Source organism: Paracoccus salipaludis (assembly GCF_002287065.1).
GTDB classification, from domain to species: Bacteria; Pseudomonadota; Alphaproteobacteria; order Rhodobacterales; family Rhodobacteraceae; genus Paracoccus; species Paracoccus salipaludis.
Map to the genome: position 1 here is coordinate 220,660 of NZ_NSJZ01000001.1, position 328,666 is coordinate 549,325.

Here is a 328,666-nt window from a genome sequence, read left to right on the forward strand (position 1 = left end):
CGGCGCACCGTGTCGGGAAAGCCGTCCTCGAGATGCTTGTTCTTGATGGACGGCCGATGGATGCCGAGCTTCCAGTATTCGGGATCGAACTTGAACAGCGTCTTGACGCCCCAGCCCTTGTTCCAGTCGGGGGGCGCGGCGCGGGTGTACTGTTCCGTCACGGGCGCGCGCGACCAGTCCACGACCCCGTTCGAGCCGAAGATGCGCCAGGTCACGACGATGCCGTTCGCGTCCCGCGCCACGGCGTCGTCCAGCATCCCGTCCAGCGTCCCCGAAGGGTGGTTGATCGACAGGAACTCGTCGGCGTCGAAGACCAGCACCCAGTCGGCATCCTGCACCAGCGGCTCGTTCTGGGCGTGGTTCAGGGCCGAGGGCTGGGGCTTCACCCCCTGCGGGATGACGTTGTGGCGGTGGTGGCCGAGGCCGAGTTCTTCCAGCCGCTGCAGGATCTCGACCGTGCCGTCGGTGCAGTCGTTGGTGTAGACAAGGATGTCGGTGAAGCCCACGGCAAGGTGGTGCGCGAACCATTCCAGCAGGAACGGTGCCTCGTCCTTCATCATCGACACGGCCATCACCGTGCCGTGGGGGCTTTCATGCTTCTTCAGCTTCACCTTGGGCCTTCCATTCTTCCTGCGCCCCTCAGCCCTCGCGCGAGATCCGCGCGGGATCGGTCCGGGCCACCCGCTCGTCGCGCCGCATGACGGCCACCGCATGGGCGTCCCGCACGGCGGGGTCCGCCAGCGCCTCAACCATCATCGCGCGCACCGCGGGGGCGAAGCGGTGGATCTCGGTCCGCTCGGCCTCGTTGATGTCGAAGCGGTTGAGATAGCCGTCCGCGAAGCGTCCCTTGTTGCCCAGGCCGGACCGGCGCGTCCGCTTCAGCAGGAACTGCCGCAGCGACTTGACCGGGTAATGGTTGATCTGGGCGACCCGCGGCTGCTTCTTGAACTCGCGCGGCAGCAGTTCGTCGGGGCGGCCGTTCTCCTTGGCCCGGCCCGCGAATTCGTCGGGCAGCAGGCTCAGGTCCTGCGCGGCCATGCGGACCGTCGCATCCGCAGACCAGATGGGGCGATGCGCGAAAAGCTGTTCGATGTCGGCCGAGGCGCGGAACAGGCACTTGAAGGTGCGTTCCATCCGCGTCAGCTGGGCCGAGGTCATGGTGAAGCTTTCTATGACCAGCCCCTCGGGGACATCCACGTGGCCCGAACTGCCGAAGTTCCGCCAGGGCAGGGCCATCGCGTCCGCGCCGCGCTGCTCCAGCGCCGCGACAAGCGCGGGCAGGTCGGGCACCGTCAGCGGCAGCAGGAACTCGTCGGCATCGGCCCAGAAGGCCCAGTCCGCCCGGCGATAGACCGGATCGGCGAAGATCAGGCGGGCGGCTGCATCCTGTGGCGCAAGCTCCTGGCCCAGCACGCTGTGGCGGCGGTGGTGGACAAGCCCGGCCGCCTGCAGGGCGTCCAGCAGGTCGTCCGAGCCGTCCGTGCAGTCGTTGGTATAGACCAGCACCTCGTCGAAGCCGACGGCGCGCTGATAGCAGACCCATTCGAGGACATCGGGCCCCTCGTCCTTCATCGCCGAAAAGGCAAGCTTCACCGGGGCTCTCCCTTGTTCGCCGCCGTCATGGCCCGCGGGGGCCGGGACAGCCCTCACTCCTCCAGCGCTGCCGCCGGGTCGATGCCCACCTGCTCGCACATGCGCGCGACATAGGAGTTCGCCAGCGGCGGGTTCTTCCGCCATCAGGGCTTGGTGCCGTTGGTGTAAAGATGGACCGAGACCGTCTTGTCGGTGAAATGCCCCTCGACCCGGCCATGGGGGTCGAAGAACACGTCGTTCAACTGGAACGGAACGGGATAAAGCACGTCGGGGGTCATGGCCTTGTCGATGTCGCCGGTCTGCTGGGCGAACCAGGTGAAGGCCTGCGGGCCGAAGGCGGTGCGCTCGGTCTTGTAGATCGCGGCGCCATGCGACAGGCCGCCCTTTTCGGTCAGCTTGTCCATCTGCTTGCGCTGCTTCTTGTTCCACCAGGCCGGGTAGTCGGGCAGGTTGTCGTAGTAATCCAGCAGCAGGTCCATCAGGCGGCATTCCTGCGGCAGCCCGACGACGCCGAAGTTCAGCGCCCCCCGCATCCCGTGACCCGCGAAGACATAATCCCATTCGTCCGGGAAGGGCTTGTGGCAGAAGGCGTCGCAGTCGATCCACAGCGCGCCCGTCTTCCGGATCATCTTGTAGCGGAAGACGTTCGACAGGAACGAGGCCGAGGTATCCTCGACCAGCTGCATGTCCAGGTCCATGATCTCGGACGCCGGGCGGATGTCCACGCCTTCGGGCGCATTGTCCACCTTGCCGGTGCAGTAAAGCGTCACCGGATGGCCGTGCAGCAGATGCGACTTGAGACAAAGCTGGTTGAGGTAGTGCAGCTTGTCGCCGATCCACAGCGAGGCTACCGGGCGTCGATCGAGTTGCATTGGAATCTCCCGCTAGAAAGGGAGTTGGCGCCCTATACCGCAGGTTGCATGGTTCATCCAGCCGCCTCGGGAGGATTGTCGCTGCCCTGTGGCGGCCGGGACTTGGCAGGCGGGGCAAGCTGCCGCATCCGGCACAGTTCCACCTGCAGCGACATGGGCAGGACGGGCGTATCGGGCGACTGCGCCAGTCGCGTGAACATCAGGAAGTTCTGATGGTCCCTCAGCAGAGCTGCGACCTTTTCGCGCCGCCAGGTGATGCCCTGATCATGCAGCCGACGGATCTCGGGGTCGGCCAGGAACGCCTCGACCCCCGCACGCACCGCGTCGGCGTGGCGCAGGATGCTGCGGTCCTCGACCGTGTTGAAGTTGCGCTCGATCCAGTAGCCGAGGTCGATCGGGACATCCATGAGGTTGGCCCGGCCGCGATAAGCCTTGAGCAGGAAGTTCTCGACCGAGTTCAAGGCGTAGTGATTCAACTGGGCAAGGCCGTATCGCTTGGCCCCGCTGATCATGAAGGAACTTCTGCTCAGCGTGAAGGGCTGCCCGTTGCCGTCCACCCAGCCCTCGGTGACCGCCTTTCCGCCTTCGGTGACGGGGCGGTGCACGCCGAGGCGCGCGAATCTCGGGTCCTTGCGGAACAGGCTCTTGAACTGGCCGGCGCGCATGGGCCACAGCATCTGCTCGGGCGCTGCGCGCTGGAACTGCTCGATCACCAGCCCGGGTTCGAACCGCAGCCGGCCCGAGCTGCCGAACATGCGCCAGGGCACGGCGAATCCCTGCGCGCCGGGCACGGCCGCGAAAAGGTCGTCGAGACGCCCGCCGCCCGCATGGATGACGAGGAACTCGTCCACATCCGCCACCATGATCCATTCGGCCCGCTTGGTCAGGCGGTGGTTTCGCGCGCGTGACAGCGCCTGCCACTGCACGGCCTTCCTGCCCCGCCGGGGATTGGGGACATGGGTCAGGACCTTCAGTTCCGCCAGCCGGTCCAGAAGGGCGTCGGTGCCGTCGTCGCAGTCGTTCGTGTAGACCAGGAAGTCGGTGAAGCCGATCAGGCGGTGATAGGCGATCCATTCCAGGACGAATGGCGCTTCGTTCCGCATCGAGGTGATCATCAATCGCATGGCAGGGTCCGGACTTTGCGTCCGGCGAGCAGGCTCGGACCGATAGGGCATGGATTATACGCAAGTTTCTGTTAAGAGAATGGCGAATTGCAGCTTAGGAAGAACGCCATGAAGATCGCAGTTGTCGGCCTGGGTTACGTGGGCCTTTCCCTGGCCGTCCTGCTGGCGCAGAGGGACGAGGTGGTGGCGCTGGACGTCAACACCGCCCGCGTGGACCAGGTGAATGCGGGCATGTCGCCCATCGAGGACGCCGACATCAGCGATTTCCTGAAGAACCGGAGCCTGAACCTGACCGCGACGACCGACGTCCGGCAGGCGATGACCGGGGCCGATTACGTCATCATCGCCACGCCCACGAACTATGACACGCGCACCAACCGCTTCGACACCTCGACGGTCGAGGGGGTGATCGCGCAAGCGCGCGACTACGCGCCCCAGGCCACCGTTGTCGTGAAATCGACCATTCCCGTCGGCTTCACGGAACGGATGCGGGCGGAATACGGCACGGACCAGATCCTTTTCTCGCCCGAGTTCCTGCGCGAAGGCCGGGCGCTGCACGACAACCTGCACCCGTCCCGCATCGTCGTGGGCGACAGCACGGCGCAGGCGCGGCGCTTTGCCGAGCTGCTGGCGGCGGGCTCGCTGGACGCGGACGTGCCGGTCCTGTTCACCGGCTCGACCGAGGCCGAGGCGGTGAAGCTGTTTTCCAACACCTATCTCGCGATGCGCGTGGCCTTCTTCAACGAGCTGGACAGCTACGCGCTGACCAACGGCCTCGACGCCCGCCAGATCATCGACGGCATGTGCCTCGACCCGCGCATCGGCTGCCATTACAACAACCCCAGCTTCGGCTATGGCGGGTACTGCCTGCCCAAGGACACCAAGCAGCTTCTGGCGAACTACGCCACCGTGCCGCAGAACCTGATCGCGGCGGTGGTCGAATCGAACCGCACCCGCAAGGACGTGATCGCCGACCAGATCGTGGCCAGGCAGCCCCGGGTCGTGGGCGTGCACCGGCTGGTGATGAAGGCGGGCTCGGACAACTTCCGCGACAGTTCCGTCCAGGGCATCATGAAGCGGATCAAGGCCAAGGGCATTCCGGTCATCGTCTACGAGCCCGTGCTGCAGGACGACCTGTTCTACAATTCGCCCGTGATCCGCGACTTGGGCGAGTTCAAGACCCAGGCCGACCTGATCATCGCCAACCGCCTGACGCCCGATCTGGAAGACGTGGCGGACAAGGTCTATACCCGCGACCTCTTCGGGCAGGACTGACCCATGCGCACCATCCTCGTCACCGGCGCGGCCGGCTTCATCGGCTTCCACCTGAGCCGGGTCATGCTGGACGAGGGCTGGCGGGTCGTGGGGCTGGACAACCACAACGACTACTACGACCCCGCGCTGAAATCCGCGCGCGAGGCGCAGTTGCTGGACAACCCGAACTACCGGGCCGTGCGCGGCTCGGTCGAGGACCCCGGCCTTCTGATGGACCTGTTCGCCGGGGAAAGGCCCGAGGCGGTGGTCCATCTCGCGGCCCAGGCGGGCGTGCGCTATTCGATCGACAACCCGCGCGCCTATGTCCAGGCCAACCTGCTGGGCACCTTCGAGCTGCTGGAAGCCGCCCGCGCCCATCCGCCCCGGCACATGCTGCTGGCCTCGACCAGCAGCGTCTATGGCGCGAACACGGAAATGCCCTACCGCGAGACCGACAAGGCGGACTCGCAGATGTCCTTCTACGCGGCCACCAAGAAGTCGAACGAGGCGATGGCGCATTCCTATGCCCATCTCTTCGGGCTGCCGATGACGATGTTCCGCTTCTTCACGGTCTACGGCCCCTGGGGGCGTCCCGACATGGCGCCCTACCTGTTCACCAGCGCGATCTTCGAAGGCCGGCCGATCAAGGTCTTCAACCACGGCGACATGAAGCGCGACTTCACCTTCGTGCTGGACCTGGTGCGGGCGATCCGGCTGCTGATCGACGCGGTGCCGGGGGACAAGCCTGCGGGCGAGTTCGACAGCCTGTCCCCGGTCGCGCCCTTCCGGGTGGTCAACATCGGCAACGGAGCGCCCGTGCCGCTGCTGGACTTCATCGCTGCGATCGAGGACGCGGCGGGCCGCCCGGCGGAACGGCAGATGCTGCCCATGCAGCCCGGCGACGTGCCCGCCACCTGGGCCGACACCACGCTGCTGCGGGCGCTGTCGGGCTATGCCCCCCAGACCGAGGTGCGCGACGGCGTGAAGCAGTATGTGGACTGGTTCCGCGACTATTACGGCGTGGACAAGGGCTGAGCCTCACGCGTCGTCGCGCGGGGCGCGGCCCACGTCCGCCGCATCGTGGGCCACGGACTTCACGATGGCGGTCAGCGCCTCGCCCGGTGCGATGCCAAGCTGAAGGGCTGACCGCCGGGTGATCCGCGACAGGATCGGCCCGGCTCCGGTGGACAGCCGGACCAGCACCGCGCCCCCCCGGTCCGTGACCGATTCCACGATCCCCGGCAGGATGTTCAGGGCCGACAGTCCCTGCGGCTGGCCCCGCGCCAGCATCACGTCGGCGGCCGCGATCCGCAGCCGCAGCCGCGTGCCGGGCGGGGCCGCCAGCGTCGGCAGAAACAGCGGCCGCCCGCCCGCGCGCAACTCGGTCACGCCGTCGGGGTGATGTGCGGCAACGGTTGCCTCGATCACGGCGCCCGCCTCGCGTCCCGGCCCGGCGGCGGCGGGGTCGGCCAGCACCTCGGCGGCGGGGCCCATGCGGGTGATGCGGCCCGCATCCAGCATGACGACGGTGGTGGCGATCCGCGCGACCTCGGCGGGCGAATGGCTGACATACAGCATCGGCACCCGCCAGTCGTCGCGCAGCCGTTCCAGATAGGGCAGGATCTCGGCCTTGCGGTCGTCGTCCAGCGCCGACAGCGGCTCGTCGGCGAGGATCAGGCGCGGCTCGGCCAGAAGCGCGCGGCCGATGGCGACGCGCTGGCGCTCTCCGCCCGAGAGGGTCGCGGGGGCGCGGTCCAGAAGGGAGCCGATGCCCAGCATCTCGACCACCGCCGCTTCCGCGGTCCGCCGGGCGGCACGGGGCGAGAACCAGCGGCCGTAGCGCAGGTTCTGCCGGACGGTCAGGTGCGGAAACAGCCGCCCGTCCTGGAAGATGACACCCAGGCGGCGGCGGTGCGGCGGCAGGTGGATGCGCCGCGCCGTATCGGTCAGCACCGTGCCGTCCACCACCACGCGGCCCGCGTTCGGGCGCAGCAGCCCGGCCACCGCGTTCAGCACCGTGGACTTGCCCGAGCCGGAATGCCCGAACAGCACCGTCACTCCGGGCGGGGCGTCGATACTCACGTCCAGCGAAAAGCCCGCGAAACGGTGGCGCAGCGCGACGGACAGGCTCATCGCCCCTGCACCCGGCGCATGGCCCGGCGGGCGAGCCATTCGGACGCCACCAGCGCCGACATGGCGACGACGACCGAGATCACGACCAGCCGGGCCGCCGGGGCCTCGCCCCCCGGCACCTGCAGGAAGCTGTAGATGGCCGAGGGCAGGGTCTGCGTCTGGCCGGGGATGTTCGACACGAAGGTGATGGTGGCCCCGAACTCTCCCATCGCCTTGGCGAAGGCCAGCACCGCGCCCGCGATCACGCCGGGCAGGATCAGGGGCAGGGTGACGGTGGCCCAGACCCACGGGCCCGAGGCGCCCAGCGTTCCCGCCGCCTGTTCCAGCCGGGGGTCCACGGCCTCGACGGACAGCCGGATCGCGCGCACCATCAGCGGAAAGGCCATGATGGCGGCCGCCAGCACCGCCCCGGTCCAGCGGAAGGCGAACACGATACCGAACCACTGGTCGAGCCACTGGCCGACCCAGCCCCGCCGCCCGAAGGTCAGCAGCAGCAGATAGCCCGTGACGACGGGCGGCAGCACCAGCGGCAGGTGCACCAGCCCGTTCAGCAGCCCGTGCCCCGGAAAGCGCCAGCGGGCGAGCGCATGGGCCACCAGCAGGCCGAAGGGCAGGCTGACCAGCGTCGCCCAGAACGAGACGCGCAGCGAAAGGCGCAGCGCGTCCCATTCCGCGGGGGAAAGCCAGTCGGCCAAGTCAGTTCAGGACCGTGAAGCCCTGCTGCCGGAACAGGGTCCCGGCCTCGGGCGCGCCCAATGCATCAAGGAAGGCGCGATCGGCCTCGTCGGCGGCATTCTTCAGCAGGGCGGCGGGATAGGTGATGGGGGCGTGGCTGTCTTCGGGAAAGGTGCCGACGACATGGACCCCGGGTTCGGCTGCCGCATCGGTGGCATAGACGATGCCCAGCGGGGCCTCGCCCGTGGCCACCAGCGCCAGCGCGGCGCGGACATTGTCGGCCTGCGCCACATGCGGCTCGACCTGGTCCCAGACGCCCAGCTTGGTCAGCGCCTCTTTCCCGTACTGCCCCGCGGGGACCGCATCGACCAGCGCCATCGCCAGCTTGCCGCCGTTCAGCGCGCCCGCCAGATCAAAGCCCTGGGCGGGCGTCAGTTGCGGCGCGGCCGCATCATGGGCCACCAGCACGAGCCGGTTGCCCAGCAGGTCGGCGCGGGTGCCCTCGACCAGGTCGCCGCCCTTTTCCACCTCGTCCATCCACTCGGTCGAGGCCGAGATGAAGATGTCCGCCGGCGCCCCCTGCAGGATCTGCTGGGCCAGGGCGTTCGACCCCGCGTAGCTGATCGTCACCCTGTCGCCGGTGGCCTGCTGGAAGGATTGCGCGATCGGGTCCAGCGCCGTCTTCAGCGAGGCGGCGGCGAAGACCACGACCTCATCCGCAGCGGCGGGCAGGGCCAGTCCGGCGGCAAGCAGCGGCCCGGCGACGGCGAGGAACGGGCGGGGCATGGGCGACCTCATCGGTTATGTCTGTCCGAACATAACCAAACAGCGCCGGCGCTCAATCGTTATTTCCTGCCGGACGTATCGGTCTGCAGCGCCTTCAGCGCGGCGATCCGGTGCGCGTTCACCTCGGCCGCGGCGGCCTCGATCCCGCGATACAGCGCCAGCACCTGCTGCCCGGTTTCGGTCAGGGTGGCGCCGCCACCGCCCGCGCCGCCCCGCGCGCTTTCCACAAGGGGCGCGCGGAACATGGCATTCAGCGTTTCGACCAGCATCCAGGCGCGCTTGTAGCTCATCCCCATCTCGCGCCCGGCGGCGGAAATCGAGCCGGTGCGCGCGATCCCGTCCAGCAGGGCGGCCTTGCCCGGACCGAGCATCGCCGAGTCGTTCAGGAACAGGCGGATGAAGAACTCGGGGTGCAGTCGCGGCGCGCTCATGCCCCCGAGGTTCCCGTATCGCGGGTACGAGGGCAAGGGCGCGCCGCTGCCCGTCAGGCGGGCATGGTGACGCGGCCGGTGCCGGTGCGGCGGTTATCCAGCGCCCAGGCGCCCGGGCCCGCGACAAGGATGTAAAGGAAGATGAAGCAGTAAAGGATCGCCGCCTCGCCGCCGTTCGCGCTGGGCCAGAAGCCTCCGCCCGCGTGGCCGATGAAATAGGCGGCGGCCATCAGTCCCGAGGACAGGAAGGCGGCGGGCCGGGCAAAGAGGCCCAGCACCAGCAGCAGCCCACCGAAGGTTTCGATCAGCCCGGCGATCAGGAGCATGGGCGGCAGCGTTTCGGGGCCCGGGCCGGGAAAGCCGATCAACTTGATGAGGCCATGTTCCAGGAACAGCAGGCCCGCCATGATCCGCAGGGCGGCAAGGGCACGGGGCGACCAGGTCGAAAGCATCGGGAACTCCTTTTTCTGATGTCTTAGGGGTGTCGTGAAAGGTCAGGCCTTGCGGATCGTCATCCGCGTGCCCCAAGGGTCGTGCACGTCCAGCATTTCGGCGGGCGTCACGCCCAGGCGGGCGGCAATGTCGGCCAGGGGGCCGGGTCCGGCCAGCAGCTCGATCCCTGCCAGGCCCGTGGTGCCTGCGGGACGGGGGCCCGCGCCCCGGCTGTTCCAGATGTTGGCGCCGATGTGGTGGTGATAGCCGTCCGCGCCGAAGAAGTCCGCGCCCGGATAGCGGGTCGTCAGGCCCATCCCCATCCGGTCCGTCCAGAAGGCCTCGGCCGCGTCAAGTTCGCCCACCTGCAGGTGGACATGGCCGACAACCGTGTCGGGGGGCATCCCCGCGAAGGGCCGGGAATTGCGCACGGCGGCAAGCGCGTTCAGGTCCAGCCGCAGCGTCGCCATCGCGACCGAGCCGTCGGGCAGGATCGACCACTCCTCGCTGGGGCGGTCGCGGTAGATCTCGATTCCGTTGCCTTCGGGGTCGGTCAGGTACAGCGCCTCGCTGACCAGATGGTCGGATGCGCCCTCCAGTTGCACATGCTGCGCGGCTGCATGGACCAGCCAGTCCGCCAGGGCAGCCCGGTCCGGCACAAGGAAGGCGGTGTGGAACAGCCCCGCGTGCCGGCGATCCGCCGGGCGCGCCTGCGGATCGTGGCGCAGGTCCAGCAGCACGTCCCTGCCGACACCAAGGCGATGGCCCTGCGCGTCGCTGTCGATCAGCGTCAGGCCGATGACATCCCGGTAGAAGCGGCTGACCCGGTTCAGGTCGCGGACAGTCAGGGCAACGCGGCCGATCCGCAGGCTGGCGCCGGCCGAGGTGATGCCGGGGCGGGCAGGCGTGCCTTGGGGGCGCACGCGGTGTCTGGTGTCGAGCATGGCGAACTCCGTTCCTGTTGGCACTGATGTGGGCCATTGCTGCTGGTTTGATAATCCTGTGAATTGGCATCACAGCTCACACCCAGAGGACCAGATCGTGCTGGACCGTTTCACCGGATTGCAGGTCTTCTCGCGGCTGGCGGCGCTTGGCAGCCTGTCGGCGGCGGGCCGGGCGCTGGGCATGTCGCAGACCATGGCGACGCGGCACCTCGCCGCGCTCGAGGATCGGCTGGGCGTCAAGCTGGTCCACCGCACGACCCGTCGCATCACCCTGACCGAGGCCGGGCGGCGGTATCTGGACAGCGCCGAGCGTATTCTCGAGGAACTGGAGGAAGCCGACGCCACCGCCGCGGCCGAGCGGGTCGAGGTCGGCGGCACCCTGCGCGTCAACGCGCCCGTGTCCTTCGGCGTCCGCGTGCTGGCGCCGATGCTGCCCCAGTTCTCCGCACTGCATCCGGCGCTGCATCTCGACCTCGGGCTGAACGACCGCATCGTCGATCTGGTCGAGGAAGGCTGGGACGCCGCCATCCGCATCGGACGGCTGACCGGGGGCGACCTGATCGCCCGCAGGCTTGCGCCCTGCCGGCTGGCGCTGGCGGCGGCCCCGTCCTATCTGGCCGCGCATGGAGCGCCCCGGACGGTCGAGGACCTGACGCGGCACAACTGCCTGCATTACACGCTGTCGCACACCCTGGCCGGGCGCGTCTGGACCTTCGGCGCGGACGGCGCGGCGCGCGTGACGGTCGGGGGCAATCTGCAGGCCAACAACGGCGACGCGCTGCTGGTCGCGGCGCGGGCGGGGCAGGGGCTGGTCTACGAGCCCAGCTTCATCTTGGGCGACGACCTGCGCGCGGGCAGCCTGGTCGCGCTGACGCTGGACCATCCGCCGGTCGAGCTGGACGGGGTGTATGTGGTCTATCCCAGCAACCGCCGCCCACCCGCGAGGCTGCGCGCCTTCGTGGACTGGATCGCGGAACGCTGCGCGGGCGTGCCGCCCTGGGACCGGGGGCTTCCGCCGGGCTGACCACCGCGTGTCGCCGGGGCAACAGCAGGGCGCGGGCAGGGGGTGCCGCCTTGTCGCGCATCCGTATTCCTGACAATAGCAGTAAGGAACAACAAACCTGCTGCACGGACCCCGGACATGACCAGACTGCGCCTTTTCCTTCTTGCGACGGCGGCCATTCCGCTGTCCGCCCTGCCGCTTTCGGCGCAGGAGGCCGCGGACATCGTCACGCTGGATACCGTCACCCTGCGCTCGACCTACGACACCGAGGGCACCGGCAGCTACACCACCGACTTCATCAGCGTGGGCGACAAGGACACCCGGTCTTTCCGCGAGATCCCGCAATCCACCACCGTCGTCACGCGCGAGCGGCTGGATGACGGCAACTATACCTCGCTGGACACGGCGCTGCGCGAAGCGCCCGGCGTTTATGTCCTGTCGAACGACGACGGGCGGTCCTCGCTGTATTCGCGGGGGTTCGAGTTCGACTCGCTTTACCTCAACGGCCTGCCGACGCCCCTGTCCAGCATCTACGGCACCCAGCCCGACATGGCGACGGTGGATCACATCGAGATCCTGCGCGGCCCCTCGGGCCTGTTCGGCGGGGCCGGAGAGCCCGCGGGCGCCATCAACATGCGCCTGAAGCAGCCGCAGGACGTGGCCGCCTTCGCCGTCAACGGTACGGTCGGCACATGGAACACCCGGCGGATCGAGGGCGACGTGACCGGCCCTCTGAACGACAGCGGCACCGTGCGCGGTCGGGTCGTCGGCGCCTGGGGCGATCGCGACAGCTGGGTCGATGAGGTCGATAACGGGGTGGGCGTGCTTTACACGGCGCTGGCCATTGACCTGACGCCCGAAACAACGGCCAGCTTCGCGATCAACCATCGCAGCCGCGACATCACGCCCTTCAACGGCCTGCCCACGGACGAGGACGGCAACCTGCTGGACCTCGACCGCTCGACCTTCACGGGGGCCGAGTGGAACGACTTCGACAACAACGTCACCGACTACATCGCCGAGGTCGAGCATCAGCTCGAAGGGGGCGGGCACCTGAAGTTCTCGGCCCTTTATTCCAACGCCGAGGTGGATTTCTTCTATGCCAACGCGGGCAGCCCCGCGGCGGCGGACGGCACCGTCAACGGGCTGGCCTGGCTGCGCCGCAGCTATGACCAGGACGCGCTGTCGCTGGACGCCCATCTCAGCAAGCCCTTCGACGTGATGGGCCGGGACAGCAACGTCATCCTGGGGATGGACTGGCACCGCTACGAAAGCGACCTCTACGAGGCGCGCGGCCGCATTTCCGGCAGCTTCGACCTGTCTGACTGGAACGCCGACATTCCCCGGCCCGATGCGCCCTTCACAAGCCGCACGGAAGGCGAGACCACGCAATACGGCCTTTACGGGCAATGGCGCGTGAAGCCCGCGGACAGCTTCACCGTGGTCGCGGGCGGGCGGCTGTCCTGGTATGACGGCACGGCCACCACGACGATCCTGGCCAGCGGCGAGGCCGAGGTCAGCGAGACCGACGAAAGCGGCGAGTTCACACCCTATCTCGGCCTGATCTATGACCTGGACGACCGCAGTTCGCTTTATGCGAGCTATACCGAGATCTTCCAGCCGCAGTCCGGGACGGACATTTCCAACGACCTGCTCGAGCCGCGCACCGGCCAGCAGGTCGAGCTGGGCTACAAGGCGCAGCTGGCCGCCGGCCTGAATGCGACGGCCGCCCTGTTCCACCTGCGCGACAAGAACCGTGCAGTGTCGGACCTGTCGAACCCGGGCTTCGCGCTGGCGCAGGGCGAGGCCACCGTGCAGGGCCTCGAACTTGAAGCGACCGGCAACCTTGCCCCCAACTGGGAGCTTTCGGCGGGCTACACCTATACCGACACCGATTTCGAAAACACCGAGACGGCGGCAGGGTCCGAGTTCTACACGCCCCAGCACATGCTGCAGCTTTGGACGAAATACCGCTTCGACCAGCCCGGTTGGGAAGGCCTGAGCATCGGCGGCGGCATCCGGGCCTTCTCGGACTTCAGGAACATCGCCCGCACCTCGGCCGGCAGCACCACCATCGAGGCGCCGGGCTATGCGGTGGCCGACCTGATGGCGTCCTACGACATCACCGACACCGTCACCGCGACGCTGAACGTGAACAACCTCTTCGACAAGACCTATTACGAACGCGTCGGCGGCACCTCGGTGTTCAACTTCTACGGCGCGCCCCGCAACGTCAGCCTGCGGATCGGCGCCAGGTTCTGACCCTACAAGGCCAGCGTCAGCCCGTAGGCTGGCGCGTAATGCTGGCGCGCCAGGGTGATAGGCGCGCCGTCCAGCCAGGTCGCCCGTTCCACCACAAGGACGGCGTCCCGTGCCGTGCAGCCCAGGTGGCCGGCCATCGCGCCCGCAAGGGCGGCCCGACAGCGCATCGTGCCCTCGGAATAGGGCGCGTTGCGGACCAGCCATTCGTTCGGGTTGTCGCGCGTCAGGTCGGCCGCTTCGATCGCGGGAACGGTCGCCAGGACCACCCAGCGGTCCTCGACCATGTGCGGCACGGCATCGGCCAGGTGCAGCGTGACGACATGCAGCAGCCGCGCGCCGTCCTCCAGCCGCAGGGCCGCGCGGACCTCGGGCGGGGGCGGCGCGACTTCCCGCGTCAGCAGGCGGAAGGAATAGGCCGCGCCCAGATCCTCGATGGCCGCGCGGATCAGGGGGATCTCCAGCGTGGCCTTGCGGCGCGGCTCGGCCACGACGCGGGTGCCGGCCTTGCGGCGGCGCTCGAGGAAGCCTGCCGCCGCCAGTTCCTGCAGCGCGCGGTTGACGGTGGCGCGGGCGCAGCCGAACTCGGCCGCCAGATCGGTCTCGTTCGGGATCAGCGCGCCCGGCGCGTAATGGCGCGTCCGGATGCGGTCCATCATCACGTCGCGGATGCCCTGCCAGCCCAGCGGCGGGCCGCCCGCCGCCTCGGCCTGCGGCTGGGCCGTGTCAGAGTTCATGCCTCAGCTTCCGCATCACCCGCGCATAATCCGCCTCGACCGCGTCGCGCCGGATGTGGCGGCCGTCCCGGACGACATGGCGCCCGGCCGACCAGACCTGCGTGACGGCCCGATCATCGCGGGCAAAGATCCAGCTGTCCAGCAGCGTGTCGCCCTTCCGCCCGATGGCATCCACGCCCAGGCCGTCCAGCGCCAGAAGGTCGCCCCAGGCGCCCGGCGCGATGCCCGCGGCCCCGCGACCCGCCGCCTGCGCGCCGCCCTTGACCGCGCCCTCGAACAGCACCCGGCCGGTCGAGGCCCCAGCGGTCGCCAGCGCCGCGCGCGAGCGGTCGCGCAGGCGTTGCGAATAGTCCAGCGTCCGCAGCTCCTCGGACAGCGAGATGCGGATGTTGCTGTCGGACCCCACCCCGAAGGTGCCGCCCGCATCGGTCCAGCGCACCCCGTCGAAGATGCCGTCGCCCAGGCTGCTTTCGGTGATCGGGCAAAGCCCCGCCACCGCGCCGGTGCGGGCAAGGGCCAGGGTCTCCCCCGGTGTCATCTGGGTTGCGTGGATCAGGCACCAGCGGCCATCGACGGGGGCGTTCTCCACCAGCCATTCGACGGGGCGGCGGCCGGTGGCGGCCAGCACCTCCTCGACCTCGGCCACCTGCTCGGCCAGGTGCATGTGGATCGGGCCGTCCCCGGCCAGGGACTGCGCCAAGGCGAGGCCTTCGGCATCCACGGCGCGCAGGCTGTGAGGGGCGATGCCGACCCGGCTGTCGGGACCCAGCCGCGCCACATGGGCGCGCGCGCCTTCGACAAGGCGCGCAAAGACCTCGGGCGTGGTGCCGAAGCGGTCCTGCCCGGACACCAGCGCCCGGCGGTCCAGCCCGCCCCACTGGTACAGCACCGGCAGCAGCGTCAGGCCGATGCCGGTCTGCTCGGCCGCCGCCGCGATCCGGCCCGACATCTCGGCCAGGTCGGCATAGGCGCGCCCGCCGGTGTCGTGGTGCAGATAGTGGAACTCGACATTGGTGGCATAGCCCGCTTCCAGCATCTCGACCTGCACGAATGCGGCGATCGCCTGGATGTCGTCGGGCGTCAGCTGGTCGAGGAAGCGGTACATCAGCCGCCGCCACGTCCAGAAGCTGTCCTTCGGATCCGGCCCGCGCCGTTCCGTCAGCCCGGCCATCGCGCGCTGGAAGGCGTGGCTGTGCAGGTTCGCGGGCGCGGGCAGCAGGATGCCGACGCGCATGTCGCCTGCCCCTCCGCTCTCGACCGAGGCGATGCGGCCTGCCTCATCCAGCGTCACCGTGACGTCCTCTGCCCAACCGTCGGGCAGCAGCGCCTGATCGGCACGGATGGTCTGCATGGCGCGAATCTCCCTCGTTGACAGGGTTATTATGTGCAGACATAAAAATCCCATCAAGATCGAATCGGGGCCGCCATGACGACGCTCACCCTTGCCAATGCCCGCCTCGTGACGCTGACCGGCGAGGGTTACGGCATGATCGACAAGGGCTGGCTGCGGATCGAAAACGGACGGATCGCCGCCTTGGGGCAGGGGGACGCCGAGGGCGAGGACATGGGCGGCCGCCTGGTCACGCCCGCGCCCATCGACTGCCACACGCACCTGGTCTTCGGCGGCGACCGCGCGCGCGAGTTCGAGATGCGCCTGCAGGGCGCGAGCTACGAGGAGATCGCCCGGGCAGGCGGCGGCATCCTGTCCACCGTGACCGCCACCCGCGCCGCGTCCGAGGACGATCTGGTCGCCAGCGCCCTGCCGCGGCTCGACGCGCTGCTGGCCGAAGGTGCCGCGACGGTCGAGGTCAAGTCCGGCTACGGCCTGACGGTCGCCCACGAGTTGAAGATGCTGCGCGCCGCGCGCCGTCTGGCCGCCGAACGCCCGGTGCGGATCGTCACAAGCTGGCTCGCCGCCCATGCGGTGCCGCCCGAATACAAGGACCGCGCCGACGCCTATCTGGACGAGGTCGCCATTCCCGGATTGCGGCAGGCCCATGCCGAGGGGCTGGTCGATGCCGTGGACGGCTTCTGCGAGGGGATCGCCTTTTCCGTCACCCAGATGGCGCGGCTGTTCGACGTGGCCGCCGAGCTTGGCCTGCCCGCCAAGCTGCATGCCGAGCAGCTCTCGCACCTGGGCGGCAGCCGGCTGGTGGCCGAGCGTGGCGGGCTGTCGGCCGATCACGTCGAATATGCCGACGAAGCCGACGCCGCCGCGCTGGCGCAGGCGGGCAGCGTCGCGACCCTGCTGCCCGGCGCCTTCTACACCCTGCGCGAGACGCAGGCCCCGCCGATTGCCGCCTTCCGCAAGGCCGGCACGGTGATGGCGCTGGCGACCGACTGCAATCCCGGCACCTCGCCGCTGACCTCGCTGCTGCTGACCATGAACATGGGCGCGACGTTCTTCCGCCTGACGCCCGGGGAATGCCTGCGCGGCGTCACCGCCAATGCCGCCCGCGCGCTGGGACTGGCCGACTGCGGGCGGCTGGAACCCGGCCTGCGCGCCGACCTCGCCGTCTGGAACGTCGCCCATCCGGCCGAACTGACCTACCGGATCGGCTTCAACCCGCTTCACCGCCGCTATTTCGAGGGCAAACCATGCTGACCCTGACCCCGGGCGCCGCCACGCTGGCGCAGCTGGAAACCATCTGGCGCGAGGGGCTGGCGGTCCGCCTGGACGATTCCGCCCGCCCCGGCATCGAGGCTTCGGCCGCCCGCATCGAGGCGGCGGCTGCGGGGGACGCGGCGGTCTATGGCGTGAACACCGGCTTCGGCAAGCTCGCCTCGGTCCGCATCGCGCCCGAGGACACCGCGACGCTGCAAAGGAACCTGATCCTGTCGCACTGCTGCGGCGTGGGCCCTGCGCTCGACGCGCCCGCCGTGCGGCTGATGATGGCGCTGAAGCTGCTGTCGCTGGGCCGCGGGGCCTCGGGCGTGCGCCCGGTCATCGTCGAACTGATGGAGGCGATGCTGGCGCGCAGCGTGACCCCGGTGATCCCGGAACAGGGCAGCGTGGGCGCCTCGGGCGATCTTGCGCCGCTCGCGCACATGGCCGCCGTGATGATCGGCCATGGCGAGGCCCTTGTCGGCGGCGAGCGCCTGCCCGGCGCCGAGGCGCTGGCCCGCGCGGGGCTGGCCCCCGTGACGCTGGGGGCCAAGGAAGGGCTTGCGCTGATCAACGGGACGCAGTTCTCGACCGCGCTGGGCCTGATCGGGCTGTTCCGCGCCATGGCCTGCGCCCGGGCGGCGGTCGTGACGGCCGCGATGTCCACCGACGCCATCATGGGCTCGACCGCGCCCACGCGGGCCGAGATCCACAGCCTGCGCGGCCATCAGGGCCAGATCGAGGTCGCCGCCGCCATCCGCGCCCTGCTGGAAGGCAGCGCCATCCGCGAAAGCCACCGCGAGGGCGACGCGCGCGTGCAGGACCCTTATTGCATCCGCTGCCAGCCGCAGGTGACGGGCGCGGCGCTGGATGTGCTGCGCTTTGCCGCCCGCACGCTGCTGATTGAGGCCAATGCCGTCACCGACAACCCGCTGGTGCTGTCGGACGGCTCGATCGTCTCGGGCGGCAACTTCCACGCCGAACCCGTGGCCTTCGCCGCCGACCAGATCGCGCTGGCCGTGGCCGAGATCGGCTCCATCGCCCAGCGCCGGATCGCGCTGATGGTGGACCCCGCGCTGAACTTCAACCTGCCGCCCTTCCTGACCCCCGCGCCGGGGCTGAACAGCGGCCTGATGATCGCCGAGGTCACCACCGCCGCGCTGATGAGCGAGAACAAGCATCTCGCGAACCCCTGCTCGGTGGACTCGACGCCCACAAGCGCGAACCAGGAGGACCATGTCAGCATGGCCGCCCATGGCGCGCGCCGGCTGGGGCTGATGACGCGCAACCTCGCCGTGATCCTCGGCGTCGAGGCGATCTGCGCCGCCCAGGGGATCGAGTTCCGCGCGCCCCTGGCCACCTCGGCGCCGCTGACGCGCGTGATGGCGGCCCTGCGCGCCCGCGTGCCCGCGATGGGCGAGGACCGCTATCTCGCCCCCGACCTGCTGGCCGCGCAGGAACTGGTCGAAAACGGCACGCTGGCCGCCGCGGCCGGTGTGGAGATCTCCGCATGAGCCTCGCACCCGATCCCGTCGAAGTCGAGCAGGGCGACAGCCCCGTCATCCTGGGCCTGCCGCACACCGGAACCTGGCTGCCGGACGACATCCTGGCCCGGCTGAACGAACGCGGCCGGACGCTGGCCGACACCGACTGGCACATCCATCAGCTTTACGCCGGGCTTCTGCCCGGTGCGACGACAGTGCGGGCGACCTTCCACCGCTATGTCATCGACGCGAACCGGGGACCCGAGGACGAGAGCCTTTATCCCGGCCAGAACACCACGGGCCTCGTGCCGGTCACGGATTTCGACGGCAATCCGATCTGGACCGAGGAGCCTTCGCCCGAGGACGTGGCCGGCCGCCTCGCGCGTTTCCACGCGCCCTATCACGCGGCGCTGTCGGCCGAGATCGAGCGCGTGCGGGCGAAGCATGGCGTGGCGATCCTGTACGACTGCCACTCGATCCGGTCGGTGATCCCCTTCCTGTTCGACGGCGTCCTGCCGGACTTCAACATCGGCACCGCGAACGGAACATCCTGCGCGCCGGCCATCGAGGCCGCCGCGCAGGAGGTCGCCGCCGCGACCGGCCGCAGCTGGGTGGTCAACGGCCGCTTCCGGGGCGGCTGGACCACGCGCCACTACGGCCGCCCGCAGGACGGCGTTCACGCGATCCAGATGGAACTGGCGCAGTCCACCCATCTGGCGACCGAGGCCCCGCCCTTCGACCTCGACCCCGCCAAGGCCGGGGCCATGCGCAAGCCGCTGGGCGAGATTCTTTCCCGGCTGGAAGCCCTCGCCCCGGAACTCGCGCGATGAAGCCGCTGGACGGTCTGCGCATCCTTGACCTGACGCGGGTGCTGGCGGGGCCCTTCGCCACCGCGATCCTGGCCGATCTGGGCGCCGAGGTCATCAAGCTGGAACCGCCGCAGGGCGACGACTACCGCCACATCGGCCCCTTCCGGGACGGCGAATCCGCGCTGTTCGCGCTGACCAACCGGGGCAAGAAATCGGTCGTCATCGACCTCAAGTCGCCCGACGGGCAGGCGCTCGCCCGCCGCATCGCGGGCACCTGCGACGTGGTGGTGGAGAACTTCCGTCCCGGCGTGGCCGAGCGGCTGGGCCTGGGCGCGGAACGCCTGCGGCAGGGGAACCCGCGTCTCGTGGTCTGCTCGATCTCGGGCTTCGGCCAGTCGGGGCCTTCGGCGGAACTGCCTGCCTATGACATCGTCGTGCAGGCCATGTCCGGCTGGATGGACGCGACCGGCGAGGACGGCGGCCAGCCCCTGAAGGTGGGCGAGGCCTTGGGTGACATCGCCGCAGGCCTTTACGCCGTGATCGCCATCCTGTCGGCGGTGATCGGCAGCGCGCGCACGGGGCAGGGGGCGACGCTGGACGTGGCCATGCTGGACTGCCTTGTGGCCATGCTGCCGACCAGCCACGCGCTGCATCTTTATGCGGGCCGCAGCGTTCAGCGCGTGGGCAACCGCCATCCGCTCTCGACCCCCTTCGGCGCCTTCCGCACGAATGACGGCCACGCGATTATCGCGGTCCTTGGCGCGCGCCAGTTCCACGCGCTGGCCGGGCTGATCGGCGCGCCCGAGGCGGCGGACGACCCCCGCTTCGCCAGTGACGAGGACCGCACCGCGCATGAGCCCGCCCTGCGCGCCCTGATCGAGACCTGGACCGCCGCCCGCCCCACGGCCGAAGTCGTGGCAGCGCTGTCGGCGGCCGGAATCCCCGCCGCGCCGATCCAGACGCTGGCCGAACAGCTCGCCTCGCCCCATGCGCAGGCGCGGGCGCTGGTGTCCGAACTGCCGCACCACCGCCTGGGCCAGTCCCCGGTCGTGGGCCAGCCCGTCCGCTTCGGGGCCGAGAAGCCGCTGGCCCCGCAGGGCGCCCCCGCGCTGGGCGGCGACTCCCGCGCCGTGCTCGAACGCCTGGGCCTGACCACCGACCAGATCGCCGGGCTGATCGAGGCCGGCATCGTGCAGGAGGTGACGCGTGCCTGACTTCGCCCATCTGATGACGCCCGAGGAGAACGCCTTCCTCGACATGCTGACCCGCTTCGCCGCCGAGGAGCTTGCCCCCCGCGCCGCCGGGACGGACGAAAGCGGCGCCTTTGTCCATGCGCAACTGGCCGCGCTTGCCGAAACCGGCATGATGGGCGCGAACCTGCCCGAGGAATGGGGCGGGGCGGACATCTCGGCCCATGCCCTGTTCGAGGCGGTGGCGGCGGTCGCGGGCGGCTGCGGCTCGACCGTGTCGGCGCTGACGGCGCATTACCTGGCGACGGACTCGATCCTGATCGGCGCCGACGACGCCCTGCGCGCCCGCATCCTGCCGGCCGCCGCCGAAGGGCGGATGCTCGGGGCCTTTGCCCTGACCGAGCCCAATGCCGGGTCCGACCCCGCCGATATGCGCACCCGCGCCGTGCGCGAGGGCGACGGCTGGCGGATCAAGGGCCGCAAGTGCTTCATCTCGAACGGCGGCGTGGCCGACTTCATCGTGGTCTATTGCGTGACCGACCCTGAGGCTGCGCATCGCGGCATCTCGGCCTTCGTGGTGGAAAAGAGCACGCCCGGGCTGGTGCCGGGCCGGGTCGAGCAGACCACCGGCCTGCGCGGCGGCCATGTCTGGGAACTGGACTTCGACTGCCTCGTCCCCGACGGGAACCGCGTGGGGCCCCTGGGGTCGGGCTTCCGCACCGCGATGAAGGTGCTGGACAACGGCCGGGTCGAGGTCGCGGCCATGGCCGTGGGCATCGCCCGCGCGGCGCTGGCGGCATCCGTCGCATGGGCGAAGTCGCGCATCATCGGGGGCGAGGCTCTGGGCCGCCGCCAGGGCATCCAGTGGATGCTGGCCGACATGGCGACCGAGCTGAACGCCGCCGAGCTTCTGGGCCACGAGGCCGCCCGCCAGCGCCACGCGGGCCAGCGGTTCACCGCTGCGGCCAGCCGCGCCAAGCTGTTCGCCAGCGAGGCCGCCGGCCGCATCGCCGACACCGCCATCCAGATCCACGGCGGCTACGGCTACACCAGGGATTTCCCGCTGGAGCGATACGCCCGCGACCTGCGGATCATGCGGATCTACGAGGGCTCGTCCGAGATCCAGCGCAACATCATCGCGGGCCAGCTGCTTTCCTGAAAGGACCGGACATGAACAACCCCCGTCACAACATCCGCGACGTCTTCCCTCCGACCGGGACCGAGATTTCGGCGAAAAGCTGGCTGACCGAGGCGCCGCTGCGGATGCTGATGAACAACCTGCATCCCGACGTGGCCGAGAACCCGCACGAGCTGGTCGTCTATGGCGGCATCGGGCGCGCGGCGCGGACCTGGGACGACTTCGACCGGATCGTCGAGTCCCTGCGCAGGCTGAACGAGGACGAGACGCTGCTGGTCCAGTCCGGCAAGCCCGTGGGCGTCTTCCGCACCCACAAGGACGCGCCGCGCGTGCTGATCGCCAACTCGAACCTGGTGCCGCACTGGGCGAACTGGGACCATTTCAACGAGCTCGACAAGAAGGGCCTGGCCATGTACGGCCAGATGACCGCGGGCTCGTGGATCTACATCGGCACGCAGGGCATCGTTCAGGGCACCTACGAGACCTTCGCCGAGGCCGGCCGCCAGCATTACGGCGGCGATCTCAAGGGCAAGTGGATCCTGACGGCGGGCCTGGGCGGGATGGGCGGCGCGCAGCCGCTGGCCGCCGTCATGGCCGGGGCCTGCTGCCTTGCCGTCGAATGCGATGAGACCCGCGCCGACTTCCGCATCCGCACCCGCTATTGCGACGCCAAGGCCCATTCGCTGGACGAGGCGCTGGCCATGATCGCGGACTGGACCGCCAGGGGCGAGGCCAAGTCCGTGGCCCTGATCGGCAACGCCGCCGAGGTCTTCCCGGAACTCGTCCGCCGCATGAAGGTGGGCGGACCCCGCCCCGACATCGTGACCGACCAGACCTCGGCCCATGACCCGCTGCACGGCTACCTGCCCAAGGGCTGGACCGTCGCGGAATGGCGCGCCAAGCAGGAAACCGACCCCAAGGCCGTCGAGGCCGCCGCCCGCGCCTCCATGAAGGACCACGTCGCGGCCATGGTCGATTTCTGGAACGCGGGCGTGCCGACGCTCGACTATGGCAACAACATCCGCCAGGTCGCGCTGGAGGAAGGGCTGGAGAACGCCTTCGCCTTCCCCGGCTTCGTGCCCGCCTATATCCGCCCGCTCTTCTGCCGCGGCGTCGGTCCCTTCCGCTGGGCGGCGCTGTCGGGCGACCCCGAGGACATCTACAAGACCGATGCGAAGATGAAGGAGCTTTTCCCCGAGAACGAGCACCTGCACCGCTGGCTGGACATGGCGCGTGACCGCATCGCCTTCCAGGGCCTGCCCGCGCGCATCATGTGGATCGGCCTCGGCGACCGTCACCGCGCGGGCCTCGCCATCAACGAGATGGTGCGGAACGGCGAGTTGAAGGCGCCGGTCGTGATCGGCCGCGACCACCTCGATTCCGGTTCGGTGGCCTCGCCCAACCGCGAGACCGAGGCGATGAAGGACGGCTCGGACGCCGTGTCGGACTGGCCGCTGCTCAATGCGCTGCTGAATACCGCCTCGGGCGCGACCTGGGTGTCGCTGCACCACGGCGGCGGCGTGGGCATGGGCTTCAGCCAACATTCCGGCATGGTCATCTGCTGCGACGGGACCGCCGACGCCGACCGGCGGATCGAGCGCGTACTGTGGAACGACCCGGCCACCGGCGTCATGCGCCACGCCGACGCGGGCTATGACATCGCGCTCGACTGCGCGCGCGAGCATGGGTTGAACCTGCCGGGCATCCTCAAGTGAGGCTGCTGCGTCGGGGCGAGGGCAGGGCCAGCCGCTGGAAGAACGGCGGCGGCGTCACGCACGAGCTGGCCGTCTGGCCGGACGGCGCGGACCTGTCCGGCTTCGATGCGCGGCTGTCGATGGCCGAGGTGGCGGCGGACGGCCCCTTCTCGGCCTTCCCCGGCATCGACCGCACGCTGGCCGTGCTGGACGGCGGGCCGATGCGCCTGTCCTTCGGCGGCGCCGAGGTGGCCGTGACGGCGAACGGCCCGCCCCTGTCCTTTCCGGGCGAGGCGCCGGTCCGGGCCGCGCTGGACCAGGGGCCGGTGCTGGACCTGAACATCATGACCCGGCGCGGCGCCTTCTCGCACCGGATGGTCGAGCTTTCACCCGGCGACAGCCTGCCCGAAGGGACGGTTGCGCTGGTCGCGCGCGGCGGCGTATCGGTCGCGGGGTTGGATCTGGCAGCGGGGGACGCGCTTCTGGGCGGGAAATCTGCTTCCTTGCAGGGCAGGGTGGACCGGGGCAGGCCCCTGGCCGTGATCCTCGACTGCCTCAAAAACAGGCAGGAGGCCCGGTCATGACGAGGGCCCCTTCCTGCGCGGCATCTTGTGACTTGCGATCCGGCCCGCATGACCGTCACGGTGACGCGCGCCACGGCAAACCGAGCGGACAGGGCCGAGCCGAACGGACCACCCAAGGCCACGACAGGAGAGAGAGATGACACTTCGCACCACCCTGCGCGCCGCGCTCTTCGGGGCGACCGCACTGGCGCTGACCGCGACCGGCGCGCTGGCCGACATGCTCGAGGACATCAAGGCGGCGGGCAAGATCACCACCGCGACCGAGATGCATTATGCCCCCTTCGACATGCTGGAGAACGGCGAATACGCCGGCTTCAACAAGGAACTGTTCGACGAGGTCGCCAAGGAGCTTGGCGTGACCGCCGAATACCAGGACCTGCCCTGGGCCTCGATCCTGCCGGGCCTGGAAGTCAGCAAGTTCGACTTCGTGAACGCCCCCGTCACCATCACGCCCGAGCGGATGGAGCGTTACGCCTTCACCCTGCCGATCAGCGACGCGACCGTGGCGCTGGTCCAGCGCAAGGGCGGCGACCTGACCAAGCCCGAGGACATCAAGGGCAAGACCGTCGGCATCCAGAAGGGCACGGCGCAGGAAAAGCAGCTCGAAGCCTATTCCGACACGCTGGGCGGCTTCACCATCCGCGGCTACGGCTCGCCGGATGAAGCCTATGCGGACCTCGCCGCCGGCCGCCTGGACGCGGTCGCGGGCTCGGCCCCGAACCTCGCCTACCTCGCCAAGACCCGCCCCGACGTCTTCGAGACCATCCAGCCGCCCTTCGGCGAGCCCAAGTACTTCGCCTGGGTGACCCGCAAGGAAGGGTCCGAGTCGCTGATCGAGGCGATGAACGCCGCCCTGATCAAGATCCAGGACGACGGCCGCCTGGCCGCGATGCAGGAAAAATGGTTCGGCACCGCGACCGCGCTGCCCAAGGAAATGCCTGCGATGTGATCCCCCGCGGGCGGGCCTTCCGGGGCCCGCCCGCATCTTCCGAAGGGCGCTGAATGTTCTCGTTCCAGACGATCATCGACAACCTGCCCGTGCTGGCCGCCTCGGCCCGCTACACGCTGCTGATCTCGGGCGCGGGCTGCCTTCTGGGGCTGATCTTCGGCGCGCTGATCTGCGTGGCCGCGGTGTCGCGCGCCCCGGCCGCGCGCGCCTTCGCGGGCCTTTACGTCAGCTTCTTCCGGGGCGTGCCGCTGCTGATCCAGCTGCTGCTGGCCTTCTACCTTCTGCCGCTGGTGGGCGTGAACGTCCCGGCGCTGGCCGCCGCGATCTTCACCGTGGGCCTCTGCGCCGCCGCCTATATCAGCGAGATCCTGCGCGGCGCCCTGAACGCCATTCCCCGGGGCCAGGCCGAGGCCGCCATCGCCGTGGGCCTGTCGCCGCGCCACATCTGGACCCGGATCCTTCTGCCGCAGGCGCTGAAGATCTCCATGCCCGCGCTGGTCAACGAACTGATCCTGCTGGTCAAGGCGTCGTCGCTGGTGACGGTCGTGGGCATCGTCGAGATCACCCGGATGAGCCAGGCCATCGCCTCGGCCACCTACCGCCCGCTGGAAATCTACCTGACCGCCGCCTTCCTGTACCTGGCGATCAACCTCGTCATCGCAGCCCTCGGCCGCAACCTGGAACGGAGGCTCGCCTGGTGATGGAGCTTGACCTTTTCCGCGAATACGGCCCGGCGCTGCTGCGGGGCCTGGGCGTCACGATCTTCTGCTGGATCGTGGGCACCGCCTGCGCCATGGCGCTGGGCTTCCTGCTGGCGCTGGTCCAGCGCGGCGTGTCCGCCCGCCCCGTCCAGTGGATCCTGCGCGCCTATGTCGAGTTCATCCGGGGCACGCCCTTCCTGGTGCAGCTTTTCGTGCTGTATTACGGCGCCCCCATGCTGGGGCTGCGGCTGGACGCCATGCCCGCGGGGCTTCTGGGCCTGACGATCTACGGCAGCCCCTATTTCGCGGAAATCTTCCGCGCCGGCCTGAACGCCGTCCCGCTGGGCCAGATCGAGGCCGCCCGCGCCATGGGCTTCGCCCCCGCGACCATCCTGCGGCGGATCATGATCCCCGTGATGCTGGTCTCGGCGCTGCCCGCGCTGGTCAACTTCTCGATCATCCTGACCAAGGAAACCGTGATCCTGTCGATGATCACCGTTCCCGAGATCATGTTCGAAACCCAGACCATGATGGCCGAAACCTTCGCCTTCGCGGAATCGACCCTCGTGCTGGCGCTGTTCTTCTGGGTCTTCGTGGAAACGATCTCGCGCATCGGGCGCAGGCTGGAACGCCGCGCCACCCATTACCTGCTGGACCGGAGCTGAGCCGTGACCCTTGCCCCTTCGCTGACCGGAACGGTCAACCCCGCCTCGGCCCGGCTGGAGAACGTCTGCAAGTTCTACGGCGAGTTCCAGGCGCTCAAGGACATCAGCCTGGTGATCCCGCCGGGCAAGGTGACCTGCCTGATCGGGCCCTCGGGCTCGGGCAAGTCCACGCTGCTGCGCTGCATCAACTTCCTCGAGGAATACGACCGCGGCGGCATCTGGATCGACGACCGGCTGATCGGCTACGAATCCGTCGGTGGCAGGCGGATGGGCGGGCGTGCCCTGCGCGAGATGCGCCGCGACATCGGCATGGTCTTCCAGCAGTTCAACCTGTGGCCGCACATGACCGCGCTGCAGAACGTGGCCGAGGGGCTTGAGCGCGTGAAGGGCATCCCCCGCGCGCGCGCCCACGAGATCGCGGCCGAGGCGCTGGCCAAGGTGGGCCTGGGCGACAAGACCGGGAACCACCCCAGCCGCCTGTCGGGCGGCCAGCAGCAGCGCGTGGCCATCGCCCGCGCCGTCGCCATGCAGCCGCGCATCATGCTGTTCGACGAGCCGACCTCGGCCCTTGACCCGGAACTCGTGGGCGAGGTGCTGGGCGTGATGAAGCAGTTGGCCGCCGAGGGCATGACGATGGTGGTCGTCACGCACGAGATGGGCTTCGCCGCCCATGTCGCCGACCGCGTGGTCTTCATGGAACGGGGCGAGCTGGTGGCCCAGGGCTCGCCCGCCGAGATCTTCCAGAACCCCGGGGACCGGCGGCTCGCGGCCTTCCTGCAGGGCTACCTGGAACGGAACTCGCTGGAACTGTGATCGCGGCCGGCCTTGACGGGGAAGGGCGCGGCATGGTCCGCTTCGGGGCCGCCGCCCAAGTCCCGGACACGCCATGTCACCTGACGAGAATCCCGCCATCCTCCTGAACCCCGCCGACAGCGTAGCCGTCGCGCGCCGTAGCCTGAAGGCGGGCGAGGCCGTCGGCCCGGACGGCCCCGTCGCGGCCGAGCCGATCCCGCGCGGCCACAAGATCGCCCTGCGCGCCATCGCCGAGGGCGAGGAGGTGCGCAAGTTCGGCCAGGTGATCGGCGTGGCCTCGCGCGCCATCGCGCCGGGCCAGCATGTCCACCTGCAGAACCTCGCCATGGTCGAAAGCAACCCCGACCATGCCTTCTGCGTGGAAAACCGCGACCCCGGCCTGCTGCCCGAGGCCGAGCGCGCCAGCTTCATGGGCTATGACCGGGGCCTGGGCGGTGTGGGGACGCGCAACTACATCGGCGTGATCTCGACCGTGAACTGCTCGGCCACCGTGTCGCGCTACATCGCCGAGCATTTCAACCGGCAGGGCGGCCTTCAGGGCTTCGCCAACGTGGACGGCGTCGTGGCCCTGACCCACGGCAGCGGCTGCGCCATCGCCACCAAGGGCGAGGGCTACGAATACCTGACCCGCGTCATCAAGGGCTATGCCACGCATCCGAACTTTGGCGGCATCCTGATGATCGGGCTGGGCTGCGAGGTGAACCAGATCCGCCCCATCATGGAGCATTACAAGCTGGAGGAAAGCGACCGCTTCCGCACCATGACCATCCAGCAGCTTGGCGGGACGCGCAAGACCATCGAGGCCGCCTGCGACATGATCCGCCAGATGCTGCCGCAGGTGAACGCCGCCCGGCGCAGCCCGCAGCCGCTGCGCCATCTCAAGGTCGCGCTCGAATGCGGCGGGTCGGACGGCTATTCGGGGATCACCGCGAACCCGGCGCTGGGCGTCGCCTCGGACCTGCTGGTGCGGCACGGCGCGACCACCGTCCTGTCCGAAACGCCCGAGATCTACGGCGCCGAGCACCTGCTGACGCGGCGCGCGAAGTCGCCCGAGGTCGCGCAGAAGCTGCTGGACCGGATCGACTGGTGGCGCGACTACACCTCGCGCAACGGGGCCGAGCTGAACAACAACCCGTCCTTCGGGAACAAGGAAGGCGGGCTGACGACGATCCTGGAAAAGTCGCTGGGCGCGGTGGCCAAGGGCGGCTCGATGCCGCTGAACGCGGTCTATGAATATGCGGAACCCGTGACGGCGCAGGGGTTCACCTTCATGGACACGCCCGGCTACGACCCGGCCGCCGTGACGGGGCAGGTGGCGGGCGGATGCAACGTGGTGTGCTTCACCACCGGCCGGGGCTCGGTGTCCGGCTGGAAGCCCGCGCCCACCATCAAGATCGCCACCAACACCGCCATGTACGAACACATGCGCGAGGACATGGACATCAACTGCGGCGACATCGCCCGCGGCACCGACACCATCGAGGCCGCAGGCAAGCGCATCTTCGACCTGATCCTCGCCGTCGCCTCGGGCGAACGCACCCTGTCCGAGCAGTTCGACTATGGCGACAACGAGTTCGTCCCCTGGCAGGTCGGCGCGATCACCTGACGGGCGGGACGGTCAGCCCGCCCGGCCCTTGCGCCCCAGCATCCGCGCCAGCGTGCCGTCGCGCCACATGGACTCGTGGACGCCGACCATGACGATGTGCCCTGCGACAAGGATCGCCAGCAGCCAGCCCAGTTCGCCATGCAGCAGGCCGCCCAGATTGACCATCCAGCCGATCGGCGGCTCTTGCGCGGGGAAGATCGTGAAGCCGAAGGGCGCGAAGACCCGGTCGTTGCCATAGGCCCGCAGCAGCGCGATCGTGGGCACCGCCAGCATGACGACATACAGCGCTGCGTGCCCCAGCGAGGCCGCGCGGCCCCAGAAGTGATGGCCGTGGGTCGGCCGGTTCTTCCGGTTCGACCAGGCCCACAGCGCGCGGATGACGATCAGGACGAACAGGATCGTGCCCACCGGCTGGTGAAAGGCGACAAAGGGCGAAAGCCAAGGCTGCTTGTCGAAGATCAGCCGCAGGCCCATGCCGACGAACTGGTACAGGACCAGAACCGCGATGGTCCAGTGAAGGAAGCGGCTCATCCGGCCATAAACGGCATGGGTGTCGCGGAAGGGCAGGGGGCTGCCGGCATTGCCCCGCCCGGCTGTCTGGATCGCCTGTTGCGAGTCTGTCATCTGAAGCCCCTGCGGTTGTCCATGCATGAGGGAACCATACCGCCGATTCCGGCGCAGGTCCAAAGGGCTGGCGGAAAGTTGACTAAATTCGTCGCCGGGAATAAGCCGCCCCCTGCGGATGCGCCGCGCGCCCGAGGCTCTCGATGGATGACTTTTCGACTGACATTCCCCGCCAGGTCTGGCCGGAGGATTTCGCAGCCCGCTACCGCGCCAGGGGCTACTGGCGCGGCGAGACATTCGGGGATGTCCTGCGCGCCCGCGCCGCCGAGCATCCCAGCCGCGTCGCGGTGACGGCGGGCGAGGTGAACCTCAGCTACGCCGATCTCCTGTCGCGGGCCGAGTCCGCCGCCGCAGGATACCTGTCGCTCGGCCTTCGGCCGGGCGATCGCGTGATCGTGCAGCTTCCGAACGTCGCGGCCTTCCTGCCCTCGGTCTTCGGCCTGTTCCTGGCCGGGCTGGTCCCCGTCTATGCGCTGCCCGCGCATCGGCGGACCGAACTGATCCACTTCGCCCGCCGTGCCGGCGCCCGCGCGCTGGTCATCACCGAGCGTTTCGAGGGCTTCGACTACACCGCCCTTGCCGCCGAGGTGCAGGCCGAGGTGCCGAAGCTTGAGCACATCATTGTCGCGGGCGAACTGGGGCCGTTCGAGGGCGTCCCCGCCCCGGCCGGGCTGCCGCAGGTGGACCCATCCCAAGTCGCCTTTCTTCAGATTTCCGGCGGCTCTACCGGCCTGTCCAAGCTGATCCCCCGCACCCACGACGACTACATCTACAGCTTCCGCGCCAGCGCCGAGATCTGCGGGCTGGGGCCGGAATCGGTCTATCTCTGCGCTCTGCCGGCCGCGCACAACTTTCCCATGAGCTCGCCGGGCATCTTCGGAACGCTTCATGCCGGGGGCAGGGTGGTCATGTGCCCCAACCCGAACCCCGAGACGGCCTTTTCGCTGATTGCCCGCGAGCGCGTCACGATCACCGGCGTCGTGCCCCCCCTCGCGCTGCTGTGGATGGAAGCCGCGCCGAAGACCCGCCACGACATCTCCAGCCTTCAGGTCCTTCAGGTCGGTGGCGCCAAGTTCATGCCCGAGGCGGCGGCGCGGGTGCGCCCGACCCTGGGCTGCACGCTGCAGCAGGTCTTCGGGATGGCCGAGGGGCTGGTGAACTACACCCGCCTCGACGACCCCGAGGAGATCGTCGTCAATACCCAGGGCCGTCCGATCAGCGAGGATGACGAGGTGCTGGTGCTGGACGACGCGGGCAACCCCGTGCCGGACGGCATCCCCGGTCATCTGCTGGCCCGCGGCCCCTACACGATCCGCGCATATCACAACGAACCGGCGGCGAACGCGCGCAGCTTCACCCCCGACGGCTTCTACCGCACCGGCGACATCGTCAGGCGCCTGCCCGGCGGCTACCTGTCCGTGCAGGGCCGTGCCGGCGACCACATCAACCGCGCGGGCGAGAAGATCTCGGCCGAGGAGGTCGAGGACCACCTGCTCGCCCATCCGCAGGTCTACGACGCGACGGTGGTGTCCATCCCCGACCCGCATCTGGGCGAGCGCATCTGCGCCTTCGTCATCCCGCGCGAACCGCGCCCCCGCGCGCCCGAGATCAAGGCCTTTGTCCGCGCCCGCGGCATCGCCGAGTTCAAGGTGCCCGACCAGATCGTCTTTGTCCCTTCGTTCCAGACCACCGCCGTGGGCAAGGTCAGCCGCAACGTGCTGCGGGCCGAACTTCGCGCGCGCTACCTCGCCGAGGAAAACACATGATCACCAAGGACCGGATGCGCGCCGACATCGCGAAGATTCTGCACATGGACGCCGGGGACGTGCAGGACGACGACAACCTGCCCGACCTCGGGCTGGATTCGCTGCGGCTGATGAAGCTGGTGCTGGGATGGGAGGAAGCGGGGCTCAAGGCCGACTTCGGCCTGTTCGCGGAACATGGCACGCTGGGCGAATGGTGGCAGGCCATCGAAGCGCAGCAGGCGGGCTGACATGGGGGGCAGGGGCGGCGCGGCGCTGACCGAGGCGCAGGAAGGGCTGTGGTATTTCCAGGCGCTTGACCCCGCCAACCCGATCCTGAACACCGGCCAGTACCTCGACCTGCGCGGCCCCGTGGACGACGCGGCGCTGCGCGAGGCCGTCGCCCGCACGGTCGCCGAAAGCGAGGCGCTGCGGCTGCGCTTCCGTCCCGTCGCGGGGGGCGCGGTGCAGGTCCCGGGCGATGCGCCCGAGCTTGCATGGGCCGACCTTTCCGGCTTTCCGGACCCTCGGGCCGAGGCGGTGCGCCGCATGGCCGAGGACAGCGCCCGCCCCCTGGACCTGTCGGCCGAGCCGGCGGCCGCCTTTGCGCTCTACCGCCTCGGGCCGGACCGGCACCTTCTTTACGAGCGCATCCACCACCTCGCCATCGACGGCTACGGCATGGTGCTGGTGACGAACCGGATCGCAGAGCATTACTCGGCGCTGGTGAACGGCACCGTGGCGCCCGCGCCTTTTCCGCCCTTGTCCCGCGCCGACGAGGCGGATGCGGCTTACCGCCATTCGCCCAGGCGCGCCGAGGATGCCGCCTGGTGGCGCGCGGCGATGCAGGGGATGCCCGAGGCCACCGGCCCCGCGCCCGGGCGCGCCGTCAGCGGCGCAACCTTTCTGCGCGAAGACCGCTGGCTGCCCGGCGACCTGCTGGGGGCCCTGGCCGATTGGTCCGATACGCATCGCCTCAACTGGACCGACGTGCTGACCGCGCTGACCGGCGCCTACCTGTCCCGCTGGACGGGCGGAGAAGTCGTCGCGGGCCTGCCCTTCATGGCGCGCATGGGCCGCCCCATCGCCCGCATCCCGTGCATGGCGATGAACGTCCTGCCCCAGCGCATCCGCCCTGACGAGGACGCCGCGCTGGCCGACTGGATCACCCCTCTTGCCACCGAGATGCGCGAGGCCCGCAAGCACGGCCTTTACCGCAGCGAGCAACTGCGCCGCGACCTCGGCCTGATCGGCGTGGCGCGCAGGCTTCATGGCCCGCTGATCAACGTCCAGCCCTTCGACCGGCCGCCGGGCTTCGCGGGGCTGGAGGTCGGGCTGCATATCCTCGGCGCAGGGGCGGTGGACGACCTGACGCTGACCTTCCGGGGCGATCCCGCCTCGGGGATGCTGTTCGAGGTGGACGCGAACCCCGCCCTCTACTCGCCCGAGGACGTGGCCGGCCACGCCGCGCGCCTGCCGGTGTTCCTCGCCGCCGCGCTGGCCGAGGGCCGCCTTGCCCCCGTCCCGACCGCCACGCCCGACGAGATCGCGGCGACCGAGGCCCTGACTGCCGCCGCCGTCCACCCGGTCCCCGACACCACGCTGACCGCGCTGATCGAGGCGCAGATGCAGGCCACGCCCGGCGCGCCCGCGCTGGTCTTCGGGGACGCGACGCTCAGCTATGCCGACCTCGACCGCCGCAGCGCCGCCCTGGCCGGGCGGCTGGCCGAACTGGGCGCCGGGCCCGAGACCATCGTGGCCGTCGCGCTCGACCGCTCGCTGGAACTGTCCTTTGCGCTGGTCGCCATCCTGCGCGCGGGCGCGGCCTACCTGCCGCTCGACCCGGACCACCCGCCGGAACGCCTCGCCCGCATCCTCGACCGTGCCGCGCCGGTGGTGCTGCTGACCTCGCCGGATCTTGCAGGCCGCTTCCCTGATCCCGGGCAATCCGACGATGCCCCCCGCCGCCTTCTGACCACCGACTGGCCGCAGGAGGGCCGCGCGCCGGATACCCCGCCGCAGCCCGGCAACATGGCCTATGTCATCTACACCTCGGGCTCGACCGGCGAGCCGAAGGGCGTCGTCATCGAGCACCGGGCCATCGTCAACCGCCTGCTGTGGATGCGCGACCACTACGGCTTCACCCCGCAGGACCGCATCCTGCAGAAGACGCCCGCGACCTTCGACGTCTCGGTGTGGGAGTTCTTCCTGCCCTACATCGCCGGCGCCACGCTGGTCATGGCGCCGCCCGGCGCGCACCGCGACCCCACGGCGCTGGCGGGCGAGATCCGCCGCCACGCGATCACCACGGCGCATTTCGTGCCCTCGATGCTGTCGGCCTTCCTGGCCGCGCCCGCATCCCAAGGCATCCGCATGGCCCGCGTCTTCTGCTCGGGCGAGGAACTGACGGCGGAACTGCGCGACCGCTTCCATGCGCGCGTCACCGCCGGGCTGCACAACCTTTACGGCCCGACCGAGGCGGCGGTGGATGTCAGTTACTGGGCCGCCGCGCCAGGGGACAGCTCGAACCCGCTGCCGATCGGCTGGCCGGTCTGGAACACCCGGCTTGCCGTGCTGGACGACCGGCGCCGGCCGGTACCGCCGGGCCTGCCGGGGAACCTGTATCTGGGCGGCGTGCAACTGGCGCGCGGCTATCTGGGGCGCGACGACCTGACGGCGGAACGCTTCATCATCGGCCCGGACGGGCAGAGGCTTTATGCCACGGGCGACCTTGCGCGGCTGCGCCACGACGGGGCGGTGGTGTATCTCGGCCGCTCGGACCATCAGGTGAAGATCCGCGGGTTGCGGATCGAACTGGGCGAGATCGAGGCCGCGATCATGGGCTGTGGCCTCGCGCGCGAGGCGGTGGTGCTGGCGCGCGAGGACCGGGGCGACAAGCGCCTGGTGGCCTATGTGGTCCCGCAGGACGGCTGGTCGGAACAGGCGGCGGCTGCGTATCTGGCCGCCCGGCTGCCCGCCTACATGGTGCCGCAGGCATGGGTCACGCTGGACGCGCTGCCGGTGACGCCGAACGGCAAGCTCGACCGGAAGGCGCTGCCCGCCCCTCGCTTCGCGCAGGCGGGCCGGGCGGCGGAAACCCCCGCCGAAACGCTGCTGGCGCGGCTTTACGCCGAAATCCTCGCGCTGCCCGAGCCACCCCCGGCCGAGGCGGATTTCTTCGCGCTGGGCGGCGACTCGCTGTCGGCCGTCCGCCTGTCCCTGCGGATCGAGGAGGAAACCGGCCGCGATCCCGGCCTGGGCGCGATCTTCGAGCATCCGGTGGTCGCGGCGCTGGCCCGCGTGATCGAGGGCGGGGTCACCACCGGCGGCCTTTCGCCCCTGCTGCTGCTGGCCGAGGGCGATCCCACGCAGCCGCCGCTGTTCCTGATCCACCCGGCGGGCGGCCTTGGCTGGGGCTATCGCCGCCTCGCCCTTGCCCTTGCGCCCGCGCGCCGCGTCTGGGCGATCCAGCATCCGGGGCTGGACCCGCATCATCCGCTGCCGGAAAGCCTTTCCGCACTGGCCGCCGATTACGCGCGCCGCATCGCCGAACTGGTGCCGGAAGGTCCCGTGCATCTGGCCGGCTGGTCGGTCGGCGGCGTCATCGCGCAAGAAATGGCGGCGGCCCTGTCCGACATGGGCCGCGAGGTCGGCATGGTCGCGGCGCTCGACAGCTACCCGGCCGACGTCTGGCGGGCCGAGCCGGACCCCGATCCGGTGTCCGCCCTGCGCGCGCTGCTGGCCATCGCGGGCCACGATCCCGAGGCGCATGCGGACCTCGACACCCGCGAGAAGGTCGTAGGCTTCCTAAAGGCCGGGGACACGGCCCTGGGTGCGCTGCCCGAACGGGTGCTGGACGGCGTGGTGCGGGTCGTGACCGACACCTCGGGCCTTGTCCGGCGCCATCACCACCGCCCGCACCCCGGCACCTTGACCCATGTCCGCGCGGGGCTAGGGCACGGCGACCGCCACCTGACCGCCCAACTGTGGCGCCCCTACGGCGAAGTCGATGCGCTGGAGGTGCCATTCCTGCACCCCCAGATGATCTCGCCCGAGGCGGTGGTCCTGATCGCGCCGATGCTCAGGGCCGCGATGGACCGGGCGCAGCATCGTGCTTCGCCCCGGTCAGCAGCGGCGGAGTGAAGGCCAGCGCGAAGACCCCGCAGGCCAGCCCGCCGATCAGCCAGGCAATGCCCGGCAGGATCGCGTTTGCGTCCGCCCGCAGCTCGGCAATCCCGCGTGGGATGTAATCGCCCGGGACCCCCTGCCAGACCTGCACCGCGCCGATCAGCCCGAAGAACATCCCGGCAGCCACGAGGACATCTCTTGTCATCTTCCACGACCTCCCCTTTCCGGCCGTGGTGACAGGGGACCGTCGAGATCGCGTCAAGCCCCGGCCGCGAAGCGGATCGCCAGCGGCAGCGATCCCGCGATCGTCTCGATATGCCGCAGGCCCGGCAGGACATGCACCTGCGGATCAAGCCCCGGATGGCGGCGCAGGCTGTCCACGAAGTCCATGGTCGCGGGCGCCGGCCCGTCTGGCGGCGGCCCGTCCGAGCCCGATCGCTTTTCACGGTCCCCCAGCGCCACCAGCAGGGGCGGCCTGGCCTTCGGGTCCGCACCTGCGGCAACGCGGCGGATCAGCGCCTCGTCCCACCAGATCGAGGGGCTGATCGCGGCGAAGCGGGCAAAGCTGCCCGGCCGCCTCAGCGCCGCATACAGCGTGAACAGCCCGCCGAAGCTGTGGCCCCAGAGCGTCCGGCGTGACGGATCGACGCGCAGCCCGTCCTCGGCCGCGGCGCGCAGCACGCCCGTCAGGCGGTCGAGGAACTGCGCGGCGCCCCCCGCCATGCGGCCCTCATGGACAGGATCGGGGCGGATGCCGTCGCCGGGCCCGTCCGGCGCGGTGAAGTCGAAGGTGCGCTGCTCGCGCGCGAACTGGCGGTCGGTGTCATAGCCGATGCCCACAAGCGCCAGACCCTCGGCCTGCGCCAGATGGTCGGGCGTCAGGAAGTCGAAGGCCGCGTTTCCGTCCAGCAGGTACAGCACCGGCCAGCCGCCCGACGGGGCCGGGCCGCGCGGCGTCGCGATGAACAGCCGGTGCCCGGGACCCGCCGCCACGCCCTTCTGCGACAGGGCATGGGTGGGATGCCCCGCCTCGAAGATCGCCAGCCGCGCCTCGGCCCGCGCATGATCCGGGCCCACGCGCCCGATTGCACCGGTCGTCTTCTCCATCCTCGCCCTCGGGGTAGTTAGTTGACAGTGACGATCAGGATTATACTCATGCGCCGCATCCAGCCAGATCGGACTGCCGGTTCAGCCATTTCGGATCAACAAAGGAGATCGTCATGGCTGTCTGTCCGCCCCTGTCCCCCCGCATGATCTGCGGCGCATCCATCCTGGCGCTTGGCCTTGCGGCCGGCCCCGCGCTGGCCGAAAGCATCTTCACCCCCGCCAGCGACGAGTTCACCGGTGATGTCCGCGCCGGTGCGGCCGAACAGGGTGCGCCGCTGGTGAAAGGCGGCGCGGCGCGGGTCGAGGGGCAGGGGCTGGTCCCCGGCCAGACCATCACCCTGATGCGCGGCACGACCGTCCTGAACGAGGGCGCGCCGATCACCGTCGATGCCGAGGGCAAGTTCAGCTTCGACCTGACGGTGGACGCCGGGGCCGCGACCGGCCTGCATCCCATCGTCGTCATCGCCGAGAACCCGGCGGCCGCCGAGGTCGTGACGCTCAAGGTCTCTCCGCAGGTGCCGGTTTCGGGCGCCGAGAACTTCGAGATCAAGGACGCCAAGGTCACGCGCGGGCTTTACCAGGTGATCTACTCGCCCGCCTCGGACGCGGTCTACGTGACCTCGGCCGTGGGCCGCCCGCCGGTGCGGGAATCCGCGCTGGTGCGGATCGACCCCGAGACGCTGGAAATCGAGGCGCAGGCGACCCCGCCCGAGGCACCGATGCCCGCACGCGCCGCGCCGCCCGCCGGGGGACAGGACGCCAACGACACGCGTCCCGCGCTGTTCGCCACCTATGGCGTCGCCGTGGATGACGAGAACGGCCATGTCTGGGTGACCAACACCCGTCAGGACACCGTGGCCGTCTACAAGCAGGACGACCTGTCGCTGGTGAAGCAGCTCGAGCCGGGCGCCGTGAACCACGCCCGCGACGTGGTCGTGGATGAAGGCCGCGACCGCGTCTATGCATCCTCGACCATGACCGGCAACATCGAGGTCTTCGACAGCAAGACGCTGGAAAAGCTGGATCCCATCGTCATCGAGTCGGCCGAGCGGGGCGAGGATTTCTCGGTCATGGCGCTGGACGTCGATCCCGAAAGCGGGACTCTGGTGACGGTTTCGATGACCACGGACGAACTGGCGGTGGTCGATCTGGGTTCGGGCGAGGTCAAGGTGCATCCGCTGCCGGGCGCGGTGCGCGCCTCGGGGGTGGCCTATGACCCGAAGGAAGATCTGGCCTTCGTCGCCTCGCAGGAAACCGACAACCTGCTGATCGTGAAGGCCGCGACCGGCGAGATCCTCCATGACGTGGACACCGGCGCGGGCGCGCTGAACGTGACCTTCGAGCCGGTGAGCCGCCTGGCCTTTGTCGCCAACCGCGGCGCGGGCACGATCACGGCCGTGGGCACGGACGGCAAGGTCGTGGCCAACATCGACGCGGGCACCTATCCGAACCAGTTGCGCGCCGACGGCAAGGGCAATGTCTGGGCCGTGAACAAGTCGCGCGGCGAGAACGACGAGGAAGGCGACCGCATCTGGAAGATCTCGCCCAAGGCCGACTGAGGCCCGAGGCTTGACAGCAAACGGGGCGGGGGCCGATACGGGCCCCCGCCCGCACCCATTCAGGACGCCCTGCATCCTTGGGGCACCGAAGGAGGTCGCGATGCCTGTCCTGTTCCGCGCACTGGCCCTGCTGGCCGCCCTGATCGCCGCCCCCGCGCTGGCCGAGGTCACGGCGACCGACATCCTCGGCCGCGAGGTCACGCTGGAGGCCCCGGCCCGGCGGATCGTGCTGGGCGAGGGACGGCACATGGCGGTGCTGGGCCTGCTGCACGACGATCCGGTCTCGAAGGTCGTCGGCTGGCGGCAGGACAAGGCGCTGGACGAGCCGACCCTGGCCGCCTATCGCCAGCGCTTTCCGGCCATCGACGCGATCCGGCCCGTGGGTTCGGGCAACCGCGACATTTCCGTCGAAAGCATCATCGCGCTGGACCCCGACCTGCTGATCCTGTCGCTGATGGATGCGAACGATCCCGGAACGGACCGCGCACGCGAGCAGGTCGAGGCCGCGGGCATTCCCGTGGCATACGTCGATTTCTTCTCGCAGCCGCTGGAGAACTCGATTCCTTCGCTGCGCATCCTCGGCGCGCTGACCGGGGGCGAGGCGAAGGCCGAGGAGTTTGCCGCATTCTACGAAAGCCGCCTGTCCCGCATCCGCGAGCGGCTGGCGGACCCGTCCATCCCCCGCCCCAGCGTCTTTTTCCACGTCCATGCCGCGCCGCAGGGCTGCTGTTCCACCGTCGGGCAGGGCGTCTTCGCCCAGTTCATCGAGACGGCGGGAGGGCGCAACATCGGGGCCGAGGCGGTGCAGGGCGTCCTGGGCAACGTCAGCCTGGAATTCCTGATCGGCTCGGACCCGGATTTCTACATCGCCACAGGGGGCGCCCACATGGCCGCGCGCGGGGGGCTGGTGCTGGGGACAGGCGTCCCCGAGGACGCCGCGCGCGACAGCTTCGCCACCCTGATCGCGGCGCCGGGCTTTTCCTCGCTTCGCGCGGTCGAGGAGGGCCGCGCGGTGGGCGTCTGGCACCTGTTCAACGACACGCCCAGCCATATCGCGCTGATCGAATACCTCGCCAAGGCCTTCCATCCCGACCTGTTCGCGGACGTGGACCCGGCCGCGACGCTGGCCGAGATCGACGCGCGCTTCTCGCCCGTGTCCGTGCCCGGAACCTGGTGGATCGCACCGCAGCCCTGATGCAGACGGAAAGCCTCCACCGCTATCACGCGCTCAACCGCCGCCGCGTCCTGCTGGTCGCGGGAATGCTGGCCGTCGCGTTGCTGGCGGTCGTGGCCGACCTGATGACCGGCCCGGCGGGGCTGCCCTTGGCCGAAACGCTGGGGGCGCTGACCGGCTGGGGCGAGGTCGCCCGGTCCGCCGAGGTGATCGTCTGGCAGGTCCGCCTGCCGGTCGCGATCATGGCGCTGCTGGTCGGCGCGGCGCTGGCCCTTGCCGGGGCCGAGATGCAAACCGTGCTGGAAAACCCGCTGGCCGAGCCGTTCACGCTGGGCGTCTCGGCCTCGGCGGCCCTCGGAGCGGCAACGGCGATCGTGCTGGGCCTCAGCCTGCCCGGCCTGCCCCCGGTGTGGAGCGTGTCGGCCAACGCCTTCCTGTTTGCGCTGGGCGCGCTGGCGCTGCTGCAGCTGATGGGACGGCTGCGCGGCGGCGGCCCCGAGGTGCTGATCCTTTGCGGCATCGCGCTGAACTTCACGGCGGGGGCCTTTCTGTCGCTGCTGCAGTTCGTGGCCTCGGCGGACGCGCTGCAGCAACTGGTCTTCTGGACCATGGGCAGCCTGGCGGCGGCAAGCTGGCCCGGCGTCACCGTGCTGGCCGTGGTGCTGGCCGTCACCGCGCCCTTTTCGCTGAAGGCCGCATGGCAGTTGACCGCACTGCGGCTGGGCGAGGAACAGGCGCGCAGCTTCGGGGTGGACGTGGCGCGGCTGCGGCGCTGGTCGCTGCTGCGGGTCAGCCTGCTTGCGGCCTCGGCCGTGTCCATGGTGGGCGTGATCGGCTTTGTGGGCCTCGCCGGGCCGCATATCGCCCGGATGCTGCTGGGCGAGGACCACCGCTTCTTCCTGCCCGGCAGCCTGCTGACCGGGGCGGTTGTCATGTCGCTGGCCTCGCTGGTGTCCAAGACCGTCGTGCCGGGGGTGCTGCTGCCGGTGGGGCTTGTGACCTCGCTGATCGGGCTGCCGATCTTCTTCTCGCTGATCCTGCGGGGACGCGGACGATGAGCGGCTTGCTGATCGAGGGGCTGACCGTTTCCTACGGTCGCCGCAGGATCGTCGAGGGGCTGGACCTGCCGCCGCTGATGCCGGGCGAGATCACCGTGCTGGCGGGGCCGAACGCGGCCGGGAAATCGACGCTGCTGAAGGGGATCGCGGGGCTTCTGCCGACGCGGGGACGGGTGATGTTCGGGGACCGCGACCTTGCGGCGCTGTCGGCGGGGGATCGGGCGCGGACCCTGGGCTTCATGCCGCAGACGCTGCCCTCGGGCGCGGCGCTGTCGGTGCTGGAAAGCGTGATCGCCGCGCGTTCGGCCAGTGGCGAGGGCGCAGGCGCGGACCGGGCCGCGATGGCGGTGCTGGAGCGGCTGGGGATCGGTCCGCTTGCGCTCGATCCTCTGGACCGCCTGTCGGGCGGGCAGCGGCAGATGGTGGGGCTGGCGCAGGCGCTTGTCCGCGACCCCGCGCTGCTGCTGCTGGACGAACCGACCAGCGCGCTGGACATGGCCCGTCAGGTCCGCCTGCTGACCGAGGTGCGCCGCGTCGCCGCCGAGGGGCGGGTGGTGCTGGCGGTGCTGCATGATCTCGCGCTTGCCGCGCAATGGGCCGACCGGATCGCCGTCCTGCACAAGGGCCGCCTGCACAGCTTCGGCACCCCTGCCGAGGTCGTCACCCCCGCCATGCTGGCCGAGGTCTATGGCGTCGAGGCGCGGGTCGAGCGTTGCTCTCGGGGCCGTCTCATGGTGCTGATCGACGGCGAGACGGTGTGAGGGGCACCGCCCGAGCCGTGAGGGGTTCCCGATGATCTACCGTGCCGCCACCACGCTTGCCGACGCGGCCCTGCGCGCGGCGGCCCCGCTGGCGGGCGCGGCGCTGCGGCAGAGGCTGGTGCTGGACGACCCGCCACCGGCCATTCCGGGCGGCATCTGGGTCCACGGGGCAAGCGTCGGAGAGCTGAACTCGGCCCGTCCGGTGATCGAGGCGCTGGCCGCGAACCGCCCGCTGCTGGTGACGGCGAACACGGAAACCGGCCGCGCCGTGGCGCAGGGCTGGGGCCTGCCCGCGCGGCTTGCCCCCCTGGACGTGCCGGGGGCGCTGGGGCGCTTTCTCGACGCCGCGCGGCCCGCGCTGATGGTGACGGTCGAGAACGAGATCTGGCCCAACCGCGCGGCGCAGGCACGCCGCCGGGGCATCGCCCAGGCGGTGATCGGGGCGCGGATGTCGGCGCGCTCGGCCCGCCGCTGGAGCAGGGCGCGGGGGCTGATCGGCCCGGTGCTGGCCGGGCTCGACCTGCTGTCCGCGCAGGACGACGGGACCGAGGCGCATCTGCTCGCCCTGGGTCTGCCCGAAAGCGCCCTTGCGCCGAGACTGAACCTCAAGCTGCTCGGGCCGGCCGCGGTCCGTCCCCCCGAGGATTCGACGGCGCGCGACGGCGTGTGGCTCGCCGCCTCGACCCATGAGGGCGAGGAGGAGCCGGTCCTTGCCGCCCATGCCGCGCTGCGGGCGCGCTTTCCGGGCCTGCGGCTGATCCTTGCGCCCCGCCATCCGCGGCGCGCCGACGAGGTGGCGCGCCTGATCGCCGCGCAGGGCTTTCAGGTCACGCGGCTGGGGGATCGCCCCCTTGCCGAGGCAGGCGTGCCGCCCGTCCTGCTGATCGACCGCCTGGGCGTCCTGGCCGGGGCCTATGCGGCGGCGGGCGTCTGCCTCACCGGTGGCTCCCTGGCGGACCGGGGCGGGCATACCCCGTGGGAGCCCGCCGCCTGGCGCTGCGCGCTGCTGCACGGGCCGCATGTGGCGAATTTCCGCGCCGACTACGCCGCGCTCGACGCCGATGGCGCGTCCCGGCCGGTCGATGCCGGCACGCTGGCCGAGACCCTGGGCGCGATCCTGGCCGATCCGTCTGCGCGCCGGGCGATGGGGCAGGCGGCACGCGCGGCGCTGGACCGCGCCGCCCCCGATCCCGCCCCGCTGGTCGCGCGCCTGCTGGCCCTGGCCACGCCCGCGTGAGCCGCCTTTCGTCCTGCCGGGACAATGCCTATATCCAGCCCGCTGAAGGGATGATCCGCATGATCCGTTACGCATTGCGCTGCGACAAGGGGCACGACTTTGACAGCTGGTTCCGCTCGGCCGCAGGCTTCGACACGCTGAGCGCCGAAGGGCAGGTAAGCTGCTCCATCTGCGGCAGCACCGAGGTCGCCAAGGCCCCCATGGCCCCCGCCATCCCGCGGGACGAAAGCGCGCGCCCCCTCGACAACCCCGCTTCGGCGCTGGAGCAGGCGATGCGCGAACTGCGCCGGCATGTCGAGGAGAACTCGGACTATGTGGGCGAAAGCTTTGCGACCACCGCGCGCGCGATGCACGAAGGCAAGATCCCCGAGCGGTCCATCCACGGCGAGGCCCGCCCCGACGAAGCCCGCCAGCTGATCGAGGACGGCATTCCCGTCGCCCCCTTGCCGTTCCGCGCCCCCCGCAAGCTGAGCTGACGCTTTCCAAATGAAAAAGACCGGCAGTGCCGGTCTTTCTGCTGTCATGGGCAGGGCCGTGGGTCAGGCCACCAGCGGCCTGCGGTTCTGGGCGTGGCGCATCGCCAGCTTGCGCCCCATCCGCCCCGAAGCCATCACGCGGGCCGACGGGCGCGCGAAGCTGCCGTCCCGCAGTTCCGGGAACAGCGCCAGGATTTCCTCGCGCGCAGCCTCGCCCGCCATGTCCAGCGCGTTCCGGCCGGGATGCAGGGACTCGGTTTCCGCGCCGTTCGACCAGACCACCTGATGGTCGTCGAACAGGAGGTGGACATAGGTCACGCCGTCCAGGTCCTGCGCGATGTCGATGCCCTCCACCAGCAGCAGCTGCTTGGCGGCGACCAGCACCTCGTCCGTGCCGAACATCTTCTGCGCGATCCTCGAGCGGACCAGCACCCGGTGCTGGGGCGACACGATCAGGTCGGCCGAAGGCGTGCCCGCCCCCAGCGCACCCGCGCGGATGCGGATGGGGCGCAGGTTCGGCGCGGCCTCGAACTCGGCTTGGGTCAGGACGCGGCGGCCCACCCAGCGGACGGGCTGCAGGCCTGCGTCGCGGGTGCGCACCAGGTCGCCCGCCTTCAGGTCCTCGGCCGGAACCGGCCCGCTGTCGGTGTCGATCAGCGCGTCCGCCCCGAAGCAGAGGACGTTGGTGTTGGTGGCGTCCAGCGCCGCCCCCAGGACAGCCGTGCCGTCAAGCCGGATCGCCAGGTCCAGCGTGGTTGTCAGGCCATTCTGCCCGTCCAGCATGTTCAGCCGCCCGTCGGCCTGGTCGGCCCGCAGCCAGGCCAGCGGATTGTTGAACTGCCGCCCCGGGTTGGCCTGGTTCCACAGCGCCAGGTTGGCGGCGTTGTAGTAGCCCGAAAGATCGATGAAGTCGCGATTCTGCGCGTCGGCGCCGGTGTTGAAATCCTCGATCCCGTCACCGCTGCCCGCGACAAAGGTGTCGCGGCCCGCGCCCCCGAACAGGGAATCGCTGCCGTCGCCGCCGTTCACGACATCGTCCCCGTTGCCGCCCAGCAGCGTGTCCGCACCGAGCCCCCCGAGCAGCGAGTCGTTGCCGTCGCCTCCGCTCAGCGAGTCGTCCCCCGCGTCGCCCGAGATGGTGTCGTTGCCGAAGCCGCCGAGGATCGTGTCGCCGCCCTCGCCGCCCGAGAGCAGGTCCGCACCGCCCTGGCTGTCCGTGCCGAGGCTGTCGTCGCCGTAGATCAGGTCCGCGCCCGCACCGCCCTGGACGGTGTCGGCACCCAGTCCCCCGGTCACGGTGTCGTTGCCTGCGCCCGACACGACCGAGTCGTTCCCGATGCCCGCGTCGATGCGGTCCGCACCGCCCAGCGTGTCGGTGCCCAAGGTGTCATCGCCGAAGATCCGGTCGTCGCCCGCGCCGCCCTGGACGGTGTCGGCACCCAGTCCCCCGGTGACAGTGTCGTTGCCGAAGCCCGCCACGACCGAGTCGTTCCCGATGCCCGCGTCGATGCTGTCCGCACCGCCCAGCGTGTCGGTGCCCAAGGTGTCATCGCCGAAGATCCGGTCGTCGCCCGCGCCGCCCTGGACGGTGTCGGCCCCCAGGCCGCCGGTGACGGTGTCGTTGCCGAAGCCCGCCACGACCGAGTCGCCTCCGACCCCCGCATCGATGCTGTCCGCACCGCCGAGCGTGTCGGTGCCCAAGGTGTCGTCACCATAGACCGTGTCGCTGCCTTCGCCTCCCTGGATCGTGTCGGCGCCCAGTCCCCCGGTCACGGTGTCATTGCCGACGCCCGCGACAACCGAGTCGTTCCCGGCCCCCGCGTTGATCAGGTCCGCGCCGCCCAGCGTGTCGGTGCCCAGCGTGTCGTCGCCGTAGATCGTGTCGCCGCCGTTGCCGCCGTCCAGAAGGTCCGCGCCAGTGCCGCCGATCAGAAGGTCGTCGCCGTTGCCACCGTAAAGCGAGTCGTCGCCTGCACCGCCGTCCAGCGAGTCGTTCGAGCCGTCATCCACCGTGGCGCTGGTGTAGCCATACAGCAGGTCGTTGCCGTCGCCCCCGCGGATCGAGTCCGCCCCGGCCCCTGCCCAGACGGTGTCATTGCCGATGCCGGCCCGGATGAAGTCCTGGTTGCCGGTGGCGCCGGGGAGCATGGCGTCGTTGTTGTCGACCCTGTCGCCATCGACGTCACCTGTGTAGCTCGCATCGATGAGGTCGTTGCCGTCGGTGCCGTCCACGTAGCCGTCCTGAAAGGCGCGCAGCGCCTGACGGACGGTGGACACTTGCGAGAAGTTCGAGGAATAGCTGCTGGAGGTCGTCGGCAGGGTGACGCTAATGATAGGATACTCGAGAACCTGAGTATCCGTGGTCGTATCGCTCATCGGCGGCATGATGAAGGCATTGCCGTTCACGTCCTGCAGGATTCGTGCAGGTCCGGTGATCGTCCGGATCGTGCCGCCCGGAAGCAGTTGCGTGAACGAGGCACCTTGGACAACGACAGCCGTGTCCGGTTGGTAGCTGAACTGCTGGTCTCCAATCCGATAGGAGATCGTTTCGGTAGATCCGGCCGTCTGGTTGAACGGAATCCCGTTGTCATTGTTGGTGTCGTTCAGCGTGATCCGCGTGCTTTGCGCATACAAGGGCTCGCCTGAGGCCCCGAATGTCCTGCCATTCAATACTGAAAAGGCGTTTTCCGCAGCGTTACTGGGGTTGGTGCCGGTGGTAACGGTCCCTTCGATCGGGTCCATGTCGGCCAGTTTGCCCAGGTAAAGTCCGGCATAGGTCACAGTCGCCATATGGGTCTTACTCCATTCTGAAATAATCTCGCGGATGGCGATGCTTGGGCCGCATCCCGCAAACCCGCGCGCATGCCGGGGCGGGGTGCCGGCGCGAACAAGGGGTCAGCGTCTCGAAGGCAGGGTACATGTCGCCGCATTCCGTCCGCATTCTGGCTGCAGGCGACGAGCAGGAACGCGAACGGTGCAGGGCGTCGGACGCTCCGCGGGACACAACAACATACAGACTGCTAGCCGCCGGGACGGCCGAATCGTCGGGCTGCAAACCCGTTAAAGATGTTTAACAAGAAATGGGTTCCCTGCAAAGTTGTACGGCCTGCTGCAGCCGGAAACCTTGCGGCAGGTTGCGCCACGGCCGCCCTTGCCCTTGCCCGGACGCCGCCCTAAGAGCCTGCCGTTCGATCCTGCTGGCTGGGGGGCTGTCATAGATGCCGCTTCTGGTGATGAAATTCGGCGGCACCTCGGTGGCCGACCTCGACCGCATCGCGAATGCCGCCCGAAAGGTGCAGCGCGAGGTCGAGCGGGGCTATGACGTCATCGTCATCGTCAGCGCCATGTCGGGCAAGACCAACGAACTGGTGGGCTGGGTCGAGGGCACCTCGCGCCTGTATGACGCGCGCGAATACGATGCCGTGGTCGCCTCGGGCGAGAATGTCACCGCCGGGCTGATGGCGCTGCGCCTGCAGGAGATGGGCGTGCCCGCGCGCAGTTGGCAGGGCTGGCAGGTGCCGATCAACACCACCGACCAGCATGGCTCGGCGCGCTTCGTGTCGATCCCGCGCGCCAACATCGACCAGAAGTTCGCCGAAGGCATGAAGGTCGCCGTCGTCGCGGGCTTCCAGGGGATCGGCCCGGACGGGCGGATCACCACGCTGGGGCGGGGCGGGTCGGACACCACCGCCGTCGCCTTCGCCGCCGCCTTCGCGGCAGAGCGCTGCGACATCTACACCGACGTGGACGGGGTCTACACGACCGATCCGCGCATCAGCGACAAGGCGCGCAAGCTCGACAAGATCGCCTTCGAGGAGATGCTGGAACTCGCCTCGCTGGGCGCCAAGGTGCTTCAGACGCGCTCGGTCGAGCTGGCGATGCGCTTCAACGTGCGCCTGCGGGTGCTGTCGTCCTTCGAGGACACCGACGAAACCAGCGGCACGCTGGTCTGTGCTGAGGATGAGATCATGGAATCCAAGGTTGTCTCCGGCGTCGCCTACTCGCGCGACGAGGCCAAGATCACGCTGGTCACGGTCGAGGACCGGCCCGGCATCTCGGCCGCCATCTTCCAGCCGCTGGCGGATGCGGGCGTGAACGTGGACATGATCGTCCAGAACATCTCGGAACGCGATTACGAGGATCATCCGGGCGCGGTCACGGACATGACCTTCTCGTGCCCCGTGAACCAGGTGGAACGCGCCCGCCGCGCGATGGAGGACGCGCGCGCCGCGGGCAAGATCGCCTATGACGAGCTGGCGGTGGACACGGACGTGGCCAAGGTCTCGGTCGTGGGAATCGGGATGCGGTCGCACGCGGGCGTCGCCGCGCGCATGTTCCGGGCACTTGCCGACGAGAACGTCAACATCAAGGTCATCTCAACCAGCGAGATCAAGATTTCGGTTCTGATCGACCGCAAGTATATGGAACTGGCCGTGCAGGCGCTGCATGATGCCTTCGAGCTGGAAAAGGCCTGATTGACGCGCGTCGGTCACGGCACGCTCGTGATCGCGGAAAGGAACGCGCTACCCATGCCCGAGCGGACGGACAGCGAATCGCGGAAGCTGCTGAAGCGGCTGCGTGACACGCTGGCCGCTCCGGGGGACGGGCAGGCGCGGCTGGACAGCATCACCCATCACATCGCGGACTCGATGGGGACGCAGGTCTGCTCCATCTACCTGTTCCGCGATCCCGAAACCCTCGAACTCTGCGCGACCGAGGGGCTGCGCCGGCAGGCCGTGCACCAGACCCGGTTGCGGCTGGGCGAGGGGCTGGTCGGCCGCGTGGCCCGCACCGGCCGCGCGATCAACACCGCCAATGCCCCGGCCGAGCCCGGCTTCCGCTACATGCCCGAGACGGGCGAGGAGGTCTTCCCCTCGTTCCTGGGCGTGCCGATCCAGCGGGTCGGGGAAAAGCTGGGTGTTCTCGTCGTCCAGTCCCGCGACGCGCGCCAGTATTCCGAAGACGAGATCTACGGGCTCGAGGTCGTGGCGATGGTGCTGGCCGAGATGGCCGAGCTGGGGGCCTTCCTGGGCAGCGACGCGCAGAAGTCGGCCCATCGCCTGCCGGTCGCCTTCCGCGGCGTGACGGGACAGGAGGGGGCGGCCGAGGGCCAGGTCTGGCTGCACGAGCCGCGCGTCGTCATCACCAACCCCGTGGCCGACGACCCGGAAAAGGAACGCGCCCGCCTGGTCGAGGCCGTAGCCATGCTGCGCCAGACCGTGGACCAGATGGTCAACGCCGCCGATCTGGCCGGCGGCGACGGCGAGGGCGTGCTGGAAGCCTATCGGATGTTCACCCGCTCGCGCAGCTGGCTGCGCCGGATGGAAGAGGACATCGACTTGGGCCTGTCTGCCGAGGCGGCGGTGGAAAAGGAACAATCCCACGCCCGCGCCAAGCTGGAAAGCACGGCCGACCCCTATCTGCGCGACCGGCTGCACGACCTGGACGACCTGTCGAACCGCCTGCTGCGCATCCTGACGGGGCAGGGGCAGGACACCGGCATCGTCATGCCCGCGAACCCGATCCTGGTCGCCCGCAACATCGGCCCGGCCGAGCTGCTGGAATACGGGCGCGGGCTTCGCGGCGTCGTACTGGAAGAAGGTTCGGTCGGCAGCCATGCCGCGATCGTGGCCCGATCGCTGGCCATTCCGCTGGTGATCCATGCCGCGCGCATCACGGACGAGGCGCTGAACGGCGACCCGATCCTAGTCGATGGCGACACGGGCGTCGTCCACCTGCGCCCCGAGGACACCGTCGCCGCCGCCTTCCGCGACAAGATCGCCATGCACGCCGAGGCGCAGAAGCGCTATGCGGGCCTGCGCGACCTGCCTGCGACCGCCACCTGCGGCACCACCGTCAGCCTGCTGATGAACGCGGGGCTGATGGCCGACCTGCCCAGCCTCGAAGGCTCGGGGGCCGAAGGGGTGGGGCTGTTCCGCACGGAACTGCAGTTCCTGATCCGCACGCGCGTGCCGCGGCGCAGCGAGCTGGCCGCGCTTTATCGCCGCGTCATGGACAACGCGCGCGGCAAGCCGGTGATCTTCCGCACGCTGGACATCGGCTCGGACAAGGTCCTGCCCTACATGAAGCGCATCGACGAGCCGAACCCGGCGATGGGCTGGCGCGCGATCCGCGTCGGGCTGGAAAAGCGCGGCGTCCTGCAGATGCAGCTGCAGGCGCTGATCCGCGCGGCCGAAGGGCGCGACCTGCACGTCATGTTCCCCTTCATCGCCGATTGCGACGAATATCACGAAAGCCGCGCCATGCTGCTGGCGCAACTGGAACGCGAGGCCGCTCTGGGGCATGCCCCGCCCACCAGCGTGCGGATCGGCGCCATGCTGGAAACGCCCTCGCTGGCCTTCGCGCCCGACGCCTTCTTCCGCGAATGCGACTTCATCTCGATCGGAGGCAACGACCTCAAGCAGTTCTTCTTTGCCGCCGACCGGGAAAACGAGCGGGTCCGCAAGCGCTATGACACGCTGTCGGTGCCCTTCCTGAACCTGGTCGAGATGATCGTGAGGCGTTGCGCCGCGCTGGGTGTCCCGCTCAGCTTCTGCGGCGAGGACGCGGGCCGGCCGGTCGAGGCGGCGGTCATGGCGGCGCTGGGGCTGACGACCCTGTCGATGCGGCCGGCCTCGATCGGGCCGGTCAAGGCGCTGCTGCGGCGCACGGACCTGCGTGCCCTGCGCGCGCTGATCGACGACAAGCGCGAAAGCGGGGCGACGAACCTGCGCCCCGCCGTGACCCGCTTCCTGGCCGAAGGCTAGTTGCAGGACGCAAGCGCAGTGCCGACCGACCGGATCAGATCGGGATACATGTCCGGTCCCAGCGGAATGCCCGAGCCCGCCGGATCGACCACCGCCGTCTTCAGGTCGTGACCTTCGAAGACCGTCTGGACCAGGTCGAGGTCGAACTGCGGCTCGGTCAGGGCGCAGGTGACCTTCAGCGCCGCCACCCGCTCGCGCAGTTCGGCAATGCGGGCGGGGCCCGGCGGCGAGGCGTCGCTGAGCGCGATGGCCCCGGCGGCCCTCAGGCCGAAGCGGTGCTCGAAATACTGGTAGGCGTCGTGGAAGACAATGAAATTCAGGTCCTGCACCGAGGCCAGCGTGGCGCGCGTGTCCGCCATCGCCTTGTCGATCTCGGCCGCGCCGGTGCGGGCGTTGGCCCGGTATTCGGCCGCGTGCTCGGGGTCCAGTTCGGACAGCGCGTCGGCGATGACCGGCAGCCAGACCTTGCCGTTCTCGGGGTCCAGCCAGGCATGGGGATCGACCGCCTCATGGGCGTGGTCATGCCCGCCCTCCTCGCCGTCGGGGTGGTGGTCGCCGTGGTCCATGTGCGGCTCGAATGTCGCGCCGGTGCGGGCGGCCAGAGTGATCGTCCCCGGCAGTTCCATCAGCCGCAGCCGCTTGGCCCCCCGCGCCAGCGAGGTCAGCGGCCGGTCCATCCAGGGCGACAGTTGCGGCCCGATCTTGATGACGATCTGCGCGTCCCGCAGCTTGCGGGCGTCCGAGGGCTTCAGCGCGTAGAAATGCGGCGAGGCGCCGGCCGGGATCAGCAGCTCGGGCTCGGCGACGCCCTCCATCACGCGGGACACCAGCGAGTGCACGGCCGCGATGTCGGTCACGACGCGCGGCGGCGCGGCCCAGGCGGGCAGGGCGACAGAAGCCAGGGCAATGGCAAGAAGGGATCGCAACATTTTTTCGGCTCCGCTCTGGATCAAGCGGGTTCGTTATAGTATAACGTATCAAGCGTCAATAATGAGAGGGGCGGCCATGCATGACCACGCCCACTGCATCGCCCGGGCCATGGCCCATGTCGATGCGACCTGCGCCGAGGACGGATTGCAGATGACCCCGGTCCGCCGCCGGGTGCTGCAGATCCTGCTGGAAGGCCACCGCGCCCTGGGCGCCTACGAGATCCTGAACAGGCTGCGCGACGAAGGCCTGGGCAGCCAGCCCCCGGTCGTCTATCGCGCGCTGGACTTCCTGCGGCGCGCGGGTTTCGTCCACCGGGTCGAGACCCTGAATGCCTTTGTCGCCTGCACCGAGGGCACGCCCGGTCATGCGCCCGCCCTTCTGATCTGCCGGCAGTGCCACCGGGTCATCGAGATGCCGGCCGATGCTGCGGGGGGCCAGCTCAAGCAGGCCGCCGAGGGCGCGGGCTTCGCCATCGAAAGCGCGGTCCGCGAGGCCGAAGGGCTTTGCGCCGACTGCCGGGGCGCCGCATGACCCCGCAAGGCGAGCCGCTGGTGACGCTTGCGGGCGTTTCGGTCGCGCTGGGCGGCCAGTCCATCCTGACGGGCATCGACCTGGCGATCCGGCGCGGCGAGATCGTGACGGTCGTGGGCCCGAACGGGTCGGGCAAGACGACGCTGATGCGCACGATCATCGGCGCGGTCGCCCCCACCGCAGGGCGGATCGCGCGGGCGCCGGGGTTGCGGCTCAGCTATGTGCCGCAGCGGCTGGCCATCGACCCGACCATGCCCATGACGGTCGCGCGCTTCATGAACCTGCCGCGCCGCCGCGATGCCGCCGTGGTCGCCGCCGCGCTGGACCGGGCGGGGCTTGCGGGGCTGCAGGCGCGCCCGCTTTCGGCGCTGTCGGGCGGGCAGATGCAGCGGGCCCTGCTGGCACGCGCGCTGCTGAACGACCCCGACCTGCTGATCCTCGACGAGGGCACGGCCGGACTGGACCAGCCCGGCGTCGCCTCTTTCTACGAACGGATCGAGCAGGTGAACCGCGACACGGGCTGCGCCGTCCTGATGGTCAGCCACGACCTGCAGGTGGTGATGCGCGCCTCGGACCACGTGATCTGCCTGAACGGCCATATCTGCTGCGAAGGCACGCCCGAAAGCGTCTCGCTGTCCCCCGCCTATCTCGGGCTGTTCGGGGGCGCGGGTGGCGCGCTTGCGCTGTATCGCCATCGCCACACCCACAGCCATGACGACGGCCAGCCCTGCGCGGGCCATGGCCACGAGGACACGGCCTGATGCTTGACGATTTCATGCTGCGCGCGGCGCTGGCCGCGATCGGCCTTGCCATGGCTTGCGCCCCTCTGGGCTGCTTCGTTGTCTGGCGCCGCATGGCCTATTACGGTGATGCCACGGCCCATGCCGCGCTGCTGGGCGTGGCGCTGTCGCTGGCGCTTGCGCTGCCGCTGTTTCCGGCGGTGATCGTGGTGGCGCTGGTCATGGCGGCAATCGTGGCGGGGCTCGCCGGACGGCAGTCCGTTGACACGATGCTGGGGGTGCTGTCGCACGGGGCGCTGGCCGCCGGGATGGTCGCGGTCAGCTTCGTGCAGGGGGTGCGGACCGACCTTTCGGCTTATCTGTTCGGAGACATCCTGTCGGTCACGGGCACCGACCTTGCCCTCATCTGGGGCGGGGCGGGGACCGTCGCGGCGCTGATCGCCTGGCGCTGGCCTGCGCTGCTGCTGTCCACCCTGTCGCCCGAGATGGCGGTCGCGGACCGCATCCGTCCCCGGGCCGAGCAATGGGTGCTGAACATCGCGCTGGCCCTGGTCGTCGCGGCGGGCATCCGCATCGTGGGCGCGCTTCTGGTCAGCGCCATGCTGATCATTCCCGCCGCCGCAGCCCGCCCGCTGGCGCGCTCGCCCGAGGCGATGGTCGCGGCGACCGCCCTGATCGGCTCGGCCGCGGGGCTGCTTGGCCTTGGCGCGGCCTTCCGGCTGGACACGCCCACCGGCCCCACCATCGTCTGCGCGGCGGTGGCGATCTTCGCGGCGGTGACGACCCTGGGCCTGGCCATCCGGCGGCGTCCCGCCTGAGCGGATTTTTTCCGTGACGCAGCGTCCTTTCCTTTGCCTATACTGCTGGCAGGGAGAGGTCGAATCATGGAGACACGCCATCACGCCGACCGCGTGATCGAGCGGACCCACGCGTCCAATGACCTGACGCCGCTCACGGCAAGCTGGCGGCGTTCGGCCCTGCGGCACGGGCTGGACCCGGCCCAACCCATCCGCGCGCGCCGGCTGACGGCGGCGGAACTCGCCGCCCGGCGCGAGGCGATGGGGCCGTTCCTGTCGGTCGCGGCCCAGGCGGTGGACGAGCTTTACCGCGTCGTCAGCGGCTCGGGCTGCGCGGTGCTGCTGACGGATGCGGACGGCATCCTGCTGGACCGCCGCGCCTCGGCGGCCGACGCGCCTGCCTTCGACGCCTGGGCCTTGGCACCGGGCGCCGACTGGTCCGAGGCCGCGCAGGGCACGAACGGCGTCGGCACCTGCCTGGCGGAGGGGCGCGGGGTCATTATCCATCGGGACCAGCATTTCCTGTCCGCCAACACGGGAATGAGCTGCATCGACGCCCCGATCCACGGCCCCGAGGGCCAGATCATCGCGGCGCTGGACGTGTCCAGCGCGCGGGCCGACGCGACCGAGGGGATGAACGCCCTGATCGCCGCCATGGTCGGCCAGTCCGCCCGCGCGATCGAGGCCGCCTGGTTCCGCGCGGCCTTTCCCGGCGCGCGCATCGTCGTGGCGGGCGACGGGGTCGAGGCGCTGGTCGCCGTGGACCGCGACGACCTCGCCATCGGCGCGACCCGCGCGGCCCGCCGCGCGCTGGGCCTGCCGAAGACCGGCGCGCTGAAGCCCTGTCCGCTGTCGGACCTGCTGGCCGAGGTGGCCGAGGGCGAGGGCGGCTTCGGCCATGCCGAACGCGCCGCCGTGATCCGGGCTCTGGCCCGCGCGGACGGGAACGTCACCGCTGCGGCCCGCGCCCTCGGCGTGGGCCGCGCCACGCTTTACCGGCGGATGAGCCGGCTGGGGGTTGCGCCCGCCCATGGCGCGCGTCCCGGAAGTGAGACAGTCCGGCGGGACGATATCGGTCACGCGAGTTGACCGGAACCGGACGGATTCGCACGATGCTGCCGTCCGGGAACGAGGAGCCGGGCGGCATTCCTGGGGAGGAGACACCATGCCCAACGACCAGACGCATGAATTCAAGGGCGTCAGCGCCATGCCCTTCGCGGCGCGCTATGACAACTTCATCGGCGGCAAGTGGGTCGCGCCGAATGCGGGCCGCTACTTCGACAACACGACGCCCATCACCGGCGCGAAGATGAGCGAGATCGCCCGCTCGGACGAAACCGACATCAACCTCGCGCTGGACGCGGCCCATGCCGCCGCCGACGCCTGGGGCCGCACCAGCCCGCAGGAGCGCTCGCAGATCCTGCTGAGGATCGCCGACCGGATGGAGGCGAACCTCGAACTGCTCGCCACGGCCGAGACCTGGGACAACGGCAAGCCCATCCGCGAGACGATGGCCGCCGACATCCCGCTGTCGATCGACCACTTCCGCTACTTCGCGGGCGTGCTGCGCGCGCAGGAAGGCAGCCTGTCGCAGATCGACGACAACACGGTCGCCTATCACTTCCACGAGCCTCTGGGCGTCGTGGGCCAGATCATCCCGTGGAACTTCCCGATCACCATGGCCTCGTGGAAGCTGGCGCCCGCGCTGGCGGCCGGGAACTGCGTGGTGCTGAAGCCCGCCGAGCAGACGCCGGGCAGCATCATGGTGCTGATGGACCTGATCGCCGACCTGCTGCCGCCGGGCGTGCTGAACGTCGTGAACGGCTTCGGGCTGGAAGCGGGCAAGCCGCTGGCCTCGTCCAAGCGGATCGCCAAGATCGCCTTCACCGGCGAGACCTCGACCGGCCGGCTGATCATGCAATACGCCGCCGAGAACCTGATCCCGGTGACGCTGGAACTGGGCGGCAAGTCCCCCAACGTCTTCTTCGCCGATGTCGCGCGCGAGGATGACGACTTCTTCGACAAGGCGCTGGAAGGCTTCGCCATGTTCGCGCTGAACCAGGGCGAGGTCTGCACCTGCCCGTCCCGCGCGCTGGTGCAGGAATCGATCTACGAACGGTTCATGGAAAAGGCCGTGAAGCGCGTCGAGGCGATCAAGCAGGGCGACCCGCGCGCAACCGACACCATGATCGGCGCGCAGGCCTCGAAAGAGCAGCACGACAAGATCCGGTCCTACTTCGACATCGGCCGGGGCGAGGGCGCCGAGGTGCTGACCGGGGGCGACGTGGCGGACCTCGGGGGGGAACTCTCCTCGGGCTACTACATCAAGCCCACGATCTTCCGCGGCTCCAACAAGATGCGGGTCTTCCAGGAGGAGATCTTCGGCCCCGTGGTGTCGGTCACGACCTTCAAGACCGAGGCCGAGGCGCTGGAGATCGCGAACGACACCCTTTACGGCCTTGGCGCGGGCGTGTGGAGCCGCGACGCGAACACCTGCTACCGCATGGGCCGCGGCATCAAGGCGGGCCGCGTGTGGGTGAACAACTACCACGCCTATCCGGCGCACGCGGCCTTCGGCGGCTACAAGCAGTCGGGCATCGGCCGCGAGACGCACAAGATGATGCTGGACCACTACCAGCAGACCAAGAACATGCTGGTCAGCTACTCGCCCTCGAAGCTCGGCTTCTTCTGAGGCGCCGAGGATCAAGCCAAGGGGCCCGCCGCAGCGATGCGGCGGGCCTTTTCGTCACGCGCGCGGCATGACGGGAACGTCACGGAACGCCCGGCGTCCGGCGCCGTTGTCTGGAAGCAGTGCATCCGGAGAAACGGCGATGGACGACGAACGCGTATGGAAGTTCGAGGAAAGCCTGTGGCGCGCCAGCGAGGAGCGCTATCATGAGCGGGTCGATCCCGACTGCGTGATGGCGCTGAGCCGCGAGCCCTGGCTGTTCACCGGCAATGACGCCGTCGAGGCGGTCAGCCACACCCCCGCCTGGGAGCAGGTCTCCTTTTCGCAGCAGGACGTGCGCCGCCCGCAGGAGGGTCTGATCGCCATCGCCTACCGCGTGGCCGTGACAAAGGGCGACACGCGCTTCGCCGCCGCCTGCACCTCGGTCTATCGCCGCCGCGCGCATGACGACTGGACCGTCGTCCAGCACACCCAGATCGCCCTTGATCCCCAGCAGGAGACCGCATGATGACCGACGACGCCAAGATCGAGGCCCGCTTCTGGAAGTCCCTCGCCGCCGAGCGGGTGGTGATGCTGGGCGTGGACGGGGTCGAGGACGGCTTTGCCCGCCCGATGATCGTCCAGATCGACGAGGAGCGTTCGCCCTTGTGGTTCTTCACCTCGAGCGAGAACCACATCGTCGAGGCGCTGGCCCAGGGCCGCCGCGCCATCGCCACCTTCGCGGACAAGGGCGAGCTTTACGCCTCGATCCAGGGCAGCCTCAGCCTGTCGCAGGACCGTGCCATGATCGACAGGCTGTGGAACCCGCAGGTCGCCGCCTGGTACGAGGACGGCAAGGACGACCCCAAACTGCGGCTGCTGCGCTTCGACGCGGAGCGTGCCGAGATCTGGCTGGACGGGTCGAGCCTTGTCGCCGGGATCAAGTCGCTGCTGGGGGCAGACCCCAAGCAGGACTACAAGGACGACAAGGCCACCGTGACGCTTTGATGCGCAGGGGGCGGGCCGTTCAGGCCCGCCGCCCGATCCCGAGCAGCTGGTACAGGATCAGCGCCGCCAGCGTGGCCGTGCCGATCCCGCCGATGGCGAAGCCACCGACCGAGAACGAGAAGTTCCCCGACCCGAAGATCAGCGTCACGCCGACCGTGAACAGGTTCCGCGGGTCCGAGAAATCGACCTCGTTGTCCACCCACAGCCGGATCATCGCCGCCGCGATCAGGCCGAAGACCGCAACGCCCAGGCCGCCCAGCACCGGCGCCGGGATGGTGCGCAGCAGGGCCCCGAACTTCGGCGAGAAGCCGAGTGCGATGGCGATGACGGCCGCGATGACGAAGACCAGCGTGGAAAACACCTTGGTCACGGCCATGACGCCCATGTTTTCCACATAGGTCGTGACGCCCGTGCCGCCGCCCGCGCCCGACACCATCGTGGCGATGCCGTCCCCGATGAAGCCGCGCCCGATATAGGGGTCCATGTTCTGCCCGGTCATGCCGCCGATGGCCTTGATGTGGCCCAGGTTCTCGGCCACCAGGATCAGCGCCACGGGGGCGATCAGCAGCATGGCCGAGGCCTCGAAGCTGGGGCTGTGGAAGGTCGGCGTGCCGAACCAGGGCGCGGCCGCCAGTTCCGTGAAGTCGATGGCGGGCAGCAGTCCCAGGCCGTTGCCCAGGACCAGCACGGCAAGGTAGCCGACGGCGATCCCCAGCAGGATCGACACGCGCCGCAGCGCGAGCCGCCCATAGGTGGAAAACAGGGCGACCGACAGCAGCGTCAGCAGCGCGACGCCCGTATGCGCGCCGGTCCCCTGGATGCCCTGCACGCCCACCGAGGCGAGGTTCAGGCCGATGGCCGCGCCGATGGCGCCGGTCACGGCGGGGGGCATCAGGCGCTCGATCCAGGCGGTGCCGGTCGCCATCACCGTGAGGCCGATCAGCGTATAAACCGCGCCCGCCGCGATGATCCCGCCCAGGGCCGGGCCGATGTTGGGGTTGGGCCCGCTGCCCGCGTATCCGCTGGCCGCGATCACCACCGCGATGAAGGCGAAGGACGAGCCCAGGTAGCTGGGCACCCGGCCGCCGGTGCAAAGGAAGAAGATCAGCGTCCCGATGCCGGAAAACAGGATCGCGAGGTTCGGGTCGAAGCCCATCAGCAGCGGCGCAAGGATGGTCGAGCCGGACATCGCCACCAGGTGCTGCACCCCCATGGGGATCGCGGTCCCCCAGGGCAGTCGCTCATCCGGCAGGACGACCGCATTGCGCGTCACCGGCCAACGGGGAAAGTAGCTCATTCTTCGGGTCCATCCTGGGTGCAGCGCCCTTCCTTCCCGAGTCCCTGCGCGCCTGTTTCCAGCGCGGCGGGGCCGGGGCAGGAAGCCTGCGGCGTCATGCACCGGCCCTTGCGCCCGCGCAAGCCCACCGGACCGAAGGAGAAGGGGGTATCGCAGGGACGCCCGCTTCGAAAGCGGACGGCCCGCCGGGGTGGCGGGCCGTGGGGCAATCACCAGGCGGGGATGACCGCGCCTTCGTATTTCGTCTCGATGTAGTTCTTGATCTCGGGCGAGTGATAGACCTCGACCAGCGTCTTCAGCCAGGGCTGCTCCTCGTCGCCCTTGCGGACCGCGATGACGTTCGCATAGGGGCTGTCGGCCTTTTCCATGGCGATGGAATCCTCGCGCGGGCTGATCCCGGCGGCCAGTGCAAAGTTGGTGTTGATCACCGCCGCGTCGGCGTCTTCCAGCGCCCGGGGAAGCTGTGCCGCGTCAAGCTCGCGGAACTTGAAGTTTTTGGGGTTCTCGGTGATGTCCAGCGGCGTCGGCACCAGGCCCGCGTCGGGGCTCACGGTGATGACGCCCTCGTCGGCCAGCACCAGCAGCGCGCGGCCGCCGTTGGTCGGGTCGTTCGGAATGGCCACGGTCGCGTCGTCGGCCAGCTCGTCCAGCGACTTCACCTTGTTCGAATAAACGCCCATCGGGGTGGTGATCGTCTTGGCGACGGCCACGATCTCGAAGCCGCGGTCCTTGATCTGGTTTTCCAGATAGGGGACGTGCTGGAAGCTGTTGGCGTTCAGGTCGCCGTCGGCAAGCGCCGTGTTCGGCACGACATAGTCCGAGAACTCGATCACGTCGATGTTCAGGCCCTTGGCCGCGGCCAGGGGAACGATCTGTTCCATGATCTCGGCGTGCTCGCCGGGGGTGACGCCGACCTTGATGTCCTCGGCGGCGGCCATTCCGGCGCTCAGCGCCAAGGCGGCAGCGATCAGTCGCAGCATGGGTTGCTCCTTCGGGTTAAAGTCCACGGTCCTTGGCGGCGCGGTGGTCGAGCCGGCGGGCGATCCATTCGCCCAAGGACTGCACCGCCTGCACCAGGACGATCAGGATGACGACCACGGCCAGCATCACGTCCGGCATGAAGCGCTGGTAGCCGTAGCGGATGCCGAGGTCGCCCAGGCCCTCGCCCCCCACGGCGCCCACCATCGCGGAATAGCCGATCAGGCTGACGATGGCGAGCGTCAGGCCCAGCACGATCCCCGGCAGCGCCTCGGGCAGCAGGACCTTGGAAATGATCTGGCCGGGAGTGGCGCCCATGGCGCGGGCGGCCTCGATCAGCCCGCCATCGACCTCGCGGATGGCGGTTTCCACGATGCGGGCGATGAAGGGGGCGGCGGCCAGCGTCAGCGGCACGATGGCCGCCGTGGTGCCGATGGATGTGCCCGCGATCATTCGGGTGAAGGGGATGATCGCCACCACGAGGATGATGAAGGGAATGGAGCGCAGCGCGTTCACGACCAGTCCCAGCGCGGCGTTGACGGCGGGCGCGGACAGAAGCTCGCCCCGCTTCGAGGTCGCCAGGAACACGCCCAGCGGCAGGCCCAGAACCGTGCCGATCAGGCCCGAGACGACGACCATGTAGATCGTCTGCAGCGTCGCCTCCCAGAGGATGGGGATGAGGTTAGCCGACATGGCCCAGCACCTCCGTCCGCAGGTCATGGGCGTGCAGGTAGGCCTGCGCGCGGGGCAGGGCCTCGGCCGGCATCTGAACGGTCAGGTTGCCGAAGGGGCGGCCGTCGATCTCCTCGATCGCGCCGCCGAGGATGCTGGCGTCGATGCCGAGTTCCGCGCCGAGGCGGGACAGCACGGGATGGGTGGCGCTGTCGCCGGCGAAGGTGATGCGCAGGATCGCGGGGCCGGTGCCGTCGGGCGTGATGCGGCGGGCGATGAATCCGGGCAGCACGGTCCCGGTCACGCCCGACAGGAAGCTGCGGGTCACGGGGTCCTGCGGGTTGGCGAAGATGTCGTAGGTCTCGCCCGTCTCGACGATGCGGCCGGCTTCCATCACCGCGACATGGTGGCAGATGTCCCGGACCACGGCCATTTCATGCGTGATCAGCAGGATCGTCAGCCCGAGTTCCCGGTTGATGTCGCGCAGCAGCGCCAGCACCGCCTGTGTCGTCTCGGGGTCGAGCGCGCTTGTCGCCTCGTCCGACAGCAGCACCTTGGGTTCCGTGGCCAGGGCGCGGGCGATGCCCACGCGCTGCTTCTGCCCGCCCGACAGTTGCGCCGGATAGCGGTCGGCCAGCGCGCCGAGGCCCACGAGGTCGATCAGGCGGCCGACGCGGCGGTCGGTCTCGGGGCCCGCCACGCCCGCGATTTCCAGCGGCAGGGCCACGTTGCCGCGCACGGTGCGGTTGGCCAACAGGTTGAAGTGCTGGAAGATCATGCCGACGTCGCGGCGCAGGGCCCGCAGCTCGCGCCCGCTGGCGGCCGTCACGTCGCGGCCCAGCACCTCGACCCGGCCGGCCGAGGCGCGTTCCAGCCCGTTGACCAGCCGCAGCAGCGTGGACTTGCCTGCGCCCGAGCGGCCGATGACGCCGGTGATCCCGCCCGCCTGCACGTCCAGGCTGACGCGGTCCAGCGCGGCGACCGCACCCCCGCGCTGGGGCCAGGTCTTGCTGACCTCGCGGAAGGTGATGGCGGCTTGGGACGGGGCGCTGTTCATGGGCGGTGAGGTATCGGGACTGACCGCGGGCTTCAATGGCCGCAGGCACGGCGAGGGGCGAAAAGGACGCCCTTCGCCATGCCGCGAAGGCAGGGCGGAACGCCGTGCCCGCCCTGCCTGCAAACGCCCGCGACTTTCCTCGTTTGCAGCACGGCGCGGAAGATCGTTCCCCGCAGGGCGCCCGTGCAGCCGCTCCTGCGGACGTTTTTCCGCGAGGCCGCGGCCATGCGCCGGATATGGAAGGTCATCCTGCCCCGGACGGCCGGGGCAGGCGGGGCAGGGTCAACTTTCCGCGCTTCCTTCCAGATCGAACAGCGACCGGTACTGACGCGGCTGCGACCGCAGGTACTGGTCGGGCGCCCGGACGCTTGCCCCCAGGTGGGCCGCCGCGTGCCAGGGCCAGCGGGGATCGTAAAGGATCGTGCGGGCAAGCCCGATCAGGTCGGCGTCGCCCGTGCCGACGATGGCCTCGGCCTGGTCGTAGTCGGTGATCAGCCCGACGGCGACGACCGGCATGTTCACCGCGCCCTTGACCGCCCGGGCCAGCGGCACCTGGTAGCTGGGCCCCACGGGGATCTGCTGGCGCGGGTCCAGCCCGCCGCTGGAGATGTGGATCACGTCGCAGCCCCGCGCCTCCAGTGCCTGGGCCAGCGCGATGGTCTGCCCGATGTCCCAGCCTCCCTCGACCCAGTCCGTGCCCGAGACCCGCACCGAAACGGGGCGGTCCGCCGGGAAGGCCTCGCGCACCGCGTCGAAGACCTCCAGCGTCAGGCGCATCCGGTTTTCCAGGCTGCCGCCATATTCGTCCTCGCGCCGGTTCGACAGGGGCGACAGGAACTGGTGCAGCAGGTAGCCGTGGGCCGCGTGGATCTGGACGGCTTCGATTCCCAGCCGCCCGGCGCGCCGTGCCGCATCCGCGAAGGCGGTGCGGACCCGTTCGATCCCCGCGCGGTCCAGCGCGGTGGGCGGGTTCTCGCCATCAGCAAAGGGGGCCGCGCTGGCCGACAGGGTCTGCCAGCCGTTCGCGTGATCCGGGGCGATCTGGCGGCCGCCCTTCCAGGGCAGGTCGGTCGAGGCCTTGCGGCCGGCATGGGCCAGCTGGATGGCGATGGGCATGTCCGACCAGCGGCGGATGCTTTCCAGCGTGCGGGCCATGGCCTGCTCGGTCTCGTCGGACCACAGGCCCACGTCGCCATAGGTGATGCGGCCCTCGGGCTCGACAGCCGTCGCCTCGATGGTCAGCAGCCCCGCGCCGGACAGGGCGAGCTGCCCCAGGTGGATGAGGTGCCAGTCGGTCATGCAGCCGTCCTGCGCCGAATAGGTGCACATGGGCGCGATCACGATGCGGTTGGACAGCTTGAGCTTGCCCACGGTCAGGGGGCTGAACAGGCGGGATGTCATGGGGCACCTTTCTTCTTTGCCTCCGAAACAGCGTTGGGGCGGGATCGTTCCGGGTGCAAGCGCATGGCAGGGCTGCGATGGAGGCAGTTGATCACGGGACAGTTCGCCCTATGTTCACGCGTCATGGATGGATCTCCCGCACTGATGACCTGGGCCGCGCAGGATGCGTCGGGGCCGCCGCTTCTGGCCGGCTTCGAATGCGGACGCCTGCACTGGAACGGCCACGACCTGCTTCACTCGACCGGCCACCTGCCCGACGGCCGGATGCAGCACCATTATGCCACCGCCCTGGCCGAGGGCGCGGCGGGCGCGCGTGACGGGCTGTCCTGGCGCCACGACATCGTGGCGCGCGTGCGGGCCGTGCCGGACGGCTTTCCGGTGATCTGGGACTTCGCGCATTTCGACCTGCCGCCGCGTCCCGCGCAGCACGCGCTGGCCTGCGCCACCGCGCTGCCGCCGAATTCCTGGGCGATCGCCGTCAACGAGCCCTCGGTCGGCCGGCGGGTGTCGGGCGTCATCCGGTCGCGCGCGGTCAAGGCGGCGCTGCGGATGATGACCACGGTGGCGATGCTGCCGGACCGGCCGCGCTTTGCCACCTGCGACCCCTTCCACCACCTGCACCCCGAGGTGTTCCGCGCCACCGACCAGCTGGTCGCCAGCGGCCTGATCGAGATGGTGGGCATCAACTACTACCCCCATCACGCCATCGAGCCGCTGCACCATGTCCTGCGCGTCGTGGCCGACCGCTGGCGGCTGCCGGTGATGATCACCGAAACCGGCTGGCACGACGGGCTGCACGCAGCCCACCGGCGCTTCCCCCATATCCACGACCGCTGGGGCTGGCTGGCCCATGTCCGGGCCGAGGTGGAGCGCTCGGGCGTGCCGGTCGCGGGGATCTGCTGGTATCCCTGGCTCGACATGCCCGACTGGGGCGACCCGCACCGCGGCCGCTGGCCCTGCGGCTGGCCGGGCCGGCAGGCCTGAGGTTGCCTCAGTCCTGCGCCGTCAGGGCGGCGGCTTCCCCCAGCAGGCCCTCGAACAGGGGCGACTTGGCCTTCCACTGGTCGTGATAGGCCTCGATCGCAGGGCCGAACCAGGCGCGGTCCACCTTGACCACGGGGACGCCGGTGCCCTGCAGGCTGGCCAGGAACTCCTGCTCCAGCCCCGCGTAGGCCTCGACGATATGGGCGGTCTCGGCGCTGAACTCCTCGGCGATGATGGCCTGGTCCTCGGGCGCGATCTGGGCCCATTTCCGCCCCGAGGCCGCCGCCAGCATCGGGAACATGCCGTGGTCCGAGTTCAGGATCATGCCCGCGTTGGCGTAGTAGTTGCTGTTCCAGGTGCCTTCGAGGTCGATCTGCATCCCGTCGATCTGCCCGTTGGCAAAGGCGTCATACAGTGCGGGCAGCGGCATGGGGGTCGGCACGGCCTTCAGCCCGGTCCACAGGTCCAGTTCCGGCGCATAGGGCAGGGTGCGGATCTTCCTGCCCGCAAGATCCCCGGCGGTCTCGACCGGATCGCGCAGCACGACCTGCCGCATCCCCGACAGCGCCCAGCCCAGGCCTTTCAGCCCGAAGGCGGGCAGCTTGCCGTCCAGCGTGGCCGTGGTCTCGCCCCCCAGCAGGCGGCCCGCCGTGGGGATGTCGGGAACCAGGTAGGGCGCGGCGAGGATGCCGAAGTCCGGGTCGCGGTTGGCAAGCTCGCCCATCGTCAGGAAGGCGAAGTCCAGCGCTCCCGTCTGCATCTGCTGCAGGATCTGCGCCTCGGGTCCCAGCTGGCCCGAGGGGAAGATCAGGATGTTCACGCGGCCTTCCGTGCGGTCCTTGATGCGCGCGGCCATCTCGGTCGCGCTTTTCGCCCATTGGTGCGAGGGCGGCACGATCATGGACATGCGGTAATCGGCGGCCCCTGCGGCCCCGGTCAGCAGGGCGAGGGCGGCCCCGAGAAGGACGGAAATCTTCATGCGATGCTCCGGGTGATGCGCCCCGTCACAGCCAGCGCGCCAGCGCCAGCGTGACCTCGGGCCAGACGATGATCAGAAGGATGACAAGGAAGGCCACTGCCAGGAAGGGCACGAGCAGGGCGGCGATGCGTTCCGCGCGCACGCCCGTCAGCAGGGAGGCCGTGAAAAGGCCCGTGCCCACGGGCGGGGTCACCAGCCCGAGCGTGAGGTTCAGGCACAGCACGATCCCGAAGTGGATCGGGTCGAGGCCATAGACCCCCGTCGCCACCGGCAGGAACACCGGCACGATCAGGATGATCGCGGGGATCGGGTCCATGACCATGCCCACCCCCAGCAGCAGGATGTTCAGCAGCAGCAGGAACAGCACCGGCGAATCCGTCAGCCCGCTGAGCCAGGCGGCGACAAGGGCGGGAATGTTGGCGAAGGTGACGACCCAGGCGAAGACCTGGGCGCAGGCGATCAGGAACAGCACGACCGCCGCCCCACGCCCGGCGCTGACCAGCGCGGGCCAGGTGTCGGCCAGGGTCATCTCGCGGTAAACGAACCGGCCGATCAGGATCGCCAGAAGGCTGGCGACCACCGCCGATTCCGTGGGCGTGGCGAAGCCGCCCAGGATCGAGACGATGATCGACAGCGGGATCAGCGCGGCGGGCAGAGCCTCGATGACGGCGCGGCGGCGCTGGGGGGGCATCATCGGGGCCGTGCGCGGAAAGTCGCGCCGGCGGGCCTGCCAGCCGATCAGCCCGCAGAACCCCGCGAAGATCAGGACGCCCGGCAGGATGCCGGCGACGAACATCTCTCCGATCGGGACCTGCGCGATCACGCCGTAGATGATGAACAGCATCGAGGGCGGGATGATCGGCGCCAGCAGCCCGCCCGCCGCCGTGATCGCGGCCGAAACGTCGCGGGGATAGCCCGCCCTTTCCATCTCGGGCACGGCCAGCCGCGCCATGATGGTGATCTGCGCGACGGTGGATCCCAGGATCGAGGCCATCATCATGTTCGCGCCCAGATTCACATAGGCCAGCCCCCCGCGCAGCTGCGGCAGCAGCGCGAGCGTCAGCGCCATCAGCCGCCGCCCGATGCCGCCCGCGTTCATGAACTCGCCCAGCAGGATGAACAGCGGCAGGGCCAGCATCCCGTAGTTTTCCAGCCCCCCGAACATCTGCTGGGGATAGGATTGCAGCAGCACGAGGTTGCCCGAGACGGCGATGTAGATCAGCGCCACCGCCGCCAGCGCCAGCGAGATCGGCAGGCCCGCCAGCAGCAGGCCCACGAAGGACAGCCCCACGGTCATCGCGCGGCGCCGTCCCGCAAGCGGCGCAGGTCGCGCTGCAACGCGGCCAGCGCATGGACGGACGACAGCAGCGCGAAAAGCGGCATGACCAGCCAGAACCACAGCTTGGACACCCCCAGCGTCAGCGTCCGCTCCTGGTAGATGAAATTGTAGCTTTCCAGCGAATAGGCCTGCAGGGACTCGGCGGCGAAGGCCCGGACCGGGTCGAACCAGCGCCAGCAAAGCCAGGCGAGGGTGAGGAAGAAGCCCAGCACGATCAGGTCCACGCAGACCGCAAGCGGTGCGCGCAGGCGGGCGGGCAGGGCCTCGGGCAGCAGCGTCACGGCCATGTGCTGGCCCCGCGCCAGGGCCGCCGCCGCCCCGAGGAAGGCCGCGCAGGCCATCAGCAGCACGGCGGCCTCGTCGGCCCAGGCCAGCGGCGCGCCCAGTGCCCGCAGGATCACGTTCACGGCCAGGATGGCGAAGATGGCGGCGATCAGGCAGGCCGTCGCCCGTTCCTCGAACAGGGCAAGCCATCGGTCCAGCCGCGCAAGCGCCGTCGCCGGTTCGGGTCCGGCCCGAAAGCGGGAGGCGGCAAGGCTGTTCGTCTCGTTCACAGGTGCTCTCACAAGCAGGAAGCCTTGGGATCGGTTTGCCTGGGCATCGCCTGGGTACGAGTTCCGCCGCAGCGGCGGCGGCAGAAGCTTATGTTGCGTCTTCGCGGAAGTCTCCAGCCCCTTCAAGGCGCGACTTCCCGGAAGGGGCGCGACCGCCCCCTCGGGAGAACAGGCGCGAGGATGACCCGCGCCTGCCGGTTGCCGGGCGCGGCCCCGAAGGGCCGCGTCACGGGAAGGGCTCAGCCCTCGCCCATGCCCTCGGCGGGCTGGGGCGCGGCGCCCGAGCGGACCTTTTCCTCGATCCGCGCGCCGATGCCGGCGTCGATCGACTTCCAGTAGTCGAAGGCGCGGCTCAGGACCGGCTCGCGCACGCCGCCCGACAGGCTGCCCGCGACGGTGTTGACCAGGGCCTCACGCTCGGCCTCGCTGAAGACCTCGCGCACCATGGTGCCGGGCTGGCTGAAGTCGTCGTCGCCCGGGCGCAGCGTATAGGCGCTGCGGACCATGTCGCCGTCGGCCTGCCAGCCGTTGTCCACGCGGCCCTGTTCGTCCGACCACGGACGGTTCGCGCTGTTGGGCGCATAGACCGGGGCCGAGCCGGTGTGCAGGTATTCCATCGGGCCGCCGAACATGTAGGTGTTCACCGGCACCTTCGGCCGGTTCACCGGCAGCTGGTGGAAGTTCGCGCCGATGCGGTTCCGCTGCGCGTCGTTATAGGCGAAGGCGCGGCCCTGCAGCATCTTGTCGGGCGACAGGCCGATGCCCGGAACGGTGTTGCCCGGCGAGAAGGCGGCCTGCTCGATCTGGGCGTGGAAGTTCTCCGGGTTCCGGTTCAGCGTCATCCGGCCGACCTTGATCAGCGGATAGTCGCCATGCGGCCAGACCTTGGTCAGGTCGAAGGGGTTGATGCGGTAGGTCCTGGCGTCCTCGTAGGGCATGACCTGGACCGACATCTCCCACGACGGGAAGTCGCCCTGGGCGATGGCGTCGAACAGGTCGCGGCGGTGGAAGTCGGCGTCCTTGCCCGACATCTTCGTCGCTTCCTCGTCGGTGAAGAACTTCATGCCCTGGTTGGTGTGGAAGTGGTACTTCACCCAGAAGCGGTCGCCGTCCTCGTTCACCCACATGTAGGTGTGCGAGCCGTAGCCGTTCATGTGCCGCCAGGTGCGCGGCAGGCCGCGCGGGCCCATCAGGTAGGTGACCTGGTGCGCGCTTTCGGGGTTCAGCGTCCAGAAGTCCCACTGCATGTGGTTGTCGCGCAGGCCGCTGTCGGGCAGGCGCTTCTGGCTGCGGATGAAGTGCGGGAACTTCATCGGGTCGCGCACGAAGAAGATCGGCGTGTTGTTCCCCACGAGGTCATAGTTGCCCTCGGAGGTGTAGAACTTGAGGCTGAAGCCGCGCACGTCGCGCCAGGTGTCGGGGCTGCCCTGCTCGCCGGCGACGGTCGAGAAGCGCGCCAGCATCTCGGTCTGCGCGCCCTTCTGGAACAGCGCGGCCTTGGTGAAGCGCGACACGTCCTCGGTCGTCTCAAAGACGCCGAAGGCGCCGGCGCCCTTGGCGTGCGGCTGGCGCTCGATGGTCTTTTCCCGGTTGAAATGGGCCATCTGTTCCAGGAAGTGCACGTCGCTCAGCACGATCGGGCCATCGGCGCCGACGCTCAGGCTGAAGCGGTCGCTGACGGCAGGCGCACCCGTGGACATGGTCGAGGGGAACTTCGGCTTATCGGAATGATCCGACATGATATCTTTCCTTTCTTGGTGGCGCGCACCCTGAAGGGTGCCGACTGCCTTGAAAATGACTGCGCGCCCGTAACCTGACGGGAGCCGCGGCGGGGGCCGCGATGCATGGTCAGCCACCTTTCGGGGTCACCCACGCCTCGCTGGGGATTGCCGTCTTTCACCGTTTTCCAGGGGACATGCAAGTCCCCTGACATATTTCGTCAGGTAAGTGCAGCGAACGGGATCGCCCCGAACTGGACCCTTGCGGAGGGGTCGGCCAAGCTGCTCAATCGCGCGCGGAAAACAGGAGCGGCGCGCCATGCGCCGCGGGGCAAGGGGACGTCACATGGCTGAGCACACGATCTATGACTATGCGCTGGACAGGAATGCGGCCAACCATGTCCCGCTGTCTCCCTTGTCCTTCATCCAGCGGACGGCCGCGATCTACCCGGATTACCCTGCCGTTTCCTACAACGGCGTCCGCCGGACCTGGGCCGAGACCTACGACCGCACCCGCCGCCTGGCCGGCGCCTTGGCCGCGCGCGGCGTCGGGCGCGGCGACACGGTGGCGGTCGTCGCCGCCAACATCCCCGAGATGTTCGAAGCGCATTTCGGCGTGCCCATGGCGGGCGCGGTGCTGAACGCGATCAACACGCGGCTGGATGCCGAGGGGATCGCCTTCATCCTCAAGCATGGCGAGGCCAAGGTCCTGATCGTCGATCCCGAGTTCTCGGAGGTCGTGGAACGCGCCGTCCGCATCGCCCATGCGCCCGACCTGCTGGTCGTGGACATCGTCGACCCCAGCTTCCCCGGCGGCCAGCGGATCGGGCGGCTGACTTATGACGAGCTTCTGGCCGAGGGCGATCCCGCCTTCGACTGGCTGATGCCCCATGACGAATGGGACGCCATTGCGCTGAACTATACCTCGGGGACGACGGGCGATCCCAAGGGCGTCGTTTATCACCACCGGGGGGCGGCGCTGAACGCCCTGTCCAACATCGTCACATGGGGCATGGGACACCATGCGCGCTACCTGTGGACGCTGCCCATGTTCCACTGCAACGGCTGGTGCTTCCCCTGGACCATCGCGGCCAACGCGGGCGTCGCGGTCTGCCTGCGCGCCGTCCGGGCCGAGCCGATCTTCCAGCTGATCCGGGACGAGAAGGTCACGCATTTCTGCGGCGCCCCCATCGTGCTGAACATGCTGGCCAGCGCCCCCGACGAACTCAGGGACTTCGACCACGAGGTCAAGGTGATGACCGCCGGTGCCCCGCCCCCCGCCAGGGTGATCGAGGCGATGGAAGGCATGGGCGTCGAGGTGACGCATGTCTACGGCCTGACCGAGACCTACGGCCCCTCGGTCGTCTGCGCCTGGAAGGGGGAATGGGACAGCCGCAACCGGGGCGAGCGTGCCCGGCTGAAGGTGCGCCAGGGCGTCCCCAACATCGCCCTGTCCGAGATGATGGTGGCCGACCCCGAGACGCTGCAGCCCGTCCCTGCCGACGGCACCACGATGGGCGAGGTCTTCATGCGCGGCAACAACGTCATGAAGGGCTATCTCAAGAACCCCAGTTCCACCGAAAAGGCCTTCCGCGGCGGCTGGTTCGCCTCGGGCGACCTCGGCGTCATGCACCCGGACGGTTACGTGGAACTCAAGGACCGGTCCAAGGACATCATCATCTCGGGCGGCGAGAACATCTCATCCATCGAGGTCGAGGACGTGCTGTATCGCCACCCGGCAGTGATGGTTGCGGGGGTGGTGGCCAAGCCCGACGAGAAATGGGGCGAAACGCCCTGCGCCTTCATCGAGCTGCGGGACGGCGTCAGCACGGACGAGGCCGAGATCATCGCCTTCTGCCGCGACAATCTTGCCCATTACAAATGCCCGCGGAAGGTGGTCTTCGGCGAGCTGCCAAAGACCCCGACGGGCAAGATCCAGAAGTTCATGCTGCGCGCCCGCGCCAGGGAGATGTGACGGCCCGCGTGTCCCTTGGAACAAAGGGGGGGCGCAACGCGGCGGCCCCCCGGCATCGGAGGGCGCGGTCTAGGCGCCGATCCCCTCGGCCGGGTGGGACAGGGCGGTCATGATCCCGCGCAGCTCGGCCAGCCCCTTGAGCCGGCCGATCGCCGGATAGCCGGGCTGCGCCCTGCGCTTCAGGTCGTCGAGGATGTCCTGCCCGTGGTCGGGGCGCATGGGGATGTCGCAATCGGCGCGGCCTTCCGCGCGGCGGCGGGCTTCCTCGCGCAGCACGGCGGCGATGGTGGCCACCATGTCCGTGCCGCCGCCCAGGTGCTCGGCCTCGTGGAAGCTGCCCATGATGCCCTCGCTTTCGCGCAGGACGTTGCGCAGGTGCAGGAAATGCACCCGGTCGCCCAGCCGCGCCATCATGCCCGGCAGGTCGTTGTCGGGCCGCGCCCCCAGCGACCCCGAGCACAGCGTGATCCCGTTCGCGGGCAGGTCCACGGCCTCCATGACGGCGCGGTAGTCCGCCTCGGTGGACATGACGCGGGGCAGGCCCAGCAGCGGGAAGGGCGGGTCGTCGGGGTGGCAGCAGAGCCGCAGGCCCAGGTCCTGGGCCACCGGCGCGACCTCGGACAGGAAATCGACCAGATGCGCGCGCAGGCGCTCGGCCGGGATGCTGGCATATTCGGCCAGGTGGGCGCGCACGTCCGCCAGCGTGAAATGCTCGGCCGCGCCGGGCAGGCCGAAGACCACGTTGCGGGCCAGCGCCTCGCGGGCGGCCTCGGGCATCTCGGCAAAGCGGCGGGCGGCGGCTTCGGCCACCTCGGGCAGGAAGTCCTGCGCGGCGCCGGGGCGGGCGAGGATATGGATGTCGAAGGCCGCGAAGTCGGTCAGGTCGAAGCGCATGCAGGTCGCGCCGTTGGGCAGCCGCCAGGCGAGATCCGTCCGCGTCCAGTCCAGAACTGGCATGAAGTTGTAGCAGATCACCTCGATCCCGGCGTCGCGCAGGTGGCGCAGCGAGGTCTTGTAACTGGCGATGTGTTCGCGCCAGTCGCCCTTCTGCTTCTTGATGTCCTCGGACACGGGCAGGCTTTCCACGACCTCCCATTCCAGGCCCGAGGGCGCGCCGTCGGTCATCCGGGCGATCTCGCCCTGGCGGCGGGCGATCTCCTCGGGCGACCAGACGGCGCCCGTGGGGACATGGTGCAGGGCCGAGACGACGCCCTGCACGCCCGCCTGCATCATGTCGTCGATGGACACGAGATCCTTCGGCCCGAACCAGCGCCAGGTCTGCCGCATGACGTGCCCTTCCCCCAAATGAGCGTCAGGGATGCGTAGCACCGCCTGTCCCTGCGGGGAAGCGGTCAGCTTCGTCCCGCGTGCGACCAGGCGGCGGCCCTGTCCTCGAGCGCGCGCAGCCCCGCGTGGATCAGCAGCGCGAGGATGCCCACGACGACCCCGCCCTGCACCACGAAGGCGGTGTTCGACGACAGAAGCCCCGCGATGATGACCTCCCCCAAGGTGCGCGCGGCGACGGTGGACCCGATGGTGGCCGTGGACAGCGCGATGACGGCGGACAGCCGCACGCCCGACAGGATCACCGGCAGCGCCAGGGGCAGTTCCACCCGCCACAGGCGCTGGGCGGGCGTCATGCCCATGCCGCGCGCGGCCTCGATCACCTGCGGGGGCAGGCCGGCCAGGCCCGCCAGCGTGTTCTCGAAGATGGGCAGAAGGCCGTAAAGGAACAGCGCCAGCATCGTGGGGCCGGTGCCGAAGCCCATCACCGGCACGGCCAGCGCCAGCACCGCCACGGGCGGGAAGGTCTGCCCGACCGAGGCCACGGTGCGCGCCAGCGGCAGGAAGTCCCGGCCCGAGGGGCGCGTGACCAGCACCCCGAAGCCCACCGCCAGCACTGACGCCGCCAGCACCGCGCCCGCCACCATCCCCAGGTGCGACAGCGTCAGCGACAGCAGGCTCGTCTGCGTATAAACCGGTGGCGCGCCGTTCCGCGTCAGGGGCCGCAGCAGGGGCGCGAAGCTGTCGGGCGACAGCAGGAAGGCAAGCAGCAGGACCGCCGCGAGGCCAAGGGCAAGCCGCCCGGTCATGGAGGCAGGCCCTCGGCCGCCCGGCGCAGGGCGTCCAGCGTCACCACGCCGCCGCCTTCGACGGGCAGCGCCGCGCGGCCGGACCACAGGCACAGCGCCAGCGCGTCCCGCAGCGAGGCGCCGGGGGCGAGGGGCGGCCCCTCGGCCTCTCCGGGCTGGGCGAGGTCGGCCACGCAGGTCAGCGAGAGCAGGTGGAAGGGCCGCTCGTCCGTCCCGATCAGGCGGGCCACGAAGGGGGTGGCCGGCGCGGTCAGGATCTCGCGCGGGGGGGCGTATTGCAGCAGGCGGCCCCGTTCCATCACGGCGATGCGGTCGCCCAGGGTGATCGCCTCGGCCATGTCATGGGTGACGATGACCAGCGTGGTGCCAAGCTCGCGCTGGATGCGGCGCAGGTCGGCCTGGGCTTGGGCGCGGATCACGGGGTCGAGCGCGCCGAAGGGCTCGTCCATCAGCAGCAGGTCCGGCTTTGCGGCCAAGGCGCGGGCCACGCCCACGCGCTGCTGCTGGCCGCCCGAAAGCTCGTGGGGCATCCGGTCGCGGAACTCGCCGGGCGGCAACTGGAACAGGTCCAGCAGCTCGTCCACGCGGGCGGCGATGCGGGGGCGGTCCCAACCCAGAAGGCGCGGCACCGTGGCGATGTTCTGCGCGACGCTGCGGTGGGGAAACAGCCCGTGCCCCTGGATCGCATAGCCGATCCGGCGGCGCAGCAGGTGCGGGGGCAGCGCTGCGGTGTCGGTCCCGTCGATCCGCACGCGGCCCGAGGTGGGTTCCACCAGCCGGTTGATCATCCGCAGCAGGGTCGTCTTGCCGGACCCCGAGGTGCCGACCAGCGCCGCGATCCGGCCCCGCTCGACCGTCAGGCTGACATCCTCGACGGCGGCAAGGGGGCCGTAGCGCTTGGTCAGGTTCTCGATCTCGATCATGCGTGCCCCTTCCGTGGGTCGAGCCCGTCCAGAGCCAGGTCCAGCGCGATGCCCGACACCAGCGCCAGCGCGATGGTCGGCAGCGCGCCCAGCAGCACGAGGTCCATCGCCGTCTGGTTCAGCCCCTGGAAGACGAAGCTGCCGAAGCCGCCGCCGCCGATCAGCCCCGCGATCACGGCAAGGCCGATGTTCTGGACCAGCACGATGCGGACCGCCGCCAGCAGCACGGGCAGCGTCAGCGGGATCATCACCTGCGCCAGCGCCTGCGCGCGGGTCATGCCAAGGCCCGCCGCCGCCTCGCGGACCCCCGGAGGGACACCCGCCAGCCCGGCCAGCATGTTCGAGACCACGGGAAGCAGCGAATACAGGAACAGCGCCACCAGCGCGGGGAAAGCGCCGATCCCCGCGATGCCTGCGGCTGCCGCCCCCGGCACGCTTGCGGCGATCCAGCCGAAAAGGGGGATCATGATCCCGAACAGCGCCAGCGACGGAATCGTCTGGACGACGTTCAGGACGCCCAGCACGGCCCCTCGCAACCGCGGCGCCTCGTGGATCACGATGCCCAGCGGCAGCCCCACCGCCAGCGCCGCGCCCAGCGAGCCGAAGGCCAGCGCCAGATGGCGCTGCGCCTCGCGCCAGAACATGTCGCGCCGCGCGGCGTATTCCCGCATCACCGACAGGTCGTCCAGAAGCCCCGTGCCGAGGATCAGCGCAATGGCCGCAACCGTCCCGGCCAGCAGCGCCCAGCGCCATGCGGGCCTCAGGGCCAGACGCGACAGCGCGTCGGCGAGGGCCAGCGCGAAGGCCGCAAGCAGCAGCCAGAAGCCAGCGCCCAGCGACACCCGCGCGATGCGGTCGCCTTCGGGCACCAGCGCGCCGGCCGCGGCCCCTGCGGACAGGGTGACGGCCAGCAGCCCGCAAGTCGCGGCGACCAGCGCCGCGCGTGGCGGGACGCGGGACAGCGCCAGAAGGACCGCCACCACCAGCGCGGCGGCGGCCCAGCCCCAGGGCCCGAGAGCGTCAGGCAGGCTCAACCCCTCTCCGCCAACGATGCGGTTCGCGCGGAACTGGACAAAGGGAAGGGCAAGGCCCGTCAGCCCGACTGCCGCGAACAGAAGGGCGGGGCGGCTGATGCCGGGCCGCGTTCCGGCGGCGGCCGGGTTCATCCGCTGCCGGACGGGCAGGGGGTCACTCGATCAGGCCCTTGCGGGTCAGGTAATCCTCGGCCACCGCCGCCGCGGGCTCGCCGCCCACCTGGATGCGGGCGTTCAGTTCCTGCAGCGTGGCGAGGTCCAAGCCCGCGAAGATCGGGTTCAGCACCTCGGGGATCTTCGGGTATTCCTCCAGCACCCCGGCACGGACGACCGGCGCGGGCTGGTAGAAGGGCTGCACGGCCTTGTCGTCCTCCATCACGACCAGCCCGGCGGGCTCGATTCCGCCGTCGGTGCCGTAAACCATTGCGGCGTTCACGCCCGAGGTCTGCTGCGCCGCCGCCGCGATGGTCGCGGCCGTGTCGCCGCCCGACAGCTGGACCAGTTGCGCGGGGGCAAGCTGGAAGCCGTAGGTTGCCTGGAACGCGGGCAGGGCGGCGGGCGAGGTCACGAACTCGGTCGAGGCCGCCAGCTTGACCTCGCCGCCCCCGGCAACCCAGCGGCCGAAGTCGGACATGGTGCGCAGATTGTTCTGCTCGGCCAAGTCGCGGCGGACCGCGATGGCCCAGGTGTTGTTGGCGGGCGCGGCGTCCAGCCAGACCAGGTTGCCCGCACGGTCCAGTTCCGCCGCGCGCGCATAGGATTGCGCGGCGTCCTTCCAGACGGGGCTGTCGGCCTCGTTGTGGAAGAATGCGGCGTTGGCGGTGTATTCGGGGTAGATGTCGATCTGCCCCGAGGCGATCGCGTCCCGCACGATGGGCGTGCCGCCAAGTTGCAGGCGGTTTTCCACCGGCATCCCGGCATGCTCCAGCGCCAGCAGGATGACGTTGCCGAGAAGCCCGCCCTCGGTGTCGATCTTGGAGGACACCACGATGTCGCGCGCGATGGCGGGCGAGGCGAGGCCCGCCAGAACGGCAAGGGCGATGGTCGTGATCTTGCGCAAATCCGGTTCTCCTCGTCGGGGCCGCGGTCAGGGCAGCCTATGCGGCAAAGGCCCGGCCTGGAAAGGCCCCTCTGCCGGAACGCAGTCGAACGCGCGCCGGGGCAGGCCCGTTCCGTGAGACGGGCGGCGCTCGGGTGCTTGACGGCGGCGCGCGCCTCGGCTCTCGATGCGGCGCAAAAGAAGGAGCGCGCCCGTGACCGCAACGATCTTCCCCGCCCCCGTCCCGCCGACCGTTCCCGTCAGCGGCGAGGCGGCGGCCTTCCCCGTCCGCCGCATCTTCTGCGTGGGACGCAACTATGCCGCCCATGCCGCCGAGATGGGGGTCGAGGTGGACCGCGAGGCGCCCTTCTACTTCACCAAGTCGGCCTTTTCGCTGGCCGGCGCCGGCACGCTGCCCTATCCGCCCGGCACCGGAGATTATCACCACGAGGTCGAGCTGGTCGTGGCGCTGGGCCGCCCGGCCTTCCGCATCGACCCCGACGAGGCGATGGGCTGCGTCTGGGGCTATGCGGTCGGCCTCGACATGACCCGCCGCGACCTTCAGGCGGTGGCCAAGTCCAAGCAGCGGCCCTGGGATCTTGGCAAGGATGTCGAGAACTCGGCCGTGATCGGCGCGCTCACCCCGGCCGCAGCCTTCCAGCCCGGCGAACAGCGCATCACCCTGCATGTGAACGGCGAACCGCGGCAGGACGCGCCCCTGTCCGACATGGTCTGGTCGATCCCCGAGCTGATCGCGGACCTGTCGCGCTATTACCACCTTCAGCCGGGCGACCTGATCTATACCGGCACGCCCGCGGGCGTGGGCGCCGTCCAGCCCGGCGACCGGCTGGAGGCGCGGGTCGAGGGGCTGGAGCCGCTGGACGTCGCCATCGGCCCCGCCGCGTGATCAGTCGCGCAGAAGCTCGTTGATCGAGGTCTTCGAGCGGGTTCTGGCATCGACCCGCTTGACGATCACCGCGCAGTAAAGGTTGACGCCGTTCTTCGAGGGCATCGAGCCCGCGACCACGACCGAGCCGGCGGGGACTTCGCCATACATGACCTCGCCGGTTTCGCGGTCCACGATCTTGGTGGACTGGCCGATGAAGACGCCCATCCCGAGAACCGATCCCTCGCGCACGATCACGCCCTCGACGACCTCGGACCGGGCGCCGATGAAGCAGTCGTCCTCGATGATCGTCGGACCGGCCTGCATGGGTTCCAGCACGCCGCCGATGCCGACGCCGCCCGACAGGTGGACGCGCTTGCCGATCTGGGCGCAGGAGCCGACGGTCGCCCAGGTGTCCACCATCGTGCCCTCATCGACATGGGCGCCGAGGTTCACGAAGGACGGCATCAGCACGACGCCTCGGGCGATATGGGCGGAACGGCGGACGACCGCGTTCGGCACGGCGCGGAAGCCCGCCTCGCGCCAGCGGGCCTCGTCCCAGTCCTTGAACTTGCTGTCCACCTTGTCCCACCAGGTGCCGCCCTGCGGGCCGCCCGGGTGCAGTTCCATGTCCTTCAGGCGGAAGCCCAGCAGCACGGCCTTCTTGGCCCACTGGTTGACGTGCCAGTCGGCCCCGCGCTTTTCCGCCACGCGCAGCTCGCCCCGGTCCAGCGCCTCGAGCGTGGCCTCGATGGCGTCCCGCGTCTCGCCGGTGGTGGCGGGGGTGATGCGGTCGCGTGCCTCCCATGCGGCTTCGATGGCGGTTTCAAGCGCGGCGTACGACATGGCGGCCCTTTCTGGCGGTCGGGTGGAAATCCTTGCCGTTGGGCTATAAGCGGGGGGTCAGCACCGTGCAACGCCGGTGGCCAGCATTGAGGTTCTGATGACGCCCCCCGACGACGAACGCAGCCACACCCTGCGCCACAGCCAACAGGACGCGATCGTCGCGGCGCATGACCCCTCGACGCCGCAGACGCGCTCGCCTTCCTACCGGCTGGCCTTCACCGACACGGAGTTCCTGCTGCGCGAGGAACTGCGCCCGGTCCGCCTGCAACTGGAACTGCTGAAGCCGCAGATGATCATGGACGAGCGCGGCGTCGCCTCGACCGTGGTGATGTTCGGCGGCGCACGCATCCCGGCGCCAGAGCACGCGAACCGTGCACGCACGCCCACCCTGGCGGCGCTGTCCACCTATTACGCCGAGGCCGAGCACTTCGCGCATCTCATCACGCAGCGGTCCATCGCCAGCTACGGGCGCGAATGGGTGATCTGCACGGGCGGCGGACCCGGGGTGATGGAGGCCGGGAACAAGGGCGCCTACGAGGCGGGCGGCCAGTCCATCGGGCTGGGGATCGTGCTGCCGCACGAGCAGGCGCCGAACCTGTACGTGACGCCGGACCTGGCGTTCAACTTCCATTATTTCGCCATCCGCAAGATGCATTTCCTGATGCGCGCGCGGGCGATCACCATCTTCCCCGGCGGCTTCGGCACGCTGGACGAGATGTTCGAGGCGCTGACGCTGATCCAGACCGGGCGGATGAAGCCCGTCCCCTTCCTGTTGTTCGGGACCGAGTTCTGGAACCGGATCATCGACTGGCAGGCGCTGGCCGAGGCGGGCACCATCAGCCCCGAGGACCTCGGGCTGTTCACCTTCGTCGAAACCGCCGAGGAGGCGATTGCCGCCATCGACGCCTTCGATCTGGGGTAACGGGAAAGGGGCCGGTCAGACCCGGTGATAGGGCGATCCGGCCAGGACCGTCGCCGCCCTGTAAAGCTGCTCGGCCAGCATGACGCGGGCCAGCATGTGCGGCCAGACCATCGCGCCGAAGGACAGCATCAGGTCGGCGCGGTCGCGCAGCGAAGGGTCCAGCCCGTCCGCGCCCCCGATCAGGAACACGGCGTCGGACCGGCCATCGTCGCGGAAGCGGGCAAGGGCCGCGGCGAAGTCGGGCGAGGACAAGAGCCGGCCGCGTTCGTCCAGCGCGATCACCGCGGCACCGTCGGGGATCTGGCGGGAAAGCAGGGCGGCCTCGGCGGGCTTGCCGCCGCCCTTGCGGTCCTCGACCTCGGCCATCTCGGCGGGACCGAGGCCGAGCGGGCGGCCGGTCTGGGCGAACCGGCCGAGATAGTCCTGGATCAGCGCTGCCTCGGGCGCACGCGCGGCCAGCCGCCCGACCGCGGCGATGCGGACCCGAAGCATCGCTGGCCTACTGCGTCAGCGGCTGGGCGTCAGGGGCCGCGCCGCCCCGCAGGGTGGCCAGCGCGTCGGCAGGCATCCACATCTTCTCGAGCTGGTAGAACTCGCGCACCTCGGGGCGGAAGACATGGACAATGACGTCGTCGGTGTCGATCAGCACCCAGTCGCCGGTGTCCTTGCCCTCGATCCGGGCCGAGCGCCCGCATTCGGTCTTGAGGCGGTCAACCAGCTTCTGGGCGATGGACGCCACTTGGCGCGAGCTGCGGCCCGAGGCGATGACCATGTGGTCGGCCATGGCGGAACGCCCGCGCAGGTCGATGGTGACGATGTCCTCGGCCTTGTCGTCATCAAGCGAGGCGAGGATGCGGGCAAGCAACTGGTCGCTGCTTTCCGCGGTGGTCGCGGCCGGCACTTCGGCCGACGGGACGGTGGTGGACAGGGGACTTCCTCCGGTCAGCGCGCCGATCTTCCCCGGCGCCGGGATGGGGATAAAGATAGCACGCGACAGGCTGTTCTCAACCGTCGCGGACGCAGTTTCCGCGCCGGGGCGGCCGGAAACCGGTCATGCGGCCCGCACAAACCCGCCAACCCCTTGCAGGACGCGGCGTCAAGGGCGTATCTAGGGCCCATGATCCGGTTCTTCGACATCCATGATCGCGCTCGTCTGCCCGGCCGATTCTACGGCGTGACCCGGACGGTGACCGCGCGACTGTGAGGCAGGCCCGCCCTGCGCCCTTGCGCGCCTGCTTTCCCTCGATCGCCATCCCTTCCGAAAGAGACAGCCATGACCGGCACCCCGACCCATAGCGGCCCCCGCACGCTTTACGACAAGATCTTCGACGCCCATGTCGTCGACCGCCAGCCCGACGGCACCTGCCTGCTGTACATCGACCGCCACCTTGTCCACGAGGTGACCAGCCCGCAGGCCTTCGAAGGGCTGCGGATGTCGGGCCGCAAGGTGCGCCGCCCCGACCAGACCATCGCCGTGCCCGACCACAACGTGCCGACCACGCCCGACCGGGTCGTCGGGATCGAGAACCCGGAAGGCCGCATCCAGGTCGCCGAGCTTGACAGGAACGCCCGCGACTTCGGCGTGAACTATTACCCGATGAACGACATCCGGCAGGGGATCGTCCATATCGTCGGCCCCGAACAGGGCTGGACGCTGCCCGGCATGACCGTCGTCTGCGGCGACAGCCACACGGCCACGCATGGGGCCTTCGGCGCGCTGGCGCACGGGATCGGCACCTCCGAGGTCGAGCATGTGCTGGCCACCCAGACGCTGATCCAGAAGAAATCCAAGAACATGAAGGTCGAGATCACCGGCAAGCTGCGCCCCGGTGTGACGGCCAAGGACATCACGCTGTCGATCATCGGCCACACCGGCACGGCGGGCGGCACCGGCTATGTCATCGAATACTGCGGGCAGGCGATCCGCGACCTGTCCATGGAAGGCCGCATGACCGTCTGCAACATGGCGATCGAGGGCGGCGCCCGCGCCGGCCTGATCGCGCCGGACGAGAAGACCTTCGAATATGTGAAAGGCCGTCCCCATGCGCCGAAGGGCGCGGCATGGGAGGCCGCGCTCGCCTGGTGGAAGACGCTGTTCTCGGACGAGGGCGCGCATTGGGACAAGGTCGTGACGATCCGGGGCGAGGACATCGAGCCGGTCGTGACCTGGGGCACCTCGCCCGAGGACGTGCTGCCGATCGGCGCCACCGTCCCGGCCCCCCAGGACTTCGGCGGTGGCAAGGTCGAGGCCGCCCGCCGCTCGCTGGACTACATGGGCCTCAAGCCCGGCATGAAGCTGACCGACATCAAGGTGGACGCGGTCTTCATCGGCTCCTGCACCAACGGCCGGATCGAGGACCTGCGCGCCGCGGCCGAAGTGCTGCGCGGCAAGCATCTGGCGCCCGGCGTGCGGGGGATGGTCGTCCCCGGCTCGGGCCTTGTCAGGATGCAGGCCGAGGAGGAGGGTCTGGACAGGATCTTCACCGACGCGGGCTTCGAATGGCGGCTTGCGGGCTGTTCCATGTGCCTGGGCATGAACCCCGACCAGCTGGCGCCGGGGGAACGCTGCGCGGCGACCTCGAACCGCAACTTCGAGGGCCGGATGGGCCGGGGCGGGCGCACCCACCTGATGAGCCCGGTGATGGCGGCGGCGGCGGCCGTGACCGGCCACCTGACCGACGTGCGCGAGCTGATGGCCGCGCCGGTGGATGCCTGAGGGAAGACGAGGACGACATGGACAAGTTCACCACCCTGACCGGCATCGCCGCACCCATGCCGCTGGTCAACATCGACACCGACATGATCATCCCCAAGCAGTTCCTGAAGACGATCCATCGTTCGGGACTGGGGAAGAACCTGTTCGACGAGATGCGCTATTTCCCCGACGGGACCGAAAACCCGGCCTTCGTGCTGAACAAGCCCGCGTATCGGGACGCGCAGATCATCGTGGCGGGCGACAACTTCGGCTGCGGCTCGTCGCGTGAACACGCGCCCTGGGCGCTGCTGGACTACGGCATCCGCTGCGTGATCTCGACCAGCTTCGCGGACATCTTCTACAACAACTGCTTCAAGAACGGCATCCTGCCCATCGTCCTGCCGCCCGACGCGGTCGAGGCGCTGATGAAGGACGCCGAGAACGGCGCCAACGCGCGCCTGACGGTCGATCTTGAATCGCAGACGGTGACCGGCGCGGATGGCACGGCCTATCCCTTCGAGATGGACCCGCATCGCAAGCACTGCCTGCTGAACGGGCTGGACGACATCGGCCTGACCATGGAGAAGGCCCCCGCGATCGAGGCTTACGAGGCGCGGATCGCCCAATCCCAGCCTTGGGTCTGAGAACCGCGCTCGGCCTTGCGCTGGCGCTGGCCTCGGGGCCGGCGCTGGCGGACCCCGTCCGCATCGCCACCTACAGTCCCGACCTGTCGCGCGACGGGCCGGGGCTTCTGCTGCGCGACATCCTGTCGGGCAGGGACGAACAGGTCGCGGCGGCCGTTCAGGTGATCGCGGCGGCGGACGCCGACGTGCTGCTGCTGACCGGCTTCGACTGGGACGGCGACGGCGCGGCCCTGTCCGCCTTTGCCGATCTGCTGAAGGCTGCCGGCGCGGACTATCCTCACCGCCACGCGGGCCGTCCCAACAGCGGGATGGCGACCGGACTCGATCTGGACGGCGATGGGCGCATGGGGACGGGCGACGACGCGCAGGGTTTCGGGCTGTTCTCGGGGCAGGGGGGCATGGCGCTGCTGTCGCGCCTGCCGCTGGGCGAGGTCACGGACCACTCGGCCCTGCTGTGGCGCGACCTGCCGGGAAACCTGATGCCCGCCGTGCCGCCCGAGGTGGCCGAGGTGCAGCGCCTGTCCTCGACCGCGCACTGGGAAGTGCCGGTGACTGTGGGCGGCGCGACGCTGACGCTGCTGGCCTGGTCGGCGACTCCGCCCGTCTTCACGGACCCGAGGACCGGAACGGCCGCCGAAACCATGACGAGGCGGCGTTCTGGCTGACGCGCCTGCCGCCCGAACGCTTCGTCCTCATGGGCGACACCAACCTTGACCCCGTGGATGGCGACGGGCGGCGAGAAGGCATGGCCGCACTGCTGGCCCGCGTGCAGGACCCCCGGCCGAAAAGCGAGGGGGCCGCGATGGCCCCGCGGGAAGGCGCCAATGCCGCGCAGAAGGGCGACCCGGCGCTCGACACCGCCGACTGGCCGGATGCGGACGGGCCGGGGAACCTGCGGGTGGACGTGGTGCTGCCCTCGCCCGATCTGACGGTGACGGGCTCGGGCGTGCTGTGGCCCGCGCCGGGGCAGCCCCTGGCCGAGACCGCAGCCACCGCCTCGCCCCACCGGCTGGTCTGGGTGGACCTCGACCTCGGTCCTACTGGGACCGCGACAGGGGCGTCGTCCCCCCGCCCATCGCCTTGAGCCGCGCGATCAGCGGCTTTGCCTTGGGTCCGATGCGGTCGCAGGTGCCGGGATCGTCCAGAAGCTGGAAGGCCGGGCCGTAGAACTGCTTGTCATAGGCCGAGGCGTCCAGCCCCAGCTGCGCCGCCAGCTTGTCGCCCGTGCCCGCGATCAGCGTCCATTCGGCATCCGACACCGGATAGGCCGGGCAGTTCGAAGTGATGACATTGACCTGCGCCACTTCCGTGATCAGCGCCCGCGCCTCGTCCGCCGCAAGTCCCGAGGTGTCGGGCAGCGGCACGGTCATCCCTCCGTCGGCCCAGGCGGCGCCGCTGGCAGTCGCCAGCAGGGCGGCGGCAAGCATGGGTTTCATCGTCCGTCTCCGGTCAGGGGGCATGGGTCCTACCGACAGGACGCAGGCGCGGGCTGCAACCCAAATGGCCGTGAACTTGACCCTCGCGCGGGGCAGGGCTAGGCGGGACGCGACCCGCATCCCCGAACACACAAAGGCGCAAGATGAGCGACAGCTACTCCCTTCTGATCCTGCCGGGCGACGGCATCGGCCCCGAAGTCATGGCAGAGGTGCGCAAGGTCATCGACTGGTTCCAGTCGAGCCGCGGGATGCGCTTCGACGTGTCCGAGGACCTTGTCGGCGGCGCGGCCTATGACGTGCATGGCAAGCCCATCACCGACGAGACGATGGCCAAGGCGCAGTCCGTGGACGCAGTTCTGCTGGGGGCCGTGGGCGGCCCGGCCTATGACAACCTCGACTTCAGCGTGAAGCCGGAACGTGCCCTGCTGCGGCTGCGCAAGGAAATGGACCTGTTCGCCAACCTGCGCCCCGCGCAGTGCTTCGACGCGCTGGCGGATTTCTCGTCGCTCAAGCGCGAGATCGTGGCCGGGCTCGATATCCTGATCGTGCGCGAGCTGACCTCGGGCGTCTATTTCGGAGAGCCGCGCGGCATCCATTCCGACGGCAACAACCCCGACAACGAGGGCGGCCGCGTCGGCATCAACACCCAGCGCTACACCAGCGGAGAGATCCGGCGCGTGGCCCGCGCGGCCTTTGAACTGGCGAAGAAGCGCAAGAACCGCGTGTGTTCCATGGAAAAGGCCAATGTCATGGAATCGGGCGTCCTCTGGCGCGAGGAAGTGCAGTGGGTCCATGACAACGAATACCCGGAGGTCGAGCTGACCCACATGTATGCCGACAACGGCGCCATGCAGCTGGTCCGCCGCCCCTCGCAGTTCGACGTGATCGTGACCGACAACCTGTTCGGCGACATCCTGTCGGACGCGGCGGCGATGCTGACCGGTTCGCTGGGGATGCTGCCCTCGGCCAGCCTCGGCCTGCCGATGGCGAACGGCCGCCCGAAGGCGATGTACGAGCCGGTGCACGGCTCGGCCCCCGACATCGCGGGGCAGGGCAAGGCCAACCCCATCGCCTGCATCCTCTCCTTCGCCATGGCGCTGCGCTATTCCTACAACGAGGGCGCCGCGGCCGACGAACTGGAAGCCGCCGTCGAGCGCGTGCTGGCCGAGGGCGCCCGTACGGCCGACCTGATGGGCCCCGAGGGCGGCACCCCCATCGGCACCGCCGAGATGGGCGACCGGATCGTCGCGGCGCTGGCGGCGGGCTGATCCCCCATGCGCGGCAACCTGGCGGGCGCCGCGCTGGGCCTTGGCGCGATGGGCGCCTATGCGACCCACGACGCCGTCATCAAGCTGCTGGGGGCGAGCTATTCGCCCCTGCAAACCGCCTTCTTCGTGGCGCTTCTGTCCCTGCCGGTGCTGGCGGTCGTGGCGGCGCGGCGGCCAAAGGTCAGCCTCTGGCCCCGCCACCCCGGCTGGGTCGGGCTCAGGACGCTCTGCATGACGCTGAACGTGCTCAGCGCGATGACGGCCTTCGCGCTGCTGCCGCTGACGCAGGTTTATGCCATCCTTTTCACCATGCCGCTGCTGATCACCCTGCTGTCGGTGCCCATGCTGGGCGAGCGGATCGGCCCGCACCGGCTTGTCGCGGTGCTGCTGGGCCTCGCGGGCGTGCTGATCGTGCTGCGGCCCGGGCAGGCGCAGCTTGGCCTCGGCCATCTCTGCGCCATCGTCACGGCGCTTTGCGGGGCGCTGTCGGCGGTCATCGCGCGCCGCCTGGGCGGGTCCGAGCGCACGCTGGTCCTTGTCCTCTGGCCGGTGCTGCTGAACCTCGGGCTCTGCACACTGGCGCTGCCCTTCGTCTACCGGCCGATGCCGGGCGCGGACCTTGGCCTTGCCGGGCTGGTCGCGCTGTTCGGCCTGATCGGGGCGGTGCTGAACGTGCGCGCCTATCGCGCGGCCGAGGCCGCCGTGGTCGCGCCCATGCAGTACAGCCAGATCCTGTGGGCCACGCTTTACGGCTGGCTGCTGTTTTCGGAACTGCCCGACAGCGCCACGCTGCTGGGGATCACGGTCATCGTGGGCTCGGGGCTCTACATCCTGTGGCGCGAGACACGGGCCCCGGCGGCCCACCGCCTCGTCCTGCAGGCCGAGGCCAGCGGCGAGGGGTTGCCCTCTCCCAGCATCTCGGGCTTCCGCCGCCTTCTGCGCCGCTGATTTCCCCTTGCAATCGCGCGCGCCCCGCGATACCTGCCCCGTCACGGTCGGAGCGTAGCGCAGCCTGGTAGCGCACCTGCTTCGGGAGCAGGGGGTCGGAGGTTCGAATCCTCTCGCTCCGACCATTTCACAACTGTGGTTTGCCACAGTAGTCTTCCTTTTTGGACACTATCCTGCCCTTGCGGCATAGAGGCTGTCGTTATGCGAGGCAGGTTGGGAGTCCGATGCTCGTCGCATTCGGCTCTTTGCGGTCGCTCGCGAGGGCGCCGCACTACCCTACTGAATTCACCAGACCTGCCGTTCGTGCTCTTTGCACCAGCTATGACAGGCTGAGATCGCTAATGCGGACCTGAACCCGCTTGCCACCGAGACCGACGAGCACGGTCGAGCCCAGCTCTCGGACTGACTTTCGACACTTCTCGCACGGAATGGCACAACGACCTTTGCCGAGTTGCGGGGATACACCCAGAAGTCCATCGGTGTCATCGCACGGCTCGCGCATTGGGAGGGGAAACAGGTGATCGCGGAGTGCTATCTGCCCGCGGGGTGACGACACGTGGCAAGGCGACGTCTTAGACGCACAGACTTCGACCGATCTTACGAGGAACGAGGGTGGGGCGCTGATCTTTCCGGTTGAAAACGCTTTCGGCAAATGGGACTAGTTTGAGAATGAAACGCTCGCCGAGGCCCCATCTGTGCAGCAGATCGAGATTAAAGTTGAGAATGATCACATTCAGCGCATTACGACCGCGAAACCTCTGGCAGCCATCTCGGAACTTATCTGGAACGCCTACGATGCGGATGCGCGCGAAGTAAAGGTCGAGCTAGAAGCGGGTCAACTTACAAAGCTCGGCGTCATTCGAGTGGTGGACGATGGAAACGGGATTCCCGCTGACGAGGTCGAAACGTTCTTCCAGTCGTTGGGTGGCTCTTGGAAAAAGCGCGCAATTAAGACTGAAGGCGGGAGGTCGATTCATGGGGAAAAGGGGCAAGGACGTTTCAAGGCATTCGCACTCGGGGAACGTGTAACGTGGATATCTCATCATGCCGGAAAGAAGTTCTCGATCAGCGGTAAAAAATCTGATCTGAAGCGCTTTATGATTTCAGATACAGTCCCGTCAGCGAACACTGGCTGCACTGTAGAAATCGAGAATATCGTTCGAGATTTTGAAATATGGTCGACAGACAGGTTCGCCGAGCAGGTCAGGGATGTGTTCGCGCTCCAACTCTACGAAGATCCCGCCTTCCGTATCATCTATGATGGCGAAGAGATAGATGCACGAGACGCAATCCGCGACGTAACGTCATATAAAATTACGGCGATCACCGAAGATGGCCATGAATACCAAGCCACGCTCGACATCATCGAGTGGAAAAAAAAGGTCGAACGGAAGCTAATGCTTTGCCTGCCCGGCCGTTTCAGTTTCCACGAAATGGCTCCTGGAATTCATGCCCGCGGCTTCGACTTTACCGCATATTTGACGGCAGACCATTTTCAGGACCTTGCGGACGATAACACGGAAGGACTGGTAGAGCTCGATCCGCCCTCCATGGCACTTGTCGAGGCGACGAAGGCCAAGTTGCGCGAGCACTTTCGCGAGCGTGAAGCAGAGCGTTCTCGTGGTAAAATCCAGGAGTGGAAAGCGGCCAAAATCTATCCCTATGAAGGAAAAGCGTCTGATCCCATCGAAATTAACGAAAGACAGGTCTTCGATGTCGTAGCATTGAATTTGGCCGACTATAGCCCAGACTTCGAAAAGGCTCCGCCCAAGCAGCAAAAGTTAATCCTTCAACTCGTAAAGGCCGCAATTGAAACTGGCCCCGGAACCCTGCCTGCAATTCTTGAGAGTGTCGTAGACCTTCCCAAGGCCAAGCAAGAGGAACTGTCAGACCTACTTCGAAAAACATCTCTTACGGCAGTTATCAATGCCGCGAAAGCGGTCACCGATCGTCTTGAATTTGTGCGTGCCCTGCAGATTTTAGTATTTGACTCGAAATCCAAACGTCAGCTCCTCGAACGATCGCAACTTCACAGAATTATCGCCCAAGAGACATGGATTTTCGGGGAACAGTTCAATCTGATGAACGACGACGAGGATCTGTCCGCAGTATTGCGCAGCCATATTGAATTACTGGGTAGTGACAGTGACAATGGCACTGCTCGGGCGACACTCGCGCCAAATGCACCAGTTCTCGACGCCGAAGGCAAAGCCGCTATTGTTGATCTGATGCTTTCTTGCCGGATGCCTACGGCCACCGACGAAGAGCGAAAACACCTCGTCATAGAGCTAAAGCGCCCAAGTCAGAACCTTAACGAAGACGTCATTAACCAAGTCAAGAAGTACGCAAAGGCCGTGGCGCTTGATGACCGTTTCAAGCACTCGAACGTCGAGTGGGATTTTGTTGCCGTCGCCAACCGCTTCACAAAAGATGCGGAGTTCGAGGCGCGGCAAAAAGACAAGCCCCTTGGGCTGGTCCTCGAAATTGATGACCCGATCAAGATACGTGTCTGGGCCAAGACCTGGGGAGAGATCATCCAGGAGGCTGAGGGGCGTCTGACCTTTTACAAACGCCGCTTGGAGTATCAGGCCAACGACAAAGAAGCTTTGCGGTATCTGCGTACTATTAACGCAGACTATCTAAGTGAGGAGGTCAAGGAACGAATCTCGGCCCTTGATGCGAAAGAAGACGTAGCGGCGGAGTAGGCTTCGGTCAGAACTCTGTTTAACTGTACCAAGACGTATCGTCGAAATGATTGGCAACCAGGGTGAGCTCGGTAGGCTTTTCTACTGGAGCTTCGAACCGCAACCAGAATGGGAAATCGTGTTGAATTTCCGCCGCGTCGTGCTTGGAGCCATAGTGCAGGGTAACATGTGCTACGCCAGAAAAACTCACAACAATCACCTTTGAGCGCAATGCCTCGACTTGGATTTCAGCATCGTCAATCCAAGGGTCGATTTCGTACCCCTTGCCTGCCAAAATATCGATGTCGTCGAAGGTCTGCTCGATCAACGCGTTCGACATCGCGCGATAGATATCGGCGACCAAGGCCTCTTTAACGGCACTTCGTCCTTCAGAAAATGACGCAAGTAAGCCCTCAAGCGCTACCAAGGCTTCATCAATAAATGACTTAATGGTCGCCTTGTCGTTTACCAACGTGTCGGGCCGAACATGCGTTGCCTTGTTCAGGGCTTCAATCGATCGAATCGCCGCGCGGTGCAAATCGTCGACGTCCAATCCCAGCTGTTCGACAAATGCGTCTGACAGGCCGCCTTGAGTAGAATAGATGGCCTTTTGGCGCCGTGTAACAGTTTTCGTGTTTGGCTCCTGCTTAAACCAAGCGCATGCGCGCACTTCATCATCTGGCGCGTCCGCATGCAGGATATGCCCGAACAATTCTCGAAGTCCGGCCGCGGCGAGATGCAAACGAACAGGATTGTTCTGATCGTTGGCGACCATGAGACTGCCCGCAAGCAAGTCCCGGGAAAATTGATCCGGAAGACGATCCTCGACGGTCACGTGATCACCTTTCTAGAGTAGAGGCAGCAGGATGCGCCCATTGTCTCGACGCCCAATCTTGCCTGATGGGTATTTGGCATTTCTGTTATAGAAATAGTTCGAACGAACGCAATCGCTCCCTTATGACCTCGCCGGTTCAGCGTCATATCACTGGGCATAGTTGCATCGGCCCCAAGTCAGATCACCGCCCATTTCGGGCCTTGCGGCCGAGGGAAGCGAATGGCCACTCTCCGCCCATTGTGTCAGTCGAGGTCGCCCTTCGCATGCGTTTCGAACAGCTTCTAACCGACAAATCCATGATCACCAGTACGACAACTGCCGCGCTTTAGCTGAGAACCAAGTTTCGCGGCGATGAGGCGTCATACTCCTGGGCTGGCAAGCGCCTCCAGAACCCTTAACAGGCTGCTGAAGAAGTCGACCCTCGACGCCGTTTCCGGGACATGATTCATCCTCACTGCTGCGTTTGCGGAGGCGAGGATGCGCGGGACAGACAAGGTGACGGGATCGCTGTTCAGCTATGTCGATGTTGAGGAGCGCATCCCCGCCCGGCACCCGCTGCGCAAGATCCGGCGGATCGTCAACGAGGCGCTGACCAGTCTCGATTGCGAGTTTGACCGGCTCTATGCGGTCGAGGGCCGCCCCTCCATCGCGCCGGAGCGGCTGCTGCGGGCCAGCCTCCTGCAGATCCTGTTCTCGGTTCGCTCCGAGCGCCAGCTGATGGAGCAGATGCACTACAACCTGCTGTTTCGGTGGTTCATCGGGCTCGGCATCGACGATCCGGTCTGGGTGCCGACGGTGTTTTCCAAGAACCGTGACCGCCTGCTCACGACCGACATGGCCCGGAAGTTCCTTGCGGCGATCCTCGCGCACCGCGAGGTGGCGCCGCTGCTGTCGGACGAGCACTTCTCGGTCGACGGCACGCTGGTGAAAGCCTGGGCGTCGATGAAGAGCTTCCAGCCGAAGGGAGGGGGCGCACTGCCCGACGATGACCGCGGCCCGAGTGATCCGCCCAGCCCCCGCTCCGCAGACACCCCCAACCAGCCACAGCCCGAGACCGAGACCACCCCGATGACCCGCCCCGTCCGCCAGGATCGTAATGCCGAAGTCGACTTCCGGGGCGAGAAGCGCTCGAACGCCACGCATGCCTCGACCACCGACCCCGAGGCGCGGCTTTACAAGAAGTCGCCTGGCGCAGGCGCGCTGCTCTGCTTCATGGGGCACACGCTGATGGAGAACCGCAGCGGCCTGGTCGTCCAGGCTGACCTGACCCAGGCCGATGGCCATGCGGAGCGCCGCGCCGCGCTCGACATGATCCACCGCCACTCGCCGGGCGCGACGCGCCGCCTGACCCTCGGCGCCGACAAGGGCTACGACAGCGCCGACTTTGTCGCCGATCTCCGCCAAGCCTGCGTGACCCCGCATGTCGCCCGAAAGGCACGGCACTCCGCCATCGACGGACGCACCACCCGTCATCCCGGCTATTCCGCCTCGCAGAAGCGCCGCAAGAAGATCGAGGAGCCCTTCGGCTGGGCCAAGACCGTGGGCGGCATGGCCCAGACCGTCTATCGCGGCGTCGAGCGCGTCCGAGCCAGGTTCACCCTCACCATGGTCGCCTGCAACCTCGCCCGACTGCCTCGACTGCTGGCCGCGTGATCGGGGGAACGAGCACGAGCGCGCCGTCCCGCCCGGCCCCAGCAGCAGTCGTCAAACCCGGCAGATCGGAAAAACCGTCCCGCTGCCCGACTTCTTCAGCAGCCTGTTAAGAGTAGAAGTTCGTAAGTCATTCGTCGGCCCACAAGCCATGTCGCACCAGGACCATCTTGGCTGTGCGCCATGCGACGTGCGCCGCCTTGGCCGCACGGTTGCATGAGCGCGTTTCCTGGTAAACATTGACGACAACCTGCTCGTCATAGCGCTTGCGGCTGTTTGCGATGGGCACAGCCCGCCCGGTTCGCCTGATCCACCGTGAAATGGTATCTCGGCCGACGCCATGGCACCGGCTGAGTTCGCGGACTGAGGTGCCTTTCTGCCAAGCGCGCGCGATCTCTTCATAGATGTCAATGCCTGCGTTCTTCAGTGCCTTGATGGCATCAGCGCGCTGCAGGCCAAGGCCGAAGGCGAAGCTGTTGATCGATCGGACCGTTTCATAGCGCTCGCGCAGCTCGGCAGAGTCAGGGAGTGGCGGCTTCAGAGGTGGGTTCGAAAGATCGTCTGAACTGATGATCCTACTCTGGATCACCATAAAGCGTGCGGGCTCTGGGAGAATCCAGTGCCTCGGTTCCTCGGCAACAAGAGATATCTCCTGCTCTTCCGTCTTTGACCGCCGCCGCCGAACCGTATTCATCATTGGCGCAACTACAGCTTCATCGCTTATGCGCTCGAGCTCATCGATAGCAGCCCTATGTTGGGCAGCAAGGGCCTGAGCGGAGGCATGTTGTTTTCGCAACTCGGCCAACTCCGCGCGCTGGTCTTCGGTAAGGCCATCGTTTCCCACCTCTGCGTCGCTCGACATTCCCCATCGCCCCCCGTGCCTTTATCCACATTATTCTGACGGCACCTGCAAAGGGCCAAGCTGATTTCGGAGAAGCTTCGTACTTTGGCCGCGGCCAGCAGGGTCAAAGTGCGACAAACGCACAGGGTGCCCGCCTGACACTTGCCGACGAGCCGCTTCTGCGAATCACTGCGGCAGGAGCAACTACGCAGTCCAAGGACTTGCCCGGCCATGAAGGTCGATCTGCAGAACCACGAACGTCTCAAGTGCCGGCTCCGACTGGCGGGATCTTCGATGGCGGGGGTCGCCCGCGCGCTCGGCATATCCCAGAGCAGCGTGACCGTGGTCAGCCAAGGCTACCGCCGGTCACATCGCGTGCAGAGCGAGATCGCAGGTCAGCTCGGCACGACACCGCAGGAGCTCTTCCCGGACCGTTATGATGTAGAGGAGGAACCAGCCAACCAGCACGACTGACAAGGGAATGGAAAAAGAGGCCCCTGCTGTAACAGGAAGCCCCTTTTAGGCGTCGTTTCTACCCGACACCCCTTCCTCCCCCGAGTCGAACAAAAAGTCAACCTGCCGGACGCGATCCCGCAGGCTAGTTCAACACATCCAAGCAAAGGGGGAGATCGCGCCCGTCTGGTCCTGTAACGGCCCGGACGAGCGTGCTCCAGATAGCATGAAGCAAAACCAGATCGATCACGTGGTAATGCCACGCGCTGCCGCACCTGTCACCGAACCGGCGTTCTCGCGCCCGTTGCCGAGCAGGGCGACGCGCACGCCGCCGCCCCGCTCGCGAGCCAGCAGCCGCGGCCACATTCCTTCGCGAACCGCGGCGGACGCGCGCCTTCGGCTCCGGCACTTTGAAAGCAAGCTCGAGCAGAACGTCCTCTATCTGCTGCTCTCCAGAGCGGATGTCGTGGATGTCTGGGATCAGCCGCCGCCAATCAGCTATGCGGACAGCCACGGCAAAAGGCGCACCCACGTCTTCGACTATCTGGCCACTCTGACTGATGGCCGGCGCATTGCCATTGCGGTCAAGCCTTTCGCCGTCGCAGAACGCCGGAACTTTCGCGAGACCCTGAACCTGATCCGCGCTGCGACGCCTCTCACCTACGCCCATGAGGTCGTTCTGGTGACCGAGAGATCCTACACACCCGCCGCCGCACGCAATGCCCAGAAGCTGCATGAATTCCGCCGTGCCGCCGATCTGGAGGCGGACGACATCGTGGCCAGGCTGATCGCCAACTTGAATGGCCCGACAACCATTGCTGAACTCGTGGCGCAGTCGGGTCTCGAGGGCCGAGCATTCCGAGCCGTCTTCCGGGCGATCTTCGCGGGCTTTCTGCGCGCCCTCGATCAGGGCGACATTCTTCCGTCGACTACGATTGCTCCGGAGGTGATGTAATGATGCAGCATTTTCGCCTCTCCGAGACAGACTGCCTCCAGATCGCCGGGGTGCAGCACCGGCTGGTCCGGTCTGACAGGTCAGGATCGATCTGGGCTCGCCTCGATCAGGACCACATCCGCCTGGCCTTCACCGGAACGGAGTTGCTGCAATGCCTGGGCGGACCTGACACGCGGCTCCTGCGCGGCCATTTCTCTCACAGCGCCGCTCTGCGACGGCTACGCTGCGACCTTCAATATCTCGCAACCTGTGAACCTCAAAAGCGGCGACAGGCACTGTGGCAGGAAACCTGGGCCAAGTTCTTTCTCGACATGGCGGCAACAGGTGAGACAAGCCGCACCGAGCGCTCGGTCAAGAGGGTCATCCCAGAGCTCGAGCGACGGGTCAATGAGGCGGAGGCGAGCGGGCAGGATGTCGGGCGAGCGCCCCGCGCAGGGCAGACATATGTCAGCTTCCGCGCCCCGTGTGCACGATCGCTGCTCGACTGGGTGAGGCGATACGAGGCAGGCGGCCGCAGTCCCCTTGTCTTCTTGCGCAAACGCCGGCTGAACGCCGCCAGCCCCACGCTCATGGCAGAGGCGGAAAGCCTGCTCGCAGAGTGCGTCGTCGGCTATCTCGACCGTAATCAGCCCACTCAAGAAGACATCATCAAGGCGGTCGCGGACCGGTTTGCAGCGGTCAACGCAGCGCGCCGGGAGGCTGGCACGACGCAGTTACGGGTGCCCTCTGCCCGGACTGTCCGGCGCCGTATCAAGGCACTTGACCCGTTCGAGGTCGAGGCGCAGCGCAAGGGGCTGGAGGCCGCGCGGCGCAAGTTCGGCTTCTATGAGGAAGGGTTGTCTGCGGACTATCCGCTGCAGCGTATCGAGATGGACGAGTGGCTGATCGATATCGCCAGCCTGCTCGGCGACAGCGGTGCTCTGGACGGTCTGCCAGCCGAGATCCGCTCCAGGATGGAGGTGGGCCGCAGATGGATCTGCGTAGCGCTCGACTGCGCCACGCGATGCGTTCTGGGGTTCCGGATCGTTCCCACCCCCAATACGGATGACGTCATCCTTACCCTGCACCTGATCACGCAGGACAAGACACGGCTCGCCGAGGCGGCGGGATGCCAGAGCAGCTGGGATCAGGCGGGCGGCATCGGTGTGCTGGTGACCGATCAGGGCTCTGCTTTTGCAGCAGAGTTGTTTCGGATGGCCGTCGTCGATCTCGGCGCGACTTACGAGGCGCCTCCGGCCGGCGTGCCGAAGCTCCGCGCCCGCATTGAACGCCTCTTCCGGACCTTCGGCCAGCAACTCGCGCCGATGCTGATCGGTAGAACCTTCGGCAACTCCGTCGAGCGAGGCGACTACCCATCAGAAAAATGGGCTGCGCTGACCGACGATGAGCTGGCCCGGATCTTCACGCTGTTCATCGTGGATATCTACCACAACACGCCGCATGCGGGTCTCAAGGGGGAGACGCCGGCCAACGCCTGGAAACGGTTGTCGGCAGAGCAGGGTGTCACGCCCCCTCCGGATGCCAACACCCGCCGCGTCGTGTTCGGCCTGCCTCACACGCGCAAGCTCGATCGCCACGGACTGCGCGTCTTCGGGATCAATTACACCTGTCCCGCCCTGCAGGAGGCCTTGCTGCGCGGGCATGCGGGCGACGTGCAGCTGCGGGTCGATCCCGAAGACCTGTCCCATGTCTCGGTCTGCCTCGACCATGAGTGGGTGAGCGCACAAGCGGTGCCGCGCGCCGTGTGGGGCCTCTCACTGGAGGAATGGCAATCCATTGTCCGGGAGCTGCGCATGCGCTTCAAGGCCGAAGCCGTGGTCTCGGAGAGGATCATCCGGGAGGCGCGCGCGAAGATCCGTGCCATCGACGCCCATGCCCGTCAGCTGCGCCGGCTTCAGCCGATGCAGCTGCCCGAGGGTGCGCTGCGCCGGGCCGAGAACCACTTGTATCTCGGCCTTCGGATCGGCCCCGAGGAGTCCGCTGCCACGGGTGATCTCGACCGGCGGGGAGATCGGCAGGCCGCCGGCCACGACAGTCTGCTGGCGGACGCCATCGGGCCCGACCAGCCGGTCGGCGCGCCTCCTGCCAGCGTGGTCCCAGTTCAACCGTTCTCCGGAAATGAGGAGTGGGATTACAATGCTTGACCAGATCACCAGCACCATTGAAGCGCGCGTCGCACCGCTGCGGAAGATCTTTCTCAAGAACAGCGCTTACCGGCACTTCGAGCAGGTGTTCACCGAACTTCTCGAGCGGCGGAGCAGCGAGATTGCAGACGGTGTCACGCGCGAGGCACGCTGCGTTGCGCTGATCGGCGGTTCCGGCAGCGGCAAGACCTCCGCCGTGAGACATCTGCTGGCCCACCACCCTCGACTGGTGCTCGGTGGGCCCGAGACAGAGCGGCTCGACGTCGTGAGCCTTGCGGTGCCGACACCCGCCACGCTGAAGTTCGTGGGGCAGACCACCCTCAGTGCGCTCGGGTTTCCCCTCCGGCGGGAACGCACGGCGCAGACGATCTGGGAGATGGTCAAGGGTCACCTGCAGGCGCGCCGGACCTTGTTCCTGCACTACGACGAGGCGCAGGATCTGGCATTGCACCAATCGCCACGCGAGCTGAAGTCCGTCGTCAACACCCTGAAGTCACTGCTTCAGCACCAGGCTTGGCCTGTCGGCCTCATCCTGACAGGCACGCCGGAGTTGAAGGGCATCATCAACCATGACGTCCAGCTGGCGCGGCGTGTGTTTCCGATCGAGTTTCCGCGCCTGAACGCCGCACTGGACAGTGAGCGGGTGCTGAGCCTGCTGTCGCACTACGCCGCCGCATCCGGACTGGAGCTCAGGTCGGACGTCATCCAGCGGGATCTTGTTGCACGCCTGATCCATGCGGCGCGTCGCGAGTTCGGATTGCTGATCGAGATGACCATCGCAACCATCGAGGGCACCATCCGTGACAGGCGGACGGACGTGGAAATTGCCGACTTCGCCCGGATGTTCCGCAAACGGTCCGGCTGCATCGACGGGCTGAACCCGTTTATTGCCGATGACTTCGAACGCATCGATGTCAGCCGGCTTCTTTATGGTGGGGAGAACGACTGATGTCTCTGGCACTGACGCTGCCGGAGTCGCCGCGAGAGATGCCGACGTCCTTCCTGTCGCGGCTCGCTGCGCGCAATCTCTACACCTCAGCCTGGGATTTCGCTGCCGATCTGGGGCTGGATGTGAATGCTGTCGCTTGCGGCGACACAGACGCGCTGCACCAGCTATGCACTCTGGCAGGGCTGCCCTGCGGCACCTTCTCAGCCACGGTTGTCATCAAGACGAACTCGATGCGGTACCTCATCGCGGGCGAGGCGCTGCAGACCGCAACCTTCAACAGGGGGGCGGGGCATGTCTGCCCCCTTTGCGTGGCGGAGGACGTCGCGCGGGGCGGCGCTCTCTGGGCGGCCATCCACCAGTGGCACTGGCAGTTGCGCCATATCCGCACCTGCACCACGCATCACTGCCCGCTGGTGATCCTGCCGGTGCCCGCGGGGAGCGGTGGACGCTACGACTATATCGCGGCACTCCGGGACAATCCTGAAGCTTGGGCGAAATCGCGAAACACGGAGCCTCCGGTCGCTCCGACGTTGCTGGAAAGCTACCTGTCTCGACGCTGCTATGGTGAACACGCCCCCTGCTGGACCGATCAGCTCGGAATACCCGCGCTCTGCCGCGCCTCCGAACTCTTGGGGTTGCTGATCAATCATGGAGCCAAGGCGCGCTCCCGGGATCTGTCGGCCGAGGATCAGCGCCTGGTCGCCGGTACCGGGTTTGCCGTCCTTGCAGGGGGTCCGGACTGTCTGCGCGCAGCCCTGGATGACCTCCGGCGCAGTGATCCCGCCATGACCGGCAACCAGCCCCATCCGCAGTTCGGCGAGTTCCAGCGACTGCTCGGGTCGAACTGGAACAACAGCAGCGCGTTCGATCCGATCCGGGAGGTCGTCCGCCGCTACCTTGTCGATCACTTTCCCTTTGCGGATGGCGCGGATGTGCTGGGTGAGCCCCTGCCGAAGCGCCGCCTTCACAGCCTGCATTCGGCCCGCAAGGTCATAAGGCGGCGCATGCCGTTCTTCGAGGACGCCCTGATCGACAGGGGCCTTGCCCGACGCCGGGCGGACAAGAGCTTCGAGTTGCTGTCCGCTCTCACCGTCGAGCTTGTGGACGAACTGCGCGCCGAACGGGAAAACCTTCTGCTCGAGAAGGAAGCGGCGAGGCGCTTCGGCCTGACCGTCGAGTCCTTCCGCACCCTCGTGAATGCCGGGATCGTCCCGCATCGGACGCATGTGCGGCCCCACAAGCACCGGCAGTTCTGGGCGCATGAGGTCGACGCGGTGTTGTCCCGACTCACGACTTCGATGGTCCCGATGGACGAGATCAGGGATGAAGACCTCGAGAGGGTGACGCGCGCCACGGTTCGGGCCAACTGCTCGCTGGCCGAGATTGCCGTCGCGCTGATGTCCGGCAGGATCAGGCCAGCCGGCGTGCTTCGCGGCAGCCGCCGGTTCGACCATATTCTCATCAGTGTCTCGGCGCTCAGGGCGGCCTTGCCAAGAGAGGCTGCTTCCGGGCTGCCACGCATCGCAACCTTCAGGAAGTTGCGGATCACCAATGCCACACTGAACTGGCTGCTGGCGGAAGGTCTGCTTCGGTCCGAACGCGTGCGCTCGCCGGACAGCCGCGTGGTCATCGAGATGATCGACAGGGACGCGCTGAATGCGTTCCAGCGGGAGTACGTCTCGCTTGGAGAGCTCGCCTACGGCAGCCCCACCAGCCCGGCAGCGCTTTACGCGCGCCTCAGCAGGGCGGGTAGTGCGGCGTTCCTGGATCAAAAACCGCTGAGCCGGATCTATCGACGAGCCGATCTGCCAATCGACGTCGACACGGTTATTCAAGGACCGGCGTCGGCGCTCCGTTCGCCGACGAGGAGCGTTGGTCTGAGCCAGGCGTCCCGCAACCCGCCGCACGGCGAGCCTCCCGCCGCTGGAGAGGAAGGTGACGTGAGGAACAACGCGGACACACGTTGCGGGACCCTGCAACAGTTCGTAATCTCGCCTGCCAGCACGAAGGGTCAGAAATGTTCGAGAACGCTTTCAACAATATAGACCGCGTTCTGCGGAACGACGAGGGACTGGCATCCGAACTGGACTACGCGGAGCAGACATCCTGGCTCCTGTTCCTCAAGTATCTCGACGACCTCGAGACCGAACGCGAGGACACCGCCGCCCTCGAGGGGCAGACCTATACCCCGCTGCTCGACGAACCGTACCGGTGGCAGAGCTGGGCCGCGCCGAAGAAGGACGGCAAGCTCGACCACAACGCAGCCCTGACGGGCGCCGACCTGATCGACTTCGTCAACCGCGATCTCTTCCCGTATCTGCGCAGGTTCAGCCAGACGGCGGCAGGCCCGGATTCGCTCGAGTACAAGATCGGCCAGATCTTCTCGGAGATCGTGAACAAGTTCCGCTCCGGCTATTCGCTGCGCGATGCCCTCGAGATTGTCGATCAGCTCGACTTCGGCAGCTCGGCCGCCAAGCATGAACTGTCGGACCTCTACGAGACCCGCATCAAGCGCATGGGCAATGCCGGCCGGAACGGCGGCGAGTACTACACGCCGCGTCCGCTGATCCGGGCGATGATCAAGGTCACTGATCCGAAGATCGGCGAGACGATCTATGACGGCGCCTGCGGCTCGGCGGGCTTTCTGTGCGAGGCTTGGGAATACCTGCGCCGCGACGACCTGTCCTCGGCCGAATGGGACACGCTGCAGCGGCGGACCTTCTACGGGCAGGAGAAGAAGTCGCTCGCCTACGTCCTCGGCGTCATGAACATGATCCTGCACGGGATCGAAACGCCCAACATCCGCCACACCAACACGCTCGCCGAGAACGTGATGGACATTCAGGAGCGGGACCGCCACGCCATCGTCCTCGCCAATCCGCCCTTCGGCGGGGGCGAGCGCAAGGAGGTGCAGCAGAACTTTCCGATCAAGTCGGGCGAGACGGCCTATCTGTTCCTGCAGCACTTCATCCGCAAGCTGCGCGCCGGCGGCCGCGGCGCGGTCGTCATCAAGAACACCTTCCTCAGCAACACCGACGGCGCCAGCGTGGCGCTGCGCAAGGAACTGCTGGAGAGCTGCAACCTGCACACGGTGCTCGACTGCCCCGGTGGCACCTTCCAGGGCGCGGGCGTCAAGACGGTGGTCCTGTTCTTCGAAAAAGGGGCGAAGACGCGCTCGGTCTGGTACTATCAGCTCGACCCGGGCCGCTCCCTCGGCAAGACCAACCCGCTGAACGACGCCGATCTCGCGGAGTTCGTGGCGCTGCAGCCCGAACGGGCGGACAGTCCAAAAAGCTGGACGGTGGATGTCGCCGATCTCGACCGGACGACGTGGGACCTGTCGGTGAAGAACCCCAACGCGCCCGAGGAAGCGCCGCTGCGCAGCCCCGAGGAGATCATCGACGCCATGCTGGCGCGCGACGCCGAGACGGCGCAGATCCTCGAAGACATCCGGGGCATGTTGTGAAGGACGTTGCCAGCCACGCCGAAGTCCTCGCAGAGACCTCCACATGGCCCTCCTCACTACTGGGCGAGATCGTTGACGTTCTTGATAGCAAGCGAAAGCCGATCACGAAGCGCGATAGAGTCGCCGGCCCGTACCCGTACTACGGAGCCACTGGCGTCCTCGATATGGTTGAGGGCTACCTTTTCGACGAACCACTCGTGTTGATCGGTGAGGACGGTGCCAAGTGGGGCGCAGGCGACCAATCGGCCTTCGCGATCTCAGGAAAGACGTGGGTGAACAATCACGCGCATGTTCTTCGTCCACGTCGCGACCGGATCCTCGATGACTGGCTGATCTACTACCTCAATGCGGCCGATTTGTCGGAGTTTATTTCTGGCATGACAGTGCCGAAGCTGAATCAAGGAAGGCTGCGAGAAATCCCCATTCCGCTGCCACCGCTGGAGGAGCAGAAGCGGATCGTTGCGGTGCTCGATCAGGCCTTCGCCGCCCTCGACCGCGCTCGCGACCATGCCGAGGCCAACCTAGCGGATGCTCGGCAGATGCAGAGCGCTTTTGTTACTCGTGCCATCGAAAACGCGGCTGAAGGTCATTCATCGAGACTTAAACTCGGCGAGTTCTGCAACATCGCGCGTGGAGGGTCACCTCGCCCAATAAAAAAGTACCTTACGGCCTCGTCAAATGGGATAAACTGGATCAAGATTTCGGACGCATCCGCCAGCGGACAGTTTATAGAAGTAACCCGAGAAAAGATCATTCCAGAAGGGGTCTCACGATCTCGTTTTGTGAGATCAGGCGCGTTTCTATTGACAAATTCAATGAGCTTCGGGCGACCATATGTCCTACGTACCGACGGGTGCATTCATGACGGATGGCTCGTTCTTGAACCTGATTACTCTCGGGTGGAGCAGGATTTTTTGTATTACCTGCTTGGCTCGTCGCAGGTTTATGGGAACTTTGACCGTTTGGCGGCGGGTTCGACTGTCCGAAACCTTAACATCGGCTTGGTTTCGAATGTCGTCGTCACACTGCCCAGTGTACAAAGACAAAAGGAAGCAGTCAGTAAGATCGCGAAACATTCAAAGAAGATACAGGCGCTCGAACGGCTTTACGATCGCCACCTCGCAGACATTGCCGACCTCCGCCAGTCGCTCCTGCAACGAGCCTTCTCCGGCCAACTGACCACATGACCGAGACCGAAGCCGACACCCGCGCCAACCGCATCGACCCCGTCCTCCGAGACGCCGGGTGGGGCGTCGTCGAGGGCTCGACCATCCGGCGCGAGATGATCTGTCCCGGCCGGATCACCGGCGGCGGCGGACGGGCAAACTCGCTCTCGGCCGACTACGTGCTCAGCTACAAGGGCCGCAAGCTTGCGGTGATCGAGGCCAAGCGCGCGGGGCTCGGCCACACCGACGGCGTCGGCCAGGCCAAGGACTATGCCCGCCGCCTGCAGACGCGCTTCGCCTATTCCACGAACGGCCTCGGCTGGTACGGCATCGACATGGCCACAGGGGCTGAGGGCAACCATGCACTGCCCTTCCCCTCGCCCGAGGACCTGTGGCAGCGCTGTTTTCCCGAGGGCAACGACTGGCGCGACCGCTTCGGCGCCGTGCCCTTCGAGACCGGCGGCGGCAAATGGGAGCCGCGCTACTACCAGCACAACGCCATCACCGCCGTGCTGGAGGCGATCGCCCGCGAGCGGATGCGCATCCTTCTGACCCTCGCCACTGGCACGGGCAAGACCTCGATCGCCTTCCAGATCGCCTGGAAGCTGTTCCATGCCTCATGGAACCTTGGCGGAGAGCCCACGCGCCGCCCGCGCATCCTGTTCCTCGCCGACCGCAACATCCTCGCTGACCAAGCCTACAACGCCTTCAGCGCCTTTCCACCCGACGCGCTTTGCCGCATCAGCCCCGACGAGATCCGCAGGCACGGCAAGATCCCCAAGAACGCCAGCGTCTTCTTCACCATCTTCCAGACCTTCATGACCGGAACGGGCGAACTGACCTTCCAGGGCTACCCGCCCGACTTCTTCGACCTGATCATCATCGACGAATGCCATCGCGGCGGCGCGAACGATGAAAGCAGCTGGCGCGGCATCCTCGAGTATTTCGCGCCTGCGGTGCAGCTTGGCTTGACCGCAACGCCCAAGCGGGATGCGAACGCCGACACCTACGCCTATTTCGGCGAGCCGGTTTACACCTATGCCCTGAAGGAAGGGATCAACGACGGCTTCCTGACGCCCTTCAAGGTGCGCCAGATGGTCAGCACGCTGGACAGCTACACCTACAGCGACGACGACGAGGTGCTGAGCGGCGAGATCGACCCCGATCGCGAGTATCAGCAGGCCGATTTCAACATCCGCATCATCATCAATGAACGCGAGCTGAGCCGGGTCCACGAGTTCATGGACCAGATCAACCAGCGTCAGAAGACGCTGGTGTTCTGTGCGAGCCAGGATCATGCCGCACGCGTCCGCGACTTCATCAACCAGATCAAGGACAACCCGGACCCGCACTACTGCGAACGGGTCACGGCGGACGACGGAAAGCTGGGCGAACAGCACCTGCGCGAGTTCCAGGACAACGAGAAAACGCTGCCCACGATTCTGACCACATCGCACAAGCTTTCGACCGGGGTGGATGCGCGCAACGTCCGCAACATCGTTCTGATGCGGCCGATCAAGTCGATGATCGAGTTCAAGCAGATCATCGGGCGTGGCACGCGCACCTTCGACGGCAAGGACTTCTTCACGATCTACGACTTCGTGAAGGCGTACGAGCACTTCAACGATCCCGAATGGGACGGCGAGCCGCTGCCGCCCGAGGAGCCGAAGGGCACTCGTTCGTCAGCCGGCCCGGCCGATCCGCCGCCGGACCCGCCGGGCGGCGGCACCAGCGAGCCGCCTCCCACGATCATCGTGAAGCTGGCGGACGGGAAGGACCGCCACATCCGCTATGTCGCAGCGACCACCTACTGGTCCCATGATGGCCGCCCGATCACCGCCAAGGAGTTCATGGAGCAGCTCTTTGGCGATCTGGGATCGCTTCTGGAGTCGGACGACGACCTCCGCCGGATCTGGAGCGATCCGGACCGCCGTGAAGCTTTCATCCGGCAGCTGTCGGATCTTGGCTACGACAAGGATCGCCTCGCCGACATGCAGCGCCTGATCGATGCACCCAACAGCGACATCTTCGACGTCCTTGCCCATGTCCGGTTCGCCCTTGCACCGCTAGCCCGCTCGGAGCGCGCAGACGCCGCCCGAGCAACAGGCCTGTCCGGCTATGAGGCCGAGATGCGCGAATTCCTGAATTACGTGCTCGGCGCTTACGAAGCTCAGGGAATCAACGAGCTTGCGCCATCTCGGCTGCCTGACTTCCTGCGCATCCGCTACGGCGGAACCAACGATGCCAAACGGCTGCTCGGCTCACTTGCCGACATCCGCAACGCGTTCGTCGGGATACAGGAACACCTCTTCCAGTAGGCGATGCTCGCCGAGCCGGCGCACCATGAAGCGCGTGCTCGCCTTCGCTAGCCGCGCCTCTGATGGAATTTGCGCGCTGTTCGCCCGCGGTGCAGAATGCCCCCACCCTGCACCGCCCTTGCCAACACGATTTCTGAGACATGGAGAGCAGAGCTACGGTCATCGCGGACCTTCACCGGCTGGGCGTCAGGCCCGGCGACCTGCTGATGGTGCATGCGTCGCTGAAGGCCCTGGGTCCCGTCGAAGGCGGGGCGGCCGGTATTGTCGCCGCGCTGCTCGAGGCCGTGGGGCCGACCGGCACGCTGATGGGCTATGCCTCGTGGGACCGCTCCCCTTATGAGGAAACCCTGAACGGCACATGCCTCGACGAGGAGAAGCGCCGCGCCTGGCCTGCTTTCGATCCGGACACGGCCGGCACCTGCCGCGGCTTCGGCCTGCTCAACCAGGTCCTCGCCGACACTCCCGGAGCGCGGCGCAGCGCGCATCCCGACGCCTCCATGGTCGCGCTCGGCGCCCGCGCGCAAGAACTGACCGAGCACCATCCGCTGGGTCAGGCTCTGGGGCGCGGCTCGCCCCTGGAGCGTCTGGTTCATCTCGGCGGCCGGGTCCTGCTGCTGGGCGCTCCGCTCGATGCCGTCACCGTCCTCCACTATGCCGAGGCGATCGCGGACATCCCGGGCAAGCGTCGGGTGACCTATGAGATGCCGCTGCGTAGCCCGGACGGCGGGACTGTGTGGGTGAAGGTCGAAGACTTCGATACCAACGGCATCCTCGACTGCTTCGCCATCGAGGGTCAACCCGATGCGGTCGAGACGATCGCCAAGGCCTATGTGGACCTGGGCCGCCATCGCGAAGGCCGGGTGGCGGAGGCGCATTGCCATCTGTTCGAGGCCCGCGAGATCGTTGCGTTCGGCGTGACCTACCTGGAGCAGCGCTTTGGCCACCAACCAGCCGTGCCCGACCGGCGGCTGCCGGGAGGCGTCAGTACTTCTCGTGGTCCCGGGAATGGCGAGGCAGGCGGTGAGAGCGGAGGCACGCCATGATCCTCTGGCTGAACGGACCTTTCGGAGCCGGAAAGACGACGCTCGCCGACCGGCTCCGCCTGCGGAAACCGGACCTGCTGATGTTCGACCCCGAGGAGATCGGCTTTGTCGTGAAGGCGACTGTCCCTTCTGCGGCCAGCGGTGATTACCAGGATCTGCCTCTCTGGAGAGCCCTGACCATTGCCGCGCTGGCGGAGCTTCGCAGGTATTACCCGCAGGACATTGTCGTGCCTATGACAGTGGTCCGGCCGGACTATCTGGATGAGCTCTTGGGTGGCGCCCGGCGCATCGACGATGAGTTGCTTCATGTGTTTCTCGATCTCGACGCCGATCTTCTGCGCGACCGCATCGATCGGCAGGTGATGCACCCCGATCCTGCCCGCAATCGCGAGATACGCCAGTGGCGCCTGGTGCAGATGGAACGCTGCCTGTCGGCACGGGAGCGTCTGCCGGATGGCACCCTGGTTCTCGACAGCGGCGATCATGACCCTGATGCGCTTGCCACTATCGTGCTCGACAGGATGAACGCCGCCGGAGCGGCCGCCTCGAGCAGTCTGGATCGACCCTCGGAATGACGGCGACGTAAACGGGGCCGTCTGTCACCCCTTGGATGATCGGCGTGAGTGCAGCGGACTGTGGCTTCGGCCTCATGAGATCGGAACTGCATGCTGGCTGCAGCGACCCAATGGATTCCGGCGCTGTTGCGCCTGCGGAGTGATAGGGGCGCGGCAGAGCGCCATCAGCTGCCTGTCGCCAACCGACGCTCCGCATGGTGGGTGAGGAAGATTAGCTTGGCCGAAAAGGAAGGATTGCTGCTCAGTGGCAGAGGCAAGTACTTGATTTCTAGTGGCTACATAAGAAGACTATCGTGGCAATCGACACAACATCCCGAAAATCGTGACTGGCGTCCTCGTCTGGATGCGGTCTTGGTGCGGCCTCGGGCGTAGGCGTCCGCTTTTTCCATTTCACTGCATCGGCGCGGCATGGCGCGGCGGCTGATGGCCGCGGCCTGCGGGATCTCGGTCGCAGGCCTGCCCCGGCTGGCAGCGGGGGCCGGTCCGTCTGTCGGAAGCCCATCCTGACGGAACCTCTGAAGGCACTGAAATCTTGTCAGAAAGGAGGTGCGTTCAGATGAAGATCCTGTCGATCAGCGGAGGTGGTTTCCAGGCGCTGTACAACGTGATCCTGCTCGAGGAACTCGAGAAGCTTGCCGGCCCGGTGAAGAACAGCTTCGACCTGTTCTGCGGCACCTCGGCGGGGGCGATCGTCGCGGCAGCGGGGGCAAGGGGGATGCCCATGGCCGACCTGCGCGCCGGTTTCGAGCAGCGCGGGGCCGAGGCCTTCCGCCGCCGCAGCATCGCGGGGCCGCGCGACCTGTGGCGGCTGTGGGGGCGGTCCCGCTACATGGCGGGACCGCTCGAGGCGCTGGTCGCCGAGATCGCGGGCGAGGCGACCCTTGCCGACCTGGAGGCGCCTCTGGCCGTTACCGCTGTCCGGCTGCGTGACGGCGCGCCGGTGGTCTTCAGCAACCAGGCGTCCCCCGGGGTGAAGCTGCGGGATGCCGTGATGGCCAGCGCGGCCGCCCCGACGATGTTCCCGGCCGTCCCCATCGACGGCGAGCTTCACGCCGACGGGGGGATCTTCGCCAATGCGCCGGACCTGCTGGCGATGGAACTGGCGCTGCGGACCGGGGCCAGGGCCGAGGAGATCTCGATGCTGTCGCTGGGCTCGATGAACGCCTGCCCGCCGCTGGGCGAACCGGGCGACCCCGACATGGGCGTGCTCGACTGGCTGCGGGGCAACCGCATCTTCCGAACGATGATCGGCGCGCAGGCCGAGGTGACAAGCCGGCTGATGCGCGGCCTTCTGGGCGAGCGCTACACCCGCATCGACGCCGATCCCACCTTTCCGCTGCGGGGCGACGTCGCCCTGGACCGGGCTGACGCGAGGGCGATTGCCGCGGCAAGGATGGCGGCGAGCCTGTCGCTGGGCGAGCTTGAGGCCTGGGCGCAGGCAAGCCGCGAGCGGCCGCTCCGCCGGATCGCGTGATGCTGCGCGTGCCTTCAGGGGATCGGGGATGACGGACTGGGTGATCGGCTGCACGCATTTCGGCCACGCCAACATCATCAGGCTGTGCAACCGTCCCTTTGCCTCGGTCGAGGAGATGGACCGGGCGATGATCGACAACTGGAACCGCGTCGTGGGCCCGCGCGACACGGTCTATCACCTTGGAGACTTCGCCTTCCGCGGCCCGCCCGCCGAGCATTACGAGCGGCAGCTGCGCGGCACCATCGTGAAGATCCGGGGAAACCACGACAGCGAGGACTGGGGCACCCCGTACCTGCGCGTCAGGGTGAACCGGACCGGGGTCGTCCTGTTCCATTACCCGATCCAGGAATGGGACGGCTGGTGGCAGGGCGCGGTCCACCTTCATGCCCATACGCATGACCGCGAGTTCCTGTCGGCCACGCGGCGCGGGAATGTCAGCGCCGATGCCGTGGGCTTCACCCCCGTGCGGCTGGATCACTGCGTCAAGCGCCTGCTGGCGTCAGGCCCGGCCGGCAAGCAGGGCTGACCGGACCCGCCGGGACAGGAGGGTGGCCGGCGAGCGCTGTGCCCGCCGGCCTGTCGTGCGGGCCGGCGGCAGGGCCGCGCCCGCGGCGTCTTAGGCGCCCTTGGCTTCGTCCAGTGCCTCGAAGACCAGCTTGGCGATGGGCTCGGCCGAGGCCGGGTTCTGGCCGGTCACCAGGTTGCCGTCGCGGATGGCGAAGGGCTCGAAGTCGGGGCCTGCCTCGATCACGGCGCCCAGCTTCTTCAGCCGGGTGGTCAGAAGGAAGGGAACGGCATCCGCAAGGCCGACCGCCTGCTCTTCGCTGTCGGTGAAGGCGGCGACGCGGCGCCCCGCGACGACGGGGGTGCCGTCGGCCCGGCGCGCGCCGACAAGCCCCGCGGGGCCGTGGCAGACCGCCGCGACCACCTTGCCTGCGGCGTCGAAATCCGCGACCAGCTTCGCCAGTTCGGCGCTTTCGGGATAGTCGAACATCGTGCCGTGGCCGCCCGGCAGCATGATCGCGTCAAAGCCCGTGGTGTCCAGCGTGTCAAAGCGCAGCGTGTCGCCGATCAGCGTCTGGAAGACCCTGTCCTGCATCGCGCGCTCGACCGAGGGATCGTTCTCGCCCCGGGGCTTCACGCTGTTCGGATCGACCGGCACCTTGCCGCCCGCGATCGAGGCCAGCGTGACCTCGGCCCCGGCGTCGAGGAAGGCGTAGTAGGGGGTCGTCAGTTCCTCGAGCCACAGGCCGGTCGGCTTGTCGCTGTCGGTCATGGTGGCGGCCGAGGTGGTGATGATCAGGATGCGGGGTTTCTTTTGCATGGGGAACCTTGTCTTCGGGAAGTGTATGAAAGCCTTTGCCGCCTCAGTCGGGCACCTGCTGACCCACCGAGGCGGAGGGGGCGGGAACTTCGGGCTCGCTGACCGGGGCGGCGTCCTCTCCGGTCAGCCGCTCGGCGACCTCGGCGGCAAGCGTCTCGAGCAACTGCAACTCCTCGTCGTCGAGTTCGCGCACCTGGTCGTGGATCAGGCAGAGCGCGCCCAGAACTACCCCGTCCGCCTTCCGGACGGGGGCGGCCGCCAGCGCGCGGGCCGACCACCTGTGCAGGATGGCGTTTTCCGACAGCACGGGGTCGCGCTCGATGTCGGCCACCGCGACCGGCTTCGCATCGCTCAGGACCTGGGCGGCAATCGGTGAATCCTGCGGCAGCACGATCAGGTCCCGTCCGTCGGACGTGCGCGCGCCGGGCAGGTCGTGGCTGGCGCCGATCACCAGCTCGTTCTCGCCCTCGATGGCCACGATCACGGCGGTCCTGACGTCGAAGACATCGGCGGCCCGGATGGCATAGTCGTCGAGATCCTCGCGCAGTTCGGGGTTCTCGAGCCGCACGCCCTTGAGCGTCTCGTTGCGGACCGCGGCGGCCTGGGGGTCCTGCACGACCTCGACCGACGCGCCTTCCGCGTCGCGGACCAGAAGCGAGATGCGGCCCACCGCCTCCTTGATCGAGGCCACGACGGCATCCGCGCCAAGGGCCTCGCGCCGGCGGTCGTCCAGTTCGTCCGACGCCACGCCCCACAGGCCCAGCACCACCTTGGCCCGAGGCCAGCGCGCCCGGATGCGGCGCGTGAGATTGCGGGCACCGGCATCCGGCTCGCGGCTGAAGAAGCTCAGCAGGACGACCTGCACGCCCTCGAGTTCCAGCCCCGCGACATAGCGCGAGGTGGCGGTCCCGGCGGCCCGCACCGCCGCGGGCACGCCGTCCAGCTGCAGGCTGTGGGCCAGCATCTCGCAGGCCTGGCGGTCGATCTCCCACTTGCCGGCGATGCAGGCGACGCGCGGGGCCGCGCCCTCGGGCAGGGTGGCGGGATGGGCGTCGCGGATCTCCTCCAGCAGTTCGTCCATGCCGTTGGCGATGCGCAGGCGGTGCTCGGCGCGGGCGTTGTTGATATAGTCGATGCTGGCCTGCCGCAGGACCTCCATTCCCTCGTCGTTGTAGAACTCGGTCACGGACTCCTCCTCGATCACGTCCTCGGCGATGTCGATGGCATCGTCGGGATCGTTGGCGATCAGGCGCTGGTAGATGCGGGTCTGGCGACTGAGCGCGGGGCTGGACCCGAGCAGCGTTTCGAGGATGGACAGCTGCGGGATATAGCGGCCCACGACCAGAAGGCAGACGGTCAGCGGCGTGGACAGGACCAGCCCGATCGGTCCCCAGATCGCCGTCCAGAAGGTCGCGGCGGCGATCAGCGACAGCACCGACAGCCCGGTGCTGGTGCCGTAAAGCAGCGGCTCGATGATGTTGTTGGACACCAGTTCCAGCACCAGGATCAGCGCGGCCGTCATCAGCACCATGTTCCAGCCGGGATCGACCGCGAAGGCGAGGCTGAGCGGGAAGACCGCCGACAGGATCGGCCCGACATAGGGGATGAAGCGCATCACCGCCGCCAGCGTGCCCCACAGGATGAAGCCCGGCACGCCGATGAGCCACAGCCCCAGCGCCATGGGCAGCGCATAGGTGACGTTCACCACAAGCTGCATCAGCAGGTACTTCGAGATGCGTTTGCTCGCCTCTTCCAGCGCGTCGGTGGACCGGTAGATGTTGCCGCCGAGGATCCTCAGCAGCCTGTCCCTCAGGTCGCCCTGGTCCAGAAGGATCAGCACCACGAAGACCAGCACGATGCCCGCGGTGGCGATGGGCGACAGCAGGGGCGAAAGCCACAGCATCGCGGTCTTGAAGGGCGAGACCGGCTCGGGGATGACGCGAACGCGCTGGGGCGGGACGTCGTTCTCCTCGCCCTCGCCGACGACCTCGGCCACTTCCTTCTGCACGGTGTCCACGGTCTGCAGCGCGCCTTCCAGGATGCCCGGCCCTTCCATCTGTGCGCCCAGGTCCTTGATCTTGGCGCGGATGGTGGACTGGTAGGTCGGCAGTTGCGCGCTGAGCGACTGCACCTGCACGGCGACAAGGGTTCCCAGACCCCCCAGCACCGCCAGCACCAGCCCCATGGCCAGTGCCACCGCAAGAAGCCGCGACAGCCCGTGCCGCACCAGCCAGTGCACCAGAGGCCCCAGCACGAAGCTGATGAGAAAGGCGACCGCCAGCGGGATCAGCACCACCTGCCCGAAGTAGAGCGCGGCGACGATGATGGTGGCGATCACCAGCCCTGCGGCCAGGCGCACCACGTCGGTCTGTTGTGACTGAGGCGGCGGCTCGGTGCCGGACGGCGGAAGCGGAAGGATCACGTGGGCACCGGAACTGGGGGGATCGCGCAGCCGGAACGCCGACGCAGGGCAGGTGGTTCAAACGAAAGCGGACCGAGACGCGGCCGACCCGCACCCGCCCGGTTCAGCCTCGGGAGGCTGTCGCCGCCCTGGTCACGAACGGCCGCCCGGGCCGGCCGCAAGGGCCTCGACCACCTCGCCCAGCATCCGGTCGCATCCATCGAGTTGGGCACGTTCGACGAATTCATCGGGCTTGTGGCCCTGCTCCATGAAGCCCGGCCCGCAGATGGCGGTGGGGATGCCGAGGTTGTCGTGAAACAGCCCCGCCTCGGTGCCGAAGGCCACCTTGATCGCCGGGCCGTTGTCGCCCGTGACCTGCCGCAGGAACCGCACGGCGGGCGAATCCGGCGGCGCATCCAGGCCGGGATAGCCGGACAGGGCTTCGATCCCGATGCCCGCCTCGGGGAAGCGCGCGTGGAAGGGCCGCGCGATCTCCTCGGCGTCACGCGTGATGCCTTCAAGGATCAGGGCGGGGTCGTCGCCGGCGATGTTGCGGATCTCGAAGTCGATCTCGCAGCGGTTCGGCACGATGTTCAGCGCGTTGCCGCCGCGCATCAGGCCCGCGTGGATGGTCGAATAGGGGATGTCGTAGTCGGGGTCGCGCAGGCCGCTGCGGTCGATCTCCTCCTGCCGCGCCTGAAGCGCGGCGATGAAGCGCGCGCCCAGGTGCAGCGCGTTCAGCGCCTGCGGGGCCAGGGCCGAGTGCCCCTCGCGCCCCTGGCAGCAGGCGCGGAAAGCGACCTTGCCCTTGTGGCCGGCGGCGATCCTCATGCCCGTGGGCTCGCCGACGATGCACAGCGCGGGGCGCTCGGGCCGGGCGGCCAGCGCCCCGATCATGCCGCGCACACCCAGGCAGCCGATCTCCTCGTCATAGGACAGCGCAAGATGCAGGGGGGTGCGAAGGTCCCGCCCCGAGGCCAGAAGCGCGGCGCGGAGGGCTGCGGCGACAAAGCCCTTCATGTCCGCCGTGCCGCGCCCGTAGAGCCGGCCGTCCTTCTCGGCCAGCTCGAAGGGATCGGTGGTCCAATCCTGTCCGGCCACGGGGACGACATCCGTGTGCCCCGACAGGACGACGCCACCCGGCCCCTCGGGTCCGACCGTCACCCACAGGTTCGCCCGTGTCCCGTCAGGATGCGCGAACCGCTCGACCCGTGCGCCGGCGGGGGTCAGCAGGCGTTCCACATGGTCCAGAAGCGCAAGGTTCGGCTGGCGCGAGACCGTGGGGAAAGCGACCAGGTCGCGCAGGATCTCGACTGTCGAGGGGATGGGCATGGGCGGCTCCGGGACAAGGCCGGGCCATTGCTTCAGCAGCTCGCGGCCAAGCGCAAGCCGCCTTAGGAACAGCCTAACCAATGCGATGCCAGATCGTAATTTTCGCCGCGTCCCCGGCGCGGTTACATCCTTGCGGGCCACGAAGGATGCAGGAATGCCGGTGGAAACGACAGACACGCTTGTGATCGGCGCCGGGCAGGCGGGGCTCGCGATGAGCGAGCACCTGACGCAGGCTGGTGTCCCGCATCTGGTGCTGGAACGCGACCGGATCGCCGAACGCTGGCGCTCGGCGCGCTGGGACTCCCTTGTGGCGAACGGCCCCGCCTGGCATGACCGCTTTCCCGGCATGACCTTTGACGAGGTCGATCCCGCCGTGGGCCCCGACGACTTCCCGCACAAGGAGGTCGTGGCCGCTTACCTGGAAGCCTATGCCCGCCGCTTCCATGCGCCCGTCCGCACCGGGGTCGAGGTGCTGTCGGTCGAGCGGCTGGAGGGTCGCGCCGGCTTCCGGGTCGAGACCTCGCAGGGCGTCATCGAGGCGCAGCGCGTCGTCGCCGCGACCGGGCCTTTCCAGAAGCCGGTCATCCCGCCGGTCATCCCCGGCGATGCGGGCGTCGCGCAGGTCCATTCCAGCGACTACCGCAACCCGGACCAGCTGGCGCCCGGCGCGGTGCTGATCGTCGGGGCGGGTTCGTCGGGCGTGCAGATCGCGGACGAGCTGCGCCGCGCGGGGCGGACGGTCCACCTGTCCGTGGGGCCGCATGACCGGCCCCCGCGCAGCTATCGGGGGCGCGACTTCTGCTGGTGGCTGGGGGTGCTGGGCAAGTGGGACATGGCCGCGCCCAGGCCCGGGACCGAGCATGTCACGATCGCCGTCAGCGGCGCGCGCGGGGGCGAGACCATCGACTTCCGCCGCCTGGCGCAGGAGGGCATGATCCTTCTGGGCCGGACCGAGGGCTACGCGGAGGGCAGGCTGATCTTCGCGGGCGATCTGGTGACGAACCTGAACAACGGCGACGCCAACCATGACGGGCTGCTGGACGAGGCCGACGCCTATGCCGAACGCAACGGGCTGGACCTGCCGCAGGACCCGCAGGCGCGCCGCCGCTGGCCCGATGCGGAGTGCATCGTGAATCCGATCCGCGAGCTCGACTTGGCCAGCGCAGGGATCGCCACCGTCATCTGGGCGACGGGCTTCTCGGCCGACTACGGCTGGATGAGGATCGACGCTTTCGACGAACGGGGCCGCCCGGTCCACCAGCGCGGCGTTTCGGTCGAGCCGGGGGTCTATTTCCTGGGCCTGCCCTGGCAGTCGCGACGGGGGTCCAGCTTCATCTGGGGCGTCTGGCACGACGCCCGGCACATCGCCGAGCAGATCGCCATCCAGCGCAAGTATCTCGACTATCACCAGGGCGCCGCGTCCCGGCCGGAACCGGAACAGCGCCGCGCCTGCTAGCACCCACATTCCACAGGACCACGACGGAGACTGCCTTGGCCCATACCCGCATCCGCAAGTTCAACACCGCCGACACCTACCCCGAGCAGAAGCTGGACAACGACCTGTGCCAGGCGGTGGTGACGCAGGGGGGCCGGACCGTCTGGCTGCGCGGGCAATGCCCCCAGAACCTCGACGACGCGAAGAACATCGACAGCCACGACCCGGCCGAGCAGACCCACAAGGTGATGCAGAACATCTGCCAGTTGATCGAGGAAGCGGGCGGTCGGATGGAACACCTGGTCAAGGTCGTCGTCTACATCACCGACGTCCGCCACCGCGAGGCGGTCTATCGCACCATGGGCGAATATATCCGCGGCGTGCATCCCGTCTCGACGGGGCTGGTCGTCTCGGCGCTGGCCCGCCCCGAATGGCTGGTCGAGATCGACGCCACGGCCGTGATCCCGGACTGAGCCGATGACCTTCTCGCTTGTCGCCCGCTGCACCGAGACGGGAATGTTCGGCGTCGCCATCTCGTCGTCGTCGCCTGCCGTCGCGGCGCGCTGTTCCTACGCCCGGGCCGGGGTGGGGGCGGTCGCCTCGCAGAACGTCACCGATCCCACGCTGGGGCCGATGGCGCTGGACCTGATGGAGCGCGGCCTTTCGGCGCCCGAGGCGGTCGCGGTCGTGCAGACCCGGGGCCGGTTCATCGAATACCGGCAGGTGCTGGCCGTGGACCGCAACGGGCGCACGGCGATCCATTCAGGGCCGAACGCGCTGGGCATCTGGGCCGAGGCGCGGGCGGAAAACGTCGCCGCGGGCGGCAACCTGCTGGCCGACCGGGGCGTGCCGCAGGCGATCGTGGAGGGGTTCCTGGCCTCGGCCGGACATCTGGGCGACCGGCTGATCGCGGCGATGCGCGCGGGCCTTGCGGCGGGGGGCGAGGCGGGGCCGGTCCATTCCGCCGGCCTGAAGATCGTGGACAAGGTCAGCTGGCCCGTCGCGGACCTGCGCTGCGACTGGACCGACGCCTGCCCCGTCGAGGCCGTCGCGGCGGCGTGGGGGATCTACAAGCCCCAGCTCGACGCCTATGTGCAGCGCGCGCTGGACCCCCGCGCCGCGCCCTCCTACGGGGTGCCGGGGGACGAATAGCCATGCGGCGGGGACGCCTTGTCCGTTCAGGGTCTTTGCCCTAGCGTTCCGGGTCGCGGCCCATCGCCGCAGCCCGTCCGCGCCCTGAAAGACCCGAGCAAAATGCCCGTTCGCTATACCTTGCGGCAACTGGAATATCTGGTGGCGGTGGGCGAGGCGGGCAGCATCGTCGCGGCGGCGCAGCAGGTGAACGTTTCGCCGCCCTCGATCTCGGCGGGCGTCTCGCATCTGGAGGAGGAACTGGGCGTCCAGCTTTTCGTCCGCCACCACGCGCAGGGGCTGACGCCCACGCTGGCCGGGCGCAAGCTGCTGGAACACGCCCGCATGGTGCTGCGCGAGGCCGCGGCCCTGCGCGATCTCGCGCGCGAGCTTTCGGGCTCGATCCGCTGGCCGCTGGCGATCGGCTGCATGACGACCTTCGCCCATGCCGTCCTGCCCGCGCTGCGGCGCAGCTTTGCCGACGAATACCCCGAGGTCCGCATCTCGCAGGTCGAGGCCGACCAGGCCGAACTGATCAGCCTGCTGCGGCAGGCCCGGATCGACCTGGCGCTGACCTATGACCTGGACCTGCCCGGCGACCTGCGCTTCTTCCCGATGATGGAACTGCCGCCGCTGGTGGCCCTGAACGAGGGCCACCCGCTGGCGCAGCACGCCGAGATCTCGGTCGAGGACCTGGCGCCGCATCCGATGGTGCTGCTGGACCTGCCGCTGAGCGCGGATTACTTCCTGTCCTTCTTCGCCGACCGCGGCCTGCGCCCGAACATCGCCGAGCGGACACGGGACATGGCGGTGCTGCGCAGTCTGGTCGCCAACGGCTTCGGCTATTCCATCGTCAACCTGCGGCCCCTGAACGACGTGGCACCGGATGGCCGGCCGCTGCGCTTCGTGCCCCTGGGCGGCAATGCGCGCGCGATGAAGATGGGGATGCTGGTCAGCACGGCGGTGGAACGCAGCCAGCTGCACCGGACCTTCCTTGCCAGCGCCAGCGAGTGGGTCCGGCGCAACAGCCACCGCCTGTCCGGCGGCGGCCCCCTGCCCGAAGAGGCATGAGCGGGCGGCAGGCGACCGCCCGCGCCAGAGTTACCGCGACAGCCAGGTGGTGAAGCGCTCGGTGATCTCGGTTTCGTGGTCCACCCAGAAGTCATGCGACGATTGCAGCGCATTCGTCATGTTGTCCTGGCTGGTGGGCAGAAGGGGCTTCATCTCGGTCTTGCCGTCCTCGTACAAGCCCACCAGCGGGATCGACGACTTGCGCGTGGGGCCGTAGGCGATCCACTTCGTCTGGGCCGCCAGCGGCTCTGTTCCGGTGGCGAAGCGGATATACTCCATGGCGGCGTCCCGGTTCGGCGCGCCTTTCGGCACGGCGAAAAGGTCATATTCCTGCACCTGCCCGTCCCAGACGATCCGGAAGGGCTTGCCTTCCGACACGATGGCCGAGAACAGGCGGCCGTTGTAGGCCGTGGTCATGGCCACCTCGCCATCCGCCAGAAGCTGGGGCGGCTGCGCGCCCGCTTCCCACCACACGATCTGCGGCTTGATCGTGTCGAGCTTGGCAAAGGCGCGGTCGAGCCCCTCGTCTGTCGCCAGCACCTTGTAGACCTCGGCCGCGGGCACGCCATCGGCCATCAGGGCGATCTCAAGATTGATCTTCGGGCCCTTCCGCAGGCCGCGCTTGCCGGGAAAGCCTTCCAGGTCGAACAGGTCGGCGATGGTCGAAGGCTGCCGGTCGGGGAACTTCGTCGCGTCGAAGCCGTAGACGGTGGCGAAGATCATCGAGGCCACCGCGCAATCCGTCAGCGCGCCGGGCAGGAAATCCTCGGCCGCGGGCGTGCCGTCGGGCGCCGGGGGCAGGGTGGCGGCGTCGATCTCCTCAAGCACGCCCTCGTCGCACAGGCGCACGGCGTCGGTGAATTCCAGGTCCACCACGTCGACGGTGACGTTGCCCGCATCGACCATCGACTTGATCGGCCCCGCCGGGTTGTCCGCCGAGGTCATGGTGACGGCGGTCCCCGTCGCGGCGGTGAAGGGCTTGTTGTAGGCCTCGACCTGGCTTCTCTCGTAGGCGCCGCCCCAGCTCATCACCGTCAGGTCGGCATGGGCGGGAAGGGCAAGCGCGCAGAGCGCCGTCGCCTGAACCATCAGTTGCTTCATGTCTTGTTCCCTGTCCTTGTTCTGGTTGTTCCACCCGCGCCCCGCCGATGGTTCCCGGACGCGGCGCCGTCGCGGCGGCCGTTCATCCCGGTCCGGGCGCAAGGGCCGTCCATGGATCATCCGGGCAGGGCCGGGCGGGTAAATAAGCGTTTTCCGCAGCCTTGCTTCGGGAAATCCTAAGCGGCTTCAATGCAGTAGACGTGCCGGAAAGTCATGCAGAAGGGCAGGGCGACGGGGTCGCCCTGCCTATTCGCCAGCCAGTCCGAGGATGCATTCCGGGTAGGCGCGTTATTGGATAGCCGCTCCGCTGGCATGGGGCAGGGCGACCGCGAAAACGTGCGAATCGCAGCGCAGGATCAGGGATGCCCTGACCGCAGCGGCTACGCCTGTGCGGCCGCCCTCACTCGGCAGCCAGCGCGAAGCTGCGGTCGAAGCCGGCGGTGCGCTCGGCGATATACTGCATGAAGTCGTAGATCGGCCGTTCCAGATAGGACAGGTGCCCCGGGCGGGCGCTGCCCGCGGACAGGCCCCGGAACACCTTTTCGGTGCAGCCCCGGTCCTCCAGGTTCACCTCGTCCAGCAGCGCCTTGAGGCTGGCGACGTAGTTCTGCGCCTTCGGGTCCTCCATGAACTCGGGCGACAGCCCCCCGCCGAAGGTGATGGCGACCTGCCCGGTGCCCTTGGGATGCAGCGACAGGTACCAGAAATAGCCTGGGGTCAGCGTGATCAGGTGGCTGGGATACAGCGTCAACAGTGCCGTGGTCTTGCGCCAGTGGCCTTCCAGCCGGGTGTTGGACGGATGGGCGTTGCCGATCGCCAGCGAGGCTTCCTTGGTGATCCAGTGATAGTTGAAGGCGCGCAGGCCGGGCGGGCACTCCATCTCCTCGAGCTTCGAATGGCCGCCGACCGTATCCGCGTGGCAGACGGGCAGGTGGTAGCTTTCCATGAAGTTCTCGGCCAGCACCTTCCAGTTCGTGTCCCAGACATGGGTTTCGCGGAAGCACTCGACATAGTTCTCCATCCGGTAGGGCGCGATCATCCTTTCCAGCGCGCCCAGTTCCGAGGCGACTGCCGGCCTGTCGCGGTCCAGCGTGATGTAGATCCAGCCCAGCCATTCCTCGCAGCGGATCTCGGGCAGGGCATAGTCATGTTTGCAGAAGCCCGTGGTCTGGGCCATGAAGGGCGCCCCGCGCAGCTTGCCGTCCAGCCCGTAGGTCCAGGCGTGATAGGGGCAGACGATCACCCGCGCGTTGCCCGACCCTTCCAGCAGCGTGGACATACGGTGCAGGCAGACGTTGGAAAAGGCGCGGATCTGCCCCTCGCGGTCGCGCAGGACCACGACCGGCTGACCGGCGAGGTCACAGGTCACGTAGTCGCCCGGGTTCGCCAGCCCGCTGGACCGGCCGACGCAGAGCCATTCCCTGGAAAAGATCGTCTCGATCTCGCGCTGCAGGAACCCGGGGCTGGTATAGACCGAGGGCGGCATCGCGCGCGCGTCTTCCAGCGGGCGGGCGGCGGCGGCAAGCAGTTCGGCGACAGGCTGGTCCGGCGACATGGGATAGACCTTTGTTGGCATGGCTTGCGCCCCAGCCTGAACCTCTTTGAAGGAACAGGAAAACTCATTTATCCTTGGCGAAAGGAAGGCATTCCATGGTTCGCTTCACCCTTCGCCAGTGCGCCTATTTCCGTGCGGTCGCCCAGCAGGGCGGCATCGCGCAGGCGGCGCGCGTGCTGAACATCTCGCAGCCTTCGGTCGCCCAGGCCATCGACAAGCTCGAGGCCGTGACGGGGCTTGTCCTGTTCGAACGGCACCATGCGCGCGGGCTGACACTGACCCAGCAGGGGCGGCTGTTCCTGGACCATGTCGCGCGGCTGGACGACCATGCCGCCCAGGTCGAGCGCGAGGCCATGGCGCTTGCGGCCGAGACGGCGGGCGAGATCCGGCTGGGCGTGTTCTGGACGCTTGCGCCATTCCATGCCGCAGGCCTGATCCGCAGCTTCGCCGAGGCCGAACCCGGCGTGGTCATCCGCCTGCACGAGCTTTCGCTGGTCCAGCTTGCCGACGGCCTGCGCGAAGGCTCGCTGGATTTCGCCGTGACCTACGACCAGGGTGCCCCTTCCGACGGGCTGTCGTTCAGGCCGCTGGCCGAGCTGCGGCCGATGGTGGTTGTCGCGCAGGATCATCCGCTGGCCGGGCGCAGCTCGGTCGATCTGTCGGAGCTGGCCCTTGAGCCCTATGTGATGTTCGACGCCCCCGGCAGCCGCGGCTATTTCGAGGGCCTGCTGGCCGCAGGCGGCATCAGCCCGCCCGTCGTCCATGCCTCGACCTCGATGGAATCGGTGCGCTGCGCGGTGGCGGCCGGCTTGGGCTTCACCCTGCTGGTGATGCGCCCGCCCTCGCCTGTCACCTATGACGGGCGCGAGGTCAGGACAGTGCCGATCCGCAACGACCTGCCGGCGCTGCGGGTGGTCCTTGCCTTCCGCGAACGGCGGCACGTCGGGCGGATCGCGCAGCGCTTTTCCGACCATGCCGCCGCCTGTTTCGCGGCGCGTCATCACCGGGACCGCTGAAGCCTTTTCCCGCCGGGCGGGGCCCGGGGCTAGGCCTCGCCGTGCATCGAGATCACCGCCCGGACGGCGCGGGTCCAGCGGGCATGGCGGGCTTCGCGGGTGGCGGGGTCCAGATGCGGCTCGAACCGCGCTTCGCGCTTCCACTCGGTCAGGGCCGTTTCGGGCCCGTCCGTCAGCCCGGCGCGCCATGCGGCAAGCCAGGCCGCGCCGCGGACGGTGGTCTCGGGATCGGTGGGGCGGTCCACCGGCGCGCCGAGGATATCGGCCAGCGCCTGCATCGCGGGGTCGGATGCCGTCATGCCGCCGTCCACCCGCAGGACCGACTCGCTCAGGCCGGGCCAGTCGCGGCGCATGGCGTCGGTCAGGTCGCGCGTTTGGAATCCCACGCTTTCCAGCGCCGCCCGCGCAAGTTCCGCCGGACCCGTGGCCCGCGTCAGGCCGAAGACGGCGCCGCGGGCCTCGGGCTCCCACCAGGGCGCGCCCAGGCCCGTGAAGGCGGGAACCATGATGACCTGCTGGCTGTGGTCGGCGCGCGCGGCAAGGCCCGCGACCTCGGGCGCGCTGCGGATCAGCCGCAGCCCGTCGCGCAGCCATTGCACCACGGCGCCCGCGACGAAGATCGAGCCTTCCAGCGCATAGGTCGGCTTGCCGTCCAGCTGATAGGCGATGGTCGTCAGCAGACGGTTCCGGGACTGCACGGCGGTGTCGCCCGTGTTCAGCAGCGCGAAGCAGCCGGTGCCGTAGGTGGCCTTGATCATCCCCGGCCGGAAGCACGCCTGGCCCACGGTCGCGGCCTGCTGGTCGCCCGCGATGCCCAGGATCGGGATCTCGCGCCCGAACAGGTCGGCGCGGGTCATGCCGAAGTCGGCGGCGCTGTCGCGGACCTCGGGCAGCATCGCGCGGGGCACGTCGAAAAGCGCGCAAAGCTCGTCGGACCACGCGCCCCGGCGGATGTCATACAGCATCGTGCGCGAGGCGTTGGTGGCGTCCGTCACATGGGCGCGGCCGTTCGTCAGCCGCCAGACCAGGAAGCTGTCCACCGTGCCGAAGGCCAGGTGCCCCTGCGCCGCGGCCTCGCGCGCGCCGTCCACGTGGTCGAGGATCCAGGCCACCTTGGTCGCGCTGAAATAGGGATCGAGCAGCAGCCCGGTCGCCTCGGTCACGGCGGGCTCGTGCCCGGCTTCCTTCAGCCGCGCGCAGGTGTCGGCCGTGCGGCGGTCCTGCCAGACGATGGCGTTGTGGATCGCGCGGCCCGTGCGGCGGTCCCAGACCACGGTCGTTTCGCGCTGGTTGGTGATGCCGATGGCGGCGATGGAAGGCGCGCCCGCCTTCTCGATCGCGGCGCGGGCGGTGGCGGCGGTCGAGCTCCACAGGTCCTCGGGGTCGTGCTCGACCCAGCCGGAATGGGGGAAATGCTGGGGGAATTCGTGCTGGGCCGAGGCAAGCGGCACCAGGTCGTCGGAAAAGACCACCGCGCGGGACGAGGTCGTGCCCTGGTCGAGAGCGAGGATCGGCATGGCGCCTCCGTGCAGAAGGGGAACCCGGGCGGCCCGGGTTCCCCGATTGGTGTCACTGCTGCCAGCTTTTCACCAGCTCGTCATAGTCCACCGTCTGGGGCTGCGGGTCCTCGTTCTCCAGCTTCAACTGGGGCGCGATGGTGCCGTGCTCCTTGGCGTAGTTGTTCCACCAGGCAAGGTCATGCTCTTCGGCCAGCTTGGGGCCGAAGTCGCCCTGGACGCCGGCGCGCTCCAGGCGCTCCATCACCTTCTCCTGCTCGGCGCAGAGGCTGTCCATCGCCTCCTGCGGGGTCTTGGCGCCCGAGGCCGCGTCCCCGATCGCCTGCCACCAGAGCTGCGCGAGCTTCGGATAGTCCGGCACGTTGGTCCCGGTGGGCGACCACTGCAGGCGCGCGGGCGAGCGGTAGAACTCGATCAGCCCGCCCAGCTTGGGCGCCCGGTCGGTGAAGGACTGGTGGTCCAGCGTGGACTGGCGGATGAAGGTCAGGCCGACATGGCTTTTCTTCACGTCCACCGTCTTCGAGGTCACGAACTGCGCGTAAAGCCAGGCGGCCTTGGCGCGGTCGTCGGGCGTCGATTTCAGAAGCGTCCAGGACCCGGCGTCCTGGTAGCCCAGCTTCATGCCGTCCTGCCAGTAGGCGCCGTGGGGCGAGGGGGCAAAGCGCCACTTGGGCGTGCCGTCCTCGTTCACGACCGGCAGGCCTTCCTTGACGAAGTCGGCGGTGAAGGCGGTGTAGGTGAACATCTGCTGGGCGACTTCGCCCTGGCTGGGCACCGGGCCGCTTTCGCTGAAGGTCATGCCCTGCGCCGCAGGGGGCGCGAACTTGGTCATCCAGTCCAGGTATTTCTGGATCGCATAAACCGAGGCCGGGCCGTTGGTATCGCCGCCGCGCGCGACGCAGCTGCCGACGGGACGGCTGTTCTCATCGACGCGGATGCCCCATTCGTCCACCGGCAGGCCGTTCGGGATGCCCTTGTCGCCGTTCCCGGCCATGGACAGCCAGGCGTCGGTGAAGCGCCAGCCGAGCGACGGGTCCTTCTTGCCGTAGTCCATGTGGCCGAAGACCTTCTTTCCGTCGATCTCGCGCCCGGTGAAGAACTCGGCGATGTCCTCGTAGGCCGACCAGGTGACGGGAACGCCCAGGTCATAGCCGTATTTCGCCTTGAACTCGGCCTTGTTGGTCTCGTCGTCGAACCAGTCCTTGCGGAACCAGTAGAGGTTGGCGAACTGCTGGTCGGGCAACTGGTACAGGTTCCCGTCCGGCGCGGTGGTGAAGGACTTGCCGATGAAGTCGTCGATGTCGAGGTTCGGGTTGGTGACGTCCTTGCCCGCGTTCGCCATCCAGTCGGTCAGGTTGCGCGCCTGCTGATAGCGCCAGTGGGTGCCGATCAGGTCGCTGTCGTTGACATAGGCGTCATAGATGTTCTCGCCCGACTGCATCTGCGTCTGCAGCTTCTCGACGACATCGCCCTCGCCGATCAGGTCATGGGTCAGCTTGATGCCGGTGATCGCGGTGAAGGCGGGGGCGAGCACCTTGGATTCATATTCATGGGTGGTGATGGTTTCCGACACCACCTTGATCTCCATCCCCGCGAAGGGCTGGGCGGCGTCGATGAACCATTGCATCTCGGCCTCTTGCGCGGCGCGGTCGAGGCTGGACATGTCGCCGATCTCGGCGTCGAGGAATGTCTTTGCCTCCTCCATCCCCGCCTGCGCGCCGGTCGCCAGCAGGACCAGCGCCATGGCGGTCGTCAGTTGCAGTCTCATGTCGTTTCCTCCCCAAGGTTGGGCCTTGGCGGCCCGGTTTCACACCCAGCGGAACACCGCCGCGGCGTAGATCAATGACGCGATCAATCCTGCCCAGGCGGGCGCCCCTCCAAGGCCCAGCCAGGCAAGGTTGATGAAGGCCGAGCCGAGCAGGCTGATGAACAGCCGGTCGCCCCGGGTGGTCCAGATTCCCAGAACGCCGCGGCGGGGCGTCTCGGGAAAGCGGATCGCGAGCCAGGTGAAGGCCAGCAGCAGCGCCGCGATCACCAAGAAGAAGAGAGCGGTCGGAAAGGTCCATGCCATCCAGCCGCCCTGGTTGAGGCTGCCCGTCCATTCCCGCGCGCCGTCATCCACGGGAACGAGGCTGACGAGCCACCCAAGCAGCCCCAGCATCAGCAGGGCGGCGGCGGCGAAACCCGCGTTGGCAGAGCGCCGGTGCATCACACCCTCCCCAGGGCGAAGCCCTTGGCAATGTAGTTCCGCACGAACCAGATGACCAAGGCGCCGGGCAGGATCGTCAGCACCCCCGCCGCCGCCAGGACGCCCCAGTCGAGGCCCGAGGCGCTGACCGTGCGGGTCATCGTCGCCGCGATGGGCTTGGCGTTCACGCTGGTCAGGGTGCGCGACAGCAGCAGTTCCACCCAGGAGAACATGAAGCAGAAGAAGGCCGCCACGCCGATGCCCGATGCAATCAGCGGCATGAAGATGCGGGTGAAGAAGCGCGGAAAGCTGTAGCCGTCGATATAGGCGGTCTCGTCGATCTCGCGCGGGACGCCGGACATGAAGCCTTCAAGGATCCAGACCGCCAGCGGCACGTTGAACAGGCAATGCGCCAGGGCCACGGCGATGTGGGTGTCGAACAGCCCCACGGCCGAATAAAGCTGGAAGAAGGGCAGGGCGAAGACGGCGGGGGGCGCCATGCGGTTCGTCAGCAGCCAGAAGAACAGGTGCTTGTCGCCCAGGAAGCGATAGCGGCTGAAGGCGTAGGCCGCGGGCAGCGCCACGGCCAGCGACAGCGCCGTGTTCATGACCACATAGATCAGGCTGTTGACGTAGCCCATGTACCAGCTCGGGTCCGTCAGGATCACGCGGTAGTTGTTCAGCGTCGGGTTCAGGGGATACAGGCTGAAGGTGCCGGTGATCTCGGCATTGGTCTTCAGGCTCATGTTCACCAGCCAGTAGATCGGCACCAGCAGGAACATGAGGTAAAGGGTCATCACGACGGCCGACCCGATGGACGCGCGGCGGGCGGTCATGGCGTGTCCTTCTGCGCGGTCATGACGGTGTAGAACACCCAGGAGATCAGCAGGATGACAAGGAAGTAGATCAGGCTGAAGGCCGCCGCGGGGCCCAGGTCGAACTGCCCGATCGCCATCTTCACAAGGTCGATGGACAGGAAGGTGGTGGCGTTGCCGGGGCCGCCCCCGGTGACGACGAAGGGCTCGGTGTAGATCATGAAGCTGTCCATGAAGCGCAGCAGCACGGCGATCAGCAGCACGCCCTGCATCTTGGGCAGTTCGATGAAGCGGAAGACGCCCCAGCGGCTCGCCTGGTCGATGCGCGCGGCCTGATAATAGGCGTCCGGGATGGACTGCAGCCCCGCGTAGCAGAGCAGCGCGACAAGCGAGGTCCAGTGCCAGACGTCCATGACGATGATCGTGGCCCAGGCGTCGAAGGGATCGTTGACGTAGTTGTAGTCGATGCCCAGCGCCGCCAGCGTATGGCCCAGCAGCCCGATGTCCACGCGGCCGAAGACCTGCCAGATCGTGCCCACCACGTTCCACGGGATCAGCAGGGGCAGGGCCATCAGCACCAGCACAAGGCTCGCCCAGAAGCCGCGCTTGGGCATGTTCAGCGCGATGAAGATGCCCAGCGGGATCTCGATGGCGAGGATGATGGCCGAGAACAGAAGCTGCCGCCCCAGCGCGGCGTGGATGCGGTCGCTTTCCAGCACCTCCTGGAACCAGCCGAGGCCGTTCCAGAAGAACTGGTTGTTCCCGAAGGTGTCCTGCACCGAATAGTTCACCACCGTCATCAGCGGGATCACCGCCGAGAAGGCGACCAGCACCAGCACCGGCAGGACCAGGAACCAGGCGCGGTTGTTGACAGGCTTGTCCATCACGCGGCCCTTTCCAAAGGCTCGATGCGCCAGTCATCGACGAAGACGCCGATGCGGGTGGGGTCCAGCGCCACGCGGTCGAACGTGGCGGGGATCGGCTGATCCTCGGGGACCACGAGGTTGAAGGGCGCGCCCGCGACCTCGCCGCGCAGGATGCGGTGATGGCCCACGTCCTCGGCGCGGATCAGGCGGAAGGGCAGGCCCTCGGCCGAGGGGCGCACGGCATCGGGCCGGATGCCGATCTGCACGCGGCCCCTGGGCGCTTGATAGGCGCGGCCGAGAGGGATGGTGGTCCCGGCGACGCGGGCGGTCGTGCCCTGAACCTCGGCGTCCAGCAGGTTCATGCCGGGCGAGCCGATGAAGTAGCCCACAAAGGTATGGGCCGGTGCGTCGAACAGCGACTGCGGGGTGCCCGCCTGCACGACGCGGCCCTCGGACATGACGACGACCTCGTCGGCGAAGGTCAGCGCCTCGGTCTGATCGTGGGTGACATAGATCATCGTGTGCCCGAACTCGCGGTGAAGGGCCTTGAGCTGGGTGCGAAGCTCCCACTTCATCTGCGGGTCGATCACCGTCAGCGGCTCGTCGAACAGGATCGCGTTCACGTCCTGCCGGACCATGCCGCGGCCGAGGCTGATCTTCTGCTTGGCGTCCGCCGTCAGGCCGCGCGCGCGGCGGTCCAGCGTATCCTCCATCCCGATCATGCGGGCGACGGCCTCTACCCGCGCGGCGATCTGGGCGGCGGGAAGGTCCCGGTTCTTCAGCGGAAAGGCGAGGTTCTGGCGGACGGTCATGGTGTCGTAGACGACGGGGAACTGGAACACCTGCGCGATGTTACGCCCGGCCGTGGGCAGGTCCGTCACGTCGCGGTCCCCGAACAGCACCCGCCCGCGCGACGGCCGCAACAGCCCCGAGATGATGTTCAGCAGCGTGGTCTTGCCGCAACCGGAAGACCCCAGCAGCGCATAGGCCCCGCCGTCGCGCCAGGTCAGCGACATGGGCTTCAGCGCCCAGTCGGCCTCGGCCTTCGGGGAAGGGCTGTAGCTGTGAGCCAGGTTGTCGAGGGTAATCCGCGCCATCACGCCGCCTGCGCATAGGGGGCGGTGCGGGCAAGCCGTCCGCCTTCGTCGAAAAGATACACATGCGCCGGGTCGAGCCAGATCGTCAGCGGCGCGTCCGTCGGCAGCTTGCGCACGCCGGGCACGAGGCCGACCCAGCGGTCCTCGCCATGCAGCAGGTGCAGGTAGCTTTCGGCCCCCGTGATCTCGGTCGCGGCCACACGGGCGGACAACGGCACGGCGCGAGGAGACTGTTCCAGCGTCAGGTGGGGCGCGCGGAAGCCCGCGGTATAGCGCCCGTCGGGGACATCGACCGGCCAGCGCGCGGCGTCCAGCAGGGCCTCGCCGCCCCGCACCTCGATACGCTTGAAGTTCATCGGCGGATCGCTGAAGACCCGGGCGGTCACGGCATCCCGGGGCGCCCGGTAAACCTGCGGCGTGGGGCCGAACTGCGTCACCCGGCCTTCCCACAGGGTCGCGGTGTTGCCGCCCAGAAGCAGCGCCTCCTCGGGCTCGGTGGTGGCATAAACGAAGATCGCGCCCGAGGCCTCGAAGATGCGGGGGATTTCGGCGCGCAGCTCCTCGCGCAGCTTGTAGTCGAGGTTTGCCAGCGGCTCGTCCAGCAGCACCAGCCCCGCGCCCTTGACCAGCGCGCGCGCCAACGCCGTCCGCTGCTGCTGGCCGCCCGACAGTTCCAGCGGGCGGCGGTTCAGCATGGGCGTCAGCCGCATCATCTCGGCCGTCTGGCGCACGCGGGCGTCGATCTCGGCCCGCGCCACCCGCTGCAGCCGCAGGGGCGAGGCGATGTTGTCGTAGACCGTCATCGAGGGGTAGTTGATGAACTGCTGGTAGACCATCGCCACGCCGCGGTCCTGCACCCGCTGGCCGGTCACGTCCTGACCGTGCCAGAAGATCCGCCCCGCGCTGGGCTGGTCGAGCCCCGCCATCAGCCGCATCAGCGTGGTCTTGCCCGACAGCGTCGGCCCCAGCAGCACGTTCATGCTGCCGGGCGCGAGCGTGAGGTCGGCCGGATGGATCCACACCTGCCCGCCCACTTCCTTTGTGACGCCCCGAAGCTCCAGCGTCATGCCGCGACCCTTTCGCTTGCCATGTAATCCTCGACCGCCGCGGCCTCGTCGGGTGTCAGCCGCAGGCCCAGCTTGGACCTTCGCCACAACACCCCTTGGGCGTCGCGGGCCCATTCGCGCCCGATCATCCAGCGCAGTTCGGATTCCGTCAACGTCGCGCCGAAGTCGCGCCCGAGGTCGGCGGCCGTCTTCGCGCCGCCAAGGACCTGCGCGGCCTCGGTCCCATAGGCGCGCACCAGCCTGTTGGCCCAGCCGGGCGTCAGGAAGGGGTGGTCGCGGCGCAGCGCCTCGGCCAGCGCCGCCGCGCCGTCCACGGGAAAGTCGCCGCCGGGCAGCGGCGCGCCCGCGGTCCAGGCCGCGCCCGCGCCGGGCAGGTGGGGGGACAGCTTCGCCAGAGCGGCCTCGGCCAGGCGGCGATAGGTGGTGATCTTGCCGCCGAAGACATGCAGGCAGGGCGGCCCCGTGTCGTCCAGCGACAGCACATAGTCGCGCGTGGCCGCCGTGGCCGAGGACGCGCCGTCGTCGTAAAGCGGGCGGACGCCCGAAAAGGTCCAGACCACGTCGGCGGGCGTCACCGGCCGGCGGAAATAGCCCGACACGAAGCGGCAAAGATAGTCCACCTCCTCGGGCGTGCAGACGGCCCGGTCGGGCGGGCCGTCGTGGTCCATGTCGGTCGTGCCGATCAGGGTGAAGTCGTTCTCGTAGGGGATCGCGAAGACGATCCGGCCGTCCTGACCCTGAAGGAAATAGGACTTGGCGTGGTCGAACAGCCGCCGCGTGACGATATGGCTGCCGCGCACCAGCCGCACCGATTCCGTCGAAGGCAGGTGCGCCACCTCGCGGATGACCTGTCCCACCCAGGGCCCCGCCGCGTTCACCAGCACCCTGGACCGGAAGCTGCGCCCGTCGGACAGCTGGATGGTCCAGCCGTCGCCCTCGCGCCGGGCCTCGGTCACGCGGGTGCCGACGATGATGTCGGCGCCGCGCGCCGCCGCGTCGCGCGCGTTCAGCACCACCAGCCGCGCATCGTCCACCCAGCAGTCGGAATATTCATAGGCCCGCGCCAGCCTGTCCTGCAGCGGCGCGCCCTCGGGCGTGTTGCGCAGGTCCAGCGAGGTGGTGCCCGGCAGGATCTCGCGGGCACCGAGGTTGTCGTAAAGGAACAGTCCCGCGCGGATCACCAGGTTCGGACGATGGCCGCGCGCCCAGGGCATCGCCACCGACAGAAGCCGCGAAACCGGCGTCTTCCCGGCAAAGCGCATCTTCGGGTCCAGCGGCAGGACAAAGCGCATGGGCCAGGCGATGTGCGGCATGGCGCGCAGCAGCACCTCGCGCTCGCGCAGCGACTCGCGCACCAGGCGGAGTTCCAGGAACTCGAGATAACGCAGCCCGCCGTGGAACAGCTTGGTCGAGGCGCTGCTGGTGGCGCCTGCAAGGTCGCCCTGTTCCGCAAGGCGGACGGACAGACCGCGGCCCGCGGCATCGCGGGCCAGCCCGGTGCCGTTGATCCCCCCACCAATGACGAACAGATCCGTCGCCGACGACATGGTCGCTCCTCTCTCCCTGCCGCCAACCGAACATCCCGGCGCGCGTTCTGTCAACATGGATGTTCGTTTTTGCGCAGTTTCTTTCGCTTGACATCGGATGGACGCGCGCTTCTCCTTGACGGGCAGGTCAGGGCGGGCGGATGAACATCAGGCAGATGCAGATCCTCGAGCTTGTGCGCGCCTCGGGCCGCGCCAGCGTCGAGGAACTGTCGGCGCGGCTGGACGTGACCCCCCAGACGATCCGCCGCGATCTGGCGGAACTGGCGGATCAGGGCGTGCTGGACCGCGTCCACGGCGGCGCGATCCTGCGCAGCGGCGCCAGCAACATCGCCTACGAGGAACGCAGGCGCATGAACGAGGAGGCCAAGGCCGCCATCGGCCGCGCCTGCGCCGCGCAGATCCCCGACAACAGCTCGGTCATCCTCAACATCGGCACGACGACCGAGGCCGTGGCCCGCGCGCTGCTGCGCCATCGCAACCTGACGGTGGTCACGAACAACATGAACGTGGCCAACATCCTGGCACCCAACGACAGTTGCGAGGTTCTGGTCGCGGGCGGGCTGCTGCGCCGCTCGGACGGGGGGCTGGTCGGCGACCTGACCAGCGAGTTCATGGCGAACTTCAAGACCGATTTCGCCATCGTCGGCTGCTCGGCCTTGGACGAGGACGGCGACATCCTCGATTTCGACCTGGCCGAGGTGCGGGTCAGCCGCGCCATCCTGCGCCAGGCACGGGAACGCTGGCTGGTGACGGATTCGGCCAAGCTGGCGCAGAAGGCGCCCATCCGGGTGGTGTCGCTGCGCGAGCTCGATGCCGTCTTCATCGACCGGCCGCTGCCCGAGGGGCTGGGGCGCGTGTGCGCGGAAGGAGGCACGCGCGTGGTGGTGGCGTCAGAGGGCGCCTGAGCCCGCCACCGCCTGCTGCGCCAGCCAGTCGGGAAAGCCCGCCGCGCCGGGGCCGAAGCGCTGCCTCAGACGGGCATCGTCCGCCCCCTCCGCGTGAGCGCGCCACAGTTCGGCGGCGGGCAGGTCGCGGAACCAGGCCACGCCGCCGGGCGAGCTGGCCGAAACCAGGACCTCCAGTTCGGCCAGCCGTCCGTCCTGCACCACCACCTGTCGCCTGACCGACATGCCCGCGACCGGCCCGTGCGCGGCCTCGTCGTCGGGAAAACCCCCGCGTGCCTGCCAGAAGGGCAGGGCGGCGCGACCCGCTTCGGCTCGGATGAAGTCGCGCCCGATCCGCGCCTGGCGCAGGAAGACGTCCTCTCCCCTCTGGCTCAGGAAGCGCCGGGCGAGCATCCTGCCCCCCGGGTCGTCCGCGAGGCTGCGCCGGACGGCGGCGGCGGCGATGGCCGAGGACACGGCCCAGAACATGCCATGCCCCGACAGCGGGTCCATGGCCGCCGCGGCATCGCCCACGGGGATCACGGACAGGTCGTCCGGCACGGCCGACAGCAGCGGCGCGCATTCCCGGACGACCGGCGCGGCATCCGCGAGGCGGAACCCCGGGGGAAGCTGTCCCGCGCAGCAACCAAGGGCATGGGCCAGCCGGTTGCGGGGGGGCCGTGCCGAGGTTCCGGCGTCAAGCGTCGCCTGCACCCAGGCCCGGCCCCCGCCAAGGCAGGCGAACCAGAGCCAGCCCTCGTCAAAGGGCACCACGGCGCTTTGCGCGGGCGTGTCCGCGGGGCCGTCGAGCCAGCCGCCGATGGCGACCGAGGGCGGGCCCCGGCGCAGCCCGTCGCGGCGCGACCCCCGCCGGCCCCGGGCGTCGATGACCAGCGCGGCCTCGATGCGCCGCCCTGTGTCCAGCAGGGCGCCGCCGGGCAGGGGGGTGGCGGTGCCGGTGACGATCCCGGCCCCGGCGCTGCGGGCGCAGTCGCGCAGGTGGCGGTCGAAGGCGGGTCGGGCGACCAGGATCTCGCGGTTGCCCTCGTGCGCCGTGCCCGACCAGAGGCTGCGGCGGGATACCCGGACCAGGGGAACTTCGGGCGGGCAGGGCAGCCCCGACCGCTGCAGCCAGTCCAGCAGCCTCGGGCTCAGGCCCTCGACGCGCGCCGGGGCGCGGTCGGGATCGACCAGGACCACCCGTGCGCCGTCCCTTGCGGCCAGCCAGGCCGACACGGCCCCCGCAGGGCCGCCTCCGATCACCACAAGATCCGCCTGTCCGGCCATCGCGCGACTCCTTGCCCGCCAAATTGGCAGAGGTTCCGGGGCAAAGGTGACATTTCCGGCCAATCTCCGGCCCTGCGGCATCCGGCCGCGTGTCTGTCCGGAAATGTCAAGTCTGCCGCCCCGGCCGCGGGAAGACTGGCCCCATCCAGCACGCGGGCTGCCCGCCCCCCCCCCAAGCCAGAGGACCATCCCGCCGATGACCCGCCTGACACTGACCATGCTTTGCACAAGCGCGGCGCTGGCGCTTGCCGCACCGGCCCTTGCCGAGACGGGGCAGGAGGTGCTGGACACCGTCTGCGCCGCCTGCCACGCCAAGGGCCCGGACGGCCAGTATTCCCGCATCGACCAGTCCCGCCGCACGCCCGAGGGCTGGGACATGAACGTCGTGCGCATGATCCGCAACTACGGCCTGAACCTCAGCGACGAGGACCGCGCCGCCGTCGTGCGCCACCTGGCCGACACGCGCGGGCTGTCCATCGAGGAAACCGAGGGCTTCCGCTATGTCCTTGAGCAGGAGCCCAACGCGGACGACACCGGACCGAACCAGCTGATGACGGAAACCTGCCGGCGCTGCCATTCCTATGGCCGCGTCGCGCTGCAGCGCCGCACGCCCGAGGACTGGAGGAAGCTCATCAACTTCCACCTCGGGCAGTTCCCGTCGCTGGAATATCAGGCGCTGGCGCGGGACCGCGACTGGTGGGCCATGGCCAACACCAGTGTCCTGGAGGAACTGACCACCCGCTATGTCCACGGTGCGCCACCGCCCATGGCAGACGCCGACCTGACGGGCACGTGGCGCGTGGCCGGGCACCAGCCGGGCCGGGGCGATTACACGGGCACCCTGACGATCGCGGCCGAGGGCGAGGATTACGCCGTCACCGCGGTGCTGGCCTTTGCCGACGGCACCACCCAGACCCAGACCGGCCGCGCGGTGCTGTATGGCGCGGGCGAATGGCGCGCCTCGCTGGCCGGTCCGGAGGCCGAGATCCGGCAGGTGATGGCGCTGCGGCCCGACGGGTCCATGGACGGGCGCTGGTTCCATGCCGACCAGTCGGCGCTGGGCGGGCGGATGCTTGCGGTGAAATCCGACGCGGGCCCCCGCATCCTTTCCGTGTCTCCCGACCACATCAAGGCAGGCGAGACCGCCGAGATCCGCATCACCGGCGTCGGCCTGACCGGCGCGCCGACCCTGCCCGAAGGCATCAGCGCCGAGGTCGTCCGCCAGGATGACAGCGGCATCGTGATCCGCGCCACCGCCGCCCCCGAGGCCGCAGCGGGACGCGGCGGGGTCAAGGTGGGCGACGCTTCGCTGGACGGGGCGATGGCCGTCTACGGCGCGCTGGACCGCATCTCGGTCGAGCCGCCGCTGACCTATTCCCGCGTCGGAGGCGGCGGCGGTCCCATCGCCAAGCAGCCCGCCGTCTTCGACGCCGTGGGCTGGCTGAACGGCCCGGACGGGCAGCCCGAAACCGCCGACGACATCCGCGTGGGGGTCATGGCCGCCGACTGGCGAACCGAGGACTTCGACGAGGCTGCCGCCGAAATCAAGGACGCGCAGTATGCGGGCCGCATCGGCCCCACCGGCATCTTCGAGCCGGGCGACGCCGGGCCCAACCCCGAACGGCCCATGAGCGCCAACAACGTGGGCAACCTGAACGTGGTCGCGACCGTCAGGGACGGCGACCGGACGCACGAGGCGAAGGCGCATCTCTATGCGACCGTCCAGCGCTTCGTCGACACCCCGATCCGCTGAGGTCTGCCCATGGGTTCCCTTGCCTTCATTCCCCACAACGCACACCGGGTGGACGTGGACGGCCGCGCCATGCTGATGCATGTCCCCACCACCAGCCTGTTCGAGATGGACGAGGTCAGCCGGTCCGTCCTCGACCTGTTCCGCCGGGTGGGCGTGGCCGACGCCGACCTGCTGCGGGCCGAACTGGGCCACCGCTTCGCGCCCGAGGACCTGACCCAGTGCCTGCAGGGGCTGGTCACGCTGGACATCCTGCGCGACGCGGGCCAGCCCGACCGGCCCCTGTCGATCCAGAAGGTCGAGGACGTGCCGCTGTCCACGATCATCCTGAACGTGAACACCGGCTGCAACCTCGCCTGCACCTATTGCTACAAGGAGGACCTGACCACCCCCGCCAAGGGCGAGCGGATGGATTTCGCCACCGCCCGTTCGGCCATCGAGCTGCTGCTGGCGCAGGCGGCAGGACGCGACAAGGTGAACGTGGTCTTCTTCGGGGGCGAGCCGCTGTCGAACATGCCCCTGATCCGGCAGGTGGTCGATTACACCGAAACCCGCGTGGCCGAACTGGGCAAGGCGGTCGATTTCTCGCTGACGACCAACGCCACGCTGCTGACGGAAGAGATCGTGGACTGGCTTGACGCCCATCGCGTCGGCGTCACGGTCAGCATGGACGGGCCCCGCGCGCTGCACGACCGGAACCGGCGCACGGTCGGCGGGCGCGGCACCTATGACGTGGTGGCGACCAAGGTGCGGATGCTCCTGTCACGCTACAGCGCCCGGCCCGTGGGGGCGCGGGTCACGCTGACGGCGGGCGTGACCGACGTGATCGCGATCCATGACCACCTGAAGAACGACCTCGGGTTTGCCGAGGTGGGCTTCGGGCCCGCGACCTCGGGACCCATCGCGGTCTTCAACCTGAAGGGCGACATGCTGAAGGGCGTCTTCGAGGACATGAAGACGCTCGGCCGCCGCTATGTCGAGGCCGCGATCCGGGGCGAGAGCATCGGCTTTTCCAACATGCACCAGCTTCTGTCCGACATCGCGCAGGGGATGAAGAAAGCCGTGCCCTGCGGTGCAGGGCTGGGGCTGCTGGCGGTGGACAAGGGGGGCGACCTGCACCTGTGTCACCGCTTCGTGGGATCGAACCAGCCGACCTATGGCAATGTCACGACGGGCATCGACGTGCCGAAGCTCGCCGCCTTCGTCGAGGGCGCGCAGGATCGCAGCAGCTTCGGCTGCAAGACCTGCCGCATCCGCTCGATCTGCGCGGGGGGCTGCTATCACGAAAGCTATGCGCGCCAGGGCGATCCCTTCGCGCCGGTCTATCACTACTGCGAGCTGCTGCGGGACTGGGTCGATTTCGGGATCGAAAGCTATGTCCGCATCCTGGCCGCCAACCCGTCCTTCTTCCGCCATCACCTGGAGCCGAGGAGAGCCACGCAATGAAACATCTGACACCGCTCAACGCCAAGGCCAGGCAGTTCTCGGATGCGGCCGAAGAGGGGCGCGAGGAGGAAGTCGTCGCCATGAACTCGATGGTGGGCTGCACGACCTCGTTCGATCCGGGGTGGGAGATCGACGCCTTCGGCGGCATCGCCAACCTCTGCCAGCCGATGGAGGCCGACCTGTACGGCTGCGCCGACCCCTGCTGGTGGCCCGCGCAGGTGCCCGACACCATGGGCACCTATCCGAACTGGTCCGACAAGGCCGCGGATGTCGAACAGGACTGGCGCCAGCTTCAGTCCGTGTTCCCCAAGACAAAGGTGTGACGATGCTGAAGCATGTGACCGCGTCGGCCCTTGCCGCGCTGCTGCTGGCCGGCCCCGCCCTGGCCCGCGACTTTCTGCTGGTGCCCGCCCGGCCCGACAAGCTGGTGGTCGTGGATACGGAAGGGATGAAGATCGACAAGGTGATCCAGTTGCAGGACGCGGGTCCCCTGCCGGGCCTGCCCGTCGTGAACAAGGACGGCACCCGCGCCTATGTGCTGATGAACGGACTGGAATCCATCGCCTTCGTCGATCTGGAATCCGGCGAAACGATCCGGCGCATCGACATGAGCACGTCCGACGAGCGGGTGAAGGGCATGTTCGGCATGGACCTGTCGCCCGACGGCAAGACGCTCGCCGTCTATCAAAGCCCCGTGCGGATGCTGGTGGACGAGTTCCAGGTCCAGCCGACGCGGCTGGCCTTCTACGACGCCGAGACGGGCGAGCTGAAATCCACCGCCGAGGTGCCGCGCCAGATCACCCTGATCGCCTGGTCGCGGGACGGCAGCCGGATCTATGGCCTCGGGCGCGACATGCACGTCTTCGACGCGACCGGCAGGCAGGTCGAGCAGAAGCCGATCCACAGCTGGAATGCGGAAACCTACAGCCAGCCCGACCTGCTGGACGTCTGGTCGCAGTTCGAAAGCTCGGGCGTGATCGCGGCGCCCTTCTATTCCGCCCGCAAGGACCTGCCCGAGGGCGACCCCACCGCCTTCCGCACGGCCGTCCTGACCCAGGACCTGGAAAGCGGCGAGATGAGGATGCAGGAACTCGAGGTCGCCGACATCTTCTATTTCTCGATGGCCGCGAACCCCGCCAAGGACCGCGCCTACGGGGCCTACAACTTCCTGTCGAGCTTCGACCTGACGGAAGGCAAGCCCATCAAGCGGGTGCCGCTGCCGCACAGCTATTATTCGGTCAATGTCTCGTCGGACGGCAAGACCGTCTGGCTGGGCGGCGCGCTGTCGGATGTCGCGGCCTATGACGCCGAGACGCTGGAACGGAAGGGCGAGGTCAGGATGCCGGACGGCGCCTCGATCTCGCTGGCCTCGGTCCGCATGTTCACGCGCGGCGACTGAGATGGACGCGCGCGGCGCCCGGACCGGCCCCGGGATCGGCCCCGGGATCGGCCCCCGCATCGGCATCGTGGACAGCGGCGGGCCGGCGGTCCAGATGTCCGGTGCACGCGCCTTTCTGGCCGAGGGCGAGGGCCCGGCCCGGCCCGACCGGCTGGGCCACGGCACGGCGGTCGCCCTGATGATCCGGCGCGCGGCTCCGCAAGCGGCGATCCTGCACGCCCAGGTCTTCGACGACCGTCCCGTCACCAGCGCCGAGCGGGTCGCCTGCGCGATCCGCTGGCTGTCGCCCCGCTGCGACCTGATCCTGCTGAGCCTCGGGCTGGCCGCCGATCGCGCGGTCCTGCGCGAGGCCTGCGCCGGGGCGCGGGCAGAGGGGGCGGTGCTGGTGGCCTCGTCCCCGGCGCGCGGCGCGATGTGCTGGCCCGCAGCCTATCCCGGCGTGATCGCGGCGACGGGGGACGCGCGCTGCGGCTGGGACGAGCTGTCGCTGCTGCCGCAGTGCATCGTCGGTGCCTGGTGCGCCTCGCCCGAACGGGGCGGGCGCGGCATGGGCGGTGCGAGCCTCGGCGCGGCCCGCGTGGCCGGCCATCTGGCCGCGCATTGGCCCGAAGCGCGGACCGATGCGGCGGGCTGGCTTGCCGCCCGCGCGGTCCACATCGGCGCCGAGCATCGCGGGGCGGTCCCGGCATGACCCTGCGCGCCCGCCTTGCCGGTCTGGCCACACGGCGGGTCTTTGGTCCCGAGGCCAGCTGGCTTCAGCCTGTCATCTCCCGGGCCCTGCCGGGGATCGGCCTCGTGCTGGCGACCTCGCTGGCGGCGGCCGCGCTGGGGCTCGCGCCGCCCTGGCTGACCAAGCAGCTGATCGACAAGGGGCTGGTCGCGGGCGACGCGCAGGCGCTGTGGCTTTACGCGGGCGCCATGTTCGCGGTCGGGCTGGCGGCGCTGGGGTCGGGGGTGGTGAACAGCCTGCTGCACCTGCGCTTTTCGGCCGCGATGCTGGCGGACCTGCGCGGCCGGATGCTGGGCGCGGTGCTGGGGCAGGCGGCCGCCCGGCCACTGCCGCAGGTGGGCGAGGCGATGGCGCGGCTGGACGGCGACACGGCCGAGATCCAGCGCTTTGCCTTCGACGGACTGCTGGCGGCGGCGGGCTCGGTCTTCCGGCTGGCGGGCGGCGCGGCCATGCTGTTTGCGCTGGAATGGAGGCTGGCGCTGCTGGCGGTCGCCGCGACGCCGCTGAACCTGGCCTTTCTCGCCTGGGCGCGCCCCCGGACCCAGGCCCGGGCCGAGGAGGTGCGGGCCGGTCGCGGCGCGCTGTCCTCGTGGCTGGTCGAGACCCTCGCGGGCTTGCCGACCCTGCGCAGCCTTGGCGCCGAGGCCGCGCGGGCAGATGCCTTCGCGCCCCTGCAGGCGGGCCAGATCGCGCTGCTGATCCGCCAGCGCCGGTGGCTGGAACTGACCGGCGCGGTGCCGCAGGTCGTCAATGCCGCGCTGCGCTCGGCGGTGCTGGTGGCGGGCGGGCTGATGGTGATCGCGGGCACATGGCCGCTGGGATCGCTGATCGCCTTCATCGCCTATCTGGGGATGATGACGGGGCCGCTGCAGAACCTGCTGGGCCTTTACCATGCGCAGGCGCAGGCGCAGGTGGCACTGGCCCGGCTGTCGGCCCTCGCCAAGGCCGACGCCGCCGAGCCGGGCGGCCGCGCCCCTGCACCCGGGCCCGGCGCGCTGCGCTTCGTGGCCGCGCGCGGGCAGGGCGGGCGGCATCTGCCCCTGGACCTGACGATCCGCGCGGGCGCGAGGGTGCTGCTGGACGGGCCTTCGGGCATCGGCAAGTCCACGCTGGCGGCGCTGGCCGCGCGGCTGGCCGCGCCCGCCCCCGGCGCGCGGGTGTTCCTGGACGGCGAGGATGTCGCGGGGCTGGACCCGGCCGCACTGCGCCGCGCCGTGGCCGTCGTCCCGCAGGCTCCCGCCCTGTTCTGCGGCACGCTGGCCGAGAACCTGCGACTGTCCGATCCCGCAGCCACGGATGCCGAGTTGTGGCAGGCGCTGGACGACGCCGGTCTCGCCGACCTGCTGCGCCAGCGCGGACAGGGGCTTGCCATGCCCATCGCCGAAGCCGGCCGCAACCTGTCGGGGGGCGAGCGCCAGCGCATCGCCCTTGCCCGTGCGCTGCTGCTTCCCTTCCGCGTGCTGGTGCTGGACGAAAGCCTGTCCGAGGTCGATGCGCCGACCGCCGCCGCGATCCTGTCTGCGATCTTGGCCCGCCACCCCGGGCGCACGATCCTGGTCATCGCCCATGCGGGGCCGGCCCGCGCGCTGGCCTTCGATCAGGCCGTGATGCTGGCCCCTGACCCGGCCCTGCGCAGCTCGCGCGGCGAGGCGCCGAACCAGCGCGAGAAGGCGCGCGAGAACGCGGTGTGATCCGAATAGCCCAGCCGCAGGGCGATCTCGATCATCGGCAGCTCGCTGCGGACCAGCAGGGCGTGGCCCACGTTGCGGCGGCAGACCTCGGTCAGTTCGTGGAACGAGGTGCCCTCCGCATCCAGCCGCCGCCGCAGCGTGCGGCGCGACACGCCCAGATGGCAGGCGATGGCGTCCTGGTCGATCGCCTCGCGCCCGATGCGGCCCATCAGCGTGTGCAGGACCCGGTGGCTCGCCGGCTGGCGCAGCCAGTCCGCGCGGATCTGCGCTTCCAGCCCCTGCACCGCCTCGCGGAAGACCTGCGCGGCGTCGGGCGCGGCGCCCGCATCCTGCTGGCGGTCCAGCAGCCGGGCGGGAAAGCTGATGGCGTTGGTGTCGGATCGGCGGACGGTTGTGCCCGCATGCGCCGCCAGCGCGCTCCGCGCGGCGCCCGGCTCATGTTCCAGGGCGACGCTGCACAGCCGCCCGGCCTCGGGGGCGAAGCGGCGGATGATGCCCGCGACCACCCCCATCGTCAGTTCCGAATCCGCGCGGCGCGGCCAGATGTCGTTGTCGAGAATGCGGTAACGGAAGCTCGCCCGGTCGTCCTCGACCTCGAAGCCCACGTCCGAGGCGGACTGCATGGCGCCGAAGCAGCGCTGGAAGGCCCTGAGCGCCGCGCCCAGCGTCGGCGCCAGCGCCACCGCGCAGCCCAGCGCGCCCATGTCGGCAAGTTGCAGCGCCTCGCCCGCGCGCCACATCGCCAGGGGGTCGGGCGAGCGCGCGGCGATCGCTTCCAGAGAGGCCGCGAAGTCGGACAGCTGCATGACCGGGCCGGCCGTGCCGTCCTCTGCCGTCCGGCCCCCGACCGCCGACAGCGGCCGCGAGATGATCCAGGCTCCCTGCATCCGAGTCTCTCCCCGATCGTAGGGGAAAGCATCGTTCCCCCGCCATTCGCCCGTCAACACTTCCGTCGACGCGACGCAGGCGGATGGGCGCAAAGCTGCTTTTCAGGCAGGAAAGCGCGGATCTGGCGTGGAATTGTTCAACCGTGGGAATGCCCACGGGGCGTGCCGCAGCGGGCGGCTGCGCCGGGTCCCGGCGCAGCCCTGGTCAGGTCACTCGGCCCGGCGGTTGACGCGCGCTTCGGCCAGCTGGGTCAGCTTGCGGTCGGTCGCGTGTTCCTCGTCGAGGTTCTGCTGCAGCACCGAGGCGCAATCGCTGCGGCCCAGTTCGTTGGCCCAGGCGACCAGGGTGCCGTAGCGGGTGATCTCGTAATGCTCGACCGCCTGAGCCGAGGCGAGCAGGGCCGCGTCCAGCACCGACTTGTCCGCGATGTCGCCCGCGACCTCGTTGGCTTCCTGGATGATGCCGTCGATCGCCGGACAGGTGACGGCCTTCGGCTGGTGGCCGTGCATGGCGAATACCTGTTCAAGGCGCTGCACCTGCCCTTCGGTTTCGCGCAGGTGGGTTTCGAAGCCGGCCTTCAGTTCCGGGTCGGTCGCCTTCGCCATCATCTTGGGCAGCGCCTTCAGGATCTGGTGCTCGGCGTAGTAGATGTCCTGAAGCGTGTGGACGAACAGGTCGTCGAGGGTCTGGATGTCCTTCATGAGAGCCATGGCTTTCCCTTTCCGGTTGACGCAATCGCGTGAAGGCACGCGCGACAGGTGCGCGGGCCGGCTTGCCTCAGATGAACGCCCGAGGCACCGGGTCAGGTTTCACCCGTGCCCGAAAATTGCATGGCCACGAGATGAGCTGGGACAACGCCCCGAGGTGTCCGAGGGGATTTCACCGGCACATGCCGGACGGGCAGGGCACGCGGGCTTAAGCCGCCCCGCGGGGCCGTATCCCGCCGGTTCTCCTTGCGAATCCTGAAGATGGCGGCCCGGGGGCTTCATGGCAGGCCGGGGTCGGCCGACCAGCGACAGCACGGGTACTCGCTGGGGGCCGACGAACGGTCGGAAAGGATCAACTGATCTGGAAGCCTCGGCAAAGCGGGTCGCGGTCGTCCACGAAGATCGTGTTGTGCCCGATCACGCGCGCCCAGGCGCCCAGGCTTGGACGGATGCCGGCAAACGGGCCGATCGCCACCTCTTCTTCGACAAGGCCGTCGAAGACCGTGCCGATCAGGCTTTCGTTGCGATACCGGTCCCCCACCGCCAGCCGGCCCCTGCCGAAAAGTTGCGCCATGCGCGCCGAGGTGCCGGTTCCGCCGGGCGAGCGGTCGATCGCCTGTTCGCCATAGAAGACGGCGCCGCGTCCGTCGGCCTCGCCTTGCGGCGCGTTGCACCAGATCGCGTGATGCACGCCCCGGATCGAGGCGTCCTCGGGGTGTACCGGCTCGTCCAGTTCCGCCAGCGCCCGGCGCAGGCGCTGGCTGAGCGAGATGATCTGCGCCGCGCCCACCGAAAGGCCGGGCCAGTTCTGCTGCGGCTCGACCACGGCGTAGAAGTTGCCGCCATAGGCGATGTCCACGGTCAGGGGGCCCAGCCCCTCGACCTCGACGGTCACGTCGGTCGCGTGCAGGTAGCTCGGCACGTTGAACAGCCGGACCGAGGCGACCCGGTCCCCCTCCATCTCGTAGGAAACATCCACGCGGCCCGCAGGGGTTTCCAGCGACAGGCGGCCGGGGACGCGGGGCGTGACCATCCCTTCCTCGATCAGCACGGTGGACAGGCCAATGGTGCCGGCGCCGCACATGGGCAGGCAGCCGCTGACCTCGATGAACAGGACGGCGGCGTCGCAATCCTCGCGGAAGGGCGGGTAGATGATCGCCCCGGACATCACGTCATGGCCGCGCGGCTCGAACATCAGGGCGGTGCGCATCCAGTCGTGCCGCTGCTGGAAGATCGCGCGGCGCTCGGCGATGGGCAGGTGGGGCAGGATGGGACCGCCGCCCGCCACCACGCGGACCGGATTGCCGCAGGCATGAGAGTCGATGCAGAAGAACGTCTTTCTCATGCAGGCGTCCTTTTCGGTCCCTGGCCCCGTTGCAGCGCGCTGCGGGTGACGCGGTCCATCAGCAGGGCCACCGCGACGATGGCGAGGCCCGCGCGAAGGCCCAGCCCCATCTCCATCCGGGTGAGGCCGCGCGTGACCTCGGCCCCGAGGCCGCCCGCGCCCACGAGCCCTGCCAGCACCACCATGGCCAGCGACAGCAGGATGCACTGGTTCAGCCCGACCAGCAGCGTCGGCCTGGCCGAGGGGATCTCGATCTTGAACAGGATCGCCCGGGGCGGCGCGCCGGTGGCGAGGCCCAGTTCCTTGAGGTCGGCGGGCACCTGCCTGAAGGCCAGCGTCGTCAGCCGCAGCATCGGCGGGATGCCGTAGACGATGGTCGCCATGATCGCGGGCACGCGGCCGAGGCTGAAGATCATCACGGCCGGGATCAGGTAGACCCACGGCGGCACGGTCTGCATGATGTCGAGGATGGGGCGCAGCGCGGCCTCGACCCTCGGCCGGCGGGCGGCGAGGATGCCCAGAGGAAAGGCGATGGCGACCGCGACGATCACCGCCACGGTGACAAGCGCGATGGTCTGCATCGTCGCTTCCCACAGCCCCACCAGGAAGCCGAAGCCCAGGCAGCCGAGGACAAGAAGGCCCATCCGCCAGCCCAGCGCGGCCAGGGCGGCAAGCGCGGCGGCGGGGATCATGGCCCAGGGCGGCAGCGCAAGCAGCAGCGCCTCGACGGCGGAAAGCCCGGCTTCCACCATGCCGCTGATGAACGAGAAGCCCGCGTGGAAGTTGCCGTTCAGCCATTCGACGGCAGGGGCCAGCCAGGCGCCGGGCGAGATGCGGATCGAGGTCGGATTCATCAGGGCGTCTCCCGTCGCTGGGGTGCGAAGGCCTGGGTGATGCGGTCCAGCACCATGGTCAGGATTACGATGGCGATGGCTGCGTCGATCGAGGTGGCGATGTTCAGCGTGCGCATGGCGTCATAGATGGTCTTGCCGAGGCCCCCTGCGCCCACGATGCCGGCGATCACCACCATGCCGAAGGCCATCATCAGCCCTTGGTTGATCCCCGCCATGATCGAGGGCAGGGCGAAGGGCAGCCGGATCTTGCGGAACATCTGCCAGCCGGTGACGCCCGTCGCCTGCCCCAGTTCCAGGAACTCGCGCGGGGTACGGCGGATGCCCAGCGAAGTCAGCCGGATCACCGGCGGGATCGCGACGATCACCGTGGCCGTCAACGCGGTGGCCGAGCCGTAGCCCAGAAGCGCGATGGCCGGCAGCAGGTAGATGTAGGGGGGCAGCGTCTGGAACAGGTCCAGCATCGGCTCGAACGCCCGGTCGAGCGAGGGCAGGTAGCCCGCGATCACCCCCAGCGGCAGCGCAATCGCCAGCGCGACCAGGGTGGCGCTGACCACCAAGGCCAGGGTGTCCATGCTTTCGGCCCAGAGCCCCATCAGCCAGCAGGCGGCCAGCCCCAGCGCGGCCAGCGCGCCGAAGCGGGGACCGACGGCCCGCCAGCCGATCAGCCCGGCCGCAAGGGCCACGACCCAGAAGGGCGGCAGGATGAAGATGGCAAGAACGAGGCCATAGAAGCCGTCCAGTCCCGCCCGGATGCCGTCGAACAGGAAGGCGGCATTGTCGCTGACCCAGAACAGCGCGTCATCGACCGCGTAATCGAAGGTCTGGATGTGATCGGACAGGGCCATGTCAGGCCACCCGTTCCAGCCGGCCCGGCTTGTCCGACAGGCCGAGCAGGAGGTTGCGGATGGTGACGATCCCCGTCAGCCGCCCGCCGTCCTGCACCGCCACGGCGTCGCGGTCGCCCGACGAGATCAGCCCGATCAGCGCCTCCATGTCCGCGTCGGCCGAGGCATGGGGCAGGGCGGATATTTCCGAGGCCGGGTGCGTCCGCAGGTAGTCCTGCACCGGGATCATGACCGAATGCGCCTTGACCAGGTGCAGCCGCGAGATGCCGGCCACGAAATCGGCCACATACTGGTCGGCGGGGTTCAGGATGATCTCCTCGGCGGTGCCGGTCTGGATGATCGCGCCGTCCGTCATGATGGCGATGCGGTCGCCGATGCGGATCGCCTCGTCCAGGTCGTGGGTGATGAAGACGGCGGACTTCCCGAGCTGCTTGGTCAGCTGGCGGAACTCGTCCTGCAACTGGCGCCGGATCAGGGGATCGAGCGCCGAGAAGGGCTCGTCCATCAGGATGATCTCGGGGTCCGAGGTCAGCGCCCGCGCCAGGCCCACGCGCTGCTGCATCCCGCCGGAAAGCTCGGACGGATAGCGGTCGGTCCATTGCGACAGCCCGACCTTTTCCAGCGCGGCCAGCGCCGCGCGGTCGCGCTCGGCCTTGCCGATGCCCTGAACCTCCAGCCCGAAGCCGGTGTTTTCCAGCACCGTGCGGTTGGGCAGCAGGGCCACCGACTGGAAGACCATGCCGATGTCGCGCGCCCGCACCTGCCGCAGCCGCGCCGCGTCCATGGTGGAAATGTCCTGCCCCTTGACGATGACGCGGCCGTCGCTGGGGTCGATCAGGCGGTTGAGCAGGCGGATCAGGGTGGACTTGCCGGACCCCGACAGGCCCATGATGCAGAAGATCTCGCCGCGCCGCAGTTGAAGCGAGACGTCGCTGACGCCCACGACGCAGTTGAAGTCGCGAAGGACATCGGCCTTGGTGGCGCCGCGGCGCGTGACCGCCTCGAGCGCGGCCCTCGTGTTGTGGCCGAAGATCTTCCACAATGACTGGCAGTCGATGAGGATCTCGCCGCCCAGTGCGCTGCTGTGGATCATGGGTTCCGTTTCCTGTCCCGAAAAAGGAGGTGAAGCCTGCCCGCACCCTGTCGCGGACAGGCAGGACCGGAGCTCAGTAGTCCTTGATGTTCTTCCAGCGGGTGACGAGGTCCTCGTGCGCCGCGATCCAGTCGGCGACGGCCTGGTCCATCGTCTTGCCCCCGCTGACCGCGCCGTTGATCGCGGTGATGTCGGCAAGCGGCACGTAGACGCTGGCGATCGCCTCACGCGCGGCGGGGTTCTCGGCCGAGAAGCCGGCCTGCCCGATCCAGTAATAGGACTGCGGCGGCGGGAAGACGCCCTTGGGATCGGCCAGGTACTTCATCTCGAAGCTCTGCATCATCCAGGAGGGTTCCCAGATGGTCACGGCGATGGGCTCCTGCCGGTCATAGGCGGACTTCAGCGCTGCGGTCATTGCCGCCGTGCTGCCCTCGACAAGCTGCAGGTCCAGCCCATAGCTTTCGACGGCGCTGGCGGCGTCGCGCATCAGCCCCGCGCCGGGCTCGATGCCGATGATCTTGCCGCCGAAGGTGTCGGCATTGGCGTTCAGTTCCTCGATCGAGTTGATGTTCACGTAGGTCGGCACCGCAATGCCCTGGTACAGCCCGTGCGACACCGGCGAGATCTTCTCGAGCCGCCGCTTGTTGCGGTCCCAGTAGTCGTGGGCCACGTAATCCGTCTGCGAGGCGAGGATCTCGACATCCCCCTTGGCCAGCGCCGCATAGGCGATGCCCCATTCCGAGAACTCGGTCACCTCGACCGTGAAGCCCTTGTCCTCGAGCACCTTCCTGGTGATGCCGGTGATCGGCGTCAGGTCTTCCCAGGACAGGGTGCCCATCTTGATGACATTGTCCTGCGCCCAGCCGGGCAGCGCCGTCACCGCCAGCGCCGCCACGGCGCAGAGGGTCTTCCAAACAGATCTCATTCCGGTGATCTCCCTGATCGTTCTTGTTGGCCTTGCGTCACCTGTCCCGCGGCGAGCGTTCCGGTGGCCTTGAAGGATGCGGGCCCGCCCAGGTTCATGGATAAGCAAACGCTCCTGCACTCGTCAGTCTGCATCCGTCCGGCGCACCTCCGTGACCCCGGTTCGCGGGTCGGTGCGAGCGTCGTGCACGCAATCGGAAGGCGGTGACGGCGCATAACTGGGAACTTTAGCAACAAACGACCTCCCGCATTGAACCATGGCGACGATTCCGGGGAAGCTTTGCGACATGGGGTGATTATTCTTCATCATTGCCGATTTTCCTTCCCGGCAACGCCTGACAAAGAAATCTCAGTGCAAAAGATTTATATTGTGCAGAGCCCGTGGAAATTCTCCATTGCGCCGGCTTTGAAGCTGCGGCGATGGTCAGCCGACCGGCGTGATTGCCCCGAGTTGAGCCTCGGCAGTCGCGCAATGGCAACCTCGTGCCGAAAGCCGGGGCGGCCTTTCCGATTTCCGCAAATGGTGGCGCCCGATGACATTCCGAATGACGCTCGAGGGGATCTACACGCCGCTCGTCACGCCCACGAGGGAGGACGGGTCCTTCGACCTCGACACGCTGGCCGAGCTGATCGAGCGGCTGATCGGCAAGGGCGTGCACGGGCTGATCTCGGGCGGCTCGACGGGCGAGAACTACGCCCAGACGGTCGAGGAACGGCTGGAACTTGCGCGCTTCACCGTCGAGCGCACCGGGGGCCGGCTTCCGGTGATCGTGGGCACCGGCGCGATGCGCACGCCCGACAGCATCGCGCTGGCGCAGGGCGCGCGCGAGATGGGGGCAGACGCGATCCTGCTGGGAACGCCGCCCTATTCGGTGCCGACCGAGCGCGAGAACGCGCTGAACGCGCTGGCCATCGACCGGGCGGCCGACCTGCCGATCATCCTTTACAACTATCCCGGCCGCATGGGCGTGGCGATGGGCGAGGAGTTCCTGGACCGCGTCAGCCGCTCGCGCAATGTCATCGGCATCAAGGAAAGCTCGGGCGACATCAACCGCGTTCACCTGCTGGCGCGCGATTACCCGCATATCCAGATGTCCTGCGGGATGGACGACCAGGCGTTGGAATTCTTCGCCTGGGGCGCGCGCAGCTGGATCTGCGCGGGGTCCAACTTCCTGCCCGAGGAGCACGTCTTCCTTTACGAGACCTGCGTGCAGAAGGGCGACTTCGCCACCGGCCGCCGGATCATGTCGGCGATGATGCCGCTGATGCGGGTGCTGGAACAGGGCGGCAAGTTCATCCAGTGCGTCAAGCACGGCACCACGCTGACCGGCATCGCCGCCGGCACCATGCGCCCGCCTTTGAAAAGCCTGAACAAGGACGAGAAGCGCGAGCTGGAACAGGTCATCGCAGTCCTCAGGACCACCATCGCGGCCATCAAGGCAGGGAACTGATCCATGTCCGACCTTCTGACCAAGGGCGAATACGAGGCGCTGGCGGCTTCGATCGACCTGCCCGGCAATGCCTTCATCGACGGCGGCTTCCGTCCCGCCCTGTCGGGCAAGACCTTCACCACGACCAACCCTGCGACCGGGGCGCCGCTGGCCGAGATCGCCGCCTGCGGGGCCGGGGACGTGGATATCGCCGTGTCCAAGGCCCGCGAGGCCTTCGAGGACGGGCGCTGGTCGCGCCTGCACCCCGGCGCCCGCAAGGAGGTGCTGCTGCGCCTGGCGCGGCTGATGGAACGGCAGCGCCACGAGCTTTCGGTGCTGGAAAGCATCGACAGCGGCAAGCCGATCTACGATTGCGAGACGGTGGACATCCCCGAGACGATCCACGTGCTGCGCTGGCACGCGGAACTGATCGACAAGATCTACGACCAGGTCGCGCCCGCGTCCGACGACCATATCGCGCTGGTCCTGCGCGAGCCGGTCGGCGTGGTGGGCCTTGTGCTGCCCTGGAACTTTCCGCTGCTGATGCTGGCCTGGAAGATCGGCCCGGCGCTGGCGGCGGGCTGTTCCGTCGTGGTGAAGCCCGCAGCGGAAACCTCGCTGACGACCCTGCGGGTGGCCGAGATGGCGGTCGAGGCCGGGCTGCCGCCAGGCGTGCTGAACGTCGTCACCGGCTCGGGCGCCGAGGCCGGCGAGCCGCTGGGCCGGCACGGGGACGTGGACATGATCTCCTTCACCGGATCGACCGCGACGGGACGGCGGTTCCTGACCTATTCGGGTGAATCGAACCTCAAGGAGGTCGTGCTGGAGATGGGGGGCAAGAACCCCTGCATCGTGCTGGACGACGCCGAGGACCTGGACCTGGTCGCCGCCCATGTCGTGCAGGGCGCCTTCTGGAACATGGGCGAGAACTGCTCGGCCGCCTCGCGCCTGATCGTGCAGAAGGGGATCAAGGCGCGGCTGCTGGAACGCGTGCAGGCCCATGCCCGCGAATGGAACCTTGGCGACCCGCTGGACCCGTCGGTCCGGGTCGGCGCGCTGGTGTCGCCGGCGCATTTCGACAAGGTGTCCGGCTATCTGGACGCCGCGCAGGGCGGCACCGTCCTGATGGGCGGCCGCACCCATGGCGGCACCCATGTCGAGCCCACGGTGGTCGAACTGCCCGGCAACGACCACAGGCTGGCGCGCGAGGAGATCTTCGGCCCCGTCCTGTCGGTGATCGAGGTCGCCAGCTTCGAGGAAGCGATCCGCGTCGCCAACGACACGGACTACGGCCTCGCCGCCTCGATCTTCACCGCCAACGTCAAGCGGGCGCTGCGGGGTGCGCGGATGATCCGGGCAGGGACGGTCACGGTCAACAGCTTCGGCGAGGGCGACATCTCGACCCCCTTCGGCGGCTACAAGCAATCCGGCTTCGGCGGACGCGACAACGGGGTCCATGCCCATGACCAGTACACGCAGCTCAAGACGATCTGGGTCGACCTTTCCGACAGCAGCGGCGATGCCGTCGACTGACGCGCTTCCGGGCGCCGGGGGCGCGGGGCAGGTGGCGCGGGCAGGCTCGGCCCCCGTCCACCGGGCGGCGCGGCTGCCGGAACTGGACGGACCCGCAGCCTGGGACGCGATCCTTGCGCCGCGTGTTCCCATGCCTCCGCTGGAAGGCCGCCATGCCGCCGACTTCGCCATCATCGGCGGCGGCTTCGCGGGGCTTTCCGCCGCGCGGCGGCTTCTGCAGCTTGCGCCTCGGGTGCGGGTCGCGTTGCTGGACGCGGGGCAGATCGGCCAGGGCTCGGCGGGGCGCAACTCGGGCTTCATGATCGACCTGCCGCATGAGCTGACTTCCGAGGATTACGCGGGCGCCAGTTCCGACAGCGACCGGCGGCTGATCGCCATGAACCGCCACGCGATCGCCTTCGGGGCCGAGGCGGTCGGGGAATACGGCATCGCGCCCGGGTATTTCCGTGGCGACGGCAAGATCAACGGCGCCGCCAGCGAGGCCGCGCACAAGCGCAATGTCGCCTATGCCGCGCATCTCGCCGCTTTGGGTGAGACCTGCGAGATCCTGGACGCGGCCGAGATGCGGCGCGTCACCGGCTCTCCCCATTACCGCTCGGGCCTGTTCACGCCCGGCACGGTGATGCTGCAGCCGGCGGGCTATGTGCGCGGGATGGCGCTGGGGCTCTCCTCCCGCGTGGCGATCCATGAGAACAGCCCCGTGCGGGAATTGGTCCGGCTGGACCACGGCTGGTCGGTCCGCACCGCCAGGGGGCAGGTGGACGCGGGCGCCGTCATCATGGCCAACAACGGCCAGCTGGAAAGCTTCGGCTTCGCGCGCGGGCGACTGATGCACATCTTCCTGTTCGCCTGCATGACCGCCGAACTGCCGCCCGAGGCGCTGGCCCGGCTGGGCGGTGCCGACCGCTGGGGGATCACGCCCTCGGACCCGATGGGCACCACCATGCGGCGGATCTCGGCCGAGCAGGGCGGCAACCGGATCGTCACCCGGACGGTGGCCAAGATGCTGCCCGGGATGCGCACGACGCGCGGGCAGATGGACCGCGCCCGCGCCGTCATGCGGGAAAAGTTCGACACCCGCTTTCCCCAGCTTGCGGGAATGCCGATGCAATATGCCTGGGCGGGCCACCTGTGCCTGTCGCGGAACAACGTCGCCGTCACCGGCCGGATCGACCGGAATCTTTACGCCGCCTGCGTCTGCAACGGGTTGGGGACGACGCGCAGCACCCTGACCGGCATCGCCGCCGCCGAAACGGCGCTGGGCCACCAGACCGAGGTGACGCGCTTCTTCGCCGCCGAGCCGCCGCCGGCCAAGCTGCCGCCCGCGGCCCTTGCGAAACTCGGCGCGAACCTGTTCCTTCGGTGGAAGGAATGGCGCGCGCATAACGAATGAACGGACCCGACCAGGGCGACAAGGCTTTCCCCATCGACCGTGTCCGGGCGCGGCCGGACGATCCCGGCCGCCGCCCGGCCCGGCGGCGGCATCTGCCTTCGCTGGGGTCCTTCGCCACCTTCGAGGTCGCGGCCAAGCATCTCAGCTTCACCCTGGCGGCCAGCGAGCTGAACGTCACCCAGGCCGCGATCAGCCAGCATATCCGGGGGCTGGAAAAGGCGCTGGGCTGCAAGCTGTTCCTGCGCAAGCACAACGCCATCGAACTGACCTCCGAGGGCGAGACGCTGCTGGAAGCGGTGACGAGCGGCCTCGACCGCCTCAGCGACGCCATCGGCCAGCTTGGCCGCGGCGACGAGAACGCGACCGTCACCATCGCCGGCACCTACGCGGGGGCCTCTCATTACCTCAAGCCGATGGCGGACGCCTATCGCGCCCTGCATCCCGAGGCGCGCTTCACCCTGCTTGCCTCGGACGAGAACGACCGGCTGCAGAACTTCGAGGAAGTGGACATCGCGGTGATCTGCGGCAACGAGCGGTCCGAGATCGGCCACAACATCGTGCCGCTGTTTTCCGAGATCGTGGACCCGGTCTGCTCGCCCGGCTACCTGGCCCGCTCGGGGCCGTTCGAGACGCCCGAGGACCTGCTGCGGGCCGAGTTCATGGAACTGCACCGGCTGCATTGGACCTCCGAGGCGATCAACTGGTATCCGCTGCGGTGGAGCGACTGGTTCCGGCACCACGCCGACCACCTGGACCCGCCCGCCCCCGGCTTCGTGACCAACAGCTACGGCCTTCTGGTCGAGGCCGCGGTGGCGGGGCAGGGGGTGATCCTCGGCTGGCGCCATCTCGTGCAGCAGCAGGTCGCGGAAGGACGGCTGGTCCGCATCTTCGACCGGCCGCTGGATTCGGGGCGGACCTATTACCTCAAGCTCAAGCCCTCGGCACACCGCAAGGCCCATGCCCAAGGATTCGTGGCTTTCCTGAAGGAGAAAAGCCGGGGCATCCCGCTGAACGGGTAGGCTGCCGGGGGCGGGCCGGATCGGCGACCGTCTAGCGTCGGTTGGGGTGTTGATCCTGCCGCCGGAATTGTCGATCTGCCGCTGCTGTGAGGGTGCGCTCGCAATCAGAACGGGATCTAAAGTTTATTAACTCTTGTATTTAGAGAAACCCCTCGCTTCCAGTCGAAGGTTAAGAGTAGCAACCTATAGTTGATTCACTTTCAGCGGATAGCTCTGATGGTTGCGCGGGTTTTCGACTATACGAACAGCTTTGAAACGGATCTGGGAAGCGCCACGAGCTTGACGAGCGCCGGCGCAGTCGGCTTGGTGGACGCGCCGACGTCGGGGGATGCGGATAACGAATATTCCTTCTTCGCAGGCGGCGGCGAATTTGCCCGGCTGGACCTTCACGCCGACGTTGCTGCAGACGAACGCGTCGCGGCCTTCAACGTCACGATGCAGCTGGACATCAACGGAACCAACGGCGAATTCGGCAACAGCCAGCCGGACGGTATGTCGTTCAACCTGACCGATCCCGTCGCGTTTCCAGACTCCGCCCTCTATGAAATCGGCCCGGACGTAGGGTTGTCGGTCCAGGTCATGCCATATGCCTGGGACAGCAGCTTCGGCAACCACCTGCGGATTACTTGGAACGGCCAAGTCCTTGCGACAACCCCGCTGGAGACCACCGGCGTGGACCAGGGACCGCAGCCGCTGTCCATCAGCGTGGACCGTGCCGGCAACGTGACCGCCAGCTGGGGGCCGGACATCTCGGCCAGCGGGACGATCCCCGATGGCGAATGGGCCACGGCGGACCAGACCGGCTGGGACTTCATCATCGCCGGCCGCGCCGGCGGGAACGGCGGCGATGGCTACATGGACGACATCGACCTGACCGCCCGCGTCGCCTGCTTCACCCGCGGCACCCTGATCGAAACCGACAAGGGTCCCCGCGCGGTCGAGACGCTGCAGGCGGGCGACTTGGTCTGGACTCTGGATGCCGGCCACCAGCCGATCCGCTGGATCGGGGAAACCCGGCTGGACGCGCAGGCCCTGGCCCGCGCCCCGCATCTGCGGCCGATCCGCATCGCGGCAGGCGCCCTTGGTGACGGCACGCCCTCGCGCGACCTGCTGGTCTCGCCGCAGCACCGCGTCCTGCTGAAGTCGCGGATCGCGCTGCGGATGTTCGGTGCCACCGAGGTGCTGGTCGCGGCCAAGCAGCTGCTCGCCATCGACGGGATCGAGCAGCTTGACGTGGACGCGGCCGATTACGTCCATTTCCTGTGCGGCGCGCACCAGATCGTGCGCTCGAACGGGGCACTGACCGAATCGATGTATGCCGGGACGCAGGCGCTTGCCGCGGTCTCGCCCGCTGCGCGTGAGGAGATCCTGACGCTGTTCCCCGGGATCGGCGCCGAAGCGGACGCCATGGAACCCGCCCGCGTCCTGGTGCCGGGCGCCCAGGCGCGGCGGCTGGCACAGCGCCATTCCGAGAACGGCCAGGTGCTGGTCGCGGGCTGAGGCCCGTCCCTGCACAGAGGACGGCGGCTGGCGAGCACAGCCGCCGTCCCACCGTCGCCATTCGGGCGCGCCGAGCCTATTCGGCAGCCGAGTCACATGACAGGAAAGGCGGGCCTCGCGGGGCCCGCCTTTTCGATGTTCCCTTGGCGCGAAACCTGCCGCGGCGGGTCGCCGCGCGCAGGAAGCGGCCGGCTTCGTCAGAGCCGGCCTGTCGGTCGTTCAGTCCGAGCCGTAGATCGGAAAGGCCTCGCAGAGCGCGCGCACTTGCGCCCGCACCTCGGCCTCGACCGCCGCATCGCCCTCGGGGTTTGCCGCAAGCGCGTCGATCACCCGCAGGACCAGCGCGCCGACCTGCCGGAACTCGGCCTGTCCGAAGCCGCGCGTGGTTCCCGCCGGGGTCCCGAGCCGCACGCCGGACGTCACAAAGGGCTTTTCGGGATCGTTCGGGATGGCGTTCTTGTTGCAGGTCAGGCCCGCCCGCTCCAGCGCGATCTCGGCCACCTTGCCCGTCACGCCCTTGGGGCGCAGGTCCACCAGCACCAGGTGGCAGTCGGTCCCGCCCGAGACGATGCCGAGGCCTCCGGCCAGCAGGACCTCGGACAGCGCCTGCGCGTTCTCGACCACGCGGGCGGCATAGTCCTTGAAGGCGGGGTCCAGCGCCTCGCCGAAGGCCACCGCCTTGGCCGCGATGACGTGCATCAGCGGCCCGCCCTGGTTGCCCGGGAAGACGGCCGAGTTCAGCTTCTTCGCAAGGGCCTCGTCATTGGTCAGGATCACACCGCCACGCGGGCCGCGCAGCGTCTTGTGGGTGGTCGACGTCACTACATGGGCGTGCGGCACGGGGTTCGGATAGACGCCGCCCGCGACCAGTCCCGCGTAATGGGCCATGTCCACCATGAGATACGCGCCCACCTCGTCGGCGATGCGGCGGAAGCCTGCGAAGTCGATCCGGCGCGGATAGGCCGAGGCGCCCGCGATGATCAGCTTCGGGCGCGTCTCCAGCGCCCTTTCGCGCACCTTTTCCATGTCGATCAGGTGCGTGTCAGGATCGACCTCGTAGGAGACCACGTCGAACCACTTGCCCGACATGGTCACGGGCGAGCCGTGGGTCAGGTGCCCGCCATGGGCCAGCGACAGCCCCATGATGCGGTCGCCCGGCTGCAGCAGCGCCAGGAACACCGCCTGGTTCGCCTGGGCGCCGGAATGGGGCTGGACGTTGGCGAAGCCCGCGTCGAACAGGGCCTTGAGCCGCTCGATGGCGACGGCCTCGACCTTGTCCACGAACTCGCAGCCGCCGTAATAGCGCTTGCCCGGATAGCCCTCGGCATACTTGTTCGTCAGCACGGACCCTTGCGCGGCCAGAACGCTGGGCGAGACGATGTTCTCGGACGCGATCAGCTCGATCTGGTGGCGCTGGCGGTCAAGCTCCTCGGCCACGGCCTCGGCGATGACGGCATCGGCGATGCCGGCGGCGGGAAGACGGTCGAACATGGGGGATTCCTCTGAAGGTCAGGCGGCTTCGGCGGCGAGTTCGCGGCAGCCGGTTTCAAGAAGGCCCGCGACATGCGGGGCGAAGCTGTTCCAGACATCCAGCCGGAAGGCGGCCGGACCGTCGCGCCACAGGATCACGGTGACGTTGTCGAAGGCGGTGCGGCGGCCCTGACCCACCGGGATCGCCTCGACATCGCGGGCGCAGCCGAGGGTCAGCAGTTCCGCCGCGCGGGGGCCGTCGATTTCCAGCGTGACCTCGCGCCCCGACACATCGACAAGGCTGTGGGGGTGGCTGCCCATCAGCGCCGCGCAGGAGGCGCTGACCGCGCCGACCTGTCCGGGCGGCAGGTGCAGCATCCATTCGTCGGGGCCGAGGCAGAGAACCTCGATCTCTCCGGCCCCGGCGCGATGGCCGACAACGCTCGGCAGCGTCACACCCAGCGCCGCGTTCAGCGCCGCAAGGTCGCCGCGCGCCCGCAGCACAAGCCGCGCCACGGGCGCGGCAAGGCTGACGCGCGCCACGGCGCCCTGGGGCAGGGGGGCGGCGGTGAATGAGGAAACGAGCTTGTTCATCTGGCTTCTCCCGTCAGATCTTCAGCCGGGTGTTCTCGGGGTCCACGAAGACCGTTCCGGTGATCGTGGCGGCGATGGTGCGGTCGGGCATGGGAATGTGGACCGTCTGGCCCATGCGGTCCTGACCGCCCTCGACCAGCGCCAGCGCGATGGGCTGTCCCACCGCCTCGGAGTGGTAGGAGGACGTGACATGCCCCACCATGGTCATGGGGATCGGCTGGTCCGGGTCGAAGACGATCTGCGCGCCTTCCTCCAGCCGCGAGCCGTCCTGGGTCAGCAGGCCCACAAGGTGCCTGCGGTTCTTAGCCACGAGGTCCGGGCGCGCAAGGCCGCGCTTGCCCACGAAGTCCGGCTTGGACTTGCCGACGGCCCAGCCCATCCCGGCGTCGTAAGGCGTCACCGTCCCGTCGGTGTCTTGGCCAACGATGATATAGCCCTTTTCGGCGCGCAGGACGTGCATCGTTTCCGTGCCATAGGCGGTGATGCCGTAGCGCTGGCCTTCCTGCCAGAGCCGCTCCCACAGTTGCATCGCCATGGGCGAGGGCACGTTGACCTCGAAGCCGATCTCGCCGGTGAAGCTGACGCGGAACAGCCGCGCGGGCAGGCCCGCGACCGTGCATTCGGCGCAGGACATGTGCGGGAAGGCCTCTTCCGTCAGGTCCACCCCCTCGACCAGCGGCGCCAGCAGCTTCGCGGCATTGGGACCGTTCAGGGCCACGGTGGACCACTGTTCCGTCGTCGAGGTGAGCCAGACGTTCAGGTCCGGCCATTCGGTCTGGAGGTAATCCTCCATCATGTTCAGCACCCGCGCGGCGCCGCCCGTGGTGGTCGTGACGTGAAAGCGGTCGGGGGCCAGCCGCCCGATCACCCCGTCGTCGCGGATGAAGCCGTCATCGCCCAGCAGCAGCCCGTAGCGGCAGCGGCCGACGCCCAGCTTGGCCCAGGGGTTGGTGTACATCCGCTCCATGAAGGTGACGGCGTCCGGGCCCACGACCTCGATCTTGCCCAGCGTCGAGGCGTCGAAGATGCCGACGCTGCCGCGGACGGCGGCGCATTCGCGGCGGACGGCGGCCTCCATGTCCTCGCCCGGACGAGGGAAATACCAGGCGCGGCGCCACTGGCCCACCGGCTCGAAGGCCGCGCCCTGCGCTTCGGCCCAGGCGTCGATGGGGGTCTTGCGGGTCAGCTCGAAATGGTCGCCGCGGTGATAGTTCGCCAGCGCGCCGAAGGTGGTCGGCGTATAGGGCGGGCGGAAGGTCGTCAGCCCGACCTGAGGCTGGGGGCGGCCCAGCGCATCGGCGGCGATGTTCAGCCCGTTGATGTTCGACAGCTTCCCTTGGTCGGTCGCCATGCCGTTGGTGGTGTAGCGCTTGACGTGCTCGATGGAATGCATCCCCTCGCGCACGGCCAGTCGCAGGTCCTTGGCGGTCACGTCGTTCTGGTAGTCGACGAAGGCCTTGGCGCGGCCCGCGTTCAGGTCGGTCGGCAGCTCGATCTGGGTGATACCCGTGCCGGTGCGGTCGCCCTGAACGCGGGGGGCACGGGCGGTGCTGTCCTTGCCCAGCGCCGCCGCGACCCCGCGGCCACGTGCCGCGCCGTCCTCAAGCGCCGCCTGCACGCCCCAGAGGCCGCGTCCGGCACCCGCGATCACGCAGTCCTCGCGCGTTTCGGCGGGCAGGAAGGTGGTCTGCTCCTCGTCCCACGCCAGCTTGCCCTGCGTGTGCGAGAAAAGATGCAGCGAGGGCGTCCAGCCGCCCGACATCAGCACCGCGTCGCAGGCGATGGTGACAGGCGCGCCCACCCGGCCGCCCTGAACGGGGTTCACCCGCAGCGACTTGACCCGCAGCCGCCCCGAACTCGCCGTTGCCGTGTGGCCCAGCTTCACCGGGATTCCCAGCGCGCGGGCCTCGTGCAGCAGGTCCTCGCGGACGGAAGGCCGGGTGTCCACGATGGCCTGCACCCGGGCGCCCGCGCCCTGCAGGTCGAAGGCGGCGAACCATGCGCTGTCATGGCTGGTCAGCACCACGGGCCGGTCGCCGACGCGGACGCCATAGCGGTTGAGATAGGTCTGCGCGGCCCCGGCCAGCATCACGCCGGGCCGGTCGTTGCCGTTGAAGACCAAGGGCTTCTCGATCGCGCCCTGCGCCAGCACCACCCAGCCGGCGCGCACCCGCCACAGGCGCTCGCGCGGGGTGTCGGCGGGTAGGGCGGGCAGGTGGTCGGTCAGCTTCTCGACAAGGCCGACCATGTTCTGGTGGTAATAGCCGATGGCCGTGGTCCGGGTCATGATCCGCACGCCCAGCGCCTTCAGCACCGAAAGCTCGCTTGCGAGCCAGTCCCAGACGGGGCGCCCGTCGATCTGCAGATGCGGCTCGGACAGCAGCGTGCCCCCGGCCTCGGCGTTCTCGTCCACCAGCACGACGCGCAGGCCCTCGACGGCAGCCGCACGGGCGGCGGCCAGACCGGCGGGACCGGCGCCCACGATCAGCACGTCGCAATGCAGGTTGCGCGAGGCGTAGCTGTCCGGGTCCTCCTCGGTCGGCGAGGCGCCCAGGCCGGCGGCGCGGCGGATGAAGGGCTCGTAGACCTTGTCCCAGAAGCCGCGCGGCCACATGAAGGTCTTGTAGTAGAAGCCTGCCGAGAACAGCATGTAGCCCGCGTCGTTCACCGCGCCCAGGTCGAAGCTGAGGCTCGGGAACCTGTTCTGCGACGTGACTTCCAGCCCGTCCCAGATTTCCTGCACGGTGGCGCGGGTGTTCGGCTCGAACCGGCCCGGACCGCGGCGGGTGCCGACAAGGGCGTTCGGTTCCTCGGAACCTGCACTGACGGGGCCGCGCGGGCGGTGATACTTGAAGGACCGGCCCATCAGGTGGACGCCATTGGCCAGCAGGGCCGAGGCGACCGTGTCCCCGGCCACGCCCCCATAGCGGCGGCCGTCAAAGGTGAAGGTGACGGGGCGCGAGGCATCCACCCGGCCACGGCCCGGAACGCGACAGGATTTCATGTGCGGTCCCCCAGCAGCGAGGAAAGCTCGGGGCGCGGAGCGCCCGCCTTGTAGGTCGTCAGGAAGCGGTCGCTGATCGTGTCGCGCACCGCGTTGAAGAAGCGCCCGCAGCCGTGCAGGTGTCGCCAGCGTTCGTAATGCGGCCCCTTGGGGTTCGAGCGGATGTAAAGAAAGTTCTCCCATTCCTCGTCACTCTGCGAAGCCGGGTCGGCGGCCCGGACGACATGGGCCTGTCCGGCATAGGTGAACTCGACCTCGGGCAGGGTCTCGTCGCAGTAGGGGCAGTGGATCAGCAGCATGGGCGGCTCCTTAGTGGGCCACGGCGGCGGCGGCGGCCTCGTCGATCAGCCGGCCGGTGCGGAAGCGTTCGATGGTGAAGGGCGCGTTGATCGGGTGCGGCTCATCCCTGGCGATGGTCCAGGCGAAGACATGGGCCGAGCCGGGCGTGGCCTTGAAGCCGCCCGTGCCCCAGCCGCAGTTGACGTAAAGCCCCGGCACCGGCGTCTTGGCGATGATGGGCGAGCGGTCGGGCGTGACGTCCACGATCCCGCCCCATTTCCGCAGCATCCGCATCCGGCTGAAGATCGGGAAGATCTCGGTGATGGCTGCGATGGTGTGCTCGATCAGCGGCAGGCCGCCGCGCTGGGAATAGGAGGTGTACTGGTCGGTGCCGGAGCCGATCACCAGTTCGCCCTTGTCGGACTGGCTGATATAGGCGTGGACCGCGTTCGACATGGCCACGCAGGGGAAGATCGGCTTCACCGGCTCGCTGACCAGCGCCTGCAGCGGGAAGCTTTCCAGCGGCAGCCGCACGCCCGCCGTTTCCATCACGACCGAGGTGTGGCCCGCGGCGGAAACGGCGACCTTCTTGGCGCGGATGAAGCCCTTGGCCGTGTCCACCCCCGTGACGCGGCCGTCGGGGCCGCGCCGGATCGCCGTCACGGGGCAGTTCTGGATGATGTCCACGCCCCGCGCCGCCGCCGCACGGGCATAGCCCCAGGCCACCGCGTCATGCCGGGCGGTCCCTGCGCGTTCCTGCAGCGCGCCGCCCACCACCGGATAGCGGGCCTTGGGCGAGATGTTCAGCGGCGGGCAGTATTCCTTGCATTCCCCGGCCGTCAGCCAGCGGTTGTCCACGCCGTTCAGCCGGTTGGAATGGATGTGGCGCTTGAAGCTCTGCACGTCATGGACCGTGTGCGCCAGCATCAGCACGCCGCGCTTGGAATACATGACGTTGTAGTTCAGCTCCTGGCTCAGGTCCTCCCACAGGTCGACCGAATGGTCGTAAAGCCGCGCGCTTTCGTCATAGAGATAGTTCGAGCGGATGATCGTCGTGTTCCGCCCCGTGTTGCCGCCGCCCAGCCAACCCTTGTCGATCACCGCGACATTGGTGATGCCGTGCTGCTTGGCCAGGTAATAGGCCGCACCCAGCCCGTGCCCGCCCGCGCCGACGATCACCACGTCATATTCCGCCCTGGGCTGCGCCTCGGGCCATTGCTCGGGCCAGTTCTTGTGGCCGGTCAGGCTGTGCTTGAGAAGGGAAAGTGCGTTGAAGCGCGCCATGTTCGCCACCGGCTGAAAGGGACTGACGGCGAATCTAGTTTGCAGGCGGCTCGGGCGGCGGTAGTTTTGCGCCAGCCCGGTTGAAGGATCGCGTCATGGCTGCGCCCGTGTCCCCGTCCCCGCTTCGCAAGCGGCTTCAGGTCGGCTTCATCCTGGCCGACCGCTTCACCCTGTCGGCCTTTGCCAATTTCGTGGACGTGCTGAGGCTTGCGGCGGACGACGCCGACAAGTCGCGGCCGATCCTGTGCGAATGGTCGGTGCTTTCGGACGACATGGCGCCAATCCGGTCAAGTTGCGGCGTCCGCGTCCAGCCCGACACGCGCCTGCGCCACGCGGGGCGGTTCGACTATCTCGTGGTGGTGGGCGGCCTGATCGGGGACGATGTCGCGCTGGACGCCGGGATGATGGAATATCTGTTGGCCGCTGCCGGATCGGGCACGGCGCTGGTGGGCCTTTGCACGGGCGTCTTCATCCTGCAGCAGGCGGGGCTGCTGAAAGGCTATCGCGCCTGCGTCAGCTGGTTTCACCACCAGGACTTCATCGACCGCTTCGAGGACGAGACCCCCGTCGCCGACCAGATCTTCGTCGTGGACCGCGACCGGCTGACCTGCTCGGGCGGGCAGGGGGCGGCGCATCTGGCCGCCCATCTGGTCCAGCGCCACATCGGCAAGTCGGCCGCGATCAAGAGCCTCAACATCATGATGATCGAGGACGCGCTGAGCGGCGAGCGCCCCCAGCCCGGCCAGCTTCTGGCCCAGCGCGCAAGCGACCCGCTGGTCAAGCGGGCGGTGCTGAAAATGCAGCAGAACATCGAGGTTCCGAAGCCGATCGAGGACATCGCCCGCGAACTCGGTGTCGGACGCCGCACGCTGGAACGGCATTTCCTGTCCGACCTGCGCCAATCGCCGCTGAGGATCTATGCCGAGCTGCGGATCGAACGCGCCCTGCTGCGGTTGCGCAGCACCGCGGATTCGACAACCGAGATCGCGCTGGCCTGCGGCTTCTGCGACGCCCCCCATCTGACCCGCGTCCTCAAGGCCGAGCGCGGCATCACGCCCGCGCAGTATCGCCGGCTTCATGCGGGTTCCGCGTTCATGGAAGGGGACAATGGTCAGGTGGCCGGGGCCGGGATCAAGGAACGGCGGCCGGACGAGGCGGCACAGGCACCGTCCTGATCGTTCGGGAAGGGCAGTCCCGCCGAACGGCCGGACATTCCCGGCACCCCAAGGCGCTCGAGCGTCGGTTGCGGGCGAACGGAGGCGCGCCGTCCCCGCCGCCTGATGGCGGGCAGAAGGGCAGGCTTCGGCCGCCCCGACCTCATGCATCCATCTGGCGCGCCTTCATGACCGCAGCCTCCAAGGCGGCCTGCAGGCTTGGCCCGAAGCCCGCTGCGGTTGCCGCGTTGATGCCGGCGGCCGTGGTGCCGTCATAACCGAGATAGGTGTCCACCATCTCGCGCGCCCGGTCGATCCGCCCGGCAAGCACAAGGGGGGCGTCGCAGATCACGGCTTCGGCCGCGCGCCACGCGACAGCCTCGCCGATCCCGTTGCGGCACAGGTAATCGGCCAGCGCCACGGCCATCAGCGCCGGATAGGCCGCGCCCGAGCCGGGAACGGCTGTCATCAGGTCAAGCTGGCCCTCGTCGCCAAGCTCATCCTCGGTGCCGATCGCGGACAGCAGCCACCGCGTCGCCGCCCGGTCTGCGTCCGTCACCCCCGGACCTGCGATCCACGGAGAATAGGACCGGCCGATCTCGGCCGCCGCGTTGGGCATGGCCCGCACGATCCGTCCCGCGCAGGCACCAAGCCGCGCAAGGCCGACGCCGGCCATGAACGACACCACCAGCCGCCCGGGCGCCCGCAGATCGAGGGCGGGCCAGTCCTGCGGCCGGACCGAGATCACCACCAGGTCGCTGCCGGCGACCAGTTCCCCGGCGCTTGCCGCCCAGGTCACGTCGCCATGCCCGTGGTAATCCCCGCGCGGGCCGCTGCGGTTCAGCAGCAGCAGGTCCCGAGGTTGCAGCATCCCCCGGGCCAGCAGCCCGCCCCCCAGCGCCGAGCCGAGCCAGCCTGTCGCCCCGATGATCCCGACCTTCATGCGGCCTCCTCCCGGTGGTTCCACAATGCCCACAGGGCCAGCAGCGGCCGGTCCCCCGACCGCATCGCGTGCAGGATGCCGGGCGGGTTGTAGAAGGATCCGCCGACGCCGGGAGAGAACCACGCGCCATCCGCCTGCCGGAACTCGCCGTCGGAAAGGACCAGATAGGTTTCCTCGGGCGCGTGGTCATGGTCGGGATAGCGGACATGCGGCGCCAGCAGCGACACGCCGATCCAGATGTCGTGGCGCTGCTCGATCCCGCCCGGCCCGATGAAGACGGCATTCGCGTGCGAGGTCGGGAAGTTGGCGCTGGCCGTCCCGTTCGTGGCGCGCGGCCGCCATTCCAGCGCCGGCTCGACCGCGCGGAAGGCCAGGGCCAGAGGGCCGAGATCCGGGTCAACCGAAAGCAGGTCCAGCATCGGGTCGAGAAGCGCGCAGACGGGCTGGCGGCTGCCGGATGCGTTCCGCTGCGGCTCGACGCGCTCGGCGGCGGCGGCGATCCGGCGCAGCGAGGCGCGGGCGTCCCCGCCCGGTGCGCGATGCGCCAGAGCCCTGAGCGTCACGTCAAGGAACCGCTGCAAGTCCGGGCTGCGGGCGTTTGTCATGGTCCTCTCCTTCAGTGGCGATCAGTCCGGGGCAGGCTGCCGGTCCTGTCCATCCGTGGCGTCGGCCTCGCGCGCCATCCCGGACAGCCAGCCGAGAAACAGTTCCGTCACCTGCTTGGGCTTGCCCCGATGCGGCAGCACGACGTGATAGCCGTCGCTGGTCGTCGCGACATGGTCCGTCAGCCGCACCAGCCGCCGCTGTTCGATCAGGTCCGGGATCAGCCGCGCCCATCCCAGAGAGATGCCCTGGCCCGCCAGTGCCGCATAGATGGAATCGGTAAAGGAACTGCACACCATCTGCGCCCCGCGCCGGGGCATCTCGGCGCCGAAGGCCGACAGCCAGGCTTCCCACCCGGTCCAGACGGGATCATAGGACTGGTGCACGATCAGCGGATGGCGGACCAGCTGGTCAAGGGTTGCGATCGGCCCGTGCGCCTGCAGATAGTCGGGACTGCAGATCGGATAAACCTCGTCACGGAACAGCAGGATCGAACGGCCGTCCGGCCACAGGCCGTTCCCATAACGAATTGTAACATCCACCTCGCCGCGGGCCAGGTCCACCAGCTCGTCCTGGGCGACGATCCGCAGCTTGACGCCCGGATGCTCGCGGCTGAAGCGGGAGATGCGGGGCAGCAGCCAGAAATGCGAAAAGCCGACCGAGGCCGAGATGACCAGCTCGTCGGGGGCCGAGCTTTCGCTGACCTCGGCGATGGCATCGGCCACCAGGGTCAGCGCGGTGCTGGCTGCATTCGCAAGCGTCTGGCCCTTTTCCGTCAGCTCGATGCGGCGGTGCAGGCGGCGGAACACCGGAAAGCCCAGCGTGTCCTCGAGCAGGTGGATCTGGCGGCTGACGGCGGCCTGGGTCACCCCGAGCTCGGCCGCGGCGCGGGTGAAGCTGCGCAGCCGCGCGGCGGCTTCGAACGTCACCAGCGCGGTCAGCGGCGGCAGCCTGCGGCGCAGTCCCGACATGGTCCCGGCTTCCTTCCGCTGCGGCGATTCGCCGTATTGCCATAACTTTGCCTCATGTCATGAAGGATCATTATTGCAGTTGAGGGAAGCCCGCTTCTGGCCCCTAGGATGGCTCGCAACCATCCCGCCTTCGCCAGAGGTTTCCGATGCTCGACAAGTCCTCCTTTTCCGCCATCTCGACGCTGCTCGACGACCGGGTCGAGGGCCGTTCCCTGCCCGCCGGGCTTTACACCCGCGAGGACGTGTTCCAGGCGGACATGGACGTATTCTTCCGCAAGCACTGGATCTATATCGGCCCCGAATGCGACGTGCCGGAACCGGGCGACGCGACCGTGATCGACATCGCCGGCTCCAGCCTGATCATGCTGCGCGATGACGACGGCGAGGTGCGGGTCTTCCACAACGTCTGCCGCCACCGCGGCGCCCGCATCCTCGACGCGGGCACGACGGTCGTGTCCAAGCTCGTCTGCCCCTATCACCAGTGGACCTACGAACTGACGGGCGAACTGGCCTATGCCCCCCACATGGGCAAGGACTTCGACAAGACCTGCAACAGCCTCAAGCCCGTGAACTTCCGCAACATCGGCGGGCTGATCCATGTCTGCCTGTCCGACGACCCGCCCGCCGACATCGCCGCGCTCGAGGCCGTGGGGCGCGAACGGCTGCTGCCCTATGACCTCAGGAACACCCGCGTCGCCCACCAGACCGATCTGATCGAGAACGGCAACTGGAAGCTGACGATGGAGAACAACCGCGAGTGCTATCACTGCTCGGCCAACCACCCCGAGCTTTGCGTGTCCTTCATCGACCTCGACTTCGGCTTCGATCCCGAAAGCCTGTCGCCCGAGGACCGCGAAACCGCCGCCCGGCACGAGGCGATGTATGCCGCCAGGACCGCCGACTGGGAGGCGCAGGGCCACCCGTCCGCCGCCATCGAGCAGCTGACGAACTGCGCCACCAACTTCCGCACCCAGCGGCTGATCATCTCGGGCGCGGGCGAATCGCAGACGCCGGATGCGACGGCCGCCGTGTCCAAGCTGCTGGGGATCGGCCGCAAGGACCTGGGCGACATGCACCTGTGGGGGCACAACAGCTGGCATCACTTCATGGGCGACCACATCATCACCGCGATGGTGATCCCGCTGGGCCCCGACAAAACGCTGCTGCGGATGAAATGGCTGGTCCACAAGGACGCGGTCGAGGGCGTGGACTACGACTTCGACAAGCTGACAAGCGTCTGGATCGCCACCAACGAGCAGGACGGATCGCTGGTGGAACGCTCGCACGCGGGCGTGTCGGACCCGGCCTATGTGCCGGGCATGTATTCGCCCTTCACCGAGACCCAGTTGAACTGGTTCGCCGGCTGGTACGTGGACCGGATGCGCGCGCATGGCTACTGAGGTGCAGGAGGCCCCCGCCGGCTGGTGGGATCCCGAGGCCGACGACCAGCTGCGCTGCGTCGCGGTCCACCAGGAAACCCATGACGTCCGCAGCTTCACCTTCGTGTCGCCGGCCGGAAAGCAGTTCCGCTTCGGCGCGGGACAGTATTTCCTGTTCGACTTTCCGGTTGGGGATGCGGTGGAAAGCCGCTGCTACAGCATCTCCTCACCCCCCACCCGGCCGGGCGCCTTCACCATCACGGTCAAGCGCGTGGCGGGGGGCGTGGTGTCGAACTGGCTGCACGACAACCTGACGCCCGGCGCCTCCGTGCGGGCGCAGGGGCCGCGGGGGACCTTCCTGCGGCCCGAGGCGCCCGCGCGGAAATACCTGTTCCTGTCCGGCGGCTCGGGGATCACGCCCGTGATGTCGATGCTGCGAGAGATCGCCGACAAGGCCGGGGACGCCGACGTGGTGTTCCTGCACGCGGGCCGCACGCCGCAGGATTTCGTCTTCCGCGACGAACTTGCGCTGCTCGCCGGCCGGATCAGGGGGCTGCGGCTGTTCCTGCTGCCCGAAACGGCGGGGGCCGAGCCCTCGTGGCCCGGCCTCACCGGCCGCATATCGTCCGAACTGATGGCTCTGGCCGTCCCCGACATGGCCGAGCGGGTGGTGATGTGCTGCGGCCCCGCGCCCTTCATGGCGGCCGCGCGATCCATCGCCGCCAGCCTCGGCGTGCCGCAGGAGCGGTATCTCGAGGAAAGCTTCGACGCGGCGGTGCTCGAGCCGCCCGTGACCGAGGTCACGCCCGCGACGACGACCTTCAGCGTCCGCTTCGCCAAGCAGAACCGCACCATCGAGGTCGGGGCGGAACAGACGGTCCTGTCCTGCGCCAAGAAGGCGGGCATCCGCATCCCGTCGTCCTGCGCCAACGGCATCTGCGGCACCTGCAAGTCGCGGCTGGTCAGCGGCAGCGTGGACATGAAGCATGGCGGCGGCATCCGCCAGCGCGAGATCGACGCGGGCATGTTCCTGCCCTGCTGCTCGCGCCCGCTCAGCGACCTGGTGATCGAACGCTGAAAGGCCGCCCGTCGCGGGCGGCCTTTCCTCGGAAGGATGACCGGGCGGCCTGCCTTTTCCGGGCGGGCCGCCTTCTCAACTGGCACCTGCCGCGACGGCGACGGCACGGGTCATCGGCATCAGCCCGATGGCGCGGCCCGTCTGGTCCAGCACCGTCAGCCGGTCCAGCCCCTGCGCCGACATCATGCGGATCGCCTCGCCCAGATTGGCCTGTCCGTGGATGGCCGGTCCCTGCGCATCTGCCGTCACCGGCTGCATCACGGATGCGACGCGGACCACCTTGGCGCGGTCCACATGCTGGACGAAGCTCGACACATAGTCGTCGGCGGGATGCAGCACCATTTCCTGTCCGGTGCCTTCCTGGACGATGGACCCGTCGCGCAGCAGTGCGATCCGGTCGCCGATCCGCAAGGCCTCGTCGAAGTCGTGGGTGATGAAGATGATGGTCTTGCGGAACTCCTTCTGCAGGTCCAGCAGCACCGTCTGCATGTCGTAGCGGATCAGCGGGTCCAGTGCCGAATAGGCCTCGTCCATCAGCAGGATCGGCGCGTCGTTGGCCAGCGCCCGCGCCAGGCCCACGCGCTGCTGCATCCCCCCCGACAACTGGTTGGGATAGCGGGTCTCGTATCCGGCCAGCCCCACCCGCTCGATCCAGCTCATCGCGGCGCGGTGGCGCTTGTCCTGCGCCACGCCCTGCACCTCCAGCCCGTAGGCCACGTTGTCCACCACCGTGCGATGCGGCAGCAGGGCGAACTTCTGGAACACCATCGCCGTCTTGTGGCGGCGGAACTCGCGCAGGGCGGCGGGCGACATCGCCACCACGTCCTGCCCGTCGATCACGATCTCGCCCGCCGTGGGCTCGATCAGCCGGTTGATGTGACGGATCAGGGTGGACTTGCCCGACCCCGACAGGCCCATGACAACCTGGATCGTGCCCGGCTCGACCGAGATGCTGATGTCGCGCAGGCCCAGCACATGGCGGTGCTTGCGGTTCAGCTCGGCCTTGGTCATGCCGCGCCGGACGGCATCGACATGGTCCCGCGGACGCGCGCCGAAAATCTTGTAAAGATTGCGGATCTCGATCCCGAGCGGTTCAGGCATCGATGCCTCCACGGTGTTTCTGCAACCGGCGGCCGAAGGCCTGGCTGATGCGGTCGAAGATGATGGCGATGCCGACGATGGCAAAGCCGTTGAAGACGCCCAGCGTGAAATACTGGTTGGAAATCGCCCGCAGCACCGGCTGGCCCAGCCCCTGCACCCCGATCATGGACGCGATGACGACCATCGCCAGCGCCATCATGATGGTCTGGTTGACGCCGGCCATGATCGTCGGCAGCGCCAGCGGCAGCTGGACGTTCCACAGCTTCTGCCAGGCGGACGAGCCGAAGGCGTCCGCCGCCTCGATCACCTCGCGGTCCACCTCGCGCACGCCCAGGTTCGTCAGCCGCACGATGGGCGGCAGCGCATAAACGACAACCGCGATCATGCCGGCCACGCGGCCGATCCCCAGCAGCATCACCACCGGGATCAGGTAGACGAAGCTGGGCATGGTCTGCATCACGTCCAGCACCGGATTCATCCCGGACTGCACCCGGTTCGATCGCGCCATGAGGATGCCCAGCGGGATGCCGACCACAATGGCGACCAGCGTGCAGACGAGGATCATGGCGATCGTCCGCATGGTGTCTTCCCACATCCCGAAATAGCCGATGGCGGCCAGGGTCAGGACGCTCGCGGCCGTCAGGCGGAGGCTGCGGCTGCCCGCCCAGGCCAGCGCACCGACGATCAGCAGCACCAGCGGCCAGGGCATCCCCAGCATCAGCCGTTCCGCCTGCACCAGCATCTGCCGCAGAGGATCGAAGAAGCCCTCGATCATCGCGCCGTAGCTGCGCGTGAACTCGCGGAAGGCGTCGTCGATGACGCGCTTGAGGTTGCGAAGGGTTTCCTCGTTCATCTGGGGAAACCGGTTCATCCAGTCGAGCATACCGTTCCTGCCTTGGTGCTGCGGGTCGGATCAGATGAGCCGCGGGCGGAACCCACCCGCGGCACCGGCTCAGGCGGTCAGAGCGCCGCCTTGATCTTCTCGGCGGCCTCGGGCGTGACCCACTGTCCCCACAGCTCGGGCTGGGTGCGCAGGAACTCGCGCGCGCCGTCCTCGCCGGTGGCCTGGTTGTCGGTCATCCACGCCATCAGCTTGTTGACCGTCTCGTTCGTCCAGGACCGCTTGTTGAGATAGTCCATGACGCCCTGCGGCGCGCGGCCGGCGAAGTCGCTCGAGATCAGGGTGTAAACGACGTCCGACTTCCAGTCATTGGGCTTGGGGTCCGGGCAGTCCGCGTTCGAGGTGCAGCGTTCCCATTCCGCGTCGTCCAGCGGCACGCCGTGCTGCAGCCGGACCATCTCGTACTTGCCCAGCAGGGCGGTCGGTTCCCAGTAGAAGGCGACGATGGGCTCCTTGTTCTCGTAGGCACGGGCGATGGCCCCGTCGAGGCCGGCGGCCGAGCCGGTGTCGAGCAGGTTCCAGCCCATGTCCCCGGCGCCGTAGGCCTTGAACATCTGGGTGGTGACGATGGTCCCGCCCCAGCCTTCCTGGCCGTTGTAGATCGCCCCGCGCGAGGGGTCCTCGGGGTCGGGGAACAGGTCGGGATGCTTCAGCAGTTCGGGGATCGTCAGGATCTCGGGATGGGCGTCGGCGATGTATTTCGGGATGAACCAGCCCTGCTGGCCGCCGTCGCTGAGGGAATTGGCGCCATAGACGATCTTGCCGTCTGCCTTGGCCTGTTCCACCAGGTCGGGCAGCAGGTTGACCCAGGCCTCGGGCACCACTTCGGGGCGCCCGCGCTCGATCAGCGAGGTGATCGAGGGCACGGTGTCGCCGGCCACGATCTCGGCGTTGCAGCCGTATCCGTTGTTCAGGATGAACTGGTCGAGGGCCGCCAGCACCTCGGCGCTCTGCCAGTTCATGTTCGACAGCGACAGGTCGCCGCATTCTTCCTGTGCCAGCGCCGGGGCGGCCGCCAGTGCCGTTCCGAATGCAGCAAGGGTCAGGACTTTCCGCATTTCCACCTCCGTCCAGAGCCCTGTTGGGTTTGCTGACCGGCGGGCCCTGGGACGCCGGCTGGCTTTGCGGCGGCGGTGTCAGCCCGTGCCGCGTTTCACCGGGGCCGGCTGCCCGTCGTCCCCCAGGCGATAGCCGAAGGGGGCAAGGAACCGGGCCATCTCGCTGGGCGTGGCCTCGGTGCCGGTATAGATGCGGACATAGGCCGCGACCCGCGCCAGCCGCGTGGCGACCGTTTCGCGCGTCTGCATCGAGATGTAGCCGATCTGGACCAGGTAGATCGTGCGCGCCCGGACGTCGGCGTCGATCTCGTCGAAACCGAAGCCGCGCAGCATGACGCGCAGCGCCTCCATCCGCGTCTCGTCGGCGCGCCTGACCCGCTCCATGGTGTCGTCGGACTGAAGCGCCCAGCTGCGGACGGCGAACTCGAATCCCGCGTCGAACTGCTGCCCGACGATGAAGCAGGCCAGCAGGTTCAGCGCCGCCTCGGCCGGGGTCTCGGCGTAAGCCTCGGCGGCGGCGACGAAGCCGCGGGTGTTGGTCTGCTCCCACCTGTCCAGAAGCGCTTCGAGCAATTCCTCGCGGCTTTCGAAGAACCAGTAGAAGCTGGTGCGCGACAGGTTCAGCCGGTCGGACAGCACCTGGATGCGGACGCTGTCAACGCCCCCCTCGATCAGGGCCTGGTAGGCGGCATCCAGCCACAGGTCGCGCGAGCCGCGTTCCTTCAGTCGTCTGGCAGAGGGCGAGGTCATGGTCATGAGTCGGATGATAGCGCCGGACAGTCCCGTGGCAACGAAAATTGTTCAGGCTCGAACACTAAATGTTCGGGGTGATCGATTTTCTTGACAGTGGTGAACAGTGATTCCACTCTGCTGTCGATACCCTTCCCGAGAGCGCGCCATGTCGAACGATCCGCTGCTTCAGCCCTTCACCCTCAAGCACCTGACGCTGAGGAACCGCCTGCTGCTGACCTCGCACGAGCCGGCCTATGGCGAGGACGGGCTGCCCAAGGACCGCTATCGCGCCTATCACGTCGAACGCGCCAAGGGCGGGGTTGCGCTGACGATGACGGCGGGCTCGGCGGTGGTGGGGCCGGACAGCCCGCCCGCCTTCGGGAACCTGCTGCTTTACAAGGACGAGGTCGTGCCGTGGATGCGGCGGCTGGTGGACGAGTGCCACGATCACGGCGCGGCCGTGATGATCCAGGTCACGCACATGGGCCGCCGCACGCGCTGGGACCGGGGGGACTGGCTGCCGGTCGTGGGGCCGTCGCATGAACGCGAGGCCGCGCATCGCGCCTTTCCCAAGCGGATCGAGGACTGGGACATCGCCCGCATCACGGCCCAGTTCGCCGACGCCGCCGAGCGGATGAAGGAGGCGGGCGTGGACGGGATCGAGCTGCAGGCCTACGGCCAGCTATTGGCGCAGTTCTGGACGCCCGCGATCAACGACCTGGACCCGCCCTATGGCGGCAGCCTCGACAACCGCCTGCGCTTCACCTTCGAGGTGCTGGACGCGGTGCGCAACCGCGTCGGCCCCGACTTCATCGTGGGCATGCGGGTCGTCCCGGACGAGCAGATGCCGGGCGGCGTCACGAAGGAGGACGGCGCCGAGATCGCCCGCCGCCTGAAGGGCAGCGGCAAGGTCGATTTCCTGAACATCGTGCGCGGGCATATCGACACGGACGCGGGGCTGACCGACCTGATCCCGATTCAGGGGATGCCCTCGGCCCCCCATCTGGAGTTCGCAGGCGAGGTCCGCGCCGCCTCGCAGATGCCGACCTTCCATGCGGCGCGCATCCAGGACGTCGCCACCGCCCGCCACGCCGTCGCCAGCGGGTTGCTGGATATGGTCGGCATGACCCGCGCCCATATCGCCGACCCGCATATCGTCCGGAAGCTGATGGCCGGGCAGGAGGACCGCATCCGCCCCTGCGTCGGCGCGAACTACTGCCTCGACCGCATCTACCAGGGAGGCATGGCGCTTTGCATCCACAACCCCGCCTCGGGGCGCGAGGAAACGATGCCCCACGCGATCCCGCCCGCCGCGCAGGTGCGCCGGGTGACGGTCGTGGGCGCCGGTCCCGCGGGCCTCGAGGCGGCTCGTGTCGCCGCCGAGCGCGGCCATGCCGTCACCGTCTTCGAGGCCGCCGACCAGCCCGGAGGGCAGGTCCGCCTGGCCGCGCTCCAGCCCCGGCGGCGCGAGATGGAACAGATCGTTTCGTGGCGGATGGAAGAGTGCGAGCGGCTGGGCGTCACCTTCCGCTTCAACACATTCGCGGACGAGGCCGACGTGCTGGGCACCGCGCCGGACGTGGTCATCGTCGCCACGGGCGGGCTGCCGCATACCGAGGTGCTGGCGCAGGGCAACGAACTGGTCGTGTCGGCCTGGGACATCCTGTCGGGCGACGTGAAGCCCGGCGCAAGCGTGCTGGTCTATGACGACGCGGGCGACCATGCCGCCCTGCAGGCCGCGCAGGCCATCGCCGAGACGGGCGCCGAGGTCGAGGTCGTGACCCCCGACAGGACCTTCTCGCCCGAGATCATGGCGATGAACCTGGTGCCCTACATGCGCGCGCTGCAGAAGGGGAAGACGACCTTCACCGTCACCTGGCGCCTGCGGGAGGTCCGGCGCGAGGGCAACCTGCTGCGTGCCACGCTGGGCAGCGACTACGGCGATTTCACGCGCGAGCGGGTCGTCGACCAGGTGGTGGTGAACCACGGCACCCGGCCCTTGGACGAGCTCTATTTCGACCTCAAGCCGCAGTCGTCGAACGGGGGCGAGGTCGATTACGACGCGCTGATCGCGGGCGGTCCGCAGCAGGTCGCCCGGAACGCCGAGGGCCGCTTCCGGCTGTTCCGCATCGGCGACGCCGTGTCTGCCCGCAATACCCATGCCGCGATCTATGACGCGCTGCGCCTGGTGAAGGATCTCTGAGGATGGCATTCCCCGAACATGCGAAGGTCGTCATCATCGGCCTCGGCGGCATTGTCGGCGCCTCGGTCGCCCATCACCTGATCGAGCGGGGCTGGGACGACATCGTCGGCATCGACAAGTCGGGCATCCCCACCGACATCGGCTCGACCGCGCACGCCTCGGATTTCTGCTTCACCACCAGCCATGATTTCCTGAGCACCTGGACGACGCTCTATTCCGTCGATTTCTACGAAAGGCTCGGCCATTACGCCAAGGTCGGCGGGATCGAGGTCGCGCGCGTGGGCGATGACGCCCGGATGAACGAGCTGAAGCGCAAGGTCGCGTCCGGCAAGGCCTTCGGCACGCGCGCGTGCATGATCCCGCCGGCCGAGGTCAAGGAACGCTTTCCCTTGATCGAGGAGGACGTGATCCAGGGGGCCCTGTGGGACCCCGACGCCGGGCTGGTCATCCCGCGTTCCCAGACCGTCGCGGGCAAGCTGGTCGATGGGGGCGTGGCCTCGGGCAGGCTGCGGGCCTTCGCCAACACGCCCGCGACCTCGCTGGTGATCGAAGGCGGCCGCATCCGTGGCGTCGTCACCCCGCGCGGCACCATCCGCGCCGACCTGGTGATCGTCTGCGCCGGCCTCTGGGGGCGGCTGATCGCCGAGATGGCGGGCGAGGACCTGCCGGTCTTCCCGGTGGACCACCCGCTGACCTTCTTCGGGCCCTTCACCGAGTTCGAGGGCACCGGCAAGGACATCGGCTATCCGCTGCTGCGCGACCAAGGCAATTCGGCCTACATGCGCGACACGGGCGACCCCACGACCGCCGAGGGCGGGCAGATCGAATGGGGCTATTACTACGACACGGCGCCGCGCCTGTGCCACCCGCGCGACATCCTGGAAAAGGAGTTCACGCGCCTTTCCCCCTCGCAGCGCGACCTCGACATCGAAGACCTGATGGAGCCGCTGGAGCGCGCCATCGAACTGACCCCGATCCTGGGCGAGCTTGGCTACAACGAGGGCCATTCCTTCAACGGGTTGCTGCAGGCGACGACGGACGGGCTGCCCTCGGTCGGGGAAAGCCGGAAGGCGCGGGGGCTGTGGTATGCGGTCGCCGTCTGGGTCAAGGACGCGCCCGCCATCGGCAAGCTGGTGGCCGACTGGATCACCGACGGCCGCACCCAGATCGACCACGCAAGCATCGATTATGCCCGCTTCAGCCCCCACCAGCTTGAGGCCGGTTACATCACCGCCCGATGCACCCAGACGGCGGCGGCGATCTACACCCCTCCGGTCCATCCGCGCGAACCCTTCGAAGAGGGCCGCAACATCCGCCGCTCGCCCTTTCACGCGCGCGAGGTGGAACTCGGCGGTCACTTCATGGAACTCGGCGGATGGGAACGCGCCCACGGCTATGCCGCGAACGAGCATCTGCTGGAGAAATACGGCGACCGCATCCCCGTCCGCGAACACGAATGGGACAACCGCCATTTCTGGCGCGTCTCGAACGCCGAACAACTGGAGATGAGCGAGACCTGCGGCATCATCAACCTGTCGCATTTCCACATCACCGGGATCTCGGGGCCGGATCACGTCGCGCTGCTGGAATGGCTCTGCGCGGCGCGGATCGGGGGGGATGCGAATGTCGGCAAGGGCATCTACACCCATTTCCTCGACGACGAAGGCAACGTCCGCGCCGACCTGACCGTGCTGCGCTTCGCCGACCGCTGCCTGCTGGTCAACGGCGCCGATGCGGGGCCCCGCGACCTGACCTACATGCGCCGCGTCGCGCAGGACCGGGGACTGGACGTCACCCTGACCGACATGACCGAGGAGCGCATCACCATCGGCTTCTGGGGCCCGCAGGCCCGCGCCAAGCTGCAGACGGTGGTCGAGGACCCTGAGGCGCTGGAGCCTGACGCCTTCCCCTTCGCCGCCATCCGCCCGATCAGGATCGCGGGCAGGGAGGTCACCGCCTTCCGCATCTCCTATGTCGGCGAGCAGGGGTGGGAACTGCACATGGCCTATGAGGACGGTCTGGCCGTCTGGGACGCGCTGCGCTCGACCGGCGCGATCGCGGTCGGGATCGAGACCTATGCGAACTCGCGCCGCCTGGAGAAAAGCCTGCGGTTGCAGAACGCCGACCTGCGGACGGAATACAACCTGTTCGAGGCGGGACTGGCGCGGCCCAAGGTCAAGGATGCCGATTTCCGCGGCAAGGCGAAGCATATCGAATATGCCGCGCGGGACCACCAGCCGGCGATGCTCTGCACGCTGATGATGACCGACAACACCGACGGCAGCGGCATCGCCCGCTATCCGGTCGGCGTCATGCCGGTGCTGGACCCCGACAGCGGCGAGGTGCTGGTCGATGAACTCGGCCGGCGGTCCTACACAAGCTCGGTCGCCTACGGGCCCAGCGTGGGATGCAACATCGCCCTTGCCTATCTGCCCCGGGCATATTGCCAGGAGGGCCGCAGGCTGAGCGTCGACTACATGGGGGAAATCCTTCCTGTCGAGGTCGCCGCCGTGGGCCACAGGGCGCTGTTCGATCCCGGCAACCAGCGGCCCCGAAGCTGATCGTCCGGCCGTCGGCCGGGCCTGTCGCGGCCGCCTTGGGGCAATCGCGCTGCATGAATGCCCATGCCCCTGCTGCGTCCGGCGGTGCTGTCAGATCCGGGCAAGCCCGTCCTGGATGCAGCGGAAGCAGCAGGGGCCCGGACGAACCGGCGCAGGACAGGCTTCGTCATGGGCGGCCGTGTCCTGCACGAAGATGCGTCCGGTGAACATTCCCCTGATGCCTCCCCGCAATCAGAACGGATAGTGCTGGTTCGGGTCCTCGACGGTGACCCAGCGGATCTCAGTGAACTCGGCGATGCCCGCCTTGCCCCCGAAGCGCCCGTAGCCCGAGGACTTGACCCCGCCGAAGGGCGCCTGCGGCTCGTCGTTCACGGTGGGGCCGTTGATGTGGCAGATCCCGGCCTCAAGCCGGTCGGCGAAGGCCATGGCGCGCTTGATGTCGCGGCTGAAGACGGCCGAGGACAGGCCGTATTCGCTTTCGTTGGCGACGCGCAGGGCGTCCTCCTCTCCCTTCACCCGGATGATCGGCTTGACCGGGCCGAAGCTTTCCTCGGCATAAACGCGCATCTCGGGCGTGACGTTGTCGATGACGGTCGCGGCGACGACCGCGCCGTCGCGCGTGCCGCCCGCCAGCACCTTGCCGCCCCTGGCGCGGGCGTCGGCAATCAGCTCGTCCATCCGCTCGCCCGCGCCGGGCAGGCACAGCGCGCCAAGGACGACATGGCCGCGCGGGTCGCCCGCCGGCAGTTCGGCGGCGCGGGCCGCGAACTTGCGCGCGAACTCGTCGGCGATGCTGTCGTCCACGATCAGGCGCTCGGTGGACATGCAGATCTGGCCCTGGTTCATGTAGCAGCCGAAGATGGCCGCGTTCACGGCCGCATCCACGTCGGCGTCGTCCAGCACCACGAAGGGCGCCTTGCCGCCCAGTTCCAGCAGCGCAGGCTTGAGGTTCTCGCCCGCAAGGCGGCCGATGATGCGCCCGACCTTGCTCGATCCGGTGAAGTTCACGTGCCGCACCTCGGGGGCGCGGATCAGCGTTTCGACGATTTCGGCCGCGTCCTCGGGTGCGTTCGAGATGACGTTGACGACGCCCGGCGGGAAGCCCGCGTCAAGGAAGCACTGGCCGATCAGGCGCTGGGTCTCGGGGCACATCTCGGACGACTTCAGCACCGCCGTGTTGCCCAGCGCGACCGGCACGGCGACGGCACGGGTGCCCAGGATGACCGGCGCGTTCCAGGGCGCGATGCCCAGGCACACGCCGCGCGGGCAGGCCACGGCCATCGACAGGCAGCCGGGCTTGTTCGACGGCAGGATCTCGCCGCCCACCTGGGTCACGACGCTGGCGGCCTCGCGCAGGATGTTGGCGGCCAGCGTCACGTTGAAGCCGATCCAGGGGCCGGTCGCGCCGGTCTCGGCCATGGCGGCGGCGACGAACTCGTCCCGGCGCGCCTCCATCGCATCGGCCGCTTTCATCAGCAGCGCGCGGCGGACGGCCGGCGCGGTGCGCGCCCAGGCGGGGAAGGCGGCATGGGCGGCGCGGACGGCGGCCAGCGCATCCTCGCGGCTGGCGGCGGCGGCGCTGGTCGCCACCTTGCCCGTCACCGGGTCGGCGCGGGTGAAGCTGCGCCCGCCGGTCGCGTCGCGGTGCGCGCCATCGATCAGAAGCTGGGTGGTCATGGAAGTCTCCTCACTCTGTCCTGTGTTTGGCGGGGGCGGGGTCAAGTGCCCGCCATCCGCCGCAATCCGGGCGCTGCCCTCGGGGCCGCGTCATTGATCTGGCTCCCCGGCCACGCGGGCGGCATCGAGGAACGGATAGCTTCGGGGGCCGTCGGCAAGGCTGACCCAGCGCAGTTCGGTGAACTCATCCAGCGCATGGGCCCCGCCGAAACGGCCGTAGCCGCTGTCCTTGACGCCGCCGATGGGCAGGTCGGGCCGGTCGTTCAGCGTCGGGCCGTTGATGTGGCACATGCCGGTTTCAAGCTGGCGCGCCAGCCGCAGCGCGCGGGCGGAGTCGCGGCTGAAGATGGCCGAGGACAACCCGTAGCGCGTGTCGTTGGCGATGCCGATGGCCTCGTCCTCGGTCCCGGCGCGGCAGATGCTGGCGACGGGGCCGAAGCATTCCTCGGCGTAAAGCACCATCCCCGGTGCCACGCCGTCCAGCACGGTGGCATCCATGAAGTTGCCACGGGGCGCGCCGCCCGCACGCAGCACCGCGCCCTTGGCAGTGGCGTCGCGGACCAGTTCGGCCAGCCGCTCGGCGACCGTCGCGCTGACCAGCGGACCCAGTGCGCAGCCCTGCCGCAGCTCGCCCGCCGTCAGCCGCGCGGCGCGCCGGGCAAGGCGTTCGGCGAAGTCGTCGGCAACGCTGTCCATCACCACGATGCGGTCGGTCGCCATGCAGATCTGGCCCTGGTTGAAGAAGGACCCGAAGGCCGCCGCATCCACCGCCGCGTCCAGATCGGCGTCCTCCAGCACGATCAGCGGCGCCTTGCCGCCCAGTTCCAGCAGGCAGCGCTTGAGGTGGCGCGCGGCGGTTTCCGCGATGATCCGGCCCACGCGGGTCGAACCGGTGAAGTTGATGCGGCGCACGGCGTCGTGGGCGATCAGCGCCTCGACCACCTCGGCAGCATGTTCGGGGGCATGGGTCACGATGTTCAGCACGCCGTCGGGCAACCCGGCTTCGGACAGGATGCGGCCGACCAGCAGATGCGTGGCAGGGCAGATTTCGGATGCCTTCATCACCACGGTATTGCCGCAGGCGAGCGCCGTGGCGACCGCGCGCATCGCCAGCACGAAGGGCGCGTTCCAGGGGGCCATGGCAAGGCAGACGCCCACCGGCTCGCGGAAGGCGAAGCTGAGGCCCGAGGGGTCGCGCAGCACCGTGCCCTCGATCTGCGTGACCAGGGCGGCGGCGGCTTCCAGATGCTGCCGCCCGACCTCAAGGTTGAAGCGCAGCCACAACTCGGTCGCGCCGATCTCGGCCTGCATGGCCGCCCGGATCTCGTCCGCACGGGCGTCGATGAGGGCGGCCGCGCGGTTCAGGATGGTGCGGCGTTCCGCCGGCAGGCTGCGCGACCAGGCGGGGAAGGCGCGGGCGGCGTTGTTCGCGGCCGCGATGGCGTCACGGCGGCGGAAGGCAGGGGCGCTTGACGCGATGATGCCGGTTGCCGGGCTCCGGCGCTGGAACGCGGCGCCCGCCATGCGGCTGCGGCCTTCCCGTGCGGGCCTCGACTGGTTCAAAGCACGTCCTCCTCCGGGCCGCGGGGGCCCGTGCCTCCCCTGTGTCCGCCATGTTTTTGCGGAATGCCTCAGAAATATGCGGTTGCTCACCAACCATTAATGCCAGTTTATGGCCGAGACTTGTGTTTATCTGGCAGAATGCAGCATGGCGGACACGGCAGTTGACGGACTGGACAGGACAGCCCGTGCCGAGCGGCTGCCGACGGGCCTGCGCAGCACCGTGATTCGGCCCGGACGTGGGGCCTATGAGCCGTTCGTCCACCTGGTGCTGCTCGAAGCGGGCGAGATCACCGTGGATGCGGGCGACGGCTCCCGCGAGGCCGAAGCGCCTGCCGCCCTGATCCTGCCGCCCGGCCCCGGGGTGCTGCTGACCCTTGGCCCCGGCTGCGATGGATGGCTGCTGGGCATGGGGCCGTCCCTTCTGTCGGCGGCCGTGGGCGCGCGGGCGGAATCCGAGTTCCTTGCCCCCATCGGCACCCATCTGATGATCGCGCGGGACTTTGCCCCCGACACCGCGACCGACCCCGCCGCGCTGGCCGAGCGGATCGCGGACGAGTTGTCGCGCCCAACGCCGGGGGCGCAGATGGCCGTCCTCGCCGGCCTGCGGCTGCTTCTGATCGACATCTGGCGCAGCAGCGGCTCTGAGCCCCAGCGGCTGGCGCAGGGCAGCGACGCCCATGTGCTGCTGAGCTTCCGCCGGCTGGTCGAGCTGCATTTCCACAAGCGGCTGGGCGTCGCCGATTATGCCGCGCAACTGGGCGTGACCTATGACCGGCTGCACGGCATCTGCCAGCGCAACCTGCAACGTGCGCCGCTGCAGCTGATCCACGCCCGGATGATGCGCGAGGCGGCAAGCTGGCTTGAGCGCTCGGGCCAGCCGATCCAGCAGATCGCCCATGCGCTGGGCTTTCCCGACAGCGCAGAGTTCAGCCATTTCTTCAAACGGCAGAGCGGGCTGTCGCCCTCGCGCTTCCGCCAGCAGGTCCGCAACCAGAGCGAGGCGATCGGCCTTGCCCGGACCTCCTTCGCGGACTGGCCCTGATCAGGTCCCGGCCGGGAACCCCTCGGCCACCCGCATCACCGCCTGCCGGAACAGAAGCTGGGCGCTCGTTTCCGGCAGGCTGGCGCGGGTCATCAGGCCAACCGGCCCCTTGGTCAGCGTGGTGTCGATGGGCAGCCGCGCCAGCCGCCCCTCGGCGACCTCGCGCGCGACCACGCCCGCCGAGATGAACCAGACGGCATCGCTTTGCGGCGTGTGGACCATGCCGAAGGCGCCCGACACGGTCTCGATCCGCCGCGGCAGGCGCGGCACGCCCTCGGCGATCAGCAGCCGCTCGACGAAGGGGCGGATCGCGGCGGCCTCGGGCGGATAGATCACCGGGAAATCCGCGATCCGGCGCAGGTCCGGGTCGTCCAGGATCGGGTGGCCGGGCCGGACCACGACGGCGACATCCTCGAGGTAGAGCTGCGTGAAGCTGAGACCCTGCATGGTTTCGGGCGCCCCTAGCCGGCCGATCACCACGTCGAGGTCGCCCGACCGCAGGGCCGAGGTCAGGTGCCCGTGCGCCCCGTCCAGGATCGTCAGCTGCAGATGCGGCGCACTGGCCTGAAGGTCCGCCACGACTTCGGGCATCAGCCGCGCCGCGACCGAGGGCAGGGCGCCCGCGCGCAAGCTCAGCGCCGCCGCCTCGCCCTCGCCCGAAAGCCCGGCCATGGCGTTGGACAGCGCCGCCAGCGCGTTCAGCGCATGGTCGTGGAAGAACTCGCCCTGCGGGGTCAGCGTGACGCCGCGCCGGCTGCGGGTCATGAGGCGCGCGCCCGCGATCTCCTCAAGTTCGGCGATGGTTCGGGAAATCGCAGGCTGGGTCAGGAACAGCGCCTCGGCGGCGCGCTTGAGGCTGCCCTGCCGGATGATCTCGACAAAGGCCTGGATGTGCCTCAGCCGGATTCTGCGATCCAACACTTGCCGATTCCGATAATGATGAAGCCGAAGAACTCATTTTACTTACCAAGCCTAACTGGTCAACTTGTCGTGGGGGAGGCATCTGACATGCGCACACAAGTCGTCATCATCGGCGGCGGGCCGTCCGGGCTGCTGTTGGGCCAGCTTCTGCACCGCAACGGCATCGAGGCCGTGGTGCTGGAACGCAAGACGCGGGACTATGTGCTGGGCCGCATCCGCGCGGGCGTGCTGGAAACCGGGCTGGTGCGCCTGATGGAGGAAGCCGGCGTCGCCGACCGCCTGCACCGCGAGGGCTTCGTCCATGACGGCACCCAGGTCGCCTGGGACGGCGGCATGTTCCACATCGATTTCAAGGACCTGACTGGCACGCCGGTGATCGTCTACGGTCAGACCGAGGTCACGCACGACCTTTACGACGCGCGCGAGGCGGCAGGCGCCGAGACGGTCTTCGAGGTGGACGATGTCGTGATCCACGACGCCGACACCGACCACCCCCATGTCACCTATACCCGCGCGGGGCAGAGCCACCGCATCGACTGCGATTTCGTGGCGGGCTGCGACGGCTTCCACGGGGTCAGCCGCCAGGCCATCCCGCTGGGCGTGCGTCGGGAATACGAGAAGACCTATCCCTTCGGCTGGCTGGGCATCCTGTCGGAAACCCCGCCGGTCCACGAGGAACTGATCTACGCCAACTCGGACCGGGGCTTTGCGCTCTGTTCCATGCGCAATGCCAACCTGTCGCGCTATTACATCCAGTGCGCGCTGTCGGATCATCCGTCCGACTGGTCCGACGCGGCCTTCTGGGACGAGCTTCGCCGCCGCGTCCCCGCCGAGATCGCCGAGCGCATGGTCACCGGCCCCTCGATCGAGAAATCCATCGCTCCCCTGCGGTCCTTCGTGACCGAGCCGATGCGCTGGGGCCGGCTGTTCCTGTGCGGCGACGCGGCGCATATCGTGCCGCCGACCGGCGCCAAGGGGCTGAACACGGCGGCCAGCGACGTGCATTACCTCTACAAGGGGCTGGTGCAGTATTACCGGGAAGGCGACAGCGAGGGCATCGACCGTTATTCCGAAAAGGCGCTGCTGCGCGTCTGGAAGGCCGAGCGGTTCAGCTGGTGGTTCAGCAGCCTGCTGCACCGCTATCCCCACATGTCGCCCTTCGACCTCAAGATGCAGAAGGCTGACATCGCCTTCCTGCGCGACAACAAGGCCCAGCAGCGGGCATTCGCGGAAAACTACGTGGGGCTGCCCTACTGATGCACACCATCCAGGCAAACGGCGCCGACCTGCATGTGGCGCTTTCGGGGCCCGAGCAGGGCCCGGCAGTGATGTTCTCGAACTCGCTGGGCACCGACCTGCGGGTCTGGGACGAACTGATCCCGCATCTGCCGCAAGGGCTGCGGCTTGTCCGCTATGACAAGCGCGGGCACGGGCTGTCCGAGGAAACCCCCGGTCCCTACAGCATCGAGACGCTGGCGGACGACGCCGCCGCGCTGATCGAGGCGCTGGGCCTGAAAAAGGTCGTCTTCGTCGGCCTGTCCATCGGCGGGCTGATCGGCCAGTCGCTGGCCGCGCGCCGTCCCGACCTGCTGGCCGGACTGGTGATTTCCAACTCGGCCGCGAAGATCGGGGATGCCGCGATGTGGGGCGCCCGGATCGAGGCGATCCGCCGGAACGGGCTGGGCAGCATCGCCGAGCCGACGATGGAGCGCTGGTTCTCGCCCGCCTTCCGGGCCGGGGGGCGGGACGCTGTCTGGCAGCGGATGCTCGCCCGCCAGCCGCAGGAAGGCTACATCGCCTGCTGCGAGGCCATCGCCGGGGCCGACCTGACCGCTTCCGCCCGCAGCTTGGACCTGCCGGTGCAGGTGATCGCGGGCGGCCATGACGGTTCGACCCCGCCCGACCTGGTGCGGGCCACGGCCGACCTGATCCCGGGCGCCCGCTTCGACCTGATCGAGGCGGCCGCGCATATCCCCTGCGTCGAGGCGCCCGGCGCCCACGCGGCCATCCTGTCCCGTTTCCTGAAGGAGATCGGCCATGTCTGATCGCCATGCCCTTGGCATGAAGGTGCGCCGCGAGGTGCTGGGCGACGCCCATGTCGATCGCGCCGAGGCGCAGAAGACCGACTTCGACCGTCCCTTCCAGGAACTCATCACGAATTCGGCCTGGGGCACGGTCTGGGCCTCGGACGGGATCAGCCGGCGCGAACGCTCGATGCTGACGCTGGCGCTGCTGGCGGCCATGGGGAACTGGGAGGAGATCCCCATGCATATCCGCGCGACCGCCCGCACCGGGGCCAGCCCGCAGGACGTGCTTGAGTCCTTCCAGCATGTCGCGATCTACTGCGGCGTGCCAAAGGCCAACCACGCACTGAAGATCGCGCGGCAGACCTATGCCGAGATGCAAGCGGAGGAGGCGAAATGAAACCCGCGGAGTACTACCAGCGCGACCGGCGCATCCACCCGCCGGCGCTGACGCCCGACTACAAGACCTCGGTCGCCCGCAGCCCGCGTTACAGCCTGATCAGCCTTCAGGGCTCGGTGTCCGAAACCACGGGGCCGGTCTTCGGGCACAACGACATCAGCCCGATCGACAACGACCTGATCAAGAACTACGCCAAGACCGGCGATCCCGTCGGGGAACGGATCATCGTCCACGGCCGGGTCCTGGACGAGAACGCGCGGCCCGTGCCGAACACCCTTGTCGAGGTCTGGCAGGCCAACGCGGGCGGCCGCTACCGCCACAAGAAGGACAGCTACCTGGCCCCCATCGACCCGAACTTCGGGGGCTGCGGGCGGACGCTGACGGATGACAACGGTTATTACTTCTTCCGCACGATCAAGCCGGGCGCCTACCCGTGGCGGAACTGGGTGAACAACTGGCGGCCCGCGCATATTCACGTGTCCGTTTTCGGCCATGCCTTCTGCCAGCGCCTGATCACGCAGCTTTACTTCGAAGGCGATCCGCTGATCCCGATCTGCCCGATCGTGCACACGATCCCCGATGCGGATGCCATCGACCGGCTGACGGCCAAGCTGGACATGAACGCGGGCGTGCCGCTGGACAGCATCGCCTATCGCTTCGACATCGTGCTGCGCGGCCGCCGCTCGACGATGTTCGAGAACCGGCTGGAGGGGAACTGATGAAGATCGTGGACGCAAGAAACAACGCGCCGCAGTATCTCAAGGAATCGTCCTCGCAGACGGCCGGGCCTTATGTCCATATCGGATTGGCGCCCGGCGCCGCGGGGTTCCAGATCTTCGACAAGGAACTGGGCTGGGACATCGCCGGCCCCAACGCCAAGGGCGAGCGTATCCGGGTCGAGGGCGTGGTGATCGACGGCATGGGCAGCCCGGTCAAGGACGTGCTGATCGAGGTCTGGCAGGCCAATGCCGAGGGGATCTATGCCCATTCCGAGGTGCCCGGCGAGGTCGAGGAAGGCTTTCGCGGCTGGGGCCGGGTCATCACCGACTTCGAGACCGGCGAATGGGGCTTCGACACGGTCAAGCCCGGCCCGGTCAATGCCCGGCGCAAGATGCAGTCGGGCGTCCACCAGCGGGTCCGGGAAACCCATCCCGACTGGCTGGGCCGCGAGGACGAGACGCACGCGCCGATGGCGCCGCACCTCAACCTCTGGATCGTCGCGCGCGGCATCAACATCGGCCTGAACACCCGGATGTATTTCGAGGACGAGCCCGAGGCGAATGCCGCCGATCCGGTGCTGAACCTGATCGAATGGGAAAACCGCCGCGCGACCCTGATCGCCAAGCGCAGCGAGCGGGACGGCAAGACCGTCTATCGCTTCGACATCCGTCTTCAAGGCGAAGGCGAAACCGTGTTCTTCGATATCTGAGTGCCATGACCGAGACCCCCTGCATCATCTGCGTCGCCATCACCGGGTCGTTGCCGACCAAGGAGAACAACCCGGCGGTGCCGATCACCGTGGCCGAGCAGATCGAGTCCACGCACGAGGCCTTCGAGGCCGGCGCCACCATCGCGCACTGCCATGTCCGCGACGACGAGGGAAAGCCCACCTCGGACCCCGAGCGCTTCGCCGCGCTCAAGGAGGGGCTTGAGAAGCACTGCCCCGGGCTGATCGTGCAGCTTTCGACGGGGGGCCGCTCGGGCGCGGGGCAGGCGCGGGGCGGGATGCTGCCGCTGCGCCCCGACATGGCGTCCCTGTCGGTGGGGTCGAACAACTTCCCCAACCGCGTCTACGAGAACCCGCCCGAGCTGGTGGACTGGCTGGCGTCCGAGATGCTGAAATACGACGTCAAGCCCGAGATCGAGGCCTTCGACCTGTCGCATATCCTGCAGGCCAGGAAGATGGCCGACGACGGGCGGCTGAAGGGCACGCCCTATGTGCAGTTCGTCATGGGCGTGAAGAACGCCATGCCCGCCGACCGCGAGGTGTTCGACTACTACATCCGCACGGTCAGGCGGCTGTTCGGCGAGACCGCGCCCTGGTGCGCGGCGGGCATCGGGCCCAGCCAGATCGTGCTCAATGAGTGGGCGATCTCGTCGGGGGGCCACGCGCGCACGGGGCTCGAGGACAACGTGCGGCTGGACCGCGACCGGCTGGCGCCCTCGAACGCCGCACTGGTGCGCCGCGCGGCGGAGCTGTGCGAGAAATACGGGCGCCCCGTCGCCACCTGGCAGCAGGCGCGGCAGATCCTCGGGCTCAGGATGCCTGCATGACAATGGCGGGCGGCCTCTGGGGGCAGCTTTACGGCGACGCCGGGATGGCGGCGCTTTTGTCCGACCGCGCAGCCATCGCCGCGATGCTGCGGGTCGAGGCCGCGCTGGCCCGCGCCCAGGCGGACCTCGGCGTGATCCCCGACGGGGCCGCCCGACGGATCGTGGCGGCAGCCGAGGGCCTCGATCCCGATCCCGCCGATCTTGCGGCCGGGGTCGCCAAGGCGGGCATCGCCGCCCAGCCCGTCGTCGCCGCGCTGAAGAAGGCCGCGGGCGAGGCGGGCGACCATGCCCATTACGGCGCGACCTCGCAGGACATCGTGGACACGGGTCTTGCCCTGCAACTGGCGCAGGCGCTGGACCTGCTGGCCGGGCGCCTTGCCGCGCTGGAGGAACGGCTGGCCGAAAAGGCCGCCGCCCATGCCGGGCTTCCCATTCCCGCCCGCACCCGCCACCAGATCGCCGCGCCGACGACGCTGGGGGCGAAGATCGCCGTCTGGCAGGGAATGCTGGCCCGGAACACCCAGCGGCTGGAGGAGCTGCGCCCGCGCCTGCTGCTGGTCTCGCTGCACGGAGCGGCCGGGACCAGCACGGCGCTCGGGCCTCAAGCCGACGCGCTGCGGGCGCGGGTGGCGCAGGCGCTGGGGCTGGCGGTGCCGCCCGGCCCCTGGCACGCGGCCCGCGACGGGATGGCGGAACTGGCCGGGTGGCTGTCCCTGGTGACGGGGGGCTTGGGCAAGATGGGCCTCGACCTGATCCAGCTTGGGCAAAGCGAGGTGGGCGAGGTCACGGCAGGAACGGGCGGCGGATCCTCCACCATGCCGCAGAAGGCCAATCCCGTCGCGCCCGAGGCGCTGGTGACGCTGGCCCGGCTGAACGCGGGCGATGTCGCCGGAATGCACCAGGCGCTGATCCATGCCCAGGAGCGCGACGGCACTGCGCTGGGGCTGGAATGGAACATCCTGCCCTTCATGCTGGAACGCACCGCCGCCGCGCTGCGGATCGCGGGGGAACTGGGCGAAACCCTGGCCCCCGTGCCCGATCGCATCGCCGCCACCTTTGCCGCCGACCGCGGCCGCATGTGCGCCGAGGCCGCCGGCTTCCTGCTGGCCCGCCGGATGCCGCGCAGGCAGGCGCTTGACACCGTGGCCGAGGCGCTGGCGCAGGTCGCGGCGGACGACAGCCTCACGCTGGCCGGGGCGCTTGCGCGCCTCGCCCCCGGAACCGACTGGGCAAGGGAACTCGACCCCGCCCGGATCGCGCAACCATGACGATCTCACTGGGAGGAGAGACCATGATCAAGACCCTGCTTGCGGCCACCGCCGCCACGCTGGCGCTGACCGCATCGGCAAGCGCCGCCGACGTGACGCTGCGCGTCCACCATTTCCTGTCGGCCGACGCGCCGATGCACACCGAGGTGCTGGTTCCCTGGGAAAAGGCCGTCGAGGAACAGTCCGGCGGCCGGATCGACGTGCAGATCTTCCCGTCGATGCAGCTGGGCGGCAAGCCGCCGCAACTGTTCGACCAGGCGCGCGACGGCATCGTGGACGTCAGCTGGACGCTGCTGGGCTATACCCCCGGCCGCTTCCCGCTGGCCGAGGTGTTCGAGCTGCCCTTCATGTCCGGCACCGCCGCCCAGACCACGGCCGCGCTGCAGCAGTTCCAGGCGAAATACCTGGGCGACGAGATGCGGCAGGTGCACCCGCTGCTGCTGCACGCGCCCGCCGGCTACAAGTTCCACATGACGGGCGAGCCGATCGACTCGCTGGACGACCTGAAGGGCAAGAAGATCCGTGCGCCCTCGCGCGCGATGACCGAGGCGCTGAACGCGCTGGGCGCGACGGCCGTGGGGATGCCCGTGCCCGAGGTTGCGCAGGCGCTGACCACCGGCGTCATCGACGGCGCGCAGATCCCGTGGGAGGTCGTGGGTTCCCTCCGCGTCGAGGAGATCACGAAGTCCCATTCCGAGATCGGGTCCGAGAACGGCGGCATGTCCACCTCGGTCATGGCGCTGGTGATGAACCGGGCCAAGTACGACAGCCTGCCGGACGACCTGAAGAAGGTGATCGACGACAACTCGGGCGCCAAACTCGCGGCGCTGGCGGGCGAGGCCTTCGACCGCGTCGAAGCCGAGGAGCGGCAGAAATACGTGACCGCCGGCGCCGCGATCAACGTGATCCCGGAAGCCGAGCTGCAGCCCTGGCGCGACGCGACCCAGCCGGTGCTGGATGCCTGGGTCAAGCAGACCACGGATGCGGGCCAGGACGGGCAGGCCATGCTGGACGACGCCAAGGCCATGCTGGCCGCAGCCGGCGCAAAGTGAGGGAGAGGGGCATGGCCGAGGCCGAACCGCTGACCGAACACCCCCACCCGGTCCCCGTGCCGGGGTGGCTGGTCGCGCTTTGCCGCTGGTTCGCCGTCATCGGCGGACTGGTGCTGCTGGGAATGATGATCATGACCGTCGTCAGCGTCACCCGGCGGACGCTCTTCGGCGCCCCGATCCCCGGTGACTTCGAGATGGTCGAGCTCGGCTCGGCCATCGCCGTCTTCTGCTTCCTGCCCTGGTGCCAGATCACCGGCGGCAACGTTCTGGTCGACTTCTTCACCATGAAGTCGGGCCCGCGCACGAACCACCTGCTCGAGGCGCTGGGCGACCTGACCTACCTGCTGATCGGCGCGCTGATCCTGTGGCGCATGATCCCCGGCGCGATGGAGTTCCACGACTACGGCGAGCAGACGATGGTGCTGCGCATCCCGATCTGGTGGGCCTTCACCGTCATCCTGCCGGCCATGGCGCTGCTGATCGTGACCATCTTCTTCACCCTTGCCGGCCATCTGAAGGAGGCGCGCGCATGACCGGGATTGCTGCCGGACTGACGGGCTTCGCGGTCCTTCTGGCGTTGATGGCGATCCGCATCCCGATCGCCGTCTCGATGCTGGCGACGGGGGTGGTCGGATACGGGCTGGTCAACGGCTGGTCGCCGCTGCTCGCCTATCTGAAGACCAACACCTATTACCAGTTTTCGACCTATTCGCTGTCGGTGATCCCGCTGTTCGTCCTGATGGGTGAATTCGCGACCCGCGCGGGGATGAGCCGGGCGCTTTACCGCGCGGCGGCGGCCTTCCTGGGGCAAATGCGGGGCGGGCTGGCGATGGCCTCGATCGGGGGCTGCGCGGCCTTCGGGGCGATCTGCGGGTCGTCGCTGGCGACCGCCGCCACGATGGGGCAGGTCGCGCTGCCCGAGATGCGGCGCTACAACTATTCGGGCGCGCTTTCGACCGGCTCGCTGGCGGCAGGGGGCACGCTGGGCATCCTGATCCCGCCCTCGGTGATCCTTGTCCTTTACGCGCTGATGACCGAGCAGAGCATCGCCAAGATGTTCGTGGCCGCCATGATCCCCGGCGTCATCGCCGCCGTGGGCTACATGATCGCGGTCGCGGTCTTCGTGCGGCTGCGGCCCGACGCCGGCCCCGCCGCGCCCGCCGCAAGCTGGTCCGAGCGGCTTGCCGCGCTGAAGGAAACCTGGTCGATCATCCTCATCTTCACCCTGGTCATCGTGGGCATGTACCGCGGCTGGTTCACGCCCACCGAGGGCGCGGCCGTGGGGGCCTTCGGCGCCTTCGTGCTGGCGGTGCTGCATGGGGGGATGCGGCTGCAGGGGCTGATCGCCTGCCTTCAGGGCACGGCCAAGACCTCGGCCATGATCTTCCTGATCATGCTGGGGGCCGAGATGTTCAACGCCTTCCTGTCGGCCACGCAGACGCCCATGCTCGCCTCGCAGATGATCGTCGACTCGGGGCTGTCGCCGATGTTGGTGCTGCTGGCGATCCTGCTGCTGTATCTGGCCATGGGCTGCGTCATGGATTCGATGTCCATGCTGCTGCTGACCATCCCGATCTTCTATCCGATCATCGCCGGCCTGGATTTCGGCATGAACCGCGAGGACACGCTGATCTGGTTCGGCATCCTTGCCGTGGTGGTGGTCGAGGTGGGGCTGATCACGCCGCCGGTCGGGATGAACGTCTTCGTCATCAACGGCATGGCCCGCGACGTGCCCATGTGGGAAAGCTTCAAGGGCGTGATGCCCTTCCTGATCTCGGACATCATCCGCATCGGGTTCCTGATCGCCTTCCCGGTGGTCACACTGGGTCTGGTCCGCGCCTTGGGTTGAGGGGGCGGGCCCGTGCCGACGGCGCGGGCGCCCGGCGCAGCGACAAGGGCCGAAGCGCCTCGACGCGCCGCCCGCGCGGCCTGACGGCGGCATGATCCCGGCAGCCCATGCCGATCGCACGGGCGAGCCGGGGCACTGGCAGGACGGGCCCCGCCATGGCGGGGCCGCCGTCAAGGCGAGCAACGACTTCTTCCTGGACCGCGGCGGCCTAGCGGGCGAGCCAGCCTCCATCGACGTTCAGCACCGCGCCGTTGATATAGTCGGAGGCGGGCGCGGACAGGAACACGGCGGTCTGGCCGATATCCTCGGGGCGGCCCCAGCGCCCTGCGGGGATGCGATCCAGGATCGCCTTCGACCGGTCCGGGTCGGCGCGCAGGGCTTCGGTGTTGTTTGTCTCGATATAGCCCGGCGCGATGGCGTTGACGTTCAGCCCGCGTGCCGCCCATTCGTTGGCCATCAGCCTGGTCAGCCCCGCGACGCCGTGCTTGGACGCGGTATAGGACGGGACCCGGATGCCGCCCTGAAACGACAGCAAGGACGCGATGTTGACGATCTTGCCTCGCCCGCGCGGCAGGGCCGCCTTGGCGAAGGCCTGGCAGGTGAAGAACAGGGCCTTGAGGTTCGTGTCCATCACCTCGTCCCAGTCGGCTTCCGAGAAATCGACGGCGTCGGCGCGGCGGATGATGCCGGCATTGTTCACCAGGATGTCGATGCGCTCGGACGCGAACACGTCGCGCGCGGCCATCGGATCGCTGAAGTCCAGCCGCATCTGCCTGCCGCGTCCCATCAGCGCCAGCGTCTCGTCGCAATCGCGGCGGCCTGCGGCGATGACCTCGGCCCCGGCCTGCGACAGGGCGACGGCGATGGCCTGGCCGATGCCGGTATTGGCGCCGGTGACAAGCGCCGTCTGCCCGTCCAGCGAAAACGGGTTCACCGCAGATCCTCCGGCTGGATGAAGTCCATGTCGGTGTAATCCACGTTGTCGCCCGCCATGGCCCAGATGAAGGTGTAGCCGCCGATGCCCGCGCCGGAATGGATCGACCAGGACGGCGAGATCACCGCCTGTTCGTTGGCAACGAACAGGTGCCGGGTTTCCTGCGGCTCGCCCATCAGGTGCAGCACGCGCGCCTCGGGCGCCATGCCGTGATACAGATAGGCCTCCATCCGCCGGTCATGGACGTGGGAGGGGATGGTGTTCCAGACGGACCCGTCCTCCAGCGTGGTATAGCCCAGCACAAGCTGGCAGCTTTCCATGACCAGCGGGTGGATGAACTGCCGGATGGTGCGCTTGTTGGACGTTTCCACCGCGCCGGTCTTCATCTCCTTCGCGTCCTCGACCGTGATCAGCCGGCAGGGCAGTTCCCGGTGCGCGGGGCAGGAAGTGATGTAGAACCGCCCCATGCCGCTGAAGGTCACCTCGCCGGACCCCATGCCCAGGTAAAGCACGTCGCCCTTCTTCATCTCCCATGTCTGGCCCGCCGCCGTGACCGATCCGGCCTCGCCGATGTTGACGATGCCCATCTCGCGCCGTTCCAGAAAGCTCGCGGTTCTGGTTTCGGCGATCCTGTCCAGCGTCAGGTCGGCGCCGCTCGGCACCGCGCCGCCCAGCACGAAACGGTCGTAGTGGGTATACACCAGCCGGATCTGGCCATCCGCGAACAGGCCCTCGGTCAGGAAATGCCGGCGCAGGTCCGCCGTGTCCATGCGTTTCGCATGATCGGGATGGATCGCGTGGCGGGTTTCGACATGGGTGGTCATCGCAGGGCCTTTCACAGGAAATCGTCGCGGCGGGGGGTGAAGCTGTCGATCAGCTCTCCTCCCTCCAGGCAGGTGCAGCCGTGTTCGGCATTCGAGGGAATGACGAAGGCATCGCCCGGCCCGACCTCGAAGTCGCGGCCGTCCACGGTGAAGCGGTAGCGGCCCGACTGCACATAGGTCGATTGCACATGGGGGTGGCTGTGCAGCGCCCCCCGGTCGCCCGCCCGGAAGGCGAAGCGGACGACCATCAGTTCGGGGGAATGGGCCAGAACGGTGCGGACGGGATCGCTCATTTGAAGACGCTCGGCAGCCAGAGGGACAGGGCGGGGACATAGGTCACCAGCAGCAGCACGACGAGGCCCGCGGCATAGAAGGGCCAGACGCTGCGCATCGCCTCCCAGATCGAGATGCGGGCCACGGCGGCGGCGACGAACTGGACGGGGCCGAGCGGCGGGGTGTTCAGCCCGATCCCGAGGTTCAGGATCATGATGACGCCGAAATGCACCGGATCGACGCCGAAGGCCGCCACGACCGGCAGGAAGATCGGCGTGGTGATGATGATCAGGGGCGACATGTCCATGAAGGTGCCCAGGACCAGCAGCACGATGTTGATCATCAGCAGGATCACGAAAGGATTGCTGGATACGGACTGCATCCAGTTCAGCGAGATCTGCGCCACATGCAGATAGGCCATCAGCCAGCCGAAGGCCCCCGCCATGCCGATGATCAGCAGCACCATCGCGGTGGTGCGCACCGCCTGCTGGGTGGCGTGGACGAAGTCCTGCCAGGACATGCTGCGATAAACCAGAACCGTCACCAGCAGCGCGTAAAGCACCGCGACGCAACTGCTTTCGGTCGCGGTGAAGACGCCCGACCGGACGCCGCCGAAGATGATGGCGATCAGCAGCATTCCCGGCAGCGACTGCACCAGGAAGTAGCCCGCGCGCGCGAAGCCGGGGAACGGTTCGGTCGGATAGCCGCGCTTGCGGGCGACCAGATAGGCGGTGAAGGACAGGGCAAGCGCCAGCAGCAGGCCCGGAATGATCCCGGCGGTGAACAGGTCGGCAATCGAGATCCGCCCCCCGCCCGAGATCGAATAGATGATCATGTTGTGGCTGGGCGGAAGAAGCAGCGCGATCAGCGCCGCCATCGAGGTCACGTTGACCGCATAATCCGCGCCGTAGCCGCGTTCCCTCATCTGGGGAATCATGATGCCGCCGACGGCTGCGGCCTCGGCCACCGCCGACCCGGAGATGCCGCCGAACAGGGTCGATGCGGCGATGTTCACCTGTCCCAGGCCACCCCGGACATGGCCGATCAGCGAGCCGGCGAACTGGACGATCCGGGCGGCGATGCCGCCGCGCACCATCAGGTCGCCGGCGAAGATGAAGAAGGGAATGGCCATCAGCGTGAAGACCGAAATCCCCGCCGAAAGCCGCTGGAACACCACGAGCGGCGGCAGGCCCAGATAGCCGACGGTGGCAAGGCTCGAGATGCCAAGGCAGAAGGCGATCGGCGTGCCGATCAGCATCAGAAGGGTGAAGACGCCGAACAGGATCAGGTATTCCATATCAGGCCTCGGTCATCAGGATGTCTTGGGCATCGGGCGCAGCCTCGACCTTGCGGCCGGACAGGCGGATCAGCAGGTGTTCCAGCACGAACAGCGTCATCAGCACGCCGCCCGCGAACAGCGGCATGTAGCCGAAGCCCCCCGGCAGCCCGATCACCGGCAGGGACGATCCCCAGGTCCTGGCCATCAGTTGCCAGCCATAGACCGCCATGCCGATGCTGAAGGCCAGCACCGCCAGGTCGGACAGCGCCCGCAGCCAGTTCCCCGCCCCTTCGGGCAGGAAGAACAGCAGCACGTCGAAGCCCATGTGGAAGCTTTCATGGACGCCGACCGCCGAGCCCAGGAAGATGAACCAGCTCATCAGCAGGATCGCCACAGGCTCGACCCACAAGAGGCTGTCGTTCACGACATAGCGCATGAAGACCTGCGCAAAGACGATAACGGTCATCGCCACAAGTCCGGTGCCGGCCAGCGCAAGGCTGATGCGGGAAAGCCAGGCGTTCAAGCGCGACAACGCGGCGATGCTGCCGTGCATGGCGTCACCCCTTCGGTTGCGTGAAAGGAAAGGCCCGCGGCAGGAACCGCGGGCCGATGCGTCACTTGGTCGCCTGGATGCGCTTGACCAGGTCTTCCGCCTCGGGGGTGGTCACGTATTTCTCGTAGACGGGGGCCATCGCCTCGATGAAGGCGGTCTTGTCCACGTCCTTGATGACCTCGGCGCCCGCCGCCACGACCTTTTCCTCGCTGGCCTTTTCCTGTTCGGCCCACAGCTTGCGCTGCAGCGTGGCCGAGTTCCTGGCGGCCGTCCGCATGATCTCCTGATCCTCGGGGGACAGCTTCTCCCAGGTGGTTCTGGACACGGCGACCAGTTCCGGGACCATCAGGTGCTGGTCCAGCGTGAAATACTTGGCGACCTCGGCATGGCCCGAGCTGTCATAGGACGGGAAGTTGTTCTCGGCCCCGTCGATCACGCCCGTCTGGATCGAGGAATACACTTCGCCGTAAGGCATGGGGGTGGCGTTCGCGCCCAGGGCCGACATCATGTCCACGAAGACGTCGTTCTGCATGACGCGGAACTTCATGCCCTTCAGGTCTTCTATCGTCTTGATGGGCTTCTGCGAGTTGTAGAAGTTGCGCGCCCCGCCATCGTAATAGGCCAGCGCGATCAGGTCCTTTTCGGCGAAGTCCTCGGCGATCTCCTCGCCGATGGGGCCGTCCATGACCGCGTGCTGGTGTTCGGGCGAGGTGAACAGGTAGGGCAGCGACATCAGCTGCGTGACGGGCACGATGTCGTTGAACGACCCGAAGGAGGCGCGCACCATGTCGATCACGCCGAACTGGGTCTGCTCGATGGTGTCCTTTTCCTCGCCCAGCTGGGACGACGGAAAGACCTCGATGCAGATGCGGCCGCTGGTCTTTTCCTTGACCTCGGCGGCCATCGCCTTGACGCCCTCGACGGTCGGATAGCCGTCGGGATGGGTGTCGGACGAGCGCAGCGTCGTTTCGCATTCGGCCGAGGCGGCGGTGACGACGGCGGCCGACAGAAGCAATCCGGCAAGGGTGGTGGTGACGAACTTCATTGTATCCTCCCGTTGGTGAAGTTCAGAGTTTGTAGGCCTTCTTGGCGAGCCCGTAGGTCAGCTGGTGCGCAAGGTCGGGCGCTTCCTCCTCGTGAAGGCGTCCGGTCGCGACCAGGGTGGCAAGGAAGGCGCAATCCACCCGCCGCGCGACATCGTGGCGCGCGGGGATCGAGCAGAAGGCCCGGGTGTCGTCGTTGAACCCGACGGTGTTGTAGAAGCCGGCGGTTTCGGTGGTCATCTCGCGGAACCTGCGCATGCCCTCGGCGCTGTCGTGGAACCACCAGGCGGGGCCGAGCCGCAGGCACGGATAGGCCCCCGCAAGGGGGGCCAGCTCGCGCGCGTAGGACGTTTCGTCCAGGGTGAACAGCACGACCGTCAGGTCGGGGCGCATCCCCACCGCGTTCAGCAGCGGGCGCAGCGCGGCGACATAGTCGGTGCGGCCGGGGATGTCGAAGCCCTTGTCGCGCCCGAACATGGCCATCACCTGATCGGAATGGTTGCGCCGCGATCCCGGATGGATCTGCAGCACCAGCCCGTCCTCGAGGCTCATCCGCGCCATTTCGGTCAGCATCTGGCCGCGGAAGGCGTCGGCCTCCTCGGGCGTGCATTCGCCCTTCAGCGCCTTTGCGAACAGCGCCGCCGCGTCGGACTGCGGCAGATCCTCGGTGCGGGCAGTGGCGTGGCCGTGGTCGGAGGAAGTCGCGCCGAACTCCTTGAAATACGCACGCCGGCCGCGGTGCGCATCCAGGTAGCCTGCCCATGTCGCCGTGTCGAAGCCGGTCTGCTGGCCCATCAGTGCCACGTTCTCGGCAAAGCCGGCCATTTCAGGATCGACAACGCCATCGGGCCGGTAGGCGGTGACGACGCGGCCGGTCCAGCCGGACTCGCGGATCATCCGGTGCCAGCGCAGATCGTCGGTGGCCGCCTCGGTGGTGGCGATCACCTCGATGTTGAAACGCTCGAACAGCGCGCGGGGGCGGAACTCGGGGCGGGACAGGCAATCGGCGATATGGTCGTAATACCAGTCCGCCGTGTCCGCCGACAGGCGCCGGTCGATGCCGAAGACATGCTGGAAGCTGTGATCCAGCCAAAGCCGCGAGGGCGTCCCCGCGAACAGGTGATAATGGCTGGCAAACAGCCGCCAGATCTTGCGTCCGTCCGTTTCGGTCGGGCCGCCGTCCACGCGCGGCACGCCCAGGTCGGTGAGGGCCACGCCCTGCGACGCAAGCATCCGGAACACGTAATGATCGGGCGTCACGAACAACTGCGCCGGGTCGGGAAACGGCTGGTTCTCGGCATACCAGCGGGGGTCGGTGTGGCCGTGAGGGCTGACGATCGGCAGGTCCCGGACGGCCCCGTAAAGCGCCCGCGCAAGGTCGCGCGTCCGCGGGTCGGGCGGAAACAGCCGATCCTCGTCCAGCAGCATCATCCGCGCAACTCCCCCCGAATCGACTTGCGAATAATCTACTCATCTAATATGCCAGTTGTAGTAATGGGTCAATCTCGCGGTTTCGTCATGGTGCAGCCAGACCGATCTGTTTCTGACACTCTGCCCTCGCTGGACGACATGCGGCCGCGCACGGCTACGGACCAGATCTACGAGGCGTTGTACGAACGCGTGGTGGACCTGTCCCTGCCGCCCGGGGCGAGGCTGTCGGAAGCCGAGGTGGCGGCAAGGATGGGGGTGTCGCGCCAGCCGGTGCGGGACGCCTTCTACCGGCTGTCGCAGCAGGGCTTCATCCAGATCCGGCCGCAGCGGGCGACGGTCGTGACCCGGATCTCCGAGGAAGCGATCCGCCGCGCCCATTTCATCCGCGAGGCGCTTGAGGTCGCCTGCATGCGCGACGCCGCCACGCGCCTGACCGAGCAGCAGCACGACGCGCTGGACGATCTGCTGACGCAGCAGGAGACCGCGGTGGCCGCCGACGACCGCAGCCTGTTCCATGCCCTGGACGAACAGTTCCACCATGACATCTGCGATCATTCGGGGCTGAGCTTCGTTTGGACCCTGATCAAGGACAACAAGGGCCACATGGATCGCGCGCGCTATCTGTCGCTGTCCTACAACGCGGCCACGGCCCTTGGCGAACACCGCGTGATCCTGGCCGCGCTTCGGGCGCGCGATGCCGGAACGGCAGTCCGGGCGATCATCGCGCATCTGTCCCGGATCGACGAAACACTGGAACGGCTGCGGATAGAACAGCCCGAAATGCTGGAAAGATAGCCGACCGCCGACCGGCGTCCGCCAGCGCGACGAGGGTGCACTCGTCTCGGCGTTCGCGGGAACCAGTTCTCAGGGGGTGGCGAACCGCCGACACTCGGCAGACGCGGCGGTTCGGCTGGCCTTGAAGTGCTGACGTCGGGAGAGGCCGCAATTCCGGTTGACGTGGTTGGGGACGGAGGAATGGGCGGGAGCGAAGAACCGAAGCGTCTTCATCCGCCGGAGGCGCAGCATCGCCCGTTCTTGTCGCCGGAACGGGGAGGACGATCCGCTCGGGGCGCCCGTGCGGGCGCATCGGTTTCCTCGGAAACTTCAGCCCTCCGTTGCGTTCGACCTCGCCGCTCTGCAGACCGCCGAACTCCTGCACCGCCTCTTGCAGGTGAACTGCGTCACGCCGATTGTCCGCACCGCCTCGGCCACGGCCTAGCCCTGTGACACGGGCCTGGCCTGCCGAAACCTGGCAACGCTCTCCCAAGCTTGTGCTTCTTCCGAAGTGTTCTTCCGTCCTCCATTTGGCTCGAAAGCCCACTTCCGGGAAGACCACTCGGTAGAGGGCAGACCAGCTTGTTCTCCTGTCACCCCTGGTGCACCGGCCGGAAGTCCCGCCCGGGGTCGATCTCCGGCGGCCGGCCGGGCAGGGACAGTTGCGGCAGGCGGGGGGCGGTGCGGCTGATGACCTTGCCGTTGCGCAGCACCAGCAGGCGGGTCGGCTTCTGACGGATCGCCTCCGGCACGTCTGCCGCCTGCAGCAGCACCAGGTCGGCCTTGCAGCCCACGGCCAAGCCGTAGCCCTCTAGCCCCATCGCCCCCGCCGAGTTCACGGTGATGGCGTCGAATAGCCGCGCCTTGTCCTCGATCCCGCCCATCTGCGCCACGTGGACCGCCATGTGCGCCACCTCGAGCATGTCGGCAGACCCCATCGAGTACCACGGGTCCATGCAGCAGTCCTGCCCCAGCGCGACGTTGATCCCCGCCGCCATCAGCTCGCGCACCCGCGTCAGGCCGCGCCGCTTAGGGTAGGTATCGTGACGGCCCTGCAGCATGATGTTGATGAGCGGGTTGGCGATGACGTTCATCCGTGCCTCGGCCATCAGCGGGATGAGCTTCGAAACGTAATAGTTGTCCATCGAATGCATCGAGGTCAGGTGCGACCCCGCGACCCGGCCCTGAAGCCCGTGCCGGACGGTTTCGGCGGCTAGCGTCTCGACATGGCGGCTGAGGGGGTCGTCGGTCTCGTCGCAGTGGATGTCGACCGGCAGCCCGCGCTCGGCGGCAAGCCGGCAGAGCGCCTCGACCGAGGCGCGCCCGTCCTCCATCGTGCGCTCGAAATGGGGGATGCCGCCCACGACGTCGAGGCCCATGTCGAGCGCGCGCTCGAGCGACCGGACGCCCTCGGGCGCGCGGAAATAGCCGTCCTGCGGGAAGGCCACGAGTTGCAGGTCGAGGTAGGGCCTGACGAGGTCGCGCACCTCGATCAGCGCCTCGGCGGTGACGAGGCGCGGGTCCGAGGTATCGACATGGCTGCGGATGAACAGCACGCCCTGCGACACGGCGAGGTCGCAATAACGCAGTGCCCGTTCCACCAGCGCCTCGCGCGCAAGCGTCGGGCGAAGCTCGCCCCACAGCGCGATCCCTTCCAGCAGCGTGCCCGAAAGGTTCATGCGCGGCAGGCCCAGGGACAGGGTCGCATCCATGTGGAAATGCGGGTCGCAGAAGGCGGGGGACAGCAGGCGGCCGGTGCCGTCGATAGCCTCGCCCGCCTCGGCTGGCAGGCTGCGCTCGATCGCGACGATGCGGCCGCCCTGCAGGCCGACGTCCATGCCGGTACGGCCGTCGGGCAGGTTCACTCCGGTCAGGATCGTGTCGAACATGGCATAGTCCCTTGCATGTTTACCGTTCACCGCGGCGATAGGGCTGCATCAGCGCCTGCGGCACCCGGGCGCGGCGGGCCGTGACCGCAAGCGCCGCGATCGACAGCAGGTAAGGCAGCATCAGGAACAACTGATAGGGGACCTGCCCGCCGAGGGCCGTCTGCAGCCGCAGCTGGAAGGCGTCGAAAAAGGCGAACAGCAGCGCCCCCAGCAGCGCAAGCCCCGGCCGCCACGAGGCGAAGACCACCAGCGCGATGCAGACCCAGCCCCGGCCCTGCACCATGGTCGGGATGAAGCTGTCGAAGGCCGACAGCGTCAGGAAGGCCCCGCCCACCGCCATCAGCGCCGAACCTGCGGTGACGGCGCCGTAGCGGACCAGAACCGGGCTGATGCCCTGCGCCTCGACGGCATGGGGGTTCTCGCCCGTCATGCGGATGGCGAGGCCCAGGGGCGTGCGGAACAGCACCCATCCGAGCAGCAGCGCCAGCGCGATGGAAAGGTAGGTGGGCGCGGTCTGGGTGAACAGCGCGGGGCCGATGAAGGGCAGGTCGCTCAGGACAGGGATCTGCAGCGGCTGGAAGGGCAGGATCTTCGGCGGCGTGCCCGCGACCGGGACCAGCAGCCGGAACAGGTAATAGGCGAAGCTCGACGCGAAGAGGGTGATCCCCAGGCCCGAGACATGCTGCGACACCCCCAGCGTCACTGTCAGCAGCGCATGGACAAGCCCGAATGCCGCACCCGACAGGGCCGCGACCAGGATGCCCGTCCACAGGTCCGCGCCGTTGAAGACCGCGAGCCAGCCGATCATCGCGCCGAAGGTCATGATCCCCTCGATCCCGAGGTTCAGCACCCCCGCGCGCTCGCACAGAAGCTCACCCAGCGTGCCGAGGATCAGGGGCGTCGCGATCCGCAGGACCGCAGCCCAGAGGCCCGCCGAGGCGAGGATCGCCAGGATGTCGGTCATCGGCGCACCCGGTATTGCGTGAAGAACAGCGCGACCAGCATGGCAAGCAGCGACAAGGCCACGGTGACGTCGGCGATGTAGCTGGGGACGCCCAGGGTCCGGCCCATGGCGTCGGCGCCCACGAACATGGTCGCGCTGAACAGCGCCGCGGCGACAACGCCCAGCGGGTTGAGATTGGCCAGCATGGCGACCACGATGCCGAAATAGCCATAGCCGGGCGACAGCGAGGTGGTGACGTAGCCCGTCACGCCCATGACCTCGATGGCGCCTGCAAGACCCGCAAGCCCGCCCGAGATCAACGCCACCTGCATCAGCGTTCGGCCCAGCGGCACGCCCGCGAAGACCGCCCCCGCGGGGCTGAGGCCCGCCGCCCGCGCCCGCGTGCCAAACACGGTCCGCGCCTGGACAAAGGCCAGCACCACGGCCAGCGCCAGCGCGATCGCCAGCCCGACATGCAGGCGCGAGCGGGGGATGAGCTTGGGCAGCGTCCCGCTTTCGGTCACCGGCAGGGACTGGGGCCAGCCGAAGGCCATCGGGTCCTTCAGCGCGGTGTCGATCAGCATCGAGACGAAGAGGATGGCGACGAAGTTCAGCAGCAGCGTCGTCACCACCTCAGCCACCGCGAACCGTAGCCGTAACCACAAGGGGACCAGCAGCAGAACCATGCCCGCCAGTGCGCCCGTGACCAGCAGCAGCGGGATCTGCAACGCAGGCGGCAGGCTGCCGAACAGCAGCGAACTGGCCGCTGCCGCGGCCATGGCGCCCAGGTACAGCTGCCCCTCGGCGCCGATGTTCCACAGCCGGGCGCGGAAGGCGGTCGCGGCGGCAAGCCCCGTCAGGATCAGCGGCACCGCGCGGGTCAGCGTCTCGGTGGCGGCCAGACGCGAGCCGAAGGCGCCTGTCAGGATGCGCCCGTAGGCTTCCAGCACCGGGGCGCCGGCCAGCGCGATCAGCACGCCGCTGAGCGCGAGCGCTGCCGCCACGGCGATCACGGGCGCCGCCAGCACAAGGGCCGCCGGGCGGTGGACGCGTCGTTCAAACCGCACCCGCGTTCTCCCATTCCCCGGCCATCATCAGCCCCAGACGCTGCCGGTCGACCCTGTCGCGGGCAACGGCGGGCGACAAACGGCCGCCGACAATTGCGTGGATGCGGTCGGACAGATCCATCACCTCGTCCAGGTCCTCGGAGATCAGCAGGATCGCGGTGCCCTGGGCACGTGCCTCGAGCAGGCGCCGGTGGACCGCCGCGACCGCACCCTCGTCCAGACCCCGGGCGGGCTGGGCGGCCAGCAGGATGCGGGGGTGGCGGATCAGGTTGCGGCCCAGGATCAGCTTCTGGACATTGCCGCCCGACAGCAGCCCGGTGCGGGTGCGCGGCGTGGCGCCCCGCACGTCGAAGCCCTCGATAACCTGACGGGCGAAGGCCATGGCGCGGCGACGGTCCACCAGTCCTCGGCGCGAGAAGAGGGGCAGCCGCTCCAGCACGGCATTCTCCCACACGGGCATCTCGCCAATGACGCCCTCATGGTTGCGGTCCTCGGGGATGCGGCCCATGCCCAGGGCGACGATGTCGGGCACCGACAGCGAGCCCAGGGATTGGCCGAAAGCTTCCAGCGTGCCTGCCGTGGGGCGCTCCGTCCCGCTGAGAAGGCGGGCGAGCGGGGCCTGGCCGTTGCCCGCGACGCCGACGATCCCCAGCACCTCGCCCGCGTTCAGCGTGAAATCGACCCCCTTCAGCCGGTCCACGCCCCCCTGCCGCAGTCCCAGCCCGCGTGCGGTCAGCACCGGAGAACCGGCCGGCGACATCTGCCGCACGGGGCGCGCGACGGCGCGGCCCACCATCAGCTCGGCCAACTCGGCCTTGGTGGTCTGGCCGCGCAGCCGCTCGGCCACCTTGCGCCCGCCGCGCAGGACAGCGATCCGGTCGGCGGCGGCCATCACCTCGTCCAGCTTGTGCGAGATGAAGATCAGCGACAGCCCCTGCGCGGCCATGTCCTTCAGCGTGGCGAACAGCCGCTTGGCCTCGGGCGTGGTCAGGACCGCCGTGGGTTCGTCCAGGACCAGGATGCGCGCGTCGTTGTAAAGCGCCTTGAGGATTTCCACCCGCTGCTGCTCGCCCACCGACAGGTCGCCCAGCCGGGCGTCGGGATCGGCCCCCAGCCCGAAGCGGTCAGACAGCGCCGCCAGCTTCCTGCGGCCCGCAGAGGTGTCCGAGACCGGGCGCCACAGGCGCTCGGTGCCGGTCATGACGTTTTCCAGCACCGTCAGGTTCGGCGCGAGGGCGAAGTGCTGGTGGACCATGCCGATGCCGGCGCGGATTGCGGCCATGGGGCGGCCGGGGGGCAGGGCGCGGCCCATGACGCGGACCTCGCCCGCATCGGGGGCGTAATGGCCGAAGAGGATGTTCATCAGCGTGGTCTTGCCCGCGCCGTTCTCGCCCAGCAGCGCGAGGATATCGCCCCGGCCGAGGTCCAGCGTCACCGCGTCGTTGGCCAATGTGTCGCCGAAGCGCTTGGTGATCGCGTCGAGTTCGAGGACGGGGCTCATGCGGCAAGCCGGGCGACAAGGAAGGGGTAGGTCCAGCGGCCCTCTGCCTCGAGCCAGCCTGCGGCGGCGATCAGCAGGGCCCGGGCGCCCATGGGCGCGATCATCTGGACGGGCAGGGTGATGGCCGGGAAGCCCGAGGCATCGGCGAGGCTGGCGAGCGGGCTGAAGCCGCTCATGGCGGCGCCATGGCGGTCGGGATCGCAGTGGTCGGTTGGTGGCCAGCCCAAGGGGCGGAGCGGGGCGGCCGGCATCGGCGTCAGCAGGATGTCGACGCGGTCGGCAATGTCCGAGCCTTCGCTGCCCGGAGTTCCACCGTCGCCAGCCGCCAGAAACCGCGATCCGGCGGTAACCGGCAGCCCGGGGAAGGGGTCGCCAGGATCCTCGGCCAGTGTCGGCGCCCCGGCGAAGGGCGCCTGCCGCAGCGGCGCATCCGGCGCGGCCCGGCAGAGGCCGGCGGCGTGGGCAAGCCCCGGGTCGGGGGCAAGCACCGGGATGCAGCCCAAGTGATCCGCCGCCCGCGCAGCCCCTGTCGCCGCCGCCATGGCGTCAGTGGCGGTCAGGTGCCCGGCGCGGATCGCGGGGGCCAGCGCGGTTGCATCGTCCTGCACGGGCGTGGTCGTCAGGCCGGCTCGTCAAAGTTCTGCGGGACAGTGAAGGCGCCCGACTTGATGTCGGCGCGGACCTTCTCCATCGCGGCCTCGGCTTCGGCGGGGGCCATGCCCTTGACATAGGCGATGTCGCTGCCGCCCTCCTTCATCAGCCCGTAGGCGGTATAGTCGCGCCCGGTGGGCTTGCCCGCCGCCACGTCGGCGATCGCGGCGTTCAGGATCGGGCGGAAGCCCCACAAAGCGTTGGCGAAGATCGTGTCGGGATACATCGGCGTATAGTCGATCAGCGAGCCGATGGCCCGGATGCCGCGGTGCTTGGCGGCGTCGGCGGTGCCGATGCGCTCGCCGAACAGCAGGTCCGCGCCCGAGTCGATCAGCGCCAGCCCCGCCTCGCGCGCCTTGGGCGGGTCGAAGAAGGTGCCGATGAAGGTGGTGCGGTGCGTGACCTGGGGGTTGACGGCCTTGGCGCCGGCGGCGAAGGCGTTGATCAGCAGGTTGATCTCGGGGATCGGCATGGCGCCGACCGAGCCGAGGACGTTCGTGGCGGTCATACGCCCCGCCAGCATCCCGGCGAGATAGGCGCCGTCATAGTTCCAGGTGCCGAAGACCCCGAAGTTGTCGCCCGAGGGCTGGCCGCTCGACCCCATCACGAAGGCGGTCTCGGGATATTCGGCGGCGACCTCGCGGGCCTGGCGCTCGACCGGGAAGGTTTCGCCGATGATCAGCTGCGCGCCCTGTTCGGCATATTCGCGCATTGCCCGCGGATAGTCCGTAGGGGCGACCCCTTCCGAGAAGACATACTCGATCGCCCCTTCGGCTTTGGCCTTCATCAGGGCGTCATGCAGCACGAGGTTCCAGGCGTTCTCGACCGGCGAGCCGTGGATGCCCGCGACCTTCACCGGCGTGGCCGACCACCCCGCCCGCGGCAGCAGGCTGGCCGCGCCGAAGGCCATGCCGGTCCGCATCAGGCCGCGCCGCGTGAGAAGGGGAAGTCGGATCATGGAACACCTTTGGCATGGGAGGGTTGGCGCCAGTCTTGGAAGGGCGCAGGGTGCAAGTCAAAATCCTTCGGGCGGGCACCGTCCCGGATTGCGGCGGTGATCGCGCCACGGGCGGGTTGTCCGAAAACCGGGCAGCCGCACCATGGGAGAGTGGCCCTCGGCAGGCGAGGGGAGGGGCACCCTATTCTGCTGCAGTCGCGAGCGGATTGTTCGGATGCGTCGTCCAGTTCGCGTAGTCGGGCGACACCACGCGGCCGGTGCGGGGGTCCACCGATCCCGGCGCCATCCGCTCCATCGTGATGCAGTTCTCGACCGGGCAGACGTTGACGCACAGGTTGCAGGCGACGCATTCGTCGTCCTTCACCTCGAACACGCGGCCGGGCAGCATGGCGATGGCCTGGTGGCTGGTGTCCTCGCAGGCGGCATAGCAGCGGCCGCACTTGATGCAGAGGTCCTGGTGGATATGCGCCTTGCTGACGGCGTTGAGGTTCAGGTCCTTCCAGTCGCAGACATTGGGCACCGCGCGCCCGACCAGGTCCGACAAGGACATCTCCTTGGCGTCCAGGTAATCCGACAGGCCCGAGATCATCTCCTGCACGATGCGGAAGCCGTAGGTCATCGCCGCCGTGCAGACCTGGACGTTGCCCGCCCCCAGGGCCAGGAACTCGGCCGCGTCGCGCCAAGTGGTGACGCCGCCGATGCCGCTGATGGGCAGACCGCGCAGGTCGGAACTGCGGGCGATCTCGGCCACCATGTTCAGCGCGATGGGCTTGACCGCCGGGCCGCAATAGCCGCCATGCGCACCGCGCCCATCAATGGTGGGCTCGGGCGCGAACAGGTCGAGATCAACCCCGGTGATCGAATTGATCGTGTTGATGAGGCTGACCGCATCCGCCCCGCCGGCCTTGGCCGCAGTTGCGGGCTTGCGGATGTCGGTGATGTTGGGGGTCAGCTTGACGATCACCGGCATCCGGGTGTTCGCCTTGACCCAGCGCGTCACCATCTCGATATATTCGGGCACCTGGCCCACGGCCGAGCCCATGCCGCGTTCGGACATGCCATGCGGGCAGCCGAAGTTCAGTTCGACCCCGTCGGCACCCGTCGCCTCGACCAGCGGCAGGATGAACTTCCAGGGCTCCTCCTCGCAGGGAACCATCAGGCTGACGACGACCGCGCGGTCAGGGAAGTCGCGCTTGACCGCCACGATCTCGTCGAGGTTCACCTGCAGGGGCCGGTCGGTGATCAGCTCGATGTTGTTGAGGCCCAGAAGCCGCCGGTCCGCGCCCCAGATCGCGCCATAGCGCGGGCCGTTGACGTTGACGATATGCGGGTCGAGGCCCAGCGTCTTCCAGACCACGCCACCCCAGCCTGCCTCGAAGGCGCGGCGGACGTTGTATTCCTTGTCCGTGGGCGGGGCCGAGGCCAGCCAGAAGGGGTTGGGCGAGCGGATGCCCACGAAGTTCGATGCCAGGTTTGCCATGCGTCGGTCTCCTCAGCGCATCAGGCTGCGGTGGATGTCCTCGGCGGCGTCGCGTCCCTGCGCCACCGCCGTCACGGTCAGGTCGTCGCCGCCCGAGGCGCAGTCGCCCCCCGCCCAGACGCCGGAAAGGCTCGTGCGGCCGACGGCATCGACGGCGATCTTGCCGCCCTGCGTGTCGGGCAGTCCTTCCGGGACGAGCCGCTGGCCGATGGCCAGAAGCAGCTGGTCGGCCGGAATGCGGACCTGCTCGCCCAGGCGCTCGAAGACCACGGCGGCGACCGCGCCGGTCCCTTCCACCTCGACCGGCACCGCCTCGTGCAGCACATGCACGCCCTTGGCGGCGGCGAGGTCCTGTTCGTAGCGGCTGGCCTTCATCCGCGACTGCGGCCCGCGATAGGCGAGCGTCACGTTGGCCGCTCCCAGCAGCTTGGCCTGCACGGCCGCGTCCACGGCGGTCATGCCGCCGCCGATCACCACGACATCGCGGCCGATGGGCACCTGCGCCGGGTCGGACTGGCGCAGCGTGGCGATGAAATCGACCGCATCATCGATGCCCCACAGGTCGAGGCCCGGGATGTCCAGCCCGTTGGTCGCGGCCAGTCCCACGCCCAGGAACACCGCGTCGTAGTCCTTGCGCAGATCCTCCAGCGTGGCGTCACGTCCCAGGACAAAGCCGTTCCGCAACGTGATGCCGCCGATCTTCAGCAGCCACTCCACCTCGGCCCGCGCAAAGCCGTTCGTGGTCTTGTAGGTCGCGATGCCGTATTCGTTCAGGCCCCCCGCCTTGGCGCTGGCGTCCAGCAGCGCAACCTCGTGGCCCTTCATCGCCAGGCGGTGCGCGCAGGACAGCCCCGCGGGACCGGCACCCACCACCGCGACCCGCCGCCCCGTGGGGGCCGCGCGGGTGAAGGGGTGGATGCCCCGCTGCTGCAGGTGATCGGTGGCGTAACGCTGCAGGCGGCCGATCTCGACGGGCTTGCCTTCGGCCAGCTCGCGGACGCAGGCCTGCTCGCACAGCGTCTCGGTCGGACAGACCCGGCCGCACATGCCGCCCAGGATGTTCTGCGACAGGATCGTCTTTGCCGAGGCGTCGGGCGTGCCCGTGGCGATCTGGCGGATGAACAGCGGAATGTCGATCGCCGTGGGGCAGGCCGTGACACAGGGCGCGTCGTGGCAGAAATAGCAGCGGTCCGCTGCCACCCGCGCCTCGTGCACGTCGAAGGGCGGGTGAAGGTCGGCGAAGTTGGCGGCGTAGGTGTCGGAGGGCAGTCGGCCGGCGGTGATCCCGCTTTCTGTGCCGCTGCTCGCCCCCATGATCGGGGTGTCCATCGTCGTCTCCCTGCTGGCGAGGCACGATTCGACGGTAGGACCGCTTCGGATTTTATCAAACGGTAAAATTCATCCGGCGCGGATTCGTTCCGCCGCTGCCTCGGGCGTCAGCAGGCGGCGGTAAAGCTGGTCAAGGAATGCGCCGGGATCGCCCGCGCGGTCGCCGGGCGCCACGATGGCGATCTGGGCCGCGAAATCGGCATGATGCTGGGTCAGCGCCCAGATCGAGAAGATGAGTTGCATCGGATCGACCGGCGCCAGCCGCCCGGCGGCGGTCCAGCCGCGGATCAGCCCCACCGTCTCGTCGACCAGCGGGCGCAGACCGTGGACCAGGAAGTCCGAGATCCGGGGGGCGCCCGCGATGATCTCGCCCGCGAACAGCCGGCTTTCGCGGGGATAATCGCGCGACATGTCCAGCTTGCGCCGGACATAGCGCAGGATCTCCTCGACCGGCTCGCCGCCCGGGTCGATGGCGCGAAGGGGGGCGAGCCAGTGGTCCAGAAGGTCGCCCAGAAGGCGGGCGTGCACCTCCTCCTTGCTGGCGAAGTAATAAAGCAGGTTGGGCTTCGACATGCCCGCGCCTTCGGCGATCTGGTCCAGCGTCGCGCCCCGGAACCCGTGCAGCGCGAAGACGTCCAGGGCGGCCTCGAGAATCGCGGCCTCAGTCCGGTGGCGGCGCCGGCTGCGGGCGGTCGAGGCGTCGGAGACGGGCATCGATGCTCCTTTTCTGGGCAGTCCGTGCATTGTCGGGTGCAGGCTTGCGAAACCGTTGACAGCGCGAATTGCCGCTCCCTACGCTGACCCTGACCGGATGGTCAAATCAAGCGTCGGAGCCGTAATGACGTCAGCACCTCCTCTTCCCGGCACCCTGTCCCCTCTTCATGCGAACCTGCGGACCAACGGCGGGCGACTGTGGGACAGCCTGATGGAGATGGCGCAGGTGGGCCCCGGGATCGCGGGCGGCAACAACCGGCAGGCCCTGACCGACGCGGATGGCGAAGGGCGGGCGCTGTTCCGCCACTGGTGCGAGGCCGCGGGCATGACCGTGTCCGTGGACCGGCTGGGCACGATGTTCGCCCGTCGCGAAGGGACGGACCCGGATGCCGCGCCGGTCTGGATGGGCAGCCACCTCGACACCCAGCCGACCGGGGGCAAGTTCGACGGCGTTCTGGGCGTCCTGGGCGCGCTCGAGGTAGTTCGGACGCTGAACGACTTGGACCTGCAGACCCGTCATCCGCTGGTGGTGGTCAACTGGACCAACGAGGAGGGCACCCGCTTCGCCCCCGCGATGCTGGCCTCGGGCGTCCATGCGGGCGTCCACGATCTCGACTGGGCGCTGGGCCGCACCGACGCCGAGGGCAAGCGCTTCGGCGACGAACTGGCGCGGATCGGCTGGGCCGGGGACGAACCCGTGGGCGGCCGTTCGATCCACGCGCTGTTCGAACTGCATATCGAGCAGGGTCCGATCCTCGAGGCCGAGGGGGTGGAGATCGGCGTCGTCACCCACGGCCAGGGGCTCTGGTGGCTGCAGGTCACGCTGACGGGGAAGGAAGCGCATACCGGCTCGACCCCCATGAACATGCGCGTGAATGCTGGCCTCGGCATGGCGCGGATCATCGAGGCGGTGCACCGCATCGCCATGGACAGCCAGCCCGACGCCGTGGGCGCGGTGGGTCAGGCGAATGTCTGGCCGAACAGCCGCAACGTGATCCCCGGCCGAGCCGTCTTCACCGTCGATTTCCGCAGCCCCGACCGCGCCAAGCTGGACGCCATGCGCGCGCGGCTGGAAGCCGAGGCCCCGGCCATTGCGGCGGACCTGGGCTTGGGGATCGAGATCGAGCCGGTCGGCCATTTCGACCCCGTGACCTTCGATCCCGGCCTGGTCGAGAAGGTCCGCGGCGCGGCCGACCGGCTGGGCCTGTCGCACCGCGACATCGTCTCGGGCGCGGGCCACGACGCCTGCTGGATCAACCGCGTCGCCCCCACGGTGATGATCATGTGCCCCTGCGTGGACGGCCTGAGCCACAACGAGGCCGAGGAGATCACCGAAGCCTGGGCCCGGAACGGAACGGACGTGCTGCTGCACGCGGTGCTGGATGCGGCGGGGGTGGAGGGGTGAGGATCTGCTGCGGTGTATCGGGGCGTGAAGCGAAGCCGGTCAAGGGCCCCAATGATGCAGAACCTGTCTACAAGTGCTTCCCGCCGGGAGGCAGGAAGAACCGGGACGGGAATGCCCGCAAGTTCCGGTCCATCACGGACGCCGCCGACTACCTGCGCAAGACGTCCGGCGGCGGCATAAGGGTTACCCGGATCGGCAACGGACCGGGGCAAGGGTCCGCCATCCTCAATTCGAACCTGGTTATCGAACATGACGATGGCCGGAAGGAGCATCCATGACCACCACCGCCATCCGCAACGGCACCATCGTCACCGCCGACCTCACCTACAAGGCGGACGTCCTGATCGAGAACGGGCGTATCGCCGCCATCGGGCCGGGGCTCACCGGGGATACCACGCTGGACGCCACCGGCTGCCTTGTCATGCCGGGCGGGATCGACCCGCACACGCATCTCGAGATGCCCTTCATGGGCACCTACTCTGCCGATGACTTCGACAGCGGCACCCGCGCCGCGCTTGCGGGCGGGACGACGATGGTCGTGGACTTCGCGCTTCCCGTGCCGGGGCAGGGGCTGCTGGATGCGCTCAAGATCTGGGACAACAAGACCGCGCGGGCGCATTGCGACTACAGTTTCCACATGGCGGTGACCTGGTGGGGCGAGCAGGTCTTCAGCGAGATGGCCGACATCGTTGACCGTGGCATCACCAGCTTCAAGCACTTCATGGCCTACAAGGGCGCTCTGATGGTGAACGACGACGAGTTGTTCGCCAGCTTCAGCCGCGTGGGCGAACTTGGGGGCATCGCGCTGGTCCATGCCGAGAATGGCGACGTCGTGGCCGAACTGTCCGCCAGGCTGCTGGCCGAGGGCAACACCGGTCCCGAGGCCCATGCCTATTCCCGCCCGCCGCAGGTCGAGGGCGAGGCCACCAACCGCGCCATCATGATCGCCGACATGGCGGGGGTGCCGCTTTACGTCGTCCACACCTCCTGCGAGGACGCGCACGAGGCGATCCGCCGTGCCCGGCAGGCGGGCAAGCGCGTCTGGGGCGAGCCGCTGATCCAGCATCTGGTGCTGGACGACGGCGAATACCGCCATCCCGACTGGGACCACGCGGCGCGTCGCGTGATGTCGCCGCCCTTCCGCGACAAGCGCCACCAGGACAGCCTGTGGGCGGGGCTCGCGGCGGGCAGCCTGTCCTGCGTCGCCACCGACCATTGCGCCTTCACCACCGAGCAGAAGCGCACGGGGATCGGGGACTTCACCAAGATCCCGAACGGCACCGGCGGGCTGCAGGACCGGATGCCGGTGCTGTGGACCGAAGGGGTGGGCACGGGTCGGCTGACGCCCAACGAGTTCGTGGCCGTCACCTCGACCAACATCGCCAAGATCCTCGGGATGTATCCCAGGAAGGGCGCGGTGCTGGTGGGTTCGGACGCCGACCTGGTGGTCTGGGATCCCCATGCGGAAAAGACCATCAGCGCCGAGGGCCAGCAATCCGCCATCGACTACAACGTCTTCGAGGGGCGACGGGTGAAGGGCCTGCCGCGCTTTGTCCTCAGCCGCGGCCATGTCGCGGTGACCGAGGGTGTCATGTCCTCGCGCGAGGGCCACGGCGCCTTCGTCGCCCGCGAACCGCGCGGCGAGGTCAATCGGGCGCTATCCAGCTGGAAGGCCCTGACCGCCCCCCGCCCTGTCGAGCGCGCCGGCATCCCGGCAAGCGGGGTATGATGAACCGGCCCGAGCCCGCCCTGCACCTTTCTCAAGCCCCAGCGGCGCCGGTGATCGAGGCGCGCGGCGTCTCGCTGACCTTTCCCACCGCCGACGGCCCGGTCCATGCCCTGAAGGACGTGAACCTGTCCATTGGCCAAGGCGAGTTCGTCAGCTTCATCGGCCCCTCGGGCTGCGGCAAGACGACCTTCCTGCGGACCATCGCGGCGCTGGAACGCCCGACCGCAGGGACGCTGACCGTCAACGGGATGACGCCCGATCAGGCGCGGCGGGCGCGCGCCTATGGCTATGTCTTCCAGGCGCCGGGGCTTTACCCGTGGCGGACGATCGCGGGCAACATCAGCCTGCCACTGGAAATCATGGGGTTCGACAAGGCCGACCGCGAGGCGCGGATCGCCCGCGTGCTGGAGCTGGTAGAACTGGGGCAGTTCGGCAGCCGCTATCCGTGGCAGTTGTCCGGCGGAATGCAGCAGCGCGCCTCGATCGCCCGGGCGCTGGCCTTCGACGCCGACATCCTGCTGATGGACGAGCCCTTCGGCGCGCTGGACGAGATCGTGCGCGACCGCCTGAACGAGGCGCTGCTGGCGCTTTGGGCGCGGACGGGCAGGACCATCGGCTTTGTCACCCACTCGATCCCCGAGGCGGTCTACCTTTCCACCCGCATCGTGGTCATGTCGCCGCGCCCCGGCCGGATCACCGACGTGATCGAAAGCCCGCTGCCGCGCGAACGGCCGTTGGAGATCCGCGACAGCAAGATCTTCGCCGAACTGTCGCACCGCGTGCGCGAGGGCCTGCGGGCGGGGCATGGGGCGGGTGATGACTGAAACCACCGTTTCCACCCTCACGCCCCCGCGAGCGGCCCGCCGCGGATGGGCGGGGCAGGCGGGACGCTCGGCTCTCCCGGTGCTGACAGTGCTCGCCGCCATCGTCGTCGCCTGGTATCTCGCGGCGGTCTGGATGAACGCGCCCTGGGTGCGCGACCAGGCCGCGCGGGCGGGCGAGACCGTCACCACCGGCCAACTGCTCCGCGCCACCATGGCGCAGGAGCGCCCGGTCCTTCCCGCGCCCCACCAGGTCGCGGCGGCCCTGTGGGAGGGGGTCACGGGACAAAGCGTCACGTCGAAGCGCAGCCTCGTCCGGCATGGCTGGATCACGCTGTCGGCGACGCTGGCGGGCTTTGCACTGGGCTCGGCGGCGGGCATCCTGCTGGCGGTGGGGATCGTCCACAGCCGGGTCATGGACCTGTCGATCATGCCTTGGGCCGTTGCCTCGCAGACGATCCCGATCCTCGCCATTGCGCCAATGGTGATCGTGGTGCTGGCCAGCGTCGGGGTGACGGGGCTGCTGCCCAAGGCGCTGATCTCGGCCTGGCTGTCGTTCTTTCCGGTGCTGGTCGGCATGGTCAAGGGACTGCGCGCACCCGATCCCATGCAGTTCGACCTGATGCGGTCGTGGAACGCGAACGGCGGTCAGGTGCTGCGCTTCCTGCGGTTCCCGTCCTCGTTGCCGTGGCTGTTCGCTTCGCTGAAGGTCGCCATCGCCGCTGCATTGGTGGGGACCATCGTGGGCGAGTTGCCTGCCGGCGCGACACAAGGGCTGGGCGCACGGCTGCTGTCGGGCAGCTACTACGGGCAGACGATCCAGATCTGGTCGGCGCTGTTCGCCGCCGCGATCCTTGCAGCCGGTCTCGTCTGGCTGATCGGCGCGGTCGCGCGGCTGACGCTGCGCCGCATGGGGCTGGCGCGATGAGTGCCGCTGTCGCGCCCGAGGCACCGCGCAGCGACAGGGCCGCCCTGGCATTCTGGGCGGGGCTGGTTGCGCTGGCGCTGCTGTGGGATGCGCGGCTGGGTGCCCTTGCGGCGCTCTGGGCGGCGGGCTGGCTGACCAACGGACTGCTGGCCTGGTGGGGCGGGCCGACGGGGCGGACGGCGATCCCGCTGGTCTTCGGCGCGACGCTGCTGGCGCTGTGGGAAGTCGCCGTGCGGCTTTACGCGGTGCCGTCCGTGATCCTGCCCGCGCCTTCAGCCATCGGGGCGCGCTTCGCGGCCGACCTGCCGATGATCCTGTCGGACCTGTGGCAGACGCTGGTCAAGGGCGCGCTGACGGGGTGGCTTCTCGGCGCGGCGCTGGCCGTCCTGACCGCCATCGCCATCGACCGCAGCCCGTTCCTGCAGCGCGGCCTGCTGCCGATCGGGAACTTCGTGGCCGCCCTGCCGATCGTGGGCATCGCCCCGATCCTTGTCATGTGGTTCGGCTTTGACTGGCAGTCCAAGGCGGCGGTCGTCGTGGTGATGGTGTTCTTCCCCATCCTCGTGAACATGGTCGCGGGGCTGGCCGCGACCGATGCCCTGCAGCGTGACCAGGTGGCGACCTGGAACGCCGGCTACTGGCAGGCCTTGGGAAAGCTGCGCCTGCCCGCTGCCATGCCCTTCCTGTTCAACGGGCTGAAGATCACCACCACGCTGGCCCTGATCGGCGCGATCGTGGCTGAGTTCTTCGGCAGCCCGACCCGCGGCATGGGGTTCCGCATCTCGACCGCCGTCGGCCAGATGGACCTGCCGCTGGTCTGGGCCGAGATCCTGATGGCCGCGCTGGCCGGTTCCGCCTTCTATGCGATCGTCGCGCTGGCCGAACGGCGTGTCACCTTCTGGCACCCCTCGCAGCGTCAATAACGGGCGAAAACGCCCCCAACAGTGGAGTGGAGAATGACCAGACTGATGATGTCCGCCGCTGCCCTGGGCCTGCTTGCGGGCGCGGCGCAGGCGGCCGACCCGCTGACGCTGCAGCTCAAATGGGTCACGCAGGCGCAGTTCGCGGGCTACTATGTCGCCAAGGACAAGGGCTTCTACGAGGAGGAGAACCTCGACGTCACGATCCGGCCGGGCGGCCCCGACATCGCGCCGACCCAGGTGCTGGCGGGCGGCGGCGCCGACGTGACGGTGGAGTGGATGCCCGCCGCGCTCGCCGCCCGTGAAAAGGGGCTGCCCATCGTCAACATCGCCCAGCCCTTCAAGTCGTCGGGGATGATGCTGACCTGCCTGAAGGAAACCGGCATCACCAACCCTGCCACCGACTTCAAGGGCAAGACGCTGGGCGTCTGGTTCTTCGGTAACGAGTATCCGTTCCTCAGCTGGATGAACACCCTCGGGCTTTCCACCGATGGCGGCCCCGAGGGAGTGACGGTCCTCAAGCAGGGCTTCAACGTCGATCCCCTGCTCCAGAAGCAGGCCGACTGCATCTCGACCATGACCTACAACGAGTACGGGCAGGTGCTGGACGCCGGCATCTCGCCCGAGGACCTCGTGACCTTCAAGTACGAGGACCAGGGCGTGGCCACGCTGGAAGACGGGCTTTACGCGCTGGAGGAGACGCTGGCCGATCCGGCGATGGCCGACCGGCTGGTCCGTTTTGTGCGCGCCTCGATGAAGGGCTGGAAATACGCCGAGGAGAACCCCGAAGAAGCCGCGCAGATAGTGCTGGAGAACGACGAGACCGGCGCCCAGACCGAGGCGCACCAGACCCGCATGATGGAGGAGGTCGCCAAGCTGACCGCCGGGTCAAACGGTACGCTGGACGAGGCCGATTACCAGCGCACAGTGGACACGCTGCTGTCGGGCGGCTCGGACCCGGTGATCTCGGCGGCGCCCGAGGGGGCCTGGACCCACGCCATCACCGACGTGGCGTTGCAGTAGGACGCAGCGATGCCGGCGGGCGAAGCTCGCCGGCGGCCCGCCGCGAGAGGGATGGTCCCCGCAGTCGATTTGGCAGAGCCTGTCCCGCCGGATCCGGTCGAAGAGGCAAGGACGGATCTTCGGCGGGCAAAGGTCCGTCCGCCCGGCTGACTACCACAGGTTGGCCGGGCCACGCACGCTGGAGCCTTCGTCATGGCATCTGGCCCCGAACTCCTCGGACTGCGTTGCAAGCATGTCGCCTTGCGTCGGCAGGCCCTATGGCGGCTTCTGGTCCGCCCAGATTCGTGGCAGGCCGCGGCCTGGATTCCCTGTAAGCTTCTCCGGAACAGGGAAAACGCGCAAACCGCACGATTGGGAAGCCGCCCTGAGACGGGGTCGCGGAATGCAGCAGAGGGGGGAGCAGAAGGCGTCTCTCCGCGAAATAGCCGCGCTCAAACCGCGGGATTCACGCGGAGATTTCCGCGCATCCGGGAGAGATGAACTCAGGTAAGATGACTGGCTGGGGCGGTAGGATTCGAACCTACGGTACACGGTACCAAAAACCGATGCCTTACCACTTGGCCACGCCCCAGCAGTGCGGGGGTGTTTAGCGGCAGCGTTCGGGGGGCGCAAGGGGGCGCGCGCAAAAACTTGTGGCCTCGCGCGCGGCGGGCTATCGGCGCGGCATGGACAAAGCGGATGTCGTCATTCTGGGGGCGGGGGCAGCGGGGCTGTTCTGCGCGGGAAGCCTTGCGGGCCAGGGGCTCAGGGTCGTGGTGCTGGATCATGCGCGCGACCCGGGAGAGAAGATCCGCATCTCGGGCGGGGGGCGCTGCAACTTCACCAACCTCGGGACCACCCATCAGACCTTCCTGTCCGAGGTGCCGCGATTCTGCGCCTCGGCCCTTGCGGGTTACCGGCCCGAGGACTTCGTGGCGCTGGTGGATCGCGCCGGGATCGCCTGGCACGAGAAGGCGCAGGGCCAGCTGTTCTGCGACGGGCGCGCCACGCAGATCGTGCGGATGCTGGTCGATCGAATGGACGGGGCCGAGCTGCGGCTGGGCGTGGGCGTGCAGGGCGTCACGCCGGGCACCCCGCTGCGGGTCGAGACCTCGGCCGGACCCATCGAGGCGCGCCACGTCGTCGTCGCCACCGGGGGCAAGTCGATCCCGAAGATGGGCGCCACCGGCATCGGCTATGACATCGCCCAGGCGACCGGCCACCGCATCGTCGAGACGCGGCCCGGCCTTGTGCCGCTGACCTTCGCGCAGCAGGACCTGCGGCTGAGTGCGCCGCTGTCAGGGGTTGCGGTGACGGCGCGGGCCTCGCTGCCGGCCGCCAGGGCGCCCCGCCGCGCGGCGGTGGCCTTCGACGACCAGCTGCTGTTCACCCATCGCGGGCTGTCGGGCCCGGCGATCCTTCAGATATCCAGCTACTGGCAGCCGGGCGAGGAACTGACCCTCGATCTTCACCCCGGCGATTCCGCCCAGGCGCTGCGGCAGGCCAAGCGCGAGGGCGGCCGGGTGCAGGTGGCGACCGTGCTGGCCCGGATGCTGCCCGAGCGGCTCGCCACGGCCATCGTGGACGAGGAGGGGCTGGAGGGCGCGCGACTGGCCGACCAGTCCGACGCGCGGCTGGACGCGCTGGCCCGCCGTATCCATGACTGGCGCATCCGCCCCGTGGGGACCGAAGGCTACCGCACCGCCGAGGTCACTGTGGGCGGCGTGGACTGCCGCGATCTGGACGCACGCACGATGGCCTCGCGGCATGTGCCGGGGCTGCATTTCATCGGTGAGGTCGTGGACGTCACGGGCTGGCTGGGCGGCTACAACTTCCAGTGGGCCTGGGCCTCGGCCCATGCGGCGGGGCGGGCGGTTCTGGGCGCGGCCAAGCCCGATTTCTGATGGAAGGAAGCGGAACCGGCGGGTGCTGGTGTCCCGACGGGCGGGTATCTGGCCCGCATCGCCCCTCGTCCGGCCGGCTTCGCGGAGTGGGCGTTGCGTTTCACCGCGAAGGTGGAGGCCGACCATGAATCCGAACAAGGAATTGTGGGAGAAAGGGGATTTCTCGACGCTAGCCGCCACCATGCGCGGCAGCAGCGACGCGCTGGTGGACGAACTCGGGATCGCGCCGGGGATGAAGGTGCTGGACCTCGCCTGCGGGGACGGCGCGACGGCGTTGCCCATGGCCCGGCGCGGGGCCGAGATGCTGGGCATCGACATCGCCCGCAACCTGGTGGCCGCGGCGCAGGCGCGAGTCGCGGCCGAGGGGCTGACGAACTGCCGCACCATCGTGGGTGACGCCTGCGACCTGTCGCACCTTCCCGATGACGGCTTCGATCTGGTGGTCAGCATCTTCGGCGCGATGTTCGCCCCATGCCGGGCCGAGGTGGCGCGTTCCATGGTCCGCGTCACGCAGCCGGGCGGGCGCATCGTCACGGGGAACTGGATTCGCGTCGATCCCGCCATGGTCGCGCAGATCCTGAAACTTCTGTCGGACTACGGCCCGCCCCCGCCCGAGGGCTTCGTCCCGCCGACGATGTGGGGCATCGAGGCGAATGTCCTGGACCGCTTCGGCCAGGCCGGTGTCCCGCCCGAGGCGATCGCGGTAGAACCGCCTTCTGCGAGTTCCACCGAGACAGGCGGTCCGCCACCTTGGCCAAACGGCTCACGACCTGCCTCGGCCCCGTGATGCGGGCCTCGAAGGCGTGGGCGAGTGGCCATGCACCGAGAAGCTGGGCGGCAAGCCGACCAAACTGATGGGCAGCGGAAACCGCGGAGTCGACGACCGGACGGAGATCGCGGCGCGCCACCTGCGGGTCACGGTGCGTGTCCCGCAGGCCTGAGAGGGCTCAGCCCATCACCGGCTCGGCCTTGGCCAGCCGGTCGAAGCGCATCAGGCTGTCGATCAGCGCGGGCATCCGGTCCAGGTGGACCATGTTCGGCCCGTCCGAGGGCGCGCGGTCGGGATCCTGGTGCGTCTCGATGAAGACGCCCGCCACGCCGATGGCCACCGCCGCCCGCGCCATCACCGGCGCGAACTCACGCTGGCCGCCGGACGAGCCGCCCTGTCCGCCCGGCTGCTGCACCGAGTGGGTCGCATCCATCACCACCGGATAACCCGTCCGCGCCATGATCGGCAGCGCGCGCATGTCGGCAACCAGCGTGTTGTAGCCGAAGCTCGCCCCGCGTTCCGTCAGCAGGATCTTCTCGTTCCCGGTCGAGGCCACCTTGTCGGCCACGTTCGGCATGTCCCAGGGGGCGAGGAACTGGCCCTTCTTGATGTTGACCACCGCGCCCGTGCGGCCTGCCGCCAGCAGCAGGTCGGTCTGGCGCGACAGGAAGGCGGGGATCTGGATGATGTCCGCGACCTCGGCGGCGCGGACAGCCTGCGCCTCGTCATGGATGTCGGTCAGCACGGGGCAGCCGAGACGGTCGCGCACGGCCGCCAGCATCTCAAGCCCCTCGTCGATGCCGACGCCCCGGCGCCCCGACAGCGAGGTGCGGTTCGCCTTGTCGTAGCTGGCCTTGAAGACATAGCCCGCTCCCGCCCTGGCGCAGGCCTGCGCCAAAGGCTCGGCGATCGACAGCGCATGGTCCAGCGTTTCCAGCTGGCAGGGCCCCGCGATGAGGACCAGCGGCAGGTCGTTGCCGAAGGTGACGCCCCGGACGGCGACATGGCGCTGCGCGGCCCCCGTCACGAGGACACCTGTTCGCGCAGGATCGAGGCGGTCAGCGACATCATCAGGTAAATCCCCGCAAAGATGAAAAAGGCGACGATCGTGTTCTGAAGCGCCTTGGGATAGGTGGGTTCATCCGGCGGCACCGGGGCCACGGACAGCGACAGGTAGCGCACCTGCTTGTTGGCTTCGACTCGCGCGGCCTCCATCTGGGTGGCGGCGGTGGCCAGCAGCTGCTGGCGGGTGGCGAGGTCGCTTTCCGCGATCCGCAGTTGTCCCGTGACAGCGGCCAGCGAGGCGCGGTTGCCCGAATCCTCGGTCAGCTGGGCGCGGGTTTCCGCGATCATCTGCTCCAGCCGGGCAATGTCGCCCTGCACGCCCAGCACCCGGCTCTGGTTCGGGCGCGCGTTCGAGGTGAGCTGGCCCAGTTCAAGCTGCTTCTCGGACAACTGCGTTTCCAGGGCGCTGATGCGCCCCATCACCGCGCTGCTTTCGGCGGTCGGGTCCAGCACGCCCAGCTGTTCCTGCAGTTCCTGGATGCGGTTCTGCGATTCCTGCACCTTGCGCTCGGCATCCTGGTAGCTTTCGATCGCGCCCTGCATCTGGTCGCCGCGCAGACGCTGGGACATTTGGTCCACCTGCCCCTCGGCATAGCGGATCAGGGCCAGCGAGAACTCCTCGGACAGCTTGGGATCCGGGGCGATCACCTCCATGTTGATCATGCCCTCGGTCGGGTCATAGCCGATCTTCACCGACTGCTTGTACTGGGCATAGGCCTGCTCGTTGGAGGCATCCTCGGGCAGGCGCAGCAGCGAATCGATCGCGGGGTCCTGGAAGGCGCGGGTGAAGCCCAGGTCCTGATCCAGCCGGATCATCGCATCGCGCGAGGTCAGGTAGCTTTGCACCGCGACGTTGTCGGGGTTCATCATCGCGCCCGCCGACAGAAGCCCGCTGCCCGTGGCGCCGGGCACGCCGTCCGCCTGCTGGATCATGAACTGCGAGTTGGTCGCGTAAAGGGGCGTGGCCTGGGTGAAGTAGTACCAGCCCGCGATCAGCGTCGGCAGTCCCACGAAGAAGGCAAGCCGCATCAGCAGGAAGGCGAGGCTGCGCCGCCGCCGCCGCGCGATGTCGCGCTGGATGCGGTAGATCTCGGCCGCGCGGCGCTCCTCGGTCAGGGCCTCGCGCGACGGAAGCTCGGGCCGCACGGGGCCGACCTCGCCGGGCGGGGCCAGCGGCACGATCTCGCGCCGCTTGGTGCGGGCCGGCAGGCCGGGCCCCGGCACCGGGACCAGCGCGCGCGGATTGGGCGCGGCCTTCGCCTCGTTGCCGGCGTCCGACAGGATCTTGCCGACCGCGCCCCGGTGGAAGGGGTCGATGCCGCGCTGGCGCAGACGCAGCACGGCCTCGTATTCCGAGGCGACCTCGATCTCGTGCATGGCCGCGATGCGGGCCGCCATGCGCAACTGGCGCGAGGTCAGGTTCTCGGCGCGGATGGCGGCCAGCGCCTCGGCATCCACATCTGCTGCGGGGGCCTGGGCTTCGGGGCCGACCGGGGCATTGGCAGGCTCGGGCTTCCTGTCCTGCTCGGGATCGGCGCCGGGGAAGCGCATGTTCCCGAAACCGTCATCGGCATTGCTGAACGGCATGTCCCGACCGGGCGGGACGGATGCGGCGGCAGTGGCGGCAGTGGCGGCCGGGGCGGCCTGTTCCGTGCGCGCGCCGCCCTTGCGCACCTCGACCCGCACCGCGGATCGAGCGGGCTCGGCACCGGCGGGGGCCGCGGTCTCGCCCTTGGGCCGGGTGGTGGCGCGGGCCGCCTCCCGCGCAGCGGCGACGGGGGATTCGGATGCGCTGAGGTGAAAGCGGCGGACCTTAGGCGGTGTAGTCATAATACTGCTTGGCCTCGTCGAGGGAATCGAACATGTAAAGACGCCCGTCGCGCAACACGCCCGCGCGGCGGCAGAATTTTTCCAGCGTGGCAGGCTGGTGGGACACCACCACCACGGTCGCGGTCTTCAGGCGGTCGTACAGGACGCTGCCCGCCTTGCGGTTGAATTCGACGTCGGTCGTGCCGGGCATCCCTTCGTCGATCAGGTAGATGTCGAACTCCAGCGCCAGCAGCAGCGCGAAGGTCAGCCGCGACCGCATGCCCGAACTGTAGACGCCGACCGGCTGGTCGAAATATTCGCCGATGTCGCAAAGCCAGCGGCAGAAGGCCGAGACATAGTCGGGATCGAGCCCGTAGATCCGCGCGATGTAGCGCGCGTTCTCGTTGGCCGACAGCTTGGAGATCACGCCCCCCATGAAGCCAAGGGGAAAGGACACGCGGCAATTGGCGCGGATCGTGCCCTCGTCCGGCTTTTCCAGCCCGCACATCATGTTGATGATCGTGGTCTTGCCCGTGCCGTTGGGGGCGAGGATGCCAAGGGACTGGCCAAGTTCCACCCGGAACGAGGCCTGGTCCAGGATCACCTTGCGCTGCGTTCCGGTCCAGAAGGACTTCGAGACGTTGTCGAATTCCAGCATGTCGGCGAAGATTTCCCGCGAAGGCGCGCGATGCGGCGTTTTGCGGCGGGCGCCAGCCGCCCGCTTTCGGCTGCCAAACATAGGGGCTGGGCGCTGCGCTGTCCATCGCGCCGCCGGGGATCGTGAGAATGCGAGCTGTTATCGCAGGCAAGGGGTGCCTATCTGGGCGGGCATGACCCTGCCTTTCATCGACCTGCCTGTCGCCGCCGAACTGCGCGGCTGCCGCCTGTGCGCCGACCGCTTCGCCCTGACCGCCACCACGCATGCGCCCCGACCCGTCGTCTGGTTCGCGCCCGGCGCGCGCGTTCTGGTGGCCAGCCAGGCGCCGGGGATGCGCGCCCATCTTTCGGGAAAACCATTCACCGACGCCTCGGGGCAGCGGCTGCGGGCCTGGATGGGGGTGGACGAGAAAACCTTCTACGACCGCTCGCGCATCGCCATCGTGCCGATGGGCTTCTGCTTTCCGGGCTACGATGCAAGAGGCTCCGACCTGCCGCCGCCCGCGCTCTGCGCGGCGACCTGGCGCGCACGGGTGCTGGAGGAGTTGCAGCCCCGCGTCACGCTGCTGATCGGCGGCCACGCGATCCGCTGGCACCTCGGCCTGCGCGGCGTGACAGCCGCGGTGGCGGGCTGGCGGGACCATGCGCCGCGGGTGTTTCCCTTGCCTCACCCCTCGTGGCGGAATACCGCTTGGCTCAAACGAAACCCGTGGTTCGAGGCGGAGCTAGTCCCCGAACTGCGCCGCACGCTGGCCGAGGTGCTGTGACGACTCTCCAGACCGAACTCGACCGCCTTTGCGCGCATGTGCCGTTTCACGATGCCGACCCCGCCCTGCGCGCGGCGGTGCTGCGGCGGCTGGCGGACACCGAACTGCACGCGGCCCTTGCCTCGGACCCCGCGGGCGACCGGGCCGAGTTGCGGATGTTCGACCTGCCCGGCGGCGCCGTGGCGCTGGCGTCCGACGACGAGGCGGCACTGGCGGGGTTCCTCGGCGGGCCGGTGGCCCATGTCTCGCTGCCGGGCCGCATTCTGGCGCGGGAACTGGCCGAGGCGGGCAGGGGGCTGCTGGTCAACCCCGGCCGCCCTTCCGAGATGCTGCTGGACGCGGGCGCGCTGGGCTGGCTGATCGCGGCGCTGTCCGAGGCGCCCGAGGCGGGCGAGGCCGCCCCCCGGCGGCTGACCGCGCCGCGCCGGGACGCGGTGCAAACCGTGGCCGAGCCGCTGGCGACCCGCCTGGGCGACATGGCGGGCATGGTCGCGGGCGCGGCGCTGGTCGGCGTGGACTGGGCCGAGGGGCGGCAGGGGCACCTGATCGTCGTGGCAGGGGCCGGAAACGCGGATCGTCCGGCCATCGCGAAGGCGCTGGCGGAACTGATCGCCTTCCTGCCGCCGGTCGAGGGCGGCGTCGATGTCACCTTCGAGGACCTGCCGCTGCCCCAGGGTGCCGTGCGGATCGAGGCCGTGGCGGTTGCCCCCGAACCCGTATCTCCTGCGCCGCGCAAGCCGGACGCTCCGCCGCGCCTGCGCTGAACCTTCAAGCGGTCTCAGTAGCCCCGCGTCCGATCCACAAGGTGCAGCAGCGGCTGGCCCGCCATCGCGCGGCGCAGGTTCTCGGCCGCCACGGGGGCGGCGGTTTCGGGGCGGGTATCGGCGGCAATGTGCGGCGTCACGGTCACACGCGGGTGCGCCCAGAAGGGATGTTCAGGCGGCAGCGGCTCGGTGCGGAAGACGTCCAGCACGGCATGGCCCAGCCGCCCTTCGTCCAGCGCCGCCAGCAGCGCCTGATCATCCAGCACCGTGCCCCGGCCGGGGTTCAGCAGGACCGCCCCCTGCGGCAGCATCGCCAGCCTGCGCGCATCCAGCAGGCTCCGCGTCCCGGGCGTGTCGGGCAGCAGCGAGATCAGGATCCCGGCCCCTTCCAGCGCCTGCGGCAGGGCATCCGCCCCAAGCACCCGCACGCCCTCCACCGGACGGCCCGAGGCGGACCAGCCCGTGACCGGGAAGCCCACGCCCCCCAGCCTCGCGGCGACGGCGCGGCCAAGCTCTCCCATCCCCAGGATCGTGACCGGGCGTTCCGAGGCGAGCGGAGGCACCAGCCCGTTGCGCCACTGCCCGTCCTGAAGGTAGCGGTCCATCCCCAGGTGCAGCCGCATGGCCCAGCCGAGGCACCATTCGGCCATGCCCTGCGCCAGCCCCGGATCGACCATCCGGCACAAGGGCTGGGTCAGCGTTCCGTTGCCCACGATCCGCTCGACCCCGGCCCAGAGGCTTTGCACCAGGCGGGCGCGGGTGAAGGGGGCGAAGTCCATCGGCTCGCCCGTTTCGGGATAGCCGGGCGCATAGATCAGCGCGTCGAAACTGGCCGGGTCGCCTTCGCGGCACAGTTCCATCTCGGGGCAGGCGGCGCGCAGGGCGGGGGACCATTCGTCCCACAGCCGCGAAGGGGCGGCGAAGAAGACGCGCATCAGCGGGGCCTGTTGACGTGGGCCGACTGCACGAGGCCGAAGGCCATCAGCAGGATCATCAGCTGCGTGCCCCCATAGCTGACCATCGGCAGGGGCACCCCCACGACCGGCGTCAGCCCCATCACCATCCCCATGTTGACCGCGAAATACAGGAAGAACGTGCCGCCGATGCCCAAGGTCAGCAGGCTCGCGAAGCGGTCGCGGTTGGTCATGGCGGAATAGATGCAGAAGGCGATGACCAGCGCGTAAAGCCCCAGAAGCGTGATCGAGCCGACAAAGCCGAACTCCTCGGCCAGCGTGGTGAAGATGAAGTCGGTGTGCTTTTCCGGCAGGAAGTTCAGCCGGCTCTGGGTGCCCTGCATGAAGCCGCGCCCCGACCAGCCGCCCGAGCCCAGGGCGATCTGCGCCTGGGTGATGTTGTAGCCTGCCCCGAGCGGGTCCGAGGTCGGGTCGAGGAAGGTGTCGATGCGGCGATACTGATAGTCGTGCAGCAGCTGCCAGCCGGTCCCGCGGCTTTCCAGCACGGCGAAGACCAGCCCGCCGACGAACGCGATCACGGCGGCGAAATACCACAGGCTGACGCCGGCCACGAACATCATGATGCCGCCGCCCGCCACCAGCATGATCGAGGTGCCCAGGTCCGGTTGCACCACCACCAGCGCGGTGGGCAGAAGGATCAGCACCACGGGGATCAGCACCCACAGCGGACGCGACACCTTGTTCATGTCCAGCCAGTCGTAATAGGCCGCCAGCACCAGCACGAGCGCGATCTTGGTCACCTCGGACGGTTGCAGCTTGATGGGGCCGAGGTCCAGCCACCGCTGCGCCCCCATGGCGTTGTGGCCGATGATGTCCACGGCCAGCAGCAGGCCGAGGCAGGTGACATAGGCCGCGACCGAGATCGAGCGCCAGAACCAGACCGGCGTGAAGGCCAGCGCGATCATGGCGACGAAGCCCACGGCGAAGCGCTCCATCTGCGGCTCGGCCCATGTTCCCACCCGGCCGCCTGCGACGGAATAAAGCATCAGGAACCCGGCCGAGGCGACCGCCGCCAGCAGGAAGGCCAGCGGCCAGTTCAGATACAGGATCTTGCGCCAGCCGCCCGGCGTCTGGTCGGGTTTGTAGTCGAGATAGCTGCTCATCGCGCCTTCCTCATGCCCGCGCCCGGCCGCCGCCGGCCTGCGCGACCGGCGAGGGCGCAAGGCGCATCCTGGCCAGCATCTCCCGGATCTCGTCGCGCTGGCCCGGCGGATAGGCGTCCAGCGGCGGCAGCCCGCCTGCCAGGGCGTAAAGCAGGATGTCGCGCGCGACGGGGGCCGCGACCGAGGAGCCGCCGCCGCCGTGCTCAACCACGACCGACACCACGTAGCGAGGCGCCTCGAAGGGCGCATAGCAGACGAACAGCGCGTGGTCGCGCCGGTTCCAGGGCAACTGGTCGTTGCGGATCACGCCGCGCGCGCGCTCGGCCGCGGTGATGTTGCGGACTTGGCTGGTGCCGGTCTTGCCCGCCATGCGCCATTCCGGCCGCACGATGCGCGCCTTGGCCGCCGTGCCGCTGCCGCCGTTCATCACGGCGTCCATGCCCGCCCGCGCGACCTTCAGGTTTCCCTCGTCCAGTCCAAGCGCCGGGAAGACAGGATCGGGCAGCGCCACCCCGTCGATGGCGCGGATCAGGCGTGGCGCGACCTCGAGCCCCGTCGCCACCCGCGCCGTCATCACCGCCAGCTGCAGCGGAGAGGCCAGCACGTAGCCCTGTCCGATCGAGGCGTTGATGCTGTCCCCGATCTGCCATTCCTGTCCGTGGCGGGCCCGCTTCCACTCGCGGTCCGGGGCGATGCCTTCCGCGATCGCGGACATGGGCAGGTCCGGGCGCACGCCGATCCCCATCCGCCGCGCCATCTCGGCGATCCGGTCGATGCCGATCTTCTGCGCGAGTTCGTAAAAGAAGACGTCGCAGGACCGTTCGAGGCTGTCCACCGGCCCGACCGAGCCGTGGCCGCTCCTGCTCCAGCAATGGAAGCGGCGGCCGGCGACGGTGGTGTGTCCGGGGCAGTAGAAATGCGAGCGGCTGTCCACCAACCCCGATTCCAGCCCCGCCAGCAGCGTCACCATCTTGAAGGTCGAGCCGGGCGGATAGACGCCCTGCACCGTCTTGTCGGCCAGGGGGCGGTGGTCGTGTTCCATCAGCGCCTTGTAGTCGGCGCTGGAAATCCCCCGCACGAACAGGTTCGGATCGAAGGTGGGCGCCGAGGCGCTGGCCAGGATGTCGCCCGTGCGCACGTCCAGGACGACGGCCGCCGCGCTTTCCTCGCCCAGCCGCTGGATGGCGAAGTTCTGCAGGCCCGCGTCCAGCGTCATCTGGACGGTCGCGCCCTGCTGGCCCTCGATCCGTTCCAGTTCGCGCATCTCGCGGCCGGCGCTGTTGACCTCGACCCGGCGGCTGCCCGCCTTGCCGCGCAGGGCCTGTTCCAGCTTGGCCTCGACGCCCAGCTTGCCCAGCTGGAACTCGGGCAGCATCAGGACGGGGTCGGGGTTCTCGATCTTGGACAGGTCATAGTCGCTGACCGGGCCCACGTAGCCCAGCACATGGGCGAAGTCACCCGCCCGCGGATAGCTGCGCGACAGGCCCGACTCCGGCGTGATGCCGGGAAGGGCAGGAGCGTTGACGGCGATCGAGGCGAACTGGTCCCAGGTCAGCCGGTCGGCCACGATGACGGGGGTGATGGCGCTGCGCTTGTCGATCTCGGCCAGCAGCGCGGCCACGGCGGTGTCGGTCATGGGCACCAGGCGGCGCAGCCGCTCGATCACCAGGGCAGGATCGCCCGCTTCCTCGCGGGTGATGGTGGCACGGTAATTGGCCTCGTTGCCGGCGATCACCAGGCCGTTGCGGTCGTGGATCAGCCCGCGCGCGGGCGGCAGCAGCCGCATCTTGATCGAGTTGCCGTCGGAAAGCAGCCGGAACTCGTCGGCGCGGTCCAGCTGCATGGTCTTGAGCCGCCAGCCGAGCGTCGCCACCACGGCGCCCTGGATCGCGCCCAGCATCAGGGCGCGGCGATGGATGCTGCGGGTGCTGTCGTGGATGTCTCGGGCGGATTTCTTCATGGGTCAGGGGTCCAGCGCACCGGGCGCGGCATGGCGCAGTCCAAGGGCGGCCAGCACTGCCACGACAAAGGGGTAGGCGGCAATGGTGGCGATCAGGCGCAGCACCTCGGACCCCAGCGGCGGCAGGGGGGCCAGGGTCACGGGAACAAGGAAAAGGGTCCGGATCACCCGCTCGGCCAGCACCATCAACGCCACCAGGATCGCCACGCGCAGCCATTCAAACAGAAAGCCCTGCGCGCGCCAACGATGCTGTTGGCGACGGGCGACCTCGGTCGCCACGACGGCGATGAGGGCGCCGAGGCCGAGAGGGCGGAACAGCAGGATGTCGGCAGCCAGGGTAACAAGGGCGACCGTCAGCACCGGCACCTGCTCGGGTCGGCGCAGCACCCAGGCCAGCGTCCCCGCCGTGAGCAGGTCGGGCCCCGGCCAGGCGATCCGGCCGGGCGCCAGCGGCAGCAGCGCGGCCAGGATCACGGTCAGCGCGGCAAGCAGATAGGAGGTCTGGCCAAGCAACTGGCGCTGGCGGGACATGGCCATCCCCTCAGTCGCTCGCCTGGGCTTCGCGCTCGGCGTCGGGTGCGGGCGAAACCGCTGGCGCGGGGGCGGTCGCCGCGGCGGCGGCCTGGTCGGCGGGGCTGGGCATCTGCGGGCCGATGAAGTCGCCCGAAGGCGGCAGGATCAGGGTGCCGCTGTCCACCAGCTGCTCGGCCGGGTGGCTGCGCAGCACGCGCAGGAATTCAAGCCGGCCATAATCGGCGGCCAGCCGCACCCGCATCCGGCGGTCGGACGCCTGCACGGCCTGGCCCACCAGCAGCCCCGGCGGGAACAGCCCGCCGTCACCCGAGGTCACGACCCGGTCGCCCGGCCGCACGTCCTCGGGGCTTTCCATGAAATCGAGATAGGGCAGGGCGCTGTTGTCCCCCGTCAGCAGCGCCCGCTGCCCCGAGGGCTGGATCGTCACCGGCACGCGCGAGGACGGATCGGTCAGCAGCATCACCCGGCTGGTGGTCTGCCCCACGCCCGAGATGCGGCCCACCAGCCCCAGCCCGTCCATGGTGGCCCAGCCGTCCAGGATGCCGTCGCGCGCGCCGCGGTTCAGCAGCACCGACTGGCGGAAGGCCGTGCCGCTGTCGGTCAGCACCACGCCGGACACGCCCGTCAGCGCCGGGTCCAGACGGACGCTGTTCTGCGCCAGCAGCTTGGCGTTTTCCTGTTCAAGCTGGACGGCGGCCTCTTTCCAGGCGCTCATCCGCTGCAGCTCGCGCCGCAGTTCCTGGTTCTGCTCGTAAAGCCGCTGATAGGACTGGAAGCCCGCGACCATGCGGCTGACGGCCGTCACCGGCGTCATCGCCCAGTCCATCGAGGGGACGAAACGGTCCACGAAGGCCGCGCGCATCCGTTCCGCGCGCGGGCTGTCGATGCGCCAGAAGACGAAGACCGCCAGCAGCACAAGGACCAGCAGCGCCACAAGGATGCGGCGCACCGGCCGTGCGTAGTCATAGCCGCGGCGGGCCATTCAGGCCGCCTCAGCTTTCGAAATCGACGACGTGGCGCAGTTGCTTTTCGTATTCCAGCGCCCGGCCGGTCCCCAGAGCCACGCAGTTCATCGGCTGGTCGGCCAGGCTGACCATCAGGCCGGTCTGCTCGCGCAGCGCCAGGTCCATCTCGCCCAGCATCGCGCCGCCGCCCGACAGCATGACGCCCCGGTCCACGATGTCGGCGGCAAGGTCGGGCGGAGTCGCCTCGAGCGCGATCATCACCGCCTCGCAGATCTGCTGGATCGGCTCGGCCAGCGCCTCGGCGACCATGGCCTGGGTCAGCTCGACTTCCTTGGGAACGCCGTTCAGCAGGTCGCGGCCGCGCACCATCATGGTGGCGCCGCGCCCGTCGTCGGGCATCCGCGCGGTGCCGATGGTGGTCTTGACCTTCTCGGCGGTGCTTTCGCCGATCAGCAGGTTATGGTGGCGCCGCAGGTAGTTGATGATCGCCTCGTCCATGCGGTCGCCGCCGATGCGCACGCTGCGGGCATAGACGATGTCGCCCAGCGACAGGACAGCGACCTCGGTGGTGCCGCCGCCGATGTCCACGACCATGCTGCCGGTCGGTTCCGTGATGGGCATGCCCGCGCCGATGGCCGCCGCGATCGGTTCCGCGATCAGCCCGGCCTTGCGCGCGCCCGCCGACAGGACCGACTGGCGGATCGCCCGCTTTTCCACCGGGGTCGCGCCGTGCGGCACGCAGACGATGACCTTGGGCTTGGTGATCGAGCTGCGCCGGATCGCCTTGCGCATGAAGTGCTTGATCATCTCCTCGGCGCTGTCGAAGTCGGCGATGACGCCTTCGCGCATCGGGCGGATGGCCTCGATGCTGCCCGGCGTGCGGCCCAGCATCAGCTTGGCATCCTCGCCCACCGCAAGGACCTGCTTCTTGCCGTCCTTGACGTGGTAGGCCACGACCGAGGGCTCGTTCAGGATCACGCCCTTGCCCTTGACGTAGATCAGCGTGTTCGCGGTCCCCAGATCGATCGCGATATCGGTCGAGAACAGACCGAAGAATGCCATGGTGAAGTCCCTTCCGTGCCTGCCCGGCGCCGCTTTTGGTTCTGCCGGCCTTGGGGCCGGATGCGGCTGCGGCCCCATATAGGCAAGCCCGCCGGGCCGGGGAAGCGGAATCACGCAAGGGGCGACACTGTCCGCCCCGGCTTCGTGGCGAGGATGTGCTATCCTTGCCGCAGGGGTTCCCCATGCATGGAGAAGGGTGATGGCGAGGACAGTGCAGCAGATGCTGGACGCGGCGAATGCCGTCGTCCCCAAGGTGGACGTGGCCGAGGCGCGGCGGCTGGTCGAGAAGGAGAACGCCCTGCTGGTCGATCTGCGCGACTCGGCCGAGATCGCGAAAACGGGCAAGCTGAAGGGCGCGGCCACGGTGTCGCGCGGAATGCTCGAGTTCCGCGCGGACCCCGACAGCAAGTATCACGACCCCGCCTTCGACCCGGCGCGCCCGGTGGTGGTCTACTGCGCCTCGGGCGGTCGGGCGGCGCTGGCCGGGCAGACACTGTCGGAAATGGGTTTTCCGAAGGTCTACAACCTGGGAGGTTTCCAGCCGGCAGCCGATGCCGGGATGGAAACCGAAGGCCCGTGAGAAGAAGGGGCGGCATTGCCGCCCCCTGCCTCAGTGCGAATACATGCTGACGGCCTTGGTGTCGGCGTCCGGGGCGGTCTTCTCGCGCCGCACCTTCAGGCGGTTCAGCGCGCCGACATAGGCCTTGACCGAGGCAAGGATCGTGTCGGTGTCCGCCGCCTGGCCGGTGGCGATGCGGCCGTCCTCCTCCATCCGCACGCTGACGGTGGCCTGCGCGTCGGTCCCCTCGGTCACGGCATGGACCTGGTAGAGCTGCAGCATGCCATGGTGGTCGAACATCGCGTCCACCGCGTTGAAGGCCGCGTCCACGGGGCCGTCGCCCTGGCGGGTCTCGGTGCGCACCTCGCCGCCCACGGACATGGTGAGGGTCGCCATCGCGGGCTCGCCGCCGCCGCAGACGACGCGCAGCTTCCTGACCTGCAGATAGTCGTTTTCCGTATTGGCGGCGCTGTCCTGCATCAGCGCGATCAGGTCGTCGTCATAGACCTCCTTCTTGCGGTCAGCGAGCGCCTTGAACCGCACGAAGATGTCTTTCAGCTGGTTGTCCCCCACCTCATAGCCCAGGTCGGCCAGCTTGGCGCGCAGGGCCGCGCGGCCCGAGTGCTTGCCCATGACCAGCGAGGTTTCGGACAGGCCGACGTCCTCGGGGCGCATGATCTCGAAGGTTTCGGCGTTCTTCAGCATCCCGTCCTGATGGATGCCGGATTCATGGGCAAAGGCGTTCTTGCCGACGATGGCCTTGTTGAACTGGACCGGGAAGCCCGAAACCTGCGCCACGCGGCGCGAGATGCCCATGATCTTGCGGGAATCGACGCCGGTGGTGAAGGGCATGATGTCGTGGCGCACCTTCAGCGCCATCACGACCTCCTCCAGCGCGGTGTTGCCCGCGCGCTCGCCCAGCCCGTTGATGGTGCATTCGATCTGGCGCGCGCCCGCCTCGACGGCGGCCAGGCTGTTCGCCGTCGCCATGCCCAGGTCGTTGTGGCAGTGGGTGGCGAAGATGATCCCGTCGGCGCCCGGCACCCGTTCCAGCAGCATGCGGATCAGCGCGGCCGATTCGCGCGGCGCGGTGTAGCCCACGGTGTCGGGGATGTTGATGGTCGTGGCGCCCGCCCTGATGGCGATTTCCACCACGCGGCACAGGTAGTCGTGTTCGGTCCGCGTGGCGTCCATGGGCGACCACTGCACGTCCTCGCACAGGTTGCGGGCGTGGGTCACCGTCTGGTGGATGCGGTCGGCCATCTCGTCCATGGTCAGGTTCGGGATGGCGCGGTGCAGCGGCGAGGTGCCGATGAAGGTGTGGATGCGCGGGCGGCGGGCATGGCGCACGGCCTCCCACGCCCGGTCGATGTCGGGGATCTGGGCACGGGCGAGGCCGCAGATCACGGCATTCTGCGAGGCCTTGGCGATGTCGCTGACGGCGGCGAAGTCGCCTTCGGACGCGATGGGAAAGCCCGCCTCGATGATGTCCACGCCCATTTCGTCCAGCATCTGGGCGATTTCCAGCTTTTCGGCATGGGACATGGTGGCGCCGGGCGACTGCTCGCCGTCGCGCAGGGTGGTGTCGAAGATCAGGACGCGGTTGGGATCGCGGGTGTCGGTGCTCATGGTGCTTCTCTTTCGGCTGTGGGTCGGGGAAGCCGGGCGCTGCGCTGTCTCGAGCGGCGGCCCGGCAGGCCCGCTCAGCGCAGCGTAAGAAGCAGCAGACCGCGGAGGTTCACGACGAAGCGGGCACCGGGCTGTGCGCCGGTGTCATGCGTCGTGGCCAGGGGCAGGGTCCGCGTCATGGGGGCGACTATACGCGCCGCGCCGCGCTTGAAAAGAGGCAAGCGCGGCTTTTCGCCTCAGCCCCGCTTTGGCCCCCAGGCGCCGATCCTCGGGAAGTCGATCTTGGGGCAGCGGTTCTGAACAACGGTGACGCCGGCGGCGCGCGCCTTTTCGGCCGCGCCCTCGTGCATGACGCCGATCTGCATCCAGACGGTCTTCAGCCCGGGCAGGGCCTTCAGGGCCTCGTCCACCACGGCGGGCACCGATTCCGAGCGGCGGAAGATGTCCACCATGTCCACCGATTCGCCCTCGGGGATGTCCGAGAGGGTGGCGTAGGTCGTTTCTCCCAGGATCGTTTCGCCGGCATGGCCGGGGTTCACGGGGATGATGCGATAGCCCATGTCCTGCAGGAAACGTGCGACGCCGTGGCTGGGCCGATCTGCCTTGGGCGACAGCCCAACCACAGCAATCGTGCGTGTTTCGGCGGCAATCCGCGCGATGTCGGGGTGGGTCATGCTGTCCTCTTGGAAACCGTGCTTGCGCTGTGGCAGTTATCCCTGCAAAGAAAAAGCGCCCGGTCGGGGACCGGGCGCAAGTCGCGGAACGAGGGACAGTGATCTGAACGTGACCGTTCCGTGGTCAGGTTCATGATGTAAATGTGCACCAATCCGCGAAAGTTCCAACCTCCTCGCGAAAACGTGAAGATTTTTACTGCCGAAGGCGTTTCCAGTTCGCGGTCGCCTTCTTGAGCACGCCCGCCGGATCATCGTTCAGCCGGCGTCGCGCAGCGGGGGAACTGGTCAGATACAGCGTGTGGTTGATGACCACGAACTGGTCCGGCTGACCGGGCTGCCGTTGGCCACCAGACAGGGCAACCGGGCAGTTGCCCTTGAAGGCGGGGGCATAGACACGCGGGTTGGCCTCGAAGGTCGCGCGATTCGCCTCGTTGGCGAAGCGCCACTCCTGTCCCTTCCAGTGGGTCGAGATGGCGGGATCGCCTCCCACCGGACGCCCCGTGTCGCGCAGGCTCACCGCGTCCATCCCTCCCAGCGCGGCGGATTGCGCCTGCGCCGGGGCCATCGACAGGGTGGCAAGGGCAGCGGCCAGCAGGAACAGCCCAAGAAGAGCCGAGCAGGTCCGCTGAAAGGCGGCACGACCCCCGACCGCGAGAGGGAACCGGGAAAGATGAACAACCGATGACATGAGGCCGATGTCGCACCGCCGATTGGCCCGCGCAACGCCGGATCGCCGCAACGTGACCCCTCGTGCGGCGCGGCCGCAACACTCACCGGAACGCGATCAACCTGTGCTTGCAGCGTAAAGCGCGACCGCCGCCGCATTCGACACGTTGAGCGAGCCGAAGTCCGCGGCAAAGGGAATCCGCACCACCTGGTCGCAGGTTTCCAGCGTCTTTTCCCGCAGCCCGGGCCCCTCGGCCCCCAGCACGAGGCAGAGAGCGCGACCCTTCAGCCCTTCCAGCGCCTGCGGCAGCGTGACCTGTCCGGTCCCGTCCAGTCCGAGGACGGTGTAGCCCATCGCCTTCAGCTCGGTCAGCGCGTCGGCCAGGTTCGTCACGCGCAAGTAGGGCTGGCGTTCCAGCGCGCCCGAGGCCGTCTTGGCCAGCGCGCCCGTTTCCGGCGCGGCATGGCGGGCCGTGGCGATGACGGCGCGAGCGCCGAAGACCTCGGCCGAACGCAGGATGGCGCCCACGTTGTGGGGGTCCGTCACGCGGTCCAGCGCGACGACCAGCGGGCGCGATCCTTCCGCGCCGCTGGCGGCCACGTCCCCCAGCTTGCCCCAGGCCAGCGGCTTGACCTCGACCGCCGCGCCCTGGTGGACGCTGTCGGGGCCCAGCGGCACCTCGCGGTCGAACACGCGGGCATCGACGATCTCGGGCGTCATGCCGGAGGCCGCGACGGCATCGGCCAGCCGGTCGGCGGCGTTGCGCGTCAGCACCAGCCGCAGCCGCGTGCGCGCGGGGTTCATCAGCGCGTCGCGCACGGCGTGCAGGCCGAACAGCCAGACCGTCTCGGCGGCGGCGGCGCGGCGGGCGCGTTCCTTGTCGATGACCCAGGCGGGCTTTTTCGTCCGGGCGGGGCGAGGGGGATTGGTCATGGAAACTCCTGTCCCGCAGGCAGATGCGACGGCGAAGTGCAGGATGCAAGCAAAGCGCGTTCGGAACCGCTTGACCAGCGCCCGGACGGCGGCTAATCACCCCCGGCGTCGGGCGACGTGCTGCAAGGTGCGGCAGCGGACTGTAACTCCGCCGGGGAGACCCATGCCTGGTTCGATTCCAGGGTCGCCCACCACTCCCCAACATGCCGGGAAGATGGTGGTCACTGACCGCTGACTTGGGGGCGCAGATGACCGGAAAGCCTGATCCGAACAGCCGCGAGGCTGAACGCGAGGCCCGCAAGGCCCAGCGCATCGCCGAACGCGAGGCGCGCAAGGCCCAGCGCATCGCCGCGCGGCAGGCCGAACGGGCCGCCCGCGCCAAACCTGCGCGCGGGAAGGGCGTTGCTTTCTCCACGACCGAATCGCCCGGCAGCGCCGGGACGGCGCAGCCGCAGGCGGATTTCGACATCCTGATCGTCGCGCAGGGCGGCGGCATCGACCGGCAGGCCGCCATCCTCGCCGCCAGCCTGCGCCGCAACGCGCCCGGCTTCCGCGGCCGCCTGATCGTCGCCGAGCCGCAGCCCGGGGGCGCCTGGTCGGGCAGCGATCCCCGGATGTCGCCCCGGGCCCGCGCTGCGCTCGAGGCCTTCGGCGCCGAGATCCGCCCCCTCGTCGCCCGAGACTTCGGCCGCAGCTATCCCCATGGCAACAAGATCGAGGCGCTGGCGCTGCTGGACCCCGGCCGGCCCTTCCTGTTCCTGGACAGCGACACGCTGATCCTGGGCAAGATCGGCGCGCTGCCGTTCGATTTCACGCGGCCCTCGGCGTCGATGCGGCGCGAGGGAAGCTGGCCGCAGCCCCCCGCCTACCGCCAGACCTACGAGTCGATCTGGCGTTCGCTTTACGACCGCTTCGGGCTGGAGATGGAGGGCTCGCTGGACCTGTCTCAGCCCGACGAGCATTGGGAACGTTTCCTTTACTTCAACGCCGGCTGGTTCTTCGGCGCCGACGGTCCCGAGTTCGGCCGCCGCTTCCGCGACTGGGCCGTGGCCGTGCGGGACGATCCGGGCGAGGCGCTGGCCTGCCAGTCGCTCGACCCCTGGCTCGACCAGGTCGTGCTGCCGCTGGTGATCCACAGCTTCGGCGGGGGGCGCCCGGCTTCCGGGCTTGCGGGCCTGGACGGCGACGTGACGTGGCACTACCGCAACCTGCCGCTGCTTTACGCGCGCGGTCCCAGGCGCGCCATCGACGAGCTCGAGGCGATTGCCGCGCTGCCCGAGATCGCGCCCTTGCTGTCGGGCTGGACGGCGGCCGAGCGGCTGATCCGCGCGGGCCAGGGGCGCGCCACGATCCGCCCCATGTTCGCGGACTATCCGCCGCACGCGCCCGAGCGCGGCATCCGCAAGCGGCTGAAGCAGGCGGAACTCTGGCTGGACTGACCGGCCGTCCCGGACGTTGCGCCGCGAAGGGCGCGCCGTTGCGCCCGCACCCCCTGTTGGGCTAAGCCGGGCCGTCCTTGGACAAGGAGCCTTCCCATGCCCGACACCGATCCCGCCCGCCGCGCCACAGTCAGCCGCAAGACGGCGGAAACCGACATAACGGTGACAATCGATCTGGACGGACGTGGCCGGTCCCGCAGCAGGACCGGCGTGGGCTTCTTCGACCACATGATCGACCAGCTGGCCCGACATTCGCTGATCGACATCGACCTTCAGGCCACGGGCGACCTGCATATCGACGACCACCACACGGTCGAGGATTGCGGCATCGCGCTGGGGCAGGCGCTGACGAAGGCGCTGGGCGCCAAGCGCGGCATCCGCCGCTATGGCAGCTTCCACCTTGCGATGGACGACGCGCTGATCCGCGCGGCGCTGGACCTGTCGGGGCGGCCCTTCCTTGTCTGGAACGTGGACTTTCCGGCACAGAAGATCGGCACCTTCGACACCGAACTGGTGCGCGAGTTCTTCCAGGCCCTGTCCACCCACGGCGGCATCACCCTGCATGTGGACCGCCTGCACGGGCTGAACGCGCATCACATCGCGGAAGCGAGTTTCAAGGCCGTGGCCCGCGCCCTGCGCGAGGCGGTCGAAGCCGACCCCCGAATGGAGGGCGAGCTGCCCTCGACCAAGGGGGCCCTGTAGATGCGCGTCGCCCTGATCGACTATGAAAGCGGCAACCTGCATTCCGCCGCCAAGGCCGTTTCGCTGGTCGGGGCGCATCGCGGGGCCGAGGTGCAGGTGACAGCGGACCCCGAGGTCGTCGCCCGCGCCGACCGGATCGTCCTGCCGGGTGACGGCGCCTTCCCCGCCTGCCGCGCCGCCTTCGAGGCCGTGCCGGGATTGCACGAGGCGCTGGAAGAGGCCGTGACGCAGCGCGGCGTTCCTTTCCTGGGCATCTGCGTGGGAATGCAGATGCTGGCGACCGAGGGGCTGGAATACCGCCCGACGCCCGGCTTCGGCTGGATCAGGGGGCGGGTCGAGCGCATCGCCCCTGATGATCCCGGCCTGAAGGTGCCGCACATGGGCTGGAACGACCTGGTCCTTCATCGCCCGCATCCGGTGCTGGACGGCGTGCCGACCGGCGGCCACGCCTATTTCGTGCATAGCTGGCATTTCGTGACCGAGCGTCCCGAGGATCTGGTGGCCTCGGTCGATTACGGCGGACCCGTGACGGCGGTGGTGGCGCGCGACAACATCGTGGGCCTGCAGTTCCACCCCGAGAAGTCTCAGGCGCTGGGGCTGCACATCCTTGGCAACTTCCTCGACTGGCGGCCCTGAGGCCCGCCTAGTCGGGCAGGGCCCCGGCGGCCCGCACCGTATCCATGCCGCCGGGTTCCGTCGGCGCGCCGAAGCGGGCCAGCATGCGCTTCATGATCTGATCGCGCGACTGGCGATACAGCGCCAGCTTCGCTTCTCGCGCCTCGGTCAGGCCCGAGGGGTCCATGATCGGCCAGTGCTCCACCTCCAGGTGGAAATGCCGCGTCAGTTCCAGGGCCTGGTGCTTGCTGGCGGGCGTAAGGGCCACGATCAGGTCGAACTGGCCCAGGTCGTCGCCCCAGTCCCGCATCTCGTCGAAGCTGCGGGTGCGGTGGCGCGACAGTTCGATCCCGATCTCGTGGCAGACGGCGATGGCGAAGCCGTCGATCTCCATGTCGTTGTGGACGCCTGCCGACTGGACATAGGCCTGCCGCCCGTAGAACTTCTTCATCATGCCTTCCGCCATGGGCGAGCGGATGGCGTTGTGATCGCAGCAGAACAGGACCGAGTTCGGGATGCCGGCCGTCGCTGCCACGGGGCTTATTCCGCCACCAGCGCGCAGATCAGGGTGAACAGGCGGCGCGAGGTGTCGATGTCCACCGTGGCCTTGCCGTCGAGGCGTTCCTGCAAGGTCCGGGCGCCCTCGTTGTGGATGCCGCGCCGGGCCATGTCGATGGCCTCGATCTGCGCAGGGGGCAGGCGCTTGACCGCGTCGAAATAGCTTTCGCAGATCTGGAAGTAATCCTTCACCACCTGCCGGAAGGGCCCCATCGACAGGTGGAACTCGGCCAGCCTTTCGCCCCCTTCCGAGGACAGTTCGAACACCAGCCGCCGGTCGCGCACCGCCAGAAGCAGCGCATAGGGGCCGCTGGGCGCGGGCTGTTCGGGGCGGCCGGGCAGCGCGAGGCTGTTGTCCTCGAGCAGGTCGAAGATGGCGACGCGGCGCTCCTGCTCCATCTCGGGCGTGGCCGGGGGCAGGGCGGAGTCGTCGATCTCGACCCGGATCAGGCGGTCGGTTGTCACTGGACGAGCCCCCCTTGGCTGGCGCTGCCGCTTTCGGCGGCTGCCACGATCACGGCAAGCGCCGGATCATTCAAGCGGAAAGGCGGCTCAACCCTGGTTGAGGGCCGCAAGCCGCGCGGTGATCGAGCGTCCGTGCGCCGACAGCCCCTCGGACTCGGCCAGCCGCACGGCAGCAGGCCCGATGGCGGCCAGGGAGCCGGGGTCCAGCCGCGACAGTGTGGTGCGCTTGAGGAAGTCCATCACTGACAGGCCGGACGAGAACCGGGCCGAACGGGCGGTCGGCAGGACATGGTTCGGCCCGCTGACATAGTCCCCCGCAGCCTCGGGCGTCCAGCCGCCCAGGAAGATCGCGCCCGCATGGTTGACCTGCGTGGACAGCGCCTCGGGATCGTCCACGCAAAGCTCGAGATGCTCGGGCGCGATGCGGTCGGACAGCGCCGCCGCCTCGGCCAGGTCGCGCGTCACGATCACCGTGCCGTGGTCGCGCCAGCTTGCGCCCGCGATGGCGGCGCGGGGCAGGGTGGGCAGAAGCCGCTCGACCTCGGCGGCAACGGCCCGCGCCAGCGTCTCGTCCGGCGTGATCAGGATCGACTGCGCATCGGCGTCATGTTCTGCCTGCGCCAGCAGGTCCAGCGCCAGCCATTCCGGGTTCTGCGCCCCTGCCGCGATCACCAGCACCTCGGACGGCCCCGCGATGCTGTCGATGCCGACGCGCCCGAAGACCTGCCGCTTGGCCGCTGCCACATAGGCGTTCCCCGGTCCCGTGATCTTGTCCACCGGCTTGATCGTCTCGGTCCCATAGGCCAGCGCCGCGATCGCCTGTGCCCCGCCGACCCGGTAGATCTCGTCCACCCCCGCGATCTTGCAGGCCAGCAGCACCAGCGGGTTCACCTCGCCGCGCGGCGTGGGCACGCAGACCACCAGACGCCCGACCCCCGCCGCCCGCGCCGGAATGGCGTTCATCAGCACGGATGACGGATAGCTCGCCTGTCCCCCCGGCACATACAGCCCGGCCGAGGATACCGGCGTCCAGCGCCAGCCCAGCCGCGCTCCCGCCTCGTCGGTCCACATGGCGTCCTCGGGCACCTGCCGCGCGTGATAGGCCTCGATGCGCCCGGCCGCGAGTTCCAGCGCCGCGCGATCCTCGGCCGACACCTGCGCCGCCGCCGCCTCGATCTCGGCCGCCGAGAAGCGCAGCCCTTCGGCCGTCAGCTCCAGCCGGTCGAAGCGTCCGGTCAGCTCGACCAGCGCCGCGTCCCCCCGCGCCCGCACATCCGCGATGATCGCGGCGACCGCGTCCCCTACGTCGGCGGAATCCTCGCGCTTGGCCGACAGCATGGCGGCGAAGCGCGCCTCGAAATCGGCAGCGGCGGTGGACAGGAAGACGGGCATGGTCGGTCCTTTCGGCGGCTTGTCCGCCTGTTACCGCCGCAGGCCCCGCCTCTCAAGCCGAAGCCCGCGTCTTCTTCCTGACCCAAATACCCGGGGTGAGCCGCCATGGGCGGCGAGGGGCGAAGCCCCTTTCTTCATTCGTGCCGGGGCAGGTCGCCCGATACCGCCAGATAGGGACGCGTCACGTCGCGCAGATCCACCGACAGGCATTCTGCATCGATGGCGACGGCGCCGTCCCCCGCGAAGGTCAGCGTCAGCACGCCAGTGCCGTCCTCGCCCGGCTGCCAGCCGATATCCAGCAGCGACAGGACCGTGGCCGGATCACCCCGGTCGATCCCGTCATGGCGCACCCGCAGGGCGTCCGAGATCACCAGCAGCGAGCGCACCCGCTCGTAGGGCCGGCCCTCGCGCCGCGCGGTGTCGGCATCCTCCCAGCGGAAGCGGTTCAGCAGCAGGCTGAAGCGCCGCGCCACGCCGTCGTGGGCCATGTCGCCCGCGGTCAGCACCGCGTCCTGCGCCAGCGCGGCAAGGACGCGCAGGTCCTCGGCGTCCTCGGCCCGGATCGCAAGCGGGATGTCCGGCCCGGCGTCGGCATAGCGGGCGTCAGTCATGGATCGGCTGCTCCTTGATGCGTTCGATGTCCGCGCCCACGCCGCGCAGCTTGCTCACGACCTTCTCATAGCCGCGATCCAGATGGTAGACGCGGCTGACCACCGTCTCGCCCTCGGCCGCCAGCCCCGCGAGGATGAGGCTGACCGAGGCCCGCAGGTCCGTCGCCATCACCGGTGCGCCGCGCAGCTTCTCGACCCCGGTCACGCGGGCATGACCGCCATGGACCTCGATCCGCGCGCCCATGCGGGCCAGTTCGGGCGCGTGCATGAAGCGGTTCTCGAAGATCGTTTCCTCGAGGTCGCTGACGCCCTCGGCGGTGCACAGCAACGCCATCATCTGCGCCTGAAGGTCGGTGGGGAAGCCGGGGAAGGGCTCGGTCACGACATCGACCGCGTTCACCCGTCCGTTCCGGCGGCTGACCGTCAGCCCGCGCGCGGACTCGGTCACGCTGATCCCGGCCTCGTCCAGCTTTTCGCAGAAGGCTTCCACAAGCTCGATCTTCCCGCCGAGGCAGGTCACCTCGCCGCCGCAGATGGCGGGGGCCAGCATGTAGGTGCCCAGTTCGATCCGGTCCGTGACGACCGGATGCGTCGCGCCGCCCAGCCGCTCCACGCCCTGCACCGTGATGGTCGAGGTGCCCTCGCCCTCGATCTGCGCGCCCATCCGCCGCAGGCAGCGCGCGAGGTCCACGATCTCGGGCTCGCGCGCGGCATTGTTCAGGACCGTGGTCCCGCGCGCCAGCGTCGCCGCCATCAGCGCGTTCTCGGTCGCGCCCACGGACACCAGCGGGAAGTCGATCACCGCGCCCTTCAGCCCGCCCGCAGGCGCCTTGGCGTGGACATAGCCGTCGCGCAGGTCGAGTTCCGCCCCCATCGCCTCAAGTGCGCGCAGGTGCAGGTCCACGGGCCGCGCCCCGATGGCGCAGCCGCCGGGCAGCGAGACGATGGCATGGCCGTCCCGCGCCAGCATCGGCCCCAGCACCAGGATCGAGGCGCGCATCTTCCGCACGATATCGTAATCCGCCCGGTGGCTCGTCAGCGCATGGCTGGACAGCGCCAGCACCTGACCGTCCTGCAGGCTGGCGACCTCGGCCCCGAGCGATTGCAGCAATGCCGTCATGGTGCGGATGTCCGACAGCCGCGGCGCATTGGTCAGCGTCAGCGGCTCGTCCGTCAGCAGGGTCGCGGGCATCAGCGTGAGGCAGGCGTTCTTCGCCCCCGCGATCGGAATCTCGCCGTTCAGCGGACCGTTGCCGCGCACCAGAATCGTGTCCATCAGTCCTCGCTCGCGCCCTCGTCCGGGGTCTCGCCCGCGGGGCCGTTGTTCTTGCTGCCCGTCATGAGTCCGGCCGCCTTGTCCCCGTCTTCCTCGCCGTCGGCGCGGCTGCGCGCCTGCGCCTTGCGCCGCGCCAGGTTGGCGCGCAGCGCAGCGCCAAGCCGTGCCTGGCGACTGTCGGGAGGAGATGCGGGGCGGCGGTCCTTGCTCACCGCGCCCTGTTACTTGCGGCGACCCCGCCCGTCCAGCGGCGCGGGGACGGGTCGGCGGGCAAGATGCGGTTTTCCGCGTAATTCCACTTGCACGTCCCCGGTCTTGCGTCTAAATCGCCCCGCACGGTCCGAGCGGACCAGCGGCGCTGCGGTAGCTCAGTGGTAGAGCACACCCTTGGTAAGGGTGAGGTCGAGAGTTCAATCCTCTCTCGCAGCACCATTCCTTTCCCCAACGATTGCTGAAATTCCTTGCTTTGCTGGGGTCAGTGCCCTTTTTGGTGCCAGAGTTGGTGCCAGAATGAGGACTCTGACATGGCAGGGCAGGTGCGTCACCTGAAGGTCAAGGGCGGGCGGTTCTATGCGCGAGTCGCCGTCCCCAAGTCGGTGCAGGCGACCCTCGGCAGGACCGAGCTGGTCACGCCGATCGGGGGCGAGCGCCGCGCGGCCATGAGCCTGTCACGGTCGGTCTATGCCAACCGCCTGCGCCTCGCCGTCGCCGGCGCGGTCGAGCTGGAGGAGCTTGAAGCCCTGATCGGCTACGCCGCCGACGACCTCGACCGGAAGGGACTGGCCCCCAAGGTGCCGCGCGCCGAGCTGCTGCGCGCTCTGGCCGAGGTCCATCTGGACGCCCTCGCCGTCGCGGAAGGACGCGACGAGGGGCGCATCAGGACACCCGAGCCGACAAGCCCGCTGCTGACCCAGCCCGAGCCTGGCAACGACGACGCGCCGCCCGTCCCGCTGAAGAAGCTGTTCCGTGAGTATCTGGCAAGCCGTCAGGCCCTCGGGAAGCACAAGGACGGTGCGCGCCAGTGGGAGAACGCCGTCGTCGACCTGGCGAAGTTCGTCGGGCACTCGGACACCCGCCAGATCACGAAGCGCAACCTGCTGGACTGGCGCGACCACCTGCTGAAGTCCGGCAAGTCCGCGAAGACCGTTGCGAACGGCTACCTCGCCGCCGTCCGCGCCGTCTTCCGGTGGGCCTATGAGAACGACCGGCTGCCATCCAACGAAGCCGAGACCGTCCGGCAAGAGGTGCCGAAGGTCCAGCGCAGCCGCGAGCGCGGTTATACCACCGTCGAGGCGGTCAAGGTCTTGAAGGCCGCGACCAGCTACGCCCCGCCCGTCACCGACAACCCGGCGAACCGGGAAAGCGCCGCGATCACCGCCGCGAAGCGCTGGCTGCCTGTCCTGGGGGCCTTCACCGGGGCACGTCCCGCCGAGCTGGCGCAGCTACGCAAGCAGGACGTGCGGGAAGAGGACGGCCGCTGGATCATTCGCATCAGCCCCGACGCCGGTTCGGTGAAGGCGGGCGACTACCGTGACGTGCCCCTGCACCCGCAAGTGATCGAGCTTGGGTTCGCCGCGTTCGCCCAGGGGGCGAAGGAGGGGCCGCTGTTCCACAACGGCACGAAGCCCGAGCGCTTCCTTGCCTCGGCCCGCGCGACCGCCGGGCGCGTGTCGCAATGGCTGCAAGAGAAGGAGCTGGTCCCGGCAGGCGTCCAGCCGTCGCATGGGTGGCGGCACCGCTTCAAGACCGTTGCGCGCGAGATCGGAGCCGATCCCCGCGTCGTCGATGCCATTCAAGGCCACGCGAGCAAGACGGCAGGGGATGACTACGGCGACGTGTCAATTGCGGCAAAGCTCCGCGTGATCGACGCGCTACCGAGCTACAAGTTCACCGCCGGATAATGTTGCAAAGTCCTCTCGCGGTTTAGCAAAGACCTGTTCCGCCACTGATTCGGTTGTGGTATATAAATACCATGTTAACGAGCTAGTCGGTTTCCATGTCCATGCGTTCCAGCCTCGCCCGCGCCTTCGGGCGGGGCACCCCTACCGAGAACAAGAGCGTCACGCTGACCGACCCGGCAGCGCTGTCGCTTTTCGGTATCCAGCCCAGCGCGACCGGCATCCACGTCAGCGCCACCAGCGCGATGCGCGTTCCTGCCGTCGCCTGCGCTGTCGGTTTGATCGCGGAAACCTGCGCCGGCCTGCCGTTCAAGCTCTACGCCCGCGCGGACAAGGCAGCACTCACTGACCACCCGTCTTTCCGCCTAGTCCACGATGAGGCGAACCCTTGGACCTCGGCCGAGGAGCTGCGCGAGGAGCTGACGACCGACGCGCTACTCCGCGGCCATGGCTATGCCTTGGTTGTCCGCAACAGCCTGGGCGACGCCTTGGAGCTGCACCGGCTCGACCCTGCCCTGGTGACGCCCGAGACGACAATCGACGGCGAACCTGTCTACCGCGTCCGGCAGGTCCAAGGCGGCGACCGCCTCTATCCTCACACCGAAATCCTGCACGTCCGCGCATTTGGTGGCGTCAGTCCGATCATCCTGGGCCGGGAAGCCATCGGCCTCGCTATTGCCGCCGAGGCGCATCTTGCCGGCTTCCATGCGAACGGCGGGCGCCCGAGCGGCATCATCAAGCACCCCGGCAAGCTCGATGCCGAAGCCCTGAAGAAGATTGCCGCGAGTTGGTTCAAGACCCACGGCGGCGAGAAGTCAGGCGGCACGGCCGTCCTCGATGAGGGCATGGACTACCTGCCTGTGACTGGCAGCCATGCTGACGCGCAGTTCCTGGAGAACCGCATCGAGCAGGTCCGCGAGATCGCCCGTATCTTCCGCATCCCGCCGACGATGCTGATGGAGCTGTCGCGGGGCACCTGGTCGAACTCGGAGCAGATGGGCCGGCAGTTCCTCACCATGACGCTGCGGCCCTGGCTGAAGCGCTGGCAGGCCGCCTATGCGCGCGTCCTGCTGAAGCCCGAGGAGCGCGCAACCGCCTACGTGGAAGCCCTCACCGACGATCTGCTGACCATCGACCACGCGGCCCGCGCCACCGCCTACAGCCAGTATCGGGCGATGGGTGCCATGACAGCGAACGAGGTCCGCGCCGGCCTCAACCTGACCCCGCACACCAACGGGAACGAGCTGGTCAACCCGTTCACTTCCTCAGCCCACGCGCCGAACGCCCCCACAAAGGAGACAACCGAATGACTACTCGGGACCGCGCTTTCTTCGGCGATGCCGATCATGACTTTCACCTGACCGACGCCATGATCGAGGAACTGGAACGGATCACCGGCGCGGGCATCGGCACGCTGTATCTGCGCGTCGCTCACTCGCAATATCACGCGCGCGAGCTGGTCGAGATCATCCGGCTAGGGCTGATCGGCGGCGGCATGAACCCCCAACGCGCCGCCGAGCTGGCCGCAACCTACGCGAAGGACCGGCCGCTCGCCGAGATCTTCGGGCTCGCCCTAGACGTGCTGGATGCCCTCTTTTCCGGGAAGCCTGACGAGGTTGCGGCATGAGCGACCGCCTGGAGCTGAAAGCGCAGATCACTACCGAGGCCAGCGGCCAGATCACCGGCATCGCCTGGCCCTATGGCACCGCTGACCGCGTCGGCGACGTGGTCGAGAAAGGCGCCTTCGCCTTCCCGACCCGCCTGCCGATCCTCTGGGCGCACGACCCGGCCGAGGCTATCGGCATCTGGGAGCAGATCACCGACACACCTGAGGGCCTCACCGTCAAGGGCCGGCTCCTGATCGAGGACGTTGCTAAGGCCCGCGAGGTTCACGCCTTGATCCGCGCTGGTGCCGTCACCGGCCTGAGCGTCGGGTTCGTCACGAAAGCTGCCACCCCTCGCCCGCGCGGCCGGACCATCAGCGCCGCCGAGCTGCACGAAGTTTCTGTCGTCGCCATCCCCTGCAACCCCGGCGCGCAGATCACGGCCATCAAAGCCGCCACCCCCGCCACCATCGAACATCATGGAGATATCGCACCGATGGAGAATGAGAATCTGAACCCCACGCAGGAAGCGGCCCCCGTCGCCAACGCGCCCCAGATCGACCTGAAGGCGTTCGACGTCCTGAGGGCCCGCCTGGATGCTCTGGAGGCGAAAGCCGCCCGTCCTGGCGTGGCCGCCCCTGCCATCGTCGCAGGCGATGCCGAGCGCAAAGCCTTCACCCGCTTCCTTCAGACGGGCGAGCTGGACACGAAAGCCCTGACCGTCGCCAACGACGCGCCCCGGTTTGTCCTGGCCCCCGAGGACGTGTCCAGCGAATTCGTCCGCAATCTGGTCGAATGGTCCCCTGTCCGGTCCATCGCGGACGTGCGCTCCACCACCTCGCACACCGTCCAGATTCCCAAGCGCACCGGCATCACCAACGCCAAGTGGAAGGGCGAGACCGCTGCCCGCGAGGCGTCCGAGCCGACCTTTGACGAGCAGGAAATCGCCATCAAGGAGATCAACACCTACGTCGATCTTTCGCAGTGGATGCTTGAAGACTCGGCGAACGTCGAAGCCGAGGTCCGCCTCGCCCTGGCTGAAGACTTCGGCCAGAAGGAAGGTCTGGCGTTCGTGAAGGGCGGCGCTGCCCCGGAAGAACCCAAAGGCTTCCTGACTGCCCCTGGTATCGCCGAGCTGAAGAACGGCCACGCCACCACCCTTTCGCCCGATGCCCTGATCCGCATGGCCTACTCGCTGCCCGGCGCTTATCGCAGCCGTGCGACTTGGGTCATGTCCGGTGCGACCCTTGGCCTGATCCGGGGCATGAAGGACGCGCAGGGGCAGTATCTGTGGCAGCCGTCCTACCAGGCGGGCCAGCCCGAAACGATCCTCGGCCGCCCTGTAGTCGAGCTGGTCGATATGCCCGCCGTCGCTGACGCTGCCACGCCTATCGTCTTCGGCGACTTCAAGGCCGGGTTCCGTATCTATGATCGGGTTTCGCTCGACGTCCGGGTTGACCCCTACACGCAGGCGACGAACGGGCTGGTCCGCTTCCACGCCCGCCGCCGTGTCGGCTCGGACGTGGTTCGTCCCGATGCGTTCCGCAAGCTGGTCATGGCCGCCTAAACCATGACTACGCTGCGGCCTTGCACCGAGATCGCCCTGACCCACGCCGGCAACAGCGTGGTTCTGCGGGCATCGCTCCGGGCCGCGGTCAACATCGACAACCTGGATGGCGGGCTTCCTGCCGTCCTGGACCGCCTCGCAGGGGGGCACTTGTCCACCGTGAAGGCCACCATCCGCGCCGCCGCTACCGACCGGCACCAGGCTGAGCGCTTCCTGTCGAGCCTCGACGGGCAGCCGCTGCGGCCCTTCCTGGAGGAGGCTGCACCCGCCTGTGTCGCCCTGGTAGCTGCGACCCTGCCCTCGCCCGAGGACGACCAGGCGAAGCCCAGATCGACCACCCGCGCCGAGACCACCGGCAAGCCCTGGGCCGCACACTTTACCGACCTTTACCGCTACGCGACGGGCTGGCTGGGCTGGACGCCCGCAACCGCCTGGGACGCCTCCTGCGACGAGATCACCACCGCCTTTGCAGCCCATGTTGGCCGCCTGGTCGCGGTCAACGGTGGTAAGCGCGACGACGAAGCCGACGACCCGGAAGGCCCGGTCAACGTCTACAGCGCCGACCGCATGACCGAGATCGAGGAGCTGGGGCACGACCCCGCCTTTCAGCGCGACAAGCTGCGCGCCCTGAAAGCGAGGATGGGGTGACCCGCCCGGCTCGCCTCTGCACCTGCGGTCAGATCGTCCCGCACGGCGTCACCTGCGCTTGCCAGATCGCGGCCAAGCGCGAGCGCGACCGTCGCCACGACGCCCGACGCCCGTCCAGTCATGCGAGAGGTTATACCGGCGAGTGGCGGCGCAAGTCTCGCGAGTGGCTGATCTACCATCCCGACTGTGCAATGTGCGGACGCCCGGCGGACCTGGTCGACCACGTTCAGTCGCACAAAGGTGACCCCACCTTGTTCTGGGACTGGCGCAACTGGCAGAGCCTCTGCGCGGCTTGTCATAATCGCCATAAGCAACGCCAAGAGCGTTCACAGCCGCTTCAAGATATCAGGATTGTGTAGAAGCTTCTTCGTCGGCCGGTGAAGACGAAACTCGGACGTGCAGGCTAAGTAGCTTGCGCCAACGCCTTTCCCCATCAAACTTGAGCTCGATCTCGAAGGTTCCCGATTTTTTTGCTCTAAAAGGCAGCCCTTTAAGCACAATCAGTGCCGCTGCGTCTTCGTCCGCTATTTCAATTGAATATCCACCGCTTTCTTCCTGGCGCTCAGGTGTCTTGATTTTAAATTTGCAAATGTGATTGCCTGGGTTTAATCCAACGAAGGTTGTGAATAATGTATATTCAACATTGAACTCGTCATACTCTGTTTCAACAGAACCTGAGACAACCCCAACTAGAGTGTGCGTGCCGCCAATTTCACTGCGAACATCTTCGCAGAGGATTGAGTTAATATTAACTGACATTTTCGAACCGGACTTCCTGTCGCGAAGCTACGGCACGTGGTGGAGATCGTCTTGTCTTTCCAGCCTGTGTTCTAGCATCAGCAGGCTTCCAAATAGCATTGACCTCCATGGCCATAGGTTGTGCAGAGTGGGCACCACAAAAGCTACGCGGCATATGATTCAATTGCTTAGCTTCGTTTTGTCGATGAAGGTGAACCTCAGGAACAAACCCTAGGGCCCAAGCAATATCGGACAATGTGCGCAGGGTCATATTGCCTTGCCCACGCAGAATTTTTGAAAGCGTTCCCTTGTCCATTCCAATCTTCCTGGCAATTAGCGCCTGGTTGATCTGGCGGTCATTCTTATTTTCTTCAAGAAAAGCTTCGACTAGGCAGCGACGCGTATCGCCGAAGAACTTAGCTGACGCTAAGTCTTTCTCGTCAATCTCAAAGTCGAAGAAGGTCATTTATCTCTCCATGGATAAACTTAGGAGGGTCTAGATCGAGTGAATTCCTGTGAGCGCAGCACTGAGCGATACATCCTTGATAGGTTATGTTTCTATCAGCGAGTTTCCTTTTGGTCGATATAACAGACGCAATGAAGTCTCGCCGGCGCCAGAACCAACCAAAGATTCTAAGATCTGGGGTGCGAAGCTCGTGGATCCAGTCAGGGTGCTCGATGAGGGTTTTTGGTCTGAAGTTGTGGATAGGCTCGTTGACCATCAAACGTCGGAAGACGTCAGCAAGTTGCTGCGATGGTGTCTCAACCCCCTCAAACACGCCATCTGACTTCAGCGTCTTGAGGTTCTCATGAATCCACTGACCTGCGAGTTCACCAATGTATATACTCCTTACGACCTCTGCCCCCAGCGCAAGGCGGGGCGGCCATAGCTGGAGAGGACCACCGTTGCTTGCTAGTTGCCGCGCTGTTGGCATAAATGTCAACCTTCCAAACGCATAAGTTTCAACACAGTGATGTCAAATCATCGCCCATGAGGGCTGACGCAGCAGCGTCGAGGGGTCTCGCTCGGTGCTAACCTATCTGCGACCTATGCCTAGGCATAGTGGGGGTGGTTCTAGAAAACCGCAAGGAGTCGACAAACCGGCGGTCCAAGGCGCGCACAAGATACGTCCGAAATAACTTTTTCAGTCCAGGGTAATATGATACCATGACCGCTGTGAGAAGTTGCCCTGTGTCTTGTGAGTATGCCTGTTCCCATTACCCTGATCCGCGCGCACCTGAACCTTGACCATGACCACGACGACGAGCTGCTGACGCACTACACCGACGCCGCCGAGGCGTGGGTCGCGGCCTACACCGGCCAGCCCTTCAGCCGGCACTCGCTGGAGACGCAAGCGGTCCTGATGCTGGTCGCGCACTCTTACGAGAACCGCGAGGCCGTTTCGTTCGCCAACCCGTTCTCGCTGCCGTTTGGCGTCCATGACGTCCTTTCGCCGCTGAAGGCCCGCATCACCGGGCACCAGGCCGAGGTGACGGCATGAGCATCACCAGGCAGAGCAGCGACCGGCTGGCGAAGCGCCTGGCTGCGGTCGCGCCCGAGATCAAGGCGAAGCTGGTTCCGGCCCTGGTCAAGTCTGCCGAGGAGGTCGCGGACAAGGCGCGCGCCCTGGCCGAGGCGTCCCGGCGCACCGACGAGACGATCGAGAGCATCACCGTGACCCCGCCCGGCGGCACGACCCCAGCCTACGCCCAGGGCAGGCAGAGCACGCGGGCGCATGAGCTTCAGGCCCTGGTCACGGTTGGCTCGCCCGAGGTCCGCACCGGGCACCTGGTCGAGTTCGGCACCGGCGAGCGCCACCACGCGGACGGCACCCCAACCGGCAAGATGGAGGCGCAGCCCTTCATGTTGCCCTCCTGGCGCTTGTCGAAGGCCCGTGTCGAGCGCAGGATCAACCGCGCCATCAACGCCGGCGTGAAGGCTGCCGTCGCGGGCGGGAACGGGGGCAGTAATGACGCCTGACCTCGCCTTTCAGACCGCTGTCCGTGCCGCCCTGGTGCCCGCCCTTGCGGGACTGGTGGAGCCTTCGAGCATCCGCACCGGCACCACCCGGCCCGAGAGCTTCCCGGCGGTGCTGATGTCCATTTCGGGCATCGAGATCACCGGCCGAGCTGCGGGCGGGCAGATCGTGGCGCAGCTCGACGCCATGCTGCACGTCTGGAGTTGCGACGATGACGCTGAGACCGCCCAGGCGATCGGCGCGACCATCCTGCGCGCCGTCCTGGACGCGCCTAGGGCCTCGGAGATCGCCTTCGACGCCTGGCACCGGCCTTCGCTCGCCTGGGTCGCGGACCCCGCCCGCGAGGCGCTGCACGGCGCTGTGTCGCTGTCTGCCGTTGTGAGGTGGCGGGAATGAGAGCCGGCAAGCTGACACATACCATCGCCATCGAGCGCGAGGTCGAGACCGTGAAGCCGTCCGGCCATGTTTCGCGCACCTGGGCGACCATCGCCACCATGCGCGCCGAGCAGAAGCAGGGAAGCGCGACCGAGTTCCTCGCCGGCTTCGGCGAGGGCACCGAGAGCAACGTGATCTTCCTGATCCGCTGGCCGGGCATCGAGATCACCGTCGCCGACCGGATCACCCACGCGGGCAAGAGTTACAACATCAAGAGCTTGGTCGAGATCGGGCGCCGTCGCGGCCTAGAGCTTAGGGTTTCTGCAGCATGACTCCGCCGGGACAAACAACTTCAGCAGTCTCCCTTGCCACAGCTGCACCTTCGATATGCCGTCCTTCTAAGTTTCTTGCTTCTACCTCTAAGAAAAGACCGCACTTACCACCATCAGTAACAAGCTTGGGCATATCTACGACTGTTCGGCCAGCTTTAGTGATAAGCGGCAATCCAAAAAAAAGAAGAAGAGCCACGATCATCAGACCTGCAGCTCCACCGATCATCGTCTTTCTCATCGTCATTCCAGCCCTCCGCCACAATCACTGACAAAATCCAAATGAGTATTCATACACGAGGCCGCAAGCCCGGCCTAGTCGCCGATCGCGAGGCCCTGACGATGGTTCCGCCGGCGCCTGCCTGGCTATCCCGCTGGGCGAAGGCCGAGTGGAAGCGCGCGGTCCCAGAGTTAGTGCAGCGGGGCATTCTGACCCGCGCCGACTTGGGCGCAATGGAAAGCTACTGCGTTGCTGCTGGATCGGCTCGGCAGATCACCGAGGCAATGGCCGCCATGCTGCTGCCCGACCTAAAGATGGGCGGCCTGCAAATCCGCTATGCCACCCTGGCGCGTCAGCTAGGGGCAGAATTGGGACTGTCACCTGTCACCTGTCAGCCGATCGAGGATCGCGGGCGCCTCTGCCGCAGAGGATGATGCCCCAAACCCGCTGGACGTGTGACCATGACCGCCAGCACCTTCCCGACGTGGATCACCTCGATCGACCCGGTCCCGGACCCCACAGGCGCAGGCGAGCGCGCCGCCACGTTCCTGCGCCGGCTGCGCCATCCCAATGCTGCCAACGTCAACGCCCCGCCCGGCACCCTGGCGTTCCCGCGCGCCTTCCACCTATTCCCGTGGCAAGAGCGCCTGGTCCGCGCCATCTACTCGCCCAGGCACCCGGATGGGTCGCGCGTGGTGAAGACCGTCTTCCTTATGCTGCCCCGTGGCGGGCGCAAGACGAGCATCGCCGCCGGCCTGTCGCTGCTGCACCTTTTCGGCCCCGAGACGCGCCCCGCCGGGCAGATCGTCTTCGCCGCCTGCGATCGCGAGCAGGCATCCATCGGCTTCCGCGAGGCCGCGAACATCATCCGCGAGGACAAGCGCCTGCTGGGCGCGGTGAAGATCAGGGACGCCTTCAACTCGAAGAAGCAGATCACCTTCAACCGGAACGGCTCGACCCTGACCGCCCTGGCGTCCGATGGGGGCGCGGCCCACGGGCTGACGCCGTCGTTCACCCTGGTTGACGAGGTCCATGCCTGGAAGGGCCGCGACCTCTGGGAGGCCATCAAGAGCGGGCAGGCCAAGGTCGACGACAGCCTCATGGTCATCTGCACCACGGCAGGCCGGGGCGCCGACAATCTCGCTGCGAGCCTCTACGACTACGCCCGCCGCGTGGCATCGGGCGAGATCATCAACCCCGAGTTTCTGCCCGTCCTGTTCCAAGCCGAGCCGGGTGACGACTGGCGCGACGAAGCGGTGTGGCACAAGGCCAACCCCGGCTTGACCCACGGCTTCCCGTCCCTGTCCGGTCTCAGGGCGCTGGCGAAGGAAGCCGAGGACAATCCGGCCGAGCTGGCGAGCTTCAAGCAGTTCAACTTGAACATCTGGCAGGCGAACAGCCGCGACCCGCTCTTCGACCTCGACACCTGGGACGCCCGCTGCCTGGACGACGACGAGGCCGATCTCGAAGCGCTGCCCGCCTACATTGGCGTCGACCTGTCCGTGTCGGGCGACCTGTCTGCCGTGTCGATCGCCTTCCGGCACAATGATGGACAGATCACGCTGCGATCGCGCCTGTTTGTGCCTGGCGAGGGCCTGAAGGAGCGCAGCGACCGCGAGGGCATCGACTACGCCTTGCATGAAGCGGACGGGCGCTGGCTGACCGTCTGCCCCGGCCCGATCATCGACCACGCGGCCGTCGAGGACCACATTCGCGAGCTTTGCGCGACCTGTGACGTCCAGCAGATCGCCTTCGACCCGCATCTCGCCCGGCGAATGATGCAGGAGCTGCACGAGGATGGGCTGCCCGTGATCGAGTTCCGGCAGGCGCCTTTGACGATGGGCGTTGCCGCCGGCGACCTAGAGCGCGTGGTTAATGGACGCCTGATCCGGCACGATGGAAACCCGGTCCTTCGCCATCACTTCGACAACGTCGCTGCGAGCCGGCACCCCGTCACCGGCCTAACTCGGATGCACAAGACCCGAGACACCGCACGAATTGACGGCGCCGTCGCGTCCACAATGGCAGTTAGTCGCGCCGTAATGGCAGAAAACACCAGATCGCGTTATGAAGATGACGACGTTACTGGCCTGATGATGATTTAATTAGTGAGACTGTTATGAGCGAAAACGCAATGCCCGGTCTGGTAATCGACATTGAAGGTCGAATTACGAAACTTGAGCAATCTCTGAAACGCGCCAATGACAAGCAGCGAAAAGCTGCTGCCGAAATGGAAGCGCGCGCCCGATCGAGCGCCAAAAAGATGGAAGCTGCCTATCAGAACATGGGCAACAACATCGGCGCCGCCTTCAAGAAACTCGCCGGCCCCGCCATTGCCATCGCGGGCGTTGCCAGCATCCAGCAGCTCGCGTCGAAACTGAACGGCCTGGCGAACGATTACCGCGAGATCGAGAACACCCTCCGCGGCATCGGCGAGACCACCGACGAGGCCGCCGAGAAGCTGGCAGGCGCCGCGATGCGCAGCGGGGCCGGGCTTCAGGACATGGCGGGCGCCGTGGCCCGCATCCAGAAGGCCAGCGAAGGCGGCTATGACGAGACCATCCGCCGCGTCGAGACCCTGACGAAGCTCCTGGCCGTGGGTGGCGCCAGCGCCGAGGAGACGTCCAGCGTCGTCACCCAGCTCGGACAGGCGCTGTCGTCCGGCGTCCTTCAGGGCGACGAGCTGCGCAGCCTGCGCGAGGCCGCGCCGGTCGAGCTGCTGGACGCCATCGCGCGGGCAGCCGGCACCACCCGCGCCCAGCTCAAGGACTTCGGCGCCGATGGGAAGCTGACCAGCGACATCATCCTGAAGGCCCTGGACGACATGGCAGCCCAGGCCGACGCCTCCTTCGGCAAGATGGACCTGACCGCCGGTCGCGCCGCGAACAACATGGCGACGGCGATGACCACGTTCTTCGGCCGCTTGGACGAAGGCACCGGCCTGTCGCAGCGCCTGGCGACCGCCATCAACGACCTTGCCATCTACCTCAACGACAATGCCGACGCTGCCGAGCAGTTCGGGCGGTCCCTCATGGCCGGCTTCGACACCGCCATGCAGCTCGCCGAGGATGCGGGCGCGAAGCTGTCGCAGCTCGCCGACATGATCCGCGACGGCCTGGGCTTCCCCGAGTTCGAGGAGCAGGCAGTCGGCACCGGCGTCACCGTGACCGAGGCCCTGGCCGAGATCGTCGGCGCCGTCGCCACCCTCAACGGCGCCATCGAGGGCGCAGCCGAGGCGACCCGCGAGGCGTTTGCGAAGATCCCCGATGCCATCAGCGGGGCGATGCAGAGCGCCATCAACGCCGTGATCGGCGGCGTCGAGAGCATGGTCAACCGCGTCCTCGACGGCGTCCGCACGGTTGCCCAGGCGGTGGACAGCGTGACCGCGAAAATCCCCGGCACCGAGGGCACCAACCTTGCCGCCGGCATCGGCACCGTGACCCTGGGCCGTGTGTCGGGCCTGGCGACCAACTACAGCACCCGGTCGATCGGCGACGCCTACGAGGAAGGCCGCGCCCGTGGCGAGGCTGCGGTCAACGACCTGGCCGAGGGCTTCAGCGACTACGTCGAAGGCGTCTACCAGGGGCACCTGGACCGCCGGAACCGCGAGGGCGCCGAGGACGACGCGGCCCGCCCGTCCAAGCGCGAGACCGTCGAGCCGGAAGGCACCGGCGGCGTTGGCGGGGGCGGCAAAACGCGGACCAAGGGCGGCAAAGGGGGCGGTAAAACCAAGCGCGCCGAGCCGGACCTCTTCGAGAGCGCCCGGCAGAGCATCACCGACCTGGAGCGCCAGCTTCAGTTGATCGGCCTGACGAACGAGCAGGTCGCGACCATGCAGGCCAAGTGGGCGCTGCTGGACGAGGCGAAGAAGCGCGGCATCCCGGTCAACGCCGAGCTGAACGCGAAGATCGAGGCCCAGGCCGCCCAGGTGGGCAAGTTGACCGGCGAGCTGGAGCGCGCCGAGATCGCGCAGGATCGCTTCGACAGCGCCATCGACGGCATCGCTGGGGCAATGGCTGGCGCCCTGACCGGTGGGCAGAGCCTGCGCGAGGGCCTGGCGGACGTCTTCAAGGGCATCGCCGAGGACATTCTGAAGAGCGGCATCAAGGACGCCCTGGTTGGGCAGTTCGGCGGCGCCGGCAGCGGCTTCCTGGACGGTCTGCTGGGCTGGGGCATGTCCATGTTCACCGGCGGCGTCTTGGGCGGCGACAGCCTGTCCCAGGCCCTGCGCGGGACCGGCGCCTTCGGCTTCGCGACCGGCGGCTACACCGGTGACGGCGGCAAGCTCGAACCGGCAGGCGTTGTCCACCGTAGCGAGTTCGTCCTGTCGAAGGCTGCCGTCGAACGCCTGGGCGTCGGCAACTTGGAGGCGCTGCACCAGAGCGCCCTGAAGGGCTACAGCGGGGGCGGCCTGGTAGGTGACAGCGGGAAGGCCAAGCGCGCCGTCAGCAGCGCCACTAGGGCCGCTGCGGGCGCCCCGACCATCACCATGTCGCCGACGATCAACGTCAACGCGACCGGCGGCACCTTCGAGCAGAACGCCGACCTCGCGAAGCAAATCTCGGCCGAGACCGAGCGCGCCATGCGCGCCATGATCCAGCGGGAGTTGGTCGAGCAGATGCGCCCTGGCAACGTCCTGTCGCGCCGGTAACACCCACACTGCCGGAGAGCGCCGGAGAGAGTCACCAGCGGCCTTGAGGGCTTCGCCGGCGGCTGGACAACCGAGAGCACCCTGAAGGCCGCCAGTGACTCGATGCGGGCTTCCCAGGACTCACCGGAACGGCAAGACCCCGCCCCCGACCGGCAGAGGGTGACGGAAGACCCCGACGGGACGCTAGTTTCGGTCTTGCCAGTGGCGGAGGCGGGACCGCGCGCCAGCGCGGGACAGCCGGAGCCTGGGGGACGGGCAGGTTCCTGTTCTTCCTGGTGGAGGGGGTGGCCCTGCGGGCGCGTCAGCCGGGACGTGGGAGATGTAACGCTTGTCCGGCGCCCGTGTTTACCTGTTACTTCAAGAAGTAAATAAGAAGTAAGTAAGTATACTCACGCAGGACAAGCGTTACATCATCCGTGACCCCGTCCCGGTATGACCCCACAGGGGCACCACCTGCTTGGTCTACAGAGAAAGCACCCGCTGCCGCTTGTCTGTCCCGGCTGACCTTCCCAGGCGTCATCCCGCCCCGGCACCCGTATATCTCCCACAACGCAGGTCATCCGCCCCGCGCCGCTGCGCGGCTGTCGGCGACCGACCGTCCGGCCTGACCCGGTCCAGCTCGCCCCACGCGCAGGTGAAAATTTACACCTTGAAGGTCCGGCCTCAAAGGTGTAAATGTAAACCTAACATATCATAGGAGAACCACATGACCCGCCCGCCCAAGCAGTCCACCTTTTCAGTCCCCGTGGAGATGGGGGAGCGTCTTCGCCAGATCGCCGCCGCCAAGCAGTGCGACAGCGTCTTTGACCTGCTGTCTGCCTACGTCCGCGAGGAGATCGAGGCGGGCACCATCCCGCGCGGCATCCCCGGCATCACGGTCAGCGCGGACGGCGAGGAGGTCCGCATCAGCGCCAACGAGTTCACGCTTGCCGTCCAGCGCCAGCTTGCCAGCCGCTTTGCCGAGACCCTGCGCGCGGTCGCTAGGAAGGACGCGGGCGCGGCCGTGCCGGGGGTGGAGATCAAGCGCACCGGCCGGGCTGGCCTGAAGATCGTTCGCTCCGAGAACGGTTCGTTCCTCGGCTTGAGCGATGCCACCGCTGCCGAGTTGGCTGGCCTGATCGAAGAGAAAGCTGCCACCGCCTGAAACGAGAATGGGCCGGAAGCGCGCCAACGCTTTCCGGCCCGAATGTCATTGCCAAGGCCCGGACACCATATCATGACCACCACCCCCCTTCAATCCGCCGGAACACAGAAACCCCTGTTTTCGCCCGGTTGTTTCGGCTCGGCTTTGGGCTTCAAGGAGGACGAGACCTGCGGCACCTGCGACTTCCGCGACCAGTGCCGCCCGGTCCATCTGATCGCCAAAATGGAGTTTGCTGTCTGGGAAGAGGAAAACTGGTTCAAGTTCCACAAGGGGCGCGATGCCACGCGGAAACGTAAAGAGCGCGCATCGGAGAACGGTGGCGCGGTTGTTTCCATGACACGCGCCGTATCTCGACCCGACCTGTCCGGCATGACCGCCGAGGAAAAGGCGGCACACAAGAAGGAACAGACGCGGCTTCGAGTTGCGCGCCATCGTGCCGAGAAAGCAAAGCAGAAAGAAATGGAGAGAGACCCGCTGCTCGCGATGCTCTGACCTTGTCGAGAGTCAACCTGATTCACATATCCATTCACACCGAAGTGCCAGAAGCATCAGGTTGGGGAAAGACGGCGAGTGCCCCGGTTTGGTCACCGACGAATAACCCCGTCAGAGCGCAGAAACCGACCCCGTCCTTTCTGGTCGACCTCGTGGCGTTCATAAAAGGCCCGGCGAGTAATTGCCGGGCCTTTCTATTTCCCGAAAGTAAGTATGCACTTAGTAAGTCCGCATTAAACCCTAGTAGCGCTTTTTCTGTTGCGGGCTGATTCGCGTCATGCGATTCAGCGGCATTGCAAAAACGAGGGAACTAAATGACGGCCTTTCTGAACGATGCCGAATGGCGCGACCTGATTGCCACGGCGGTGAAAGCCGCACAGGACGACGCCGACCCCGACACCGAGGTCGCGATGACCCTGTCACCGTTCGTTTGCCCGGAGAGTGCCCGCGAGGACATCGACGCCCAGTCGGTGTTGTCAGCTTCTTGAAACAAAAATACCCACAGCGCCGGCCCTGGGTAATATTGCTAAAATGACGCAAGGTCACGCACACAGGAAATTGACACCCTGCTACTGCGCAGGTCCGCAAGTCAAATCAGGTTTGGTCGCCAAGATTCGCCTTGTGGATAACATCAACAGCGCCGAGGCGCAACACAAGGACATAGCCTATAGGGCAATTAACCCTGCACTCCGCAAACTGATCGCCGCGCAGCAGGCAGTTTACAGCCCGCTGCTGTCCGAAGCTGACTTGTTCAACAAGTTCCTTTCGGAGCCGATCCTCGGCCCCCGTCGCCGCAAGTATGCCACGGTTGAAGCCTACTACCAGGACTGGGCACCCCAGGACTTCGGCGACATCGACCTCGACGACCTGCACGAAAAGGTCTGGGAGATTGTGACGGGCTCGGGCGACGACGCAGAGCTGCCGCCGGTCGAAGACATGGCCGCTGCCTTCCGGCGGATGGCTGAAGTGCTCGACCGCATCAACGAGGACTTCGAGGCATACCGCGCGGCGGCAACGGACTTCACTATCTCAACCGGGATGGAGACAGGCGACGAGGCAGCCGACTACGCAGCTTATGAGGCTTTCGAGAAGGCGCGCAGCGAAGGCGAACCGTGCTACGCTGTTCCGCCGACCGAGGCAGAGCTTGCAATAGCCGAACTGGAAAGGATTGTCGGTAAGATGAAAGCTGCCAGCGAGGGGAGCGCCAGGGCATGACCATCACCGCCCGCGAAGCCTTCATCGACGCGCTGAACTCGCAGCGCGCCTTCCCCAGCGACCACAAGGAACCCGAACTGCACCGCCTCTGTGGTGCGGTCTGGAACGATGCAGGGGAGATGCCGCTGGATGAGCGCTGGGTTGTCCGCGACTTGATTCCGGGTTGGGTCGACGCGGACGAGTGGGAACTCAAGGGCCGGACCTACTCCGGTGCCGCCCGCCTGATCCGGCCGACATTGAAGGATGGGGCTGTCTGAACCTCGAGCACCGGGACTTAACGTAGCCGTTTTGTCGCACGTGGCTCAGCGTTCCCAATGGACCTTAGCTGAGCATCGTCATTGACATATTCTACCGCGCCCAACGACAGTAGGCCCGATAGTTCATCTCGCCGTCGCTCACGCAGGCCACACCCAAGGTTACGTCATAGATTTCGCTGATAAAGTCAAAGAACTCGCAAAAAGATCGCATATTGCTGCACAGCACGCCTTAACCGAAGAGGCTACAAAGACATCGGTCGTTCTGCCTCTGCTGCAGGCCCTCGGGTTCGATCCTTTTAACCTTTCGGAGGTAACACCGGAGTTTATCGCGGATGTTGGCATCAAGAAGGGTGAAAAAATCGATTTTGCACTTAAGATTGATGGCAAGATACAGGTCTTAGTAGAAATAAAGCCTATTAGCCAATCTTTAGGCAGCTCCCAATATTCACAGCTCTACCGATATTTTGGTGTTACAGAGACTAGGCTTGCAATGCTTACGAATGGGAGAGATATCTGATTCTTCTCCGATATTGATGCGCCCAACAAGATGGACAAAAAGCCTTTCTTTTCTTTTGACCTTCAGGCGTATAATACAAATCAACTAAGTGAGCTTGCAAGATTTCAAAAGGACGTTTTTGACATCGGTTCAATTCTTGAGGCTGCATCCAACCTCAAATATGTCGAGTCCGCCGCAGCGTTTCTAAAAGAGCAACTTGAAAAGCCGAATGATGACTTCGTAAGGTTGATTGGTAGATCTATTTACGAAGGCAGCCTAACGAAGAACGTTCTGGAGCAACTGCGCCCTGCAGTGCAGGCTGCGTTGGACGAGGTGGTTCGGGATAGGATTCAGGACAAGCTGAGCATCTCGCTGCCGTCAAAGCCAAGCTCCGACACCAGGGAACCGCCGGCTGCGCCTGTGGAAGCTTCAACAGATGAAGTGGTTACTACTGATAACGAGCTTCAAGCGTTTATGATAGTTCGCGCAATAGGCGCGAGTGTCATGCCGGTTGAGCGGATTACTATGCGCGACTCGAGGTCCTATTGCGCGATATTTGCTGATAACAAGAATAATAGGCCGATTTGCAGACTCTACTTCAATGCTAAGAGCGTTAGGAGAATTGGTGTTTTTAGCCCAGATAAATCTGAAAGCCGCTATGAAATCGATGACCTTGCAGATATTTACAAGTATTCTGACGAGATTAAATCAGTTGTAAAAGCCTACGCGTAAGCTCTAATTCCTGAAATGGATAGGGCCTCGGCGCACCAGCGACCGGGGCTTTCTCATGTCTGGTTGCCAGATCCTCGATGTTCCCATTATGTTCAGAACGATACTAACCTATGTGATTCCTTGTAAGTTCTCGACATGGCCCAATGGACACGGAAGCGCGCAGAACCTAGAGACCGCTGGATCGTCCTGCGCGATCACCAGCCAGTCGGCGTAATCTACCGAACACAAGGCGGACGATGGGCCTGGCGCTGCGACGTGACCGACCAGGAGGGCGAGACCTACACCGACGACCTCGCCCTCGACGTGATCCGCGCCCTGACCGTCCTGGAGCTGGAAAGGCTCAAGTGACGCGGCGTCAGAGGTGCCAGAATCAGGGTCAGAATCGGTGCCAGATCCTCTAATAACTAGTTGATTTCATTTAGATAACCGACTTTTCAATCCTCTCTCGCAGCACCATCTTTCCCTTCCGATGTTTCCCTTCCAACGCTCGCGTCTGGAACCCTGCGTTGCGCCACAGGTTCACCCCGTTCAAGGGGATGATGACATGGCGCGGCACGGCAAGGACAGCAACATTCCCAGCGCGGCCCGACTGCTGGAGGATGTCCTGCGCACGCAGGCAGGCGCCTTCGACAAGAGCCTGGGCGCGCTGACCAGCGACTATGACCCCGAGCGCCTGCACAAGGCGCGGGTTGCGCTGCGGCGGCTGCGCTCGGCCCTGCAGGGGTTTGCGCCCATCCTGGACAAGGACGAGGCGCGCAAGCTGTCCCGGCAGGCCCGCGATCTTTTCCGCATCCTCGGTCCGCTGCGCGAAGCAGACGTGGCGGTCGAGTCCTTCGCCACCGAAGCCGATCGCGAGTTGCTTGCGGCCAGGGCTCTCGCGCTTCGGGGCGAAACCCGTGACCGGCTTCAGGCGGCCGGCGTCGATGCCTTCGCGGCGCGGGTCGAATCCGGCCTGCGCGACGGACGCCTGCTGGGGAAGGGGCCGCCGGCCCGGCGACTGGCCCTGTCCGGCGCGCCATTGCTGGGCGCCCTTGCCCTGCAGGAGGTCTGGACCCGCGTGCTGGCCTATGGCGACTCGATCGCCGCGCTTCAGGAAGAGCCCCGGCACGACTTCCGCAAGGACATGAAGACGCTGCGCTACCTGACCGAGTTCTTCCTGCCCGTGATGGCCGGGCGCAAGCCCGCCAAGTTCATCAAGCGCCTCGAGAAGCTGCAGGAAGACCTTGGCGAGCTGAACGACATCGCCGTCCATACCCGGGGCGGGTCGCTCGAGGGGGATCTCCAGCGCCGGGCCGACCGGGCGACCAAGGCGGCCGAGACGCATTGGGCGAAGCTGCGCAAGGCCGGGCCCTGGTGGGGCTGAGCCCGCCACCTTGCTTCGCGTACGCTTCGGGACCACATCGGGCGCATGAGCATCCCGCCCCGTTTCGACGTCACCGCCGACCAGATTTCCCGGGTCGTCCAGACCTTCTATGCCGCCGTCCGCCGGCACGAGGTGCTGGGACCGATCTTTGCCGGCCATGTCACCGACTGGCCCACGCATGAGGAACGCATCGCCTCATTCTGGCGCAACGCGATCCTTTACGAGCGGGGCTATGACGGCAATCCGATGCAGGTCCACAGAAGGGCGGGCGACGTGAAGCCCGCGCATTTCGACGACTGGCTGATGCTGTTCGACGCGACGCTGATCCGGGTGCTGCCGCGCGACACGGCGGTCGCCTGGTCGGCGCTGGCCCACCGGATCGGGGCAGGGCTGCGGATGGGCGTCCGCGACACGGGCGGTCCGCCGATCCTGCGCTAGCGCCGCGTGATCCGCAGCCGGATGCCGTCGCGACCCCGCACGGTCAGGCGGGCGACGGGCACGGGGTCCACGGTCCCCCGTGAAAGCCGCAGCTCGCGGCAGATCACGGCCAGCATCAGCGGCCCCTCGATCATGGCGAAACCTGCGCCGGGGCAGACGCGCTGGCCGGCGCTGAAGGGGATGTAGGCGGCACGCGCGCAGGCGCGGCCGTTCTCGGTGTCCCAGCGCGCGGGGTCGAAGGTGTCGGGATCGTCCCACAGCCGCTCATGCCGGTGCAGGTGCCAGGGGGACAGGACGACCTGCGTGCCGCGCGGCAGATCGCGGTCGCGCAGGCATTCGGGCTGCACAGTTTCGCGCACCATCATGGGGACGGGCGGGTAAAGCCGCATCGTTTCGCGGAAGACGGCGCGGGCGGTCTTCAGCCGCGACACGGCGGACAGGTCGGGCCTGTCCCCCCGCAGCACCTCGGCGGCCTCGGCCGCCACGCGGTCCTGCCACTCGGGCGCAGCGGCCAGCAGCCACAGCGCCCAGGCGAGCGCGCTGGCCGAGGTCTCGTGCCCGGCCAGGAAGAAGATCGCCACCTGGTCCACCATCTCGTCGGGGGTGAAGCCCCGGCCCGTCTGCGGGTCGGGCGTGGTCATGATCTTGGTGGCAAGGTCGTCGGGCGCCCGGCATTCCGCGATCTCGGCCGCACGGGCATCGACCATCCGGGTAATGAGGCCCCGGATGGTGGCGGCCGTGCGCCGGGTCCCCCGCCCGTGCCAGCGCGGCACCCATGCGGGCAGCGGCACCAGCGCGGCAAGGTTCACGATGGGCTGGGCATCCTGGTGCGCGCGGAAGGCCGCGAAGACCCCGGCCGCCGTTTGGTGCTCGATGGGGACGGAAAACAGCGTGCGGAAGATCACGTCGGCGGCGGCATGGCTGGTTTCCGGCTCGACGTCGATCTCGGTTCCCGCATGGGCGGCGAGGCGCCGGGTCGCGGAAACCGAGGCGTCCCACATGGCGGGCAGGGTCTGGCCGAGGCGCCCGCCCTCGAAGGCGGGGTCGATGATGCGGCGCTGCCGTTCCCACAGCGAGCCGTTGGTGACGAAGACCGACTGGCCCAGCAGCGGGGCAAGTCCCTCGCGCAGGCGGTTGGACTTGGGAAAGTCGCGCGGCCGGGCCTGCAGGACCAGCCGGACCAGCGCCGGGTCGTTGCAGACCACGCTGCGCAGCAGGGGGCTGCGGAACTCGGCCATCCAGGCGCGGTAAAGCCGCGCGGGCAGGGCCGACAGCAGGTCGCGCCGAAAGCGCAGGGCATAGCGCAGGACGCCCCCGCGCCCCTCGGTCGTGGGCGGCTTGGGCGGGATCATCGCTCGGTCCCCGGGCCAGAGGAACTTCTTCCTGAAGAAATACCCCACGGGGGCGCGGGGGTGTGAAACCCCCGCCTTCGGCTGCGCGGCGCTTGGGTCATGGCGCACCTGTCCTGCGGCCTGGCCAGTTGTTGACGGCGCGCGCAATGCGGCCGGGCGAGTGGCTGCGGCCGGCATAGCGGTCAGCCAGCCGCCGGGGCCCGGCGGTGATGGCGAAGTAATCGTAGTCGCCCGGCCGGTCAAAGGCGCAGAGATACTGGAAATGCAGCCGGAACCAGCGGCCGCGCAGCTTGCGCTGCCTTTCGGGGGACAGGGTGCGCGTGAAGGCCGCCGACAGCACCAGCGGGCCGCGCCGGTCCGGCGGCTCCACCCCCGAGACCGCCACCGGATCGCAGAGGCCGAAGCAGCAGGCATCCCCTGGCGCGGTGACATCCACCCATGCGACCTCGGGCCGTGCCGAAAGATGGCGCAGGTCCGCCCGCAACCGTCCCGCGCGCGGCAGGAACGACGCCATCGGCACGACATGGCCCAGCGTCAGCAGCGACAGCCGCCCGTCGGTCCGCGCCCGGCCCGAGCGGATCAGGTCGGCCAGCACCGACACGGCCAGATAGGCGCCCGAGGAGTGGCCGACCACCAGCAACTCGTCCCAGTCGCCTTCCAGCACCTCGGCGATGCGGTCGGCAAAGGCGGCGATGCGGGCTTCCAGAGCGGGCGGATAGGCCCCGCCGTCCTGCGCGGTGAAGGCATAGTCATGCATCAGGTAATAGGCGAAGACATGCCCGTCGATGCGCCGGAACCACCACAGGACCGACGCCCCCGCGCCAAGGCCCAAAGCCAGTCCCGGCAGCCAGTGGGCCAGACGTGCGCCCATCGACCAGACCGCCCCGCCGATGGCCAGCGCCAGCGCCAGTTCCGCCAGCAGCACCACGATGGGATAAAGCGCCGCGATCACCGGCGCGCGCCGCAGCCGCATCAGCCGGAACAGCGCGCCCGAGGCGACATAGGTCCATGCCGTCCGCACGAGCTGGCCGTAGGTCGCCGGGATCGAGCGTCCCATCGAGCCCTGCACCACGTCCGCCCAGACCAGCACCTCGATGTCGGCCTGCGCCGTGCCTTCAGGAAAATGCCCCGTCACGCCCCAGCCGAAGCCCGTGCGGTCGCCGCGCGGGCCGAAGTCGAGCCGATAGCCGGAAATGCGCGCCTGTTCCTCGCCCTCGCGGCGGTACAGCTCGCGGTAGCGGCGCGGCGGGATGGGGTCGTAGCCGGGAATGTACAGCACCCGGCGGCGGAACGGTCGGGTCATCTGACGCCCGGATTGTTGCGCGCGCAGCATATTGCCTGGCGCAGCGGGGGCAAGCAGGGGGCTGCTGAGCCGAAGAAGGGGCTTAGCCCCGGCCTTCGGCCTCCCCGGGGGTTCGGGTCAGGAAGAACCGGCAGGTGCCTGCGGGCGGATCAGGCGGCAGTCAGGTTCCAGCGGCGTTCCAGCGCCTCGATGGCGGCGATGCGGCGCGGGATCGGGGGGTGCGAGGCCAGCCAGTCGACGGGGCGTCCGGTCATTCCGGTCAGCTTGTCCAGCCGCGACAGCAGCCCCTTCTGCGGGCCGGTGCCGAAGCCTGCCTTGACCATCAGCGCGGCGGCGAAGGCGTCGGCTTCGAACTCATCCTCGCGTGAGAGTTTCGCTGCCAGCGCCGAGGCGACAAGCGTCGCGATCCAGGGTCCGATGAAGGGGATGAAGCGGCCGAAGGTCGTCGCCAGCACCACGCGGACAAGGTTCTGCCCGGCGAAATCCATCATCCGGCGCCGCGCATGGCCGTGGGTGACATGGCCCAGCTCATGCGCGATGACCGAGGCAAGCTCGGCCTCGGTCACGCGGCCCGCGTCGAACTGGTCCAGAAAGCCGCGCGTCAGGAACACCCGCCCGTCCGGCGCGGCGAGGCCGTTCACCGGCTTGATCTCGAAGACATGCGCCTTGACCGGTCCGATGCCCATGGCGCGCCCCAGCCGGTCAAGCGCCGCCGAAAGCCTGGGATCGTTCAGCGGGGTGGAGTTCGCGGTCAGTTGCTGGCGAAGGCGCCAGGCCGACAGCAGCCACATGGCTACGGCGTAAAGGACGATCAGCAGGATCGGAAGAAGCTTCATGTCGCCAATCTGGGTGCGGCGGGGCCCGCGATCAACGGACGGTCAGCCGAGAAGGCGCATGGCCCGGGTCAGACCTTCCAGTGTCAGCGGCATCATCCGGTTCTCGAAGATCCGGCCGATCATGCCGATGGAGGGCGTATGGCCCCAGTGGCGTTCCGGCACCGGGTTCAGCCAGACATGGTCGGGCCAGGTCTCGCACAGGCGGCGCAGCCACAGCTCGCCCGGCTCGGGGTTCCAGTGCTCGTTGGCGCCGCCGGGCGCCACGATCTCGTAAGGGGACATCGAGGCGTCGCCCACGACGATCACCTTCCAGTCGCGGCCATAGCGGTGCAGCAGGTCCCAGGTCGGGACCGTCTGGTCCCAGCGGCGGCGGTTGTCGCGCCAGACGGATTCGTAAAGGCAGTTGTGGAAATAGAAGTGCTCGAGGTTCCTGAACTCGGCCCGGGCAGCCGAGAACAGCTCGTCCACGACGCGGATGTGGTCGTCCATGCTGCCGCCCACGTCCAGAAGCAGCAGCACCTTGACGGCATTGCGCCGTTCCGGCCGGGTCTGGACGTCGATATAGCCATGGTCGGCGGTGGCGCGGATGGTGCCGGGCAGGTCCAGTTCCTCGGCCGCGCCATGCCGCGCCCATTGGCGCAGGCGCTTCAACGCGACCTTGATGTTGCGGGTGCCCAGTTCGACCGTGTCGTCGAAGTCCCGGAACTCGCGCTTGTCCCAGACCTTGACCGCGCGGCGGTGGCGGCTTTCGTCCTGGCCGATCCGCACGCCTTCGGGGTTGTAGCCGTAAGCCCCGAAGGGCGAGGTGCCGGCCGTCCCGATCCACTTGTTGCCGCCCTGATGGCGTCCCTTCTGCTCGGCGAGGCGCTGGCGCAGCTTGTCCATCAGGGCCTCGAAGCTGCCCGCGCCCTCGACGGCGGCGCGCTCCTCGGGGGTCAGCAGCTTCTCGGCCAGCTTTTCCAGCCATTCGCGGGGCAGGGCGGCCTCGCTGACCAAGGCCTCGACGGGGATCGTCTCGAGCCCCGCGAAGCTTTCCGCGAAGGCGCGGTCATAGCGGTCGATGTGGCGTTCGTCCTTGACCAGGATCGCGCGGCCGACGGTGTGGAAGTCGTCCACCGACCAGCCCGCCACCCCGGCCTCCATCGCGGCCATCAGGTCGAGCCATTCCCGCAGGGAAACCGGAACCCCGTGGCGGCGCAGCGCGTCGAGGAACGGGCGGAACATGCGTCAGCCCCTGAGCGCGCGGTCGATCAGGATCGTGACGAACAGCGCCACGATGGCGAAGACGAGCGCATGGACGGCCGCGTATTGCAGGCGGTCCTTGCGGTTCCCCTGCGCCCGGCGCGCCCGCAGGTCCCCGAGGAGGGCGCCAAGCACGATGGCGACGATGACGATCATGGGCCGCTTCCCGGATGGATGGACGGATGAGAGGCCGCTGTAAGCGAATCGCACCGGGGTGACAAGCAAGGCGGGCCGCCTGCGGAGACCTGCAGCGGTTCTTCCGAATTGCTTCCGGGCAGCAGTTATCCACATTTCGCTCGCGCAGAAATTGTAGCGGCGTTTCCCCAGCTCTCTGACGGCGTGTAATTCTAACCTTTATTGGTGTTCAATTTGTCCGTTCCTTGAGGCATCACTCCGGGACGCGCGGCTGTTGCCGCGTGGTTAGCCAGTTTTTCCGGTTGTCGGAGTTGCCAGTATGACTTTTTGTTCCTGCCCCCAGCCGGGCGGCTGTGACACGACGTTCAAGGCCATCTACCTTGGTGACGTTCATAGCGACCAATACATTGACCGATATGAAATCCTGCCCGGCTCGGAAACGGCCCACCGGCTGTCGGGTACGACCTTCGGATCGCACGACAATCCGCTGGCCGACAACATCGTCGACATCACGGTCACCAGTGACCTGAACCGGGACGGCAAGCTCGAGGGCAACAACCTTTTCGGTTGCTACGACACGTTCAGCACCTCGCCTGCCGTCGAGGTGCCCGACCGCAAGTCGGGAGAAGTCAAGCAGGTCAGCGATTTCAAATACGACGGCGTTTCGCAATACACCGCCCAGGTGACTTATGCGGACGGCACCTGCGCCAATACGGTCCTGACCGTAATCCAGGATGATCTGGGGCGCACTTTCGTGGTCCCGCCGGAAAATGGAAAAGGCGCCGAGGTGATCGCCGCAAAACCGATCGCCTCGATCGAATTGATCTGCCCGGTTCCGGACAAGGACAACGACTACAATTATTGCCCCCCGGACGACTGGACCCCGATCCCCTGCTTCACCACCGGCGTGCGCCTGGCGACCTCCAAGGGTCAGCGCCCGGTCGAGAAGCTGGCGGTCGGCGATCTGGTGCTGACAGCCGACAACGGGCTGCAGCCCGTCCGCTGGATCGGCATGCGGACCCTGGATGCCGTTGACCTCGCCGCCAGCCCCAACCTGCGCCCGATCCGCATCCGCAAAGGCGCGCTGGGCGACCGGCTGCCCAAGCGCGACCTGCTGGTTTCGCCGCAGCACCGCATGATGGTGCGCTCGGCCGTGGCCCAGGCCCTGTTCGGCACCGACGAGGTTCTGGTTGCCGCCAAGCACCTGCTGTCCTTGGACGGCGTCGAACTGGCCGAGGACGTGACCGAGGTCACCTATGTCCACGTGCTCTTCGACCGGCACGAGGTCGTGTATGCCGAAGGGGCGCAGTCCGAATCGCTTTATACCGGCGAACAGGCGCTGCGCGCGGTGGGCGATTCGGCGCGGGCCGAGATCTTCGCGCTGTTCCCCGAACTGGCTGCAGGCACGGTGCCGGGCGCGCGCAAGTTCCTGACCGGCCGGCAGGGCCGGGACCTCGCGGCGCGTCACGCCGGCATCCCGTTGCAGTAAGCCGCGCGACACCGGATCATCGAAAAGGGGCCCTCTCGGGCCCCTTTTTCGTTCCGGTGAATCCTCAACGGGATTGCCGGGGTTGAACAGAAATCGGGACGGGCTTAACTTCAACACAACACGATTTCGGAGGGCGTTTAAGATGACGCCCAGGCGTCCCGCGGGTGCGGACGCGTCCTCGGCCCCGGTGGCCTCGCCTGCCGTCACCCGCCAGCCCGACGACGGGTCGCTTTATGCGGCCCTCGATCTGGGCACCAACAGTTGCCGGATGCTGATTGCCCGTCCCATGGGCAGTCAGTTCCAGGTGATCGACAGTTTCTCGAAGCCGGTCCAGCTGGGGCACGGCCTCGAGGCATCAGGTCGTCTTTCGGGTCAGTCGATGATCCGGACGGTTCATGCGCTGCAGGTTTGCAGGCGCAAGATCGAGCAGCATGGCGTGCGTCGCATGCGGCTGGTCGCGACCGAGGCTTGCCGGAGGGCAAGGAACAGCCGCGACTTCCTGCGGATGATCAAGCACGAGACCGGCCTCCCGGTCGAGATCATTCCGGCCGAGGAAGAGGCGCGGCTGGCCGTGATCTCCTGCGCGCCGCTTGTCAGCCTTCGGACCGAGCAGCTTCTGGTGGTGGATATCGGCGGCGGCTCGACCGAACTGGTCTGGATCGACCTCGGCGGCGTCGAGCCGGTCGAGCGTCCCCGCGCGATCATGCGGCTGGCGGACGGCTTCCACGACCGCTCGCCGGGTTCCGCGCGGGTGGTGGACTGGATCAGCGTGCCGCTGGGCGTGGCCACGCTGCGCGACCAGTTCGACGACGTGACCGACGATCCGGCGCGGTTCGCCCTGATGAGCTGGCAGTTCGAGCAGATGCTGGAAGGCTTCAAGCCCTACACGACCGGGATCAAGGCCGACGACAAGTTCCAGGTCATCGGCACCTCCGGCACGGTCACGACGGTGGCGGCCAGCCATCTGGGCCTCAAGCGCTACGACCGGACCAAGGTGGACGGGCTGACGATGACCACGGCGCAGATCGACCGGGTCATCCAGAACTACCTTGCGCTTGGCCCTGACGGGCGTCGCGCCGATCCCCGGATCGGCCGGGAACGGCACGCGCTGATCATGTCGGGCGCGGCGATCCTGCAGACGCTGATGCGGGTCTGGCCCACAAGCCGGCTGTCGGTCGCGGACCGCGGGCTGCGCGAGGGGTTGCTTTATGCGCAGATGGTGCGCGACGGGGTTCTGACCTCGGATGGATTGATGGGAGTGGCGTGATGGCGGCTGGTTCGGGCAACTCGGGCGGCGGGACGAAGCCCGGCAGCCGGGCGGGCAAGGGCAGTTCGGGGCGCGGCCAGCGCGACCTGCGGGTGCGGGTGAAGACGGCCAAGGGCCGCAAGCTGTCCTCGACCCTGTGGCTGGAACGCCAGTTGAACGATCCTTACGTTGCGCGGGCCAAGCGGGAAGGCTACCGGGGGCGCGCGGCCTACAAGATACTCGAGCTTGACGACAAGTACGGCTTCCTGAAACCGGGCGCGCGGGTCGTCGATCTGGGCTGCGCCCCGGGCGGCTGGTGCCAGGTCGCGGTCGGCCGGGTAAATGCGCTGGGCGAGCGCAAGGGCAAGCCCCAGGGCCGCGTCCTGGGCGTGGACCTGCAGGAGGTCGATCCGATCGCCGGGGCCGAGATCCACCAGCTCGACTTTCTGTCCGAAGGCGCGGACGAGAGAGTCAAGGACTGGCTGGGCGGCAAGGCCGACGTGGTGATGTCGGACATGGCCGCGGCCTCCTCGGGGCACAAGGGCACCGACCACCTGCGGATCGTGGCGCTGGTCGAGGCCGCCGCCGAGTTCGCGTTCGACGTGCTGGAACCGGGCGGCACCTTTGTCGCCAAGGTGCTGGCGGGCGGGGCCGAGCAGGGGCTGCAGTCGATCCTCAAGCAGAACTTCACCTCGGTGGCGAACGTGAAGCCCCCGGCGAGCCGCTCGGATTCCTCCGAGAAGTTCGTTGTGGCCATGGGCTTCCGGGGGCGGCAGGACCGGGCCGGGCGCGAGGGATCGGCGGAAGGCTCGGACGGAGAGACTGCGGAAGCCTGAAGCGCGGCCCGGGGCAGGCCGGGCTGCGGCGAATGCGGCGGGGGACGGTGCGTGTGCCCGGCCTGCGCTGTTCGGGAAGGGTGAGTGTCCGCCAGCGCGTCCGACCGGCCGGGAATACCCGGCTGACGAACAGGCTGTCCCGCCCGGTTCCCTGGAGGACGTCAGATGCGCCTTGCCGGAGGGTGCGTCGCCTTGCCGAGGGTCGCCATCTTCGGGATGGTTGCGGAAAGCGGCAGTCCGCATGGGTCTGCACGTCGGCCGATAGTCTCCATGGTGCGCAGGGCTGACTTCTGCCGCGTTGCCTCTCTCCGCAGCCGCCGGGGACTCCGGGGATGGCTACCGTCTCAGGTTGGCCAGGCACTATGGCACGCGGCGCATCTGTTGTGCGCCATGTCCCGGCCTTGCGTCTGGCCCTCTCAGCCTCTCAGTTCAGCCGCCGGAATGCTTCGGCCGGGCGGCCGGTCGCGGCCATGAACACGCGGTTCATGTGGGCGGGGCCGGTGAAGCCCAGTTCCTCGGCGATCTGGGGCAGGTTGTGGCGCGGGTCGGCCAGCATGCTCCGCGCGCGGTCCAGCCGCAGTTCGTACAGCAGGTCCAGCGCCGAACAGCCCCTGTGCTTGCGGCAGGCTTCGTCCAGCTCGGCCGCAGTCGTGCCCAGCGCGTCAGCCAGATCGGCGATGGTGCGGCCGCGCCCCATCTCTCGGCCGGCGAGTTCCAGGTAGGCCTGCACAAGCGCGTGGCTGTCGCGGCCCGGAAGCCCGGGCTGGGTGGGCCGGGGACGGGCGGCAAGCCGTTCCAGCGACGTCGCGATCAGTTCGACCCGGCAGGCGGCCGTCGCCGCCGCGATCGGATCATGGGCGCGGGTCGCCAGGGCGGCGAGGTCGGCCGAGAAGGCGTCGCTGACACCTGCCCCCACGACGATGCGGCTGGGGAGGGACAGTCGCTCGGCCATCTGGCGCGCCATCAGCAGGACCTGCCCCCGGACACCCCGCTGCGGCTCGGCCGCGAAGGCGGTGCCCGCGGGGATGAAGACGACGCTGCCGGCCCCGTGATCCACGGGGCCGCTGGGCAGGACGATCCGCATGGTGCCCGCCGTCACCCGGATCAGGCAGTGGTCCCCCCGCGTCCGGCCCCGGCGCAGCCCGCCCGCACCCGTTGCGCCGCCCCAGACGAAGCTGTCCAGCGGCAGCACCCGAAGGCCGCTTTCCGGCAGGCGCGGCCGACCGGCGAAGGGCGTGACCGGGACGGTCGGCTGGGGTGAGTTGGCAGCCTCGGTCGGCAGGGCGGGGTGCGCCTCGGCAGGCTGCGGCGTCAGGGGGATCTCGTCTAGGCGGCTCGGCTGGGCGGACATGGTGGACCCCGGAGGTTTCTGAGGACGGATCAGTAAAGATCAAACACCAAGAAACCCTTAAGCGTTCCGCGCCGGTCTTTCAGACCTCGAGCGTCGGCCAGCCGCGCATCCGGTTGCGGAACCAGATGCGCTGGCTTTTCGCATATTGCCGCGTGGCGATGATCGCGCGCTCTCGTGCCTCGGCCAGGGTGGCGCGGCCTTCCAGATGATCCTTCAACTCGGCCGCGCCGATGGCCCGGGTCCATTGCGCGCCGGGCTGCCAGAGGGGCAGCGCATGCCGCACCTCCTCCAGCGCGCCCGCGTCCAGCATCGCGTCGAAGCGGCGGGCGATGCGCCGGGCCAGCCGGTCGCGGTCCATCTGCAGGACGATGCGCTGCGCGGCTTCTGGCGCGACCAGCGGGGGCGGGGTCTCGGCCTGCCAGTCGGCCAGCCCCCGGCCGGTGGCGCGCAGCACCTCCCAGGCGCGCTGGACGCGGGCCGGGTTGCGCAGGTCGAGCCCTGCGCGGGTGCGGGCGTCCAGCGCCTCGACCATCCCGGACAGGCCCCCGCGCGCAAGCCATGCATCGCCCTCGGCCCGGATCTGGGGCGGCACCGGCGGGATCACGGCCAGCCCCGAGGTCAGCGCGGTGAGGTAAAGCCCTGTCCCTCCGGCAATCACCAGCGGGCGGTTCTGTTTCAGCAGCCCCGCCACCTCGGCCAGCCAATCGCCCACCGAATAGGCGCGGCCCGGCGCGACATGGCCGTAAAGCAGGTGCGGCGCGGCGGCCTCGTCCTCGGGCGAGGGGCGGGCGGTCAGCACCCGCCAGCAGGACCAGACCTGCAGCGCATCGGCATTGACCACCGCGCCGCCTAGCGCCTGCGCGATCCGCAGTGCCAGCGCCGACTTGCCCGAGGCTGTCGGCCCCGCGATCAGGACGGGGCGGGCGGGGTCGAGCCCTTCGATCAGGCGATCGGATGACGTGGCGGTGGACGTGTTGATCATGCGCCCTATCTGCGGCATTTTGCGCGCCGATGTAATCCGGGGACCTGAGCATGACCGACACCGACCTGACCAACGTGACGGCATCCTCGCAGGTCCATTCTCCCATCAGCTACGACCGGGTGATGCTCAAGATCTCGGGCGAGGCGCTGATGGGCGACCAGGGCTATGGCCTGCACCCGCCGACCGTCGCCCGCATCGCCAGCGAGGTGAAGTCGGTCCACGACATGGGCACCGAGATCTGCATGGTCATCGGCGGCGGCAACATCTTCCGCGGCCTCCAGGGCAGCGCCCAGGGAATGGAACGGGCGACCGCCGACTACATGGGGATGCTGGCCACGGTGATGAACGCCCTGGCCATGCAGGCCGCGCTGGAGGCCGAGGGCATCCACACCCGCGTCATCAGCGCCATCCGCATGGACGAGGTGGCCGAGCCCTATATCCGCCGCCGCGCCATCCGCCACCTTGAAAAGAAGCGCGTCTGCATCTTCGCCGCCGGCACCGGAAACCCGTATTTCACGACCGACACGGCGGCCACGCTGCGCGCCAACGAGATGAATTGCCAGGCGATCTTCAAGGGCACCAAGGTGGACGGGGTGTATGACAAGGACCCCAAGAAGCACGCCGACGCCGTGCGCTATGACAACGTGACCTATGACGAGGTGCTGCAGAAGCACCTGAACGTCATGGACGCTTCGGCCATCGCCCTGGCGCGGGACAACAGCCTGCCGATCATCGTCTTTTCGCTGGACGAACCGGGTGGCTTCCGCGGCATCCTGGCGGGGAACGGCACCTACACCCGCGTGCACGGCTAGGGAACCCGAGCCTCTCGCCTTCGTTCTGTCCCGAAGGCAAGCGCGAGGCGGACATGTCCGAGCAGATCCCCCTGTCCGACGAGGCAAGCGCCCTCGAGCCGGAACTGGACGCCGCCCGCCGCGACAAGACGAACGAGGTCGCGCCCGACATCGCCTATCGCCGCCTGGGCATCGTGAATGTCATCTTCTGCGGCCCGGCAGGGGCGGGGGACCGCGAATGGGTGCTGGTGGACGCGGGCCTGATCGGCACGGCGGGCCTGATACGGGGCGCGGCGCAGGCCCGCTTCGGCGAAGGCTCGCGCCCCGCCGCGATCGTCATGACACATGGGCATTTCGACCACGTGGGCGCCCTGGAACAGCTTTCCGAGGAATGGGACGTGCCTGTCTATGCCCATCCGCTGGAGCACCCCTATCTGAACGGCACCGCCGCTTACCCGCCCGGTGATCCCAGTGTCGGCGGCGGACTGATGGCGCGGCTTGCCCGGCTTTACCCGACGAAGCCCGTCGATGTGGGCGCGCGGCTTCGCGCCCTGCCCGAAGACGGCAGCGTTCCCCACATGCCCGGCTGGCGCTGGGTCCACACGCCCGGCCATTCCGTCGGCCATGTCTCGCTGTGGCGCGAGGCGGACCGCGCGCTCATCCCGGGCGACGCCTTCTGCACGACGGGGCAGGAATCGGCCTACGACGTGGCCGTGCAGGAGCCGCAGATGCATGGCCCGCCGATGTATTTCACCATCGACTGGGACGCCGCCGAGGAATCGGTGCGCAGGCTTGCCGGGCTGGACCCCGACCTTGCGGTGCCGTTCCACGGCCAGCCCATGCGCGGCCCCGAGATGCGCGGCGCCCTGCACCGGCTGGCGCAGCAGTTCCGCGAGGTCGCCGTGCCCGCCCAGGGCGAGTATGTCTCGCGCCCACGACGGGCCGAGGACGGCAGCGCCTACGAGAAACCGTGAAGCTCTCGGCGGCTGCGGCGGCAGCGCACCTATACAAACCTGTCGCCAAGCGGCTATAGAGCGGAAAAACCACCTGCGAGCAGACCTATGGCCGACGAGATCGAGATCGATACGGATGACCTTGAGCGCCGGATGAAAGGCGCGATGGACAGCCTGCGGCACGAGTTTTCCTCGCTGCGGACGGGCCGCGCCTCGGCCAGCATGATCGACCCGATCACCGTGGACGCCTATGGCTCGCCCACGCCGATCAACCAGCTGGGGACCGTGAACGTGCCGGAACCCCGCATGGTCACGATCAACATCTGGGACAAGAGCATGGTCGGGAAGGTGGAAAAGGCGATCCGCGAAAGCGGGCTCGGCATCAACCCGCAGCTCAACGGCACCATCATCATGCTGCCGATCCCCGAGCTGAACGAGGAGCGCCGGCGCGAGCTGACCAAGGTCGCGGCCCAGTATGCCGAAAGCGCCCGTGTCGCCATCCGCAACGTGCGCCGCGACGGCATGGACCAGATCAAGAAGGCCAAGACCAAGGGCATGGCCGAGGACGACCAGAAGTTTTGGGAAAGCTCGGTGCAGGAGCTGACCGACAAGGCGATCGCCGAGGTGGACAAGGCGCTCGAAGCGAAACAAGCCGAAATCATGCAGGTCTGACATCATGGCCGACGCAGCGCCTGTGGTCACGCCCGCCTTCGCCCCCGGCGCGGCTCGCGCCCGCCATGTCGCGATCATCATGGACGGCAACGGGCGCTGGGCGACCGAGCGGGGCTGGCCCCGCCTGGTCGGGCATCGTCGCGGGGCCGAGCGCGTCAAGCAGATCGTCCGCGCCGCGCCCGACCTGGGCGTGAACTGGCTGACGCTTTACGCCTTCTCGACCGAGAACTGGAAGCGCTCGACCGAGGAAGTCCTCGGCCTGATGGGCATCTTCGCCCGCTACATCCGGCGCGAAGCCGACGCCATGTCCGCCGAGGGCGTGCGGATGCGCTTCATCGGCGGGCGCGAGCGGCTGGACCCCAAGCTGCAGACCCTGATGTCCGGGATCGAGGCGCGCACGGCGGCCAACACCCGCCTGAACCTCACCGTCGCCATCAACTACGGCGGCCGGGACGAACTGGCGCGTGCGGCAGGTCGCCTCGCGGCCCGCATCGCCGCCGGAGAGATCGGGAAGCCGGCCGAGGCCGACTTTGCCGCCTGCCTGGACACGGCGGGCCATCCCGATCCGGACCTGGTGATCCGCACCTCGGGCGAGACGCGGACCTCGAACTTCCTGCCCTGGCAGGCGGCCTATTCGGAATACGAATTCACGCCCGTGCTGTGGCCCGACTTCACTGCGGCGCATCTGGCCGAGATTCTCGACCGCACCAGCCTGCGCCAGCGCCGCTTCGGCGCCGCATGACCGCCCCGCGTCTGCCCCGCGTGACGAACTCGGGCCGGTGGGCGGACCTGGCCGAGCGGGTGGGCTCGGCGCTTATCATCCTTGTCGCCGGGGCAGGTCTGCTGGTGCTGCCGGTCGTGGTCACAAGCGTCGGGCTTTCCGTGCTGGTCGCCATGCTGATGTGGGAGCTGACGCGACTGGTCGTCCCTGCGCAGCGGATGCCCCAGGTGGTGCGCGTCGGGCTGGTTTCGGGCCTCGCGATGGCGGCCACGCTGTTCGCCGGAAGCTGGGGGGCGCTTGCCTTCATCCTGCCGCTCGCCTGGGGCACGCGCGCCTCGCGGCGCGAGCTGCGCCCGGCCTATGTCGGTTTCGCGCTGCTGATGGTGCTGGCCGCCTGGGGAATCCTGTGGATCCGACTGACCTTTGGCCTGGGCGAGGCGCTGTGGATCGTCACCCTGGTCGTGCTGTCCGACGTGCTTGGCTATTTCGTCGGCCGCAGTGTCGGGGGGCCGAAGTTCTGGCCCGCCATCAGCCCCAAGAAGACCTGGAGCGGGACGGCTGCCGGCTGGATCGGCGCCGCGCTGCTGGGCCTGATCCTCGTGATCCTCGGCCGGGCGGGACCCGGCGTTATCGTGATCGGCCCCGTTCTGGCATTCGCGGGACAGATGGGCGACATTGCCGAAAGCTGGATCAAGCGCCGGGTCGGCGTCAAGGACAGCTCGCGCCTGATCCCCGGGCACGGAGGGCTGATGGACCGTTTCGACGCCATGTCCGGGTCGCTGGCCGCGGCGACGCTGCTGGGGCTGGCCGGCTGGCTGCCGGTCGTCGGCTGACATGCGCAGCATTTCGATCTTCGGCGCCACCGGCTCGATCGGGGAAAGCGCCTTCGACCTTCTGATGGGCTCGGGCGGCCCCGAGGCGTGGCGGACCGTCGCCCTGACCGGCGGGCGCAATGTCGCGCGGCTGGCCGAGATGGCGCGCGCGCTGCGGGCCGAGATCGCGGTGATCGCGGACGAGGCGCTGCTGCCCGATCTGCGCGCGGCGCTGGCAGGGACAGGGACCGAGGCTGCCGCCGGCACGCAGGCCATTGCCGAGGCCGCCGACCGGGCCGCCGACTGGTCGCTGTCTGCCATCGTGGGGGCGGCGGGGCTTGCGCCCGGCCTGCGCGTGGTCGAACGAGGCGGCACGCTGGCGCTGGCGAACAAGGAAAGCCTTGTCGCCGCGGGACGGCTGCTGATGGGCACCGCGCAGCGCACGGGCGCCACGATCCTGCCCGTCGATTCAGAACATTCCGCCGTTTTCCAGTGCCTTGAGGGCGGCAAGCTGGAAGGTGTCGAGCTTGTCACCCTGACCGCTTCGGGCGGCGCGTTCCGCGACTGGCCGCTCGAACGGCTGCCCCATGCCACCGTGGCCGAAGCGTCCAGCCATCCCAACTGGGCCATGGGCCAGCGCATCACCATCGACAGCGCCTCGATGTTCAACAAGGCGCTGGAAGTCATCGAGGCGCATGAGTTCTTCGGCCTGCCGGGCGAGCGGATCGAGGTGCTGGTGCATCCCGAATCCATTGTCCATGCGCTGGTCAGCTACATCGATGGGGGCACGCTGGCGCATCTCGGCCCGCCCGACATGCGCCACGCCATCGGCCATGCGCTGCACTGGCCGCGGCGCGAGAAGCTGCCGCTGGCCCGGCTGAACCTTGCCGCGCAGGGCAGCCTGACCTTCCGCGCGCCCTGCGAGACGCGCTGGCCTGCACTGGCTTTGGCGCGGCAGGTGATCGCGCAGGGCGGGGCTGCGGGCGCGGTGCTGAACGCCGCCAAGGAGCAGGCGCTGGACGATTTCATCGCGGGACGCATCCGCTTCACCGACATGGCGGGGGCGGTGGCCCATGCACTGGACCTCGCCGCCGGCCGCCCCGGCTTCGGGGCCAGCCCCGACAGCCTCGAGGCGGTGCTGGATTGGGACGCGCAGGCGCGCCGGGACGCGGCGGCCTGGCAGACGGCGGCGGCATGATCCAGGAACTTGTCGGACAGATGGGCGGGCTTGCCTGGACGGTCGTGGCCTTCATCGTGGCGCTGTCGATCATCGTGGGCGTCCATGAATACGGGCATTACATTGTCGGCCGCTGGTCCGGCATCCGGGCCGAGGTTTTCTCGCTGGGCTTCGGCCCGCGCCTGCTGGCGCGCCGCGACCGGCGCGGGACCGTGTGGCAGGTGGCGGCGATCCCCCTGGGGGGCTACGTCCGCTTCCTCGGCGACGCCGACGCGGCCAGTGTCACGCGCGATGGCAGCGTTGACCCGGCGCGTGCGCGGCAGACGCTGGGCGGCGCGCCGCTGTGGGCACGGTTTGCCACCGTGGCGGCGGGGCCGGTCTTCAACTTCATCCTCGCCATGGTCGTCTTCGCGGGCGTCATCGCCTGGCAGGGTATCGCCACCGACCGCGTTGTCGTGGGAGAGATCGCCCCCGCGCCCCCCGGCATCGTCAACGAGCTGCGCCCCGGCGACGAGGTGCTGGCCGTCGGGGGCCAGCCCGTCAACGGCTGGGCCACCCTGTTCCGGCTGGCCGAAACGCTGCCCGCCGCGCGCCAGCAGCAATGGACCGTCCTGCGGCAGGGCGCCGAGATCACCGTCACCGCCCCTGACGTGGCGCCGGCCCGCATCTCGGGCGTGGGGCCGCGTAGCTCGGCCTCGGCCGTCGATCTGCGCGCGGGCGACGTGATCCTCGCGGTCGAGGGCCGGCCCGTCACCCGCTTCACCGACCTGCGGCCCGCCGTCGAGGCCGCGGAAGGGCGTCCCGTCACCCTGCGGGTCTGGCGCGAAGACGAGGGCGAGGCGGATTTTGTTCTTGTGCCGCGCGAACAGGATCTTCCAAGTGCCGGGGGCGGTTTCGAAAAACGCTGGCTCATCGGCGTGACTGGCGGCGACGGCTATATCCACCCCGCCACGCGCACGCCGGGCCCCTTCGAGGCGCTGTCGATGGGGGCGCAGCAGACCTGGGATGTGGTCTGGGGCTCGCTGACGGGCCTGGTGGCGATGGTCACGGGCCAGATCGGGCGCTGCAACTTGTCCGGCGCCATCTCGATCGCCGAGGTTGCGGGCGATGCGGCCAGTTCCGGCGCCGGCAACTTCTTCTGGCTGGTCGCGGTGCTGTCGGCGGGCATCGGCTTCCTGAACCTGCTGCCGATCCCCGTGCTCGACGGTGGCCACCTGGCTTTCTACACGTGGGAGGCCGTGGCGGGCCGCCCGCCATCGGCGCGCGCCATGGATATCCTGACCCGGATCGGCATGGCCCTGGTCCTGATGCTGATGTTCTTCGGCCTCTCCAACGACATCCTGTGCCGCTGAAACGGGGGTTTGCTTTGACACTCGCCCCCGCTGGGGGTTAATCCTGCCGCAAATGCGGCCGGGACAACCGGCGCGATAGGCCAGGCGCGAGGGGCGGGCGATGACGGATCGGACGATGGGCATTGGCCCGGGCATCAAGGGCGCGCGGGCGCTCGTGTCGGGGCTGGCGCTTGCGGCCGTCCTGGGAACTGCGGGTCCGGCGGCGGCCGTGGTCTATTCCGAGGTGCGGCTGGAAGGCGCGCAGGGCGTGGACGCGGAAACGGCGCTGTCCATCGCCAACATCCGCCGGGGCTCGGACCTGTCGCTGGGCGACCTGAACGACGCCCAGCAGCGGCTTCAGCAGTCGGGCCTGTTCGAAACGGTCGAGATCCTGCCCCAGGGCCGCACCCTGACCATCCGGGTCAGCGAATATCCCACGATCAACGTCATCAGCTTCGAAGGCAACCGGCGCATCAAGGACGAGCAGCTGAGCGAGATCGTCGGCTCGCAGTCGCGGCGCGTCTTCTCGCCCAGCCAGGCCGAGGAGGACGCGCAGGCCATCGCCGCGGCCTATGCCAGCGAGGGCCGCTATGCCGCGCGGGTTGATCCCCGCGTCATCCGCCGCCCCGGCAATGCCGTCGATCTGGTCTTCGAGATCCGCGAAGGCGATCTGACCGAGATCGAGCGCATCGGCTTCACCGGCAACCGCGCCTTTTCGGACCGCCGCCTGCGCAACGTGCTGGCGACCAAGCAGGCGGGCATCCTGCGCAACTTCATCCGCCGCGACGTCTTCGCGCCGGAACGCACCCAGCTGGACGAGCAGCTGCTGACGGACTTCTACCGCTCGCGCGGTTACGCCGACTTCCGGGTGCAGGCCGTGGCGCCCGAGGTGGCGCGCGAACGCGACGCCTTCTACGTGACCTACAACATCTACGAAGGCCCGCGTTACACCTTCGGCCGGGTCGATGTGATCAGCGAGGTTCCGGGCCTGGCCGCCGACGCCTATGTCGCGCAGAACCGGGTGCGGCCGGGGCAGGTCTACAGTCCCCAGGCGGTCGAGAACACGATCCGCCGCATGGAGGCGCTGGCGATCCAGCAGGGCGCGGATTTCCTCAGCATCGAGCCGCGCGTGACCCGCAACCCCCGCAACCAGACGCTGGACCTGACCTTCGCCCTGACCCGCGGCCCCAAGATCTTCGTGGAACGCATCGACATCGAGGGCAACACCACGACGCTGGACGAGGTGATCCGCCGCCAGTTCCGCACCGTCGAGGGCGATCCCCTGAACCCGCGCGAGATCCGCAACTCGGCCGAGCGCATCCGGGCCCTGGGCTATTTCAGCGACGCCCAAGTGGAAACCCGCGAAGGCTCCAGCCCCCAGCAGGTCATCGTGGACGTCAACGTCGAGGAGCAGCCGACCGGCAGCCTCGGCTTCGGGGCAAGCTACGGCGCAAGCCAGGGCGTGGGCTTCAACGCCTCGCTGTCCGAAACGAACTTCCTCGGCCGCGGCCAGACGGTGAACCTGGCCTTCTCGACCGCGAGCGGTTCGCAGGGCTTCGACTTCTCGTTCATCGAGCCTGCGTTCCTGGGCCGCGACCTGCGCGCCCGGTTCTCGACCTGGTACCGGACCTCGGACTACGACAACGCGAAGCTGAACACGCGCAGCATAGGCATTTCCACCGGGCTGGAGTTTCCCGTTAGCCCCAACGGGCGGCTCGAAGTGGGCTATCGCCTGAGCAAGGACAAGCTGTTCGACGTGGACCCCGTCGAGATCAGCCCCGAAACGGGCGAGTTCGGCGGATCGTCCCCCATCCTCGTGGGCGAACAGGGCGAACGCGTCACCTCGGCCCTCGGCTACAGCTACAACTATGACACGCGCGGCACGGGGCTGGACCCGCTGACCACCTGGAAGCTGCGCTTCAGCCAGGATTTCGCGGGCCTGGGCGGCGATGTCGAGTCGGTGACGACCACGATGCTGGCCGGCGTCGAAAGCCGTGCCTGGCGCGAGGAGGTCGCGTTGCGGGCCGAGTTCGAGGCGGGCGCGCTGGTCATGCTGAACGACACGGAAAGCCGCATCACCGACCGCTTCCGGGGCACCGGCCGGATCCGGGGCTTCGAGTCGAACGGCTACGGGCCGCGCGACCTGAACGCGCCGAACGAGGACGCGCTGGGCGGCAACTTCTTCTGGGCCGTGCGGGCCGAGGCGCAGTTCCCGCTGGGCCTGCCCGAGGAATACGGCATCTCGGGCGGCATCTTCGCAGATGCAGGCTCGGTCTGGGGGCTGGACAACGCCGAGGGCTACAACCGCGACACCAACGATCGCGATAACGACGGCGATCTGACCGAATTCGTGGACGGCACGGTGGACGACTCCATGAGGGTGCGCGCCTCGGTCGGCGTGTCGCTGTTCTGGACGACTCCGGTGGGCCCGCTGCGCTTCAACCTGTCGAAGGCGGTCAAGAAAGAGGATTACGACGAGGATCAGCCCTTCGACCTGTCGATCTCGACCCGGTTCTGATGGGTCGCTCGGCAGGGCAGGCGGGCGGAGTCCTGGTGCTGGCCGCCCTGCTTGGGGCGGCGCCGGTCCTGGCGCAGGATCTTCCGCTTTCGCCGCCCATGCCGCAGGCGCCGGGCCTGCCGGCCGCATCGCCCGCAACGGAGGGCAACGGCCTTGCCGGGCCGGGTCTTCCGCCGGCATCGGGCGCCCAGCCCACGCGGCCGGTGCAGGACGGGGCGCCCCTGAGGGTCGCTCCTTCCGCCGGGTCGCTCGACGGCGCCGTGCAGGCGCTCGGCCGCGCCGTCCTGACGGTTGATCAGGAGGCGATGTACCGCCAGTCGCGCTGGGGCCTGCGCGCCCAGGCCGAGCTTGCCGCCCAGTCCCGGCAGGTCGCGGCTGACAACGACCGCGCCTTTGCCGATCTCGTCGCGGACGAGGATGCCCTGACCGCCGCCCGCGCCACCCTGTCCCCCGAAGAGTTCCGCGCCCGCGCCGCCCGCTTCGACGAGCGGGTGGTCGCGGTCCGCGCGGAACGGCAGGCCGCGCTTGAGGCGCTGACCCAAACGGCCGAGCGCGACCGCGCCCTGTTCTTCCAGGCCGCGGCCCCCGTCCTGGGGCGCGTGATGGCCGCGCGCGGGGCGCTGGTCGTGCTGGATCAGCGCACGGTGCTGATCGCGGACGAACGGATCGACGCCACGGCCGCCACCATCGCCGCGCTGGACGCCGAACTGGGCGACGGACGCGAGATCATCGCCGCCGACCGCGCGCAAACCGAGGCCGGAGCCGGTGCGGCCGAGGGCAGGGGAACGCCCGATCCCGCCGGCAGTCCCGCCCCTCAGCCCGGGCCCGAACCGCAGGGCTCTCCCTGACCGTGGAGCGGGACAGCGGGCTGAACCCGATCGCCTTGCCGGGCCAGCGCATCGGCCTGCTGGGCGGGTCGTTCGACCCGGCCCATGCGGGGCATCTGCACATTTCCGAAATGGCGCTGCGGCGCTTTCGGCTGGACCGGGTCTGGTGGCTCGTCAGCCCGGGCAATCCGCTGAAGCCGCATGGCCCGGCGCCCCTGGCGGAACGGATCGCGATGGCCCGGCGGATCGCGGACGACCCGCGCATCGTGGTGACGGGGATCGAGGCGCGGCTGGGCACCCGCTGGACCGCCGACACCATCGCGGCGCTGAAGGCGCGCTTTCCGGGCGTGCGCTTTGTCTGGCTCATGGGGTCGGACAACCTCGTCCAGTTCAGCCGCTGGGACCGCTGGCGGGGCATCGCCGCGCAGGTGCCGATCGGGGTGATCGCGCGCCCCGGGTCACGCACGGTCGCGCGGACGGCCCGGGCCGCGCGCATCCTGGAACGCTGGCGCCTGCCGCAGCATCAGGCCGGCTGCCTTGCCGACGCGACGCCGCCTGCATGGGTGCTGATCAACGTGCCGATGACGGCGCTGTCCTCTAGTGCGATCCGCTCGGCCCGGCGGAAGGCCGCCGAGCGACCCGGCGCGACAGCGCCCGTGGCGGGCCTGCGGCCGTGAACGCGCCGGGCCCAGCCTTGCCAAGGCTTCGCGGCATTTGATACGGACGGCCCAGACAGTCGGAGGAACCATGGCCGAGACCGAGCGCAACCCCGCCCCCCACGGCTCTGCCGACCTCGCCCTCATCAAGCGGATCATCCCGCATCGCTATCCCTTCCTGCTGATCGACAAGGTGCGCGACATCGTGCCCTTCGAAAGCGCGGTGGGGATCAAGTGCGTGACGGCGAACGAGCCGCATTTTCCCGGCCATTTCCCCGACCAGCCGATCATGCCGGGCGTGCTGATCGTGGAAGCCATGGCGCAGACGGCGGCGGTCGTGGTGGGCATCAGCCTCAACGTCATCGACAAGCCGCTGCTGACCTATTTCATGGGCATCGACGGCTGCAAGTTCCGCCGCATGGTCCAGCCGGGCGACGTGGTGGAACTGCATGTCACCGTCAAGCGCCCCGGCGGCAAGATCTGGAAATTCATCGGCGAGGCCAGGGTGGACGGCCAGGTCTGCGCGCAGGCCGAGTTCACCGCCATGATGGACCTGCGCCCCGGCCCGGCCGATGCCTGAGACGGCAATCCATCCCTCGGCCATCGTCGAGCCGGGGGCCGTTCTGGGGCAGGGCGTCCGCATCGGCCCCTTCTGCCATGTCGGCCCCTTGGTGCGCCTGGGCGACGGGGTCGAGCTGAAGTCCCATGTCGTCGTCGCGGGCGATACCGAGATCGGCCCGGAGACGGTCGTCTTCCCCTTCGCCTGCATCGGCGAGGTGCCCCAGGACCTCAAGTTCCAGGGTGAGCGGACGCGCCTGGTGATCGGCGCCCGCAACCGCATCCGCGAATATGTCACCATGAACCCCGGCACGGCGGGCGGCGGCGGGCTGACGCAGGTCGGGGATGACGGACTGTTCATGGCCTGCAGCCACGTCGCCCATGACTGCCGGATCGGCAACCACGTTATCCTTGTCAACAGCGTGGCCGTCGCGGGCCATTGTGTGCTGGAAGACGAGGTGATCGTCGGCGGGCTGTCGGGCGTCCACCAGTTCGTCCGCATCGGGCGCGGGGCGATGATCGGCGCGCTGACCATGGTGACGGCGGACGTGCTGCCCCATGCGCTCGTGTCCGGGCCGAGAGGGCAGCTGGAAGGGTTGAACCTCGTGGGTCTCAAGCGGCGCGGCGCGGGCCGGGCCGAGATCGCGGCCCTGCGCGACCTGCTGGCGGCGTTGGGAGCCGGGTCCTTCCGCGAGACCGCGCGCCTGCGCGCCGCGGACGAGGTCACGCCCATGGAGCGCGAGGTGCTGGACTTCATCCTCGGCCCCAGCGACCGCAGCTTCCTGCGGCCGCAGGGTTGAGCGGGCGATGACCCGGACCGCCATCGTCGCGGGGCAGGGCACGCTGCCGGGGCTGGTGGCCGAGGCGCTGGAGGCCCCGCTGGTTTACGCGCTGGAGGGCTTCGCCCCCGCGATCCCGGCGCAGCCCTTCCGGCTGGAGCGGCTGGTTCCCCTGCTGGACGCCATGGCGGATGCCGGGGTCAGTCGCGTGGTCTTCGCCGGCGCGCTGCGGCGCCCCCGGCTCGAGCCCGAGATGTTCGACCCCCGCACCGCGACGCTGGTGCCGCGCTTCCTCGGCGCGATGCAGTCGGGCGACGACGGGGCGCTGCGCGAACTGATCTCGATCTTCGAGGAATGGGGCTTCGAGGTCGCGGGCGTGGACAGCATCCGCCCGGACCTGGTGCCCGGCCCCGGCGTGTTGGCGGGCGAACCCTCTGCCGCCGACCGCGCCGACGCCGCGCGCGCGGCCGAGATCCTGGCCGCAACGGGGCCTCTGGACATCGGGCAGGGCTGCGTCGTCGCGCAGGGCCTGTGCCTGGCGCTGGAAACGCTGCCGGGAACGCAGGCGATGCTGGACTTCGCCGCGCTGCACCAGGGCTTGCGGCCCAACGCCAGGGGCGCGCGCGGGGTGCTTTACAAGGCCCCGAAGCCGTCGCAGGACCGGCGCATCGACCTGCCGGCGCTGGGGCCGGACACGGTGGCGCAGGCGGCGCGGGCGGGACTGGCCGGGATCGCATGGGCGGCGGGCGGCGTTCTGCTGCTGGACCGTGACGCCGCCATCGCTGCGGCAGAGGATGCGGGGCTGTTCCTGTGGGCGCGGGAGTGACGGGGTATTTGGGTCAGGAAGAAGTTCCTGCCGCCGGTCTGCAATCGGCGCGGGCAGGCGCATGAAGGCCTTCCTGATCGCGGGCGAGCCCTCGGGCGACCGGCTCGGTGCCGCGCTGATCGCCGGGTTGCGCGAGCTCGATCCCGCCCTTGAGGTCCGGGGGATCGGCGGCGAGGGGATGGCGGCGCAGGGGCTGGAGAGCCTGTTTCCCATGTCCGAGCTGAGCCTGATGGGCATCTGGGAGATCCTGCCGAAATACCGGGCGCTCAAGCAGCGCATCGCGCAGACGGCGCAGGCGGTGATCAAGGCCGCCCCGGACGTGCTGATCACCATCGACAGCCCGGATTTCGGCTTGCGGGTGGCGCGGATCGTGCGCGCGGCCGCGCCGGGCATCCGCACGGTGCATTACGTGGCGCCCTCGGTCTGGGCCTGGAGACCAGGACGAGCGAGGAAGATGGCGCAGGTCATCGACCATGTGCTGGCGATCCTTCCCTTCGAGCCGCCGTTGATGCAGGCGGCGGGCATGAGTTGCGACTTCGTGGGCCACCCGGTCGTGTCGGAGCGGCTGGCCTCGGCGGCCGACGCCAGTGCCTTCCGCGCGGCCCATGGAATCGCGGCGGATGCGCCGCTGGTCCTGTGCCTGCCGGGCTCGCGCCGGGGCGAGGTCGCGCGGCTGGGCCCCCGCTTCGACGAGGCGCTGATGCGCCTGCGCGACCGCCTGCCCGAGATGCGGGTCGTGCTGCCGACGGTGCCGGGTGTCGCCGACATGGTGGATGCCATGGTGCGGCGCTGGCCGACGGCCCCTGTCGTCGTGCAGGGCGAGTCCGACAAGCGCGCGGCCTTTGCCGCCGCCGACCTGGCGCTGGCGGCCTCGGGGACGGTCAGCCTGGAGCTTGCGGCGAACGGCGTGCCGATGGTGATCGGCTATGACATGGCGCCGGTCAGCCGCGCCCTGATCGGGCTGCTGCTGAAGACCGACACCGTCACCCTGGTGAATCTTGTCAGCGAGACCCGTGCCGTGCCCGAGTTCCTGGGACGGCACTGCCAGCCCGGTCCGATGGCCAACGCGCTGCTGCGCCTGCTGGACGATCCCGAGGCCCGGGCCGAGCAGCTTGCCGCGATGGACCTGACCATGCAGCGGCTGGGCCGGGGAGGAGAGCCGCCCGGCCTGCGGGCGGCCCGTTCGGTGATCGCGGCGGTCAGAGCGCCGCGGTGACGATGACCTCGACCTTGTAGTCGGGGGTGGCGAGCTTCGCCTCGCCGGTCGCGCGGGCGGGGCAGTGGCCCTGAGGCACCCAGGTGTCCCAGACGGCGTTCATTTCCGCGAAGTCCGTGATGTCGGCCAGCCAGATCTGCGCCTTGAGGATGCGGGTCTTGTCCGTGCCGGCTTCCGCCAGCAGGCGGTCCACCTGTGCCAGCACCGCGCGGGTCTGGTCTGCCACGCTGTCGCCGGGGTTGCCGACCTGTCCGGCCAGATAGACCACGCCGTTGTGGATGACCGCCTCGCTCATCCGGGGGCCGCATTCGATCCGCTTGATGTCCGCCATGTTCATGCTCCGTTGATGAGGCGCCAGAAGAATAGCGCCGTCATGCCGAAGCCCACGACCGCGATCAAGCCGCGCAGAACCGGGACCGGGATGCGCCGCGCGACCGGCGCGCCGCCGAGCCCGCCGGCGACGGTGCCCAGGGACATGACGAGGCAGGGCCACCAGGCGACCTGTCCGCCCGCCGCGAAGATCGCGAAGCTGATCACCGCCAGGGCGAAGGACAGCCAGGTCTTCAGCCCGTTCATCGTGTGGATGTCCGTCATCCCCCACAGCGAGAACAGCGCCAAGAGGACGATCCCGAGGCCTCCGTTGAAATAGCCGCCGTAGATCGCCACGGGCAGCAGCGAAGCGGCGCCAAAGGCCGTGACCCCGCCGCGGAAGCGCGAAGCCCAGGCGCGCAGCCGCGGCCCGGCCAGAAAGATCAGCGTGGCCGCCAGCAGAAGAAAGGGGACGATGGCCGCGAAGGTCTCGTTCGAGGACACCAGCAGCAGCGCCGACCCGACCGCGCCCCCGGCAAAGGTCCAAAGCGTCAGCCGCAGGATGATGTCGCGCGGGATGCGGGTGATCTCGTCCCGGAAACCGAGCGCGGCGGCGAGATAGCCGGGCAGCGCGGCCACCGTGGTCGTGGCATTGGCCGCCACCACCGGCACGCCGGTGAAGACCAGCGCCGGAAAGGTGATGAACGTGCCGCCCCCTGCCACCGCGTTCAGCATTCCTCCGAGAAACCCGGAGACGAGCAGCAGAAGATAATCGGTCACGTCGCACCCTTGCCTGAAGTCGCGGCAAGGGTGGTGGCGCAGCGCCAGAACGGCAAGCGGAATGCCGGCCGGTTTCCGCAAGGCGAAAGATCAGGTGCCGTCACTCAAGGCAGGCAGGAGCGGAAGAAGGAGGTCGAACCCTCCTCGCAAGCTTGCAGAGTCTGTCGTCGCGCGACTTCATGGCATGATTGGGAAATGGCGCTTCGCTCTCGTGGCCCCATCCGGCCGCCTGCATCGGCGCCACGCCGGCGGCGCGGACTGCCTGTGGCGAGGGCCGCGCGATGCCGGTCCTCGCAGCCGGGATCTGCGGGCCGGAGCGCACCTCGCATCGGGCCGGGACAGGTGCCACTTAAGTCGTAATCAGGAAACTTCGGCGATACGAGCGTGCTTCGACCAGTGATGATCTGCATCCTCTGGAACAGCCGAAGGAGCCCATGATGTCCCAGCACGATCAAGAAGCTGCCCCTCAGCCCTCCTCCTGCAATCTCGCAGGAATGAACCCCGTGGCCATTTCTGTCGCCTGGTGGCTCGCTTGCGCAAGAGCCGGCGCGGCCTGGGGGCTGAGCTATCCGATAGACTGAGCCCGAAACGCAGGAACCGCGCCCCTCAGGCGGATATGGCTGCGGCCGAGCGCCCGGACAACCGATTTGCGATCAAGAACATGTCGCCACGACAGCCGCGCGCGCCAGCGTCGGACCTGTCGTGCCGAAGGGGTGCCGGCAACCGCTTCACTTGGTTGCCTGCCCTGCGGCAGGCGCCGGGGCTCGATGACGATATGAGTTTTTCTTGATGGATTGGAGCGGGTGAAGGGAATCGAACCCTCGTCGTAAGCTTGGGAAGCTTCTGCTCTACCATTGAGCTACACCCGCGACGCGTCCCGGATAACGCGGGCCGCGCCCTTGGTCAAGGTCAGAGCAGTCCCATCTCGGCCAGTTCGCGCGCAAGTTTCGGCGGCAGGGGGGACTCGGCGGCGCGGCCTGCCGGCAGGTCGGGCGGCGCATCGGGGGGCGTCAGGTAGCGCCAGCCCTGGAAGGCGCGGCGGGGCACGGCCGAGACGCGGATCACCTCGCGGTCCAGGATCAGGGCGCAGCGGGTGATGCCGTCGCCACCCGTGCGCTGCTGCAGGTCCAGGATGCGCTGGCGCGCCAGCATGGTGCCCTTGAAGACCCAGAAGATCGAGCCGCCCGCCAGCAGCTCCTCGGCGCGCTTGGGCCACATGCGGGTGATGTGCTCGGCCGGGCCGCCGCCGAAGCGTTCGGCCTGCCAGCGTTCCAGCGCCTCGGGGTGGGGGGCGCCCACGCAAAGCTTCATCATGTGAAGGGAGGGGGTGGTCATGGCGGCCATATAGGCGACGCCATCAAAGGTTAACAGGGGCGGGACGCCGCAGGGTTGCGGGGGCGCGGACGAGGGCGTAGCAGCCTTGGGGAAAGGAACCTTCCATGACCACTGACACCGTTCAGGCGTCGCGCCGGCTGCCGCAGGGCGAGCTGATCGCGATGCTCGCATTTCTCTTCGCCACCGTCGCATTCTCGATGGACGCCATGCTGCCCGCGCTGCCCGAGATCGCCGCGCAGCTGACCCCCGACGACGTGAACCGTGCGCAGCTGATCCTGACCAGCTTCATGGCGGGCATGGGCCTGGGCACGCTGTTCGCGGGCCCTGTTTCGGACGCGATCGGGCGCAAGCCCGCGATGGCGATCGGCTTCGCGATCTATCTTGCGGCCTCGGCGGTGGCGCTGTTCGTGAACTCGCTGGAACTGCTGCTGGCGGCGCGCTTCGCGCAAGGCCTGGGGGCCGCCGCGCCCCGGATCGTGGGGACGGCCCTGGTGCGCGACCTTTATTCCGGGCGCGAGATGGCGCGGATCACCAGCTTCATCATGATGGTCTTCATGATCGTCCCGGCGCTGGCCCCGCTGATCGGCATGGGCTTCATCACCCTGATGGGGTGGCATGGCGTCTTCATCGGCTTCATCCTGTTCGGCGGGATCGGCTGGCTGTGGCTGTCCCTGCGCCAGCCCGAGACGCTGCCGCCGCCGGCGCGCCGTCCGCTGCAGGTCGGGACGCTGTGGGCCGGGGTGCGCGAGGTCCTGTCGGACCGCCAGGTGCTGCTGAGCACCGTCACCATCTCGCTTGGCTTCGGGCAGATGTTCGCGCTGCTGTCCTCGGCCCAGCAGCTGTTCGGCGAGACCTACGGCAAGGGCGCGCAGTTCCCCCTGTGGTTCGCGGCCATGGCGATCCTGGCGGGGACGGGGACGCTCATCAACTCGCGCCTGGTCATGCGCGTGGGGATGCGCCGGATCGCGCGCGGGGCCTATGCGGTCCAGATCTGGGCGTCGGCGCTGTTCCTGCTGCTGCTGGTCACGGACGTGCTGCCCGCCGGCCTGCACTTCGCGGTGTTCTTCCTGTGGGCGGTGGGGCTGTTCATGATGGCGGGCCTGACCTTCGGCAACCTCAACGCCATGGCGATGCAGCGGATGGGGCATATCGCGGGGCTGACCGCCTCGGTCGTTTCGGCGATCTCGACGCTGGGCGCGGTGGCCATCGCGGCGCCGGTGGGATTGGCCTACGATGGCACGGCGATCCCGGTCGCCACGGCAGCGGTGGTCTGCTCGACGCTGGCCTGGCTGATCATGGGCCGGATGAAGTGAGCGGTTGACTTCGCCCCCGTCGCGTCTATAAGCGCCGCTTCCATTGGTGTTGGTGGACCCCGCAAGGGGAAACCTGTCGCCCCGCAAGGGGAGAAGGACAACGCCCTTCATATCGAACGAAGGAGATCAGCGGTGACGAAACGCACCTCTGCCAAGTACAAGATCGACCGCCGCATGGGCGAAAACATCTGGGGCCGCGCCAAGTCCCCGGTGAACAAGCGGGAATACGGCCCCGGTCAGCACGGCCAGCGCCGCAAGAACAAGCTGTCGGACTTCGGCACCCAGCTGCGCGCCAAGCAGAAGCTGAAGGGCTACTACGGCGACCTGACCGAAAAGCAGTTCCGCCGCATCTATTCGGAAGCCGAGCGTCAGCGCGGCGACACCGGCGAGATGCTGATCGGCCTGCTCGAGCGCCGTCTGGACGCCGTGGTCTACCGCGCCAAGTTCGTGCCGACCATCTGGGCCGCGCGCCAGTTCGTGAACCACGGCCATGTCACCGTGAACGGCAAGCGCGTGAACATCGCCTCGTACCGTGTCAAGGAAGGCGACGTGATCGCCGTCCGCGATCGGTCGCGCCAGCTGGCCATCGTGCTGGAAGCCGTGGCCCTGACCGAGCGTGACGTCCCCGACTACATCGAGGTCGACCACAACAAGATGACGGCGACCTTTGTCCGCACCCCCGCGCTGGGCGACGTGCCCTACGCCGTGCAGATGGAACCGAACCTGGTCGTCGAATACTACGCCCAGAACTGATCCGGTTCATGCGGGTTATCGGAAAGGCCGTCCTTCGGGGCGGCCTTTTTCGTCTGGCGCCGCCGGACCGGGGCGCTGCCCCATCGTCGTATCCGGCGACAGAAGACGCGGGCGGTTGACACCCCGACTGGCCCTTTCCAAGGGTAGGCGCATGTCTGCAAGCCGCCACAGTCCCGATCCCCCGATGCGTCCCGACAAAGCCCTGATCGTGGACGTGCCGGGCTTTGACGGCCCGCTGGACCTGCTGCTGACGCTGGCGCGCACCCAGAAGGTGGACCTGATGCAGGTCAGCGTGCTGGCCCTGGCCGAACAATACCTCGCCTTCATCGAGGAGGCCCGCAGCCTGCGGATCGAGCTTGCGGCGGATTACCTCGTGATGGCCGCCTGGCTTGCCTATCTGAAATCGCGGCTGCTGCTGCCGCCCGAGCCCGAGACCGGGGGGCCATCCGCCGAGGACTTGGCGGCGCATCTGGCCTTTCAGCTCGAGCGGCTGAACGCCATGCGCGAGGCAGCGGCGCGGCTGATGGGCCGGGCGCGGCTGGGGCAGGACCGCTTTGCCCGGGGCGCGCCGGAAACGGTGGCGCGGCTGCGCTCGGTCACGTGGCAGGCGGGGCTGATCGACCTGCTGCAGGCCTATGCCCGCCTGCGCACCCGCGACGAGTTCCGCCCCTATGCCTATGACCGCCGCGACATCTGGACGCTCGAGGACGCGCTGGACCGGATGCGGCGGCTGATCGGCCATGCTGGCAGTTGGACCGAACTCGCCCGCTTCCTGCCGGAGGAATGGGACGACACGCCCGCCCGCCGCCGCTCGGCTGCCGCCGCGACCTTTGCCGCCTCGCTGGAACTCGCCAAGCAGGGCAGGGTGGAACTGCGGCAAAGCGGTGTCTTCGCCCCCATCGCCCTGCGTGCGCGGTGAGCGGGCCGTCCTTTCCGCCGCCGCCCCCCGACCAGCAGGATCGCATGGTCGAGGCGCTGCTGTTCGCCTCGGCGCAACCCATGACCCTGCGCGAACTGGCCGACCGGCTGCCTGCGGGCTCGGACCCGGCCGAGGCGCTGCGCCGGTTGCGCGCCCGCTATGCCGGGCGGGGGATCGAGCTTGAGCGGGTAGGCGACGCCTGGGCCTTCCGCACCGCTGCCGACCTAAGTTTCCTGATGCAGGAGCAGGTGGTGGAAACCCGCCGCCTGTCGAGGGCCGCCACCGAGACGCTGGCGATCGTGGCCTATCACCAGCCCGTCACCCGCGCCGAGATCGAGGAGATCCGCGGCGTTGCCGTCAGCCGCGGCACGCTGGACCAGCTGATCGAGACGGGTTGGGTCCGGCTGGGCCGCCGCCGCCAGACGCCCGGTCGCCCGGTCACCTTTGTGGTGACCGAAGCCTTCCTGGATCATTTCGGCCTTGCCAGCACGCAGGACCTGCCCGCCCTGGCCGAGCTGCGGGCAGCGGGTCTGCTGGACAGCCGGCCGGCAGGGCTGGACCTTGCAGGGAAGCAGGAGGCCACCGATATTGCGCCCGATGAGCCGGGAGACGATCTTTTCGGCGACTGAGGAACTGCTGCATGAACCTGAACGGACTTTTCGGCCCGGTCGGCCGGATGCTGACCCAGCGTCTGATGAACTGGGGGATGAACAAGGGAATCGATCTGGCCACGCGCCGCACGGGTGGCACAACGGCCGAAGGCAAGCCCTCGCCGCAGGCCGCCAAGCAGGCCAAGGCCGCGCGTCAGGCCGTCAAGCGCGCCCGTCAGGCCGCCCGCATCACGCGCAAGCTGCGCTGAGCCTCAGCCCTGCCGGAACTGCTTGGCGAGCTTCAGGCCCTGCCCTTGGTAGTTCGAGGCAATGCCGCTGCCATACAGCCGCTCGGGCGGGGCGCTCATGCGCTCATAGACCAGGCGCCCGACGACCTGCCCGTGTTCAAGGGCAAAGGGCGCCTCGTGGCAGCGGACCTCCAGCACGCCACGCGCGCCTGCCCCTGTCGGGCCGTGGCCGAAGCCGGGATCGAAGAAGCCCGCGTAATGGACCCGGAACTCGCCCACCATCGCCAGATAGGGTGACATCTCGGCGGCGTGGTCGGGCGGGATACAGACGGTTTCCCGGCTGACGAGGATGTAGAAGGCGCCGGGGTCGAGGATCAGGCGGCCGTCCTCGCCGTGCAGTTCGTCCCAGAAATCGCGCGCGGCATAGCCACCGATCCGGTCGAGGTCGATGACCCCGGTGTGCGGCCGGGCGCGATAGCCGACCAGGGTGCCTTCGGCCGGGCGCAGGTCCACCGAGAAGCCCAGGCCCGTGTCGATCAGCGGCTCGCCATCGACAAGCGGCTGCGCGGCGTGCAGCGCGGCCAGCGCGGCGTCGTCCAGCACGGCATGGCCCTGCCGCAGCCGCAGCTGGTTCAGCCGCATCCCGGGGCGCACGAGGACGGAAAAGCTGCGCGGGCAGATCTCGGCATAAAGAGGGCCGTCGTAGCCGGCGGGCAGGCGATCGAACTCGGTCCCGTCGTCGGTGACGAGCCGCGTCAGCAGGTCGAGCCTTCCGGTCGAGGACTTGGCATTCGCCACCGCCTCGATCCCCTCGGGCAGGGTCAGGCGCTCCAGCAGCGGGACCAGGTAGACGCAGCCCTTTTCCAGCACCGCGCCATGGGTCAGGTCCATGCGGTGCATCTCGAAGTCGGCCAGCCGGTCGGCGACGCTGCGCCCGCGCCCCGCGAGGAACGAGGCGCGCACCCGCCAGGCGGTCGTGCCGAGCCTGAGGTCGAGGCTTGCAGGTTGCACCTGGTCGGGGGTGAAGTCGATGGGTGCGCGGATCGCACCGTCCGCGATCAGCTTTCGCAGCGCGCTGTCGGGAAGAACGCCGTTCATCTCAACACGCCTCTGCCACGCCCTTGATTGTCGAACGCCCACCCCGAAGGGTGGGCGTTTCGTGATGGTCGGGCCGGCGAGATTCGAACTCGCGGCCTTCCGCCCCCCAGACGGACGCGCTAACCAGACTGCGCCACGGCCCGACGCGAGCCGTATAGATCGAAGCCGCGGGGCTGCACAAGGGGCTGCGCCGCGATTTCCGCAGATGGATCAGGAGCGGTCGTCCTGCATCCGGCGCAGGGCGTCGTGCAGGGGGCGCGCGTCGGCAGGAAGGGGCTGTTCGCGCGCGCGCAGGGCAGCGGCGGTGGCAGTCAGGCGATCGAGCCAGGCTGCCTCTGCGGGAATCGCGGTTTCTGCACTGGCGTCCGCCGGGCGACCATTGTCCATGTCCTGCCCATTGCGGCCCGCCGGGACGGATGGCGGGCGCGGGCCCTCGGAGACGGATCCGAAGCGATCCGCCCCCTCTCCGTCGAGAAGAGGCGCAGCCGAGATCAATTCGTCCTGACCGGCGTCCTGCCGGTTTCCTGCCGCGCCGTCGGTCCGTGCCTTGCTCCGCCGCGCCCGCGTCGCCGGGGAGGTCCTTCGCCCGCCGGCTGCTGTTTCTGCCGCCTTGCGCTCGACCGCGGCGCCCAGCCGCAGGCGCCCGCGTTCGCGCAGGCTTGCGCCCCTGTCCAGCGCGATCAGGCGCTGGGCGCCACGGATCGTCAGGCCGTCCTCGCGCATGACTTCGCACAGCCCGGCGGCCAGCAGCAGATCCTCGGGTCGGTAATAGCGCCGGCCGTCAGGTCGCCGGACAGGCGCAAGTGCCGTGAACTGCGTTTCCCAGTAGCGCAGGACATGGGTGGCCACGCCCACAAGCCGCGCAACCTCACCGATGCTGCGAAAGGCCTGCGGAGACTTCATGCCCGGCGGCCTACTTGTTCCCCGCCGCGACGCGTTCCTTCATCAGGTGCGACGGGCGGAAGGACAGGACGCGGCGAGGGGTGATCGGGACTTCCTCGCCCGTCTTGGGGTTGCGGCCGATTCGTTCGTTCTTGTCGCGCACCGAGAAGGTGCCGAAGGACGAGATCTTGACCTGCTCGCCCCGCACAAGGGCGTCCGAGATATGGCCCAGCACGCTTTCGACCAGTTGCGCGCTTTCGTGGCGCGACAACCCGACCTCCCGGAACACCGCTTCGGCCAAATCCATTCGGGTCAGCGTCTTTTCGCTCATGCGCGGGCCTTTCGTTCATCACAGACTGTTGTCCTGGACTCAGCAAGTCAACCATGCCGATGCCGCTTCGTTCCAGCCGCGCGCGCAGGAAAGCCTTGCAGGACAACCCTCTTGCGCGACTTTCGCGGACGGGCAAGGGGATCTTGCCCCGCAGGAGGGCGCGCCTACATCCCGAGGATGCGGCACCATGATGCAGGAGAGGAGGGCGCAGGATGGCCGGAGGCTGGGCAAGCGACGGGGCTGTCAACGAGCAGATCGAGATCAGCACCAAGGAAGCCCTGGCGCGGATGCGGCTGCGCAACCGTGCCGGGGGCGAGAGCCTTTCGGAATGCGCCGACTGCGGAGAGCCCATTCCCGAGGCCCGTCGCCGCGCGCAGCCCGGTGTCAGGCTGTGCATCGCCTGCCAGTCCGAGGCCGACCGCGCGTTCCGTCCTGCCGGCGGGATGAACCGCCGGGCGTCCAAGGACAGCCTGCTGAAGTGAAGGCTGCAGCCTCCGGCCGGCCGGGTTTCGGGCAGACGCGCCCCTATGCGCCGCCCGCCGCGGCAAGGCGGTCCTGCACCAGCCCGCTGATCCGCGCGAGGTCCGCCGCGAGGGCGCGTCCCGCCGAATGGTCCCGCGCCAGCGCCGTCGCGGCCTGCTCCAGCGGCTCGTCGCGGGCGGACCGCGCGACCCCTGCCAGGAAACGGGCGATATAGTCGATGGCGCCCGTGTCCGACGACGAGGCCAGCACCTCGGCCACATGGGCGAGGTCGTCGCGCAGCGCGCCCGGGTCCGGGTGAACCGTTTCCTCGCTGACCACCCGTAGGCCGGTCGGACGCGCTGCGGACGGCAGGACCGACAGGATCGCGTGCTGGAACTGCGCGAGGCTCTCGATCGGCTTGCTCAGGAAGCCGTCGGCGCCGGCCGCCAGGGCATCCGCCTCGTTCCCCGGGTCGCCCGAAAGGCCCAGCACGACGGGCACGCGCGGGGTCATCGAGGCAAGCTGCCCGATCAGTTGCGCGCCGCTGCCATCGGGCAGGCCCATGTCCACGATCACCACGGAAGGGCGGTAGATCTGCAGGTGCCGCGCCGCCGTCCGCAGGCAGTCGGCGCGGCGGATGCGGGCGCCCGAGTGCAGGCAGAGAAGCCGCATGGCCTCGGACGCGAAGCGCGAATCCTCGACCACCAGGACGGTCAGCCCCGTCAGCGGCCGGCCCGGGGGCGCGGCGCGCCACAGCGGGATTTCATCGTGAACTGCGGTTTCGTTCCGGTGCATGGCGTCGTCCCCTCGAATCGCGCATGAGACCAGGCTACGCCCGCGTCCCTAATGCTCGGTTAATGGCTTCGGACTTTCCCTCGGCCCCAGCGCCGACTAGAAAAGGCCGAACGCAAGGAGGCCCTCATGATCGGACGCCTGAACCATGTCGCCATCGCCGTGCCCGACCTTGAGGCGGCGGCGGCGCAATACCGGGACACGCTGGGCGCCACCGTGCGCGCGCCGCAGGACGAGCCCGACCATGGCGTGACCGTCGTCTTCATCGAGCTGCCGAACACCAAGGTCGAGCTGCTGTATCCCCTGGGGGACAACAGCCCGATCCAAGGATTCCTGGACAAGAACCCCTCGGGCGGCATCCACCACATGTGCTTCGAGGTCGAGGACATCCTGGCCGCCCGCGACACGCTGAAGGCGCAGGGCGCCCGCGTGCTGGGCACCGGAGAGCCGAAGATCGGCGCCCATGGCAAGCCCGTGCTGTTCCTGCATCCCAAGGACTTCAACGGCTGCCTGATCGAGCTGGAGCAGGTCTGATGTCCATCACGGGCGGGCTGGTCCTTTACGCGACGCTGTGGTTCCTCGTCATGTTCCTTCTGCTGCCCATCGGCCACCAGAGCCAGGAAGAGGCCGGTCAGGTCGTCCCGGGCACCCCCGTCGGCGCCCCCATGCGCCCGATGATGGGGCGCAAGGCGCTGTGGGCCGCCCTCATCTCGGCGGCCCTCGTGGGGGGCATCTGGTTGTTCCTGGAATCCGGGATCATCACCCGGCAGGACATGATCGACTTCAACCGCGTTTCGCGCTGACGATGTGGAACAGGTGGGTGTAGGCCGCAGCGGCCAGCACCGGCACCACGATGTTCACAAGCGGCACCGTCAGCAGAAGCGCGATGCCGACCCCCAGCGCCATGACGGCACCGCCCCGGTCGCGGCGCAGCGCGTCGGCCCGGTCCGCCGGCAGGTGGCGGCGGGCGGCCATGTGGAAGAACTCGCGCCCCAGCAGCCAGCCGTTCGCACCATAGAACAGGACCGGCGCCAGCGGCCCCACGAAAGGCGTCACCACGAGCACCGCGATGCTGACCAGCACCACCGCGCCCAGCACCACCAGCGAATCGCTCAGGCCCTCGAGGAAGCCGAGGCCGCTTCCGCGCCGGTAGAGATGCGCGGCCTCGACCCGCTCCGACACCTGTTCCGAGAAAAGCCCGGCGAAGCTTGCCGCGACCGGGGCGGCCAGGAACAGGCTCATCAGCGGAAACAGCGCAAGCGAGCCCCAGGACAGCGCCTCGCCGATGGGGATGCTGCCGAGCCAGGGCAGGGCGATCGCCTCGGGCCCCCAGGCGCGCAGGGCCCAGAAGGCCAGCGCCTGAAGGACGATGAACAGGCCCAGCGTCAGCGCCACCCCCGACGCCACCACGGCGAAGATGCGCGGGCGGAACAGGTCCAGGATGCCCAGCGCCAGCGCCCGGACAGCCGCGATCACAGGAACACCGTCTTCGCCGGCACGTCGGGACGGGGCCGGTCCGGCACCTCGCCCGTGCGGCTGCCGATGTGGATCATGCCGACGACGCGCTCGCCGTCGCGCACGCCCAGGTGCGCGGTCGAGAAGGCGGCGTCCGTCGCCGGGCCGGACAGCCAGGCCGCGCCCCATCCCGCGCCCAGCGCGGCGTTCAGCAGCGACAGGCAGACGGCGCCCGCCGACAGCTCCTGTTCCCAGCGCGGGATCTTGGGGCTGTCCACCGGGGACGAGACCACCGCCACGATGACGGGCGAGGCGAAGGCGCTGGCCGCCTTTTCCGCCGCCGCCTCGTCGCCGCCCGCGTCGCGGACATGCTGCGCCAGCAGCGGCGCCAGGCGGTCGAGCGTGTCGCGCTCCAGCACCACGAAGCGCCAGGGTTCCAGCTTGCCGTGGTCGGGCACCCGCGCGGCGATGGTCAGAAGCTGCATCAGGTGGTCGCGGTCGGGACCGGGACCGGCCAGCGTCTTCGGCGGGTGCGAGCGGCGGCGGCTGAGGAACTCGAGGACATCGGGGTTGCTGGTCTGCATCGGTCTGCTCCGCTGGGGCCGGTTTCGGGCAAAGGCATAGCCGCAGGGGAGCCTCGGGGAAAGCGGCGGTTGACCCGCGCCGCGCGGGGCGGCAGGCAGAAGCCCATGAGCCGCCCGCCCGACCTGTCCGACCGTGTCCAGCCCGGCGCCCGCATCGCGGTGCGCGTGACGCCGCGCGGCGGACGCGATGCGCTGACGCTGGACGAGGCGGGCGGGATCCATGTCCGCGTGACCGCCGCGCCCGAGGACGGCCGCGCCAATGCCGCGGTGCGCAAGCTGCTGGCGCGGGCGCTGGGCATCGCACCGTCGCGGCTGACGCTGGCGGGCGGCGCCACGTCGCGCGACAAGCTGTTCCGGATCGACTAGCCGCGTTGCAGGCGATAGTTGCCCTCGGGCAGGTTCAGCGCCGCGCGCAGTTCGTTCAACTGCTCGATCGTCAGGACGATGCGCGCGACGCCGTCGCCGCCGGGCTCCATCTGCTCGATCACCACGCGGTCGTCGAAGGACAGGATCACGACGTCCTCGTTCAGCGGGCGGGAACCGGGATCGGCCTCATCGACCAGCGTGATGACCGTCGCGTCGAAGTCGTGTTCGATGGTGAACATGGGCGATCCTCGGGCGGGTGTTGCACAGGGGGCAACATTCGCGTGAGACCGCGACGGCGGCAAGCCCGCGGCTTTGCAGGGGGGCGGCTTGATCGATAGATTGTCACCCGACAGCAAGGCCCTTGGGACAGCGTGAACGACATGACGATGAAGCCGATGGCAGCCAGCGATGCGACGCTCGGGCCGTGGAAGGGTGTTTCCCTGGTCCTTGCGGCCACGGCGCTGCTGGCCGGCTGCGCCGTGCAGCCGGGCGCCCCGCTGCCGACCGACGGCGTCGCCGCCCGTTCGGCGCAGGTCGTCCGGGCCACGCCCGTCTATCCCCGCACGCCCCAGGGCGCGGCGATGACCTTCGCCGCCGTGATCCGCTCGATGGAGCCGGTGATCGAAAGCGAATGCGTCCAGCGCCGCCGTTCGCCCATCAACTGCGACTTCCAGTTCGTGGTGGACGACCGCCCGGGGCTGGAACCCAACGCCTTCCAGACGCTGGACCCCAACGGCCGCCCGATCATCGGCTTTACCCTTGCCCTGATCGCCATGGCGCAGAACGCCGACGAGCTGGCCTTTGCGGTGGGGCACGAGGCCTCGCACCACATCCTCAACCACATCGACCAGCGCACCGGTGCGGCGACGGCAGGGGCCGCGATCCTGTCGGGGATCGTCGCGGCCTCGGGCGCGGATCCGGCGTCGATCCGGGCGGCCCAGCAGATGGGGGCGTCGGTCGGCGCGCGCTATTATTCCCGCGACTGGGAGCTTCAGGCCGATTACCTGGGCGCGATCGTGACCCTGAACGCGGGCTACGACCCGGTGCGAGGGGCCGAGTTCTTTGCCCGCATCCCCGACCCGGGCGACAGGATCCTGGGCACGCATCCTTCGCGCGCGCAGCGGCAGGCGCGTGTCGCGCAGGCGGTCCAGGACGTGTCCTCGGGGCGGGCGCGCTGAACGGCGCGGCCCGTCCGTCTGCGCGAAGATAGCCTCCGGAGCCGTGGAGCGCCCGGAGGAAAGGCGGATCGGAAAACAGCCGTCATGGCTGCTTTCCCGCCGCATGGGTTCAGGGAACTGATTTCAGCGAGAAGGGCATCGAAAGGACCGGGCAGGGGTGCAGGACCCCGGCACGACGGCGCAGCCGAACCTTCAGCGCCCCCGCGACAGGGCGGCGACCCCCGTGCGCGCCACCTCGGCCAGTCCCAGCGGCCGCATCAGGTCGGCGAAGGCGTCCAGCTTCTCGGGCGTGCCGGTGATCTCGAAGACAAAGCTTTCCAGCGTCGAGTCGACCACCTTTGCGCGGAAGATGTCGCTGATCCGCAGCGCCTCGACCCGCTTGTCGCCGCCGCCCGAGACCTTGAACAGCCCCAGTTCGCGCTCGACCGAGGGCCCCTCGACGGTCAGGTCATGGACCTCGTGGACGGGCACGATCCGGCCAAGCTGCGCCTTGATTTGCTCGATCACGGCGGGCGTGCCGCGCGTGACCAGCGTGATCCGCGAGCGGTGGCCGGTATGGTCCACCTCGGCCACGGTCAGGCTGTCGATGTTGTAGCCGCGTCCCGAGAACAGGCCGATCACGCGGGCCAGCGCCCCCGCCTCGTTGTCCACGATGACGGCCAGGGTGTGCCGCTCTTCTCCTGCCGCGTGATAGTCGCGCAGGTCGTAGGCCGAGTGGCTTGATGCGCCGCGTTCCAGTTTCAGTGCCGACATGGTTGCCCCCTTACACCAGGACCGCGCCGTCGGACTGGATCGCGGTGCCGATGTCCTCGGCCGCCTCCAGGTCGCCCAGCAGCATCTCGTTATGCGGCTTGCCCGACGGGATCATCGGGAAGCAGTTCTCGTGCTTCTCGACCAGCACGTCCAGGATGAAGGGACCGTCATAGTCGATCATCTCGCGGATCGCGTCGTCGAGGCTGGCCGGGTCGCTGACCTGCCGGCCCTTGCAGCCGAAGGCCTCGGCCAGCTTCACGAAGTCGGGGAGGCTCTCGCTCCAGGACTGGCTGTAGCGCTCGCCGTGCAGAAGCTGCTGCCACTGGCGCACCATGCCCAGGCGCTCGTTGTTCAGGATGAACTGCTTGACCGGCGCGCGGAACTGCACCGCGGTCCCCATCTCCTGCATGTTCATCAGCCACGAGGCATCGCCCGCGACGTTGATGACCAGCGCCTCGGGATGCGCGACCTGCACCCCGATCGAGGCCGGCAGGCCGTAGCCCATGGTGCCCAGGCCCCCCGAGGTCATCCAGCGGTTCGGCCCCTCGAAATGCAGGTACTGCGCCGCCCACATCTGGTGCTGGCCGACCTCGGTCGTGATGTAGCGGTCGCGGCCCTTGGTCAGCGCCTCGAGCCGTTCCAGCGCGTGCTGCGGCTTGATGAGCTTGTCCGAGTTCCGGTAGCTGAGGCATTTCTTCGCCCGCCACTGCTCGATCTGCGCCCACCATTGCCGGACGGCGGGGTTGGTCTTGCGGCCGCGCGACTTCCAGATCCTCAGCAGGTCTTCCAGCACGTGCCCCACGTCGCCCACGATCGGCAGGTCCACGCGGATCACCTTGTTGATGCTGCTGGGGTCGATATCGACATGGACCTTGATCGAGCCGGGCGAGAAATCGGCGACCCGCCCCGTGATGCGGTCGTCGAAGCGGGCGCCCAGGTTGATCATCAGGTCGCAGCCATGCATGGCCATGTTGGCCTCGTACAGGCCGTGCATCCCCAGCATCCCCAGCCAGTTCTTGCCGCTGCCCGGATAGGCACCCAGACCCATCAGGGTCGAGGTCACGGGAAAGCCCGTCGCCTCGACCAGTTCCGTCAGAAGCTGGCTGGCCGCCGGCCCCGAGTTGATGACGCCGCCGCCGGTGTAGAAGACCGGACGCTCGGCCCGCTCGATCAGTTCGGCCAGCCGGGTGATCGCGCCCGTGTCGCCCTTGCGCGGCGGCTGGTAGCGGGCAGGCTCGATCTGCCGGGGGCCGACATAGGTGCCTTCGGCGAACTGAACATCCTTGGGGATGTCCACCAGCACCGGCCCCGGCCGCCCCGAGGTCGCCACGTGGAAGGCGCGGTGCAGGGTCTCGGCCAGGCTGTCGGTGTCCTTCACCAGCCAGTTGTGCTTGGTGCAGGGACGGGTGATGCCGACGGTGTCGGCCTCCTGGAAGCCGTCGGTGCCGATCATGAAGGTCGGGACCTGCCCCGACAGCACGACCAGCGGAATGGAGTCCAGCAGCGCGTCCGTCAGCCCGGTGACGGCGTTGGTCGCGCCCGGACCCGAAGTCACCAGCACCACCCCCGGCTTGCCGGTCGAACGGGCATAGCCCTCGGCCATGTGGACCGCGCCCTGTTCGTGGCGGACCAGGATGTGCTGGATGTCGTTCTGCTGGAAGATCTCGTCATAGATCGGAAGAACCGCGCCGCCGGGATAGCCGAATACGGTATCGACGCCCTGATCGCGCAGCGCCTCGACCACCATTCTTGCACCCGTCATGCTTCGGGACATCTCCGACCCCCTGTTCGCGGAAAACCTGCGGCAGAGCCGAGTGCTCTGCTGCGCCGCCGCAAGCTAGGCGGCAGTGCAGCGAGGGTCAATGGCACCCAAAGAAAAATGTCGGCCTGCCAGAGCAAAACGCAACAATGTTGCGCAACCCGGATTTCAGTCCTGCGGCAGGTGGATGCGCGCGACCTGTTCCACGATGGGGTCGATGGACAGGGGATGGGTCTCGCCCTCGTGGTCCTCGGGGCGGCCGATGTCCTGCCAGACGCCGCCCTTGTGGATTTCCAGCGCGCCGAAGCTGGCCTTGTAGGCCATCTTGCGGCTGCCGGGCACCCAGTAGCCCAGATAGACGTAGGGCAGCCCCGCCTCGCGCGCCATCTCGATATGGTCGAGGATCATCCAGGTGCCCAGGCTGTCGGCGATCCGCGCCGGATCGTAGAAGCTGTAGACGAGGCTCAGCCCGTCATCGAGGATGTCCGTCAGGCAGACCGCGGCCAGCGGCTGCCCTTCCTCGGCCCGGGCGCGGTATTCGAAGACGCGGGTGCGGACCGGCGTTTCCTCGATCATCGCGGCGAATTCGAAGATGTCCATGTCGGCCATCCCGCCATCCGCGTGGCGATGATCCAGGTAGCGGCGGAACAGGTCGAACTGTTCTTCGGTCGCCCAGGCGCTGGTGCCCAGCCGCGACAGGCCCGCGTTGCGCCGGGCGACCCGGCGCTGGCTGCGGCTGGGCTGGAAATCCCTGACCCGGATGCGCGCCGACATGCAGGCCACGCAGCTTTCGCAGCTGGGGCGATAGACGACATTCTGCGACCGCCGGAAGCCCTGCCGGGACAGGGCGTTGTTCAGGTCGCGCGCGCGCTCGCCCGTCAGGGCGGTGAACAGCTTCCGCTCGGCCCGGCCATGCAGATAAGGGCAGGGCTGGGGCGCCGTGACATAGAACTGCGGCGCGCTTGAGGGGGTGTGGCGCATCATTCCCCCTTCCGGCCGGGGACCGCAAAAGGCGCAGGACCGGAGAAGCGGAGGAAAACAGGGATCATGCGCGGCAGCCGGATCTTCGCCTCGGGAACGGGAGATTGCGTGGACGGTAGCAACAGAAGATGCACTCGCCAAGGACCTAGGGCGCGATTCGCCAAGTGCAAGCAGGAGCTTGCGCCGGAAGACCGGAACCATGCAAGAACATCATCCGCGCCGCCGCATTGACGCCGCGTCCGGCGGCCTTAGGCTTGGGACATGAGCTTTGTCGACCGCATCACCCGCCTGCCCCTTCCGACCGACGAGCCGCGTGGCGCCGCCGCTGCCGCCAGGCTGCCGGGGGCGCCCCCGCGGCTGGCCGACCTTCTGCGGGGGGCGGCGGGCTCGAGCCCCTACCTGGCCGGGCTGATCGAGCGCGAGGCGGGCTGGCTGGCCGAGGCGCTGGACCGCGACCCGACCGCCGCTTGGCTGGCTTTCGCCGAGACCGAAGGGTTCGAGGTGCTGCCCCCCGCGGACCTCGGCCCCGCGCTGCGGCAGGCCAAGCGGCGGGTGGCGCTTTACGCGGCGCTGGCCGACCTGGGCGGCGTCTGGTCGCTGGACGAGGTCACGGGCGTGCTGACCGACCTGGCCGACCGCGCGACCGACCTCGCCCTGCGCGCCCATGTCGCGGACGAGGCGCGGCGCGGCAAGCTGCCGGCGCCCGCGGCCGGGGCCGCGCCCGACGCGGCCGGCATCTTCGCACTGGCCATGGGCAAGATGGGCGCGCGCGAGCTGAACTATTCCTCGGACATCGACCTGATTGTCCTTTACGACGACGCGGCCTATGCGCCCGGCGACCAGCACGAGGTCCGCGCCGCCCTGATCCGCGCCACCCGCAAGGCCGCGGCCACGCTGTCGGACCTGACCGCGCAGGGCTATGTCTTCCGCACCGACCTGCGGCTGCGGCCCGATGCCTCGGTGACGCCGGTCTGCATCTCGGCCAGCGCGGCGCTGAACTATTACGAGGCCGAGGGGCGCAGCTGGGAACGCGCGGCCTATATCAAGGCGCGGGTCTGCGCGGGCGACCTCGCGGCGGGCGGGCGTTTCCTGGACGCGCTGCGGCCCTTTGTCTGGCGGCGGCATCTCGACTTCGCCACCGTCGAGGACACGCACGAGATGCGCCGCCGCATCCGCGACCACAAGGGCCTGCACGGCATCCGGGTGCCGGGCCATGACCTCAAACTGGGCCGGGGCGGCATCCGCGAAATCGAGTTCTTCGCCCAAACCCAGCAGTTGATCGCGGGGGGGCGCGACCCCGACCTGCGCGCGCGCCGCACGGTCGATGCGCTGGCCGCGCTGGCCGCCAAGGGCTGGATCCCAGCCGAGGTCGCGGGTGAGCTTTCCGCCCATTACCGCGAACACCGCGAGATCGAGCACCGCATCCAGATGGTGAACGACGCCCAGACCCATGCGCTGCCCTCGACGCCCGAGGCCTTGGAACTGGTGATCCGCCTTTCGGGCGAAGCGGATGCCGAGGCCTGGTGCGCACGGCTCGAATCCCGCCTGCACCGGGTCGAGGAACTGACCGGCAACCTGTTCGAGCCCGGCGGCTCAGGCGATCGCCCCCGGCTCAGCGCCGAGCAGGCGGCGCTGGTCGAGGGCTGGCAAAGCTACCCCGCGCTCAGGTCGGTCCGCGCCCAGCAGGTCTTTGCCCGGATCGAGCCGCGTGTCCTGTCCAGCCTGTTCCGCGCCGGCCGCCCCGGCGAGGCGCTGGGCCGCTTCGACAGCTTCCTGCGCGGGCTGCCGGCGGGGGTGCAGCTCTTCTCAATGTTCGAATCGAACCCCTCGCTGATCGACCTTCTGGGCGACATCTGCGCGACCTCGCCGGGCTTGGCCGCTTATCTGGCGCGCTACCCCGAGGTGCTGGACGCGGTGCTGGCGGGCAGCTTCTTCGCGCCGTGGCCGGGACTCGAGGCGATGCGTTCCGAACTGTCGGCCACGCTCGACCGCACGATGGCCGCCCCCGATGGCGGGTATGAAAGGGCGCTCGACACCGCCCGGCGCTGGGCGCACGAATGGCAGTTCCGGGTGGGCGTCCACCACTTGCGCGGGCTGGTCGAGGCCGAGGAAGCGGGCCAGCAGTACGCCGACATCGCGGACGCGGCGCTGGCGGCGCTTGCGCCCATGGTCACGGCCGAGTTCGCGCGCCGCCACGGTCCGCCGCCCGGGCACGGGGCAGCGGTGCTGGGCATGGGCTCGCTGGGCGCGCGGCAACTGAACGCGGCCTCGGACCTGGACCTGATCATGATCTACGACGCGGCCGAGGCCGAGGGGTCCTCGGGGCCAAGGCCCTTGGCGACGCGCGCCTATTATGCGCGCCTGACGCAGGCCCTTCTGACCGCCGTCACCGCGCCGACCGCGGCAGGCCGGCTTTACGAGGTGGACATGCGCCTGCGCCCTTCGGGGCGGCAGGGACCGGTCGCTACGGCCTTCGAATCGTTCCGCGCCTACCAGATGCACGAGGCCTGGACCTGGGAGCATCTCGCCCTGACCCGCGCCCGGGTGGTCGCCGTGCTGCCGGGTGCCTTGTCCGATTCGCCCAATCCACCCGATCCGACGCAGCAGCCGGATGCGCAGGAACTGCCTCCGCTTGCGGTCCGGCTTGAAACCCTGCGGCGCGAGGTGCTGGCGGTGCGCGGGACCGACCCGCGCGTTGTCCCGGATCTCGAGGAGATGCGGCAGCGGATCTTTGCGGCCAAGGCGCCGGACGGGCGCTGGGAAGCCAAGATCGGCCGGGGCCGCCTGCAGGACATCGAGCTGCTCGCCCAGTCCTTGGCGCTGCGCGGCGCCTCGCCCTCGCGGGGGGCGGCGATGCAGATCCGCGCAGGCCGCCGGGCCGGGCTGATCGGCACCGAGGATGCAGCCAGCCTGACGGTCGCGCACCGCTTCCTGTGGCGACTACACTGCGCGGGACGTCTGCTGACCGATCGGCCGCTGGACATGGAGGCGCTGGGCCGGGGCGGCCAGGACTTCCTGCTGCGGGAAACAGCCTGCGCGTCGCTGGACGAACTCGCCCACCGGCTGGACGCAACGGTTGAATCGGCGGGCCGGATCATCGACGCCCTGACCCGGGCGGCAGAGGCGGTTCCGTAGGCGCGCAGGGACCACTGCAAGCAGGCCCCGTCCGCGCCTTCAGGGCTGGCGGTTGCCGGCCGAGCCCGCGCCGTGGATGCGCAAGGACCGGCGCCGGAAACAGGTTCGGGGCGGCACCTGCACTCCTTACCGGATCGAGCCGTCGATGCGCAGGGGGATGGTCGCCACGCGGGTCTCGGCGCCTCCGGACCGCGAGCCGTCCAGCACCGGGATCAGCGCGCCATCGGGCAGGGGCTCGGGCGCCTCGTCGGCGGCATGATCGAAGACGCCGTGGGTGGTCTTGTCCCAGTAGAAGGGCTTCACGACGATCTCGTAGGCTGCCTTCCAGGCTGCAAGGCAGGCCAGAAGAAAATAGAAGTACAGCGTCGGCGCCCAGGGCATCAGGTGCGGGTGGGTGCGCCGCACGGCCCAGGCCGCCACGACCAGGTTCAGCGCCTCGGACAGAAGAAAGGTGGCGATGACCGCCGTGCCCCACCCGCCACCCATGACCGGCCCCAGCGGATGGCCGAGGCCCAATGCCAGCAGCCAGAAGCTCCACAGCACGGGGGCGAGAACGAACTGCTGAACGGTGGCGAACATCTGCAGGTGAAAGCCGACCGCGGGCCAGAACCCGATCTGGCGCACCAGCCGCCCCGGCGCGCGCATGTGGACGCCCCAGGTCATCGCAAATCCCTTGAGCCAGCGCGAGCGCTGCTTGACCCACGGGACGGCGCGGCAGTTCGCTTCTTCATGGGTCGTCGTGGCAACGATTTCGGTGCGGTAGCCGAGGCGCGCGAGGCGCACGCCCAGATCGGCGTCCTCGGTCACGTTCCAGCCGTCCCAGCCGCCCGCCTGCGCCAGAGCCGAGCGGCGGATGAAGAAGGTGGTCCCACCCAGGGGCACCACCAGCCCTATCCGCGCGAGTCCCGGCAGCACGCCCCGGAACCAGGACGAATATTCTAGCGTGAAGCAGCGGGCGAGCCAGTTGGTGCGAGGGTTGTAGAAATCGAGCGCCCCCTGGACGCAGGCGACCTCGGGCGGGGCGAAATGCAGGTGGTGGGCCACCTTGTGCAGCTGGTCGGCCTCGGGCCGGTCCTCGGCGTCCCAGACGCCGATGATCTCGCCCCGGCAGAAGTTCAGCGCATAGTTCAGCGCCCGCGGCTTTGTGCGGATCGGGCCGTCCGGCACGGTCACGACGCGCATCCAGAAGGGCAGGGTGACGCCCTCCAGCGCGTTGCGGGTCACGGCGTCCGTTTCCTCGACCACCAGCAGGACGTCCGTCAACTCGCGCGGATAGTTCAGCCGGGCGAGGCGGCCCACGAGGCGGTCGGCGATGCCTTCCTCGCGGAACATCGGCACCATGACCGAGATCACCGGCCACTTTTCCTCCATTGCCGCGTCCGGGTGGGTGGCCTCGGTCTGACGCAGCCCCTGCAGGGTCGCGCGGAAGGCCAGCGCCTTCAGCACCGTGGTCGCCACCAGCGTCCCGATCGTCAGAAGGCTGACCAGCGCCAGCACCATGACAGGCGCCAGCCACAGCCCGAGGGTCAGCGCCGCCATCAGCGCCAGGAGGATGCGGCCCAGCCGCCCCTCATCGCGGGTGCGGCAGCTGAGTTCGGGGGCAACGCAGGTTTCGGCCTGCCGGATCAAAGCGGTGCGGCGTGTGGCCAGCAAGGCCTGGATGCAGTCGTTTTCCGGGCAAAGCAGCATCCGCACGGGACCGAGCCGCGATTCGAGCGGCTCGCGCAGCGCCTCGAAGCGCTCGGGCCAGGCAACGGCGACAAAGGTCACGCCTCCCGTGCGCCGCCAAGGCACGACACCCCGGGTCAGGCACCAGTCCGCGCCCATGCGGTCGATCAGCCGCGCGTCGGGGGGCAGGGCGGTCAGGTCGATGACGCTGGTGCGCCATTGCCGTGACAGGGCGCGGAACAGCGCCTGCGGCGTGACCCAGCCGCGTGCCAGCAGGATCTCGCCCAGCCGCGCCGTTTCGCGGCGCTGCATGACCAGCGCCTTGAGCAGGTTGCCCGGATCGACCGCGCCTTCGTCCAGCAGGATCTGCCCCAGCGGGCGGCTGTCGCGTCCGCCCGCACGTGGCGCGGGCCGGTCGTCGGGCCGGGCCACGCGCGGGCGGAACGGAACCGGCGCGCGATCGCCCTCGGGCGCAGCAGGAGCCCCCGGCAGCTTGCGGCGAATCGGTGAAATGGACATGGGCACCCGGGGGCTGTCGAAACCTGCCCCTTGATGGCCCGAAAAGCTTAAGCCGCCGTTAACGCGACGTCAGTCGCCCCGGCGCTCGCGCATGGCCTGGGCGAAGCGCTCGAACAGATAAGCACTGTCCTGCGGCCCCGGGCTCGCCTCGGGGTGATACTGCACCGAGAAGACCGGCCGGTCCGCGACCTTCAGCCCGCAGTTCGAGCCGTCGAACAGGCTGACATGAGTCTCGATCACGCCCTCGGGCAGGGTCTGCGCGTCCACCGCGAAACCGTGGTTCATCGAGGTGATCTCGACCTTGCCGGTTTCCTTGTCGCGCACGGGATGGTTCGCGCCATGGTGGCCGTGGCTCATCTTGACGGTCTTGGCCCCCAGCGCCAGCGCAAGCATCTGGTGCCCGAGGCAGATGCCGAAGATCGGCATGTCGCGGTCCAGAAGCTGGCGGATCATCGGCACGGCATATTCGCCGGTCGCCGCCGGGTCGCCCGGGCCGTTCGACAGGAAGACGCCGTCGGGCTCATGGGCCAGCACCTCCTCGGCGGTGGCGGTGGCGGGCAGCACGGTCACGTCGGCCCCGGATTCGGCCAGCGAGCGCAGGATGTTGCGCTTGGCGCCGTAATCCAGCGCCACGACGCGCAGGGGCTTTTCGGGCCGCTCGGACCCGAAGGTGCCGGGCCAGCGCCACAGGCCCTCGTCCCAGCGGTAGCTTTGGGCGGTGCTGACCTCGCGCGCGAGATCCATGCCGACCAGCCCGGGCCATTCGCGGGCGCGGGCGACCATCGCCTCGATGTCGAAGCGGCCCTCGGGGTCATGCGCCAGCACCACATGGGGGGCGCCCTGCTGGCGGATGGCGCGGGTCAGGCGGCGGGTGTCCACGCCGCCCATGCCGATGCGGCCGCGCCGTTCCATCCAAGTGGCCAGATCGGATGCCGCGCGCCAGTTCGAGGGCTCGGTCGGGTCCCATTTGACGACAATGCCCGCCGCGACCGGGTCGGGCGCCTCGTCGTCCTCGGGCGTCACGCCCGTGTTGCCGATATGCGGAAAGGTGAAGGTCACGACCTGCGCCGCATAGCTGGGATCGGTCATGATCTCCTGGTAGCCGGTCATGGCGGTGTTGAAGACCAGCTCGGCCACGACCTCGCCCGTCGCCCCGAAGCCTCGGCCATAGAAGATCGTCCCGTCGGCCAGAGCCAGGCACGCGGTCGGTTTCTGTTCCATCTCGAACCCCCGGAAAATCGGGCGAGAGCTAAGGGATGCGGCCGGTGGGGTCAAGGCTTGACCCATGCCTGCCGCGAGGGCAAGCGTGGCCCGGACCCAAGACAGCGAGGAACGCCATGGAACTGCGCGAGCGCATCCAGACCGCGACGAAAGAGGCGATGAAGGCCCGCGACGGGCAGCGCCTGTCCACGCTGCGCCTGATCGGCGCCGCCATCAAGGACCGCGAGATCGCCAAGCGCGGCGAGGACGGCGCCGCCGCGCTGACCGAGGAGGACCTGGTCGCGCTGCTGTCGCGCATGGTCAAGCAGCGCCAAGAATCCGCCCGGGCCTATGAGGAAGGCGGGCGGCTTGAACTGGCCGAGCGCGAGCAGGCCGAGATCGGCGTGATCCAGGAGTTCCTGCCGCGCCAGCTTTCGCCGGCCGAAATCGGGGCCGCGATCGACGCGGCCATCGCCGAGCTTGGCGCCACGGGCGTGCGCGACATGGGCCGCGTCATGGGCGCGCTGCGCGAGCGCCACGCCGGACAGATGGACTTCGGCGCAGCGGGCGCGCTGGTGAAGGCGCGGCTGATGGGCTGAGCGCCGGCAAGCCGGGGGCGCTGCCCCCGGTCCCCCGGGATATTTCCACGAAGAAGAAAGAGCTTCCGGCGCCGCCGGGTTGGCCGCAGCCTGGCCCTCAGGGTGCGGGTTGGGCAGACAGGCGGTCCTCGACCAGCGCAACGGCCCGGGCCACCGCCTCGTCGATGGTCAGGGCCGTCGTGTCCAGCACCACCGCGTCGGGCGCGGCGCGCAGCGGGGCGGTGGCACGGTCGGCGTCGCGGGCGTCGCGCTCGCGCAGCTGCGCCAGCATCTCGGTCGGGTCGACGCCTAGTTCGGCGGCACGGCGGGCGGCGCGGGTTTCGTCCCTGGCCACGACGTAAAGCTTGAGCTGCGCACCGGGGCAGATCACCGTGCCGATGTCGCGCCCGTCCAGCACCGCCCCCGGCTCCTGCACGGCGAAGCGCCGCTGGAAATCGACCAGCACGGCGCGCACCTCGGGGATTGCGGCGACCCGAGACGCGGCCTGGCCCGCCTCGGCCGAGCGCAGGCCGGGGCGCAGCAGGTCCTCGGGCGTCAGCGCCCTGGCCGCGGCCACCGGATCGCCGCCCATGGCGCCGACCGCGCGATACAGAAGGCCCGTGTCGAGGTGCAGGAAGCCGAAGCGCTGCGCCAGCGCGCGCGCGATCGTGCCCTTGCCCGAGGCGGCCGGTCCGTCGATGGCGATGGTGAAGGGCATGGGCATTCTCCGGCTGCAGGTCGGCCCGTCTTTGCCACAGAGGGCCGCCCGAGAGAAGCGGGCGCCCACCCCGGGGCAGGCTCAGACGATGGCGGCCTCGGCGAAGGGCTGGCCGTCCAGCACCCGCTGCACGCCCAGCGGCGACAGGTCCAGCGTCACCCAGTCGCCATGCACGATCTGCTCGGCGATGCCGCGCCCCACGGCGGGAGCCTGCTGCAGCCCGTGCCCGGAACAGCCGTTCGCATGGTAAAGGTTCGGCACCTGCGGGTTGCGGCCCAGGATCGCGTTCTGATCCAGCGTGTTGAAGGCGTAATGCCCGGCCCATTCCCGGATCACGCGGGCGGCGCCGAAGCCTTCCGCCCGGGCATAGAGGGCGGGCCAGACATGGTCTTCCCACAAGTCGGACTGGGGAACGAAGTCCTCCTCGTCGCAGGGGCCGTCGGTGGCGGGGACGGTGGCCGCCAGCCACTGGCCATGCTCGGGACGCATCCAGATGCCCGAGGGGTCGATGATCAGGGGCGCGCCGGGATGGCGGGCCTCGGGCGCATCGACGACGAAGATCGTGCGCTTGCGCGGCTCGACCGGCAGGTCGAGGCCCATTGCGCGCATCAGTCCCGCCGCGCGCGGGCCTGCGCAGTTGACGAAGACATCCGCCTGCCGCCGCCCGCCCTTTTCGAGATGCGCGGCCAGGATGCGGTCGCCGTCGCGCTCGAATCCGGTCACGCGGTCGGACAGCCAGGCCGCCCCCGTCGCGCGGGCAGCGTTCTTCAGGCCCGACAGCAGGCCCATGTTGTCGAAGAAGCCCTCGTCGCGCGGGCCGAAGGCGCCCGCCACGATGTCGTCAAGCTGCATCCAGGGAAAACGCGCGGCGAGTTCCGCGCGGTCCAGAACCTCGGTCGCGGCGCCAAGCCCGCGCTGCATCGCGGCCAGGCTTTCCAGCTGTGCCGCGCCCGTCTCGGTCCCCGTCAGGAACAGGTAGCCGTTCTCGCGCAGCCCGAGGTCGGGGACGCCGCCCTCGGGGCCTGTCCAGCGGGCGAAGTCGCGGATGAACTCGATCCCGAAGCGGCTGATGGCCACGTTGATCTCGTTGGTGAACTGCGAGCGGATGCCCGCCGCCGACAGCGCGGTCGAGCAGGTGGCGTAGCTCGGGTCCTGTTCGACCACCGTCACCCGCAGCGAGGGGTCCAGCCGGGTCAGCCAGAAGGCCACGGATGCGCCCATCACCGCGCCGCCCGCGATCAGAACCTCGGTCACTGTGCATTCCCCCCTTGCCGCCGGTGCCGCAGGATTTGCCGATGCCCGTGCCGCGCGCAAGGGTGCTTGACCAGGACGCAAGGTGCTGGACCTCGGGGCCGGGATCGGCGATACCGAGGCCCGGATTGCGCGCCTCAAGCGGAGTTGGCCCATGTGGATCGTCGATCGAGTGCTGACCTGGTGGAACGGCCAGACCCTGGGCACCCAGGTCTGGACTGCCCGCCATGGAACCAAGGTCGGCGAGGATGAGCTGGGCAACGCCTATTACCAGACCCCCGGCGGCAAGCGGCGCTGGGTGATCTACAACGGCGAGGCCGAGGCGAGCCGCGTGCCGCCCGACTGGCGCGGCTGGCTGACCCACACCTATGCCGAGCCGCCCAGCAAGGCGCCGCTGCCGCGCAAGGCCTGGGAAAAGGCGCATCTGCCGAACATGACCGGCACCCCGGCGGCCTATCACCCGGCGGGCTCGCTGTACCGGGCCGAGCCGGTGGCTCGGCGCGATTACGACGCCTGGCAGCCCGAGTAGGCCCGTGACCGAACGCGCGGAACGGGCCGAGCTGGTTGTCGGCGCCGCCGTGCTGGCCATCGCCGCGGGCTTCCTGGCCTGGTCGGTCGGCGGCTGGGGCGAGCGCGGGCAGGGCACCTATCCGCTGGTCGCCTCGTTTCCCAACGTGGACGGGGTCGAGCGGGGGACCGAGGTGCGGCTGGCCGGCGTGCGCGTCGGCCGTGTCTCGGATGTGCGGCTGAATCCCGACACCTATTATGCCGAGGCCGAGCTGCGCGTGCCCGAGAGCATCGTGCTGCCCACCGACAGCGCCGCGCTGATCCAGTCGGACGGGCTGCTGGGCGGGTCCTACATCGAACTGCGGCCGGGCGGGGCTGTGGAAACACTGGGTCCCGGCGACGAGATCGAGGACGTGCAGGGTGCCGTCAGCCTGCTGGGGCTGATGATGAAATTCGTGGATTCGCAGGCGGGCGGGGACGACGCGGCGGAGGATCAGCCGTGATCCGCCTTGGCCTCGCGGTGGCGCTGACCGCGGCGCTTCCGGCGCTGGCGCAGGCGCAGACGGAGCGCAGCACCGACGTTGCCCCCGGCACCCGGGCCGAGACCGTGGCCCCCCTGATTGAGGGACAGGTCGCCCAAGGGCAGGGCGCGCTGCTGCGGGGTCTCGACAAGGTGTCGGGCCAAAGCACGGACCTTGCGCTGAACGTGGGCGACTCGGTGACCTTCGGCCGGCTCGAGGTTCGCCTGGGTGAATGCCGCTATCCGGCAGATGATCCGGAATCGGACGCCTTCGCGCAGCTGACCATCACCGATTCGCGCAGCCGCACGGCGCTGTTCACGGGCTGGATGATCGCCTCCTCGCCGGCGCTCTCGGCATTGGACGATGCGCGCTACGACGTGTGGGTCGTGGGCTGCAATGACGGAACGGGCGCCGCGCGCCCCGACCTGACCTATGTGCCCGACACCGCCGAGCCTGAGGGCGGCGAGGGCATGGGCCCGGATGGCGAGTTCGCCCCCGTCGAGGAGGAGGACGAGGGCGAGGACTCCGGCGGCTGACGAAGGCCAGCCAGCAGCGCCTCGCCCGATGCGGGGGGCCGGGCGCGGAAATCGGCGGTCCGGGGAAGGGCGCGCGCCAGCCGCGATTGGTAGTCCAGCCGGCTGATCTCTCGCCCGCCCATGGTTGCCAGGTGCGGCGTCAGGTACTGAGTGTCGAACAGCGTGAAGCCGCAGCGCGCCAAGTGATCCGAAATCCAGACCAGCGCCATCTTCGACCCGTTCGTCCGGGTCGAGAACATGCTTTCTCCGAAAAAGGCGCCGCCCAGCGTGACGCCGAAGATGCCGCCGGCAAGCTGGCCGTTTTGCATGACCGCCAGCGCATGGGCGTGGCCTAGGGCGTGCAGTTCGGCGTAAAGCCGGCGCAAGGGCGCGTTGATCCAGGTCTCGGGGCGATCCGCGCAGGCCCGGACGATCGCATCGAAATCGGGACTGGCGTCGGCGGACCATCCCCCGCGCGCAAGGCTGCGGATCAGCGAGCGCGAGGCATGGACGCCGCCCACGGGCAGGATGCCGCGCCGGGGCGGGTCGAACCAGTAAAGCTGCGGGTCGTCAGCCGAATAGGCCATCGGAAAGACGCCGTTCGCATAGCCACGCAGCAGCATTCCTGCCGTCAGCATGAACCTGCGCATCCGTCAGGCGTTCCCGGCATGGGCAGCTTTCCCGATCCAGACAAAAACGGGCAAAGCTAAGCGCGGATCGCCGGGCAGCACAACCGCCCGGCCAGCCGTCAGCCGCCGTATTCGCGTTCCAGCCAGCGCTCCAGCCAGTGGATCGAATAATCGCCGCGCTGGATGTCCGGCTCTTTCAGCAGATCGACGAACAGGGGGATGGTCGTGTCCACGCCGTCCACGATCAGCTCGTTCAGGGCGCGGTTCAGGCGGGCCAGGGCCTCGGTCCGGTCGCGGCCATGCACGATCAGCTTGGCGATAAGGCTGTCGTAGTAGGGCGGGATAACATAGCCGTCATACAGGGCCGAATCCATCCGCACGCCCAGGCCGCCCGGCGCGTGATACTGGCTGATGCGGCCTGGCGAGGGCGCGAAGTTCGGCAACCGCTCGGCGTTGATGCGCGCCTCGATGGCATGGCCGCGAATCGACAGCTGGTCTTGGCGCAGGCTCATGGGCTCGCCCGCGGCGACGCGGATCTGCTCGCGCACGAGGTCCACGCCATAGATCGCCTCGGTCACGGGATGTTCCACCTGAAGGCGCGTGTTCATCTCGATGAAGTAGAACTCGCCGTCCTCGAACAGGAACTCGATGGTGCCCGCGCCCGCGTATTGCAACCGGGCCACCGCGTCGGCGCAGATCCTGCCGATGCGGTCGCGCTGTTCCGGCGTGATGACGGGACCGGGGGCTTCCTCCAGCACCTTCTGGTGGCGGCGCTGCAGCGAACAGTCGCGCTCGCCCAGGTGGACGGCATTGCCGCGGCCATCGCCGAAGACCTGGATCTCGATGTGGCGCGGACGCTGGAGGTATTTCTCGATATACACCTCGTCGTTGCCGAAGGCCGCCTTGGCCTCGGCCCGCGCGGTGCGGAAGGCGACCTCGAGGGCGGCCTCGTCGGCCGCCACCTTCATCCCGCGGCCGCCGCCGCCGGCGGTGGCCTTGATGATGACGGGGAAACCCATCTCGGCCGAGACGCGGCGCGCGGTTTCGATGTCGGGCACGCCGCCCTGCGAGCCCGGCACGACCGGAATGCCCAGCGCCTTGGCGGTTTCCTTGGCGGTGATCTTGTCGCCCATCATGCGGATATGTTCCGCGCGCGGGCCGATGAAGGTGAGGCCGTGGTCCTCGACCATCTGCACGAACTGCGCGTTTTCCGACAGGAACCCGTAGCCCGGATGGATCGCCTGCGCGCCCGTGATCTCGCAGGCGGACAGGATGGCGGGCATCGACAGGTAAGACGCCGAGGGGGGCGGCGGGCCGATGCAGATCGACTCATCGGCCATGCGGACATGCATGGCGTCGCTGTCGGCGGTCGAATGCACCGCGACCGAGGCGATGCCCATTTCCGAACAGGCGCGGATGACCCGCAGCGCGATCTCGCCGCGGTTGGCGATCAGGATCTTGTCGAACATGGGCGCGCCTTACTCGACGATCATCAGCGGAGTGCCGAACTCGACGGGGGTGCCGTCGTCGACCAGCACGCGACGCACGGTCCCGGCGCGGGGCGCGGGAATGTGGTTCATGGTCTTCATCGCCTCGACGATCATCAGCGTGTCGCCTTCCGCGACCTGCTGGCCGATGGTGACAAAGGGCGCGGCGCCCGGCTCGGCCGACACGTAGGCGGTCCCGACCATGGGCGAGGGCACGGCCCCCGGATGGCTGGCCGGGTCCTCGATCGCGGCTGCGGCGGCCGGCGCGGCGGCAGGGACAGGGGCTGCCGAAGGGGCGGTGGCGACAGGGGCCGCGGCGGCCGAGCTTTGGACGAAGACCTGGCGGTCGTGCTTGGACAGGGCCACCGTCAGGCGGTCGTTCTCGCCGTATTCGCGCTTGACCGTCAGTTCGGTCAGGTCGTTGCGGTTCAGAAGCTCAGCCAGCGCCTGGATGAAGGCGGTGTCGCCCGCGTGGTGCCGGGTCTGGTCGTTCTCGCTCATCTATATCTCTGCCTTGGGGCCGTTCTGGGGTCGCGGCGTTGTCGCCGGGCGTTATAAACCCTCGCGCGGGGCAAGGGAAACCGTTTCGGGCGGCGCAGCCGAAGGGCCCTGCGGCCCAAGCTCGGGGGGATCGTCCAGGTCGGGCCGACCGGTCAGGTCCTTCCAGCGCCGGTGGACCCAGAACCACTGGTCCATGTGGGCGCGCACCAGCCGTTCCAGGTCGTCGTTCAGCGCCTGCATCATCTTCTCGGGGTCGGAGGGCATGACCGGCTCTCCCACCTCGACGCGGAAGCTCAGGCCGTCGGACTCGCGGATGCCCGCGATGGGAACCAGCAGGGCGTGATAGCGCAGGGCGAGTTCCGCGGGGGTCAGCACGGTCTGGCTGGGCAGGCCGAAGAAGCGCAGGGTTGCGCCGTGGCGATCATACTGGTCGAAGCCCAGGCACAGCATTCCGCCGCCCCTGAGAAAGCGCAGCATCCCCGCCAGCCCCGCGCGGCCACGCGGGAACAGGGGCCGGGCGATCGCCTCGATCGCGGGAACATAATGACGGTTGAAGGCGCGGTTGTTCATCGGGCGGTACAGCGCGCCGACCTTCCAGCCGCGCGCCGCCAGCGCCACCCGCATGGCGTCGTAGTTGCCGAAATGCGCGCAGGCGAGGATGACCGGCCGTCCCGCAGCCGCCGCCTGTTCCAGCGCGGGCAGGCCGGGCCCGGCCAGCCGGTCCTCGGCGCCGATGCGGGCGGTAAACTCGGTCCCCGAATAGATCTCGATCAGCGCGCGGCCCGCGTTGTCGGGGACCGCGCGCATCAGGCGGCGGACCTGCCCGGGCGGAAGGTCGGGGCAGGCGAGCGCGAGGTTGTCGCGGATGCGCCTGCGCCAGCCCGCAAGCGGCGCGACGACATGGGCGAAGGCCCAGCCCATCGCGGGCACGCGGCGGTGATAGGGCATCAGCAGGAACAGCCCGACCAGCAGGCGGAATGCCCCGCTGCTCAGCCGGTCGGCCAGCGGGACCGGCGGCTCCTCGGGCGGCTGCGTCATCGCTGCGTTCCCTGCATGGCCTGCGCCTCGCGCGCCCAGACGTAGAGGCCCGCGCCGACGATGACGATGGCGCCGAGGATCGTCCAGCCATCCGGCACCGCGCCGAAGAACAGCCAGCCCCAGAGCCCGGCCCAGATCAGGCCCGTATAGCCGAAGGGCGCGATGGCGGCCGCCTCGGCCATGGCGAAGGCGCGGATCAGCAGCGCCTGCGCCAGCGTCCCCAGCAGGCCCATCGCCGCGAAGGCCCAGAGGTCGCCGGCCGCGATGGGCTGCCAGACGAAGGGCGCGACAAAAGAGGCCCCCAGCGTGGCAACCCCCGTGGACCACAGGATCGAGGTGGCGGTGCCATCGCCCCGCACCAGGCGCGTCATGATCGCGCCCGCCGCATAGGTGATGGCGGCCATCAGCGGCAGCAGGGCGGCAGGCTGGAAGACGCCCGCACCGGGCCGGATCACGATCAGCGCGCCCGCCAGCGCGGCGGTGATGCCCGCGATGCGGCGGAGGCCGATGCGCTCGCCCAGGAACAGGGCTGCGCCAAGGGTGATGAGGACCGGGTTGATGTCCATGATCGCGGTCGCCTCGGCCAGCCCGATAAAGGGCAGCGCCGTGAAGAACAGCCCGATCGAGGCAAGCTGCGTCAGCCCCCGCCCCACCTGCAGCAGCGGCGAGGCCGAGCGCGCGACCTGTTTCAGGCGCGGGGCCAGCACCAGCATGACGATGACGAGGTTCAGTGCCATGCGGCACCAGACGATCTGGCCGGGGTGATAGCCCGCCTGCGTCAGGTGCTTGCCGGTCGCGTCCATCAGCGTGAACAGGAAGACAGAGCCCAGCAGGGCCAGGATGCCCAGCGACTGCCGGGACATGCCCGAGGCATCGGTTGTTGCCGGGGGAAGGGCGGACATCAGCGGCGGGCGGGGCGCCCGGCTTCACGGCCGGACGCTCCGCGGGGGGTATTCGGGTCAGGAAGACGCGGCAGGTCCCCGCAGAAGGCGGGGCGGCGGACGCTCACAGCAGCGCCTTGACCTTTGCCACCGTGGCCTCGGGCGTGATGCCGAACTCCTTGTAAAGGCGGTCGGCCGGGGCCGAGGCGCCGAAGCCGGTCATGCCGACGAAGTTCTGGCGCTTCCAGTCGCCGCGCTCGCCCATGAGCAGCCAGTCCCAGGGCTGGCGGACGGCGGCCTCGATGGCGACGCGGACCGGGCCCTCGGGCAGGACCTGCGTGCGGTACTCCTCGGGCTGGTCGCGGAACAGTTCCATGCAGGGAACCGAGACCACGCGGGTGGGGGTGCCCTCGGCTTCCAGCGCCTCGGCGGCCTTGAGGGCGATCTCGACCTCGGAGCCGGACGCCATCAGGATCGCCTTCGGCGCGGCCGAGGCCTCGCGCAGAACATAGGCGCCCCTGGCGGTCAGGTTCTCGGCGGTGTGTTCCGTGCGGACAGTGGGCAGGTTCTGCCGCGACAGGGCGAGGACCGAGGGGGTCGAACCGGTGGTCAGCGCCAGTTCCCAGGCTTCGGCGGTTTCCACCACGTCGGCGGGGCGGAAGGTCCAGGTGTTGGGGGTGGCGCGCAGCATGGCCAGGTGCTCGACCGGCTGGTGGGTCGGGCCGTCCTCGCCCAGGCCGATCGAATCGTGGGTCATCACATAAACGACCGGCACCCCCATCAGCGCCGACAGGCGCATCGCGCCACGGGCATAGTCGGTGAAGACCAGGAAGGTGCCGCCATAGGGACGGAAGCCGCCGTGCAGGGCGAGGCCGTTCATCGCGGCGGCCATGCCATGCTCGCGGATGCCCCAGTGGACATAGCGGCCGGCGCGGTTCTGGGCGTCGAAGATGCCGAGGTCGCGGGTCTTGGTGTTGTTGGACCCGGTCAGGTCCGCCGAGCCGCCGATGGTTTCGGGCAGGATCGGGTTTACGACGTCAAGCACCATCTCGGACGCCTTGCGGGTGGCGACCTTGGGCTTTTCGGCGCTGGCCTTTTCCTTCAGCGCGGCGATGGCGGGGGCGAGCGCCTCGTTGGGCTCGCCTGCCACGCGCGACGCGAAGGCGTTGCGCCTGTCGGCGGGCAGGGCATCGACGCGGGCGGCCCAGGCCTCGCGGCCGGCGCGGCCCTGTGCGCCGATCTCGCGCCAGCGGGCGACCAGTTCGTCGGGCAGTTCGAAGGGCTCGTGTTCCCAGGCATAGGCGAGGCGGGTGGCCGCGATCTCGTCGGCCCCCAGCGGCGAGCCGTGGACGCCCGAGGTGCCGCCCTTCTTGGCCGAGCCGTAGCCGATGGTCGTGCGGCAGGCGACCAGCACGGGGCGGCCGTCGTCCTCCTTGGCGGCGGTCAGCGCCCGGTCGATGTCGGCCGGGTCATGGCCGTCGCAGGACAGCGTCCGCCAGCCCGACGCCTCGAAGCGCTTGAGCTGGTCGGTCGAGTCCGACAGCGACACGGCGCCGTCGATGGTGATCTGGTTGTCGTCCCACAGCACGATCAGGCGGCCGAGGCGCAGGTGGCCCGCCAGCGAGATCGCCTCCTGGCTGATGCCTTCCATCAGGCAGCCGTCGCCCGCGATGACCCAGGTGCGGTGGTCGCAAAGCTCCTCGCCGAACTCGGCGCGCATCTTGGCCTCGGCCATCGCGAAGCCGACCGAGGTGGCAAGGCCCTGGCCCAGCGGGCCCGTGGTGGTTTCCACGCCCTCGGCATGGCCGTATTCCGGGTGACCCGCCGTTGCCGCGCCCCACTGGCGGAAGTTGCGGATCTGATCGAGCGTCATCTGCTCGAACCCGGTCAGGTGCAGCAGCGAATAGATCAGCATCGACCCGTGGCCCGCCGACAGGATGAAGCGGTCGCGGTCGAACCAGTTCGGGGCCGAGGCGTCGAACTTGAGGTGCTTGCGCCACAGCACGGTGGCGACGTCGGCCATGCCCATGGGCATCCCGGGATGGCCGGAATTGGCCTGCTCGACCGCGTCCATCGACAGCACGCGGATCGCGCTGGCGAGGCTCCAGTGGTCGGGATCGGCAAGGCGGCGCGCGGTAAGGGGCATGGGGCGGCTCCGGGTTTCAGGGGTTGGCAGGGTGATAGGCATCGGCCAGTCCGGTTGCAAGCCGCAGAGGGTGGCTGACGCGGCGATACCGGACCGGGGGCCAGCCCCCGGACCCCCGGGATATTTTCACGAAGAAGACGAGTCCTGGGCCTCTTTGCGCGGTGGGTGCTGTGCCAGGGGGTGATGGTTCAGCACCAGTTCGCGCATCCGTTCGTCGAGGACGTGGGTGTAGATTTCCGTTGTGCCGAGGTCGGCATGGCCCAGCAGGGTCTGGATCGCGCGCAGGTCCGCGCCGCCTTCCAGCAGATGCGTGGCAAAGGCGTGGCGCAGGACGTGGGGCGTCACCTTGCCGGGGGGCAGGCCCGCGGCCGCCGCGAGACCGGCGAGCATCCCGTGGAACGCCTGTCGCGTCATGTGCCCCGCCGCGCCCGCCGCCGGGAACAGCCAGCGCGCGCCCTTGCCCGCGACCAGCTTGCCCAGGGCGCGGTCGGCCGGCGCCCCGTCGCGCAGCACCAGCCAGCGGGCCACCGCTGCGCGGGCGGGTCCGGTCAGGGGCACCATGCGTTCCTTGCCGCCCTTGCCACGGATCAGCAGCAGCTCGGGGTCGCCCCGCAAGGCCGCCACGGGCAAAGACACGAGTTCGCTGACCCGCATGCCCGTGGCATAGATAAGCTCCATCGCGGCGGTGTTGCGGGCGCGGTCCTCGGGCGTGGGGCCGTGCGTCTGGACGGCGTCGAGCAGGCGCCCCACCTCGGCCTGGCTGAGCACCTTGGGAAGGCGCTGGTTGCGGCCGGGTCCCGACAGGCGGATCGCCGGGTCGTCGTCGCGCCAGCCTTCGTCCAGGGAAAAGCGGGTGAACTGGCGGATCGCCGACAGCCGGCGGGCGCGGGTCGCGCGGGACAGGCCCTCGGCCTCGCAGGCGGACAGGTAGGATTCGATGTCGTCGCGCGTGATCGCCGCCAGCGTCAGGTTGTGCCGCGCGGTCCAGGCGGCAAGGTCGGCGAGGTCGCGGCCATAGGCCAGCAGCGTGTTGCGCGCGGCCCCCGCCTCGGCCGCCTGGGCGTCAAGGAAGGCCTCGACCCGGCGCATGTCCTCGGCGCGGCCCTTGTCCTGCCGCGCGGGCGGGCGTCCGGGGCGGCGCGACCCGCTCACCTGCGCGGGCCGCCCATGTGCTCGGCCATCAGCAACTCGATTGCCGCCTGCCGGGCGTCCGAGGGCTGGCCAAGCTCGACCATGCGGCGCAGGCCGGCGGCGGCACGCGCAACGTCGCCGTCCAGCCCCGCGTCCACGTCGGCCATCGCTGCCAGCAGGGCGAGGCCGCGCCCTTCCGGCGGCGGCTCGGGCAGGGGCTGCGCGGCAAGCGCCTCGGCATAGGCGGCCCCGGCGCTGTTCTGCGGGAAGGCGGCCGCCGCCGCGGGATCGCCTGCCGCCAGCGCGACAAGCGCGCGGTCGGGCGCGGGCAGGTTGCCCTGCTGGGTTTCCGGCAATCCGACCAGCAGGCGCAGGTGGGCCGCTGTCTCGGCGGCCTCGGGGTCCAGCGTCAGCCCCGACAGCGCGGGGCCGACCAGCCGTGCGAAAGGCAGGTCCAGCCCGGCCTGCAGGAACAGCGGGGCGGCTTGCGGCAGCTCGTCCGAAAGGGTGGCGGCGTCGCCCGCATCCAGTGCCGCCTCGATGCGCTGGAAGGCGGCGGCGCGGTCCCAGACCCCGCCCGAGGCGGCCGGGCGCTGGTCCAGATAGGCGGCGGCCAGCAGCGCAGGATCGATGGCGCCGGCGCGCGCCAGCCGCTCGGCCGCGTCCAGCCGCGCCTTCCAGCCCGCGTTGCCGTTCAGGTCCGCCCAGGCAAAGGGCAGGGGCAGCTCGGCCGTGGACAGGGGCTGGCCGATGGCCTCGAATAGGCGGAACTCCAGTGGCGTCACGTGTTCAGGGTCGGGCAGCGCCTCGCCCATGTCCGCCGAGCCGTCGTCGAGGAAGCGTTCCATCAGCGCCAGGGTCTGCGGCGACATCAGCCCGCCGGCACGCGCCCCGTGCAGCGTCAGGGCGGCGGCGCTCCAGTCCCCCGCGCGGGCGAGGCAGTAGATGCGCGCGCCCAGTCCCGGCGCAAGGCCGGGGCGCTGCCCCATCACGGCGCAGGCCTCGTCCATGGTGTCGCGCAGAAGGGCGATGTCGAAGCGCCGGGCGAAGCGCGCCCCGTCCGTCCATCCTGCCGACTGCAGCATCGCCTCGGCGTCGTCCAGGCGCCCGGCCTCTATCAGCCGGTCCACGCGGGCCAGGAACAGGCGCCCCTCGTCCCCGACCGCGCCGCCGGGGGGCGCAAGCTGCGCCGTCAGGATACGCTGCAACAGCGAACGGTTCGCCCCGAGGCGCGGGTTGGCGGCGGCGATCGCCTCGGCGACCCGGCCGGCGGTGGCTGCGCCCCAGAGATCGCGGGGCAGGCGCGCGGCTTCGGCGCCGATGGCGCCCTTGGTGTCGGGATTGCCGTCCGACAGGCGGGTGACGCCCACGGGGGGCGGCGCGGCGCCCGTCGCAAGCTCTCGCGGGGGTTTCAGGGTGGCGGGGCGGGCGACCGGCGCCACGGGGCGGCGGCGCTGCGCCTCGAAGGGCACCTCGTCGCCGGGGCGCCAGCCCGTCACCGGAGGACGGGCCGGGGCCGTGCCCTTCAGCCAGTCGCTTGCGGCTGCCGGGTCGCGCGCGCCCTGTGCCAGCGCCGCGCCCGAGGGCAGGGCGGCCAGCGCCGCCAGAAGGGCCAGGTCAGTCCAGCGCATCGGGATCGCTCGGCTCGGCCGGAGTGTCAGAAGCGGGTGCGGCGGGCGCCGGGGCGGCAGTGCCCGAGGCGGCGGGCATGTCGAGGTCCAGTTCCACCGGCACGCGCATCTGCCGCGAATCCGCGGCCATGTCGCCGAAATAGGCATAGCCCACCAGCGCGATCAAAGCCGCCACGACAAGAAAGGCGATCAGTTTCAGCAGCCGCATGGTCCGTCCTTTCGTCCGAAACCCCTCGCCTTCGACGTGGAGGGGTCTTTTTCCATCCTCGATACCCTTTCGCGCGAGCGGGTGAAAGCCGCGACCCCTGCGCGGCCGGAGGGGTGTGGCGAAAACCATATGGCGTTTCGCCGGAACTCGCGTCATTCAGCGCGGTGAATGACGCCAAGGGAGCGGGATCGGTGAAACGCAGCATCGTGCTGATCGGCATGATGGGGGCAGGCAAGTCGGCGGTGGGCGCAGAGCTCGGCCGCCGCCTCGGCGTGCCCGTCCGCGACACCGACACCGAGATCCAGGCCGCGGCCGCCGCCACCATCCCCGAGATCTTCGCCCGCGACGGCGAGGCCTTCTTCCGGGCCCGCGAATCCGAGGTGCTGGCGCGGGTGCTGCGCGGCCCGGCGGGCATCGTCTCGACCGGCGGCGGCGCCTGGATGCGCCCCGAGAACCGCACCCTCATCGCCGGGGCGGGGGTGTCGGTCTGGCTCGACTGCAAGCTTTCGACGCTGTGGCGCCGGGTGAAGCAGAAGCCCACGCGCCCGCTGCTGCAGACCCCCGACCCGCGCGGAACGCTGGAGCGACTGATGGCCGAACGCGCGCCCGCCTATGCGCTGGCCGACATCACCGTGGCCGTGCAGGACAGCGATTCGGTCGAGGCCACCGCGACGCGGGTGCTTGACGCGATCCGCGCCCGCCGTCCCGATATTCTGGAGCCCGCATGATCCGCACCGTTCCCGTCGCGCTGGGCGACCGTTCCTATGACGTCCGCATCGGCCCCGGCCTGATCGCCCGCGCGGGCAACGAGATCGCGCCCCTGCTGCCGCGCCCCCGCGTGGCCGTGCTGACGGATGAACGGGTCGCGGCCCTGCACCTGCCCGCGCTGACCGCCGCGCTGGACCGCGCGGGCATCCGGTCCTCGGCCTTGGCGCTGCCCGCCGGAGAGGCCACGAAAAGCTGGGACCACCTCGGCCGCGCGGTCGAATGGCTGCTGGCCGAGCGCATCGAGCGGCGCGACATCGTGATCGCGCTGGGCGGCGGCGTCATCGGCGACCTGGCCGGCTTCGCGGCGGCGATCCTGCGGCGGGGCGTGCGCTTCGTGCAGCTGCCGACGACGCTGCTGGCGCAGGTGGACAGTTCGGTCGGGGGCAAGACGGGCATCAACTCGCCCCATGGCAAGAACCTGATCGGGGCCTTCCACCAGCCGAGCCTCGTGCTGGCCGACACGGACGTGCTGGCGACGCTGCCCGACCGCGACTTCCGCGCGGGCTATGGCGAGGTGGTGAAATACGGGCTGCTGGGAGACGCGGATTTCTTCGCCTGGCTCGAGGAAAACGGGCCGAAGCTGCGCCGGGACCGGGACGCGCTGATCCATGCCGTCGCCCATTCCGTCGCGATGAAGGCCGCCATCGTCGCGCGCGACGAGACCGAGCAGGGCGACCGCGCGCTGCTGAACCTCGGGCATACCTTCGGTCATGCGCTTGAGGCCGCGACCGGCTATTCCGACCGCCTGCTGCATGGCGAGGGCGTGGCCATCGGCTGCGCGCTGGCCTTCGACCTGTCGGCCCGGCTGGGCCTTTGCCCGCAGGAGGACCCTTCGCGCGTGGCGGCGCATCTGGCGGCGATGCAAATGCCGTCGCGCCTGTCCGACATTCCCGGCGATCTGCCGGACGATGCGGGCCTGATCGCGCTGATGGGGCAGGACAAGAAGGTCGTGGACGGGCGGTTGCGGCTGATCCTCGCACGCGGGATCGGGCAGGCCTTCGTGGCGTCCGACATCGATCCGGCGGCGATCGCCGCGACGCTGGCGCAGGCCCGATGATCGGCTTTACCGCCCGTTAACCCTCGCGCTAGTAAGAGCGGATTCGACACCCCTGAAGGAGCCGCACATGGCAGGCAGCGTCAACAAGGTCATCCTGATCGGCAACCTGGGTCAGGACCCGGAAATCCGCACCTTCCAGAACGGCGGCAAGATCGCGAACCTGCGCATCGCCACCTCGGAAACCTGGAAGGACCGCAACTCGGGCGAGCGTCGCGAGCGCACCGAGTGGCACACCGTCGTTATCCATTCGGAACCGCTGGTCCGCGTGGCCGAGCAGTTTCTGAAGAAGGGCATGAAGGTCTACATCGAGGGCCAGCTCGAAACCCGCAAGTGGCAGGACCAGTCGGGCGCCGACCGTTATTCGACCGAGGTCGCGCTGCGTCCCTTCCGCAGCGAGCTGACGATGCTTGAAGGCCGCGGCCAGGGTGGCGGCGGCGGCAGCCAGGGTGGCGGCTACAACGAGGGCTACGGCGACTATGACCGCGGCGGTTCGGGCGGCGGGTCGCGGTCCGGTTCGGGGGGCGGCGGCGCGGGCCGTGGTGCACCGGATTTCGACGACGAAATTCCGTTCTGAGGAAGGGCGCGCCGGTCGGCAGAATGTTGCCGATCGCGCACAGCCTTTTCGCCCCAATGGGACGCGACGACTGGCGGTGCCGCTCGTTTCGGGTATCGTTGCCCCAAAACGATAAACGGCGAGGGAGCTTCCCCAATGAGTGCAGTGATCGTGAACGTCGCGCGGCTGGCCAGGGTTGCCGCGCTGGCCGTTGCCGGACTTGCGGTGGCAGTTCCCGCCCAGGCCGAGGGCCTCAGGCTGGGCGGCGCCTCGTCGAAATCGAGGGCCACGCAGTTCCAGCGCCAGACACAGCTGATGGACAGCCGTCTCGCCGCGCAATACCAGCGCTCGCAGCGGCTGCGGCCTGAAACGGGCAAGTCGCGCACCGTGACGGTCATCAGCCTGGACGGCCGCGCCTCGACCTCGGGCGGGGCGATCCCGCGCTATACCGGCAACCAGCGCAGCAAGTACCTGCCCCATGCCCGGGCCGCCGCCCGCAAGCACGGCATCCCCGAGGACCTGTTCCTGCGGCTGGTTCAGCAGGAATCGGGGTGGAACGCGGGCGCACGCTCGCACAAGGGCGCGACGGGTCTGGCGCAGCTGATGCCCGGGACGGCCGCCAAGCTGGGGGTGAACCCGCATGACCCGGTGCAGAACCTGGAAGGCGGCGCGCGCTACCTGCGGATGATGTACAACACCTTCGGCGACTGGCGGCTGGCGCTGGCGGCCTACAATGCCGGGCCGGGCGCGGTCACCAAGCACAAGGGCATCCCGCCCTACCGCGAGACGCGCAACTACGTCCGCATCATCGCCGGCGGCTGAACCGCCCGCGCCAGCGCGACTGCGGGGCCGCCAAAGGGCGGCCCTTTTCCGTTCAGCGTCCCGCCCGGATCGCGTCGATCTCGGCCTTCAGCCGGGCGATGCTGGCAGGCCAGCCCCAATGCGCCAAGGCATGGGGGCGGGGGTCATAGTCGGCGTGACGCTCGATCAACCGGCCCATGGCGGCGGCGAAATCGTCGCCCGGGGCAGCGGCAAGGCCCGTCTCGGGCGCGATGTATTGCAGCCCGCAGACGAGGTCCGCATTCGCCAGCACCGGCAGCCCGGCCAGCTGGTATTCCGTCAGGATCGCGGGCGCGCCGTCATGCTGGCCGCAGACCACGCCGATGCGGGCGCGGTTGATCTGGCGGTTCACCTCGTCATGCGGCACCGGACCCACGACTTCCACGTCCAGCCCCCGGCGGGCGGCGTCGGCGCGCAGATCCTCGGTCATGTGGCCGTAGCCCACGACCAGCAGCGCCGAGGTGCCGGGCCGGCGTTCCAGCGCGTCGAACAGGATGTCGTGGCGCTTGTAGGGCTGGGTGCAGGCCACATAGACCACGTCGCGGTCCTTGGGCGCCTCCGTCGGGTGAAAGGTATCGCCCGAGGCGAACTCGGGGCCGATCGGCAGCACCAGGCAGCGCGCGCCGGGGATGCGGGCGCGGATCTCGTCCGACTGCCACTCGGCGCCGGTCAGGAACAGGTCGAAGCGGCGGGCCACGTCGTCGGGCAGCCGCAGTGCGGGCGCGTCGATCGAGTTGTAGATCGTGACCGCGCCCGCGCAGGCCTCCATCAGCGCCCCATCGACGCCGAGGCCCCAGACGCACAGCACATCCGGCGCCCCGTGTGCGGCGACATGGGCCAGCGCCTCGGCCGAGCCGTAGGGCGCGGGGCCGTCCGCGCGGAACACGCGCCGGGACAGGCCGGGCCGGTCGGGATCGGGCGTGCCGCAGGGGCGGTTGCAATCGGCGTCGGATTCGCCGTCGCGGCCCGCGAAGCTCCAGATCTCGGCGGCGTCCACGAGGCCCGAGGCCACCGCCGCCAGCGGCAGGCGTTCCAGATAGCCGCCTGTCACGCGGACCTGCGCGCGGTCGGCAGCAGGGGGCAGGGTGCCGGGGTCCACCTCGCGCATCACCCGATCGTCGGGCGGCACCTGCGAGCAGAAGTCCGAAACGGCGACGATCCGCGAGGGACGGACCTTCTGCGTTCCCCTCAGGGGTGCCGAAGGGCAAGGGGCCCTCGCTCCGGCAGGATCGAGGGCATCAAGGACGGCAGGGTCAAGCACGATGGAGTCCAGCAGGGCGGTAAAGCGTCATCCCGCCCCGCTAGCACGCCAAAAAATGTTACGACAGGCCCGCCGGGTGGCTGCCTGCGCGGCGGACCTCAGCGTTGCGCCAAAGCCTCGGCCACCTGCGGGGCGTAATAGGTCAGGATGCCGTCGCAGCCGGCGCGGCGGAACGAGAGCAGGCTTTCCATCACCACCTCGCGCTTCAGCCAGCCCGCGCGGATCGCGCCCTCCATCATCGCGTATTCGCCGCTGACCTGATAGGCATAGGTGGGCGCGCCGAACTGGTCCTTCACCTCGCGGCAGATGTCGAGGTAAGGCATCCCCGGCTTGACCATGACCATGTCCGCGCCCTCGGCGAGATCGCGGGCGACGCAGCGCAGGGCCTCGTCCCGGTTCGCGGGGTTGATCTGGTAGGTCTTCTTGTCGCCCACCAGCCGCCCCGAGGCCCCGACCGCGTCCCGGAACGGCCCGTAGAAGCTAGATGCGTATTTCGCCGCATAGGACAGGATCGCCACGTCCTTGTGGCCGGCCTGTTCCAGCGCACGGCGCAGCGCCCCGATGCGGCCGTCCATCATGTCCGAGGGCCCGAGGATGTCCGCCCCCGCCTCGGCCTGCGCCAGCGCCATGCGGACCAGCGCCTCGACCGTCTCGTCGTTCAGGATGATGCCGTCGCGCACGAAGCCGTCGTGCCCGTTGATGTTGTAGGGGTCGAGCGCGATGTCGGTCATCACCGCCAGGTCCGGCGCGACCTCCTTGATGGCGCGGATGGCGCGGTTGCCGATGTTCTCGGGGTCCCAGGCGCGTTCGCAGCCTTCGGTCTTCAGGTCGGGGTCCGAGTGCGGGAAGATGCAGATCGCGGGGATGCCCAGGTTCATCGCCCGCTCGGCCGCGCGCTTCGCCCCGTCCAGCGTCAGGCGGTCCACGCCGGGCATCGAGGGGATCTCGCCCTCGCCGCCCGCAACCTCGGTCACGAAGATCGGCCAGATCAGGTTCTCGGTCGAAACATGGCGTTCCGCCGTCAGCGCGCGCAGGGCGGGGGTGCGGCGCAGCCGGCGCAGGCGCGTGGCGGGAAAGGGCGCGATGATGGGGGTGGCGGGCATGGGGGCCTCCTGTCGGGACAGTGGCCTGCTTGCCACGACCGCGCCGTCTCGTGCAACCGGCCCGGCTTGCCGCCGCAGGGTCCCCGTGGCTAGGGTGATCGGCGGTTTCAGGGGTGGAGACGGTTGATGGGAGGGACGGCAGGGCTGATCGAGGCGCTGGATACGCAGTCCTTCTCGTCGGTGTGGTACTGGCTGATGCTGACCGTCACCTGGACCTGGGTCAGCCGGGGCGCGCTCGGCATCCCGCCCGAACTGGTCCGCAGCCTGAACCGTCGCGGGGTGGAGGAGGCCGACGAATCCGCCGCGCTGCGGCTGCTGGACTGGGTGTCGCTGGTGGCGCCCCGCTGGCAGCTGATGCGGGACGACGGCGTGGTGCTGCTGGGCGTGGCTTCCTTCATGCTGTCGGTGCTGGCGGGACTGGGCTTCCTTTACGGGCTGGAACTGGCGCAGGCGCTGCTGCTGATGATGGCGCCCTTGATGCTGCTGGGCTGGCTGCGCCTGCGGCTGGCGGCAGGGCTGCGCGCCACGCTGGCCGAGGCCGAGGGCGGGCGCCTGCCGGTGGATCAGGCGGCGGCGCAGATCGCCGCGCGGATCACGGCGCACATGCGCGCCACGCTGGTGCTGTCGGGCCTCGCGGTCGCCACGGCGGCGATCTGGGGGACGATCTGGATGGCCGCGCATCCGAACGGGCTGTGACGGCGTTGGGCAGGGCCGCTTGACATCACGCCCTCGCACTTTACCTCAGCCTCCATGCCCGAAACCCTGATCCTTTCCGGCGCGCCCGAAGGCTTCGACGCCGCGCTGATCGCGCGCGAGGCCGACCGCGGCGCGCCCGTCATCCACATCGCCCGCGACGACCGCCGGATGGCCGCCATGCGCGCGGCGCTGGCCTTCTTCGCGCCGCATCTGGCAGTGCTGGAACTGCCCGCCTGGGACACGACGCCCTACGACCGCGTGTCCCCTTCGGGCGAGATCATGGCGCAGCGGCTGCAGGTGCTGGCAACGCTGGCCACCGGCGCGATCAAGCCGCCCTTCGTGCTGCTGACCACCGTCAACGCCGCCGTCCAGCGCCTGCCTGCGGCGGACACCGTGCGCGCGGCGTCCTTCATGGCCAAGGTCGGCGAGCGGCTGGACGAGGCGCAACTGCGCGGCTTCCTGTCCCGCATGGGATTCTCGCAGTCGCCCACCGTGACCGAGCCGGGCGACTACGCCATCCGGGGCGGGATCATCGACATCTATCCTCCGGGGCCGGGCGGGCCGGTGCGGCTGGACCTGTTCGGGGACGTGCTGGACGGCATCCGCCGCTTCGACCCCGACAGCCAGCGCAGCCTGGGCGCGCTGGACCGGGTCGAGATCGCGCCCATGTCCGAGGTGATCCTGAGCGAGGACGCCATCACCCGCTTCCGCCAGAACTATCGCGCGGCCTATGGCGGCGGCGCGAACGACCCGCTGTACGAAGCCGTCAGCGCGGGCCAGAAGGTCGCGGGGATGGAGCACTGGCTGCCGTGGTTCCATGAACGCCTCGACAGCCTTTTCGACTACCTGCCCGGCGCATCCGTCGTGCTGGACGACCATATCGAGCAGCACCGTGCCGCCCGATGGGAGACGATCTCGGAACAGTTCGACGCCCGCCGCGAGGCGATGGGCAAGCGCGGCGCAGACAGCGTCTATCGCCCCGTCGAGCCGACCGCGATGTTCGCCGAGGAGGCCGAATGGCGCCGCTGGCTGTCCGCCCACCGCACCATCTCGCTGTCGGTCCTCGCGCATCCGCCCGGGCCGGGCGTTCTGGACGCGGGCGGACGCGTGGGCCGCAACTTCGCGCCCGAGCGGCAGGCCGAGAAAACCGACCTCTTCGCCGCGCTCGCCACCCATGTGCGCGAACTGCAGAAGACCCGCCGCGTCGTCATCGCCAGCTTCTCGGAGGGCGCGCGGGAGCGCCTGACGGGGCTTCTTTCGGACGAAGGCCTGACTGGCGTTCCCATCGACGACATCCGCGCACTGCCGGACACCCAGGGCGCGCTGGGCCTCGCCGTCTGGCCGCTGGAGGAAGGTTTCGTCACCGACGGGCAGGCGACCGGGCCGCTCGCGGTGATCTCGGAGCAGGACGTTCTCGGCGACCGCCTGATCCGCGGCGCCAAGAAGCGGCGCCGGGCGCAGAACTTCCTCAAGGACACGACCTCGCTGTCGCCGGGCGACCTGGTGGTTCATGTGGAACACGGCATCGGCCGCTACCGGGGGCTTGAGACGATCACCGCGCTGGGCGTGCCGCATGACTGCGTGGCGCTGGAATATGCGGGCGGCGACCGGCTTTACCTGCCCGTCGAGAACATCGAGCTGCTGACCCGCTACGGCCACGAGGAAGGCCTCCTCGACAAGCTGGGCGGCGGGGCATGGCAGGCCCGCAAGGCGCGGCTGAAGGAGCGCATCCGCCAGATCGCCGACCGCCTCATGCGCGTCGCGGCGGAACGGCTGCTGCGCAACGCCCCCGTGCTGGAACCCGAGCATCACGAATGGGAGGCCTTTGCCGCCCGCTTCCCCTATACCGAGACCGACGACCAGGCCGCCGCCATCGCCGATGTGGCCGAGGACCTGTCCGCCGGCCGCCCGATGGACCGCCTTGTCGTGGGCGACGTGGGCTTCGGCAAGACCGAGGTCGCCATGCGCGCCGCCTTCATCGCGGCCAGCCAGGGGATGCAGGTCGCCGTGGTGGCCCCCACGACCCTGCTCGCCCGCCAGCACTATCGCAGCTTTGCCGAGCGTTTCCGCGGCACCGCCATCAACGTGCGTCCGCTGTCGCGCTTCGTCTCCGCCAAGGATGCGGCCCTGACGCGCACGGGGCTGGCGGACGGCACGGTGGACATCGTCGTCGGCACCCATGCGGTGCTGGCCAAGCAGGTGAAGTTCAAGAACCTCGGCCTGCTGATCATCGACGAGGAACAGCACTTCGGCGTGGCCCACAAGGAACGGCTGAAGGAACTGCGCTCGGACATCCACGTCCTGACCCTGACCGCCACGCCCATCCCGCGCACGCTGCAACTGTCGCTGACCGGGGTCCGCGACCTGTCGGTCATCGGCACCCCGCCCGTGGACCGCCTCGCCATCCGCACCTACGTCAGCGAGTTCGACAGCGTCACCATCCGCGAGGCCCTGCTGCGCGAGAAATACCGCGGCGGGCAGAGCTTCTTCGTCGTCCCGCGCCTGTCGGACCTGCCCGAGGTCGAGGACTGGATGCGCGAGCACGTCCCCGAGGTCTCGACCATCGTCGCCCATGGCCAGCTTGCGGCGGGCGATCTGGACCAGCGGATGAACGCCTTCTACGACGGCAGCCACGACGTGCTGCTGGCGACCTCCATCGTGGAATCGGGCCTCGACATCCCGACGGCCAACACCATGATCGTCTGGCGCGCCGACATGTTCGGCTTGGCGCAGCTTTACCAGATCCGGGGCCGCGTCGGCCGGTCCAAGACCCGCGCCTATTGCTACCTGACCACCAAGCCGCGCGTGCCGCTGACGCCGCAGGCGATCCGGCGGCTCAAGTTCCTCGGCTCCATCGACTCGTTGGGGGCGGGCTTCAACCTCGCCAGCCAGGACCTCGACCTGCGCGGCGCGGGGAACCTGCTGGGCGAGGAGCAGTCGGGCCACATCAAGGAGGTCGGCTTCGAGCTTTACCAGCAGATGCTGGAGGAAACGATCGCCAAGCTGAAGTCGGGCGAGCTTGAGGGCACCCCCGACGACGAATGGGCGCCGCAGCTGAACCTGGGCGTGCCGGTGACGATCCCCGAAAGCTACATCCCCGACCTGGACGTGCGGCTGGACCTGTATCGCCGCCTTGCGCAGCTGACCACCAAGGTCGAACTGGAAGGCTTCGCCGCCGAGCTGATCGACCGCTTCGGCCCGCTGCCGCGCGAGGTGAACACGCTGCTTCTGGTCATCCGCATCAAGGCGATGGCGAAGCGCGCGAACATCTCCTCGCTGGTGGCGGGGCCGAAAGGGGCGACGATCCAGTTCCATCAGGACAAGTTCCCGAACCCGGCCGGTCTGGTGGAATTCCTGAACGAGCAGAAGGGCGCCGCGCGCATCAGCGACAACAAGCTGGTCGTCAGCCGCGCATGGCCGACCGAGGCCGACCGCATCAAGGGCGCCTTCGCCGTGGCCAAGGACCTGGCCGCCAAGATCAAGTCGGGTGGGAAGGCGGACACGGCGGCGGCACGTCCGGCCGAGAAACCGGCGACGGCAAAGCCTGCCCCCGCCCGCCCGGAGGTCAAGGTCGAGACCCGTCCTGCGCAGCCGCTTGGCAAGCAGGCCCGCAGCGTCGCATCAGGCAAGCCCGCCCCGAAGCTGGGCGAGGCGGGCCGCACCCGCTGGTCGCAGGTCTCGCGTCCGGGCGCGCCGAAGAAGCCGGGAGGACGCTGGAGCTGACCGGAGCGTCCCTGATGCCGCCCATCATCGCCGCGAAGTCGACCCGACGCAGATAAGCAAGGCCGCCGATCCCCGGAACGCAGCCGGAGAGGCGCAACGCCCCGAGCAAGCAGGCGGCAGGCGACCCGAAACGGGCTCTGCCAAAGGCACTATGAGGTAAGCGTGATCCGGTCTCGCTGCGGCCAAAAGAGCGGACCGCGGCGGCCTTGCCCGTTTCAGCGGAAGAACCGTCCCGCGCAGGCCTGCGTCAGACCGAAGGCCATGCCGCCGCCCGTGTCCGCCACGGTCCCGCACCAGCGCCCGTCGGGCGAGAACAGGGACCGCGTGTGCCCTCCGCCGGGCCGGTAGGCCACGCGCCGCCCCTGCCGGTCGAACAGGTTCAGCGTGCCGCCGTTGCGGGTGTAGTAGCCCACCATCTCGTCGCCCGCCCAGATCCCCCGCCCGCCGTCCGGCCCGTTGGCGGGATTGTCCGGCGCGTTCGCCCGGATGCCCGAGCCGTTCCCCGGGGCGCTGCCGCTGTTGCCCGGCGCATTGGGCAGGTTCGTTCGCCGCGACGGCTGGTTGGCAGGCGCGCCGGGCCCAAGGTCGAAGGGCATCTGCGAGGGCTCGACGACGAACAGGGGCGCGTCCGCCAGGGCGGGCAGGGCAGTGGCGGCAATCAGCAGGGCCGCAACGAGGCCCGACATTGACGGATTCTTCATGGGGCCAGTCTATGAAGCGTTCGGGATCACTCAAGCCCAAGCAGGGGTGATCCTGATGAAATGATCTCGGCCCGGGACTGCCTTACCCGCGGCCGAGCCCGCGTTCCTGAAAGCTGGGGGCCAGGACGCCTGCCGCGGGTGCAGCCACGTTCAGGATGAACGGAAGCTCTGGATGCGGTCGCGCTTTCCCCTCCGCCGGACCGAGCCGCTCCCGGCACCGAGCCGTCGCGGATGGATCAGACCATCCGCTCCTGTTCCTTCGCGGCGCGGATGAAATCGGCGAACAGGGGGGCGGGGGCGAAGGGCTTGGACTTCAGCTCGGGATGCGCCTGCACGCCGATGAACCACGGGTGGTCCTCGATCTCGACCACTTCGGGCAGGCGGCCGTCCGGCGACATGCCCGAGAAGATCAGCCCGCAGGATTCCAGCTGGTCGCGGTATTTCGCGTCCACTTCGTAGCGGTGACGGTGGCGGTCCTCGATCTCGGTCGCGCCGTCATAAACCTCGGACACGCGGCTGCCGGGCTTCAGGACCGCCGTGTAGGCGCCCAGCCGCATGGTCCCGCCCTTGTCGTCGGTCAGCTTGCGCTGGACGGTGTAGTTGCCCTGCACCCATTCCTTGAGGTGATAGACGACGGGGGTGAATCGCTCGGCGCCCGCCTCGTGGTCGAACTCCTCCGACCCGGCGTCCTTGATGCCGGCTAGATTCCGGGCGGCCTCGACCACCGCCATCTGCATCCCCAGGCAGATGCCCAGGTAGGGGACATGCTTCTCGCGCGCGTATTTCGCGGCGGCGATCATGCCCTCGGTCCCGCGCTCGCCGAAGCCGCCGGGGACGATGATGCCGTGGTAGCCGTCCAGCAGGTGGATGCCGTCTTCCTTTTCCAGATCCTCGGCGGCGATCCATTCGGGACGCACGCGGACGCGGTTCGCCATGCCGCCATGCGTCAGCGCCTCCGAGATCGACTTGTAGGCATCCTCGAGCTGCGTGTACTTGCCGACGATCGCGATGCGCACCTCGCCCTCGGCGTTGGTCAGCCGGTCCATCACGTCCTCCCAGCGCCGCAAGTCGGGCTTGGGGGCGGGGCTGATCTGGAAGGCGTCCAGCACGGCACGGTCCAGCCCCGCGCGGTGATAGGCCATCGGCGCCTCGTAGATCGACTTCAGGTCGTAGGCGGGGATCACGGCATCGGGGCGCACGTTGCAGAACAGCGCGATCTTGGCACGCTCGCGGTCGGGGATCGGCTGCTCGGACCGGCAGACCAGCACGTCGGGCTGAAGGCCGATGGCGCGCAACTCGCGGACGCTGTGCTGGGTGGGCTTGGTCTTCAACTCGCCCGAAGCGGCCAGATAGGGCAGCAGCGTGAGGTGCATCAGGATGCACTGGCCGCGCGGGCGGTCCTGCGAAAACTGCCGGATCGCCTCGAAGAAGGGCAGGCCCTCGATGTCGCCGACGGTGCCGCCGATCTCGCACAGCATGAAATCGACCTCGTCCTCGCCGATGGCCAGGAAGTCCTTGATCTCGTTGGTGACGTGCGGGATCACCTGGATGGTCTTGCCCAGGTATTCGCCGCGGCGCTCCTTCTCCAGCACGTTGGAATAGATGCGGCCCGCGCTGACGGTGTCGGTGCGGCGGGCCGAGACGCCGGTGAACCGCTCGTAATGGCCCAGGTCCAGGTCGGTTTCGGCCCCGTCGTCGGTGACGAAGACCTCGCCATGCTCAAAGGGCGACATCGTGCCCGGATCGACGTTCAGGTAGGGGTCCAGCTTGCGCAGTCGGACGGTATAGCCGCGGGCCTGCAGCAGCGCGCCCAGCGCGGCAGAGGCAAGGCCCTTGCCCAGCGAGGACACCACGCCGCCGGTGATGAAGATGTAACGCGCCATGAAAAAGCCCCCGTGAGTTCGGCAATGCGGCAACGGTCCGCAACCGCCATCACGGGAGTCGGGACATACCCGATTCTCCGCGACGCCGCAACGGACCCGCGATGTGTTGCAGGGGCGCGGGTGCCGCGCCCCGGGTTGTGGTGGTTCAGTTCGCGGGCGCCGGGGTGATCGGCACGGTCCGCGTGATGACGTTGCCCGTGGTTTCCGCAGGCGCGGCGCCTTCCGCGGCGGCAGGCTCGGGCGCGGCGGCGGGCGAAGGCACCGCCGGCGCCGGTGCC

314 protein-coding genes and 6 tRNA genes (1 of these 320 cut by a window edge) are annotated in these 328,666 nt (G+C 68.7%); 169 read left to right on the forward strand and 151 right to left on the reverse strand.

Annotated features, from left to right (window positions below):
- The 4 genes from CK240_RS01075 to CK240_RS01090 all read right to left on the reverse strand — a co-directional run.
- Window positions 1-611, reverse strand: the start of a protein-coding gene (locus tag CK240_RS01075; RefSeq protein WP_240517232.1) for a glycosyltransferase family 2 protein. The gene continues 1,210 nt to the left of window position 1, outside the view; 611 of the gene's 1,821 nt are visible here — the first part of the coding sequence; it begins with the start codon at window positions 609-611; its stop codon lies beyond the left edge, outside the window.
- A 28-nt stretch (window positions 612-639) separates the two neighbouring features.
- Window positions 640-1,593, reverse strand: coding sequence for a glycosyltransferase family 2 protein (locus CK240_RS01080; RefSeq protein ID WP_095638481.1), 954 nt, complete (start codon window positions 1,591-1,593; stop codon window positions 640-642).
- Between the two features lie 143 nt (window positions 1,594-1,736).
- Window positions 1,737-2,465 (reverse strand): glycosyltransferase family 32 protein, encoded by a 729-nt coding sequence (locus CK240_RS01085; protein ID WP_240517233.1) that lies wholly within the window; start codon window positions 2,463-2,465, stop codon window positions 1,737-1,739.
- A 53-nt stretch (window positions 2,466-2,518) separates the two neighbouring features.
- Window positions 2,519-3,589: a glycosyltransferase family 2 protein gene (locus tag CK240_RS01090; RefSeq protein ID WP_167649939.1), complete on the reverse strand. Its 1,071-nt coding sequence runs from the start codon at window positions 3,587-3,589 to the stop codon at window positions 2,519-2,521.
- Between the two features lie 108 nt (window positions 3,590-3,697).
- On the opposite strand from CK240_RS01090, the gene CK240_RS01095 reads away from it, so the two are divergent.
- Both CK240_RS01095 and CK240_RS01100 read left to right on the forward strand, forming a co-directional pair.
- Window positions 3,698-4,864: a nucleotide sugar dehydrogenase gene (locus CK240_RS01095; RefSeq protein WP_095638483.1), complete on the forward strand. Its 1,167-nt coding sequence runs from the start codon at window positions 3,698-3,700 to the stop codon at window positions 4,862-4,864.
- 3 nt (window positions 4,865-4,867) lie between these two features.
- Complete coding sequence (locus CK240_RS01100; protein WP_095638484.1) at window positions 4,868-5,878, forward strand: NAD-dependent epimerase/dehydratase family protein; 1,011 nt, start codon at window positions 4,868-4,870, stop codon at window positions 5,876-5,878.
- A 3-nt stretch (window positions 5,879-5,881) separates the two neighbouring features.
- Here CK240_RS01100 and modC read toward each other — a convergent pair whose 3' ends face one another.
- From modC to CK240_RS01130, 6 genes are read right to left on the reverse strand one after another with little or no spacing between them, the layout of a single operon-like run.
- Window positions 5,882-6,976 carry a molybdenum ABC transporter ATP-binding protein gene (gene modC / locus CK240_RS01105; RefSeq protein ID WP_095638485.1) on the reverse strand — a complete coding sequence of 365 codons (1,095 nt, stop codon included), beginning with the start codon at window positions 6,974-6,976 and terminating at the stop codon, window positions 5,882-5,884.
- Window positions 6,973-7,671 carry a molybdate ABC transporter permease subunit gene (modB, locus tag CK240_RS01110; protein WP_095638486.1) on the reverse strand — a complete coding sequence of 233 codons (699 nt, stop codon included), beginning with the start codon at window positions 7,669-7,671 and terminating at the stop codon, window positions 6,973-6,975. Before modB ends, modC begins: the two co-directional genes overlap by 4 nt.
- A 1-nt stretch (window position 7,672) precedes the next feature.
- Window positions 7,673-8,437, reverse strand: a complete 765-nt coding sequence (modA, locus tag CK240_RS01115) for a molybdate ABC transporter substrate-binding protein (RefSeq protein ID WP_095638487.1) — start codon at window positions 8,435-8,437, stop codon at window positions 7,673-7,675.
- Between the two features lie 59 nt (window positions 8,438-8,496).
- A complete protein-coding gene (locus CK240_RS01120) occupies window positions 8,497-8,868 on the reverse strand; it encodes a winged helix-turn-helix domain-containing protein (protein WP_095638488.1) in 372 nt (123 codons plus the stop codon).
- Between the two features lie 53 nt (window positions 8,869-8,921).
- Entirely contained in the window at window positions 8,922-9,320 is a 399-nt protein-coding gene (locus CK240_RS01125; protein WP_095638489.1) for a DoxX family protein, read from the reverse strand.
- A 42-nt stretch (window positions 9,321-9,362) separates the two neighbouring features.
- The gene (locus CK240_RS01130) at window positions 9,363-10,244 is read right to left on the reverse strand and encodes a VOC family protein (protein WP_095638490.1); all 882 of its coding nucleotides are present in this window, start codon (window positions 10,242-10,244) and stop codon (window positions 9,363-9,365) included.
- 97 nt (window positions 10,245-10,341) lie between these two features.
- Here CK240_RS01130 and CK240_RS01135 point away from each other — a divergent pair, with 97 nt between their 5' ends.
- On the forward strand, window positions 10,342-11,268 hold the full coding sequence (locus tag CK240_RS01135) for a LysR family transcriptional regulator (protein ID WP_095638491.1): 927 nt from the start codon (window positions 10,342-10,344) through the stop codon (window positions 11,266-11,268).
- 117 nt (window positions 11,269-11,385) lie between these two features.
- Window positions 11,386-13,509, forward strand: coding sequence for a TonB-dependent siderophore receptor (locus tag CK240_RS01140; protein ID WP_095638492.1), 2,124 nt, complete (start codon window positions 11,386-11,388; stop codon window positions 13,507-13,509).
- A gap of 2 nt (window positions 13,510-13,511) precedes the next feature.
- Here the strand turns inward: CK240_RS01140 and CK240_RS01145 are convergent, their stop codons facing one another.
- Together CK240_RS01145 and CK240_RS01150 are read right to left on the reverse strand one after the other, a co-directional pair.
- Entirely contained in the window at window positions 13,512-14,243 is a 732-nt protein-coding gene (locus tag CK240_RS01145) for a GntR family transcriptional regulator (RefSeq protein ID WP_095638493.1), read from the reverse strand.
- Window positions 14,233-15,594: a formimidoylglutamate deiminase gene (locus CK240_RS01150; protein WP_095638494.1), complete on the reverse strand. Its 1,362-nt coding sequence runs from the start codon at window positions 15,592-15,594 to the stop codon at window positions 14,233-14,235. Before CK240_RS01150 ends, CK240_RS01145 begins: the two co-directional genes overlap by 11 nt.
- A 75-nt stretch (window positions 15,595-15,669) precedes the next feature.
- Here CK240_RS01150 and hutI point away from each other — a divergent pair, with 75 nt between their 5' ends.
- The 12 genes from hutI to CK240_RS01210 all read left to right on the forward strand — a co-directional run bounded on the left by hutI (window position 15,670) and on the right by CK240_RS01210 (window position 28,481).
- Window positions 15,670-16,848 (forward strand): imidazolonepropionase, encoded by a 1,179-nt coding sequence (hutI, locus tag CK240_RS01155; protein ID WP_095638495.1) that lies wholly within the window; start codon window positions 15,670-15,672, stop codon window positions 16,846-16,848.
- The gene (hutH, locus tag CK240_RS01160; RefSeq protein WP_095638496.1) at window positions 16,842-18,362 is read left to right on the forward strand and encodes a histidine ammonia-lyase; all 1,521 of its coding nucleotides are present in this window, start codon (window positions 16,842-16,844) and stop codon (window positions 18,360-18,362) included. The genes hutI and hutH overlap by 7 nt, the downstream gene beginning before the upstream one ends.
- The gene (gene hutG / locus CK240_RS01165; RefSeq protein WP_095638497.1) at window positions 18,359-19,162 is read left to right on the forward strand and encodes an N-formylglutamate deformylase; all 804 of its coding nucleotides are present in this window, start codon (window positions 18,359-18,361) and stop codon (window positions 19,160-19,162) included. The genes hutH and hutG overlap by 4 nt, the downstream gene beginning before the upstream one ends.
- On the forward strand, window positions 19,159-20,355 hold the full coding sequence (locus CK240_RS01170; RefSeq protein ID WP_095638498.1) for a CaiB/BaiF CoA transferase family protein: 1,197 nt from the start codon (window positions 19,159-19,161) through the stop codon (window positions 20,353-20,355). The genes hutG and CK240_RS01170 overlap by 4 nt, the downstream gene beginning before the upstream one ends.
- Window positions 20,348-21,490, forward strand: coding sequence for an acyl-CoA dehydrogenase family protein (locus CK240_RS01175; RefSeq protein ID WP_240517234.1), 1,143 nt, complete (start codon window positions 20,348-20,350; stop codon window positions 21,488-21,490). Before CK240_RS01170 ends, CK240_RS01175 begins: the two co-directional genes overlap by 8 nt.
- An 11-nt stretch (window positions 21,491-21,501) precedes the next feature.
- Window positions 21,502-23,184 (forward strand): urocanate hydratase, encoded by a 1,683-nt coding sequence (gene hutU, locus CK240_RS01180; RefSeq protein ID WP_095638499.1) that lies wholly within the window; start codon window positions 21,502-21,504, stop codon window positions 23,182-23,184.
- Window positions 23,181-23,747, forward strand: a complete 567-nt coding sequence (locus CK240_RS01185) for a HutD/Ves family protein (RefSeq protein WP_095638500.1) — start codon at window positions 23,181-23,183, stop codon at window positions 23,745-23,747. The genes hutU and CK240_RS01185 overlap by 4 nt, the downstream gene beginning before the upstream one ends.
- A gap of 136 nt (window positions 23,748-23,883) precedes the next feature.
- Window positions 23,884-24,696, forward strand: coding sequence for a transporter substrate-binding domain-containing protein (locus tag CK240_RS01190; RefSeq protein ID WP_095638501.1), 813 nt, complete (start codon window positions 23,884-23,886; stop codon window positions 24,694-24,696).
- 53 nt (window positions 24,697-24,749) lie between these two features.
- Window positions 24,750-25,397 (forward strand): amino acid ABC transporter permease, encoded by a 648-nt coding sequence (locus tag CK240_RS01195; protein WP_095638502.1) that lies wholly within the window; start codon window positions 24,750-24,752, stop codon window positions 25,395-25,397.
- Window positions 25,397-26,062, forward strand: coding sequence for an amino acid ABC transporter permease (locus CK240_RS01200; RefSeq protein ID WP_095638503.1), 666 nt, complete (start codon window positions 25,397-25,399; stop codon window positions 26,060-26,062). The genes CK240_RS01195 and CK240_RS01200 overlap by 1 nt, the downstream gene beginning before the upstream one ends.
- Before the next feature lie 3 nt (window positions 26,063-26,065).
- Window positions 26,066-26,875 carry an amino acid ABC transporter ATP-binding protein gene (locus CK240_RS01205; RefSeq protein ID WP_276303000.1) on the forward strand — a complete coding sequence of 270 codons (810 nt, stop codon included), beginning with the start codon at window positions 26,066-26,068 and terminating at the stop codon, window positions 26,873-26,875.
- A gap of 73 nt (window positions 26,876-26,948) precedes the next feature.
- Window positions 26,949-28,481, forward strand: a complete 1,533-nt coding sequence (locus CK240_RS01210) for a UxaA family hydrolase (protein ID WP_095638504.1) — start codon at window positions 26,949-26,951, stop codon at window positions 28,479-28,481.
- 12 nt (window positions 28,482-28,493) lie between these two features.
- On the opposite strand, the gene CK240_RS01215 is transcribed toward CK240_RS01210, so the two are convergent.
- The gene (locus CK240_RS01215) at window positions 28,494-29,105 is read right to left on the reverse strand and encodes a cytochrome b (RefSeq protein ID WP_095638505.1); all 612 of its coding nucleotides are present in this window, start codon (window positions 29,103-29,105) and stop codon (window positions 28,494-28,496) included.
- A gap of 143 nt (window positions 29,106-29,248) precedes the next feature.
- On the opposite strand from CK240_RS01215, the gene CK240_RS01220 reads away from it, so the two are divergent.
- From CK240_RS01220 to CK240_RS01230, 3 genes are read left to right on the forward strand one after another with little or no spacing between them, the layout of a single operon-like run.
- The gene (locus CK240_RS01220) at window positions 29,249-30,871 is read left to right on the forward strand and encodes a (2,3-dihydroxybenzoyl)adenylate synthase (protein ID WP_095638506.1); all 1,623 of its coding nucleotides are present in this window, start codon (window positions 29,249-29,251) and stop codon (window positions 30,869-30,871) included.
- Entirely contained in the window at window positions 30,868-31,098 is a 231-nt protein-coding gene (locus CK240_RS01225) for a phosphopantetheine-binding protein (RefSeq protein ID WP_095638507.1), read from the forward strand. Before CK240_RS01220 ends, CK240_RS01225 begins: the two co-directional genes overlap by 4 nt.
- A 1-nt stretch (window position 31,099) precedes the next feature.
- The gene (locus CK240_RS01230; RefSeq protein ID WP_095638508.1) at window positions 31,100-34,990 is read left to right on the forward strand and encodes a non-ribosomal peptide synthetase; all 3,891 of its coding nucleotides are present in this window, start codon (window positions 31,100-31,102) and stop codon (window positions 34,988-34,990) included.
- Here CK240_RS01230 and CK240_RS01235 read toward each other — a convergent pair.
- Together CK240_RS01235 and CK240_RS01240 are read right to left on the reverse strand one after the other, a co-directional pair.
- Window positions 34,929-35,180 carry a hypothetical protein gene (locus tag CK240_RS01235; RefSeq protein WP_135058768.1) on the reverse strand — a complete coding sequence of 84 codons (252 nt, stop codon included), beginning with the start codon at window positions 35,178-35,180 and terminating at the stop codon, window positions 34,929-34,931. The two genes, CK240_RS01230 and CK240_RS01235, sit on opposite strands and share 62 nt — an antisense overlap.
- Window positions 35,181-35,233: 53 nt before the next feature.
- Window positions 35,234-36,082 carry an alpha/beta hydrolase gene (locus CK240_RS01240; RefSeq protein WP_095638510.1) on the reverse strand — a complete coding sequence of 283 codons (849 nt, stop codon included), beginning with the start codon at window positions 36,080-36,082 and terminating at the stop codon, window positions 35,234-35,236.
- Window positions 36,083-36,195: 113 nt separating this feature from the next.
- On the opposite strand from CK240_RS01240, the gene CK240_RS01245 reads away from it, so the two are divergent.
- From CK240_RS01245 to CK240_RS01270, 6 genes are all read left to right on the forward strand, one after another.
- Window positions 36,196-37,641 (forward strand): YncE family protein, encoded by a 1,446-nt coding sequence (locus CK240_RS01245; protein ID WP_095638511.1) that lies wholly within the window; start codon window positions 36,196-36,198, stop codon window positions 37,639-37,641.
- Between the two features lie 100 nt (window positions 37,642-37,741).
- On the forward strand, window positions 37,742-38,836 hold the full coding sequence (locus CK240_RS01250) for an ABC transporter substrate-binding protein (RefSeq protein WP_095638512.1): 1,095 nt from the start codon (window positions 37,742-37,744) through the stop codon (window positions 38,834-38,836).
- The gene (locus tag CK240_RS01255) at window positions 38,836-39,873 is read left to right on the forward strand and encodes a FecCD family ABC transporter permease (protein ID WP_135058780.1); all 1,038 of its coding nucleotides are present in this window, start codon (window positions 38,836-38,838) and stop codon (window positions 39,871-39,873) included. The genes CK240_RS01250 and CK240_RS01255 overlap by 1 nt, the downstream gene beginning before the upstream one ends.
- Window positions 39,870-40,634, forward strand: coding sequence for an ABC transporter ATP-binding protein (locus CK240_RS01260; RefSeq protein WP_095638513.1), 765 nt, complete (start codon window positions 39,870-39,872; stop codon window positions 40,632-40,634). Before CK240_RS01255 ends, CK240_RS01260 begins: the two co-directional genes overlap by 4 nt.
- A gap of 31 nt (window positions 40,635-40,665) precedes the next feature.
- Window positions 40,666-41,871 (forward strand): 3-deoxy-D-manno-octulosonic acid transferase, encoded by a 1,206-nt coding sequence (locus CK240_RS01265; protein ID WP_095638514.1) that lies wholly within the window; start codon window positions 40,666-40,668, stop codon window positions 41,869-41,871.
- 59 nt (window positions 41,872-41,930) lie between these two features.
- Complete coding sequence (locus CK240_RS01270; protein ID WP_095638785.1) at window positions 41,931-42,347, forward strand: DUF1178 family protein; 417 nt, start codon at window positions 41,931-41,933, stop codon at window positions 42,345-42,347.
- Between the two features lie 63 nt (window positions 42,348-42,410).
- Here the strand turns inward: CK240_RS01270 and CK240_RS19435 are convergent, their stop codons facing one another.
- A complete protein-coding gene (locus CK240_RS19435; RefSeq protein WP_135058769.1) occupies window positions 42,411-45,137 on the reverse strand; it encodes a Hint domain-containing protein in 2,727 nt (908 codons plus the stop codon).
- Window positions 45,138-45,565: 428 nt separating this feature from the next.
- Here CK240_RS19435 and CK240_RS01280 point away from each other — a divergent pair, with 428 nt between their 5' ends.
- Entirely contained in the window at window positions 45,566-46,822 is a 1,257-nt protein-coding gene (locus tag CK240_RS01280) for an aspartate kinase (protein WP_095638516.1), read from the forward strand.
- 54 nt (window positions 46,823-46,876) lie between these two features.
- Complete coding sequence (gene ptsP, locus CK240_RS01285; protein ID WP_095638517.1) at window positions 46,877-49,114, forward strand: phosphoenolpyruvate--protein phosphotransferase; 2,238 nt, start codon at window positions 46,877-46,879, stop codon at window positions 49,112-49,114.
- Here ptsP and CK240_RS01290 read toward each other — a convergent pair.
- Complete coding sequence (locus CK240_RS01290) at window positions 49,111-50,043, reverse strand: zinc ABC transporter substrate-binding protein (protein ID WP_095638518.1); 933 nt, start codon at window positions 50,041-50,043, stop codon at window positions 49,111-49,113. The genes ptsP and CK240_RS01290 overlap by 4 nt on opposite strands.
- A gap of 76 nt (window positions 50,044-50,119) precedes the next feature.
- On the opposite strand from CK240_RS01290, the gene CK240_RS01295 reads away from it, so the two are divergent.
- The 7 genes from CK240_RS01295 (at window position 50,120) to CK240_RS01325 (ending at window position 55,788) form a co-directional block, all read left to right on the forward strand.
- Window positions 50,120-50,575 (forward strand): Fur family transcriptional regulator, encoded by a 456-nt coding sequence (locus CK240_RS01295; protein ID WP_240517236.1) that lies wholly within the window; start codon window positions 50,120-50,122, stop codon window positions 50,573-50,575.
- Window positions 50,572-51,336 carry an ATP-binding cassette domain-containing protein gene (locus CK240_RS01300; protein ID WP_095638520.1) on the forward strand — a complete coding sequence of 255 codons (765 nt, stop codon included), beginning with the start codon at window positions 50,572-50,574 and terminating at the stop codon, window positions 51,334-51,336. The genes CK240_RS01295 and CK240_RS01300 overlap by 4 nt, the downstream gene beginning before the upstream one ends.
- A complete protein-coding gene (locus CK240_RS01305) occupies window positions 51,336-52,133 on the forward strand; it encodes a metal ABC transporter permease (protein ID WP_095638521.1) in 798 nt (265 codons plus the stop codon). Before CK240_RS01300 ends, CK240_RS01305 begins: the two co-directional genes overlap by 1 nt.
- Window positions 52,134-52,199: 66 nt before the next feature.
- Window positions 52,200-53,201: a GAF domain-containing protein gene (locus CK240_RS01310; protein ID WP_095638522.1), complete on the forward strand. Its 1,002-nt coding sequence runs from the start codon at window positions 52,200-52,202 to the stop codon at window positions 53,199-53,201.
- Between the two features lie 76 nt (window positions 53,202-53,277).
- The gene (gene adh, locus CK240_RS01315; protein WP_095638523.1) at window positions 53,278-54,804 is read left to right on the forward strand and encodes an aldehyde dehydrogenase; all 1,527 of its coding nucleotides are present in this window, start codon (window positions 53,278-53,280) and stop codon (window positions 54,802-54,804) included.
- Between the two features lie 139 nt (window positions 54,805-54,943).
- Window positions 54,944-55,309 carry a DUF4440 domain-containing protein gene (locus CK240_RS01320; protein WP_095638524.1) on the forward strand — a complete coding sequence of 122 codons (366 nt, stop codon included), beginning with the start codon at window positions 54,944-54,946 and terminating at the stop codon, window positions 55,307-55,309.
- Window positions 55,309-55,788, forward strand: a complete 480-nt coding sequence (locus tag CK240_RS01325; protein WP_095638786.1) for a pyridoxamine 5'-phosphate oxidase family protein — start codon at window positions 55,309-55,311, stop codon at window positions 55,786-55,788. Before CK240_RS01320 ends, CK240_RS01325 begins: the two co-directional genes overlap by 1 nt.
- Window positions 55,789-55,807: 19 nt before the next feature.
- Here the strand turns inward: CK240_RS01325 and CK240_RS01330 are convergent, their stop codons facing one another.
- The 5 genes from CK240_RS01330 to CK240_RS01350 form a co-directional block, all read right to left on the reverse strand.
- The gene (locus tag CK240_RS01330; protein ID WP_095638525.1) at window positions 55,808-57,085 is read right to left on the reverse strand and encodes a solute carrier family 23 protein; all 1,278 of its coding nucleotides are present in this window, start codon (window positions 57,083-57,085) and stop codon (window positions 55,808-55,810) included.
- A gap of 209 nt (window positions 57,086-57,294) precedes the next feature.
- Window positions 57,295-58,065, reverse strand: coding sequence for a MetQ/NlpA family ABC transporter substrate-binding protein (locus CK240_RS01335; RefSeq protein WP_095638526.1), 771 nt, complete (start codon window positions 58,063-58,065; stop codon window positions 57,295-57,297).
- Window positions 58,066-58,081: 16 nt separating this feature from the next.
- Entirely contained in the window at window positions 58,082-58,756 is a 675-nt protein-coding gene (locus tag CK240_RS01340; RefSeq protein ID WP_095638527.1) for a methionine ABC transporter permease, read from the reverse strand.
- Window positions 58,746-59,792: a methionine ABC transporter ATP-binding protein gene (locus CK240_RS01345; protein ID WP_095638528.1), complete on the reverse strand. Its 1,047-nt coding sequence runs from the start codon at window positions 59,790-59,792 to the stop codon at window positions 58,746-58,748. The genes CK240_RS01340 and CK240_RS01345 overlap by 11 nt, the downstream gene beginning before the upstream one ends.
- A gap of 282 nt (window positions 59,793-60,074) precedes the next feature.
- A complete protein-coding gene (locus CK240_RS01350) occupies window positions 60,075-61,193 on the reverse strand; it encodes an NADH:flavin oxidoreductase/NADH oxidase (protein WP_095638529.1) in 1,119 nt (372 codons plus the stop codon).
- A gap of 123 nt (window positions 61,194-61,316) precedes the next feature.
- On the opposite strand from CK240_RS01350, the gene CK240_RS01355 reads away from it, so the two are divergent.
- Window positions 61,317-62,177 (forward strand): hypothetical protein, encoded by an 861-nt coding sequence (locus CK240_RS01355; protein ID WP_135058770.1) that lies wholly within the window; start codon window positions 61,317-61,319, stop codon window positions 62,175-62,177.
- Window positions 62,178-62,184: 7 nt separating this feature from the next.
- On the opposite strand, the gene CK240_RS01360 is transcribed toward CK240_RS01355, so the two are convergent.
- The 4 genes from CK240_RS01360 to CK240_RS01375 all read right to left on the reverse strand — a co-directional run bounded on the left by CK240_RS01360 (window position 62,185) and on the right by CK240_RS01375 (window position 66,788).
- Entirely contained in the window at window positions 62,185-63,156 is a 972-nt protein-coding gene (locus CK240_RS01360; RefSeq protein WP_095638531.1) for a TRAP transporter substrate-binding protein, read from the reverse strand.
- A 25-nt stretch (window positions 63,157-63,181) separates the two neighbouring features.
- A complete protein-coding gene (locus CK240_RS01365; RefSeq protein WP_095638532.1) occupies window positions 63,182-64,453 on the reverse strand; it encodes a TRAP transporter large permease in 1,272 nt (423 codons plus the stop codon).
- Window positions 64,450-65,061, reverse strand: a complete 612-nt coding sequence (locus CK240_RS01370; protein ID WP_167649940.1) for a TRAP transporter small permease — start codon at window positions 65,059-65,061, stop codon at window positions 64,450-64,452. The genes CK240_RS01365 and CK240_RS01370 overlap by 4 nt, the downstream gene beginning before the upstream one ends.
- Before the next feature lie 227 nt (window positions 65,062-65,288).
- Complete coding sequence (locus tag CK240_RS01375; RefSeq protein ID WP_095638534.1) at window positions 65,289-66,788, reverse strand: catalase; 1,500 nt, start codon at window positions 66,786-66,788, stop codon at window positions 65,289-65,291.
- A gap of 325 nt (window positions 66,789-67,113) precedes the next feature.
- On the opposite strand from CK240_RS01375, the gene CK240_RS01380 reads away from it, so the two are divergent.
- Entirely contained in the window at window positions 67,114-68,742 is a 1,629-nt protein-coding gene (locus tag CK240_RS01380) for an acyl-CoA synthetase (RefSeq protein ID WP_095638535.1), read from the forward strand.
- 69 nt (window positions 68,743-68,811) lie between these two features.
- On the opposite strand, the gene uxuA is transcribed toward CK240_RS01380, so the two are convergent.
- The 5 genes from uxuA to osmF all read right to left on the reverse strand — a co-directional run bounded on the left by uxuA (window position 68,812) and on the right by osmF (window position 73,843).
- Complete coding sequence (gene uxuA / locus CK240_RS01385; RefSeq protein ID WP_095638536.1) at window positions 68,812-70,029, reverse strand: mannonate dehydratase; 1,218 nt, start codon at window positions 70,027-70,029, stop codon at window positions 68,812-68,814.
- Window positions 70,030-70,094: 65 nt separating this feature from the next.
- Window positions 70,095-70,835: an ABC transporter permease gene (locus CK240_RS01390; RefSeq protein ID WP_095638537.1), complete on the reverse strand. Its 741-nt coding sequence runs from the start codon at window positions 70,833-70,835 to the stop codon at window positions 70,095-70,097.
- Window positions 70,832-71,758 (reverse strand): ABC transporter ATP-binding protein, encoded by a 927-nt coding sequence (locus tag CK240_RS01395; RefSeq protein WP_095638538.1) that lies wholly within the window; start codon window positions 71,756-71,758, stop codon window positions 70,832-70,834. Before CK240_RS01395 ends, CK240_RS01390 begins: the two co-directional genes overlap by 4 nt.
- On the reverse strand, window positions 71,755-72,924 hold the full coding sequence (locus CK240_RS01400) for an ABC transporter permease (RefSeq protein ID WP_205957736.1): 1,170 nt from the start codon (window positions 72,922-72,924) through the stop codon (window positions 71,755-71,757). Before CK240_RS01400 ends, CK240_RS01395 begins: the two co-directional genes overlap by 4 nt.
- Window positions 72,925-72,946: 22 nt before the next feature.
- On the reverse strand, window positions 72,947-73,843 hold the full coding sequence (gene osmF, locus CK240_RS01405) for a glycine betaine ABC transporter substrate-binding protein OsmF (protein WP_240517258.1): 897 nt from the start codon (window positions 73,841-73,843) through the stop codon (window positions 72,947-72,949).
- Between the two features lie 202 nt (window positions 73,844-74,045).
- Between osmF and CK240_RS01410 the strand changes: the two genes are divergently transcribed.
- Entirely contained in the window at window positions 74,046-74,738 is a 693-nt protein-coding gene (locus CK240_RS01410) for a fumarylacetoacetate hydrolase family protein (RefSeq protein WP_240517237.1), read from the forward strand.
- Here CK240_RS01410 and dapD read toward each other — a convergent pair whose 3' ends face one another.
- On the reverse strand, window positions 74,739-75,563 hold the full coding sequence (gene dapD / locus CK240_RS01415; protein WP_095638541.1) for a 2,3,4,5-tetrahydropyridine-2,6-dicarboxylate N-succinyltransferase: 825 nt from the start codon (window positions 75,561-75,563) through the stop codon (window positions 74,739-74,741). It abuts the gene before it with no gap.
- 97 nt (window positions 75,564-75,660) lie between these two features.
- Between dapD and CK240_RS01420 the strand changes: the two genes are divergently transcribed.
- On the forward strand, window positions 75,661-76,485 hold the full coding sequence (locus CK240_RS01420; RefSeq protein ID WP_095638542.1) for an LOG family protein: 825 nt from the start codon (window positions 75,661-75,663) through the stop codon (window positions 76,483-76,485).
- Window positions 76,486-76,500: 15 nt separating this feature from the next.
- Here CK240_RS01420 and rlmH read toward each other — a convergent pair whose 3' ends face one another.
- Both rlmH and rsfS read right to left on the reverse strand, forming a co-directional pair.
- Window positions 76,501-76,977, reverse strand: coding sequence for a 23S rRNA (pseudouridine(1915)-N(3))-methyltransferase RlmH (gene rlmH, locus CK240_RS01425; protein WP_095638543.1), 477 nt, complete (start codon window positions 76,975-76,977; stop codon window positions 76,501-76,503).
- A gap of 7 nt (window positions 76,978-76,984) precedes the next feature.
- Complete coding sequence (gene rsfS / locus CK240_RS01430; protein WP_095638544.1) at window positions 76,985-77,386, reverse strand: ribosome silencing factor; 402 nt, start codon at window positions 77,384-77,386, stop codon at window positions 76,985-76,987.
- Window positions 77,387-77,758: 372 nt separating this feature from the next.
- On the opposite strand from rsfS, the gene leuC reads away from it, so the two are divergent.
- The 4 genes from leuC to CK240_RS18580 are packed head-to-tail and all read left to right on the forward strand — an operon-like array spanning window position 77,759 to window position 80,908.
- Window positions 77,759-79,201, forward strand: coding sequence for a 3-isopropylmalate dehydratase large subunit (gene leuC / locus CK240_RS01440; RefSeq protein WP_095638546.1), 1,443 nt, complete (start codon window positions 77,759-77,761; stop codon window positions 79,199-79,201).
- A 17-nt stretch (window positions 79,202-79,218) separates the two neighbouring features.
- The gene (gene leuD / locus CK240_RS01445; protein ID WP_095638547.1) at window positions 79,219-79,824 is read left to right on the forward strand and encodes a 3-isopropylmalate dehydratase small subunit; all 606 of its coding nucleotides are present in this window, start codon (window positions 79,219-79,221) and stop codon (window positions 79,822-79,824) included.
- Entirely contained in the window at window positions 79,815-80,489 is a 675-nt protein-coding gene (locus CK240_RS19510; RefSeq protein WP_338048836.1) for an endonuclease/exonuclease/phosphatase family protein, read from the forward strand. The genes leuD and CK240_RS19510 overlap by 10 nt, the downstream gene beginning before the upstream one ends.
- A complete protein-coding gene (locus CK240_RS18580; RefSeq protein ID WP_338048838.1) occupies window positions 80,408-80,908 on the forward strand; it encodes an endonuclease/exonuclease/phosphatase family protein in 501 nt (166 codons plus the stop codon). Before CK240_RS19510 ends, CK240_RS18580 begins: the two co-directional genes overlap by 82 nt.
- Here the strand turns inward: CK240_RS18580 and CK240_RS01455 are convergent.
- On the reverse strand, window positions 80,862-81,260 hold the full coding sequence (locus CK240_RS01455; RefSeq protein WP_095638548.1) for a hypothetical protein: 399 nt from the start codon (window positions 81,258-81,260) through the stop codon (window positions 80,862-80,864). The genes CK240_RS18580 and CK240_RS01455 overlap by 47 nt on opposite strands.
- A gap of 143 nt (window positions 81,261-81,403) precedes the next feature.
- Between CK240_RS01455 and leuB the strand changes: the two genes are divergently transcribed.
- The 4 genes from leuB (at window position 81,404) to CK240_RS01475 (ending at window position 86,181) form a co-directional block, all read left to right on the forward strand.
- Window positions 81,404-82,528 carry a 3-isopropylmalate dehydrogenase gene (leuB, locus tag CK240_RS01460; protein ID WP_095638549.1) on the forward strand — a complete coding sequence of 375 codons (1,125 nt, stop codon included), beginning with the start codon at window positions 81,404-81,406 and terminating at the stop codon, window positions 82,526-82,528.
- 6 nt (window positions 82,529-82,534) lie between these two features.
- Window positions 82,535-83,476 carry a DMT family transporter gene (locus CK240_RS01465; RefSeq protein WP_095638550.1) on the forward strand — a complete coding sequence of 314 codons (942 nt, stop codon included), beginning with the start codon at window positions 82,535-82,537 and terminating at the stop codon, window positions 83,474-83,476.
- 48 nt (window positions 83,477-83,524) lie between these two features.
- Window positions 83,525-83,601 (forward strand) — tRNA-Pro (locus CK240_RS01470).
- A 570-nt stretch (window positions 83,602-84,171) separates the two neighbouring features.
- Entirely contained in the window at window positions 84,172-86,181 is a 2,010-nt protein-coding gene (locus CK240_RS01475; RefSeq protein WP_095638551.1) for an ATP-binding protein, read from the forward strand.
- 19 nt (window positions 86,182-86,200) lie between these two features.
- On the opposite strand, the gene CK240_RS18125 is transcribed toward CK240_RS01475, so the two are convergent.
- On the reverse strand, window positions 86,201-86,995 hold the full coding sequence (locus CK240_RS18125) for a pPIWI-associating nuclease domain-containing protein (protein WP_135058771.1): 795 nt from the start codon (window positions 86,993-86,995) through the stop codon (window positions 86,201-86,203).
- 477 nt (window positions 86,996-87,472) lie between these two features.
- On the opposite strand from CK240_RS18125, the gene CK240_RS01485 reads away from it, so the two are divergent.
- Window positions 87,473-88,648: an IS5 family transposase gene (locus CK240_RS01485; protein ID WP_095638553.1), complete on the forward strand. Its 1,176-nt coding sequence runs from the start codon at window positions 87,473-87,475 to the stop codon at window positions 88,646-88,648.
- 127 nt (window positions 88,649-88,775) lie between these two features.
- On the opposite strand, the gene CK240_RS18130 is transcribed toward CK240_RS01485, so the two are convergent.
- The gene (locus tag CK240_RS18130) at window positions 88,776-89,507 is read right to left on the reverse strand and encodes a helix-hairpin-helix domain-containing protein (RefSeq protein ID WP_135058772.1); all 732 of its coding nucleotides are present in this window, start codon (window positions 89,505-89,507) and stop codon (window positions 88,776-88,778) included.
- Window positions 89,508-89,717: 210 nt separating this feature from the next.
- Between CK240_RS18130 and CK240_RS01495 the strand changes: the two genes are divergently transcribed.
- The 12 genes from CK240_RS01495 (at window position 89,718) to CK240_RS01555 (ending at window position 104,555) form a co-directional block, all read left to right on the forward strand.
- Window positions 89,718-89,960, forward strand: a complete 243-nt coding sequence (locus tag CK240_RS01495; protein WP_095638555.1) for a helix-turn-helix domain-containing protein — start codon at window positions 89,718-89,720, stop codon at window positions 89,958-89,960.
- Window positions 89,961-90,165: 205 nt separating this feature from the next.
- Complete coding sequence (locus CK240_RS01500) at window positions 90,166-90,894, forward strand: PDDEXK family nuclease (RefSeq protein WP_095638556.1); 729 nt, start codon at window positions 90,166-90,168, stop codon at window positions 90,892-90,894.
- On the forward strand, window positions 90,894-93,038 hold the full coding sequence (locus CK240_RS01505) for a Mu transposase C-terminal domain-containing protein (protein WP_095638557.1): 2,145 nt from the start codon (window positions 90,894-90,896) through the stop codon (window positions 93,036-93,038). The genes CK240_RS01500 and CK240_RS01505 overlap by 1 nt, the downstream gene beginning before the upstream one ends.
- The gene (locus tag CK240_RS01510; RefSeq protein WP_095638558.1) at window positions 93,031-93,987 is read left to right on the forward strand and encodes a TniB family NTP-binding protein; all 957 of its coding nucleotides are present in this window, start codon (window positions 93,031-93,033) and stop codon (window positions 93,985-93,987) included. The genes CK240_RS01505 and CK240_RS01510 overlap by 8 nt, the downstream gene beginning before the upstream one ends.
- Complete coding sequence (locus tag CK240_RS01515; RefSeq protein WP_095638559.1) at window positions 93,987-96,032, forward strand: TniQ family protein; 2,046 nt, start codon at window positions 93,987-93,989, stop codon at window positions 96,030-96,032. The genes CK240_RS01510 and CK240_RS01515 overlap by 1 nt, the downstream gene beginning before the upstream one ends.
- Window positions 96,005-97,453, forward strand: coding sequence for a class I SAM-dependent DNA methyltransferase (locus CK240_RS01520; protein WP_095638560.1), 1,449 nt, complete (start codon window positions 96,005-96,007; stop codon window positions 97,451-97,453). The genes CK240_RS01515 and CK240_RS01520 overlap by 28 nt, the downstream gene beginning before the upstream one ends.
- Window positions 97,450-98,640, forward strand: coding sequence for a restriction endonuclease subunit S (locus tag CK240_RS18895; protein ID WP_205957737.1), 1,191 nt, complete (start codon window positions 97,450-97,452; stop codon window positions 98,638-98,640). The genes CK240_RS01520 and CK240_RS18895 overlap by 4 nt, the downstream gene beginning before the upstream one ends.
- Complete coding sequence (gene hsdR, locus CK240_RS01535; protein ID WP_095638561.1) at window positions 98,637-100,937, forward strand: EcoAI/FtnUII family type I restriction enzme subunit R; 2,301 nt, start codon at window positions 98,637-98,639, stop codon at window positions 100,935-100,937. The genes CK240_RS18895 and hsdR overlap by 4 nt, the downstream gene beginning before the upstream one ends.
- Window positions 100,938-101,077: 140 nt before the next feature.
- Window positions 101,078-101,980, forward strand: a complete 903-nt coding sequence (aac(3), locus tag CK240_RS01540) for an aminoglycoside 3-N-acetyltransferase (RefSeq protein ID WP_095638562.1) — start codon at window positions 101,078-101,080, stop codon at window positions 101,978-101,980.
- Complete coding sequence (locus CK240_RS01545) at window positions 101,977-102,555, forward strand: AAA family ATPase (protein ID WP_095638563.1); 579 nt, start codon at window positions 101,977-101,979, stop codon at window positions 102,553-102,555. The genes aac(3) and CK240_RS01545 overlap by 4 nt, the downstream gene beginning before the upstream one ends.
- Window positions 102,556-103,111: 556 nt before the next feature.
- Window positions 103,112-104,029, forward strand: a complete 918-nt coding sequence (locus CK240_RS01550) for a CBASS cGAMP-activated phospholipase (protein WP_095638564.1) — start codon at window positions 103,112-103,114, stop codon at window positions 104,027-104,029.
- A 28-nt stretch (window positions 104,030-104,057) separates the two neighbouring features.
- Window positions 104,058-104,555 (forward strand): metallophosphoesterase, encoded by a 498-nt coding sequence (locus CK240_RS01555; protein ID WP_095638565.1) that lies wholly within the window; start codon window positions 104,058-104,060, stop codon window positions 104,553-104,555.
- A gap of 90 nt (window positions 104,556-104,645) precedes the next feature.
- Here CK240_RS01555 and CK240_RS01560 read toward each other — a convergent pair whose 3' ends face one another.
- From CK240_RS01560 to argE, 3 genes are all read right to left on the reverse strand, one after another.
- On the reverse strand, window positions 104,646-105,353 hold the full coding sequence (locus CK240_RS01560) for a type 1 glutamine amidotransferase domain-containing protein (RefSeq protein WP_095638566.1): 708 nt from the start codon (window positions 105,351-105,353) through the stop codon (window positions 104,646-104,648).
- A gap of 43 nt (window positions 105,354-105,396) precedes the next feature.
- Window positions 105,397-107,775 (reverse strand): AI-2E family transporter, encoded by a 2,379-nt coding sequence (locus CK240_RS01565; protein WP_095638567.1) that lies wholly within the window; start codon window positions 107,773-107,775, stop codon window positions 105,397-105,399.
- A 132-nt stretch (window positions 107,776-107,907) separates the two neighbouring features.
- The gene (argE, locus tag CK240_RS01570) at window positions 107,908-109,086 is read right to left on the reverse strand and encodes an acetylornithine deacetylase (protein ID WP_095638568.1); all 1,179 of its coding nucleotides are present in this window, start codon (window positions 109,084-109,086) and stop codon (window positions 107,908-107,910) included.
- Window positions 109,087-109,240: 154 nt separating this feature from the next.
- On the opposite strand from argE, the gene CK240_RS01575 reads away from it, so the two are divergent.
- From CK240_RS01575 to CK240_RS01590, 4 genes are all read left to right on the forward strand, one after another.
- Window positions 109,241-110,542: a flavin-containing monooxygenase gene (locus CK240_RS01575; protein WP_095638569.1), complete on the forward strand. Its 1,302-nt coding sequence runs from the start codon at window positions 109,241-109,243 to the stop codon at window positions 110,540-110,542.
- Between the two features lie 35 nt (window positions 110,543-110,577).
- On the forward strand, window positions 110,578-110,994 hold the full coding sequence (locus tag CK240_RS01580; protein WP_095638570.1) for a RidA family protein: 417 nt from the start codon (window positions 110,578-110,580) through the stop codon (window positions 110,992-110,994).
- A 4-nt stretch (window positions 110,995-110,998) separates the two neighbouring features.
- Window positions 110,999-111,673: a DUF1028 domain-containing protein gene (locus tag CK240_RS01585; protein ID WP_095638571.1), complete on the forward strand. Its 675-nt coding sequence runs from the start codon at window positions 110,999-111,001 to the stop codon at window positions 111,671-111,673.
- A 102-nt stretch (window positions 111,674-111,775) separates the two neighbouring features.
- Window positions 111,776-112,723, forward strand: coding sequence for a LysR family transcriptional regulator (locus CK240_RS01590; RefSeq protein WP_095638572.1), 948 nt, complete (start codon window positions 111,776-111,778; stop codon window positions 112,721-112,723).
- Window positions 112,724-112,753: 30 nt separating this feature from the next.
- Here CK240_RS01590 and CK240_RS01595 read toward each other — a convergent pair whose 3' ends face one another.
- Window positions 112,754-113,824: an ABC transporter substrate-binding protein gene (locus CK240_RS01595; protein WP_095638573.1), complete on the reverse strand. Its 1,071-nt coding sequence runs from the start codon at window positions 113,822-113,824 to the stop codon at window positions 112,754-112,756.
- Between the two features lie 400 nt (window positions 113,825-114,224).
- Complete coding sequence (locus tag CK240_RS01600) at window positions 114,225-115,379, reverse strand: aromatic ring-hydroxylating oxygenase subunit alpha (RefSeq protein ID WP_095638574.1); 1,155 nt, start codon at window positions 115,377-115,379, stop codon at window positions 114,225-114,227.
- Window positions 115,380-115,474: 95 nt separating this feature from the next.
- Between CK240_RS01600 and CK240_RS01605 the strand changes: the two genes are divergently transcribed.
- Window positions 115,475-116,395 carry a LysR family transcriptional regulator gene (locus CK240_RS01605; RefSeq protein ID WP_095638575.1) on the forward strand — a complete coding sequence of 307 codons (921 nt, stop codon included), beginning with the start codon at window positions 115,475-115,477 and terminating at the stop codon, window positions 116,393-116,395.
- A 29-nt stretch (window positions 116,396-116,424) separates the two neighbouring features.
- Here CK240_RS01605 and glpK read toward each other — a convergent pair whose 3' ends face one another.
- The 8 genes from glpK to glpD are packed head-to-tail and all read right to left on the reverse strand — an operon-like array spanning window position 116,425 to window position 125,492.
- Window positions 116,425-117,912, reverse strand: coding sequence for a glycerol kinase GlpK (glpK, locus tag CK240_RS01610; RefSeq protein WP_095638576.1), 1,488 nt, complete (start codon window positions 117,910-117,912; stop codon window positions 116,425-116,427).
- A gap of 52 nt (window positions 117,913-117,964) precedes the next feature.
- The gene (locus CK240_RS01615) at window positions 117,965-119,680 is read right to left on the reverse strand and encodes an ABC transporter substrate-binding protein (protein ID WP_095638577.1); all 1,716 of its coding nucleotides are present in this window, start codon (window positions 119,678-119,680) and stop codon (window positions 117,965-117,967) included.
- A gap of 39 nt (window positions 119,681-119,719) precedes the next feature.
- A complete protein-coding gene (locus CK240_RS01620; RefSeq protein ID WP_095638578.1) occupies window positions 119,720-120,121 on the reverse strand; it encodes a DUF2160 domain-containing protein in 402 nt (133 codons plus the stop codon).
- Window positions 120,121-120,936: a carbohydrate ABC transporter permease gene (locus CK240_RS01625; RefSeq protein ID WP_095638579.1), complete on the reverse strand. Its 816-nt coding sequence runs from the start codon at window positions 120,934-120,936 to the stop codon at window positions 120,121-120,123. The genes CK240_RS01620 and CK240_RS01625 overlap by 1 nt, the downstream gene beginning before the upstream one ends.
- Complete coding sequence (locus CK240_RS01630; protein ID WP_095638580.1) at window positions 120,933-121,799, reverse strand: carbohydrate ABC transporter permease; 867 nt, start codon at window positions 121,797-121,799, stop codon at window positions 120,933-120,935. The genes CK240_RS01625 and CK240_RS01630 overlap by 4 nt, the downstream gene beginning before the upstream one ends.
- Window positions 121,799-122,878, reverse strand: a complete 1,080-nt coding sequence (locus CK240_RS01635; protein WP_095638581.1) for an ABC transporter ATP-binding protein — start codon at window positions 122,876-122,878, stop codon at window positions 121,799-121,801. Before CK240_RS01635 ends, CK240_RS01630 begins: the two co-directional genes overlap by 1 nt.
- Window positions 122,878-123,945, reverse strand: a complete 1,068-nt coding sequence (locus CK240_RS01640; protein ID WP_095638582.1) for an ABC transporter ATP-binding protein — start codon at window positions 123,943-123,945, stop codon at window positions 122,878-122,880. The genes CK240_RS01635 and CK240_RS01640 overlap by 1 nt, the downstream gene beginning before the upstream one ends.
- Complete coding sequence (glpD, locus tag CK240_RS01645) at window positions 123,942-125,492, reverse strand: glycerol-3-phosphate dehydrogenase (protein WP_095638583.1); 1,551 nt, start codon at window positions 125,490-125,492, stop codon at window positions 123,942-123,944. The genes CK240_RS01640 and glpD overlap by 4 nt, the downstream gene beginning before the upstream one ends.
- A 140-nt stretch (window positions 125,493-125,632) precedes the next feature.
- On the opposite strand from glpD, the gene CK240_RS01650 reads away from it, so the two are divergent.
- The gene (locus tag CK240_RS01650) at window positions 125,633-126,397 is read left to right on the forward strand and encodes a DeoR/GlpR family DNA-binding transcription regulator (protein ID WP_095638584.1); all 765 of its coding nucleotides are present in this window, start codon (window positions 125,633-125,635) and stop codon (window positions 126,395-126,397) included.
- Here the strand turns inward: CK240_RS01650 and qhpG are convergent.
- Window positions 126,383-127,663: a flavin-dependent monooxygenase QhpG gene (gene qhpG / locus CK240_RS01655; RefSeq protein WP_135058773.1), complete on the reverse strand. Its 1,281-nt coding sequence runs from the start codon at window positions 127,661-127,663 to the stop codon at window positions 126,383-126,385. The genes CK240_RS01650 and qhpG overlap by 15 nt on opposite strands.
- Before the next feature lie 196 nt (window positions 127,664-127,859).
- Here qhpG and peaA point away from each other — a divergent pair, with 196 nt between their 5' ends.
- The 6 genes from peaA to CK240_RS01685 are packed head-to-tail and all read left to right on the forward strand — an operon-like array spanning window position 127,860 to window position 134,679.
- A complete protein-coding gene (gene peaA, locus CK240_RS01660) occupies window positions 127,860-129,416 on the forward strand; it encodes a quinohemoprotein amine dehydrogenase subunit alpha (RefSeq protein ID WP_095638585.1) in 1,557 nt (518 codons plus the stop codon).
- 9 nt (window positions 129,417-129,425) lie between these two features.
- A complete protein-coding gene (gene peaB / locus CK240_RS01665; RefSeq protein ID WP_095638586.1) occupies window positions 129,426-130,859 on the forward strand; it encodes a quinohemoprotein amine dehydrogenase maturation protein in 1,434 nt (477 codons plus the stop codon).
- Window positions 130,856-131,182 carry a quinohemoprotein amine dehydrogenase subunit gamma gene (qhpC, locus tag CK240_RS01670; protein ID WP_095638587.1) on the forward strand — a complete coding sequence of 109 codons (327 nt, stop codon included), beginning with the start codon at window positions 130,856-130,858 and terminating at the stop codon, window positions 131,180-131,182. Before peaB ends, qhpC begins: the two co-directional genes overlap by 4 nt.
- A 2-nt stretch (window positions 131,183-131,184) precedes the next feature.
- The gene (gene peaD, locus CK240_RS01675; protein ID WP_095638588.1) at window positions 131,185-132,258 is read left to right on the forward strand and encodes a quinohemoprotein amine dehydrogenase subunit beta; all 1,074 of its coding nucleotides are present in this window, start codon (window positions 131,185-131,187) and stop codon (window positions 132,256-132,258) included.
- A gap of 1 nt (window position 132,259) precedes the next feature.
- Window positions 132,260-132,949, forward strand: a complete 690-nt coding sequence (gene qhpE / locus CK240_RS01680; RefSeq protein ID WP_240517238.1) for a subtilisin-like serine protease QhpE — start codon at window positions 132,260-132,262, stop codon at window positions 132,947-132,949.
- Window positions 132,946-134,679 carry an ABC transporter ATP-binding protein gene (locus tag CK240_RS01685; protein WP_095638589.1) on the forward strand — a complete coding sequence of 578 codons (1,734 nt, stop codon included), beginning with the start codon at window positions 132,946-132,948 and terminating at the stop codon, window positions 134,677-134,679. The genes qhpE and CK240_RS01685 overlap by 4 nt, the downstream gene beginning before the upstream one ends.
- Here the strand turns inward: CK240_RS01685 and qhpR are convergent.
- The 7 genes from qhpR to CK240_RS01720 all read right to left on the reverse strand — a co-directional run bounded on the left by qhpR (window position 134,586) and on the right by CK240_RS01720 (window position 141,336).
- Entirely contained in the window at window positions 134,586-135,566 is a 981-nt protein-coding gene (gene qhpR, locus CK240_RS01690; RefSeq protein WP_095638590.1) for an AraC-like transcriptional regulator QhpR, read from the reverse strand. The genes CK240_RS01685 and qhpR overlap by 94 nt on opposite strands.
- Window positions 135,567-135,776: 210 nt before the next feature.
- The gene (locus CK240_RS01695; RefSeq protein WP_095638591.1) at window positions 135,777-136,277 is read right to left on the reverse strand and encodes a YciE/YciF ferroxidase family protein; all 501 of its coding nucleotides are present in this window, start codon (window positions 136,275-136,277) and stop codon (window positions 135,777-135,779) included.
- A gap of 349 nt (window positions 136,278-136,626) precedes the next feature.
- Complete coding sequence (locus CK240_RS01700; RefSeq protein WP_095638592.1) at window positions 136,627-137,619, reverse strand: 4-hydroxyproline epimerase; 993 nt, start codon at window positions 137,617-137,619, stop codon at window positions 136,627-136,629.
- Window positions 137,616-138,473 carry an ABC transporter permease gene (locus tag CK240_RS01705; protein WP_095638593.1) on the reverse strand — a complete coding sequence of 286 codons (858 nt, stop codon included), beginning with the start codon at window positions 138,471-138,473 and terminating at the stop codon, window positions 137,616-137,618. Before CK240_RS01705 ends, CK240_RS01700 begins: the two co-directional genes overlap by 4 nt.
- Complete coding sequence (locus CK240_RS01710) at window positions 138,473-139,318, reverse strand: ABC transporter permease (RefSeq protein WP_095638594.1); 846 nt, start codon at window positions 139,316-139,318, stop codon at window positions 138,473-138,475. The genes CK240_RS01705 and CK240_RS01710 overlap by 1 nt, the downstream gene beginning before the upstream one ends.
- A gap of 1 nt (window position 139,319) precedes the next feature.
- The gene (locus CK240_RS01715) at window positions 139,320-140,411 is read right to left on the reverse strand and encodes a quaternary amine ABC transporter ATP-binding protein (protein WP_095638595.1); all 1,092 of its coding nucleotides are present in this window, start codon (window positions 140,409-140,411) and stop codon (window positions 139,320-139,322) included.
- A 73-nt stretch (window positions 140,412-140,484) separates the two neighbouring features.
- Window positions 140,485-141,336 (reverse strand): glycine betaine ABC transporter substrate-binding protein, encoded by an 852-nt coding sequence (locus tag CK240_RS01720; RefSeq protein WP_095638596.1) that lies wholly within the window; start codon window positions 141,334-141,336, stop codon window positions 140,485-140,487.
- Window positions 141,337-141,880: 544 nt separating this feature from the next.
- Between CK240_RS01720 and CK240_RS01725 the strand changes: the two genes are divergently transcribed.
- The 5 genes from CK240_RS01725 (at window position 141,881) to CK240_RS01745 (ending at window position 148,210) form a co-directional block, all read left to right on the forward strand.
- Complete coding sequence (locus CK240_RS01725) at window positions 141,881-142,786, forward strand: dihydrodipicolinate synthase family protein (RefSeq protein WP_095638597.1); 906 nt, start codon at window positions 141,881-141,883, stop codon at window positions 142,784-142,786.
- A gap of 3 nt (window positions 142,787-142,789) precedes the next feature.
- Entirely contained in the window at window positions 142,790-144,298 is a 1,509-nt protein-coding gene (locus CK240_RS01730) for an aldehyde dehydrogenase (protein ID WP_095638598.1), read from the forward strand.
- On the forward strand, window positions 144,285-145,691 hold the full coding sequence (locus tag CK240_RS01735) for an NAD(P)/FAD-dependent oxidoreductase (RefSeq protein WP_095638599.1): 1,407 nt from the start codon (window positions 144,285-144,287) through the stop codon (window positions 145,689-145,691). Before CK240_RS01730 ends, CK240_RS01735 begins: the two co-directional genes overlap by 14 nt.
- Entirely contained in the window at window positions 145,688-146,710 is a 1,023-nt protein-coding gene (locus tag CK240_RS01740) for a LysR substrate-binding domain-containing protein (protein ID WP_095638600.1), read from the forward strand. The genes CK240_RS01735 and CK240_RS01740 overlap by 4 nt, the downstream gene beginning before the upstream one ends.
- 306 nt (window positions 146,711-147,016) lie before the next feature.
- On the forward strand, window positions 147,017-148,210 hold the full coding sequence (locus CK240_RS01745) for a Hint domain-containing protein (RefSeq protein ID WP_240517239.1): 1,194 nt from the start codon (window positions 147,017-147,019) through the stop codon (window positions 148,208-148,210).
- A 219-nt stretch (window positions 148,211-148,429) separates the two neighbouring features.
- Here CK240_RS01745 and glyA read toward each other — a convergent pair whose 3' ends face one another.
- From glyA to CK240_RS01770, 5 genes are read right to left on the reverse strand one after another with little or no spacing between them, the layout of a single operon-like run.
- The gene (gene glyA, locus CK240_RS01750; protein ID WP_095638602.1) at window positions 148,430-149,701 is read right to left on the reverse strand and encodes a serine hydroxymethyltransferase; all 1,272 of its coding nucleotides are present in this window, start codon (window positions 149,699-149,701) and stop codon (window positions 148,430-148,432) included.
- 18 nt (window positions 149,702-149,719) lie between these two features.
- Window positions 149,720-150,274, reverse strand: a complete 555-nt coding sequence (gene soxG, locus CK240_RS01755; RefSeq protein WP_095638603.1) for a sarcosine oxidase subunit gamma family protein — start codon at window positions 150,272-150,274, stop codon at window positions 149,720-149,722.
- 13 nt (window positions 150,275-150,287) lie between these two features.
- Window positions 150,288-153,278 carry a sarcosine oxidase subunit alpha gene (locus CK240_RS01760; RefSeq protein WP_095638604.1) on the reverse strand — a complete coding sequence of 997 codons (2,991 nt, stop codon included), beginning with the start codon at window positions 153,276-153,278 and terminating at the stop codon, window positions 150,288-150,290.
- Complete coding sequence (locus tag CK240_RS01765; protein WP_095638605.1) at window positions 153,275-153,577, reverse strand: sarcosine oxidase subunit delta; 303 nt, start codon at window positions 153,575-153,577, stop codon at window positions 153,275-153,277. Before CK240_RS01765 ends, CK240_RS01760 begins: the two co-directional genes overlap by 4 nt.
- A 10-nt stretch (window positions 153,578-153,587) precedes the next feature.
- A complete protein-coding gene (locus tag CK240_RS01770) occupies window positions 153,588-154,841 on the reverse strand; it encodes a sarcosine oxidase subunit beta family protein (protein WP_095638606.1) in 1,254 nt (417 codons plus the stop codon).
- 95 nt (window positions 154,842-154,936) lie between these two features.
- Here CK240_RS01770 and CK240_RS01775 point away from each other — a divergent pair, with 95 nt between their 5' ends.
- Window positions 154,937-156,016, forward strand: coding sequence for a GlxA family transcriptional regulator (locus CK240_RS01775; RefSeq protein ID WP_095638607.1), 1,080 nt, complete (start codon window positions 154,937-154,939; stop codon window positions 156,014-156,016).
- 142 nt (window positions 156,017-156,158) lie between these two features.
- Here CK240_RS01775 and CK240_RS01780 read toward each other — a convergent pair whose 3' ends face one another.
- Genes CK240_RS01780 through CK240_RS01790 form a run of 3 tightly spaced genes read right to left on the reverse strand, consistent with a single transcriptional unit; the run spans window position 156,159 to window position 158,512 of the window.
- Window positions 156,159-156,938, reverse strand: a complete 780-nt coding sequence (locus tag CK240_RS01780) for a pyrroline-5-carboxylate reductase family protein (RefSeq protein ID WP_095638608.1) — start codon at window positions 156,936-156,938, stop codon at window positions 156,159-156,161.
- Window positions 156,935-157,543 (reverse strand): dimethylsulfonioproprionate lyase family protein, encoded by a 609-nt coding sequence (locus CK240_RS01785; RefSeq protein ID WP_095638609.1) that lies wholly within the window; start codon window positions 157,541-157,543, stop codon window positions 156,935-156,937. The genes CK240_RS01780 and CK240_RS01785 overlap by 4 nt, the downstream gene beginning before the upstream one ends.
- 21 nt (window positions 157,544-157,564) lie before the next feature.
- Window positions 157,565-158,512, reverse strand: a complete 948-nt coding sequence (locus CK240_RS01790) for a LysR substrate-binding domain-containing protein (protein ID WP_095638610.1) — start codon at window positions 158,510-158,512, stop codon at window positions 157,565-157,567.
- Between the two features lie 146 nt (window positions 158,513-158,658).
- On the opposite strand from CK240_RS01790, the gene CK240_RS01795 reads away from it, so the two are divergent.
- Together CK240_RS01795 and CK240_RS01800 are read left to right on the forward strand one after the other, a co-directional pair.
- On the forward strand, window positions 158,659-159,912 hold the full coding sequence (locus CK240_RS01795) for an aromatic ring-hydroxylating oxygenase subunit alpha (RefSeq protein WP_095638611.1): 1,254 nt from the start codon (window positions 158,659-158,661) through the stop codon (window positions 159,910-159,912).
- Window positions 159,902-160,969, forward strand: coding sequence for an FAD-binding oxidoreductase (locus CK240_RS01800; RefSeq protein WP_095638612.1), 1,068 nt, complete (start codon window positions 159,902-159,904; stop codon window positions 160,967-160,969). Before CK240_RS01795 ends, CK240_RS01800 begins: the two co-directional genes overlap by 11 nt.
- A gap of 75 nt (window positions 160,970-161,044) precedes the next feature.
- Here CK240_RS01800 and CK240_RS01805 read toward each other — a convergent pair whose 3' ends face one another.
- The 4 genes from CK240_RS01805 to CK240_RS01820 all read right to left on the reverse strand — a co-directional run bounded on the left by CK240_RS01805 (window position 161,045) and on the right by CK240_RS01820 (window position 164,779).
- Window positions 161,045-162,070 (reverse strand): quaternary amine ABC transporter ATP-binding protein, encoded by a 1,026-nt coding sequence (locus tag CK240_RS01805; protein WP_095638613.1) that lies wholly within the window; start codon window positions 162,068-162,070, stop codon window positions 161,045-161,047.
- The gene (locus CK240_RS01810) at window positions 162,063-162,941 is read right to left on the reverse strand and encodes an ABC transporter permease (RefSeq protein WP_240517240.1); all 879 of its coding nucleotides are present in this window, start codon (window positions 162,939-162,941) and stop codon (window positions 162,063-162,065) included. The genes CK240_RS01805 and CK240_RS01810 overlap by 8 nt, the downstream gene beginning before the upstream one ends.
- A gap of 89 nt (window positions 162,942-163,030) precedes the next feature.
- On the reverse strand, window positions 163,031-164,029 hold the full coding sequence (locus tag CK240_RS01815; RefSeq protein ID WP_095638615.1) for an ABC transporter substrate-binding protein: 999 nt from the start codon (window positions 164,027-164,029) through the stop codon (window positions 163,031-163,033).
- 78 nt (window positions 164,030-164,107) lie between these two features.
- Window positions 164,108-164,779 (reverse strand): TetR/AcrR family transcriptional regulator, encoded by a 672-nt coding sequence (locus CK240_RS01820; protein ID WP_095638790.1) that lies wholly within the window; start codon window positions 164,777-164,779, stop codon window positions 164,108-164,110.
- Window positions 164,780-164,927: 148 nt separating this feature from the next.
- Between CK240_RS01820 and CK240_RS01825 the strand changes: the two genes are divergently transcribed.
- Window positions 164,928-166,964, forward strand: a complete 2,037-nt coding sequence (locus tag CK240_RS01825; RefSeq protein WP_095638616.1) for an NADH:flavin oxidoreductase — start codon at window positions 164,928-164,930, stop codon at window positions 166,962-166,964.
- A 2-nt stretch (window positions 166,965-166,966) separates the two neighbouring features.
- Complete coding sequence (locus tag CK240_RS01830; RefSeq protein ID WP_095638617.1) at window positions 166,967-169,525, forward strand: GcvT family protein; 2,559 nt, start codon at window positions 166,967-166,969, stop codon at window positions 169,523-169,525.
- 231 nt (window positions 169,526-169,756) lie between these two features.
- Here CK240_RS01830 and CK240_RS01835 read toward each other — a convergent pair whose 3' ends face one another.
- Window positions 169,757-171,202, reverse strand: a complete 1,446-nt coding sequence (locus tag CK240_RS01835; RefSeq protein ID WP_095638618.1) for an aldehyde dehydrogenase — start codon at window positions 171,200-171,202, stop codon at window positions 169,757-169,759.
- Between the two features lie 90 nt (window positions 171,203-171,292).
- Entirely contained in the window at window positions 171,293-172,765 is a 1,473-nt protein-coding gene (locus CK240_RS01840; protein WP_240517242.1) for an aldehyde dehydrogenase family protein, read from the reverse strand.
- Between the two features lie 145 nt (window positions 172,766-172,910).
- Here CK240_RS01840 and CK240_RS01845 point away from each other — a divergent pair, with 145 nt between their 5' ends.
- Entirely contained in the window at window positions 172,911-173,807 is an 897-nt protein-coding gene (locus CK240_RS01845; protein WP_167649942.1) for a helix-turn-helix transcriptional regulator, read from the forward strand.
- Here CK240_RS01845 and pcaQ read toward each other — a convergent pair whose 3' ends face one another.
- Window positions 173,808-174,728 carry a pca operon transcription factor PcaQ gene (pcaQ, locus tag CK240_RS01850; RefSeq protein ID WP_167649943.1) on the reverse strand — a complete coding sequence of 307 codons (921 nt, stop codon included), beginning with the start codon at window positions 174,726-174,728 and terminating at the stop codon, window positions 173,808-173,810.
- A gap of 87 nt (window positions 174,729-174,815) precedes the next feature.
- Between pcaQ and pobA the strand changes: the two genes are divergently transcribed.
- The 10 genes from pobA to CK240_RS01900 are packed head-to-tail and all read left to right on the forward strand — an operon-like array spanning window position 174,816 to window position 183,595.
- A complete protein-coding gene (pobA, locus tag CK240_RS01855; protein ID WP_095638621.1) occupies window positions 174,816-175,985 on the forward strand; it encodes a 4-hydroxybenzoate 3-monooxygenase in 1,170 nt (389 codons plus the stop codon).
- A complete protein-coding gene (gene pcaD / locus CK240_RS01860) occupies window positions 175,985-176,773 on the forward strand; it encodes a 3-oxoadipate enol-lactonase (protein ID WP_095638622.1) in 789 nt (262 codons plus the stop codon). The genes pobA and pcaD overlap by 1 nt, the downstream gene beginning before the upstream one ends.
- Window positions 176,766-177,152, forward strand: coding sequence for a 4-carboxymuconolactone decarboxylase (gene pcaC, locus CK240_RS01865; protein ID WP_095638623.1), 387 nt, complete (start codon window positions 176,766-176,768; stop codon window positions 177,150-177,152). The genes pcaD and pcaC overlap by 8 nt, the downstream gene beginning before the upstream one ends.
- Entirely contained in the window at window positions 177,149-177,871 is a 723-nt protein-coding gene (gene pcaH, locus CK240_RS01870) for a protocatechuate 3,4-dioxygenase subunit beta (protein WP_095638624.1), read from the forward strand. The genes pcaC and pcaH overlap by 4 nt, the downstream gene beginning before the upstream one ends.
- Window positions 177,871-178,581 carry a protocatechuate 3,4-dioxygenase subunit alpha gene (locus CK240_RS01875; RefSeq protein ID WP_095638625.1) on the forward strand — a complete coding sequence of 237 codons (711 nt, stop codon included), beginning with the start codon at window positions 177,871-177,873 and terminating at the stop codon, window positions 178,579-178,581. Before pcaH ends, CK240_RS01875 begins: the two co-directional genes overlap by 1 nt.
- 5 nt (window positions 178,582-178,586) lie before the next feature.
- Window positions 178,587-179,426, forward strand: coding sequence for a 3-oxoadipate:acetyl-CoA acetyltransferase (locus tag CK240_RS01880; RefSeq protein ID WP_095638626.1), 840 nt, complete (start codon window positions 178,587-178,589; stop codon window positions 179,424-179,426).
- The gene (locus tag CK240_RS01885) at window positions 179,423-180,694 is read left to right on the forward strand and encodes a lyase family protein (RefSeq protein ID WP_095638627.1); all 1,272 of its coding nucleotides are present in this window, start codon (window positions 179,423-179,425) and stop codon (window positions 180,692-180,694) included. The genes CK240_RS01880 and CK240_RS01885 overlap by 4 nt, the downstream gene beginning before the upstream one ends.
- Before the next feature lie 23 nt (window positions 180,695-180,717).
- Window positions 180,718-181,746, forward strand: coding sequence for a TRAP transporter substrate-binding protein (locus tag CK240_RS01890; protein ID WP_240517243.1), 1,029 nt, complete (start codon window positions 180,718-180,720; stop codon window positions 181,744-181,746).
- An 11-nt stretch (window positions 181,747-181,757) separates the two neighbouring features.
- Window positions 181,758-182,279, forward strand: coding sequence for a TRAP transporter small permease (locus CK240_RS01895; protein WP_095638628.1), 522 nt, complete (start codon window positions 181,758-181,760; stop codon window positions 182,277-182,279).
- Complete coding sequence (locus CK240_RS01900; protein ID WP_095638629.1) at window positions 182,276-183,595, forward strand: TRAP transporter large permease; 1,320 nt, start codon at window positions 182,276-182,278, stop codon at window positions 183,593-183,595. The genes CK240_RS01895 and CK240_RS01900 overlap by 4 nt, the downstream gene beginning before the upstream one ends.
- A gap of 208 nt (window positions 183,596-183,803) precedes the next feature.
- Here CK240_RS01900 and kduD read toward each other — a convergent pair whose 3' ends face one another.
- The 7 genes from kduD to uxaC form a co-directional block, all read right to left on the reverse strand.
- The gene (gene kduD, locus CK240_RS01905; protein WP_095638630.1) at window positions 183,804-184,529 is read right to left on the reverse strand and encodes a 2-dehydro-3-deoxy-D-gluconate 5-dehydrogenase KduD; all 726 of its coding nucleotides are present in this window, start codon (window positions 184,527-184,529) and stop codon (window positions 183,804-183,806) included.
- Window positions 184,526-185,353, reverse strand: coding sequence for a 5-dehydro-4-deoxy-D-glucuronate isomerase (gene kduI / locus CK240_RS01910; RefSeq protein WP_095638631.1), 828 nt, complete (start codon window positions 185,351-185,353; stop codon window positions 184,526-184,528). Before kduI ends, kduD begins: the two co-directional genes overlap by 4 nt.
- A gap of 11 nt (window positions 185,354-185,364) precedes the next feature.
- The gene (locus CK240_RS01915; protein WP_095638632.1) at window positions 185,365-185,646 is read right to left on the reverse strand and encodes a cupin domain-containing protein; all 282 of its coding nucleotides are present in this window, start codon (window positions 185,644-185,646) and stop codon (window positions 185,365-185,367) included.
- Window positions 185,643-186,923 carry a TRAP transporter large permease gene (locus CK240_RS01920; protein WP_095638633.1) on the reverse strand — a complete coding sequence of 427 codons (1,281 nt, stop codon included), beginning with the start codon at window positions 186,921-186,923 and terminating at the stop codon, window positions 185,643-185,645. Before CK240_RS01920 ends, CK240_RS01915 begins: the two co-directional genes overlap by 4 nt.
- A gap of 1 nt (window position 186,924) precedes the next feature.
- Window positions 186,925-187,458 (reverse strand): TRAP transporter small permease, encoded by a 534-nt coding sequence (locus CK240_RS01925; RefSeq protein WP_095638634.1) that lies wholly within the window; start codon window positions 187,456-187,458, stop codon window positions 186,925-186,927.
- Window positions 187,459-187,519: 61 nt separating this feature from the next.
- A complete protein-coding gene (locus tag CK240_RS01930) occupies window positions 187,520-188,503 on the reverse strand; it encodes a TRAP transporter substrate-binding protein (protein WP_095638635.1) in 984 nt (327 codons plus the stop codon).
- Between the two features lie 22 nt (window positions 188,504-188,525).
- Window positions 188,526-189,932 (reverse strand): glucuronate isomerase, encoded by a 1,407-nt coding sequence (gene uxaC, locus CK240_RS01935; RefSeq protein WP_095638636.1) that lies wholly within the window; start codon window positions 189,930-189,932, stop codon window positions 188,526-188,528.
- Window positions 189,933-190,070: 138 nt separating this feature from the next.
- On the opposite strand from uxaC, the gene CK240_RS01940 reads away from it, so the two are divergent.
- Complete coding sequence (locus tag CK240_RS01940; RefSeq protein WP_240517244.1) at window positions 190,071-190,727, forward strand: GntR family transcriptional regulator; 657 nt, start codon at window positions 190,071-190,073, stop codon at window positions 190,725-190,727.
- 572 nt (window positions 190,728-191,299) lie between these two features.
- Here the strand turns inward: CK240_RS01940 and CK240_RS01950 are convergent.
- The 9 genes from CK240_RS01950 to CK240_RS01990 all read right to left on the reverse strand — a co-directional run bounded on the left by CK240_RS01950 (window position 191,300) and on the right by CK240_RS01990 (window position 201,238).
- Window positions 191,300-192,595, reverse strand: a complete 1,296-nt coding sequence (locus CK240_RS01950; protein WP_095638639.1) for an amidohydrolase family protein — start codon at window positions 192,593-192,595, stop codon at window positions 191,300-191,302.
- Window positions 192,596-192,614: 19 nt separating this feature from the next.
- Complete coding sequence (locus CK240_RS01955) at window positions 192,615-193,559, reverse strand: ABC transporter permease (RefSeq protein ID WP_095638640.1); 945 nt, start codon at window positions 193,557-193,559, stop codon at window positions 192,615-192,617.
- Window positions 193,556-194,605, reverse strand: coding sequence for an ABC transporter permease (locus CK240_RS01960; RefSeq protein ID WP_095638641.1), 1,050 nt, complete (start codon window positions 194,603-194,605; stop codon window positions 193,556-193,558). Before CK240_RS01960 ends, CK240_RS01955 begins: the two co-directional genes overlap by 4 nt.
- Entirely contained in the window at window positions 194,595-196,106 is a 1,512-nt protein-coding gene (locus CK240_RS01965; RefSeq protein ID WP_095638642.1) for an ABC transporter ATP-binding protein, read from the reverse strand. Before CK240_RS01965 ends, CK240_RS01960 begins: the two co-directional genes overlap by 11 nt.
- On the reverse strand, window positions 196,103-196,714 hold the full coding sequence (locus CK240_RS01970; RefSeq protein ID WP_095638643.1) for a hypothetical protein: 612 nt from the start codon (window positions 196,712-196,714) through the stop codon (window positions 196,103-196,105). Before CK240_RS01970 ends, CK240_RS01965 begins: the two co-directional genes overlap by 4 nt.
- Before the next feature lie 11 nt (window positions 196,715-196,725).
- On the reverse strand, window positions 196,726-197,715 hold the full coding sequence (locus tag CK240_RS01975) for a BMP family protein (protein WP_095638644.1): 990 nt from the start codon (window positions 197,713-197,715) through the stop codon (window positions 196,726-196,728).
- A gap of 181 nt (window positions 197,716-197,896) precedes the next feature.
- Entirely contained in the window at window positions 197,897-199,195 is a 1,299-nt protein-coding gene (preA, locus tag CK240_RS01980; RefSeq protein ID WP_095638645.1) for an NAD-dependent dihydropyrimidine dehydrogenase subunit PreA, read from the reverse strand.
- A 12-nt stretch (window positions 199,196-199,207) separates the two neighbouring features.
- Window positions 199,208-200,524, reverse strand: a complete 1,317-nt coding sequence (locus CK240_RS01985; protein WP_095638646.1) for an NAD(P)-dependent oxidoreductase — start codon at window positions 200,522-200,524, stop codon at window positions 199,208-199,210.
- 69 nt (window positions 200,525-200,593) lie between these two features.
- Window positions 200,594-201,238, reverse strand: coding sequence for a TetR family transcriptional regulator C-terminal domain-containing protein (locus CK240_RS01990; RefSeq protein ID WP_095638647.1), 645 nt, complete (start codon window positions 201,236-201,238; stop codon window positions 200,594-200,596).
- Between the two features lie 124 nt (window positions 201,239-201,362).
- Between CK240_RS01990 and CK240_RS01995 the strand changes: the two genes are divergently transcribed.
- From CK240_RS01995 to CK240_RS02020, 6 genes are all read left to right on the forward strand, one after another.
- A complete protein-coding gene (locus CK240_RS01995) occupies window positions 201,363-202,643 on the forward strand; it encodes a Zn-dependent hydrolase (protein WP_420818595.1) in 1,281 nt (426 codons plus the stop codon).
- Between the two features lie 274 nt (window positions 202,644-202,917).
- Window positions 202,918-204,372: a dihydropyrimidinase gene (hydA, locus tag CK240_RS02000; RefSeq protein WP_095638648.1), complete on the forward strand. Its 1,455-nt coding sequence runs from the start codon at window positions 202,918-202,920 to the stop codon at window positions 204,370-204,372.
- Entirely contained in the window at window positions 204,372-205,196 is an 825-nt protein-coding gene (locus tag CK240_RS02005; RefSeq protein WP_095638649.1) for an ABC transporter ATP-binding protein, read from the forward strand. Before hydA ends, CK240_RS02005 begins: the two co-directional genes overlap by 1 nt.
- Window positions 205,189-206,121 (forward strand): ABC transporter permease, encoded by a 933-nt coding sequence (locus tag CK240_RS02010; RefSeq protein ID WP_095638650.1) that lies wholly within the window; start codon window positions 205,189-205,191, stop codon window positions 206,119-206,121. Before CK240_RS02005 ends, CK240_RS02010 begins: the two co-directional genes overlap by 8 nt.
- Window positions 206,118-207,044 carry an ABC transporter permease gene (locus CK240_RS02015; protein WP_095638651.1) on the forward strand — a complete coding sequence of 309 codons (927 nt, stop codon included), beginning with the start codon at window positions 206,118-206,120 and terminating at the stop codon, window positions 207,042-207,044. The genes CK240_RS02010 and CK240_RS02015 overlap by 4 nt, the downstream gene beginning before the upstream one ends.
- Window positions 207,045-207,077: 33 nt before the next feature.
- A complete protein-coding gene (locus CK240_RS02020) occupies window positions 207,078-208,064 on the forward strand; it encodes an ABC transporter substrate-binding protein (RefSeq protein ID WP_095638652.1) in 987 nt (328 codons plus the stop codon).
- Window positions 208,065-208,560: 496 nt separating this feature from the next.
- Here the strand turns inward: CK240_RS02020 and CK240_RS02025 are convergent.
- Window positions 208,561-208,635 (reverse strand) — tRNA-Gln (locus tag CK240_RS02025).
- Between the two features lie 94 nt (window positions 208,636-208,729).
- Between CK240_RS02025 and CK240_RS02030 the strand changes: the two genes are divergently transcribed.
- Together CK240_RS02030 and CK240_RS02035 are read left to right on the forward strand one after the other, a co-directional pair.
- Window positions 208,730-209,947 carry a BaiN/RdsA family NAD(P)/FAD-dependent oxidoreductase gene (locus tag CK240_RS02030; RefSeq protein ID WP_095638794.1) on the forward strand — a complete coding sequence of 406 codons (1,218 nt, stop codon included), beginning with the start codon at window positions 208,730-208,732 and terminating at the stop codon, window positions 209,945-209,947.
- 124 nt (window positions 209,948-210,071) lie between these two features.
- Window positions 210,072-210,734, forward strand: coding sequence for a class I SAM-dependent methyltransferase (locus CK240_RS02035; protein ID WP_095638653.1), 663 nt, complete (start codon window positions 210,072-210,074; stop codon window positions 210,732-210,734).
- A 160-nt stretch (window positions 210,735-210,894) separates the two neighbouring features.
- On the opposite strand, the gene kdsA is transcribed toward CK240_RS02035, so the two are convergent.
- Genes kdsA through CK240_RS02050 form a run of 3 tightly spaced genes read right to left on the reverse strand, consistent with a single transcriptional unit; the run spans window position 210,895 to window position 214,248 of the window.
- Window positions 210,895-211,743, reverse strand: a complete 849-nt coding sequence (gene kdsA / locus CK240_RS02040; RefSeq protein ID WP_095638654.1) for a 3-deoxy-8-phosphooctulonate synthase — start codon at window positions 211,741-211,743, stop codon at window positions 210,895-210,897.
- Window positions 211,740-213,611, reverse strand: a complete 1,872-nt coding sequence (locus CK240_RS02045) for a capsule biosynthesis protein (RefSeq protein WP_095638655.1) — start codon at window positions 213,609-213,611, stop codon at window positions 211,740-211,742. Before CK240_RS02045 ends, kdsA begins: the two co-directional genes overlap by 4 nt.
- Entirely contained in the window at window positions 213,595-214,248 is a 654-nt protein-coding gene (locus CK240_RS02050) for an ABC transporter ATP-binding protein (RefSeq protein ID WP_095638795.1), read from the reverse strand. The genes CK240_RS02045 and CK240_RS02050 overlap by 17 nt, the downstream gene beginning before the upstream one ends.
- Window positions 214,249-214,420: 172 nt before the next feature.
- Here CK240_RS02050 and CK240_RS02055 point away from each other — a divergent pair, with 172 nt between their 5' ends.
- Both CK240_RS02055 and CK240_RS02060 read left to right on the forward strand, forming a co-directional pair.
- Window positions 214,421-215,014 (forward strand): uracil-DNA glycosylase family protein, encoded by a 594-nt coding sequence (locus CK240_RS02055; protein ID WP_095638656.1) that lies wholly within the window; start codon window positions 214,421-214,423, stop codon window positions 215,012-215,014.
- Window positions 215,011-215,778, forward strand: a complete 768-nt coding sequence (locus tag CK240_RS02060) for an SseB family protein (RefSeq protein ID WP_095638657.1) — start codon at window positions 215,011-215,013, stop codon at window positions 215,776-215,778. Before CK240_RS02055 ends, CK240_RS02060 begins: the two co-directional genes overlap by 4 nt.
- 14 nt (window positions 215,779-215,792) lie before the next feature.
- On the opposite strand, the gene CK240_RS02065 is transcribed toward CK240_RS02060, so the two are convergent.
- The 6 genes from CK240_RS02065 to CK240_RS02090 are packed head-to-tail and all read right to left on the reverse strand — an operon-like array spanning window position 215,793 to window position 222,376.
- On the reverse strand, window positions 215,793-216,713 hold the full coding sequence (locus CK240_RS02065; protein WP_095638658.1) for a 2-hydroxyacid dehydrogenase: 921 nt from the start codon (window positions 216,711-216,713) through the stop codon (window positions 215,793-215,795).
- A complete protein-coding gene (gene rodA, locus CK240_RS02070; RefSeq protein WP_095638796.1) occupies window positions 216,713-217,855 on the reverse strand; it encodes a rod shape-determining protein RodA in 1,143 nt (380 codons plus the stop codon). Before rodA ends, CK240_RS02065 begins: the two co-directional genes overlap by 1 nt.
- 10 nt (window positions 217,856-217,865) lie before the next feature.
- Window positions 217,866-219,815, reverse strand: coding sequence for a penicillin-binding protein 2 (gene mrdA, locus CK240_RS02075; protein WP_095638659.1), 1,950 nt, complete (start codon window positions 219,813-219,815; stop codon window positions 217,866-217,868).
- 3 nt (window positions 219,816-219,818) lie between these two features.
- Entirely contained in the window at window positions 219,819-220,346 is a 528-nt protein-coding gene (locus CK240_RS02080) for a rod shape-determining protein MreD (protein WP_240517245.1), read from the reverse strand.
- A gap of 10 nt (window positions 220,347-220,356) precedes the next feature.
- Window positions 220,357-221,331, reverse strand: coding sequence for a rod shape-determining protein MreC (gene mreC, locus CK240_RS02085; RefSeq protein WP_095638661.1), 975 nt, complete (start codon window positions 221,329-221,331; stop codon window positions 220,357-220,359).
- 10 nt (window positions 221,332-221,341) lie between these two features.
- Window positions 221,342-222,376, reverse strand: a complete 1,035-nt coding sequence (locus CK240_RS02090) for a rod shape-determining protein (protein ID WP_095638662.1) — start codon at window positions 222,374-222,376, stop codon at window positions 221,342-221,344.
- A 199-nt stretch (window positions 222,377-222,575) separates the two neighbouring features.
- Between CK240_RS02090 and CK240_RS02095 the strand changes: the two genes are divergently transcribed.
- The gene (locus CK240_RS02095; RefSeq protein ID WP_095638663.1) at window positions 222,576-222,956 is read left to right on the forward strand and encodes a rhodanese-like domain-containing protein; all 381 of its coding nucleotides are present in this window, start codon (window positions 222,576-222,578) and stop codon (window positions 222,954-222,956) included.
- 30 nt (window positions 222,957-222,986) lie between these two features.
- Here the strand turns inward: CK240_RS02095 and CK240_RS02100 are convergent, their stop codons facing one another.
- From CK240_RS02100 to rlmB, 4 genes are all read right to left on the reverse strand, one after another.
- A complete protein-coding gene (locus tag CK240_RS02100) occupies window positions 222,987-224,564 on the reverse strand; it encodes a 2-isopropylmalate synthase (RefSeq protein ID WP_095638664.1) in 1,578 nt (525 codons plus the stop codon).
- A gap of 236 nt (window positions 224,565-224,800) precedes the next feature.
- Complete coding sequence (locus CK240_RS02105) at window positions 224,801-225,238, reverse strand: CoA-binding protein (RefSeq protein WP_095638665.1); 438 nt, start codon at window positions 225,236-225,238, stop codon at window positions 224,801-224,803.
- A gap of 193 nt (window positions 225,239-225,431) precedes the next feature.
- Complete coding sequence (locus CK240_RS02110) at window positions 225,432-225,926, reverse strand: YHS domain-containing (seleno)protein (protein WP_167649945.1); 495 nt, start codon at window positions 225,924-225,926, stop codon at window positions 225,432-225,434.
- 96 nt (window positions 225,927-226,022) lie between these two features.
- On the reverse strand, window positions 226,023-226,838 hold the full coding sequence (gene rlmB / locus CK240_RS02115; RefSeq protein WP_095638667.1) for a 23S rRNA (guanosine(2251)-2'-O)-methyltransferase RlmB: 816 nt from the start codon (window positions 226,836-226,838) through the stop codon (window positions 226,023-226,025).
- A gap of 110 nt (window positions 226,839-226,948) precedes the next feature.
- Here rlmB and CK240_RS02120 point away from each other — a divergent pair.
- From CK240_RS02120 to hisH, 4 genes are all read left to right on the forward strand, one after another.
- Window positions 226,949-227,032: transfer RNA gene (locus tag CK240_RS02120), tRNA-Tyr, on the forward strand.
- A gap of 54 nt (window positions 227,033-227,086) precedes the next feature.
- Window positions 227,087-228,277, forward strand: a complete 1,191-nt coding sequence (locus tag CK240_RS02125; protein ID WP_240517246.1) for a hypothetical protein — start codon at window positions 227,087-227,089, stop codon at window positions 228,275-228,277.
- A 96-nt stretch (window positions 228,278-228,373) separates the two neighbouring features.
- Window positions 228,374-228,979: an imidazoleglycerol-phosphate dehydratase HisB gene (hisB, locus tag CK240_RS02130; protein WP_095638668.1), complete on the forward strand. Its 606-nt coding sequence runs from the start codon at window positions 228,374-228,376 to the stop codon at window positions 228,977-228,979.
- A complete protein-coding gene (gene hisH / locus CK240_RS02135; RefSeq protein ID WP_095638669.1) occupies window positions 228,980-229,615 on the forward strand; it encodes an imidazole glycerol phosphate synthase subunit HisH in 636 nt (211 codons plus the stop codon).
- A gap of 7 nt (window positions 229,616-229,622) precedes the next feature.
- Here the strand turns inward: hisH and CK240_RS02140 are convergent, their stop codons facing one another.
- From CK240_RS02140 to CK240_RS02165, 6 genes are all read right to left on the reverse strand, one after another.
- Window positions 229,623-230,060 carry an arsenate-mycothiol transferase ArsC gene (locus CK240_RS02140; RefSeq protein ID WP_095638798.1) on the reverse strand — a complete coding sequence of 146 codons (438 nt, stop codon included), beginning with the start codon at window positions 230,058-230,060 and terminating at the stop codon, window positions 229,623-229,625.
- 74 nt (window positions 230,061-230,134) lie between these two features.
- Window positions 230,135-230,617 carry a UPF0262 family protein gene (locus CK240_RS02145; RefSeq protein ID WP_095638670.1) on the reverse strand — a complete coding sequence of 161 codons (483 nt, stop codon included), beginning with the start codon at window positions 230,615-230,617 and terminating at the stop codon, window positions 230,135-230,137.
- An 87-nt stretch (window positions 230,618-230,704) separates the two neighbouring features.
- Window positions 230,705-232,009, reverse strand: coding sequence for a histidinol dehydrogenase (hisD, locus tag CK240_RS02150; protein WP_095638671.1), 1,305 nt, complete (start codon window positions 232,007-232,009; stop codon window positions 230,705-230,707).
- A 134-nt stretch (window positions 232,010-232,143) separates the two neighbouring features.
- Window positions 232,144-232,620, reverse strand: a complete 477-nt coding sequence (locus CK240_RS02155) for a DUF2948 family protein (RefSeq protein ID WP_095638672.1) — start codon at window positions 232,618-232,620, stop codon at window positions 232,144-232,146.
- A complete protein-coding gene (gene murA, locus CK240_RS02160; RefSeq protein WP_095638673.1) occupies window positions 232,613-233,896 on the reverse strand; it encodes a UDP-N-acetylglucosamine 1-carboxyvinyltransferase in 1,284 nt (427 codons plus the stop codon). The genes CK240_RS02155 and murA overlap by 8 nt, the downstream gene beginning before the upstream one ends.
- A complete protein-coding gene (locus CK240_RS02165) occupies window positions 233,896-234,108 on the reverse strand; it encodes a hypothetical protein (RefSeq protein ID WP_095638674.1) in 213 nt (70 codons plus the stop codon). Before CK240_RS02165 ends, murA begins: the two co-directional genes overlap by 1 nt.
- 145 nt (window positions 234,109-234,253) lie before the next feature.
- Between CK240_RS02165 and CK240_RS02170 the strand changes: the two genes are divergently transcribed.
- The 7 genes from CK240_RS02170 to CK240_RS19130 all read left to right on the forward strand — a co-directional run bounded on the left by CK240_RS02170 (window position 234,254) and on the right by CK240_RS19130 (window position 239,972).
- Window positions 234,254-234,328 (forward strand) — tRNA-Thr (locus CK240_RS02170).
- Window positions 234,329-234,420: 92 nt separating this feature from the next.
- Window positions 234,421-235,797, forward strand: coding sequence for a tyrosine-type recombinase/integrase (locus CK240_RS02175; RefSeq protein WP_095638675.1), 1,377 nt, complete (start codon window positions 234,421-234,423; stop codon window positions 235,795-235,797).
- Between the two features lie 95 nt (window positions 235,798-235,892).
- On the forward strand, window positions 235,893-237,104 hold the full coding sequence (locus CK240_RS02180; RefSeq protein WP_240517247.1) for a phage portal protein: 1,212 nt from the start codon (window positions 235,893-235,895) through the stop codon (window positions 237,102-237,104).
- On the forward strand, window positions 237,101-237,421 hold the full coding sequence (locus CK240_RS02185; protein WP_095638676.1) for a gene transfer agent family protein: 321 nt from the start codon (window positions 237,101-237,103) through the stop codon (window positions 237,419-237,421). The genes CK240_RS02180 and CK240_RS02185 overlap by 4 nt, the downstream gene beginning before the upstream one ends.
- A complete protein-coding gene (locus CK240_RS02190) occupies window positions 237,418-238,965 on the forward strand; it encodes a phage major capsid protein (protein WP_095638677.1) in 1,548 nt (515 codons plus the stop codon). Before CK240_RS02185 ends, CK240_RS02190 begins: the two co-directional genes overlap by 4 nt.
- A gap of 3 nt (window positions 238,966-238,968) precedes the next feature.
- Window positions 238,969-239,613: a hypothetical protein gene (locus tag CK240_RS02195; protein ID WP_095638678.1), complete on the forward strand. Its 645-nt coding sequence runs from the start codon at window positions 238,969-238,971 to the stop codon at window positions 239,611-239,613.
- A gap of 191 nt (window positions 239,614-239,804) precedes the next feature.
- Window positions 239,805-239,972 (forward strand): HNH endonuclease, encoded by a 168-nt coding sequence (locus CK240_RS19130; RefSeq protein ID WP_240517259.1) that lies wholly within the window; start codon window positions 239,805-239,807, stop codon window positions 239,970-239,972.
- Here the strand turns inward: CK240_RS19130 and CK240_RS18135 are convergent.
- Window positions 239,959-240,372, reverse strand: coding sequence for a hypothetical protein (locus CK240_RS18135; protein ID WP_135058775.1), 414 nt, complete (start codon window positions 240,370-240,372; stop codon window positions 239,959-239,961). The two genes, CK240_RS19130 and CK240_RS18135, sit on opposite strands and share 14 nt — an antisense overlap.
- On the reverse strand, window positions 240,362-240,817 hold the full coding sequence (locus CK240_RS02205; RefSeq protein ID WP_095638680.1) for a helix-turn-helix domain-containing protein: 456 nt from the start codon (window positions 240,815-240,817) through the stop codon (window positions 240,362-240,364). The genes CK240_RS18135 and CK240_RS02205 overlap by 11 nt, the downstream gene beginning before the upstream one ends.
- 739 nt (window positions 240,818-241,556) lie before the next feature.
- Between CK240_RS02205 and CK240_RS02210 the strand changes: the two genes are divergently transcribed.
- The 4 genes from CK240_RS02210 to CK240_RS02225 are packed head-to-tail and all read left to right on the forward strand — an operon-like array spanning window position 241,557 to window position 243,037.
- Window positions 241,557-241,853 (forward strand): head-tail connector protein, encoded by a 297-nt coding sequence (locus CK240_RS02210; protein ID WP_095638681.1) that lies wholly within the window; start codon window positions 241,557-241,559, stop codon window positions 241,851-241,853.
- Window positions 241,850-242,332 (forward strand): HK97 gp10 family phage protein, encoded by a 483-nt coding sequence (locus tag CK240_RS02215; protein WP_095638682.1) that lies wholly within the window; start codon window positions 241,850-241,852, stop codon window positions 242,330-242,332. Before CK240_RS02210 ends, CK240_RS02215 begins: the two co-directional genes overlap by 4 nt.
- Complete coding sequence (gene gp17 / locus CK240_RS02220; protein WP_095638683.1) at window positions 242,322-242,726, forward strand: tail completion protein gp17; 405 nt, start codon at window positions 242,322-242,324, stop codon at window positions 242,724-242,726. The genes CK240_RS02215 and gp17 overlap by 11 nt, the downstream gene beginning before the upstream one ends.
- Window positions 242,723-243,037: a phage head closure protein gene (locus CK240_RS02225; RefSeq protein ID WP_095638684.1), complete on the forward strand. Its 315-nt coding sequence runs from the start codon at window positions 242,723-242,725 to the stop codon at window positions 243,035-243,037. The genes gp17 and CK240_RS02225 overlap by 4 nt, the downstream gene beginning before the upstream one ends.
- Here the strand turns inward: CK240_RS02225 and CK240_RS18140 are convergent.
- Complete coding sequence (locus tag CK240_RS18140) at window positions 243,018-243,281, reverse strand: hypothetical protein (RefSeq protein ID WP_135058776.1); 264 nt, start codon at window positions 243,279-243,281, stop codon at window positions 243,018-243,020. The genes CK240_RS02225 and CK240_RS18140 overlap by 20 nt on opposite strands.
- 35 nt (window positions 243,282-243,316) lie before the next feature.
- Here CK240_RS18140 and CK240_RS02230 point away from each other — a divergent pair, with 35 nt between their 5' ends.
- The 12 genes from CK240_RS02230 (at window position 243,317) to CK240_RS02275 (ending at window position 254,042) form a co-directional block, all read left to right on the forward strand.
- The gene (locus CK240_RS02230) at window positions 243,317-243,688 is read left to right on the forward strand and encodes a P27 family phage terminase small subunit (protein WP_240517248.1); all 372 of its coding nucleotides are present in this window, start codon (window positions 243,317-243,319) and stop codon (window positions 243,686-243,688) included.
- 27 nt (window positions 243,689-243,715) lie between these two features.
- Window positions 243,716-245,359: a terminase large subunit gene (locus tag CK240_RS02235; protein ID WP_095638685.1), complete on the forward strand. Its 1,644-nt coding sequence runs from the start codon at window positions 243,716-243,718 to the stop codon at window positions 245,357-245,359.
- 14 nt (window positions 245,360-245,373) lie between these two features.
- The gene (locus CK240_RS02240) at window positions 245,374-247,905 is read left to right on the forward strand and encodes a tape measure protein (protein WP_095638686.1); all 2,532 of its coding nucleotides are present in this window, start codon (window positions 245,374-245,376) and stop codon (window positions 247,903-247,905) included.
- A gap of 706 nt (window positions 247,906-248,611) precedes the next feature.
- Complete coding sequence (locus tag CK240_RS02245; protein WP_095638687.1) at window positions 248,612-249,049, forward strand: hypothetical protein; 438 nt, start codon at window positions 248,612-248,614, stop codon at window positions 249,047-249,049.
- Window positions 249,050-249,121: 72 nt separating this feature from the next.
- On the forward strand, window positions 249,122-249,541 hold the full coding sequence (locus CK240_RS02250) for a hypothetical protein (RefSeq protein ID WP_135058777.1): 420 nt from the start codon (window positions 249,122-249,124) through the stop codon (window positions 249,539-249,541).
- A gap of 314 nt (window positions 249,542-249,855) precedes the next feature.
- Entirely contained in the window at window positions 249,856-250,029 is a 174-nt protein-coding gene (locus tag CK240_RS18590) for a hypothetical protein (protein ID WP_167649946.1), read from the forward strand.
- A gap of 112 nt (window positions 250,030-250,141) precedes the next feature.
- On the forward strand, window positions 250,142-250,756 hold the full coding sequence (locus CK240_RS02255) for a hypothetical protein (protein ID WP_167649947.1): 615 nt from the start codon (window positions 250,142-250,144) through the stop codon (window positions 250,754-250,756).
- Window positions 250,753-251,013: a hypothetical protein gene (locus CK240_RS02260; protein ID WP_095638690.1), complete on the forward strand. Its 261-nt coding sequence runs from the start codon at window positions 250,753-250,755 to the stop codon at window positions 251,011-251,013. Before CK240_RS02255 ends, CK240_RS02260 begins: the two co-directional genes overlap by 4 nt.
- Before the next feature lie 211 nt (window positions 251,014-251,224).
- Window positions 251,225-251,530 (forward strand): type I restriction enzyme HsdR N-terminal domain-containing protein, encoded by a 306-nt coding sequence (locus tag CK240_RS19135; protein WP_276303282.1) that lies wholly within the window; start codon window positions 251,225-251,227, stop codon window positions 251,528-251,530.
- A gap of 30 nt (window positions 251,531-251,560) precedes the next feature.
- Window positions 251,561-252,241, forward strand: a complete 681-nt coding sequence (locus CK240_RS19140) for a hypothetical protein (RefSeq protein WP_240517249.1) — start codon at window positions 251,561-251,563, stop codon at window positions 252,239-252,241.
- Between the two features lie 544 nt (window positions 252,242-252,785).
- The gene (locus CK240_RS02270) at window positions 252,786-253,604 is read left to right on the forward strand and encodes a CHAD domain-containing protein (protein WP_167649948.1); all 819 of its coding nucleotides are present in this window, start codon (window positions 252,786-252,788) and stop codon (window positions 253,602-253,604) included.
- Window positions 253,605-253,649: 45 nt separating this feature from the next.
- A complete protein-coding gene (locus CK240_RS02275) occupies window positions 253,650-254,042 on the forward strand; it encodes a group III truncated hemoglobin (protein ID WP_095638692.1) in 393 nt (130 codons plus the stop codon).
- On the opposite strand, the gene CK240_RS02280 is transcribed toward CK240_RS02275, so the two are convergent.
- The 5 genes from CK240_RS02280 to CK240_RS18595 form a co-directional block, all read right to left on the reverse strand.
- Complete coding sequence (locus CK240_RS02280; protein WP_095638693.1) at window positions 254,039-255,394, reverse strand: cytochrome P450; 1,356 nt, start codon at window positions 255,392-255,394, stop codon at window positions 254,039-254,041. The two genes, CK240_RS02275 and CK240_RS02280, sit on opposite strands and share 4 nt — an antisense overlap.
- A 97-nt stretch (window positions 255,395-255,491) precedes the next feature.
- Window positions 255,492-256,697, reverse strand: coding sequence for a hypothetical protein (locus tag CK240_RS02285; RefSeq protein WP_095638694.1), 1,206 nt, complete (start codon window positions 256,695-256,697; stop codon window positions 255,492-255,494).
- A 149-nt stretch (window positions 256,698-256,846) separates the two neighbouring features.
- A complete protein-coding gene (locus CK240_RS02290; RefSeq protein ID WP_095638695.1) occupies window positions 256,847-257,533 on the reverse strand; it encodes a M48 family metalloprotease in 687 nt (228 codons plus the stop codon).
- Window positions 257,534-257,575: 42 nt separating this feature from the next.
- Complete coding sequence (locus CK240_RS02295; RefSeq protein WP_095638696.1) at window positions 257,576-258,757, reverse strand: vWA domain-containing protein; 1,182 nt, start codon at window positions 258,755-258,757, stop codon at window positions 257,576-257,578.
- 3 nt (window positions 258,758-258,760) lie between these two features.
- Window positions 258,761-258,931: a hypothetical protein gene (locus CK240_RS18595; protein ID WP_095638697.1), complete on the reverse strand. Its 171-nt coding sequence runs from the start codon at window positions 258,929-258,931 to the stop codon at window positions 258,761-258,763.
- A gap of 298 nt (window positions 258,932-259,229) precedes the next feature.
- Here CK240_RS18595 and CK240_RS02305 point away from each other — a divergent pair, with 298 nt between their 5' ends.
- From CK240_RS02305 to CK240_RS02315, 3 genes are all read left to right on the forward strand, one after another.
- Window positions 259,230-260,399 carry a Hint domain-containing protein gene (locus CK240_RS02305; protein WP_095638698.1) on the forward strand — a complete coding sequence of 390 codons (1,170 nt, stop codon included), beginning with the start codon at window positions 259,230-259,232 and terminating at the stop codon, window positions 260,397-260,399.
- Window positions 260,400-260,541: 142 nt separating this feature from the next.
- The gene (locus tag CK240_RS02310; RefSeq protein ID WP_095638699.1) at window positions 260,542-261,666 is read left to right on the forward strand and encodes a Ppx/GppA phosphatase family protein; all 1,125 of its coding nucleotides are present in this window, start codon (window positions 260,542-260,544) and stop codon (window positions 261,664-261,666) included.
- Window positions 261,666-262,481, forward strand: coding sequence for an RlmE family RNA methyltransferase (locus tag CK240_RS02315; RefSeq protein WP_095638700.1), 816 nt, complete (start codon window positions 261,666-261,668; stop codon window positions 262,479-262,481). Before CK240_RS02310 ends, CK240_RS02315 begins: the two co-directional genes overlap by 1 nt.
- A gap of 424 nt (window positions 262,482-262,905) precedes the next feature.
- On the opposite strand, the gene CK240_RS02320 is transcribed toward CK240_RS02315, so the two are convergent.
- Both CK240_RS02320 and miaA read right to left on the reverse strand, forming a co-directional pair.
- Window positions 262,906-263,832, reverse strand: a complete 927-nt coding sequence (locus CK240_RS02320) for an AraC family transcriptional regulator (protein ID WP_095638701.1) — start codon at window positions 263,830-263,832, stop codon at window positions 262,906-262,908.
- Window positions 263,833-263,911: 79 nt separating this feature from the next.
- The gene (gene miaA, locus CK240_RS02325; protein WP_095638702.1) at window positions 263,912-264,814 is read right to left on the reverse strand and encodes a tRNA (adenosine(37)-N6)-dimethylallyltransferase MiaA; all 903 of its coding nucleotides are present in this window, start codon (window positions 264,812-264,814) and stop codon (window positions 263,912-263,914) included.
- A 50-nt stretch (window positions 264,815-264,864) separates the two neighbouring features.
- Between miaA and pyrH the strand changes: the two genes are divergently transcribed.
- The 14 genes from pyrH (at window position 264,865) to lpxB (ending at window position 278,651) form a co-directional block, all read left to right on the forward strand.
- Window positions 264,865-265,626, forward strand: coding sequence for a UMP kinase (gene pyrH / locus CK240_RS02330; protein ID WP_095638703.1), 762 nt, complete (start codon window positions 264,865-264,867; stop codon window positions 265,624-265,626).
- A 53-nt stretch (window positions 265,627-265,679) separates the two neighbouring features.
- Window positions 265,680-266,579 carry an MBL fold metallo-hydrolase gene (locus CK240_RS02335; RefSeq protein ID WP_095638704.1) on the forward strand — a complete coding sequence of 300 codons (900 nt, stop codon included), beginning with the start codon at window positions 265,680-265,682 and terminating at the stop codon, window positions 266,577-266,579.
- 87 nt (window positions 266,580-266,666) lie between these two features.
- A complete protein-coding gene (gene frr / locus CK240_RS02340) occupies window positions 266,667-267,230 on the forward strand; it encodes a ribosome recycling factor (RefSeq protein WP_095638705.1) in 564 nt (187 codons plus the stop codon).
- A 4-nt stretch (window positions 267,231-267,234) separates the two neighbouring features.
- A complete protein-coding gene (gene uppS / locus CK240_RS02345) occupies window positions 267,235-267,972 on the forward strand; it encodes a polyprenyl diphosphate synthase (protein ID WP_095638706.1) in 738 nt (245 codons plus the stop codon).
- On the forward strand, window positions 267,969-268,784 hold the full coding sequence (locus CK240_RS02350) for a phosphatidate cytidylyltransferase (protein ID WP_095638707.1): 816 nt from the start codon (window positions 267,969-267,971) through the stop codon (window positions 268,782-268,784). The genes uppS and CK240_RS02350 overlap by 4 nt, the downstream gene beginning before the upstream one ends.
- 1 nt (window position 268,785) lies before the next feature.
- Window positions 268,786-269,961, forward strand: coding sequence for a 1-deoxy-D-xylulose-5-phosphate reductoisomerase (dxr, locus tag CK240_RS02355; protein WP_095638708.1), 1,176 nt, complete (start codon window positions 268,786-268,788; stop codon window positions 269,959-269,961).
- Window positions 269,958-271,292, forward strand: coding sequence for an RIP metalloprotease RseP (rseP, locus tag CK240_RS02360; protein WP_095638800.1), 1,335 nt, complete (start codon window positions 269,958-269,960; stop codon window positions 271,290-271,292). The genes dxr and rseP overlap by 4 nt, the downstream gene beginning before the upstream one ends.
- Before the next feature lie 100 nt (window positions 271,293-271,392).
- Window positions 271,393-273,789 (forward strand): outer membrane protein assembly factor BamA, encoded by a 2,397-nt coding sequence (gene bamA / locus CK240_RS02365; RefSeq protein ID WP_095638709.1) that lies wholly within the window; start codon window positions 271,393-271,395, stop codon window positions 273,787-273,789.
- Entirely contained in the window at window positions 273,789-274,637 is an 849-nt protein-coding gene (locus tag CK240_RS02370) for an OmpH/Skp family outer membrane protein (RefSeq protein ID WP_095638710.1), read from the forward strand. The genes bamA and CK240_RS02370 overlap by 1 nt, the downstream gene beginning before the upstream one ends.
- A 2-nt stretch (window positions 274,638-274,639) precedes the next feature.
- Window positions 274,640-275,293, forward strand: coding sequence for a nicotinate-nucleotide adenylyltransferase (locus tag CK240_RS02375; protein WP_095638711.1), 654 nt, complete (start codon window positions 274,640-274,642; stop codon window positions 275,291-275,293).
- 70 nt (window positions 275,294-275,363) lie between these two features.
- The gene (gene fabZ / locus CK240_RS02380; protein ID WP_095638712.1) at window positions 275,364-275,852 is read left to right on the forward strand and encodes a 3-hydroxyacyl-ACP dehydratase FabZ; all 489 of its coding nucleotides are present in this window, start codon (window positions 275,364-275,366) and stop codon (window positions 275,850-275,852) included.
- Window positions 275,845-276,630 (forward strand): acyl-ACP--UDP-N-acetylglucosamine O-acyltransferase, encoded by a 786-nt coding sequence (lpxA, locus tag CK240_RS02385; protein WP_095638713.1) that lies wholly within the window; start codon window positions 275,845-275,847, stop codon window positions 276,628-276,630. Before fabZ ends, lpxA begins: the two co-directional genes overlap by 8 nt.
- A 7-nt stretch (window positions 276,631-276,637) precedes the next feature.
- Window positions 276,638-277,435: an LpxI family protein gene (locus tag CK240_RS02390; RefSeq protein WP_095638714.1), complete on the forward strand. Its 798-nt coding sequence runs from the start codon at window positions 276,638-276,640 to the stop codon at window positions 277,433-277,435.
- 61 nt (window positions 277,436-277,496) lie between these two features.
- Window positions 277,497-278,651, forward strand: a complete 1,155-nt coding sequence (lpxB, locus tag CK240_RS02395; RefSeq protein ID WP_095638715.1) for a lipid-A-disaccharide synthase — start codon at window positions 277,497-277,499, stop codon at window positions 278,649-278,651.
- Here the strand turns inward: lpxB and CK240_RS02400 are convergent.
- The 4 genes from CK240_RS02400 to CK240_RS02415 form a co-directional block, all read right to left on the reverse strand.
- The gene (locus CK240_RS02400; RefSeq protein ID WP_095638716.1) at window positions 278,635-278,982 is read right to left on the reverse strand and encodes a RidA family protein; all 348 of its coding nucleotides are present in this window, start codon (window positions 278,980-278,982) and stop codon (window positions 278,635-278,637) included. The two genes, lpxB and CK240_RS02400, sit on opposite strands and share 17 nt — an antisense overlap.
- A gap of 2 nt (window positions 278,983-278,984) precedes the next feature.
- A complete protein-coding gene (locus tag CK240_RS02405; protein WP_095638717.1) occupies window positions 278,985-279,740 on the reverse strand; it encodes a sulfite exporter TauE/SafE family protein in 756 nt (251 codons plus the stop codon).
- 795 nt (window positions 279,741-280,535) lie between these two features.
- Window positions 280,536-280,609, reverse strand: a tRNA-Gly gene (locus CK240_RS02410).
- 40 nt (window positions 280,610-280,649) lie between these two features.
- Window positions 280,650-281,075, reverse strand: coding sequence for a DUF1489 family protein (locus CK240_RS02415; protein WP_095638801.1), 426 nt, complete (start codon window positions 281,073-281,075; stop codon window positions 280,650-280,652).
- A gap of 104 nt (window positions 281,076-281,179) precedes the next feature.
- Here CK240_RS02415 and CK240_RS02420 point away from each other — a divergent pair, with 104 nt between their 5' ends.
- The 5 genes from CK240_RS02420 to CK240_RS02440 all read left to right on the forward strand — a co-directional run bounded on the left by CK240_RS02420 (window position 281,180) and on the right by CK240_RS02440 (window position 284,919).
- Window positions 281,180-282,388, forward strand: a complete 1,209-nt coding sequence (locus CK240_RS02420) for a multidrug effflux MFS transporter (RefSeq protein ID WP_240517250.1) — start codon at window positions 281,180-281,182, stop codon at window positions 282,386-282,388.
- A 132-nt stretch (window positions 282,389-282,520) separates the two neighbouring features.
- Window positions 282,521-283,141, forward strand: coding sequence for a 30S ribosomal protein S4 (gene rpsD / locus CK240_RS02425; protein WP_095638718.1), 621 nt, complete (start codon window positions 282,521-282,523; stop codon window positions 283,139-283,141).
- A 184-nt stretch (window positions 283,142-283,325) separates the two neighbouring features.
- Window positions 283,326-284,060: a segregation and condensation protein A gene (locus CK240_RS02430; protein ID WP_240517251.1), complete on the forward strand. Its 735-nt coding sequence runs from the start codon at window positions 283,326-283,328 to the stop codon at window positions 284,058-284,060.
- Window positions 284,061-284,104: 44 nt separating this feature from the next.
- Complete coding sequence (scpB, locus tag CK240_RS02435; protein WP_095638720.1) at window positions 284,105-284,689, forward strand: SMC-Scp complex subunit ScpB; 585 nt, start codon at window positions 284,105-284,107, stop codon at window positions 284,687-284,689.
- An 11-nt stretch (window positions 284,690-284,700) separates the two neighbouring features.
- Complete coding sequence (locus tag CK240_RS02440) at window positions 284,701-284,919, forward strand: hypothetical protein (protein WP_095638721.1); 219 nt, start codon at window positions 284,701-284,703, stop codon at window positions 284,917-284,919.
- Window positions 284,920-284,922: 3 nt separating this feature from the next.
- Here CK240_RS02440 and CK240_RS02445 read toward each other — a convergent pair whose 3' ends face one another.
- The 4 genes from CK240_RS02445 to ihfA all read right to left on the reverse strand — a co-directional run bounded on the left by CK240_RS02445 (window position 284,923) and on the right by ihfA (window position 287,209).
- Window positions 284,923-285,996, reverse strand: a complete 1,074-nt coding sequence (locus CK240_RS02445) for a 2'-deoxycytidine 5'-triphosphate deaminase (protein ID WP_095638722.1) — start codon at window positions 285,994-285,996, stop codon at window positions 284,923-284,925.
- A gap of 65 nt (window positions 285,997-286,061) precedes the next feature.
- Window positions 286,062-286,139 (reverse strand) — tRNA-Pro (locus CK240_RS02450).
- 67 nt (window positions 286,140-286,206) lie between these two features.
- Window positions 286,207-286,899: a MerR family transcriptional regulator gene (locus CK240_RS02455; protein WP_095638723.1), complete on the reverse strand. Its 693-nt coding sequence runs from the start codon at window positions 286,897-286,899 to the stop codon at window positions 286,207-286,209.
- A 10-nt stretch (window positions 286,900-286,909) separates the two neighbouring features.
- The gene (ihfA, locus tag CK240_RS02460) at window positions 286,910-287,209 is read right to left on the reverse strand and encodes an integration host factor subunit alpha (RefSeq protein WP_090757054.1); all 300 of its coding nucleotides are present in this window, start codon (window positions 287,207-287,209) and stop codon (window positions 286,910-286,912) included.
- A gap of 212 nt (window positions 287,210-287,421) precedes the next feature.
- On the opposite strand from ihfA, the gene CK240_RS02465 reads away from it, so the two are divergent.
- Complete coding sequence (locus tag CK240_RS02465; protein WP_095638724.1) at window positions 287,422-287,691, forward strand: DksA/TraR family C4-type zinc finger protein; 270 nt, start codon at window positions 287,422-287,424, stop codon at window positions 287,689-287,691.
- Window positions 287,692-287,734: 43 nt separating this feature from the next.
- On the opposite strand, the gene CK240_RS02470 is transcribed toward CK240_RS02465, so the two are convergent.
- The gene (locus CK240_RS02470) at window positions 287,735-288,466 is read right to left on the reverse strand and encodes a response regulator (protein ID WP_095638725.1); all 732 of its coding nucleotides are present in this window, start codon (window positions 288,464-288,466) and stop codon (window positions 287,735-287,737) included.
- A gap of 126 nt (window positions 288,467-288,592) precedes the next feature.
- On the opposite strand from CK240_RS02470, the gene mce reads away from it, so the two are divergent.
- Both mce and CK240_RS02480 read left to right on the forward strand, forming a co-directional pair.
- A complete protein-coding gene (gene mce / locus CK240_RS02475; protein WP_095638726.1) occupies window positions 288,593-288,997 on the forward strand; it encodes a methylmalonyl-CoA epimerase in 405 nt (134 codons plus the stop codon).
- The gene (locus CK240_RS02480) at window positions 288,997-289,266 is read left to right on the forward strand and encodes a DUF1467 family protein (RefSeq protein WP_095638727.1); all 270 of its coding nucleotides are present in this window, start codon (window positions 288,997-288,999) and stop codon (window positions 289,264-289,266) included. The genes mce and CK240_RS02480 overlap by 1 nt, the downstream gene beginning before the upstream one ends.
- On the opposite strand, the gene CK240_RS02485 is transcribed toward CK240_RS02480, so the two are convergent.
- Both CK240_RS02485 and CK240_RS02490 read right to left on the reverse strand, forming a co-directional pair.
- A complete protein-coding gene (locus CK240_RS02485) occupies window positions 289,247-289,939 on the reverse strand; it encodes an EI24 domain-containing protein (protein ID WP_240517252.1) in 693 nt (230 codons plus the stop codon). The two genes, CK240_RS02480 and CK240_RS02485, sit on opposite strands and share 20 nt — an antisense overlap.
- On the reverse strand, window positions 289,936-290,502 hold the full coding sequence (locus CK240_RS02490; RefSeq protein WP_095638728.1) for a nitroreductase family protein: 567 nt from the start codon (window positions 290,500-290,502) through the stop codon (window positions 289,936-289,938). The genes CK240_RS02485 and CK240_RS02490 overlap by 4 nt, the downstream gene beginning before the upstream one ends.
- A gap of 105 nt (window positions 290,503-290,607) precedes the next feature.
- Here CK240_RS02490 and CK240_RS02495 point away from each other — a divergent pair, with 105 nt between their 5' ends.
- A complete protein-coding gene (locus CK240_RS02495) occupies window positions 290,608-290,868 on the forward strand; it encodes a DUF167 domain-containing protein (protein ID WP_095638729.1) in 261 nt (86 codons plus the stop codon).
- Here the strand turns inward: CK240_RS02495 and CK240_RS02500 are convergent.
- Window positions 290,865-291,107 carry a hypothetical protein gene (locus CK240_RS02500; protein WP_095638730.1) on the reverse strand — a complete coding sequence of 81 codons (243 nt, stop codon included), beginning with the start codon at window positions 291,105-291,107 and terminating at the stop codon, window positions 290,865-290,867. The genes CK240_RS02495 and CK240_RS02500 overlap by 4 nt on opposite strands.
- Before the next feature lie 156 nt (window positions 291,108-291,263).
- Between CK240_RS02500 and CK240_RS02505 the strand changes: the two genes are divergently transcribed.
- Complete coding sequence (locus tag CK240_RS02505) at window positions 291,264-292,046, forward strand: M48 family metallopeptidase (RefSeq protein ID WP_095638804.1); 783 nt, start codon at window positions 291,264-291,266, stop codon at window positions 292,044-292,046.
- A gap of 192 nt (window positions 292,047-292,238) precedes the next feature.
- Here the strand turns inward: CK240_RS02505 and ilvN are convergent, their stop codons facing one another.
- From ilvN to CK240_RS02520, 3 genes are all read right to left on the reverse strand, one after another.
- Window positions 292,239-292,799, reverse strand: a complete 561-nt coding sequence (ilvN, locus tag CK240_RS02510) for an acetolactate synthase small subunit (RefSeq protein WP_095638731.1) — start codon at window positions 292,797-292,799, stop codon at window positions 292,239-292,241.
- Between the two features lie 10 nt (window positions 292,800-292,809).
- Window positions 292,810-294,573, reverse strand: a complete 1,764-nt coding sequence (locus CK240_RS02515) for an acetolactate synthase 3 large subunit (RefSeq protein WP_095638732.1) — start codon at window positions 294,571-294,573, stop codon at window positions 292,810-292,812.
- 153 nt (window positions 294,574-294,726) lie between these two features.
- The gene (locus CK240_RS02520; protein WP_095638733.1) at window positions 294,727-295,539 is read right to left on the reverse strand and encodes an arginyltransferase; all 813 of its coding nucleotides are present in this window, start codon (window positions 295,537-295,539) and stop codon (window positions 294,727-294,729) included.
- A 261-nt stretch (window positions 295,540-295,800) separates the two neighbouring features.
- Here CK240_RS02520 and CK240_RS02525 point away from each other — a divergent pair, with 261 nt between their 5' ends.
- Entirely contained in the window at window positions 295,801-298,674 is a 2,874-nt protein-coding gene (locus tag CK240_RS02525) for a [protein-PII] uridylyltransferase family protein (RefSeq protein WP_095638734.1), read from the forward strand.
- Between the two features lie 126 nt (window positions 298,675-298,800).
- Here the strand turns inward: CK240_RS02525 and CK240_RS02530 are convergent, their stop codons facing one another.
- Window positions 298,801-300,861, reverse strand: a complete 2,061-nt coding sequence (locus tag CK240_RS02530) for a glycosyltransferase family 2 protein (RefSeq protein ID WP_095638735.1) — start codon at window positions 300,859-300,861, stop codon at window positions 298,801-298,803.
- 69 nt (window positions 300,862-300,930) lie between these two features.
- On the reverse strand, window positions 300,931-302,082 hold the full coding sequence (gene carA, locus CK240_RS02535) for a glutamine-hydrolyzing carbamoyl-phosphate synthase small subunit (RefSeq protein WP_095638736.1): 1,152 nt from the start codon (window positions 302,080-302,082) through the stop codon (window positions 300,931-300,933).
- A 116-nt stretch (window positions 302,083-302,198) separates the two neighbouring features.
- Here carA and CK240_RS02540 point away from each other — a divergent pair, with 116 nt between their 5' ends.
- The gene (locus tag CK240_RS02540) at window positions 302,199-302,660 is read left to right on the forward strand and encodes a GatB/YqeY domain-containing protein (protein ID WP_095638737.1); all 462 of its coding nucleotides are present in this window, start codon (window positions 302,199-302,201) and stop codon (window positions 302,658-302,660) included.
- 97 nt (window positions 302,661-302,757) lie between these two features.
- Here CK240_RS02540 and CK240_RS02545 read toward each other — a convergent pair whose 3' ends face one another.
- Both CK240_RS02545 and CK240_RS02550 read right to left on the reverse strand, forming a co-directional pair.
- Entirely contained in the window at window positions 302,758-303,357 is a 600-nt protein-coding gene (locus CK240_RS02545; RefSeq protein WP_095638805.1) for a (d)CMP kinase, read from the reverse strand.
- An 81-nt stretch (window positions 303,358-303,438) separates the two neighbouring features.
- Window positions 303,439-304,611 carry an NAD(P)/FAD-dependent oxidoreductase gene (locus tag CK240_RS02550; protein ID WP_240517253.1) on the reverse strand — a complete coding sequence of 391 codons (1,173 nt, stop codon included), beginning with the start codon at window positions 304,609-304,611 and terminating at the stop codon, window positions 303,439-303,441.
- 151 nt (window positions 304,612-304,762) lie between these two features.
- On the opposite strand from CK240_RS02550, the gene CK240_RS02555 reads away from it, so the two are divergent.
- The 3 genes from CK240_RS02555 to CK240_RS02565 are packed head-to-tail and all read left to right on the forward strand — an operon-like array spanning window position 304,763 to window position 306,172.
- Window positions 304,763-305,137, forward strand: a complete 375-nt coding sequence (locus CK240_RS02555; protein ID WP_095638739.1) for an NADH:ubiquinone oxidoreductase subunit NDUFA12 — start codon at window positions 304,763-304,765, stop codon at window positions 305,135-305,137.
- A 4-nt stretch (window positions 305,138-305,141) separates the two neighbouring features.
- Window positions 305,142-305,618 carry an outer membrane lipid asymmetry maintenance protein MlaD gene (mlaD, locus tag CK240_RS02560; protein ID WP_095638740.1) on the forward strand — a complete coding sequence of 159 codons (477 nt, stop codon included), beginning with the start codon at window positions 305,142-305,144 and terminating at the stop codon, window positions 305,616-305,618.
- Entirely contained in the window at window positions 305,615-306,172 is a 558-nt protein-coding gene (locus CK240_RS02565) for a DUF2155 domain-containing protein (RefSeq protein WP_240517254.1), read from the forward strand. Before mlaD ends, CK240_RS02565 begins: the two co-directional genes overlap by 4 nt.
- On the opposite strand, the gene aat is transcribed toward CK240_RS02565, so the two are convergent.
- The 9 genes from aat to CK240_RS02610 form a co-directional block, all read right to left on the reverse strand.
- Complete coding sequence (gene aat, locus CK240_RS02570) at window positions 306,067-306,789, reverse strand: leucyl/phenylalanyl-tRNA--protein transferase (RefSeq protein WP_095638741.1); 723 nt, start codon at window positions 306,787-306,789, stop codon at window positions 306,067-306,069. The genes CK240_RS02565 and aat overlap by 106 nt on opposite strands.
- Before the next feature lie 110 nt (window positions 306,790-306,899).
- Window positions 306,900-308,249: an acetyl-CoA carboxylase biotin carboxylase subunit gene (accC, locus tag CK240_RS02575; protein ID WP_095638742.1), complete on the reverse strand. Its 1,350-nt coding sequence runs from the start codon at window positions 308,247-308,249 to the stop codon at window positions 306,900-306,902.
- A 9-nt stretch (window positions 308,250-308,258) separates the two neighbouring features.
- Window positions 308,259-308,768 carry an acetyl-CoA carboxylase biotin carboxyl carrier protein gene (accB, locus tag CK240_RS02580; protein ID WP_095638743.1) on the reverse strand — a complete coding sequence of 170 codons (510 nt, stop codon included), beginning with the start codon at window positions 308,766-308,768 and terminating at the stop codon, window positions 308,259-308,261.
- 51 nt (window positions 308,769-308,819) lie between these two features.
- Window positions 308,820-309,806: a lysophospholipid acyltransferase family protein gene (locus CK240_RS02585; RefSeq protein ID WP_095638744.1), complete on the reverse strand. Its 987-nt coding sequence runs from the start codon at window positions 309,804-309,806 to the stop codon at window positions 308,820-308,822.
- Window positions 309,803-310,708 (reverse strand): DMT family transporter, encoded by a 906-nt coding sequence (locus CK240_RS02590; protein WP_095638745.1) that lies wholly within the window; start codon window positions 310,706-310,708, stop codon window positions 309,803-309,805. The genes CK240_RS02585 and CK240_RS02590 overlap by 4 nt, the downstream gene beginning before the upstream one ends.
- A 103-nt stretch (window positions 310,709-310,811) precedes the next feature.
- Window positions 310,812-312,833: a transketolase gene (gene tkt, locus CK240_RS02595; protein ID WP_095638746.1), complete on the reverse strand. Its 2,022-nt coding sequence runs from the start codon at window positions 312,831-312,833 to the stop codon at window positions 310,812-310,814.
- A 126-nt stretch (window positions 312,834-312,959) separates the two neighbouring features.
- A complete protein-coding gene (locus CK240_RS02600; protein ID WP_095638806.1) occupies window positions 312,960-313,922 on the reverse strand; it encodes a tyrosine recombinase in 963 nt (320 codons plus the stop codon).
- Between the two features lie 59 nt (window positions 313,923-313,981).
- Window positions 313,982-315,595, reverse strand: coding sequence for a hypothetical protein (locus CK240_RS02605; protein WP_095638747.1), 1,614 nt, complete (start codon window positions 315,593-315,595; stop codon window positions 313,982-313,984).
- Window positions 315,582-315,803, reverse strand: coding sequence for a hypothetical protein (locus tag CK240_RS02610; RefSeq protein ID WP_095638748.1), 222 nt, complete (start codon window positions 315,801-315,803; stop codon window positions 315,582-315,584). The genes CK240_RS02605 and CK240_RS02610 overlap by 14 nt, the downstream gene beginning before the upstream one ends.
- Window positions 315,804-315,967: 164 nt before the next feature.
- On the opposite strand from CK240_RS02610, the gene CK240_RS02615 reads away from it, so the two are divergent.
- The 4 genes from CK240_RS02615 (at window position 315,968) to CK240_RS02630 (ending at window position 319,003) form a co-directional block, all read left to right on the forward strand.
- Complete coding sequence (locus CK240_RS02615) at window positions 315,968-316,531, forward strand: shikimate kinase (protein WP_276303257.1); 564 nt, start codon at window positions 315,968-315,970, stop codon at window positions 316,529-316,531.
- The gene (aroB, locus tag CK240_RS02620; protein ID WP_095638750.1) at window positions 316,528-317,628 is read left to right on the forward strand and encodes a 3-dehydroquinate synthase; all 1,101 of its coding nucleotides are present in this window, start codon (window positions 316,528-316,530) and stop codon (window positions 317,626-317,628) included. Before CK240_RS02615 ends, aroB begins: the two co-directional genes overlap by 4 nt.
- A 67-nt stretch (window positions 317,629-317,695) precedes the next feature.
- Window positions 317,696-318,202, forward strand: coding sequence for a single-stranded DNA-binding protein (gene ssb, locus CK240_RS02625; RefSeq protein WP_095638751.1), 507 nt, complete (start codon window positions 317,696-317,698; stop codon window positions 318,200-318,202).
- 135 nt (window positions 318,203-318,337) lie between these two features.
- The gene (locus tag CK240_RS02630) at window positions 318,338-319,003 is read left to right on the forward strand and encodes a lytic transglycosylase domain-containing protein (protein WP_095638752.1); all 666 of its coding nucleotides are present in this window, start codon (window positions 318,338-318,340) and stop codon (window positions 319,001-319,003) included.
- A 52-nt stretch (window positions 319,004-319,055) separates the two neighbouring features.
- Here CK240_RS02630 and CK240_RS02635 read toward each other — a convergent pair whose 3' ends face one another.
- Window positions 319,056-320,150: a glycosyltransferase gene (locus tag CK240_RS02635; RefSeq protein WP_205957738.1), complete on the reverse strand. Its 1,095-nt coding sequence runs from the start codon at window positions 320,148-320,150 to the stop codon at window positions 319,056-319,058.
- 230 nt (window positions 320,151-320,380) lie between these two features.
- Complete coding sequence (gene hemB, locus CK240_RS02640) at window positions 320,381-321,385, reverse strand: porphobilinogen synthase (RefSeq protein ID WP_095638754.1); 1,005 nt, start codon at window positions 321,383-321,385, stop codon at window positions 320,381-320,383.
- Window positions 321,386-321,511: 126 nt separating this feature from the next.
- Between hemB and CK240_RS02645 the strand changes: the two genes are divergently transcribed.
- Window positions 321,512-322,081, forward strand: coding sequence for a hypothetical protein (locus tag CK240_RS02645; protein WP_095638755.1), 570 nt, complete (start codon window positions 321,512-321,514; stop codon window positions 322,079-322,081).
- 54 nt (window positions 322,082-322,135) lie between these two features.
- Window positions 322,136-325,804 (forward strand): transcription-repair coupling factor, encoded by a 3,669-nt coding sequence (mfd, locus tag CK240_RS02650; RefSeq protein WP_240517255.1) that lies wholly within the window; start codon window positions 322,136-322,138, stop codon window positions 325,802-325,804.
- Window positions 325,805-326,019: 215 nt separating this feature from the next.
- Here mfd and CK240_RS02655 read toward each other — a convergent pair whose 3' ends face one another.
- Both CK240_RS02655 and CK240_RS02660 read right to left on the reverse strand, forming a co-directional pair.
- On the reverse strand, window positions 326,020-326,490 hold the full coding sequence (locus CK240_RS02655; RefSeq protein WP_095638756.1) for a hypothetical protein: 471 nt from the start codon (window positions 326,488-326,490) through the stop codon (window positions 326,020-326,022).
- 251 nt (window positions 326,491-326,741) lie between these two features.
- Window positions 326,742-328,388 carry a CTP synthase gene (locus tag CK240_RS02660; RefSeq protein ID WP_095638757.1) on the reverse strand — a complete coding sequence of 549 codons (1,647 nt, stop codon included), beginning with the start codon at window positions 328,386-328,388 and terminating at the stop codon, window positions 326,742-326,744.
- Window positions 328,389-328,666 lie beyond the last annotated feature (278 nt).

Bases quoted from the DNA above. Each gene is read 5' to 3' on its own strand.
- hutH (WP_095638496.1), top strand. From the start codon at position 16,842: ATGCTGACCCTGACCCCGGGCGCCGCCACGCTGGCGCAGCTGGAAACC.
- CK240_RS01705 (WP_095638593.1), bottom strand. From the start codon at position 138,473: ATGAATCCGACCTCGATCCGCATCTCGCCCGGCGCCTGGCTGGCCCCT.
- qhpR (WP_095638590.1), bottom strand. From the start codon at position 135,566: ATGCAGGGAGCCTGGATCATCTCGCGGCCGCTGTCGGCGGTCGGGGGC.
- CK240_RS01465 (WP_095638550.1), top strand. From the start codon at position 82,535: ATGCGCGGCAACCTGGCGGGCGCCGCGCTGGGCCTTGGCGCGATGGGC.
- CK240_RS01785 (WP_095638609.1), bottom strand. From the start codon at position 157,543: ATGACAAACGCCCGCAGCCCGGACTTGCAGCGGTTCCTTGACGTGACG.
- CK240_RS01595 (WP_095638573.1), bottom strand. From the start codon at position 113,824: ATGAAGCAACTGATGGTTCAGGCGACGGCGCTCTGCGCGCTTGCCCTT.
- CK240_RS01720 (WP_095638596.1), bottom strand. From the start codon at position 141,336: ATGAGATCTGTTTGGAAGACCCTCTGCGCCGTGGCGGCGCTGGCGGTG.
- CK240_RS01420 (WP_095638542.1), top strand. From the start codon at position 75,661: ATGACGCCCCCCGACGACGAACGCAGCCACACCCTGCGCCACAGCCAA.
- CK240_RS01845 (WP_167649942.1), top strand. From the start codon at position 172,911: ATGGCGGACACGGCAGTTGACGGACTGGACAGGACAGCCCGTGCCGAG.
- rseP (WP_095638800.1), top strand. From the start codon at position 269,958: ATGATCCAGGAACTTGTCGGACAGATGGGCGGGCTTGCCTGGACGGTC.
- CK240_RS01500 (WP_095638556.1), top strand. From the start codon at position 90,166: ATGAAGCAAAACCAGATCGATCACGTGGTAATGCCACGCGCTGCCGCA.
- CK240_RS01340 (WP_095638527.1), bottom strand. From the start codon at position 58,756: ATGTCGGCTAACCTCATCCCCATCCTCTGGGAGGCGACGCTGCAGACG.
- carA (WP_095638736.1), bottom strand. From the start codon at position 302,082: ATGGAACAGAAACCGACCGCGTGCCTGGCTCTGGCCGACGGGACGATC.
- CK240_RS01365 (WP_095638532.1), bottom strand. From the start codon at position 64,453: ATGACCGTGGGGCTGTCCTTCGTGGGCCTGCTGCTGGCGGGCCTGCCG.
- rlmB (WP_095638667.1), bottom strand. From the start codon at position 226,838: ATGACCAATCCCCCTCGCCCCGCCCGGACGAAAAAGCCCGCCTGGGTC.
- CK240_RS01510 (WP_095638558.1), top strand. From the start codon at position 93,031: ATGCTTGACCAGATCACCAGCACCATTGAAGCGCGCGTCGCACCGCTG.
- CK240_RS01170 (WP_095638498.1), top strand. From the start codon at position 19,159: ATGAAGCCGCTGGACGGTCTGCGCATCCTTGACCTGACGCGGGTGCTG.
- pcaD (WP_095638622.1), top strand. From the start codon at position 175,985: ATGCACACCATCCAGGCAAACGGCGCCGACCTGCATGTGGCGCTTTCG.
- CK240_RS01600 (WP_095638574.1), bottom strand. From the start codon at position 115,379: ATGTCGCCGGACCAGCCTGTCGCCGAACTGCTTGCCGCCGCCGCCCGC.
- CK240_RS02015 (WP_095638651.1), top strand. From the start codon at position 206,118: ATGAGTGCCGCTGTCGCGCCCGAGGCACCGCGCAGCGACAGGGCCGCC.
- CK240_RS02080 (WP_240517245.1), bottom strand. From the start codon at position 220,346: ATGTCCCGCCAGCGCCAGTTGCTTGGCCAGACCTCCTATCTGCTTGCC.
- CK240_RS02050 (WP_095638795.1), bottom strand. From the start codon at position 214,248: ATGCTGGAATTCGACAACGTCTCGAAGTCCTTCTGGACCGGAACGCAG.
- CK240_RS02110 (WP_167649945.1), bottom strand. From the start codon at position 225,926: ATGTCATCGGTTGTTCATCTTTCCCGGTTCCCTCTCGCGGTCGGGGGT.
- CK240_RS02655 (WP_095638756.1), bottom strand. From the start codon at position 326,490: ATGTCGGGCCTCGTTGCGGCCCTGCTGATTGCCGCCACTGCCCTGCCC.
- CK240_RS02100 (WP_095638664.1), bottom strand. From the start codon at position 224,564: ATGAGCACCGACACCCGCGATCCCAACCGCGTCCTGATCTTCGACACC.
- CK240_RS02370 (WP_095638710.1), top strand. From the start codon at position 273,789: ATGGGTCGCTCGGCAGGGCAGGCGGGCGGAGTCCTGGTGCTGGCCGCC.
- CK240_RS01685 (WP_095638589.1), top strand. From the start codon at position 132,946: ATGACCCTGCGCGCCCGCCTTGCCGGTCTGGCCACACGGCGGGTCTTT.
- CK240_RS01130 (WP_095638490.1), bottom strand. From the start codon at position 10,244: ATGCTCGACACCAGACACCGCGTGCGCCCCCAAGGCACGCCTGCCCGC.
- CK240_RS02545 (WP_095638805.1), bottom strand. From the start codon at position 303,357: ATGCCCTTCACCATCGCCATCGACGGACCGGCCGCCTCGGGCAAGGGC.
- CK240_RS01925 (WP_095638634.1), bottom strand. From the start codon at position 187,458: ATGCACGGCAGCATCGCCGCGTTGTCGCGCTTGAACGCCTGGCTTTCC.
- CK240_RS02455 (WP_095638723.1), bottom strand. From the start codon at position 286,899: ATGAAGTCTCCGCAGGCCTTTCGCAGCATCGGTGAGGTTGCGCGGCTT.
- CK240_RS02035 (WP_095638653.1), top strand. From the start codon at position 210,072: ATGAATCCGAACAAGGAATTGTGGGAGAAAGGGGATTTCTCGACGCTA.
- CK240_RS01780 (WP_095638608.1), bottom strand. From the start codon at position 156,938: ATGAAGGTCGGGATCATCGGGGCGACAGGCTGGCTCGGCTCGGCGCTG.
- lpxB (WP_095638715.1), top strand. From the start codon at position 277,497: ATGAAGGCCTTCCTGATCGCGGGCGAGCCCTCGGGCGACCGGCTCGGT.
- peaB (WP_095638586.1), top strand. From the start codon at position 129,426: ATGGGTTCCCTTGCCTTCATTCCCCACAACGCACACCGGGTGGACGTG.
- CK240_RS01985 (WP_095638646.1), bottom strand. From the start codon at position 200,524: ATGGACACCCCGATCATGGGGGCGAGCAGCGGCACAGAAAGCGGGATC.
- CK240_RS01200 (WP_095638503.1), top strand. From the start codon at position 25,397: ATGGAGCTTGACCTTTTCCGCGAATACGGCCCGGCGCTGCTGCGGGGC.
- CK240_RS02420 (WP_240517250.1), top strand. From the start codon at position 281,180: ATGACCACTGACACCGTTCAGGCGTCGCGCCGGCTGCCGCAGGGCGAG.
- CK240_RS19130 (WP_240517259.1), top strand. From the start codon at position 239,805: ATGTGCGGACGCCCGGCGGACCTGGTCGACCACGTTCAGTCGCACAAA.
- CK240_RS02310 (WP_095638699.1), top strand. From the start codon at position 260,542: ATGACGCCCAGGCGTCCCGCGGGTGCGGACGCGTCCTCGGCCCCGGTG.
- CK240_RS18140 (WP_135058776.1), bottom strand. From the start codon at position 243,281: ATGACGATGAGAAAGACGATGATCGGTGGAGCTGCAGGTCTGATGATC.
- CK240_RS02065 (WP_095638658.1), bottom strand. From the start codon at position 216,713: ATGCGCGTCTTCTTCGCCGCCCCTTCGCGGCTGTGGGACGAATGGTCC.
- CK240_RS01605 (WP_095638575.1), top strand. From the start codon at position 115,475: ATGGTTCGCTTCACCCTTCGCCAGTGCGCCTATTTCCGTGCGGTCGCC.
- CK240_RS01320 (WP_095638524.1), top strand. From the start codon at position 54,944: ATGGACGACGAACGCGTATGGAAGTTCGAGGAAAGCCTGTGGCGCGCC.
- CK240_RS01955 (WP_095638640.1), bottom strand. From the start codon at position 193,559: ATGACCGACATCCTGGCGATCCTCGCCTCGGCGGGCCTCTGGGCTGCG.
- CK240_RS01620 (WP_095638578.1), bottom strand. From the start codon at position 120,121: ATGCACCGGCGCTCTGCCAACGCGGGTTTCGCCGCCGCCGCCCTGCTG.
- CK240_RS02505 (WP_095638804.1), top strand. From the start codon at position 291,264: ATGGCAGCCAGCGATGCGACGCTCGGGCCGTGGAAGGGTGTTTCCCTG.
- CK240_RS01695 (WP_095638591.1), bottom strand. From the start codon at position 136,277: ATGGCTCTCATGAAGGACATCCAGACCCTCGACGACCTGTTCGTCCAC.
- CK240_RS01805 (WP_095638613.1), bottom strand. From the start codon at position 162,070: ATGCCTGAACCGCTCGGGATCGAGATCCGCAATCTTTACAAGATTTTC.
- leuD (WP_095638547.1), top strand. From the start codon at position 79,219: ATGGACAAGTTCACCACCCTGACCGGCATCGCCGCACCCATGCCGCTG.
- qhpC (WP_095638587.1), top strand. From the start codon at position 130,856: ATGAAACATCTGACACCGCTCAACGCCAAGGCCAGGCAGTTCTCGGAT.
- CK240_RS01795 (WP_095638611.1), top strand. From the start codon at position 158,659: ATGCTCGACAAGTCCTCCTTTTCCGCCATCTCGACGCTGCTCGACGAC.
- argE (WP_095638568.1), bottom strand. From the start codon at position 109,086: ATGCCCATCCCCTCGACAGTCGAGATCCTGCGCGACCTGGTCGCTTTC.
- CK240_RS02090 (WP_095638662.1), bottom strand. From the start codon at position 222,376: ATGGCATTCTTCGGTCTGTTCTCGACCGATATCGCGATCGATCTGGGG.
- CK240_RS02660 (WP_095638757.1), bottom strand. From the start codon at position 328,388: ATGGCGCGTTACATCTTCATCACCGGCGGCGTGGTGTCCTCGCTGGGC.
- CK240_RS02230 (WP_240517248.1), top strand. From the start codon at position 243,317: ATGAGTATTCATACACGAGGCCGCAAGCCCGGCCTAGTCGCCGATCGC.
- CK240_RS01700 (WP_095638592.1), bottom strand. From the start codon at position 137,619: ATGAGAAAGACGTTCTTCTGCATCGACTCTCATGCCTGCGGCAATCCG.
- CK240_RS02155 (WP_095638672.1), bottom strand. From the start codon at position 232,620: ATGACTGACGCCCGCTATGCCGACGCCGGGCCGGACATCCCGCTTGCG.
- accC (WP_095638742.1), bottom strand. From the start codon at position 308,249: ATGTTCGACAAGATCCTGATCGCCAACCGCGGCGAGATCGCGCTGCGG.
- CK240_RS01630 (WP_095638580.1), bottom strand. From the start codon at position 121,799: ATGGACAAGCCTGTCAACAACCGCGCCTGGTTCCTGGTCCTGCCGGTG.
- aat (WP_095638741.1), bottom strand. From the start codon at position 306,789: ATGCTGACGGCAGGAATGCTGCTGCGTGGCTATGCGAACGGCGTCTTT.
- CK240_RS01250 (WP_095638512.1), top strand. From the start codon at position 37,742: ATGCCTGTCCTGTTCCGCGCACTGGCCCTGCTGGCCGCCCTGATCGCC.
- mfd (WP_240517255.1), top strand. From the start codon at position 322,136: ATGCCCGAAACCCTGATCCTTTCCGGCGCGCCCGAAGGCTTCGACGCC.
- CK240_RS01640 (WP_095638582.1), bottom strand. From the start codon at position 123,945: ATGACGCTGGAGCTTCGGGGCGTCACAAAGGAAGTGGGCGGGCAGGTG.
- CK240_RS01210 (WP_095638504.1), top strand. From the start codon at position 26,949: ATGTCACCTGACGAGAATCCCGCCATCCTCCTGAACCCCGCCGACAGC.
- glpD (WP_095638583.1), bottom strand. From the start codon at position 125,492: ATGTCGTCGGCGACGGATCTGTTCGTCATTGGTGGGGGGATCAACGGC.
- uppS (WP_095638706.1), top strand. From the start codon at position 267,235: ATGGCCGACGCAGCGCCTGTGGTCACGCCCGCCTTCGCCCCCGGCGCG.
- peaA (WP_095638585.1), top strand. From the start codon at position 127,860: ATGACCCGCCTGACACTGACCATGCTTTGCACAAGCGCGGCGCTGGCG.
- CK240_RS02430 (WP_240517251.1), top strand. From the start codon at position 283,326: ATGCGTCCCGACAAAGCCCTGATCGTGGACGTGCCGGGCTTTGACGGC.
- CK240_RS19435 (WP_135058769.1), bottom strand. From the start codon at position 45,137: ATGGCGACTGTGACCTATGCCGGACTTTACCTGGGCAAACTGGCCGAC.
- CK240_RS01305 (WP_095638521.1), top strand. From the start codon at position 51,336: ATGCTTGACGATTTCATGCTGCGCGCGGCGCTGGCCGCGATCGGCCTT.
- hutG (WP_095638497.1), top strand. From the start codon at position 18,359: ATGAGCCTCGCACCCGATCCCGTCGAAGTCGAGCAGGGCGACAGCCCC.
- qhpE (WP_240517238.1), top strand. From the start codon at position 132,260: ATGGACGCGCGCGGCGCCCGGACCGGCCCCGGGATCGGCCCCGGGATC.
- CK240_RS01375 (WP_095638534.1), bottom strand. From the start codon at position 66,788: ATGTCGGATCATTCCGATAAGCCGAAGTTCCCCTCGACCATGTCCACG.
- CK240_RS01915 (WP_095638632.1), bottom strand. From the start codon at position 185,646: ATGAGCGATCCCGTCCGCACCGTTCTGGCCCATTCCCCCGAACTGATG.
- CK240_RS02205 (WP_095638680.1), bottom strand. From the start codon at position 240,817: ATGACCTTCTTCGACTTTGAGATTGACGAGAAAGACTTAGCGTCAGCT.
- CK240_RS01995 (WP_420818595.1), top strand. From the start codon at position 201,363: ATGACGTCAGCACCTCCTCTTCCCGGCACCCTGTCCCCTCTTCATGCG.
- CK240_RS02240 (WP_095638686.1), top strand. From the start codon at position 245,374: ATGAGCGAAAACGCAATGCCCGGTCTGGTAATCGACATTGAAGGTCGA.
- CK240_RS02335 (WP_095638704.1), top strand. From the start codon at position 265,680: ATGTCCGAGCAGATCCCCCTGTCCGACGAGGCAAGCGCCCTCGAGCCG.
- CK240_RS01965 (WP_095638642.1), bottom strand. From the start codon at position 196,106: ATGAGCCCCGTCCTCGAACTCGACGCGATCACCAAGCGCTTCGGCGAC.
- miaA (WP_095638702.1), bottom strand. From the start codon at position 264,814: ATGATCAACACGTCCACCGCCACGTCATCCGATCGCCTGATCGAAGGG.
- CK240_RS01350 (WP_095638529.1), bottom strand. From the start codon at position 61,193: ATGACATCCCGCCTGTTCAGCCCCCTGACCGTGGGCAAGCTCAAGCTG.
- CK240_RS01400 (WP_205957736.1), bottom strand. From the start codon at position 72,924: ATGAACCCGGCCGCCGCCGGAACGCGGCCCGGCATCAGCCGCCCCGCC.
- CK240_RS02210 (WP_095638681.1), top strand. From the start codon at position 241,557: ATGCCTGTTCCCATTACCCTGATCCGCGCGCACCTGAACCTTGACCAT.
- CK240_RS01260 (WP_095638513.1), top strand. From the start codon at position 39,870: ATGAGCGGCTTGCTGATCGAGGGGCTGACCGTTTCCTACGGTCGCCGC.
- CK240_RS01395 (WP_095638538.1), bottom strand. From the start codon at position 71,758: ATGATCGAGATCGAGAACCTGACCAAGCGCTACGGCCCCCTTGCCGCC.
- hutI (WP_095638495.1), top strand. From the start codon at position 15,670: ATGACGACGCTCACCCTTGCCAATGCCCGCCTCGTGACGCTGACCGGC.
- CK240_RS01810 (WP_240517240.1), bottom strand. From the start codon at position 162,941: ATGAACCGGTTTCCCCAGATGAACGAGGAAACCCTTCGCAACCTCAAG.
- CK240_RS02500 (WP_095638730.1), bottom strand. From the start codon at position 291,107: ATGTTCACCATCGAACACGACTTCGACGCGACGGTCATCACGCTGGTC.
- modC (WP_095638485.1), bottom strand. From the start codon at position 6,976: ATGAGCCTGTCCGTCGCGCTGCGCCACCGTTTCGCGGGCTTTTCGCTG.
- CK240_RS02140 (WP_095638798.1), bottom strand. From the start codon at position 230,060: ATGGCGGAAGGCATGATGAAGAAGTTCTACGGGCGGCAGGCCTATGTC.
- CK240_RS02020 (WP_095638652.1), top strand. From the start codon at position 207,078: ATGACCAGACTGATGATGTCCGCCGCTGCCCTGGGCCTGCTTGCGGGC.
- CK240_RS01770 (WP_095638606.1), bottom strand. From the start codon at position 154,841: ATGGCGCGCTTCAACGCACTTTCCCTTCTCAAGCACAGCCTGACCGGC.
- hisB (WP_095638668.1), top strand. From the start codon at position 228,374: ATGCCCGACACCGATCCCGCCCGCCGCGCCACAGTCAGCCGCAAGACG.
- CK240_RS01220 (WP_095638506.1), top strand. From the start codon at position 29,249: ATGGATGACTTTTCGACTGACATTCCCCGCCAGGTCTGGCCGGAGGAT.
- CK240_RS02470 (WP_095638725.1), bottom strand. From the start codon at position 288,466: ATGCACCGGAACGAAACCGCAGTTCACGATGAAATCCCGCTGTGGCGC.
- CK240_RS18135 (WP_135058775.1), bottom strand. From the start codon at position 240,372: ATGTCAGTTAATATTAACTCAATCCTCTGCGAAGATGTTCGCAGTGAA.
- bamA (WP_095638709.1), top strand. From the start codon at position 271,393: ATGACGGATCGGACGATGGGCATTGGCCCGGGCATCAAGGGCGCGCGG.
- CK240_RS18595 (WP_095638697.1), bottom strand. From the start codon at position 258,931: ATGATCGTCATCGTCGCCATCGTGCTTGGCGCCCTCCTCGGGGACCTG.
- CK240_RS01215 (WP_095638505.1), bottom strand. From the start codon at position 29,105: ATGACAGACTCGCAACAGGCGATCCAGACAGCCGGGCGGGGCAATGCC.
- CK240_RS01885 (WP_095638627.1), top strand. From the start codon at position 179,423: ATGACAATGGCGGGCGGCCTCTGGGGGCAGCTTTACGGCGACGCCGGG.
- CK240_RS01950 (WP_095638639.1), bottom strand. From the start codon at position 192,595: ATGTTCGACACGATCCTGACCGGAGTGAACCTGCCCGACGGCCGTACC.
- CK240_RS02610 (WP_095638748.1), bottom strand. From the start codon at position 315,803: ATGCGGCTGCTGAAACTGATCGCCTTTCTTGTCGTGGCGGCTTTGATC.
- CK240_RS01255 (WP_135058780.1), top strand. From the start codon at position 38,836: ATGCAGACGGAAAGCCTCCACCGCTATCACGCGCTCAACCGCCGCCGC.
- CK240_RS02195 (WP_095638678.1), top strand. From the start codon at position 238,969: ATGACTACGCTGCGGCCTTGCACCGAGATCGCCCTGACCCACGCCGGC.
- CK240_RS01650 (WP_095638584.1), top strand. From the start codon at position 125,633: ATGAACATCAGGCAGATGCAGATCCTCGAGCTTGTGCGCGCCTCGGGC.
- CK240_RS02415 (WP_095638801.1), bottom strand. From the start codon at position 281,075: ATGACCACCCCCTCCCTTCACATGATGAAGCTTTGCGTGGGCGCCCCC.
- CK240_RS01830 (WP_095638617.1), top strand. From the start codon at position 166,967: ATGGCATTCCCCGAACATGCGAAGGTCGTCATCATCGGCCTCGGCGGC.
- CK240_RS01825 (WP_095638616.1), top strand. From the start codon at position 164,928: ATGTCGAACGATCCGCTGCTTCAGCCCTTCACCCTCAAGCACCTGACG.
- CK240_RS02290 (WP_095638695.1), bottom strand. From the start codon at position 257,533: ATGAAGCTTCTTCCGATCCTGCTGATCGTCCTTTACGCCGTAGCCATG.
- CK240_RS01550 (WP_095638564.1), top strand. From the start codon at position 103,112: ATGAAGATCCTGTCGATCAGCGGAGGTGGTTTCCAGGCGCTGTACAAC.
- CK240_RS01555 (WP_095638565.1), top strand. From the start codon at position 104,058: ATGACGGACTGGGTGATCGGCTGCACGCATTTCGGCCACGCCAACATC.
- CK240_RS02320 (WP_095638701.1), bottom strand. From the start codon at position 263,832: ATGTCCGCCCAGCCGAGCCGCCTAGACGAGATCCCCCTGACGCCGCAG.
- CK240_RS02260 (WP_095638690.1), top strand. From the start codon at position 250,753: ATGACCATCACCGCCCGCGAAGCCTTCATCGACGCGCTGAACTCGCAG.
- CK240_RS02125 (WP_240517246.1), top strand. From the start codon at position 227,087: ATGACCGGAAAGCCTGATCCGAACAGCCGCGAGGCTGAACGCGAGGCC.
- CK240_RS01875 (WP_095638625.1), top strand. From the start codon at position 177,871: ATGAAGATCGTGGACGCAAGAAACAACGCGCCGCAGTATCTCAAGGAA.
- CK240_RS01455 (WP_095638548.1), bottom strand. From the start codon at position 81,260: ATGAAACCCATGCTTGCCGCCGCCCTGCTGGCGACTGCCAGCGGCGCC.
- CK240_RS01145 (WP_095638493.1), bottom strand. From the start codon at position 14,243: ATGAACTCTGACACGGCCCAGCCGCAGGCCGAGGCGGCGGGCGGCCCG.
- CK240_RS02400 (WP_095638716.1), bottom strand. From the start codon at position 278,982: ATGGCGGACATCAAGCGGATCGAATGCGGCCCCCGGATGAGCGAGGCG.
- hsdR (WP_095638561.1), top strand. From the start codon at position 98,637: ATGACCGAGACCGAAGCCGACACCCGCGCCAACCGCATCGACCCCGTC.
- CK240_RS01125 (WP_095638489.1), bottom strand. From the start codon at position 9,320: ATGCTTTCGACCTGGTCGCCCCGTGCCCTTGCCGCCCTGCGGATCATG.
- lpxA (WP_095638713.1), top strand. From the start codon at position 275,845: ATGCCTGAGACGGCAATCCATCCCTCGGCCATCGTCGAGCCGGGGGCC.
- CK240_RS01760 (WP_095638604.1), bottom strand. From the start codon at position 153,278: ATGAAATCCTGTCGCGTTCCGGGCCGTGGCCGGGTGGATGCCTCGCGC.
- CK240_RS01270 (WP_095638785.1), top strand. From the start codon at position 41,931: ATGATCCGTTACGCATTGCGCTGCGACAAGGGGCACGACTTTGACAGC.
- CK240_RS19140 (WP_240517249.1), top strand. From the start codon at position 251,561: ATGGACAAAAAGCCTTTCTTTTCTTTTGACCTTCAGGCGTATAATACA.
- CK240_RS01345 (WP_095638528.1), bottom strand. From the start codon at position 59,792: ATGAACAGCGCCCCGTCCCAAGCCGCCATCACCTTCCGCGAGGTCAGC.
- CK240_RS01230 (WP_095638508.1), top strand. From the start codon at position 31,100: ATGGGGGGCAGGGGCGGCGCGGCGCTGACCGAGGCGCAGGAAGGGCTG.
- CK240_RS01120 (WP_095638488.1), bottom strand. From the start codon at position 8,868: ATGAGCGCGCCGCGACTGCACCCCGAGTTCTTCATCCGCCTGTTCCTG.
- CK240_RS02030 (WP_095638794.1), top strand. From the start codon at position 208,730: ATGGACAAAGCGGATGTCGTCATTCTGGGGGCGGGGGCAGCGGGGCTG.
- CK240_RS02585 (WP_095638744.1), bottom strand. From the start codon at position 309,806: ATGACGCAGCCGCCCGAGGAGCCGCCGGTCCCGCTGGCCGACCGGCTG.
- CK240_RS18130 (WP_135058772.1), bottom strand. From the start codon at position 89,507: ATGTCGAGCGACGCAGAGGTGGGAAACGATGGCCTTACCGAAGACCAG.
- dapD (WP_095638541.1), bottom strand. From the start codon at position 75,563: ATGTCGTACGCCGCGCTTGAAACCGCCATCGAAGCCGCATGGGAGGCA.
- CK240_RS01355 (WP_135058770.1), top strand. From the start codon at position 61,317: ATGGATGGATCTCCCGCACTGATGACCTGGGCCGCGCAGGATGCGTCG.
- CK240_RS01295 (WP_240517236.1), top strand. From the start codon at position 50,120: ATGCATGACCACGCCCACTGCATCGCCCGGGCCATGGCCCATGTCGAT.
- CK240_RS01190 (WP_095638501.1), top strand. From the start codon at position 23,884: ATGACACTTCGCACCACCCTGCGCGCCGCGCTCTTCGGGGCGACCGCA.
- CK240_RS02495 (WP_095638729.1), top strand. From the start codon at position 290,608: ATGAGCCGCCCGCCCGACCTGTCCGACCGTGTCCAGCCCGGCGCCCGC.
- CK240_RS01300 (WP_095638520.1), top strand. From the start codon at position 50,572: ATGACCCCGCAAGGCGAGCCGCTGGTGACGCTTGCGGGCGTTTCGGTC.
- CK240_RS02180 (WP_240517247.1), top strand. From the start codon at position 235,893: ATGTCCATGCGTTCCAGCCTCGCCCGCGCCTTCGGGCGGGGCACCCCT.
- CK240_RS01560 (WP_095638566.1), bottom strand. From the start codon at position 105,353: ATGCAAAAGAAACCCCGCATCCTGATCATCACCACCTCGGCCGCCACC.
- CK240_RS01100 (WP_095638484.1), top strand. From the start codon at position 4,868: ATGCGCACCATCCTCGTCACCGGCGCGGCCGGCTTCATCGGCTTCCAC.
- CK240_RS01890 (WP_240517243.1), top strand. From the start codon at position 180,718: ATGATCAAGACCCTGCTTGCGGCCACCGCCGCCACGCTGGCGCTGACC.
- modA (WP_095638487.1), bottom strand. From the start codon at position 8,437: ATGCCCCGCCCGTTCCTCGCCGTCGCCGGGCCGCTGCTTGCCGCCGGA.
- CK240_RS02390 (WP_095638714.1), top strand. From the start codon at position 276,638: ATGACCCGGACCGCCATCGTCGCGGGGCAGGGCACGCTGCCGGGGCTG.
- leuB (WP_095638549.1), top strand. From the start codon at position 81,404: ATGAGCGACAGCTACTCCCTTCTGATCCTGCCGGGCGACGGCATCGGC.
- hisD (WP_095638671.1), bottom strand. From the start codon at position 232,009: ATGCCCGTCTTCCTGTCCACCGCCGCTGCCGATTTCGAGGCGCGCTTC.
- CK240_RS01820 (WP_095638790.1), bottom strand. From the start codon at position 164,779: ATGACCTCGCCCTCTGCCAGACGACTGAAGGAACGCGGCTCGCGCGAC.
- CK240_RS01245 (WP_095638511.1), top strand. From the start codon at position 36,196: ATGGCTGTCTGTCCGCCCCTGTCCCCCCGCATGATCTGCGGCGCATCC.
- CK240_RS01895 (WP_095638628.1), top strand. From the start codon at position 181,758: ATGGCCGAGGCCGAACCGCTGACCGAACACCCCCACCCGGTCCCCGTG.
- CK240_RS01880 (WP_095638626.1), top strand. From the start codon at position 178,587: ATGACCGAGACCCCCTGCATCATCTGCGTCGCCATCACCGGGTCGTTG.
- CK240_RS02175 (WP_095638675.1), top strand. From the start codon at position 234,421: ATGGCAGGGCAGGTGCGTCACCTGAAGGTCAAGGGCGGGCGGTTCTAT.
- CK240_RS01195 (WP_095638502.1), top strand. From the start codon at position 24,750: ATGTTCTCGTTCCAGACGATCATCGACAACCTGCCCGTGCTGGCCGCC.
- CK240_RS01085 (WP_240517233.1), bottom strand. From the start codon at position 2,465: ATGCAACTCGATCGACGCCCGGTAGCCTCGCTGTGGATCGGCGACAAG.
- hydA (WP_095638648.1), top strand. From the start codon at position 202,918: ATGACCACCACCGCCATCCGCAACGGCACCATCGTCACCGCCGACCTC.
- CK240_RS01710 (WP_095638594.1), bottom strand. From the start codon at position 139,318: ATGGCCCTGTCCGATCACATCCAGACCTTCGATTACGCGGTCGATGAC.
- CK240_RS02600 (WP_095638806.1), bottom strand. From the start codon at position 313,922: ATGCGCCGGGTCGAGGCCTTCCTTGACGCCCAGGCGGCCGAGGCGGGG.
- pcaH (WP_095638624.1), top strand. From the start codon at position 177,149: ATGAAACCCGCGGAGTACTACCAGCGCGACCGGCGCATCCACCCGCCG.
- ihfA (WP_090757054.1), bottom strand. From the start codon at position 287,209: ATGAGCGAAAAGACGCTGACCCGAATGGATTTGGCCGAAGCGGTGTTC.
- CK240_RS01730 (WP_095638598.1), top strand. From the start codon at position 142,790: ATGTCCGACCTTCTGACCAAGGGCGAATACGAGGCGCTGGCGGCTTCG.
- uxaC (WP_095638636.1), bottom strand. From the start codon at position 189,932: ATGATGCTGCTGGACGAGGATCGGCTGTTTCCGCCCGACCCGCGGACG.
- CK240_RS02190 (WP_095638677.1), top strand. From the start codon at position 237,418: ATGAGCGACCGCCTGGAGCTGAAAGCGCAGATCACTACCGAGGCCAGC.
- CK240_RS01225 (WP_095638507.1), top strand. From the start codon at position 30,868: ATGATCACCAAGGACCGGATGCGCGCCGACATCGCGAAGATTCTGCAC.
- CK240_RS01815 (WP_095638615.1), bottom strand. From the start codon at position 164,029: ATGCGGAAAGTCCTGACCCTTGCTGCATTCGGAACGGCACTGGCGGCC.
- CK240_RS02280 (WP_095638693.1), bottom strand. From the start codon at position 255,394: ATGATCCCGCCCAAGCCGCCCACGACCGAGGGGCGCGGGGGCGTCCTG.
- glpK (WP_095638576.1), bottom strand. From the start codon at position 117,912: ATGCCGATCCTCGCTCTCGACCAGGGCACGACCTCGTCCCGCGCGGTG.
- murA (WP_095638673.1), bottom strand. From the start codon at position 233,896: ATGGACACGATTCTGGTGCGCGGCAACGGTCCGCTGAACGGCGAGATT.
- CK240_RS01495 (WP_095638555.1), top strand. From the start codon at position 89,718: ATGAAGGTCGATCTGCAGAACCACGAACGTCTCAAGTGCCGGCTCCGA.
- CK240_RS02645 (WP_095638755.1), top strand. From the start codon at position 321,512: ATGGGAGGGACGGCAGGGCTGATCGAGGCGCTGGATACGCAGTCCTTC.
- CK240_RS01325 (WP_095638786.1), top strand. From the start codon at position 55,309: ATGACCGACGACGCCAAGATCGAGGCCCGCTTCTGGAAGTCCCTCGCC.
- CK240_RS02270 (WP_167649948.1), top strand. From the start codon at position 252,786: ATGGCGCGGCACGGCAAGGACAGCAACATTCCCAGCGCGGCCCGACTG.
- CK240_RS02515 (WP_095638732.1), bottom strand. From the start codon at position 294,573: ATGTCCCGAAGCATGACGGGTGCAAGAATGGTGGTCGAGGCGCTGCGC.
- CK240_RS01725 (WP_095638597.1), top strand. From the start codon at position 141,881: ATGACGCTCGAGGGGATCTACACGCCGCTCGTCACGCCCACGAGGGAG.
- CK240_RS01735 (WP_095638599.1), top strand. From the start codon at position 144,285: ATGCCGTCGACTGACGCGCTTCCGGGCGCCGGGGGCGCGGGGCAGGTG.
- peaD (WP_095638588.1), top strand. From the start codon at position 131,185: ATGCTGAAGCATGTGACCGCGTCGGCCCTTGCCGCGCTGCTGCTGGCC.
- mrdA (WP_095638659.1), bottom strand. From the start codon at position 219,815: ATGAAGAAATCCGCCCGAGACATCCACGACAGCACCCGCAGCATCCAT.
- hutU (WP_095638499.1), top strand. From the start codon at position 21,502: ATGAACAACCCCCGTCACAACATCCGCGACGTCTTCCCTCCGACCGGG.
- CK240_RS02630 (WP_095638752.1), top strand. From the start codon at position 318,338: ATGAGTGCAGTGATCGTGAACGTCGCGCGGCTGGCCAGGGTTGCCGCG.
- rodA (WP_095638796.1), bottom strand. From the start codon at position 217,855: ATGAGCAGCTATCTCGACTACAAACCCGACCAGACGCCGGGCGGCTGG.
- CK240_RS01310 (WP_095638522.1), top strand. From the start codon at position 52,200: ATGGAGACACGCCATCACGCCGACCGCGTGATCGAGCGGACCCACGCG.
- aroB (WP_095638750.1), top strand. From the start codon at position 316,528: ATGATCCGCACCGTTCCCGTCGCGCTGGGCGACCGTTCCTATGACGTC.
- qhpG (WP_135058773.1), bottom strand. From the start codon at position 127,663: ATGGCCGGACAGGCGGATCTTGTGGTGATCGGAGGCGGCCCTGCGGGG.
- CK240_RS01520 (WP_095638560.1), top strand. From the start codon at position 96,005: ATGTTCGAGAACGCTTTCAACAATATAGACCGCGTTCTGCGGAACGAC.
- CK240_RS01835 (WP_095638618.1), bottom strand. From the start codon at position 171,202: ATGACCACCCAGCTTCTGATCGATGGCGCGCACCGCGACGCGACCGGC.
- ptsP (WP_095638517.1), top strand. From the start codon at position 46,877: ATGCCCGAGCGGACGGACAGCGAATCGCGGAAGCTGCTGAAGCGGCTG.
- CK240_RS01280 (WP_095638516.1), top strand. From the start codon at position 45,566: ATGCCGCTTCTGGTGATGAAATTCGGCGGCACCTCGGTGGCCGACCTC.
- CK240_RS01290 (WP_095638518.1), bottom strand. From the start codon at position 50,043: ATGTTGCGATCCCTTCTTGCCATTGCCCTGGCTTCTGTCGCCCTGCCC.
- CK240_RS01900 (WP_095638629.1), top strand. From the start codon at position 182,276: ATGACCGGGATTGCTGCCGGACTGACGGGCTTCGCGGTCCTTCTGGCG.
- CK240_RS01390 (WP_095638537.1), bottom strand. From the start codon at position 70,835: ATGACCGGGCGGCTTGCCCTTGGCCTCGCGGCGGTCCTGCTGCTTGCC.
- CK240_RS02350 (WP_095638707.1), top strand. From the start codon at position 267,969: ATGACCGCCCCGCGTCTGCCCCGCGTGACGAACTCGGGCCGGTGGGCG.
- CK240_RS02530 (WP_095638735.1), bottom strand. From the start codon at position 300,861: ATGTCCATTTCACCGATTCGCCGCAAGCTGCCGGGGGCTCCTGCTGCG.
- leuC (WP_095638546.1), top strand. From the start codon at position 77,759: ATGACCGGCACCCCGACCCATAGCGGCCCCCGCACGCTTTACGACAAG.
- CK240_RS01790 (WP_095638610.1), bottom strand. From the start codon at position 158,512: ATGTCGGGACTGCGCCGCAGGCTGCCGCCGCTGACCGCGCTGGTGACG.
- pyrH (WP_095638703.1), top strand. From the start codon at position 264,865: ATGACCGACACCGACCTGACCAACGTGACGGCATCCTCGCAGGTCCAT.
- CK240_RS02445 (WP_095638722.1), bottom strand. From the start codon at position 285,996: ATGAACGGCGTTCTTCCCGACAGCGCGCTGCGAAAGCTGATCGCGGAC.
- CK240_RS01360 (WP_095638531.1), bottom strand. From the start codon at position 63,156: ATGAAGATTTCCGTCCTTCTCGGGGCCGCCCTCGCCCTGCTGACCGGG.
- CK240_RS01975 (WP_095638644.1), bottom strand. From the start codon at position 197,715: ATGATCCGACTTCCCCTTCTCACGCGGCGCGGCCTGATGCGGACCGGC.
- CK240_RS02250 (WP_135058777.1), top strand. From the start codon at position 249,122: ATGACCACCACCCCCCTTCAATCCGCCGGAACACAGAAACCCCTGTTT.
- CK240_RS01485 (WP_095638553.1), top strand. From the start codon at position 87,473: ATGCGCGGGACAGACAAGGTGACGGGATCGCTGTTCAGCTATGTCGAT.
- fabZ (WP_095638712.1), top strand. From the start codon at position 275,364: ATGGCCGAGACCGAGCGCAACCCCGCCCCCCACGGCTCTGCCGACCTC.
- CK240_RS18590 (WP_167649946.1), top strand. From the start codon at position 249,856: ATGACGGCCTTTCTGAACGATGCCGAATGGCGCGACCTGATTGCCACG.
- CK240_RS01625 (WP_095638579.1), bottom strand. From the start codon at position 120,936: ATGACCGCCCGCCGCGCGTCCATCGGGTCGGCCGTCGTGATGACCCTT.
- CK240_RS01515 (WP_095638559.1), top strand. From the start codon at position 93,987: ATGTCTCTGGCACTGACGCTGCCGGAGTCGCCGCGAGAGATGCCGACG.
- CK240_RS01140 (WP_095638492.1), top strand. From the start codon at position 11,386: ATGACCAGACTGCGCCTTTTCCTTCTTGCGACGGCGGCCATTCCGCTG.
- CK240_RS01235 (WP_135058768.1), bottom strand. From the start codon at position 35,180: ATGACAAGAGATGTCCTCGTGGCTGCCGGGATGTTCTTCGGGCTGATC.
- CK240_RS01930 (WP_095638635.1), bottom strand. From the start codon at position 188,503: ATGAAGTTCGTCACCACCACCCTTGCCGGATTGCTTCTGTCGGCCGCC.
- kduI (WP_095638631.1), bottom strand. From the start codon at position 185,353: ATGACCACCCATGTCGAAACCCGCCACGCGATCCATCCCGATCATGCG.
- ilvN (WP_095638731.1), bottom strand. From the start codon at position 292,799: ATGTCGGCACTGAAACTGGAACGCGGCGCATCAAGCCACTCGGCCTAC.
- CK240_RS02520 (WP_095638733.1), bottom strand. From the start codon at position 295,539: ATGCGCCACACCCCCTCAAGCGCGCCGCAGTTCTATGTCACGGCGCCC.
- rlmH (WP_095638543.1), bottom strand. From the start codon at position 76,977: ATGCTTCGGGTCCGCATCGCCGCGGTCGGGCGGCTGGCCGCGCGTGCG.
- soxG (WP_095638603.1), bottom strand. From the start codon at position 150,274: ATGAACAAGCTCGTTTCCTCATTCACCGCCGCCCCCCTGCCCCAGGGC.
- CK240_RS02285 (WP_095638694.1), bottom strand. From the start codon at position 256,697: ATGACCCGACCGTTCCGCCGCCGGGTGCTGTACATTCCCGGCTACGAC.
- CK240_RS01615 (WP_095638577.1), bottom strand. From the start codon at position 119,680: ATGAGACTGCAACTGACGACCGCCATGGCGCTGGTCCTGCTGGCGACC.
- CK240_RS02095 (WP_095638663.1), top strand. From the start codon at position 222,576: ATGGCGAGGACAGTGCAGCAGATGCTGGACGCGGCGAATGCCGTCGTC.
- CK240_RS02315 (WP_095638700.1), top strand. From the start codon at position 261,666: ATGGCGGCTGGTTCGGGCAACTCGGGCGGCGGGACGAAGCCCGGCAGC.
- adh (WP_095638523.1), top strand. From the start codon at position 53,278: ATGCCCAACGACCAGACGCATGAATTCAAGGGCGTCAGCGCCATGCCC.
- CK240_RS02540 (WP_095638737.1), top strand. From the start codon at position 302,199: ATGGAACTGCGCGAGCGCATCCAGACCGCGACGAAAGAGGCGATGAAG.
- CK240_RS02245 (WP_095638687.1), top strand. From the start codon at position 248,612: ATGACCCGCCCGCCCAAGCAGTCCACCTTTTCAGTCCCCGTGGAGATG.
- CK240_RS01990 (WP_095638647.1), bottom strand. From the start codon at position 201,238: ATGCCCGTCTCCGACGCCTCGACCGCCCGCAGCCGGCGCCGCCACCGG.
- CK240_RS01150 (WP_095638494.1), bottom strand. From the start codon at position 15,594: ATGCAGACCATCCGTGCCGATCAGGCGCTGCTGCCCGACGGTTGGGCA.
- CK240_RS02215 (WP_095638682.1), top strand. From the start codon at position 241,850: ATGAGCATCACCAGGCAGAGCAGCGACCGGCTGGCGAAGCGCCTGGCT.
- gp17 (WP_095638683.1), top strand. From the start codon at position 242,322: ATGACGCCTGACCTCGCCTTTCAGACCGCTGTCCGTGCCGCCCTGGTG.
- CK240_RS02490 (WP_095638728.1), bottom strand. From the start codon at position 290,502: ATGCAGACCAGCAACCCCGATGTCCTCGAGTTCCTCAGCCGCCGCCGC.
- scpB (WP_095638720.1), top strand. From the start codon at position 284,105: ATGGTCGAGGCGCTGCTGTTCGCCTCGGCGCAACCCATGACCCTGCGC.
- CK240_RS01335 (WP_095638526.1), bottom strand. From the start codon at position 58,065: ATGCTGCGACTGATCGCTGCCGCCTTGGCGCTGAGCGCCGGAATGGCC.
- CK240_RS01545 (WP_095638563.1), top strand. From the start codon at position 101,977: ATGATCCTCTGGCTGAACGGACCTTTCGGAGCCGGAAAGACGACGCTC.
- pobA (WP_095638621.1), top strand. From the start codon at position 174,816: ATGCGCACACAAGTCGTCATCATCGGCGGCGGGCCGTCCGGGCTGCTG.
- tkt (WP_095638746.1), bottom strand. From the start codon at position 312,833: ATGCCCCTTACCGCGCGCCGCCTTGCCGATCCCGACCACTGGAGCCTC.
- CK240_RS01715 (WP_095638595.1), bottom strand. From the start codon at position 140,411: ATGATCCACAGCAGCGCACTGGGCGGCGAGATCCTCATCGACTGCCAG.
- CK240_RS01635 (WP_095638581.1), bottom strand. From the start codon at position 122,878: ATGGCGCGGATTACCCTCGACAACCTGGCTCACAGCTACAGCCCTTCC.
- hemB (WP_095638754.1), bottom strand. From the start codon at position 321,385: ATGCCCGCCACCCCCATCATCGCGCCCTTTCCCGCCACGCGCCTGCGC.
- CK240_RS01330 (WP_095638525.1), bottom strand. From the start codon at position 57,085: ATGAGCTACTTTCCCCGTTGGCCGGTGACGCGCAATGCGGTCGTCCTG.
- mreC (WP_095638661.1), bottom strand. From the start codon at position 221,331: ATGGCCCGCCGCGGCTATGACTACGCACGGCCGGTGCGCCGCATCCTT.
- CK240_RS01240 (WP_095638510.1), bottom strand. From the start codon at position 36,082: ATGGAGAAGACGACCGGTGCAATCGGGCGCGTGGGCCCGGATCATGCG.
- CK240_RS02045 (WP_095638655.1), bottom strand. From the start codon at position 213,611: ATGACTACACCGCCTAAGGTCCGCCGCTTTCACCTCAGCGCATCCGAA.
- CK240_RS02295 (WP_095638696.1), bottom strand. From the start codon at position 258,757: ATGTTCCGCCCGTTCCTCGACGCGCTGCGCCGCCACGGGGTTCCGGTT.
- CK240_RS01585 (WP_095638571.1), top strand. From the start codon at position 110,999: ATGACCTTCTCGCTTGTCGCCCGCTGCACCGAGACGGGAATGTTCGGC.
- CK240_RS02305 (WP_095638698.1), top strand. From the start codon at position 259,230: ATGACTTTTTGTTCCTGCCCCCAGCCGGGCGGCTGTGACACGACGTTC.
- CK240_RS01095 (WP_095638483.1), top strand. From the start codon at position 3,698: ATGAAGATCGCAGTTGTCGGCCTGGGTTACGTGGGCCTTTCCCTGGCC.
- CK240_RS02555 (WP_095638739.1), top strand. From the start codon at position 304,763: ATGTGGATCGTCGATCGAGTGCTGACCTGGTGGAACGGCCAGACCCTG.
- CK240_RS02525 (WP_095638734.1), top strand. From the start codon at position 295,801: ATGAGCTTTGTCGACCGCATCACCCGCCTGCCCCTTCCGACCGACGAG.
- CK240_RS01920 (WP_095638633.1), bottom strand. From the start codon at position 186,923: ATGGAATACCTGATCCTGTTCGGCGTCTTCACCCTTCTGATGCTGATC.
- hisH (WP_095638669.1), top strand. From the start codon at position 228,980: ATGCGCGTCGCCCTGATCGACTATGAAAGCGGCAACCTGCATTCCGCC.
- CK240_RS02005 (WP_095638649.1), top strand. From the start codon at position 204,372: ATGAACCGGCCCGAGCCCGCCCTGCACCTTTCTCAAGCCCCAGCGGCG.
- frr (WP_095638705.1), top strand. From the start codon at position 266,667: ATGGCCGACGAGATCGAGATCGATACGGATGACCTTGAGCGCCGGATG.
- CK240_RS02235 (WP_095638685.1), top strand. From the start codon at position 243,716: ATGACCGCCAGCACCTTCCCGACGTGGATCACCTCGATCGACCCGGTC.
- ssb (WP_095638751.1), top strand. From the start codon at position 317,696: ATGGCAGGCAGCGTCAACAAGGTCATCCTGATCGGCAACCTGGGTCAG.
- CK240_RS01765 (WP_095638605.1), bottom strand. From the start codon at position 153,577: ATGCTGCTGATCCACTGCCCCTACTGCGACGAGACCCTGCCCGAGGTC.
- CK240_RS01740 (WP_095638600.1), top strand. From the start codon at position 145,688: ATGAACGGACCCGACCAGGGCGACAAGGCTTTCCCCATCGACCGTGTC.
- mce (WP_095638726.1), top strand. From the start codon at position 288,593: ATGATCGGACGCCTGAACCATGTCGCCATCGCCGTGCCCGACCTTGAG.
- CK240_RS02105 (WP_095638665.1), bottom strand. From the start codon at position 225,238: ATGACCCACCCCGACATCGCGCGGATTGCCGCCGAAACACGCACGATT.
- CK240_RS01265 (WP_095638514.1), top strand. From the start codon at position 40,666: ATGATCTACCGTGCCGCCACCACGCTTGCCGACGCGGCCCTGCGCGCG.
- CK240_RS01940 (WP_240517244.1), top strand. From the start codon at position 190,071: ATGCGGCCGCGCACGGCTACGGACCAGATCTACGAGGCGTTGTACGAA.
- accB (WP_095638743.1), bottom strand. From the start codon at position 308,768: ATGAGCGAGAACGACCAGACCCGGCACCACGCGGGCGACACCGCCTTC.
- CK240_RS01575 (WP_095638569.1), top strand. From the start codon at position 109,241: ATGCCGGTGGAAACGACAGACACGCTTGTGATCGGCGCCGGGCAGGCG.
- CK240_RS01800 (WP_095638612.1), top strand. From the start codon at position 159,902: ATGGCTACTGAGGTGCAGGAGGCCCCCGCCGGCTGGTGGGATCCCGAG.
- CK240_RS02275 (WP_095638692.1), top strand. From the start codon at position 253,650: ATGAGCATCCCGCCCCGTTTCGACGTCACCGCCGACCAGATTTCCCGG.
- CK240_RS01505 (WP_095638557.1), top strand. From the start codon at position 90,894: ATGATGCAGCATTTTCGCCTCTCCGAGACAGACTGCCTCCAGATCGCC.
- CK240_RS01090 (WP_167649939.1), bottom strand. From the start codon at position 3,589: ATGCGATTGATGATCACCTCGATGCGGAACGAAGCGCCATTCGTCCTG.
- uxuA (WP_095638536.1), bottom strand. From the start codon at position 70,029: ATGCGGCAGACCTGGCGCTGGTTCGGGCCGAAGGATCTCGTGTCCATC.
- CK240_RS02440 (WP_095638721.1), top strand. From the start codon at position 284,701: ATGAACCTGAACGGACTTTTCGGCCCGGTCGGCCGGATGCTGACCCAG.
- CK240_RS01380 (WP_095638535.1), top strand. From the start codon at position 67,114: ATGGCTGAGCACACGATCTATGACTATGCGCTGGACAGGAATGCGGCC.
- CK240_RS02465 (WP_095638724.1), top strand. From the start codon at position 287,422: ATGGCCGGAGGCTGGGCAAGCGACGGGGCTGTCAACGAGCAGATCGAG.
- CK240_RS02590 (WP_095638745.1), bottom strand. From the start codon at position 310,708: ATGTCCGCCCTTCCCCCGGCAACAACCGATGCCTCGGGCATGTCCCGG.
- pcaC (WP_095638623.1), top strand. From the start codon at position 176,766: ATGTCTGATCGCCATGCCCTTGGCATGAAGGTGCGCCGCGAGGTGCTG.
- dxr (WP_095638708.1), top strand. From the start codon at position 268,786: ATGCGCAGCATTTCGATCTTCGGCGCCACCGGCTCGATCGGGGAAAGC.
- CK240_RS02010 (WP_095638650.1), top strand. From the start codon at position 205,189: ATGACTGAAACCACCGTTTCCACCCTCACGCCCCCGCGAGCGGCCCGC.
- preA (WP_095638645.1), bottom strand. From the start codon at position 199,195: ATGGCAAACCTGGCATCGAACTTCGTGGGCATCCGCTCGCCCAACCCC.
- glyA (WP_095638602.1), bottom strand. From the start codon at position 149,701: ATGTTCGACCGTCTTCCCGCCGCCGGCATCGCCGATGCCGTCATCGCC.
- CK240_RS02605 (WP_095638747.1), bottom strand. From the start codon at position 315,595: ATGCGCTGGACTGACCTGGCCCTTCTGGCGGCGCTGGCCGCCCTGCCC.
- CK240_RS01775 (WP_095638607.1), top strand. From the start codon at position 154,937: ATGGCTGCGCCCGTGTCCCCGTCCCCGCTTCGCAAGCGGCTTCAGGTC.
- CK240_RS01590 (WP_095638572.1), top strand. From the start codon at position 111,776: ATGCCCGTTCGCTATACCTTGCGGCAACTGGAATATCTGGTGGCGGTG.
- CK240_RS02055 (WP_095638656.1), top strand. From the start codon at position 214,421: ATGACCCTGCCTTTCATCGACCTGCCTGTCGCCGCCGAACTGCGCGGC.
- CK240_RS02480 (WP_095638727.1), top strand. From the start codon at position 288,997: ATGTCCATCACGGGCGGGCTGGTCCTTTACGCGACGCTGTGGTTCCTC.
- CK240_RS02225 (WP_095638684.1), top strand. From the start codon at position 242,723: ATGAGAGCCGGCAAGCTGACACATACCATCGCCATCGAGCGCGAGGTC.
- CK240_RS02185 (WP_095638676.1), top strand. From the start codon at position 237,101: ATGACTACTCGGGACCGCGCTTTCTTCGGCGATGCCGATCATGACTTT.